The organism is Dyadobacter sp. SG02, assembly GCF_900109045.1.
Taxonomy (GTDB): domain Bacteria; phylum Bacteroidota; class Bacteroidia; order Cytophagales; family Spirosomataceae; genus Dyadobacter.
Genome location: NZ_FNYL01000006.1, coordinates 1 through 461,373 on the forward strand (window position 1 = coordinate 1; position 461,373 = coordinate 461,373).

A 461,373-nucleotide genomic window follows, 5' to 3' on the forward strand; every position below is an offset into this window, starting at 1 on the left:
ACAGGATTATCCAAGTAAATGTGGACCTGGAAAGACATAAACAGCAGGCAGACGAGTTACTGAAAAGTGAAGAGGGAATCCAGAAACGAAAAAAGCGGTGCTTTGATGTCGAACCTGTCTTCGGCAATATCAAGCATAACCACAACTTTCGCCGGTTCATGCTCCGTGGCAAGCAAAAGGTTGAGATCGAATGGGGATTGATTGCGATAGCACAGAATATCAGGAAGAAGGCAGCTTAGATAGGCTTGATCTAGCTCAGGAACTGCCCATGCCGCTAAAATCTTATACCAATCGGAAAACACGTTTGTAAACCATTTAAAACAGAAGCCCGTCCCAAAAATGATTTGAGACGGGCTCTTTTTATTTTGGAAACGAAGCATATCTTTCCGATCTTGAAAAACCTGATCCTTTACTAATTCTATATGACAACTCCTTTTACAAGAAAGATTTCAAACAAACTGTGCCGTATGTCCGCTGCAATGCTGATAGCTGCTATCACAGCACAGTCCGTATCTGCGCAATCGTCATTAGCCAAATCCATCGACCAGAAGGCACCGGCGCTGGAAAAGAAACTGGTAGAATGGCGCCGCCATTTTCACGAAAATCCTGAACTAGGCAACCGGGAGTTCAAAACAGCCGAGAAAGTCGCGAGTCATTTGAAACAGCTGGGCATTGAAGTGACAACCGGCGTGGCGCATACTGGCGTCGTTGGTATTCTGAAAGGCGGCAAACCGGGCCCGGTGGTGGCGCTACGGGCCGATATGGATGGCCTGCCGGTGGCCGAACGGGTGGACCTTCCTTTCAAATCGAAAGTGACGACCGAATACAAAGGCCAAACTACGGGCGTGATGCACGCGTGCGGGCACGACACGCACATCGCTATACTCATGGGCGTGGCCGAAGTGCTGGCGTCGGTGAAAAATGAGCTCCCGGGGACCATTAAATTCATATTCCAGCCGGCTGAGGAAGGAGCTCCGGAAGGCGAGGAAGGAGGCGCCGAACTGATGGTGAAAGAAGGCGTGCTCGAAAATCCGAAAGTAGATGCGATTTTCGGCCTGCATATCGACTCGCAGATCGAAGTCGGGAAGATTTCCTACCGCCCTGGCGCGACAATGGCTGCGGTGGATTTTTTTAGTATCGATGTAAAAGGCAAGCAAACACATGGGGCGTATCCATGGTCGGGCATCGACCCGATCGTGACTTCCGCGCAAATCGTAAATGCTTTGCAGACCATCGTTAGCCGTAACCTCGATCTCACGCACGCGCCGGCGGTCGTGACAATCGGTGCCATTCACGGTGGCGTGCGGCAGAATATCATCCCCGAATCGGTGAAAATGATCGGTACCATCCGGACTTTCGACGAAACAATGCATTCCTACGTGCACAAGCGCCTCAATGAAATCTCCTCCAACATTGCAGAAAGTGCCGGCGCCACGGCGTCCGTTGACATTGATGTGATGTACCCCGTTACTCACAATGACGAAGCACTGACCGCGAAAATGGTCGGGACGCTGGAAAATGTAGCAGGGAAAGAAAATGTGAATATAATTCCTGTTAAAACCGGTGCAGAAGATTTTGCTTTCTATCAGCAGAAAGTACCTGGTTTCTTCTTCTTTTTAGGAGGTATGCCAAAAGGTAAAACTGTTGCCGAAGCAGCACCACACCATACACCCGACTTTTACGTGGATGAAGGCAGCCTCGTGCTCGGCGTACGTTCCATCGCCCGTTTGGCTACCGATTACCTCGAAAAAGCGAAAGCGAAATAGCGGTTATTCCATAGCGGCTATTCCATAGGGGCTATGGAATAACCGCTATTCCGGAATGTTCTTCCTGACCTGGTCAAACAACAGGCTCGGGAAGAACCTTTTGAGATAAATAGCAGCCACTTCTTTAAATCCGCCGATATAAATTTCCTTTTTATCTCTACTGACGGCGTTGAGTATTTTTTCTGCACAAACGTCCGCCGGAATACCCCTGGCCTGGTTGCTATCCATTTTACCGAACTTGTCGCCCGACGCATTCAATGCATTCAACGAAATGTTCGTGCGGATGTAGCCGGGGCAAATGGTGGTGACTTTGATATTATGCTGATAACCTTCGGCACGCAGCGAGTCGTAAAAGCCCTGCAATGCATGTTTGGCAGCATTGTAGCCCGAGCGCATAATGGTACCGATTTTCCCCGCCACACTGCTCATAACAATGAAATGCCCCGATTGTTGGGCGATCATATGTGGCAAAACCGCTTTGGTCAGCGCTACGGTACTGAAAAAATTGACGTTCATCAAGCTCTGGTACACTTCGAGATCGGTGTCGTCGATGTACGAACGCTGGCTGACACCCGCATTGTGTACCATCACATCGATACGGCCGAAATGCGCGATTACCTGCTCCGTGGCAGGTTTGGCCTGGTCGAATTGGGTGACATCCAATGGTAATACCAACACATCGGCATCCGGCAATGCGGTTTGCCGTTTTACTCGTTCCAATTCCTCGCGGCGGCGGGCGGTAAGCACCAGTTTCGCGCCTTCTCTGGCAAATGCCATTGCCAATGCCTCACCGATCCCCGACGACGCCCCTGTGATCCAGACAACCTTGTCCTTAAAATTTGTCATATCTAGAAGCTATACAGCGGTGGAATTGGATAGAAAACGTAATTGTACGCCCTGCTCCGACACGTTCAGCTCAGCTTGCATGCCTACGCCCATCGCGCGATTGTCGCCGACGTGGCCGACCGGGAAGTTGAAACAAACCGGATAACCGAACTCAGCAACATGCTCAGCAATGATCTCGTATGCATCCTTGCCGAATGTAGGGCTGCTATTGTCTTTCATATCTGTAAACTGCCCTACGACCAGCCCCGCCAGTTTACCGAGCTTGCCCGAGCGTTTGAGCTGGATCATCATCCGGTCGTGGTTGTACAGGTATTCATTGATATCTTCGATAAAAAGGATTTTGCCGTCCGTATCGATCTCGGTTTCCGACCCGATCATGTGCGCTAGCAGGCAAAGATTTCCACCTACCACCTGCGCCGTGGCATTTCCGGAGCGGTTCAGCGAGTGAGCCGGCACATCATACGCTGGCATTTCGCCAAAAAGCATTTGCCTGAGCGACTCCGCAGCCGCTTCCGCGCCCGCACACGTGATGGTTTTAGCCATGGGCGCATGGATGCTCGCATAACCAAGTTGGAAAGTCCTGGCAAGAAAGGCCGTCAGGTCGCTGAAACCGACGATCCATTTCGGGTGTTGGAGAAATTGATCAAAATTGAGGCGATCCACGATCCTGGAACAGCCATAGCCTCCGCGGGCGGCGATAATGGCTTTGATTGACGGATCATCAAGCATTTGCTGTATATCCGCCAGCCGTTCGTCATCGGAAGCCGAAAACTGGTTAAACGAAGTCTTCAAAGTTTTCCCCTCGACCACTTCAAGGCCCCATTGTTCCTTAAATAACCTGATACCGGGCGCAACATCATCATACTTCACAATACTGGCCGGAGCCAAAACCCCGATGCGGTCACCGGGTTTCAGAAATGCAGGAAACTGGATTGGATTCATTCAGATTAATACGCAATGCCCACTATTGGCTTTTGGTTGGGCAGCAAAGATATTGACTAATAATTGCCTTTCAGCGAAAGAATGTAAACGGTATCACCATCGACCCGATAAACAATACGGTGTTCATGACTGATCCTTCTGGAATACCTCCCGGCTAGTTCGTGTTTCAAAAGTTCAGGCTTTCCGATTCCCTCCGCCGGGGTGTTGGAGATAGATTCCGGAAGTTGCTCGATTTTCTTGATGATGACTTTGTTGCCGGATTTTTGCCAAAATGATAAGTGTGTGATCGCTTTTTCGGTAAATGTTATTTGGAATTTACCATATCCCATAGATTCGTCCCGGGTTCGTATTTTACGGTTTTGCCTTCCTTGATTTGCTGCTCGCTTTCCAGGATCATCGCCACGAATTCAGGATCGTATGGTTCTTCCCGTTCTTCAAATTCAACTTTGAACCAATTCAGAAGAGCCCTGACAGCATTTATCACCTCCTTGTTGTCAGTTTTTATAGTCAGCGTAGTCATGTCTTTAAATGTTTAATCCAGACTTGAATTTACATCTTTTCTCTAAAACTGTCCCGATGAACCGGCGCGCAGTTTCAGACAAAAATCACATCCTGCACCAGCGTACTGCCCATTTCGCGGTTAATCAGCTCGATGATCTTGGCTTTCGCGCGGAAAAGTTCGTTGCGGAGCGGTGCGGATTCGATTTGCAGGAAGAGGATGTTGTCTTTGATATACACTTTCTTGGTGCGGCTCGCAATGGCCGAACCCATGATCTTGTCCCAATGCGCAACCACGTAGGATTGGTCGAAACGGTTACGCAGCTTGTACCTATCGAGCATTTGATCGATAGCTTCCTTCAACGGCGTGATTCCGGGCCGTCGGGACGCTTTTTCTTTGTCAAACCGATAGTACATTATGATAACCTTGTTCGTGAGTATTGCAAAGGTAGCAAGTTCAGGGTTCGGTGTGGGTAACCGGAGTTACTTTTTTAAAAGCTGCTCGTAAACCACATCCATGATCGACGTGCGGATGTTCAGCGTCGAGATCTTGTTGTTCTCGCGCGTCGGGTACACCCTGTTCGACAAAAATACGTAATTCAGCCCCCACGCCGGATCGGCCCAGGTCATAATACCCGTGTAACCTGTATGCCCGAAGCTCGACGGGCTTGCATACCGCGGCGCATTGCCGCTGTATTTGAATGTCGGTTTATCAAATCCGATACCGCGGCGGCTGCCCTCTTCCGGATACTGGTAGCGCGTGAATTCGATCAATGCGTCCTTGCTCAGCAACTGCTGGCCGCCGTAATAGCCGTCCTGCAAGTACATTTGCCACACTTTCATCACGTCGTTCGAAGTCCCGAAAAGCCCCGCGTGGCCGCTCAAACCGCCAAGCATGGCTGCGGCTTCGTCATGTACCTGGCCGTGCAGTTGTGTCATGCGGAAGAACGTGTCGCGTTCGGTAGGCACGATGTCGTCGAGTTTGTAAAATCGTTTCGGGTTGAAAGTAAGCGTGTTAGCGCCGAGTTTATGGTAATAATGATTTTTGAGATAATCCTCGAAATTCTCGCCACTCAGCCGTTTTACGATTTGTGGATAAAGGATAAATGAAAGGTCGCTGTAAACGTAGCCTTCCTTTTCATTCAAAGGAGAATTGCGGATCGATTTGAAAATGGTCTTGTCGTAATTCTTAAAAATAAACAGACTGTCGCCCACCACCGAAGTAGGGTAGCGTTTGGATTGTTTGGTACTGAATGTCTTCTTTTTCCAACTGCCATCCGCTTTCTGGGCCTCTTTCCAAAGCACGATAAATGCTTTCAGGCGGGCGCTATGGGTGAGCACGCGGCGCCATGGGAGGTCGGCTTTGTTGGAGCCTTCGAAATCGGGCAGGTAATCCTTCATCGTCGCGTCGAGATCAAACTTTTTCGCGTCCCACAGGCTCATCAATGCGAGAGTAGAAGCGGTGATTTTGGTCACCGAAGCGAGGTCGTACAAATCCGTCACTTTTACAGAATGGTTGCCCTCATAGGTATGTTTACCGTAGGCTTTACGGAAGAATACTTTTCCATCCTTGGCCAGTTGAACGACACAGCCGGGCGTCGCCTTTTGTGTTACGGCCGCGTTAGCAATAGAGTCTATTTTAAAAGTAATCACCTTCGAATCCAGCCCGAGTTCCTCCGGAATGGTGTATTTCAATCTGCCCAGCGACGGTGTTTCAATGCCCGCATTGTATGGATACTGCGCATTCACCGTCACCGGTAGCTTACCCTGCGCTGGAATCGCGCCAAATATCAGTTGCGCCGATAAATCCTGCGTAAAAGAAGTCAGCTGATAAGCCATGACGAGCGCTTTGGCATCGTCGGTTTTAGGCATTTTATTCAGTGCATAGGGATTTCCGAAAACGGAAACCACCGCTTTTTTAGTCGCGATCAGTTCTTGCAAAACGGCGCTCATCGGCTCCGTAAGGCCGTAGCTGGTCCGCGGGGAAATGCTGCCTAAATGTACGCCTACGAGGAGGAGGTTATAGGCATTCAATTTAGAACGTACCGCTTCGATCTGCCCGGCGGTAGCCTTGGCGGGAATCTGGAAATGATCGACGGTAGTGTAAAGTCCGAGCGTATTCTGGAAAGTGGTAATAGTGTCGGCGCCCAGGGAAATAGAAGCGATTTTGAGCGTATCCAGCTCGCGGAGCGGCAGAATGTTGTCGTCGTTTTTAAGTATCGTGAGGGCCTTTTCGGTGAGCAACCGGTTGGTTAGTTCCGCCGCTTTGGGGTTCAGGTCTTCGTACAGGTTGTTGAGGTCAACCGGTTTGTAATGGTTAAGACCTGCCCATGCTTTCGCTTCCAGTACTTTCCGGCAGCGGAAATCGATCTCCGCCTGGGTAATTTTCCCTTCGGCAATGCTCTTTTTGATCTCGGCAATGGATTTGTTCACGTCTTCGGTGAATTCCAGCAGGTCCATCCCCGCTTCTAGGCCCATAGCGTCGGCTTTGCCATCCGGGAAGTATTTGGTTACGCCCTTCATATTCATGGCGTCGGAGTAGATCAGCCCTTCAAATCCCAGCTGGCTGCGCAGCAGGTTCGTAACGATCGGTTTGGAGAGAGTGGAAGGCAGATTAGGCGTTTTGTCGAGCGCCGGAATGCTCAAATGTGCGATCATCATACCGCTCAACCCGTTGTTGATCAGCACGCGGAAAGGGTAAAGTTCCAGCGAATCAATGCGCTGCACGGAGTGCGGGATCAGTGGCAGGTCGTAATGCGAATCGGTGCCGGTATCGCCGTGGCCCGGAAAGTGTTTCGCGCTGGTGAGCAGGCCGTTATCCTGCATGCCACGCATATACGCGACAGCCTTTTCAGCCACCTTGTATTTATTTTCTCCGAACGAGCGGAAGCTGATCACCGGATTATTGGGATTGTTATTGACATCCGCTACCGGCGCAAAGTTGATATGCATCCCCAATCTCCTCGCCTGTTTCGCGAGTTGGGCTCCCATTTCGTAAATCAGGTCATTATTGCCTTGAATGGCACCCAAAGTCATTTGATACGGGTAACGAACGGTGCTATCGATGCGCATCGCCAGCCCGAATTCCGCATCCATCGCCACCAGCAATGGTACTTTTGAAATCGATTGATAATAATTGGTCAGCCTCGCCTGCGGTACAGGCCCGCCCTGAAAAAACACGATCCCGCCGACCTTATTTTCGCGGATCAGCTTCTCAACTACGGTCGGGTTACTGGTTTTCGGATCAATCAACGCCCGCTTGGTATCCGAAACGGCGGCGACCATAATCAGCTGCGCAATGCGTTCATCGGGTGTCAAAGTCGCAAATACGGAATCGACCCACTGTCTGTTTTTATGTAAAAAGCCGGGCGGGGTGCTGATCTGTGCTTTTGCGGTGAATGCGGTGAGTAAAAGGAGTGTTAGTAAGGTTAGGTGGTGTCTGGTCATTGGGTTTTGGAAATGCTTATGCTTGGTATTGTTCATTTACTGATTTTAAAACTCTTTCGATAAGGCTAGGTTTGAGCCAAAACCCGCATTCATTCACTAATATTTCAATCACGGGCTTTACAGCGGAGATATAGTTTTTCTGCTTTGCTTCTGCCAGTGCTCCCAAAGTTCCAATCACAGATAATCCCATTTGTGTGGCGACAGCGCGGCCGTTCATTTCATCAATCAGGATCAGATCTGCCCGAAGTTCTGTCGCCAGCGCAATAGCTTCTGCTTCTCCGGGATCGAGGACATCGGCAAGTTCGTTTACGAGAGATGTATTTGCCACTTCTCTCACCTCGATCCATTCCGATTCAAGTTTTTCCCGGAACGAAGGATTGAGGTCCTGCAACTCGAGATAAACCCGCTTTGGTATAATGATACATTCATAGAGATTTTTCAGGACATGTAGATGCCCCGATTGCACGAGTCCGCTGATGACGGAGGTATCACTTATTACGATCAAACGATAGCTTTTTTAGTGTTTCCAAATCGGCTTCGAAGTCCTCGACATCGTAATGCCAAGCGATTTTACGTTTCCCGAGCTCTTTCTGGAAGCGAATACTGCCCAGCCCGGTCATCGTTCCACCCTGGCCGACGGTTATTTTCCCATCTTCGTACAGACGCACAGCCAGTTCGATCCTCAACTCCTGCTCGGTGAGTCCGGTACTTTTTATTACATTATCATTCAGTTCCAAAAGCATATCCTTCGTGTTAAGTTTTGCAATGAAGTCTAAGTAAAGATACGCAACGTTTCCCGTTCTCCCAGCGAAACAAGCTAGAAGAGCAGCCCCAGCAACAACCCCGCCAGAATGATCAGATACGAAGGTACCTTGCCAAACGCCACAACAATCAGCGTCACAATGACGGTCACAACCGGTTGAACATTGGTCATCATCGGCTGGAAGAGCGAGATGGCGGCAGCGATGGTGAGGCCGCAGCTGGCCGCATGGATGCCTTCGAGGGAGGCGCGGATGCCGCGGTAGCGTTTCAGCTGGTCCCAGAAAGGGTAGGCAAAAAAGATGAAGAACGTGCCGGGCAGGAAGATACCGGCCGTTGCTACAAATCCGCCGACAATCTGGCCAAACCAGCCGTGGGATTGCAACGATACACTCCCGACAAATGTAGCGATGGAGAACACCGGCCCGGGGACCACCTGCGTGAGCGCCATGCCCGCGAGGAACTCCTGTTCGGTCAGGTAATGCTTAAACGTAACAAATTCGTTGTAAAGAATAGGGATCAGCACCTGTCCGCCGCCAAAAACAAGGCTGCCGTTCCGGTAGAAGTTTTCGAAAAGCCGCACAGGCAACGAATTAGTGACTTTACCGATGATTGCCGCCGTGATCAGTACCGAAATCCAGAAAATAATGGGCCGCCATTTAATGCGGATCTCGGCCTTCTCCATCTTCTCGTGCTTCTTGAAATTGAGCGAAGCCGCTACACCGCCGCAAACGATGAGCACAGGCGTCATGTAAGGCGACGGGTACAGGTAAGCAAGGATGGTCGAGATGACGAGAAACGTCCAACCCTGTGTGTTATGGATGACCTTCCGGGCAATGGAGGACGCACCATACATGAGGAAGGCGACGGCCATCGGCCCGACAAACCGCGTGAAATCCAGCGAAATAGCATTCCGTTCGAGGTAATGGATGCCGATGGCGGCCAATGTCATCAATAGCATCGCGGGCAGCGACCATACCAGCAACGTCAGGTAGGCGAGTGGCTGTCCGCCTATTTTCAAGCCTATTGCCGTCACTGTCTGCGTGGAACTGGGGCCAGGCAATATCGAGCAAAGTGCCTGTAATTCAAGTAATTCTTCTTCTGTTACGTACCTGCGCTTGTGTACGAGCCGCTCGATCATCATCATCAGGTGTACCTGCGGTCCTCCGAATGCCGTGAGCGACAGCAGAAGGATGTCCATCAGGTAAATGATGTAACGAAAGCGACGGATGGGTGGGTAAGACAAGCTGAGGGTACTTTTATTTTTTCAAACCGAGCTCCCGCAAACGTTCATCGAGAAACTCCCCGGCAGTCATGTTAATGTACAGCTTCGGATACTCGGGCGTAACGCAGCTTTCGAGGCTCGTCAGGTCCATGTCGGCGCGCGGGTGCATGAAAAACGGAATGGAATAGCGCGAAGTGCCCATTTTCTCACGCGGCGGATTGACAACGCGGTGAATGGTCGATTTGAGTTTGTGGTTCGTCAGCCGGTCGAGCATATCGCCCACATTCACTACGATCTGGTCGGGTAATGCGGTAATGGCGATCCATTTGCCATCCCGGCGGAGCACTTCGAGGCCCTCGGCGCTGGCGCCCATGAGCAGGGTAATGAGGTTGATATCTCCGTGCGCCGCGGCCCTTACGGCCCCTTCCGGTACCAGTTCAGGGTTGGGGATTGGAAAGTAATGCAATGCGCGAAGCAGGCTGTCGCCGTTTTTGACCTTATCTTCGAAATAATCCTCGGGAAGGTCGAGGTAAATGGCAATGGCGCGCAGCAGCGTTTTGCCGGTATTTTCGAAGGTATGGTAAACTTCCAGGGTATGTTTTTTGAAATCCGGAAATTCGTCGGGAAAAATATTGGAGGGCATCTGGCCGATAGGCTCGGGCTGGCCTACGTGGTAAAATTCTTTCAAATCGGCGACTTTGAAACCTTTTGCCGTTTCTTTGCCTTTGCCGATATAGCCGCGCTGGCCGAACAATTCAGGGAACTCGTACTTTTTCTTGGTCTCGTCAGGCTGCGAAAAGAATTCCTTTACACTTGCGTAAAGATCGTTGCGCAACGCATCGCTTAGCCCGTGATTCTTAATGGCTACAAAACCGATGTTGGTAAATGCGGCGCCCAGGTCTTTCACAAACTGCTGCTTGCGCTGGGCGTCTCCCGATGTAAAATCGGCCAAATCGAGCGACGGGACTTCATTTAATAGTGCTGGTTCCATGTTGATTGCTTTTTTGATGCAAAGTAAAAAGTATCTGCGCACTTGGCAAGCATACCGGCCGCTCCAAATATACCGGTATAAAAATAGGGAGAAGAAACAGGAGATATTTGATAACTTTAATGGATACTCATTAAATTTAATGCCCCTTTGGAAAACCGTTTGGAGAAACGTTTTGGGGAAACATGCATTGAACTCTGCGTTATGACACATTCCGATCCGGATCATGATACCTGGCTACGCTTCATTTCCGGCGATCCCGATGCGTTTAGCAAGCTCTATGATCAGTACGCCGACGTGCTGTACGCATTCGGTATGCGGTATAGCACCGACCGCGACCTGGTAAAGGATTGCATTCACGACCTGTTCATCGATTTGCATGGTTACCGGAAAAACCTGGCCCAGGACGCTAATGTGAAGTTTTACCTGCTCAAATCCCTCCGCCGGAAGTTGCACCTGGCGCACCGGAAATCCTCGATGCTGCGTTTCGACCGCTGGGATACCGAAGACTCGCTGGCCATCAGCGCATTCACTTTTAGCATCGAACAGGAACTGATCATGGACGAAAAGGAGCGCGAAATCCTGCAACACCTTGCCGCCGAAATTAACCGGCTTCCCGACCGCCAGCGCGAGATACTTTACCTGCGTTTCCACCAGGATCTCGACTACGACGAAATTGCTGCGATCATGCAGATTTCCGTGCCTACCTGCCGCACATTCGTGTACCGCGCCCTGAAGGAGCTGCGCGGCAAGCTAGAATTTGGTGCTATCTTCCTGATAATGTGTTGTTAAGAAAATATTTTCTATTTTTTGTTAAAATAAATCCTTTTAGAAGTCTATATCTGCAACCGGTTGCGCTCTTGTAGTTTAAACAAGCGCTTTCATGAAAAGAAAAAGCAACAAACAGGAGCCGATACAGGAACCGGAACATCTGACCGAAGCGGAAAGATTGGCCGGCGAACGGGCGAAGCTGCTGTTTAAAACCCTCCGTAACGAAACCTTTTCTTCCAATGAAAAGGGTGCACTCTGGAACCAGGTGGAAGAAACCATCTCGCAGAGAAAACAAAGATCATTCAATACCTTCTGGATCGCTGCGGCGGCTTCGGTGACGTTGCTGTTGCTGGCGGGTGTCGGTTACCTCGTTTTCTACGAAGATTCCGCGCGGGTAATGCAGGATGTGGCCGCGAAAGCAAGGGAAATACCGGAAGAAACCCGGCTTATTCTCGCCGATGAACGCGCAGTGAGCTTGCGGAAAGACCATTCAAGCGTCGTTTACAAAGAAAACGGTGCGCTCATTCAGGTTGACTCTTCATCGACAATAGGCCAGCAAGTGGCCGGGGATCAGCAGTTTAATACATTGATCGTGCCCTACGGCAAGCGGTCGGTGCTGACGCTTTCCGACGGGACGCGTATCTGGCTGAACTCCGGCTCCAAGCTGGTATATCCGTCGCATTTTGACAAAGGCCAGCGCGAGGTATATCTCGAAGGTCAGGCCTATTTCTCGGTCACCCATGCCGAAAATGCGCCTTTTTATGTCCATACCAAAGATATGGAAGTAAAAGTGCTGGGTACTGAATTCGATGTAAGTGCCTACGACGACGACAATTATACGGCTACCGTGCTCACAAAAGGCAGTGTTGAGCTCACCACGCAGCGGCAGGCGCTTTTCGGTTCGAAGAAAACGAAGATTGTGCCGGGGACGCGGGCGGTTTTCGACCAGGAGCGGGCGGCATTGCAGACGCAACAGGTGGATGTACAGGAATATGTTTCGTGGAAAGACGGCTCCCTGGTACTGAATGTAGCGCCGTTGAGCGAAATCCTGAGAAAAGTAATGAGGTATTACAGAGTAGATATAGAACTAAAACAACCGAAACTCGCGGGCGTCAAATTCAGGGGATCACTCATTCTGCAAGAGGACGTCCGCGACGTATTGAAAATGCTCGCGCTGACAACCGGGCTCAATTACAAACAACAACCTAACGAAAGGAGGTACGTATTGGAGGAAAGCACTATCAAGCCATAAAAAACGGGAAACGCGGCAACGTTTCCCGAATCTTCACACTTGCCGGCAAGCAAGTGATCCTTAAACCATTGTATTAACAAAAGTCAAATCAAATTTATGAAAAAATTTGACCAGAAAGGGTATTGCCCTTTGGGAAAATTGCACCCATCAAAACTGCTGAGAATCATGAAACTGACAGTCGTACTGTTATGGGTCGGGATGATGAGCGTGCATGCAACGGGGTATTCTCAGAAAAGCAGGATGGACGTCAAAATCCGGAACGGAAATCTGGCTACGCTGTTCAGGCAGATTCAGGAACAAACCAGTTACCGCATATTTTACAGAGATGACCTTTTTTCGGGAAAGCAGGAAGTTAATATTAATCTTAACCTGAAAAATGAAACTGTGCCGGCTATCCTGAACGCCGCACTCAAAGGAACAGACCTGACGTATAAGGTAATAGGTAAGCAAATCGCGATCTATAAAAAGGAAGAGAATAACGGGGCCGGCCCCGTGCCGGGCATTAATGTGCCGGCATTGCCCGAAACGATTATCCGGGAAATTACCGGTACCGTCGCCGATGCGAAAGGTAACCCGTTGCCGGGCGCGACGGTGGTCGTGAAAGGTACCGACAAGGGAACTTCGGCCGATGCCAGCGGGAAATTTACCGTGGAAGCCGAGGCGGGCGACGTGCTGGTGGTTTCTTTCATTGGTTATCTCAAAAAGGAACAAACAGTAGGCGCTCAAACGACGCTAAGCATTCAGCTGGAAGAGGATTTGAATGGATTGGAAGAAATCGTGATCATAGGCTACGGTTCGCAGCGTAAAGCGACCATTACCGGCTCAATCGCGACCATTACCACCGAAGATTTGAAACAAAGCCCGACGGCCAGCATTACCAATGCATTGGCGGGAAGGTTGCCGGGGTTATTTGCGAACCAGTTCAGCGGTGGCGAGCCTGGTGTGGACCGGAGCGATATTTTCATCCGCGGTACGGCCACTTACGGAAACAAAGCGCCAATCGTGATCATCGACGGCCTCGAACGGAGCATGGATTACCTGGCGCCTTCGGAGATTGAAACATTTACGATTTTGAAAGATGCCTCGGCCACAGCGCCTTACGGTGTGCGCGGTGCGAATGGCGTAATACTGATCACCACCCGCCGTGGGAAGGTGCAGGATAAGGCGACCGTGAATTTCAAAGCGTCGGTAGGGGTTAATCAACCCGTGAAATTTCCGACTTACCTCGGTTCGGCGGATTATGCGATGCTTTATAACGAGGCAAGAAAAAACGACAACCCGGATGCCGATCCGACGACGTTGAACCTGTTCTCGGAGCAGGCCATTGCCGATTTCCGCAGGGCGAAAGGCGATAACTCCGACGGGCTGGGTTACAATTGGAATTATTTCGATTATGCATTCAAGCCGGGTGTGCAGCATGATTACAGTTTATCTATTAGCGGTGGATCGTTGAGGGCCAGGTATTTCGTCCTGGCCAACTACTTCCAGCAAGATGGTAACTACCGCCATACCGATCTGGCGGCGAATAGCACGCAGGCCGTTTTCAAGCGTTACAATTTCCGCTCGAACATCGATATCGACATTACGGACAATTTCTACGCCAAACTGGATCTCGGGGCACGCATTACCGACCGCAATGCGCCAGGTACCTCTGCCGCACGCATTGTGGAGCTGGCCAACACCCAGCCCTCGTACCTGCCGATCACCGTGGAACCGAACGATGATCCCGCGAACAAGGTTTTCCTGGCCAACAACCCGCTGGGAATGCTGTATGGCGACCAGATTTACCGCTTCAACATCCTGGGAGAGCTTAGCCGCACGGGGTTTCTGAATGAGAAAAATACCTATCTGAACGGTTCATTCTCGCTGGGGCACAAGCTGAATTTTATCACCAAAGGGCTTTCCATTGAAGGAATGTTCTCTTACGACGCCAACGACGGCGGCTGGATCGATCGCAAGGTGGGCACCTATTCGGAAGGTTACCGCGAATATCCGGGCTATGCGACATTCGTGCCTACAGCCGGAAGCGATGTTTATCGCACGCCGGGACATTACACGGGCGCATACAAGTCGGGGAACAAGTACAATGTCGACCAGACGATCGGGAACGGTTATGAGAATAAAGACAATGAAAGCCGGGCCTATTTCCAGGCGAAACTCGACTATATGCGCAACTTCGGGCTGCATGATGTGACGGGAATGGTGCTTTTCAACCGGTCGAAACGGGTGATCAACAATCAGGTGCCGTTCAGTTACCAGGGCGTTACCGCGCGGGCGACGTACGGGTACGACGACCGCTATTTGCTCGAAGTGAATGCGGCCTATAACGGATCGGAGAACTTCGCGAAGGGCAAGCGTTACGGGTTCTTCCCGTCGGTAGCAGCCGGTTGGGTGCTTACCAAAGAGCGCTTCATGACCAACACGCAAACCTGGCTCAATAACCTGAAAATCCGCGGTTCGTTCGGGTTGGTGGGTAGCGACAAAATTCCTGACGACAAGCGCTTCATTTACCTGCAATATTTCGGGCGGCGCGACGGTGATTACAACTTCGGTACTGATAACTTCGGCTCCGGTGCGGGCGGGTTCTTATCGGAAGGCGACCTTGCCAATCCGAATCTGACCTGGGAAAAGGCGCGCAAAACCAATATCGGTATCGACGCCACATTCCTGAAACACCTCACATTGACGCTGGACCTCTTCCGCGAGCACCGCTACGACATTATCACCAATATGGGCGGCGGTAACAAGCTGGGTTTCCCGGACATTGTTGGTAAAGATGCGCCGTTCCTGAACTCGGGGATCGTGAACAACAAAGGTTTTGATTTCGAGGTCGGCTGGACGGGCAGCATTGGCAAAAACTTCACCTATTTCGTTCGTCCGAATATGACTTTTGCCCGCAACAAGATCATTTTCATGAACGAAATACCCTATGCGTCGCCAGGCCGCGCCAACACCGGCAAACGCATCGACGAGCATTTCGACTACATTTTCGATCGTTTCGTCGCGAATCAGGAAGAAGCCAATCAGCTGAATGCGATGAACAACGGCAGCGGGTTTCAGTCGTTCGGTACGCTTCGCCCGGGAGATGTGATTTACAAGGATTTGAATAATGACGGCAAGATCGACGACCTCGGCGACCGTACCGCCGTAGGTAACCCGCGTAACCCGGAGCTGATGTTCGGTCTGCCGGTTGGTGGCCGCTTCAAAAATTTCGATTTCAGTGCATTGTTCCAGGGAGCTTCGCGAGCATCGGTGCAGCTTTCCGGCGCGGCTGTGTACGATTTCCCGCTTTTCAACCAGGATAAATATGGCAAGGTGAAACCGATGCACCTCAATCGGTGGACGCCCGAGACCGCTGCGACCGCCACTTATCCGGCCTTGCATTTCGGAGACCACAGCAACAACAAGAATGGCAACAGCAGCTTGTTTCTGTATAATTCGAAATACATCCGTTTGAAAACCGTCGAGGTGGGCTATAACCTGCCCAAAACGGCGATTAAAAAGATCGGTATCGACAATTTCCGCATTTACGTGCAGGGGATGAACCTGCTGACCTGGGACGGACTCAAAGACGTGGATATGGACCCCGAGACCCGCGAGGGCTCAGGCGACTGGTACCCGATCCAGAAGGTGGTGAATTTTGGTGTCGACATTTCATTCTGATTTAACCTGACTTTTATGAATACCAGAAAAATATTTACGAGCATAGCATTCGGTCTTGTAGTACTGTCGGGCTGCCAGCAGGATTTCCTCGACCGCAAACCCGACGATCAGGTAGACGCCGAGCAGGTTTTTACCCGATACAACAAAATGAACCAGCTGATCACCGATTTGTACGATAATGCAAAGGGCTCCAACAGTCCGCTGGTTTTTTTCTCACACTTCTCCTCGGCACCCGTAACGGACGAGGCAGAAGGCTCGACAGCCGAAGGTAGCCTGACCAATAAATTCAATACCGGCGACTGGAACCCCAACGCCATGCCGGACCGCAGCAGCCGCGGGCAATACTGGTGGGATTTATATTCCCGCATCCGCAAGGCCAATGTGATCCTCGAAGGTGTGAGAAAATACAATACGCCGGATAACCCGCTGCAAGCCGGCGACCTCGAAAAGCGCCTCGGCGAAACCTATTTCATGCGCGCCTACTTCCATTACCTGGCCGCGCGTATGTACGGGGAGGTGGTTTACATTACCAATACCATCCAGCCAACCGGCGCGATGGATTTCAAGCAGGAATCTTTCCACGCCATTGCGGAAAAGATCAAGCAGGATTGCGACTCGGCATTTGCGCGGGTGCCCGGCAGTTGGGGCGGGGCCGATTTCGGGCGTGTGGATAAAGGGGCTTGTCTGGGCCTGAAAGCGATGATTTCCTGGATGGCCGCTACGCCAATGTGGAACGGCGGGCAGTTCCCGAATGACACGCGCCAGTTTGCCGGAGAATATGCTTATAATGTAGATCGCTGGGTGAAAGCGAAGGAAGCCGCCAAGGCGGTGATTGATTATAAAGTAGATGGCCGCCAGCGTTACAGCCTCTACCAGGGCCACGACGCGGCCGATTTTCGGGACGATGCGGGCGTAGACAACAATAATTCCAAAGTGCCTGCGCGGCTATGGGATTTGTACCACGATATGCAGGCATTCCAGAACGAAGCGGTTTTCTTCGTCACCCGTGACAAGGACAACAACTGGCAGGGCGACATTTACCCACCAAGCTGGGGCGGAAGCTCCCGCCAGATGCCGGTTCAGGAGCAAGTGGATGAATATGAGTACATTGCGCCGAACGGATTTGGTTACCCGGTTTACGGTACCCGCGCCAAAACCGATGGTTACGACGACGGTAATCCGTACGAAAGCGTGAAAAGAGACCCGCGGTTCTACCGCGACATCGTATATCACGGGTCTACATTCAAAGGAAAGGTGATTAACACGGCCACAGGAGCGGACAAAATCGGGGCTTCCAACTCTTCGACAACCGGTTATTTTCTCCGCAAAATCCTCCGTGAATCGTGGAACCGCGACAAGAGTTTCGCCATCAGCGGCCCGCCGATCTGGCGCTTGCCGGAGTTTATTTACATTTATGCCGAAGCGGTAAATGAGTCAGCCGGGCCGAATGCCGAGATTTACCAAATGCTGAATGACGTAAGAAAGCGCTCGTTCATGGCGCCTATCCCGACGGAAGCGCAGAGCAACAAGGCATTGATGGACGAATACATCAAACGCGAAAGAAGGGTGGAGCTGTTCTATGAAAACAACCGCATCTGGACCTCACGCCTATACCTTGAAGCCAGCTCAGCCAAAGAACTCGCCCGCGAGCAGGCCTGGCAAAGCGCAGGCGCAACGAACGAGCAGCGCGCACAAGCCTACTGGCCGTATCCGAAAACGCAGCGGATGATCAATGGTATGAAGCCGGTGGAAGACGCGAATGGCAAGATCGTCGTAGAAGGGAAGAAATACCGTATGCAGCGCTATTTCGTAGAAAGCCGTGTATTCGTTACGCCAAGGCATTACCTGTTTCCAATCATGCAGGATGAGTTGCAAAGAACCCCGACTTTGAAGCAGAATCCGGGATGGTAAGAAAGCGCTGAAAGCGCTGGCGCGAAGGTTTCCTTCGCGTCTGATATTCGCAGGCCTCCGGCCGGTCCGTACCGCAGATCGCTTTGCAGTATAGACCGGCCGGAGGCCTGCGAATCGTATGTACGAATCAGGAGATTCGTACCAGCGCAAGCGCTGTTATTCCTTAATACTTTTAATGTAAGCGATCGTCACGGGAATCTGCTTCAAATACGAAGGGCTTTCATCCTCTATAAAATAATGCTTGATACCCACTTTCTTCGCCGCTTTCAAAGTTGCCGGGATGTCTATCTGGCCTGTTCCCAGTGCTACGTCGTTCGTAGTTGGCGTACCGCCTGAGAGGTCGCCTTTTACACCTTTTTTGAGGTCTTTGAGGTGCATCAGCTTCCAGCGGGTGGGGTATTTCAAAAGCAGTTTCGCCGGATCTTGTCCAGGGAATGCGGTCCAGAGGACGTCCATTTCGAAGTTAACGTATTCCGGATTGGTGTTTTTAACAATGTAGTCAAACAATGTGCCGTCTTCGTAAGGCACAAACTCGTAGCCGTGGTTATGGTAGGTAAGCGAAATACCGGCTTCTTTCAGTTCTTTACCGGCCTTATTGAAATCTGCGACCGCTTTTTTCGCGGTTTCCAGGTTGAAATTGCCTTTTTCGTGAGGAATCCAGGCTACCATCACGTAGGTAGCGCCCAGGATTTTGGCATCCTTAATGGTCTGTTCGGTGCTTTCGCTCAGCTTTTTGTAGTCCGCTCCGATGGATTTCATTTTAATACCGCGTTTGTCGAGTTGCTTGCGGAGTTCTTCGGTGGTCATGCCGGCAATGGGGCCACCCTCCATTTCCGTCACGCCGAGGGATTTAATAGTATCCAGCGTCGCTTCAATGCCCTTGCCCCAGCTGCCGCGGAAAGTATATGCCTGTAACCCGATCGGCGCGGTATACACTTTGCCCTGCGCAAAAAGGTCGCTCCCGCCCAGCAATGCAGCCGCCAGACAGCCCAGACCGATTAGTTTTTTCATTGTCATTTCGTTGATTGTTTTAGATAGGTATTCTTTAAAGCAGCACCTGTGATTGATATACTAAAACCCGTCGGCCTTGATCTGCTTTTCGCTCACCTCGCCATATTTTTTAAGCTGCTCTTTAATCTCCGAGGCCTTTCCTACAAACACAAATTGCAGCTTGTCTTTCGGGAAATAGGTGGCGATAATTTCTTTCGCCTGCGCTACCGTTAGTCCATCCACTTTGGATTGGAATGTATTGATAAAACTCTCGTCGAAGTTATAGGTAAACATATCCGTCAATAATCTCGCCAATGCTCCTGCCGATTCGTAATCCGGCGGGAAATCGCCTTTCACATACGCTTTCGCGGACGCGAGGATTTCTTCGTTGATACCGGTTTTGTGAAGGCTGTCCAGCACGCTCAATGCCATGTCGATCGCCGGAACGGTTGTGGAGTTTTTGGTAAAAGTGCTGATCCCGAATGTGCCTGCGTATTTGTAGCGGGTGAAACGGCTGCCTGCACCGTAAGTCAAACCTGAATTTACACGCAATGCATCGTTCAGCCAGGAAGTAAACCGGCCTCCCAGAATGGTATTGATCACCACCACCGGCACGTAATCCGGCGAGTTGTAGTCGATACCTTTGCCGCCGATCATGAACGTGGTTTCGCGGGCGTCGTCCTTGTTCACCAGTAGTACGCGCGCTTTGTCAAATTCCAGGTTGGGCGCCACGCGTTTCACCATTCTCGCAGGCGCTGTTTTCCATTCACCGAATAATGCGGTAATCTTCTTCTTCATATCGGCCGCCTTGAAATCGCCGACGATCGAAATAGCACCTTTGCCGGTGGTGTAATTGCTTTGGTAAAATGCTTTCACTGCCGCTACATCAATTTTCTCGACCGTTGATTTGCTCCCGGTCGTGGGCGTCGCGTAAGGGAAATTGCCGAACAGAAATGTATTGTAGTAGTTGCCGATCACCTGCCGCGGGCTTTCCTTCGCCTGCGCGAGTTCGAGTAATGTCCGCTGTTTGTGTTTATCGAATTCGGTGGCGTCGAATACCGGGTGTATGAGTACCTGCTGGATCAGTTCGAATAGTTTTTCCTGGTCTTTCACGGCAAATGAAGCTGCCAGACCTGCATTGTCCTTTGAAGCATAAGTAGAAAGGCTCGCGCCGACGTAATCGGTCATTTCTTCGATTTGCGCCTTGGTGTATTTCTGCGTGCCGAAAAGCAATGCGTCGGCCGTCAGGCTTGCGAGGCCGTAACGCTCGCCGTCGTTGATCGAACCGGCATCGAATACCGCCGAAACGTTGATCAGCGGTACCTCGTGTTGCTCCATCAGGTATACGGTGAGCCCGTTTTTGAGTTTGAATGTCTCGTAGGGAGGTACTTTGAAATTATTCTGCGCCTTAGCCGCCAATGCACACAAGGCGAGTACCAGCATTAGTATGTTTTTCATTCCAATTTAAATTTGAATGGCTGTTATTTCGATTTTTCGGGAAGCAGGTAACCTACCGTCCGGTTGCGCTCGGTGAAATATTGGGCCGCTACGCGTTTGATGTCGTCGACCGTGACCTTTTTGTAGTTCTCTGGCGCTTCGAACATCTTTTTATAGTCGCCAAAAAACACATCGTACGTCCCGAGACTGTTGGCCTTTCCATTGATGGTTTCCAGCGTGTGATAGAATTCCATCAGCTTCTGGTTTTTCACTTTCTGCAATTCCGCGTCGGTTACCCCATTCTGGATGACCATATCGATCTGTTTTTCAATGGCTTTTTCAAGGTCAGGTGCTGAGACGTTGTCGCCAGCCACACCGAAAACGACAAATAATGTCGGGTCGAAGCCATTATCAAGACCGGTGGAAACGCTGGAAGCGATGGTCGTATCCATCACCAGCGATTTCACCAGCCGAGAGGAATTACCCGAGCTCAGCAAACTGCTGAACAGGTCGAGCGCGTAGTAGTCTGCGTGGGCCGTTTCGGGGACATGGTAGGCGAGGATGATATTCGGCGTGGTAATGTCCTTGTAAGTAGTCACGCGGCGCTCGCCATTCTGTGGCGGCTCCACGGTGCGGATCTTTGGGGGCAGGCCACGCGCGGGCAGCGGTGCCATGTATTGGTCGGCCAGTTTTTTGACCTCATCAAACTTAATATCACCTGCCACCACAACGGTCGCATTGTTGGGCGAATAATAGGTTTTGAAATAATTCTCCAAATCGGATTGCGTCCAGCTTTTAATGTCGGATTCAAAGCCGATCACCGGGAACATATAAGGATGCTCCTGGAATGCGACGGATTGCACCAGCTCGCCCAGTAGCCTGTAATTGCTGTTTTCCAGCCCGGTACTGCGTTCGGAAAGTACCACGCCGCGCTCGCTTTCGACCATTTTAGGATCAATGGAAAGGTGGCCGATCCGGTCGGATTCAAGTTTGAAAATCGTTTCCAATGCGTCTTTTTGAAACCAGTCGGTGTAGACGGTCACGTTTTCGGAAGTGTAAGCATTGTTGGAACCGCCGTTGGCTTCCATTACGCGGTCGAACTGCTTCGGGCCGTAGTTTTTGGAACCGTTGAACATCATGTGTTCGAAGAAGTGGGAGAGGCCGGTAATGCCGTGGACTTCGTTTCGCGAGCCGACTTTCCAGAAAAGGTACATATTCGCGGTCGGGATCGAATGGTCTTCCAGGACGAGGAATTTCATGCCGTTGGCCAGCGTGAAACCTTTCACATCCTCCGGCCTGGTTTGTGCATGCGCGACGCCGAGGCCCGTGAATGCGGCGGCGGCGATCAAGAGTTTTCTTAGCTTCATGAAGCGAGGATTGTTAATGAATGTGTAATGATAATGAAAAATGCCTGACTCGCTGAAATTTGATTGGATGATAAACCGAAACGGGTTACCGGGCGGCGTTAATTCTGGATTTCAAACGCTATTTTTGGCGCATTATTTACCTTAATCTTCGTACCACCGATGAAAAAGTACTTCTTACCATTGTTTATGCTCCTGTCCGCCAACGTACTAGCCGGTACGTTGCCCGACCAGCCCGCAAAAAAGCAACGCTTCAAAGTGATGACCTACAACATCCACCACTGTAACCCGCCCTCGGCTGGTGACAAAATCGATGTGGAAGCGATTGCGAAAGTGATCAATGCCGAAAAGCCTGATTTCGTGGCATTGCAGGAAGTCGACGTCAATACCGAACGTTCCGGTAAAGGCAAAAACCAGGCGCAGCAACTGGCCGCGCTTACCGGCATGAAATTCTATTTTTCCAAAGCGATCGACCACCAGGGAGGCGACTATGGTGTGGCTGTTCTGACAAAATTCCCGATCGTCGACTCGGCGAAGTTTGCATTGCCTATCCGCCCGGAATTGAAAGAAGAAGACCGCACGATCGCCGCGGTAACCGTGAAGCTGCCGGATAACCGCAAACTGATCTTCGCCAGCACGCATTTGGGTTTAAAGGAGCCTAACCGCATTCATCAGGCGGAAACGATTATGGAGCATTTTGGAAAAACTGAAATGCCGATGATCCTCGCCGGCGATTTCAATGCTACGCCCGAAAGCCCGGTAATCGCCTATTTCGACAAGTATTTCACGCGTTCCTGCACAGATTGCAAGCCGACCATCCCGGTGGAAGTGCCGAAAAAGACAATCGATTTCATCATGCACAAGCAGGGTAACCAACTGAAAAGTGCCAATACGAAGGTGATCGACGAGAAATATGCATCGGACCACCTGCCTGTGACGGCGGAGTTTACATTAGATTAATGTTCTCCTTGATCCAGTTCACCCGCACGATCCGGCTCTGTACGCCATGCTCGGCAAAGAAATGCTGCCAATGCAGCTGCCGCGACGAAAGGTGGTCCGTAGGCGATTTGATTTCGATGAATGCGTAGTCGTCGTCGTTCCAGACCAGCAAGTCGGGAAAGCCGCGGGTGTTTTCACGGAGGTTCAGCGCCATTTCGAGCATGATCTTGTGGATCTTTTCGGGGCTCAAAAGGGAAGTTAAAGTCAAAACTTTGTCCAATGCGCCGTCATACCACGGCACGAGCACATTGGTAATGCCGTATTTATCTGTAAATGTTTGTGTAACGAGCTCGTCGATGATCTCCCGCGAGTGCGCGGCGGCGAGCCGTTCTTTCAACTGTTCCGACCGTTTGAAATAGAAATCGGGCAGGAAGAAGTCCGACGGAATGCGTTGCAGCGGGTTATGGATCGTCTGGACATTGGTATCATAAATAATATCCCAGAACAGCAGCCCGAACAATGCACGCCATGGTTCGTTTTCGCTAAAAAACGCATTGTAACCCTGCTCCTGGTAATAGGTTATCGCACCGAATTCCACCCGGAAACGAAAGGAAACCGGTACTTCAATCGCTTCGGCAGCTTTTAAAGCCTGGGTCGTCCTTTTGACGGTCCGGGCTTTTTTGTTTTTAATCTTTTCATAAAAATCGAGGCTGAAAAAGCGCTCGTCGGCATTCTGCGGGCTTTCGGCGATTTCCTCGCATAAGGCCAGTGCTTCGTCGATTTCACCCAGGTTATAAAGCAATCGCACGCGCCGCTCGCGGGCGGGGGCGTCGCTCGTGAGCTGGTAGATGGTAAGCGCCTGCGAAAGCATTTTCTTGCGTTCCAGCCAGGCACTTACTTTTAATATAAATGTATTGAATGAAGGTAATGCCTTATGGCTGAGCCCGGTGCCGCTTGCTGCCTGCCAGTTCATAAACCAGTCGTAAATCTCTTCCGGCGGCAGGTCTTGTTTGATAATGTCGAAAGTTTCCTTCATCAGCGACACCATCAATGTATCGTCTGCATCCTTCCGCGTATCGAACTGAATAGAAAGGTATTGCTCGTCGAACGATTGAAACCGCACGTGCCCCAGGTCGCGAACGACAAATTCGGTCATATCGGCATAGCGGTTGCCGAAGAAGAGAAACTTCATCAGCATTACCTCTGCTTCGAACGATACTTTCACCACTGGTTCCAATGCTCCGATCACCTCGCAAAGCACGGCAAAATCATATTCGTACAGCAACCAGCGCACCAGATCGGGCTTTTTAATGCTTTTCGAAGGCATAATGTCCGGTTGGAGCAGTTTCGTGAATTCCAGCAATTCGGGTTTGGTGAAAAGATCGATCACCTCCGTGAACCGGCTTTCGTGCGCTTCACAGAGCGTTTCGATAAAGTCGCGTTCGAGCAGTTCGGTGAGCACGGCGGGCATGTCCCCGATTTCGGAGTAGGAGAGGCTATTGCTACGGAAAAACGATTTGCTGCGGTTGCTGAAACGGATAAAGAGGCATTGCGCGTCTTCCGAAAGCGACTCGTAATTGTCCAGGAATTCCAGCTCGCTCCCGTGCAGGATGTGCGCGTAGCGCTTGCGTACGAACGCGAGCACGTAGTTGAAATATTCGAGATAGTATTTGGGCGGTAAATCCGTGGGAAACACCTGTTCCTGGGCGAACGGATCGGTCAATTCGGCAGACAAAACGGTTACTTTTTGAGTTGATGAAGAAATAAAGTTACCAAAAATATCTATTTCAGGATATTAAAATTATCAGTGATTTTCCCATGGAAAACGGAACGGCTACCGCTGCCCGGCAAGTACGGGACGGTTTATATTAAAATTTGGTTAATTCCTGTTTTTATAGAAAAATGAAAGGTAAAAATAGGATTATAGCTATTAAGCGCGCCGCCTTTTCTGAAAAGCATAGTATATAATTAAGAAATTGATTTACATTTGCTCTCTATGGAAAACAATTTTACCTGCCCATGACAACATTAGATTCTTATGATTTTTCAGGGAAAAAAGCCCTGGTTCGCGTGGATTTCAATGTCCCGCTTAATGAAAAATTTGAGATCACGGACGATACCCGTATCCGTGCGACCATTCCTACAATCAGTAAGATTCTTAATGACGGCGGTTCCGTCATTTTAATGTCACACCTGGGTCGCCCCAAGGACGGTCCTACCGAAAAGTACTCCCTGAAACACCTGGTAAACCCGCTTTCCCTGATCCTGGGCAAGACGGTGAAGTTTGCCGACGATTGCATTGGCGAAAGCGCTACGGAGCTGGCCGCTGCATTGCAACCGGGAGAAGTTCTGTTGCTCGAAAACCTGCGTTTTTATAAAGAAGAAGAAAAAGGTAACGAAGAATTCGCCGAGAAACTTTCGAAACTGGGTGATGTGTGGGTAATGGATGCATTCGGTACCGCACACCGCGCGCACGCTTCCACAGCTGTGATCGGTAAATTCTTTGCGGATAAAGTTTGCGGTTATGTAATGCAAGCGGAGCTGGATAACGCGGAAAGACTTCTGGAACATTCAGAAAGACCTTTCACTGCGATCATGGGCGGTGCTAAAATTTCCGACAAAATCCTGATCATCGAACGCCTGCTCGACAAGGTTGATAACCTGATCATCGGCGGCGGTATGTCCTATACATTCTCCAAAGCACAAGGCGGAAGCATCGGCAAGTCGTTGCTCGAAGCCGACAAGCAGGACCTTACTTTGGAACTCATTGAAAAAGCGAAAGCGAAAGGTATTAACCTGGTATTACCGGTGGATACCGTTATCGCCGACAAATTCTCGAACGATGCCGAGCGTAAAGTGGTAGAAGCCGGTAACATTCCCGACGAGTGGGAAGGCCTCGATATCGGTCCTGAAACTGCCAAAATTTTCAGCGATATCATCAAAAACTCCAAAACTGTACTCTGGAACGGCCCGATGGGCGTATTCGAGTTCCCGAACTTCGCGCAAGGAACCAATGCAATCGCTGAGGCGGTGGTGTCGGTAACCGAAGAAAACGACGCATTCTCACTCATCGGTGGTGGCGACTCGGCTTCGGCGATCAACAATGCAGGTTACGGCGACCGCGTGAGCTACGTTTCAACCGGTGGCGGCGCATTGCTCGAATACATGGAAGGCAAAGTTCTTCCGGGTGTTGCCGCATTGCAAGCGTAAGCATTTCACTTTTTAGGTTTATATCAAAAAAGAAATCCATCCCGCACATCGCGGGATGGATTTTCTGCATAACAAACCTAACTAATTTATGAACACTGGTCTCGTTCGACCGGAATTCCACTTTTAATTGCCGCCTGCGCGTTTCTGCAAATCATCCGACCCGGTGTTGCGCTGGCGGGCACCCTTCACGTTCTGGTTACCGAAGTTGTATGTGAAGGTCAGTCTGAACTGGCGGCTGGGCCATTCGGAACGCACTTTGAAATTGATATCCTTGTACACAGCCGTACCGTTGAATCGGTTGGTCCAGAAGATATCGTTCACATTGAAGCGGATCGTTCCTTTTTTGTTCAGGATATTCTTTTGCAAACCTGCATTGATCATCCCCATCGGGCGGGCCGCGTACAATCCATAGAACTGTCTGCTATTATACCATCCGGAGAGCTCAGCGGACCATCCCTTACCGATAGTAAATTGATTGCTGGCATACATATTCCATGACGTCTGCTTGATTTCGAGCTGTTGTTCCAGGTAATATGACTTGTAATGGTTGTAAACACCAGTAAAGTTCGCCTGCACTTGCCACCATTTAGTGACGGGTATCGGGAAAGAGACGGTCAGGCTGATGTTATCCTGGTTGTCGAGGTTATCCGATGTGACAAACGTTTTGTTCTCCGATGCGATTTGCTGTGGCAGTTCGTCCGCGATCATGTCCTTGATGCGGCTGTATGCCAGCGTCGTGTTCAATGCGTTTTTGTAAACGTGTACTAATTGAAACGAATGTGTGTACTGCGGTCTCAGGTTCGGATTGCCTTTCGCGAATGTGTATGGGTCAAGATAAAACTCAAACGGGTTCAGCGACTGGTAATTCGGACGATCGATCCGACGGCTGTACGAAAGGTTGATCACGTTGTTTGTATCCAACTGGTTCGACAGGAACACGCTGGGGAAAAAGTTAATATAATTTCTGTCGCGTTTCTGGTTCAACGTAACCGAGTTACCGATCGAATGCGTGTGTTCTGCGCGGACGCCCAGCTGGTACTTGATCTTTTTCGAAATAGCACCGGCATAGTTCGCATAAGCCGCATTCACGTTTTCAGTGTACTTGAAACGGTTCGAGCGGCTTGGGTCAAATTGCCAGCTGTCTGCGAAAGTTTCGAACACCATATCATTATCCGAAGTCACGTAGCTCGATTTCAAACCGGTTTCGAACTTGCCTTTGCCGATCGTTTGGGTGTAATCCAGCTTCGCCATCGCAATGTTGATGTCCGAAGGCATATCGTTACGCACCATTTCGGTAGCGGCTTCGTCCGGCGTACCGTCCGCTTTGAAATAGCGGGTATCGAGGTCGCTCTTCTTTTTGCCGCCGTAATGCACGTAATCCAGGTCGAAAGTCAGTTCTTTTCCTTTGTCGTTGAACTGGTGTTTCAGGTTCAGGTTGGAACTGATATTGTTCATTTTACCGCCATTGAAAACGTCTGTCCGGAAAGTCCGTTGCAGGCTCAGGTCTTCGTTCAGGATCCGGGTGTTGGTTTGTCCGAACGGGTTGCTCCAATCGTTGTAGAAACCGGAAACCAGTACGCCAACAGTGGTTTTGTCCGTTGCAAAGTAGTCGAGGCCGGCACGCACATTATAGTATTCCGATCTGTTGATCCGCTCGGTATGCTGGTCGAAGATCGTCACTTTATCCTCGTAAGGAATCGTGCGGTAAATGTCGTTGTTGTTGAATCCTTTGTTATAAAAAGCGCCGCCGTTGATGAATGTGCTTATTTTTCCGGCCCGGTGGTTGAGCGTCGCGGTCGCATTCGCGCGACCATATTTCGCCCACGCCCCGCCAAGGTTGATATTCCCGTTGGTGCCGTAGTTCTTGTTGCGCTTCATTTTAATATTGATGATTCCCGAGTTACCCGCCGCGTCATATTTGGCCGAAGGGTTCGTGATCAGCTCGATCTTCTCGATATTATCGCTGGGCGTGTTGCGCAGAAGCGTAATGAGTTCTTGTTGGGACAAAAAAGTCTGTTTTCCATCTATTTGAACAATCACACCTTCCTTACCACGCAGTTTCAATTGCTCGTTCTGCTGATCGACCGTTACACCCGGCGCGCGTTCGAGCACTTCCAACGCGGTAGCGCCTGCTGAAACAATGCTGTTTTCCACATTCACCACCGTCCGGTCGATTTGCTGTTCGATGAATGGTTTTTTCGCTACGACGGTCACCTCGTTCAGCGATTTGATATCCGATTTTAAGGTAAAAGTGGGAAGGTTTACGGGAGTGTCTTTTACGTTGAATGGTTCACTATAACTTTTTTGATATCCTACCATCGAGATCAGCGTGAGGTACTTGCCTTCCGCCACCTGGTCGAATGCAAATTTGCCCTGCTCATCGGCAGCAAGTCCTGTTACAAGCACGGAGTCTTTGGCTTGGAGCAAAAGAATGTTCACAAACGGGAACGGTTGCGACTTTTCATCAAGCACCGCGCCGGTGACTTTTCCTTTTCCGGTAAGTGGCTGGGGAGCTTGTGCGTGCACAAATCCACTGCCCAGCATCAGCGCTGCAGTTAGGTTCATTAAGATTTTCATGGCTAATAGTTAAAAGTTCAGCGTACCCGGGGTGAGTTGTTCCATTAGGTACACTGCAAAGATAGGTACTGGGTATAACATAGAACCTTCGATTACATAAAAGGCGTGAATGTTATATAAATGGTGTGTGGCTATCTTTCGGCTTATAGATACAAAGGGATAAAAGGAAGTTGCATATTGGCTGGAAAAAAGTTTAAACGGTTAAATAGCTGTTTGAGCGTCAGAAGTGGCGAAGTTTCAACTTCGTTTTTTGGTTTTCCCCCAATCTCCCTACCTTTGCGTTTTAGATAGCATATATATGACTGAACAAATTCTGATTTTAGATTTTGGCTCACAGTACACCCAGTTAATTGCACGCAGAGTTCGCGAACTGAATGTTTATTGTGAAATCCACCCATACAACAACTTCCCCGAACTCACTCCCAACGTCAAAGGTGTAATTCTCTCAGGTAGTCCCTGCTCGGTAAGAGATGAAGATTCTCCTCGCGTAGATCTCAACAAATTCCGCAAAACATTGCCCCTTTTGGGCGTATGCTATGGCGCGCAGTTGCTGGCGCAGGAGCTGGGCGGCGAGGTGAAACCTTCGCAGCACCGCGAGTATGGCCGCGCAAGACTGGAAATCGATGACTCGGATTCCTCGTTGCTGGCCGGTTTGTCGGAGTCGTCGCAGGTGTGGATGTCGCATGGTGACACGATCGTTCGCGCGCCGCAAAACTTCCACGTGATCGCTTCCACGGAATCAGTGAAGGTGGCTGCATTTAAAGTGGAGGATGAACTCACATATGGTATCCAGTTTCACCCCGAGGTTACGCATACTACCGAGGGCAAAAAGCTTCTCCACAACTTCGTAGTGAATATTTGTGGGTGCAAGCAGGACTGGACTTCCGATTCGTTTGTAGAGCATACCATCGACCAGCTTCGCAAGAAACTGGGCAACGATAAGGTCGTAATGGCATTGTCGGGCGGTGTGGATTCTACGGTGGCTGCTACGCTGGTACACCACGCGATCGGCCAGAATTTGTATTGTATTTTCGTAGACAACGGTCTGTTGCGTAAGGATGAATTCGAGCAGGTGCTGAATTCTTACCAAAATATGGGCCTCAATATTAAAGGTGTGGATTCCAAATCACACTTTTACCAGTCGCTCGACGGATTGAGCGAACCCGAAGCGAAACGTAAGGCGATCGGAAAGTCATTTATCGATATTTTCGACCAGGAAGCACATTTGATCGAGGATGTGAAGTGGCTCGGACAGGGCACTATTTATCCGGACGTGATCGAATCCGTTTCGGTAAAAGGCCCTTCGGCGACGATCAAGTCGCACCATAATGTGGGTGGTCTGCCTGATTTTATGAAACTGAAAGTGGTTGAGCCGCTGAATACTTTGTTCAAAGACGAGGTACGGGCGGTTGGACGTACACTGGGTATCGATGAGAAAATTCTCAGCCGCCATCCGTTCCCCGGACCGGGTCTGGCGATCCGTATCCTCGGTGAAATCACACCTGAGAAAGTCGCTATCCTGCAAGAAGTGGACGCGATCTTTATCGGTGGCCTTCGTAAATGGAATCTCTATAAGGACGTTTGGCAGGCTGGCGCAATGCTCCTTCCTGTGCAAAGCGTAGGCGTAATGGGCGACGAGCGCACGTACGAGCGCGTGGTCGCGCTACGCGCGGTGACGTCGGTCGATGGTATGACCGCCGATTGGGCGCATTTGCCGTACGATTTCCTCGCCGAAGTTTCCAACGACATTATCAATAAGGTAAAAGGGGTGAACAGGGTCGTTTACGACATTTCTTCGAAGCCACCGGCAACCATCGAATGGGAATAAGAAATACGAAAAAAGCGGACATCGAGTCCGCTTTTTTCATTTGTTGTATTGCCGAAAGTCGTCAGGATCGCCCGACACCACGGCTTAATAAGCTTAGCACGAAGAGTACGAGGAATACGAAGAAAAGAATTTTAGCAATTCCGGCTGCGCCTGCCGCTATACCACCGAATCCGAGGATACCGGCAACGATAGCGATGATCAGAAATATTACGGTCCATCTTAGCATGATTGACAAATATTTAGGTTTTTGATTATTGATTTCTGAACCAATAATTACCAACACTATGCCAGGCCTGCAAATGCGCTGCAAACGCATTAAACCACTGCAAATGCTTTAAAATGAGGTTTTTTGTGGAGAATGATGCACAGTTTCGAGGGGATTGACGTAATTTGCGGTTTAATCAAATTACTAACGTCCGAATGAAGTTTAATTTATCCGTGCTATTGCTGGTCGCGCTGGCGTTCCAGGTTTCAGCACAAAGTGACCGTTGGCAGCAGCGCGCGAAGTACCAGATGGAGATTGATTTTGACGCTGTCAAACACCAGTACAAAGGCACCCAAAAACTCGTTTACACCAACAATTCCCCCGATACACTTCAAAAGGTATTTTATCATTTATACCTGAACGCTTTCCAGCCCGGCAGCCAGATGGACGTCCGCTCGCGCTCGATCAGCGATCCGGATACGCGGGTGAAGGATCGTATTTCCAAATTGTCGCCTGCCGAAATCGGTTACGAAAAAGTGCTTTCTCTCAAACAGAATGGGAAGTCGCTAAAATACGAGGTGGTGGGTACCATTCTCGAAGTGACTTTGAACGAAAAGATCCTGCCCAAGTCGCAACACACCTTCGATATGGCGTTCGAAGCGCAGGTGCCGTTGCAGATCCGCCGCACCGGTCGCGCCAATGCGGAAGGTATCGATTATTCAATGGCGCAATGGTATCCCAAAATGTCGGAGTACGATTATGAAGGCTGGCATGCCAATCCTTACATCGGTCGCGAGTTCTATGGAATATGGGGTGATTTTGACGTAAAAATCACGATGGATGCGGCGTATACGATTGCGGGAACCGGCTATTTACAGAATCCTGATAAAATCGGTCACGGGTATTCCAATAAAAATGTCACGCACAAACCAGGCGAGCGCCTTACCTGGCATTTCATAGCGCCGGAAGTGCACGATTTCATGTGGGCCGCCGACCGCGATTACCAGCACGATGTCGTGAAAGTAGATGATAACCTTGACCTGCACTTCTTCTACCAAACGGACACACTAGCTAATTCATGGAAACAAATGGAGCCGCTTGCGGTACGTTCGTTCAAGATCATGAACGAGCAGTTCGGGCGTTATCCTTACAAGCAATATTCGGTGATCCAGGGCGGCGATGGCGGTATGGAATATCCGATGGCGACGCTTATTACGGGCCGTTTAAGCCTGCATTCGCTGACGAGCGTAACCGTTCATGAATCCATTCATAGCTGGTTTCAGGGACTTTTGGGCACGAATGAATCGAAATACCCATGGATGGACGAAGGTTTTACGACCTACGCGCAAAATATCGTGATGGGCGAGCTGTTCCCGGCGAAAGGAGATCCGCAACGCGCCGCTACGACCAGTTACCGCAGCCTGGTGAAAGCGGGGATCGAAGAGCCGCTTACCACCCACGCCGACCATTACAATACCAACAAGGCATACAGCATTGCCAGCTACAACAAAGGCGCCGTTTTCCTGAACCAGCTCAATTATATCATGGGTAAGGAAACATTCCAACGCGGCATGAAGCGGTATTTCAATGAATGGAAGTTCAAACACCCGAATCCGACGGATTTGAAACGCATTATGGAAAAGGAATCAGGGCTGGAACTGGATTGGTTCTGGGAGAATTTTGTAGGAACCACCAAAACGATCGATTACAGCATCCGCGAGGTGCTTTCAAACGCGGGTCAGACCGATGTGGTGCTCGAAAGGATTGGCCAAATCCCAATGCCATTGGATGTAGTGGTAAGCTACAAGGACGGTACCCAGGAGAATTTTTACATTCCGCTGGAAATTATGCGTGGCGAAAAGAATGAGAAGTTGTATGCCAAAACCACGCAAATGGCCGACTGGGGCTGGACTTACCCTGAATATTCCTTCACGATCGACCGCAACACCTCCGATATTCAAGCCATTGTAATCGACCCTAGCCAGCGCATGGCCGACATCGATCCTGATAACAACGTGTGGCCGACGGTCCCCAAAACCGCTCCGCGTTTCAAGGCTGTGAAAGTGAAATAACTACCGTCCGAACCGAAAGGAGGCACCGACGCGCCATCCCATGCCCTGGAAATGTGAGCCATGGAATTGTGCGACGGCCTCCAACCGGACGATCCGCATGATATTATCAATTCCATAAACGGCTTCCGAATAGTTTCGCATCGTAGGCACGCGCAGGTAATGCAGCTGCAACGTTTCCGAAATGCCCGTCACGCGTAACGACTGTATGCGCGTGAGCAGGAAGTGCTGCATTGTCCAGGTCAGGTGTGTCTGGAAAAACCATTTCGAAGTACTATATAAGTAGTAGGGAAGCATCCGGAACTGGTCGGGCGGGTAGACGTACTGGAAGAAAAACTCATTACCCATAAAATGCTGGTAGTCGGGGAAGTACATTGTTTTGGTACTTAAAAAACCGCCTCCATTGACTAGATATTCGAGATTACTCCTCGGGCCAAGGCTCAGGTCCTGACGGATGGTTCCTTGCAGCATCGAATAATCGGAATCCCCCAGAAAGCCCAAGCCGCTTTTGTAATTCACACTAAATGCAGGCCCGCGGCTTCTCAGATACCGCTTTTCGCCATTGCGGATCAGGTACCTTCTCCACGGTCGCAGAGTGGCCGTAGCGTCGAAAATCCAGGCATTGTGGTCTTCAAAGCCGGTGTTATCCAGCTCGCGGTTAATGGGCCTGTTGGGTGTGAACCCGAACTGGCTCCAGAAGATGATCGGCCGGGCGCTTTCCTGGTTGAAAAGTTCTTTCCGGTGCTCGAAATCCAGGCTGGCATTGAGGCTGAGAACGTCGCCGATGTTGCGAAGCGAATATTGAATGTGCCCGAACTGTTTTTGGTAGACTTTCATCAGGCTGCGATCGAAAAAGCGCGCGGCGACGCTGTTGGGCAATGGGGGGATCGGGTCACGGTTATTGATCTGGGACGCCATTTCGCCTCCCGAGAGTCCTAGATTCCAGTTTCTGCCACCCACATTCGTTTCGAGGTTTCCGTATAGCCGCTTTCGCCCAAACGAGTAGCGCACGAGCGGCCGCACGCTCATGTAGGAAGATTTTTCCCAGCGTTTTTGCCATTCAGTGATAAAATTGATTGCATTGCCTTCCACCGAATTGTAGCTGATCGAAAGGAAAGGGCTTTTGAAATAAAAGCTATTGCGGTTGCCCAATGCATAAGTATTACCCAAAAGCAGGTGAATGGGCTTGAAATGCGTGGAATCGGGCTTGGTTTTGACCCTTAGCGAATCCTTGACGACCTTGATGCTGTCCTGCGAGACGTAACTGGAAACTTCCGATTTGGTCAATGGGATTGGCCGTAGCGCCTGCCAGTAAGTGGTATCCCGTTTGTTGGCCATCGAATCGATCACGATCGAATCCTGCCGTACCAGCCGGTCGTTGCCGAGCTGTTCCTTTTGCTCTTTTTTCTGCTGCTTTTCGTATTGCTTGGTGAGTTTCCTGAAATTTTTGGTCGAAAATTCCTTCTGCGCCTGAATCAGGTTTTCGAGGTCTTTGCCGCCTTTCACTTTCGGGGCGTTATCTTTTTTGTGGTCGGCAATTACAATGTCTTCCCGCAAACCGGGATCGACGTCGAGCTTTTCATACGTCAGAGAAACCAGGTAACGAAACTCGCCTGCAAAGCCGAGGTAACTGCCATTCAGTTTAAACTGCTGGTTCACCGGGATCCAGACACCCTGCACGGGACTGAAAATCTGTTTGGCCGAAATGTTCAAACCGCTGGTAGTAGTTTGCAAATCATAGCTATGGATCGCCCAGCGGTCTTCGAGTATGAACAGGCTTCCCTTGAAAACCCCTTCGCCGTAGGCCTTTGGAATAACCCTTATCTTATTGACGATCTCCCCCCGTTCTTCGAAATAGCCTTCATATTCAAATTTGTAGTAGGCAAATGACTTGGGCGACAATGGGGAAATTGTGCCCGCTATTTCAGGGCTGTACAAACTCGCCAGAATGTATTCATTAGGTGAAGGAATGCTGTTGTCGAGGCTGTTGCGGGTGGAAATAATACGCTGGCTGTAATTGTTCGGACGGCGGTATTTGATCTCTGCGACACTTTCGTTTAATATAGCCTTACCCTGCTGAACGCCTTCTTTTTTGAGCCGTTTTTGAAGTAAAAAAGGGATTTTGGTAGCCACGCCCGTGCTGCGGGAATATACTTTGGCCGTGTATCCACGCACTTGCAACTGGTGAAAGCGCGCCTTCGCGATCGCGCGCCGCATGATCGTGTACGCGGGATCTTCCTTGCCCTTACCGATCGTAGCCTCTTGCAGGCTCAGAGCCTGTTCCTCCATCTCCACATTCACCTCCGTGAAATCGTTGCCGACGGTGATGGTCCTGGAAATACTTTTAAATCCGAGATATTGAAAAATGATCTCGTAGTTACCCGGTGCTAGGCTAAACTCGTATTCGCCCTCCTCATTGGCCATAGTCCCATTGCTCGTGCCTTTCACCGCAATGCCCGCATAGGGAAGAGATTCACCGTTTTTTGTGGTAATGCGTCCTCGGATCCCGCCGGCCCGGGAGAGCTGTTGCATGGTCAGGAAGAGCAGCAATAATGCCAGAAAGCGCATATAGTCGGGTGTAAAGTGCTGATAGCGGTGGTTGGAAGGCAGGTATTTTGTGCAACAAATTAGCGCAATTAGCACAAATTACATGACATTACTTCCCCCCGCCATTGACTTTACTTATAGAACCATACCAGTGATGCGGCCGGACACAACAAAGCGGCACGCCGGAGGTCCGACATGCCGCTTTTCAATCCGTATTCTCAGTTTACGCGCATTCCCCGTCGATGGTGCAATTCTCTCCATCAGCCAGGCTCACGAGTGGTTTAGGGTTAGCCTTTTCCCATTCAGCGAACGACTGCTGCAATGCACCGAGGAAAGTTTCGCTGTGCTGCGCGCCCGAAACCGCATATTTACGGTCGAGCACGAAAAACGGAACGCCGCGGGCACCTACCTGCTGCGCCTCGTACACATCTTTGCGCACATCCTCACTAAAACGTGTTCCTTCCAAAACCGACTTCAATTCCGTTGCGTCGACGCCGATAGCAGTTCCCAGTTCGACGAGTGTGTTGTGGTCGGCCGTGTTTTTACCATCCGTAAAATAGGCTTTGAACAACTGTTCCTCCGCCGCATCGCCCAGTCCTTTTGTTTTGGCAAACTGCAAAAACCGGTGCGCATCGAACGAATTGGCCAATACCGCCTTATCCATATTGTATTCCAAACCGACCTCCGCAGCCATATTGGTCACGTGGTCGTTCATTTGCTGTGCGTAATCCGGCGTCCAGCCTTTGGTTTCGGCCAGGTACTCATTAATGCTTTTTCCGGGCTGGGTCTTCATTTGCGGATTGAGTTGAAAACTCTTCCATTCCACCTGGATCTGGTCGCGCTGCGGAAACTCCGCCAACGCACTCTCAAAGCGCCGCTTGCCGATATAGCAAAACGGGCACATTACATCACTCCATATTTCGACTTTCATGATATCGTGTTTGTGTATTGTAACATTTGGATGGGAGTCTTTTTTTGTCAGATCTTGTCATTGGTTGTCAGGTATTGTCATTTTTGGTCAGGTATCGTCTTTGGTCAGGTATTGTCATTTTTGGTCAGGTATTGCACTTTTTGCTTCAACAATCCCTGACTACCCTTGACCATTCCCGACTCTTAACCTCCCATTATGGAAAGCTCAGATCGATATAAAAAGTTCTTCATGCGCCCTACGCACCTTCTTCGCATTCACCAGCGGATCTTTCTCATGGTCGCGGTAACCCAATGTCAGGATCACGACGCTGCGCAACCCTTTTTCACGCAGCCCCAGAATCTCATCCAGTTTAGCGCCGTCGAAACCTTCCATCGGCGTGGCGTCCACCTCTTCCGTAGCGGCAGCGACCAGTCCGTGGCCCAATGCAATGTAGGCTTGCCGGGCAGCCCAGTCGAAATTCACCGCTTCGCTGCGGCTGAGGATACCGCCATTAATGCTGCTATGGTAGCCCGCCAGTGATTCTAGGCTCACATTACGGGTAGTCGCCACCAGTTTGATGAAATCATCGACCTGCTCCGCCGTGATCTTTTCCCACGCCGCGAACACCAGCAAATGCGAAGCGTCCGGGATCTGCAATTGCCGCGGGGCCGCCTCGCTGAAAATTTTGTCTTTCAAAGCCTTATCCTCCACGACAATCACTTTGTAGGGCTGCAAACCCACCGAAGAAGGCGCCAGCTTGATCGCTTCGAGGATATTGTCCAGTTTTTCCTGGGGAACGGTCTCGCCGTTCATACGTTTGGTCGCGTAACGCCAGTTCAATTTTTTTATTAACTCGCTCATTTTTATCTAAGTTTGGTGTGCCGTTCAATCAATCGGCATGCAAACTTAATTAAATTTACTATACATTTGTAAGTAGTATACAAAAGGATAGTGAGAAAAGCTATGGAAAAAACGAAGGAAAAGAACCCGCACACCTGGGGCGAATGCACGAAAAGCATCCTCCCCGTGCGCGACGCATTGGAAGTACTGAGCGGCAAATGGAAGCTGCCCATCATCATATCCCTCATGTTCGGCAACAAGCGTTTTTCGCAAATCGCGAAGGAAGTGCCGGGTATCACGGACAAAATGCTCTCGAAAGAACTCCGCGAGCTGGAAAGCAACGACCTCGTGAAGCGGACTGTTTACGACTCTATTCCGGTAGTCGTGGAGTACTCGCTGACGGAGTACGGGCATTCATTGGAGATTGTGATCAAGACTTTAAGGGACTGGGGCGTAGCGCACCGGAAGCGGATGATGGTGGTGGAATAGCATTGGGAAGCAGTCTTTCGGGGCTGCTTTTTTGTTGTTAGGGTAGGTTGATAAATGATATGTGCCCGTTGCACATCGGATTTCTTGTGGTAATGATGGATTGGTTAAAATTAGGAGTTACTGTTGGTTGCTTACATTTTAATCTCTATTGGAAATCATGAAGCTTATTCAAACAATAGCATTGCTCATGCTTTGCACAAATGCAATCGGGAGCGGGATTCTAGGAGCACATCTTGAATGCAAGCCTCATTCCAATACAATTAGCGGTTACATAATCACACTTAGCTTGTACGTTGATGGAGCAAGTGAAGAACTTGATGACACGATTCAGCATGGTTTTGTTGTCAAAAATGATATGCATTGGGAAACCGAGGGCATATGGCGATGTTTCAGCACTTTTGGGATGAGAAGGATATCTTCGACCAAAGTCCAACAGGACCCAGTACGTTGCGGTGGAGCAAGTACGCGGGAGGTTTTCTTAAATATTTATGAAGCTTATATCGATTTTTCTGGAGTAGATGAGTCTGTTGTGAGTAATGGTTGTGTCCTAGCCTGGCATTCCTTACTAGGCTACCGTGGAAAGGGAGATAAAAACTTTGTTGAATCCTCCAATTTGGCCGAATGGGTAACGACATTTATACCTCTTCCGGTAGTAGATCGTATTTTTAGCACAAAGAAATCCAGCCCAACGATAGGCGCTATCAACAATTTTATTGTTTGTAAAGATGAGCTCACTGAGATAAAGATTCCGGCGGCAGATGTTGATGGAGATGAGATAAAATACAGGTTATCGACACCATATGCGATTACTGACATAGAATTTCCGGAAACCGATTTAAACATTCGTGTCGGCCACTGGGCTTGGGCAGATGGATATAGTGAACAGAACCCCATGCAGGGAAACCCAGGGCTCACTATCAATGAAAATAACGGAGAAATTAGAGTCAAACCCACCGAGGTAGGTCAATACTTTATCGGCATTTCCGTCGATGAATATCGAAACGGCACGAAAACCGGCACTGTCAACTTTTATTACACGCTCACAGTCGTAAACTGCAACGAGCAGCAGATCTTTGACAAAGATATTTACAAAGACACCACCTCAATCCAAACCCTCACCCTCTGCCAAGGCTCCGAAGCAACACTAACCTCCAAACAAACCTTCCCCGACCCACAGCCCGAATTCCAATGGACCAAAAACGGTAAAACCATTTGGGGCGCCAATGCACAAAGCATTACCATTAAGGAGGAAGGCGAATATCAATTGCTAACATCCAAAATAGACGGTTGCCCCGATTCCTTCGAATCTGAAACGGTGCGTGTAACTATCATGTCATCGAGTGCGGAAATGGATAGCATTCCGCCCATTTGCGATACCACGCTACCCATTACATTGCATGCGATACCGCCGGGCGGGACATTTGCGGGTGCGGGCGTAACCGGAAGCACGTTCGATCCCAAAATTGCCGGTGAGGGAAAGCACGAAATTCAATATGTGATTGAGGGCTCTGAGGCTTGCCCGACTTCTGTCACGGAGCGCGAAGTGATTGTGAGCCGTTCGCCGACGGTGGATTTGGTGGATGTGCTTTATACCTCCCGTGACAAGCCCATTTCGATCGGTGTCAAAGACTCGCTGAATGTAGCGTATCGCTGGACGCCGCCCGACTATCTGAACGACGTTACCTATGCCAATCCAACATCCACACCTTCCCGAGGCATTACCTACATGGTCACGGCCACGAATGCGTACGGGTGCGTGGGCAGGCGTGAGGTAAAAGTCAAAATTGTGGAAAGCATTCTCATTCCCGATGCATTCACGCCGAACAGCGACGGTATCAACGAAACCTGGGAGTTAAAGGGTATCGAAGGCTATCCGAAATGCCGGGTGACGATCTATAACCGCTGGGGAGAGGCAATATTCCATTCTACGGGCTACCAAAATGCATTCGACGGAACGGTGGCCGGCGCATTGCAGATGCCCGGCGTGTACGCGTACAAGATCCGGCTAACGGAAAATAGCCCTGAATTAACCGGTGCATTGACGCTTATCCGATGAATTTCAAGTATTAATACACAAAAAAAAGCAACCCCGAAAGGTTGCTTTTTCATTCCATTAATTCAGAAAACCGATTATCCCAACTGATTGATGCAGTTCAAATCTTCGAATGCCACTTTCAGGCGGGAGATCATGCTTTCTTCGCCTTTGCGTAGCCATACGCGTGGGTCGTAGTATTTTTTGTTCGGCGAATCTGCGCCTTCGGGGTTGCCGAGTTGCGATTGCAGGTAGCCTTCTTTCGATTTATAATAGTTGAGAACACCTTCCCAGGTCGACCATTGCATGTCGGTGTCGATGTTCATTTTGATCGCGCCGTACTCGATCGCTTCGCGGATTTCTTCGCGAGATGAGCCTGATCCTCCGTGGAATACGAAGTTAACAGGCAGGTCGCCCGTTCCGAATTTCTGCTTGATGTACTCTTGTGAGTTGCGAAGGATTTTCGGCTCCAATTTTACATTACCTGGCTTGTATACCCCGTGAACATTACCGAATGCCGCTGCAATGGTGAAGTTAGGGGAGATTTTGGAAAGTTCTTCGTAAGCGAATGCCACTTCCTCAGGCTGGGTGTACAGTTTCGAGCTGTCAACGTCAGAGTTGTCCACACCGTCTTCTTCGCCACCGGTTACACCGAGTTCGATTTCCAATGTCATGCCCAATTTCGCCATACGCTCGAAATATTTAGCGCAGATTTCGATGTTTTCCTCGATAGGCTCTTCCGAAAGGTCGAGCATGTGCGAGCTGTACAAAGGCTTGCCGTATTGATCGAAATAACGTTCGCCGGCATCCAGCAAACCGTCGATCCAGGGGAGAAGTTTCTTCGCGCAGTGGTCGGTGTGAAGGATCACAGGAACCTCGTACAATGCCGCCATCTGGTGTACGTGCTGTGCACCCGAGATCCCGCCGGCGATAGCAGCCTGCTGGTTGGCATTGGAAAGACTTTTTCCTGCGTAAAATATAGCACCGCCATTTGAAAACTGTACAATGACAGGGCTTTTAACCGCTTTGGCTGTTTCAAGGACCGCATTTACCGAGTTGGTACCTACCACGTTAACTGCCGGAAGGGCGTAGTTGTTTTCGTTGGCGTGGCGGAAAATTTCACTAACTCCATCGCCGGTTACAACACCGGGTGCAAAGCGTTTTGTCGTTTCGCTCATAGTAATAAAGGATATTTTTTCAAGAATTAATTTTACAATTCAAGTGTCGGCCCTGAATTGCACGGCAATCCTTGCAAGTTAGCTATTTTAGGCAAAATGGCCGAGTTATGTATGGTTTATTATATGTTGAAACGAAGATTAATACAGCATTGAGCGTTTTGGCACAATCTGTGGTATCTTTGAAAATCATTGAAAAAATGGGGGCCGAAACCCCTGATGTTTAAGAAGAATCTTCATTAATGAATTCCAAACTGATCCGGACGATTTTCCTGGCCCTCGCATTCGGTTTCCTCGTGCTTTGGGTGCTCGAATTCCGGCGCGCCGGGCTTTTAGAAAGCTACTGGCTGTTACTATTATGTATTGTTTGCTTTTTGCTATTTCAATTCAGCCGTTTGAAAGCTGCTACGCTTGCCAAACAGGCGGGAGAGTCGGAGGCTGTCTCTAAAAAAAACAGTTCTGCATCGGCCGTCGGCAGTACGCCCTCACATTCCAAAACCGGTAAAAATCGGAAGAAATGAACCTGATATTCCTGTTCACGACAATCGTATTCTTCATGCTGGCCGGCTATTTCGGGGCCGTGCGGTCGGTGTTGCTGGATGTGTGGATCGACCGGTACACGCTTCGCCATGAAAAGAACGAGCAGGTGGAGCAGACGCTCTACTGGCGCCGCATTCTCAGGATGATTCGTCTGCTGGCCGTTGCATTGGGCTGTTTTATGGGGGTAATCACGGTTTTCCCTTTGTTTGAGCTGAATACGGGCACGCAAAACTGGTTGCTGATCATCGCATTGTTCGCGGCGCTGGCGGTTTTGTGGATGGGCAGCTATTCGAGCTGGGTCAAAATCGGGCGCGCCTTTCCGAAAGTGCTGGACCTCAAAGCATTTCCCGTACGCTTCGGTGAATGGCTCATGACGCCGCTTTATTGGGTGGTCGAGCCATTTGTGAAGGAAAATATCCTGTCGCCCTCATTGCGCGACGACATTATCTCCGCCGACGATCCCGATTTCGACGACCACAGCATTGAAGAAAAGATGTTTATCAATGCATTGGATTTCAAAGATTTGCGCATTCGCGATTGTATGATCCCGCGGATGGAAATCTCGGCAGTGAATGTGAATGCGAGCATCGAAGACCTCAGAACGGCATTTCTCACGAGCGGACATTCCAAAATCATCGTACATAAAGAATCCGTGGACGAAGTGCTGGGCTATTGCCACGCATTGTCACTGTTTAAAAAACCCAAAGAGATCAGCAGCATTATCACACCGATCCTGATTGTGCCTGAGGCCATGCCGGCGCGCGACCTGATGTTGCGCTTTCTGGAAGAACGCCGGAGCATTGCATTGGTGGTCGACGAATTCGGCGGTACCTCGGGGCTGGTGAGTGTGGAGGACGTGGTTGAGCAGATTTTCGGGGAAATACAGGATGAATATGACACCACCGAAGACTGGACCGAACGCCAGCTCGACGATCATACGTACATGCTCAGCGCGCGCCACGAGCTAGATTATCTGAACGAAAAATATGGTTGGGAGCTTCCGGAGGGCGACTATGACACCGTTGCGGGTATGCTGATCCATTTCTGCGGCGATTTGCCCGATGAAAACGAAATCGTCGACATTCCGCCCTATTCGTTCCAGATCGTTTCGGTACAGGACACGCGCATCGAGCTGGTGAAACTGACGATCGAAGAAAAAGACCGCAAAACCGAACGGAACGGTCATAGCTAGCTTATTTCATCAAGACCATATTCACTTCTATGAGCAGATTCTTTCAAGTACTATTTGCATTGTTTTTAATACAAAATACAGCTTTTGCACAGCAGGCGAAGCTTAAATCTGACATCGAAACCATCAGCAAACAGGCACAGGGCATTGTAGGAGTGGGGATTATGAATTTAAAAACGCAGGAAACATTGCTGATCAACCAGGATCATAAGTTTCCCATGCAGAGTACCTTCAAATTTCCGCTGGCGATGGCTATGCTGGATCTGGTGGATAAAGGCAAATACAAGCTGGATCAGAAAATTCACGTCACGCAATCTCAGCTGGAAAAGAACACACACAGCCCCATGCGCGACGAGTACGAGGGGAAAGATTTCGATATAACCGTTGGTGAACTGCTAAGCTATTCGGTTTCCGAAAGCGACAACAATGCTTGCGATATCCTGTTCGGGCTGGCGGGAGGTACCAAAATAGTGAACGACTACATCCATTCACTGGGAGTAAAAGACATTGCGATCGTAGCTACGGAAAAGGAGATGGCAACGGGTGGCTGGAACACCCAGTATGATAATTTCGCGCGGCCGTCGGCTTACCTGCAACTATTGGAAATTGTTTACCTGCGTAAAAAGTTTTCGAAATCAAGCCAGGAGTTCCTTTGGAAAATCATGGTGGATGGCCCTACCGGTCTGAAAAGGATTAAAGGAGAGCTTCCGAAAGGAACTGTCGTGGCGCATAAAACCGGTACTTCGGGCACCAACGACAAGGGTATAACCGCGGCGACCAACGACGTGGGTATTGTGAAGCTGCCGAATGGAAATGATATTGCGATCGTCGTGTTTGTGTCCGACGCCACCGCGAATTTAGACACGCGCGAACGGGTGATCGCCCAGATCGCGAAAGCTGCCTGGAATTACTACGGCGGTAAATAAACAGGAATACATCAGAAAGAGCCAGTGCGGATTACAGTCGATAAAATAGGGAAGAAGTTCATCAAAGAGTGGATTGTCAGGAATGCCAGCTTCGAACTCGCGGCAGGTGAAAAATACGTTTTTGTAGGCCCCAATGGCAGTGGTAAATCGACATTACTGCAACTGTTAACCGGTATGATCCCGGTTTCCGAAGGTATTATCACGTATACGAATGGAAGTGGTAAGGAAATCGAGACAGATCATTGGTATAAGCACATTGTAATAGCCGCACCCTACCTGGAACTGATCGAAGAGTTCACATTGCGTGAGCAGATCCAGTTTCATGCCAAGTTTAAACCCTTCAAAAACGGCATTTCGGCGAAGGATTTTGAGGATTTTATACAACTTCCACACGCCAGCGGGAAGATTATCCGGCATTTTTCGTCGGGTATGAAACAGCGGGTAAAGCTTGGACTCGCATTCCTTTCGGATGTGCCAGTGGTTTTTCTGGATGAACCAACTACAAATCTGGATGTGCAAGGCATCAATTGGTACCTCGATCACGTAATGGATAATACACAGAACCAGTTGGTTTTACTGGGTTCAAATGTGCAGCAGGAATACGAATTTTGTGAAAATATCATCTCGGTTTCTGCGTTCAAATAGAAAAAACATGCCGCGCGGACTATGCAGAAAACTTTACGGCTTCTCTTCATATCGTTTCTGATCATCGTTCGCACAGCCGACTATTCCCGCGCTGCTTCGGCCTGGTTTATCGAAAACAAGGGGCAATGGGACAAAGAAATTCGCTTCCGCGCCGCTATCCCTGGCGGTTTCCTGTTTTTGAAATCACATTCACTGGTCTACGTACTTTATGACGGGTCGAAAATCTCCGCGATGCACGCGAAGGGGCACGACCAGGCGTCGGCTGCGCGCGTAGACACGAGCGTGCCGGACGTGCGTGCGCACGGGGTAGAAGTATCGTTTCTTAATGCGTCGCCGAATGTACGATACCGGCCGGTGAAGGAAAGCAAAGCGCATTTTAACTACTTTCTCGGACATGACCTCACTGCCTGGGCAAGCGGCGTGAAGGGATTTGAGGAAGTTGTTTATGAAAACATTTACCCCGACATCGATCTCCGCATTTACCTTAATCAGGCAAAACTGAAATACGAATTTATTGTGAAACCCGGCGCGGATGCCTCCCGCATCAGTTTTCAATATAAGGGTGCCGATAAGGTTTCCGTAAATGAATCGGGGCAGATCGTGATCAAAACATCGGTGGGAGACATTAAAGAAGCCCAGCCATACTCGTTCCAATCGGGTAGCAATGCGCGTGCTGCGGAGGTCCCTTCGGCATTTCGCCTTTCCGAAGACAATATCGCGCATTTCGAACTACCTGCCGGGTATAACAAATCGTTGCCGCTGACGATCGACCCGGAATTGATTTTCTCGACCTATTCGGGGGCTGAGTCCGACAACTGGGGCCACACCGCGACGTATGACGATGAAGGTAACCTCTATTCGGGCGGCACTGTGTTCGGTAGCGATTTCCCTGCTACGACAGGGTCTTTCCAGGTCAAGTTTGCAGGATTTGTAGATGTTTCGATCCTTAAATTCAACCCTGACGGCACGGACCTGCTTTACGCGACTTTTCTCGGCGGCGGCGCCACGGATGTACCTACCAGCCTGATCGTAAATGCCAGGAAAGAACTGCTTATTCTGGGTACGACTTCATCCAAAGATTTTCCCGTGGCGAAGGCATTTCAGTCAGCATTCGGAGGAGGAACGGACGTAAGGCCTATTTCCGGGCTTGAACTACTCAATGGTAGTGATCTTTTCATTTCAAAACTCAGTACCGATGGGAAGCAACTCACCGCGTCGACATTTCTGGGAGGAAGCGGAAACGACGGCGTAAGCATCACCAACGATGTCGCGATCCGGAATTACGGCGATAGCTTTCGCGGTGAGATAGGAGTCGATGCAAACGATCAGGTTTACGTTGTTTCTTCCACCAATTCAGCCAATTTTCCATTGAAAAACCCTTCACAAAACAAATTGGGTGGAGGACAGGATGGAATAGTGGCCAAACTTTCCGCCGGGCTCGATCAATTGCTATGGTCGACCTACCTGGGTGGCGACAAATGGGACGCGGCCTATTCCTTAAAAGTGACTGCCAATGGAGAAGTATACACGGCCGGTATTTCGCAAAGCGGTAACCTGCCCACCAAAACCGGGGCCTATCAACAGGCATTAAAAGGGACCGAGGACGGCTTTGTGGCCCGGTTTGTGAACGACCAGCTTTCCGCATTGACCTACCTGGGTACCGATAAAGCGGATGGCGCCTATTTGCTTGATATCGACCAGGCCAATCAGGTTTATGTATATGGCCTTACTATGGGCAGCTACCCGGTCAGCCAGGGCGTGTACCAGAATGCGAAAAGCGGGCAGTTCGTGCATGCTTTGAATGCGTCGTTGTCCCAATCATTGTTTTCGACGGTGATAGGCTCCGGACGCGGAACGCCTGATATTTCGCCGACCGCGTTCCTGGTGAGCGAATGCGGCAACATTTATCTGGCCGGTTGGGGCGGAGATGTGAATAGCAGCACCGCCAACAACGCTGCCAGCAGTACGACCGGCCTGCCCGTCACCGACGACGCCATTCAGCGTATAACGAACGGGAACAACTTTTACATCGCTATTCTCGAACAAGGCGCGAAATCTTTGCTTTACGCCACCTTTTTCGGAAGCCAGGCGCGCGATCCCCGCCTGCAAGGCGACCACGTGGACGGGGGTACCAGCCGGTTCGATAAAAACGGGATGATCTACCACGCTACCTGCGCCTGCGGAGGCAGCCACTTCCCGGCGACGCCCGGTGCCTGGTCGGAAACCAACAACAGCGATAACTGTAATAATGCCGCATTCAAGATTGATATCGATCGTTTGAAGGCGGATTTCGATGTGTATGCAGGACAAACGAAGGACGTGCTTAGAGGTTGTGCCCCGCTCGATCTGACGTTCGTGAATACGAGCGAGGGTGGGGTGGATTACATATGGGAAGTCAATGGGAATACGATTTCGAGGGACGAAGGACAATCCGAATATGAATTTACCAAACCCGGGGAATATACCGTGACACTCACGGCGTACAACCGGCTGAGTTGCAAGCGAATGGATGTGGCTCAGAAGAAGGTCGTGGTCGAAACCCTGGCAACAAAAGTAACGGGCGACACGACCGTCTGTGAAAACAGTGCCGTGAAACTGAGTGCCAGCGGCGGCACGCAATATAAATGGTCGCCTGTGGCCGGGCTCGATAATGCGAACAGTGCTACGCCCGTCGCGACGGTAAAGGAAACGACGGAATACACCGTTGAAATCAGCAATAATGCAGGCTGCAAAGTGACTGAAAAAGTCAAACTGGCTGTGGAGAAAAAGACTGATTTCGTCGGCATGCCCGACACCGAAGTATGCCAGGGCGCTACTGTGACGCTCACCATCTCGGGCAATGCACCGCAATACAAATGGCGGGCAACGACAGGCCTGCAAGAAACGATCGGCAAATCAGTCACCGTAAAGCCCACACAAACGACCACCTACATCATCGAAGGCTTGTACGAAGACGGCTGCCGTCCGCTCCGCGAGATCACCGTGAAGGTCGACCAGTCCTTTGCACCGGATTTTGAAGTGGTCCAATCGGGTGGTGCCTGTAATGAACCGTTTTCCTACACATTAACCAACAAAACCGGAAAAGCACAACGCTATGAATGGAACATGGGCTCCGGAAATCCCATGACCGATCCGGAGGTAAAGAACTACATTTACGAAGTACCAGGAGAATATACCATCACGCTAACCGCTTACAACGCGGCAGGCTGCTCGCTCACCGCCTCCAAAAAAATCACCGCAGAGCCCGCATTTACATTGAGCAATGTCATCACCCCCAACGGCGACGGCAAAAACGACTTTTTCATAGTCCCGGTCGCATCTTCCACGCTGGAAGTTTTCAACCGATGGGGTAAATCGATTTTTAAATCGATTGATTACAAGAACAATTGGGGCAAGGGCATTGCCAATGGTACCTACCTTTATGTAGTTGATACACCGCAGGGTAATCACTGCAAAGGCTGGGTCGAGGTGTTGGAGTAGGGTTGTTTTGATTGTAATGCGGGAGGTGTTAACTTTAAGCAAGTCAATTAATACACACTTTTAAACATTAACACAATGAGAAAACTCCTTTCAATACTACTGCTGGTGTTAACAGTAACTTTTGCCAAGGCGCAAAGCAATTTCGGCAAGCAGATTGATGATAAAAAGGCGATTGCGGCGACGGCGCTTCCGGCGAAGATGGGCGAAAAGGCCGAAATGCAGGCCAAAGTGACCGGTACTGTGGAATCGGTTTGCCAGGTGAAGGGTTGCTGGATGAAGGTGAACCTCGACAATGGCGAAACAATGCGTGTGATGTTCAAGGATTACGCATTTTTTGTGCCTAAAGACATTGCCGGAAAGACAGTCGTATTTGAAGGAGAGGCGAAGAAAACGACAGTACCGGTGGAGCATTTGAAGCATTATGCACAGGATGCCGGCCAGAGCAAGGAGGAAATAGCCAAAATCACGGAACCGAAAGACGAACTGACGTTTATTGCCGACGGCGTGATCGTGAAATAATACATTCCCAAACGGGAGAAATGGCCTGGCGGACACTTTTGTAGCGATACATCGGTGTCCGTTTTTTATTTATGCTTTCCAGATCAATTTTAAATATTTGCCTGGGCTTGTTGCTGAGCATCCAGGTTTTGGCACAGAGCAGCCAGTATGTCTGGTGGAATCCTCAAACTGCTGCTTTTCCTGTCGTTGAAGGTCAGGCGTGGCCGAAGGAATTGAAAAATCCTTACGACCGATTGCCGGCAAGGGCTGAAAAAACGGTTCGCGACGTTGTTTGGAACTTGTCCAATCAGTCGGCCGGATTAATGATCCGGTTTCGCGCCAATTCCTCTGAAATCAAAATTCGTTATACGGTCGGGGGCAAGCACGCGCTCCCGCATATGCCCGCGACGGGCGTGAGCGGCGTGGATCTCTACGCGATCAGCAGCGATGGCGACTGGCGCTGGTGTGCGGGGAAATATACATTTGGAGATACCATTACCTACGATTTCAGAAATCTGGCGCCGAATGATAACTACCATAAGCACGGAAGGGAATATCGGCTTTTCCTGCCGCTTTACAACAGTGTGAAATGGTTGGAAATCGGCACGCCCGAGAGTACGGAGTTCACGCCATTGCCTGTTCGGCCTGATAAGCCGATCGTGATTTACGGCACTTCCATCGCGCAGGGCGCTTGCGCATCGCGCCCGGGTATGGCGTGGACATCGATATTGGGCCGGAAAATGGATCGGCCGTTGATCAACCTCGGTTTTTCGGGAAATGGAAGGTTGGAAACGGAGGTGGTAGATTTGATCGGGGAGATCGATGCGAAAATTTATGTGCTCGACTGTCTGCCAAACCTGACGATCCGGCCCGATTCCAAGCTTGGACTGACAGCTGAGGAGGTGAAGAAGCGTGTGATCAACACCGTAACGGCATTGCGTCGGAAGCGCCCCGACGTGCCGATTGCGCTCGCGGAACACGCGGGGTACGCCGAAGAGGATATCAATCCGCAAAGCAAACACTATTACGAAGAAATAAATGGTGTGCTGAAAGATGCATTTACCGCATTAAAATCGCAGGGTTTTCAAAATCTTTATCTGATCCCGAAAGCGGATTTCGGCCAAACCTACGAATCGACCGTGGACGGTACGCACCAGACGGACCTGGGCATGCTGCAATATGCGGAAGGTTACGAAAAGCATTTGAGAAAGATCCTGCACGAGCCTTCGGACAAGTTTTCGACCACCCGCCCGATCATTCAAATGCGCGAGTTACACAATTATGATTGGGAAAAGCGGCATTCTGAAATACTCGAACTGAATCACAAAACCTCACCGGCAACGGTGGTGATAGGTAACTCGATCACGCATTTCTGGGGCGGCTTGCCCAAAGGACCGAGGGCAGCCGGCGAATCATCCTGGGGCAGTACTTTCGGGAAGAATGTGGTGAATATGGGCTACGGCTGGGACCGTATCGAGAATGTACTTTGGCGCGTTTATCATGGCGAACTGGACGGTTTTAAACCGAAGCAGATCTTCATCAACATCGGTACGAACAATCTCGGATTGAACAATGATGACGAAATCGTGGCAGGATGGAGGCAGCTGATTGAAGCCATCCGATACCGTCAGCCGCAGGCGCAGATCGTGATGATGGGCATTTACCCGCGCAGGCAACAGGAGCCACGCGTGGCCGTGTTGAATGAAAAACTGGTACAAATCACCGGTGAGGCCGACGTGCTGTTTATCAATCCGGGAAAAGTATTTCTGAAACCGGACGGCAAAATCGATGAAGCGCTGTTTTCCGACGGCCTGCACCCCAATGAAAAGGGTTACAGCCTGCTGGGTAATTCGATTAAACCTTACGTGAAATAAAAGAAAATACGAAACCAGAACTTAAAGTACAATCCCGATTCCAAACAAAATCACAAAAAGCAGCGTGGAAAGCGCCATTTGTTTCAGGTAGGGATCGAGCTCGCTGGCTTTGGTGAGGCGGGAAATCGCCAGGCCGTTTTTAACAAAAAGAGGGAAACTGAGAAGGAAAATCAGGCTGGTGTAGCTGGAAAAATGCTGCGCGGTGTAAACCGTCACGCAAAGCATCCCGATCAGCAGAATGCACCAGTGATATACGATCGCCTTTTCGCGGCCAATGCGGACGGGGATCGAGTTTTTGCCGGTTGCCCGGTCGGAATCGATGTCGCGTATGTTGTTAATATTCAGTACGCCTACGGCAAATAGTCCGCAGCTGCTCGCAGGTAGTAGCAAGCCCCAGTTCCACACATGCGTGTGCAGGAAGTTGCTGCCGAGCACACCTACCCAGCCGAAAAAAATCAGTACGGAAAGGTCGCCGAGGCCAACGTAACCGTACGGTCGCTTACCCGCAGTATACGTAATGGCCGCGATAATGCAGGCAATGCCGATTCCTAAAAACACCCAGAAGGTATTCTCGGGAGCGTCTTTCAATGCGATGGTCAGCAGGGTAATGCCTGAAATTAGTGCCAGTACCGAGAAGATGATGATTGCCCGCAGCATTTTCTCCGCCGTAATATGCCCCGAATGCACTGCGCGGCGCGGCCCTTCGCGGAGCTCGGTGTCCTTGCCATTTACAGCATCGCCGTAGTCATTGGCGAAGTTTGAAAGCACTTGCAGGAGAATGGTTGTCAACACGCTCAAACCTGCCACCGGCCAGTTGAATTGCCCCGAGGCCGCCGCCAGAAAGCAGCCCATTAGAATACAGGATAATGCGAGAGGTAATGTACGGGGACGCGCGGCTTCAATCCAGGGGTTCATTTTTGATAGTACTTAAATTATAAGGCTTTTGTCTTCTGCTCAGCCCAACCAACTATTTTTTCTGCTACTCCTATGCCTGCATTTGATACGCCTACGCTCAAATTGCCGTCGTATCCCATTGCAAGGGCCAGGGTGTCATATGCTGCATCGAAGTAAGCGAGCATATTTTGGTCGATTGCAGAGCGTTCTTTTTCGTAGCAATCGATGCTAATGCTGTCTTTTTTATGGGTTCCTAAAACAGCATCTAATGAAGCTAATACAGCAGCATAGGCCTTTTTGCCTGCCATCTTTACATATTTTCTATCATCGTAAGAGCCATCCTCGTTTGTTGCTTTTTCAAGAAGGATTGCTTTTGCGTTACCCAGGTAGCGCCGGGCCTTTTTTATATCTTTCATAGTCGTGTATAGTTCGAGTCAACTGCCAGAGGGGTGCTAAAAGGCGCCCTCCGGCAGTTGCAAAAATTAAATTCCTACGGCCTTCGTAAACTCTTCGTCGGTAGGCAATACTTTCGAAGCGAAGAAGTTAGTCAGTTCGCCTTTTTCATTGATGACATATTTGCAGAAATTCCAGGTAGGGACTTTGTCGTTCCAGCCATTCAGGTCTTTGCTGCTCAACCATTTGTAGATCGGTGCCTGGTCGTCGCCCAATACCGATACTTTTTCGAACATCGGGAACGTCACGCCGTAAGTTGCAGAGCAGAAGGTAGCGATTTCCTCGCTCGTGCCTGGCTCCTGGCCACCGAAGTTGTTGGCAGGAAAACCGAGTACCACCACTTTGTCGCCGTGATCTTTGTAGAATTTCTCCCAGTCGGCATACTGCTTAGTATAACCGCATTTAGAAGCTACGTTCAAAATCACCACTTTTTTCCCTTTGTATTTGCTCAAATCAACGGTTTTGCCGCCTACGAGCGATTTTACCTTGAAGTCATAAAGCGTTTGTTTGGCAACAGGAGCGTTTTCCGGACGGCTCGCCATTTCGGATTTGTCGACGAAAATGCCGGTAATCAGTGAAGTAATCATAATGAAAAGTGTCTTAATTAAGCTCATAATAGGTTTTGGTTATGGTTAGTACATATTGTTAGAAAGCGATTTGCATGCACGGATCGGGTTGTAGCCATCTCCAAAACACTATACGGCCCGATTTTTGAAAAAGTTGCTTACATCCGTTCGGGAACATCTATGCCCAATAACCCCAAAGCCTTGCGAATCGTTTCCGCAACCGCGCCCGATAATGCGACGCGCAATTTCACCGCTTCGGGATCGGGATCGGAGAAGATCGAAACCTCCGCATAGAACTGGTTATAAACCTTCGCAAGGTCGAATGCATACTGCGAAATGAGCGACGGTGCGAACTCATTGGCCGCTGCCAGAACCTTCACAGAATATTGCGACAATGCGAATACCAGTTCGCGCTCAGCCTGATGCATAGCATAGCTGTCGCCCGGAATTTCCGCGGGTATCCCCGCCTGCTCGGCCTTGCGCATGATCGAGCGGATACGTGCGTAGGTGTACTGGATAAATGGCCCCGTATGTCCTTGGAAATCAATTGATTCTTCGGGATTGAAGAGCATTCGTTTCTTCGGGTCCACTTTCAGCAGGAAGTATTTCAATGCGCCCAGTGCCAGCTGGTTATAAAGTTGTTTGGCTTCCTCGCTGTTGAAATCGTCTATTTTGCCGAGCTCTTGCGTGCGGGTGGCCGCCGTTTGCACCATTTGGCCTACGAGGTCGTCGGCGTCGACAACGGTACCTTCACGGGACTTCATTTTACCCGATGGCAGATCCACCATACCGTAGCTGATGTGGTAGCAACCGTCCGCATAAGTACGGCCGAGGCGTTTCAGAATGGCGAATAGCACCTTGAAGTGATAATCCTGCTCATTACCCACTACCCACAGGTAACGGTCGTTGCCGAAGTCAGTGTTTTTTAGCTCGGTAGTGCCCAAATCCTGGGTAATGTAAACCGAGGTGCCGTCGCCACGCAGTACCAGCTTTTCATCAAGCCCTTCCTCTGTAAGGTCGATCCAGACGGAATTGTCCGGTTTTTTGAAGAACACCCCATTCTGAATGCCTTCCTCGATAATATCTTTGCCTAGCAGGTAAGTATTTGATTCATAATAGGTTTTGTCGAAACTCACGCCGATTTTATGGTAAGTTTCAGCAAAGCCGGCATAAACCCAATTATTCATTTTCTGCCAGAGCGCAACCGTTTCGGGATCGTTATTTTCCCAAAGCAGGAGCAATTTCTGAGCTTCCAAAATCCATGGCGCCTTTTTTGCAGCTTCTTCCTCGCTCAAACCTTCCTCCACCAGCGCTTTGATCTGCTTTTTATATTCAATATCAAACAAAACATAATATTTGCCCGCCAGGTGATCGCCTTTGATATCGCTGGATTCGGGCGTTTCACCGTTGCCCAACTCGCGGTAGGCCAGCATGGATTTGCAAATGTGGATGCCGCGGTCGTTCACGAGGCACGTTTTGACGACATCGTAACCACTCGCTTTCAATATCCTGGAAAGGGAATCGCCCAGGAAGTTATTGCGCAAATGGCCCAGGTGAAGCGGTTTGTTGGTGTTGGGCGAAGAGAATTCGACCATGACCGATTTTCCGTTCGAAGGCAGTGTGCCGAATGTCCCGTCGGAGAAGATTTTGCCGAATAAATCCAGCCAGGTGCTGTCTTTCAGGCTGATATTCAGGAAGCCCTGCACGACATTGAAGCCGGCCACGAGCGATGACGACGCAACGAGCTCATCGCCGATAATCTGTCCGATTTCAGCCGGCGCCTTGCGGGCCGCTTTGGTCAAAGGAAAGGTGACAAATGTGTAAAATCCCTCAAATTCTTTCTTGGTGGGTTGTAGCAGAACCTCCTGATTGTCCAGCTGGAAATGCTTTTGGACTGCTTTTTGAATATCCTCCTTAAGTATTGCTTCAATTGTCATGAAAAATCGGGGATTACATTCCCGCAAGTTTTTATTTAAGTGAAATTATTTCTAATATTAATAGCAATGTAAGCCTGGTAACAACATGCAAAATTAGGCTAATTATTGATCTGTGTCACACCCCAGATGGAAGAAGTTATGCATAACCGTTCTATAAATTATTCCGGGTTGAAATTAATACTGCTACTGGTCTTCGCGCCGCTCTGGGGCGCTCTGGCGCAGTTGCAGCAGTCCGATCGCCTCGAAATCCCGACCAGTTCTTCATCGTCCGAGCAATTTGAGGTTTTTAGTCTGGGTGAAAGGGGGATTTTGTCGGTGATCAGGGGGAACGAATTCTCGAACAGAAATGAAGAATGGGAATTTGTTAAATATGATACGACCCTGAAAGCGGTTTGGCGGACCTCCTATAAACTTGATTTCCGGTATATTCCGGTCATGGCCTACAAAGCGGAGGAAAGTGGCTACTGGCTGTTCGCGGAGCCGGATACCGACAAGTTTTTGTTCCTGCAATTGAATTTCCAGGATGGTTCGATCGATACTTATAAAGGTAACCTGCTTTCCGGCGTCGATGTGCAGCATTTCAAAGTGATCGGCAGCAAAGCGCTGGTGTCGGGCTATTACCGTTCGCGGCCGATCGTGATCGTGCATTCGTTTTTCGACCATACCACGCGTGTCTTGCCCGGGCTTTTTGAAAAGAATACCGAACTGAATAATGTGGATATTAATGAGATCGACGGATACATTAATGTGATCACTTATGCTTACCGTAAGAAAAATTGTGTTTTTGAAATAAAAACTTATAATTATGATGGTAAGCTCCTGAAAAGGACCAGTTTGAGCGACCCCCGTTACAGCTTTATTTCAGGCCAGATCGTGCCGCTAAACCCCGACGACTCTTACCTGATCGGTAATTATTCCGTAGGATGTACCCAATATTCCCAGGGGCTTTTCGTGACGCACATTGCCGACGATACGCCCGGGGAGCCGCAGTTTATCGAGTTTTCGGAATTGCAGAATTTCTTCAATTATATGAAACCCAAACGGCGCGCGCGGGTGCTCGAAAAGATTGGTAAGCGGAAAAGTCTCGGCAAGGAAAACCGGTTCCGTTACCGGTTGCTCGTGCACCAGTTGATCCAGACCGAGAAAGAAATTGTACTGGTAGCCGAAGTGTATTATCCCAACCAGCGCTCCACCAGCCCGATCATTTCAGGCGGAATCTCGCGCCCGTACGTAGCGCGCGCACTCGAAGGCTATCGCTACACGCACGCGATCGTATGCGGGTTCGACCGCAGTGGCAAGCTCATGTGGGACAATACCATTACGATTAAAGACCTGACAAGCTTCGATTTGCAGGAAATGGTGCAAGTAACGCCCGTGGACGATTATTTTGTACTCGCTTATCCACAGGAAGGGGAAATTCATACCGAAGTGATCAGCCGGAACAAAGTGGTGGTGGAAACGGAGAAATTCAAAATCAATCCTAAATCGGACAGGGAGAAGGTGCTGAACAACGAAGACGGCTACCTTTCGCCCTGGTACGGTCAGTATTTCCTTGCTTACGGCATGCAGCGCATCGGCACGTCTTCGATCGTGCAGGGGCGTGAGGTGTTTTACGTGAATAAGCTTACCTATAAAACCGACGAAATCGGGAAAATAGAGGCCAAGGAAGAAGCGTCCCGTCCCGGCCACCAGCCATAATGCGTTAAGCTTTTAGTCGACGAGCCAGATGTGGTCGGCGTCGAAACCCTGCTCTTTCCATTCCACCTGAACGCGCTGTGTTTCCACCGTGCTGACCTGCATTCCTACGTAGTCGGGGTCGATTGGTAGCTCGCGGTTATAGCGGCGGTCGATGAGCACCAGTAATTCCACTACTTTGGGACGGCCAAATGCGGTCATTGCATCTAGCGCTGCGCGTACCATGCGCCCGCTGGCGAGGACGTCGTCGATCAGGATCACTTTTTTGCCTTCGATCAGGAAAGGTACATTGGTTTTGTTCGGTACGAGCGGGGATTCGCGGCGGCGGAAATCGTCACGATAGAACGTAGCGTCCAGATGGCCCAGCAGGATGTTCTGTCCGGTTATTTTGCGGAGCTCCGTCACAATGCGTTCGGCAAAGTGGATTCCCCTGGGCTGCAAACCCATGACAACCGTGTTCGAAAAATCCTGGTGATTTTCAATCAGTTGCTGGCATAGCCGGCTGATCATTATTTCCAGAAGGGGACTGCTAAGTACTAATCGTTTTTGGGGTATCATGAAATTTCCCTGAATTTTAGCCTAAATTAAAGTGCTCTTAGACGAAATTAAAACTTTTATTCAATGAAATATCTGATTGCCGGGCTGGGGAATATTGGTCCGGAGTATGCTTTTACCCGTCACAATGCCGGGTTTATGGTCCTCGACCGCCTCGCTGCGCAGCACGACTTCAAATTTTCTTTCGAGAAACTGGCCTTTACCGCTGAATGGAAGTATAAAGGCAGGCACATTTATTTTATAAAACCTACTACCTATATGAATTTGAGCGGAAAGGCGCTCAGGTACTATATGGACCAGTATAAAGTGACGGCCGAAAATACATTAACCATTGTGGATGAGCTGCAATTGCCGTTCGGCACGTTGCGGATCAAACCGAAAGGCAGCCACGGCGGGCACAATGGATTGAAGAATATTGAGGAATTACTGGGCACCACAGAATACCCCAAATTACGTTTCGGGATCGGAAATAATTTTCCGCGTGGGAGGCAAGTAGATTACGTGTTAAAACCTTTTTCCAATGAGGAAATGGCGGAGCTGCCCATCATTTTGGACAAAGCGGGAGATATGGTTACATCGTTTTGTACTTTGGGAATACAATCGACAATGAACAATTATAACCAATGATTGTACTTTTTAAAGAAAATATAAATATTTCAAGAATTGTATTTATTTGGTTTTTGATTATTTTTCCAAAATTTAATAAAAGATAATTGCTGATTGTTAGTATAAAATAAGTTTTAATGTGAGGGGATTGCGATAAAATTCCAAAGAAAATTTTGATCTGGTTAAATTGGACAATTTGTAATTTCAAAATTAATTCGGACATTTGTAATGCAATCAGGCAGAAGGGAAATTGAATAAATCCATGACGCCAAAGTGAAATAACCTTATCTTTGCATTACGAAGGTTTTTCTGGGTTGCATTCGGGCAAAATGAAGAGTGCCGGAAGAATAGAAAAAAGGCGGAACAGCAAGATTTCGTCACATCTGGAGAATAATTAACAGCGTATATTGGTTAAGTTCTCTGAATTTTGTAAAGAAGAAAAATTCGAGTATTATTGATAGTATTCTTACTTTACAAAAACAATGAAACGATCAGCAGGCCTGATACGTTTACAAGGAAAGAAAAGACGGCTTTTAAGGCCAGAAGATATATAAGATAAGAAAAGGTTAAGGGTTTAGGAATAGTCAGTATAAAGCCATCTCCATGAGATGGCTTTATCTTTTTACTGGCTCCGCCCAAACTTCCACTCTTCTGTTCGATTTCTTGGTGGCTTCGGTCCGGTTGACCTGATTCGGCTGTGCGGACCCGTAGCCCGATCCCTCAATGCGGTTGGCGATAATGCCTTTGCCGATCAGATAAGCCTTTACCGTTTCGACGCGCTTGTTGGAAAGTTCGAGGTTTTTCTCAAAACTTCCCGTGTTGTCGGTGTGGCCTTTCAGTACCAATCGCAAATCCTGCCGTTTCTGAAAAAAGGTTACGATCGAATCCAGATCGGCGAGGGCGCTGTCTTCGAGTACTTCTGTTCCCTGGCTGAAATAGAGCGTCGAAAGCGGCGTGGAATGCGTTTCCGGTGCCATATTCATCAGGGCTTTCACTTCTTCAAAGCGGTTATTCGTGCGAATGGTAACGCTTTTGGCCTGGAAACCATCGGCCTGTGCGGTAATGCGGTAAGTTTCGTGAGGAGGCAGTTCTACGTTATAGATGCCATCGACGGTTTTGGTATGTGCCACAAGCGAATCGTTGGCCGATTTGCGGACGTGTACTTCTGCGTCATTGACGGGTTTCAGGTTGCGCCCATCGTAAACGCGGCCGGTAACCACTGCAAGATTTTTATTCCGGACCGGCTCCGGTTTTTCTTCTACCGGTTCAGGTTCTTCCTTCGGTTCTTCTTTTTGAGCAACCGGTTCTTTGAAATTCTTCGCGATCGTCTGATAACTCCTGCGCACAAACACGGGCGTCATCACGCGGTCGTATACGCGTATGAGCGCTACGGTACCCGCGCTGGCTTCGTTACCGGCGATGAGGTCGTCCTGGAAAATGTTCAGTACCTGATCGGCGTCGAGTACGCCTTCCGTGCCGGGATCTTTGAAATCCAGTTTCAGGATGCCATTGATATACATTCGGATGACCTTCGTTTCATAGTCGCGCGAGTAAACATAATGCACCCACTGCTTCGCGCGCACGGCGGCTTTTTCGCTCATGGCAAAATTGAAGAAGTTGAGCTTGCCATGATAAACATAACTTCCGTAGTCGCTCTTGCGGTTCTTGAAATCGAGCACGCGTTTCCAGATATCGAGCGAGTCGAGTTTGAAATAGATTTCGACCGTAAATGATTTGTTTAAGAAGCCTTTGGCCTCGCCGCTGTTGAATTGCAGTCCGCTGTTTTTTTCAAAAACATAAATCGAACGCGAAAGGTAATCCGAGCCCGGGATCTGTTCTTTGATGATCTGGCCCGGACGGCCGAGCGGTTTTAGTGCCGGTCCGCCGCTTTCAATGGGCAGGAAGCCGTTATTGAAATCATAAGTCCATTGGTTCTGGGCATGAACTTGGAGCGCCACGATGCAAAGCAGGGCCATCAGCACCGCCCGAAGCGCATTTTTTTTGTTAATCATACCCAAAAATATAAAAAGTGGGGGCGGAAGCCGAAGTACAACTTGTAATTTTGGATGGTTATTATTCTTGCGTGTGAAAAACATCGGTATCGGTCTTCTCTTTTCCATTCTCTGGTCGTCGGCGTCCGTGGCAACGAAGTTCGGCGTGCAATCGGCGGCTCCCTTGATACTGGCAAACGTTCGGTTCTTTATAGCTGGTATTTTGCTGCTGTCATTTTCGTACTTATTTGCCAAAAATCCGAATTACCGGCTGCCGACGAAAAAGGAATGGCAGCAGCTGGCATTATTCGGTTTCCTGAATACAACGCTCTACCTGGGCCTGTACGTGTACGCGATGAAGTATACCGCCGCCGGAATAGGCAGCCTGGCGGTGTCTACCAATCCGCTGATCATTGTATTGCTATCATCCTGGTGGTTGAACAGGAAGCCCAAAGCGGAAGAATGGACGGGGATTATCCTGGGAATGGGCGGCGTGGCCGTGGCAACCTATCCGCTACTGGCCGACAGCTACACCACAATCGGAGGCATTACATTGTTGCTGATAAGCATGGTGACCGTGTCAGCAGCAAGCGTGTACTACGCTACGGTGAAATGGGAATTACCTAATTTGCTCATTAACGGCTGGCAGGTTTTCCTTGGCGGCGTTTTCCTCTTGCCGGTCACTTTGGTAACGGCCGATTTTGGTGCTACCCGATGGGACCCGGTTTTCTGGGGTTCGGTATTGTGGCTTAGCCTGGCAGTGTCGATCGTGGGACTGATATGCTGGTTTTATCTGCTCCGTATCGATACTGTAAAAGCATCGCTATGGCTGTTCCTGTGCCCGCTTTTCGGGTTTTTCTTCGCCTGGTGGCTTATGGGCGAGCCCGTGACGATCTATACCGTTTTGGGAACAGTGTTAGTAGTTGCAGGCTTGTATGCCGGGCAACGTACCAAATTTGCAGGAAATAAGGGCGCGTAGTTCAACCTTACTTAATCTACCAGGATTTCGCCTTTGAGATACAACTTCGCCTGGCCGCCGATGTAAACGCGGTCGCCGCTCAGCTCGCATTTCAGGAAACCGCCCCGGCGCGAGAGCTGGCGTGCATTCAGTTGGTTTTTGGATAGCTTCTCGGCCCAGTATGGGATCAAAGTCGTATGCGCGGAGCCGGTCACGGGATCTTCGTCGATGCCCGATTGCGGCGCGAAAAAGCGGGAAACGAAATCCACCTCATCGCCGGCGGCAGTGACAATCACGCCTCGTGCCGGAATGGTCGAGAGGATAATGATGTCCAAATCCAGGTCTCTGACCACATCCTCCGATTCCAGCACGACCAGATAGTCGGTTTTGCCTTTGTAAACTTCCAGGAGTGTCGTGTTTTTTAAACTTTCAACAAGTCCCGGAGGCGGCACGGCAATGTGGTATTGGTCAACAGGGAAATTCAATGTAAGCCAATCTTCCTTGCAATCGACGGTAAGCACGCCGCTCCTCGATTCGAAGCTGACCGATTGCCCTTCATATCCCTGAATATTGAAGATCACGTAGGCAGATGCCAGCGTAGCATGGCCGCAAAGATCGACTTCGACCATTGGCGTGAACCACCGTATATGGAAACCATTTTCCGTCGGGACGTAAAATGCGGTTTCGGCAAGGTTGTTTTCGGCGGCGATGGCGCGCATCGTTTCGTCCGGCAGCCACTGTTCCAACGGAACTACCGCAGCAGGATTTCCACCAAACAACTTGTCAGTAAAAGCATCGATTTGGTATATGGGAAGTTTCATGAAGTCAAATGGGCTTGGTGACGGCAAGGTATTAAAAATATCCGCTACGGGAAGATTTTCTTGCCAATTTTTAATATAATTTATTGGAAATGGATAAAAAATCAAAGCATTTTCCAATTGGAGCGCTGTTATCGTTTCCTGTTTTTCATCCGAAGATAAACTCCGTTGGTCCAGCCGAAGCCTTCCTGGATTTCGTACTCGCCGCCGCCGGCGATCAGGTTGGTGTCCGACACATTGTATTTTTCGAGCATTCTGCCCGAATGCCGGAACTCCTTCTCAATCAATCCCAGCCATTCGTCGCTGAGCTCGTTGGCGGTCCTGTGGAAATTGTAGTTTCGTAACCCCTTGTAAACGATCCATTGCAGCGGCGCCCAGCCATTGGGCGCATCCCATTGCTGGCCGGTACGCACCGTGGTCGTTAGCAACCCGCCCGATTTTAGAAAATTGAGCCTCACATACGCGCGCACGTAATGCGAGTGCGGCTTGGGCGCGAGTTTGAAGAACAGCGGAAACGCACCCGCAATGGTAACGGCTTTGGTGAAATCCTTTTTTCGGAAATCATAATCCATATAATAATGCTTCGATTCGTCCCAGAAATAGGTCTGGATGGCGATGTTCCGTTGCCGCGCCTTTTCCTCGTAAAGCAAATGCATTCGCCGGTTGTCGGATAGCAAATAGGCTTCCGCAATAGTCTTTTCGAGGTGGTATAGCAGGCAGTTGAGGTCGATCGGCAGGATGTCGGTGGTGTGAATGGATGCAAAATCGGTTTCGTCCGCAAACCACCGGCTGCTGAAATCCCAGCCCGATTCGGCAGCGGCACGGATGTGGCGGTAAAGCTCGTCGGGCGGCGTACCGTATTTTTCGGAAACTTCCTGGGCGAGATGGGTGTCCTCGATATAAGATTCGGGGCGAGGCGTAGCCTTGTCGTCCCAGTAACGGTTCAGCATTGCGCCGTCCGGCAGGTATACCAGGCGCCGGTGGGCCGTAAAAGGCGCACAGGGTTCCAGGCAGCCGTCCATCCAGTAGTCGTACTCCTTTTGCATTTGGGGCAGGTATTTTTTCAAAACCTTCTTGCCCTCCATTTCACTGAATAGCCTCACCATCAGCGAAAAGAATGGCGGCTGCGAACGGCTGAGGTAATAGGTGCGGTTGGCGGTCGGTATAAAACCCAAAGTATCCACCAGGTAGGCGAAGTTATTGAGCATATTCTCGATCAGCTCCGACCGGCCCGACTCTTTGAGTCCCAGCATGGTAAAATAGCTGTCCCAGTAATAAATCTCACGAAAACGCCCGCCCGGGACCACATACGGGTAGGGCAGGGGTATGAGCGACCCACCCCGCTCCTGGTTTTCGGGTTGGCGTGTCAGTACCGACCAGAGCTTGCCGACATGGTCGGAAACAGGCTCGCTTTTGTCGGATACAAATTCGGAGGCAATGTGCCCGGGCATCTTGAAATAGCCCCGCACAAATGTTTCCATGTCGAAGCCGGGGTCGTCCTTCTGCTGGTGGTACCGCTCGATGATCAGTACCGGGTCTTCCAGCGGAATGGCATCGGCGAATGTTTTGGAATCGGAGAAAATAGGACTGCTCTGCACATCACGGAATAGCGTTCCGTACAACTCCTCGGGGGAGATGTGAGCCTGGCCGTAAGTGAATGAAGGAGCAATGAAACCGTACAAAACAAACTGACTTTAAAGGGTTTTTCGACTGGATTTTGACTTATTTGACTTCCGTGAATTTAAGTTTTGGTAACAACATCGCATTCTCGATAAGGTGGATCTGAATACCCAGAATGCCCGCTTCCGCATTCGTGTCGATCTTCCCGGCATCGTCGGTCGGCTTGTGGTAATCGTCGTGGCCGCCCGTGTGGAAAAAGAGTACGGGTATTTGTTTGGCATAAAACGAACCATGGTCCGAGCCGCCGCTTCCGGCATTATCCGTAAAAAACTTCGTATCGCTTTTCACATCCTTGAAAATAACAGGCCACTCGGCGCTGGTGCCGTACCCGCCGATACCCACGCCGCGGCTGGCATCGTAGCGGCCGATCATATCCATATTCGACATGAAGTCGATCTCGGCCAATGGCAAAGTCGGGTTGTTTACAAAATAACGCGAGCCGACGAGCCCCAGTTCTTCCGCTCCGAAAGCGATGAAAAGGAAGTTGTAAGGCTCCTTTTTGTCATTTCCCGAAAAATACCGCGCCAGTTCGAGCAGCCCGGCCACGCCCGAGGCATTGTCGTCGGCGCCGTTGTGGATCTGGCCTTCGGGCTTTTCGGCTTTGGAGCTTCCTTGCCGACCGAGGCCAAGGTGGTCAAAATGAGCGCCTATGACGATGGTATATTGCGCCCCGTTGTCGAGAAAACCGATCACATTCCGCGCTTCCCGGACGCTGTCGGGCACTACTATTCGTCTGATCTTCGCGGTGAAGGGCTGGTAGTAACCCTCGGTTCCTTTGGGTAAAAGATGGTACTTTTTGAATTGTTTCGCCACATACTTCGCGGCTTTTTCGTTCTCTTTGCTGCCTGTACCGCGACCTTTCATTTTGTCGGAAGCCAGGTAGGAAATGTGTTTGCGGATATTCTCCGGCGAGGGGGTTACGGATTGTCCAAATGCCTGCACAGCGCCCAAAACGAGCAGCAGACTGTGAAAAAAGATTCTCATTCGATATAAAATGGTTGACGGGCAAAGATACGCCGCGACGGCACGAGCGGGCGCTGCGGGCCGACAGAATTTTTGCATTTATTTGTATTTTCAGGCATCCACGCTTAATATTGCACCATCAATCAATTGCTTCCCTTGAACGGCGGTTGATTTATAAAGAAGAGGCGAGAGAATGGGCTCTATGAACCTCTGGCAACCTGCTACCGCGACGGAGAAAGGTGCTAATTCCCACCTAAGTTTATTAGGAGATATAAAATCAATTCGTGTGCTCTTACAGTTAGAAATTTCCGTAAGCCGATTGGCTTTAGTCTCGCAGCTACAACCGAAAATTTGTATTTCGGCTGTCCATTTTACCATGTGTTGAATTTAACCACGTGCTGTGGCTCTTATGCAAGCGGAACAGAAGACATTTAAGTACCCATATCCCTACGCGCTCGAAATGGGTGGCGAATTGCCTGGATTTGAACTCGCATACACTACCTATGGAGAAAGGAACGCCAGCGACACCAATATCGTCTGGATCTGCCACGCGCTCACCGGCAGCTCCAATGCGCACGACTGGTGGGACGGGCTGGTAGGCGACGACAAATATTTCAACCCGGCGCAGCATTTCATTATTTGCGTGAATGTGCTTGGCTCGGCATATGGGTCTACGGGGCCGCTTTCGGTTAACCCGCGAACCAACCAACCGTATTACCACAACTTTCCGACTCTCACTGTGCGGGATGTGGTAGGTACGCTGGACCTTCTGCGGCAGGAGCTCGCGATCAGTAAGATTAAAATCTGCATCGGCGGCTCACTGGGCGGGCAGCAGGCGCTGGAATGGGCCGTAGAAAAGCCCGATTTATTCGAAGAACTGATCCTGATCGCTTCCAATGCATTGCATTCTCCCTGGGGGATCGCATTCAACGAATCGCAACGGATGGCGATTGAGGCCGATCCTACCTATTCCGGGGACAGCCCGGAGGCAGGTGCGATGGGCATGCGCGCGGCGCGGTCGATCGCGTTGCTGTCGTACCGCAATTATGATACTTACAACTTTACACAGGCCCGCGACAATCCCGATCAGATCGATGATTTCCGCGCGTCCTCCTACCAGCAGTACCAGGGCGACAAGTTTGTGAAACGTTTCAATGCATTCTCTTACTGGGCGCTGTCCAAGATCATGGACTCGCATAACGTCGGGCGCAATCGCGGGGGGATCGTGCATGCGCTTGGGCTCGTGAAGGCGAAAACGTTGGTACTGGGCATTAAATCCGACCTGCTTTTCCCGCTCTCGGAACAGCAGTTTCTCGCACGCCACATTCCGGATGCCGCATTTCAGGAGATAGACTCGCTGTACGGCCACGACGGCTTCCTGATCGAGTACAAGCAGCTTACCCAGGTGATCAGGGCGTGGCAGGAAACGAACGGGCAGTTGCAGATGGCGCGCATTCGTTAATGCGTGTATGTTTTAAAAAAAGGTTGTATAAACTGAGCTTAAACTGTCACGCTGAGCGGAGTCGAAGCGCGGTACCGTACCGCGCTTCGACTCCGCTCAGCGTGACAATTTAAAGGTGATTCTGCTCTTTTTATACGAACGCTTTTAATCTATCCCAAAAATATTACTTCGAAAGGCTCAGCAGCAACTCAGGCTCGTTGGTGGTGATGTAATCCACGTCTTTTTCGAGGAAGTATTTCAAATCAGCTTCGTCATTGACTGTCCATACGTTGGTAGTCAGTTTTTTCTGGCGCATGGCGGGAATGTAATCCTCTTTTTTCTTCAAAATGCTGAGATGGTAATCGATACCGTCAAGGCCGGCCGCCTGGATTTCGTCAGGCGTTTTGTCGCCATTCAGGTATTCTACGTGCGCTTTCGGAGCGAGTTCTTTTACCTTCAAACAAACATCCCAGCTGAATGCGATGTAGTCGGTGATCTTCTCTACCTTCATTTTCTTCACCAGCTCCACGCATTTGGTAGCCAATGCCAGCGAACGTTCCTTGCTGATTTTGGAGGTTTTGATTTCCAGAATCAAACGGGTTTTCTTCTGCTTGGAACCCGCCTTCAGATAGGCTTCCAAAGTAGGAAGTGCCTCGCCGTCGGCCAATTTGATCTTCGAAAGCTCTGCCGAATTCGTCGTTTCGATATTTGTTCCCTGAATGGAATGATCGTGCAACACGTATAAAACGGAATCAGCCGACATATGCACATCGAACTCGCTGCCATAGCAACCGAGTTTGATCGCGTGTTCCAGCGCACCGATCGAGTTTTCGGTCACACCCGTATTTTTCCAGGCACCGCGGTGCGCGATCACCTTGTTTTTCTTTTGAGACATACCATCCATCGACACCAGGCTCATCAGCCCGATTGCAAGCATTAAAAATCCTTTTTTCATTGTATTCAATTTAAACTTCCTTTAAAAAAACATTTTCCGGCGTGTTTTACCCCATCGGGCAAAGCAGCGGCGAAATTACGGCAACTTGGCCGCGCCTTTGTTAGGCCAATATTAAGTTATCCTAAAAACCCTGGTGCGGGGTAACCGTCAGGATCACCATTTTGGAAGTCGGGGTATTGCTCTTCTCCGCGACACTCGTAATGGGCACCAGCACATTGGTTTCGGGGAAATACGTGGCCGTGCATTGCTCGGGAATCGGATATTCCACCACCACAAACTTGTGCGCCACGCGCGCCACGCCGTCGTAGTCGTTATGCAAATCGACGAGATCGCCGTTTTTCAGGTTGCGGTCCTGCATGTCTTTTATATTCATCAAAATTACCCGGCGCTCGTTGTAAATGCCGCGATAGCGATCGTTCAGACCGTAAACAGTGGTATTGAACTGGTCGTGGCTGCGGATGGTCATCATCATCAGTTCGCCCGTCTTCAGCTCCTGTATTTGCGGTGCCGCAATATGGAAATGCGCCTTGCGGGTGGGCGTATCGAACGAGCCTGATCGGTTGGCGTTGGGCAAATAGAAGCCGCCGGGCTGCCTGACGCGCTCATTGTAATCCGCGAAACCGGGGATCGTGCGCTCGATGTCGGTACGGATAAGGTCGTAATCTGCGATGTATTTGTCCCAGCTCACTTTGCTGCGGGTGCCTAACGTCGCTTTCGCCAGCCGGCAAACGATCTCCGGCTCACTCAAAAGGTGTTCCGAAACCGGTTCCAGCACGCCGCGCGATAACTGTACCACACCCATCGAATTCTCGCACGACACGAAGCGGTTCTCACCATTGCGCAGATCCTTGTCGCTCCGGCCCAGGCAAGGCAATATCAATGCCTCCTGGCCGTGCACCAGGTGGCTGCGGTTCAGCTTGGTGGAAACGTGGACGGTCAGTTTGCATTTCTGCAATGCTTCGGCCGTGAAACGCGTATCGGGTGTTGCAGAAAGGAAGTTGCCGCCCATGGCAAAAAATACCTTCGCCTCGCCCGCGTGCATGGCTTTAATGCATTCCACGACGTCATAACCATGTTCCCGCGGCGGTGCAAAATGGAAGTTCTTTTCAATCGAATCGAGGAACCTGGCATTAGGGCGTTCGAAAATACCCATGGTGCGGTCGCCCTGGACGTTGCTGTGCCCGCGCACGGGACAGGTACCCGCGCCGGGTTTGCCGATACTGCCTTTGAGCAACAGTAAATTCACGATTTCCTTAATGGTCGCTACGGCATTCTTGTGCTGCGTCAGCCCCATAGCCCAGCAGGCGATGATTTTGCTTTTCCCCGCGAGCACGCGCGCCACCTCCTGTACCTGCTCGTACGGTATGCCCGCCTGCGCGGCGAGTTGTTTGGCATTGTACTTTTTCAGGTCTTGCAGGAAATCGCTATATCCTTGTGTGTTCTGGTTGATAAAATGCTGGTCAAAAACGATGCCGGGCTGCTTTTCTTCCGCTTCGAGCAAAAGTAGCTCGATCGCTTTAAGCAATGCCATATCGCCATTGATCTTCACTTGCAGGAAAATGTCGGTCAGGCCCGGTTTGTAGCCCAGCACGCCCACCAGGGTCTGCGGGTTGTTGAAGCCCATCAGCCCGGTTTCCGGTAATGGGTTAATGGAAATGATCGTCGCGCCGTTGGCTTTGGCTTTTTGCAATGCTGTGAGCATGCGCGGGTGGTTGGTACCGGGGTTTTGCCCGAGGATCATGATCACCTCGGCCTGGTAGAAGTCGTTCAGGGTGACGGAGCCTTTCCCGATGCCCAGCGACTCGCCTAGCGCCGTTCCGCTGCTTTCGTGACACATATTGCTGCAATCGGGCAGGTTATTCGTGCCGTATTCACGCACAAAAAGCTGGTAGAGGAATGCGGCCTCATTACTCGTGCGGCCCGACGTGTAGAATACCGCTTCATGGGGCGAGTCGAGTCCGTTCAGTTCGGCCCCTATCTTTTCAAATGCGGCATTCCAGGTAATGGGCTGGTAGTGCGTGCCGCCCGCGGGGAGGAACATCGGCTCGGCAATGCGGCCTTTCCCCCCGATCTCGTAATCCGACAGTTTGCCCAGCTCCTGCACGGAATGTTGGGAAAAGAATTCCGCCGTCAGTTTTTTGGCGGTGGCTTCTTCGGCTACGGCGCGCGCGCCGTTCTCGCAATATTCTGCAATGCCCGAGCGCTCGTCGTCCGGGTCGGGCCAGGCACAGCTGGGGCAGTCGAAGCCACCTTTTTTATTGAGATTAAACAATGCTTTCATCCCACGCTGAAAACCGGCCTCGCCGACGGTCATTTCCAGTGCGGAAACGACAGCGGGGATGCCTGCGGCCACTTTTTTGATGGGGCCCTGTTTCAAACCGGTCAGTTTTTCCGGGTTTTCGGCGCCGGGGACAGGAAGCAGGTTGTCGGACATGGTTCAGCAGGTTTTAGGATTCTCGTAATTGTCGGACTGGTCTTCTGTGACGTTGTCCAGGCATTTAAAATCTTTTTCAATCAACATCAATAACGAAGTACCGTCGCCCAGCGGCATGTTTCCTTCAAATCCGACGGTATTGTTCGCCGCCCAGCCTTCCAGCCATTCGGCGGGGACTTCCAATGTAACTTTATTTTGTTCAAAACGGGCCGTCATTTCAGCAGCCCTTGTTTTTTGCACTGCATAACCCAGTTGCGCCGAACCAAAATCGGTCGTTTCTTCGAGGTATCCTTCACTTTCAAGTATACTAACTTCCGTTTTGGAAAGCCTGAAACGCACGGAGTTCCGTTGAATGCGGATTTTCATAGTTATTGGATCCGGTGGTGACCGGTGTAAATGTTGAATTTGTCGTTTTTCAGAAACCCTACCAACGTAATGCCGCTTTCTTCTGCCAGCTGTACCGCAAGGCTGGAAGGTGCGCCAATCGCGGCTACGATCCTGATGCCGGCCATAGCAGCTTTTTGAATGAGTTCGAAGCTCGCCCGGCCGCTGAGGAGGAGCATATGTTTGTCAAGTGGCAGTTCTTCCGACAGCAAAGCCGCTCCAACGAGTTTGTCCAGCGCATTATGCCTGCCTACATCCTCGCGTAACATCAAAAACTGCCCTGAAATGTCGAAAAGCGCCGAAGCATGCAGTCCACCGGTAGTTTCGAATGTATTCTGGTGCTGCGTAATCTGTTCTGTGAGTTGGTATAACAATGCTTTTTTAATGATTAAACCTTCCTGCAAACTCGTGTAAGCGGACCGGGTCCGGATTGCATCGATACTGGCCTTGCCGCACACGCCGCAGCTCGACGTGGTGTAGAAGTTACGCTCCAAAGAGCCCAATTGCGGCTCAAAATCCGCGGCGCATGTTACTACCACCCGGTTTTCATCGAATGCCGCGTGCGCAATGTCGCCGATCTGGTTTTTGGAATGGATAATGCCTTCCGTGAACAGAAACCCGGCCGCGAGTTCGTGGTCGTTTCCGGGCGTTCGCATGGTTACCGAAATGCTTTTGCGCTCTTTCGTGCCGAATGCAATTTGTATTTCGAGCGGTTCTTCCACGGCAAGTTGGTCGTCGAGCTCTTCGGCGACTTGCCCGCTGATGCGCGTGATTCTGTGACTGGTTATCGAACTGGTCTCCATTTTAAAAGTCATTAGCTGCTTCGAGCGCTTGTTTTACGGCCCGGAAATCCTCCATCGTATCTACGCTCAGCATTGTTTTTTCGGATAAGGGCCGGTATTTGCCGGCATTCTCGGCTTGGAGAAAACGCTGCAACGAGCGCGAACCGTTTGCAAACGCTTTCCCTAATGCATTGCCCACCGAACACGAATACCATCCAAGCAACGGTTCGTAGAATGCATTTTGGTTATAAAAGGCGGCGGCCGTCAAATCCTTATCGGTATCGTGCAGAAAATTGGCCAGTTCGTCGGTTGTCAGGTGGGGATAATCGCAACCCGCCACCAGAAAGTCGTTTCCGGGAAAGGTTTCAAATGCGGTTAGCAGCCCGCTCATTGGGCCAGCACCGACGAATTCGGGCATGTCGGCCAGTTTCGGATAGCCGGTTCGGAAGGTTTTGTATTGTTCTGCATTGCAGCAAAGGATCACCCGTTCGCACAGGGGCGCGAGCAGGTCGGCAACGTGTTCGTACTGAGGTTTTTGGTAATAAACCAACAGGCTTTTGTCGGTCCCCATTCTCGTGCTTTCGCCGCCGCAGATCACCAGTCCGTATAAGCTCATAGTGGCAGGTCGATGGTTTTAATCGGTCAAATATGCGTAACTTCCTTTTATGGAAATGGGTGATGTTAAAATATTAAGGAAAAAACCGATTTACCCGGTGAGCCCCGAGTTGCGCAAATACCTGCGTTTTTACCAGCGCGATGCGCGCATTCCCGTCGCATACCACGACTTGCTGAATTTTTACGAGTCGTTTCCGGTGAGCGACAAAAACGGCAGAGACACGCTATGGGAGAGCCCGCTTTATCCGCCGCACGAGCTGGAAAGACTGCATGCGGGGCTGAAAAAGGTGTATGCGATGCTCAAAGCCAATGGCAACCTGCGCATTGTGGAACACAAGTACATCGATCGGATCGATTACTGCAAATTCGGCAATTCCAACCCGTTCCGCGTCAAAATCGTGAACCGGCTGAATGATATTTACGATTATTTCTACGTCAAAAAAGCCGATTCTTCCCGCATTTACGGATTGGAACTGGAAGAGATATTTTCACCTAATCAGGTCAACTACATTGTCGACGGCGAGACGCTGATCGAGGAGCACATCGCGGGCATCCCGGGCGACGAGTTTGCACGTACGCGTATGCGCGACCCCGATTATAACCCAATCCGGATCGCCAAGGAGTTTGTGAAGTTCAACGAGCGCTGCAAGATCACTTTGCTGGGCGATATGCGTTCCTACAACTTCGTGATGCAGATTACCCCCGATTTCGACGATTTCCAGTTCCGCCTACGCGCCATTGATTTCGACCAACAGTTTTACGAGGGCAATCTCAAAGTATATATGCCTCAGTTCTTTAAAGAAAACCGGGCCTATGTGCAGCTGGCTATGGAATACCTGACGGACAAGACGGTGGTACAATACCAGCAGGAAGAGCAGTCGTCGATCATGTACCAGGCCAAAGCCGAGCGTTACCGCCTGCGTGACCTGCGCGATGTTTGTATCAAAGACAAAATATCGACACCGGAAAACATTCACCAACTGCGCGAAAGTCTTGCCGCGCATTACTCGGATGAGCATTACCATAAATGCGAGACGATGACCGAAATCATCGAATTGAATATCAAGAATGTGATACGGATGGTGATCGCTTAGCGGGTGGTCAGGACTGATTTATTCGGCTCAAAGGGGGGCGTTTGATCAAATTGTAGAGTTTAGTGGCTAATTATGAAATAGTTGCATTTTTCTTTAATTTGTAACTAAAATCAGCCATTCGGTCAATATTCTTCACCTTAACTTGACCAATCCATGAAAAACTTACTACTTCTATTCTGTCTTGCCGTCATTACCGCAGGCGCGAAAGCGCAGACTTGCGGGGCGGGCGGATTGACGTTTTCAACGCAGGCGGAAATCAACAGTTTTACGACTAATTTTCCGGGATGCACACAAGTGCTTGGCGATATAACAGTCACGGGGGCTACCATAACGAATCTCAACGGATTATCCGGAGTGACGTCTATCGGCGGGTCGATGTTTATATATGAGGTCCCGCTCACGAACCTGACGGGCCTCGGGGCGCTTACGAAGATCAGCGGCGGCCTCAATCTTAGCCTTTGCCCTTCCCTGACTTCCCTGACGGGGTTATCGGCATTGACGGAAATCTCAGGACAACTCACGGTATGGAATACCGCGATCACGAATTTCAGCGGGTTGCCGCTACTCACTAAGCTGGGCTCGCTTAGCTTGCGTGAAAATACTTCCATGACCAGTTTTACAGGGCTGAGCGGCATTACCTCTCTGCAAGGGTGGTTATATGTATCGGATAATCCGGTAGCCAGTACGGCCGGGCTGGAAAACCTGACATCGGTCGGTCAACTTTCCCTTTTCAATTCAAGCCTGAATTTCAGCGGTCTTACGTCTCTGACAACCATCGTAGGACCATTCGAAGCATTTTCGGCAGTTAGTAATTTTAACGGGCTCGGGGCACTGGAAAGCATTGGCGGGACGTTCGAAGTCCACAATCCAGGTGTATTGTCGCTGGCGGGCCTCACCAGCCTGGAATCCATCGGCGGCGATCTGGTGATTGCCAACACGTCTAGCCTGTCGAGCCTGAATGGCTTGCAGGCATTGAAAAGCATCGGCGGCAAGATCGATATTTACAATAACGAATTCTTGTCGACGCTCTCGGGTATCGATAATGTCGATGCCACCACGTTTTCGGACCTTTCCATTAGCAATTCTCCCTTTCTCAATAATTGTAATGTGAAAAGTATATGCATTTACCTCGACGACCCGACGAACCCGGCTGCTTTCTCGGACAACCAGGTTGGCTGTAATTCAAGAGCGGCTATTTTGGCTACGACCGAATGTCAGACTGCATTACCGGTTTACCTGGCGAGTTTCAGCGGCATGGCCACGCCCGAGGGGAACAAGCTTGTCTGGAATACCACGTGGGAGGCTAACAACAAAGGATTCGCAGTGGAACGGATCGATAATCTCATGCATTTTACTGAAATAGGCTTTGTCGCGGGGAATACCGATTCGAAGCGAAGTACGGGCTATTCTTTTACAGATTTTCAGAAAATCGACAAAGCCTACTATCGGTTGAAGCAAATCGACTGGGACGGTGCCTTCAATTATTCGCGCATCATATCGGTAGGCGGAAAGCCGTCGATCGATGAGCCCGCTTACGTGTATCCGAACCCGGTCCGCGGACAGCTGGTTATAGGGAATGGCGTGGGGCAGAAATCGTACCGGCTCATGAATAAACAGGGCGTTTCGCTCATGGAATCAAAGATATTGCCCAATACGACTGTTGACGTGAGTAAGCTGCCCAACGACCTCTACTTCCTCGAAGTAGGACGGGATGTGATTAAAGTTGTAGTCAATAACGACTGATCATAAGGTAATGCTGAGATATTAATCGTAAATTTGCACCCGCAATACGGAACCGACGCTCGTTCAGTGGCGTTGGTTCTTTTTCAATTCTAACCAAAATCGGAAGGCATTCAACCTTCGGCAGATTACAATGAGTAAACACGGACGCATTCTTGTCGCTATGAGCGGCGGCATCGACAGCTCTCTCGCGGCTGTCCTTCTCCACGAACAAGGTTATGAGGTCATTGGAATGACCATGAAAACCTGGGATTACGCCAGCAGCGGCGGTACCAAAAAAGAGACCGGCTGTTGTTCGCTGGATTCTATCAACGACGCCCGCAATATCGCGGTGGAGCTCGGTTTTCCACATTATATTCTCGACATCCGCGCGGAATTCGGCGATTACGTGATCGACCATTTCACGGGTGAATACCTCGAAGGCCGCACACCCAACCCGTGTGTGCTTTGTAATACGCACATCAAATGGGACGCATTGCTCCGCCGTGCCGACAGGCTCGATTGTGAGTTTATCGCCACGGGGCATTATGCCAACATGCAATTCAACAACGGCCGCCATTATGTATCCAAAGGTATCGATGCCTGGAAGGACCAAAGTTACGTGCTTTGGGGCGTGTCGCAGGAAAGCCTGGCCCGTACCAAGCTGCCATTAGGCTATTTGCATAAATCCGAAATCCGCGAAATGGCCCGTGAGAGGGGCTTTATTGATTTGGTAAACAAATCGGAAAGCTACGAAATCTGCTTCGTGCCCGATAACGACTACCGCGGCTTCCTGAAAAGGCGCATTCCGGGGCTGGAAGCGGAAGTAGCAGGCGGAAACTTTGTGTACGCCGATGGTACCGTGGTAGGAAAGCATGAAGGCTACCCGTTCTACACGGTGGGCCAACGCAAAGGCCTTGGCATTGCATTAGGTCGCCCCGTTTTCGTGACTGAAATCAGGAAAGATACCAATGAAGTTGTACTCGGCGACATGCCCGATCTTTTCCGCGACGGCATGAATGTGAGTAAATTGAACCTTCAAAAATACGCATCGATCGAAAAACCGCTCGAAACCGTCACCAAAGTTCGCTACAAACACGACGGCACCCCGGCGATCATCGAACAAACCGGCCCCGATCAGATCGTAGCCCGCTTCCACGACGGTGTCAACGGCATCGCACCGGGACAGGCCGCGGTGTTTTATGAAGGCGATGATGTGATAGGTGGAGGCTGGATTATGAAGAGCTTCCGGCAGGAGTGAGCTTGTTGGATTAAGTTTGTAACTTAGATCGCTGCATTAACTGCATTTACTCAATAGTTCCTCTGTATAGTTTCATCAACAATTGGACTTACAGATGGATTTGAAAACTCTCCGGCGACTAGCTAAGGAACGTACAAGGTTGGATTTGGTAGTACAAGGTGTCGGCATTTACCGGAAGGAGCTTGATGCGGAAATCAGGTTTAACATGGCCGGCATGAAGGAATGCATTAATCAACCTTTTAACCCATATGCGGATAAAATCAATTTGCTGATCAGCGGCCTGGAAGAGGCATTGGCATGCGCCACTTATCTTGGCTTTACTACTTTTCAAACACATCCCAAGCCTCACGTTCTTGGATATCATTATTTTAAAACAGAAATAGGCGGGAAAACCGCCTATTTCAATATTCAGATGACTGTCCAAAAGCAACATTTTCTATATTCTATTACTGAAACATTGCACTGGGATCAGCTAGAATAAAAAAACACCCGACGTGCTTAGAGGAGTTGCAATCCAATGCCGGTTCAGGTGTTAAACAAATATAGTTATGTTTGGGGTGAAAACAAAATCTTTATCAGATTTTTATCCGCTGCCGCACAGCCTCATACAACACAATAGAACTCGCTACGGAAACATTCAGCGATTCCACTTGCCCGGCGAGCGGGATTCTCGCTCCGCTATCTGCCAGGTCGATGAACTCTTTGGAAATACCGTCTTCCTCAGAACCCATGATGATGACTGTGGGAATGGTGAAGTCGATGTCGTAGAGCGATTTATCTGTTTTTTCTGTACAAGCTATTATTTGCAAACCGCTATTTCTGAGGTACATAAGTGTTTCCCAAAGGTTTGGTTCGCGGCATATGGGCAGAAAATTCAATGCGCCGGATGAGGTTTTCATCGCGTCGGCATTGATTTGCGCGCCGCCTTTGGTAGGGACGATGATCGCCTGCACGCCTGCGCATTCGGCCGTACGCGCGATGGCTCCGAAGTTACGGACGTCGGTAACGCGGTCGAGCAGCAGCAGGAGCGGGGTTTTGCCTTCTTCGTACACCTGCGTAAGCACATTGTGCAGAGGCATGTACTGGATCGGCGATACAAATGCGATGACACCCTGGTGGTTTTTGCGGGTTACCCGGTTCAGTTTTTCAACCGGAACACGCTGATAGGGAACGCCTAATTCTTTGGCGAGCTTTTCAATTTCCGCGAGACCAAACTCGCGCTGAATAAATAACCTTTCGATTTCTTTGCCCGAACGAAGGGTTTCGAGTACCGACTGCGTACCAAAAACCATGTCGGCCTGGGACTGTCTGGGGGCTGGTTTTCTTACCGTATACTTCCGTTTCTCCATGCTTCTACTACTGGATACCAAATCGGCTGGTATTCGGCATAGCGAACCAGTTCATAATGATCATCCACAAATTGATTGTTTCTTCTATTAAATGTAAAATTGACGTTTTGGGCGTTGCCTCTGTGATCGTAGGTCCATACTTCGCGGTCCTTGCTGCGCTGTACTTTGTCAGGCGGGCCCAATACGATGTAAATCATTCCTTTATCGGTTTTCCAGCCCTCTTTATAGGTCGTGAAAAGCTGGTTGGCCTCTTCGACCCTTCCGTAGAACGAGCGAATTGATTGCTGGGCAAGCGGCGCATTACCGTTCATGAGTGTCAGCCAGTATTTATCCAATGCTTTTTTATAATCCTCAGCCTTCTTGATCTCGTTGATCTCGTTGTTAGTACTCATGTAAAGCAACGGCCCGAGCAGTAACTGCGGACGGGTAACCTTCGGAAAACGTTCGTTAACGACGAGAATCCCGAGCCCTTCGGATTGGGTAGTATCTGCGAAAACGTTGTAAAGACCTTCCTTCGTGAACTGCAATGGCTGGTTGGCACTGATCATAAAGGTGCTATCCACTTCGAGCGACTTGCTACCAGTTTTTGGCGCGATGTTCATCGGCGATCCCGCCGGTTCGAAGTCGTGGTTGTAATAGTAAACATGCAGTTGATCGGTATTCTCGCCTGCTTTTTTGATCGTAAACTGCTCGGTTGAGCTTATGTAGTGCCTTTGTAACGGCTGGGTAGAGGTGCCGGCGTATACACCGTACATCTGGTTCACAGCCAGTTTTTTGAAACGGATCGTGAGGTCGTTCAATACTTTTTTCAGGGTGCCGGTCTGGCTGATCTCGCTGAGCAATACGCCATAGTCACGGTTGGGGCTTTTCAAGTCATACGAAATGACGATCTTGTCGCCGAGGCGGGAAACGTTAGTCGAGTCGAGCTTCACATTGCCGTAGCCGAGGCGCTCGCGTGTTCCGTAATCGGAATAGATGACGTAGTTGAGATTATAGAGCTTTACGAAATCAGCTACACTGATCGCATTTTTGCCCTTGAAGGCATCCACATACAGGAATACAGATGTCTGAGTAGTGTCTTTCAACAAATATTTGCTTTGAATAGCCACCAGCGACAGCTCCTCATTGACCGGGGCCGATGCCTGCTGCACCTCCGTAGGCCGGACCTGGGCCTCCGGGATCTGCTTCATAGGCTTATTCGATGATGCGCACCCGGCCATCACCAAAATAGACATTATATAAATACAAAAGCGAAGATTTGTTCTCATGTACGTGTATTCATCGTTTGTCAAATAACGAATGAACGGGCAAAATTACCCAATAAAACGGTAATAAAATTTTTATTCCGGACTCTTGCCGCCACGGGTGGCCGATTTGATCTGTTCCTCGATAGCATCCCATTGACTATCAGTTACTTCTTTCAGGAAATTGAATTGCCCGCCTGCCAGTACTTCGCCGCCGTCGAGTGTGATTATTTCGCCCGTCATGTAGGCCGAGAAGTCGGAGATCAGATAAGCGGCCAGATTGGCCAGTTCCTGGTGGTCGCCCGTGCGCGCGAGCGGAATGCGGTTTTCGAATGCAAATTTCGTAGCAAGTTCTTCCGGAAACAGGCGGTCCCAGGCGCCTTTCGTCGGAAACGGGCCGGGGGCGATCGCATTGAGGCGGATACCATGCCGTGCCCATTCAAATGCGAGCGACTTCGTCATGGTCAGCACGCCCGATTTGGCCATGGCCGACGGTACTACCCAGCCCGAGCCGGTGGTGGCGTAGGTGGTCACGATGTTGAGTACAGAGCCTTTGATATGGTTTTCAATCCAGTATTTGCCCAAAGCGAGTGTGAAATAATAGGTGCCGCGCAGCACAATGTCGACGACCGTATCGACGGCTTTATACGAAAGTCGCTCGGTAGGGCTGATGAAATTCCCTGCGGAGTTATTCACGAGTCCATCGACCCGCCCGAATGCTTCAACGGCTTTGGCGATCACGTTTTCGATTTGCTCGGTTTTCCTCACGTCGCATTCCACATAGCTAATTTTGCCGCCTGTCGTCTCCCGAAGTTCTGCCGTCGTTTTTTCGAGAACATCGGCTTTCCGGCTGCAAATGACCACGTTCGCGCCCAGACGGAGAAAATAGGCAGCCATCGATTTTCCGAGCCCCGTACCGCCCCCGGTGACGATGATCGTCCGGTTTTCGAGCGCACCATCGCGCAGCATGCCTTCATTGTAGCTCATGATGAATGTATTTTTAGATGGGGATGAAAAGTAAATTTTTCTTTAAAAACATTATATTTTCCATGAAAAACAAATCGCGCGGAAATGGATCAGGTAAAGGAAATAATGAATGAGCTGGCAATGCTGGGCACCGAGCAAACACTCAAAACGATGAAGAACCACGGTGCGGTGGAACCCATTTACGGCGTGCGGATCGGCGATATGAAACCGATCCTGAAAAGGCATAAAAACGACCACAAACTGGCGCTCGAATTGTTTAAAACGGGCAATTCGGATGCCATGTACCTGGCTGGGCTGATGTCGAAACCCGCATTGATGACGCCGGAGGTGCTCGATGAATGGCTTAAAGGGGCGTCGTGGCATATGATCAGCGAGTATACCGTGGCCTGGAATGCCGCCGAAAGCCCATATAAATTTGAAATGGCCCGGAAATGGATCGAATCCGAGGATGAACTGACGGCCGATGCAGGCTGGGCGACCTGGGGCGGCATTCTGGCATTGACGCCGGATGATCAGCTCGACAAAGAGGAGATCGATCAGCTACTCGATCGCGTAGAGCGCGAAGTCCATTCGGCACAAAATCAGGTACGTTATGTGATGAATGGCTTTGTGATCGCGGTCGGGGCCTATTATCCTCCGCTTGCAGAGAAGGCCATGGAAGTGGGCAAAAGGATCGGGAAGGTTAAGGTCAATATGGGAAATACCGAATGCAAAGTACCTTTCGCGCCCGACTACATTCAGAAAGTGTGGGATAAGGGACTTCTCGGAAGAAAGCGAAAAGAAGTAAGATGCTGATCAGCAGGTTATTGCTGGGCCAGCAGATAGAGTACCGCCATGCGCACGGCCACCCCGTTTTCTACCTGGTTCAGGATGATTGAATGTTGTGAATCTGCCGCATCGGACGAAAGCTCCACGCCGCGGTTGATCGGGCCCGGGTGCATGAGCACGATTTCTTTGTCCAGCTCATCGAGCATCGCCTTGTTAATGCCATAATATAGCGAGTACTCACGCAACGACGGGAAATATTTGATCTGCTGCCGCTCCAACTGTATACGCAGTACGTTGGCTACGTCGCACCATTGCAAGGCTTCTTTTACATTATGCCCGATTTTGACGCCAAGTTCTCCCAAGTGTTTGGGGATCAGGGTGGACGGTCCGCATACCATTACCTCCGCGCCGAGTTTTTGCAGACAGAATATGTTGGACAATGCCACGCGGGAGTGGGTAATGTCGCCGATGATCGCAATTTTCCTGCCTGCCAGATCACCCAGCTTTTCGCGCATCGAAAACGCATCCAGCAGCGCCTGCGTAGGGTGCTCATGCGTGCCGTCGCCTGCATTCACGACGTTTGCGGGGATGCGCGTGGACAGGTAATGCGGCGCGCCTGGGCTGCTATGGCGCATCACGATCATATCCACTTTCATGGCGAGGATATTATTGACCGTGTCGAGTAATGTTTCTCCTTTTTTAACGGAACTGCCGGACGCCGAAAAATTCACCACATCGGCAGAAAGCCTTTTTTCCGCCAGCTCAAAAGACAGCCTCGTGCGGGTGGAGTTTTCAAAAAATACGTTGGCAATGGTAATGTCGCGAAGGGAAGGGACTTTCTTGATGGGCCGGTTAATGACTTCTTTGAACTGAGTCGCTGTATCTAAGATAGTTTGAATGTCGTTCTCGTTCAGGTTTTTGATTCCAAGTAAGTGCCGGACCGAAAGTTGTGTCATTGTTTGTATTCAAGAAAGTTTGGCAAAGATAATAAGGAAGCGGTCAATGAGAAAATCCGAAGGGAATTTTCGAATAAATCAGTGTTAATTTGCAGTCTTAGGCAATACTGCCGGCAGGCTGCAAATACTTTTGACAATGGATAAGGCAACGGTGATCGCACACGTGAAGGCACTCCTCGACGAGCGCATGCAGGTGGCGTGGGCCGCTATGGAGGCGGCGCAGGAATCAGCAAACGATCAGGGGAAAAGTTCGATGGGCGATAAATATGAAACGTCGCGATCGATGGGCCAGCTCGACCGCAATATGCACGCCCGTCAGTATGAGCAGGCGCGCCAGGAACGGCTCATCCTCGAAAAAATCGGTGAAGGCGACGCGCCAACGCGCAGTGCCGTAGGTTCGCTGCTGGAAACCACGGCGGGCTGGTTCTTCATCGCCGTGAGTTTGGGAGCTGTTAAAATAGAAAATGAGACCGTCATAGCAGTCTCATCTTCGTCGCCCGTGGGTGCTTCGCTGTTAGGAAAAGAGCCCGGGACTTTTTTTGAGTTTATGAAAAAACAACACCGGATTGTGGCGCTGCATTAAGCCATGTTGTGGAACACGCGTACCACGTCGTCGTCTTCCTCGATCTTCTCGATCAGTTTCTCTACTTCTGCAACCTGTTCGTCGCTCAATGTCTTGGTATCGTTCGGAATGCGTTCGAAATCCGCTTCGACGATCTCGTAGCCATTTTCTTCGAAATAATGCTGTAATGCACCAAAGGCAGAGAACTCGCCGTAAATGTTGATCAGGTTGGTCTCTTCGTCGAGGAATACCTCTTCGCCGCCTACGTCGATCAGTTCAAATTCCAGCTCTTCGATATCCTTACCGGTGTTCTTGATTTTGAAAATGCATTTGCGGTCGAAGATAAAGTCGAGCATGCCCATTGTACCCAGGCTTCCTCCGAGCTTGTTGAAGTAGCTTCTCACGTTCGCCACGGTACGGGTAGGGTTATCCGTAGTACTTTCCACGAGAATGGCGATACCATGCGGGCCGTAGCCTTCGTATACCATTTCCTTATAATCCTCCTGATCTTTCGAACTTGCCCGTTTGATAGCCCTTTCGACAGTCTCTTTGGGCATATTCACCGCTTTGGCGTTTTGCAGGAGTACCCGGAGTTTGGAGTTGGTGGCCGGATCGGCTGTACCGTTTTTCACGGCAAGAACGATCTCCTTACCAATCCTGGTGAACGTTTTGGCCATCTTGTCCCACCGCTTGAACATCCGTGCCTTTCTGTATTCAAAAGCCCTTCCCATACTTATAATGTATTATTAGTTATTTTAATGTTGGTACCTTGGTATTGTCAATTGTGCCGCAAATTTATAAAAACGGTCAATATCAGATAAAATAAATTCTTTTGCCATCTATTTTCATGGATTATCAACTCGACTGGCGCTTCCAAACATTCGACGAACTGACTACAACCGAGCTCTATGCCATACTACGGTTACGCAGTGAGGTTTTCGTACTCGAACAGCGCTGCTGTTATCTCGATGCAGATAACAAGGACCAGCGAAGCCATCATCTTTCAGGTTACCTTGGCGACGAGCTCATGGCTTTCGCCCGCATCGTGCCGCCGGGTTTGTCGTACGAATATCCGGCGATCGGCCGGATCGTTGTTTCGCCAGGAGGCCGGGGTACGGGTTACGGTATCGAACTGCTCAATGTTTCTATTCAAAAGCTGGAAGAATTGTACGGTAAAGTGCCGATACGCATCGGCGCGCAGCTGTATCTCAAAAGGTTCTATGAGTCGTTCGGTTTCAGGCAGTCGGGGGAGGTTTACCGCGAAGATGACATCGAACATATCGAGATGACCAGGCTAAATTCGTAGAAACTACAAAAAGTGCGACCTTTTGGGGAATCGTTTCCCAAAAGTGTTGAATTAATAAACACCGCATGTAACCGCAAAATGTGTTAATGCGTGCTCAAAACAGCATTCAAGGCGAAAATTGTAGTAACTAATCTACATTTCGATAAAAAAAGTTTGATATAAATTGCTCGTAAACGCTTTCTTTCCTAATTTGGCACAGAATTTTAGTTATTAGTATTCAGTCAAGCAAATTGTTGCTTTGGGACTGACGCCCTGTCAGCAACCCAATTAACATTTTTGACGAACACTGATAGAGGAGGGTTTACGTGGAATGGCCTACTGTAATGCGGTAGGCCATTTTTTTGCTTTCTTTGTACTCGTTTACAACACACCACCGCATTTGTAATGACCAAAGTTACCGAGTACATCAGCCGGGCAGAAGGGAAAGCTTTGTTCTCGATCGAGATCATTCCCCCGCTGAAAGGGCAGAATATCAATGAGCTGCTAAACTCCATTGAACCTTTGATGGAATTCAATCCCCCTTTTGTAGATGTGACGTATCACCGCGAAGAGCTGATCGACAGGGTCGGCCCGGATGGTACCATCGAACGCATCCCGATCCGCAAGCGCCCGGGTACCGTGGGCATATGCGCCCGTATCATGGAGCGGTTTAAAGTGGACGCGGTTCCGCACGTGATCTGCGGGGGATTTACCAAAGACGAAACCGAAGACGTGCTTATCGACCTGCATTACCTGGGCATCGATAATGTGCTCGTGCTGCGCGGCGACCCGGAAAAATCGGCAGGCGTTTTCAGGCCGAAACCGGGTGGGCATACCTACGCGTCGGAGCTGGTCACGCAGGTGGATAATATGAATAAGGGCATCCTGCTCAATGCGGAAACCCAAATGTCGCCGACCGACTTTTGCATCGGTGTGGCAGGTTATCCTGAAAAACATTTCGACGCAGCCTCGTTCGATTCGGATTATGCGGCTTTGAAAAAGAAGATCGAGCTGGGCGCCAATTATATCGTGACGCAGATGTTTTTTGATAACCAGAAGTATTTCAGCTTTGTGGAGCGCTGCCGCGCGGAAGGCATTACCGTGCCTATTATCCCTGGTTTGAAACCCTTATCAACCAAAAAACAACTGACAGTGCTGGCGGACATATTCCACCTGGAATTCCCGCAGGAGCTGGTCAAAGAAGTAGAAAAATGCGCTACCGACAAGGAAGTGCGTCAGGTAGGCATTGAATGGGGCATTCAGCAATGCAAGGAGCTGCTGGCTTATGGTGTACCTGTGCTCCATTTTTACACAATGGGCAAGTCCGATAACGTGTCGCAGATCGCCCGAGGCGTATTTTAAATACCGCGCGTGTCGGGTGTTGCTATGGTACCCGACACGATGCACCGGGTGCTATTCGTAGCACACCGCAGTGCCGTTGGCGCTCACCATGAGCATCGAGCTGCCGTTTCCGATCGTTTCGAGGTCGATATCCACGCCGATTACCGCATTGGCGCCGAGGCGCTGTGCCTGCTCCATCATCTCGCGGATAGCAATGCTTTTGGCCTCGCGCAGCCCCTGCTCGTACGAGCCCGAGCGCCCGCCCACGACGTCGCGTATGCCTGCGAGGAAATCCTTGACGAAGTTGGCCCCGATAATGGCTTCACCATTCACCAGTCCGATATACTTAGTGATTCTTTTACCTTCGATATTCGGGGTAGTAGTAACAAGCATGCGATTTCAGGTTTTGATTGGTGTTGATTTTTGACCGGCCAAATTACGGGTTTTGTCAAGAAGGAGGCTGAAAATAATGGTTTAGCGGCAAAGTAGCACGAGTTCGGGGTAAATTTTGGGTATAATCGTTAGTTTTGCCCTTTGACCAAATTTTAAGTAGTAAAACAAATTGTAATGGAACAGACAGTAGAAACTATAAACCATATCATCCGCACCCGCCGGGCCATTTTTCCACCGAATTACATCCAGAAAGAGATCCCACAGGAAGTACTCGACAACATCCTCGAAAACGCGCATTACGCGCCTACCCACAAGCGTACCGAGCCATGGCGGTTCATCGTGTTCAGGGGCGAGGAGAAATTACAGCATCTGGCCAGCTTCTTCATGGAGCGTTACCGCAACAATACCCCTGCGGAATCATTCTCGCAGGCGCGCTACGAGGCTGCCGGCGAAAAAATCCTGAAATCGGCCTGCGTAATCGCGATCAACGTGGAACTTCACCCGAACGACCTGCCTGAATGGGAGGAAACGGCGGCAGTGGCTTGTGCGGTACAGAATATGTGGCTGACGGCCACCGCGTACGGCATCGGCTCGTATTGGAGCAGCCCCGCGGTACTGAAAGAGCTCGGCGAGTACCTTGAACTTCCCGAAGACCAGAAATGCCTCGGCCTTTATTACCTCGGTTATCACGACGGATCGGCGGTCCCTATGCGTCGCAACGGCAAGATCGAAGATAAAATTACCTGGGCCTGAGCATGAAACAGTCCCGACCGACCCTGCGTGCGCAGCAGATTACCAAAGCATTTGGTAACGACACAGTCCTTTCCGGTGTTGATATCGACCTCGCGCCGGGCGAGTGGCTGGGTATCCTGGGCGAAAGCGGGTCGGGGAAAAGCACCTTGCTACGCATTCTGGGACGCTTCCTGGATGCGGAGCAAGGTGATGTTTTTTTTAAAGGGCAATTGCTGAAACCGGTCGCGAGCGAGCTGATGCCCGGGCACGAGGCGATCCGGCTCATTCACCAGGAGTTCGAATTGTTCCCCAACCAGACGGTCGAAGAGAATATCGCCTATTCCCTGCGCTTCTACGAGCCCGATTACCGCCTCGAAAAGGTAGCGGAGCTACTGGAAACGACCGCATTGAAAAACGTCAAAGACCGCAAGGCCAAATTGCTTTCCGGCGGCGAGAAACAACGTACGGCCATTGCGAAGGCTATCGCCGAAATGCCCGATGTGCTGCTGCTCGACGAGCCATTTGCGCATTTGGACAACCATAACCGCCGCGTACTCGCGGACGCGATCGAGCGCCTGCGCAGGCAACAAAAAATGAGCTGCATATTCGTCACGCACGAAGCTGCGGAAGCGCTCGCGTGGTCGGATAGGATTGCGGTGCTGCGCGACGGCCGCATTATCCAGATCGGGACGCCGCAGGAAGTGTACAACAACCCCGCAAATGCCTATGTTGCCGAGCTTACCGGTGATATCAACTGGCTCGCCGGCGATAAGCACAAAAAGCAGTTTTACATTCGTCCGGAAAAGATCAAACCCACGCGCAACCCGGACAAAAGCCGTTGGGCAGGCAGGGTGGAAGCGATGCGCTTTCACGGCAACCATTGGGAAATCCGTTGTACAAAAGGTAAGGAGCAGTTATCCTTTTACCGGAACAAACCCGATCTCGAAATCGGCCAGGAAGTGCATTTGACTTACGCTTCCAAAGATCTCAAAAGCATTTAAGCTGCATTATAATTTAAACCAGAAAGAAATCTTCACGGCAAACGGCGTCACATTCGGGTTATCGAGGTAGGTAAGCCGATGAATGAAATCGACGCGGCCGGTGCGGAAGATGTTATCGATCCCGTAGCCGAGTTCGATGTAAGGTTTTGAATTTAACTGGTTGAATGCCAGTATCTGCTTGCCCGATTCGTCGGTGGTGGTGGTAAGCGTCTCATTGGAATGGCTGATACTTCCGTAGAACAGCCTGCCCGTAGCCAGCATTCTTAGTTTCAGTTTTTTGATCGCTGGTATCCGGTTTAAGATAAATCCTTCAAAATTGTGCTCCATGCGCAAGGCAAAGTACCGGTCGCTGACAAACTCGAAATAGCGCATCAGGTTATAGGCATTTTCCACATAAAAGAATGATTCGTTCCCAAGCGGCGTGTAGAGCAGCGGGTAGGGTAGTGTGGACGGAATATAGCCGAACGTGATGTTATAATAGGTACGCCCGATCACCCCCGCGCGAAAGCTCTGCCGGATATTGAAGGAGAATTTATTGTAATTAAAATCCCCTCCCAGCAAATGCCTGAAACCATGCGTGTAGCGCAGCGTAAATGCAGGCGAATTGCCGGTACCCATGCTGATGCGCTCATTGTCGTTCAAAAGAAACGTCTCCTTTTGGGCCAGCCTGGCTTCAAAATTGACTTCGGTAATGTCAAATGCACTTTTCACGGGCGAAGCATCACCTGCGGCGGGATCGGTACGGTAGGTGAATGCAAAAAGCGGATCGAAAGTGCGGTGACGGAGCTGCACGCTGCCGGTAAGGCCTTTCACGACTTCCCTTTTGAAATAGGCCGAAATATCCTGCTGCCAGTAAGGCCGCCTGAATGCCCCGAACCGGGATAATGCCCCGAAAATCGTGCTCGGACCGATTGCGTCGGGGGATAGGCCCAGCCTTTCAAGGTCTTTCGAATACGAAATGCCCGCCATTGTCCACGGCTTTCTGCTGATAATGTAATCGAGCCCGCCGCCGTATTTGAAATCGTGGTCACGGGTGCCATAAGCGCCATAACCGCTGAAAATCCATTTCTTGCTAAAACCCGGATCGGTCCGGAAGCCGAGGCGGAAGCGATGGCCCTCTACCTTATTGTTGGCATACAGAAACAAATAAGGGCCTACATCGATGTTCCATTTGTCAATCCTCTTGTAGCCGTTGACAAAAATGTTGAGCAGCTCGGTGTAGGTTTTCACCACCGGCAGGGCTTTCAGCGAATCGATCAGCTCGAAAGTCAGCTTTTCGGTCGGGCTGAGATCTTCCGGGCGGCTTTTGGCCCAGAAAGTCGAATCGTGATCGCGGTAATTTTCAGCCAGTTCAATGGCCGTGTCGTAAAAACGGTTCTCACGTGGCGCATTGATTTTGTATTTGGATTGAGCGGAATAGAATTTCAGCAGCATCCCGGCGGCTTGCGGTGTTGGCTCGGCGACGTCGATCAGCACGCGGGTTTTGTGTGGCAGCCAGTTCTTTTCATCGTCCGATAATTCGTACGATTGCTGGATTTTAATGCGGTCGATGTAGTTGAGGTTGGCCTGCTTGTCTACGCTGACGTCGATCTGCGTCAATGCGAATGTCTGCCCGTCGACCCACAGCGAGCCGGTAAATGCGAGGTCCTGCTTCTGTCTCGGTTCAAATTCGATGTGGTAATCATAGCCCGCGCCATTGTCGGCGCTGTCGGCCAGGAAATACTCGTAATAAAGCTTCCAGTTGTCAGAAATGGGCGAAACGAAGTCCTTTTGCAGGATATTCAGCCAGTTGTTATAAAAATTATATTGCTGGAATGTGGAGCCGATCAGCTGGGATACTACGCTGCCGTCCGTAAGCCCCACGCCCGAGACTTTTGTTTTATTAATAACCTCCTTTTTCTTCTGCGGATCACGGCGGTAAAAGACATCGGAAACCGACTCGGAAATAAAAATCGGGATGATCGTCTCGCCGTTTTCACCCTTCACCTCGTCGAACTTTTCAAGTACGCGGTTCATTTTCTTTACCGACTTTCGTTCCCGGAACCCACTCGAAAGGTTATCAATATCGATCTGTATCTTGTTGTAGGCCTGATACTCATAGGCCGACAACTCGTCGGCATTATTGGCTTTCTTGCGCGCCACGATCTTGCGCATGACCGCATAGGCAGGGTTTTCACCCGCCAGGATTTTGACCTCGCGCAGCTGCGTGGTGCCGGGCGAAAGCTGGACATCGATCACCTGCTCACCGACATTTGGCACAATGACTTTGCTCCGGCTCGTGTACCCGACGTACGTGACGGTCACGGAATCGGCCGGCGGGGTGAATTTGAGCTCGTAAATACCGTCAAAATTGGTGGTAGTCCCTCCTAGTTGTCCACGGATGCCGATGTTGGCGAAAGGAATGGGATCACCCGTTGAGGCGTCGGTAATGCGGCCTTTAATGGTAAAACTGGTTTGAGAAAAGCCCTTTGTGCAAAAGAGGCTTACGAGCAGGAGCAGGGCGGCGATGTTCCGTCTCAGTCTCATTCGTCATGCTCATTTTTACCGATTTGAATATTGGAAGTCACGTCCGCTGCCGGGCGCAGGATGTGAACATCGAGCACAGCCTTCGGGCGCGCCAGGTACTCGCGCACGAGCGTGCGGAACGAATAGCCGTCCGGAACATCCTGTGCGGCGAATGAAATTGCATTAATTCCCTCACTATGAGCAATGTATAGTGCTCTGGCATTGTGGAAGTTCTGCGAAATGACCGTGAAATTATCCTGATTGAAGACCTCTTTGCAGCGCACGATCGAGTCGAATGTGCGGAAACCGGCATAATCGAGCGTCATTACATTTTCGGGAATGCCCAGATTGAGGAGCGCGCGCTGCATGTCCAGCGGCTCATTGTAATATTGCGAGTCGTTATTCCCGCTCAGAATGATGTATTTGATCTTTCCCTCTTTAAAAAGCCGGGCGGTAGCCTCCATCCGGTATTTAAAAAAAAGGTTTTCGCCTCCTTTTTCGGACTTCTTGCTGGTACCCAACACCAGTGCAACGTCGTTCGGCGGGAGGCTTTCGATGGAAAAGTAGGAGTATTTTCGCGTACAATACACTACCCAGAAATTACAGAGCAAGATAAACACCATGCAGGCAAATAATAAGGCTAATATGATTTTGATCAATTTTTTCACCTGTGCACGCGTTGCCTTTTGAATTCCTGGAAATTCTGCCGGTTGCGTATAGCAGCATTCAGATCTGATATACGCAACCGGCGGGTATTTTTGTTGCCGGTCTTATTCGAATAGTCCGAGCTGGCTTTTGGGATCCGAGCCTTTTTTGCCCTCTTTTTTAGATTTGGATTCGCTTTTTGGTTCGTCGCTGTCCCCTTCTTCGGCAGTGTTGGTAGTTTCGTCGTCGTCTTCCGCATTAACAGTATTTTTTGTCAAAGCATTCGCCGGGGCGCCGGCCGCCGGATCGCCGGTCGCCGTTTCATCGGGAGTTTCGTCGTCGGTGGCTTCATCCGTTACCGTGTCGTCTGCCGGTAGTTCGGCGGTCTCTTCCACGGGCACCGCGAGCGGTTCGAGCCAGCGGATATCCTTGAACTTGTCGTTCGGGATGCGGTTACCCTGCGCCCGCCAGCCGCGGATATCCACCATTTCTTCCACGAGGTATTCCTCGGCCGTCTGCTCTTTTTGGGCTGTTTTAGGATAAACGATTTCCAGTTTCGGACGAATATCCGTGCTGGCGAGGATCAGCTTGCTGTTTTTGGCGTCGCTGATGAAAAGGAATTTCTTTTCGAGCGAAGAGGTCTCGATGTTGAACCTTTTGATAAAATGCTGCTTTTGGCCTCCATCAAAATAAATGGCGGTAATAGGAAGCTTGGTATCGAATTTCTTGACCAGCAATACCTCGTGCGGCTCGTAATGATTGGTCAGGTCGAAGTTGGTGAGCTCGTAGCTTCCATCTTTGTAAATAACCACAATATTGTCGGTAGGGCCGAAGTTGCCGAGGTATTCGCCGCGCTCGTCGCGGTTCAGGCGGCCGATGATCGGATCGAACCACATATCCACGCCGCCCAATGTCGAGCGGCCGGCCGATTTCAGGGTCAGTTTCCGGACGGGGTATTTGGTCAGGATATTACCCATTGCGCTCCGGTTTTTGATCAATAGTTCGGCGAAATTGTAGTCAAACTGCTTGACCTTCGCCTTGCTTTGCGCTTGGAGGTTTACCGTAATAATCTCGGCCTCGCCATTATCGTTCGCCGTGAAATAGGTGATCTTCGATTTCGGCGTTCCCTGGGTGAGGTCGTACTCGCGGTCGCGGGTGACGGCTGTTACCTGAAAGCGTTTCGCGTAAGAAACACCGGTTTTTCCATCGACATACACGAGGTTATAGACCTTCCTTTCATCATTTTTAAGGAAAACAGCGCAGTGGATAATGTCTTTGCCGACGAATACCTTGTCCTGCAATTTGGTTACTACACACCGGCCATCACCTCGGAAGACGATCACGTCGTCGATGTCGGAACAATCCATCACATATTCGTCCTTTTTCAAGCCGTACCCGACGAAACCTTCCGCCCGGTTGACGTACAGTTTCTGATTGTTGGCTGCAACGATATTCGCCGAGATCTGGTTGAATGCACGGATTTCCGTTCTTCTGCCTCTCCCTTTACCGTATTTTTTCAACAACTCCCTGAAATACTCGATGGCGAAACGCGTGATGTGCGCCAGGTTATCCTCGGTTTCGGCGAGGTCTTCCTGCCATTTGCGCATCAGTTCGTCGGCCTTGAAGCCGTCGTATTTCGAGATCCGTTTAATGCGGATTTCCGTCAGTTCTACAATATCGTCGTCGGTAATTTCGCGGTAGAACTGCGGTTTATAAGGTTCAAGACCTTTGTCGATCGTGCGGATCACGGCTTCGAAAGTTTCGCATTCCTCGATGTCGCGGTAAATGCGGTTTTCGATGAATATCTTTTCGAGCGAGCCGTATAATATCTTTTCCAGCAATGCCAGCCGCTTGATTTCCAGCTCGCGCTGCAAGAGGTGGACGGTTTGCTGGGTATTGTATTTCAAAATGTCGGTTACGCCGACGAAATGCGGTTTTTCTCCAATAATGATACACGCATTCGGCGAAATGGAAACCTCGCATTCCGTGAACGCGTACAAGGCGTCCATCGTAATATCGGGGGAAACGCCGGGCGCCAGATGCACCTGGATTTCCACATCCGCCGCGGTGTTATCCACCACCTTTTTGATCTTGATCTTACCCGCGTCGTTCGCCTTGATGATCGATTCGATGAGCGAAGTAGTGGTGGTACCAAAAGGAATGTCGCGGATGACGAGCATCTTTTTGTCCTCTTCCTCGATTTTGGCACGTACCCGTACTTTTCCGCCACGCTGGCCGTCGTTGTAGTTGGAAACGTCGACATGACCGCCGGTAAGGAAGTCGGGGTAAATGGTGGCGTCCTTCCCTTGCAGGATCGTGATCGACGCCTCGATCAACTCACAGAAATTGTGCGGGAGTATTTTGGTCGACAAACCTACTGCAATGCCCTCCACGCCGAGTGTGAGCAGCAGCGGAAATTTGACCGGCAAGGTGATCGGTTCACGTTTCCGGCCATCATAGGAAAGCTGCCATTCGGTAGTGTCGTCATTGAAAACGACATCCTTGCCAAACCGCGAAAGCCGCACCTCGATGTAACGTGCCGCCGCGGCACCGTCGCCCGTGCGGATATCGCCCCAGTTACCCTGGGTGTCGAAAAGCAGCTCTTTCTGCCCGATGTTGACGATCGCATCATAGATCGACGCGTCGCCGTGCGGGTGGTACTGCATGGAGGACCCGACCACGTTGGCCACCTTGTTGAAGCGACCGTCGTCCATTTCGTTGAGCGCATGCATAATGCGCCGCTGAACGGGTTTCAGACCGTCTTCGATCGCCGGAACGGCTCGTTCCAGAATTACATAAGAGGCATAATCAAGAAACCAGTTTTCGTATAAGCCCGAAATGGGCAGTTTATCATGCAATCCGCTATCTTCTACGTCGGGCGTAGCTCCGTTTTCGTCCATAAATGCAGGAGGAACCAGGTTTTAAGTATTCAGAAATAGTTGATCAGCCATTCGCTTCCCGGTCTTCATGGGGGACTGGCTCATTCAAAAAGAAAGAAACAGGGTGAAGTTTACCGGAAGATCAGGTTGAATTAACTGCTAATATAGCAAAATAAGCGATAAAACTCAGCTTTCAGGTTCGGCCGGAGGTGCATTCAATACCGCCAGCAGCTCGCTGATCATCATGGCCGTAGCGCCCCAGATTTTGTAACCCTGCACCATATAATGCGGCGCATGTACCTGTTCGCCACGCACTTGGATGTCACTCGATCCGATAATATTAACATCAGAAATCTCTTCAAGTTTGATCTCAAAAATATCTTCTACCTCGCGAGGATCGGGGTAGAAGCCAGGGCGGTAGGGTATGGAGGCTACCACCGGCAATACATGGAAATTACTAGCTGGAATGAACAGCTCGGTCAATGCACCCAGGATACGGACGTCCGTAAGCCGCAAACCGATTTCCTCCTGCGCCTCGCGCAACGCGGTCCGGATGAGGTTTTCGTCGCTCAGCTCGTAGCGGCCACCGGGAAATGCGACTTGTCCGCTATGCACGCCGTCGTAAGCCGGGCGCAGGATCAGCGGGAAGTAGATTTCGTTCTGGTAAGGATAAAAGAGGATGAGTACCGCACTTTTGCGCGTGCGTGCATTGGGTTTGAAAGTGAGGCGGAGCCGGGACGAAGCCTGCATTACCTGGTGGGCCGTCTCACCGGGTAGCGGGAATGTTAATTTGTGTGTCAGTTGTTTGGTAAAATCGGAAAATGATTCCAGTGGGGCCATGTTGGCTGAGTCGTTGAAGAGTTAGGTGGCAGAACATTACGCCTAAGTTAATGTACGAAACCTAAATCTTTGCGTAATGAAGCTCTCTTTTGAAGTCGAAAAAGCTTTCGAGGCTCAGATCTTCATCCAATTCTTCCCAATGGATGCTGTCACCCAGGGGGCCGAGTTCGAACCGAAGACGCTGCTCGGGACTAGCGTTTTCAAGCCGTTTGAACCACGTCAACGGGTTGCCGATCGTCTGGCCGCCATCCAGCACCAGGTATATGTTGGTTTCGTCGAACCAGACTTTGCTGATTTTCATAGTCGCTTCTTTTTGAATAGTAAGTTTGTTAACCATGAAATTCGTGCCACTTTTCAATAATCAGTTCTGAATGCTGTTCTACCAATGCCTCCGCTAACATCAGGTCTTTCGGTTTAATACCACGGCTTTCGATCAATCTCACCGGATTTACCTCGAATTTTGCAGTGCCGTCGGCATTTCTGACGTGAATGTGAATGGGTAAATGTTCCAGGCTGTAAAAAAAGAACTTCATCCCGAACATTCGGAAAATTTCAGGCATAATATAGTGTCGTGTAAGTGTTGAAAATCAATGAATGCAAATATACTAATTACATAAATTGATTTTTAACAACCTAAACCTCAATGGTCGCATACAACTTCACCAGCTGTTCCGCGCACCGTTCGCCATCCATGGCGGCCGACATGATGCCTCCTGCATAGCCTGCACCCTCGCCGCAGGGGAATAATCCTTTGATTTCAGGATGCTCGCAGCTTTCGCGCTCGCGGGGGATGCGTATGGGCGAGGAAGTACGACTTTCCACGCCGATCAGCTGGGCGTCGCCGGAGAGGTAACCGCGCATTTTACGGCCGAAATCAGATAATGCGTCGCGCAGCGGGAATGCAATGTGGCCGGGAAGTACGTCGTACAAATCAACGGATTGGAGGCCGGGCTGGTAAGAGGTATCACGCAAATGGGCGGACGTTTTACCTTTGACAAAATCCATCGCGAGTTGCGCCGGTGCTGTCTGAGTGGCTCCCGCGAGTTTGCAGGCGGCTTGTTCGAGTTCGCGTTGCAATTGCAGGCCGGCCATGGGTCCGTAATCTTTATACGGTGCGAGGTCGGCTTCCTCAATCGTCACCACCATGCCGGAATTCGCGTAGGCGGAGTCACGCCGTGAGGGCGACATACCATTTACGACCACTTCGCCCGAAGCCGTGGCAGCAGGAACGATAAACCCGCCGGGACACATGCAAAATGAGAAAACGCCTCGTTGGATGCCCTTGTAGCGGGTTTGGGTTACCAGGCTGTAAGAGGCAGCGGGCAGATAGGGACCGCGATCGACTTCGCAGTGGTATTGTATTTTGTCAATGGTGTTTTGTGGATGCTCGATCCGTACGCCCATCGCGAAGGATTTGCTTTCGATGAGGATATTTTTTGAATGCAATAATTCGTAAATGTCTCGTGCAGAATGCCCTGTCGCCAATATGACACCGATGCCTGTATGCTCTTCCTTGTCGTTGGTGACTACACCGGCAATGCGGTTATCGCGAATGATCAGGTCGGTGACTTTGGTGTCGAAATGTATTTCACCGCCCGCTTTCAGGATGCTTTCGCGCATTTCCGAAACTACGACCGGTAGTTTATTGGTGCCGATATGCGGGTGCGTATCGATCAGGATCTGCTCGCTGGCGCTGTGTGCGACGAATATTTCGAGCACCCTGCGAATATCACCGCGTTTGTTGGAACGGGTATAGAGTTTACCGTCGGAATACGTACCTGCGCCGCCCTCGCCGAAGCAATAATTGGATTCCGGATTGACGTGGTGGTCCTTGTTAATCGCCGCGAGATCGCGCCGTCTGGTGCGCACATCTTTCCCTCTTTCAAATAAAACAGGCTTGATCCCGAGCTCGATCAGGCGCAATGCGGCAAACATTCCGGCTGGTCCGCAACCGACGATCAATGCCTGCGGGCGCTTGCTTACGTCGGGGTACACAATGCGTGTGCCTGCCAATGCGGGCGGGGCTTCTCCGACGTACACTTCCGCCTGAACATTAATTTTTACCTGCCGGCTGCGGGCATCTATCGATTGCCGCGTTTTGCGGATGAATGGGTTATCGCTTTCGCGTAGGCGCAGTTTCTGGATTACGAAACGGCGGAAACTGTCGTCGTCCAGCGCGATCTCCGGCGCCAGTGTGAGTTGGAGCGTATGGTGCATGGGTTGGAAAGGGATTTATCCTTTAATGCCGCAAAGGTAGCAATCGGGTGTAAGTTTCTTTCTATTTTAATTCACAAACAAACTTTGAAACGATGTCGACAACCCGCCGCCAATTCCTGAATACGCTGGCTGTTTCGGCCGGGGCAGCCGTGCTTTCGGAAGCCGCCCGGGCCGGGCAAAATACCGCCGCATTGCCATTATCATGTAATCAATATTCTTGGATTACTTTTTATGCCCGCGACGGGAAGGATTGGGGTAAGGACCCGGACGCTTCGCTCGCCGAGTTCGCATCCACAGGTCTGAAAGCGTACGAGCCGGCATTCAACAATGCGGATGAAGTGCCGAAATTGCTGCCGCTGCTTAAAAAACACCGGCTGGTGATGCCCTCGGTTTACGTCAATACTTCACTGCACGAAGCCGCGGAAGGCACTAAATCGATCGAATCGGTGCTGGCGATTGCCGACGCATTGAAACCTGCCGACACTAAAATCATTGTCACAAACCCAAACCCGATCCAATGGGGCAGCGACAAAAACAAATCCGACGAACAACTGACCGAACAGGCTCAAAACCTTGATAAACTCGGTGCCGAACTCAAAAAGCGCGGCATTACCCTCGCGTACCACACGCACGACGTGGAGCTGCGCGCCGCTGCACGCGAGTTTCACCATATGCTGCTGGCCACCGATCCGAAAAACGTGTCGCTATGCCTCGATGTGCATTGGGTTTACCGAGGTTCGGGCAATTCGCAGGTGGCGTTGTTCGATGTTGTGAAATTGTACGGCAAGCGCATTGCCGAGCTGCATTTGCGGCAATCGAAAGGCGGTATCTGGCAGGAAACGTTCACGGAAGGCGATATCGACTACCCCAAACTCGTGCAGATGCTGGACGGCGCGGGTGTGAAGCCGCATTTGGTTTTGGAGCAATGCCTCGAAAAAACGTCGCCGAAAACCATGGACGGCGTCCAGGCGCATAAGGAGGATTTGGTTTATGTGCGGAAGATTTTTAAGCTTTAATGTTATATTTAATTCACTAAACTAACACACTATTTGTATGAGTAAATTTGAAAAATTGATCTTGAAATTGCTGTCGGAGGCGTCTGATAACAATTTTAGTTTTGAAGAATTGAGGCTACTTCTGCTGAATCTCGGCTTTACAGAAAAAATGGGCTCTGGCAGCCACAGAATTTTTTATAAGAGGAATATTTCGGAAATTGTAAATATTCAGCCTCTGGGCAATAAAGCAAAACCGTATCAGGTTAAGCAAGTCAGAACAATTGTTTTAAAATACAACCTTTTCAGCTATGAACAGTAAATATGAATTGATCATGTATTGGAGCAAAGAGGATCAATGCTTTATTGTTGAAGTCCCCGAGCTTCCAGGATGTATGGCTGATGGAGCGACCCAAAGCGAGGCACTGGCCAATGCACAGCGCGTGATCGACGAATGGATCGAAACGGCGAAAGAACTTGGTCGCGAGATTCCAGAAGCGAAGGGCAAGCTTATACATGCCTGATTCTTTCTAAATGACCCAAACCGACTTCTTCAATATCTCCGAACTCCTAACCGGAGAGCAACGCCTCATCCAACAAGCAGTGCGCGATTTTTCCGACCGGGAGATCAAACCTGTTATCGAGGATTTTGCCCAGAAAGCGGAGTTTCCCCTGCATTTAATCCCCAAATTCGGCGAACTGGGTGTTTTCGGCCCTACAATTCCGGTGGAGTACGGCGGCGGCGGGCTGGATTATACCAGTTACGGCCTGATGTGCCAGGAGATCGAGCGGGGCGATTCGGGTATGCGGTCAACGGTTTCCGTGCAGAGCTCGCTGGTAATGTGGCCGATTTATGCATTCGGTTCAGAGGAGCAAAAACGTAAATATTTACCTAAACTCGCCACCGGCGAATGGCTCGGATGTTTTGGACTGACGGAACCGGACCATGGTTCCAATCCGGGTGGTATGAAGACGCATTTGACGAAAACAGAAGGCGGATACGTGCTGAACGGCTCCAAAATGTGGATATCCAATGCACCTTATGCACAGGTAGGCGTGGTATGGGCGCGGAATGAAGACGGGAGGGTACAGGGCGTGATCGTAGAGCGCGGAATGGAAGGTTTTTCGACCCCGGAAATCCACAACAAATGGTCGCTGCGCGCGAGCGCGACGGGCGAGCTGGTTTTTGACAATGTATTGATTCCCGAAACGCATATGCTACCCGGAGCATTGGGATTGAAAGCAGCATTGCAATGCCTCGACAAAGCACGGTATGGCATCGCCTGGGGCGCTATCGGCGCGGCGATCGATTGCTACGAAACAGCGGTCAAGTATTCTGCCGAGCGCATTCAGTTCGATAAACCGATAGGGGCATTTCAATTAACCCAAAAGAAACTGGCCGAAATGCTGACGGAAATCACCAAAGCGCAACTCCTCGCCTGGCGGCTGGGCCAGCTCATGGACGCTGGCAAAGCCAATACCGTGCAGATTTCAATGGCCAAGAGAAATAATGTGGAAATGGCGCTGAATACCGCACGCGAATCCCGCCAGATCCTAGGCGCCATGGGCATTACCGGCGAATACCCCATTATGCGCCACATGATGAACCTCGAATCGGTCGTGACTTACGAGGGCACGCAGGATATTCATTTACTGATTTTGGGCGCGGAGATTACGGGGATACAGGCGTTTAAGTGACGGTTTTTGACCGTCGACGGCCGATCTTAAATCTGCTGATTTACATATTCGCGATCGACAGCCTGTTCGTGGTCTGCGGTCTGCGGTCGGTGGTCTGCGATCACTTGCGCCGCGAGCTTCCGCTGCAAATCCTTACTCGTTTCCCGCGAGCCGTCCGGCGACCATCCCGGCGCTTTGAAGAGGTATTTTAGCTTTGTTTTAAAATTTATTGGCAGCGCGAAATCTTCGCCGATGGCCTTCCATTCGTGAAAAACGGTTTGGCCCAAACCTTGCGGTTCCGCCGATTTGGTGAGGCCGTACCGTGGTGGTTCGCCGGGAAGTTCTTCCTGGAAAGTACCAAACAGGCGATCCCAGATGATCAGGCACATACCCATGTTTTTGTCGAGATACTGAATGTTGCTCGCATGGTGCACGCGGTGGTGCGAGGGCGTCACGAAAATATATTCCAGCCAGCCCAGTTTGCCCACATATTCGGTGTGAACGATGATGCCGTAAATCTGTGTGATCGAATACATCACGATAATGTCGGCCGGGTTGAAACCGACCAATACGAGCGGAATGAAGTAAATGAAACGGTACAGCGGCTGGAATACCGACGACCGGAAACCGGTAGTCAGGTTGAAATGCTCCGACGAATGGTGCGTTACATGCACAGCCCAGAACAGCCTGCAATGGTGATCGACATAATGTAACGTGTAGAATGCCAGGTCCTCGGCGAGGAACAATGCAAGCCAGTACAACCAGGGGTCAGCGATCGGTTCCACGAAGGAGAAATTGTAAAACCAGATCAGTACGCTTACGTAAGCGGCGCGGAAAAGCAGATCGATCCCGCCATTGAGCAGCATGAGCGCCGCATTCGTTAAAGTATCTTTCAAAGAATAGGCCGGGTGTTTGGCCAGTTCCCCGTGGGATGTTTTGTATGTTAAAAAGACCTCAAGACCGATCAGACAGATATAAAAGGGCGTCGACAGTTTTAGAATGAGATCCTCAAAATCATAAGTGCCGGGCATAGCATTTTCTTCAAATAATAAACAAAGATAGTTGAGAAGAGAACTGTAAGTTTTCGCCTGCCTATTTCTAAGATTTTTTTAATAGCAACCGGCGAGGTACTTATCAGACATTCATTGTACAGGAAACCCCCATCGAAGGTTCAAAATTTCCCGGGTTTACGTTTTTAAATATAATAAGTAACCGGAAAGGATCAGTTAATCATCCGTTTCAGTGCTTTCCGGAGTTCTTCGTTTTTGTGCCGTTTTTGCAGGATCACCGGCGCGGCAATGCGCTCCCGGCAATCGAAAAGCGAGCAGCGCTCGCAGGTCTGGTTTACTTCCCTGGCAGTCAGTGCGGGATCGTCGAGAAATGCCAGTTTCTCCCGTGTCTGCTCGTCGAGGTAAATGCCCATCGACACGCTCACGTTCAGGTTAGGCGTGGGCGACATCGGTTGCGCGAAACTCACTACCAGGTATTGGTCCTGCGTATCGATGTAGGTAGATTTCTGCGCTTTGCACAGAATGCGCGGCGGCTGTTTGGCCTGGATCATATCGCCGAGGTCGTTCAGGATCGTGAGCGCGACCCACCGGCGGCAGTAATGCTCATCGCGCACGGTATGCGGGTAGTGCTTTCTCGAAATATGCATTTCCTTCGTCATGTGGAACAGGTTCTGCCCGACGAAGTTGTTGAAACGCGAAAAGAAAATCTGGTTAATGCCGAAATAGCGCGGCAGGATATTGCTGAGCCGGTAGCAGAACGACTCCGGCGTGGTATTGAAATCGTGGATGAGCTGGATGAGCCGCTCGGGTTGCCAGGTTTTTTGTGCAAAAAAATCGGCTATGGCCGGTACCAGCAGGCTCCTTTTGATGATAATGGCGCTGCCGAAATAGGAAGCCTTGAAGTTGTTCAAAAGCTGCTCAAACGATTCCGCTTCTACCAGCGCGGTTGTGTGCAGGCGATTTTTCAGGTTTAAATACAAATACCCGATTTCCCGTCCGTAGATAAATGCCCGCTGGACGGAAGATAAATGTGCATTGATCAGCAGTCGCGTTCCGGCTGAATTGGTAATGGTAAGCGATCGTACGGTAGCGAATTCGGGGTTGTTGCGCTCATTAATGGGTTCGATCGTGTATTGGTACTGGTCTTTCAGGATTGTTTCGAGCTGTTGTTCGTCGAGGAGGCTTGCGGCTGCCACATTGTGTTCTGCCAGAAAGCGTTCCGCTTCGATTTCGATATCCTCGAAATAATTGTCGTGCATCTCCTGGTAAGTACGCAATGCCGAGAAATAAAACTTCTCGATCGACATATTGTAATTCCGGGCGATCTCGATAAGTGTCCCCACGAACGCGCTGATCTTCGTAGGCGCGTCGGAAAGGATTTCGAGCAGGTTGGCGGGATCGATACCGAACAGTTCGAGGGGAAGCTCCGTCAGGATATTCGAGCTGAGCAGGTCGGAAATCGGTTCGAGCCGTTTGCTCAGTTTTAACGAAACCAGCGTGTCGTAATCGACCTCGATGGCACTCGCTAATGCAAGTATCTTGTCGGCTTTCGGGTACTTTTTCCCTTTTTCAATTTCATTGATATAGGAAATAGACAACCCGGATTTCTGGGAAAGTTCGCTGAGCGACATCCCTTTGTCGAGCCGGAGCTGTTTGAGTTTGAGTCCGAAAACAAGCCTTACATTATCCTGATTAATAGCCACAGTGCTGATATATGGGCCTGATTTTGTGCGATTTCGCTTACAGGCAATTTAATGAATGAAACACAAAAGTAGACATAGCCCCGCATTCGGCATCCATGAAGCATAAAAAAACGGTGCCGGTCACACAGAATGCAGGCGCCGGCAATCCGCGGCCCAGGAGGAGCCTCCTGTGCCCGCCAACCGTAACAACGTAATAATGAAACGAACAAACCGAATCCGATCAAAAAACGCTATTTTTGCGGTTTATTTGGAGAAATAGAAACAAACAAAAGCTTTACCTTCTGATAATCAGTATTTTGGGCGGATATACACACCGATACCCGGGAAAAGCATAACAACTAACAGGATATGAGTGAGTACAGTCATCGGGAAATAGAAAAAAAATGGCAGGATTACTGGCAGCAACACGGCACGTTCAGCGTGTCGAACGCGTCGGATCTGCCCAAGTATTATGTGTTGGACATGTTTCCTTACCCTTCGGGCGCGGGCTTGCATGTAGGCCACCCGCTGGGGTATATCGCCTCGGACATCTATTCCCGCTACAAAAGGCTGAAAGGCTTTAATGTGCTGCATCCTATGGGTTTCGATAGCTTCGGCCTGCCTGCCGAGCAATATGCGATCCAGACCGGCCAGCACCCGGCGATCACGACGGAGCAGAATATTACCCGTTACATCGAACAGTTGAAAAACCTGGGGTTGAGCTATGATTGGAGCCGCGAAGTTCGGACCTCCGATCCCGGCTATTACAAATGGACACAATGGATCTTCTCCGAGCTGTTCAACAGCTGGTACAACAACGATACCGACAAAGCAGAGCCGATCGAAACGCTGACCGCGAAGTTTGCGCAGGAAGGTAATGCCAAAGTAAATGCGCCCGCCGACGAGGATACCCCCGCATTCACCGCCGAAGAGTGGAATGCATGGTCGGAAGAAGCGCAATATAAAATGACATTGAAATACCGCCTGACCTACGTCGCGGACGCTACGGTGAACTGGTGTCCCGGATTAGGTTCGGTATTGTCGAACGACGAGGTGAAGGACGGCGTTTCGGAGCGTGGCGGTTTCCCCGTGATCCAGAAACTGATGCGCCAGTGGATGATGCGCATTACCGCATACGCACAACGGTTGATCGACGGGTTGGATACGGTAGATTGGACCGAGTCATTGAAGGAGCAGCAACGGAATTGGATCGGACGTTCTGTCGGAGCGTTGGTGAAGTTCGCATTGGATGGTATTGATGCTAATATCGAAGTATTTACAACCCGGGTTGACACGATCTACGGCGTGACGTTTATGGTAATCGCGCCGGAGCATGAGCTGGTGGACGTGATCACGACGCCGGAGCAACGCTGGGAGATCGATGCGTACATTGCGATGACGCAGAAGAAATCGGAGCGTGACCGGATGTCGGATGTGAAAACGGTTTCGGGCGCATTCACGGGCGCTTACGTGCTCAACCCGTTCAGCGGCGAGAAGGTGCCGGTTTACATTGCGGATTATGTGCTCGCAGGTTACGGAACGGGCGCGGTAATGGCCGTACCATCCGGCGACCAGCGCGACTGGAACTTCGCTAAACATTTCAATTTGCCTATTATCCCGATCCTCGACGCGCAAAAAGACATCGAAACGCAAGCCGACGCGACGAAGGAAGGAAAATATATCAATTCGGGCATTATCGATGGGCTGACTTATAAAGAGGCCACCGACAAGCTGATCAATCAGCTGGAAGAAAAAGAATTAGGGAAAGGCAAGATCAACTTCCGTCTCCGCGACGCGGTGTTCAGCCGTCAGCGTTACTGGGGCGAGCCGGTGCCCGTTTATTACAAAAACGACAGCGAAGGCCAGCCGGTACCTTACTTGCTGGACTTGAACGAACTGCCGTTGAACCTGCCGGAAGTGGACAAATACCTGCCGACTGAAAATGGCGAGCCGCCGCTGGGCCGTGCGCAAGGCTGGGAGCGTGGCTCGGGCAATGGCTACGAGCTGAGCACCATGCCGGGCTGGGCGGGAAGCAGCTGGTACTGGTACCGCTACATGGACCCGAAAAACGAAAATGAATTCGCCTCGAAAGAAGCGATCGGCTACTGGAAGGACGTGGATTTGTACATCGGCGGCACCGAACACGCGACGGGCCACTTGTTGTACAGCCGCTTCTGGAACAAATTCATGAAAGACCGTGGCTTTGTGCAGGAAGAGGAGCCGTTCAAGAAGCTGATCAACCAGGGGATGATCCAGGGACGCAGCAATTTTGTGTATCGGGTGAAAGGAGAAGATTACAGCAAGCCGGTATTTGTAAGTGCCGGTTTGAAATCACAATACGAAGTTTCCGCATTGCACGTGGATGTAAATATCGTCGAAAACGATGTGCTGGATGTGGAGAAATTCAAAGCTACACGTCTCGACATTGCCGGGGAAAATGCTACATTCATCCTGGAAGACGGCAAATACATTTGCGGCGTGGAAGTCGAGAAAATGTCGAAATCCAAATTCAACGTCGTGAACCCCGACGACATCGTGGAGCGCTACGGGGCTGATACCCTGCGTCTGTACGAGATGTTCCTCGGACCATTGGATCAGGCAAAACCGTGGAACACGAATGGTATCGATGGTACTTACCGGTTCATCCGCAAGTTGTGGCGCTTGTTTTACACCGAAACCGGCCAGTGGCAGGTCAAAGAGGTTCCGGCGAAGCCCGAGGAGTTGAAGATTTTGCATAAAACGATCAAAAAGATCGGGGAGGATATCGAAAACTTCTCATTCAACACGGCTGTGAGCGCATTTATGGTGTGCGTAAATGAGCTGGGCAGCCAGAAATGCCAGAGCAAAGAGGTTTTGGAGCAACTTGTGATCCTGCTTTCGTCTTATGCGCCGCACATTTCGGAAGAACTGTGGGCTGCATTGGGCAATGAGGCAGGCGGTGTTTCGAAAGCGGCATTCCCCGTATTTGAAGCGAAATATGTGCAGGAATCGGTATTCGAATATCCGGTGCAGATAAACGGAAAGGTCCGTGCTTCGCTGACGTTCCCGCTGGATACGCCTCCGGCCGAAATCGAGAAGGAAGTTTTGGCGGACGCGACCGTTCAGAAATGGATGGAAGGCAAGCCGGCCAAGAAAGTGGTCGTAGTGCCGAAGCGGATCGTGAACGTCGTGATCTGATCCTGATTAAAATACAAATGCAAAATGGCCAGCTCCGGTGTCGGAGCTGGCCATTTTGTTGACAGGATAGGGTAGGTTACTTGATGGAAATCTGGCGTTCGGTGCGGCTCTCGGCTACTTCGAAGTCCTTCTCCGTTTTCTGACCGTTTGCAGAAACCTGAATGGTGTAAGTGCCGGCAGGCAACTCGTTCACATTGAAGGTTTTTCTGAACTTGTCAGTGTCGCGACCGATTGTTTCGCGATAGTAGGTTGCCCCGCTGCGGTTGGTGATCACTACCACGGCCTTGTCGCTGGTGTACTTGTCGACGTTGACGTGGATCTTGCCACTGTTGGAGGCGAAAATACCGGTTCCGAAAGCGGCTGCTTTTTTGCTTTCTTTATCTTCCGCGAAAGAATTGAATGCGAAGGTGGCAGCGATTACCATTGTCATTGCGATTGTTTTCATTGAAGGTTTCATGGCTATGTTCTTTTAAATGATGGCTAATAATTCCGTTTTGTTGATTCAAATATATGGGCTATGTAAGGTACTATGCATTACATAGTACATGAATGGTAGTTATCTAAAATGAATGGCAATATGCCGGGAATAGCGATCTTTCTTAATTTTGCACGGTATGGCAAAAAAGAAGACCCGCACCTCATTAAGTATTGGTAAAGCAAAATACCTGAAACCGCTCCCAGCGAAGGGTTGGGCCATTATCGGAGCCATTGTAGTGGTGATCGGCGGGCTGATCTGGTGGAACGACCGTACCGACGAAAATCAGTGGGAGTTCATCAGCAAGTTCGGCATTAAGCTGCCATTACGTTACGCGGTCCATGGGATCGACGTTTCGCACCATAATGCGAAGATCAATTGGGACAAACTCAAAAGCGCCCGCTCCGAGAATGTAAGCATTGATTTTGTCTATATTAAAGCCACGGAAGGCGCGACGCACCTGGACAGGCAATTCAAACGGAACTGGACCGAAGCTAAAAGAGTAGGAATGAAGCGCGGCGCTTACCATTTCTACAACCCACGGGTGATGTCCGACCGGCAGGTAGATAACTTCATCGGGCAGGTAAGTATGGAGGCAGGCGATTTACCGCCCGTGCTGGATCTGGAAGTGAATGGCGGCAAGCCCGACGACATTATCATCAAAGGCGTCCGCAACTGGCTCACGCTCATCGAAGCGCATTACGGTGTGAAGCCGATCATCTATGTCAACGAGCATTATTACAAAAAATACATCGCCGGCAACTTCGACGAATACCCGCTCTGGCTAGCGGGCTACTCGCGTACGCACCTGAACGACCTCGCGTCCGACGCGCACGTGCTGTTCTGGCAACACAGCGAAAAGGGCTGGGTAGACGGCATCCGTGGTTTTGTGGATTATAATGTATTCCTGCACGAGCGTACGGATTGGGAGAATTTGGCGGATCGCTGAAAAAAGAAAATGCCCGGTAAGCTATTCGCCTGACCGGGCATTGTATGTTAAACCAGCGGCTCCTGCTGGCTCAGGCAGTGGAAGCTACCCTGACCCCAGATGATTTCCGTAGCTAAAAGCGGAATGATCTTCCTGCCATTGAATGCTTTTTCCAGAATATCGATGGCAATCTGGTCGTGCGGGTTGTTGAATACCGGTACGATTACACCTGCATTACAGATCAGAAAGTTTGCGTAGGAGCCCGGCGTGCGGAAATTGTCGATAATGACGGCTTTCGGCATAGGTAGCTCGATGATGTTGGGTTGCTTGCCATTCACCAAACGCATTTCTTTTAGCATTTGCAGGTTGGTGTTTAGTACTGCAAAGTTCTCATCGTTACGATCTGTTTCGATGCAGGCCACAATCGTATCTTCATTCACAAACCGCGTGGTATCGTCGATATGGCCGTCGGTATCGTCGCCTACGATGCCGTCCTCTACCCACAAAACCTGCTCGATGCCGTAGTAATCGCATAGAATCTGCTCGATCTGGCCCTGGTTCAAATGCGGGTTACGGTTCGGGTTCAGCAGGCAGGATTTGCTGGTGAGCAGGCTGCCGGCCCCGTTGAATTCCACCGAGCCGCCTTCCATAATGATCCCCGGATTGACGACCGGCAGGTTCAGGTATTCGGCCACGGCGCGGGGCGTTCGGTTGTCATCGCCATACGGCGGGTATTTGCCACCCCAGGCATTATGGCCCCAGTCGACGATCATTTTTTCGCCGGTTTTGGGATTAACCAAAAAAGAAGGCCCGTGGTCGCGGCACCAGGCGTCGTTCGTAGGTTTTACTATAAATTCAATTTTACCTAAATCCACGCCTGTTTTGACGAGTTCGCCCGTGATGAACTGCTTCAATGCTTCGTCGTTGGCAATAATGCCCACATTTTCTCCCTCGCTGATCGCCTTGATGAATGCCAGGTATTGCGGACGCATTTTGGCGAGCTTGTCGCCTTGCCACGAGGCGTCATTATGTGGAAAAGTAAGCCAGGTAGCACGGTGCGGGGCCCACTCGGCCGGGAAAGTAAAACCCAGTTCGCGGGGTGTCGATGAAGCGGTATTTGCCGTCACGGAATATGTAATGTATTTGTTCTGCTCAAAAATGAAGTGCAAAGGTCGTAAAAGGTTCGAAGCAGCCCAAAAAAATAAAGCCCCGCGAAGGAGGCTTTACCGGATTGTCGAGTAAATAATAAAGTCAGTTGTTGGCCACCATCACATTGTCGACCAGGTAAGTGCCGTCCACCGTTTCGAGGTTGTAGGCCTTGCTCACGTGCCGCGCATTCTCCTGTACCGCGCCCACTTTCCAGGACGACACAATGCCGGTACTAGGCTCATAATGGTACAAAATATCCTTTTTCGAGAGCTTCTTCATCCGCTTTCTGCCATGGTTCGTCTGCACGTAATGGTGTGGCGTAGCTTCGAGCAGCAATGCGGGTACGATCGGCGATTCGGGAGTCGCATGATCTTCGGCGGGCCGTAAATACACCGCGGTTAGCGGCGAGGTCGGTTGGTCGAAAATATCGATTTGCCTCACCTGCGTGATCGCCGTTTTGCCGTCTTTGCAGGTCTTCACGTGCTCACCCACACGTACATCCGCGATGGATTTGACGCTGCCGTCGGCCATTGTCACCGGCGCACTGGCAGAGAAATACTTGCACCGCTTGGTACTTTTCGAAATCCGGATCGTCGCCTGCGACTGGATCGCGCTGACGGCCGTCAGTTCGGTTTGGGCAAAAGCTGTAAGTGACAGGAGTGAAAAAATACTGGTGGTCAGAAATTTCATGCAGTGCTGGATTAGGAAGATGCCTTCGACATTTTGACAAATACCTTACTCAGCGCATTGGGCACCGCACCAAGGCAGATCAGGATGAGCCCGGCGGTAATGAGCGTTGAGGTATGTGCGAAGAATGAACCGGAAGACAAAATGGCTAAAATTAATATCGTTGAGAATGGTAATGAGAATGCAAGTAACAACACAGCGAGTTCCAGGTCAAATGTTCTTTTTTCCCTGGCCAGGCCTTTCGCGTCTTCCCGCAGGTTGAATGCGGAAATGTGGGCGAGCGGCCAGAAGCTGGCGGCGCTCAATGGAATTACGATCGACAGCAATACCATATTCAGGTCGGTAATGTTCAGGACGTAGATCATCCCCGCGCTGATGAGCATCGTAATGCCCGCGCGGAAGAACAGTATACTTGCAACGATACGCTTCTTGCCCTCTTTTAGTTGCACGGCCAAGCCGATAAACAGCAACACAAGCGGCGTCATCATTGCGCTGGTTTTATCAAAAATATCCACTACCAGTGGCGGCAAGGAGTTGTAATTGATACCCAGGCTAAGTAGGATAATGGCAATGAAAATCAGCAGGTTAATTGGCTCCTGAAACATGCTCGCAAAGAGGCTTTTCAGCTTTCCGCCCATTTTGGTTTCCTTGTCGTCGCTGTTTTTTAAAAACATATTCATAGCGAGAATGTACAAGGAAATAAGCACGAAGAATTTGTTGCCGACATCGGCCAATGCGGCGATAGCGAGGCTTTTTTCTCCCAAAAACTCGGCAATGAAGGGAAAACAGGACAACCCCGGCGCCAGGGAAGGAATGAGCATCATCAATGTGCGGCCGGTAGGGCTGTTCTTTTCTATTCCAAACAATGCGAATGCAAGCGGAGCGGAAAAGAACATCAGGAAATTGAAGATCAGCGTAACGAGCGGGATAATAAACATCGACGAATCGATGTCAATTTTCATTAAGGAAATAAATATCGTTGAGGGTAGCGCCACGGAGAGGATAATCTCCTTGATGCCGTTGGTTTGGTCCTTATTCTTGAATTTGCTTTTGAGCAACAATCCCAAAGCAATTAGTAATAATAGCGTGATGGTTTTTTGTAATGCGTCACTCATGGTCAGGAATATTTAAAGTAATAGGAGTGTATCGAAGATTAAGAAGGGTATCGCTTTCGCGGGGTGTTTTAACGAGGTAAAGTAACGGGAGTGAAATTCGTTAAGGACTGTCTTCGACTGCGCTCAGACTGACAATTTGCAAGACGTCATCCTGAACGAAGTCGGTAAGGACGGTCTTCGACTGGACTCAGACTGACAACTTGCAAGACGTCATCCTGAGCGAAGTCGGTAAGGACTGTCTTCGACTGCGCTCAGACTGACAACTTCACGTGTCATCCTGAGCGAAGTCGAAGGACTTGCAAAATGTTAGCTCAATGCCCCCAATGCCCCCACAAACGCCTTCATTTCATCCATCGTACCGATACTCACGCGGCACCAGGGTTTGTTCTGGACGTCGAAAGAGCGGACGGCGATGCCTTTGGCGGTCATTTTGCTGAGGAGCTCCTTGCCCGGGATAGAGATCGGGAAGAGCACGAAGTTGGTGTAGGACGGGATGTATTTGTAACCCATCTTGTCGAGGTTTTCGTAGAGGTATGTTTTGGCCTCGTGGTTCAGTTTGCGGGTATTGCCCTGAAAATCCTTGTCGTCGAGGCTGGCGGAAGCCGCGAAGATCGACGTGTAGGAGATACCCATTCCGCCGCGGGTGATTTTGTTGATGCCAGCGAGGAACTCAGGCTGCGCGGCAATGTAACCCACGCGGATACCGGCCATACCCATGATTTTCGAGAATGTGCGGGCGATGATCACGTTTTTCTTTTGGGCCAGAAGCGAAACCATGCTCTGGGTATCGGCTCCTACTGCGAGTTCAATGTAAGCTTCGTCCACGAATACCGGTACTTTTTCGGACACGCGTGAGCAGAAATCGAGCAGGTCCTGGCCTTTCGTGATGGCGCCGGTCGGGTTGTTGGGGTTACAAACGTAAACGAGTTTGGTATCCTTGTCGATCGCCGCTTCCATTGCTTTCAGGTCGTGCGACCAGTCTGCTGTACACGGAACGGGCTTCCAGGTAGCGCCTACCGATTTCGCCACGCTCACGAGCGACATGTAGCAAGGGTCGGCTGAAACGATGTTACCACCTTTCATAAAAGTGACCAATGCTACTTTTTCGAGCAGGTCGGAAGAGCCCGGGCCCATCATAATATGCTCGGCGGTAACGCCTTCTTTTTTAGCGATTTTATCGATGAGGTCGTACATTTCCTTCCATGCGTAACGGTTACCGTTTTTCACGGATTCCGCTACCGCTTTCTGTGCCGACATCGGCGGACCGTACGGGTTTTCGTTCGAACTTAATTTGGCAACGATCTTCGGAGCTTTGAAGTCGTTGGGCAGGAAATGCTCTCTCACCATCGGGCTGCGGTAAATGCGGCTCTCAGGGTCCAGCGACAATGGTGTATTTTCAAATGCGCCGGCGGTAAGGTGTGGGGCTATGGCCATTCCACCCAATGCCATTAAACCGGATTTTAAAAGGTTACGACGGTCGATGTTTTGGTTCATTGTTCAAAAGTTTAAGTACGTGACGATTAATATTAAGGAGCAAAAATCTTGATTCAAGTTACAAATTGATGGGTTAACTAAGAAGCGTATATAGGTTGTTTTTCAATTAGTTAGCCTGTACTTGCGAGAATCGCGTAAATGCAATTCCCTTGTGGCTGCCCGACCAGGATATCTTGGTAATGCTGCCCGCTTTCGGTGCGGCAACGCCCAGGTCTGCCCAGGTTTTTTCCAGTTTGACGACACCTTGCGCATCGGAAGTAACCTCGCCCAGGACCGCCCCTGTGCGAAGGGTGATCTTGATCGCAAGATTAGGTACCGGGATCGAGTCGATGCCTTTGGTATGGTCCAAAATGTTGGTCTTGTCGAGTTCCAGCAGCCTGGCCGAAAGTGTCAGTTTTTCGGCGGTGGCGGAGTAAGTTACGGTCGGTTCGCTGGCAATGGGCGCGCCGAATGGGGCGCCTACAATGTCCACCAGTACCGGGGCTACATCGCGGTCGAGGAAGGGGTCTTCTTCTTTGCAAGACACAAACCCGAGCGACAATGCAAGCAGCAGGCAGGCGGAAGGGAAAAGCGATTTGATATTTTTCATAATTATAAAGTCTTTGAATTGGGAATAAACCGTTATTTCTCAGCCCACCACAGCTTGGTTTTCATGTCGTCGGCACCGCCGTTAAGCTTCACACCGTCACCTACTGAGGCTGCATTCAGCGAGTATTCCGAGGCCGGGTAGTTGAAGCGGGTCGGGAGGATGCCTCCATTGTTCAGCACCGCGCGCGGGTCGGGTGCAGGGAAAACCGGGAAGCCTGTTCTGCGCCATTCGATCCATGCTTCCACGCCTTGTCCGAAGAGTGAGATCCATTTCTGTTCAAGTACTTTTTCCTTGCTCACGGGCCCGGCTTTGGTGATGTAACCCGCGGGAGGGGTGAGGCCGTACTGTGCAAATGAGGCGGTAATGCCTTCCTCGAAATACTTTTTCGCGTCGCCGGTAATGTCGCCGTCCACGGCTGCTTCGGCCAGGATGAAGTTCAGATCGGCGAAAGTCATGATCACCTCGGGCGCTGCCGCGTCGGTGAATGCTTTCCCGATCGTCGAGCTGGTGGCGAGATAGCCGGTCGCGATGGCGTCGGGCAGGCCGTTGGCGTGGCCCTGGTACAAGCCGTCCTTGTTAGGATTGGCATACACGGTAATGCGGGTGTCGCCCAAAGCATTCATTTTGTCGGCCAGCGTCTTGCTGATGTTCCAGTCGGTACGCCCGCCCTGGATCAGGATCTGGTTCCATTCGTTGTTGCTCGGCAGGACACTGGTGCATTTCAGGGATGCATTGTCAGCATTGCTGGTGAAAATCGGGAACTTGGTCGCATCGCCGAGGATTTCGGCGAATATCGCCTTCGACTCGGCCGGTTTTTTGGCAGCCTGACGGTTAGCAAGGCGCAGACGGAGCGAGTTGGCGAATTTTTTCCATTTCAAAATATTCCCTTCATACAAAATATCCCCCGCGATGGCCGGGCCGGTTACCGACAGCTTTTCGTTCGCCGTTTTCAGATCGTTGAGCAAACCCGCGTAAATGGTTTCCATCGAATCGTACTTGGGCGTGTAAACAGCCTCGGTAGCTGTGCCTTTAATGGCGTCGGTGTAGGGAATGGAGCCGTACATATCCACGAGCAAGGAGAATACCCAGGTGCGCATCACTAGCGCGACTCCTTCATAATTAGCGTTAGGTGAAGCGGATTCAGCGTTGGTCTGATTGATAATGCGCTGGAAGTTGAGCAGGCCTTCGTTGAAAAAGCCTTTCCAGTTGTTGGAGAGCAATGCGGGCGAAACGGTGTAGTCGTCGCCTTCGTTGCTGTAAATGTTGCGGGTCAGATGCTGCACGTACAGTTCGGCGGCGTCGATGTTGATGCGCTCGAAGCGGTCGCGGTGGCCCCAGTAGCGGTCTACGGATGTTTCGATGCCGGTAGGGAGCAGGTATTGCGGTCCGATTGCCGTCGGGCTGTTCGGGCTCACATTCATGCTATCGAAATCCTTGGTGCAGCTGGTGATGCTCAATGCGCCTGCGAGGGCGGTCATCCAGATGTTTTTATGAGTCAAAATGCTTTTCATCTCGTAATGCTTTTAGGTCTTCAAATGATTTTGAATGGATCAGAACGACAGCGAGAGGTTTGCACCGATGCTGCGTGAGCTGGGCAGCTCGCCGTAACCGAATCCTTGTTCGTTCCCGCCTTTCGCATCGATTTCAGGGTCGATGTGCGGTGTGTTTTTGAAGATCATCCAGACGTTGCGCCCCACAAGGGAGATTTTGGCGGACTGGATTTTTACTTTTTTCAACAATGCAGGGCTGAACGAGTAGCCTAGCGAGAGTTCGCGCAATTTCACATAGCTGGCATCGAAGATCGCCGATTCGTGGTAGTTACGTGGGTTGGCATAACCATACAACTGGTTGGCGGTTACGATAATGTCGTTGGGAACATACGATTTCGAACCATCCGCAGCCGTTACCTCGCGTACACCCTGGCCGATCACACCTTCCTCGCGGCCTAATGCGGTTTCGGCATACTGGCCTGTCCACCGCGCTGTACCGGTACCTTCGTCGTAGATGTCGCCACCCATGCGAACGTCCACCAATGCGCTCAGCGACCAGCCTTTGTAGTTGAATGTGTTCAGCATACCGCCGATCCAGTCGGGCTGAATGTTACCCAGTTTTTGTCCGGCGGCTGTCAATGGCAGGCCATTCGCGCCGTAAACGATCTGTCCGTTGTGTTTCTGGAAACCTACGCCGTAGAATGTGCCGTACGGCTGGCCTACGCGGGCTTCGGACGACATACCGCGCTGTGTGGCAAGGGTGTAGGTCGTCAAACCTTCGGCGAGTTCCACCACTTTGTTGCGGTTGCGCGCCCAGTTGAGCGACACATCCCAGCTGAAACCGCCCGGAAGTTTCACCGGCGTGCCCGAAATCGCGATTTCAACTCCTTTGTTGGTGATTTTTCCTGCATTCAGAATGCGGGTGTTGTAGCCGCTCGCTTTCGAAATTTCCACGCCGAGGATCTGGTCTTTGGTCGTCTGGTTGTAATAAGTCACATCCAATCCGATTTTGCCTTTCAAAAAGCGTAGGTCCGCGCCCAGTTCAAGCCCGGTTGTAATTTCCGGTTTCAGGCCGCTGTTCGCGATTTCGATGTTTTCGGAGAACTTGGGCACAGCGCCGTTCCACGAACCTTTCGCGAGGAATGTCTGGGCCAATTGGTATGGCGTGGCGTCGTTACCTACCTGTGCATAGCTCGCGCGCACCTTTCCGAACGTGAACACATTGCTTTTTACATCGAACAGTTCGGTCAGCACGGCGCTCAATGAAGCGGAAGGGTAGAAGTACGAACGGGCATTCGCCGGCAGCGTACTCGACCAGTCGTTACGGGCCGTTAAATCCAGGAACAATGCATCTTTCCATGAAAGGTTAGCCGTTCCGAACAAGCTCTGCGTTTCCGATTTCCGTATAAGGCTTTCGATCGTATTCTGGCTCGGTACCGAGTTGCCGGCATTGTAGAGGCCGTCTACCACCATTTCACCCACATAGAAATAGTTTCTTTTGTAATAATTGGTCCTTTTAATACCTCCTACCTGCACATTCAATCCGAAATCCGCATTGATATTCTTGTTGTAGGTCAGCATGAAATCCGAGTTGGTTTCCTGGCTGCGCAATACTTCTTCGGAGAAGCGGCCTGGCGTGCGCACGCCATTGCGGACGCGGAGGAAGTTGGACACGTTAATGCGCGTATCCGACCAATAGTCTGTACCGCTGCGGAGCATAATGCTCAGAGAAGGCAGGATTTTGTAGTTCAATGCAATGTTACCCAGCAACCGGTCCTTCTCGTTGCTTTGCGGAAGCTTCTTTTGAGAGAAATAAGGGTTGGTGAAGAAGGTATGCTGCCAGTTAGGCGGGTCGGTGTCGTTGCCGCGCTGGTTGTGCACGTCGATGTAGCTCTCGTAGTCACGCAGCTGCGCCCACGATACGTGGCGGTGCGACCAGATGAATTCCTGTCCGCTGCCGTAGCTCTTATTGTCGGAACCTGACTTGATGTATTCTCCTGAAAGCGTAATGCTCAGGTTTTTGGTCAGGTTATAGCCCGAGTTAATGCGGAAGTTATTGCGGTGAAAATCATTGTAATACATGATACCCGTCTGGTCCACACGGCTCAGGCCTAGGCGGAAGTAGCCCTTATCGTTACCGCCGTTCAATGCAATGCTGTTGGTCGTTGTGCGGCCGGTGTTCCAGTACTCATCCCAGTTGTCGGGCTGAGGAGTCAGTGGTGCAACATCGTCACCAGTCCACCACTGTCTCACCAGACGCCCGTCCATCGGAGCTCCCCAGCTTTCATCGGTCCCTTCTGATCCTACGAGAGGATATCTTGCGTCGTAAACGGCGCGATATTGCGCAATTTCTGTCGGATCGGTGATATTGCCGCTCCATCCGTCGTTATACCAGGTGCGGTAGCCATTGCCGCCGCCATAAGTGTTCTGAAATTTCGGTTTGATCCACGGGCGTTCGAAAGTGATGTTAGAGTTGATATCCACACCCAACCCTTTCGTACCCTGGCCGTTTTTAGTAGTAATGAGGATAACACCGTTGGCGGCACGCGAGCCGTACAATGCAGCCGCGTTCGGGCCTTTGAGTACGGACATTTCCTTGATATTGTCGGGATTGATCTCCGAAATGCCGCCACCCCAGGTTTTGTTGGCGGTTTGCTCCATCGGCACGCCGTCGATGACGATCAGCGGCTGATTGTTGCCCGAAACCGAAGAAGAACCGCGGATCTGGATGGTCGAGCCGCTGCCCGGGCCGCCGTTCGATTGCACGCGGACGCCTGCTATTTTACCGGAAAGTGCATTTGCCACGTTCGTCGAACGCGACTCGGTCAATGCACTGCCTTTTACTTCCTGTACTGTATATCCCAACGCCTTTTTCTCACGCTCGATACCGAATGCGGTCACCACCACCTCGGCAAGCTGTCGCGTGTCGGCGTCCAGTTTGATGTCGAATTTGGATTGGTTTCCGATCGGCACTTCTTTGATCAGGAAACCCACATATGAAATGACGAGTACGCCGTCACCCGGAACCGAAAAGCTGAAATTACCGTCGGCATCGGCATTTGTACCCACATTGGTGCCTTTGTAAATGATCGACGCGCCTGCAAGTCCGAGACCATCTTCGGCCGCTGTTACCTTGCCGGTGAGCTGGCGCACTTGTGCGAAAGCGACCGGGGAACACAGACAAACCCATATAAAAAAGAGTAGAACTTTACGCATGGGGATCAGTGGTTAAAATTGTTAGGTGGTAGTAGTAGGAGGAGAAAAAGTTATGGCTGTGTGGCGTCCACACTTCCGTGCGCCGCACACACTTTCGCGTGGACAGAACAACACAGCCATAAGCTTGCAACACTGCTTTTCCGGAAAGCAATACCCTCTTTAATCGAGGACAAACAGGTCAGATCGTTTCGGTGAGGCCATGAAAAAGCCAGACGTCGACAAGCGGTGTTTGTCCACGGTATCAAGAAACCTGTATTAAAAAAATTATATTGTGTTGGAGCGTAACTTACCCGGCGTCCGTGTTTCGGCTCATCCGGCTTTCAGTAAGCTCCTCTCAACACGGTCAGATATATTCATGTGCGGCTGGAATATATCCTCGGTTTAGAAGTTCTGTCATTCGTTTAATGACTTTTCAAATATACTGACAATGTCAAATAATGCAAGAGATTAGATTTAAAAATTGAAGTTTTTTGCAATAAAAGTTGGTCATTTAAAATCAATACAGACTATTATTGTAATAATTTAATAATAAGTTTTACTAATCCGATTTTTAGCGCTTCCTACCAGTTTTGTAGATTAATACTGCAATTTTAGGCCCGTAATTGTCTAAAATATAGGTATTTACTGAAATTGAATTCTTATAAAATTGTAACATTGGGTTACTAGACTCATTTTCGCTGATGACCGCGTGAAAATGGGCAGGGCAATAAAAAAGAGCACCCCGATGGCAGGGTGCTCTTTTTGTGTATATTAAAATAGTTATATTTCTAAAATACTACTGGTCGATAAACCGCTTTAAAATAGGACGGTAGGAATCCACCCGACGGTCTCGGAGGAATGGCCAGGTGGTGCGGTAAAAGTCGAGTTTTTCGAGGTCCAGTTCTTCCACATGCGTCACTTCGCCCTCATGCGGGGCCAGGTAAAGCAGTCTTCCCTGCGGGTTGGCAATGAACGATCCTCCCCAGAACTGCTGGTCGGCTTCGCGCCCCACGCGGTTCACGGACACTACATACACGCCATTCGCGACGGCATGTCCGCGCTGCACGGTTTGCCACGCGCCGTATTGTTCTTCATTGATAATAGGATCTTTCTCATTCACATCCCAGCCAATCGCAGTAGGGTAGAAGAGGATTTCGGCGCCCATGAGGCTGGTAATGCGGGCTGCTTCGGGGTACCACTGGTCCCAGCAGATGAGGACGCCGATTTTGGCAAATTGGGTATTGAAAATCCGGTAGCCGTCGGTATCCTGCTCGGTAACCGGGGCGTCGCCAGGGGTGAAATAGAATTTTTCGTAATAACCCGGGTCGTCAGGGATGTGCATTTTACGGTATTTGCCCAGGTAAGCCCCGTCGGCATCGAGCACGGCGGTAGTGTTGTGGTACAAGCCGTGTGCGCGTTTTTCAAAAAGTGAGGCGATGATCACCACGCCCAGTTCCCGCGCCAACGCGCCCAGCGCCTCGGTAGACGGACCCGGAATGGCCTCGGCGAGGCTGAAATTGCTATGATCTTCAACGTCGCAGAAATAGAGCGATTTGAACAACTCTTGCAGACAAATAATATTCGCGCCCTTTTGCGCAGCTTCACGGATTTTTTCGGTAGCCTTCTGAAAGTTAGCATCAATGTCCGAAGTGCAGCTCATTTGCACCAGACCAATGTTTACTTTTTTTGCCATTTTGGATGTTTGTGTGGATGAATATCGGACGGAAATGCAACACTAATTTTGCTGCGGGAGTTCTGGGATCGGGAAATCGAACGAAATATCGTTCATGCATTTGAAATGGCCTTTTGGACATTTGCTGTGACCGATCTTCGAGCACGGCCGGCAATCGAGGCCTTTTACTTCCAGTTTTTCAAATGCGGTGCGGTAGGGATACATCCCGAATTCGGGAATGGTATTGCCCCAGATCGAATACACTTTCTTCCTGAATGCGGCTGCTACGTGCATCAGCCCGGTGTCGTGCGAGAAGACGATCAGTGCCTTCTGAATGAGTGAAGCCGATTGATTGAAATTGTATCTGCCGCAAGCATTCAAAATTTGGTCATCGCCTAATGCGAGACGAATGGCTTCCCCGGCTTCGAAATCTTCGGGACCGCCTAGCAATATCACCGGATGGTTGATCTTCCGGCACAGCTCGATCATTCTCGGCGCGGGCATTTTCTTCGTGAAATGTTGCCCGCCGATCGCGTACGCGACGAAGCTTTTCCGGTGCGTTTCGGGCAGCCATTCCAGTTCCACCTGGTCTTTGTAGGGAACAAAATAGTCGAGCCCTTCGCTGTCATTCCTGATGTTGAAAGTTTTGAGGGTGTCCAGACAACGGTCCACGATATGCTTATCGGGCAGGTAATTGATCTTGAACTGCGTCATGAGCCACTTCTGTGCATTCAGCTTTTCGAAACTGAATGCGGGCACGCCGAGCGTCCATTTAATGCGGAGCGTGCGGATGTTGCGATGCAGGTCGATCATGTAGTCGAACTTTTCCTTTTTGAGCAGGGAAAGCAGCTCGGCAGCATTGTTTTTTTCGAGCAGCCATACCTTGTCGATATAAGGATTATCCCGCAGCAGGAACTCAAATTTGCTTTTTGTAAAATAATGGATTTCGGCTTCCGGCATCTGCTTTTTCAGGCAGCGCACCACAGGCGTCGTAAGCACGATGTCGCCGATGGAGGAAAAGCGCAGAATAAGGAACTTGACCGGTTTATTCACTTTGGATTTCCTGAAGTAACTGTGATTGTGGAAGATTTTCCGGCTTTTTGTGTTTCCAGCGTTTGTGTGACCAGAGCCAGTTTTCGGGTTGTTGAATGATGTCCCGTTCGAGAAAGCCAATCTGTGCCTGTAAAATGCTGTTATTAGGGGCCAGTTTAGGTGTTTCCGTGATCAGTTTGAAATAGCCTTTATAAAACCCTCTTTTTGCTTCATTCTTTAAAACGGCCATGTACAAAACAGGAGAATTGAGCCGCCGGGCGATCAGCTCCACACCACGGAACACGCCCGTATCCTGGTTCAGGAATTTCGTCCAGAATGCTTTCTCCGGTACGGGTGACTGGTCGTTGATCAGTATGAATATAAACGGCCTTTCGCGCGGTTGCATGGCTTTGGAAATGGCCTCCTTCATTGTCACCATTTCGGTCCCGAACCGTGTCCTTACATTCTTGAACCAATCTTCGAACAGATCATTTTGAAGTTCGTGGTACACGACAATCATCTGGTGCGACAGTCGCGCCGAACCAAAAAGATTGAGCATTTCCCAGTTTCCCAGGTGTCCCGCAACTACGACCAGATTTTGGTTTTTCTCGTAGTAATGGTCCAAAATAGACACGTCGAGATCGATCCTGGCCAGAAGCTCCTCCCTGGAAATTGATTTGAGTTTGATCGTTTCGAAAATGATATCGGTGAAATTGCGGTAAAATTTGGTCGCGATCGCGCGGATGCTCTTCTCGTCGTATGCAGGAAAACTATTGCGCAGGTTGCTCAATACGACTTTTTTTCTGTACTGGCCGATATCGAAAATGAGGAACCGGCAGATATCGGAGAGCTTATAAAGTTTTCCCCAGGATAGTCTTGAAATCGCATTTAGGACTTTCAGGAACAAATGGGTGGAGAACGCTTTCATGTAAGGGACATCTTGTACTAAAACGGTAATTAGGCTGCAAAGTTAACACTTTGATTGTATTTTACCCGAAATAACCCGTTGAACGGCAAGGGTTCTAAGCTTAGACGCGTTGTAAATTAGGCGGTTGTGGCGCAACTACCCAATCCCGAATCTAGGATTGCTCTTTCGTTTTCTTTATATTCACTGGTTCAAACAGTAGAATTAATGCTATGCTGGAAGGATTATTTGACATCAAGAATGATCGCAGACTAAGCGTCTACCTGTACCGCGCCGGTTTCGGTATGTGGCTGATGTACCTCGTGCTCGGCGCGCCCGCGTTGCATACGTATAAGCATTACCGCCAGGATTGCGGTATGCTGTGTTTTATACTGATGATCTTCGGCTTCACGGCGTCAATGGTGTACGACTATTTTCACCACCGCGACCAGTACGAAGTGAAGAAAAAGTGGCTGTTTATCAGCTACGTGATTCTGGCGGGAATTATCTATTTCGTCGAATTCAGGGGGCATGAAAACCGCATCAGTCTCGACTGGTTGCTGGGCCTGCTTTAATCCGCTACCGACTGCGATTGCTGCATCATTTCGCGTACCTGATCATAAGAAAGATCGGGTAACGCCGCCACTTTTCCGATTACGATAATCGCAGGCGAGCCCATTTCGCTGACTTGTGAAAGCGGTACGATATTGCCGATTTTACCCGTAACCACCTTCTGGTTTTCGAGCGTGCCGTTCTGGATAATGGAGATGGATTCGTCGAATTTGCCTAGTTCGGAGTAAATGCTTACGATTTCCTGCAATTTGTGAAGGCCCATCAGGATAACGACAGTGGCTGTCGATTGCGCGGCGAGCCGTACGTCTTTGGAAAGTTCGTGTTGCTTGGTGGTGCCGGTTATGACCCAGAAACTCTCGCTCATACCGCGCGAAGTCAATGGAATGCCCGCTAATGCCGGTGCTGCGTAGCTGCTGGAAATGCCGGGGATCACTTCGGATTCAATGCCGTGTTCCGCGGCGAACATGAGCTCTTCATACCCGCGGCCGAATATGAACGAATCGCCGCCTTTCAGCCGCACTACCTCACCATATTGACGCGCTTTTTCGACGATCAGATCGTTGATTTCGTCCTGGCCGCAGCTGGTTTTACCGAAGCGTTTGCCGACGAGGATTTTGATGCAATCCTCCGGGCAGTAATCCAGTAATGAGGGATGGGCAAGGGAATCGTACAACACGACCCGTGCTTTTTGCAGGGCCTTGACCCCTTTGAGGGTGATCAGGTCGGGATCGCCCGGGCCTGCGCCGATAAGTGTCAGTTTCATGGTGAGTGTATGGCCTATGTCTTTGGTCTATGGTCGATTTGTACTTCGACCACAGACCATGGCATAGGCCATTTTTATTAGCTATCCTTTCCGAACGAGAGCTCTTGTAATGCGGGCTCGCCGGTTTCGATCAATTGGGACTCGCGGGTTTCGCGAACGAAATTCAGGAAGCTTTCAGCAGTATTGATAAAATAGCTGGCGAATGCTTCGCTTGGTTCGAATTTATTAATGCTGAATACCAATGCTTTGAATGGTGTTTCCGCTTGATTTTCTACTGCGAATTCCGCTGGGACATTGTATTTGAAATCTTGTCCGAAATGCGTTTCGAAGTCGTTGATAATGCCGTACTGCGTGTTGGTCGTTACATCTTTCGACATCAACAAGCCTTTCGCACCTGTGATGAACACGTTGTAAGCGTGGTAAATCGCATCGGCCCAAACACCCGATTGGAAAGATTCTTTGGCCAGATTCAACTTCTCCTGGCCTTCGATGATCGTCGTAGCCACGAGGTCAACCAGCACAGAAGCACATTCACCGACCCCGATTTCTGTTTTAAACAGTTCATCGTGATCCCAGTCGCGGTAGTCGTCGTCCTGTACTGTTGTAAGGTCCGCAAGCGGTTTCAGCAACTGGAAGAAATAATTCTTGGTCTGGCGTAGGTAGTATTGGTTAAAATACTCCCCGTCCATTGCATTTGCCTCGTAATCGTTGAACAGCAGACGCAATACTTCCGGTCCTCGTTTGGTAGGGACTTTAATTACTTTGTCTCCTATTAATCCAATACCATCGCCGGAGAAACCACCGCCGAGCAACACCTGCAACGCCGGCAATACCAGCTTGCCATTTTTGATCGAGCTGCCGTGGAAACCGATATTAGCCGCATTATGCTGGCCGCAACCGTTCATACAGCCGCTTATTTTTATTTTAATATCCTGATTGTAAATCATTTCCGGGTATTCGTCTCGCATGACATCTTCGAGCACGCGGGTAATACCGTAGCTGCTCGAAATCGCGAGGTTACAGGTATCGGTACCAGGGCAGGTGGTAATGTCCATGGTGCTGTCGAAGCCGGGGTTAACAAGTCCCAGTTTCGCCAGTTCATGGTAAATCGCTACCAGGTCTTCACCTTTCACGAAACGCAGGATATAACCCTGGTTCACGGTGACACGAATGTCGTCGGCAGCATATTGGCGTACTACATCCGCAAGGCTACGTGCCGTATCCGAGCTCATATCGCCCAGCAACACGCGTAGCTGCACGGCGTACCAGCCTTTTTGTTTTTGTTCAAATGTATTGGTACGGAGCCATTTGGTGAAAATATCGAGCTTGTCGGCATCGATGCTTTCCGCTGCGATTTTCAGAATTTCAGCTTCGGACAGCGAAGGGCGTGGCGCATGGTTGACCGCTTCGTATTCGTTGGTACCGAAAAGGTCTTCCGGAATCTGGAATATCTTGTTACGGACAGCTTTGCGCTCTTCTTCCACTTTCTCCATCATGCCTTCGAGGCCGAGGTCGTTCAGCAGGAACTTCATACGTGCCTTATGGCGGCGTACGCGCTCGCCGTAGCGGTCGAACACGCGAAGCATTGCCTCGATGAAAGGAATTACTTTATCTTCTTCCAGGAATTCGAATGCAGTTTGTGCCGAGAACGGCTGTGCGCCAAGGCCGCCGCCGATCAGCACTTTGAATCCGCGAACGGTTTCACCAGCCTCGTTCTGACCCATTTTCGCGATCAGACCCACGTCGTGGATGAATGCCAGCGCGCTGTCTTTTTCAGAAGAAGAAACGGCGATTTTAAACTTCCGGCCCATATCCTGATTGATCGGGTTGCGGAGGAAATAGGTGAAGATCGAATGGGTGATCGGCGTCACGTCGAACGGCTCATCCGGATCGATACCCGCGACAGACGACGCCGTAACGTTACGGATGGTATTACCACAAGCTTCTTTCAGCGTAATGCCCGCGTCTTCCAGGTCGGCCCACAATTGGGGTGAATCTGCAAGTTTTACAAAGTGCAGCTGGATATCCTGGCGCGTAGTCGCGTGCAGGTTACCGGTCGCAAATTTGTCGGAAGTATCTGCGATACGGACCAGCTGATCGGCTGTTATGCGGCCGTAAGGCAGTTTGATACGAATCATCTGCACGCCGGGCTGGCGCTGACCATACACACCGCGTGTCAGACGGAATTTACGGAACGCCTCCTCCGGAGTCTCACCGGAGTAGAATCCACCGATCTTTTGTTGCAGGTCAATGATATCGCGCTTCGCAACGGCGGATACTTTGTCAGAAATGATTAAATCGCTCATGATGATATTCTAATCGTCTATCGGGATAGTATATTTTTATTCAATAGTGTGGTTGTGTTGGCCCTTCGACTTCGCTCAGGGTGACAGGCGTTGTGTCAGGCTGAGCGAAGTCGAAGCCATATGCGAGGACATTACTCGATCATACAAGCCCCAACCGTCACATTGGACGTTTCGTCGATCAGGATCGCTGCGCCGTTTGCGCGGTTCTTCTGATAAGGGTCGTATGCGATGGGCTGGGCTGTTCTGAGTACGATTCTTGCTACGTCGTTCAATTTCAGCGCCTCTACCTCATCCAGTTTTTCATAAGAGTTGATGTCGATCTGGTATTCGATGCCACGGACCGAGCAGCGTGAACGCGCTGTGCCGTGCTGTAAAACGTATTTGTTACCTGGTTTCAACGTCTTCTTGTCGTCCATCCAGCAAACCAGCGCTTCGATATCCTGGCTCACGATCGGCGAGTTATCGATTGTTACAATCGTATCGCCACGGCTGATATCGATATCGTCTTCAAGTAATATCGTTACAGATTCAAGAACAGATGCCTCCGGTATTTCGTTTCCGCCAAATTCGATTTTAGCGATTTTCGACTCTCTTTCAGAAGGCAATACCTTAATCGCGTCGCCTTTTTTGAAAGTACCGCTCTGAACACGTCCGGCATAACCGCGGTAATCGTGCAGCTCGTCGGTCTGAGGACGGATCACATATTGTACCGCGAAACGGCCGTCTTCCTGGTTCTGGTCTTTCAGCACATTCACATTTTCCAGTACCGAAAGCAATGTTTCGCCGGTGTACCAGTTCATGCTTTCCGAACGGTCTACGATGTTATCGCCGTTCAATGCGCTTACCGGAATAATGGTCAGGTCCCTAATGGACAGTTTCCCGGCCAGTTCTTTGTAAGATTGGGCAATTTCGAGGAATGCATCTTCCGAATTGCCTACCAAATCCATTTTGTTTACTGCTACAATCACGTGTGGAATACCCAGCATGGAAGCAATCAGCGAGTGACGGCGGGTTTGTTCCACCACACCATGACGCGCATCAACCAAAATAATGGCCAGATCCGCATTGGAAGCGCCAGTCACCATATTGCGGGTGTACTGAATGTGGCCCGGCGCGTCGATGCTGATAAACTTGCGGTTCGGCGTCTGGAAATATTTGTAAGCCACATCGATGGTGATGCCCTGCTCACGCTCCGAACGAAGGCCGTCCGTCAACAATGCGAGGTCGATTTCACCGGCATTGCGGGTTTTGCTGGCGCGCTCGATGGCTTCCATCTGATCAGCCAGGATATTTTTTGTATCGTAAAGCAAGCGACCGATCAATGTGCTTTTGCCGTCATCGACGGAGCCTGCTGTTATAAATCTTAGTAAATCCACTGTTTTTTAATTTTAAATGACTGAATGAGTGAATGATTAATGATTGAACGTTTTTGCTTTTCTCATTCCTCCATCCTCCCTTTCATCCTTACTCCCTGATCAGAAATATCCTCCCTTTTTACGATCTTCCATCGCTGCTTCCGTCTGCTGGTCGTCGATGCGGGTTTCGCCGCGTTCGCTGATTCTTGAGATCGTGATTTCGGCGATTACTTCGTCCAGGGTGGCTGCTGCGGATTCTACTGCTGCGGTACAGGTCATATCGCCGACGGTACGGAAACGCACCTGACGGGTTACGATCTGATCTTCCGGATCGGGCTCGATTACCGGCGTATTGTTCAGCAGTTTGCCATCACGCAGGATCAGCTCGCGTTCGTGTGCGAAGTAGATCGAAGGTAATGCGATACCTTCTCTTTTCAGGTAAGCCCAAACATCCAGCTCGGTCCAGTTCGAGATCGGGAACACGCGTACGTTTTCACCTTTCTGAATGCGGCCGTTGAACAAATTCCAAAGCTCGGGGCGCTGGCGTTTCGGGTCCCATTGACCAAACTCGTCACGGAACGAGAAAATACGCTCTTTTGCGCGGGCTTTCTCTTCGTCGCGGCGTGCGCCACCAATGCATGCGTCAAATTCAAATTCTTCGATGGTATCCAGCAAAGTGAAGGTTTGCAACCAGTTGCGGCTTGCATTCTTGCCGGTTTGCTCCTTCAATCCTTTCGCCTTGATGGTATCTTCCACGTAACGAACGATCAGTTTCGCATTGATCTGCTCTGCCAGCTCGTCACGGTATTCGATCGCTTCGATAAAGTTGTGACCGGTATCGACGTGCACCAGCGGGAAGGGGATTTTGCCCGGTGCGAATGCTTTCCTAGCCAAATGAACCAATGTGATCGAGTCCTTACCTCCTGAAAACAACAGGGCAGGGCGCTCAAACTGGCCGGCTACTTCACGCATAATGTAAATGGCCTCTGCTTCCAGCTGATCCAGGTAATCCGGAGCGCTGCGTTCACTAATCTCCCGTTGGATGTCGGAGGCCTCGTTCACTGAAATTGACATATTTTTGGTTATTGATTTAAATGTTAATGGGTTGGGGGCGCCAAGCTACTTCGCGTGCAACCCGCATTCCTTCTTCGACTCATCTTCCCACCACCATCTTCCGGCGCGGAAATCCTCGCCTTCCTGGATCGCACGTGTACATGGCGCGCAGCCGATGCTCACAAAGCCTTTGTCGTGCAACGGGTTATACGGAATGCCGTTTGATTTTACATAATGCTTCACCTCTTCGAATGACCAATGCAGGATCGGGTGGAACTTGTAAAGCTGATGCGCCTCGTCCCATTCCAGCCTCGGCATATCATGACGGTTCCCCGACTGTTCTGCCCGGATACCCGTCACCCAGATTTTCGCACCTTTCAATGCGCGGTTCAATGGCTCTACCTTGCGGATGAAGCAGCATTCCTTCCGGTTTTCGATGGATTCGTAGAAACTCAGGGGTCCTTTGGTGCTCACCAGGGTTTCCACCGCGTCGGTTTGCGGGTAATACACCTTTATTTTAGTGTCGTAACGGTTGTTGGTCTTTTGCAAAGTCATGTAAGTCTCCGCGAAAAGCCTTCCGGTATCCAATGTAAAGATCCCGATATTAATGTTATTCTTTAAAATGAGGTCGCTGATCACCTGATCTTCATATCCGAGACTGGTTGAAAAAACGACTTCACCGGGAAAAAGATCCGCCAGTATCGCCAGCGATTCGATCTCACTTTTGCCCTCGATGGCGGCGTTTAAAGATGCTAATGTTTCGTTCATGGTGTAAATTATTTCAATTCAAATCGGGCAACGTTCAGGAACCGGTTGTTCAAATGGTCGAAATCGCTGTCGGTGGTAATCAGCGTTGCATTTAACGCACTCGCCACCGCCGCAATCCACAAATCATTCTTCCCCATATTCCTCGCCGAACAATCCAGCCTACGCCCCGGTAATCTTCCCTGACTGAATGCGTCGATCTCGGCATAGCGTTCGACGACATCTTTTGTCAATGTGGTAAATGGATAAAATTTTTTTACAATTTCTTCCAGCTTGGCTCTTTTTCTTGCGCCCCAGTTATTCTTAATACCCAGAGATCGCAATTCGCCTATTACAATGGACGGAATTATCACCTCGTTCTCTTCGTCCAAGAAGCCAAATGTTTCCTCCGCGAGGTACCACAATGGTTGCATTCTTAAATAGGCGACTATTATATTGGTATCCAGCAGATACGTCATTTAGTCAGTTGCGAAAGTAGCAGTTCAAAAGGTTCCTGAATATCCAACTCATCTCTCAGTCGATCCAGCTCCTCCTTATTAATACCACGGTACCCTCGCAATCTAATTTGCTCGTCAAGCACGCTCCGCGCAGTTCTACTTTGATAATCTAACCACGCCTGTGCCCGATCCTTGGCCATTTCATTCTCAATAACTTCTTTCCCCTCAACCCCGGCGACTTCCGCCGCCTGCTCGGCAGAAATAAGTTCCTTTTCATAAAGATGTTTGGCAATTGAAAGTGATACTTCCTCCTTGCTCAGTTCATCCGGTATTTCGATCGTTACAGTGTGCATATGTATAGTATTGTTTAAGTGAATAATCTTACTCCAATATATCACTTTTCACCGACACCTCCACGGCGTTCGTGAAATCCTCGATGAGGTCTTCAATATCCTCTAAACCAACGGAAATGCGGATCAAACCTTCCGTAATGCCCAGCGCAGCTTTCTCCTCAGGCTTCAATTTCGCGTGCGTAGTAGTGTTTGGATTGGTAACGATCGTGCGGGTATCGCCCAGGTTGGACGACAGCGACGCGATCTCCAATGCGTCCATAAATGCCGCTACGCGTTCGAAACCACCTTCGAGGTCGATGGTGACGATAGAGCCACCTGCGCTCATCTGGCGTTTCGCAAGCTCGTACTGCGGGTGCGATTCCAGGAATGGGTATTTCACCGATTTTACGTCAGGGTGCTTGTCCAATGCGGTAGCCAGTGCCAATGCGTTGGAAGCATGTTTTTCCATTCTCAAATGCAGTGTTTCAAGGCTTTTGCTCAGTACCCAGGCGTTGAATGGCGACATCGAAGGGCCTGTCTGGCGGCAGAAAAAGCGCAGCTCCTTGATATATTCTTTTTTACCTACAACCACACCACCCAAAACGCGGCCTTGGCCGTCCATGAACTTCGTCGCGGAATGCAGCACGAGGTCGGCGCCGAAATCGGCCGGGGTTTGCAATGCGGGTGAGGCAAAGCAGTTATCTACGTTGAAAATGATGTTATGTTTCTTGGTAATGCGGCCGATCATCGCGAGGTCTACCAGGTCCAGTCCGGGGTTGGACGGCGTTTCGAGGTAGATCATACGGGTATTGGGCTGTACTGCCGCCTCCCATTCCGCTTCGCTCGCGTCCGCATCCAGGTATGTGTGGGAAATGCCCCATTTCGGCAATATCTGTGTGATAATCTGATGCGCAGAGCCAAATAATGCACGGCACGCCAGGATATGGTCGCCGCTTTTCAGCAATGCCGCCATACTGGCAAACACCGCCGCCATACCGGTAGCAGTAGCCACGCCGTCTTCCAGACCTTCCAGCATACAAACCTTGTCCACAAACTCCTGCACGCTCGGGTTCGAAAAGCGGCTGTAAATATTGCCGTCTTCGGTTTCTTCAAAAAGTGCCTTTCCTTGCTCCGCGCTCTCGAATGTGAAGCTGCTGGTCAGGAAAAGGGGAGTCGAATGCTCACGATACTTCGTTTTGCCTGTCTGGGTGCGTATCGCTTTGGTCTGTTTTTTCATGATGTGGAAACTTCGGCCGTCGTTGGTTAGCCCTTAAATGTATAATTGATGAATCCCGGATTACTCCGTTTTTATAAACTGCTTAAAACCATATAAATAATCCTCACGCTCACGATGATGACGATCGTTCCTACCATGATCATCATAGTCTTGATCGGCAGGCGGCGGGATAGTGTGGCTGCGATGGGCGCGGCGACCATACCACCGAGGATCAGGCCGAGCACCACTTGCCAGTGTGAAAATCCGATAATGCTGATGAATGTAACCGAGCTTGCCAGCGACACGAAAAACTCCGCGAGGTTTACCGATCCGATGGTGTACTTGGGGTGCCTTCCGCGCGCAATGAGCGTCGAAGTGACAATCGGGCCCCAGCCGCCTCCACCGATGGAATCGAGTGTCCCGCCTGCCATCGCCAGCCAGCCAATCTTCTTGATCGGCCTTTTTTCAACTCGTTTCTTTAACGCTTTCTGGATAATAAGGATTCCCAGGATCAGCGTATAAATTGCCACCAAAGGTTTGATGATGTAAATGTATTTTTCGAGGGACGATAGGGCATAGGCACCAACAATAGCCCCAAGCACGCCCGGGAACAGGATCTTCTTGAACAATTTGCTGTTCACATTGCCGAATTTCAGGTGCATATAACCCGAAACACCGCTGGTAAAGATTTCCGAAGTGTGTACACTGGCGCTCACAGCCGAAGGCGGCACGCCCAATGTCAGCAGGAATGTGGATGCGGTCACCCCGTAGGCCATACCCAATGCGCCGTCGATCATCTGGGCTACAAAACCGCCGAGGATATAGTAAAAAAAGCCTTCGCTGACTTCGAGCTCGTTCCAGAGGAGCGTCAGCCGGTCGTAGGAGAAAAAGGTGAAAAGCAGATGCCCGATCACCATCAATGCGATCGCTGAGAAGATGTTAACCGCTATTTCAGTGCGACTTCTCTTGCGCACGGTAGCGGCCCAAAGCTTCTGCTGGATAGTCTCCCAGCTAAGAGGTGTTTTTGTATTATTTCTGGAAGCCGGATTGGCCGAAGTTGTATTTTCAGCAGTAGCAGCGACTGTTTGGAAGATATCGTCCGATTCTTCGGGCAGATCGCGGAGAAAAACCGCCTTTCCCTGCTCGCGCGCAAGCGCAGCCAAACGCCGATCTTCCTCAGGATCACCACTTGCGATGTACGCAACCTGTAACGATTCCCAGTTCTTTTCGTTGTTTTCAGTTGAGGGTGTAAAATCCGCCGCTTCCTTCAAAGTCTATGTAGTATACTATAATTATAGAGTAAACTTTCAAGAAAATAGCAAACAAACGTTTGCTATTTCAGGACGGCAAATTTAAGATCAATTTATTAGTTTTCAAAGAATAAAAACGGAAGCCGCGCTAATAGACGCGGACTTCCATGAGCGATACCGGCACGTGCGCGTGGCTGTTTTGCAGCCTGATTTTCAGCGAATGTGTCGTTACGGGTTGGGGGAACGTCAAACTTCGTTTCGTCAGGTGGTTGTCATTAATTGTGCCGATTACATGACCAGCGTCGTCCAGCACTTCAATTTTCTGCGTGCAGAAAGGCATTACCGTCTCCGGATGAACAAAGATGACGTTCTCCATCGGGTGGTCAAAATCGGTGTCGAATACAAAATCGATTTTGGAAATGCTTTGATTATCATTCCATTGCAGTTCCAGTTCGGGATTGCGGTCATCGGGAGCGGCTACCCATGCGTTGGGTCCAGCTATCGGGCGGTGCCAGCCGTTTTTCAGATTTTCCGTTCCGAATAATTGAATGGGTCCGCTCAGTTTAAATGCAAGGTTTAGGCCCGCCGGGCGCCGCTGCGGGCACCAGAACTCGAAGGTATCTACGCCGATATCTTCCGTGGGCTCCTGTTTGCCGTAATTCGAGACGGCGGGGTTCGTAGCATTGAAAACAGTGACGAGCCCGGTAACGCGCTGCTCGCTGTACCGGATTTTGACGTGCTCATTTTTCAGGAAGCATATAAATGCATAGCATTCTTCGGGAAAATAGCTGTCCCATTCAAGGATCAGTTCATGCTTTCCGGCGATCAGGCGGTAGCTTCTACTTTCGAGCGTTACATCCGGTGTGTGGTTGAAAGGCTTGCTGCTTTTGCGCAGCTCAGCGACTAATTCGGTGTCCTGCACCGCTTCTACCCACACAGTAACAGCCGGCATCGAACCTTTTACGGGCAGCATTTGAGCAACGGAATGTTCGATGGTCTTCCATTGATCCGAACCCGCCAAACCTGTCAATGCTAATGTCGAAGAAGCGTCGATTCGGGCAGTGTTCACGAGGTTTTGCGAGTCAGTGGTCGGTGTCTGCGGCAAATACTGGCCCGAGCGCCACAGTTCCAGTTGCAGTTCTTCCAAATGCTTTTCACCCACTTCCCTCGGCGAGCAGCCATGCTTTTTCGCGACTGCCGCAGCAATCGCGACGGCCTGCCCGCCCGTTGCACTCGTGGCCATCACCCGTGTAGACGCGAACGCGACGTGGGTGGCGCTGATAATGCGGCCTGCGATGAACAGGTTTTCAATATTTTTACTGTAAAAACAGCGGTAGGGGATGCTGTAAACGCCTTTGCTGTGCCACTGGTTGCAGCCGGCCTGGTCTGAATACACGCCGTCGGCAGGGTGGAGGTCGAGGCTCCAACCACCGAATGCTACCGTGTCGGTAAACACTTTTTGTTCGACCACATCTTGCTGTTTCAGCAGGTAATCGCCCTCGAAACGACGGCTTTCGCGTTTGCCGGGAATCGCACCGACCCATTCGAGTGTAAGGTTCTCCGATTCCGGAAATTCACCCGAGTTTTTAATATAGTTCCAGGCTCCGTAAACCACCTTCCAAAGTTCCCATTTGATCTGCTCGGTATCGTGCACGGTATCCAGTCTGCCGCCATATTCCAGCCACCACAACCGGCAGCCAAAGTCTTTGGGATTGAAGGTCTTGTACCGCGGGATTTCAGTAATATCCTGCAAAGCAAAGGAGGGCGGAACAAACTTTACCGGGCGGCCTATGTCTTTGGAATAGAAATACATAGAGTGGCCTAAAAGCTCCCCGTAAGCCTTGTTCGGCGCGAATTTCTCCCCAAATTCCTCCACCGACTCCGCACCCATCCGGAATGCCGCCCCCGCGAGAAACCCGACGATCCCATCGCCCGATGAATCGCAGAATAGCGGCGCATTCAATGTGTATTTGGTACTATTCTGGCTGCAAAATGCGTGCAATGCTTCAATCTTATTGCCATTTTGGGTTTTATCAAGATCATAAACTGCCGTATTGAGCAGCAGCGTGATGTTCTCTTCCTGGGTAACCTTTTCCAGCAAAACCGTATCGAAAATCAGCGGGTTACCATCGGGGTTGCGATAGGCGTTTTCGAGCATGATTTCGTCGATTACGCCGCCCTCGCGCGCCCAGCGGTTGTTGTTGCCCATGTGCGAGGTAGCGCCTAATATCCAGAGCCTTACTTCGCTCGAACAGTTGCCGCCCAGCACCGGCCGGTCTTGTACCAATATCACTTTCAACCCTGCCCTCGCCGCGGTAACTGCGCCGCAAGTACCCGTTAATCCGCCTCCCGTAATCACAAAGTCGGCTGCGAGCGCAATGGTTTTAGGTTCTCTTTTGTGTGTCGATTCTCCGATTATCATCTTGTCAGGTCTTTATATGTCATGGTTTGCGCGGCCTTCTATCGCCCGCAAATGTTATTTAAGGTCGATGTCAGTCTGGGTAGTGAGGAAACCGGTCGGTTTGATCACTGTGATGTGGATTTGTTTGTCAAATCCGCGGATCGGGATGACAATATCCTTGCTTTCGCCCGGGTCCAGATCGGGTAATGCGATGCTGATATCGCCTGCTTTTAATGTATACCCTTTGATGGTTTTTGCAGGAAAATCGCCCCGTGAAGTAACTTTGACGGTCAACAAATGGACTCCCTGATCGCCGGTTTTGAAACCTGCTTTCTCCACCGTAACGGGCGAAAATTCTTTCTGGTGAACCGGATAAGCGAGCCTGGGTAAACGGTCCGGCCCCACAATGCCCCACGGCCGGAAGCCATTCACATTGGTGCCAAACAACTTGCTGCGGTAGTCATTATAAGTCCACCAGGATGCCCCCGCCACAAACGGCCGCTTGCGTATCTCAATCATTACGTCGCTCAAATGCTGCGCCTGGCCGGGCTCGCCGCCCTTTCCGTCCGAGCGCGTGCCCCATTCGCTGATGAAAACCGGCTTGTTGGGATATAGTTTGTGAATATGGTCCAGCGATTTGGCATGGCCACCATAAGTGTTGGTAGAAACAAAATCGACGTACTGGCTGGCTTCGTCTTCCGGTTTCTCGGGAAGCTGGTTCAAAAGCATGCTCGCGAATGTGTACAGGCGTGTGGGATCGAGCTCGCGTGCGTAGGCGATCATGTCCTTGGTCCAGCGTTGGCCGCTGGCGGTTGTCGAGCCGTATTCATTTCCAACGCTGTATGCGATCACGCTCGGGTGGTTCCAGTCGCGCTCGGCCATTTCCCGGAACTGCGAACGAAACTTGACGCGCATCGAATCATTGTCCATTTGCTTCGGCGTGAGCTGCCAGTTTCCCGCCTCGGTGATGATCAGCATGCCATAGCGGTCGGCGAGGTCGTAGAAATATTCGGAAGGTGTGTAATGCGTGAGGCGCTGGAATTCCATACCGGCTTCCTTCATTAAACGGAAGTCCTTTTCCACCAGCCAATCCGGTTCCAGCGAGCCCAGGCCGGGGTAGTCGATCACCCGGTTGCCCCCGCCGACTTTGAGAGGCTTGCCATTCAAAAGAATCTGCGCCTCGCTCACCTCGATTTTTCGAATGCCAAAATTCGAAGCGAGCGTATCCGTACCGACAACTGTTTTCAGTTCATACAAGTTGGGTTGGTCCAAATCCCAAAGCTTCACTTGCGCGGCCGTCAATGCTGCCTCCGTTTCCAGTATTGCAGTTTGCCCTGCCGGAATGCTCGCCGCATTGGTTTTCCAACGCAAAGTCAACGGTTTTTTATCCTGCAATACAGTCAGGTCGATTTTGGGAGTGGCCGGAGTTGCAGAAGCATTCCGTACCCTGATTTTCGCTTTGACCACCGCGGTGCCTTTCGCAAGATCAGGCAACGTTTCGATCTTCACATTTTCAGTATAAACCTCCGGCTCGACCGTCAGGTAAACCGGCCGGGTAATGCCTCCGTAATTGACCCAGCCCACAAAGCCATCGTTGATATCTCCTTTGTCTTTGATCCCGGGAATTGTATTCGTTTTCCACGTGTCGTTGTTGACGGCCACCACCAGCAGGTTATCACCCTCTTTCAGCTGCTCCGTCACATCGAAGTGGAAAGGCGTGTACCCGCCCTCATGCTCGCCGACTTTCTGGCCGTTCAGCCATACGCTGGTTTTGTAATAGGCGCCATCGAAATGCAGGATAATGCGCTTGCCGGTTGTTCTTTTCCAGGCAAAAGTCTTGCGGTACCAGGCCGTGCCCGAATAAAATTCATAGCGCCGGTCGACCGAGAAGCAATGCGGCACGGTAACCTTGTCCTGCCGACCTTCCTGGGCGATGCCCTCACGGTACCACTGGTTTGAAATGCCCAACCCCGCCGGGTCGAGCAGGAACCACCATTCGCCATGCAGCGGAATCGCATCCGGTTGGCGGATATGGTATCGGGCCGCACCCGGCTGGGCCGCGAGGTTTGAGCAGGTTAAAGAGAGTAAAAAGGAGAAGGTTAAAAGGGTTAATCGTTTCATTATGTGATGTCGTTGTGTTTGGGGTTTCGTTTTTTGTTCTGGGTTGAATTTTGTTTAATCTGTGCCTATAATGTCTCAGATGATCAGCTGCGAGACACGCGTTTGTATTGCTGTTTCATGCCTGACGGCATTTTGATCCCATTTCTATTCCCATTACTACCAATGTTACGTCCCTGACGGGACTTTATACTGCGTTAATTGTGTCCTGTCAATTCTATTTTACGCCCAAATCCCGCTAGGGATGTAATCTTGGTAGAATCAAACGGACTGCCTGCTTTTCAAAAATGCCGTTAGGCATGAAACAACATCGCTAACGTGAACTTAGACGGCGATGCGTGTTTCATCGTCCTTCACCAACACCACCTTCCGCGCTGCCGAAAACGGTATCGCCGCCGAAATCAACACCACTATCGCCACACCGGCTGTCACCAGCGTTCCGTCCGTTGTCAAAAAGCTTAGAATGAACAACATCACAGCCGTAAACAGCAACGCCCCGGCGATTACCTGCAATCCGAACCGGTTCTGTTTTTGAATTTCAAATGCTTCTGCCGGATCAACAGAGGAAGCTTCCTGTTTGCGCTGGTCTTTGGAAAGCATATAAATCGTGTATTCATTGGCGATTAGGTTACGCGAGCGCGCCCAGAGTTCGTAGGCAAGCAATAGGAGCAACGGCAGGCCCACGCCCACGATCGTTTCCATCCCGCGCGAGAGTTTGAAGTCGAGCAGGAGCGGGGCGAGGGTTTTGAAAAACAGGTTTACACACAGCCCGATGCCCGTAACCCAGAGCGTAGTCTTGCCATTCAACCTTTTGGAAAACAATGCCCAGAGCGGCGGTGCCAGCAGCGGACCGCCTGAAATGGCCGAAATGCTCAGTACCACCTCCACAATGCCGCCCGCCGCCGGTACCAGCAATGCAATACCGATCATACCCAGCCCGAAAAACCACGACGAGCCACGCGCAACGCGGATCAGCTGCTTGTCGGAAGCGGCCGGGTTGACCATCCCTTTATAAATATCATTGGTGAAAACCGCCGATACTACGTTCAATGCCGTGTTCGCGCTGGCGGAGGTAGAGAAATACATGCCGGTCAGCATCAGGCCGAGGAGGCCGGGAGGCAGCACGAGTTTGCAAATCATGAGATAGGCATTTTCGGTATCCAGGCCGGTCAATGTGGGGTTAATGGCTTTGTATATCATTGGCGGGAACATCCAGATCACGGGGCTGATGAGGTATAACCCGGCGAACAGAAATGCCACTTTCTTAGCCGATTTCTCGCTGTCTACGCTCGTGTAGCGTTGCACCATCGTCCAGTTGCCGCCGATGTAGCAAATGTGGTAAATCACAAATGCGGCGACGAAGCCGAGCGTATATTCGCCATTGAGCAGGTTGAAAAAGTCGTCGGGGATATTGTTGGTAAACCCTTCCCAGCCGCCGACCTTGTTAAATGAAAGCGGCAACAGGATAAATACGGCAGCCGATAGCACCACAAATTGCAGAATGTCGGTCACCATCACAGCCCAAAGGCCTCCTACGGCCGTGTAGGCGATCATGAAAAGCCCGAGGCCGATCGTACAAGGCACCAGCGGCAAATCCAGCGACGCACTTACCAGTTTGGCGACCGGATACAATACCGAGCCCTTGATAAATACAGAAACCAATGTAAAAATGAAGATATAGGTCTTCTGTACGGGCAGGCCCAGGCGCTCGCGTATGAACTCGGCGGCTGTGAGCGCGCCCGTCCGTTTCCAGCGCGGCGCGAGGTATACGGCGGTAATCAGCGCCCCGATACACATCGTCCACTGAATGGTAATGGCTACCCAGCCGTGCTTGTAGGCAATGGAGCCCCAGGCCACGAAGGTCCCGGCGGAGAAAAAGCTCATAAACAGCGAAAGCCCGCCGATAAACCACGGCACGGCCTCGCCGCCCGCGAAAAACGATTTCAGGTTGCGCCCCGTCCGGGCAAAAAGCATCCCAATGCCCATCACGAACGCGGAGAATACGAGAATGACAATGGTGTCGGTGGTATTGTTCATGAGGTTGGGTTAATAGCTGATTTGAAGTGTGCGCGCGCCGAATGCGGGCAGTTTGATGTTACTGATAGCCGCTTTCTGGTTCGTCTCGGCCCATTTCATGGTTACAGCGGGGTTTGTTTCGGCTATTTTGCCGTGCTCTATTTTCAAATTGAATGCAGTCGGCTGCGGGCTATTATTGAGCAGCGTCACGTAGTAAGTGTTTTTGGTAGTTGATTTTGAAACAATGGGGTCGATCGACGGGCTATCGGCGGTGATGAAGCCTTCTTTGATAACCAGATTTGCCTTGTCGCCGAAAACATCTCCCGGGGCAAAGCCGTACGTCTGGTGCGGGCCCACTTTCGGCGTCACAAAACCACGCGGGAAAGTGACTTTGCCATTCGAGCGCAATGCGGCTTCGGAAAGCAGGTAATCGGTGATCCAGCCGATCTGCCACCAGGCGTGGTGGGGGTAGGGACCGGCGCCGCGGTTCATGGCGTTCCAGTAGTAGGAAGCGACGCTGGTTTTACTATCCACAAATGCATCCCGGCCAATGGCGGCAGCGCGTGCCATATCCGCGAAAAGCTGCTCGCCGGTGAGCTGGTAGATGCGGATGAACATCCCCGCGTGGCTCGCCAGCTGGATAGGCCCATGCCGCGTCGCCGAACCGAAAATGCCGCCGTGTTCGAAGCTGAGGCCGGTTTGGCTGATCTCCCAATCCTCGCGTGCGGTGCCGTTCACGGTTTTGGGTTTGTGATCGGCGATGGGGTGTGTGTAAATGGATGAGGTATAGATCTTGGCGCAGGTAATGGCGGCGTCCTGGTACTTTTTGTTTTGGGTTAAATCAAACAAATCCAGCAATGCCTGTGCCGATTGCCCGGTCGCGAAGTCGGGTGCGTAGCGTGCGTCCCCGCATACGCCGAGGAAGGCGCCGGTTTCCACCGCGTTTTTGAGGAACCAGTCAGCGCCTTTTTCGGCGGCTTTGAGGTATTTATCGTCTTTGAGAATCCGGTGTGCGACGATCAGGCCGTAAAACGTAGGCCGCACATCCTGGATATCCTTGAAAATCTCCTGCTCGGTTTTGCGGTCGTAGGCCACTGCAAAACCGCCATCTTCGCGCTGCCAGCTCAGCAGTTTCCCGGCCCCGATTCGCAGCCGTTCTTTCAATTCCGCATTATCCGGTTCGAAAAGCAGCATATTACCCACGTCGAGCATGACATAGTAGGTCAATGCAATAGGTTCCACCACCTCGCCCCATTCTTCCACGAACTTTTTCTTTTTGGCTAAATAATACTGGCCTTCGACGGCACCTTTGAAAAAGCCTTCGTCGGTTTGCTGCTGCACCAATTTGAAGTTTTCGGCGGGCGGAAGTACTTTTTGGGTCAGTTCGGGATCGGCGGTCGCATTGGCAAGCATCCACATGGCGCCATAATCCGAGTTTTTCATCGCATCCTTATCCGAACCCACCACGCCGCCGAGGTACGACTGCGCGCCGATCTGCTTGCCTTTGAACTCCTCGATATTCCAGAGTGAAGTCTTAGGATCGATAAGGTAATGGTGCATCTTTTCGATGCGGTCGGTCAATGCCTGCTTGCTTTGGCGCAGGGCAAGGGTCTCGCGGAATTTGTAAATGTCGATAGCCGCATGTTTGGTCGCCTGGAACCAGTCGCCGGCGATGAGGCTGTACCGGAATGTGTAGGAAACCGATTGTCCGGCCTCCATTTCAGATTTTTCTTCGCCCAGCACGGGGTAATATAAGGTAGGGGAAAGCTGTGCCTTGCGGTTCATGTGCGAAAGACCGAGGTGCCAGTCGATCTGTGTGATCTGGTCTTTTGCCCACGGGTCACGCGCGAGGCCGGGCTCGGGTATCACCGACAGCGTAATGCCATCTTTGCTGCTCACCAGCGGGCTGAGCGTGGAAGCACAGCGCTCGCGGTATACGACCGGGCGGTCGGGAATCCCGTGGCCGTACGCATAGGAGAGTGCAAAGTTTTTCTGTATAAAATTCCCCTGAAAATAGCCCGGCACGGACACCCAGCCCATTTGGTCGGGCGGTAATGCGGCCAGCGTAGGTGTAGCCAGCGAGAAAAAGCCCTTTTTCTTCGCATTCAGGGTCATAGTCACCTGAATGTCGTTCGGGAAGCGCGGATCGGTCTTCCAATGCGCGGTAATGGTCGCTACTTCGGTTTCAGATTTGAATTCCAATCCGTTATCCTTCGCGGAGGCGGTTTGCGGGAAGAAATGGAACGCCTGCCCGGCCGTGTTCAGTGCCACACCCGTGGTGCTTTCCTTCCATTGGGTTTGCTGGTAATGGTAGGCGTCCTCGGGGAATTTTCCGCCGGTAATTTTTTCAAAGGTTTCGGCAGCTTCGGTTGAAGGCTTGGTTTCGGAATAGAGCAGGGTATACTCGCCGGAAGGCGCCGCTACCTTGGTCCACTGGCCTTTTTTGTTTACCGAAACCTCTTCGATCTTCAAGGCACCGTCGGCCTCACGCCACTGGACGCGGATCGCGTTGTTGGTCAATGCTTTTACAACTGTCCGCTGGGCCTGGACGATGGTCAGAGCGCTGAATAAAATGGGTAGTAACAGGGTTATTCGTTTCATTTTTCCTGGATAAGGTCTTTGATACCGTCGGTCGCGAAGGACATTAGCTGGCCTTCCTCATTGGTGAAAAGCATGTACACGTCGATATCTTGGCGGTTTTTCAAAAAGGTTTTGGTCGCTTCGAGGCCCATCACGAAGAAGGCGGTATCGTAGCCGTCGGCGGTAATAGCATCTTTGGCAAACACAGTCACACTCAACAGCTGGGTCTGTTCCATTGCGCCCGTCCGCGGATCGATAATGTGGTTGTAGGTAATGCCGTTACGGCTAATGTGGTTGTGGTAATTGCCGGCGGTGGTCATGGCCCGGTTGGTCAGCGCTACCGTTGCAGCCAACACGGCAGGTTTTAGCGGGTTTTCAATGCCCGTCACCCAGGAAGCACCGCCGTTTTTATTACCCGAGCAAATCAATTCCCCGCCTATTTCGACCATAAAGCGGTCGATACCGCGGCTTTTCAGAAATGCTCCGAGAATGTCCACGGAATAGCCCTGTGCAATACCATCGAAATCCAGCTTCACGCCCGGGCGAGTCTTTACCTCCTTTTGATTGAAGTCAATTTGTTTAAAACCAATGAATTGCAATAATGAATCGACATTTACATTCTCCGGATCGACATGCTTTTTATTTCCAAAACCATAAGCCTCCGAAAGCGGCATGATCGTAGGATCGAAAGCACCGCCCGTCGATTCATAGATTTCTTTGGATTTAACTAAAACCTCATAAAACCACTGCGACCGAAAGGCGTGCCGCGCATTACGATTGAATGCAGAGAGCTCGGAATCAGTTCGGTATAGCGACAGGCATTGGTCAAATTCAGTGAGTATGGAATCAATGGAATGCTTGAAGTTCCGGTTTCGCGGATCGAAATAGCGGATATGATACGTAGTGCCTTGTGCTTCGCCGTCGATAGAGACCATATCCTCGCCCGTAGCTGCCATTGTTACCAACGGCAGCACGGTGAGGAGGGTGGACATTACTCCGGCAATATGTATCAGAATACTATTCAATGTAAAATCAAGGTTGAGGCGCTAGTGTTTCACCTTTCAGAATGCCGGTCAGCTCGGGCAAATGGTCCTTATACACGCCACGCGGGCTGGTTTTGTACTTGTTTGCGAGGTAGGAGGCAAACCCGACGACCTCGCCCATCATCCCGCACGTACGCATCACGCGCGTGCTCCCGAACGCGACATGCGTGGTGCTGATATTGCGACCGGCCATGAACAGGTTTTGGATGTTTTTAGAATAAAGGCAGCGGTATGGAATCGTATAGGGCGCCACTTTGATGTGCTTGGTTCCTGCGAAAAACTCCTGTCCTTCGAAGTATTTGCTGTTTTTGGCATCGGGGAAATGGAGGTCGATCGTCCAGGTGGCAGTTACGGAGCCGTCGGGGTAGAACTTGCCTTCCTGAATGTCCATCTGGTTCAAAACGTAATCTCCGATAATGCGGCGCGACTCGCGTTTGCCGCCGATATAAGCCACCCAGGCAAGCTCCTTTTTACCATATTTTGTCGCTTTGTTCTTCTTCAGATACGACCAGTTGCCGTAAATGGCGCGCAGGTTATGGTCGCGGATCTGCTCAGCCTGGGTAATGGTGTTGAAATTCCCGAAACCGGTTTCCCACTGCCAATCGGATTTGGGCTCGTCGATATGGTATTCGTCCGAAAACTGCATCGCCCAGGGCGTTTCAGGAAACGACGAAACGGTATCGCGATCCACGGAAGCCCACAAATTGGAAGTACCCAATGTGAAATCGTCGCTCTTTTCTGCCGCCAGCGACTCGCCGGTTTCAGCCTTGCTTTCCCGCCCCATCCGGAACTCCGCGCCCGCGAGGAAACCGACGGTACCATCACCCGTGCAATCCGAAAAGAACGACCCCGAAAAGCGCCGCTCCTGGTTGGTAGCAATATCCCGACCGACCACCGCAGTGATAATGTCGTTTTCTTTCTCTACTTTAAAAACATGGGTATTCAGGAACAGCGAAATGTTCTTTTCTGCCTTCACGATGGAGATTTTGCGTGCATCGCCATATTCTTTGGCATCCGCATTACCATTTCCCGGGTCGCCATTGTCCATTTCCCGCACGATGCGGCCGAGTTTGGGATAATGGTTTTTATCCACATCGCCCATCAAATGCACGCGTACCTCGGAGCTGTTGTTGCCGCCGAGTACGGGCCGGTCCTGGATCAGCGCCACGGTAAGGCCCATGCGCGCAGCCGAAATCGCGGCGCAGGTTCCGGCAACGCCGCCGCCTACCACTACGAGGTCGTAGCGGCCGGTATCCTGAGGTTTGTCGGTCAGGTTGAGGAGCTTTCTACGGAACGCGGTCAATGCTTCCAGCTCGTTGGGCGGGGTGAATTTCAGGTCGTCGGTGAAAAGCAATGCATCGCAGCGGCCGTTGAAGCCGGTAAGGTCCTTCAATGCGAGTTTCGTGTCGGTATTTTTAATGTCAATCACACCACCGTCGTACCATTTCCAGGTATCCGAGCCACTTTCGCCGAAAGTATGGCCTACGGATTTACCATCCACCAGCACCTGGAACTTGCCGGGGCCTTTGGGAAACGGGGCCCAGTCTTTGGTGCGCACCCATAAGTGGTATTTGCCTGTTTTCGGGAATTTTACCGTCGTAGCCGCATCCTTCACCGGCCGGCCCATGCCATGCGCCATGATGTAGGAAGAGTTCATGACCACAAAAGATTGCTGGTCGATCACCCAGCCACCTTTGTCTTCAAAGGATTCTGTTTCAACAAATACATGATTCTGGGCCAATGCAGGAAACATCAAAACCATCATCAAAAATAGCCCAAACAACTTTTTAAAATCCCCGGGTTGAAACCCGGGGCAAGGGGATTTTTTTGCCTTCGGCAATTCTGTATGCAAGATTGCCGAAGGCAATCGAGAATCTATTGCCCCGGACTTCAGTCCGGGGATATGGGGGATGTTCATGGTTTTTGCAGGATTTTTTGGATTAGCAGAGTTTGTTCTTCATTGGCATTGGGCAGGCTGGATTGCAGGTTTGCTGCCAAGGACTTTGATATTTCGATCGTGCTGTTGTTCAGCTTTTTCAAGATGGCTATTTGCGTGGCATAGCCTGTTTTCTGATATGTTTCCCAGAGCCAGTTCTGTCTTTGTTCAGTTTTGAAAAAGTCATTTCCCACATGCTGCAAGGCATATTTGGCGATGAAACCATTCTTTCCGGCGATGATCGTTTCAATGTCTTTTTCAAATGGCTTTTTCACTCCGCCGCCCGCATCCATCACTTTCGCCATGGCCCAGTATTGATAGTGGTGGTTTTTGCTTTCCAGAAACTGGTGCAGCAATGCGTCGCTGGAATAGGTTTCGATGATCTTCTGCATTTCGGGCACCGCTTTTCCGTAGGCAATGTGCCACAAGGTGAAGCAGGTATAAACCGCGCCGTCGATCACCTGGTTTTTAATGGTTTTCAAAGTCGCACCGGCCTTTGCATCGACCGAATCTGTCAGTTTATCCGTGCCTTTGGTGATCAGGTCCTCCATTTTCAGGTCGGCAAAAATGGAGTTGTTCTGGGCAAGAATATCCTGCAATTTCTGGTAATCTTCTTCCTTGAATTCGTCGTGGTCAACTTTCGTGAGCACTTTGCCTTCGGGAAGGTCGTAGCGTTCGTAGTTGCCCAGCAAGTCCCAATAGAAATTGATATACACCGGCTTGCATTCATTGGTGTAGCAAACCGGTGTGAAAATGTTCCTGAAAAAGTATTGCGGCCGGCCCTTTTCGTCGAGCGCGAGTTTCAGAGTGTAGGTCAATGTGTCGTTCTCCGTGACCGTGAACTCCCTGACCCGCTCCTTTTGCCTGTCGGGAAAAGGAGCGGTCATGAGCATTGCCAGAAAGAAAATTGCCTGGGTGATCAGCATCATCATTTAATAACCTATTTCCAATCCGGGTTCTGTTCCAGCTTGGTATTGGAATTGATTTCGTCGAGCGGGATCGGGAAATATTTGTTTTTGGCCGCCACGTTGCGGGTAGGGTATACGTCGTTGACGGCTTTCGGGATCACGGTCAGGAACTTGCCGGTGCGCGTGAGATCATACCACCGATCGCCTTCCGCGAAGAACTCCCATGCGCGCTCCTGCAAGACGGCCTCGACGAATGCGTCCTTGGTCAGGCCGGTTTTCAGATTGGCCAGGCCGGCGCGTTTTCTCACCGGATTGATGAAATCGTAAGCCGCGGTAGTGGCGCCATTCAAGCGCGCCTCGGCTTCGGCAGCGATGAGGTACACATCGGGCAGGCGGAAGATCGGGATGTTCGGGATCATGCCCACGGTCGAAACAGGGTCCTGGTATTTCTTGATCAGCACGCCTTTCGTCGTAATGGGCGTAATGCTTTTCTGCGGTACCACTTTGCCGGATTTGTCGGTGTAATTGGTGTCCAGCAAGGTGCGGCGTTTATCCGTCGGGTCGAAGGAGTCGAAAAATGCCTGGTAGGCGAACATCGAACCATAGGAAGTGCGGGCATATTCAGGCCCGGCGCTTCCCGGAGGGCCGCAGAGGCCTGTGAGCTGGTGACCAAGGCCGGGAGACACTGGGTCTACCTCGAATGCCCACATGTTTTCAATGCGCGCTGCATCTTCTTTATCATACTTATACACATCGCGGACATCTTCCATGAGTGCGTATTTGCCCGAGTTGATCACAATTTTGGCCTGTTCCAATGCTTTGGCCCAGTCTTCATTGTACAAAGCAGCTTTGGCATACAACGCATTTACGACCTCTTTCGCCACGCGGCCTTTCTCGACAGCAGGATAGGAAACAAGCCCCGAATTTAAAGCCTGGTCGAGGTCGGCATAAATTTGCTTGTAAGTATCCGCTTTGGAGCTTTTGGCCGTCAGGGCATCCGCTTCCGAATAGCTCGGTGTGATTTTGACCGGTATATCCCCAAAGTTTTTACTCAAAAACCAATGGTAGAACGCCCGCAGGAAATAGGCCTCGCCGATGATCTGCTTTTTGCGCGCTTCGTCCATAGTGGCGTCCGGCACCTTGGCAATGACCCAGTTGGCCTTTTCGATACCGGCATAACACGACTGCCAGATCTGCTGTGGCGATTCGTTTACCCGCGAGTTGCTTTTCTGAGTCGTATAATTAGGGTCGTAGGTGAACTGCGTCAGCGTATTGCGGCCTACCACGCCGCGGGGGTAAGTCTGGTCATCGCTGAAATCGGCGATGAGCGTCAACGCGGGTCCGCCACCCAGGCTTCCCAATGCACCGTAGACGGAAATCAATGCCTTCTCGGCGTCGGCGGCGGTTTTGTAAAAATTTTCGGTGTAGATCGACGAGTAAACTGTTTCGTCAAGCTTGCAGGAGGGGGCGATAAGCGCGGTCCCGGCCATGCCCAGATATGCGGTAATTTTTAGTAGCTTTTTCATGTCGTTTTAGCCTATGTTCGGCAAGAGGATTCGGAAATAATCAGAATGAAACCTGGATACCGCCCAGGAACGATTTGGCTTGCGGATATACGAAGTTGTCGATCCCGATCTGCGTGTTTGAACCTGCGTAAGTGTTAACCTCCGGGTCGAAACCGCTGTAATTGGTAATCGTGAACAGGTTGTTCGCACTCACGTACACGCGGATGCTCTGTACGCCTTTGAATGCGGGCAATTTGTAGCCAAGCGTAATGTTCTTGCAACGGAGATAGGAACCGTCCTCCATGACGTAGTCGGAAATAGGCAATCGCCCGGCCTGAAATGCACTCGCGTACTGGTTGCTGGGGTTGGTAGGCGACCAGCGGTTCACAACGCCTTCGAGCAAATTGCGCTGTCCGAGCGGATTCTCGAACGAAAGCCGGCTAGCATTGTAAATGTCGTTCCCCTGCGAACCGGAAAGGAATGCGGCCAGGTCGAATCCTTTGTAGGAAAGATTGGTTGAAAAGCCGTAAATGAATTTCGGGTTAGGGTTGCCGGTAATGATTTGGTCGTTAGCATCGATCTTCCCGTCGCCATTCATGTCCTTTACCTTTTGCCCGCCCAGGCGCCCGTCGTAGCCGGGAAGAATCGCTTCGCCTGTTTGGTTAATGCCATCGAACACATAAGTTTTGAATATACCCAGTGGTTCGCCCACTTTCAAAAGGCTGTAAGTATTAATGAAACGCTCGCTCGTCACGCCGCCATCCAGGGTTGTGATCTTGTTGCGGTTGATGGTCGTATTGGCCGAAATATCCCATTTCAATGCACCATCGAGGATGCGCGCATTCACGGCCAGTTCAAGCCCTTTGTTTTGAAGGCCCGCGAAGTTGCCATTGATCTTGGTATATCCCGAGCTCATCGGCAGCGTCTTTTCAAATAGCAGGTCCTCTGTTTTCTTGTAATAAACATCCGCAATGAGGCTGATCCGGTTGTTGAGCAAACTTACGTCGACACCAAAGTTCGTCTGAACCGACTGTTCCCAGCGGAGGTCTTTATTGGCGATTCTGGACGGGTCGATACCGGTTGCGTAAAGATGGTTGAGCATGTAATTGCTCCCGTTGGCAGCCACTGTGGCCAGGGATTGGTAAGGGTCCAGGCCGCCTGCATTACCGGTAAGCCCGAAACTTCCGCGAAGTTTGAAGTCCGAAAGCCAGGTCAGATCTTTCATAAATGGCTCTTCGATGAGGCGATATGCCGCTGATATGGCCGGGAAAACACCATATTTAAGGTTCGCCCCGAACTTGCTCGATCCGTCTATCCGTGCAGTGACGTCAACGAAGAGTTTATCCTTGAATCCGTAATTGATCCGGCCCATATAGGAATCCAGCCGCTGGCTGCTCCGGAAGCTGCCTACCGTACGGGTTAGCGCAAGTTGCATGGCTTCGTTCTGCGTAGCATCGTTGGGAAAGCCTGAGGCGCTCATGACGTTTTCGTTGTATTGCTCACCTTGGGTACCGAATACGGCTGTCGCTTTCAATGAATGATTCTTGCCGAACATGGTACTGTAAGTCAGGATACTTTCATGGAGTAAGGCCAGGTTGTTGTAGTTGCCCTTGCTTGCCGATCCCGAAGCATCTGTGAGGTCGCTTTTGTTGACAATACTGCGGGGTGAGTAATAGTTATAGAGCTCGCCTTTCTGGTCAAGGTTGAATGAGGCGCGATAGGTAAGTCCCTTGAACAGTTTGATTTCTCCGTAAAGGTTCGCCAGCACACGCTTGATACTCCGCTTGTTGAGTACTTCTATGAAACTTAGCGGGTTGGTTACTTCACGGTACCGGCCATTGCCTTGCTCGCCGAATGGGAAAATGGTGCCGTCCGGGCGGTAAGGTTGGAGGGTAGGAGGAGCGCCGACGGCCGCACCCAATACCGTAGACGTTACTACACCCGCATTGCCGATGTCGGTACTGCCTGTCTGGATACCATCCGAGACCGACTGGGTGCCAAGGATACTGGTTCCGATTTTGATATTCTTATTGATCTGATGGTCGAGGTTGAGGCGGAAAGAGTAGCGGGTAAATGCCGAGCCCCGCATGGTGCCGTCCTGGTCGAAATAGTTGAGCGACAATGCGAGCTGCGTTTTTTCATTCCCTCCATTGATCGACAGCTGGTGGTTTTGAATCGGGGCTTTTCTGAAAATTACCTTTTGCCAGTCGACACCCTCGCCGAGTGATGCCGGGTTTGCATAATAATTGTCTTTGAATACCTCATTTTCCAGTTGGCCAAACTCTGCCGCATTCAGCACTTTCAGCATTTTATTGACTTTCTGGGAACCATAATAGCCGTCGTAGGTAACGCGTGTGGCGCCACTTTTACCGCGCTTGGTCGTGATCAGGATCACACCGTTGGCTGCTCGTGCACCATAAATAGCGGACGCGGAGGCGTCTTTCAAAACCTCAACGGACTCGATATCATTAGGGTTAATGGTCGAAAGGGGGCTTACGTCATTGATACCGCCACCGTTCGAAATCTGGATTCCATCCACTACATAAAGCGGTTCGGAAGAGCCATTGATGGAGTTGGTACCGCGGATACGCACGCTCACATTACCCCCGGGCGAGCCGGTGTTCTGGTTGATCTGCACACCGGCAATGCGGGATTGAAGGCCCTGGGCCACGTTCGCGATGGGCGTTTGTACGAGATCAGCGGCTTTGACGGACGCGATGGAGCCGGTGGTTTCGATCTTGCGTTGCGTTCCGTAACCTACTACTACGACTTCTTCCAATGCTTTGGTGTCCGTTTTGAGGGAGACGTCGATGGTCGAGCGGTTCGAAACCGACACTTCTTCTTTCAGATAGCCCAGAAATGAGAATACGAGTGTCGCGTTACCTGCTACATCGATGGAATACACACCTTCCGCGTCTGTCAGTGTTCCTTGCTGAAAACCTTTTACAGTCACGCTCGCACCGGGGATCATTTCGCCCTTTTCGTCGGTCACTTTGCCTTTCACTGTCACATTTTGTGCGAACAGCGACTGCGTAATGCCCAGGCACAGGAAGCCGAGCAGGAACAAGTCACGTATTTTTTTCTTCATGTAGGTAAAAATTAGGGTTTGATTCAGAATTATAATATTCAAATAGTACAATTTTAATGCATTGGATCGGCATCCTTGAAGACGTGCGGTACTCATCGTCGACAGTGCTGAAATGCGGTTTTTACCTAAATATAGCTGTGCGGAGAGGGGATACTCATGTGGTTTTAGGGCAGAAATTTCCGGGAATTGAACAAAAAGTATCGGTAACGTTTGCGGAAACGATACCGATATATGGTTTTGCTGATGATTAATAGGAGATTTTTATATTTTTGTAAAGCGGGTGGAAATGAAGGGTATTGTCGGTGTGTGAAGCAGTATTTATTTAAAAAGTACAAAGGTTATGATTCAGTGTGTGAAATGCGCTCAGGTGGATGGCATCATGAAAGCAGGCTACGTCAGGGGCAAGCAGCGGTACCTGTGCAAATGGTGCAACTACTATTTCACGCATGCGGAAAAAGACGATTCGATCGAACCGCTGGTCAAACGCAAGCGCCATCAGACGACCATTATCGACATTGCCAAATCACTGGGCGTTTCCAATTCGACGGTGTCGCGTGCATTGCACGGACATGCGGATATCAGCCCGGAAACACGCCAGGCGGTGCTCGACAAGGCTGCGCAACTCGATTACCAGCCTAATCAGCTGGCATACAACCTTGTAAAAAGCAGGACAAATACAATTGGAATGATCGTTCCGGAATTTCAGAACCAGTTTTTCCCGAATGTGATCATCGGCGCGCACGAGGTATTGACGGAGGCCGGGTACAATCTTACCATCATGCAGAGCAATGAATCATACCAGGTGGAGATCTCGAATACGAAAGCGATGCTGGCGAACCGGATCGACGGGCTGCTCATTTCCCTCACGCAGGAAACCAATAACTTCGATCACCTGAGCCTGTTCGCCAAGCGCGGCATTCCGCTCATCCAGTTCAACCGCGTGTGCGACCAGATCGACGTACCGAAAGTGGTGGTAAACGATTTCGAAGCCTCATTCAAAGCCGTGGAGCACCTTATTTTGAACGGCTACGAACGCATTGCACACCTCGGTGGGCCGCTTACGTTGCAGGTAAGTCAGGAGCGGTTGCGCGGCTACCGGGCGGCGATGGAGAAATACGGCAAGCCTATCCAGGACCAGTTGATCATCCAGGGCATGCTCACCCAGCAGAAAGCCCGCATTTACGGCCAATACCTCCTCGACCTAGCCGACCGCCCCGACGCGATCTTCGCTGTCAACGACTCCTCTGCCATCGAAATCATGCTCATGGCGATGGAAAAAGGCATTTCCATCCCCGACGAACTCGGCGTGGTCGGTTTCAGCGACAATGCCGAATCCGCCTACATCGGCCCGGGGCTCACTACCGTCCGTCAGCCCACCATGCAAATCGGGCGCACGACGGCTGAATGGGTTTTGCAACTCGTCGATGCGGAGGAGATTATCGTGAACGAGAAGCGGGTTTTGAATACGGAACTGGTTGTGCGGGGGTCGTCGCGACGGTGCAGGTAGTTTTAATACCGCTGCGGTGGCATAAAAAACAAAAAGTGCGGCCCCAGAGAAGCTGCACTTTATTAACTACAGAATATAATTATGAAACTCTTATAAGGGGTTAGCCCAGTGCTTCCCTCAATACTTTCAGGCTTTTCGGCACCGCTGTGGCCGGGTCTTCTTTTCCTTCCATTTCCAGCGATACGTAACCTTTGAAATTCGCTTTTCGCAAAATACCCGCGATGCGTTTGTAGTCCAGATCAAGGTCGTAATAATGTCCGCCGCCGTAATAAGTCTTGGCCTGAACGATCGTCGCGTAAGGTGCCAGCCGCTCGAACTGCGGGTAAGGATCGCCCACGAAATTACCTGTATCCACATTCATACCCATGGCCGGCGAGGAGGCCAGCGGCTTGTAAATTTCAAGCAGGTAATCGATGTTCGATGACAGTCCCCAGTGGTTTTCGATCGCCAACACGACACCCGCCTTTTCCGCAGCTGCCAGACATTCCTGCATCGATTCGATACACCATTTAATAGCGTCCTGATCCGTGAAACCCTGGATCGGTGGCTCTTTGCCGTCCTTGTAATAGTTGGCATCACGCTTTACCGTGCGCCAGCTTCCGGTGTTCATCCGGATCGCCGGAATGCCCATTTGGGTCGCAAGGTTAATACATTTTAAGGTATGTTCAATGTCCTTTCTGCGATCTTCCGGCTTCGGCTGCACAAAGCTTTGATGGATAGAGAGAAGCGGAAGTGCCAGTCCGTTATCGAATGCAAGCCTTTTCAGCTTGTTCATGTATGGGATCGTCTCGTTGTCCATTTGCCGGTGCAGGATTTCCACGCCGTCGAAGCCCAGCCGGGCCGCGTCTTCGATCACTTTGTCGATCGGATATTTCTGTTCCTGGAAATGCCAGTACGAGTACGTCGAGACGGCAATCGGTATCCTGCGTGCGGCGGGAGCGGGCGCTGGTTCTGCCTGTGCAACATGGCTGGTCATGGCTGCCGCGCCGCCCAGGGCAATGGTTTTAAGCCAGTCGCGACGGGAGGTGGTGTCCTGTTCGTGGTGTTCCATTGTGATAATTTTGGATAATAATATTAAAAATTTGTCACATTCATGGATTTTGCTTTAAAATGTTTGCACCCATAATATCGATCTGTGCTTGCGGGATGGGGAAGTACTCGCTTTTGCCTTTCACGAAAGTGGCACCGGAGAGGTAGGTACGTTTCTTGCTTTCCTTGGTCAGGTAGGCATTCAGCACCACATCCGCATTGCCCCAGCGCACCAGGTCGAAATGCCGGTGGCCTTCCATCGCCAGTTCGAGCCGGCGCTCGAAACGCACGGCTTTGCGGGCATATTCCTGGCTGGCAAATGCAGGATAGGTTTTGACCAGGTAGTTGGCGGCGGGCTTGCTTGCCGCATCGAGTACCACCACATTGGCTGCGCGGGTGCGCACCTGATTTACGAGTTTCAGTGCGGTGGCAAGGTCGTTGTCCTCCACAGCTACCTCCGCGCGCATGAGCAGGACGTCGGCCAGGCGAATGGCACGGTAGTTGTTCGCGTTGGCGCGTGGCGACTCGGCACCTGCATTTTCACCACTGTAAGCAAAGAACTTTTTGAAAGTATAAGGCCCGCCGAATGCCTGGTCGCGGATCCAGTTTTTACCCGGGTGAATGCCCCAGTTAAGGAACGGCAGTCCGCGGCGGCCTACGGTCCAGTCCAGGCGCGGGTCCAGTGTGCCCTCGTAAGGCGTGAATGCGTCGGTGGACGAAAGCCCTTCGTCACTTTTAACATCCACATCATTGAAAGTGTCCAGCAACGGCAGGCCGCTGGCGTCGGTTTTGAATGCATTCACGAGGTTTTGGGTAGGCTGGAAGAACCCGCAGCAGCCACCCGGCGCGGAACCATAAGGGAAGTTGTAGTTGTCGCCCCAGCTACCGTTCTGACCGGCGCCTCCGTCGGCAACGGACATTTGTACTTCAAAAATGGACTCCGAATTGTTTTCCGTCGTGATACGGAAGTTATCATGGAAGCTGTTTACGAGCGAGAACGGCCCATTGCCGATCACATCGTCGAGCAGCGGTTTGGCGGCCTGGTAATCCTGCTGGTACATATGCACCTTGGCGAGGAATGCCTTCGCTGTCCATTTGCTGGCACGGCCCACCTGTGCTTTCGTGGCCGAAACGTTGTCGATCGCAAACTGAATATCCGCTTCGATTTCCGGCCAGATATCCTTGTTATTGGGCAGGTTAATGTAGTCGGTGACGGTTTCGTCCACGTAAGGCACCATATTCCAAAGCTTTTTCGCTTCGAAATGGTACCAGGCACGGAGGAAGCGGGCTTCGCCGAGGGCTTGCGCTTTTTCCGCGTCGGTCATGTCGGTGGCTTTGCCGATGAGCCTGATCACATCGTTGGAACGTGAAACGCCGTCGTAAACGGCTACCCATTTGTCGTTATAGGCCCCGATGTCGGCCTGTGCAATGTAGCGTTCGATGGTCGTAATCTGCGCCTGGTCGCCCACGTCGCTGCCTTTGTAGGCGTCGTCGGAGGCGACGGAGCCGTAAATCCAGTTGCTAACCGACGAGGTATTCACGGGCCCGGAACCGACGCCGTCAAGCAAGCTGTATGCCCCGATCAATACCGCGTTGACCCCTGTTTTATTCGCAAGCATGGCCTCGTTGCCCACACCCAGCGGCGTAGTTTCGAGAAAACTGTCCCCGCAGGAGGTGAGTACCCCCACGCAGACCATTGCTGTTAATGCTAATACGCTCTTTTTCATATTGATAATGAGAATGATGCCGTGTTAATGATTTTTATAAAGCCCAACTAGAATCCAAAATTGATACCGATCTGGTACATCTTCGAATTGGGATAATTACCCTGATCCACGCCCAAAACCGTGCTGCCTGGTGTCGAACCCACAGAAGTTACCTCCGGATCGATACCGCTGTATTTGGTGATCGTGAACAGGTTTTGCGCCTGCAAATACACGCGTGCGCTCTCGAAACCGATTTTGGACAACACGCCCGCAGGTAATGTGTAGCCCAGCGTCAGGTTTTTCATACGGAAATAAGAACCGTCTTCGATGAAATAGCTCGACGGCTGCTGGCTGCGGCTGTCGTTCGCGTCCAGGATCGGCAATACGGCATCCGGGTTTTCGGGCGTCCACGAGTCGTTGAGCATGCGGAGGCTGCGGTTACCGGCCTGGTTGTTAAAATCCACCCAGCGTTTCACCATGTTGATGATCTGGTTGCCCTTCACGCCCTGGAAGAATGCCGAAAGGTCGAAGTTTTTGTAACCTACATTCAGGTTGATACCGTAAGTGAAATCCGGGTGCGGGTTGCCGATGAACTTGCGGTCGTTATCGGTAATGGTGCCGTCGCCATCTGTATCGTGGTATTTGTATTTGCCCACGGCGGCATAGCCCGGGTATTTAGGTCCTTTGTCGACTTCGCCCTGGTTCTGGTAAATGCCGTCGATCTGCAAGCCGTAGAACGAGTAAAGCGGCATACCGGCCACCGAGCGAGTCCAGGTGTAGCTGCGGATCGCCGGGCCGAGAAGCACGGCGGTGGAGCTGCTGTTCAACTTTTTAACTTCGTTTTTGTAGGTAGAGAAATTGACGCCCAAAGAATAGGTAAGGTCTCCATTCAATGCTTTGTTATGGAAGTCGATACCGAGGTCGATACCCTTGTTGTTCATTTCACCCACATTCACGAACGGAATGGTCGCCACACCTTGCGTGGCAGGCAATGCAACCTGGTAGAGCATATCGGAAGTGGTACGGTTGTACAAATCGAGGTTCAGGCCGAACATGCCTTTCAGGAAAGTAGCGTCGATACCCACGTTGGTTTGGGTCGTAGTCTCCCATTTGGCATTCTGGTTACCGAACGCCTCGGTGTCGAAGCCCGGCTGTACCGCATTGTTCGATCCGTCGATCGGGTACGACGACTGGCTAAGGCTCGAACGATAGGTGCTGAAACCGTTATAGTTACCAATTTCCTGGTTACCGGTCTGTCCCCATCCCGCGCGCAGTTTCAGGTCGTCCAGCCACGGAATGCTTTTCATAAAAGTTTCTTCCGACAAGCGCCATCCCGCGCTGAATGCGGGGAAAGTACCGTAACGGCTGTTCTGTCCGAAGCGTGAGGAGCCATCGCGGCGCACGGTAGCTTCGAGCAGGTAGCGGTCCTTGAATGCGTAATTGATTTTTCCAAAAATCGAGAACAATGCCCATTCGTAACCCACGCCGGTGTTGGCAATGCCCGCGGTTCCGGAGTTGAGGTACATATATAATGGGTCTTCGGAAAAGTAGGTCGTACGCGTGCCGGAGAAGTCGCGGCCGGTTCCTTTAATCGCTTCGGTACCCGCCAGTACACTCAGTTTGTGCGAGGTACCCAGGTTTTTGGTGTAATTCAATGTATTCGACCACGTCCAGTTAATGTCGTAGGCGTTGCCGTTGGTCATTGCGTTGGCTGCTTCGATTTCAGCTTCTTCGAGGTCAAGCAACGTATAACTCACGCGGTTTGCATTGATGAAATCGATACCGATGCTCGATTTGGCGGTAAGGTCTTTCAAAATGTCGACTTCGATGTACGCATTACCGAATGCGCGCAAGGTATTCGTCTGGTTGTTGCGGCTTCTCCAGAGCTGTGCAACCGGGTTGGTAGCAGGACCAAGGCCGGCCGCGCGGGTAGCCGCGAAGTTGCCTGCAATGTCGTACACCGGAATGATCGAAGGAATGCGGTAGCCGTTTCCGATCGGGTTGCCATCCTGGTTGTTGCTGCTGCTGGCTGTGCCGTTCGCATTGTAGTACCCTTTGTTTTCGGTATAGCTCAATTCGAGGTTTTCGCCCAGGCGAATGCGTTTTTTAAACGTAAACTCGGTATTCGAGCGGATCGAGTAGCGGTCGAAAGAGGTATGGATCAGCACACCATCCTGTTTGTAATAATTGAGCGCAATGGCATAGCGACCATTCTCTGTACCACCATTGGCACCGATATTATATTCCTGGATCGCAGCCGGACGCAGGATTTCCTTGTGCCAGTCGGTACCTTCCTTGTTGGCTTTTACGATCTGGTAAAATCCGGTGCGGTTATAATTGTAAAGGGAAGGGTTGGTTTTTGGATCACCTTCAAAAAGGCCGTAGCTGGAACCTGCGAGAATATAGTCAGGTACCACCGCAGTAGGGCCGTTGCCATATTGCTGATGCGAAGGATTGCCGTTCGTCAACACGCCCGCGTTCTTACGTTGTGTCCACAGAAGGTCGCCGAATTGCTGCGGGTCTTTGATCAGGTCGAGGTCCACTTTGCCGGTCTGGAAGCCCGCGCGGGAGTTGAATGTAAATCTCGGAGCGCCTACTTTCCCTTTTTTAGTAGTAATGATAATCACCCCGTTAGCAGCGCGCGAGCCGTAAATGGAAGCCGATGAGGCGTCTTTCAGTACCTGCATCGACTCGATGTTGTTCGGGTTAATGCTGTTCAGTCCGCCTTTCGTAGGCACGCCGTCGATGACGTAAAGCGGGTCGTTGTTGTTGATCGTACCGAAACCGCGGATACGGACGGTGGCTTCGCCGCCGGGCGTATTGTTGGATGTGACGGTAACCCCCGCCACGCGGCCCTGCAACTGCTGCGCAACGTTTGGAGCGGCCACTTTGGTGAGCTCGGTAGCGTCAACGGTCGATACCGCGCCGGTAATATCGCGTTTCGATTGAGACGAATAACCCGTTACCACCACCTCGGTAAGCGATTTAATGTCGGATTGAAGCGTCACTTCTACCATGGTTTTACTGGTAATATCGATCTCCTGCGTGAGGAAGCCGATCGACGAAACGACAAGCGTAGTGCTGCCGTCGGGCACATTCAACGCGAATCCGCCGTCGGCATCGGTAGTGGTACCGATCGACGAGCTGCCTTTGAGCACGATCGTCGCGCCGGGGATGGTGCCGCCGGTTGCGTCCTTTACCTTTCCTTTGATCTGAAAATCAATGGGGTGGATCGTTTTGATAGAAGTGCCCGTTCCTTCCGGCAAATTAGCGGCCGGTTTGGCGGTAGCTCTTTTGAGCAGGATCTGTTTACCCGAAACTTCGTAGGAAACTTGCAGGGGCGTCAGGAAATTATCGAGAATGGACTCCAACTTTTCCTCTCTGGCGCTGAAAGTAACCTTGCGCTGCGAGCGGATGAGCTCGGGGCTGTACATGAAATGCACGCCGGAGATCTTGCCGATCTGCTCCAATGCCGCACCGATTTTTTGCTCGCGGATGTTGATCGTCAGACGACGGTTCAGTACCTCCTGGCCGAAGCCGTCGAAAGCTACGGCAAGCCCTGAGAACTGAATGATGATGAACAATTGTATGAGGCTGATTCTCATAATTTTGAGCAGGTAACTCTGCCGGTCAAAGGTTTTTTTCATACTTTTGTCTGTTTTGTAGGTTTTAAAAAAATCGGCAAAATAATTCCCGTGTCCTCATTAGGGGACCTTCTTAGCGCCAGCACAGAAAGAGGGGATTTCATTCGGGTGAATGATGTTGGTAGCATCGTTCACCTTTTGTTGTTTTGGGTCAAATAGTCAGGTTTTGAGGTGAATAATCAGTTACATGGATTTCCGGTAATGGTAATGCTGTCTTCGGTAATGGTGTAATGGGCTTCAAGGATGGTACAGAGCCATTTCAGCTTGTTTTCGAGCGGCTCGTCGCCGAGCGTTGCGGTAATGCTGCAATGCGCCAGGCTGTTCCGGTCGAATGCGATGTTGACGCCATAAGCCTGGCCGAGTGCGTCAAAAACAGCTGCGGCTGGTGTTTCGGAATAGGTAAATTCCTGGTTTTCAATTGGAATATTCAGCAAGACCGGGCTTTTCAGTGCGGATCGCACAAGTTTTGCGTGTGCGCGCTCGTAAGTGGCTTGCTGGCTCGAGGTGAGGAGGAGGGTTGGTGAGGCCTCGCTGAAAACGGATACTTTCCCGGTTTTAACGGCAACGGTAATCTCCTTTTCGTCGGCAATGGCCTTGATACTGAAACTGGTACCATGCACTTTGGCGACCAGTTCGCCTGCGTACACGAAAAACGGCTGGTCGGGATTCTTGGTCACTTCAAAAAATGCTTCGCCGGTCAGATACACTTCACGCTTTTCATTTTTGAATGCCTGCGGATATTTCAGCGTGCTGTTACGGTGCAATACCACGGAGCTGCCATCGGGTAACTGCACATATTTGAACGGTCGTTCCGTATTGGCGACTTCTTTCATCGCATTCACATACTGGACGGCTTGCACCACTTTTGCGGCGGGATGCGCGCGGTTGTAAATGCGGAACAACGCAAAACAAAGCCCTGCCACGATCAGCAGGCTCGCCGCGACGTTCCAACCGGAGAGAAATACCGGGAAAAGCGGTTCTCTTTTGCCGCCGGCCTCCATTTGCGCTTGCCTTTTCGCCGCTTGCAATGCGTCGTTGACTTTGCTTTGAATGTACTCGTCCGTTAAATGCTCGTCGCGCACAGGCACCGCACGTGTGACGGCAATGGCCTGGCGTAGAATATCCGGTCCGTTTTCATGTTCCGTCGCCCATTTTTCCCAAACGGCGTTATCTCCCGGACATTTGCCGTCCGCCCAGCATCTGAATGCAGGGTTTTCGAGCAGCGATTGCAGTAAACGGTCAGACGGGTCGAGTGGCATGGAATAATGCGCTTTGGATACATTATCCGTTTATTCTGCCCGAATACTCGGTTGGGGATGAAAATTTTTTAGTTTAAATTAAACCTGGTAGAAAATTTGGCAAAAGGAGTAAATAATGACGGACATGGAAGGGGGCCACAGCCCGCGCAGATTGGCCAATGCCCGCTGGATAATGTTGCTTACCGATTGCGCATTGATGGCCAGCAGCGCCCCGATTTCCTCGGGCATCATGTTTTGGAAAAATCGGAGGTAAATGACTTCCTGCTGGCGTGCGGGCAGTTGATGGATTGCAGTTTGGACCTGTTTTTTCAGCGCGAGATCGTTTTCGCGGCCGATCCAGCTTTCCTCGCACGAAAATTCGGCCAGCAGGTGATCACACTCGTCGGTCAGCCCGGTTTCGTCGGATAGCGGTTTAATGGTTTTCAGCATCCGGTGCCGGAATGCCTTAATAAGGTAAAACTTCACCGACGGAGTCTCATTAATGGTAGCGTGGTGCAGCCAGAGATGTACCAACAGGTCCTGGATCACATCTTCAATCAACTGCATATTGGGAGTGAACCGCTGGCCGTATTGGAAGAGCGTCCGGTAATAGCGGCGGGCAAGTTCCGTATATGCGTGCTCGTCCCCACCACGGAACGCATTCCAAAGCACGGCATCATCGGTATGTTTGTCCAATGCAGTCAAAAAAGTTAGTCAGGTTAATGGGGGGATTATATCAAAAATAGGGGATGTGAACTGTATATAAAATAGTGTTTTGTATATTATTGGAATAACCAAATTTTATTATTCTATTTTACCAGAAAGCCGTTGGTTCAAATTTTTGGACCGGCAATTTTGAAGAGGATCTTTCAAGTAGAGAACCTCGCAGGGACTTCTTCTACTCAAAAAAATCGAAACTATTTTATGAAAAGTATGTACACAACGGCGCTGGTTTTGCTCGGCATTGCCCGTTTCGACCTCGCCGTATCGCAGTCCGCGCCCGACTACAAATCGCGCCGCGGCCAGATTCTCCACAACATCGAAGGCGTATTCTACGAGTCGTCGACCGGCCTTTTTATCGAAACAAACGGCAAGAATGAAAAGCCGCATTCCTACCTGTGGCCACTCTGCGCATTGCTGCAAGCCGCTACCGAATCGGAGGCGGTGAGCCCGGGCAAACAATATATGAAGCCGGTACTGGGCGCCATCCGGCAGTATTACAATACCAATGCGCCCGCTCCGGGTTACCAGGCGTACGTAACGAGCGAGCAAAAGGATTCCCGGTTCTACGACGACAACCAGTGGATCGCGATCGCGTGCCTGGACGCATACAACCGCACAGGCGAGAAGGATTACCTGAACGTCGCTGAGGAAATCTATCGCTTCATGATGACCGGCTACGACGACAAGGCGGGGGGCGGCCTTTATTGGAAGGAAGACGAAAAGAACACGAAAAACACCTGTTCGAACGGCCCTGGAATATTGGTAGCATTGCAGCTGTACCAGATCAAAAAGGAGCCGGATTACCTGAATACGGCCATTAACCTCTACGACTGGACAAAAAAGAACCTGCGCGCGAGCGACGGAACCTACTACGACGCCATCAAAGTCCCGTCCCTGAAAATAGACTCGGCCAAATATTCATACAACACGGGCACCATGTTGCAATCGGCCGTTTTGCTGCATAATATCACCGGCAAAAAGGAATATCTCGACGAGGCGAAAGCATTAGCCGAAGGTTCCAAAAGGCATTTTTACAAGAATAACAAGTTGCCGGACAACTACTGGTTCAACGTAGTGCTGCTGCGCGGTTTCGAAGAACTCTACAAAATCGACCCCAAAGCCGGCGATTACCAAATCTTCATCGCCGACGCCGAACGCATCTGGAAAGACGAACGCGACGGCAAAAACCTCCTCGGCCGCAAACCCGTCAAAACGCTGATCGATCAGGGTGCTATGCTGGAAATGTACGCACGGTTGGAGCGGCTGGCGAAGGAGTAGGGTTGTATTACTGTAAAGCAAAAGGGCCGGTTGAAAACTCAACCGGCCCTTTTTTGCATATTATCGTAATTCTTATTCTGTATCCTTATAAACCCCAAACTCGCTAATGGCAATGCTAACCGGCGATTTGGTGATGCGGAGGCGTACCTTGTTGGAAGTGATTGGTACATCGAGTTTCGCGATGCGTTTTGCGCCTACGCTGGTGCCTTTGTAGACTTCCTTCCATTCGTTTCCGATCCAGGCGTCTACCGCAAATTCTTCGATACGCTGACCCAGTTTGATGTATTCCTGCAAGCTGATAATGTCGAACACGATCGGCTGGCTTAGTTCGATCACCACTTCCGGGGTTTTGAAATCGTCGTCCGTTGCCCAGTAGGTGTCGGTTTTGCCGTCCAGCAGGTTTTTAGCGCTGTAAATGGAGTTATAACCACGCACATTCACGGCTTTCGATGAAGCGCGACCGACCAGGTTGGTTGCAAAAGTGTTTTTGACATGGTCGCCGAAGGTTTTCAACGCCGCGACATCGTCATTATGCAGTTGCCCGCGTGTGTCGGGCGCGAGGCCGAGGTCGAGAGCTGCTCCGCGTCCTACACTTTTGAGGTACAGGTCAAACAGTTTCTCGGGCGTTTTGGGCTTTTCGTTGGTGTGGTAGAACCAGCCCTTGCGTAATGGTACGTCGCATTCCGCCGGTATCCAGAACTTCCCGCCGCGGGTTCCTCCGGGGTTTTCAGTCGCATTGGCCTGGCCTGGCACGGCTACGTTTTGGCCTTCGGATGGTTTCGGAGTGAGTGTTGCCCATGAAGTAGGGTTCACGCTGCCATCCTCGTTACCTGCCCAGCGCACGTCCCAGCCGATGTCGCTGAAAATGTTGGCATTCGGTTGCAATTTGCGGGTATAGTTGGTCCAGGTCGAGTCCCACTGGTAGTAGGTCGTATTGTCGATCGACCGCTTTTCACGGGCGCCGCCATAATAGCCGTCACCGCCATTCGCACCGTCGTGCCACGACATAAACAGGTCGCCGTAATTGGTATACAATTCCCGAAGCTGTTCGCGGTAGATCTTAATATACTCCGGCGTGCCGTATTTGGCATTGTTGCGGTCCCAGGGTGAGCAATAAACCCCGAATTTGAGCCCGTGCTTGCGCGCGGCGTCCGCGACCTCGCGTACGAGGTCGCCCTTGCCTTCGCGGAAAGGGCTTTTGGTGATATTGTAATCGGTTGTTTTGGTCGGCCAGAGGCAGAAACCGTCGTGGTGTTTCGCTACCAGCACGATCCCGCGCAATCCGCCTGCTTTGGCGGCCTGAACGATCTGGTCGGCATTGAAGTCACTTGGGTTGAACGTCTTCGGATCCGCGTCACCGTAGCCCCATTCCTTGTTTTCGAATGTGGTAGGTGTGAAGTGCATAATACCGTAAACCTCGGTTTCATGCCAGGCGATCTGACGTGGTGCGGGCAATGCGCCGTAAGGTTTCGGAGGGGTTTGTGCAAAAGCGATCGAAGCCGTCAGGCAGAGGAGACCGGATATTTTTTTGATCATTTGAAAAGGTGTTTCTGATGATACAGATAGGGGTGATGCAAATCGAAAGTGAAGATCGTTTTTTTTAAGCGAGTTCACCAAATCTATTGCTGTTTTCCTATCAGCTCTTAGTTTATCACAAATAAATAAGCTGGCTGCGTTCCAACTTCTGCAACCGTCCTGGTAGGCAACTCGATCGCTCCGTCCTTCACTTTCAATGCCTTTTTACTACCTGCAAATGTAATTTTGGCTTTCGCAGGCAGCTCCAAACCTTCCGGCTTCAGACTTGCCGGCAGCTTCTCACCGTTTTCGGCGAGGTAGAATGCGTAAGTAGTGTTGCCCTTTTTGGTATATGCCCATTTGCCGGCGCGGTAAGGAGCGAGTGGCTTGGTTTCGTAGATGCCTACACCGTTCACATTCATCCATTTACCCATTTCTTCCAGGCGCGTATAAGCTTCTTCGTGCCATTCGCCGTCGGGGCCGGGCGCTACGTTGAGGAGGAGGTTACCGCCTTTTGCGACGATATCAACCAATGTGTGAACCAGTTTCTGGGTCGATTTGAAATTCTCTTTCGGAATATAAGACCACGAATCGCCCATCGTCATGCACGATTCCCAGGGAATGGACATGTAATGATCGGGAATCGATTGCTCGGGCGTTAGGTAGTTCTCGAACTCGCCGGTAACGGTACGGTCTACCACGAGCAGGCCGGGCTGGTGCGAGCGGGCCATTTTGGCGATGCGCGCCATGTCTATGTCCTGGTCGTAAGGAATGGTTTTCTGCCAGCTGATGGTCGTATCGATGCTGCTGAACGGACGTACCCAGCCACCGTCGAGCCACAGAATGTCCACCGAGCCGTAATCCGACATCAGTTCCTCGATCTGGTTGTAAGTAAAGTCTTTGAACTTGTTCCAGATCTCGGGACGTTTCTTCGGGTCGTAGGATACGTTGCGGTCCTTCGGCGGGAAGTAGGGCCACCAGTAGGAATCGGTATGCCAATCCGGTTTGGAGAAATAGGTACCTGTCATGAAACCTTCGTTACGGAATGCGGCGAGCACTTCCTTGGTCACGTTGGCCTTCGGATTGTTTTTGAATGGCGTGTTGGTGATCTTGTAATCGGTATATTTCGAATCGAACATCGAGAAGCCGTCGTGGTGTTTCGTTGTGAAAACCACATATTTCATACCCGCACCTTTGGCAGCTTTGGCCCATCGATCCGGGTTAAACTTGACGGGGTTGAAGGTTTTGGCAATGTCCTCGTAAGCCTTTTTGTATTCGAACCAATCGTGCGAATGCGGCCCGCGGCGCTCGCACCAGCCTTCGTCCTCGGGGCATAGCGACCACGACTCTACGATGCCCCATTGGCTATACGTTCCCCAGTGCATCAGGAGGCCGAACTTGATATCCTGCCATTTGGAGAGCTTTTGCTGCACAAGTGGGTCGGTGGGGGCAACGTACCTGGAATGGTTTTGCTCCGAATGCTGCTGTGCATACGATCCGGACGCAAATAGCAGCCCTGCGAGGAGCGCCGCTGTCGATTTAAGATTCATTGTAATGGTTAAGTGTTTGGTAAATGCTTCTATCTGAGGGTCTATGCGAAATGACTTTTGGAGTCAACCACCTTGCCTTTGCCGTCGCCGGTGGTAATGGTATATGCAAAGCCGGGTTGAACAGAGTAGGCGCCTACTTCGCCTTGCTTGTTGACGGCGATGAAACCTACCTGGAAGGTTTTGGCACGCTCGGGATCACGCTTTACAATCCTTTCCACCGCCTTTTTGCAGGCCTCTTCGGGTGTGGAGCCATTACGCATGAATTCCACGACCAAATGCGTTCCTGCCACGCGGATCACTTCCTCGCCTTGTCCGGATGAGGTAGCAGCGCCGATTTCATTGTCCACAAACAAGCCGGCGCCGATAATCGGCGAATCGCCCACGCGGCCACGCATTTTGAAACCCATACCGCTGGTGGTACACATGCCCGAGAGGTTGCCCTGGGCATCCAGTGCGAGGGTACCCATGGTGTCGTGGTTGAAATCGCCGTTGTCCAGCCGCGCGGGGGCGAATGGGCCGTGGCCTTTCGATTGCTTGTGTTCTATATTGATAACCGGCTTGTATTCAGCCTTTTTCAGCCATTTTTTATACTCTTTTTCAGCGTCCGGGGAAAGCTTGCCGGATTCCAGTTTGAAACCATTCGCCAATGCGAATTGCTGCGCACCGGCGCCGACGAGGAACACGTGCGGGGTCGTTTCCATCAGCTTGCGGGCTACCGATACCGGATGTTTGATCCTTTCGAGGAATGCTACGGCACCGCAGTTCGATTTTTCATCCATAATGCACGCATCCAGCGTCACATGCCCGTCGCGGTCGGGGTTACCGCCCAGGCCTACGCAGCAATTGATATCGTTTTCAATAGCGATAGCGGCTTGCTCCACGGCGTCGAGCGCGCGGCCTCCTTTTTCCAGTACCGGCCATGCGGCGGCGTTCGAGATCTGTCCGCTGTCCCATGTGGAGATAACCAGAGGTTTACTTGCCACAGCGGTACCGGGCGCGGGAGTTTTTGCAAACAACTGATTTACGCGGGTAAATGGCAGGGCAAAGGCCGACAGGCGGAGGAAGGATCGACGATTAGTGTTCATGGTGTCCGGAATAACGGGTTTGGAATAGTAAGTGTAGTTTTATAAAATTTTAAAAATGCTGGGGCTGATTAATTAAAATTTTTTCAAATATACATCCCGCGAAATTTGTGATCAATGAAAATATGAAATTTCATATGATCTGTTCATCCAAGTCCTTTATTTTGAAATACTGCTTTTTCAACACTTACTAATTTTTTGAACCTAAAAACAGGTGGTTTCTGATTTAATGGCAACCTTTGGCTACTTGTTTAGAAAAAAGAAAGACATACACCATGACGAACTCTCCAAAGGCATGTGTAGATGTGGCCATCAACGCCTATGGCAAACCATATCAGACGGCCATCACCCTGCTGACGCTCATGAAGCATTCGCACCAATGGATCAATAAGATCTATTTTGTGGAAGAAGCCAGGCAGCCGGAGCCGCCGAATTTCAAGTTCATTTTCGATCATTTCGGCGATAAGATCGTCTATTACAAGCCCAATGTCTGGCTCTGGACGAAAAACGTAAAATTCAATTTCCTGCTGAATTTCAAACGGTACCGGCATGCTATCCGCTACCAGTATGCGTGGGAGAAGTCGGACCAGAAATACCTGCTGGTGACGCATAATGACGTGTATTTCAAAAGCGATCTGGTAGGCGAGTACATCAATGGCATCGGCAATGCGGCAGGTATCGGTAGTGTCGGGCAATGCTGGGTATGCCCTGCCAAAGAGGCGGGCCTCTGCGACTCTGAAAAATATACGGAATACAAGCCGGACTATAACGAGCTAATGCAGCTGGCTGCCACTTACCCGCAGGCCCGCACGGGCGAGTACAAGCTCGTGGTCGACCCGGCCACGCCATGGCCGTTGCCAGAATGCCGGTTGAATGAATATGTGGCGATGATCGATCTCGAAAAGACCCGGAAGGATACGATGCCGGTCGGTAAAGGCGCCGCATTTGGTGCATACGACCGTCTGGATGTGGGTGTGAAATGGTTTGCCGATATGAACAATGCAGGCCATCGTTTCAAACATTTCAATTACGATCCCTATGCGACGCACAGTTGGATCAGCTTGCAGAATGCAGGGCATAATGCGCTTTTCGACAAGGACCTTTACCGTCATGAAGAATCGGTTGCATTGCAGGTATTGAAAGACGAGTTTAATATCGTTCCTTAATGTAAACGGCCATTCTGCGATATGGTATTGGAAATCAGTCAGCTAACGCAGCGGTATGGCGAGCGGGAAATCCTTTCGATCCCGTCTTTTGAAATCGGGAAAGGCATTTACTGGATACAGGGAGAAAACGGGGCGGGTAAGTCGACGCTTTTCCGGACGCTGGCGGGAATGCTGCCGTTTGAGGGAAGCGTCCGCATCGACGGTCAGTATGACCTCAAAAAACACCCGGTAGAATATCGCCTCCGCCTGAACCTTGGCGAAGCCGAGCCGCTTTACCCCTCGTTTCTCACACCCGCCGACCTGATCGCCTTCGTTGCTGAGGCGCAGAGGGCTTCCCGCGAGCAGAGCGAAAAGCTCGTGGAAGCATTCGGGATCAACTATCTTCAAAACCCTTTTGGTAGCTGTTCCAGCGGAATGGTGAAAAAAGTATCGCTGCTGCTGGCATTCCTCGGCGCCCCTTCGGTCATTATCCTCGACGAGCCGCTCATTACCATCGACCGCGAAGCGCGGGAAGTGCTTTTCGAACTAATCAAAGAGTACCACCGCAATGGCGTCACGTTTCTGCTGTCGTCGCACCAGTTATTCGAGCAGGAAGGGCTGCACGTTTCCCAGAGTTTCCGGTTGAAGAATAAAACCCTCATTGCCACCGACGCACTATGAAAATGTTGCTGCTCTCAACCGTTTCAGCTTTTTTCAGGCAGCGGGCAGGGACTTTCCTCGTTTTGCTAGGCGTGCTTTTCGGGTTTTTGAGCGCCAACGAGCACCATGCATTCGCCGTGTTTTTCCTCACCGGTAGTTATGGAATGCTGAGTCTTTTTGTGATCTGGTTGATTTACAGCTTGCTATGTGTTCAATTTTTAATTAATACCTGGAAGTTACCTGAATACACATTCATCTTCCACGCCCGCACGTGGCCTGCGCTTATACGTGCGCGAAGATTTTCGGTGCAGGCATTGGGCTTTCTTCAACCTGTTCTTTACTACGGCGTTTACCTGTTGATTATCGCTATGCAGGACAACTTACTTGCCCGGATCTGGCCGGTTATACCTTTTTACATTGTATTAATTCTAATGCTCTGCTTTGCCGCAGAATGGCGCATTCGAAAGCCGGTTCTGTATGTGGCTGTCAAAGGAAAAAGCGTGATCAAATGGCCGTTTCCTCGGCCCAAGTCCTGGCTTTACTGGTCGATGGAATGGCTCGTGCGCGAGCGCGGCATTACTTTGCTGGTAGGGAAACTGGGGGCAATGCTGGTAGCGGCAGGGACAATGCTGTATTACAGTACCGGCGAATACGATATCCGAATGCCGGCCGTCGGGATGTCGCTCGCTTATCTGCTCAATCTCGGGCTTTCATTGGAGCTGTATCAATGGGAGGCTGAAATCTGGCTTTGGGGAAGGTCGCTGCCCATGCCAATTTGGAAGCGTTGGGGAAGGGTAGTCACGGCGCACTTGATATTAATTGTCCCGGAAACGATGGTGGTACTTCGCAGTGGCGCTCTTGGCTTTGCGGAAGTAGCACAGTTGTACCTGCTGGGCTTGACGATCCTCATCGTCTCTCATCTGTATTTGTACAAAAGGTCAGGGCTGCCGGAGAATGCAATGCAAGTCTTCCTGTTTGGGTTTGTAGGCCTTACCTTATTGATTTTATACAAAATACCCTTGCTTCTGCTCTCCGCTTGCGGGTTGGTGTTCTCGCTTTACGCATCCTGGCCCAGAAGTATTCAGAAGTAGTCAGGTATGGTCAGGGGGGGCAGGGGTGGTCAGGTATGGTCAGTTGTTGTCATTGGTGGTCAGGTGTAGTCAAGTTTTGTCAGGTGTAGTCAGGTGTAGTCAGGTGTAGTCATGTGTTGTCATTTAATGGTCAGGTGTGGTGAGAAGATAGGCTATCTTTGACAATACCTGACAACGCTTGACCACACTTGACAAAACTTGACAATACCTGACAACGCTTGACAAAACTTGACCACACTTGACAAAACTTGACCACACCTGACAAAACTTGACTACACCTGACAACAAATTTCTAAACGGAGCTTACTTCGGTGTGGTAGGCCGGACTTCGATTTTGCTCGGCAGCGTCCGTGCCGGCATTTTGATCAGGTCGGACACGATCTGGCCGATATCTTCCGGCTGGATTTTCCAGGCATCCTTATCGGACGGCTCGTGGTTGTTGAACTCCGTCGCGACGGAGCCCGGCATAATGGTCGTAACCTTCACGCCCGCATTGCGTACGTCGAGCATCATTGCCTGCGAGAAGCCCACCAGACCGAATTTGCTGGCATTGTAAGCCGTGCCGTTGGCAAAGAAGTTGGTACCCGCCAGGCTGGCGATGTTGATGAAGTAACCTTTCGATTCGGTCAGTGCGGCGATGGACGCCTTTGCGCTGAAAAACACGCCGGTAAGGTTAATATCGATCGTTTCCTGCCACAATTCAGCGCTTAGCTCCTGGATAGGCGCGAAATGGCCCACGCCCGCATTGGCGATAAAGTAATCGAGCCGTCCCCACTGGCCGAGCACGGTTTGTACCGATTTCTCTTGCGAAGCCAGGTTTCGCACATCCGACTCGATGGCCAATGCATAACCTTCACGGATTTTATTCAAAGCATTTGCGGCCTCGTCGGCATTTTGTTGTGACCGGCTTGTAATTGCCACACGAATGCCGTCACGGATCAGCGCTTCGGCAATACCATATCCTATTCCTTTGGAACCGCCTGTGATCAGGGCTGTTTTGATTGTTTCTGCCATTACCTGAGTTTAGTTTCAAAAATTTGCACGTAACGGCTTAACAGCATCAATGATCAGAAGGTTTGGAAAATGAGCTGCCGGTTTCAAAAATCGCCGTGTCACGGGTGTTTTTCTGAACCGCGATTGCACCGAAAATACCTAACAGGTAGGCAAATGCGTAAAAGCCTTTTTCGCTGGGCAGCAATGTGGCATTCCATAGGCCGACCACGAGCAGCACGATGGCGAGGATCGTCGAAAACCAGGCGATACCATAGTAAATAGCCGTTACGGGAACGCCTTCCAGCCGGTCGCGGACGCTCTTTTGTACCGACACGGCAGCGAAGAGGCCGTACATTAATACCGTAAAATAATAACCCTTTTCGCTCAGCAGCATTTCCGACCGCCAGAGGCCGATGATGAACCCGGCCATCCCGACGCCCAATGCGATCCAAGACGCGGCAATGAAGGCTCCGGAGGTTTTCTGGACATTTGTAGTGTTCATGTTAGTGTAAGTTAAATTGTTGGAGAAGGTTTTTTGCCTGAATATTACATCATTTTGTAATAAAGTACCATAGTGTGTTTATTTGCCGGTCTCTGCCCAATGTCCTATTTTTGCCGGCAGTATATATTTTGACAGATTCTAATCCTATTTATGAAGTTAGTAGCAAATAAAGTTGCATTGGTAACAGGAGCTTCTCGGGGTATCGGACGTTCGATCGCGTTGCGCCTGGCTCAGGAAGGTGCTGATGTCGCATTTACATACCTGTCCAGCGTCGAAAAAGGCGAAGCTTTGGCCAAAGAACTGGAATCTTACGGTGTGAAAGCGAAAGGCTACCGTTCGGATGCTTCCGATTTTCAGGCAGCAGACCAGCTCGTTACCGACGTCATTGCCGATTTCGGCAAGCTCGATGTGCTCGTCAACAACGCCGGCGTTACCCGCGACGGGCTCCTCATGCGTATGAGCGAGGAGCAATGGGACACGGTGGTGAACATCAACCTGAAATCGGTTTTCAACCTTACCAAAGCTGCTACGAAATCCATGATCCGTGCCAAAAGCGGATCAATCATCAATATTACATCGGTTGTCGGTATACGCGGCAATGCGGGGCAGTCGAACTACGCTGCTTCGAAGGCCGGTATCATCGGTTTTACCAAATCCATTGCATTGGAGCTGGGTTCCAGAAATATCCGCTCGAATGCAGTAGCACCCGGTTTCATCGAAACTGAAATGACCGATGCGGTAGATGCGAAAGCGGTGGAAGACTGGAAACAGTCGATCCCGATGAAACGCGGAGGCCAGCCAGAGGAAGTGGCGGACGCCTGCGTGTTCCTTGCTTCGGACATGTCGCGCTATATCACCGGCCAGGTAATCCAGGTCGACGGTGGTATGTTAACATAGAGTGTTTCTTCGTTAGTAAATAGCTGGCGGTTTCGTTGTATATTGTAACGTCGCCAGCTATTGAATCCCAACCCATGCGGTCAGAGCTTATATTCCAAACCCCTTACTGGTTCATCATCTTCTGCGTGCTTGCCGGCCTGGCCTATGCCTGGCTGCTCTATCAGCCGCAACCGGCCTGGGGCAAAAAGCTGAACTACGCGCTGGCGGCCGTGCGGGGCATTGTGGTCGCATTAATCTGCTTCCTGTTGCTGAGTCCGCTCGTGCGGCGCACACAAACTTCGGTCGACAAGGCCAAGATCGTTTTCGCGATTGATAACTCCGAATCTGTCGGCAAACACGGCCAGGCTGCGATGGAGCAGGTGAAGGCCGCTGCCCGTGAATTGAACGATTCCGGCTTCGAGGTAAGTATCGAGTCGCTCGAAGGCACGCAGGCCAATGCAGATTCCCTTGCATTCAATCAAAACAAAACCAATCTCGCGAACCTCCTGCAAACGGTGCGTACCAACTTTGAAGGCCGCAACCTGACCGACGTGGTGCTGCTTTCGGATGGGATCGTGAACCAGGGCGTTTCGCCGACCTATAACCGTTATCCGTTCAGGGTCAATGCGCTGGCGATAGGGGATTCGGTGCCGAAGCTGGATATCCGCGTGAAAGATGTGGTGAGCAACCGCATTGCATACCTGGGGAACGAGTTTCCGATCCGGGCTGAAATTGCCGCAAACGGTTTGCAGGGCAAAAGCACTACGGTCACTTTGAAGCAAAATGGCCGTGTCATCCAGAGCCAGCCGGTAGTGATCGACCGGGCGGACTTTTTCAAGGCATTTGATTTCAAAACCTCTTCTGCCCAAAAAGGCGTTCAACATTATACTATCGAGCTGGGTGCCGTTTCGGGGGAAACTTCGGGACGGAACAACCGGAAGGATGTTTACATCGATATTATCGACGGCCGACAGAAGATATTGCTCATGGCCCTCGCGCCGCACCCTGATATCAAAAGCATCCGGAGCGTGATCGAGGCGAACGATAATTATGAGCTGGATATCAATATATTATCCATTGCCAACAACCCCCCGGCCACTACCAAGCCTTATGACCTTGTGATCCTGCACCAGATTCCGAACGTGCTCGGGCTGGGTAACACTCAGGTCCGCAAGCTGCTGGATGCGAAAATGCCATTGTTTTTCATTTTGGGAAACCAATCGGCGGTACCGCTGGCGAGTTCGCTGAACAGGTCGCTGTTCATCAATGCTTCTGCGAATAATCAGATCGACAAGGTGACTGCGCGGTTCAATCCTTCATTTTCACAGCTGAACCTGGATGCCGAGAGCCTGAAATTGCTCGAACGCCTTCCGCCGCTTTCGGTGCCTTTTGGGGAATACAATATTTCCTCGGGCACCGAAACCATATTGTATCAAAAAGTAGGAACGCTCAATACGAACAAGCCGCTACTGGTTTTGAATACCAATGGCGACCAGAAGACGGCGGTACTGGCAGGAGAGGGGATCTGGCAATGGCGACAGGAGGAATTTGCCCAAACCAGCAAGCAGGAAGTGGTGGATAACCTTTTTCAGAAGCTCATCCAGGTGCTTTCGGTGAAGGAAGATCGCCGGAAATTCCGTGTTTACCCGATCAGCAACGAGTTCGAGGCGGGGGAGCAGGTGGCATTCCAAACGGAGGTTTACAACGATATTTACGAACCGATTTTCGGTCAGGAAGTGAAGCTGGAACTGGTGGACGAGAAGGGGAAAAGCAAACAGTTCACCTATACCCACGCGAAGGAGACGCCCCGGTTTAACGTGAGCGGGCTTGCGGACGGCGTTTACCGGTATGCGGCTTCCACGACGATGAAAGGAAAGCAGGAAAATGTGTCGGGCCAGTTTGTGATCCGTAATGCCGACCTCGAACTGAGCAATACCACGGCGGATTTCGGAATGCTCCGCGATCTCGCGCGGCGGTCGGGCGGTACATTTATCACCCCGGCATCGCTGCAACAATTTATTCAAAAACTAAAAACTGACCGCCCGGCCGACAGGCTGGACAGCACCGAAGATATGGTCGAGCTGATCTATCTGAAATGGCTGTTTTTGCTACTGGTAGTGTTGCTGGGTGCGGAATGGGGACTGAGAAAATACCATGGCGGTTATTAGGCTCTTGTCCCGGTATGATCGAATGCGTTTTACTCTTCATTGCTTACTGATTGGCCTGCTGGCGGGAACGCTGTCTCCCGGGTACGCGCAGGTACTACCCGCCGATACATTTGCCCTGGACGCGATCGTCCGGGACACGCTAGTCCTGGATTCCGTATCCGAGGTGAGACCTAATTACAAATTGCTTCGCGGTATTTTTGCGGCCCAATCGGCTGTTTACCTGGGTACCATTTATGGGTTGAGCAAGTCGTGGTACAAGAACCCGCTGACCAAATTCACCATCGAGGACGATAGCCGCGAGTGGTTACAAATGGACAAAATGGGGCACCTTTACACATCGTACCAGATTGCCCGGCATACTGCGGCGCTTTATAAAAAGACAGGTATTTCCAAAAGGCAAATGCTTGTTTACGGCGCCATTTCCGGGGTGATTTTTCAAACGCCCATTGAAATCCTCGACGGCTTCTCGCCCGACTATGGTTTTTCGCCCGGAGACATGATTGCGAACATTACCGGCTCGGTACTGTACCTCGGGCAGGTAGCATTGTGGGACGAGGTGCGCATTCAGCCCAAGTTTTCGTTCCATTATACTTCGCTGGCGCATGTGCGGCCGCAATTGCTTGGTGGCACGTGGTCGGAGCGGTGGTTGAAAGATTATAACGGACAAACCTACTGGCTCTCGGCCAGCCCGAAATCATTTTTCAAAGGTTCCGGTTGGCCTGCCTGGCTTTGTTTTTCAGTAGGTTATGGTATCCAGAATATGGTTTCGGCGGAGAGCGACAAGAGCATTGAAATGGGTTACCGGCCCTACCGGCAATATTATTTGTCGCTCGATATCGATCTGACAAAGATCAAAACGCGCAGTAAGTTTGTTAAGACGCTGGGTTTCCTGGCCAATTCAATCAAGATTCCGGCCCCGGCATTGGAATTCAGCCGCAAGGGCGTCGGTTTCAAGCCATTTTATTTTTAATTATATTATTTGAACTAAAAAACGGTTCAGGTAACGAGAAAGCAATATTTACTATGAATATCGGAGATAGAGTACGATTGGTACACGGCAGGGAAGAGGGTGTTATTTACGCTTTCTTGCCAGGTAATGTGGTCGAAATCGAGATTGAGGACGGGTTTCGCATTCCCGTTCTGAGAAATGAGATTGTGACGATTTCTCCTGTGGAATCGCAACGGATGGTGAAGCCGGAAGAGCCGAAAGCGGTCGCAACGCGCGCGGACGTGATCGTGCCACGCAATGCGCCGTTTGCGGAAAAGGGCATTTACCTCGCATTCATTTCCATCAACGACCGCGCATTAACGGTTCACGTCATCAATAACACCGACTGGATATTGCCATTCACGGCCGTAGCGGCATCCGAATCAGTGAGCACAGGGCTGGCCGCGGGCGTGCTGCAACCGCGTACTTCACAAAAACTGAGCGAAGTATTGATGAAGGATTTTGAGTCGTGGCCCGTGTTCGACATTCAGGCATTGTATTTCCGCGAAGGCAATCACCAGTTGCCCGTCGCATTGCACAAGCGCATTCGTTGCCGTGCGCAGTCATTTTACAAAAACAAAGGCAAAGTACCGGTACTGGCGAAGGATGGGTTTGTGTATCAACTCGATGAAGAAAACCTGAAACGCGAGGTGCCCGGCATTTCGGAAGATGTGGCAGGGGAGATCAAGGCAAGTATGCTGGGGCAATCGGTTGCCGAACAGAACAGCCTTCCCAAGCCGGAGCAGGTGATCGATTTGCATATCGAAAAGCTGGTGAACAACCATAAAAGCCTCTCGAACGACGCGATCCTTAAAAAGCAGCTGGACGTTTTCGAGAGTAACCTCGAATCGGCCATTGCCAATGGAATGGAGGAGATTACATTTATACACGGCGCAGGCAGCGGCGCCCTGAAAAACGAGCTGCATCGCAGGCTGGGCAAGAACCAGCATGTGCATTTTTTTAAAGACGCATTAAAAGAGAAATTCGGATACGGTGCAACCCTCGTCAAAATCAAGTAATGTATACGTCAGGCGCGGTTATTTTTGGGTAATCGCTCTGGCAGCTGTCGTTTTTTGGAGCTGCGGTTCTAAGAAAACCTCCCCTAAGGCCCCCATGGAAGAATACAAATATTCGGATAAGGAGATCCAGAACGAGAAACATTTGTCGGTACTGAATGTGCCGATTGAGATTCCGGTAGCGGAGATCGAAAAGCAGATCAACAACCAGATCAAAGGGTTGATCTACGACGACAACAGCTACGAGGACGAGAACAACGACAACCTGAAAGCGAAGGTCTGGAAAATCAGCCCGATCAAAGTCGTTGCGATCGATTCTTCATTCCTTTTTGAAGTACCATTGAAAATCTGGGTGAGTGCGGGTTACAAAGTCAGTCCGCTCGGCATGACGATGTCGGGTTATAAAGACACCGAGTTTTCGATCCGCATCCGGCTGATTTCCAAAATAGGCATTACGTCTTCCTGGCAAATCAAATCGGATACCTACGTCGACAGCTACGACTGGATCAGCGAGCCGAATATCCGTGTGGCGGGCATCAATATTCCCATCAAGGGTATGGTAAGCCGCATGCTGAACAAAAATTTTGACAAGATAACCGACGCGATCGACCAGCAGGTAGCGACGAACCTGGAACTCAAAAAGAATGCGGAACTGGCCTGGAACATCGCGCGCCAGCCCGTAATGCTCGCGAAGGAATATGATACCTGGCTGGTGATCGTACCTACCGGTGTGGAAATGACCCCGTTACTTTCGAAAAATAATATCCTCCGTTCAGTCATTGGAATTAAAGGTTACACGCAAACGATCACGTCAGCGGTAAAACCTGCCGTGGCGCCGCTGCAAAAGTTGCCTGACTTGCGGATCGTGGATAAAGTCCAGGACGATTTCAAGATCGGGTTGATCAGTCTGGTATCGTACGAAGACGCCGCGCGGCTGGCTACGAAACAGTTTGCCGGTGAGAAATTTTCGTTTTTGGGCGGCAAATATCATGTAGAGGTTACTTCCATTGAAATGTACGGCCAGAACGACCGGCTGGTGATCAAAGCGGGGTTGAAGGGAAGCATCGGCGGCGACATTTACTTAAAGGGAATACCTTACTATGATCCCGCAACCCAGCAGTTGTCGCTCAAAAGCCTTGATTACGACCTTGATACCAAAAATTCGATTGTCCGGACGGCGGGCTGGCTCTTGCAGGGGCAGTTTAGCCGGATGATGGAGAAGCGGATGGTGTTCCCCGTCGGCGGCCAGATTGCGGATGCGAAAACGACCATTCAGAAAACGTTGGCTAACTATAAAGTCACCGAAGGTGTAGTTGTAAAAGGAATACTTTCCGATATTGTACCGGATAAGGTTTACCTCACTCCGAAACACCTTTATTCTGTTGTATTTGCGACTGGAAAGGTGAATTTGAAAGTCGACGGATTGAAAGGAATCTGATCAGAAATTTGTACAAAAATCAGCGTAAGTGCCATATTTTTTACTTTTTATGGTATATTGACTGCTGATCGAAAGAAAGTATTTCTTAGCTTTGTGGTCAGAGGAAAGGTCTAAGCTGTCCTGCCGCTGCGGTTTTTTAAATCGGGGAGGAAAGTCCGGGCAGCATAGAGTGCCGTACTTCCTAACGGGAAGGCAACGTACCGGCGACAGTCCGTTGACAGCAAGTGCCACAGAAAAAATACCGCCCTGGCATATTTTTTGTATGCCTCGGTAAGGGTGAAAAGGTGGAGTAAGAGCCCACCGGTTCCCTGGCGACAGGGAATGCATGGTAAACCTTACGGGCTGAAAGATCAAATAGGTGTTGGTTAATGGGGCTACTCGTCCCTGCTCTCCGGGGCGCCGGCACGGGTAGATCGTTAGAGGTTCCGGGTGACCGGAATCCTGGATAAATGGCAGGAGCGGAGATCAGGTTTCCTGATTGACGTTACAGAATCCGGCTTACAGGCTTGGCTTTTTTTCTGATTTTTGAATTTATTTATAATGCTATATTTGAATTGAATCACATAACGCGTGTTTCCCATGAAGAAAAAGAATCTTTACGTTGCTTTACTTTGTTCTACCCTCCTGAGTTACAATACGCACGCCCAAAACCGTACGTATGAAGGACCTAATAAAATGAATACCTGGTCGATCACAGGTTACGGAGGTATTACAAAATTCTTCGGAGATTTGACCCAGTACAATGGCTTCAGGCGTGGAGACCGGGAAGAACTGACAGGTGCATGGGGGCTCTCCGTGAACAAGCAGCTCACACCACTACTAGGTATCCAGCTGACGGGCTACAACGGTCGCCTTCAGGGTGCCAAAGACAATCACAAGAGTTCACTGACCGGTGATACTTACAGCGCCACTTTCAACAGCCCTTCATTTGTTCAGCTGACATTGGACGGAACACTTAATGTGAACCGTTTGCTGCTCGGTTACAACAAATTGCGCCGCTGGAAGGTAGATGCTCACCTGGGAGGTGGTATCATCTACTACCACACAGATGTAGATTACACCAACATCACCAAAGGCGGTGCCGAGAAACATTTCTCTACCAACACCGACGCCAGCTCGAAAACAGCCGGTAAATGGGAACGCAACGGATCCACTTACACACGCGAATGGGTAGTACCGGTAGGTTTTACAGTTCACTACGAACTTAGCTCACGGTTCGACCTTGGCCTGGATTACACACATAACTTTGTGAATACTGAAAAACTTGATGCGACTGTTGGCGGATTGAGCGACTACGATTCACAACAAGGTATCTGGACCTTCGCAAAGGGAGATTCTAAAAACGATGCTTACGGAATGCTTTCACTGGCGCTTACTTACAAACTTGGTAAGAACGCGGTAAGAGCGAAAGACGGTAAATACGATCCGGCAGCGGGCCGTTACCACCTGCGTTGGGCTAACCCTCAGCAGCTGATCCCGGTTCCTTACAACCCGACAATGAACGATGCGGATTCCATCGCGAAAGCTAATATGCCTAAGCCTGTTGACCCACGTCTTTACACTGACTCCGATGGTGACGGCGTAGCCGACCTGTTCGACAAAGAAGCGAACACACCAGCAGGTAGCATTGTATCAGGTGGTGGTGTAGCATTGGATATCGACAAAATTATCCGCGACGCGATCAAAAATAACCTGCCGAAAGACGAATGCGAAGCGTTGTTCAGCAACATCGAATTCGATACAGATAAAGCGATCATCCGCAATCCATCGAAAGAAACACTCAGCAAAGTGGTTGAACTGTTGAACATGCGTACCAACTGCCGCATTGTTCTCGTAGGTCACACAGATGCCCGTGCTTCGGACAGCTACAACGTATCCCTGTCACGTCGTCGTGTGGATGCAGCGAAACGCTTCCTGGTTCGCGCTGGTTTGACAGATCCTAGCCGTATCATTACTGAATATTACGGTGAATATCGCCCGATCGCGGAAAACACCACTGTGGAAGGTCTTCAATCTAACCGTCGTGTTGAGATCAAGATCCTGCCTAACAATACAATCCGCTCTACTTACCCGGCTGGTTTCCGCCGCTAGTAGTTGCACCGATATACTGGAAAAGGAGACAAGAAATTGTCTCCTTTTTTATTTGCCTATATCCGAAAACAGGAAAGTTTTGCGTACCTTTGCACCCTGTTTAATTACGGGACGAGTTCCCAACCATAACAAATTCACAAATGGCAGTTAAAATCAGATTAGCGCGTCGGGGACGCAAAAAGAAAGCGATCTATGATATCGTAGTCGCAGATGCCAGAGCACCACGTGATGGTCGCTTCATCGAAAAATTGGGTATCTACAACCCAGGTACCAACCCTGCTTCCATCGTTTTGGAATCAGACAAAGCAGTTGACTGGCTTTTGAAAGGTGCTCAGCCAACTGACACAGCTCGCTCAATTTTGCAACACGAAGGCGTATTGCTCCGCAAGCACTTGCAAGTAGGTGTTTTGAAAGGTGCTATCACGCAGGAAGTTGCAGATTCACGTTTCGAAGAGTGGAAAGGTTCTAAGACAGACCGTAAAACCACTGCTGCCGATACTTTGGCAGCGCAGAAAGAGGCTGACAAGAAAGCGAAACTTGACGCTGAGCGTAAAGTTAATGATGCCCGTGCTGAGGCGATCGCCAAGAAAAATGCTCCTCCTGTGGAAGAAGTTGCTACCGAAGAAGTGGTTGATGAAGCCGCTACTGAAGAAGCTGCTACCGATGCAGCAGACGCTCCGGCAGAAGAGTCAGCAGAATAATTTAATGTACATACATTGCGCTATGGGTCTGTCGGTATTCCGCACAGACTCATATTGTTTTATATAGAACCAAAAAAATATTAAATCCCGCAAATGACACAGGACAACTGTTATTTATTGGGCTATATCGTGCGGACCCATGGCACCGCAGGGAATGTGGTAATTTATCTGGATGTGGATTATCCGGATGATTATGAAGACCTGGAAACGGTTTACGTCGAGATTAAGGGCGAACTGGTGCCTTATTTTATTGAAGACATCAACCTGCAAAAGCAAAGCAATGCGATCGTTACCTTCGAGGATGTCGACACCATTGTGAAAGCACAGGCGCTCGTAGGTAGCTCGCTTTACCTGCCATTGGAAGATCTGAATGAGCTTGGCGACGACGAGTTCTATTACCACGAAATCAAGGGTTTCAAGGTTGTGGACGAGACGAAGGGAGAACTGGGCATCGTGCGCGAAGTGTATTCCCTGAATGGACAGGATCTGATCGCGATGGATTACCAGGGTTCCGAAGTGCTGATTCCCACTGCGAACGACATTGTTATCAAAGCCGATAAGGAAGCCAAATCACTGCTGGTAAATCTGCCGGAAGGCCTGTTGGAGGTTTATCTCGATAACTCATCAGAAAGCGTTCCCGATGATGCGGATTGATATATTGAGCTGTGTTCCAAGTTTGCTCGACAGCTTTTTCGCACATTCGATATTGAAGCGGGCGCAGCAGGCCAACCACGTGGAAGTCGTAATCCACGATATCCGTGACTATTCCACGAACAAACACCGCACAATCGACGATTACGCATTCGGCGGCGGCGCGGGAATGGTATTGCAGATCGAACCGATCGCACGCTGCATACGTGCGCTGCAAAGTGAGCGCGGATACGACGAGATCATTTACCTTACCCCTGACGGCGAACAAATGCAGCAGCGGATGGTCAACCAGCTTTCATTGAAAGGCAACCTGATGATGCTCTGCGGGCATTACAAGGGTGTAGATCAGCGCGTGCGTGATATGTTCGTGACGAAGGAAATCAGCATTGGCGACTACGTGCTTTCAGGGGGCGAACTGGCTGCCGCTGTGCTGGCGGACGCTATTATCCGTCTTATTCCGGGCGTGCTGAACGACGAGACTTCCGCATTGACCGATTCGTTTCAGGACAATCTGCTGGCGCCGCCGGTATATTCCCGCCCGGCCGATTTTGAAGGCCGTAGAGTGCCCGAAATCCTGATGTCGGGGCATGAAGCGAAGATCGAGGAATGGCGTTACGAGCAGTCGCTCAAAAGAACCAAAGAAAGAAGGCCGGACCTGCTGCAATAGCAACCGGGTCCAGCCTTCAGAGTATCTTCATTAACGCTGCGTAACCTTTAAAAATCCAGGTTACAGTTGATCCATTCGTTATCGAAATTGGTGCCGTATTTGCGGTAGAAATTGACCGCCGACGTATTCCAGTCGAGCACCTGCCACATCATTCCGGTACAGCCTACATTTTTAGCGGCTACGACCGTCGCGTCGAAAAGGATCTTACCGATCCCGTTACCGCGCATTGATTCGGTCACAATAATATCCTCCATATAAAGCCGCTTTCCCTTCCAGGTGGAGTAGCGGTAGTAGTACAGACAAAGCCCGATGATCTTCGAATCGACTTCGGCAACGAAAAAATCAAACAGCTTTTCGTGGTAGTCGCGGGTCATTTTGTCAACATTATTAGTCACCTGGTTCAAAGCCCGTTCGTAGATCGCAAGCTCCTTCACCAGTTCAAAAATTGCGGGTATATCCTCTGCTGTACCCTGCCTGGTCGAGATATTCATGATTAGTGGTTTATTGATTAGAAAGGTTAAGAATCGAGAATATACTATTTCCTACTGAGAGTTCACATAGTTTTCCCATTTTTCAAGGATAGCCTGAAAATTTTCGGGTAATTCGGTGTCGAACTGGATCCATTGACGGGTCGTAGGATGGACGAACCCGAGCGATTTGGCATGCAATGCCTGGCCGGGAATGAGGCTGAAACCGTTTTCAACCATTGCCTTGTAGCTACCGCTTGAGACACCCCGCAGGATCTTGTCTCCCCCGTACATGGGGTCGTTGAAGATCGGGTGGCCGATATGCTTCATGTGTGCGCGTATCTGGTGTGTGCGACCGGTTTCCAGGTTGCATTTGATCATCGATACGTAGCGGAGCGGTTTGATGACTTCGTAATGCGTCACGGCGCGCTTGCCCTGGCTGCCGTCCACATACACATCCATGACGCGCCTGTCGCGTACGCTGCGCCCGATGTGGCCGGTAACCGTGCCTTTATCAACTTTGGGTTCGCCCCATATCAATGCGTGATAGGTACGTTCTATTGAATGATCGGCAAACTGGCTGGCGAGGAAAGTCATCGCAAACTCGGTTTTGGCGATCACAAGCAGGCCGGAAGTGTCCTTGTCGATGCGGTGTACCAATCCCGGGCGTCCTTCGCCATTCCGGCCGGTTGGGAGTTGTTGAAAATGATATACTAATCCGTTGATCAATGTACCTGTCCAATTGCCGTAAGCCGGGTGTACGACCATTCCAGCCGGTTTGTTAATGATCATCAGCACATCGTCTTCGTAAACGATATTCAACGCAAGATTCTCGGGCAGGATTTCTGTGTCGCGCGGCGGCTCGGGGAGCGAAAGCGTAATTACATCTAGCGGCTTGACCTTGTAACTGGCCTTCGTCGGCTGGCCGTTTACCTTTACAGCCTCAGCTTCGATCCCGTTTTGTATTTTTGTCCGTGAAGCATTCGCGACGTGAAGATTCAGGAATTTATCGAGCCGCATGAGGCTTTGGCCTTTGTCGGCGACAATGCGGTAATGTTCAAATAAATCGTCCTCATCCGAGGCAATATCAACAAGTTCTACGGACATTATTTTTTAATTTACTATCAACAAAATTACCAAAATAAGTGGATTTACTGAGCCCGTCGATTCCTACCCCGTTGCAGCAGCTCTCGAATGCGGAGATCGAAAAGGCAGGAGTACAGCTATACATTAAGCGCGACGACCTCATTCACCCGGCCGTTTCGGGAAACAAATGGCGTAAGCTGAAATACAACTTGCTCGATGCGCAGGCGAAAGGAATGCGGGCGGTGCTGACGTTTGGCGGGGCGTTTTCGAATCATTTGTACGCGACAGCGGCTGCGGGTAATGCATTAGGTTTACAAACCATCGGTATCGTCCGTGGATTGGAATTGGAAGGGAAGGAAAACGCAACCCTGCAATTCTGCCGTGAGCAGGGAATGCAGCTGCATTTCGTTTCGCGCGAAGAATACAGGCAACGCCATTCGGAAGCATATGTTAAAGACATGGTCGCGCGGTTTGGCAATCCTTACCACATTCCGGAAGGCGGTACCACGGAACTGGCATTAACAGGCGTGGCGGAAATGGTATTTGAAATAAAAGATCAACTGGGGACGATACCTGATTTCATAGCCACGGCAGCGGGAACCGGTGGGACGGCCGCAGGAATCCTTTCCGCAGGAGCCGATGTGCTTGCATTTTCCGCATTAAAAGGCGGTGGTTTTCTCCAGGAAGACATTCGTCAGCTTTTGAAAGAATGTAAACAGCCCGGAAATCTTACATTGCTGACAGACTACCATTTCGGCGGCTATGCCAAATGGAACAATGATCTACTGCATTTTATGCAAGATTTTCGGGCCGAATTTGACATCCAGTTGGAGCAGGTATACACAGCCAAGATGCTTTACGGCCTCTTCGACCTTCTTCAAAAAGGCTATTTTAATGCCGGAACCAAGATCGTAGCCGTGCATACCGGCGGATTGCAAGGGCTAATCAAGGCGTAGCCACCTCGACTTCTTCCTCACTATTGGCTGGTTTATTGGACATGAATTCCTTGATCAATTCCCTGTCGCCGGCGATCCACAGTACGTCCTGGTTTTCGATGATCATCGACGAATCCGGATTGAGAATGCGTTCGCCGTTGCGTTCCAGCCCGACGATCATGCCGTGCGTCATTTCACGGATCTGGCTGTCACGGATCGTTTTGCCCCGGATATTATGCTGCGTTTTCACTTCCACGCGTTCGAGCACGACGCTATCCTCGTGCGCCATATACACGTCGCCATTGGTACTCACCTCGATATGACTCCTGAACACATCCAGCTGATCATCCGTACCGATTACCTCGATACGGTCGCAGGGATAAAGTAGTTCCGTGGGGCGCGGCAAATGGATAGTCTTGCTCCCACGCTCGATCAGCACCACGTTAATTCCGAAATTTTCCCTGATTTTGAGCTCCTGCAAGCTTTTTCCGATCATATTGGAATCTGCACTTACTTCCAGGAATGCAAAGTGCGCGTCCCAGGGTAGCAATATCTTTTTAGATTTACCACTTCCTTCCAACTGTCTTGCATTGAGATTTTGCAGGAACCGATCTTCGATTTTGTGATAAAACTGTTGAAGTCTCTGGTAAAAAATGGCGAAACCGAGCACCATAATGCCGCCCGCTACGATGAATGCGGTCTTGGTCGAGAAGAACGAATTAAGCAGGAAAGCCATCAGCAAAATGGCGATCACCACTCTCGAAAGTTCAAGCAGTAAAAGTGGCCCACGGCTGTACTTGCGGCTGAGCCAAATGGCCGAATATGCTTTCCTGTGGCCTCTTTTGAAAACCAATGCCCACAAGAACGGGGATATTAAAAGGAATGTAATGCCAAACAGCACCGAGTTGGTGAGGAACGTCTCGGGCACGCGTGTATGCAACTGCTGCGCGAGCTGCCGCGAGGCCGCGAGGATAATCCCTACTACGACAACCGAGTTCAAAATCACCGTTTGCGCGTACGATTTAAGGATTTCGTTCCATTGCGTCGTGTGAACGATGGTTTCCGTGCTGGTACTGTACCGGTTGAGATAGAGTCGCCATTTTTCGGGAAGGCGTTTGTCGAGCCATTCATACAGTGGTTCGGAGGCCTTCATCATGTACGGCGTCGCAAACGTGGTGATCACGGAAACCCCGACGGCGATCGGGTAGAGGAAACCGCTCGTTACTTTCAGGGAAAGGCCCAGATTGGCGATGATGAACGAGAATTCCCCGATTTGGGATAAACTCATACCCGATTGCAACGATTTTTTCAAAGGCTGCCCGGAAATGACCGCTCCTAATGTGACAAATGTCGTTTTGCCTAACATTACGACGAGTACTAAGATAGCCGTAGGTACCGCATATTCCAGCAATAATCCGGGGTTGATCAACATTCCTACTGAAATGAAGAATACCGCTCCGAAAAGATCCTTAACCGGTTTAAGTAAATGTTCGATCTTTTCCGCATGGGTAGTTTCAGCCAGAATGGAACCCATGATAAATGCGCCTAGTGCCGCCGAAAATCCCGCTTTGGTAACCAGGAATACCATTCCAAAACACAACGCGACGGACGTGATCAGTACGCTTTCGTCGTTCATCAGATGCCGGTAGCGGCGAAGCAGGGTAGGGAATACGAAAATTCCACCCAGGAACCAGATTGTGAGGAAAAAGAAGAGTTTCAGGCTCGATTGTATTAATTCAAATCCCGCAAACTGCTGGCTCAGCGACAATGTCGAAAGTAATACCATCAGCAAAACTGCGGTAAGGTCTTCGATGACGAGAATACCCATTACCACGCGGGTAAATTTCTGGGTTTTCAGGCCCAGCTCGTCGAATGCACGGAAAATAATGGTCGTAGATGAAATGGCGATGATACCGCCGAGAAAAAGGCTGTCGGTTTTGCTCCAACCGAGTAACTGACCGGTCAGAAAACCGGTGCCGAGCATCATCGCGACTTCGAACAGACCGGTAATGGCAGCCGTGTTACCGACTTTGACCAGTTTTTTAAAACTAAACTCTAAACCCAGGTTGAAGAGCAGGAATATCACCCCGATCTCCGCCCAGATTTCGATGGTTTTAATGTCGGTGATTGTGGGAAACAAATGGAAATTCGGCCCAACAAGTAATCCGGCCAAAATGTAACCCAGCACAATGGGCTGCTTCAATTTCTTGAAGATTACGGTAATGATACCGGCCATTGTGAGAATGAGCGACAGGTCAATGATTAGCTGTGGAACGTGGGTCATGAAGGGTGGATCGTTGATGGAAAAAATTACTAGGATCAATAAAATACAAAAAGCCTTCGACGAATCAAAGGCTTTCTGTGTTTTATCTTATCGGGAATTTTAACCTACGCTTCCTTCCAGGCTGATTTCCAGTAGCTTTTGCGCTTCAACGGCAAATTCCATCGGAAGCTGGTTTAATACTTCTTTAGCATAGCCATTCACGATCAATGCAACCGCTTGTTCGGTAGGAATACCGCGCTGGTTACAGTAGAAAAGAATGTCTTCGCCGATCTTCGATGTCGTCGCTTCGTGCTCTACGGTCGCCGACGGGTTGTTCACTTCGATGTAAGGGAACGTATGCGCACCGCATTTGTCGCCGAGCAACAGGGAGTCGCATTGCGAGAAGTTACGTGCTTTTTCCGCCTTTTTGAATACCTGAACCAATCCGCGGTAGGAGTTCTGGCTTTTTCCGGCCGAAATACCTTTCGAAACGATCCGGCTTTTGGTGTTTTTACCAATGTGGATCATCTTGGTACCGGTATCGGCTTGCTGCATGTTGTTGGTCACAGCCACCGAGTAGAACTCACCGATCGAGTTGTCGCCTTTCAGGATCACCGAGGGGTATTTCCAGGTAATCGCTGAACCGGTTTCAACTTGCGTCCAGGAGATTTTCGAATTAGGGCCGTCGCAAAGGCCGCGTTTTGTTACGAAGTTATAGATGCCGCCTTTTCCGTCCTTATCGCCTGGGTACCAGTTCTGTACGGTCGAGTATTTGACGTTTGCATTGTCGTGCGCAAAGATTTCAACCACCGCAGCGTGCAGCTGGTTTTCATCACGCATCGGCGCTGTACATCCTTCCAGGTAGCTCACGTGGCTGTCTTCGTCGCCGATGATCAGCGTTCTTTCGAACTGGCCTGTTCCGGCTGCATTGATACGGAAATAGGTCGACAACTCCATCGGGCAGCGAACGCCTTTCGGAATGTATACGAATGATCCGTCGGAGAAAACCGCCGAATTCAATGCGGCATAGTAGTTATCCTTGGGCGGTACAACCGAACCCAGGTATTTTTTCACCAGTTCCGGATGTTCGCGGATCGCCTCGCTAATCGAGCAGAAAATAATGCCTTTTTCTTTAAGCGTGTCTTTGAATGTCGTGAAAACCGATTCGGAGTCCATTACCGCGTCGACCGCGATACCGGAAATCCTTTTTTGCTCATTCAAAGAAATCCCCAGCCTTTCGAAAGTATTGCGCAACTCGGGATCGATGTCGTCAATGCTCTCGACAGCCTTCTTTTTCTTCGGCGCCGAGTAATATTTGATAGACTGGAATTCGATGGGCGGGTAATGCACGTTCGGCCATTTGGGCTCATCCATGGTGAGCCACAGATGGTACGCTTTCAGGCGCCATTGCAGCATCCATTCGGGTTCGTTCTTTTTGGCAGAGATAAATCTGACAATATCGTCACTAAGGCCCGGAGGGGCCTCATCTGCTTCAATATCAGTCACAAAGCCGTATTTGTATTCCGAACTGGTGATTTCCTCCAACAATTCTTCTTCTTTGCTCATAGTCGTAATAATGTCACACTCTGGTTGCTATCATGCTAACACAGAGAAGTGGGATTGAGTTTATTCAGAGGGTCAAAAATACGGAAAATTGTGGAGATTCCGGCAGTGGCCGGTGGAAATAGGTTTCAGACCCGTAAAACAAAAAAGACCCGCCGGGGCAGGTCTTTTAAGAGTTTTGGTCAGCAAAATATCCTACAAATAGGCTGTCGAAGAGAGGTAATTTTTCACGTAATCTTCAACTCCTTCTTCCAGGCTCGTGAACGGACGGGTATATCCGACAGAGCGTAACTTGCTCATATTGGCCTGTGTGAAATACTGGTATTTGTCGCGGATATCGGCCGGGGTATCGATAAACGAAATGTCCGGTGTCTTGCCCATTGCCAGGAATGTATTGGTAACCAGGTCTTTGAATGTCCGGGCCTTCCCGCTTCCGAGGTTGTAAATGCCCGAGTTTTTACGGTGGTGCATGAAGAAAATGCAGACATCGATCAGGTCTTTCACGTAAATGAAGTCGCGCATTTGCTCGCCGTCCTTGAAATCGGGGTTATGCGAGCGGAAAAGCTTCATTTTCTCGGTCGCCTTGATCTGGTTGTAAGCATGGAAAATCACCGACGCCATACGGCCTTTGTGGTATTCGTTAGGCCCGTAAACGTTGAAGAATTTAAGTCCTGCCCAGAAAAACGGCTTTTTCTCCTGCGTCAATGCCCATTTGTCGAACTCGTTCTTGGAATCGCCGTATGGGTTGAGGGGCTTCAACTGGCCGATCGTCGACTCGTTATCGTCGTACCCGTGCTCGCCCAGTCCGTACGTAGCCGCGGACGACGCGTACACGAGGGGAATCTGGTAGGCCACGCATTTTTCCCAGATGCCTTTGGAATAATTTACATTCAGTTCATCAAAAATTTCCTTGTCGAACTCCGTGGTATCGGTACGCGCGCCGATGTGAAAAATGAATTCCACATCGCGGTTGTTCGCGTCGAGCCATTCGAAAAGTGCATTCCTTTCTACTTTTTCCTTGATCGTCTTTCCTTCGAGGTTCTCCGCTTTCTCGATTTTGGAAAAATCGTCTACTGCAATAATGTTTTTAAAGCCGTCTTGATTGAGGCGGCTGATAAGCCCGCTGCCAATAAAGCCGGCTGCTCCTGTTACGATAATCATCGCGATTATATGTTTAACGGTAAAAAGAATGCCAGATAAGAGCACAGGACCGCGCCGATCTACTCTTAAATTTTAAGGGCGAAATAGGATTTTTTTTAGTTATCCTCTTGTTAACAAACAAAACTACGGATACAAGGTGTAATTTTGCGCCAGAATTATCAAGTGGCAGGAAGTTTTATGATTTACGTAACAAGAAAAGAGCATTTCAATGCGGCGCACCGGCTTTACAACCCGGCGTGGAGTGATGAGAAAAACCAGGAAGTGTTTGGCCCCTGCGCCAACAACAACTGGCACGGGCATAATTTTGAGCTGATTGTTACGGTAAAAGGCAAGCCCGACCCTGATACGGGTTTCGTGATCGACCTGAAAGTGCTGGGCGATATCGTGAAAGAGCAGATCGTCGATAAGGTAGATCACAAGAACCTGAACCTCGACGTGGATTTTATGCAGGGCAAAATGGCTTCTTGTGAGATATTCGTCATGGAAATCTGGAATATCCTCGAACCGGCCATTGCACAGGCTGCACCTAATGCGAAACTGCACTATATCAAGCTGATAGAAACGCCTAAGAACTTTGTGGAGTATTATGGGGAATAGGTTGACCACGGATGGCCGACCATCGACCGCCGATCGCTTATGAAATATTACCTGATCGCGGGCGAGCGCTCGGGGGATTTGCATGGGTCCAATCTGATCAAGGGCATACGGGCGAATGATCCGGATGCGGAATTCCGCGGTTGGGGTGGTGATATGATGGAGGCGGAAGGGATGAGCCTTGTGACGCATTATAAGGATACCGCTTTCATGGGCTTCCTCGAAGTGGTTATGAACCTGCGGACGATCACCGGTTTTCTCAAAAAATGCAAGGCTGACGTACTCGATTACCAACCGGATGCATTGATACTCATCGATTACCCGGGGTTCAATCTTCGGATCGGTGCGTTCGCGAAATCGAAGGGGTTGAAGGTTTTCTACTACATTTCACCGAAAGTCTGGGCGTGGAACCAGAAACGTGCCTGGAAGATCAAGGCCAACGTGGATCACATGTTCGTGATCTTCCCTTTCGAGGTCGATTTCTATAAAAAATACGATTACAAAGTCGATTACGTGGGCAACCCGCTCATGGACGCCATCGCTGCATTTGAACCTGATCCTGACTTTCGTCGCACGCACAACCTCGACGACCGGCCGATTATCGCATTGCTTCCCGGGAGCCGCAAGCAAGAGATCATCGGCATGCTCGACACCATGCTGACGACGCAAGAGCATTTCCCGGGCCACCAATATGTCATAGCAGGCGTCAAGAATCTGCCTTCTGCATTGTATGATCAGTACTTATCCAGCGGCAAGGCAGTGATCGTATACGAAAGTACTTACGATCTGCTTTCCATTGCCGACGCTGCACTCGTGACGTCCGGTACGGCCACTCTGGAAACAGCATTGCTCAAAGTGCCGGAAGTGGTTTGCTACCGCACGAGTGCCATTTCCTATGCATTGGCCAAACGGCTGATCCGCATTCCGTTTATTTCTCTGGTGAACCTGATTTTGGAGAAGGAAGCTGTGCGTGAACTGATCCAGGATGAGTTGAATGAGGAAAACCTGGTTGCCGAATTGAAACGAATTCTTCCTGGTGGCAGCAAGCACGAGCAGCAAATGCGGGATTATGAGCGTCTTGCGGACGTGGTTGGCGGTGCCGGAGCGTCGGAGCGGACAGGAGCATTGATTGCAAAATACCTTCAATAAACAAAAAATCAACACAAATGACCCTACCGTTTGGTAGTTATGTAGTGTACTACGTATATTTGAACCAAAATAAAATTTAGGGAGATGAACATTTTCAACGAAGTAGGGGCCCTTGCAATCTCGACGCGTTTACAGCGACTGAGCGATCAGTTCCGGAGGGACGGTGTACTCATCTACCAGCATAACGGGATCAATTTCGAGCCGAAATGGTTTCCGGTCGTTTATGCGCTTCACGCGAAGGAGGCATTGGGTATCATGGAGCTTTCGGAGGAGATCGGTTATGCACATCCTTCTACGATCAGCCTTTTGAAAGAACTGGAAAAGGAAGGGTTGGTAGAGTCGTTCAAAGACCAACGCGATGAACGGAAGCGGATGGTGCGGCTTTCCGCGAAGGCTACTGCGCTCGTGACGCAAATGCAGCCGGTCTGGGAAAAGATCCGGAAGACCGCCGAACAGATTATAGATAATGCAAACAATCTTTTACAAGCCATGGACGAGACAGAATACCAATTGAAAAAAGAAGGATTTTTTGAACGTTACAAACGAATGGAAAACGAGGAAACCAATGCTGCAATCCGCATTGTGGATTATCAGCCGGAACATGCACAGGCATTTTACGAGCTTAACTACGCCTGGATTTCCGAAGCTTACGAGGTAGAGCCGGAAGACGAAAAGACATTATCAGACCCGGAAGCCTACTATCTCAAAGACGGCGGTGCGATCCTGATCGCATTATACGGCGACGAGCCCGTAGGTACGTGCGCGTTGAAACGGGAAGGCGACATCGTTGAAATGAGCAAAATGACCGTTTCAAAAACGATGCGGGGCAAGAAGATCGGTGATTTGCTGGGTAATGCGGTAATTGAAAAAGCGCGAGCATTGGGCGCCAATAAAGTAATTCTCTATTCCAACCGCAAAGGCTCGGCGGCGGGGATTAACCTGTACAAAAAGCTGGGTTTCGAGGAAGTGCCGCTGACGGGGCATAACTTCAAGCGTGCGGATATTAAGATGGAGTTGGGGCTGAACTAGTTAAATATCTTTTCCAGGTCTATTTTCAGCTCTGGGAAAATGGATGATTGTACTGATTCAACAGCTGGCGGCATTCCGACATATTTGCCTTCATCATTGAGTATGTATACCAACACAGCGCTTTGGGACGGCTCAACGAGCCAATATTCCTGAACACCGGATTCCTGGTACAGTTCGAATTTGTTATGCATTTCCGTCTTGGAGTTGCCGGGTGATAGAATTTCAACGATTAAATCCGGTGCTCCCAGGCAACCGCGATCGTCTAGTTTCGACTCGTCACAAATGACGCAAAGATCCGGCTGGACTACGGTGTAAATTTTTTGATCAGCTATATTTTGGTTCTTTTTTGGTAGCCTGACATCGAAGGGAGCAGGAAAGGCCTGGCAATAGTGATTTTCAAAATAGCCGCCTATTCTCAAATGTAATTTCGCCGAGATTTTCTGATGTGTAGTGCCCGGCGCTGGCGACATTTTAAAAATTTTCCCTTTGATAAGCTCAACGCGCTCCTTGAATTGCCAAAGCAAATAATCGGCATAAGTATAGGTGCCGTTCAGATCTAGTTGATTGATATCGGTTACGATTGCAGGCATAGCACGATCTTTTAAGTAAATCTACCCAAAATCCTGCCGGAAGTCAATCATGAATGAGCAGCCGCCCCTTCCGAATGATCAAGTCTTCCGCTTCTTCTTCCGTGCGGAAGGGAACAGTACATTGTTCAATATGAGCCGGTAACCTGGTGAGTTGGGGTAGAGGTTGAGGTCGGTGGGCATGCGGCGGCCGCCTCCGCCGCGGCCTTCGGGATCGTGGCCGCCGTAGAAGGTCCATTGGCCGCGGCCAAGTTCGCCGTAAATGTAGCGGTCGGAGTTGCTGCTGGTGCCCATCACGAGCGAACTCGGCTTGACGGTGTATTTGGAGAATGCGGTGGTTTGCCCGAAGAATTCGCGGATCAAATGCTCATGGTTTTGAACGAGCATGGCCGGAATGACATCCCATTTGGCCGAAAAGTCGAAAAGGGAGAAATAGGCCTCGTTTTCACCCCAGCCGCGGTAACGGCCCGCGGCGGAGTTGATGTCCGAGAAATTCATCCCGTCGTATTCGTCGAGTTGGAGCTTGAAATTGTAGAATGCGAATGTCTTGTCAAAATCCAGTTTGGACTGGGCGTCAGGGTCAATGCCGTCGCCATCGAGGTTATCGACGATGTCCACGCCTTCGGCTGCCAGCGCAATGTCGAACGTTTCCGCGCCAGAGCACATCGCGAACAGGAAACCGCCGCCCGCACAGAATTCTTTAATGGCTTTGGCAACCGCCAGTTTCATTTTGGGCACTTTGGAAAAACCATATCGACTGGCAATGGCTTCCTGGGCTTTGATATCGGCCTCGCTCGTGCGACGCAGGTTTTTACCAAATTGGCCCGTAAAATCTTCATGGTGCAAATGCAGCCAGTCGTATTTGGGAAGATCGCCGCGGAGAATTTCTTCATCATAAATCACTTCGAAAGGGATTTCGGCGTATTTCAGCACGAGCAATACCGCGTCGGTATTTTCAAACTCGGCGGGGCTGATTTTAATGGGCGAATAAACCGCGATCTTCGCTGCTTTAAACAGTTTCACCACATCCATATTCACATTCGGACTGCTGATCTCGCTCACGATCTGCGCACTTGCAGTCTCCGAAAGTACTTCATAGGAAACCGCCCTCAGTTTGCATTCATTTTCAATGGATTTGGAATACTGAACTTTAAAACTGCCCCCGCGGTAATTGAGCAGCCATTCCACTTCAATATCCCCTTTCAGCAGAATATATGCCAGACCATACGCCTTCAAATGGTTGGTCTGGGTATTGTCCATCGGGATCAGGATCTGGTTTGCGAGGCAGATTTGCGACAGGAAAACCAACACGAGCGGTAGAATCTTTCTCAGCATAGTAAGAAACGTTAGAAGTCCGAAGCTGCATCGTCAGGGGAGGTGTATCAAATTTAACGAATAATCGAGATTTTAGGTAGCTGGTTCTGAGGTTTTTGTGGTGTCTCTGTCTATTTTTGGAAAATACCTCTACTCACCACCTGCCCATGACCGAAACACAAATCCTGAACTACGCGCTGAATCAGTTCGCGGGAATCGACGCCGATGCATTTGAACTGTCGGCGCCCTACTGGCAACGAAAGACTTACAAAAAGGGGGAGTTTTATAATGAATACAAAAACGTCTGCAAATACCTTGGTTTTATCCTCGATGGCGTGTTCAGGACTTACTATATCGATGAAGAGTCGGCCGAGGAAAAGAATGTTTTTTTCTACTCCAAAAACCAGGTGGTGGTAGCGTATAAGAGTTTCGTGACCCAAACACCGTGCAGCTATTACACCGAGTCGATGACGGAATCGACGATTTTGTACATTCATATCAACCACCTCACGGAATTATATGGGCGGTCACATCATTGGGAGCGGTTTGGGAGGCTGGTGGCGGAAACGGCATTTAACCTGGCGATGAACCGTGCCGAAGAATTCATGTTCCGTTCGCCCGAGCAGCGCTATCTCGAACTGATCCAGAACCATCCCGATATTTTTAACAACGTCCCATTGTACCATATTGCCTCTTACCTGGGCATTCAGGCGCCTTCTCTCAGCCGTATCAGAAAAAGAATGGTGGGTAAATGACGATCTTAACTTGGGTTAAGAATATAGTCGGCTAACGTGCTGAATTTTGTCATGTCCAAAGCGGAACACTAAACAAAATTCAACTTTTAACCGATAGAAATCATGAAAGCCAATAACACCAAAACCGTCGTATTTGTAACAGGTGCATTTGTAAGCCACAATGGCTGGGACCAATGGAGAACCTATTTTGAAAGCAAAGGTTACACTACCTACGCACCCGCCTGGCCGCACAAAGACGCGCCCGCAGCCGAGCTGAGAGACAGACAACCCAACGATACCGCGCTTGCCGGACTTACATTCAAAGAACTTGTTGACCACTACGCCAATTTTGTAAAATCTTTACCTGAAAAACCCATTATCATCGGCCACTCGCTGGGCGGATTGATCACCCAGATTTTGATTAACCGCGACCTGGGCGTTGCCGGTGCCGCTATCCACCCCGTACCGCCACAAGGTGTGATTCCTTACGAATTCTCCTTTCTGAAAGCAGGTTACAAAGTATTCGGCTTATTCACTTCTCTGAAAAAAACTTACCTGATGTCGCTCGCCGACTGGCAATATGCATTTACCAACGGCATGACGCTGGAAGAACAAATGAAAACCTGGGAAGAAAATGTGATCCCCGAATCCAAAACCGTAGCCCGCGGCGGTATCACTTCCGCAGCCAGCGTGGATTTCAAAAAGGCGCACGCCCCGTTGCTGATCACTTCCGGTGAGTTTGATAACATCATTCCGGCTTCGTTGAACCTCCGTAACTACAAAGCCTATAAACAAAATGGCTCCGTGCTGGATTACAAAGAGTTCCCTGGCCGTAACCACTTCGTTTTAGGTCAGCCTACCTGGAAAGAAGATGCCGATTACATCCTCGAATGGATCAGCAAACATTAAAAACCGCTTCCGGACCAAAGCGCAGCGGCCGCCGCGGAGGTTGGGAAACCGTTTTAAAATGTACGTCACGAAAAGCGGATCACGTGCTTGAAAGGCGTAAATCCGGTGAGATAAACAGTAGGAGCTTCCATCGCCGGCAAGGCACCCCGTAATGCAATGTTCTTGTGCAATGCCAATCCCGGACCGAAGCTGATGGTATCTCCCCCCAATTCGTAAGAGCCGGTTGCCTCTTTCAGTAACCACGAATCTTTGGTGTTTTCAATTTTGGAAACACCTTTGAGCGTTCCGCCCGGTCTGAAAATCAGTTCCAATGCAGCCGGTACGCGCTCGGTACCATTCGTCACCACTTCGATTTCCATCCCGCCGGAGGTCTCCCGGATGATCACTTTCGTTTCCAGGATCTGTACCTCACTCTGCGGCCTGAAATTCCGCGGCATTTTCTCCCAATCGCCGTCCGGTGCAATGGATTCTTTCGGGTAAGGTTGGAAATAGGGCCCGTCGAGTTTCTGCGTAAGCACCCATTCTTTTCCGTTTTCATGAACCTTCTCGGACTGAAACTGGCCTTTCCCAAAAAATGAAGAAGCAAATCGCACGCCTTGCAACACGGCATTTCCTTTCATAAATGTAAACCACACCGGATTATTGGCGATCAGCGTGCTATCCCACCGGTCCCTGCGGATGCGCACGAGGCCGGAATTCGGGAACGTTTTGACATAGTTGACCGGTACGGGTTTCTCGGCAGGGAGCTCAGTCCAAAGTGAAGGATCGGTCAGGAAATAGTCTGCAAATCCGGTGGTTTTGAGGCCTGCGGTCTTTTCGATTAACCGGCACATCGCCGCATATTGCCCGTTCCCGTCCTTGATGGCGAAGTAGCGGTAAGGATAGTAGTAATTTTCCAGCGTTCCCACGACGGCCTTGTCCTGCCTCCCGGAAGCGTCGGTCACGATCTCGCCATTGGGATGCACGTAATACATCGTCATGTCGAGGTTTTTGCGGACGGCGTCGAAGAGTTCCGGTTTTTGGAGCCCTTTGCCAATGGTAATGAGCAGGCGGTCGGTGAGGGAAGAATAAATGAAGGTACTTTTCTCGTTGTACTGCCCGTCGCGGTCGATGTCGATGTGCTCGGCCAGCCATTGTTCGGCCCTCGCCACATATTTGGGGTTGGGCCAGAGCTCGTTCAGTTTGGTCAATGCGGCCGATACTACCCAACGGTGGTTGGGCGTGTGAATGCCGCCCACGCTCAGCGCGTCGCCCCCGCGTATGAGGAAGGTTTTCAGGTTCGAGAGCATTTTATCGGCTCCTTCGGTTCCCGATTGTTCAATGAGTTTATAAGCCATTGTGAGCCGTTTTACAAGGAAACCTGTATCGGGCGTCGAATGGAAATTGGTCGAAAGCAGGTCGATGGTACCGTCGCTATGCTGCGTTTTCACCAGGTACAATGCAGCCAGGTCCATATCGGCGAGCAAGTCTTTGGATCGGTAGTATTTTGACGACGGAGAGAACAAGCCGCTCGCGCCGTATTGGATCAATGCGGAGGTACTATGCGGGTTGAGCAGGTCGAAACCATCGCGTAAGCCGCCGAGGTCCGGGCTTTTGGAATCTTTTTCCTGGTAAGTCAGCAGGGATTCGATGCTCTTGTCGGCCTGCTTCACGAGCGTTTGCAGCCATTCGGGCATGGTGTCCGCTTTTACGCGGCGGGGTACAATCCCGCCGATTGCAGGAATAGCAGGTAAAGCGCAGAATGCCAATGCACTATTTCTCACAAATTCTCTTCTGTCCATGAAGGTCGGGTTAGGTATTTCCGCAGAAAAGAACCAAAACGCCGTCGGTTACTTGCGATTTCGGGCAATGTCGCAGGATAAATGCTGCTCCGGTTGCGAAATGGATTGCACAACGGCGTTCTATTTTTGGTATATTTATATTAAAATGAAATTAACGTTGCAACGGTTACATAGAGGCTGTTGTCACTATTTAATGACAAGATATTTCTATTATTTTTGTCGGATTTTTTTGAGAAACACATAGAGACTAACCAATTGAATGCCGGTTACTGAATGAAAACAACTGTACTTCGCAATTTGAGTCTGGGTTACCTGCTGCTGCCAAACCTGATTTTCTCCATCAGCTGGTTCAGGATGCCCATTTCGGTGTGTCTGGTCGTGGGGCTTGCGTTTATGTACGGCATCAGCTATCAGCGTGAGAAGACGCTAAAAACCGACCTCGCCACCCGCCACATGGTCGAGATCGCATTCATTTCGCTCGCGATCATCGCTTTTTCGGGAATAGGAGGTTTTTGTTTCCAGGCGTTCGACTTCTGGGCACATAATTCTAAATACTATACACTCTACAACCAGTCGTGGCCCGTCACTTTCAAGGAGAATGGCCGTTATGCCTGCCATTATTTCGGCTTCTTTCTGGTTCCCGCGCTGATTTCGAAAGGGTTAGGGGAGCTTTCAGGCATTGCATTGTACGTGTGGGCGTCGCTGGGGCTTTTTATTGGCATTTGCTGGATCTTTATTTTTACCCGGAAGAGCTATCTGGCACTGGTATTTTTCCTTTCGCTGGGCGGGGTCGGCCACGTTACCAAAGTACTTTTCCTGCATGCGATCGGGCTCAATTACCATGTGCCGCCGTTTTTTACGGAGATATGGCCGGTACTGTACCAAACGCAATGGGCGCCTAACCAGCTCATTCCGATCATCATCGTATCGTGCATTCTCTTCCATGACTACGTGTATATCAAAAAGCCGGAAAAGAGCTTTCTGGCCGTCATTTCTATATTCATCTGGGGTATATTCCCGTCGATCGTCTTCGTGATCATCTTCGGAATGCTGATCATCCTGCGCTACTGCAAAGAGCCGCGGTATTTTCTCAAACCCGGGCCAATGCTTGATCTCTTTGTGCCCGGACTGCTTTTTTTACCCACATTCTTTTACTTTTTGCAGGGAAAAAACTCGGTTATATCCGGCTTCATCTGGCAGTTCAACCCGTTGAACGAGATCGCATTCCACTATTTCTTCGGCGTCGTGATCGACCTCGCGGTGCTGTACGGAATTGTGTTGATATTGAAACTCCATAAAAGCCAGTATGCCGGCGTCATCCATGGCCTGTTTCTGCTCCTGATCGCCATTTCGCTCTTCCGGATGGGTAAATGGAATGACTGGTTCCTGCGTGGAAGCACGCCTGTACTCACGCTCCTGTCGCTTTTCATCCTGCACCGCTTTGCCGAATGGGCCAAAGAACACCCCGGCTGGTACAAGATGCGCATGGCATACCCGATCATCATTTTTCTCGTACTCGGCTTGGTGGTACCCATTTCGCACATCAAGCGCGCATTGACGGAAAATGTGGTCACCCAATCACTCTTCCCCGAAAAAGTAAAATTCACGCCCTATCCTTATAATCAGTACGAGGATTTCTACCAAACGGGAAAGGCTATCTACTCGCAGCAGGAAGCAAACCAGTTCCTGGGACAGAAGGGATCGTTCTACGAAATGTACTTGGCGCGGTGAGGCCTGGCGTGTCAGGAATGGTCATGTTTGGTCAGGAATGGTCATGTTGGTCAGGAATTGTCAGGGGTGGTCATGTTTGGTAAGGAATGGTCATGTTGGTCAGGAATGGTCAGGGATGGTCAGGGATGGTCAGGGATGGTCAGGGATGGTCATGTTGGTCAGGGATGGTCAGGAAAGGCCATGACTACACCTGACCACGCATGACAACAAATTCCCCCGTCAGCCATTCCCGACGCTCCGCATATACCCTGGTGCCACGCGGTTGTGCGATGCCTGCTCGTATGCGTACGCGATGCGGATTAGTTCCGGTTCCTGGTAGGCTTTTGCGAGAAATGAAATGCCGACGGGCAAGCCGCTAAGCATGCCCATCGGCAAGGTAATGGATGGGAAGCCCGACAATGCGGCCGGTCCGTAGGAGCCGTAACCGGTCCAGAAATCACCGTTGACGAGGTCGGTGCACCAGGCGGTGCCGGTGGACGGACCGCATAATGCGTCCAGTTTGTGCTTGTCGAGCAGGTCGGTCAGTGTGTTGGCCACACCGTTGATTTTTTCCAGCGCATCTTTATATTCTTTGGAGTCCAAATCCCCTTTCGCCTGCGACTGCGTGAAGAGTTCCTGCCCGAAATAGGGCATTACCTTCGCTTTGTTGGCATTGTTGAATGCGATTAGCCCTTCAAGCGACTTGATTTTCGCATTCGATGTGGACAGGTAGCGGTTGATACCGTCTTTAAATTCATATTGCAACACCAGCGATTCTGCGCCGGGGAGCCTCTGCAACTTCATATATTCCACCTCCACGATTTCGGCGCCCGCCGCTTTGAGCTGTTCCATTGCCTTGCCGAGCAGCGGATCGATCCCCTCGTGTACTTTCATCAGCGATTTTTCGATGCCGATGCGTTTTCCTTTCAGTCCGTTCGGGTCGAGAAATGCGGTATAATCAGTTGGGAGGGATTGCGGGACTTTATGCTGAGTAATATCGGTGGGGTCCTGGCCTGCCATGGCGCCGAGTAATGCCGCCGCGTCGGCGACGGTCCGCCCAAACGGGCCGGCGGTGTCCTGCGTTTTCGAAATAGGGATCACGCCGCTCCGGCTCACTAGTCCGACCGTCGGTTTAATGCCAACAACGCCATTCATGGATGCAGGGCATGCGATGGAACCGTTCGTTTCGGTGCCCACGGCCACGGCGCAAAGGTTGGCCGCGACCGCCACAGCCGAGCCGGAGCTCGATCCGCAAGGGGAACGGTCGAGTACATACGGGTTCCGTGTTTGTCCGCCGCGGCTGCTCCATCCGCTCGACGATCGCGTGGACCGGAAGTTGGCCCATTCGCTGAGATTGGTTTTCCCCAGGATCACCGCCCCGGCATCCCGCAGGCGCCCCACAAGGAAAGCGTCTTTCGAAGCCACATTGTCGATCAATGCCAGCGAGCCGGCGGTGGTTTTCATCTGATCGGCGGTGTCGATATTGTCTTTGAGGAGCACAGGGATACCGTGGAACGGCCCGCGGATTTTGCCCGATTTGCGTTCCTTGTCCATTGCTGTTGCAATGCGGAGCGCCTCAGGATTTATTTCAATTACGGATCGGAGCTGCGGGCCGGTTTTGTCTATCCGGGCGATTTCATCGAGGTAATGCCGGGTTAATGCCAAAGAAGTCAGCCTGCCGGCCTTCATGCGTTTTTGCATTTCGGCGACGGTCATTTCTGCATACTCGCCGGGAGCCGCAGCACCGGCCGGGCGGGCGAATGCGGGCATAATCGTCAATAATCCTGCTGCCGAGCCAAGCCGGATGAAGCTTCTTCTTTTCATGGGAGTGAATAGCCGGGTTATGTTCATCCGCAATATAGAAACTTCTTTTTATTTGGGCGGCGGGGGGCCTGTGAGCTGCTTCCAGATCCACATGATCAGGAGCAAAGGAGACAGGATAATGGTCGTCAGCACGGTGGCTGCGCCAAGGATTCCGGCAAAAAGAATTCTCAAAAAAGCAGCAAAAAAATTATTCATGAAATCGGAGGAGGTCTGTTGATGTAAAATAAGTTTTATAACTGGTTACAAACAGTGGAAAATGTTTCTATCTATTGTAGAATCGATGCTACTAACTAGTTTCTTGCTTGTCGTTAAATGTCTATAAATCATTAAATTAGATCCTAAAATAAATATATTTTATTGGACTGGCATGGTTATTTTTTGTAACTTTATTAATGAAAATTATAGTTAAATAATTGCAATAGCATGAACTTCTTATCGAACGTGGTTGGGTATTCCGGGAAGTTATTTTTTGCAACTATTATGTTTTTCGCAATGATTATTTCGACTGTTATTTCCCTGCCGTTCATAGGCGCAGGAATGATTAAAGATGCGATTAATGCACATCATCATCACGCTGAGGAAAGCAATCTGATAGACGAGTATAGCGATTACTAGTATATACTTACCGGAAGCAAAAGGGGTACGGACGGGAGGTCCGTACCCCTTTTGTCGTTATAGGGCCCATTACACATTATGCTCCGGCGGCTGCCTGCGAATTGCCCGAAATGAAGTAATTTGCCGCTCTATTACCTGCATTTACTTCAATGACCTCATTTTCAAAGCACTTTCTTTTCTTATTTCTCAGCTGCCTGATCGCGTACGCATTCCCGCTACACGCACAGGAACAGCGTTATACCTTCGAAAAGGGACTGATGGGTTCGCCTTTCAAGCTCGTTTTGTATGCCCAAAATGACTCGATCGCCAAAGTTGCGGCGGATAATGCATTCAAAAGGGTGGAGGAACTGAACGAGATCATGAGCGATTACCGCGACGGTAGCGAGATTAACAGGCTCTCGGCAACGTCTGGGAGCGGGAAATGGGTGCCGGTCAGTAAAGACCTTTTCGACATACTGGCTGTTTCGCAGGACATCAGCGCCAAAACAGGCGGTGTTTTCGACGCGACGCTCGGTCCCGTGGTGCAAATGTGGCGCCACGCGACACGTAAGGGTATTTTCCCGCCCGAGGACGAAATCCGCGACGCGCTCGCGCGAACCGGTTATACCAAACTGAAAATGGACACGAAAACACGGAGCATTATGCTGACGCAAAAAGGAATGCGGTTGGACATAGGTGGCCTGGGCAAAGGTTATGCGGCCGAAGAGGCCATTAAGGAAGTCAAGAAGCTGGGGATTACTTCGGCCATGATGGACGCGGGAGGGAAAATCGTCTTGACGAACCCGCCTCCGGGCACGAAAGGCTGGAATATCAATGTCTCCAACGGCAGCGATTCGCTGAAAGCCATGCAGCTATCCAATGTGGCACTCGCAACTTCGGGCCCGACATACCGCTTCATGGAATACAAAGGTGTACGCTATTCGCATATCGTCGATCCGAAAAGCGGTATCGGGTTGCTTTTTCACGTGCGCACTACCGTTATTTCTCCGGACGGCACCGTGGCCGACGCGCTGGCGACCGCATTCAGTGTCGCCGGCATCGACCAGAGTAAAAAGTACCTCAAACGTTTCAAAGGCAGCAGGGTGTGGCTCGTTGAAAAACAGGGCGACCGCGTAGCCGAGTGGAATATGCTTGAATAAATCCGGTCGGCCGGGTAGCTGGTTTGTTTTTTGCAGATAAGGAGAAAACGAACAGATACCCTTATGGAAACTATTACCCAACTCTTCGGGGAGGGCGAAAACCAGACCGTTTTCCAGATGTCGCTCCGGGCGGTGGTGATTTTTATCATCACGCTCCTTCTTCTTCGCATTGCCGGAAGGCGCTCTTTCGGCATGAAATCCCCCTTCGATAACATCATCGTGATATTGCTCGGCGCGATCCTGAGCAGGGCAGTGGTAGGTGCGTCGGAATTTCTGCCGACCATCTCAGCCGCTGCGGTAATCGCCGTTTTGCACCGTCTTGGCGCATGGCTCGGGACATTACATCTTCGTTTCGGGGCGGTCATCAAAGGTCAAAAAATCATTCTTTTCCGCGACGGGAAGCTTGACCACGACAATATGCGTCGCGCATTGGTCAGTGAATCAGATCTTTATGCGTGCCTGCGTAACGCTATGCATGTCGAGAGTTTTGATACGATCGAAAGCGCGTACATGGAAAATAATGGCCAGATCAGCTTTGTGAAAAAGTCGGGGTAATAGGATTTAAGCTATAAATATTAGTTTCAAATGTATATTTTAAATGCTTGTTTAAATTTATCATTTAAAACATTTGGCATTGTAATTTCAATTGCACAACTTTGATCCGTTGATTCAATAAGCGGCTGCATTCATTAACAAAAACCTAACACACCAGAATCGTGAAGTGCGTTACAGAAAAAAGTGAAGACAAGATAAGGGAAGCGGCGAAGCGTGTTTTTCTGAAAAAGGGTTTTGATGGTACTACCTCGCGTGACATCGCGAAGGAGGCCGATATGAATATAGCATTGACCAACTACTATTTCAGAAGCAAGGAGAAGTTGTTTCTTGAAATTTTCAAAGATGTGCTCGAAGAATACTTTCAGAGCATGCTCACGATCCTGAACAAGGACATCGATATAAAGGCGAAGATTTCGGAGCTCATCGACAACGATTTCGAAATGATGAAAAAGGAGCCGGACCTGGTGATTTTCATCATGAACGAGATTCACAAGTCCCCTCAGCGGCTGTTTCCCGATATGTCGGTGTTCCGGCAGGTAAGGGAAACTTATCTCAAAACGCAGTTGGAGGAAGGGGTCGCGAACGGAACGTTACGCCCGATGCGCCTCGAAAACATCCTTCCGCTGATCAAATGCGGCGTAGAATTCATCTTCATGGGCAAGGAAATCCATAAGGAGCTTTTCATGATGAACGACGAGGATTTCGGGAAATACGCCGAAGAACAAAAGGAGCACATTAAGGCAATGGTGTGCAACTATCTGGTGATCGGGTAGCCATTTTTTTTGCCGCTTCATTAAACAAACATTTAAAATAAACATTTGTTCTAGCCATGAAACACCTGTTCCATGTCACGGGGATGCTATGCCTGATGCTTTTTCAGCAAACACAGGCGCAAGAGTACGACCTCAACCAATTACTGGATCTGGCCATGAAAAACGATTTCAGCGTGCAGGCGGCCAGGCTCGACGAAGCGAAGACGAATGCGAAGATCGACGAGGTGCGTTCGGCGTTGTTACCAAGCCTGAATGTATCGGGGGATTATAAGCGGTATTTCAAAATTCCGGGCCAGGTAGTACCGGCGAGTGCATTTGGCGGGCCGGAAGGGGAGTTCACAACGCTGGCCTTCGGGTTGCCGTATAATCTCTCTACTACCGCACAAGTGACTCAGGCACTGTACAATCCGTCGGTGAAATATGCGTTGAAAGCGGCGAATCTGAACCGCGAACTGACTTCGCTCAGTACGACCAAAACCAGGGAAGATGTGGCCTATAATGTAACAGATGCCTATTACAACCTGGTTACTGTTGTTCAGCAAATGGCTTTCCTCGACAGCAACCTCATCTCGCTCGACCGGCTTTACAAGGTTTCGGATTTGTTATATCAAAACAAACTCGGTCAGCGCGTGGATGTGGACAGGATACTGATCAACAAAACCAGCACCGAAACCCAGCAGGCGACGTTGAAAGACAATTATAGTCAGCTGGTTAACCTTTTGAAATACTACGCAGGAATCCCTCAAAGTGATTCTATACGTATATCAATAAGCGTTCGTGATGTGGTGTTGCCGGTTTACGCCGATTGGGACAAAACGAGGCGTACGGATGTGGCGTTACTGCAAAAACAAAAAGACCTTAACGAATTGCAGGACAAGAATATACGATCGGGCCTGATACCGACTGTGAATGCTTACGGTGTAGCCAATATGGCATTCTACGCACAGGGTGGCGAGAACTCGACCTTCCAGGATGTGCCGGGTTACTGGGCCGGTTTGCAGCTCAACTGGAATGTATTCGACGGACTGGCGCGGAAAGCGAAACGCAGCCAGAATATGATCGACAAGCAGAAACTGGATGTGCAGCTGAAACAAGTTCGGGAGGTGATTCAAATGGAGGAAAACAATGCCCGCAACAAGTTCGGGGTGGAGCAGAAGAACATCAATGCCAAAAAGGATCAGGTAGCATTGGCGGAGAAGGTGTATAAACAAATCCAGCTGCAATTCAAGGAAGGAACCGTGTCGCTCACCGACGTAATCCAGGCCGAAAACAGCCTCCTCGACGCCCAGAGCAACTACCTGACCTCCCTCGTGCAGCTCCTGAAAGCCGAACTGGAATGGAAAAAAGCAACCGGGCAACTGGTTCAGAAATAAAACAATACTTCATCAACGACTAGAAACAATGATTGAATGATTGAATGATTGAATGAGTGAATGAGTGAATGAATAGAGCATACATTCAGCTGTTCGGCTCGCATATGCTTAGCAAATAAATATTCAGTCATCGCTCCCGCGACCCGGTCAGTCATCGCTCCGGCGACCCGGTCAATCATTCGGTCATTCAAAATTGAACCATTCACTCATTCACTCATTCAATCATTCAACATTATGAAACGTCTATTCATCTTCCTGGGAATTATTGCCGTGCTGGGGCTTACGGCGGCGAAGTTGCTGAGCAACAAGGAAAAAACGGAGCAGAAAGTATATATCCCCGATCCCGATCCGAAAGTGGGGGTGAAGGTAGCGGTTGCGGAACTGCGCGATCTGTCGCAGGAATCAGGTTTTTTGGGTTCGTTTAACCCGAACCGGAAGGCGGAAATACGTCCGCAAGCGGGTGGAGAAATTCTGAAACTAAATGTTGATGTAGGCCAGCATGTAGCTGCCGGACAGCTTATCGCCAAAATCGACGACGAGCAGCTGCATTACCAGGTGGAGGCATTGCAGGTGACTTTGGAAGGTTACCAGAATGATTTGAAACGTTACGAAGCGCTGGTAAAAGGCGACGCGACGCCGGCGGTGAATGTAGAAAGGACGGAATTGAGTATCCGCAGCACACAGGCGCAGATCAAGCAATTGAACAAACAGATTAAAAACACGAGCATTATCGCACCGTTTAGCGGCATTATAACCGCCAAAATGGTTGAAAAAGGCTCGGTAGTAAGCCAGGGAACGCCTATTGCGGAGATTACCGATATTTCCTCGCTGAAACTGGTGGTGAATATCCCGGAGAAATCAGTGAATGAGTTCAAGACCGGTAAGGGCATTCCCGTACGTACGGATGTGTACCCGCATGCGAACTTCAATGGCCGGGTGACGATGGTAGCAGCCCAGGGCGACGAGGCGCATAACTATCCGGTGGAAATTACCGTGCAAAATTCAAATGCTAACCCATTGAAAGCAGGCATGTACGGCTCGATCGCGAGCGCAGCGCGCGTGAAGGGCGAGGCTTTGGCAGTGCCGCGGCAGGCCATTATGGGCTCGGCGAAGCAGCCGCAGCTGTATGTGGTCGAAAACGGCAAGGCATCATTGCGCGATGTGAGCGTAGGCGCGACGACGAACGAATACTATGAGATTACCAAAGGCCTGAAAGCCGGGGACCACGTCGTAACCAGCGGGCAGATCAATTTGCAAAACGGAACGTCGGTTGTAGCACAGTAACAACACTTCATCAACAAGCTCATGAAATTCATTGAAACCATATTGAAACGCCCTTCGATGATCATCGTGTTGTTCGCGATCCTGTTCATCGGCGGGTTGGCTTCTTACAATCAGCTCAGCTATGTGCTGTTACCGGAATTTTCTGTTCCTACTATTACCATTACCACATTATATCCAGGCGCGGCGCCCACGGAGGTAGAGGCCGAGGTCAGCAAGAAGATCGAGGATGCGGTGTCCGGCCTGGATAATATTGAAGATGTGACTTCCAAATCGATGGAAAGCGCGTCGCTTGTCATCGTGCAATTCAAGGCGGGTGCCGACATCGATAAGGCATTGGAAGATGCCCAGCGGGATGTGAACAATATGCTCAGCGACCTGCCCGACGATGCGGAAACTCCCTCGTTGTCCAAAATCTCGCCCAGCGACCAGCCCATTATGCAGTTGCTTGCTACTTCGAGCCTGCCTAATGAAGTTTTTTACCAGCAGGTGGAGGACAAATACCTGCCGATGTTGCAGCAGATCGAAGGCGTGGCCGAAATTACCATGACCGGCGGCGACCAGCGCGAGATCAGGATTAATGTTAATAATGATAAACTACGGTTCTACGGACTATCGCTTTTGCAGGTAACCCAGGCCATTAACCAGGCCAATCTTGATTTTCCGACGGGGAAAGTCAAAAATACCTCCGAGAATATGACGCTTCGCCTTGCAGGCAAGTTCGCCTCGCTCGATGACATCCGTAACCTGGTAATCACGTCACCCGTAAGCAACAGCCCCATCCGCGTAGGCGACGTGGCCGACATCACCGACGGCCTGACCGACGCCGAAAGTATCAGCCGGTACAACGGCGTGAATGGTATTGGTTTGTTTATCAAGAAACAGTCCGATGCGAATGCGGTCGAGATCAGTAAATCGGTGCAGGCGAAGCTGGCTTCCATTGAGAAAGCCAGTGCGAAGGACAAAATCAAATTCGCGATCGCTTACGACAGTTCGATATTCACGCTGGAATCTGTGGAGGCGGTAACGCATGACCTGGTGATCGCGGTGATCCTCGTGGCCGTGGTAATGCTCCTCTTCCTGCACAGTTTCCGGAATGCATTCATCGTGATGGTCTCGGTACCGGCGTCGCTTATTGCCGCATTCCTTTTTATGTATGTAATGGGCTATTCGCTCAACCTGATGACGCTTCTCGCGCTCTCGCTCGTGATCGGTATCCTGGTCGATGACTCCATTGTAATCCTGGAAAACATCCAGCGGCATTTGGAAATGGGTAAAAGCGCCTGGGACGCGACGGTCGACGGCGTGACCGAAATCGGTTTTGCTGCATTGGCCATTACGCTCGTGATCGTGGTTGTTTTTGTGCCGATTACCTTCGTGAATTCGGTGATTGCTGACCTTCTGAGGCAGTTTTCATTGACGGTCGCATTCGCTACGATGGTCAGTTTGCTGGTGAGTTTCACATTAACTCCGTGGATGACGTCCAAAATGGCGAAGGTCGAACGTCTTAATCCAAAAAATCCGGCGCAGGCATTCCTGATCTGGTTTGAAAAAGGTTTGACAGCAATCACAAAATGGTACCACGGCTCCCTGGAATGGGTGCTGGGGCACAAACTGGCTTTCTCGGGCATACTGGTGGCGATCGTCGTCATGACCGGCTGGGTGATGGGCCTGGGCATTATCGGCTCGGAGTTCGTGGCCGAAGGCGACCAGGGAAAATTCCTGCTCACGATGAAGCTCGACAAAAGTGCCTCATTGCAACAGAACAACCTTACGGCACGAAGCATTGAAGACTATCTGCGCAAGAAACCGGAGGTAAAAACGATTTTCGCCAACGTCGGTGGGGCGAGTACCGGACTGAACAGCTCGGGCCGCGGCGAAACCAACCGCACAGAGCTGACCGTGGAACTGATCCCGGTAACAGAACGCAAGAATGCGCAGCCGACAGAAGACTATATGCTTTCCGTGCGCAAGGAACTGGAACAAAAATTCGCAGGCGTTGAATTCAACTCCGCAGCCATCGGAATGGTGAATTCCGGAACGGCGCCCATTGAAGTATTCCTGAGCGGTGATAACCTCGATAAGATCCTGGCTGCCGCGAACGATCTCGCGAACCGCCTGCGGAAAACACCCGGGGCAAACGACGTGAACGTGTCGGTGGAAGCGGGTAACCCCGAGGTCCGCGTGGATATCGACCGTGAAAAAATGGCGAAACTCGGACTGGACATTCAAACCGTCGGTGCGACTATGCAGAATGCATTCGCCGGGAACGACGATTCCAAATTCCGGGATGGGGGAGAGGACTACGACATCCGCATTATGCTCGACGCGTTCGATCGCAAAAATCCGGAAGATGTGAAGGCGATTACATTTTATAGTCCGGTTGCTAAACAATCCGTGCAGCTGGCACAGTTTGCGGATGTGACACTGAGCACCGGGCCAAGTATTGTTGAGCGTAAAAACCGTCGCTCATCCGTCACAGTCACCGCCAATACATTAGGGATTGGATCGGGAACTTTGGTGAGTAATATTCAAGCCGGTTTAAAGGAAAATCCGCTCCCGGACGACATTATACTTACCTGGGGCGGCGATGCCAAGAACCAGAGCGAAGGTTTCGGTTCGCTGGGGCTGGCGATGCTGGCGGGGCTCATGCTCGTGTATTTCATCATGGTGTTGCTCTACGACAGCTTCGTGTACCCGTTCGTGGTATTGTTTTCGATCCCGGTAGCGGTGATCGGCGCGTTGCTGGCGCTGGCGTTGTCATCTTCCAATATCGGGATATTCGCCATGCTCGGAATGCTGATGCTGATCGGCCTCGTGGTAAAGAATGCGATTCTGATCGTCGACTTCGCCAACCAGCAAAAGGCGGAAGGGATACCTTTCAGACAGGCGATCCTCATTGCCGGTGAAGAACGTCTCCGTCCGATCCTGATGACGACTATCGCGATGGTGATCGGGATGGTGCCGATCGCGACGGCAACCGGCGCCGGGGCCGAATGGAAGAACTCGCTGGCCTGGGTACTGATCGGTGGTTTGACGAGCTCGATGCTCCTTACGATCTACCTCGTGCCGATGGCATACTATTTGGTAGACAGGTTAGGGGAAAAGTGGAATGCATGGAGAGCGAAGTCAGGCAGGGTGCGGGAAAGCGTCGCAGTGGAAGAAATTTAAGGAAACGAAGTCTGGTAACATGAAAAAATTAATGTTTTGTCCGGCAACTTTGAATTCTTCCTGCAAACGTAAAGTCGGTCAGAGCTTGGCGGTTACAGGTCCGGGCACGGAAACGGGGCAAAACATTTTTTTTCTTTTTACCCGAAAAATACAAAATGAACGGGTATTTTAATGAACTAGTCCGTCCGGTATTGGGTTTACCTCTTAACCCGAATTATTGCCGAATCAAAATAGGAGTTTCTCAGCGGTAGAAATTAATTATTCAAAGGCAATCGATGACGGGTCAACAAGCGAAAAAATCAATAACCAGACTCACGATCTAATTGTACTTATCATGGAAAATAAAAGCTACAATACCAACTGACTTGCCTGATGTCTCTATCAGGCCACAGCCTGACGCCGATAGGCACCCCACTAAAACAAGCTGTTGATTCTGACACAAATTATCTATGGGTAAAATCTTAAATAATCGCATCGCCGAATTCAAAGACCCGGCGATTGCAAGAGCAAAAGGTGTATATCCTTTTTTCAGACCGATCGAGTCCGGACAGGACACAGAGGTTATCATTAACGGGAAGCCGGTCCTGATGTTCGGGTCCAACTCCTACCTGGGTCTGACCTCCCACCCCTACATCATCGAAGCCTCGCAGAAAGCGGCGCAGAAGTACGGAACAGGTTGCGCGGGTTCGCGTTTCCTCAACGGAACGCTGGATATCCACGAAGAACTGGAGCGCAGGCTGGCCAAATATGTAGGTAAAGAAGGTGCAGTGCTTTTCAGTACAGGTTACCAGGCCAATCTGGGTGCGTTATCATGCCTTACCGGCCGTAACGATTACCTGATCCTCGACGAAAGCGACCACGCTTCCATTATCGACGGAAGCCGCCTGTCGTTCTCGAAGGTGATCAAGTACAAGCACAACGACATGGAGGACCTGCGTAAGAAGCTGGCGCTCCTGCCCGAAGAAGCGGTGAAACTGATCGCGACCGACGGAATTTTCAGTATGGAAGGGGATATCGTCAAACTTCCTGAACTGAATGCCATTGCACAGGAATACGATGCAACGGTACTCGTGGACGACGCGCACAGCCTTGGAGTAATCGGTGATAAAGGTGCTGGAACCGCTTCCTATTTTGGGTTAACCGAAACAACGGACCTCATAATGGGAACATTCAGCAAGTCGCTGGCTTCGCTGGGCGGGTTCATCGCCGGAGACGCCGCAACGATCGACTACCTGAAACACCGCGCGCGCTCGCTCATGTTCAGCGCGAGCATGACGCCCGCATCCGTAGGAAGCACATTGGCCGCGCTCGACATTATCGAAACCGAGCCGCACCATATGGAGCGTCTTTGGGCCAATACAAGATACGCGAAAGAGTTGCTGCTCGTGAATGGTTTCGACCTGGGCGCAACCGAAAGCCCGATCCTGCCGCTTTATATCCGCGACAACGAGAAGACTTTCATCATGACACGCAGATTGCAGGACGAGGGGATTTTCGTGAACCCGGTGGTTTCGCCAGGCGTACGCCCTGAACAGTCGCTGATCCGTTTCTCGCTGATGGCTACTCATACATTCGGCCAGATCGAGGAAGCAGTTGACAAGATGTCCCGCATTTACCGTGAGGTTTGTCCTGACGCAATTATCGAAAGACAAAGACTATGACCCGCATAGCCCCCGTAAACACTCCGAAGGAATTAGGCAAGTTCATTGATTTTCCACATGATCTGTATCAGCATGATCCGAATTATGTACCGGAATTGTTCATTGCACAAAAAGACATGCTCACACCGGGTAAGCACCCGTTCCATGAGCATTCGGAGGTGAAATTGTTTCTTTCCTACGACGGAGAGAAAGTGAACGGAAGGATAGCGGCGATTTACAATACGAACCACAACGAGTTTACCAATCGGAAGGACGGCTTTTTCGGCTTTTTCGATACGGTAAATGACCAGAAGGTGGTGGATGGCCTCTTGAAGGAAGCCACCGCCTGGGTAAAGCAAAAAGGGGCTGATACGCTCGTAGGGCCGGTTAATTTATCAACCAACGAAACCTGCGGGCTGCTGATCGAAGGTTACGACCGGCCTCCGATGGCGATGATGCCTTACAATGCGCCTTATTATCTGCCATTGCTGGAAAAGGCCGGTTTGACGAAGAAAACCGATTTGCTGGCCTACGAAATCAATGTGGCGGATTCCAATGACAAGTCGGTACGGATGATCGACGCATTGGAAGGAAGGCTCCAAAGAAGCGGTATCACGATCCGGCAGGTAAATCTGAAAGACTTCAAGAACGAAGTCGTGAAGATCCGGGAAGTGTACAACAAGGCCTGGGACAAGAACCTGGGTTTCGTACCGACAACCGAAGCGGAGTTCGAATACCTGGCCAAGGACCTGAAAATGATCCTTGATCCGAGGTACTGTCTGGTCGCTGAAAAAGATAACGAACTGGTTGGATTTATACTCGGTATTCCGGATATCAACCAGATCCTGATCAAAATCAAGCGCGGACGTTTGCTGCCGACCGGGATTTTTAAGTTGCTGTTTGGCAAAAAGAACATCACGCGTATCCGCGTGCTCACGCTCGGGGTGATCGACGGCTACCGCAAAATGGGTATTGAAGCCTGTTTGTACGGCCGCATTATCAAGAACACCTACGGCACGAAAGTGACCGGCGGAGAATGCTCATGGATGCTGGAAGATAATTATCTGATGAACCACGCCATCGAGCAGATCAACGGGAAGCTGTACAAACGGTACAGATTGTTTGAGAAACCGATATGAAAGAAAAGCTATTCATAACAGGGGCCAGCGGATTTATAGGTTACCACCTGGTAGCGTCGGCACTCGAAGCGGGCATGGAAGTCCATGCGGCGGTGAGGCCAAGCAGCGACCTGAGTTTCCTGAAAAAGCTGAATGCAGATCCGAAGGACCTTGTGTATGTGAATGCTGATTTCAGTTCCAAAGATAAATTGACGAAGCTGCTGGAAGATGGGGGCTATTCCTACATCATCCACGCGGCGGGAGTGACCAAAGCCAAAACCGCCGGCGCCTATAACCTGGTCAATGCGGAATATTCGCTGAATCTGGCGCAGGCTGCCGTGTCTGCGGATATTCCGTTGAAGCGGTTTGTGTTTTTGAGCAGCCTCGCGGCATTAGGCCCCGCGGCTTACAATGCGGCCCAGCCCATTACAGAAGAAACCTTGCCTGTTCCGGTGACGGATTACGGAAGAAGCAAGCTGCTGGCCGAGCAATATCTGAAAGAGGTAAATGGCCTGCCGCTGAGCATTATCCGCCCGACAGCAGTGTATGGCCCCGGCGAAAAGGACTTGTTTGTTCTTTTTAAAACACTCAGCAAAGGCCTCGATGCCTACATCGGCAAAGGACCGCAAAGATTGAGTTTCGTGTATGTAACAGACCTCGTGACGGCTACTATGGCGGCATTGAGGGAAACGGAGAAGGAAATTACGGTTTACAATATCTCGGACGGACAGGCATACGACCGTTACGCATTGGCAGACCAGTTCAGGGCGATCAGCGGGAAGCAGATTTTCCGCACGCACCTGCCGCTGCTGCTGGTCGAAACGATCGCCCGGTTCCTGGATCTTGTTTATGCAAATTCATCAACAACACCGGTTTTAAACCAAGAAAAACTAAAAGAACTCACAGCCCCTAACTGGATCTGTAGTATAGATGCGGCCCGAAGTCGCCTGCATTACCAACCGCAATACAATCTGCACCGAGGCCTCGCAGAGACATTGACCTGGTATAAGGAGAACAAGTGGCTTTAACTATCGTACCCGCTTGATCATCAGCTGCGGCCGGTAAATCTGCCGGCAGGTATGCAGCGTACATGATTTTCAAACAAGCAGAGGACAGCCAAAACACGTGACGAACGTTCCAACATGAAAGCAATCAGTAAGTCGATATGGCTATATACACTCTTGGTGATCAGCGTTTTGCAGATCGGCGCGGGAATGGCCGTCGCACAGTCGACAACAACTATAAAAGGTACCGTTACAGACGCGAAGACAGGTGAAACCCTGCCGTTCGTGTCGATCCTGATCCCGGGAACAACCATGGGGACCGCCTCCGATGCCGATGGCCGTTACGCATTGACTTTGCGTGAGGACCATGCGACGATCAAATTCACCTATGTAGGTTATGTGGCCGTTGAAAAGCCGATCAAGCCGGGCGTGAGCCAGACGATCGACGTGAAAATGACTGTGGACGCCTCCATGCTGAAAGAGGTGACCGTTAAAACCAAAGCACGCTACCGGAACAAGGACAATCCGGCGGTACAGCTTATCCGTGAGGTGATCGCGCACAAAGACGAGAACAAACCGACGGGTAACAATTTTGTAGAATACGAACAGTACGAAAAGATTTCGCTCGCATTGAGCAACCTGTCCGACGATTTCAAGGACAAACGCATTTTCAGGAATTACCAGTTTTTGTTTAAAAGCCAGGATTCCACGGCGATGGGCGGCAAGAACATGCTACCGGCCTACATTCAGGAAAAACTCTCGAAAGTTTACTTCCGCAAAAGTCCCTACAACAAGAAACAATACGTGCTGGCCAACCGCCGGGCCGAATTTGACGCCAAGTTTGTGGATAACGACGGTTTGAGCGCCTATTTCAACCGTTTGTATGAAGATATCAACATTTACGACAATGATATCTCCATCGCCACCAACCTGTTGCTCAGCCCGATCGCGAATGCCGCACCGACATTCTATAAATTCTTTATCCGCGACACCATTAAAACCGCCGATCCGCAACTGATCGAACTGGGTTTTGTGCCGCGGAACAAGACGGATATGCTTTTTGAAGGTAAATTATTCATTACCCTCGATGGCAAATACGGCGTGCAGAATGCTTACCTGACCGTCAATAAAGACATCAACCTCAACTTCATGCGTGACCTCGAAGCGCGCCTGGAATTCGAGAAGGGTACCGACGGCCGCTATTTCATGAACAAATCGACGCTCGCCATGGAATTTGCATTGGGCGAGAAGAACGGCGGTTTGTACGGTCAACGGACAGTGAATTTCAAGGATTATACCATTAACCAGTCGCGTCCCGATAGCATTTACCGCGGGCCGGATGAGGAGATCGTCTACAATCCGGAGGTTAAAACGAGCGAGTCATTCTGGGCCAGCAAACGGCACATTCCGCTGGAACGTACAGAGCTGGATATTTACAAGAATATCGACACGTTGCAAACCATCCCGTCGTTCAAGCGGACGATGGACATCGCGACGCTGTTCCTTTCGGGGTACAAATCGTTCGGCGCAGTAGAGATCGGTCCGGTGAATACGTTTTACAGCTTCAACCCGATAGAAGGTTTCCGCCTGCGTTTCGGTGGACGTACCACGACCGACCTGAGCAAGCGGGTATATTTCGAAACTTACGCGGCATACGGTTTCAAGGACCGGAAATGGAAGTATTTTTTGAGCGGTACCTATTCATTCAATAATAAATCGGTATACCACTTCCCGCTGCATTACATCCGGGCGAGCTTCCAGCGGGATACCAAGATCCCGGGCCAGGAATTGCAGTTTGTGCAGGAGGATAACTTCCTGTTGTCGTTCAAACGCGGGGATAATAACCGGTGGTTGTACAATGACATTTACAAACTCGAATACGTACGCGAGTTCGAGAGCCGGTTCTCTTACAAAATCGGTTTTACCCAATGGAGACAAACTCCTGCGGGCGTGTTGCGCTATGAGCACCTGAACGAGGGCGGGGAACTCGAAAACGCGATGGCTTTGAACAATACCGAAGCGAACGTCGAATTCCGTTATGCGCCGCACGAACAATACTATCAGGGCAAGTTGTACCGGACTCCGATCATCAACAAGTACCCGATCTTCACCTTGCGCTACAATGCGGGTTTGAAAGGGGTTTTTGAAGGAGAAAACAACTACCACAACGTGGCATTGAACATCCAGAAGCGCTTCTATCTGTCGCAATTCGGTTTCGCGGATATTACAGCGGAGGGCGGTTATATTTTTGGTAAACAAATCCAGTTCCCGCTGCTGACGATCCACCGTGCCAACCAGACGTACGCTTACCAGCTGAACTCGTATAACCTGATGAACTTCCTGGAATTCGCGAGCGACCATTATGCGAGCCTGGATGTGCAATATTACCTGAACGGCTTTTTGTTCAACAAAATACCATTGCTGAAAAGACTGAAACTACGCGAAGTATTGAGCTTCAAAGGCCTGATGGGTGGTTTGCGGGATGAGAACAACCCGGCATTCAACCCGTCGCTGTACCGCTTCGCTACCGACCAGGATGGCAAGCCGGTCACTTATACATTGTCGCGCGAGCCTTATATCGAGGGTAGCGTGGGTATTGCCAACATTTTCAAGCTGTTGCGCGTAGACCTGGTAAAACGTTTTACATACCTGGACAACCCGAATGTGTCGGAATGGGGTATCCGGGCGCGGTTCAGGCTTGATTTTTAAGGCATTGATTTAAAAGGGACACCAATTATGAATTACGCAATCATAGCAGCAGGAGAAGGGTCACGACTGGCGAAGGAAGGATTTACACTTCCCAAACCGATGGTGAGCCTGCACGGCGAAATGCTGATCGACCGGCTGATCGGGATTTTCATGCGGAATAATGCGGAGAAGATCATGGTCATCGTCAACGAAGACTCGCCGTTGCTGGAAATGCATTTGATGGGGCTGAGCGAAAACCTGCCGATTCAGATTGTAAAGAAAACCACACCGAGCTCGCTGCATAGTGTTTACGAGTTGTTTAAAAGCGACCCGGAACTGAGTGAAGTTTGCCTGACCACCACCGATACCGTTTTCCGCGAAGAGGAATTCACTGCATTCATCACCGAATTTGCAGAAAGCAAACAACTGGAAGGGCAAATGGCCGTGACCGCATTTATCGACGACGAAAGTCCTCTTTACGTGGCAGTTGACGACGACGACCGCATTACCGCATTCACCGACGACAATAGTACCGATACCCCGTTTGTTTCAGGCGGGATTTATTGTCTCAGGAGGAAAGCGATCGAGACCGTGAATGTAGCCGTGGAGAATGGCGTGAGCCGGATGCGGAACTTCCAGCGACAGCTTGTAGCGGATGGTTTGCATTTGAAAGCCTATCCATTTACCAAAATCGTGGACGTGGACCATGTGAGTGATATCCAGACCGCCGAGCTGTTTTTGAGCGGCGAGATGGCATTTTAGAGTACAATTTTAGCAGACCGGGGCGTTTTGCCGGTCAACACCATACATGAACGAATTAGAAATTCTGGGCGTGCACCGAAACAAAAAGTTCTCGCCCAACCATATCGGGAACGACGATGCGATTTTTTCCCAAACAGCCAAAGAGCTCGAAAAACTGGGATGCCGCATTACCATCTGTTGCGAAGATGAGTTCCTGGCAATGGAAACAGTGAATTACGGCAAGATTTTCACCATGGCGCGCCAAAAGCAGGTGGTGGCCAAATTACAGGAACTGGAAAGAAACGGTACGCAGGTTTTGAACTCCGCATTCGGCATTGAAAACTGCTTTCGCACCAACCTGACGAATGCATTGAACAACGCCAATATCCCGGTAGCCGATAGCTACATCGTACCGACCGATTACCAGGGAGACGAGGTTTTTGATCAGATCAAAGGAAAAGGTTACTGGATCAAAAGGGGCGATTTCCACGCCATCCACAAGGAAGATGTGTCGTTTGCCGCATCGCGCGAGGAAGCCAAGGAGATACTCAGGGAATACGCATTGCGCGAGATTCCGGACGCCGTGATCTCCGAGCATTTGATCGGTGATTTGGTGAAGTTTTACGGGGTTAGGGGAACAGACTTTTTCTTCTGGTTCTATCCGTACGACAATAACCACCATAAATACGCGGAATACCAGCAGATCAACGGCAATTCGGTGTATTACCCGTTCAGCGCGGAAGGTTTGCAGAATACCGCCAATGAAGCGGCAGGAGTAGTGGGGATCGATATTTACGGGGGCGATGCCATTATCGGGAAGGACGGCGATTTTCGCATCATCGATCTGAACGACTGGCCAAGTTTCGCACCGTGCCGCGATCAGGCGGCAGGGCACATTGCCGGCCGGCTTTACCAACGATTTTTGGATAATAATTAATGGAAACAACCACCACACCCCGCCCACTTGCAGAAGAACCCGAAAAAACCTCGGCATTCGAAAATTCGCTGAAATCGAACGATACCGAGGAGCAGATCGATATTTGGTTTTACCGGCCGATAGGCTACCAGATCGCATTGTTTTGCGCCAAGGTAGGCCTGCGCCCGAACCCGGTGACGATCATCAGTATTTTCTTCGGCGTGGCGGCAGGGATATTGTTCTACCCGCAGCAGTTGTGGATCAATGTGATCGGGATGCTGTCGCTGATGTTTGCCAACTCGCTCGACAGCGCCGACGGTCAGCTCGCGCGGATGACGAACGACAAGAGCCGGTTCGGTCGCATTCTCGATGGTGTTGCCGGCGATTTCTGGTTTATCGCCATTCACATCGCATTGTGTTTGCGGAGTATGGAAGAAGGTTGGAGTGCGTGGATATGGGTACCGGGCGTGGTAGCGGGCGCGTCGCACATGATCCAGTCGGCGATGGCGGATTACTACCGCAACGTGCATTTGTTTTTCATCAAAGGTACCAACGGCAGTGAGCTCGATAATAGCCGCGATTTGCAAAAGGAATACGACGAAATGAGCTGGACACGACAGTTCGGGATGAAAATCGTGGCGCGACTGTATTTGAATTATACCAAAGAGCAGGAATTCTTTTCGCCGAAGTTGCAAAAATTGCTGGCCGTGGTGAAAGAGAAGTACCAGAATGGCCTGCCTGCGAAACTCGTTACGGATTTCCGCGCGCAGAACAAGCCGTTGATGAAGTATACCAATATTGTCCAGTTCAATACCCGGGTGATATTTCTCTTCATATGGCTGTTCCTCGACCAGTCGTGGATCTATTTCTTGTTTGACATTTTCGTACTCAACCCGATCCTGATTTACATGATCGTGCAGCAGGAAAAGGTGAGCAATCATTTTTACAAGGAGATAACCGCAGGCAAATACAATGGGTAGCAAGGTGTACAAGGCCCTTTTCATGGCAATCGGCATTTTCTCGCTGGGCTATATGATCTATGGCACCGGGTTGCTCGTGATTTGGGAAAACATCAACCGAACCGGCATCTGGTTCCTGCCGGTGATCGGCAGCTGGCTGGTGATTTACATCCTGAACGCCCTCGCATTCCGCGCGATCATCCGCGAGCCGAAGCTGCCGGAGACGAATATGTCGTTCTGGTCGGTGCTGAGGCTGACGATCTCGGGCTATGCGATCAACTACATTACCCCATTCGTCGCGCTGGGCGGCGAGCCTTACCGCATTATGGAGCTGAAACCGGCGCTCGGCATTCAGAAAGCGACCTCCTCGGTGCTGCTGTACAGCCTGATGCATATGTTTTCGCACGTGCTCTTCTGGCTGGCGTCCATTCTGTTGATTGTTGCCGTGGTGCCATTGAGCGATGTAATGTTGATTGGCTGCGGCATTCTGCTGGTGGTAGGGCTGGTTTTAGGGTATTGGTTTATTAATGTATATAAAAAAGGCTTTACGGTGAGCACATTCCGCTTGCTGGAAAAAGTGCCTTTTATCAAACATAAAGCCCGCGAATTCGCGACAAAGAATGCGGAAACGCTTTACGAAGTAGACGAGCAGATCCGCGTGCTGTACTCCGACCGACGGAACGCATTCTACGTTTCGTTGTTTTATGAATTTGCAGGAAGGGTGATCGGCTGTCTGGAAATCTATTTCACGGCCCATGCTATCGGAATGGACATGACACTGGCGCAGTCGCTGATCGTGAGCTCCGGATCGTCGCTTTTCGCAAACCTGATCTTCTTCTTCCCGATGCAGCTCGGCACCCGCGAAGGCGGCCTCGCGCTGGCATTGAGAAGTGTGGGATTGCCCGCGGCGCAAGGGATTTTTATTGGAGTTGTGTTGAGGATTAGAGAAATAGTCTGGATTATAATAGGATTAGCATTAATCAACAGAAAAACAAAAAACAACCAGCTGGACAGCACAGATCCAAAACTGGAACCAGTTCCTGTTAGATCAAACTGATTCTCTGAATCAGAATCTGATTGTGATCTGAATCTATATCTGATTGTGAATCTGAATCTAATTGTGATCTGATTCTGTGATCCCCGGGCTAAAGTCCGGGGCAAGGGGATTGGCTTCTGGATTGTAATGCACAGCATTACTTGTGAAGCAAGCAAGTGAAAAAAATCAATTGCCGCCCTCTTGAGAGGACGGATAAGGAGAGAAAGAGGGCTAGTGGAAGCAGAATAATTTTAGTTGAAAGAAATTAATATAAGAATCTAATAGCCAGGGATTTCAATCCCTGGAAACAGATAAGGAATATGATTAAAGGAATTTTATTTGATTATGGCGGTACAATTGATACAAATGGCTTGCATTGGGCCAATGTTTTGTGGGATGCGTATCAGCATAATCATTTAAAGGTTGACAAAGAAGCATTTGCGAGTGCATACAAGTTTGGCGAGAGGGCATTGGCTATCCATCCGATCATCCAGCCGCATCATGTGTTTTATGATGTGCTGTTTCTCAAAGTAGAGCAGCAGTTTGGCTATTTGAAAGAAAACGGATACGAGCTGGACAGCCAGGCCATCGAGGCCATCGCCCGCGAATGCGACCGCGTCGCACGCACTAATGTTGAAAAGGCAGCGCCCGTCCTCGAAAAACTGGCTGCGAAATACCCGCTCGTAATGGTTTCCAATTTTTACGGAAACCTGAACAGTGTTTTAAAGGAATTTGGCATTGCGCATAATTTCCAGGCTGTCGTCGAATCGGCAGTGGTCGGCGTCCGGAAGCCCGATCCCGCGATATGGCAGCTGGGCGTGGAAGCGCAGGGCTTTCTTCCGCATGAATGCGTGGCGGTAGGCGATTCGTATTCCAAGGACATTCTGCCTGCGAAGGCAACCGGCGCGAAGGCGATCTGGCTGAATGTGGCGGGGTTCGAAGACGATGCCGAGGCGCAGGTATCGGTTGCCGATGCCGAAATTACAGATTTTGCCCAGGTGGCTGACACCATTGAAAACCTGGGCTAATATTAACTTTTCCCGGGCATTTGAATGCCTGGCGGAAAATAAATGAAAATTACCATGTACGACATTTGTACCATCGGGCATATCACTTTGGATAAAGTAGTTACTGCCCAGTCTGTCAAGTATATGCCCGGGGGCACTTCGTTCTATTTTTCGAAGGCGCTCCGGCAGTTCGACGTCCGCTATATGCTCGTAACGGCATTGGCCGAGAAGGAAGCCCATATCGTTGCCGGCTTGCGGGAAGAGAACATCGAAGTATTTTCCCAGAACAGCCCCTACACAGTTTATTTCGAAAACATTTACAGCACCAACCAGGACCACCGCGAGCAGAATGTACTGCATAAGGCAGCTCCATTCACCGTTTCGCAAATGCCTGCCATCGAAGCAAAGTACTTCCATCTGGGACCATTGCTTTCGGACGACATTACCGTGGACCTGATCAAAATGCTGGCTGCCAAAGGCAAAGTTTCCCTCGATATTCAGGGGTACCTGCGCTATGTGAAAGACCAGAAGGTTTTTTATACGGATTGGGAAGATAAAAAGGAAGCATTGGCCTACATCCACGTGCTCAAAGCCAACGAATTCGAAATGGAGGTTGTAGCTGGTACGAGCGACGTGATCGAAGGTGCGAAATATCTCGCCAATCTGGGGGTAAAAGAAGTCATCATTACGCTGGGCAGCAAAGGCTCACTAATTTATAAGGACGACCATTTTTACCAGATCCCGGCCTACAAACCTACCGACGTCATCGACGCCACCGGCTGCGGGGACACTTATATGGCCGGTTACCTGAGCCAGCGCGTGAAGGGCGCCGGCGTGCAGGAGGCAGGCGAGTTCGGGGCAGCGATGGCGACACTGAAAATCCAGTCGTCGGGGCCTTTTTCCGGCAATGCGGAAGATGTGCGGGAAGTATTGCAATACGGCGAATGCGACCGCGAGGTAATCGCACAAGCCATTTTTTGAATATAGTTTTTGAATTAAAGTCATGAAATACGTACTCAACATTCTGATGGCGCTCAGCCTGACGCTTGTTTCGTATGCAGGAGGGTTAACCGACAAAAAAGACGGCACCGTGGCCACGGACCCGGACGAGTTTCCGGTCCCGAACAACGTTCCCGGGTTACTTTTTTACATTCAGCGCGATCCGAATACGAATACAATCTGTTACCAGCTTAACGTCGACAAACAGGGAAGAATCAGCGAAAAGAACCCCGTCAACACATTCTGGATCCGTTATCCGGAAGGCGGGATACGCAAAGAGCTCAATTATCTGCAGCGTAAATTTGCCTACGGTATCAATTCAAAGGCGATCGGTAATGCAAACTACGAACTTCGTTCGGTAGCCTATTCGAAATTGCCGCTTTACCTGAGAAGGGATACCCGGAATGAATACCACGTTTATACCAACATCGATAAAAAGGAATGCATCCTGAGCAGGGTATTCATCCGGATCGACGGCGGTACGTTCTGGTCGCCTAACGTGCTCTACATCGAGCTCAAAGGCACCGAGATTGCCACCGGTAAAACCATTATTCAGCGAATAAAACCATCCTGACATGCCTAAAAACTATGTCTCCAATGCGACGGAATCTTCAAGGATGTTTAAAAGCAGCTTTCTTGAGGCATTTTCCAAGGTACATTATTCAGTACCCCTTTTCATTTTCGTACCGGTGATTACCTATTTTTCCTGGAAGGCATTAGGCCCCGGGGAAATGGCCTGGTACACTTTTGTAGGAGTAGTATTCGCGGGACTGTTCTTCTGGACGTTCACCGAATACTTTATGCACCGGTATGTGTTTCATTTTACACCCCATGGAAAGTTTATGGAACGTATCCATTTTATCTTCCACGGCGTGCATCATGACTACCCCAACGACGCCAAAAGACTGGTAATGCCGCCTTCGGTGAGCATTCCGCTGGCGACGGGCTTTTACTTTTTGTTCACGATTTTTTTGAGTGAATACAATGTGGCGGCCTTCTATTCGGGGTTCATGGCCGGGTATCTTTTTTATGATATGAGCCATTATGCGTTGCATCATGCCAATTTCAAATCCGCGTTCTGGAAGAAATTAAAAAAGCATCACATGCAACATCATTATTCAGATGCTAGTAAAGGTTACGGTGTAAGTTCAGATATTTGGGACAGGGTTTTCGATTCAAACGAAAAGCGCGCCCCAAAGTAGAACTCAATCTAACTGTAACTTTAACTTATGAAGAACCTTGGAAATGAGAATTTAGACCAGGTCTTCAGAGATGAAATCACGAAAGTTTCGGACTTCAAGTTCGGGACAACGGTGGTCAATGTCTTTGACGACATGGTGAGCAGGTCAGTACCCTATTACAACGAGATGCAGCGGATGCTCGCCGAGATCGCTGCCGACCATGTGAAGGAAGGTACATTTGTGTACGACCTGGGCTGCTCTACCGGCACTACGCTGATCGGTTTGGACCAACTCATTCCCTCGGACATCCGGTTCATCGGGATCGACGAGTCGCAGGAAATGCTCGATAAATGCGACGTGAAGTTGAAAGAGGCGGGGTTCGTACGTCCTTACGACCTCGTTGCGGGCGATCTGCATCAGCAACTTCCCATTACCAACGGTTCTGTCGTGATCCTTTGCCTTACATTACAGTTCGTAAGGCCATTGTACCGTGAAAGGCTTCTGAGAAACATTTACGAAGGATTGAACCCCGGCGGCGTACTGTTGCTGGTGGAGAAAGTGCTGGCGGAAAGCAGCATATTCAATCGTGATTTTATCAAATACTATTACAACTATAAGCGCCGGAACCATTACAGCGAGCTCGAAATCTCGCAGAAAAGGGAAGCGCTCGAAAACGTACTGATCCCGTACAAGTTGTCTGAAAACATGCTTCTGCTGAAAGAGGCCGGTTTCGCCGACTGCGAAATTTTCTTCAAGTGGTACAATTTTTCAGGAATGATAGCTCATAAAAAATCATGATCGCGATCGGTAACTTCTTTTTCAAGTACAGAAATAACCTGTTTATCGTCCTGTACCTGCTGTTGTTTGTGCCGTCGCCGCCGATCTTTTCGCGTGAGCAATTCGGGCCAGCCTATTTTCTGTACCCGGTGATCCTCGGATTGCTGGTGACGTTTGCGGGGGAAATCATCCGGGGTATTACCATCGGCCTCGCGTACATTATCCGCGGGGGCCGCGATAAAAAAGTGTATGCCGAAACGCTGGTGACCGAGGGTATTTTCCGGCATTGCCGCAACCCGCTATATGTAGGGAACATTCTGATGCTGCTCGGCGTGGGTATTCTGGCCAATTCGCTGATCTATGTCGGAATCGTAATGCCGTTGTTTTTGTTTATATATCAGGCGATCGTACTGGCCGAGGAGAATTTTTTGAGGAATAAATTCGGTACGCAATTCGACGCTTATTGCAGCCGGGTGAACCGTTGGCTGATCAATCCGGCCGGTATTTTAGAGACATTCAAAGACATGCGCTTTAATTACAAGCGATGGATTTTGAAAGAATATAATACATTGCTGGTGTGGCTGATAGGTATAGTGGCCATCCTGATTTTCAAATACCCGGAGATCGTGCCGACGCCGGATAGCAGAATCGTGATTTTCGCGGCGATCGTATTGGTACTCGGCGCATTGTATGGTTATGTAAGGTATTTGAAGAAATCCGGAAAAATGACAGACAGCATGGCATGACTTTAATGACTGCACCCTCCTGAACCTACCGAAGCATCACACATTCATTAACCCCCTAATAAAAAGCACCATGAATATTGTAATCGTAGGAGGAGGGTTCGCAGGCGTCAATCTGGCGCTGGACCTTGCAAAAAGCAAAAAATTTGAGGTAACCCTGGTGGATAAGAATAATTACAACTTCTTTCCGCCGCTGATATACCAGGTCGCTACGGCCTTCCTGGAACCATCGAGCATTAGTTACCCGTTCCGAAAGCTTTTTTCAGGTAAGGAAAACCTTCACTTCCGGTTAGGGGAATTACAAAGAGTGGTGCCGGGAGAGAACAAGATCGTCCTGCATAACGGTGAGGTATCGTACGATTTCCTCGTGCTGGCCACGGGCGCGGAAACGAATTTCTTCGGCATGGAGAACGTGAAGCGGAATGCGACGCCGATGAAGACGGTCGAAGACGCGATCAGTATGCGGAACAAACTACTGACGCAAATGGAGCAGGCGACGCTGAGCGACGATCCGGAAGAAATCAAAAAGCTGCTCACGGTTGTGATCGCGGGCGGTGGCCCTACGGGCGTGGAAATCTCCGGGATGTTTGCCGAAATGCGTAACGGGATTCTCCGCAAGGAATATCCGGACCTCGCCGGAAAAGGCAGTGAAATATACCTGGTCGACGGCAGCGAGGCATTACTCTCGCCCATGAGCAAGGAATCACAAAAGGACACGTATGAAGCATTGCGCAAACTGGGCGTGAAGATCCGCCTCAATACCCACGTGTCCGACTTTGTCGACGACAAAGTTTACTTCTCCGAAGGCGACAGTATCGACGCGAAAACGCTCATCTGGGCCGCCGGGGTTACAGGCCGGGTATTCGAAGGCATTCCGGCGGAAGCTTACGGGCGCGGGCGAAGGATGCTCGTGGACGCGCACAATAAACTGAACAGCTCCTACAATATCTACGCAATCGGCGACTGCTGTCTGCAAACCACCGACGAAGGCTTCCCGAACGGCCACCCGCAGGTTGCGCAGGTAGCCATTCAGCAAGGCAAGAACCTCGCGCGCAACTTCGAGCGAATTGTGGAGAACCAGCCGCTGCATGGATTTAAATACAATGATAAAGGCTCGATGGCCATCATCGGCCGTGCCAAGGCCGTGGTAGACCTGCCCTCGCCGAAAGTACATTTCAAAGGCGTGATCGCGTGGCTGGCCTGGCTTTTCATTCACCTTATAGCGCTGATCAACCATCGTAATCGCATGAAAACGCTTTACAACTGGATGATCGCCTATTTCACCAAAGATCAGTCCCTGCGAATGATCATCAAGCCCTCGGTAACGCAGGAAAAGGTCGAATCGGTTTAATGGAACCGTAATTCAACGTTTATCGTTGGCAGTTTGACAAAAAACACTGAATTTTAGTATCCGAAAGCCACCAGCGCATTCATTCAGTGTGCAAAAAACCAAATAATGGAACCGATCACGATTGATGTAACTCAAAACACACCATACGGTCTCCAGAAACTTGACTCATCCATTTCTTTCCGGAGCTTCATCAACTTTCTGGAAAGTAAAATCGATCAGGAAGAAACGGTCAAAAAGACATTTTTCTCGCTGGTTCTTGACAAGCTGAAAGCCAATCCGGGTTTCAGCCAGGATATTCCGCTCGCGGAAGTCACCAACTATAAGGAAGAACTGAGTTTGATCTATGGCATGCTTATGCCACCTATCGCCAACGAAAAGGAAGTTTTCTGGGCGTTGAGTGCTCCCGTCAGCCCTATTGTATTTTACGGCACGTCGGGTTTTTATAGCCTGCTTTTCCAGCAGGATGGCAATATCAGGTGCGACCTCATCGAAGACCGCGGGGTCAACTACAAGCAGAAAATGCAGATGCTCTATTCCTTCATCCTGGAAAAGCTCTACCATTTTCCGCCCCTGCACCACCCGGATATGATCATCACTTTGAAGGACGACGATTCGGGCCTGCAAAAGTATTACCGGGTGCATATCGACAATCGCTTTTGTGAAGTATATGCCAAAGGCAGCCTTCCCGAGCTCGACCTCGATACGCTGCGCTCCGATTTACAGGAGAATTTCGATATCAATGTATTTTCTACGCTGCTGCCGCACAGCCTCTTCCATTTCGAAGGCTTTTCGGTGATCACGCTGAACGACGTTACGGCAGAGCACGCCGTTGAAAACATCAAGAATACCATCCTCGACCGCGCTTCTTTCGACCCGAAAACGTATTTCAATTACGTGGCAGGCGCATTGAAAATGCTGGTCGAAAATGCCGGCGTCGACTTCGGGCTGATGGCCGTGCTGCGCGTCAACAACAAACTGGTTTTCGACCGCAGCTCTATCCTTTTCAGCAAGCTCATGAGTGCCGCCACCGAAAACGACATGGCCGAGCAGACCTACCTCGATATGGCTACCCAGTATTTCGAGGCGCCCAAGACATTGCTGTTGCGTAACCTGGGAGCGGAGGACCCCAAAAAACAGGACTTCATCCGCATTCTGCAAAATGATGGGGTAGAAGCCTATGCATTACTGCCCGTTTACCATGATAATAATGTAGTAGGCGTGCTGGAAGTGTATTCCAAAGAACAGAAATCGATCGACGAACGGTTGCTCGCGAAGCTGGATATCGCATTGCCGTGGATCGCGCAGATGATGACCAACTACATCGACGAGTTCAATGTGCAGATCGACAATGTGATCCGCGACAAGTTCACGTCGTTGCAGCCCGCCGTACAATGGCGTTTCCGCGAAACAGCCTGGCATTATATCCGCGACAAGGCACTTAACCCGCAAAATGCCGAAATCGAAGGCATTCAGTTCCGGAACGTATTCCCGCTATACGGCGCGATCGATATCCGGAATTCAACCCTTGAAAGAAATGCGGCACTCAGGGAAGATCTCCGTCTTCAATTCAATGTATTGATAGAAACCTTTACTGTTCTGAAACAAAAACTCGGGTTCGGGCTGGCCGACGAGATGATCTTCAAATGCAAAAAATGGATTGCGGACATCACCGACGACAGTACCGATAACGACGAAATGAAGATCCGGGACTTCCTGGAAAACGAGGCACATCCATTTTTGGAGCATTTCAAAGAAGAAAGCCTCAAAATGTTCGGCTCGGGTGCCATGGACCCGGGCGAGCTGGTACTGCGCAATCGCATCGATCAGTATTTTGCCATGATCGACGAGGACCACGGCTCGGCATTTGCCAACCGCCGGGAGCTGGAAGCATCGATGCAGGCGATCAATTCGGCGGTTAACCTTTACCTCGATCTGTTCAGAAATGAAATCCAGGAATCGTACCCCTGCTATTTCGAAAAATTCCGGACGGATGGTATCGAGTACGACATTTACATTGGTCAGTCCATTGAACCGCAAAAGCGTTTCAGCGAACTTTACCTCAAAAACATTCGTCTGTGGCAGCTGACGACCATGGCGGCTATTGCCCGGATCACGCATTCGCTCATCCCGCAACTGGAAAAACCGCTGGAAACGACGCAACTGATATTCATCAACTCGGGCAGTATCGATATCAGCTTCCGGGACGACGAGCGGCGGTTCGACGTCGAAGGCGCATACAATATCCGGTACCAGGTGATCAAGAAGCGGATCGACAAGGTGCATGTGAAAGGGACCGGCGAACGGCTTACCCAACCGGGAAAGATCGCGCTGGTGTATTTCAACAACAAATCGGCCGAAGAATATGTGGGGTATGTCCGGTATTTACAGGAAAAAAATACTTTATTGGATGACCTGGAATTCTTCGATCTCGAAGACTTGCAGGGAGTTACGGGCCTGAAAGCGCTCCGTGTGGGCGTAAACCTGGAATCGGACTGGAATTAACGAAGCATTATAACTGAACGTTCTATGAACTATAACCATCGGCTCGACAAGGTTAAGCATCACGTCCACCATTTTTTCGGTACGAAAGCGCTGGCGCAGCTCAGTTACCATAACCTCGTTCATACCGAGTCGGTGGTAGCTAATGCGGTCAAAATCGCCAACCATTACCGGTTGGAGGACAAAGAGACTTTCATTGTCGTGACGGCCGCCTGGTTTCATGATACGGGTTACAGCACCGGCGAGGCAGCCGGCCACGAGAAAAGAGGCGCTGAAATGGCGGCCGAATTCCTCCGCTCGGAAGAGGTGGATGAAGAGGTGATTGCGGAAGTCGAAGGATGTATTCTGGCAACGGTATGGCCCCAGAACCCGACGAATTTTCTCCAACAGGTAGTTTGTGACGCCGATCTGTTCCATTTGGGTACGCCCGATTTCAGTGACTGGAACAAGCTCGTGCGCAAGGAAGCGGAACAACGCCTCGGCCGGAAGATTGATAAGACGGAATGGCGCAAAAGCACCATCAAACTGTTGGAATCGCATACTTACCAAACCGATTACTGCCGCGACCTGCTCGATAAGCAGAAGAAAAAGAACCTCGAAAAATTAAAACAGAAGCTACTGGAAGAAACCCTTGAAGAACCGGGGGAAGATATTGGTCCGATAGAAGCCTCTGTCGGGGAAACGATAGCCGACAGAGGCCCGACGGAGCTGGCCGTGGCACTGCCGGTTGCGAAGCACCATCATCACAAAGACGAAAAAGCATTCATTCCCGAAATAGCCGAAGGCAAAAAGAAGAAGGACGACCGGCCGGACAAGGGCATCGAAACCATGTTCAGGATCAGTTCCAACAACCACCAGCGCCTGAGCGATATGGCCGATAACAAGGCACATATCATGATCACGACGACGTCGATCATCATTTCGGTGCTCCTGAGCGTGCTCGTGCGCAAGCTCGAAGACAATGCGTACCTGATCCTCCCGACCATGATGCTGCTCACCGTTTGTATGGTCACCATGGTATTCTCGATCCTTTCCACCCGCCCGACGATCCCGCGCGGTACATTCACGCAGGACGATATCGACGCCAAAAGCGTGAACCTGCTGTTTTTCGGTAACTTCTACCGGATGTCGTTCGATGAGTATTCCAAAGGCATGCAGACGATGATGAACGACCGGGATTTTCTGTACGGAAGCCTTACGAAGGACGTTTATTCCCAGGGAGTTGTGTTGGGCAGGAAGTACCGGTTGTTGCGCGTGGGGTATAATGTATTCATGTTTGGCATCGTCATTTCCGTGGTCGCGTTTGTGATCGCCTCCATTTTCTTCGAACACTGATCCGCCGTCTTATGGAAGCGTTCCGCTATTTCAACCGGGATATCAGCTGGCTTACTTTCAATGAAAGGGTATTGATGGAAGCCGCGAACGAAGCCGTCCCGCTCATGGAACGGATCAGGTTTCTGTCGATCTATTCGTCGAATCTCGATGAATTTTACCGGGTGCGGATGCCCTACCTGCAAAAGAACGCGATGAAGGATGCCGCGAACAACGCCTACCTCGAAGCGGAAGCGACCGTGAACCGGCAGCAGGAAGAATTTGGTCGCATTCTCGGCAAATCGATCATACCCGCATTGGCGCGCCAGGGGATTCATTTTTTGTATAAAGAAAGTGTTTCCGAACAGATTGCCGCATTCGCGCGCCGCTATTTTTACACGCAAATAGCAGGCTTTTTACAGCCCGTTTACCTGAACGATAAAACGTCATTTTTTCCTGAAAACAACCAGATTTACATCGTAGTGGTATTGCAACTGCCGGGCGATAAGGAAAAAATAGCGCTGGTGAATATCCCCGTGCCGCAACTCGACCGGTTTGTGAAAATCAAACTGCCAGACGATGAGTATGTTATTTTCCTCGAAGACCTGATCCGCTGCAATCTGAGCATTCTCTTTCCCGATGCGCTGGATATCAAAGCATTCAATATCAAAGTGACCCGCGATGCGGAGCTGGATTTGCTCGATGAAGACGGCGAGGACATGGCCGAGCAGGTGGAGAGGCAATTGGGTAAACGCGATTTCGGTCTGGCTACGCGGTTCTTGTACGAGCCGGGGTTGTCGCTGAGGCATTTGCAATACATCGTGAATGTTTTTGACCTGAAAAAAGCGTCGCTCGTCGAAGGCGGGCGGTATCATAACCTGAAAGATTTGTCGTCGTTGCCGGTCGCTTCTCCGGCGATTTCCTACCCGGCCTGGCCCGCGGCGCAGCATCTGGAAGGGTTCGAAGAACCGGAGACGCTGTTCGAAGCGTTGACCCGCCGCGATCTGATGGTGCACGCGCCTTACCAGACTTACGATACCATTCTGCGCTTTTTCAACGAAGCCGCGATTGACCGAGCGGTACAGGAAATCTACACGACGATGTACCGCGTCGCGCATGATTCTAAAATTGCCCACGCGCTCATCAGCGCGGCCAAAAACGGCAAAAAGGTGACGGTACTGGTCGAGCTGAAAGCACGGTTCGATGAGGCCAACAATATCCGTTGGGCGAAAAAGATGAAGTCGGCAGGGGTGAAGATCATCCACAGCGTAACCGCATTGAAAGTCCACGCGAAACTTGCACTGGTGAAGCGCAAACACCCAACGCATTCCCACCTCGGCCTGCTCGCGACCGGTAACCTCAACGAAGGGACCGCACGGTTTTACACCGATCATATCCTGCTTACCGCTCATCCGGCCATGCTCAAAGAAACCGAGCTTCTGTTTGGGTTTTTGAGCAAAAAGAAAAAACCAGAGAAGATCGACGCGATGCGCTTCGAGCATTTGCTGGTAGCGCAGTTTAATCTTCAAAACAGGTTTATTGAACTGATCGACAGGGAAATCGATAATGCCAAAAACGGCCTGTCCGCAGGCATTACCATTAAGCTGAATAACCTGGAAGAAGAGGTACTGATCAACAAACTCTATGAGGCTTCCAATGCAGGCATTGCAGTGAACCTGATCGTCCGCAGCATTTGCAGGCTGGTGCCGGGCATTCCGGGACAAAGCGAAAACATTCGCATCAAGCGCATTGTGGACCGCTACCTCGAACACGGACGCGTTTTTATTTTCCATAACAACGGCCGGCCGGAAGTATTCATGGGCTCCGCCGATTGGATGAACCGCAACATTTACCGCCGGATCGAGGTGTGTTTCCCCATTTATCACGAAGATTTGAAAAAACAGCTAACCGACATCCTGGCCCTGCAATGGGACGATACCGTACAGGCGGTTTGGATTGACGAAAAGTTGCATAATGTGCCCGTCACGACACTTCCGGGGGGCGTACGCTCGCAGGAGGCCATTTACCATTACCTGACGGGCGCTGTCGAGAATTTTAAAAAGACATTCTAATGAAAAATCCATACTCATCGACCTTGGCGGCTGTTGCATTGCTGGGCTTGCTCGCAACAGGCTGCAATTCGACGCAAAAAGAAACAGAGACTTTCCGGGAATACGATTTCAATAAGCCAGAAAAATTCAACCTGCCCGAGAGTCTTTTCGAGGTTTCGGGCATTGCATTCGATCAGGGGCAGAGCGATACGGTTTACGCGATCCAGGACGAGGATGGCAAGCTGTTCAGGCTGGCGTGGGACGTACCGAAGCAGCTGCATTCCAAATTCAGTAAGAAGGGGGATTATGAGGATGTTTCGATCATTAACGACCGGGCTTACATTCTGAAAAGCAATGGTACCATTTACACATTTCCGATGGCGGAAGCCGTTTTCGAGGAACCGGAAGGCGTGGCAGAAGTGAAAGGTGTTCTACCCAAAGGTGAATATGAAGGAATGTACGGCGACGAAGGTACCGGCGAGCTGTACGTCATTTGCAAGAACTGCGCGGATGACAATTCCAAGAACAGCGTTTCCGGCTATATCCTGAAAACCGGACCGGATTCGGTGATTGCGGAATCGGGCAAGTTTGCGATCAATGTGGACGAAATCAAGGCGATTACCGGCAAGGTAGCGCGTGGTTTCAGGCCGTCGGGCATTGCACGTAACCCGATCACGAAGGAATGGTACATTATTTCGGCGGTGAACCAGATGGTCGTCGTCACGGACCGGCAATGGAAGGTGAAAGACGTCCATCACCTCAACAGCAACATGTTTATCCAGCCGGAAGGCATTGCGTTCGACAATGCGGGTAATCTTTATATTTCCAACGAGGGCGACGACCTTTTCAGCGGGAATGTGCTCAAATTCAGAAAATCGGGCCGGTAGGGCCTTTGCTGACATCCTATGAATCAATATTTACTCCGTTTACTCGCATTCGGGGCAGTTCTGACAGGCGTTTCGTCCTGTGCGAGCTATAAAACCCGTTTTTCGAAAGAAGGTGCGCAATGGCAGTCGGCATCGCCCGATCCTGCTTTGGAACTGAAACATACCATGTACCTGGTCGGCGACGCCGGCAACGATTCGCATGAAAACCGGGCCCCGGTTTTGGAATACCTCAAAACGAAACTGGCTACCGAGTCAAAAAACAGCTCTGTGCTGTTTCTGGGCGATAATATTTACGAATCGGGCATGCCGCCGTCAGAAGATTCCGCAGCGCGCAAAGTGGCCGAATTCCGCATCAACTCACAGCTCGAAACCCTCGAAAACTTCAAAGGCCACCCGATTTTCGTGCCCGGTAACCACGACTGGCGCGGCTGGGGCGTGAAGGGTTTGAAACGACAGGAGAAATACATCCAGAAGTACATCAACGAAAGCCGCGGCAAAAAGGATAAGGAGGAATATGAAGATTATTTCCTGCCGTTGAACGGCTGCTCAGGTCCCGAAGTGGTGGAACTGAATGATAATGTGGTGATTATCGTCGCCGATTCGCAATGGTGGCTCACCGACTGGGACCGCGACCAGAAGATCAACGACGGCTGCGAGATCAGGAACCGCGAGCAGTTCCGGTTTGTGTGGGAGAATGTGGTGCGCAAATACCGCAGCAAACACGTAGTGATCGCGATGCACCACCCGCCTTACACGTATGGCCCGCACGGGGGAAGGTTTACCATCAAGCAGCACATTTTCCCGCTGACCGACCTGAATCCGAAACTCTACATTCCGCTGCCGGTGATCGGTAGTCTCAGCGCATTGTTCCGCGCGACGATCGGCTCGCGGCAGGATGTGGCCAACAAGCATTACAAGGAGTTGCGGACGGCCGTGCTCGCGGGCGCGAAGAAGAATGGCAAATTTATTTTCGCGAGTGGGCACGAGCATGCATTGCAGTTTATCGAGAACGACGGGCAGGAGTTTGTCGTAAGTGGCAGTGGTTCGAAAGTCAGCCCGGCGAGTCTTGGTAAAGGTTCGATGTTTTCCTCGTCCAAACTCGGTTTTTCTACATTGAGCTTCTATAAGGATGGCGAAACCTGGGCTAAATTCTGGGAAGTGACGCCCGACGGAAAGGATGCCAAACTTGTTTTTCAACACAAAGTGAAAGACAAGCAAAAGATCGAAATACCGGATTCTACCATCGCATTTACCGAGTATAATCAGCACGCCGATTCGACCACGAAATTCATCGTCAGTAACGAGGTCAAGCCCATTGGAAAAGTGCATAAAGCCATGCTCGGCGAGCATTACCGGCCGCTTTATTTACAACAATACCGCTTCCCGGTGCTGGACCTGGCCACTTATAAAGGCGGTGTGGTACCGACCAAGCAGGGCGGGGGTAACCAGACCAACTCTCTGCGCCTCCGCGACAAGGACGGCAGGGAATTTGCCATGCGCGGCCTTACCAAGGACGTGAGCCGGTTCCTGCCGTTTCCGTTCAACCAGATGATTGCGGCGCAATACCTCGTGGAAGATAACTTCCTGTCGACGAACCCCTTCGCGCCGCTGAATATGCCTGCTTTGGCAGGAGCTGTCAATGTGTACCATACCAATCCGAGGATGTATTATGTGCCGGCGCAGCCCGGTTTGGCAACATTTAACAGCCTTTTCGGAGGCACGATGAACCTCGTGGAAGAGCGCCCCGACGGCAAGCGCTGGAAAGATGCCGATTTCTTCGGGAACCCCGACAAGATTGTGAGCACGCCCGACCTCGTGGAGGCACTGTTGGAAAACAGTAAAAATAAAGTCGATGAGCCCTGGGCGATCCGTACCCGCCTGCTCGATTTCATTATCGGCGACTGGGACCGCCACGACGACCAATGGGCGTGGGCTTCCACCAAACAAAAGGACGGTACCACCATTTACCGCCCCATCCCCCGCGACCGCGACCAGGCATTTTCGCGCTACGATGGCTTCCTGACAAATATCGCACGGCAAACGCTGCCTTTCCTGCGGCAATTGCAAACCTACGGCCCGGAGATCCAAAGCATGAAATGGACCACATGGAGCGCCCGCCTTTTCGACCGTACCTTCCTGAACGAACTGAGCTGGGAGCAATGGGAAGAACAGGTGAAATTTATCCAGAAAAACCTCACCGACGAGGCTATCGAGGCATCTTTCAGAGACTGGCCGGCCAAAGCAGCCGAAATGGCCTCGCCCAGAATGATCGAAGGTTTGAAGGCCCGCCGGGCACATTTGATGGAGATCGCGCGGACGCATTATGAGTTTGTGAGTAAAGAGGTGAATGTGATCGGTACCGAGGAGCAGGAACGCTTCGTGATCGAGCGCGTGGACGACGCGCATACGCGGGTGACGGTGTACGAAACAAGTAAAGAGGGCCGCATCAAGCACCAGAACTACCAGCGCGTTTTCGAAAATGCCGTGACGCACGCCATTAATATTTACGGAAATGGCGACGACGACGAATTCATCGTCAAAGGCGATGTACACAAAGGCGTGAAGCTGCGGCTGATTGGCGGGCTGGGCAAGGATGTCTTCGCGGATAGCGCACGCGTGAGCGGTGGCGGGAAGAAGACGCTTGTTTATGATGATTTGAAAAACAACACCATTATTCCTGGCCCGGACACGAAGGACAAACGCACGAGCCTGTACCGTTTCAACGTGTACGACCGCCGGAGTGCCGACAGTAACTACGACATTACATTGCCGCTGCCACTGCTGGGCGCTAACCCGGACGACGGCTTCTTCCTCGGCGGGGCCGTGAATGTGACCAAATATGGGTTCAAAAAAGAGCCGTATGCCTCGGTACAGTCGATCGGTGGAAGTTTTGCAGTGAGAACGCAGGGCTTTAAAGTGAACTATACCGGCGATTTTATCAATGCATTCAAGAAGTTCGACTTCTATCTCGATAGCTATTACCGCGGTCCGCGCTACGCATTCAACTACGCCGGCCTGGGCAACGAATCCGAGCGGCCTGTGGATGATCCCAACTTCTACCGCGTGCGGCAGAGCGCATTCTATGTTTATCCGGCGCTCAAAAAGCGGTTCGGCGGGCACAATGGCTTCATTACATTAGGGCCGGTATTCGAGCTGAACGACATTCAGGCCACCGGAGGCAGGTACATTACCAGTTCCGAGAATGGCTTGCCGGATGATCTTTTCAAAACCAAATATTACAGCGGGGCGAAGTTCACATTCAATTTCAGCAGCATCGATAACCTGTTCTCGCCGCATTCGGGTATTCGTTTCAATGCCGCCTTGAACTGGACGACCGATCTGAAAAACGACAAAAACTTCACAGGACTTCGTGCGCAATTTGCCTGGTACACCGCCCTCGACCAGAAAGAAAACCTGATCCTCGCGACGCAGCTAGGCACGGGCGTAAACTTCGGCAGCGGCTTCCAGTTTTTCCAGATGCCGAATATCGGCGGCAAGCTGGGCCTGAGAGGGTACCGCACCGAGCGTTTCTACGGAAAAAGCTCCGTTTGGCACGATACCGACCTGCGTCTCCGCCTCGGCAGCAGCTATAACCCGACATTACCGCTCACCTATGGCATTTTCGGTGGCTTCGACTACGGTCGCGTATGGCTCGAAGGCGAATCGTCCGACAGATGGCATTACGATTACGGCGGCGGCATCTGGCTCTCACCGGTAGATGCGCTGACCATCGCCGCAGGGGCATTCATTCCGAAGGAGAAAAACGAGGAAAAGCCGCGGATCGCGATTCAGCTTGGGTTTTGGTTTTGATGGGGGCGGGCGTGGCCGTCACTGCCGCAGCCCTTTGGCCCGCTCTCCGAACTGCCGCACTACCGGCAGGCGACTCGTCGCCCATTGCTTCAATTCGGGGTCTTTGCCGGAGGTGCCTTCGATCTCCATCATATGTACCACCCGTTCTTGTATCGCGACCATCTGGTTGGCGTAAAGGGTGTCCAGTCCCGCTCCGGTTAGCATCGAAAGGCTATCCAGCTGCTGCTGCCGCTCGTTCGAAAGCGTCGTGGGCAGCTCTACTTTCCTGGCGGTAGCGAGTTGCTGCAATTCCTTCCCGGTTTGTGTGTGGTCCGTCGTCATGTCCTCACCGTATTCCTGAATGTTTTTCTGAGTAGTGCCCGCGGCTGCTACCTGTCCCGCATTGACCTGAAATAGGGCGTCGTCGGCAGCGGCCAGCAGAAACTGTTTATCCAGTTCGCCGATCAGCGTTGGGTCGGTTTTTTCGTCACTTTCGCAGCCCGCACCGGCGACAAGCAGGGTCATTAATATTAAAAATAAGTATCCGCGCATAAACATCTTGGTTGTTTAGTGGCCTGGGATAATTATTGTGCCTGGAAGAAACTTCGTATTTGTAACATTAAATCTGCAAAACACCGATTCCCGCTAGGGGTTGAATGCATGAGTGCAGAGCAGCAGGAAGGATTTGGAGACGGGATGCTTCGAAAGAAAAACAACTTTCGATGTGGTATGGAAGAACTTCCTCAATGGTGAAATTCTCAACGGTTTGATGAAGAACCGGCGGAGAGACGGCACGGTGATCACCGGTAGTTTCAATTCGAAATCCAATATTTTGCCCGGCCTGCATATGTGCGTGATCACCGATGTGAGCGAAGCAGCTATCCGATTCTCGGCATCCATCCCGGTGATTTCACGGAAAAAAACGCTTTCGACGGTACCCACGCCGACCACTAGGAGGCATTGCTGGCACTGTTTTTAAAAATCAGGGAGCACGGGCGGATCAGAACGGAGGCCTTTCGCTTTATGAACGGCTTCGGCGAATACCGATGGCTTGTGAACATTGCGATCAATATGACGGACGATCCGGACAAATTGTACGCAAAGCAGATAAAGTTCAGAACGATGACGAATGACGGGCTTAAAATCCTTTTAGTGGACGACGACAAGATCATGTTGTTTCTTCATGATACCTTTCTCAAAAGAAGCGGGATAGGTTGTGACACCGTGCTTTGCTACAACGGGCAGGAAGCATTGGAATACCTGGATACCAACCAGGCCATGGAAACGACGTTCCTGGTGTTACTGGACATTAATATGCCTGTCATGAACGGCTGGGAGTTTCTGGGGGCGATCCGCGACCGGCCGTATCTCCCGAAAGTTCTGATCGTGATGGTAAGCTCGGCCACGGAGGAAAGCGAGAAAGCCCGTGCGTTGGCGTTCGGCCAGGTGATCGACTATCAGCAAAAGCCGCTGACCGTGGAGACCTGTCGCCGCATTATCGGATCGGAAAAATTACGGGGATTTTTCGATAATGTGATACTGGACTGAACTCATTTATTTCCTAGGGTGGGAAAACCCCGCATTTGTGCCCGGAATGCACTGTCTTTAACATTTTTAGGGGTATTTTTGGGTTTCAACGTTCAAAAAGCTCCTATTTGAAAGACATTCACTATTCCGAATCTTTTGAGCAGCTTTGGCAGGAAGAGGCGGAAATAAAGACCCGGGTGCAAAACCGTCTGTTCTGCAATACTTTCCTGGTTTGCAACCCGTTGTCGGCCATTGCTTTTTTCCTCTCGGGCGATCCTTTTTTTTATACACTTTTGCCGGCTCATATGCTGTCGGGTTCCATTATCCTGGGGTATATGTTCCTGAATTACCGGAAGGTGATCTCGGGGCAGCAAATGAGTTTTTACGCCTTCGTAACGCTAATCTGCTTCTATGCATTCCTGCTGTCGCGGCCGCATCATTCCTACGTACAATCCTGCATTAACCTCACGCTCGCGGTCATATTCGCGGGGCTCGTCCTGCGCTGGCCTTTGCGTTATGCGCTGATCGTCTCGTTACTCGGCCTGACGCTGTACCCCGCATCGATCCACTTTTTCTCAGATACATCTCTAACGGAGTTTTTCGAGCAAGGGGCGGTTTTCGTCATGGTTGCCCATATTGTATTTCCTTTTGTAGTAAAACTGAATTACAGTAAAGACAAACGCGAATTCTACTTCCGCTATACGCTACAACAGCAAAACGACGCACTGGAACGGCAAAAGACCATCGCCGAGCAGGCTACCCGCGCCAAAACGGACTTCCTGTCGATGATGAGCCACGAAATCCGAACGCCGCTGAACGGGATCGTGGGTATGGTACATTTGATGATACAGGAAGAAGAACACAGCGAAAAACCCAACGATTTGTTGAACACCCTGAAATTCTCGGCCGACCATCTGATGGCGGTCGTCAACGATGTGCTGGATTTCAACAAGATCAATTCCAACCACGTTATACTCGATCCCCAGCCGTTCAACCCATTCGAACTTTTTGATATACTCAAAAAAACCTTCGATCCGAAGGCCAACGAAAAGGGAATCTCGCTCGTATGCTCGATCGATCCGGGGCTGCCGGCACAACTGGTCGCGGATCGCCTCCGTTTAAGTCAGGTGATTACGAATCTGGTGCATAATGCGATCAAATTCACGGCAAACGGGTCTGTTGTACTGGAAGTGAAGGAAGTAGCGCGTACGCCTGAGGCCGTAACCATTGATTTTTCGGTGACCGATACCGGCATAGGCATTCCGAACGCAGAGCAGGCAGGTATCTTCGAAATTTTCACACAGGTAAGGGCGCGCACGCATTCCGACAGCGTAAGCGGAACCGGGCTCGGTCTGGCCATTTCCAGGGAGCTGATGCGCCTGTTCGACAGCGAAATCCATCTGGAAAGCGAGGAAGGCAAAGGATCACGGTTCTCGTTCCGGTTGTCGATACCCTATTCGGAGCAACCTGTGGCGGTGAGCCAGCCGTTACCGGTCGCCGTAGCCGAAGACATTCCGGAAGTACGGGTGCTTGTCGCGGACGACAATAAAACCAACCTGGTACTGGCCACGCAGCTTCTGAAACGCAAGAATATCCTCCACGACACGGCCTCGAACGGTCAGGAAGCTTATGAAATGTTCCGCCAAAACCAGTATGATCTCGTGCTGATGGACCTCCGGATGCCGGTCATGGACGGCTTCGAAAGCACCGGGCTTATTCGCCAGCTCGACGCACGGGTACCCATTATCGCCCTCACGGCGTCGGCGTTCGAAAACGAGAAGGAGCGGGCGATGGCGAGCGGTTTCTCAGGGTATTTTATCAAGCCTTTTATTCCCCAGGATTTCTACGATTATATCTTTCCTTTTCTGGGGATCGCTTCAACGTGAAGGATCAGGTGACCGTGCCCGAAGGCGCGCAGCCGGGGGCCTGTTACCATTGACCAATAGGGCTGCGGTCGCACACGCCATAGGCCTTCGGCGGTCAAATAACGTACATTTGTTATCTTGCGTTTCAACAAATACCTGAACCCCATGAAACGCAGAAAAGTTATTCAAAGCCTTTCCACATTGCCATTACTCAGCTCGTTGCCGGTTTCCGGGGCGCGGGCGGAGCAAGTTTCCCGGAAGAAAAAGCGGGATGTTATTGCGGAACTCGGCATCCGCTCGTTCATTAATGCCGCCGGCACGCTCACTTATATGTCGGGCTGCATTATGCACGAGGAAGTTGTGGAGACGATCGAAAACACCTCCCGGCATTTTTGTATGATCGACGAAGTGCAGGACAAGGTCGGGGAGAAAATTGCAAAACTGGTGCATTCCGAGGCCGCTATGGTGACCTGCGGCGCTTTTTCAGCCATGACGCTCGGCCTTGCGGGTGTGCTCACGGGCCTGGACGTGCGTAAGGTGGAGCAGCTGCCGCATTTGGAAGGAACCGGAATGAGATCAGAAGTGATTTGCCAGAAATCGCACAACGAACGCTATAACCATGCTTTTTTGAATACCGGGTGTACCGTCGTCGAAGTCGAGACGATCGAGGACGTGGAAAAAGCCATCAATGAAAAAACAGCATTACTCCATTTCCTGAACATCACAGCCAATGCGGGGCAGATCAAACATGAGGACTGGGTCGCATTAGGTAAAAAACACAGTATACCGACGTCGATCGATATTGCGGCCGATGTACCTCCCGTATCCAATCTCTGGAAATTTAATGATATGGGCTTCGATATGGTGTTCATATCCGGCGGCAAGGCTATGCGTGGTCCGCAGAGCGCGGGGATATTGATGGGCCGAAAAGAAATTGTCGCGGCTGCCCGCCTGAATGCGCCCCCGCGCGGGTTCACGGTCGCACGCGGACACAAAGTCAATAAGGAAGAAATACTCGGCATGTACGTGGCGCTCGAAAAATTCATTTCCGGCGATCACGACCGGGAATGGAAGGAATGGGAAGCGCAGATTGCCCGCATTGAAGGGGCGGTGAAAGACCTGCCAGGCATTACCACCAAGGTAACGATCCCCGAACTGGGCAATATCACACCGACCCTGACGATCAGCTGGGACGACAACATCATAAAACTGACCGGTCGGGAACTACGCGACAAGCTGCGGTTTGGCAGCCCATCGATAGAAGCAGGTTTTTCAGGATTGCCGCTATACCATTACCAGGCTGGCTCCGATTCGATTGATCCCGCCACGGAAGCAACGCTCAAAGGCGCCAACCTTATCCGCGTAACTGCCTGGATGTTGCAGCCGGGAGAGGATAAGGTGGTGGCGCGGAGGATTCGCGAAGAGTTGGGGGGAGCCTGACGGCCCTATTCCCGCAAAGCCGCGACCCGCTGATAGAGCTCAATGACGGTGTTGACGCCCAATTTTTCAAAAATTCTTGCTTTATAGGTACTTACGGAACTGCCGGTGATGTCGAGGAAGGTCGCGATTTCCTTCGTCCATTTGCCTTGCAGCAACAGGTCCATCACTTCCAGTTCACGCAGAGATAGCGTGGAGAGCGGGTTGTTCAGCCTCGCCTCGGAAGGAAGGTTGCTGCGCAGCAGGGCCTGCTGCACAACCTCGCTCACAAAGCGACCGTTTACCAGTACAGCGACAATGGCACTGCGGATTTCCTGCGTGGACGAAGTTTTGGAAAGAAAGCCATTGGCGCCGGCTTTAAGATAATGCACGGCATATATTTCCTCGTCCACTGCGGAGAAAACCAGGATAGGCACATCGGGTTGGAGCCGGCGGATTTTCCCGATCATCTGAAAACCTTCGCCGTCGGGTAGGTTAATGTCGAGGAGAATGAGGTCGAGCCTGTGTGCAGAGACGATGTCAAGCGCGTCCGGGAAATTGTCGGTTTCCCAGGATGTGACCGACGGTAGTACATCGCGTATAATGAAAAGGGTTGCCAGTCTTACGATGGAATGGTTTTCAACGAGTAGTATGTGTTTCATTCACGAAGCGGGTCATTATGTGTTTCCCAACGGGATCCGGTATACCGTTCCCGGCTGGTAAATTTAAGTGACCGATCGGTTTGTTTTTGTAGCGCTGGAACAAATGAAGAATAGAATCATTTCTATCGCCATTTAATAAAAGCTACACGTAATGTACTGTTAATCAAATAATTGTATGTAAAGTTAGAACTAATTTTTATATAATCCATAACTCCTTAATTTATTTGTGGTTACTTATGTAGTAGTTTTAATACTACGCTTGTTTACAAAATTTCTGCGTCTATATTTGTTCCATATATTTTTCACGAAATAGTTCGAAAGGCAAACTCCGCGGCCGTGCGAACTATGCAGATAAGGTTTGCTTTGTGGTTTTCTGTGAATAGGCTATTTGTTCCTCTGACATTCATTTGCATATTTTTCTTTTTGGAGAACGCTTTTTCCCAGAAAGGATATACCCTTAGCCATTATACAGACGATAATGGTATGCCGCAGAACAGTGTCCGAAGCCTTGCCGCGGACGCGGAAGGTTTCATCTGGATCGCCACCGAAAACGGCCTGGCGCGCTTTGACGGGCACCGGTTTAATATTTTCGACAAATCGTTCGTAGGCACTACCAGTAACCGTTTTTATATGCTGTCGCCCTCGATGAACCGGACTGGCGCCGGGCGACCGGGACAGCAAAAAGCGGGGCGTGAAATATATGCGGCAGCCGATTTTAACCAGTTTGTGAAGATCGAGCACGGCGTCGCGAAAATCGATTCGCTTTATTATAAAAGCAAAATCACGACGCTCCCGCATTTCGATAACGGAAACCCACAAACGCTGATCTCGGTAGGCATTCCGAGCTACCTTCGCGACGTTGCCGGCCCTCACTATTACATTATCCCCGACAGTTACGGCGAAGGGAAATACTATGTCATCGACAGCGCTTCGGTACAGTTGTACGAGGGCGCCCGGAAACTGTCGCATACGGCGTTCGCGCCCGACAGCCTCGTATTGTGGTGGAATTTTTTCATGCTCGATGATAAGTTGTATTATGGTGACGGAGGTGGCCATGTGCTAGGCATTACCGCGCAGGGGGTGGACCGGGTGAGTGTTTACGGTGATATGCTGCGCGATAACCGATACAATGGAAGGTTTGAGGGCATGAAAGTTTTCTGGAATATCACTTCCGACCAGCTGTTTTTCTACTATCGCAAGAAGCTGTACCTGGTAATCGAAGAGCGGAACCGGGGGTTAACGACCCGGCTGGTGCTCGAAGGGTTTGACCTCGATGAACAGGTAATTCAGTCGGTGTACCGCGATCCGGCCACGGAAACAATATTTCTCGGGAGCCCATCCAAGGGGTTATTCGTATTGACAAAGCAAATTTTCGAACCGCTGACGACCCCGGAAGCCGACATAGCAAACGTTTACTACGCGACGGTGCCTAAGGGCGACCGGAGTATTCTGACGCCGATGGGCTTGGCACTCAGCAAAGATCCGGTGACCGGGGAGGCCATGACCGAGAGAATTCCGATCCTGGAAGAACTGAATACGGGCGATAAACGCAGCCTGTTTTATGATAAAAACGGGTTGTTGTGGGTTAAGATGGGAGACTTTCTGTATCAGGTCGACGTGCAGGCTAACCGCATGTTACGCAAATTCAGTCTGGCTACTGAAATCAAGCATATTTACCCCGATCAGGACGGAAAAGTGTGGATTGCAACGGGTACGAAGGGAATTTACGTATTGGACCCCTCCGAAAAAGATCCTCAACCGAAGCTGATCAAGGATGTAATCAAAGGGACGTACCTGCATATATGGGGTGATCAGATGCTTGTCGCCACGACCACCGGGTTGTATGTATTCGACAGGCATTCAGGGGAAGCGAAGCTAATCAGGGATACGGACGGGATTTACATTAAAAGCCTTTATGTCGACAAGGCGAACCGCATCTGGATGACTGCCAACGGGGAAGGCTTGCTGATGTATGAAAAGAATAAGCTGGTCCACTTTCCACTCGACCGGAACCGGTATCTGGGAAGTCCGCACTGCATTGTGGATGACGGCCTCGGATATTTGTGGATTCCTACCGATAAAGGCTTGTTCCAGATGGCCGTCAAAGATCTCCTCGACTACGCAAGGGGACCGTTCGATGTATTTTACCTTTATCATGCGAAAGAAGAGGGGTTTCTCACGAATGAATTCAATGGCGGCTGTCAGCCCTGTGCGTCGACGATGAAAGATGGTACCGTTTCGCTGCCGTCCCTCAACGGTCTGATCTGGTTCCGGCCCGATAAGGTGATCAAAAAGGTGCCGTCGGCCGGTATTGTGCTGGACAGGATACTGGTTAACAGGCAATGGCTTACAAACCTGGGCGATACGCTGGTTTTACCGGCCAACCCCGTGCAGGCGAGGTTCTTCTTTTCGACGCCTTATTATGGCGATGCCTACAACCTGAATCTTTCCTACGCGCTCGTGGACGCAGGCGAGCCCGTGCAGGCTTCCGACTGGATTCCGATCCAAAGCAACGATTTTAGCATTGTTTTTTCCAACCTGGGTCACGGCAGACATACGCTTCTGGTGCGTAAAGTGAATGGTTTTGGCAAAGGAAACCATACGATCCGGACGATCTGCGTGATTGTGCCGCCGCTCTGGTATCAGACCTGGTGGGCCAAAATTCTGCTGGTTCTGGCAGTTGCGGGCGGTTTTTACCTATATAATAGCTTCCGCCTGCGTAAAATATCGCGGGAAAAGGCGCGGCTGGAAGATATCGTCGCCAAACGTACCGAGAGCCTCAACCTCGCTTTGCGCGACGTGGAGGAATCGAAGAATGAAATGAGCCGGCAGTTGCACATGTTGTCGAGGTTGCTCGCTTCGATGACCCACGATATTCAGTCGCCGCTGAACTACATCATGCTCACATCGGGTTCTATCCCGTCGATGATCGACAAGGGCGAGCTGGCCGTGGTTTCGGAGATAGGGCAGGTGATATCCAATTCATCCCGCCGCATGAGTGACTTGTTGCGCGGCTTGCTCGATTACATTAAGGTGCATGTATATGGCAACAGCATTCAATTCGAGAACGTAGCGCTGAGCCAGCTCGTCGAAGGTAAGTACGAGTTGTTCAAAACCGCCAGCGAGCAAAAGGGTAACGTTTTTGTAAATGAAGTCCCGGCCGACCTGACTGTCCCTTCCGATGCCCAGATGCTCGCGATCATGGTCCATAACCTGCTCGACAATGCCGTGAAATTCACGCAAAATGGTACGATTCGGATCGGAGCAGCGCAGGATGCCGGCTCCGGCGTTGTCATGCACATTTCCAATTCAGGCGCAGGTATTCCGCTTCATGTGATCGACATCATCAATACCCCCGACCGCGACGGTACCGACGAAGCGGTGGCGCCATTGGGGCGAAAAACCGGTTTGGGGTTGTTGATTGTCAAAGAAGTAGCCGTGCTGATCGACGTACGGCTGCATGTGAGCAGTGAAGCAGGGCAAACGTGCTTCACGCTTCGGTTCAATGCCTAGAACTGTTTGAGCAACGAGACCTTTTTCGAGAGTTCAATCGAATCCACCACGTCCAACTTGTTGAATATCCGACGCTTGTAGGTACTCACGGTGTTTTCTTTCACGTTCATGATCGCCGCGATTTCCTTGGTCCATTTGCCTTCGGTCAGTAGCTGCATGACGCGCATTTCGTTGGGAGAGAGGCTGGTAATAGGATTCATCACCTTGCCGAAATTGTTGTCTTTGATCGTATTGAGCAGAATTTGCTGCACCTGGTAGCTCACGTATTTTCCTTTGCTCATGACTGCTTTCAATGCGGCCTTGAACTCGTCATGGGAAGCTTGTTTGGAAAGAAAGCCATTCGCACCCGCCTTGATGTAGGGTAATGCGTACACTTGCTCGTCGTATCCCGAGTGGATGAGAATGATGATATCAGGCTGTTTGCTCCGGATCATGTTCATCATTTTGATGTTCTCGCCGCCGGGGATGTCGATGTCCAGGATGAGGAGATCGAACTTCTCCTGGTCGAGGATCGCCAGGCCTTCGGGAAATGTATCACATTGGGTAACAGATGCTTTGGATTCGGATTCGGAAATGAGGAGTTTCAGGCCCATCCGGATAAGCGGATGATCTTCGACGATCAATATCTTCATAAACAGTTGATCAAAGGAAATGGGTGTTAGTGGGCAACATACAAATCTAGAAATTTCCTGATGTTTCGGGTTGTAGAAATGTATCTACACTTGCAACGTTTTAACTCTATAAAGGCACTCTTGTGTACATAGTAAATTTGTGCATTAATTAACGTTGAGTATCATAGATATCCTTCCGGCACTGCCGGAGGGCTATTTTATTTTAAGGGTAGGAGACGACAATCGCTTACCATTACGCGACATCCGCTTTTACGTTCAGGGTATGCAGTTTAAATTTACTTTATGAACGATCAGCAAAAACAATTCATCCTCGCTTTCATGGCATACGCCGCCCAGCGCGATCTTCCGCTGGAAAAGCTTTGCAGCCTTTCGGGAATCGATCTGGAAGCGCTGACTTCCGCGGGGTCTTTGGAAATCAGCCGGAAGCAGTTCAACGACCTCTGGCTGAATGCCTGCCACCTGAGCCACGACCCGCTTTTTGGCCTGCATTTGGGTGAATCGCTGCAACTGGCCGCGTTGGGGATCGTGGGCGAGATCATTAAAAGTAGTACTACTGTTGGTCAGGGCGTAGAGCACGCCGTCGCCCTCACGCCGCTGATCACCGATCTGTTCCGGATGACCGTGGAGCGCGATGCGCACACATTTACGCTTCGCCTGTATCCCGACGAGCAGCATCGTGCCGCTTCGCCTTTCGCATTCGGACAAATGGTCAGTTTCTTCCTCGTTTTTGCTGTTCACGAACTCGATGGCCTCCTGCTCGCACGTATACGCCCCGAGCGCGTGACGATGCCTTTCGCCGACGACGCAGCTTCGGAACTGGAACGCGTCCTGCGCCGCGCCCCGACCCGCTCGGACGATGAATACGCGATTACTTTTGATCTCAAATATTGGGACATGCCCATTCTTACGGCTAACTATGCTTTGCAGGAAAGCCTTTTGGAAAAGGTAAATACAACAACGTCGGGTAAGGGCAAGTCCGATTCGTGGCAGGATAAAGTGCAACAATATTTGCTGACAAATGCCTATCTGGGCATTGTTTCGCTCGAAGAAATGGCCGCCAATTTCAATGTAAGTCCCCGCAGCCTGCAACGAAAACTGAAAGACGAGCAGGTTACCTACCAGGAACTGGCCGACGACGTCCGCAAATCGCTCGCCCTGCATTACCTGGAAACCGGCGGATATTACGTCAAAGAAATTTCCTATATGTTAGGATACAACGAGCTAAGCGCCTTTTCGCGGGCATTCAAGCGCTGGACCGGTACTACGCCGGCGGGGTATCAGAGGAGTTTTGAATGAGTGAATGAGTGAATGAGTGAATTTTGAATGACTGAATGACCGAATGACCGAATAGTTTTTATTCAATCATCGCGCCGGTGGACTGGTCATTCATTCTATCAATCAATGATTCATTCACTCATTCACTCATTCACTCATTCAGTCATTCACTCATTCAGTCATTCACTCATTCACTCATTCACTCATTCACTCATTCATTCATTCATTCATTCATTCATTCATTCCCCAACCCCCCACCCCTTATTCGGCAGCGGGCCCATTTCCAGTTCCAGCGTTCCGCCGTTCACCAGTTCTTCGTGGGTGAAGGTCGGGACATTCAATGCTTTGCCGTTCATTTTGGCGCTTTGAATGTATTTGTTAATTACCGAGCAGTTTTTGGCGATGACCTTGAATTCCTTGCCGTTTGGCAGGTCGATTGTCACTTTCTCGAAAACAGGACTGCCGATCGTGTACACTGGCAGACCCGGCGTGATCGGGTAGAAACCCATGGACGAGAACACGACGAATGCCGTCATACCGCCGCCGTCTTCGTCGCCCGGGATGCCGAAAATATTGTCTTTGAACCAGACGTCGAGCAGGAAGCGCACGCGTTTCTGTGTTTTCCAGGGTGCGTCGGTGAAGTTATAGAGGTAAGGAATGTGGAAACTCGGCTCGTTACCCATGGAATATTGTCCTACCAGCCCCGTCGCATCCGGGAATTTGCCCCAGAATTCGTATTTGCTGCGGCCCAGTCCCTCGCGGTAAAGCTGATCGAGACTGCTTTCGAACTGCTTTTTGCCGCCCATTAACCCTATGAGCCCATTCACATCGTGTTGCACCTGCCATTTGTAGGTCCAGCCGTTGTTTTCGTCATAAAAATCGCGGCCACCCATTCCGCCATCGAATTTCGGGTCTATCGCGATCCATTTGCCCTGTCTGTCTTTGGGGATGAACATTTGCTTTTCTTCGTTCCAAAGGTTTTTGTAGTTCGTAGCCCGGGCATTGAACTTCTGAAAATCGGCGTTTTTACCAAGGTCTTTGGCCAGCTGGCCCACTGCCCAGTCGTCGTAGCTGCCGCCAAGGGTGACCGCCACCGCCTGCCGTTTTTCAAAGCCATCCACCAGTTTTACCGTCTCTTTTTCGCCGGGAGTAAGTGCCGGGAAAAAGCCTTTGGAATGGTAAATATCGTCAAGCTCGCATTTCGGGCCGTTTCGCCACGGGAGCATGGTCGCCTGCTCGGCATTCTTCTTCATGCCTTCGTACGCTTTGGCAATGTCGAAATTTTTAAGGCCTTTGCGGTAACCGTCCAGCAACGTCACCGACGAATGGAAACCGTTCATACACGCATGATCACCGAAAAGCACCGGAAATGTCGGCATCCAGCCGCTTTGCTCATACATGTTCACGAATGATTGCAGCATATCCTCTTCCTGTGCCGGGTTCAGGATCACACGGAGCGGGTGATGCGCCAGGTAAGTGTCCCAGGTCCAGTCGTCTACATAAAACGGTCGGTTGCTGGTGTGTACCTTTTTATCATAACCGCTGTAATACTGCTTGTCTTCCGAAATATCCACCATCCGCTCATACGTACGGTAAAGTGACGAATAGAAGCTTCGTTTCTGTGCTTCGGTACCCCCTTCGACGCGGATCTGGCCGATTGTTTGAGCCCAAACCTGCTCGCCGGCTTTTTTTAAGTCTTCAAAGCCGGTGTTTTTTACTTCATTTTCAAAGTTTTTCTTTGCCTGCTCGGCGCTTACGAATGAAATCGCGTAACGGAATTCGATCGTGGAGGCATTTTCAGGAAAAGTAATGTATGCTTTGGCCCTTTTTCCCTTTGATTCATCGCCGGATACGGCATTCCCGCCATTCAGGGAACCCGTTTTTCCAGCTTCGCTGAACGTTCCGTAGAGGTAAACAGGGATATCGTCGTGGTAAATTTCGCGGGCGGCTATTTCTTTTCCGTTTGTGAATTTCCAGCTTCCTTCACCGTTGTTGTACTGGTCGAAAAGGATATTTTTCTGGCCGTTCTTCGGAAATTCAAAGCGGTAAATACCGGCCTTTTTACCAGGGACAAATTCTACTTTTACTTCATCATCAACAAGATAAGTTGAGTAATAATAAGGCCGGAGCACTTCCAGGTCGTGGTCGTAAGCCAGCTTTTGCTTCCAGGAAGCCGCGCCGACGGGCTGAATGCTGGGCCGCAACGCAAAGGCCTGGCCGAGCCGGTGCGACACGATGATGGCCGGAAAGCTCGAAATCTGGTCGTCGAGGTAATCCTGGCGGACCGGGAACATCCGCATCATCTGGTTAGGGAGTTGCACGGTTGGACGGGTAGGTTCGAGGAGCTGGCCTACATTTCCAATGCGGAGGTCGACATATTGCAGGTTATCTTTTTCAGAAATTTTTTGTGCCGGACTGGTCAGAGAATGCAAACAAAAAGCAAGTATGAACGAGGATGTTGTCAGGTTTTTGAAAGGTTGGATCATGCTTAATCAAATTTTAATTACGGTTTCGGCGCTTATATTTTGGTTGGTTATGGTTTTAAAAAGTATAGTTAGCAGTTTGTACCGGGCTTTCCTGAAAAAACAGGGGTGTGTTCGGTGGGTTATTAAAAACCCTGGTTATTGTTTAACTTTAAATTGATATCGTGCAAGTGTAGCTTTGGGAAACGAACACGAATTAAACGCGCGTTACTTAAGAAAAGCTTAACAATCGATTAACGGAACCCTTAAATGCATTCCCAGGAGAAAACTTTTAGTCGTTTTCTTGCCAACCCGCTCTTATGAAATTCAGGTCTATTCTTTTTTGTATTTGGTCAATTTGGTTGTCGGGCGTCGTATCCGAGGTACGGGGTCAGTCGTACGGGCTTGGGTTCGAGAGCTTTGAGGCGGTGCAGGACAAACGGACGGGCCTTGACCTGAGCCCGGAAGGTCCGATTTGCCTCGACGGCGACTTCGAACTTTCCTTCGAACTGTCTTTTCTGAGAAATAAAAAGACCTATTTCGGCTATATCGTCCGGGTTATCGGGGATGATCAGCAAAACGTCGACCTGATTTACGACAACAGCTCCGTCAATCAGGACCATTTCAAGGTCATTATCGGCGAGCAGTTTTCACCCACCGCATTCGATTTCCATGGCGACGATCTTTTCGCCAAATGGAACCGGATAACCCTGCGTTTTCAGAAGCAGAAACAGCAGATCACCGTCATTTACGGAAACCGCAGTTTTTCACAACCCGTAAAATATGTGACGAAGGGTTGCTATAAGATACTTTTCGGCGCGAACCAGTACAAGGAGTTCCGCACCACCGACGTACCGCCGATGAAAGTCCGGAATGTGGAACTGCGGGAGGACGGGCGCGTAGCCTATCGCTGGCCGCTGGACGAAACGGATGGCGTGAAAGCCACCGCGGAAGTCGGGCAAAAGGCGGCGGTGGCCGCCAATCCGATCTGGATCAAAAAGCTGCATTATGAGTGGAAACTGCTGCAAACCGTTACCTTGAAAGGCTATGTGCGGGTTGGGTTTGACGAGAAAAGCAGCAATGTGTTTGTGGTAGGGCAGGATTCGCTGGTGAGGTTCAGTCTGGCGGGAAACCGGGTGGTAGCTATGCCTTACCGAAGCGGTAAACAGCCGGTTTATGTGGACAATCAGGTGCTGTTTGATAGTGAAAGGAACCGTTTGTATAATGTTTTTCTGAATGAAAAGCAGGTTACGGCCTTTGATACCGTCAGCCGCAGCTGGGATAAAAGTGATATTCCCGCCCAGGCCAAGACCTATTATTTGCACGCCAACAAATTCCTTTCCCCGGCCGATTCTTCGATTTACATGCTCGGTGGCTATGGGCATCTGGCATATAAAAAGGAAGTGCAGCGCTACCACCTGCCGTCCGGTACCTGGCAGCAAGTCGCATTGAACGACTCCGTTTTCACCCCCCGGTACCTGGCCGCGCTCGGCGCTGCACGCGGGGGTGCGTACGTGATAGGCGGGTACGGGAGCTCCACGGGCCAGCAGATGCTCAATCCGCGCAACTGGTACGACCTCCTGTATTTCGACCTTGCACAACGGAAGTTCAGGAAGATTTACGAACTGAAAGTGCCGAAGGAGGATTTTGTATTTGGTAACTCCATGATTATCAATGAACAGGATAGTTCGTACTACGCATTAATATTCCCCAAGCATCAATTCAGTTCCCAGCTGCAACTGATCAAAGGTTCGCTTAACCGGCCGGAATTCACAGAGGTGGGCTCGAAAGTGCCGTACCAGTTTATCGACATCGAATCTTTCGCCGATCTTTTTTATGATAAGGCAAATGGCCGGTTCGTAGCGGTGACGCTCTACCGCGATGCCAATTTGCAGACCAAAGTTGCCATTTACTCGCTCTATGCGCCACCACTTGAAAGCGTAGCACCACAAACGGCTTCTGCGGGGGATCCGGCTGGCCGTAGCGTGTGGGTCATCGGTGCGCTGTTCGTTGCGGCATTGTTGGTGTATTGGCTGTACCGGTATATGCCCGGGCAATTGGGCAGGCAAAAGGCTATTAAAGTACCCGTGGTCGGGCCTGTGCAGGAGTTGGAGCAAATGCCTGAAGGGGCACAGCTGGTACCGGACGACGACGTTGCCGAAAAGGTGGTACCTTATAAAAGCTGTATTCTGCTGTTCGGTAATTTACAGCTGTATGATGAGGAAGGGAATGAGATTACGAAGCAGTTCAGTCCGTTAGTGAAGGAGCTATTTCTCGTCATATTGTTGTATTCGATCCGCTGGGACGGGATCAGTTCCGAGAAGTTGAAAGAACTGCTGTGGTTCGACAAACCTTCGGAAAGCGCGCGGAACAACCGGTCTGTAAACATCGCCAAACTGAAAGCGATCCTCGACAAGATGAAGCATTGCCAGGTATCGAAGGAGACCGGCTATTGGAAGATCAAGATCGATTTCGAGAAAATCGAGGTCGATTATATGCATTACTTGACGCTTCTTGGAAACCGTAAGCTGCTTACCAAGCAGAGCATTATCGAACTCGCCAGCATTACCAAGCGGGGTAATTTCCTCTCGAATGTGGAATACGAATGGCTGGACAGTTTCAAATCGGAAATCTCGAACGAGATCGTCGATGCCTACCTGCGTTATGCCGCCTCCATCAAAATCGCCGACGACCCCGAATTCCTCGTGAAGCTCGCCAACTACGTTTTCTATTTCGATCCGGTGAATGAAGAGGCTATGATATTGAAATGCAAAGCATTGGCGCATCTAGGCAAGCATTCACTGGCGAAAACCACGTTTGAAAACTTCGCGAGGGAATACAACCGCATTTACGGGGAGGATTTCAGGAAAGACATGCCAGAGGTATTGCATTCGTGATAGCCCTGAAAACAAAACAGAGACCGCCGAACCGGCAGCCTCTGTTTGAATCACCCTTAACCCTCATAAAAAATGTAGTCCTATTTAGTTTTGGTTGTGTTCAAGGTTGGGCTTGTAAGAGAAAATGTTTTTTGCACAAGAGATAAGATTAGCGGCCGACATAAATTTCTCAAAAATCGTCCGGCGCGGTCTTAGGAACGAATGCGTTGAATTTCTGGTCAGCCTGAGATTTTTAAAGGAAAACAAAACAGAGACCATCAAAATGACGGCCTCTGTACAAACCCCAGTTAACCCTCAGTAAAAAATCAGTTTTGTCGTTTTGCTTCCCACAGGCGTGTCGATTTGCAGCAGGAATGAACCTGTATGCGGCAAGGTTATGATATGTTCTGTGCCCGGCGTCTCGAACTGGCTCAGCTTATTGCCCATCTGGTCGAATAGTGAAAGCCGTTGTGCCCTTTCCGGCAGCTGTACTTTCACTTTATTCTCTCTGGACGGGTTAGGATAGACGTAGAACCTATCGAGGCTTTCTTTTTCCGGGATCACGCAAACGATTTTGCTGTAAGTGTACGAATCGTCGAAATCGACCTGCCTCAGGCGGTAATAGCTCGTCGTGACGAAATCCTGATCGATGTAATGGTAGCTATGCTCCGTTTTGGAATTGGCCGCGCCATCTACCCATCCGAGCAGTTCCCAATTTTTACCATCCGGCGACTTCTGTATCTCGAACCCGAGGTTGTTGACTTCCTCAGCCGTTTTCCAATGCAGCTCGGCAAGGCCGGCAGCATTCAGTCTGCCCTCGAAACTGATGAGCCTCACCGGCAAAACGGATAAATCTGAAAACGAGTTGAGACTGCCCAATATCCAGTTGACGCTCACACCATTGGCGGAACCAGAAGCGCTGGCGGCGTAAACGGCGCCCGGGGAAATACTTTGGGCGAACAAAGGACATGATATAGCTCCTGAAAGAATGGTTAATATCAGCTTTTTCATTTGGCTTGCGATTTACCGATGGCTGATTTGTTCTCCGTCAAAAGACTCTTCAACCCTGCCTCCAATGCCGTCATCCTTTTGTTAATTTCCTTCATCTCCGCAAGTTCCTTTTTCAAACCCGCGATTTCTTCTGTCCTTTTATCGAGTTCTTTGACAGCTTCGATCAGGTGGGGGATAAGGCCAATGTAGTTGACCGCTTTGTAGCCGTCTTTGCCTGTTGAAACCAGTTCGGGAAACTTTTCTTCGAGTTCCTGGGCTACGACACCGGTTTGAAGGTCTTGATCATCCTTGGGATTCTTCCATTGATAATTGTAGCCCTGTACTGCCCGTAATTTTGCCAGGCTATTTTTAACCGGACTGATGGCGGTTTTTAACCTTCTGTCAGAAAACGATTGGAATTTTTGAGCAAAAACCGTCCCATTTTTGTTTACGATCAACCGCCAGGCATCGCCCACATAAAGCCCAACTTCATCATCATTAACCATCCCGACAAAACCTTCCTCCAAGTTTTGAGAATTGTTAAAATAGATGCCTGCGGTAGCTCCATTATGGCGTATGCGAGTCCTGCCTCCGAAATCCATGGTGTACTGAGGAACCAGGACATTGTTGCCGATGCCAACGTTTCCGTTTCTGAGAACGGTAATTGCGTTGGAACGATTTACAAGGCTGCTTCCATTACCCACTTGAAGCAATCGGTCGGTAGCACTTGGTGCAACTGAGTTCGGATTATCATTGTTGTCATTATACATTCCGATAGAAATACCCCCTAGTGACTTTGTAATACTTCTTACCCCCGCTGCAAATGCGCCCGATCCTATCGCAGATGTACTCTCCCCGAGGCTGATGGCGGAGAGGCCGCTTGCTAAAGCGTTATTACCAATTGACACCGAAAAGTTTGCATAAGCTGTTGAAAGTGAGCCTATCGCCACAGACTCTGAGCCCAGGGCTTGGGATTTGTACCCCATGGCTGCGCTGTTTTGACCGGACGCCTTAGTGCCTTCTCCTGTTGCAAATGAATGATTTCCAATTAACGCATCTTCCCAAAAGCCGTCGGAACTTGAATGCCCAACTCTAAAAGCAGCTTTTCCGGGATGCCAGATAAGCCTTGCACCGTTGCCTACGGTTGGAAATGACGGCATGTTGCCATATCCTCCGTTATCATCAGTCTGAACTACCGGACTTCCGTTCGTCCATTTTCCAGAATGTTGAGCGTAGAGGGCAGAAGGCACACTTATTAATTCTGTGGTACCAACGCTTACAAAGGTGGTACCATTGATGGCGCCATCGACATCGATTCCTACTTCGAGGTAATGTTTCGCTCTATCCCAGCGTATGTCACTTGGAATGGGACTAGCTTCGGTGCCGATAGTTGCGCTAAATACGCCTGCTGCGTCGGTTGTTGTGACTCCTTCACGCGTAAATTTGATGATACCCCCGGGATTGTCACTATGAATCTTAAAGCTGTATCCAATGCTTTTATTAGCCAATATCTTCCCATCCGCTCCCCGCGCCACCCCTTGAAAACTAAACTGCTGCGGCGCCTGCGCGAGTAGGGGCTGGGAACGTAGAAACAGGCTAACCGACAGCAGTATGACTAATATGACTTGTGGTCTACGGGAAAATGCTTTCCTGATTTTTGAAGCGAATGATCCCGGGGCGATAGTGTGCGTTAATGGCCCGGGTGAATGGGTGGCTGGATTTTTCATGTGTGTAAATGTTTTAGGGTAAGACTTTGCGAATTCCGGACGGAATATCACCCGGTTTTTGAAAAAACGCTGCACGCGATGATTTATCGGCGTTCACGTAAATAGCCTGCGGTGAAGATGTAGTTTCAGAAGAGTGGTTTTCGCTAAGGAGGAAACGGATGTGAAAATCGAATACTAATCGCTTACTGCCGCGTGGTAAATAGATTTGAGGGGATCGTTTAGGATGTGGAAAATTTGGCTATCGGGTACATCTGCCCGGCCAACCTTAAACCCACTTCCATGACACGACGCGTGAAATCACCTGTCTGGGCTATTATACTCTTGCTGATTTGTCTGATTTTGCGTTTCTGTGATTCCTGGCTGTTTGGGAAGGGGAGCATGCAGAAAAACTTCCCGCACTACCAACGCTTCCATCCCTCGAATTACCGGCGGGTACAATCCAATATCGTTGGTGACCAGATGGAAAAGAGTGGGCGAAAAGCTGATTCTCTGGGCAGGAGCTCTTACTTTTTACGATAAGACGCAATCTTCGCATACAGCTCCGCCGGGGAGAACGGCTTGCTGATATAGTCGTTCATTCCGACTGTAAATGCAATATCTTTGATATCCATCATGGCCGAGGCTGTCAATGCGATGATAGGCAGGCGCTGGTACTTTTCGTCGGGCAGCTGGCGGATGTGCCGGGTGGCTTCGTAGCCGTCCATTTCGGGCATCTGGAGGTCCATAAGCACGAGGTCGTAGTCGTTGGCCTTTACTCTTTCGAGCGCTACCAGCCCGTTTTCGGCAAGGTCGTATTGCACGTCCCATTGCCGCATGAAGTTCTTCATCAGCAGGACATTGATATTGTTGTCCTCGACGATGAGCAGCTTCATGCCTTGCAGATTGAAATGATTGGCCGGAGCGCCGTTGGCTTGTTCGGCAAGGTGCTTTTCGCTGATGGGGAACGACATGCTGAAATAGAACACCGACCCATCGCCGGGTGTGCTATCGACATGAATCTGGCTGTTTTGCAGTTCCAGGAGCTTTTTAGTGATCGTCAGGCCGAGGCCCGAGCCGCCATACTTGCGCGTAGTGTCGGAAGTGGCTTGTGTAAAGCTGTCAAAGATGTTTTCGAGTTTTTCGGGCGGAATGCCGATACCGGTGTCCTCTACACGAAAATCGATGGAAACACGGTCGTCCAGCCGCTGTGAGACAGCCGCCGAGATGGTCACTTTGCCGCTTTCGGTGAATTTTACGGCATTGCTGACGAGATTGGTCAGGATCTGTCCGAGACGGGTAGGGTCGCCCACCACCGTGATATTGACGTCGTTGCTGACTTTCAGTTTCAGCATAATGCCCTTTTCATTAGCCTTTTGCAGAATTCCGGACCGTATATTTTCGAGCAACGAGAGCACATTGAAATCGACCTCCTCGAACTCGATCTTACCGGCTTCTATCTTGCTGAAATCCAGGATATCGTTGATCAGCACCAGCAGGTTTTCCGCCGAGAATTTCAGGATATTGAGGTACTCCATCTGCTCCGGCTTCGGGTCCTGTTGCAGCAGCAAATGCGTGAACCCGATCACTGCATTCATAGGTGTCCGTATCTCGTGGCTCATCGTCGAAAGGAACTGCGATTTGGCTATACCCGCCGTTTCGGCTTGTTCCTTGGCTTTGATCAGTTCCTGTTCCGTTTTTTTCTGTTCGTCGATGTCCATGATCGCGCCATAGAGCTTTGTTACCTTGCCGTTGGCATCTGTAAACGGCTTTCCAATGGCGTGAATGAATTTCACCCGACCGTCAGGCAGGATAATGCGCAGGTCGAAACTCGCTGGCGCGAGGTGGTTAATCGCATCGCGGATGTGTGATTTGTACAGCGGCAGGTCCTCCGGGTGGATCATGCTCGAAAACAGCTCGGTCTGCGGGCCGGTACTGCCCGGTTCGAGGCCGAAAATGCGGAATGCTTCGTCAGACCAGTAGTTCTGGCCGGTAACGAGGTCGGCCTCCCAGCTCCCGCTATGAGTAAGTTGCTGGGATTCAGCCAGCATTGCTTCGTTTCTGCGGATCAGTTCTTCGGCACGTTTGCGGTGGGTAATGTCGTGCCATACCACCAGCAGCACCTTTTTGTTGCTGATCATCACCGGGTTAAGGGTTACTTCGACCGGGAATTCCTCGCCATCCATTTTTTTATGAATCCATTCGAAGCGGTTGTAGCCGTTTTCATAAGCCAGCCGATCCATTTCCACCGATTTTTCGGACGACCGCATGCCGTCGGGCTGGAATTCGGGAGAGAACTTTGCCGGGTGGATCGAGAGCAGTTCGCTTTTGTTTTTGCACCGCAGCATTTTGACGGCCGCCTCGTTGCAGTCCATGATCCCGCTTTCATCCAGCAGCAAATGTGCATCGGTAGAATACTGAAATATCACGCTCAGCTTTTCCTCGACGATTTTCCGCTGGGTAAGGTCCTGCAAAACGCCGTCGAGCTTGCCCGGCTGCTCTTGCTGCATGACATCGTCGTGAATATCGCTCACCGAGCCGACCATCCTCTCGGGTTTCCCGTTTTCAAACCGCACAGTGCCACGGCATTCGAAATAGCGATAGCCGTTATGCTTCGTTTTAAGCCTTACATGAACGAGATAGGGGATGTTGTTTTCAAATTGTTCGCGGATGGCATCGGCCACGATCTGTTTGTCGTCGGGATGGACCAATATCTCGGTAAATTCCTCATAACCGGGCGGTACTTCTCCCGGCTGGTAGCCGAGTAGTTCAAAAAAACGGTCCGACCAAACCTGTTTGTCCGTTGCGAAAACCCAATCCCATATTCCCGCATTGATACCGGCAATGACCATATCGAGCGACTCAGGGGAGAATTTGGATTGCATATTGGACATATAGAATTAATTCGTATAAAATTAAGACAATTTCCGAATCTCAAAACCCTGAAAAGAACTTTGCCTACTCTTTTCAAAAATCGTTTGTACGGAAAACTTTTTAAGCGGCGCGAAAGGAATGGTTGGCAGCCTCATTTAAATATTTATGGGTCTTTGATTTAACAAAATTTCCTTTTGCTTTTTTGCTCCCACCTGTTGATAAGCTATTTCCGGATTGTCAGTTAACAAGCGTAATCTTTGAGTCCAACTCATAATGAAGGCTCGGATTTAAAGCAACCCTAAACAAACCAACGATGGAGACTTTGAAAACGGTAACTGTACTTTACGTGGACGACGAAATTCATAACCTAAACTCGTTTAAAGCGACTTTCCGTAAAGAATTCAATGTGCTCATTGCCGGTTCTGCTATTGAGGCACTGGAAATCATGAAGAAGAACCTGGTACAGATCGTGATAACCGACCAGCGCATGCCGGGAATGACAGGCGTTGATTTCCTGATTCGGGTTTTGGAAAAATATCCGGAGGTGATGCGGGTGCTTCTGACGGGTTTTTCCGATCTCACGGCTGTCGCGGATGCTTTGAGCAAAGGTCAGGTTCACTACCGAATGGAAAAGCCATGGGATGAGGAGCAAATCAGAGTGGTTATCAATGCCGCTTATGAAATTTCCTTGCTCCGGGCAAAAAGAGGTCAGGAGCAAAGCATTGATGTGGCAGGTGAACTGGAATTTATTTTAAGACAAAACCTTCTATCCTAGGATTTCAATATTTAAGCCCAAAAATGCGATCAGCGTTGGTATTCTGCCGCCACCCGTGTAAATTGGTGGGGATTGAAATGGCGAAAACCTCAATATGAACGCAGAAACGGATGCGTTGCGAAAACGCATTGAAGAACTTGAAGCGGAATTGGACAAGGCCCGGCTGGGTCATACCGGCGGAGGCGACACACTCGCATACATACAGGAGATGGAAGGGCGGTTTCGCGCCATTGCTGACACGGCCCCGGTGCTGATCTGGCTTTCCGGCCCCGATAAACTTTGCTATTTCTTCAACAAAGGCTGGCTTGATTTCACAGGGCGCACCATGGAGCAGGAGCTCGGGAACGGCTGGGCCGAGGGCGTTCATCCCGATGATTTCGACAGATGCCTGAACATTTACATTTCACATTTCGATGCGCGCAAGGAGTTCAGTATGGATTACCGCCTGCGCAGGCACGACGGGCAATACCGATGGATTTCGGACAAAGGCGTGCCGCGGTATACTTCGACAGGAACATTTACGGGCTATGTGGGCGGTTGCATGGATATTCACGACCAGATCACATTCTCGGAACAAATGGAAACGCAGGTCGAGGAAAGGACCCGACAGCTGAAACATTCGGAGCAATTCCTGCAATCTATCCTGAACACGGTGGGAAACGGCATTGCTTCCTACGAACCGATACGGAACCCGGCGGGCAGGATCATGGATTTTCGTATTGTGTATGCCAATGAAGACGCGTTTACGCAAGGGACCGGGGAGGAAGAGGGCATTGCAGGAAAAACCTGTCGCGAAGTATATCCTGGTATTTTCAGGAATGGGGTATTTGAAAAACTGGCAAAATGCCTTGAAACAGGGCACCCGGATAGCTACCAGATCGACGTCAGGAGGGGAGGAAATATCGTCTGGTACGAGGCTTCCGTCGAAAAACTGGCCGACAGCGTGACGGTAACCACCCGGAATATCTCCGAAGAACTGAAATCCGACCTGAAACTCAAAGATCTGAACCGTCAGCTGGCCATACAAAATTCGATTTTCAAGCATTCCGAAGAAAATGCCAATATCGGCAGCTACGCCTGGAATGTGGCGACCAACGAGCTCGAATGCTCCGATAATCTTTACCGCCTCATCGGTTACCAGCCGAAGGAGTTTATACCGTCTTTTGAACAGTTTCTTTCATTTCTTCATCCCGAAGACCGCCACCAGGCGATCCGCGACGGCATACGGGCGTACGAGACCAAGGTGATCATCCAGAACACTTACCGCATTATTGCCAAAAATGGCGATATCAAGCATTTCAGGCTGAGCGGAAATTTTATCCGGGAAGGAGAAAACCACCTGATGATCGGCGCATTGCAGGACGTGACCAAGGATAATGAGCTCAGCGATGCCCTCCATAAAAAGAATATGGAACTGCGCCGGAACAACGAAGAACTGGCGTCGTTCAGCTACGTGGCCTCGCACGATTTGCAGGAACCGTTGCGGAAGATCCGTGCATTCAGCAGCCGGATCATGGAAAAGGAATCGCAGCATTTTTCAGAAGGGACAAAAGATTACTTCGCACGCATTATCGCGGCGTCGGTAAGGATGCAAAAGCTGATCGAAGCATTGCTGAGCTATTCCGGGACGAGCGGTATCAATTTCAAATTCGTGGAGACCGATTTAAACAGCATTGTGGACGAGGTAAAAAGTGACCTGGAAGAACTGATCACGGAAAAAGACGCCGTGGTGGAAGTGCAGCCGCTGCCGGTTTTGCCGGTAATCCCGGTCCAATTTCATCAGCTATTGCAGAACCTGATCGGCAACGGCATTAAATACAGCAGTCCGGACCGCAAGCCGGTTGTGCGGATAGGGTATGATTTAGTGGAAGACAAGGACGGTCAGGGGACTTTCTGCCGGATCAGCGTAACCGACAATGGTATCGGTTTTGACCAGCGCTATGAAAACCGCATATTCGACCTTTTCCAAAGACTCCACGGAAGAAATGAATACGAAGGCACGGGCATCGGCCTCGCTATCTGCAAGAAAATCGCTCAGAATCACCACGGTTACATCACGGCCGAAGGAACGCCGGGCGTGGGATCGGTCTTTCATGTTTATGTCCCGACGAGCGTGATGCAGCATTGATTATGCGCTGAAAGTAGGATATGTCGGTGTCCGAATTGTAAAAATCTGATAATCTGGAACTAAATACCGCCTTCCCGAAAGTTTCTCTTTCAAAACCCTTGCGTTTTAATTTTCAATAAGTTTACTTTGTCTATCATATTTATAGACTATATAAAATGACTTTGCCCGATTAACCACCAGTCTGGCAAAAAAACATTTGTCCAAAATTCGTATCGTACCTATGAAAGCGAAAGATGTACTTCTTATCCAAACTTCCGGGCTACCCGCCTGCGAGAGGCCGGACTCCGGATGGATGGTGGTTTCTAATTGTCCCCGTATCACAGCCCCGTGCTGTTCCTGTTGTTGACTCCCTAACGATTTCCTGAATATTCAGTGACCCGCTGATCGGCATATGAGGCGTATGCAGATCAGGAACTTCCCGCATATCCGTACCATTCGGGCCTGGCCTGCTGGTGGCTGCGTATATGCATGAAGGTAAGCCCTCTTGTGCCTAAAGTATCCATTTTATTTCACCACAATAATGACGAAACATTTATTTCGCCTGTTCTTGCTGACGGGCTTGGTATTCACAGGTTTTTACCGTGCCGCAGCGCAGGACGCCATTACGGGCGTGGTAAAAGACGAATCGGGGCAGGGTTTGCCCGGCGCGACGGTGGTCGAGAAAGGCTCCGCCAAATATGCGTTGACGGACGTGGACGGGAAGTTCAGTATCCCGCCGGCTAAGGAGTTTCCATTTACTTTGCAAATCAGCATTACCGGTTTCCAGCAGCAGGAAATCGAGATTTATGAACAGCCCACCGAGGCGGTCGAAATCGTTCTGAAAACCGCAAACCTGCTCGACGAAGTCGTGGTGGTGGGTTATGGCGAACAGAAACGGAAGGATATTACCGGTTCTGTCGCTTCGGTTCCTATCGAAATCAAAAGTCAGCCCGTAGCATCCGTGGAGCGTCTTTTGCAAGGTTCTGTCGCGGGGGCCGTGGTCACGCAGACGTCCGGGCAGCCCGGCGGGGGCGTGAGCGTGCAGATACGCGGGAACAACTCCATTACGGCCGGTAGCGATCCACTATATGTAATAGACGGTTTCCCGGTGAATAACGATTACGGCCTGACGGACGCCGGCGTGACCGACGGCTCGAAAATCAACCCGCTTTCTTCCATTAATACGGCGGACATCGAGAATATCGACGTATTGAAAGATGCTTCTGCAACAGCGATTTACGGTTCACGCGGAGCGAACGGGGTAGTGATTATCACTACTAAAAGCGGTTCGAAAAACAAGTCGTCCATTAATTATGATGCTTACTATGGCCGGCAAAAAGTACTCCGCACCATTCCCGTGCTGAATGCAGCGCAATGGTGGCAGCTCAGAAAGGACGCGGCTGCGAACTCCGGCAAAACGGCTTCCGTTCCATCCATTGCAGGTTACTCGCTCGATACAACCGGCGCCGGTACCGACTGGCAGGACGCCGCATTCCGCAGTGCTTCCATCCAGAGTCACAACCTTTCCATCCTTTCGGGATCGGATAAAACGAAGCTTGCAATTTCGGGTAACTATTTCAAACAGAATGGTATCCTGCAAAATACCGACTTCCGTCGCTTCTCGGCACGCATTAACCTGGATCATCAGTACAGCGACCGTCTCCGCATTTTCACGAGCCTGAATGCGAGTAATACCAAAGCCAATGTAGCACCCACTGCCATTGTCGGTAACCTGCTGCAAACGCCTCCCTCGCTGCCTATTTATCAGGACGATGGCACTTTTGTCGTGAACAGCCCATTTGAATCGGCATTGCAGAACCCCATTAACTCGCTTTACAACCAGTTGAACGAAACCATTACCAACCGCTTCCTCGGTAATGTTTCGGCTGAATACACCATTGCCGACGGTTTGAAAGCGAAAGTCCTCATCGGTGCCGACGTCGTTGGTAACAAGCAGAACCGCTATTTGCCCAGCACTACTTCGGAAGGAGCTGCATTGAGCGGCGATGCGATCGTAGGATCGGTTTTTACGACCAACTGGCTGAACGAGAACACGATCAGTTACGATAAGGAGTTGAATGAAAAGAACAAAATCAATGCGGTAGCAGGTTTCACAGCGCAGGTTTCACAAAGCAAAGGCGCTATCGCCGAAGCGGCGGGTTTTGCATCGGATGCATTTGAATACAACAACCTGGCAACCGGTATTACCAACATCGCACCACGCTCGCTGGCCAATAAATGGTCGCTGGCTTCCTACCTCGGTCGTGTCAACTACATTTTCGATGAGCGTTACCTGTTCACATTGACATTGCGTGCGGATGGTTCTTCCAAATTCGGTAGCGGCAACAAATGGGGTTACTTCCCTTCGGCGGCGATCGGGTGGAATGTGAATGAAGAGAAATTCTTCCAGCGTTTCAAAAAGATCAGCCTCCTGAAACTGAGATTAAGCGCCGGACAAACGGGTAATCAGAATATTCCTGCCTACCAATCATTGTCCCAGTTGGCCTATTTCCGCTACAACTTCTCGAATACTACGGTTTCCGGTTTCGCACCGAACACCGTTCCTAATCCGAACCTCGGCTGGGAAAAAACATTTCAGACCGATTTCGGAGTGGATCTTGGTTTGTTCAAAAACCGCATTAACATTATTGCCGACTACTATTACAAAAAGACGACCGACTTGCTCCTGACCCGCACCGTACCGGGAACATCCGGTCTGTCGGACTTCTACAATGGACAAGCCTCTGTAGTGTATCAGAATATCGGTGCCGTTTCCAACCAGGGTATTGAGTTGTATATCAATTCAAGAAATACGGAGGGCGCTTTTAAATGGAACACGATTTTCATTGTTTCTAAAAACACCAACAAAATCCTGAGCCTCGGTGATGGTGTAGACCAGATCATTCCGGTGATTTCCAACCCGTCTATCGCGAAAGTAGGTTATCCGCTCGGCTCGTTCATCGTGTACAAAACCGACGGCATTATCCAGGAAGGCGACGCGCCATTGACCCCGCAACAAAACAAAAGCCCGGGTGGGCAGAAGTATCAGGATATCAATGGCGATGGCGTGATCACACAGGCAGGTGACCGCGTGGTAATCAAAAACCAGCCTGCATTGACGGGCGGTATTACCAACACATTCAGCTACAAAGGTTTTGACCTGACGATTTTCTTCCAGGCATCGCTCGGCGGCAAATTGTACAATGCCAACCGTGCTAACCTTGAACTGGGAACAGGTTACGTGAATGGCTCGGATGTGCTGCTCAATCGCTGGACGCCTACCAACACGAACACCGACGTGAAAGCGGCCTACCAGGACCCGGCGATCACCATTTCGGACCGGTTTATCGAAGATGCGACTTACTACCGTTTGAAAAACCTCTCATTCGGCTACACTTTCCCGAAAGAGCTGCTCTCCAAACTGCGCATTGAAAACCTGCGCGTGTATGTATCCGCGCAAAACCCGAAAACCTGGACGAAATACACCGGTTTCGATCCCGAGGTGAGTTTGAACGGCCAGTCGCTGATCAACAAGGGCGTAGACCAGGGCGTGTATCCTAACAACAAATCTTACCAGGTGGGTCTGTCCCTCACATTCTGATAACCACCATTCCAAAATCGATTGAAATGAAAGCATTTAAATATATCCTGTTGGGTTTCACGGCATTTGCTTCGCTCTCGTGCGAGGAATTCCTGAAAGAAGAGCCCGAAGCATTTTTGTCGGAAGATCAGTATTACAAAACCCAGGCCGATGCCGTGAACGCGGTGAATGCGGTGTATTTCTTCCTGAATTCGGGCGGGTCGTCGATCCAGACGCCTTACAACACGCTTTTCAACACCGGTATGAACATGGCCGGTGACGACGAGGACCCGGGACCGGGCGCGACCAACCCGGACGTGCGTTCGCTGTCGGTACTGGCGCATTCGTCGACGAACCTTCGGATTTACGAGCTCTGGCAGCAGCATTACGCGGCGATCAAAAAGGCGAATGTCGTGCTGGAAAAAGTACCGGCTATTCAGTTTGACGAGGCACTGAAAACCCGCTTGCTGGGCGAGACCAAGTTCCTGCGCGCATTGTATTATTTCAACCTCGTGCGCTTGTATGGCGATGTCCCGCTGATCCTTGAATATCAGAAGTATGTCAATGCGGCGGATTACGCCATCGCCAAATCCCCTTCCGCGGACGTTTACGCGCAGATCGAGAAAGACCTCACCGAAGCCGCAGCGGTGCTCCCTGCCACGTATGCGTCGCCCAACGTAGGGCGCGCGACTGCGGGAGCTGCGAAGGCATTGCTGGCGAAAGTATACCTGGCAGAAGCGTCGTTTCCGCTGAAAGTAAGCGCGAAATACCAGTCGGCGGTGAACAAGGCGGAGGAAGCATTATCGGCTGCGGACGGCGGCACGGGTAACTACGGTTATGACCTGGTAACCAACTATGCGGAGGTTTTCCTGCCTGCATTTAAAAACAACAAGGAGCACATTTTCTCGGCGCAGTTCAAATCGAACTCATTGGCGCAGGGCAACAACGAATGGCCCCGCTCGATCCTGTCGGGTGTGCCGGGTTTGAATGGCAACTACGCGCACATGGTGCGGTATTACACGCAGGGCAACGACAAGTTTTTCAGCATTTATAAATTGTATAAACCTGGCGATAAGCGCCGCGATGTAACGTTCGTCAGAAGCTTCACCAGCCCGACCAACGGCCGTAAATATGCATTGCCGATCGCAAATACGGCGGTACCGAACGATTCGACGCCATTCTGGAACAAATGGGCCGACCCGGCTTCGACGGCCGTAACTAACCAGTCGGCTGCCAATGTGCCCATTATCCGTTACGCAGAATTGCTGCTGATCCACGCGGAGGCGGAAAACGAAGCGAACGGCCCGACAGTAAAAGCGTACAAATCGCTCAACAGGGTCCGCAAACGCGCCGGATTACCCGATCTGACGACCGGTCTGAGCAAAGACCAGTTCCGCGACTCGGTGTACCTCGACCGCCGTTTGGAACTCACCTACGAATACCAGCGCTGGTTCGACCTGATCCGTCAGCGCGACGCGAACTACAACAGCACATTTGTGGCAAATCAGGTGAAAGTAGGCAAAACCAATGCCGCTCCGAAGCACGTCTACTACCCGATCCCGCAATCGGAGATCGACAACAACTCACTGTTGAAGCAGAACCCGCTTTGGGAGTAACACCGGTTTTGTAATCTGTTGGAAATGAATATTGAATGAACAGGAAAGCTTCTCTTTGGATAAGCATGTTATGGGCACTGGCGGCGATCGCGCCGGTGCCTGTGCCTGCACAAGGCACGTCTGAAAAACCGAATATCGTGCTCATACTGGCCGATGATATGGGTTTTTCAGATCTGGGAAGCTTTGGCTCCGAAATTAATACCCCTAACCTCGACAAACTCGCGCACGAAGGTCTGCGCATTACCCAGTTTTACAACAGCGGTCGTTGCTGCCCCTCGCGCGCGGCACTGCTCACGGGCCTGTACCCACATCAGGCAGGCGTGGGCGACATGGTGCAGGACAAGGGCACGCCCGCGTATCAGGGCTATTTGAGTAAAAACAGCGCTACCATCGGGCAATTGCTCAAAACGGCAGGTTACAACACCATCGTTTCCGGTAAATGGCACGTCGGGCTGGTACCCTCGGCCTGGGCGGTGAACCGCGGGTTCGAACAGTCGTTTACGATGCAAAACAATGGCAGCAGCTATTTCAACTCCGAGCCACTTTACAATGATGGGCGTACCGTTACTTTTCAGCTGAATGGCCGGGAAATACAGCGGTACGATACTTCACGCTACCTCACACAAGCCATTACCGATTTCGCGATCCAATCGATCGACCGCATGAAAGATCAGCCAAATCCTTTCTTTTTATACCTCGCCTATAACGCCCCGCATTGGCCGATCCAGGCGTTGCCGGAAGATATTGCCCGCTACAAAGGCAAATACCTCCAAGGCTGGGACGCATTACGGGAGGCACGCTACCGGAAGCTGGTGGATTTGGGTATTATTCAAAAAGAATGGAAACTGTCGCCACGCTACGAAAAAGCCACTGAGTGGAATGTCTTATCCGCTGCCGAAAAAGACCAATGGGATACCCGGATGGCGATTTACGCCGCCATGATCGACCGGATGGACCAATGCGTCGGCCAGGTGCTCGATAAACTGAAATCCATTGGTCGCGACCGGAACACGCTCGTCATTTTCGTGTCCGACAATGGCGGCAGCGGCGATACCGTCCGCGAATGGAGTTATGTGACCGAGAAAAACGGCGAACCCGGCTCGGTGAACAGTATCGACAGTTACGACCCGCCATGGGGCAATGCGAGCAACACACCATTTAAGCTATTCAAAAAGAACGCCCATGAAGGGGGCATTGCATCGCCGTTCATTGCCTGGTTTCCGGGGAGAGTCAAGGCGAATGCATTGAGCGCACAAGTAAGCCACATTACCGACATTATGCCCACGCTGCTCGAACTGGCGGGCATCCGGTATCCCGAAATATTCGGAAATGAAAAGCTTACGCCCCTAGCCGGCAGCTCTTTAACACCATTATTTCAAAACCCGCAGGCCACGCAATCAAAAACTATTTTCTGGGAGCACGAAGGCAGCCGGGCAGTGCGCAAAGCCGACTGGAAACTCGTCGCGGAAATAAACCAGCCGTGGGAATTGTACGACCTCAAAACCGATCGCAGTGAAAACCACAACCTCGCCGGCCACTATCCTCAGAAGGTGAAGGAACTGGAAAAAGAATACCTCGAATGGGCTGCGAAAGTAGGTGTAGTGGATTGGAATACGATCAAATAGGAATTGGATATTGATTTAAAATACATTCAAAAACAGTGTGTTATGAAAAAGATTTATCGTCCGTGGAATAAATTATCGCTGGGGGCGCTGGCTATGCTGGCCGCCAGTGGTGTGCATGCACAATATGCGCCTACGCCTGCTTATCAGGGCAAAATAGGCAAAACGGTGGCGGAAACGCAGCAGTCGTGGCCGGAGAAGAAGAAAGCGGCCAAAGGTTCGCCGAATGTCGTCTGGATTTTGCTGGATGATATTGGTTACGGGGCCATCAGCACATTTGGCGGGCTGATCAACACGCCTACGCTGGACAGCCTGGCGAACAATGGGTTGCGTTATACCAACTTCCACACCACCGCCATTTGCGCGCCTACGCGGGCATCCCTGCTCACGGGCCGCAACCAGCATTCGGCGCACATGGGGCTTTTCCCCGAAACCGCCATTGGTACACCCGGCTACGACGCGCTCATTCCCTTTGAGAAAGGTACGATTGCCGAAATCCTGAAAGACAATGGTTACAACACCTTTGCATTGGGCAAATGGCACATTACCCCGCTCGCCGACCTTACACCTGCCGGGCCGTTCAACCGCTGGCCGACAGGACGTGGTTTTGAGCAATTCTACGGGTTTCCGTCTCGCGGCAGCATCGATCAATGGCATCCCGAGCTCTGGGAAGGCACGCACCGCGAAGCCGACCGGCAGGATGGCAAGCATTTCAACGAGCTGATCGCAGACCGGGCTATTAGTTACCTCGCCAGCCAGAAGTCGGGCAATCCGGATAAGCCGTTTTTTCTGTACGTAGCGACCGGCGCCGGCCACGCACCGCACCAGGTTGCCAAACAATGGTCGGACAAATACAAAGGCAAGTTCGATGCGGGCTGGGACGCTTACCGCGAGCAGGTGCTGGCCAATCAGATCAGGTTAGGAGTTGTACCAAAGAATGCGAAAGTACCGCCGCGCAACCCGGGTGTGAAAGACTGGAACTCGCTCGGTGCGGAAGAGAAAAAGCTCTATGCGCGGTTTATGGAAACCTATGCCGGCTTTCTGGAATATACCGATTATGAGATCGGAAGGGTGATCAACCACATTCGCGAAACCGGTGAGCTGGATAATACGATCGTGATCGTGTCGGTAGGCGACAATGGGGCGAGCAAGGAGGGAACCTTCGTGGGAACCGTGAACAATTTCGGCACCGGCATTTCCGAAGAGGAGCGTTTGAAAAAGAATATCGAACAAATCGACCTGATCGGTACCGAGTTCTCGAAGGTGAATTACCCGCTCGGCTGGGCTGCTGCTACCAATGTACCATTCCGCCACTGGAAGCAGGATGCGAACTCGGAAGGCGGCACGCACAACCCGCTCATTGTTTTTTATCCCAAAGGCATTAAGGAAAAAGGAGGCATCCGTAACCAGTACGGCCACGTTTCGGATATTTTGCCCACTACATTGGAACTGTTGAATATCAAGGCGCCGCTCGTGCTGAATGGTATCAAGCAGGACCCTATCGAAGGTACGAGCCTTGCTTACAGCCTGAATGATGGCGCTGCGAAGAGCCGCCATACGGTTCAATACTACGAAATACGCGGTTCGCGCGCTATTTATAAGGATGGCTGGAAAGCGGGCTCCCTGCACGTGAAGGGTCAGGATTTTGAAAAAGACAAATGGGAGTTGTATAACCTGAATGACGATTTTAACGAAACCAACGACCTCGCGACCGCTAATCCGGCGAAATTGAAGGAGCTGAAAGCATTGTTTGACAGTGAGGCTTTGAAATACAATGTATACCCGTTGAAGGATGGTACCGAGCCATTTACATTGCCCACGGCCTATAACAATGTGGATAAGGTGGTACTTTATCCCGGTCAATCGACCATCATCGACGTGGCGAGCCCGTTCGCATTGAAACGTTCCTTTTCGATCGTGGCCGATGCAGTATTGTCGGGCGTGGAAACGGAAGGTGTGTTGTTGTCCAGAGGCGGCGCTGCCGGCGGTCTGAGCTTTTTTATCCAAAACCAGAAACTGCAATTCGCCTATGCGGTGGGTGACGGGAACAAATATGTGGTGACGTCGTCAAATGCTACCTTACCAGCCGGCAAAGTGGAGCTGAAAGCCAGCGTTCAATACGACCAGAATGGTGGCGGCGTGGTGAGTTTGTATGTCAATAATGCGAAGGTAGGAGAGGGTACTTTGGCCAAGACTTCGGACGCATTGTATTTACACGAAGGTGTGAATGTCGGTTTTGACGACCTGACACCGGTAGGGGATACTTACAAAGTGCCTTTTGCATTTACAGGCAAGATCCATAAGGTCACAATCGATCTCGCGCCGACGCAACAGGCGGTTTTAGGAGCGAAGTAGCGGTTTTTGATTTGTTGTTACATGCCTGACGGCATTTGCAAAACAAGATTTTAACCGGAGAATGCATTTGACAGTACATGGTCAGTGATACCGGATTAGCACAAGTCGCATAGCGACGTAATATTTGTAGAAAACGACGACATTAATGAACGGCGAAAATCGCGTAGCGATGTAACAACCATGCAAATGAACAAACAGATCCGTAACATTCTTTGGGCGATATGGACCATCGCATTACATCCGGCCATTGCGCAGGACCGTCCCAACATCCTGTGGATCGTGAGCGAGGATAACACCATTCTGCTAGGCAGCTACGGCGATCAATTCGCGACCACACCCAATCTGGACCAATTCGCGACGGAGAGCATTCGCTACAAAAATGCCTTCTCGACCGCGCCTGTGTGTGCGCCCTCGCGGAACACGCTCATTACGGGCATGTACCCGCCTTCGCTCGGAACAGAGCACATGCGGAGCACGTACCCGTCGCCTGCGTTCGTGCAGTTTTTTCCGAAATACCTGCGCCAGGCAGGTTACTACACGACCAACAATGCCAAAAAGGATTATAATACGACGGATCAGCCGGATGCATGGGACGAATCGAGCAATAAGGCGACTTATAAAAACCGGAAGCCGGGACAGCCGTTTTTTGCCGTATTTAACTTGAATGTATCGCACGAAAGCTCGCTCCATGAACCGCTGCCCGCCCTCAAACACGATCCTGAGAAAGTGCCATTGCCACCTTACCATCCTGCTACGTCCGAGCTGAAACACGATTGGGCGCAGTATTATGATAAGTTAGAGGAAATGGACCGACAGTTTGGCAAACTGTTGCAGGAATTGAAGGATGAAGGCTTGGCCGACAACACCATTGTCTTTTACTATGCCGATAATGGCGGCGTGTTGGCACGCAGCAAGCGGTTCATGTACGAATCCGGCCTGCATGTGCCCCTGATCGTCCATTTACCACCTAAATATGCGCATCTGGCCAGTCAGAAGCAGGGTAGCGTGTCCGACAGGCTCGTGACCTTCCTGGATTTCGCGCCCACGGTATTGAGTCTGGTGGATATCAAGGTGCCGGATTATATGCAGGGAGGGGCATTTTTGGGTAAACAGCAGAAGCCGGAGCCACAATATGCATTCGGTTTCAGGGGGAGAATGGACGAGCGGATCGATATGTCGCGCTCGGTGCGGGATAAGAAGTACCGTTACATCCGGAATTATTTGCCCAACAAGATCTATGGTCAGTACCTCGAATACCTTTGGCGCGCGCCTTCGGTGAAATCCTGGGAAGATCTTTACAAGGCCGGAAAACTGAATGCGGTGCAATCCAAATTTTGGGAGCCGAAACCTGCGGAGGAACTTTTCGACGTCGACGCCGATCCACACAACATTCACAATCTGGCCGGTGACCCGAAATACAAAAAGGATTTGGAAAGGCTGCGGAAGGCTAATGCACAATGGATTGCGGGTTATAAAGACGTCGGTTTTATCCCCGAGGCGATCATTTATGAAATTGCCAGGACCACGCCTTTGTACGATTATGCGCGAAGTGGTAAATACAATTTTGCAAAAATTGCTGCAACGGCAGAGATTGCCTCGTCACGGAATCCCGCGCATACGCAGGCGCTCATTCAGGCGCTGGGCGATGCCGACCCGTCGGTGAGGTTCTGGGGAGCCACCGGCCTTACGGTACTGAAAGCCGCCTCCGGCAAAGACGCATTGCAAAAAACATTGAAAGACCCGGAACCAGCCGTCCGCATTGCCGCTGCCGAAGCACTGTATGTGACTGGTGCCGATAAGCCCGGCGCTATCGCTGCGCTGACCGAAGCATTGAAAAGCGACAATCCCTACGCACGCCTGCAAGCCCTGAATATCCTCGATCTGACGGGAAAGGATGCCGCCCCGGCTATTCCCGATGCGGAGAAGATTTCAGTTCAAAAAGCGGAAATGTTCGACTATGATATCCGTGCAGCGAAGGTTTTGCTCCAAAACTACAAGAGCTCAAAGTAAAAAGTTGATAGCCAAGGCCAACCACCGAAAGCAGTAATCACTTTAAACCCAGTTTCAATGAAAATTTTCAAACCATTGTTCGCATTGGCATGGCTGCTTATTGCCCATTCCGCATTGAATGCACAGACTACGCCCAATGTGCAGCCCGCTCCCAGGCGCGACCTCGTTTCGTTCGAAGAATTTGAGGCCCGGTTGGCCAAAGCAGGCAAAAACGCCCAGATCCTCGACGCCCGCTTGCCCGAAGAGTACGCACAGAACCACCTCGAAGGCGCCACGAGTTTCAGCGTCGCCAACGAAGCCGATTTCGCCAAAGCCATTGCCAAACTCGACAAAGGCAAACCGACTTTCATCTACTCCATCGCCAACGGCCGCAGCGGGAAACTCGCCAAGGACCTCCGCGATAATGGGTTCAAAGACGTTACCGAATTGCCGGGCGGATTGAGTAAATGGATCGGTTTGGGCAAGCCCGTCGTATCCACCGTGGGTCCGGGTCTTTCGCTGAACGATTACCAGGCCTCCCTGAAATCCGACAAACTCGTGCTCGTCGATTTCGGTTCGCGCTATTGCGGTTCCTGCAAGCGCCTCGCCCCGATCGTGGATTCCATCAAACACGAGCAAGCCAGTTCTGTCAAAGTGATTACGATCGAGGCTTACGAAAACAAGTCACTCACCAAAGAACTGGGTGTGACGGCATTGCCCACTTTGATCCTTTACCGGGGGAACCAGGTGGTTTGGAAGAAGAGCGGCGTGACGCCGAAAGGGGAGATTGAAAGGGCGCTGGCGGAAGCGAATTTGTAAGGGAAGAAAATGAACGCAGCCAGCCATGCTTTGAGTGCGGGGCTGGCTGCATTATATTGTTTACTGATCAGACTTCTTTTCGGATTTTTCCTTTTCCCAGGGGAATGGACGGGGCAGCCTGGCCAGGCTTGCGGCGGCGGCTTCGTTTCTTTTCCTCAAAGCAGGAGAATTTCTTATTATTTCAAACATCTTTTCCCTGTGTTGAAGAAGTTCTTCCAACATTGCTTCACGGGTTTCTTCTTTTTCCATTTGGGTTTTCATAAGTGGTATCTTAAAGTTATGAAATTATAAACGTCCAACCAATATTTGGTCATAGTGGGTCCCCACAGAATATTCTTCGAATTTGCCCTCCTGCACGCCCCAAAACCGGAATTCTTCTGACAGCTCAGCCCAGTTTGAATTTATCGCTCTTTGATAGAGAACGTTCCGATGATTTCTGCCGTGCAAGGCAGATTTTTCATCCATGTAACCCTCAAATGATAGTACTGAATCTGGATTTTTGGTTAGAAAATCCATTGCAATTCGAGCTACGGTTGCAATTACTTTCGGCATATCCCCATTTCCGCTCCTGACCGAATCATCTATTATCCACTTACGATCGAAATTTACGAAGTCGCCAAATCCTAAGTTGTACACCGATGAAAATGGATAGACAGATGCAGCCGGAAGAGGGCTTATCAATACGCCTTTCGCTATTTTCCCTTTAACGCCTTCGCTAATGAATATGTAGGTAAAGTCGTCCTGGCCTACAACGAATTTATAACAGTCCTTATCCATGAAACAGTGTACTTAAACAAACCCAAAGCACACTTCTACAAACCCGCTAATCATACCTCCTCCCACCAATGATCCTCCGGTACAAAAAACCGCCCATCCGGTTTTAGCGAATGGGCGGTATGCAAATAGGCGTTTTCATTCAGAGCCGGTTGGTTAATCACAATTTGAAATAGGCTCGTTTAACCGAAAAATTTTTTCAAGAGTTTCGGTGGCCCTGCGCCTTTTTTCTTGAAAGAAGGGTGAATTGGCGAGTTTTATAAGTGTCTCGTCGTCGATCGTATCAATGTTGGGTTGCTCGACATCGACAGCTGGAAGATCATTTCTCAGCTGTTTATCTCCATTGGTGGTCTTCATAGTATGAGGCTAATTGTTAATGAAATTTACCTATATTTTGCACCTGATCAAAATCTCGTCATATGTATCTCCATTCACGTAGTCGATGATCTTCGAAGATATCACACCTCGTATCACAAATTCATTTGTAAAATCTTCCCAATTTGATTCGATGGCTCGTTGATAGAGCAAGTTCCTCTGATTTCTGCCCCCTTTGATCGATTTAGAATCCCAATAACCTTGGAAAAAGAGGATTGCATCTTTGTGCTCTCTCAAAAACAGAACAGCGATCTGTACCACCGTAGCAATTACCTTTGACATGTCCCCATTGTTTGTTCGGGTGCTATCGTCTAGTATCCATTCATTATTTCGAATTTTAAGATCACCAAAACCCAGATTGTAGAGCTCGTAATGGCCGACGTTCAGTAGAGGCTTTTCGATTCGATCAATAGTAACCATTTTCCTGATCCTCCCATGTTTGCCTTCACTCAAAAAAGTGTAAATGTGGGTCCCGGGAACAGCGTGAGTTGTATAGACCTCCTTGTTCAAAGCAGTAGTGTGTTTGGTCGATAAATGGAATATCCAATCTAACCAAAGCACACTTCTACAAACCCGCTAATCATACCTCCTCCCACCAATGATCCTCCGGTACAAAAAAAACGCCCATCCGGTTTTAGCGAATGGGCGGTATGCAAATAAGAATTGGTAAAGCTCACAAAATAAACTTCATGATGTGATTAAATGGTCTCTCCGGGTTTGTCTCTATCCCAAGGAAAAGGTGGTTTTATTTTCGACAGGTGTTCAGCGGCTTCTTCATGTTTTCGATTTAGATAAGGCGAATTTTTGATGATCGCTATCACTTTTTCCTTATCCTTGAGAAGTTCTTCCAAACGGGTCTCATAGACCATTTGTTTGTGCTTTTCCATGCAGATGCTCATAATAGTAAGTGAATTGAAGTTAGCTATTTATTTGCGTTTGACCAAAATCTGGTCGTAGGAACAGCCGACAACATACGCCTGTACCAGTCCGTGCTTCACGCCGCGGGCCAAATCCGTAACTCAGCGCTTCCGGAATAGGACGGATTAATACGCCTTTTGCTATTTTTCCACGAACGCCCTCACTGATGAAGAGATACACCTTACTTTCTTCAAGGTTCTGGAAGAGGTAAATGTCTTTATTCATATTATCAGTGTGCTTAAACAAACCCAAAGCACACTGCTACAATCTCCCTAACGTCACTTCCCCCACCAATGATCCTCCGGCACAAAAAAACGCCCATCCGGTTTTAGCGAATGGGCGACTGCGTGAAAAAAGCTGGATAAAGTCTAGAATATAAACTTCGTACTCAAAAAGTTAGAAGTATCCTCATGCACGATCTCGTTGATCAGCTGCTTGTTCGCGGCGTTCATTTTGAAGGCCACGAGCGAGCGGATCGAGAAGGCGCGGATGGCGTCGGGGACGGAGAGGGTGCCTTCGGCGCTGTCCTTGCGGCCGGTGAACGGGAATACGTCGGGGCCGCGCTGGCATTGGGTGTTGATGTTCACACGGCTTACCTGGTTTACCAACGGGTCGATGAGCGAGGCTACTTCATCGGCATTGTTGCTGAAAATGCTCACCTGCTGGCCATGCGTTGATTCGATGAGGAACTCGATGGTTTCTTCGAGGTCGTCGAATGGTACCACGGGCACGATCGGGCCGAATTGCTCTTCGTGGTAGAGTTTCATTTGGCTGTTCACAGGGTAAACCACGGCGGGGTAAAAGAACGAGCCTTCCGATTTGCCGCCGTTTTCATTGACCACCTTTGCACCGTGCGCTTCCGCATCGGCAATGCAGTCGTTGAGGTATTCGATTTTATTCGTTTCGGGCAGCGGGGTAAGCGACACGCCTTTCTCCCACGGCATTCCGAATTTCAGTTCGGCAACGGCTGCGCTGAATTTTTCGAGGAAAGCATCGGCTACCGTGCGGTGTACCCATATGATTTTCAAAGCCGTACAACGCTGGCCATTAAACGATAGCGACCCCGTAATGATCTCTTTCACGGCAAGGTCGAGGTCCGCCTCGGTCGTCACGATCGCGGCATTCTTCGCATCCAACCCGAGCACGGCGCGCAGACGGTTCACTTTCGGGTGGGATTTCTTCAACTCGTTTGCCACCTTGCTGGAACCGATCAAAGTCAGGACGTTGATTTTGCCCGACTGCATCAATCCCGGAACGATCGCATTACCGCGACCGTAGATTACGTTCACAACGCCTTTCGGAAAACAATCGCGGAAGGCTTCCTGCAACGGGTAATGCAGCAGCGTACCGAATTTCGGTGGTTTGAAAAGCAACGTGTTGCCCATAATCAGCGCGGGGATCAGGGTGGTGAACGTTTCGTTGAGCGGGTAGTTGAATGGTCCCATACAAAGTACCACGCCCAGCGGAGAGCGCCTTACCTGTGCTGCAATACCATCGACAATGTCGAAGCCGGACGAGTCGCGATCCAGGTTTTTGAGTGAATCGATGGTGGCGTAAATGTATTCAACGGTGCGATCGAACTCTTTCACGGAGTCGGCGAAAGATTTACCGATTTCCCACATGATGAGCTTCACGATGATCTCCTTTTTCTCGATCATCCGGCCTGTGAACTGCTCCACGCAGTGTATACGCTCGGCGACGCCCATTGTGGGCCATTCGCCGCGACCACTGTTGTAGGCGCTTACGGCCGCTTCCAGCGCTTCCGATGCTTCGGCTGCGGTACATAAAGGGTAGCTGCCGATCAGTTTGCGTTCGAGGCCGTTCGCCGTTTGCACGGCAATCGGCGAGTAAACTTCATGGAACGGCCCGTCCCAGGTCTTCATTTCGCCATTGCAAAGGTACTCGCGCTGGTGGATCAGGGATGGCAGGCTGAACTCCGCAGGAATGTCTTTTTCTTCAACAAAGATGCTCCTTAACGTGGAATTGAAATCCATTGAATCAGATTTTTGTGGATAAGAATTGATTTAAAAAACGCGCACTTGGTTAATGACGAAGTTTCGCAATTATATCCTTATCAACAAGTCGGATTTTGACGAAGTTTTATCTAAACCTGATTTCTTCTTGTCATTTTAAAGAAGCGCGTCATCAGGAAGATCGATGCCATCGTCAATCCCAGAATCAGCCCCAGCCACATGCCCGATGCACCCATTCCGAAATGGAATGCGAGTGTGTAACCCACCGGGATACCGATCACCCAATAAGCGATCCCAATCAGGATCGTAGGCGTTTTTACATCTTTAATACCCCTTAACAATCCCGCGCCTATGGCCTGGGTACTGTCCGAAATCTGGAAAACGGCCGCGAACAGGAGCAGCAATGCGGCCAGTGTGACCACCTCGGTATTGTCGTTGAAGGCTATCGGCAAATGGTTTCGCAAAAGACCAAACGTGATCGCACAGAATGTCCCGTAGATCAATGCAGTCACCAGCGTGCTTTTGCCGATGACGAAAATCTTTTTCCAGTCGTTTCGGCCGAGCGCGTTGCTCACGCGTATGGAGCCCGCCTGCGCAAGACCCATCGACACCATGAATGTGAATGACGCACTGCTCAACGCGATCTGGTGTGCAGCCTGCGCCACGGCGCCCAATGTACCAATGATAATACCCGATACCGCGAATGCGCCTGCTTCCATACCGATCTGCAAGCTGCTTGGCACGCCGATATGCAGCAGTTCGCGCCAGGTTTGCCATTTGAAATACCATTGGTTACGGCTTATGGCGATGTATTTTTCAAAGGTTTTGTGCTTTAAAATAACAAAAAGCAATGCGAGAAACATCAGGCTGCGGGTAATGAGAGTGGCCCAGCCTGCGCCTTCGAGTTCGAGGCGGGGAAAACCCCAGTTGCCGTAAATGAGCAGCCAGTTGAGCATAATGTTGACGGGCATCCCGGCCAGCGAGAAGATCATCGCGGTACGCGTCTGTTCCAGCCCGTCGGCGAACTGCTTCAAGGTCATGAAAAGCAGCATAGGGATAATGGAAAGGCCCATGAGCCGCATGAACGGGATGGCGAGCTCTACTACTTCCGGGTCCTGGCCGAGGTTGCGCAGGTAGTCTTTGCCAAAAAGCAATGTGATCGAAATAGCCAGCGCGGTGAGCGTGCAAAGGCAAAAGCCGTTGAACAAATAATGCGAAACCTGCTGCGCGTCGCGGCGGCCGTTGGCGAGTGATACCATTTGCGAAACGGAGATCGTCATACCGATCCCGATCACGAACGGGATGTTCATCGCATTGATTACGAGTGCGGCTGCGGCGAGCTGTTTGTAGCTGATCGCGCCTACCATCGCGCTGTCGATGAGGTGAAGGGCCATTTGGGCCAGCTCACCGATGATAATAGGGAATGCTAATCTTAAAGTTTGTGATGTTTCGTTTTTCATGGCGTTGTGCGGACTTGCAAAAAGACTGCAAAGGTACAAAAATCCCGTGGAGCCCCGGAGTGTAAGCCGGGAAGTTCATTTTAATATATCATTATGGTAGAGTAAAATAGCCGGGTAATCCGGTTTGTATGGGTAACAACTTTAAAAGGATTTGAGGAAATATTACAACAGGATAATGGCTATCAGAAGCAGTTTGAAGCAGGGCTTTCGTCAGGGGAAGTCGCGTGGTTTTGTGGGATTTGTATGGATGATGGGAATGTTGGCCATGGCGCCGGCCCTGGCGCAGAATACCGGGAAATTGAAGGTTACAGGCAAGATTATCGACGGTGCGAGCAATGCGCCGCTGGGCTATGCGAGCATCCGGCTTTTCAAAACGGCGGACAGTTCGTTCGTCTCGGGGGCGATCACGGATGAGGCGGGCGGGTTCGTCGTGGACATCTCCGCAGGTACCTATTACGCATTGTCCGAGTTCATCGGTTATAAGCCGCAATACACCACTAATATAAAAGTGAGTGCCGCGAATTCTCCCCTCAGTCTTGGCTCGATTAAAGTGGCGGCCTCGGCCCGGACGCTCGACGAAGTGACCGTACAGGCAGAGAAGAGTTCGATGGAATTGACGCTCGATAAAAAGATATTCAATGTAGGTAAGGATCTGGCGAATGCGGGAGGTACCGCCGCGGATATTCTGACCAATGTCCCTTCCGTGGCCGTGGATGTCGAAGGGAATGTCAGTCTGCGGGGAAGCGGTAATGTGCGTATCCTGATCGACGGCAAGCCTTCCGGTTTGGTAAGCATTAAAGGCGCCAGCGGATTGGCCCAGTTGCAGGGCAGTATGATCGAGCGGGTGGAGATTATTACCAATCCATCGGCGCGGTACGAGGCTGAGGGAATGGGCGGTGTGATCAATATTGTTTTGAAGAAAGAACGGAAAGAGGGTATTAACGGCTCGTTCGATATTATTACCGGTCACCCTACCAACTTTGGTGGTGCCGCAAATGTGAACTACCGGAAGAAAAATCTCAACTTCTTCATCAACTACACCATGTCGTACCGGAACACGCCGGGCCGGAACTTTGTGTACCAGGAGCTTTACCGAAACGATTCGACCTTCATTATGGAGCGCGATATGAAAAGCAACCTGAAAGGGATGGCGAATAGCGCCCGGGGTGGTATCGATTATTATTTCAATTCCAAAAATGTCCTCACAGGCGCATATACGTGGCGCACAAGCAAGGGCAAGCGGTTCTCGACGCTGAATTACCGCGATTACCTGGGCAGCCTCAACAATCCGACGGGCATCACGCGCCGGACGCAGGATGAGACCGAGACGGAGCCGAACTCGGAGTATGCTTTGACCTACAAAAGAACATTTAACCGGAAAGGGCAGGAGTTTACCGCCGACGTGCGCTACCTCGACAACTGGGAGGATTCGGACCAGTACTATCATGAGAATGTGTACAAGCCGGATGGCAGCCCGTCGGGCATTCCGCCGCTTTTGCAGCGTGCCGTGAACTATGAGACGGAGAAACAACTCCTATTCCAGGTTGATTACGTGCATCCGTTCGGTAAAGACGGCAAGATCGAGGCCGGCGGAAGGAGCAGCTCGCGGGATATGACCAACGATTACACCGTGACCCAGCAAAACAGCGACGGCGGCTGGACTACCTTGCCTGGCCTCACCAACGATTTCCTTTACGAAGAGAATATCAATGCATTGTATGGAATGATCGGCAACAAAACCGGCAAATTCTCCTATCAGGGCGGCGTACGGGCCGAATGGACGGGCGTTACCACCACATTAAGGACTACCAACGAAGTGAACGACCGTAAATACGCCAACCTGTTCCCGAGCGTGCACATTACCTATGATTTTGCCAAACAGAATGCATTTCAACTGAGTTACAGCCGTCGGGTCCGCAGGCCGCAGTACAATGACCTGACGCCGTTCGCGACTTATAGCGATAACCGCAATTATTGGAGTGGTAACCCCGACCTGAACCCGGAGTTTACCAACGCATTCGAACTCGGGCACATCAAATACCTGAACAAAGGCTCACTTACATCGTCGATCTATTACCGCCATACCAACGGCAAGATCATCAGCATTCGCACCGTGCAGGATGACGGAAGCTCCTACACCCGTCCCGAGAACCTCGGAACGGAAGATGCATACGGGGCAGAGTTTACCGGCTCATTTAATCCGTACCCCTGGTGGAAACTCGACGGCAGCGCCAATTTCTTCCGCGCGATCACCGACGGTACCGGCGTCGACGAGGAGTTTCAGAGCGATACTTACAGTTGGTTCGTGCGCGCGATGTCGCGGTTTACGCTTTGGAAAAATACCGATTTGCAGCTGAGAGGAAACTACGAAGCGCCGCAGCAAACCCCGCAAGGCCGAAGAAAGGCATTGGCGACGCTCGACCTGGCTGCGACGCGGGATATTCTGAAAGGCAATGGCACGTTGACGCTCACCGTGGTCGATGTTTTCAATTCCAGAAAATTCCGGTCTATTACCGAGGGGGCCAATTTCTATGCCAGAAACAGTTCCCAGGGCCGTTTGAGGCAGATTAACCTTACTTTGAACTACCGTTTGCACCAGGCCAAGAAGAAGCCTAAGGAGAGTCTGGAAGGGGAATTTTAATCCTAATTAAATTTATTATACGGTTTTTATTAGCTACCTTGTATATTCTTACAAAGGGATTGATCGCTACTGTACCTCGATTAGGCTGAATGTATTGAACAACGTTTATCTTATTTCATGAATACTTAAATTCGGGTTATGAGCACAAAACCAAATAAATCTATTTTCCTGGCCGACGACGATGAGGATGATTGCCTGCTGTTCGAGGACGCGCTCAGGGAAGTGAGCACTTCCGCCGAGCTATTGACGGCAAGTGACGGAGTAGAGCTGATCGACCTGATGGAGAAGACGGTACCGCCACCGCCGGACGTCATTTTCCTGGACTTGAACATGCCCCGTAAGAACGGTTTCGAATGCCTCGACTATATCCGCAAAACCAAAGCCTGGGAACATATACCGATCGTGATATTCTCCACTACCGGCCAGGAGGAAATGGTGCGGAAAGTGCATGAAAAAGGTGCCAATTTCTTCATTCGGAAACCCGGTTCGTTTCCCAAGCTGAAACAGGCCATCAAGCAGATTCTGGATATCGACTGGACCAAGCATAGCTGGACGCCGGCGCCGGAAAACTTCTATTATCAATATTGACTTCTTACCACTTGTCCGCTTATTTTTGAAAGTATTTTCTTCTCGAAAAAAAGGTGGACAAGTCGAACAAACAATCCCGTCACACTTCCGAAATTAATCCCAACTATCCGAAGCAACCGCACGAAGGTGTGGCGCCGGAAGTTGCTGGCGCTGTTGCGTCGAGCGAATCCAAGTTTCGCGATACGGTAAAACAGGCACCGGTCGGGATGGCGATCCTGCGCGGTGAGGAGTTTTGGGTGGAAATGGCCAACGATGCTTATTTGCGCATTGTCGACCGTACGGAGCAGGAACTCGTCGGTAAATCGCTTTTTATAGGTCTCCCGGAGGTGCGTACGTATGTCGAACCCATCCTTCTCAATGTCCTGCACACCGGCATTGCCTACCACGGCAACGAATTCGAGGTAACGCTCCGCCGCTTCGGTCAGCCTCAGCAATGTTATTTCAATTTCGTATACCAGCCCTTGTTCGACGATGATCCTGAAAATGCGTCGGGTGTAATGGTAGTGGCTACCGAGGTTACGCAGCAGGTTTTGTCCAAACAAGCCCTGCAACGGAGCGAAAATCAGTTCCGGAACCTGGTTACCCAGTCGCAGTTCGCGAAAGCCATTCTGAAAGGCCCGGAGCTGGTGATCAGCATTGCTAACGAAAGTATGCTGAATATCTGGCGGCGTAGTCTCGAAGAAGTGGCTGGGCGGAGGCTCGTGGATGTTTTTCCCGAACTAAGAGGCCAGAAATTCATAGGGCTTTTAAATGAAGTTTATCATAATGCTAAAATCTACCGTGAAAACGAAGCGGTAGCATATGTCGACGGTCCGGGCGGCTTGAAAAAGCATTACCTCGATTTTCAATATGCGCCCATTTTCGAAGTGGACGGCACTGTGTCGGGTATTATGGCCTCGGTAAACGACGTAACAGACAAAGTGACTTTGCGCCAGCAGTTTGCGGAAACCGCCGACAGGCTTTCGCTCGCTACCGATGGAACGCGGCTGGCAACCTGGGACCTGAATATCCAGACAAAGGAAATCATCTATTCGGGAAGAATGGCCGTGATTCTGGGATATGCGGAAGATACTATCCTTACACACGGTGAAATACGGGACCGGGTCCATCCCGAAGACCGCCAGGCCATCGTGGAAAAGGCATTTCAGACCGCGCTCGAAACGGGTACTTACTATTACGAGGCCCGGATTATACATCTCGACCAGTCGGTTCACTGGATACGCACGCAGGGGAAAGTGTTTTTCGGCGATGGGCACGTGCCGCAGCGGATGCTCGGGACGATGATGGATATTACCGACCGAAAAGAGTCGGAACTCGCTTTGAAAACCAGCGAGGGCAAATTCAGGACGCTCGCGGATTCGATGCCGCAGTTTGTATGGACTGCCAGTCCGCAGGGGAATATCACCTATTTCAACCGCTCATTGCTTGATTATTCAGGTTTTTCGGTGGTGGAAATAGAAAAGAACGGCTGGTTGCCGCTGGTACATCCGGATGATCTGGCCGAAAGCGTGAACTCGTGGATCGAATCGGTCACGCAGGGGACAGAGTACCTGTTCGAGCACCGCCTGAAACGTTCCGACGGCGAATACCGGTGGTACCAATGCCGCGCCATACCACAACGTAATGCCGATGGCACGATTGAAATGTGGGTAGGGACGAGCCTGGATATCCATGACAGCCGGTTGTTTATCGACCAATTGGAAACCAAAGTGCAGGAGCGGACGCAACAGTTGCAGGTGGTGAACAACGAACTCGTGCGGACAAACATGGAGCTCGCCCAGTTCGCTTACGTGGCCAGCCACGATTTGCAGGAGCCTTTGCGGAAGATCCAGACATTTGCCACACGCATTCTCGAAACCGAAAAAGAGCGTCTTTCGGAGCGCGGCAAGGATTATTTCACCCGAATGCAGGCTTCGTCCACACGCATGCAACAGCTGATCATCGATTTGCTGGCATTTTCACGTGCCAACGTCGCGGAAAAGCATCTGGAAAGTATCGATCTGAACCAGGTCCTGCAAAATGTGAAAGACCAGCTCAGCGACATTATCCAATCCGAAAACGCGGTTATCAAAAGCGATGTCCTGCCCGTGCGGGAAGTGATCGTGTACCAGTTCGAGCAATTGTTTATGAATCTGATCGCCAACGCACTGAAATTTATCGGTCCGGAGAGGGAGCCGGTCATCGAGATCCGTTCCGGAGAAGTGCCCGGCGCGGCTATCCCGCTTGCGGAGGCCGATGCGGCGAGGCATTACCAGTATATTTCATTTGCTGATAATGGAATCGGCTTCGATCCGCAGTATAAAGACCGCATTTTTCAGGTATTCCAAAGATTGCACAACCGCTCGGCTTATGAAGGTACCGGAATTGGTCTGGCGATTTGTAAAAAAATAGTGGAGAACCACAAAGGCCTGATCGACGCCGTCGGGAAGCCGGGCATCGGTTCCACATTCATTATTTATTTGCCTGTCGAATCCTGATTATCAACGGTAGCCAGCTTTTTGCGACCGGTGTAAGTAATGGCAATGCCGATCAGGATAACAACTCCGCCGCCGATCATCTGCGCGGTTATTTTTTCTCCAATAAAAATCCACGCAAAAAGCCCCGTTACCACGGCCTGGCTCAAAAGGCTGAGCGAAACGCTTTTGGCATCCATTTGCTTCATGGCGGCGTTTATCGTCAACCAGCCTATCAGCTGGCAAACCAGTCCCTGCACGACAAAAACACCCCAGACAACCGGTTCGAAGTGCCAGACAGGCTGATCGAAAATGAGGCATATCGCGAAGAGGTAAATGCTTGACACGGCCATACTGACCGTCATAAAGCTGACAATATCGATTTTGTCTAAAACCGTTTTGCTGATCAGCATGTACGATGCATAAAGAATGCCTGAAAGCATTGCCAGCGCAAATCCGAGGTCGAACTCCATCGTGGCAAATGTCTCAATGCCAATTAGAATGATCATTCCAATAAGTGCGACCAATGTGCCGAGCCAGAATCGGGAGCCAGGTTTGTCGGGCAGGAACAGGAATGTGCCCACGCCCACCCACACGGGCGAGAGGTTGGTCAGCAGGGTAGCCTGTGTGGCGTTGGAATAATGTATGGAGAGGTTCCAGACGGCAATGTCACTTGCAAAAATGATCCCGCAGAGTACGATAGGAAGCCAGAGCGCACCGGTAGGTAATGTGAATTTCCTGCGGAATAGCACATAAGGCAGCAGAAAAAGCAGCCCTAAAAGCATCCTGTAAAACGCGGAAGTGACGCCCGAGACCGGGGCCCATTTCACGAGTACCGGGAAAATGCTGATACTGACGATCCCGATAATCAGGTTAATGCGGGGATTTGACATAAATCGGATAAATTGAGGGCAAAGATAACGATTCACCCAAAGCAGACGGACATTGCGCGATATCGACCGCTATTTCATGGAAAAGCCGGAGCCTGCCAGGAGCTGCCTGGTTGCATTGCGGCATTTGATACTTTCTTTTGATCCACAAATACGCGAAGACTGGCAATACAAAATGCCTTTTTACAAACTGGGACCCAAAAGGCTTTGCTATTTGTGGACAGAAAAGAAGGCAGGCACGCCGTACCTCGGCATTGTGGATGGTTATCTGCTGGACCACCCCCTGCTACTCGCCGAGAAACGTTCGAGAATGAAGATATTGCTGATCAATCCGGCCGAAGATCTTCCACTCGAAACCATTCACGAGATACTGGAAAAAGCCAGGGCTAATCTTCGGATTCAATAACCTTTACCCGACCGATTTCACCGGATTCCAGGCGCACCTTAATGCCGTGCGTGTGCACGGGTGCCTTGGTGAGAATGTCTTTTACAATGCCTTGCGTGAGTTTGCCGCTCCGCTGGTCTTTTTTGAGGACAATCGAGACGGCGAGCCCGGCTGCTATATTTTTTCTTTCGGTTCCTGATAATGAGGTCATTTTAAGCTGCTTTCGCGGTTTTAATCTTTTGCAGGATTTTGATTTCGTCGATGGAAATGGTACTGATCAGTTCGAATAGCCCGTTGATGGTTTTCAAATCCGAAAGCATTTTGCGTACGGGAGATTGATCGGCCTTCTCGATACCCAACTCTTTGATTTCCTTTTTGCGGTTCGCCAGCAGTTCGACCAGACGCTGGTTTTGCGGCAACGATTCGCGCACTATTTCCAGGCTATTACCTGTTTTTCCGTCGATAATGTCGGTAGCGGCCTGCAACTGCCGGTCGATCTGCCGGATCATCATTTCAAATTCGACTGAAAATTCGAGGTATTCCAAAGTCTGCGCGTAGGTGGAAAGCGACGCGATGTACGACGTCAGCATATGGCTCGTTGCGACAAACTGGTGGTATTCCTCCATATTCATCTGCTGGCGTTTAGGCTCGGAAAGCATTTTCTGGAAGTTGTCCGACAGGTTGGCCATCGCGATGATGGCATTCTTTCTCAGTAATTTCAATTCGTTGATATCCAGTTCTTTTCCGGTGAATTTCGCGGCTACAATATCAAAATACTTCCGGTTCGCATCCAGGGCCTCTTTCATATATTGCTTGATCTGCGAATGCTCCCACACGGGCAATACGTACGAAGAAATGATATAAGCGATCACCGACCCGATCACCGTATCAACCACCCGGTCCTGCAAAACATTGGTCACATGCTGCGGATTCAGGAAATGGAACGAGAGGATCACATACAGTGTAATGCTGGTGGATGCGACGAAATAGTTGATTTTCAGGAAGCTGTATGCCAGGATCATTGAAACCATCATCAGGATAAACAGCGGCGTACTTTCCTCGATGAGGTACAGCAGCAGAAATCCAATCACGACCCCCAGAATGGTACCGCCGATTCGATGAATATTCCGTTGCTTGGTAATGCTGAATGCAGGTTTCAGGATTACGGCGATCGTCAGCAATATCCAGTAACCATGTCCCACAGCGAAAAAAAGCGAAGCAATATAACCCGCCAGCAGGCCCAGCGTTACCCGTACCGCATGCCGGAAGTGGCTCGATTTTAACGAAAGATTATCGAGGAGAATGCGCGGATGGTAATCCTGCTTCGGCGTAAAATCTTCCGCTTCGACGGTCAGTTTGTAATCCTTGCTTACATCCGCTTCGTATTTCGTGGCCCTGTGCAGCTTTTTAACGCGCTCGGTAACATCCTGCAAACTGTTGAGTATTTGCCGGAGCATGATGAAATCCTCCATATTGTCATGGTTCATCTTGTGCTCACGCATCCGCTCGAACGCGCGCTGGCACTTGTTGAACGCCTCGTCGAGGTCGTGGCGCGGGTGCGATGCATAACCGCTCTGCACCGCGAGCCCTATTTGCTGTATTTCGGCAGCCAGCCAGGTAATGTAAGTTCCAAACAGCCGCAGCACCTTGGTATGGTCGAATGCGCGGTGGAGGTTGGAGTAGTTTTGCTGCGAATTGAGGATACGCTCGAACAGGTCGATACTGTCGAGGAACATCAGCATCAGTATCCGGCTTTTCGTCGTTGATTCAGTGACGATCTCCCGTGTTTTGAAGAGGATTTCGCGCAGGTTTTCGTGGTTTTCGCGAAGGATTACCTGCTGGTGCACCATCCGGTTGAAAAGCTCGTCGTAATCCGGATTAGCGAAATAGTAGTCGGCTTTAATGGAAAGCAGCTTACCCAGTTCCACAAAATTTTCACCTAAAAGCTGCTGGATGAGCTTGTAGGGAAGCAGTTTTTGTAAAACCATAAATAATATAAAGTACCAGATGCCGCCTGCGGAGAATATCGCGGCCGTACGGAACACCATATCGCCGCTGAGGTGGTCATCAATATTAAATACAAAAACAAGTAGCGAAATGAGCCCGATGCTATTCACCCTGTTGCCATATACGCCGACCAGTGAGAAAAACATCCCGAATACGATAATTTCAAGAAAGATAATGAGGGGAAAATGGCGCAGGTATCCCGTCACACACGCGACGATGAAGCAGGTTACAATGGCGACGAGCAATGCATTGCGACGCCTGTGGTAAGGCCCGGGGTTGTCGGTACCGCCGATCAGCAGCGTGCCGAGCGGGAAGGCGATCCATTCGCTCAATATGCCGTAATGGTTGAAAATAAGGCTAGGGATGATCGTCCCGAGGGTTAGACGTACACCGGTCGACAGGTAATGGCTGGAAATAAACTTTTTGAACTCGTCGAGGTAATTCATGGAATCAAGTCACGGTGTGCTATTGCAATACTACCATTTTAAATTTCGCAACCCAACAAAAGGCGTACCAAAATTTAATGACTGCCTAAGGGTACTTATGGCTTCGGCCTGGGCCGTTTTTTGTATATTTGAAAGGGATTAGGAGAAGAGAACCGGAGAAAATTTGGAGTTCCCCAGTAATTTACGAACCATCACGATCCCGTTATAGTTCTATTTCCAATCTACTTCCACCAAAAGTTTCCATATTTTGAGAAAAAAGATCAGACGTAACGCAAGATTGGTCCGTTACGTAGTTTACAAAGAGACACTGATAGATTTTAAAGACCATTTCTGGACTTTTCTCGGTTCATTCCTCGGCATCGGCCTCATTGGCCTGCTCAACGACAAGCAATTCACCGATTCCGACTCCCTATTTTTGATCGGCTCCTTTGGTGCTTCCTCGGTACTCATTTACGGGATCGTAAACAGCCCGCTCGCGCAGCCGCGCAACCTCATAGGCGGGCACGTGATATGCGCGCTCGTGGGCGTGACAGTCCACAAGATTATTCCCGACCAAATCTGGCTTTCCTCGGCATTCGCAGTTTCGGTATCCATTGTAATGATGCAGGTAACCAAAACTTTGCACCCTCCCGGCGGCGCTACGGCGTTGATCGCCAATATCGGTTCTGAAAAGATCAAAGCGCTGGGTTATATGTACGTGCTGAGCCCCGTGCTGAGCGGCGTACTCATATTACTTTTTGTAGCCGTAATGGTAAACCGCTTCGCCGCGCACCGCAAGTATCCGGCCAACAGGAATTGGTACAAAGTATGGGAACGAAAGTATTTCACCAGGGTTTAAAACAAAAATAGCTGCTCTTCCGGGCAGCTATTTTTGTAATATAAGAACTTAATATTATTCGTCGGAACCGATTTTGCCGATCGCTTTGTCGATCACATACAAACCTGTTCCATCTTCGCCTATTACATCGAAAAGCTCGATTGCGCGGCGTGCATTGTCTTCTTCTTCGATCTGCTCGCTCACGAACCATTGCAGGAAGTTCTCCGTGGCGTAATCTTCTTCCTTGCGTGCAGCAGTTACAATGCGGTTGATCGATTGCGTTACCGCGATTTCACTTTGAAGTGCTGTTTCAAATACGCTTTTGAAAGTAGGGTATTCCTGTTTCACACCTGAAATTTCAGGAGAGATCGCCGTTCCGCCTACTGTCATCAGGTAGTTGAAGATTTTCAGCATATGGCCGCGTTCTTCTTCGGATTGGTGGAGGAAATACTTGGCGCTATGCTTGAAACCGTTGCGGTCACACCACGAAGCCATGGCGAGGTATTTGGCAGAAGCCTCTGCTTCCATCTTTACCTGGTTGTTCAAAAGTATCTCTATTTCCTCTTTGAGGGAAGTACGTGCTCTTAGTAAGTCTTTCATGATTTTGCCTGTTTATTCGTGTCTTAACAAGTGCAAATATCATGCGAAAGTTCATGATTCCAAATCGTTTTAGAAATTTGGAAACGGTCTAATATAGTCTGAATGAGTAATTTAGACTAATTCTTGTTCCGAATAGAGTACCTGATGGAGCATAGAGTTGAGCTCGATCGCGAAGTGTGTACCGTTCACCAACTCGCGCAACTGGATCACTTCGCAGAGCGTCATTTTGTGGCCGATGTTGAGTTGGGGAGCCTCAACAAACTCATAGTCAGACTCGTCCGACAAGTCGAAAATTTTACTGTGGATATCGATGCTGTTGATAAACCGGCGGAAGTTCAAAAAATCCAGGATTTTAAATGGAGCTTTGATATCGCCAAAGTGAAGGATGATACGGGAAGTTAAATCACACTGTACGCTATAACCTTTCGCGGTACTGAACAATTCATTCTGGGTATTCACTGACAGCAAGGAATTTGAATCGTGGAAATTGTTACACAAAGATAGATTCAAACTTTTTGTCAAGCAAGTTTATTTGTAAACAATCTAATTAAATGGATTTCAAAAAAGAAAAGAATAATCAATCAATCAATCAATCAATCAATCAATCAATCACCGTCGACTTAAGTCGACGGGAAAAGAAAAGAATTAGTTGCCGGCCTTTGCCCAGTTATCGCGCAAGGTCGAGGTTCTGTTGAAAATTAGCTTCTCGGCAGTGCTATCCGGGTCTTTGGCGAAGTAGCCTTTTCTCAGGAACTGGAACGATTCGCCTTCCTGCGCTTCGAGCAATGCAGGCTCCGCGTAGCCGGTGATGACGTGCAGCGAGTCCGGGTTTAGGTAGTCCTTGAAATCACCGTCTTCGGACGATGGATCTTCGACAGAGAACAGGCGGTCATACAGACGTACTTCGATTTCAGCAGCATGTGCGGCCGAAACCCAGTGCAATGTACCTTTTACATTAATGCCGGTCGTGTCTTGCCCGCTTTTGCTGTTTTCAATATAAGTACAACGGACTTCTGTGATTTCTCCGTTTTCATCCTTCACAAAATCATCGCACTGGATAATGTAAGCTCCTTTCAAACGCACCATTTTACCCGGCGCGAGGCGGAAATATTTCTTCGAAGGTACTTCCATGAAATCCTCTTTTTCAATGAAAATCTCACGGCTGAAAGGAATTTCGCGGTTGCCGGTCGAAATGTCCTCAGGGTTGTTTTCACTGTGGCACATTTCAGTAACGCCATCCGGGAAGTTGGTGATTACCACTTTCAGCGGATCGAGCACGACCATCCGGCGCAATGCCTGTTTGTTCAGATCCTCCCGAACGCAGAATTCCAGCAAGCCCATGTCCACCATATTTTCACGTTTCGCAACGCCGATCCGGTCGCAGAAATCGCGGATGGCGAATGCGGTGTAACCTCTGCGGCGCATTCCGCTGATTGTGGGCATACGTGGATCGTCCCAGCCGCTTACGTGGCCTTCCTGCACCAGTTGCAGCAGTTTGCGCTTACTCGTAACGGTGTAATTGAGGTTACGACGGGCAAATTCATATTGATGTGATGTATAAATGCCTAATTTTTCGATCAGCCAGTCGTAAAGCTCGCGGTGCGGAGCAAATTCCAGCGTACAGATCGAGTGCGTAACGGTCTCGATGGCGTCGCTTTGCCCGTGTGCGAAGTCGTACATCGGGTAAATGCACCATTTGTTGCCCGTACGGTGGTGATGTGCGTGCTTGATGCGGTACAAGATCGGGTCGCGCATGAGCATATTGATGTGCGCCATATCGATTTTCGCACGGAGCGTCCTGCTGCCGTCGGGGAATTCCCCGTTTTTCATTTGTTCGAAAAGTGCAAGATTCTCTTCCACGCTTCGGTTGCGGTAGGGACTGTCTTTGCCGGGCTCGGTAGGCGTACCTTTCAGCGTCGCGATTTCCTCGGAAGTAGAATCGTCGACATACGCCAGGCCTTCATTGATCAGTTTGATCGCGTAGCCGTAAAGGGTCTCGAAATAATCGGAAGCGTAGTTCTCGTTCTCCCATTCGAAACCCAGCCAGCGGATGTCATTCTTGATATTTTCAACGTATTCGGTGTCTTCGGTCACCGGATTGGTATCGTCAAATCGCAGATTGGTATAACCCGGAAACTTCTTGCTCAGCCCGAAATTCAGGCAAATGCTCGTAGCATGCCCAATGTGCAGGTAGCCATTGGGTTCGGGTGGAAAGCGTGTAATAATTCGGGTATATTTTCCTGATTGCAGGTCAGCATCAATAATCTCCTCGATAAAATTCAGGCTTTTCTCTTCTTTTTTCTCTTCCGTAATCATACTAAAATGAAATTTTCCAATTTTCAAAGTTAACCTTCTTCCAGCAAATTCCGCAATCGGTCCGCCGAAATCGTAAATCCGGAGGTTTGGCTTAATTTTGCGGAATGCGCTATTTCCTAGAATTCAGTTATCGGGGCACGGCTTACAATGGCTGGCAGAAACAGAACAATGCATTGGGGGTCCAGCAGGTGCTGGAAGAAGCCTTTGCCAAAGTCCTGAGAATGCCCGTCGAAATGACCGGCAGTAGCCGCACCGATGCCGGTGTACATGCAGAACAGCAATTCGCCCATTTTGATTTGCCGGAGGCGGTTGCCGATGCCGATTTGTTGGTTTATAAACTGAATGCATTGATTCCGAAAGACATTGCCATTCAACGTATTATCCCGGTTGGCGACGATGTGCATTCCAGATTTGCGGCAACACACCGGAAGTACGAATACCGCATTACTTACCAAAAGAACCCGTTTCTAACGGATTTGGCGACGCAAATGCGCCGAAACCTGGATGTTGCCCGCATGAACGAAGCGGCCGCGTTACTGCTCGTCCACAATGATTTTGAAAGTTTCAGCAAAATCCACACGAATGTCAACAACTTCCGATGCGCCATTACCGAATCGCGGTGGGTGGAAACGGGTGAAATGCTGGTGTTTCATGTAAAGGCAAACCGCTTTCTGAGAGGTATGGTGCGCGCTTTGGTGGGTACCATGCTGGAAGTGGGGCGTCGCAAAACCACGGTGGAGGATTTTGAGCAGATTATCCTTTCCCGCAACAGAAAAAATGCCGGAGCGCAGGCCCCGGCGGAAGGTTTGTTTCTGGTGGAAGTCGGTTACCCTGAGTCGCTTTTTACTTAATCGTATCCCTGGACTGGACGTTGTTGACCAGTCTGAAAATACCCAGCGGGTTACCGTTTTTCAATTCATTGGGCAAAAGTGCGTCCGGCCAGTTCTGGAATGATTGCGGCCGCACAAATCGCAGGATCGAATGCCTTCCTACGGATGTGAATTTGGAATCCGCGGTGGCCGGGAACGGCCCGCCGTGGTGAATGGACGGGCATACTTCCACGCCGGTAGGCACGCCGTTCAGGATAAACCGGCCGGATATTTTGGCCAGTTGCCGCACGATTTTCGGGTAATGTGCAACTTCCGACTCTTCTGCGAACAATGTGGCGGTAAGCTGACCTTTCAGATGCGCAACGGCTTCACTCAACTCGTCGGTATCCTCGCAAACAATGAGTAGCGAGAACGGGCCGAAAATCTCCTCGTGCAGTTTGGGATTGGCAATGAAATTTTTGCCCGAAACTACTGCGATAGATGCTTCCGCCTGGTTCTGACCTTCTGAATGAATTTCCGAAATGGCCAACGCCGAAACCTCCGGCTGTTCCAAAGCCTCCGCACGCAACTTGTTATAATTTTTGCAAATACCCGCCGTCAGCATAGTGGCGGAAGGGGTGTTCAAAATTTCGGCCTTGTATGCATTTTGAAACACTTCCAGTCCTTCGTTTTTTGTGATAAACACCAGACCAGGATTCGTACAAAATTGTCCCGCTCCGAGGCTGACCGAGCCGGCGAGCGTTTTGCCCAGCTGCCCGGCATTGTTTTTCAAATATTGAGGCAGGACCACGATCGGGTTCACGCTGCCCATTTCGGCAAAGACCGGAATCGGTTCCTCACGCTCCTGCGCCAGTTTGAAAAGTGCCATCCCTCCTTTATAGGACCCGGTAAATCCGACCGCCTTTGTAGCGGGATGTTTCACCAATGCCGTCCCGACTTCAAATCCGTCATCGTACAGCATCGAAAACGTCCCCTCGGGCATACCCGTGCGCTCGGCCGCGCGTATGACCGCCTGTGCGGTGAGGTCGCTCACGCCCGGGTGCGCGGGATGTGCTTTCACGATCACAGGGTTACCGGCTGCCAATGCCGGTGCGGAGTCTACACCGGCCACGGAATAAGCGAACGGAAAGTTGCTCGAACCGAATACGATCACCGGCCCGATCGGTACGAGCATCTTGCGGATATCGGGCTTGGGTACCGGCGTTCGGTCGGGTAGGGCGGTATCGATGGAAGCTTCCACCCAGGAGCCTTCGCGCAGGAGTTCGGCGAACTGGGTCAGCTGGTTGATCGTCCGGGCGCGTTCGCCTTGCAGGCGGGCGATCGGAAGTCCCGTTTCCTGGTTTGCCCGTTCAAGGAGCTGGTCGCCCAATGCGAGTATTTCTTCCGTAATGGCAATGAGGAAAGCGGCGCGTTCGGCGCAGGGTACCTGAGCATAGCTATCGAATGCTTTTTCGGCCAGGGCCATTGTTTTGTTTACTTCTTCCGTGGTGGCGCAATGGAAAGTCTCTGCGAGGTAGCTATCTGTCGCCGGTGAATATGCTTTGAACTGCTTTTCGCCTTCCGATGAAAGTGCGTATCCTATGAAATTTTTACCTTGAATGGTCGTCATTGCGATGATGTGGATTGATTTGCCTAAAAAAACAAAAGTTTGTGCCATTCGGGACGACACAAACTTATAATGTTGAAATAGCGAATTCTACTGGTCAGGAAACCGGGTTTTAAAGCAGGCGTCCGATAATGTCGTCCACTGAAATGCCTTCGGCTTCGGCCTTGAAATTGCGGATAATGCGATGGCGCAACACCGGCAATGCAACCGCTTGTACATCCTCGATATCCGGCGAATATTTGCCCGAAAGCAATGCATTACATTTCGCCGCCAGAATGAGCGACTGCGATGCCCGCGGGCCGGCACCCCATTCGAGGTAGTCGTTAGTATCTTTAATGGCCAAACTGCCTTTCGGACGTGTTTTATGCACCAGTTTCACGGCATATTCGATCACATGGTCGGTCACAGGCACGCGGCGCACGAGGTGCTGGAAATCCGTGATTTCTTCGGCGCTGATCACTTTCTTCACCTCGTAGCGGGTGTCGGTGGTTGTGCTTTTAACAATATTGACCTCCTCCGCGTACGAAGGGTAATCGAGCTGAATCATGAACATGAAACGGTCGAGCTGCGCTTCGGGCAGGGGATAGGTACCTTCCTGTTCGATGGGGTTTTGTGTAGCGAGTACGAAAAACGGCCTGTCGAGCGGGTGTTTGGCACCGGCAATGGTTACCGAATATTCCTGCATCGCTTCCAGCAACGCAGATTGCGTCTTGGGCGGCGTCCGGTTGATCTCATCGGCAAGGATAATGTTCGCGAAGATCGGGCCTTTGATGAATTTAAAATTCCGGTTCTGATCGAGCGTTTCCGAGCCGAGAATATCGGAAGGCATCAAGTCGGGCGTAAACTGGATCCGGTTGAAGTTCAGGTCAAGCGAAGAAGCGATGGTCTGGATCAGGAGCGTTTTAGCGAGCCCCGGAACGCCTACCAGCAGGCAGTGCCCCTGGCAAAAAATGGCGGTGAGCAACCTTTTAACAACCTCATCCTGTCCGATAATCACATTCCCGATTTCACTCCGGATTTTATCATAAGCTACTTTCATAGCTTCGGCAGCTTCTACGTCCGATGAATACTTCACGTTATGTTTGGTTAGATTTTCACTCGTTAAAAGCAATGATTACCGCCTTTTTACCGCTATAAATCGTCGGCATTGGCGGCCAGCCCGAGAACTTTACAATTTCTGTATTCGGGTTCGATGCTGATGTAGACGTCGCCTTGCGCCTTTTTAAACCACTCTTCCAGCGCGTTGTTCCGCTTGTTGCTGAGTACGATCTGCGCCATTTTCTCGTAGTCGTCGTGAAGGTTGGCGGTATGCGGTTCGGATTTGCTTTTGTACCAAAGGATCCGCATTGCGCTGCTTCCATCTTCCAAACGGTACGAAACCGGCATGCTCAGATCGCCGACTTTCATGGTATCGATCGCGAAATACAATGCAGGGTCCATGGAAGCGTCGAGCGTCAGTTTCGATTGTCCTGTGCTTCTGTCCTGGATAAGGCCTCCGGATTCGGAAGTTTCCTTGTCGTCAGAGTTATCCAATGCCGCTTTCGCGAATTTCAATGTATCGGTTTTAATCAACACGCGGAGGCTGTCGAGTGCACGGTTAGCCGCGGTCATGTCTGTGCCCTTGTTGTAGTCAGGACGGAGCAAAATGTGTCTGGCGTGGTATTCCGCACCTCTTGTTTCGAGGAGCTTAATCAGGTGAAACCCGAATTGTGACTCGATCACGCCCGACATTTCGCCTGGTTTGAGGCCGAGTGCGGCACCTTCGAATTCAGGTACCATCGCGCCGCGTTTCGCAAAGCCGAGGTCACCGCCGACTTTGGCAGAACCCAAATCCTCCGAATAAATCTGCGCGAGCATCGCAAAGTCTTCGCCTTTTTCAGCCCGGGCTTTCAGGTCGAGCAGCTGTTGCCGCAGTTTTTCCTTCTGCTCGCGGGTTACTGTACCTTTCTTCACAATATGGCCAACTTCCACTTCGGAAGGAATGTAAGGCAAACTGTCTTTCGGGATGGAGTTGAAGAATTTGCGTACCTCGGCGGGCGTGATTTTTACATTGCCGGAAATCGTCTGCTGCATTTTTTCGACGATTTTCTGATCCTTCACTTGCTGGCGAAGCTCGTTTTTGAGGTTTTCAATGCTTTTGCCGTAGGCTTCCACAATGTTTTTCTCCGAACCGAAGCGCTGGATCATATAATTCATCTTCGCATTCAGCTCGCCGTCCACCTGCTTGTCTTCCACCGTTACAGAGTCGATTTCCGCTTTGGCAAGCAGCATTTTGTTGATGATCAGGGATTCCAGCAACTGGCATTTTTCCGGCGCCTGCCGTCCTTCGGCCTTGTACTGGTTGTACATGTCTTCCAGCTCCGAATTCAGGATGTAATGATTATCGACCCTGGCGATGATCTTGTCCAGGCTCACTCCCTGCTGACCTTGTCCGTAGCTTATCACGCTGATCAGCAGCATGAAAGCGGCTATCAAATGAGCCCCGATCCATTTATTTACTTTCATATTTTCCTTGTATGCTGATTTGGATTATTGCGGGTTTTATTAAATTAAACTCCTAAAAATGAAACAGATTCGATTTATAAATGCTAAAATACGGCTAACGCTTAATTTTTTCTAATTCCTGTGCATTGACTTTGACCGGATATTTCTCCTGCAACTTCGCCAGCCATTGCTTTTCGAGCTCTTTCTGGTAATCGTTGATCACCGTTCCGCGTGCTTCCGGGAAGGTTTTCGGACGAGGCGGATCGATTTTCGCAACATGGACCCACACAAAACTTCCGTTGCTATTGACCGTCTGCTCGCCTGCCTGCCATTTGAAACCGGCCACCAACGGATCGGTTTTCGGGAAATAGCCTTCCCGGATCGTCACCGCGCCGGGTGCATCGGCATTGTAAACCTTCTCCACATCGTTTTTCGACTGGCTGTAAAACTGAAATGCGACCCTGCGGTTGCGCTCCGGTTCGGCCGATTGCCGGAAAGAACCATAGTCTTTTTCTATGATACGCAGAATCGGGATGTTTCGTGCATTTAAATATTTCGCAACATTGCGGGCACGGGTCGAAGAAATGGTTTCCGGCTCGTCGGCAGAGCGGTACCCGGCGATTTCGACGACATAATCCGCATTCTTTTCCATGATAATATATAGGTCATTCAGCGCTTCCAGCTGCTGGTTGCCTATTTCCGCGGAGTTTACCGGAAACAGCAGCTCTTTCGATTTTCTTTCGAGCTTGTAAGGGCTGGTAGCTAAAGTTTTTTTCACGCTGTTCAAAGTTTGCGTGTCCTTTGCCACCACAATGGTTGCAAATGCGCGTTCGGGGTAGTTGTAACGCTCCTTATTTCTTTCGTAAAAGCCGCGCTGCCCGGTGGAATCGGACAGTGAGCGCTGCCAGACCTGCTCTTCCATGATTTGCGAAAGCAGTACGCCCTCCCGGATCTCGCTCATGAGGCTGCGGAACTCGGGATTGGTCTCTTCCAAATGCGCTTTTTCATATTCTACGAGCGATTCGGTAAGGTAATCGTTATAAAAGCGCCGGAAAACGATGGCCGGCGATGCGTCTTTCGGACGAGGCGTTTGCTTGCGTTTCACGTAGTTCAGGAACGACAATGCATCGTAAGGCTGCTGCTCGATCCGGAACAGGGTAATATTCGACCAATCAGCAGACACGGCACGCTGGTAATCCCATTTGCCCGTTCTTAAAGTACTATCGGCCAATGCCGCGACCTGTTGCCACTGATCGGCGGCTTCCTGTACGGCATATTTCTCGCGCAGCCGCTTTGCATTAGCCTGCTCGATTATCTTGCCACGCGAATCGGTAACCACTTTTTTGCGGAGCGACGGCGCCATATTAGCCAATGTTTCGATCGGGCGTTTTTCGACCAGGCGGATAATGTGCCAGCCGTACATCGTCAGCACGGGTTTGGAATAGGATTGCACGCGGGTCAATGCAAATGCAGCCTCCTCGATTTCGGGAACCATCTGACCCGTGCCAAACATCGGAAGTAACCCGCCGTTCTTTCTGGACTCGCGGTCGTCGGAATACTTGTCGACGATCATATTCCATTCGGCACCATTCTGCAATTGCGCATAAGCCTCGTCGATCCGAACTTTGGCTGATTCTTTCTGGGCCGCTGTGCCCGCCGTGTCGACCTTGATCATAATATGCGCTACCCTTACCATCCCGCGATTGTTCCGGCGGTCGCTGACCTTAATCAAATGGTAACCACCTTTCGTGCGTACAGGTTGTGATATTTTGCCGACCGGCAATGTGTAAGCTGCCGTCTCAATCGGATAGAGCGTCTGAAAAGCCGTAAAATAGCCCAGGTCGCCTTTGGTAGTTCTGGCTGCCGGATCTTTGGAAAAGCGCGCGGCCATGTCGGCGAAGTCGGTACCTTCTTCCAGTCGTCCGCGTAGCGCGATCGCCGCGCGGTAGGCTTCGAGCGTGTCCGCGGGAGAGGCGTCTTCGGATACGCCTACCAGGATGTGTGATGCCCGTACTTCCTGTTTCAGGCGGTTATAAGCTTCGTTGGTCAGTTTTTCGACCAGTTCTTTGTCTACCAGGTTATTTTTGGCCAGCTGATCGCGGTAGGAAGCAATTTCTTCCCGGTAATCGAGCGTAGTATCTTTTCCTTCCGATTTGGCTTGCAGTACTTTGATTTTCAGATCGGTATAAAGTGGTAGATATTCTTCCGGGGTCAACGCCCGGGTTGAGTCGGATGCGAACTTGTTTTTATTGTAAGAATCCTGGTAATCGTCAATGGAGAATTGCTCCTTTCCGATTTCGAGCAACGGCTGCGTTTCGGCTACCGTTTGCTTCGGCGGGGCCGCGGTTTTACACGCGCTGACAAGTGAAATCGTAATGAGACCAATATGGAATTGTATTTTGGACATATTCAGAAATTGTATTAGGCTTTCGCAGTTGCTCAATAAAAACCGCGACAGCGCTCAAATATTGTAAAGCCAGCAAAGTTAGCCGCTTTCTCGTCAGGACAAAAAAATGCGGGCGGGTATGTGGTTTGCAGCGTCCACATTTCCCCATCTCGCCGCGCACAGTTATGGCAAAATTTTCCCACAAAACCCTCTGAAATTTGTGCCCGATTTTTTGAAAAAAGTTAATCAATTGGTTTTTATGACTTAAAAAGGAATTACTATTTAAATACCGTTAAATAAGTATTTCACAGTCAATTCGGGTACAATTTTTTAGGAACTTATTCTACAACGCTTTAACCTTTACAGCATATGGAAGAGAGCAAGGGAAATGAGTTCATTCAGATGATCAGGCAGTTATGGAATGAGCAGAAGAAACGGGAGGTTCTGTATCTGGAAGCATTGAAGAAGGACGGTATGGGGCCATTCAGGCGCGTACTGAGTCAGGGACATGTGAGCGCCGTACTTTTTCAGAAGGAAATCCGTGCTGTGTACGATTATTTCAAATGTTTTCTCAACGATAAGGAGCTGGCGGATCAAAATCAGATCACGTCGCATTCCTCCTTGCAACTGCTCGAAGCCGCAAACGGCAAGGAGGAGGTGGCTTCTTGCCTGAAAAAAATAGAAGCGGCCACGCTTCAACTCTACAAATCGCTCCGGCATTATCTCGACAGGGAGCCCGAGGCACAACGCCTGATGGACGAGCATCTTACCCGCACTTCGGAGTTCTACGAAATGTTGTGCAAGTTGGAATCAGGCAGCCAGCGCAGCTATGGGCTTACGGCAGCGGCCTGATCGTATTCATTAAATTTCGTATAATTCAATTGGTAGGTCGTCGGGATCGGCAAAGAAAGTGAATTTCTTGCCTGTAAATTCATCGATCCGGACAGGTTCGGGGAAAATACCTTTTGCATTCAAATCAGCGATTGCTTCTTCTACATCAGTTACCTGGAATGCAATGTGTCTGAGTCCGCAAGCTTCCGGGCGCGATACGCGTGCGGGTGGCGAGGGGAAAGAAAACAACTCGATAATATACTGGCCGTTCAGTGAAAGATCGAGCTTGTAGGAATCGCGCGCTTCGCGGAAAACTTCCCGATCAATATGGAATCCCAAAATTTCGGTATAAAACTGTTTCGACTTCGGATAGTCGGAGCAAATGATCGCGATATGGTGTACGGCTTGTAATTTCAGCATTTTGAAAAAATAGTTGAGAATAACCTCAAAGATAGGGGCGCCACTCAGATCTTGATAAAAATCTTCTTTTTGTACATCCACCGCAGGATAAGCCATTCGGTGAGCAGGATCAACGCGCCGCTCACGAGCGAGGCGTAGCCATCCCCAAAAATGGAATCATAATGCTGTCCCAAATGGATTTTGAACGACCCGCGGATGAAACTGCCGAATCCATCGGCGATCACATAGGCTGCAATCGAATTGGTACCGATCACGATCAGCGGGAAGAACCAGGGTTTTAAACCTTTCACATCCACCACAAAATAGAATGCGGAAAGTAGCAGAAATGCGCAGCCGCCGCTGAAAAGTGTCCACGCAGGCGTCCAGATGCGTTTCACGATCGGATTGAGGCCGGTGAAATGGAATGCCAACGCAAGTACCAGCAGCACCGCCGCTGCGATCAGAAATCGCTTCAACAACAGTGATGACGATGTCGCAGATTTCAGCCATTTGCCGGCGATCAGGCCCAGTAGCATGGTTCCTAATGTTGGTATAAAACTCAATGTGCTGTAACCGCCCCCATTGTATTCGAAAGGCTTCTCGCGCGGGAAGAGATTCAGGAACCACCGGTCGAATGCCCAGGCGGCATTGGTATTTTTGTTCCAATGTGCGGCGAAACCTTTGAGATTATGCTCCCAATCGGCCGTGGTACCGGTTTGCGACCAGTCGAAACCAGGGCCGGGAAGCGGATATGCGGCAAAAATGGCTGCATACCCTATCAAAATAACCGCTAATGCACCCCATTGAATCTTTTCGGATGCAAATCCCAATGCAAACAGGATCGGGTAACCGAGTCCTATTTGTGTCAATGTATCTTCAAATGTAAAATTCGTCTGCTCCGAATGCATCGAACGCAGAAAAATGCCAAGGAATATCAAAATCAGAGAGCGCCGGATCGTGTGCATCCACATCACCGAAACCGATTCGTTGCGGCTCGCGCGGCTAGCCATCGAATAGGGCAGCGCCACCCCGACGAGGAATGAAAATGAAGGTTGAATCAGGTCGTGCAGCGAGCACCCTATCCACGGAACATGACTTTGGTGAAAATCCAGAAACGCCCAGAATGCGCTCTCGGGAAATGCTTCGGCCACTCTGCTGAGCCGCAGCACTTCGGCCATCATCAGGAACATGACAAATCCACGGTAGGCGTCGACAGACGAAACACGTTGAGGCGGCAGGGTAGTGGTTTCTTTCAAAATAAGGTGGTTTAGGGAACGGTTACATCCCAAAAGAAAAAACCTCACAGGATTTACCTGCGAGGTTTTTATGGTAATGCGGATCAGGATCCGTTATACATTCATCTTTTTAAGCTCCTTCACGGCATGGTCGGCTGCACGCGCGGTCATCGCCATGTAGGTCAGCGACGGGTTCACGCAGGATGCCGAGGTCATGAAGGCTCCATCGGTAACATATACGTTTTCTGCACCCCAAATCTGGTTGTGCTTGTTCAGAACGGACGTTTTAGGATCGTTACCCATACGTGCCGTACCCATTTCGTGGATACCGATACCCGGGTGTTTCGATTCGTCGTTGTAAGGCGTCACGTTTTTCAGACCGGCCGCTTCGAGCATTTCGGCAGCGTCGTTCATCATATCCTGGCGCATTTTCTTCTCGTTTTCACCATAAGCGGCATCGAATACGACAACAGGCAAGCCCCATTTGTCTTTCTCGGTAGCGTGCAGGGTGAAGCGGTTTTTCTCGTCAGGGATCATTTCACCGAAACCACCGATATTCATCGTCCATCCGCCTGGTTGCGAGATTTCTTTTTTGAAGTCGGCACCGAAACCGTCGGTCCCTACGCCACGGCCCCAGCTTTCGCGGCTCGCACCACCCTGGTAACCGAATCCGCGCACGTAGTCGCGTTTGTCATTGCCCCAGTTGCGGTAACGCGGAATGTAGATACCGTTAGCACGGCGTCCGAAGTAGTACTTGTCTTCGAAACCATCAACATCGCCTCTTGCACCTACTGCCAGGTGGTGGTCCATAATGTTACGTCCCAGTTGGTCGCTATCGTTACCCAATCCATTAGGGAAGCGTTTCGATTTCGAGTTCATCAGGATCGATGCAGAAGCAATCGCCGACGCATTCATAAAAATGATTTTGGCAAAATACTCCTTCGTTTCAAGGGTATTCTGGTTGATCACGCGGACACCGGTCGCTTTGTTTAATTTATCATCGAATATTACTTCAGAAACAATTGAATCGGTAACGAGTGTAAGGTTGCCGGTTTTCTGTGCCGCAGGCAATGTAGCCGCCTGAGTACTGAAATAGCCTCCATATGGGCATCCGCGCATACACATGTTACGGAACTGGCACGCTGCGCGACCGAGCTCGGTGTGGAATGCCTGCGGCTGCGTAAGGTGCGCCGCGCGGCCCATGATGATGTGACGGCCAGCGAATTTTTTTTCTACCTCGCCTTTTACGTGTTTTTCCACGCAGTTCATCTGCATTGGAGGCAGGTAATGCCCGTCGGGAAGTACGTCCAGGCCGTCTTTCGCGCCGCTGATACCCGCGAATTTCTCTACGTAGTCGTACCATGGAGCAATGTCGGCATAGCGGATAGGCCAGTCGACACCGATACCTTCCTTGCCATTCGCTTCGAAGTCAACAGGGTTCAGTCGGTAGCTCTGGCGTCCCCAAAGCAGCGAGCGGCCTCCCACGTGGTAAGCGCGGATCCAGTCGAACTTGCGGGTTTCCAGGTAAGGATTTTCTTTATCGTTTTCGAAGAGGTAACGGTGCTCTTCGTTGGCGGTGTAGCCTGTGCGCATGCCTGCCCAATATTCTTCTTTCGCCACGGTGGTAACCCGTCCGCGGTGTTCGAGCTCCCAGGGTGCGAGGGTGGCGGTTTTATAATCGACAATGTGTTTGATGTCCCGGCCTCTTTCGAGCATAAGTACTTTCAAACCCTTTTCGGTCAGTTCCTTAGCGGCCCATCCGCCGCTGATGCCCGAACCCACCACAATCGCGTCGTAAGTGGCTTGTTTTGTTGCTTTTATGTTCAGATTCATGATGAATTTGCTTCAAAAATTTTAAAATAGGCCTTCATGGCCCCTTATTTGAATATTCGGGGATTACATCGCCCAGTTTTTCTGGCCTGGTTTCAGGTCGATGCAGCCGTCGTAACGACCGGGAACGGCCACGTATTCCAGCGCCTGGGTAGCACCCGGCTCGGAAGTGAAATAGCCCAGAAGCGTCAATTCCTTCATCAGGCGGAAGAACGGCACACCGGCGTCGGTGTATTCCTTACCTGCTTCGGTATATTTTTTCTTTTCATCACTTGCCTTCGCGAGCTCATCTTTGGCGTCGGCTTCCATTTCTTTCAGGATCTTGGTTTGTTCCTCGGGTTTTGCTTTCAGAAAATCCTTCTTCTCCAACTCTGCCAAACCCTTATTAAAGCTTTCCTGGTCTTTCGCCGCATAGCAGTCTTTGAGCATCATTTCAATAAACTCACCCACTTTCGCATCTTTCGCACCGGGAGTGTCAGTTTTTGGAATGATAATTTCGGCCACTTCCGAAACAAGTGTCTTGCGGTCAGCGGAGAACGGAAAGGTCATTGCCGAGGCAGTTTCCGTAGAAGACTTGCAGCCTTCCAGAAAAGCCAGCATGGTGGGCGCGGAGAGTGTGCCACCCATTAATAGTGCCACACGACCAAGGGCATCACGTCTTTTCATCTGATATACTTAATATAGGTTAACAATCCAAAGTGAAATTCTGCATTTGATAAATGCAATTTTGAACAGCCTGCTAATTTAGGAAATATTCTGACTCGTTAGTTGGTTAGAATGATTCTATATAGGCGTCTGGGCGGTATAGAGCTATTTCAGAGGGTACTCGGAGGGATTAAATTTATATTAAAATGTAACCGACTGTTTTAAACTCAGCCGGTCAGTTGAACGATTCAGAGAACCATTAAATTGCAGCCGCGGATATCGGAATTATCGAAGCGGCCCATGACGTAAAATGTGCCGGGCTTCTCCCCGAACCGCCCGAGGTCCTGCGTCTCGATGAACGAGCAGGTGTCGAGGTTGGCCAGGTCTATCACATTAATGCCGCCGGTTTTAGACGAACCCAGGTTGTGGTCGCTGACGGCGAAAGGATCATTAATATCACGAAGGAGAATGCGCATCGAATATCCTGGTACGAACAGGCCATTACCATGCGAGTAGCCTTGCGAAAGGAGTTCCGTCATGCCGTATTCCGAGTGGATCGCCGGTATGCCGAAGCTCGCGGTGAGCTCGTCGTGTACCTCTTCCCTGAGCATTTCCCTGCGGCGGCCTTTCATCCCGCCGGTGTCCATCACCGTGAGATGTTCGATGTTTTGAAGAAATGAAAGGTCGAAACTGCTTTCGGCCAGATCCAGCAATGCGAATGTAACGCCCAGCAGCAGAATACCTTTGCCGTCAGGATTGTCGGCGAGGTGGCGCAGGCGGTGCAGCATTTCCCCCGTATTATGAAGGTAGAACCCGGAATATTCCGATTCGCTCTCTTCAATAAAATGTTGCATCATATACACGAGCGAGGAGTTGCTTCGTTCAAGGTATGACGGTAGCAGCGCCAGGATATGAAAGCGGTTCAGGTCGCCATAATTGTGCTGGAAAATGCGATAGGAAACTGCTTTGTAAAGCGGTTCGTCGTAAAGGTGATGATGGCTGGTAGAAAGGCCGGTAGTCCCGCTGCTCTGGAAAACAACTGACGCGTCGGAAGCATGCCCCGTAGCGACGCGATGATTCTTAAAAAACTGGATTGGAAGGAAAGGGATTTGTGCCACGGCGGTAATGCCCGCCGGGTCGATGCCCAAATGCCGGATATAATCCCTGTAAATAGGATTGTACTCGGCCTGAAAGCGGAAAACCCTGAGCGCAAGCGGCTCAAAATCGGCCGGTTCGAAGGTCACGATCTGTTCCCGTAGCCCTGCCCGTATTTCGGCAATGGATTTATTGTTTTGAAGTTCCAATCCTCTTACTTTCGTAGATACTTAAAAAGCAAAGTTAAAAATAGAACGCATATGAAGCTGAAAGTTTCCCTCTTCATCCTGTTAGCGGTCGCATCGGCGAGTTGCGTCGACATCCCCGATTTCGACGATACGCCGTGGATTGATTATAACGGCATCTCGCAGGAGACGCGGATAGACACCGTGAATGGTGCCCCGCAAGGAGAAACGGAAGTCGTGACGATAACGGTTGATTTTACAGACGGTGATGGCGACCTCGGTGCAACCAATGCGGAAGTGCAGGATACCGTTGGATTTACCAAGCAATATAAGAAAGCACCAAACTGGAACCTGGAAGCGAATTACGAACTGGTGACCATGATCAAGCGAAAAGACGGCTCTTGGAGCGAAACAATCATGAGCGGCGATTCTTTTAAATTTTTCCCAAGATTAAAGCTGGATGGTAAAGCCGGCCCGATTAAAGGTAAGCTGGACTTTAACGCACGTTTCCTCAAATCGCGCAGCACCGTTCCTACGACGGTAAAGTTTAAAGTCCGGATTATTGACCGCGCATTCCGCGTCAGCAACCAGGAGGAAACGGATACCATCGTGGTACCGCTCCTGCCATAATCTTTCAAGATTCTTCCAAAATATCGGCATTCAGGATTATCCTGAATGTCGTTCCTTTTCCTACCTCCGAGGTTTTGACAAACAGCTTGCCCGCGTGGTAATTTTCGATAATCCGCTTAGCCAGCGTTAGTCCCAGGCCCCAGCCGCGTTTTTTGGTACTGAAACCGGGATTGAAGATCTTGCTGGCCTGCGCTTTGGTCATGCCTTTTCCCGTGTCGGCAATGTCGATCCAGATCTCCTTCGCACGCGGGGGCGCTTGCAGCGTCACGTGGATTTGGCCCACACCGCTCATTGCATCCACCGCATTCTTGCAGATATTCTCGATCACCCATTCAAAAAGGTTCTTGTTCAGCAAGGCAGTTTGTTCGTCGGCAAGCTGGTTATGGACCTCGAATTTCACTTTGGACGAAACCCGTTTTTCAAGATAGTTGATGAAGTTGGTCACAATGGCTGCAATAGGCTCCTGCCTAAGTGTGGGAATAGACCCGATGTTCGAAAACCGCGTCGTGATCATTTCCAGCCTGATCACATCCTTTTCAATTTCTTCGGCAATGGACGGGTCTATCGTCGGGTCGCTGCGGAAATATTCCACCCAGGCCATCAGCGACGACAGCGGCGTGCCCAACTGGTGGGCCGTTTCCTTCGCCAGACCTACCCACACACGGTTCTGCTCCGCCTTCCGCGCGGAACTGAATGCGAGATAGGCCAGGTAGCCGATCAAAAGCATCACCGAGAGCTGTAAAAACGGATAGTAGCGGAGCTGCGTGAGCAAAAACGAGTTGCTGTAATAGATTTTTCCCGCTCGTCCTTTGCCCAGTTCCACCGGAATGGGCGGATGTTCGAGTTTCATTTCTTCCAGCCTTTCCTGAATAATGCGCTCGCGCTCCTGGCGGCTTATTTTGGCAGGGAACTTAATGTTCTTATTGGGGTTCGGAATGTTGTTTTCATCGACGTAAATGGCCGGGATCTGGTAGAAATTCACGGCATCTTCGATCACCTGGTAAATTACGTTGAAGTTCTCGTCCAGCGGACTGTTCACGACGTAGCGCAAGCCTTCCGCGTAAAGTTGTACCTCTCTTTCTTCACGTTCTTCCAGCTCTTCCACCAGCTTATCGGTATAAAACAGCGAACCAATGCTGAGAATGAGCAGGATGATCCCGATCACGTATTTGTAAAAGCTTTTCTGATCGTAAGTATCCATCAACGAGCGGCGCAGGCGCTGGCTATTCAGGATGGCTACGGGGTGCAGCTTGAAACGTGGTTTTTCTTTTGGGGTTTCGCTGATCATTCAGGGTCGGGCACAATCTGCCCGATGTTAGTGTTATAGTTTACAAATAACGCAAATAATTTAAGCTTAGTGGCTTTGCGACCGTTTTTCATCACCCACGCCGATCAGTTCAAAATATGACGAGGATCATGTTTTCAGGCCTTTCGCGGAGTGAAATTTGTATGACTTACGGCTGTTTTATTTAAATGCTTTCTAAATAAGTGAACGGTCATAGTTCCACATTCATATTATGATTTTTGTGAAGTATTTTTGTGCATCGAATTAGACAAAGTGATGTATAACCAGTTCAAATCAGTCAGTTTATCACATCGGAATGCTCCTCTTGCTATCAGGGAACAGCTTGCATTGAATGAGGCGGAAGCAAAGAGCATGATGCTTCGTCTGAAAGATTTTTTCGATATCTCCGACGTTCTTGCCGTCTCTACCTGCAACCGCACCGAAATATACTACTCTTCCTCCAACGATCTTAACGAAGACATTATCAAGCTTTTACTGATCGAAAAGGGTATTGAAGACGTAGAAAGTTTCAAAGCTTATTTCGAGCAGTTTTCCGAAGGCGACGCAGCGGTGCAGCACCTGTTCCACGTAGCCACTGGCTTGCAGTCGCAGGTGGTAGGGGATATGCAAATCCCGAACCAGATCAAGCACGCATACCAATGGTCGGCCGACCTGAATATGGCCGGGCCGTTTTTGCATCGACTGCTCCACACCATATTTTTTGCAAACAAACGCGTCGCGCAGGAGACATTCTTCCGCGATGGCGCTGCTTCCGTTTCCTATGCGGCCGTCGAGTTGCTCGAAGGCCTTATGCCGAATCCCAAAATCCTCGTGGTAGGCCTGGGCGAGATCGGCACGGATGTGTGCCGCAACCTTTCGCAGAATACCAATGCGGAAGTGACGCTGGTGAACAGGACCCGCAGCAAAGCCGAAGCGCTGGGCGCGGAGCTGGGTTTCAGAGTAGCGGATTTTGCAGATATTGAATCCGAAATTTCAAATGCCGACATTATCGTATCATCCATCCAGCGCGAAGAACCATTCTTCACCAAGGAAATGATGGTGCGCCTCCGTGGAATGTCGTTCAAATATTTCATCGACCTCTCGGTCCCGCGCAGCGTATCGCCGGAAGTGGAAGAAGTGCCGGGTGTGATGCTCTACACGATCGATTCGATCCGGTCAAAAGCCGACGAAGCATTGCAGCGCAGGCTCGATGCCGTTCCCCACGTGGAAGAGATCATCACCGAAGCGGTAGTGGAATTCAACGACTGGTCACGCGAGATGATCGTCTCGCCGACGATCCAGAAGCTGAAAGGTGCGCTGGAACAGATCCGCAAGGAAGAATTAGGTCGTTTTACGAAAAACCTCACTGAATCGGAGCTGGAAAAAGTAGAGCGCATTACCACCAGCATGATGCAGAAAATTCTTAAACTGCCTGTACTTCAATTGAAAGCGGCGTGTAAGAGAGGAGAAGCCGAAACGTTGATCGACGTATTGAACGACCTGTTCAATCTGGAAAAAGAGAAAGAAAGCCATTAATATCACATAGACCTCTTCCAATATCATACTCCCGGGCGTGCGTCCGGGAGTTTTTTTATGCACAAAAAAGAGCGGGTGACATTCGCCACCCGCTCTATGTATTACCTTACCCTCCACAATAATTAATTGTATCTTCAAATCCGCAGCTAAAAATGCTTTTGGATTGGTCGTTCGTCACCATGCAACGACATACGACGGAGGGATCACTTTAGATCACTGACCCGAAAAAATATTTTAAAAAATTTTCAATCCTGGTCGCGGCTCATGGTTTCGAGCATCTTTCCCAGGTTGAGGCTGCGGGCGGAAGCATTGAAAATCTCCCTGTAAACGCCATTTTGTTCGTATAAATCCTCATGTTTCCCCGATTCGACGATCTGTCCTTTTTTCATCACATATATTTGGTCTGAATCCAGAATTTGTGCCAGGCTATGTGAAATGATGACAACCGTCCGGTTCTTCTTGATCGCATCGAGGCTGTTTTTGATCTGCTCGGTCGCAATGGCGTCGAGGCTGGCGGTAGGCTCGTCGAGGAAAATAATGGGCGGGTTTTTGAGAAACAGCCGGGCAATGGCAATGCGCTGTTGCTGGCCGCCGGAAAGCAGCTGCGCGTCCGTTTCGTAGCCATTCGGTAGTTCCATGATTTGCTCATGTAAATAGGCGCTTTTGGAAGCTTCCACAAGTTCTTCCCAGCTCGCGTCGGGTTTGCCGTACCAGATATTCTCGGCGATGGACCCCTTGAAAATGTGGTTCTTTTGCAATACCATACCGATTGCATTACGTAGCGACGAAAGATCATAGGACTTTAACGGTCGCCCGTCGAGCAGGATCTCGCCCGCATCCTGTGCGTAAAAACCGACAAGCAGATTGATTAGTGTGCTTTTGCCCGCGCCGGAAAGTCCTACCAATGCCGTAGTCTGCCCCGATTTGATCTCCATATCGATGCCGGATAATGCTTTGGTCCCATTAGGGTAGGCAAACGACACATTCCGTAATTGGTAATCGCCGCGGAACTGCTCTTTTACCGTTTCTCCGCTGATTTCTACCGAATCGTTGGCGTCCAGGATATCGAAGAAACCTTCGGAGTAGGTGAGGGCATCGTTCATCTCGTCGTAAATTCGGTGGAGCTGGCGAATAGGGGCGGAGACGTTGTTGAACAGCAGGATATGGAACATAATCGCGCCGATAGACATTTGCTGATCGAGCACGAGGTAAGCTGTGAGAATGATGATTAATACCACGCCGATTTGCTCAATGAAACTCTTGATACCGTCGTAGGTAAAGTTGGTTTTACGCGTTTTGAGTTGCGAATCCATCAGCTCCATTTGCAGGCGGTACTGCTTTTCGCCTTCCTGCTTCTCGCGCACGAAGGATTTGATCACGATCACCGACTCGATCAGGTTAATGAGACCGTTACTCTTGTTCTCGCGTTGCCGTTTTAGCTTCCGGCGGACGCCCTGCAACTCGCCGGCCTGCTTGAAACTTATCCAGAAATACACCGGCAGAATGGCCAGGGCAATGCAGCCGACATAGAAATTGGCCGAGAACATAATGCCCAGTGCGACGACCGCATTGGCAAACAATGGCAGAATGTCGATAAAAAAATTCTGGATCAGCTTCGTAAGGCTCTCCGCGCCCCGGTCGATGCGGGTTTGCAGTTTGCCTTTCTGATTTTCATTGTCGCTGAAAAACGCAAGATTGTAAGTCAAAATGCGGTTGACGGCATTCTGCGCGAGATCGCTGGAAACTTTAATACGGATTTTTTCACCAAAATACCGCTGCCCGAAAACGATGAACGTATTCACGATTTCTTTCACGAACAGTATCGCCGTGATTTGAAGGAGCAGCTCTTTGCCCTGCAAAATGCCCCAGTGCTTGTCGAGCATGGACTGTACCGTATCGACCGTGTAGCGCAGCACCCAGGGGTTTACCTGCGCCGTAACAGCGCCCAGCAAGGTAAGGAATAGTGCAAATGCGATTTGCCGGTGGTACGGCTTGACGAACGGCCGGAGCCTTTGAAAGATTTGCCAGATATTCATGCACGGTCAACACGAAATCTGGCAAAATGATTTGAATATCTGGTGCTTAACTATTTCTTGGGCTTGGTGCCGGAACGCTTGATAGGACGCCCGTACTTGGCCATTTTTTCCTTCGCATGATCGCGGCGGACATTAACCTTCTGATTTTTAGCCTTCTTTTCATGAAATGCCGGGCCCACATCTTCGCGCTTGGGGCGTTTCAGCTCGATGTTTTTCATGAAAAATTTAGGCTCCTCGTCCGGTGTCAGTATTTCCGAAATCTTCAAACCTTCGGGCAATGGAAGCATTGGTATCTCAAAATCCATCAACTCCTCGATCTGTTCCTGGAATGGCTTTTCACGCTCGGTGATGAAGGAAATGGCAATGCCTTTCTGATCCGCCCGGCCCGTGCGGCCAATGCGGTGAATATAGTTTTCCGGCACTTCGGGAATGTCGAAATTGAAAACGTGCGAAACTTCCGCCACATCGAGCCCGCGGGCGATAATGTCGGTGGCGATCAGGATGCGGTAGTTGCCGGCATGGAATTGCCGGATGGTATTGAAACGGTGGTTCTGGTCCTTGTTGGAATGGATCACCCCGATTTTGTTCATATAGCCGAGTTCCAGCTGGCCGTACAGCTGGTCGGCCAGTTTTTTGGTAGCTACGAAAATCAGCACTTTGTTCATTTCCTCGTGCCGGTCGAGCAGCAGGTCGAGGAGATTTACTTTGGTGTAAAAATTAGGGACATCATAAGCCTGCTGCTCGATATTATCCAACGGGGTCCCTACCGGCGCAGCTTCAATGCGTACCGGATCATTGAAATATGTTTTCATCAATGCTTCCACATCCTGGGTAATGGTAGCCGAGAACAGCAAATTCTGGCGGCGCTGCGGAAGTAAATCGAGGATGTTTTTCAATTGTGTACGAAACCCGAGGTTCAGCATTTCGTCCACCTCGTCGATCACCAGCTTTTTGATGTTTTTGGTTTTCAACGAGCCATTCAACGCCAGATCGTACAATCGGCCGGGCGTAGCTACCACCACGTCGGCGCCCTCGTGAAGCTCCGCCATCTGCACTTTGATATTCCCGCCTCCATATACGCCGACGGCTTGCAATGTCGTGTAAGCCGCGAGTTTACGCACTTCCTCCACCACCTGCACCACGAGCTCACGCGTAGGTACGAGGACGAGAAGTTGAGGTAAACGGTCTTTGGCGTATTCAATCTGCCGGAGCGTAGGCAGTAAATAGGCAAATGTCTTTCCGGTACCGGTTTGCGCGATACCGCAAACGTCTTTTCCGGACATCATGACCGAAAAGACCTTGTGCTGAATAGTAGTGGGCGTTATATAGCCCGCTTCCGAAAGCGCTTTCAGAAGCGGTTTGGTGAGATTTAAATCTTCAAAAGTCATAATGCAGTTCGTCAAAGACTACAAAGGTACGGCTAATCCCTCTGAACGCATGATGCAAGTCGTTTTTATCTACTCGTGCGAGGAACGTGCGGCGCGCCGGAACAGCAATGCCGATCCCGCAAAAAGCCACGCAAAGCAAGCATGCAATGCAAAAACGGCCGCCAGTCCATTGGCAAATGCAGGAGTGCCGATCAGCCAGGCGACCAGCGGCACCAGTAGCATTGCAAAAGCCGTCGCAAATAATGCGTGCGACATCCCCTTTGCTTCCAGCCGGGCAATGATTGCTCCGGCCAAGCCCACCAGTAACACCCCGAAATACATCATATTCGCAGGATTATCGCCGAGAATTCCTCCGACAGCCGCATTCATCCACATAAGCAGCAGTACAGCGGCAATGGCGAGCCCAAATGCCAGCTGGTAGGCCCGGTTACCCATTTTTTTCATCACAAACAGTTCGTACACGACACGCGCGCCTCCCAGCGCAAGCACGGAGGCGAGGACAAATACGCTCGGTTTCCATTGCCAGAGGGCCAGGGACGTAAGCAGCAGAGGTACAAGCACAATGACGGCAACGATATGCCAGGGCGACAATCTGGTGTTAATGGTTTGCATAAGGCAGGTGATCGTTTAAGTTTAGAATTCAAAATTATAAAAGTACTTTGTATTTCAAAGTAAAATTGGGCGAAAATTTATTTTGCCATTCTTACAAGACAGATTTACAGCTTGATCAGTACTTTGGATTGAACATAGGAAGCCCGTGTGTTCGGGTCGAGAAAGCGGAAATCGAGGATTCTCCTTGGATATTCTTCGCAGCTGCCCAGGATTTGCAGATCGGGGCGAATGGCTTTGAATTCGCCCAGGAGGTTTTGATGGGTATAAACCAGGCAGTTTTTCATACCCACTAATTTTCCAAAGTCGTTGACTTCGGTAACATGCACACCCGAATAGAAACGCAGGCTGTAAGGTGTTCCCGCCTGATAACTGAAAAACCGGTCGCGCGAGGCCCCATTGGCCCTTGCGATGATACCGAGCTTTGCGGGCGCCTGGTATTCGTAGATATTGGGGTAAAAATAGGTAGTAAGCACAAGGTTGGCTCCAATGGCAAACACTACGCATCCTACAATGAGCTTGTTGTGGACGGGTGAAAAGAAAATCAGCCAGGTAAGAATGCTGAGCAATGCCATGAAATGAACCAACCCGAAATAGTTATCGGCCGGGAAAGTAAACCACACAAGGAAAAACAGCAATGCAAGCGCCGAGTACGCAGCTACTGCGTGCACGTACGCAAGCAGGCCCGAGAAGGCTTCCGGATCGCTTTCGAGGCGGCGGACAATGTATATAGCTACGACCACCGAGGCCACCGGGTATGCCATATACACGTCAAAAGTAGCCCTGAACGGATTGAAGTAGCTGAAAATGAAAGGCATGACGATGGCCATCAGGCAAATCAGTTCATGCTTTTGTATCCGGTGGTAATCGGGGAACATAATCCGCTGAACGAGGTCGATCACGGCGAGGATCAGGAAAATAGTCCAGGGCGAGAATGTGATCAGTAAGGTGAGTACCGGATCGATGGGCCACTGGTTTGCACTATCGGGGAAAGTGTTTTTGACCAATATAAGCGCGGTACAGCCCAGAAGGGAGAGTATCAGGTTGGTTATTTTTTTGGTTTCGAGGTAGGTGTATATCTGCCATAGCATAAAGATGTAGCTTGCGGCCAGATAGCTGGCATCCCCCAGCTCATTGTTGACCAGAAATGTGGCCTGCGATGTCCCCAGTATGAGCACCGAAAGTATGGCCGATTCCGTGCCCGAAGCCGCTTTCGCAAAACGGTAGGCGCAGAACAGGCTGAAAAGAATGGCCAGGAAGCCGGGAATGTGCAGCGACAGTTGATTGACCCCAAAAAGCCGCATGGCTCCCACGGAAAGCGAAAGGATGGGGGTAGCGATACCCGTTTGCTCGATAGGGCGACCACTTTTTACCGTTTCCGCAGAAACAGCCGCTATTTCGGCGGAAAAGTCTTCGGGAATCAGCATCAGCCAGCCGATCATCCAGATCAGCACGGCGGTTACCAGGCCCCATTTGGTAATTTTCAACAAATCCTTTTGAAGCATAGGCAGTGTGCGTTAAAACCTACCGGTAACAAAAGTAAAGAAGGGCACTCAAAGTTGGATGCCCTTCTGCTCATGAATTATAGTGTGTCAGCGCGTACGTAATCTTCCGGTGTGTTTATTATAGGTTCCCAGCGGGAAGCTTAGGCCTACATTAATGCCCCAGTTGTTGTTTTTAATATTGGAATTATCGAGCCTCGTGACATCGAGCAACCCCACGCCATACCGAACATCGAAATTCAGCCAGATCTTTTCTTGCAGGCGGTAATTCAATCCCCCGCCGAAAGTCAGGCCGAGGTCAAATGGGGCGTAAATGCGGTTGTTCGAATCTCCGTTGATGTTATTGCCGTTTTTGTCCCTCGCGCCTACCAGAAAGTTGAGGTTGGGGCCGAGGAAAATTTTAGGGCGTAAGCGGTCGCCGTAGCGTCCGAAAAAGAAGGTGGCCAGCAATGGGGCCTGGATGTAGTTCAGGTTAATTTCGTTGGTTTTGTTGTTGATCTGCGCGCCAAGTTGTGTAAAAAGCAGCTGACCGCTAAAACCAAAGCCCGATTCGGAGCTGTAATTGTAGAAGCCTCCTATGGTCAATCCCGGTTTCCAATCGGTATTCGAAACATCTCCGCGGAAATTGGCAATCGACAAGCCTACCAGCGGGCCAATGGAAACGTTTTCCTGAGCTTGTGCCCGCGAGCTACAAAATGCGACTGCGAGCAGCAAAAAAATGCAATTTTTCATTTAAATGTGAGTTTGGGTGCGTCAACGCCATTATGCATAAATTATATGCCAATCCTGCATATTGTGCGTGATTCCATTTAACCGGCTTATCACTAGCATCGTGTGTCGCCGTATTTATATAATCACATTTAAATTCATGTTGAATTTCGTGGAAAAACATCTACGTATTGTATACGTTTCCCGCAAAAAACGACTGGTTTTGTTAATCTTCGGAGTCGTCTTCCGGCTGGTTGGGAATCTGGAAAGGTTTGAGGTAGGCTTTGAGCTGTGAAGGCACGAGCCAGTGTTTGTACACCTTCCTGATGTCCTTGATCTCCGCTTTTAGCTCGTTGATATTGGTATTAAACTTTGCAATCACAGTCACCTGAGAATTAGCATGCTGATACGGAAGGCCGCAAATGGCTGATATCTGATGCTGAATGGCCTCTTTTTGCTGATCGAGCTCTTCTACCTGCTGCCTGAGGATTTTGTTATAATAGCTCAGCTGGTTTTTATTGAGGTTTTCAAGCCCGCTGCGGTCGATCTGTTCGAGTTCCATTTGCAATTTCAAGAGGTCGAGCAGGTTGTTGGCCTGGTACGCCTTGGTAATGCGCTGCATGGTCTCGGTTTTACGCTCTTTTTCAGCTTCGTCCGTCTCGCGATCGGGGTGGAAAGTTTTCACCAGCTCCATATACACGCTCCTTACCGATTTGGTGGTCTTTGCCTGCTGCGCCTCGCGGGTTCGCTGATCCATCCGTTGCTCTCTTCTTTCGGCCTTGATGCGCTGCTGCTCTTCTGACGATAGCTCGTGGAATGAAACCTCCGGCTCAGTTACGTTAACACTTTCGAGTAGGAATGCGGGGTCTTTAATACGCGAACTCTCTCTCAGTCGCTCTTCTTCCAGCAGTGCATCGATGTTTACCGGGCTGTATTTGTTAAAAACAGATTTCAGATCGGTGAGCCCGTGATTTTTGATCAGGTCATAAGCATTTTCCGTGATCAGATAGGCCAGCTTGGTTTGATAAGCCTTGCGAAAATGCTCCGCCTCGTAGGCGCGGTCCCATAGATTGACAATATCGGCCCGATAACCCTGGTATTCGCGCAGGAGTGGATCGAGGTCTGACGGTATGCGTCGCAGCATTTCGTCATAGGCCTGTTGCAGGTCGGCAATCTGGCGGTCGAGCGCTTCGATCGTTTCGGAAAGCAGATTGAACTCTTTTTGTTTCTTGTTGAGAGGCTTGTCTTGCCCGGGAATATGCAGGATGGAGGTGTCAGTCATGGTCAGTAAACAGTAGGCGCGGGATCACAGGTTCAGTTCCTGGTAGGAAATCAGTACAATAGCGAGTACCGCGAGTACCAGACCCCACTTATTCAGCGTATTGAGGCGCTCTTTGTATAATAGCCACGCCGCGATGGCGGAAACGAGCATGGTCAGGATATTGTAAATCGGAAAAACATAGGCCGCGCTGTTCCCGAATGCGGCAAGCGCCAGTAGAAGGAAATAAAGTGATAGAAAATTGGGCACGCCAAGCAGCAAACCGCCGAGAACGCTCCGGAGTTTCAGCTTATGGCCATGCGCGATGATCCGGTAAATGAGGATCGAAGTGCCGATCAGCACGGCGCCAAAGCACGCGATGATCATGAAAACGGTGATCTGCCCCGCAGGGTAATATTTGGAAGATAAAAAGTTGATCAGCGTATTATTTGTGCCGGTCGCAAAGAACGTAAGGACAGGCAAAATCCATAATGCCTGCCCCGCATTACTTGTATTGGTCGTATCCGAAGCCTTCGAGGAATGCTGGATAGCACCCAATGCAAGCGCCACCAGGGCCAGCACAAGCCCGAGGTAATTGAGCGCGGTGAAATCTTTGTTGTTATTCCTGAAAACAAATAGCCCGAAGAGCACCGGGATCACCAGCGACATGTTGCCTGCCAGCGACGTGGCCGTTACACTTACTTTTTGCGCGGTAAGCCCGATGAGCATGAACGCCGTGACGAACATCGCCCCGAGCGCCATGGTGAGCATGGTCCCTTCCGACGCCCATTGCACCTCCGTGAATACACGCAGATCGGGCGTAAGTACAAGCCCGGTAAGTACGCACGAGTAGTAGTTGAAAACCACCGCGTGGAACGAGTCTACCTGATAGCGGGGGTAGGCGCGCATGATCAGGTAAAGCAATACCGTGAAAATAACCGCTAGCAGGAAGAACAGCATGGTGCAGTGGCTTATCGTCCCGTTACGAGTTCGTCGATCACACGCGGGTAGTGCTCGTATTCGAGCGCGTGTACCTTACGCGCGACGTCCTCGGGGGTATCGCCGGGCGCAATGTCGCATTTCGCCTGGAAAACAATGTCACCCTCGTCGTAATGCTCGTTCACATAATGGATCGTAATGCCCGATTCGGTTTCGCCGGCATTGACCACCGCTTCATGCACGAAATGTCCGTACATGCCTTTGCCGCCGTATTTCGGCAGCAGCGCCGGGTGGATGTTGATCATTTTATTTGGAAATGATTGGACCAGCACAGGGGGCACGAGCATCATAAAGCCCGCCAACACCACCAGATCGATGCCTTCGTTTTGGAGTATCTGGGGGATTTTGCCGGTATGGTAAAAGGTTTTGCGGTCAAAGAAGACAACCGGTATCTGCAATTTGAGTGCCCTTCTGATCACTCCGGCCATGGGATTGTTGGTGAAAATCAGCGACACATCCACGTCGTCGCGGTCTGCGAAATGCTCGCAGATTTTTTCGGCATTAGACCCCGAACCGGAGGCGAAAATGGCAATTCTCTTCATTATTAAGCGTAGTTGTTATGATAGATAAGGAATATCGTTGAAAGAATATCCGGACAAAGCTATAAAAAGAACGGCTTGCCGACGAACTGCAAGCCGTTCTTTAGGGAAATGTTAATATGGCATTGCGTGAAATCAATATATTTTGGACAGCTCGCTGTACCCCATCAGTTTCCCTTTACGGTACGTCTCCGTTTTCAGGTCCCAGATAATGCCTGGCGCACGGTACGACACGGTTTGCATCTCCATTTTTACAGGAAAACCCATCACCATGGCCACATCCATATCCGAATTGATTTTGTACACATCATAGCTGCCGGCTGGAACCGTAAGCTTTTCCTGACCGGCTACCGTGCGGTTTTTGATCAGCATATTGAAATTCACCGGCATCGGCCCGGATTTGCCTTCGCCTTTGACGGCTGCATCCTTCAACTTGTCGCCGACCGAGAGCCTGGACGGGATCTCGATATTGTCGTAGGTAAATTTCATCTCCATGCTCTGGAACGATTTCAACTGCTCCTGGCTGATGAGCGATGCCGCGTCGAGTGTGAGCACATTTCCGTCGCATTTCATCTGGTAAGTGTTTTTCAATTCCGATTTGCCTTTGGCATTGAAAGACTCCATATCGATCGTCACCACCGTATTGCTGCCCTCTTTCGCTACTTTGGCGATTTTATAGGTGAGCTTGCCCAGCGCCTTGCCTTTTCCGTCGAAATTGTTCATTTCAAATCCGCCTCCTTCTTTAAAGGCAAATCCGGCACATTCCTGTGCATAAGCCCTCAGGCTGAGCATCATCACGCAAGCGATACTCCATAGGATTAACTTTTTCATATTCGTAACTCGATTTAGTTTTGGGGTGATCAAATATAACTTTTCAACCGGTTAATTAAGCGGCTTGAAATGTTAAATTAATTGGCACGTCAGGCCCAGATCATGGTGATCAGCCCAAGCAGCATAATGATTTTGCAAAGGCTGCTGATTTCCTTGAAGTCACGACGCGTGTCCGCCTGATAGAGGCGTAGCAAGAGCAATGCGATCGGGATCAGAAGCAGCAGGAAGAGGAGCGTAAGCAGGTTGTTCTGCAATGCGCGGGCCATAACGAACAACGTCAGTACAAAAATGACGATTATCGAATACAGGAACGTTTTCGTGCGACGGATACCCCAGATAATAGGCAGTGTCCGGCAGCCGTGCGCCTCGTCGCCACGAATGTCTTCCATATCCTTCACCACTTCGCGGATGAGTGAAATGAAGAAAGAAAAGACGGCGTAAATGAATACCAGATGCCTGTTGGCCGGATAATGCACAGTAAGTATCAGTAATGTAAGCCCTGTAAGTAGTGAAACGATGAAGTTTCCGATGAACGGCAAGCGCTTGTACCGCTCGGAATAGAACCAGAGCAGCGTGATCGAAAATACATTGATAATGAAGATGTACGGGCTAACCACTAACCCCAGCACCGCCCCGACGACGTTCAGAACCTGGTGCGCGCCCATGGCCCAGCGGCGTTTCAGGTAGCGGCCTACGACCACTCTTTCGGGCTTGTTGACGATGTCGATCTTGACATCGAAATAGTCGTTGATAATGTAACCGGCGGCGGCAATGCAAACTGTTGAAAGCGAGAGTACGAATAGGTCGGGGTCCGCCACGATGGCCTTCCATTCATGCCGCGGACCGATGAGCAGGATGCGTGTAAGGTATTGTGTGAGGGCCACAATGACGAGGTTGGTCATGCGCACAAGACGCGCACTCCCGGTGACATAATCCCACGTTGTAATCTTGGGTCTGGCCGACACATTCATGAAGTTTGGACCTGGAAAAAGAAGGTTTAGGCACTAAAATTATTCATTTTATCCCATTAACGACAATTCTTCACTTCTTTATCCATTTGTGGGATAAAAATCCTGCATTTGTTGTTAGCTATTCTGTACCGTTATCCGGGCGGTTGTTCATGCCGGATATTCAACCATTTGCTGACTTAATATGAAAATTGGTATCGTATGCTATCCTACCTTCGGAGGAAGCGGTGTGGTAGCTACCGAGCTTGGAAAAGCGTTGGCGAAGGCCGGCCACCAGGTTCATTTCATTACCTATTCCCAGCCCCAACGGCTGGATTTTTTTAATGAGAACCTTTATTACCATGAAGTAAATATACCTGCCTATCCTTTGTTCCAGTACCCGCCGTACGAATCGGCGCTGTCGAGCGAAATGGTGCACGTAGTAGCCAATGCAGGGCTCGATTTACTTCACGTACATTACGCGATCCCGCACGCGTCGTCCGCGTACCTCGCGAAGCAGATCCTCGCCGCACAAGGCATTCATATCCCAGTGATTACGACGTTGCATGGCACGGACATTACGCTGGTCGGAAAAGACCCTTCCTACGAGCCTGTCGTAACATTCAGTATCAACCAGTCGGATGGTATTACCGCCGTTTCCGACTCTCTCAAAAAAGACACTTACGATCATTTCAAGATTACCAAGGACATCGAGGTAATCCCCAATTTTATCGATCTCGATCGCTTCAACCGGCAGAAGAAAGATCATTTCAAACTCGCCATTTGTCCTAACAACGAGAAGCTGATCGTCCATACCTCCAATTTCAGGAAGGTGAAGCGGATCGACGATGTGATCATGATCTTCGAAAAGCTGCGCAAGCTCCTGCCGAGCAAGCTGCTCCTCGTAGGCGACGGCCCCGACCGCATGCGCATCGAACGCCTTTGCAAGGACCTGGACATGCTCTCGGATGTCCGTTTCCTGGGTAAACTCGACGCCATAGAGGAAGTACTTTCCGTAGCCGACCTGTTCCTGATGCCTTCCGAATCGGAAAGCTTCGGACTTGCCGCGCTGGAAGCATTGGCTTGCGAAGTGCCGATTATCACTTCCAATGCCGGCGGCTTGCCCGAACTGAACGTACACGGCGTAACGGGCTTCCTGAGCGACGTAGGCGATGTGGAGGACATGGTGAAACACGCAGCCTACATTCTCGACGACGCCAACTTACCCACTTTCAAAGCGAATGCATTGGCACGGGCCCGCGAATTTGACGTGGCGAAAATCCTGCCGCATTACGAAGCTTATTACGAGCGCGTGGTGGAAAACAGCAAGGCGGTCGACCTGGCGTAAATGCCGCCGGTAATGCAGAAGCGCCGCTCAGTGCCCGGTTTCGTCTTTCATGAGGTTTTACTTATATTCGTGTGCTATTTATGGTAGTTTTACGTTATTGATTGAGGTAAAAAATTGTTGAAAAGATGAAATGGGTATTTAATATTTTATTCATATTAGTGCTTCTGATCGCATTTGTGCCGCTTTTCCGGCGCTTCCTTTTCCACCTGCTGGTGGGCAGGCAGTTGATCAAACAACAGGAAAAAGCATACCGCGCACAACAGCAGGCCGAGCGCGCCCGTACCAAACCGGGCGGCATCCGGGTCGACAGTACCCCGCAAAATAATGGGGCGTCGAAATTCAAAGGAGGCGACTATGTGGATTATGAAGAAGTGAAATAGAAGTAGATTTTTTTGAAATGCTATAAACATGAAAAGCCCGGGATATCCCGGGCTTTTCATGTTTTGGTATGAATGCGTTTTACTGTTTGATCACCTTGAATGTCGCCTTTCGGCCTTTTGCATTTACATGCAGGAGGTAAACGCCGGGTGATAGATTACGGATATCGAGTTGTTCCTCGCGAAGGCGGGTTTTGACGGCACGGACAAGCGAGCCATTTTGCGAGATCAGCTGGATGGTTTTTTCGTCGCTACTTTCGGATTTAACGGTGAGGATATCCTGGACCGGGTTAGGTGCGACGGTTACCTGAAACGACGGCGTATTCGGCTCCGTCGCTGTAACCACTTCCACTTTTACCGTAGACGGAGACTCGATGATACCGGCACCGCAGCCGTTGGAAACCCTGAACAGCCGGTAATACTGGCTGGGGGATGCCTGGAATAATTCAACGACGTCGGTAGAAGTGTAGGCTTGCCGGTTCATCACCGAGCCATCGGTACCGAACTGGTAGTACCATGGACCGCCGCCACCTAGCAGAACGGTTATCTTAGGATTGTTGACGCCATCGAAGATCACCGTTTCGGATGCGAAACGAGCCCGCGCTTTTTGCATTGCAACAAGCGGTGCGCCGAATGCGCCGCTGCCCGTGTTCGGGTCGGACGCAATTACACGGATGCGGTATTGGGCAGTAGGCGAGAGGTCGCCCGGCACGATAGCCTGGATGGGTTTGGCGTTTCCGATCGTAGTTATATTCCGGAAGTTCTTTCCCGTGCTGTCCGAAATCTGTACGGTAAAGGTGTTGCCTGCTGAGAATGATCCGGCCGTCTTGTAATCAACACCGATCGTATCACCTGTACACGCATTAAAGCCCGACTTGGTGATGATCGATGTAACCGTAACAGTACGTTCAGAAGGAGGGTTGACCTCTACTGTAGCCGAGCCGCTGACCACACCGTTACCACAGCCATTTACGATAGACGTAATGGTATAGGTTGTCGTTTTGGTCGGCGTGACGGTCACGTAAGTGCCCGATCCGGGGGAGCCATAAATGCTTCCGGAAGTACCGTCGGAAAGGGTGTACCTCGCCATATCCGAGGTGTACTTGTTTGTTTGGATAATCAGCTGCGTCGACTCGCCGCTGTTGATTGTAGTGTTGCCGGAGAGGGTCACGCTTGGTTTGGTAGTGACACCTACGCCCAGCGTTGTTGAAAGGCTATATTTTGCAACGGAGCAAACGATCGCATAATAGCTGCCTGTTAATGCGTCCGGCAGTTTGAGCGTTACGCTGCCTTTGAGGGCCCGCGTAGAGTCCAGTGCGATGGTTTTGCCGTCACTACTTTGTTCTTTAATGGAGAAGCGCACGTAGCTGTCGGACAGGTCTGCGTCGCCAATGAGCTCATAATTCACCGTAATCGAACCACCCTCGCATACAGCCGTGCTTTGTGCAGATGCGTTCAGGCGCGGGTTCACGGTCACATCTACCTTACCGCTCGCGGTACCATAGCCGCATGCATTACTTACGGAAACAATGCTGTATTGCTGGCTTCTGGCGGGGGTCACATACCAGCTCTGATCGCTGCTGTAAAAGTCCTGGCGGGAATTGTCGCTGAAAATGGCGGTGACCGGCGATGCTCCTTCCGTGCGAATACGAAGCGTCAGGCTTTGGCCGGCTTCTATTTTAACGGGGTTGCTCTGCCCATTGTCAGGTGAAAGCGTTGCGGTGGGTGGCCCCGAGATTTGAGTACCCTGGGGTTCAGATATCGAGCCGTCGGACGACACGATACGTAGCAGGTAAGATCCCGTGGCAAAATCTTGCGGAATATTGGTATTGAACTGTTTACCCTTCTCGCCGGTCACAAGCGGCGTGAAATCGGATGTGTTGCCTGGCGCGATTTCCAGCGAGTAACTTGCACCGGTGTCCATTCCTTCCGTAATACTAAACGGAAGCGCAAGAGGCGATCCCGCGCAATAAACCGATGCAAGTCCGGAGGTAAACTGGATGCGGTTAGGCATGGCGCGGATATAAGTCTTTTTATTCACGGGGAAAGTCCCGCATTCATTGGTCACCGACTTGATTTCATAGGTCGTCGTTGCGCCCGGTTTCGGTTTAACCATTAAACCATAAGAGTAAGGTTCGAATGTATAACTCTTCTCCAAATCGTTTTCCGTGTAAATCATACTCAGCAAGGACGTATTTACACCCACCGACAGCGAAACTCCGGCATCGCTTGCCACGTATTTGTAAGGTTCCTCGGGCTTTGTGTCGGGGTATACGTAAAAATCCTTCGCCGGAATCTGTATCCTGGTGCGCTCGACATTGCTGAAAAGCACCGGATTGGAGGAAGCAATGCGAATTTCCCCTTCATAGTTGTAGGACGCTTCGGCGGGAATCTTCACCTTGTATTTGCCGCCCTGTTCCACGACCCGCAAAGGCTTAAAATCACAGCATGGTTGGTTTGTCTGAATGGTGAACTTGTTACCGGCACCGAATTGCCCCACCGTGCCGAACACCACTTCAATACTGTCGCCGTTGCAAATGGTGGCTTTGATGGGTTCAATGTAGATGCCCGGCTCCGTCGCGTTTTTTACGGTGAAGGTTACCGAGCCCGGATTTTCGTTTTTAAAGCAGTCATTAGCAATCGACTTGATCTTATACTGCGTAGGTTGTTTGACAAAAAGCTCGGGACCGTTGGTGTACCAGGTGTCAACTGTCTTAACTGTTCCGTCCATCTCCTCAATCCTGTACGGAGCTCCGCCATCCATGTTATAGGATACCGACAAACGGCCCGGAATATCCAGGACTGTGCCAGACATCGAGTTAGCGTAGTATTTGATTTTGGGAGGCGTTTGAATGATGAGATTATAGGTATAGTTGGATTCCAGGCTGGGATTGGTGGTGACGATCTGAAAGCTTGTGTTGGAGTAGCTTACGGAGGTAGAAAGAGGGAATTCCAGATATTCGCCTGAACGGTTCGCGTTCACGTAGTAATTGTTGCCGTTGCTCGGACTCACCTTAATTTTATATGTCGTCGCGTCCGTAAGCTGAGCGCTGGAAGCGAATTTCACCCGGGTATTTGGGCCCGCGCATGCAATCAGACTGGTATTAGGGTCCGTAGCGAAGCGGATGCCTGGCCTCACCTTGATTTGCAGCACTTCCTGATCGGTAATGTTTACGGTTCCGCAGCCGGAGGTAACGCTTTTTATGCTATAATTCTGGTTGGATGAAGGCGATACGTGGAAACCGAGGTCCGTGGAGTTGCCGGTGACCTTGCTGCCGTCGGTGAGCTCCACCAAAAAGGGCGGAAGCCCGTATGCCTTTACATTCAGATAAACTGAGTTGCCGATGTCGGTCGTCTGGCTTGATGTGGCGAAAGTGGCACTGGTTTTGGGCCAAACGGTAATAGTGTTTTGTGAAGGCGTGGATACAGTTGCAGGACTGTCGGTAATCACCTGTACACTAAACTGCTGACCGCTCTGCAATTTCAGTTTATCGGGGAAAGTTGCTACGAGGTAATTGCCTTGCAGTGTTGCCGGTGCTTCCACGGATCTTCGCGAACTCTGCCAGTAAGTCTCTGAAAAGCGGATGCGGTACCTGGTTTGTGCGTCGAATGACGTACCGGCGGTCGAGAAAGTCACCTTTACTTCGCTATTTTCACAAACCGTATTCGGTGCAACGCCGACCGTTTTTACAGAAATAGCATTAATTACCGGCTGGTAGCGCCCGGTAACCTCCATGGCACCACAGATGTTTTCGGCATGTGCAATGGTGTACACGGCATTCGCACTACGCACCGTGAGTGGTTGGGTAACCGAAAAGCCGCCAGGATTGGCATAAAAACTAAACTTGGTACTATCATTGAGGGTGACCCTGATATCCCCGACACTCGTTCCTGAAAAAGGAACCGAGACATTATCGAAAGTATTGATAGTGTCCTTCTGATTGGTCGGGTTGAGGATAATCCGGCCTCTGCTGTACACAAATGTGCCGTATGTCCATCCACTCTGAGTCTTGGGTGACGAAGCGACCGCCCTGAATTGAACCTGACGGTTAGCATAAGTAACCGAGTCTTTGAGGGTAAATTCCAATCTTCCGTCGCTCAGCACGGCAGGAAATTCGGCCAGGGTGACCTGATTTTCGGCTGCCCGCATTTGGACTGAAAATTTGTTGTCAGCATTGAAGGATCCCGTGGTGGTCACACTGAGACGGAAAGGTACATTCGTGCAGATGGAAGCGTAATAATCACCATTCAGGCCAATTGTAGGCGACTGCGCATTCGCAGCCAAAGATACACAAAGCCACATTGCAAGAATGCGGGCGTAAAACTTAAACATGTAGGGGAGTGGTTACAATTAATTCCCGAAAATAGCACATAATACAGAATATGTTGGGGGAATGTGACCACTATTTTATTCTCGTTTACAAATGTATTTAATGCAAAAAGCCCCGGAGAAATCCGGGGCTTGATGTTACTGCAACTTATTTTTCTTACCGGCTCAGATAAAGATTCCTTTCGCCGTAAATCTTCTGAAAGAACTCATCTTCCAAATCCTTGATGAAGTAGATCGCTTCACCAGTCGATTTCATTTCGGGGCCGAGTTCCTTGTTCACATTCGGGAATTTGTTGAATGAGAATACAGGGATCTTGATCGCCCAGCCGTTTTTCTTCGGGTTGAAGTTGAAATCCTTCACTTTCTTGTCGCCGAGCATTAGCTTGGTAGCATAGTTCACGTAAGGTTCTTCGTAGGCCTTGCAAATGAATGGTACCGTGCGGGAAGCGCGTGGGTTGGCCTCGATCACGAACACGACGCCGTCTTTCACCGCGAATTGAACGTTGATCAATCCCTTCACATTCATTGCGAGCGCGATTTTGCGGGTATGCTCTTCGATCTGGCGGATTTCGTCGGCTGTGAGGTCGAATGGCGGCAATGCGGCGTGCGAGTCCCCGGAGTGGATACCCGCGGGTTCGATATGCTCCATCACACCGATGATGTAAGCGTCTTCACCGTCGCAGATCGCGTCGGCTTCTGCTTCCAATGCACCTTCGAGGAAGTGGTCGAGGAGGATATTGTTGTCCGGAATGTCTTGCAGGATTTTCACTACATGTTGTTCCATCTCCTTCTCGTTGATCACGATTTTCATGCTCTGGCCACCCAAAACGTAGCTCGGACGAACCAGCAACGGGAAGCCCAGCGTGCGCGAAAGCTCAACCGCAGCGTCGGAAGTTCTCACGGTTCCGAATTTCGGATAAGGAATGCCGAGTTCTTCGAGCAACGACGAGAAACGTCCGCGGTCTTCGGCCCAGTCGAGCGAATGGAAATCGGTACCGATGATTTTTACACCGTATTTTTCCAGTTTCTCTGCCATTTTAAGGGCCGTCTGGCCACCGAGCTGAACGATCACACCCTCAGGCTTTTCGTGCTCGATAATGTCGAAAACGTGCTCCCAGAAAACGGGTTCGAAGTACAGTTTGTCGGAAATATCCGGGTCGGTCGAAACGGTTTCAGGATTACAGTTAATCATAATCGTCTCGTAACCTGCCTCTTTGGCGGCCAATACGCCGTGTACACAAGAGTAGTCGAATTCGATACCCTGGCCGATGCGGTTAGGACCTGAACCGAGTACTATCACCTTCTTGCGGTCGCTGACAATCGACTCGTTATCAGGGAATTCCTGCGATGTATTGAAAGTAGAGTAGTAGTAAGGTGTTTTGGCTTCGAACTCGGCCGCACAGGTATCAACGCATTTGTATACACGATTGATACCCAGTGATTTCCGGCGATCGTAAACCTTACTTTCTTTCGTGCCGATCAAATGCGCGATCTGGCGGTCGGCGTAGCCTTTCTGTTTCGCCGTCAGAAGCAATTCCTTCGGCAGGTCTTCGAGGTCGTATTTCTCGATTTCGTGTTCCAGCTCGATCAGCTCTTCGATCTGGCGGAGGAACCACGCGTCTATTTTAGTCAGGTTCTGGATCGTTTTAAACGACAGACCTATTTTGAATGCATCATAAATGTGGAACAGGCGGTCCCAGCTCGGATGTTGCAGGCTGTATTTGATCGCCTCCTGGTCGCGGAGCTCGCGGCCGTCGGCGCCAAGGCCATTGCGACGGATTTCCAGCGACTGACATGCTTTTTGCAATGCCTCCTGGAAGTTACGTCCGATACCCATCGCTTCACCAACGGATTTCATTTGAAGACCCAGTGAGCGATCAGCGCCTTTGAATTTATCGAAGTTCCAGCGCGGAACTTTCACGATCACGTAATCGATCGACGGCTCGAAGAAAGCGGAAGTGCTGCCGGTGATCGGATTGATGAGCTCGTCGAGGTCGTAACCGATCGCCATTTTAGCCGCGATTTTCGCGATAGGGTAACCCGTCGCTTTCGAAGCCAGTGCCGATGAACGCGATACGCGCGGGTTGATCTCGATTGCGATGATCTTGTCGTCCGCCGGGTTCACCGAGAACTGTACGTTACAGCCACCCGCAAACTTGCCGATACCATTCATCATTTTGATCGAAAGGTCGCGCATTTGCTGGTACAATGTGTCGGGGAGTGTCATCGCCGGCGCTACCGTGATACTATCACCGGTATGCACGCCCATCGGATCGAAGTTCTCGATCGAACAGATGATGATGAAGTTACCCTTGCTGTCGCGGAGCAATTCGAGCTCGTATTCTTTCCAGCCCATTACACTTTGCTCCACCAGTACCTCGTGTACGGGTGAGGCGTGCAGGCCGTAGTTCAGCGCTTTGTCGAAATCTTCTTCTTTTTCCACAAATCCACCTCCCGTACCGCCAAGGGTAAATGAAGGACGGATTACAAGCGGGAAGCCGATTTCCTGTGCGATCTCTTTTCCTTCGAGGAAAGAGCGGGCTGTGCGGCCCTTGCACACGTTTACGCCCAGTTCGAGCATTTTCAGACGGAATTTCTCCCGGTCCTCGGTCGTTTCGATCGCTTTGATGTCCACTCCGATAATGTCAATTTCATACTTTTTCCAGATACCTGCCTTATCGCAATCGATAGCCAGGTTCAGCGCCGTTTGGCCTCCCATTGTAGGAAGCACCGCGTCGATGGGCCTGCCCATCGCCTTGTGTTTTTCCAGGATCTCAACGATGTACTTCTTTTCGAGTGGCAACAGGTACACATGATCTGCACTGATGGGGTCAGTCATGATGGTTGCAGGATTGGAGTTGATCAGAACTACCTCAATCCCCTCTTCGCGTAGTGAACGGGCTGCCTGAGAGCCAGAATAGTCAAACTCGCACGCCTGACCGATGACGATGGGGCCTGAACCGATAATCAGAACGGATTTGATACTCGTATTTTTGGGCACAGTAAATGGTAATTTGTAGAAATGAAGGAAATACTTGAACAACTTTTGGCAGTTGCCTGACGATTTTGAGCAGGGGTACGTCCAAAAATTCCACAAAGTTAATTCTCATATCCGAAAAAGGACAGGATGTGGGTTGAAATAAGTGTAAAAATTTAAGAAATAGTAGCTAATTGTTAGATAATCAGGTGGTTATTAGAGTGATTTATCCGCTATTGGAACGGCGCGATAGCCGGTGCGGAGATGTCGAAGTCGCGCAGGCGAAGGGGAACGTTGCCCGAAGCCGCAAAACGGGTAGGGGAGGAGAGTTCGGGGATATTGACGTAATATCCGAAGCGTAATTGCAGCGTATTGAATGTCAGGTTTTCGTTTCGCAGACGTAATCCCAGCCCGTAACCCTGGTATAACGGGCTTTTCCAAAGGTGCGGAACCCCATTGACCAGTCCCAGATCCGCAAATACAAAATAGGCGATCCGGAAACCTAAAAGGCTCTTGTCGGAGAAAAATACGGTTTCGGTTCCGATGGTCAGCTTTTTGGTACCGATCAGCCGGTCGTTGTTAATGCCCCGGATGCCCTGGTTCCCGCTGATATTGAGGTAATCGAGCGGGTCGCGGTTAATGCCTTTGGCAAACCGTATATTGACAAATTGCCGGAAGAAGCTGTACCGGAAGGGGATCAGGTTGCTGATGTAAGTGACTTCTCCATTGATAACACCCTGTTGGGCGGTACCGTTTTTGGAATAAGTACCCAAATTGGCCAGCCCGTAGAAATAACCCAGGTTATGGGGCAGGTATTTGCCTGTCGCGAACTGAATACCGCCGTACCCGCGCGCACCGTATTCCGTATTCTCGCGCCCGATCGTGAGCGCGAACAGGCTGCCGACCGGTACGTCCTCCGTCCGGCCGAAGCCGTAGATCAAAACGTCACGTTTATAGTTACGGTTTGAAAATCCGAGGCTGACGAGCGTGGCGGTGCGGTTCCAGTAATTCTTGTTGAGGTTCGGCGCCACCTCCGGTCGTTCGTCGTAATTGTATTTGTTATGCCTGAATGCGGTCACGATCCGGGAGTTCTGGGCCAGCTTACTATTGGCAAAGGGAAATTTGAACGACCGCCCGATCCAGAAATCATAGTATTTATAATCGGTAAGCAGGACCGTCAGCGAGTCCTTGGATTGCAGTTCCCGTTTGACTTGCCTTGTCTTGTAATGGCCCACTTCCAAAGCACCCGCATATTTGGTTTCGATCGTGATGAAGCGACGGTTGAAACGGATGGACTGCTCCCTTAGATCGCGTTCCAAGATCAGGCTGGCCTGGGCCGAGATAAAAGTTTTACCGATATAAGGGATTGTGTAGATCGCGCGGAACTGGAACTTGCCATTTTTGGCGGTGTCCTTCGAATCCCACCGAATGGCCGTTCGCTGGGAATGCGTCGTTCCCCGGACGTTGATATTTTCAAGTCCGACATTGAATTTATTGAAAGAACTAAACCCGCCCGCGAAATTGAGCGACCAGGAGTCCTGAATGAGCACAACGATATCGGCCATCCAGGTGACGTCCTTCCGCGGGATGACAATGATACGGGCATCGACGAAAATCCGGTTGGCGCGCAAAAGGCGCTCGGTGTCTTTTAAAATATGCGCCTGAATGTCGTCGCCTTCCGAAAATAGCAGGAATGATTTACGGATAATGCCCTCCCGTGTGTTAGTATGCACACTTTTGCTCAAAAACCTTTCGAGCTGGTTACCTTTCCGGGTGGTGTCGTAAACCGATTCGCCGAGGATATTCAGTTGCCGGATGTAAATTTTACGGATGACCATTCCTTCGTAGGGCGTAAACGGGTTGGTTTCGATCTCCTTGACCTCGGTAACCTTTCCCTTGTTATATACGTCCCTGAATAACAGCCGGTAAACTGCCTTCGAGAACTTGGTTTTGGACATCCGGGCTTTGAGGTTCGTGTACCGGATGCTGTCGCGGCTGTGCACTTCCAGGCTGTCGGGTTTTTGAGCCGACGCGCAGAAGGAAAGCATCAGAAACAACAGTAAATATCTGCACATGGGCTATCCGGATTCCAAATCAACTGTTTCTTAACGCAAACGCACCAATCCGAGGTATACTTACTGGCTGTTGGCCTCGATCAGCGCCTTGGCCGTTTTCTCCGTATCGCTCGGTGCCGGGGCATTTTTGGTGGCAAACTTGCCATTGGGCCGGATAATGGAAAATGTCGCGAAGTCCAGCGGGTTCAGGCGGAACAGCAGGTCCATCGCCTGGTTATCGTCGATCGACATGTGAATGCCTTTCAACCTGTGGCGCACAATGTATTGCCGCAGCAGCGCGTCCGAAACCGTGTAATTTTCGGTTGAAAAATGCACGAACAGGAACACAATATTTTCTGGCAGTCTCGCCTGCAATGCGGGTATGAAATCCAGTTCCTCGCGGCTCTTGGCATCCTCGATATTCCACTTGACGAGGTAGATGGTCTTCCCTTTAAGTCCATCCACGATCCCGTTGAACCAGGAAGTGCCGCGGTCGTTCGAAGCGCTGAGGTAATAGCCGGGCAATGCTTCGATGGGAGCCGTTCGCACATTTTTGAAATCAACCAACTTACGGATATTCGCGCTGTCCTTCACTTCGAGCTGGATAATCTCGTCGAGCGATTGCTTGAATTGCGGAATGCCTGTCCGGGATTTAATATGATTGTTGAGCAGCAATTGTTGCTGGTAGGTGTATTTGTAAAGATTCCTGGCCAGGTAACGTACTTTCAGAAACTCCGTAGCCGTGCTGTCAAACAGATCGCTGTAAATGCGGCTTTCGCGTTCGTAGTTGAATAGCAGGTTCAATACCAGTTCGTTACGGGCGAAAAGCTTGTTCATGAAATCGAGTTCGCCTTTTTCGGCCAGGCCGTTGGATGTGATCTGGTTCAGGTGCTGGCGGTCGTCTGCAGAAAGGTTTTTGGCATTATCGCGGATAAGCGTTGCCATGAGTTTCACGGGCAGGGAGTTGGTGCGGCTAGGGTTATCGAATTTTTTACCGTCCACGAGTTGGTCCGCGTAGTTGCCGAAGCGGTTCGCCCAGATTACGCGCTGCCCCGTCAACGGCGCCTTGTCCAGGCGTTTCAGGCTATCGAGTAGCGCCTTGCTCACCTGGTATTGGTTACCCAATGCGTGTTCATATAAAATCTGCAATTGCTCCTCATCCGTCACCGATTTGACCCAATTATATAACACCGGCGATGCTACGGTGCTCTGCGTCGCAGCTTTCACCGATCCCAGCCGCAGTTCGCCACGACTTTCCGCGATAAAACGGGCGTCGGACGGGCTTTTCTCCCAGAATGTCTTGAAAAACTCGGTACCCAATGTCCTGCTGCCATTCAAGCGTTGGTTTTCCGCGGCCAGATACAGCGGATATTGGTTGTTTGCATCCGCATTGGCACCTGCGAAAAAGAACAACTTTTTGGCCTTACCGATCGAATCTCCGTTAAAGGTAATTTCGACCGTTCCCGGCGATCCCAGAAACGTCGTGAATGCCTTTCCGCCGTAATCCATGTAAATCTCTTCCTGCGGGAAAAGCATGGGAAGCGATACGCGGAACGTTCCATCAGCCTGCAAATCGGCCTGCTTGCTCAGCTCCGACTGCGGTTGCAGGATATTGTTCCGTGAAAAAGTAATGAAAGGGGCCTGTCGGTAAAGCCTTCCGTTGAGGTTATTGATCCGGCCTTTGATAACGAGTGAGTCGGTAACAGCGGATGCTGAATGCAAAATGCCCAGAAAGAGGGCTGCGAATATGATGAAGCGCATGCGGGAGATCATTAAAAATTTGATAACGAAAAATAACGAGGCTTTTTCATGCTACCAAATATGTACGATTATTTGCCCGGATGCACGAAAAACATATCCTAAACCCTGTCCGGATGGCTGGATGGTTCCAGAGGCTTACCGTCTTCATAGCGAACGTAAATGCCGTGGTACCTTTCCTGCGCATCGTAGTCTTTGCGAAGCGGATGCCCTTCCCAGTCTTCGGGAAGCAATATCCGGCGAAGATCGGGATGTCCTTCGAAGGTAATGCCCATCAGGTCGTAGGCCTCGCGCTCGTGCCAGTCGGCGGTACGCCAGATGTGGCTCACCGTTGGCACGGATGGCAATGTGGTTTCCGCTGTATTTCTCGGGAAAATGGATTTCAGGGTGAGATCGATGCCGTAAGGAATGGAGGTGAGGTTGTAAATCAGCTCCATGGTGTCGGCAGTGGTCCCATTGTCGATGGCCGTAATGCAGGCCAGATAGTCGAAATAAAACCTTTGGTCTTCGTGCAAAAAGCGGCAAACGGCTGCAATGCTTTCCGCAGGCACGATCAACGCGGGTTGTGGATTTTTGGTCTCGGCCGTAACGGCGAACTCCGGGAACCGGCCGGCAACGATATCGGTGATTTCCTGAAAAGTCATATTGGGAGGTTAGGATAAACGGCTTTTTCACCGGCGGCTTCCATTTCGAGAAAGAGGCCGGGTACGGCTTCCTGCTTGCCACGGATTTTTTCCTGCAATTTCATAAAACCGCCGATCAGCGCCTCGGGCCGGGGCGGGCATCCGGGCACATACACATCCACGGGGATAATGCGGTCGACGCCCTTCACCACGTGGTAGCCATGCTCCCAGTACGGGCCCCCGCAATTGGAACAACTGCCCATCGAGATCACGTAGCGCGGCTCCGGCATTTGTTCGTACAGCCTGCGGATGCGGTCGGCCATTTTGAATGTAACGGTACCGGCCACGATCATCACATCCGACTGCCGGGGCGAAGGCCGGGGCATGATCCCGAAACGTTCGAGGTCGTAGTTGGCCGCGTAGGTAGCCATCATTTCAATCGCGCAGCACGCCAAACCGAAGCCCATAGGCCATAGCGACGACAGTCGGGCCCAGTTCATCAGGTCTTCCGCATTGGTCAGGATAATGCCGCCGTCGCCGGTTTTGATTCGTTCACTCATGAATATTTTGAAGATGCCGGATTTTGGTACGGATATTGCTTTAAAATGCATTACCCACTTGCAAAACTAACCATATTTGGCAAGAAACCGTTTCAGGTGGCGTTACAAAACCAACACAAGACTTCAACTATATGAAACACAAATTACTCATCAGTTTCCTGTTTTCGGCCTTTTGCATCGGTACGGCGTCGGCCCAAACCGATTCCACCGTCAGGATCTTCAAGACCGGCATGGCCGTTTATGCGGAGTTAGGGATGCTTCCCAACAACAAAACCCTGCGCGACCAGCTTTCGCGTCTGCAAGTAAAACCGTTTACCTCCTTCATGGGTAACCTCGTACTCGCGCGCCGCACCGAGTCGCAGAGATGGTTCTCGGAGGCCAGGATCATCATCATGAACAGCACTAACTATACTTCCGACCGCGACACGCGCAAGGCATACCTGAACGGATTGGGCATTGGTACGGACGGCGGGCCGAAACTTGTGAACAATGCACGCTGGAACGTGACGATCCCGCTCGGCGCGGATTTCATGTTGTACAGGCTGAATATCAAGAGCAATGCTTCGGTATCGGCCCAGCAGCTCCTGAACAATCCGTCGGGCTACCAGGCAGTTAAGCTTTACACGGCCAATATCAACCTGCACGGGGGAATCGGGGTCGATTATAAAATGGATTTTCTGCCTAAAATCCACGAAAAAGTGTATCTGAGCGGTAAGCTGACCTACCATCAGCCCATTCTCGGCCGACGCAAATGGAAAGGCGATAACGTCACCGTCGACGACCTGTCACGATTAAAAGTCAACCAGCTTTATGTGCAACTGGGATTGGTTTTCTTCCCCCGCCCGCACATGAAAAAATGGACTGGAATGCACTGATTATGCCCCCTTCTTTTCGGCAAGCAGTGTACGCAGCTGGTTTTCGAGTATTTTAATGTAGGTATCCTTATCCATTTCACTCAGCGACTCGGGCGAAAAATGGCCTATCGGAACGTCCTGTACGATTTGTTGCACCGGACGATCGGAAATCAGATCGGATACCGAGCTGTTCAGGACGTCAGAGAGCCGCTTCAATGTATCGACGGAGGGGTCGGTATGCCCGTTTTCCAGCTGATGGTACTGTTCTTCGGTAATCTTGAGCGAAGCCGCCATATGGGCCGTGGAAAATCCTTTTCGTTCACGCCTGGCGCGCAAATTTTTTGTGAATGCCTCCATAGAATTTTGTTGATGATAACAGAATAGGTGACAAGCCCGAAAAGTCGGCATTTTTTAAGCAACTGTCAATATAATTCGATAAAACAACGCCACCTTTTGATAATTTATGAGGTTGTTTATCAGAAAGTTATATATGTTACTTCTTGTACCGTTCATTCACCTTCGCGTACAAGTCCGCAGGAACGGGGGATTTGACGTCCGGGATCTGGGGTTTGGGTAGTACCCAGTCGAGATAGCCTTTCGCCCAGGCGTAGGCGAGGCCGAAGATTAGGATGCCGATGAAAACGGTCATCTCAGCCATCGCGAACCAGCCCCATTGGCCGTTGGTTTGTTCGATGAGCTCTTTGCTTCCGAATACGACGGACCAGGGGAAAAGAAACAGCAATTCGACTTCGAATAACACGAAAATCAGTGCAACTACATAAAACCGTACATTGAACTGGATATTGGCGTTGCCCAACGGCTCCTCACCGGATTCGTAGGTGGACAGTTTCTCTTCGTTAGGCTTGTGCGGGCGCAGGAACTTCGCGATGGTGAGCATCACGCCGAGTAATATCAGCGCGGCGATGATGAAGAGCAGGATATAACCGAAATCGGTGAGCATGGTAATGTGCCTGTTTTGTGCAAAACTAGGCAAAATGCGCCGGATATCGTGAAAACGGGATTATTAAATGCTGAGCAGGATAGTGCGTATGCTGAGCCCGATGACGAGTACACCCACGAGCAACATCAGCGGCTTGCGTTTGATCTTACCCACAAGCATAGCACCAAACGGAGCGGCCATGACGCCACCGACGATCAGTCCCAGCACGACTTTCCAGCTATCGACACCTGTGAAAAGCATAAAGGTAATACCGCTGGCGAAGGCTACGGCAAATTCGGCCGCATTCACCGACCCGATGGTGTAACGCGGGTCACGGCCCTGTCCGAGAAGGGTAGAAGTAACGATAGGGCCCCAGCCGCCACCGCCGATAGAATCCAGAAAACCACCCGTTGCTGCCAGAATGCTGATGCGTTTGGTTTTATTTTTAACAAAGGTCTTTTGCAATGCCTTGCGGATGATGATCACGCCGAGTACCAGCATATAAAACGCGATGAACGGCTTGATAAAATTTCCGTCGATTACGTCGGATAGTAGGTACGCGCCTGTTATAGAGCCTAATACGCCAGGGATTAGCAGGCTTTTGAAAAGTTTTTTATTGATATTCTTGAAACGGAAATGCGAAATGGCCGAAGCGCCGGTCGTGAACATTTCCGCGAAATGCACGCTTGCGCTGCTCACTGCCGGGGTAACACCCAGGCTCAGCAAAAACGAATTGGAAGTGACGCCATATGCCATTCCCAGTGCACCGTCTACAAGCTGCGCCGCCAATCCTACCAATACATATAATGCAAACTCGCCGGTCAGGAAGTCGGTCACCGCTTCGGTATCGACGCTGATAACGCCGTTCGTCAGCAGGAGGCCAAGCAACAACAGGATGGCCGCAGCCGGAACGATATACCACGTCGGTGACGAGGGCAGTTTGAGCGAGAGCACTTTGGCAAGCATTACCTTGAATTTTAGAATTTTGGAATATAGAGTTTACAAAAATAGCAAAACTATTTAATCTACGTAATTGATAGATTATTAAATTTTGCTTAAAGCGCCTTGCGGTGACCCTGGGTTATATTCCGCCTGTGACAAAATCGATGAAATTTCCCTGGTTAACCCAATGCGTGGCGGCGTCGGGATAAGCTTCGACAAATGCTTTCGGAAATTTTACCTTGGTGTCTCTCCATTTGAATTCGTAGGCGCTCAACTGGTCGTTCTCGATTTCCAGCCAATCCAGTTCCTGTTGATCGTAAGTGCGCCAGAAATGCGTGAGAGGTGTTCTGCGCGTATATGAATTGTATTTTAACCTTTCCGCTACAAGGTAGTTTTCCCACAATGCACCGTTATCCGTGCGCTGGTTCATGGGAAGAAAGTTGTTGATCAGGGCATTTCGGATACCGTTGTCGAGGAAATACCATTTGGACGATTTGGTTACTTCCTTGCGGAGATTTTTGCTATACCCTCCGATGCGCGTGATGATGAATACTTTCGAAAACAAGTCGAGGTACCGTTCCACAGTGTTTCGGTCGAGTTGCAACGTTTTGGAAAGCTCGTCATAGGAAACTTCCTGCCCGACCTGATAGGCAACGAGTTGCAGCAGTTGCAGCATTTTATGCGAGTAGCGTACCTGTTCGTACATCAGAATATCTTTCAATAGATAGGCACTGACCAATTCTTTCAGGTAGTCGGTTTTGGCTTCCGCAGTTTCGTTTTTCAAAACCTCGGGATAGGTGCCGTAGATGAGCCGCGTTTCGAGTTGCTGCTTTGTTATTAGGTAATTTTCGTCTTTCGACAGTTCCATTTGGGCAATCGGGAAGAGCTGGAACCGGATCTGGCGCCCGACGAGTGGCTCGCCGGTTTTGTGCGATAATTCAAATGCAGAGGAACCGCTTGCCAGAATGGTGAGTTTGGGAAATGAGTCAATGAGTAGCTTCAATGACTTGCCTATTTCCGGCACAACCTGTGCTTCGTCGATGATAAGCAGGTCGATATCCGTTACCCAACGGCGAAACGAGGCAGTGCGCCTATCCGACAATAGTGTAACTGTGTCGAGATCCTCTGCATTAAGAAATAGTGACTTACCTGTAAATTGTTCTTCCACAAGCCTCATCAAATGCGTCTTTCCGACACGGCGGGCACCATAAACTATAAGCACCTTGTTAGAGGCCGTTTTATCGATTATCTGCGAAAGAATATGTCTTGAAAAACCCATTTTCTTTAAATTGGCTGAATTGATTCAACGAATTTAGCTAAATTCATTGAGTTAATTCAACCAATTTAGCTAAATTCATTGAATTCGTTCAACGAATTTAGGTTTTATAGCCAGATCACCCGCTGTTCGGAAACGTGGTCCCGACTGATAATGTCGCCATAAAGTTCTGGTCTGCGCGCCTGGATGTAGCGATGGCCACCGGCTTGTTGCAGTTTTTCGGGGGTGAGGGTGGCGATGGTGAAGTCGTTGTCGAGTTTGCGGCATTCGGCGATGATGTCACCGAAGGGGTCGAGGATCATGGAGCAGCCGTTTTTGAGCTGGTCTTCGTCCATGCCGATGGGATTGGAGAATATGGCGAAAACGGCATTGTCGTACGCGCGTGCCGGAAGCCATTTCATGAGCCAGGCGCGGCCTTTGAGCCCGTCGAACTCCTGGCGAAGGGAAGTAGGGTCGGCTTCGCGGTTGTGCCAGAGCGCAGGATCGACAAACCCGGCGCCCGGGCGCGTGGAGGGCGTACACATGGTCACATGCGGCATGAAAACAATGTCGGCGCCGAGCAGCTTCGTAGCCCTTACATTTTCTATAATGTTGTTATCATAGCAGATAAGAATGCTGCATTTCCACCCAAGCAAATCAAAAATCACATACTGATCACCCGGTGTAAGATTGGGGTTAATGAAAGGGTGAAGCTTCCGGTACTTGGCGACGAGTCCGTTTTTGTCCACGCAGACGTAGGCTTTATACATTTTGCCGGCCGCATCTTTCTCGAACAATCCGGCGAGGACCACGATTTCGTGCTCCGCGGCAATGTCCTGCAATACCCGAATGCTCTGACCGCCGGGGATGTATTCGGCCACGTCGAGCAGTTGTTCCCGCGACAAATTCCGTGCAAAGGTGTAGCCGGTAACCGAGCATTCGTGGAATGCGATGACCTGTGCGCCTGCTTTGGCGGCCTCACCTGCGAGTTGGCGAATTACGCCAAGGTTGTAATCCTTATCCCCGCTTTTATTTTCAAACTGGGCTGTTGCGATTTTGATCGGTTTCATAGCTGGCTTTTTTATCCAAAAATACACGAACGGATTGCTCCTGTATTGTACAAACCCGACAAGCGGCGGAAACTAATGAGCAAGCCGGATCAGATTCGCGGCGAGGACGTTTTGCGGGCTGAGATATTGTCCGGGCGTGAGACCTGAAAGATTCTTCATTTCGCGGATCAGGTGTGCCTGATCGAAGAAGCCGGATTCGCAGGCGACGCCGGCCAACGACAAATCGAAGGATTTTTTGCGCAGCATCCTGAGTGCGTTTTGCATGCGTACAATGCCCGCGTAACGCTTGGGTGAAATGCCGATCTGCTCTTCAAACTTCCGCTGGAGCTGGCGTTCCGAGGAGCCGGTCAATGCGGTGAGCTGTGCAACGGGTACCAGTCCGTTTTGCGAATGAATGATTTTAATGGTATTGATTACCAGTGTATTATAGTTGTATGGCTGCCCGAGTTGGGATAACAAAAAGTGTTCGGCGATCCGGATTTTGTCATGAATGGCGGGGGACAATGCAATTTCATCGTTTACCCGCTCAGTACCTGTTTTGAAGCACTCGTGGCAGCCCAAAATCTGGTTCCGCAATTCAGATGCAGGGATTTTTAGCAATGCCGCCGCGCCGAACGGATAGAGTACTGCAATGAGCAGGCGGATATTCCCCTGCGTCCAGACGTTCCGGTAGCAATCCAACTGGCCGTACAAAAAGCTGGCCGGCAAGCGTGTGGGGCCGGAATGTATTTCATGTTGGCAGAAAAGCGGGCTGCCATAGTTGAACACCACGCCCGTATTACCATCCGAAAAAATCCGCATGGCCGGCTGTGTATCATTTTCTATCACCAGAAAATGCCGCACGATGCCAGAAAGGAGGGGTGACGGTTTGATCTGCATAGCTGGTTACCAGTGCTGCGCCCAGAAACTCTGCCCTGCGTAGCCGCTTTGCGCCAGTAATTTGGCGGCTTGCAAGCTTCGTTTGCCACTATTGCAGTAGAAAACGATTTTTTTACCCAAAGGAAAAGTTTCGATACTTTCAGGGATTTCGGAGAGTGGGATGTTCTCGCCGCCGAAATTATCCGCCTCAAATTCATAATATTCACGAACATCCACAAGCAAAACCTGTTCGGGATCGGCTTCCTGCAATGCTTCGAATTCGTCGAAAGACATTTCGCGCGTGTTTTCTACCACCGGCTGTTTGGCGGCGATTTCGGACGATTTTTTGGAAGCAGCTGCTGCCGATCGTGTAAACTGGAAAACGGATTGGCTATTGGAAAGTGTGTTGATTACCAGTAGTTTGCCGGATAGCGGTTCACCAATACCGGCAATGATCTTAATCGCTTCATTGGCCATATAAGTGCCGATAATACCCGGCAGGACGCCCATTACACCGGCTTCCGCGCAATTGTCGCCTTCTTCCGCATCGGGGAACAGGCAACGGTAGGTAGGTCCGCCCCGAAAGTTGAACACCGAAACCTGCCCTTCGAAACGCAAAATGGAGCCGAAGACAAAGGGTTTATCCAGTTCTACACAAAAATCATTGACCAGATAGCGGGTTTCGAAATTGTCGGAGCCGTCGATGATCAGGTCGTAGCCGTGGAGCAGATCTGTCGCGTTTTCGGCCGTAAGGCGGTCGGGGTAGGCGGTGAGGCGTACGAATGGATTGAGTACCGACAACTTTTCGACCGCGGTAATGGCTTTATTTTTACCTACATCATCGGCCGAATACAGTATTTGGCGGTGCAGGTTGGTCAGGTCCACAGTATCGTCGTCGATAATGCCGATCTCGCCCACGCCCGCAGCCACCAGGTATTGCAGCACCGGGCACCCGAGCCCGCCCGCACCCACGACGGCCACTTTGCCTGCACGCAACTTTTCCTGGCCTGCGAGGCCCATTTCCGGCATAATAATCTGCCTGGCGTAGCGTTTGCGTTCGATTGGCGTCATGTTGTAAATGAGTGAATGAGTCAATGAGTGAATGGGTGAATGTTGAGAGTGTATTCACTCATTCAAAATTAGCGACGCGTCCCAGTCCTTCCAAACCACCTCGTAGCCCGCTTCGCGGATCATTTGGGCGATAGCGGCGGGCGTTCTTTCGTCCGAAATTTCGAATTGTTCGAGTGATTCGGGCTCGACGGCATAGCCGCCCGGATTGGTTTTGGACCCGGCGCTGATGGATGTTACACCCAATTGAATGCAATGGTTCCTGAATTTCTCGGATTCGCGCGTGGAGAGCGACAGTTCGACCTCCTCGTTGAAAATCCGATAGGCACAAATGAGTTGTACGAGCTCGCGGTCGCTCATTTCCACTTTCGGTTCGAGGCCACCCGAGAATGGGCGGAGGCGAGGGAATGAAAGGCTGTAACGCGTTTGCCAATAGGTTTTTTCAAGGTAATTCAAATGCAGGGCGGTGAAGAAGCTGTCGGTACGCCAGTCTTCCAAACCTATTAGCACGCCCAGACCCATCTTGTGAATGCCCGCCTGGCCAAGCCGGTCAGGGGTTTCGAGGCGGTAGTTGAAGTTGGCTTTTTTGCCTTTCGGATGGTGTTTGCGGTAATCTTCCTGGTGATAGGTTTCCTGATATACCAGCACCGAATGCAAGCCAAGCGGGATCAGTTCTTTATATTCATCGCGGTCGAGCGGCTGTACTTCCATCGAAACCTGTGCGAAATGCGGACGGATCAGTTCCAGTACTTTTTTGAAATATTCCACGTGTACAGTCTGATTCGCCTCGCCGGTTACAAGCAGCACGTGCTCATAGCCCATGGTTTTGATCACCTCCACCTCTCGGAGGATTTCACGATCGGTGAGCGTACGGCGGCGCACTTTGTTGTCCAGACTAAACCCGCAGTAGGTACATATATTGGTACATTCATTGGACAAATACAGCGGCACGTACATTTGAATGGTATTGCCAAATCGCTTGCGGGTCAACTGCCGGCTTAGCCGGGCCATCGGTTCCAGGTAAGCGGCAGCGGCTGGCGAAATCAGTGCTTTGAAATCTTCTAATGTCCTTTTCGGGGCCGTCAATGCCCTTTCCACGTCCGCGGATGTTTTGGAATATATGTCCTCCTTCACCGAGTCCCACGAATACCGCGCGAATTCTTCTTTAAAGCTCATCCAGAAATGCAGTTAACGGGCTGCTGGCCACTGCCAGGTTACCTCTCGATCCTAATCTGGCCTCATAAGCCATCCTTCCCGATTGCACGGCCAGCCTGAATGCCCCGGCCATCGCCACCGGGTTGCCCGCCACGGCAATGGCGGTATTGACCAGCACGGCATCGGCGCCTATTTCCATTGCCCTGGCTGCATCCGAAGGTGCACCGATTCCTGCATCTACCACCACAGGTACTTTGCTTTGCTCGATGATAATTTCAAGGAAGTCAATGGTTTTTAAACCCTTATTGCTCCCAATCGGCGAGCCTAGCGGCATCACTGCGGAAGCACCGGCGGCTTCCAGCCGTTTGCAAAGCACGGGATCGGCATGAATGTAAGGAAGGATCACGAAGCCCAGTTTAGCCAACTCCTCGGTGGCTTTGAGCGTCTCGATCGGGTCGGGCATGAGGTATTTCGGGTCGGGATGGATTTCCAGTTTCAGCCAGTTGGTTTCCAATGCCTCGCGCGCCAGCTGGGCTGCGAAAACCGCTTCCTTAGCCGTGCGTACGCCGGAAGTATTGGGTAACAAATGAATGTGGGGATGATCTAAATGACCCAAAATATCGTCTTGCGCGTCGTGCACATCTACGCGGCGCAGGGCTACCGTCACCAGTTCGGAGCCGGAGGCGAGCAGGGCTTCTTCCATCACGGCAGCCGAACCGAACTTGCCGGTGCCGGTGAAGAGCCTGGATTGAAATGTTTTATCTGCAATGGTCAGCATAATGCTTGTTGGATTTGGTGAAATGTTTTTCGCGGATCGGCCGCGCCGGTCAATGCCCCCGACATTGCCACACCGTGAAGGCCAGCTTCGCGGAGCGCACTAATATCGTCGGGTGTAATGCCTCCGATGGCGATGATGGGCGTGGTATGTCCGGCTGCATGCATTTGGCGCATGAAGGCTCCGTAGCCTTCAATGCCGAGAATGGGACTGAGATTCTGCTTGGTACTCGTAAACCGGAACGGGCCGAGGCCAATGTAATCGGCACCTTCATCGATCCTTCTTACAATGTCGTCCCAAGTATTGGCGGTGCCGCCGATGATTATTTTCCCACCCACGAGGGCGCGTGCCTCGGGCACAGGCATGTCCGCGAGGCCGAGGTGGAGGCCGTAAGCCTCTACGGCTAATGCCACACGGGGAAAGTCATTGATAATCAGTTTGGCGTCATAGCTATCACATAGCCGCGTTGCTTCCCATGCAATGGGGAGCACTTCTTGCTCCGGCCGGTTCTTCACCCGCAGCTGAATCCACCGGCAGCCTGCTTCCAGGGCAAGCCGAATGCTGTCGATATGGGACATCGTTCCGGTTTCATTGGAAATGAAATGCAGACTGTCAATTTTTTTAACCCCGGGTTTAAACCCGGGGCCGGTACCGGTCCCCCCTCCGCCGGGTTTAAACCCGGGGCTCGCGGCCAGGGCTGAGGCGAGCGCCCGGAATGCTGTAACGGCATTGGCCGGCTCCGTCCAGATTGCGCCTAATACCGCTACACCATCGAATCCGAGAGAAGCGACAAGGTCCAATCTGGTATCATCTATCCCTCCCAATGCAATCAGCTTTCCGGGGAAGTTGAACCGGTTCAATGAGGAGTCACCCGTTAATGCAGCCTTATAGTTTTTCTTTGAAATACTGTCAAAAACAGGTCCCAGAAATGCATAATCAAAGCAATGGGAGAGCTTTTCAACATCGGCAGGGTTATGAATGGAAGTACTGATTTTAAATCCATTCCTTTTTAAACCTTCGAATGTATCGGCACGCTGCGCCAACCTGTTACTTTCCGTGAAATGCAGCCGGGTAATTCCAAATGCTTCGGCCAATGCATGATGCTGATGCAATGCTATGCGTCCGCGGAACTTCGGGTCGATCTGTTCCAATAACCCGCGCAAATCCGCCTCGGCCGCTGCGGGCTTACGTACGTGCAGGCGTGCAAGACCTTGTGCGAAGAGCCCGTTAATCATACCAGCCTCGCCGGGGAGCATTTCCGGATGGGTTATGACAATCAAATTTTCCATTACAAATAAATTTCACTGCCCTTCTCCGCAAACTCCCGCGCCTTTTGCTGCATTCCTTCGCTGACCGCGGCCTCGGTATCCAGCCCGTTTTCTTCCGCGTAGTCGCGTACGTCCTGCGTGATCTTCATCGAGCAGAAATTCGGGCCGCACATCGAGCAGAAATGCGCAACTTTGGCGCCTTCGGCAGGTAGTGTCTCGTCGTGGAAATCGCGGGCAGTATCAGGGTCGAGTGAAAGGTTGAACTGGTCTTCCCAGCGGAATTCGAAGCGGGCTTTGCTCAATGCATTGTCGCGGTACTGTGCGCCGGGGTGTCCTTTCGCTAGGTCGGCGGCGTGGGCGGCGATCTTGTAGGTGATCACGCCGTCTTTGACATCCTTTTTATTGGGTAGTCCCAAATGCTCTTTGGGCGTAACGTAGCAAAGCATGGCCGTACCGAACCAGCCGATCATCGCCGCACCGATGGCCGAAGTAATGTGGTCGTAGCCGGGTGCGATGTCGGTCGTCAATGGGCCTAATGTGTAGAATGGCGCTTCGTGGCAGTGCTGCAATTGCTTCTCCATATTCTCCTTGATCAAATGCATCGGCACGTGTCCGGGCCCCTCGATGATGGTTTGCACGTCGTGCTTCCAGGCGATTTTGGTCAGTTCTCCGAGCGTTTCCAGTTCCGCAAACTGCGCGGCGTCGTTCGCGTCGGCAATGCTGCCGGGGCGCAGGCCGTCGCCGAGCGAGAATGCGACGTCGTATGCCTTCATGATCTCGCATATTTCCTCGAAATGCGTGTACAGGAAGTTCTCCTTATGGTGCGCCAGGCACCATTTCGCCATGATCGATCCGCCGCGCGAAACGATACCGGTGATGCGTTTGGCCGTCAGCGGAATATATCGCAATAGCACGCCCGCATGGATCGTGAAGTAATCCACGCCCTGCTCGGCTTGCTCGATGAGCGTATCGCGGAAAAGCTCCCAGGTCAGGTCCTCCGCTTTGCCATTCACTTTTTCCAAAGCCTGGTAAATAGGCACCGTTCCGATCGGTACCGGCGAGTTACGGATGATCCATTCGCGGGTTTCGTGGATGTTTTTGCCGGTCGACAGGTCCATAATCGTATCCGCACCCCAGCGGCACGCCCAAACGGCCTTTTCTACCTCTTCCTCGATACTCGACGACACGGCAGAGTTACCGATATTGGCATTGATTTTTACCAAAAAATTCCGCCCGATGATCATCGGCTCGCTTTCCGGGTGGTTGATATTCGAAGGAATTACCGCTCGCCCGGCAGCCACTTCTTCTCTTACAAATTCGGCGGTAATGTGGCTTTTTGGCGTATTCGCGCCGAAGCTGTGTCCCGCATGCTGGTGCGCCAACGCGCCCGCTTTGCCATTCAGCGATTGCAAATGCGCGTCGATGCGCTGGTTTTCACGAATGGCGATGTACTCCATTTCGGGTGTGATAATGCCCTTTTTTGCATAATGCAGCTGGGAAACGTTTTGTCCGGCATTTGCGCGGAGTGGCTTCGCATTGTGGGCGAACCGCAAATGGTCAAGTTTCTCGTCGGCGAGGCGCATCCGGCCGTATTCGGAGGTAATGGTTTCCAGTTCTTCTACGTCGCCGCGCGAGCGTACCCATTCCGCGCGCAATGCGGGAAGGCCTTTTTTAACATCTATTTCAATACCAGGGTCGGTGTAAGGGCCGCTGGTGTCGTAAACGGTTACGGGTTCATTAGGCTCGCTTGCACCTAACCGCCCGTGGATACGGGTGTCGTTCAACGAAATCTCGCGCATGGCCACGGAAATGTCGTGGATCTGCCCTTTTACATATATTTTCTGCGAATTGGGGAACGGGGCGCGGGTGATGGTTTCCGGCGTTTTTTCTGTCTTCATGATGATATTTCTGGTTAAATGGTGGGATAATGGGCGGCTAGCCGCCTTGCGTGGCGGTGATGAGCGTGATCTGGTCGTTGGGGGAGAACAGGCGTGTAGGCCAGTCGGATTTCGGGACTACCGATTGATTAATGGCTACGGCGATGCCTTTGCCGGACGGAAACAGCTCGGATACGAGTTGCCCTACCGTGTGATTGGCGGCGATTTGCTTTGCCTGACCGTTTAGGATAATTTCCATTCCTGATTCAGTTTTAAATACAAAAAACCTTAGGAATGGACCTATGAAGAAAGAATAGACGGAGCTACATAATCGTGTAACTCCTGCTTTTCCCTTCGGCAGTACTAGCTGCATCAGGTTCAAAGGGTATGATCTCAGTCCGCATGGTGGGACACCCCTAAAGTTGAGGCAAAGCTATTCGAAATTCAGGATTTTCAAAAGAATTAGAAAAAAACGTAAGCCGGATTGGGGATTAGGCGTGAAATTTTTTAAAATAATAAGGTATTTTTGACCCTAATATTAAACCTGTATAACGACCTGCTTTATTTTGATGGATTTGATCATCAGAAGTGCTGCTCCTAAGGATCTGCCTTCGCTGTTGGAAATTATCAACCACGCTATTCTGAACACCACGGCTATTTATGACTACGAACCCCGGACCCTGGATCAACAAAAGGCCTGGTTTGAACAGATGTTCTATGACGGTATGCCGGTAATTGTGGCGGAGCTGGAAGGGGAAGTGATCGGTTATGGTTCCTACAATATTTTTCGTCCGAAAATCGGGTATAAATTCAGTGTAGAGCATTCCATTTATCTCGACGAAAAATCACGCGGAATGGGTGTTGGAGGTAAATTGCTAGGCAGCCTGATCCAACGCGCGAAGGAATCGGGGTTGCATACGATGATTGGATGCATCGACGCTTCCAACCGCGCGAGTATTGAATTTCACAAGAAATACGGGTTTGTGGAGAAGGGGTATCTGAAAGAAGTAGCTTACAAATTCGACCAGTGGCTGGATCTGGTTTATATGCAGCTGTTGTTGGAGGAGGATTAAGATAAGGAAGAAAAGGGAGGTAGAAAATATGGCGAAGCTGGTGCAAATCTCTTGATTTGTACATAATATTTGAAGGCCTCCGGCCGGTCATTACACTTGCAACGTTTTGCAGTACTGACCGGCCGGAGGCCTTCGAATATCAGGCACGAAGGAGACCTTCGCGCCATTTCGTTAATGAGCTCTGCCCGTTTCTACATAAGTTTCTTCATCGCCGGTAGGCTTTCCTTGCCACCAGGAAGCGAGAATGGAGCCGGTAATGTTCATAAGCGGCCCGAAAATCGCCGGTGCGAGGCCGACTGTGGCCATTTTACCCATTTCCTTGGCGATCCCGGAGGCTAACCCGCCGTTTTGCATACCTACTTCAATGGCTATCGTGCGGCAGTCGCGCTCGCTCATGCGGAACAGGCGGCCCGACCAGTAACCGAGCGTGTAGCCCGAGAGGTTGTGGATCAATACGAGCAGCAGCAATGCAGGCCCGATCGACAGCAGACTATCGCGGCCGGCAGCGGTGATGATCACGATAATGAATGCGATCCCGCCCATCGAAACGAGCGGCATAGCGGCGTCGAGCCATTTCACTTTTCCACTGAAAAGCTTGTTGAAGAGCAGCCCCGCGCCGATGGGAATAATCACCATTTTAATAATATCCCACATCATATGCAGCGTATCGATCTTCACGAATGCGCCCGCGAGCATGCTCATGAGGATTGGCGTGACGATCGGGGCGAGCATAGTGGAAATGGCAGTGATGGTAATAGATAATGCGAGGTTCGCTTTGGCCAGGTAGGAGATTACGTTAGAAGCCATACCATTCGGCGAGCAACCGATGAGGATGATACCCGCTGCGATTTCAGGAGGGAAACCGCTGAGGTTTGCCAGTGTGTAGCCAATAGTAGGCATGATGATAAAGTGGCTCACAACGCCGATCAACACCCCTTTGGGCATTTTAACGACTCCCACGAAATCACCGAAGCTCATGGAAGTACCCATTCCGAACATGATGATCTGGATTAACGGGGTAATGAGCGTCGAAAGTTTGAAGTCGCCTACGGTGAGGAAATGCTGCGGGTAGTACAATGCCGTGGTTACGGCCGCAAAAATGACGGTAGTGTAGGTGAAGCCTTTCAACTTTTCATAACCTCTGAAACTGATGGCTAGCGACAGAAAGAACCCGATAAAGAAAGGACCGGCCGAGGGGAGGTTTCCCGTGAAAGCGAAGTAGAGCGCTGTCAGCAGACATACCGCGGCGACGGCGGACATGAGCTTGTAAATATTCATATAAATGTATTTAAAATGCAATTTTGAAAAAGCGAAAGAAAATTCCTGTCTGTCTTACCAAACAGGAAATGCTGAAAACCAGGCTGGATTACTCGCTTACCAGGTTCTTTTTTTCATGTATTCGTCAAGCTCCGAACGTTTCATGGGAATTTCGTTCGGGTTGTTGTCCAGCCATTTAAGGAAGTCGTTTTTCAAAGTATCGGTCCACTGGCTGTCGATCTGGCCCGGGGTATACTTGCCTGCTTTCAGCATTTGAATGCCGAATTTGTCGCGCAATGCAATGAACTCGGCAGTTTGCACCACCTTCTCGACCATATGTGCAGGTACGAAGATCACACCTTCTTTTTTTGCCAAAACCAGGTCACCCGGGAGCACCACCGCACGGCCGATGCGGATGGGGGTATTAATGCCCGTTACCACCGCGTCTTTCAAGTAGGAAGGATCAAAATCGCGGACAAATGCATTGAAACCCGGGATTTTGGAAAGGCCGTCGAGGTCGCGCACAGAGGCATCGAAGACCACGCCATTGCCGGTTTTGGCAAAAATGGAGTTAGCAAGGTTGTCGCCGATCAGCGTTCCTTCTACGATTTTGCCCATACCGTCGGCCACATATACGTCGCCTTTGCTAAGCATGTCGATCGGCCAGGAGTTGGTGTTGCCGATGCGGCCCTGCTTGGCGCCGCGATCTTTGATATTCTTCTCGATATCCGGGCGTGAAGGCATGAACTGCGCCGTCAATGCGCGTCCGGCGATCACCACGTCGTCGTGTACAATTTTCCAGTTGCCTTCGAACTGGCAGTTGTAGCCCTCGTTTTTGAGCACTACCCAAGCTTCTTCGATATTGATTTCCTTCGCGCGGCGGACGAGGTCGTCGGAAATTTTCGGGCGGCCGTCGGGGAAGCGTTCACCTTTCCATTCGGAGGTCAGGAAAATCAGTTCTTCTTTCGGGATCGCCTGCGAATGTGCGGTTTGCAGGCTTCCGAAGGTCAGGGTCAGGATCGTCGTTAAAGAGAGAATCGGTAGTTTCATAAGACAGAAAATGTACGGCAGGGATATATTGAGTAGGTAAAATTAGGCAAAAAATGAATGGAAGCCCTTCGGGTGCGGCCGCAAGGACTTCCATTGTGACGGCTATCTTCTTGAAACTACAATCGGGTTGGTCAGGCCGTTGAGATCATACACCACTTTACCTGCGCGGATCGTTACTTCCGCTTCCAGTTTCTGCTTGCCTTGTACTTTGGCGCCGGTGTAATCGAAGAAACCGAATGTGCCGGTGTCGTTCATCTGGAACTTGCCGTCGAGCACGCGTAGCACGGATACGTCCGCACGAGAGCCTGTCGAAAGGTTACCCAGCTCTTCGCGGTGAATGGCTTGCGCGGGAGCCCAGGTGCTGGCTTTGATCACCGCAGGCAGGTCCATACCCATCGCTAGGAATTTGGACATGACATTGAGCATATCTTTCATCGCATTGTTCATACTGCCGGTATGGATGTCGGTGCTGATGGTGTTCGGGTAAAAACCGGTTTTGATGGCCGGAATCGCTTGCGAGAACGCGAAGCTGATACCGCCGTAACCCACGTCGAAAATGATGCCTTTTTTGCGTGCTTCATACACGAACGGCTTCACTTTGCCTGCTTTCACGTCCACGATCGGTTCGCGGCTGGCGAGCTGGCCAAAGCAATGGGTAAAAATGTCACCGGGGCGGAGGTGCTTCATGAAAAGCTCTTCGATCGGCAATACTGGCTGGCTGCCGCCGAAATCGATCATGACCGGGATGTTGGCCAGCTTGCCCGCTTCCACGGCGCGGTCGGTAGGCGCCCAGTTGTAACCGTTGAAGTGGGCGAGTTTGATACCCACAATATATTCAGGATATTCTTTCGCGACTTTGGCGGTTGCGGCAGCGTCCATATCCTCCACATTCTGCTCGTACGTACCGCCGCGCATACCCTCGCCTACGATGTTCAGGAACGAGAGCACACGTGTGCGTGAAGCGTCGATGGTTTGTTTCTTGAAATCGGGGAACGACTTCCAGCCGGCACAGCCAGCGTCCACGACGGTGGTAACGCCGGTACGGAAGGTAAAGCCGTCGGGTGGAAGCGCATTAGGACCATTGCTGTAAGTCTGGTCCATTCTGGTGCCGAAGAAATTGTGCGAGTGCATGTCGATCAGGCCGGGGGTGACGAATAGCCCTTTGGCGTTCACCACCTGGACGCCTTCTTTGGCATCGATGTTCTTCGCTACGAGCATGACCGTATCGCCTTTCAGGGCGACGTCCATAATGCTGTTGATATTGTTTTTGGGGTCAATCACGTGACCGCCTTTGATGACGATCGAGTACTTCTGTGCGTGTGCGGCAAAACCGGCAGAACAGAAGAGGGCAGCGGCAATGAATACTTTTTTGATCATGGGTTTTGGTTTAGGAAAGAGCTATTATAGTTAAGACAAAAAACACATTGAAATTCCTCATTCACAGATCGAAAAATTTTTAGGCTTAAAAAGCGATACGGACTGCCGATTTTGGTCGGCAATCCGTATCGGTCATTTACTTCATAAACAAACAGCGCATGGGCCCCGCTTATTTATCCCACCAAACTACACTCGAAAGCGTGTTAGTACCGCCCTGACGGGTACGCGCTTCGTAAAAATTCACTTTGTTATAGAGCTCCTCAGAATCTGGGATCACGAAGCGGGTCGGGATTTTACCGCCCGTGAGGTTACCCGGATAGTTGGTTGGCGTCAGCTTCGGATAACCCGTGCGGCGCCAGTTGGAGAAGATCTCGTATTCGTCTTCCAGGAACAGCGCCAGCCATTTTTGCGTACCGATCTGCTCCATTTTCTGGGCGGTTGTACCGGCCGTGTTGAATGCATTGTTTTTCAGGTAAGCCGCGATTTTAGCATCCGAGATTACACCCGATGTTCCAAACAGCGCCCATTGTTTCAAGGCGGAAGTGACGGCTGCATTGTAAGATGCCTCGGCAGTCGCACCGCTGTACCAGCCTCTGAGGTTCGCTTCCGCGAGCAGCAGGTGCATTTCGGCCGGGGTCATTACCAGCAACGGCGCGCTGTATTTCAGGATCGTGGCCGGGTTAGGCTCCGAATAGGTATTGAAATCGGCCGGACGGCTATTGAAGGCTGCATTAGGCATCCCTTTCTGCAAGGCGGTCGTGGTGTCTGCGGTGAAGCTTTTGCCATCGGCCGAAGGAATCCAAACGATCGAAATTACATTCAGGCGCGGATCATTGGTCGTTTTCAAATGGTCGATCAATGTTTTTGCAAACTTTCCGCCTTCTACATTATCGCCACCCGGATTCACATAGTCGGTGCTCATCAGACCGGCCGAGATGAAGTTACGGCTGGCTGTGATAGAGCCATCTACGTAATCGATCTTGGCGAGTTCCGAATCGGCCGTAATCACACCGCCTGCAATGGCTTTCTTCACCCAAGTTTCAGCCATCGCGGGATCAATTTCGGTGAGACGCATTCCAAGACGGAGCATCAGCGAATAACCGAATTTTTTCCACATGGTGATCTGCTCAGCAGCCGAACGTGAACCGTATACCAGGTCGGCACTGCCGAAAGTAGCTTTCGAAGCGTCGAATGCAGCGATGGATTCGTCGAGCTCCTTCAATAGATCCGCGTAAATCGACGCCTGCGAGTCATACTTCGGCGTGAAGTTCTTGTCGGTCAGCGCCCTGCCTGCTTCCGAATAAGGAATGTCGCCGTAAAGGTCGGTAAGGCGGTGGTACAGGTAGGCTTTCCAGATACGTGAAACCGACATTTTGTTCACATTGTCCGGTGATGTTTTCAGCGCGTCGATTACCTGCGCAATGTCGATTACCGCGCCTGCCGTAGCCGGGTCGCCGCCGAACAATGCCCAGTTGCCATTGGAATAGGTATAATTGAAATACTTATCACCCGCCGCAGGCACTTCTTTGTAGGTCGCGAAATGCTGCATCGACTGCCCGATCGTCAGGTAGGCGCCGCCGGTGAAGTTGTTGCTCACGGTCGTTAGCTGCGTCCGGGTAAACAGGAAGCCGGGTACGACATCCCTTGACGCATTGGGGTTCACATTCATTTCCTCGAAATTATTGTCGCAGGAGGAGATGAAGGCGGCCATCATGGCCATATATGATAGTTTCAGGAATTTGTTCATCGTGACAAAAATTTTGAATGATTAAAACTTCACTGTCAGGTTCACGCCGATGTTTCTGGTACGAGGCACACCAAATGCTTCCAGTCCCTGCGCGTTACCGTTGGTATAGCTTGATTCCGGATCGAAGTATTTGTTGCGTTTGTCTTTGTAGAGCAAGGCAAGGTTACGTCCCACGATCGAGATCGAAGCCGATTGCAGCTTGGCACCCAGTACCGAGAAAGCAGGCAGGTTGTAGCTCAGGATGATCTGGCGGAGTTTCACGAAATCATTGTTGAACGTGAAAATACCTGTGTAGTTTTTATCATTGTCATAGTAGGTATCAATGTCTTTCTTCTCCCATGTTTTGCTGAATGGAGCACCTTCCGGCGTTACACCGGTTACTGTCAGGCCGGTTTCACGACCAGGAAGCGTCTCCTTAGGCAAGCCGAAGCGGTAGGCATACTGGTACATGTTCGAATACACCACGCTTCCGAATTTGCCATCGATGAGGATGTTCAGCGAGAAGTTTTTGTATTTGAAATTGTTGGTGATACCCATTGTCCATGGAGGCGTGCCGTTACCCAGTTTTTCCAGGTTGCCGCGTACCGCGTAGTTGCTGGCTGTGTTGTAGACAATGTTGCCGTTGGCATCTTTGAGCTTGTTGTAACCCCAAACCTCGCCGTAAGTACCACCCACAACGTTATTGATCAAACCACCACCCACACCGGTTCCGATACTGAGGCTAGGCAGGTTATCGGCCAGTTTGATGATCTCGCTTTTGTTGTAGGCCACGTTGTAGCTTATATCCCAAAGGAAATTGGTGCGCTTCATCGCAGTTCCGGTCAGCAAAAGTTCGATACCCTTGTTGCTCAGTTCGCCTACGTTCAACAAAGCGGAAGTGTAACCCGATGTTGCTGCGATGTTACTTTGAACGATGTCGTTCGTGGTCTTGCGGTTATAGAGCGTAAGGTCGATTCCCAGGCGGTTTTGAAGGAATTTGGCTTCGATACCCGCTTCATAGGTAGTTGAAGTAAGCGGTTTCAAATCGGGGTTTGGTACAACCGACGATGACAATTGCTGAACCGGCCTTCCATTGTGGCCACCTACCGCCATTGCATAGCTTTGGTAAATCTGGTAAGGAAGCACGTTTGCGCCACCCACCTGTGCCCATGAACCGCGCAGTTTTGCGAAACTTACTGCCGTCGGAAGGTTGAATGCCTCCGAGAGGATCAACGATCCACCTACCGCAGGGTAGAAAATGCTGTTGCTTTTGCTGTTCAATACGGAGAACCAGTCCTGGCGGCCCGATACGGTCAGGTAAGCAAAGCCTTTGTAACCCAAATCCGCGGAACCGAAAATGGAGTTGATAGCGCTTTTGTTATAGGTCGGAACAACGGTCGAGGTAGCCAGGTTGGTAAAGCTGTAAAAACCTGGAATCGTAAACTCCGTACCGTTGAATGCAGTCTGGTCGGTAATGCTTCTTTGCATGTTACCACCCACCAATGCCGAGAAATTCAGGTCTTCCGAGAAATCCTTCTGGTAGTTCAGCGTCAGCATTCCGTTGGTTTCCGACGAAGTTACTTTTTTCGATTCGTAGGTTCCCAGCGGTTGGTATGCATTGTTGGTCGGTACCACGAATTCGTAGCTGAAATCGTAATAGTCGCGGCTCACGCTACCTTTGATGAACAGGTTGTCAAGGATATCGTACTTAATGTTCGCCTGGCCCAGGAAACGGTTTTTCTGATCTTCATTCTTGAACTTGTTGATCACGAAATAAGGGTTCGGAGCGGCTGGTACCGGGTTCCATTCAACTTCCTTGCCGGTTGTCGCGTCGTAGCCGGGGGAAAGGCTTCTGATGTCCACGGTATTGGCTACCAGGTAAGTTGCCCAGTGCGGGTTATAATCCGCGTAACCTACTTTCGGACGGTTGTGGCCGTTTTCGATGTTGTACTGAACAACCGTTTCAATGCTCAGTTTTTTACCCAGGAAAGCATTCAGGTTAAGGTTGGCGATTCTTCTGGTAAAGGAAGAATTCGGCACAATGCTGTTCGAGCTGGTATTGTTCAGACCGAAACGGAAGTTGACGTGCTCGTTACCGCCCGTGAACGACAGCGAGTTGATATAGTTGGTACCGGTGCGGTAAAAGTTTTTCAGGTTGTTTTTCTGAGGAGAATAGGGGCGTGCGACGCCGTCGAACTGGACAACAGGGGTGCCGTCCATTTTCGCACCATAAGACAAGCGGCCTGAACTTTTTGCCTCGTCCTGTGTAGTGGGCTTCACGCCATCCACACCCTGGCCGTATTCGTATTGCCAGTCAGGAATGATTGAAAGGTTATCCACCGAGAAATTGCCATTGTATTCCACGCCGATACCTTTCTGCGCGCGTCCTTTTTTCGTAGTAATCAAAATCACACCATTGGAAGCGCGTGCACCGTAAAGCGCAGCCGCGGGGCCACCTTTCAAAACGCTGATCGATTCGATATCGTCCGGGTTGATACCACCGATACCGTCACCGCGGTCGGTGTTGTTACCGTTACCGTCCGAAGCATTGCCACCGCCGGGAACGCTGTTGTCCATCGGCATACCGTTGATTACGTACAAAGGCTGGTTGTTACCGCTCAAAGAACCGTTACCACGGATGATAATGCGGCTCGAACCACCAGGACCTGTCGACATACCGGTTGCGTTAACGCCGGCAATTTTACCTGTCAATGCATTGGCCACGTTGTTTTCGCGGGCTTGGGTAAACTCGCTTCCTTTCACCTCTGTCACTGCATAAGCGAGCGCTTTTTTCTCTTTCGAAATACCCAAAGCGGTTACAACAACCTCGTTCAGCGCTTTTGCCTCAGGCGCGAGCTGCACATCAATGTTCGTTTGGCTGCCCACAGTGATTTCCTGCGAAGTATAGCCTACAAAGCTGAAAACCAGGACAGCGGCAGAAACCTCGCCATCGGGGATATCCAGAAAAAATTTACCTTCCGCGTCGCTGGAAGTTCCTCTCTGAGAACCTTTCACCAGCACGCTCACACCGGGCAGACCTGCGCCGGTTTCATCCTTTACGATTCCGGTAACATTACGTTTCGGAGCAGTTTTGGCAGCATTTTCTTCAACGGGTGCCTGTTCGCGGCGCAGGATAATGCGGTCCTGTACCACTTCGTAAGTAACTTTATGCGGGGTCAGAATTTTACTGAGAACTTCGGATAATGATTCGTCCTGAAATTTATAGGATGCTTTCTGATTGTTGAAGATCTGAGGGTTGTACATGAACTTAACCTTCGTCACATTCTCGATCTTTTCCAATGCCTTGTCAATCTCGGAATTGGCTAAACGCAAAGTCACTTTTTGTTCCAGCACACGTTGTCCACGCACGTCGTTCGCATGAACGAAAGTGCTGAACGCGATGGAGAGCAGGGCTTGATACAGAGTAATGCGCATGATTTTCTGTAAAGCATGGTGAAATTGTACTCTTTTTGACATAATTTTGATTTTTGTCGGGTTAAAATTCGGCATAATGATTCCCACAGCAGCCTCATTCAGATGCTGTTAAGCGTACACAAGCAGGGGATTGATTTGGTCGGTGGTGTTGCAGCATCATCGACCTTCTTTGGAACTGAAAAATTAGTAGCGGTTTCTGGTCATAGGCACGGGTGAATTTGTCATAAAGTATTGAGAGAAAGGTATTTCATTCATTAACATCCTTTGCTGGTGATGATGATGCTGGCATCGAGCTGCTCATACTGTGCGCCGATAGTCTTGCAAATCAGGTTGATCTTCTCGAACAGCGGCTCGTCGGAAAGCGAAGCGGTGAGGTAGCAGTTCTGCATCACTTCCGCATCGAAGACGATCTTCACACCATATGATTTTTCCAATGCCGCGAACACCTCCGTAATGGGCGTTCCCTTGAATTCAAATGACTGTCGCTGTATCGGCAATTCCAGGAGTTTCGGATCTGGAATAAGACTTCTCGTGAGCCGTAACTCGTTGGGAGCGAAGGTGATCTGCTGATTGGGCGTGAGCACCATTCCGCCGAGCTTGTCATCCGCATGCTGGCTGGCAAGCGCCTCCTTCGTCATCGGGAATACCGAAACCTTGCCCGTTTTTACAACCACTTTCACTTCCTGGTCGTCGAATGCGCTCACTTTAAAGCTGGTACCCAGTACTTTGGTCGCCAGCGTATGTGCATACACGTAAAAAGGTTTGTCGGGATTTTTAGCGACTTCAAAAAACGCTTCCCCTTTCAAAAACACCTCCCGCTTGCGGCCCTCGAAGCGGCGGGGGTAGGTAATGCGGCTGTCGGGCTGTAAAACCACCGAACTACCGTCTTCCAGGATCACCAGTTTCGCTTCGTTACCCGTATTCACCGCCTCGATGAGCGGCTCTTTGATCTGGCTGAGGATCACTTTGTACTGATCCGACTGTTTTTGCGAAAGCGTTTGTTTGTTGTACCACCATCCGGCGAACATGAGGATCAGCACGGAGGCAGCCATATGGTACCAGTTTGGCCTGAAACGCAGCCAAACCGACGATTTTTTTGCATTGTTTTCACCGATCGCGTGTGAGAGCCGGTAAATTTCATTAGCCACCTCCTCATCCGAAATCCGATCGAATACCGCTTCCGTCATCGCCAGGAAGTTCCGGGCGCGATTGACGAGGTCCAGTTTGTCCGGATGATGTTCCAGCCATTCGGTCCATGCGGCTTCATCGGCAGGGCTGTTGAACAGCACCCAGCGTCTGAAAGATGGATCGGCGGCCAGTTCCTCCGGAAGAAAATTGCGGTAATGGAGCATATAGGGCAAATAATAATATGGCTAATTTTAATAAGGATGCGAGAACATTGGGTCAATACTCTTCTTTTGGAAATTAATTTTTGAAAAATTTCGAAACGGCGAATAATGTCTGGCGCGGCACGGCGACAACCGGGTTTATTGACCGTTAATTGGCAGATATTAGCCGAAGATTCATTGGTTGATTTTTAGGATATCAAAAGCTTGGTGTTTTTGGTATCGACTCGTATCTTTATGTAACAAGTCGAAGATAATTCTGGAAAATTAATTGATAACTTAGAAAGCGTAACCGAGATGAGATACCCCATGACTCCGGACTATCAAAGAGCGAAAGGCGAAGCTATTCACCTGCTGCATCAATATGGATTGGAGAAGCCACCCGTCAACCCGATGGATATCGCGAAGGACTTAGGGGTAAAGGTATCTTTCGTTGAATTTGAGAAGGATCTTAACAATATATCGGGGTTTTACGATTTCGAGGAGGACACGATATATGTGAATAAAAATGAATATCCACTGAGGAAGACTTTCACGATCGCGCATGAGTTAGGCCACAGAATATTGCATGCGGAGTGGGCGAAATCTTCGGACTATAAGGTGCTGATGCGCGGAGATGTGCGTACGGACGACCCTAAGGAGGCGGAAGCCAATGCGTTCGCGGCTAATCTGCTTGTCCCACGGTTTATGCTCAATAAATACTGGGAGGAGTTCTCCGCCACACAGCTTTCCGAGTTGTTTGTAGTATCTGTTCCGGTGATCAGGAACAGGATTTCTTTCGAATATGGAGTCTAAGAGGATTCAAGCAAAGAGGGGGATTATAAAGACAGAGCAGACAGACATAGAGTTAAGCGAGAAACAACTCGCCGCCCGTCAAATGGAGTTTGAAATTGCCAAGGAGCAGAACCGGCATGAAAAGGAAATGCGAAGCACGGAACTGGGCTTTTTAGGTTGGTTTTTTGGGGATGGGCGGAATACGCAAACTTTCGTTGCATTAATCGCTGTTTTTTCGGGAGTAATGATTTTTGGGACATGCCTGGTAGCCGCATACCGGAAGCCGGTAGAAGCACATTTCTGGTCAGATGCCGGTTTGAAGGCATTGGCATTTGCGGGGACTTCACTGGGGTATTTGTTCGGAAGAGGGGCGGTTGGAAGTAGGAAGTAACAACTAAATCTTAAAGATGAATCTGACTATCGTAATAACTCCTGACGACGAAATGCTGATCGCACAAGTTCTGGAGGTGCCTGGGGTCATAACGCAGGGGAGAAATATCAAACAGGTTATGGAAAATATCCAGGACGCACTTGAACTGTACTTTCTGGATCTGACAAATTCTGAGTAGCCAGGTTGAATAGTTAAAGATACTTTGCAAGAAGCTTCACTTTTCGCAGTTGAATCGCTAGCAACCAACTACCGGCAACTGATGCTACAAATGTTATTACAAACTTGGCGAATGCGGCAAGCGGTATATCAAGCAACAAGTATTGTCCCCAAATCACGAACGGATAATGCAGCAAATAGATCAGATACGCGTGATCCGAGAGGGAGTTCCATACGGTATTTGGCTTTTTGACGAGTGCGCGGAAAGTGGTCAGAAACGCAATGCAACTGAATGTGCATGACGAAGAGTAAATTGTGTAGTAGATAAGGTATCCTTGAAACTCGGTTAATGTACTGTTTTTAACGAGTGTGGTCAGGTAGGGCGATGAGATCGTTAGTAACGTATATGCTAGTCCGCACGCTAACGCCCAGAACGGCCAGCGACGTACGAGCGTGGAGGAATTGCTGAACATTCCTTCATTAAAGTTCACATGACCCAGCCAGGCGCCGAGTAGGAAATAGCCGAAGTACAATGCAACCCGACTGACCTGGAAATCGAACGGCCCGAAGCCGGTCCATTTGTACGGCCCAAGCCAGAATGCGAATGGAACGTACAATGCGAACGTGAATAAGAACCAGGAAAGAATCAACGCTGCGGGTTTACAAAGGCGAGGTATGCGTGTACCTGCCCTCACGGAAGGAGTAAATGCCGGGCGGAGCGGGGTGTAAATAACCGCGAATGTAATGCTGAATGTAAAAAGTACCCAAATGAACCACGGAGGACCCACGGGCCATTGCTCGATGAAGAAAAAATCAGTTACGTACGCGGTCAGGGGCGCGCTCCCGTGTGCGAGCAGGTATGCGGGATAATGCGCGATAAGATTCAGGATCGTACCACCAGCGATGAAGGGAATAAACAACCTGTAAAGACGGTCCCGGATAAATGCGACGGCTCCTTTTCGCTCAATGCTTTTGATAACGAATAACCCGGCGATCAGGAACATCAGCGACATGAAGAACACATCGTTGAAATTTTCGAAAATATCCAACCCTATCCAGCGCCGGGAGTCGACGACCGGATGCGTGGAGCGGATGTAGGCAACCTTGTCAAAATGGGCAAAGGTCGTGTATGCGAGAGAGGAGTGGTGGGCAACCACCAGAATGGTCAAAAAAGAACGAAGGTAATCGATCCAGAGCGTTCTGCTGGGAGCTTGTTGCATGGGCTGTGAGTTGTTACCGGAAGGATGCATTAAATGAACGCCCGGTTGCATGAGGCCGTGATTTTCAGGAAAGATAGAGCAATGGTTTTTGGTGATTCCAGCGCTGGAATTTGATGCCGCAAGTTGGCAAGATCAGCTAGAATTGTAACGCGAAGCAAAGCAACAGCAGGTTGCTGATCGGGTGAATGTGCTGTTTCAGCGCGGTGATCGCCTTGAAAAGCAGGTTCGCTACCGATTGCCGGTTTACCTGCATGAGGTCGGCGATCTGTTCGTTGTCCATGCCTTCAAAGTATTTGAGGAAGACAGCTTCCTTCTGGCGGCGGGGCAGCTCCTCGATGGCACAGCGTACTTTGACCTGATTTTCGCTCAGCAGTTCGTTCCGCTCAATTTCGGTTTCGACTGTCTGATAATCGGAGACCTGGCCGGCTTCGTCGATGTCGAGGAAGGGATGCGAGCCGTTGCTGCGGCGGAATTCCTGCATGAGCTGATTGCGCAATGCACGGAGGAAGTAGATGGTAACGAACTGGATCTGAATGTTCTGACGTCGTTCCCAGATGTGGATCATCAGGTCCTGAACGGCGTCTTTGATGAATTCCCTATCGGAAGTGAAGTTGCAGGCGTAATTGAACAGCGTGCGGTACTGTTTGTCGGCGAGCTGGCAAAATGCCAGACTGTCCCCGGCCTGGCTTTGGTGCCAGAGATTTAAAAGAATTTCATTCTCCTCAGCGATGCGTTGTTTCTTGTTCAATTCTTGTCGGGTCAGTTAAACAAATTAACTGTTTAATCGGGATAATCTAAAATATAAGTCCGACTTTATTTTTAGTGAGCGAATTTAATCCTGGTGAATTGTATTATTCCGAAATAAAAATTTGACAAAAGTGAAGTGAGTAGCCCGTTGTGAGTGTTTGGTTACTTTTGGAATTAGGAGGAAAGGAAGAAGTTCCCATTCCTCCCTTTCACCTAGACGTAAGCAATACAGTCGATCTCGACGAGTGAATCGCCTGGTACGCCGCCGTAAACGGCAACGGTCGTACGGCATGGGGGCTTGCTGCCGAAACGACCTTTATAGGCCTCGTTCATGGCTTTGTAGTCGTTCAGATCGTGAAGGAATACCGAGCATTTCAGCACTTTTTCCATTGAAGAACCTGCTTTGATGAGCTCTTTTTCCAACTCGTCGAGCACGTGCTTGGTGTGAGCGGTGATGTCGCCGTCGAAGTGGGCGCCTTTGCCTGCTACGAAAACGAGGTTGTTAAACTTTGTATGGCCCGAGAAAAGGGGTACGTCCTGGTACATTTCTACGTCGCCCACTTCCTTTTGAGGTGCGGCTGCCGCTACTTCTGCATTGGCTTTGGACGCAACGCCGATACCTGCGATACCGGCAACGGAAGCAAAGAGTTTTTTGATAAGAGATCTTCTTTCAGATTTCATAACAGATTAATTAAGGTTATATGTAGAACGAGATGTATTACGAAGTTTTCTTTTTGGCTTTTTTCGCCAGCTTGTCGTTGGCTGGCAACGTGATTTTCCAAAGGCTTCCTCCGGCTTTGTTACCGCCTTGCTTGCCGCCGTATTCAATGACATACAGTGTGTTACCAATAAGTAGTGCATCCGTGGGAGCAGTGAAGTTATTGATAATGCTGGTGGTTTTGGTTTTGTAATTGTCGGTCTTTTTATCGTAAACCATTTCCAGATGAAGCAGGTCCTTGCCATATCTGCGCAATGGATTCGGGTTTACGACGCCGTTACGCGGGCCGCCGGTGTAACGGATCACGAAGCCGTCGCCGGTGAATTCCTTGCCCAATGCATTATGGGTATCGAAGAAAATACCCAGCGGTGATGAATGCGCATTGAACGTGCCTACGGTAGCGCCGGTCGTGTCGCCGTCCATTACCACGCCGGTTTTACGGTCGCGGTACTCGTTGGCATCCGGGCCCATGTTTTGCACCGAGGGAGAGAACTTCACGCCGGCCGGCCGTTTCGGAAAGTCGGGGTCGTTGTGAAAGTATTTCATGAGGAATGCGAATGCGAATTTGCTCAGGAAAGGATCTTTTTCAGGGTCCGGGTTGAAATCCGGGAACTGCTGCGGGTTTTCGATGCCGCCCATTACCCATGGAAAGCCATAATGATGCCCCTTGCGCACCCAGAACATGTCTTCCGGGTGGTCGTAGTCACCGGAGTTGGAAACTGCGAAGAGATTGCCTTTTGCGTCGAATGCCATGTCGTAGGCATTGCGGATGCCTTCGGCGAAAATGTAGCCGTCGGCTTTCAGTTTGGCCAGATCGGTCGAAATTAAGAGATCTTTGGAGTTGATCGGGAAGCGGAAAATGTTTGCCGTGAGCGCATTGTCGCGTGCATTGGGATATTCTCCGCCGTTGTCCTGCACTTCGCCGTGGTCAGTGCGGGCGCCGGTGTTAACGTAAATGTATTTGCCATCCGGACTGATTTCCAACGCGTTCCAGCCGTGGTCGAAGGTCGTTTTATTTGCGCCGTACTCGACGGTATTGAAAACGACCGTCATCTCCGGCTTGTCGACGCCCTGCTTCATTTCGTAGCGGACCATCCGGCCTTTGTTGCCTTTGTTGTTGTTCACACTCACATTGCCTGCCAGGAAGAGGGTATTGCCGTGGAATGCAGCGCCTTGCAAGCGCGGAATGCCGTGGTCTTCTACGGATAGCAGCTTTTTGCTCACGGGCTTGCCGTCCTCGACAACGATTTTAACTACATCACCAAAAAAAGTGGTGTAGTACATTTCGCCGGTAATGGGATGTTGGATCAGGCGGACCGCTTCCGGTTCCACTTTCATGTACTCCTCAATGGTAATGTCGTCGCGAAGTGCTTTGGGGACGGACGTGGTGACCTCCCGTTGTTGTCCGAAAACATGAAACGTCATGCCCAGGGCGAGCACCGACGTGAATCCGGATTTGATGATACGGCTGTAATGTAACATAGTGTTTTAAGGGGTCTAGGATATTTCAAAAGGGTATTACTCGGTTTTGCCCAAATGCCGGATGTATGCCACAAGCTGCCAGCGCTGCTCGGCGGTGAACACATCCTGGAACGGCGGCATATTGCCCCGGCCGTTCGACATTTTCCAGAACAGTGAGCCGTCGCTTTGGGCTTTTACCAGGGTATCATGAAAATTGGCCGGTTTCTGGCCCAGCGCACCTCCTGCGGCCCCGTCGCCGTAGCCGCCCTCGCCATGGCAGGAAGAGCAGTATAATGTAAACAGCTCTTCGCCCTGCGCGAGCGTAAGCGGCTCCTCATGGAAAGGGCTTTTCAGCGTATCGGCCCAGGCCGGTGCCTTCCATGGGTCCTGGGTATCGTGTGTGAAAGTGTTCTTTTCGGAAGAAAACCCCGCGAGGCCGATCCCGGAAAGAATGATAAAGCTTGCGGCTATAATATTGTTTTTCAACATGAATATACAGAAATGGTGAGTTAGTTACTTTGCCATTCTTCCTCCAACCCCTTTAAAGGAACACTCAATTGCCGGAGAGTAATATCCGCTTAAACGGGGTTGGAAGATGAATGGCGTAATATCCTGCTATTTAATCGATGCCCGTACTTTGGCTACTTCCTCTGTCGTGACCGGGCCCGCATTATTTCCGAAATTACTCCGAATGTGCGTCAGTACTTCTGAAATTTCTTCGTCTTTCAAAAAGCTGTGTTGCGGCATTACATTGTTGTAGGCCTGCCCTTTCACCTCGATCGGGCCTTCCAGGCCATTCAATAACACCTTGATCAGCCTTTCCTTGTCGCCGGTAACCCATTCGGCTCCTCCCAGTGGCGGGAAGCGCTGCGAGTCGCCCATGCCGTTGCGTTGGTGGCAGGCGGTGCAATACACACTGTACACCTTTCCGCCCGCGACAGGTTTGTCTTTGTCCAGGTTATCGTTTACAAAATCAGGCGTGCGGATGTGCGTCATCGTCTTGCGCTGCTCCATTTTCGCCAATGCGGGTTTAGCAAACTTCTTCTTGTTGCCTTTGTAAGTCACTTTCCAGATTTTGCCTTTTTCTGTTTCCGCAATGTAAATCGAGCCGTCGGGCCCCATGGCGATACCCATTGGCCGATATACCGCGTCGCTGACGTTCACGATAGGGTCGAGGCCCGCGAAGCCGTCCGCAAAAATTTCGTATTCGCCCGCCACCTGGCCGTTTTTGAAGGGTACAAAACCGATGAAATAGCTCGATTGCGGATAAGGCGCGCGATTCGTAGAACCGTGGAACGCGATAAACGAACCGTTTTTATAATGCTCGGGAAACTGGCTGCCCTGGTAGAAAAGGATGTCGTTAGGCGCCCAGTGGCCAGGGAAACCAATCAAAGGTTTTTCATATTGATCACATTGACCTACAATTTTACCATCACCACCATATTCCGGGTTGAGCACCTTTTTCGCCTGCATCTGGTCCCAATAGCAATAAGGCCAGCCGGCGTGGGTGCCTTCTTTTATTCTTAAAAACTCCTCGGAAGGCAGCAATGCACTTTGCCAGCCATTATAAAGCTGCGGCCAGAGGCGAAGCAGGTCGTCGCGGCCGTGTTGTACGGCGTAAAGGTTATTATCCTGGAAATTCCAGTCCAGCGCCACTACACTTCGCAAGCCTGTCGCGAATTTGGTGCCGTCTTTCTGTAACTGACCGGTCTTGTTCGCATCGAATTTCCAGATTCCGCCGTGGTCTTCGAGGATAGGGCATGGGTCCATTCCTTTGGAGCCTGGCGTGCGGTTTTGCTCCTGGCACGCATTGGAATTGGCCCCGAAAGGCACATACATAAAGCCCTTGTCGTCAAATGTAATGGGCTTGGCGATATGCTCGTGCATGCCGTGCGGGTGGTCGTCCGTGAGGATCACTTCCTCCGGACTTTCCGGAACCAGCTTACCGGGCGTGAGTTTGTAACGGTAAACCACGAGTTCGGAGCTGAAATACAGGTAACCCTTGTAAATCCGCATGGCCGTACCGTAGGCGCGTTCCTTGGCAGCACCGCCGAAGCGCTTGATAATATCTGCCCGCCCATCGTTGTTCGTATCACGAAGCGCGATGACCGATTCTCCCTTGTCCGCAAATCGCGCTTTCACATAAATATCACCATTGTCATTCACGGCAAGATGTCGTGCGCGACCCGGAAGGCTGTCGACCACCACCGTAGCCTCAAATCCATCCGGCAAAAACAGGCCTCCGTTTTTGGTATTAACAACCGGCAAATCCCGGTCGGAGTGCTGCGTAAACCCGAGTGCCAGCAACACCAGCAAGGAAGCAGACCATTTTGAACGTTTTTTCAACATAGGTTAATTAAAGAGGGGTTCAGGTGATTTATCGGCGGTCGGTGGTCAGCTGTCGGTGGTCGAAATTTGACCGCCGACTGCTGACCGCCGATTACGTTATTTCGTCAAATATATCGGCGTTGTGATGCCGTTCAAATCATAAACTATTTTTCCGCCCATTACGGTGAGCTCGCATTCCAGTTTTTCTTTGCCTTCCACTTTATACCCGGTTTTATCGTAAAAGCCAAAATTTCCTTTCCGCATCGAGAAAACGGCTACGTCGGCGATGGCGCCTTCCGTAATATGGCCGAGCTGCTCGCGGTGGATCACTTTGGCGGGTTCCCAGGTGCTGGCTTTGATGATCGACGGGAGATCCATGCCCATGTTATAAAACTTCGACATAATGCTCAGCATGTCCTTCATCGAGCCGTTCATGCTGCCCGTGTGGAGGTCGGTGCTGATGGTATTAGGATAGAAACCGGCTTTCATCGCCGGAATAGCCTGCGAATAGTTGAAGCTCGCGCCGCCGTAGCCCACGTCGAAAACAATGCCGCGCTTGCGTGCTTCGATCGCGAAGGGCTTTACTTTTTGGGTGGCTTCGTCCACGATGGTTTCCCGGATATTACCTTCGAGCAATGTGTATGCGTGTGTATATATGTCGCCCGGGCGAAGGTGTTTCATGAACAGCTCTTCGAGCGGAAGGGGAGGCGTACTGCCGCCAAAATCGACCATGACCGGCATATTCGCCAGTTTACCGGCCTTTACTGCATTATCTACCGGTTTCCAATCCTTGCCCATGAAATGCGCTACCTTGAAACCGACCACGTCGTTACGGTTTTGAATGGCGACACCCGCGGCCAGGTTCGGGTCCATATCGGCCGTATCCTGCTCCCAGTTGCCGCCGCGCATGCCTTGTCCGACAATGTTCAGGAACGAGAGCACACGGGTTTTGGAATGGAAAATTACATTGTTTTTAAACTCTGAAAACGAATCCCAGCCGGCACCGCCCGCGTCGACAATCGTCGTCACGCCTACGCGGAAGGTGAAACCGTCGGGTGGTAACGCCACCAAACCATTACTGAGGTAATGGTTTGGCTCGGTACCAAAAAACACGTGTCCATGGATATCGATCAATCCGGGTGTAACAAACATCCCTTTGGCATCCACCACCTGGCGGGCCTCCTTCGGATCGATATCCTTCGCCACTTTTTTGATCTTCCCTTCGAAAATACCTACATCCATCACCTGATTGATATTGTTCTTCGGGTCGATCACTGTGCCGCCTTTGATCAGTACACTGTACGTCTGGGCATGGGATACCACGCCGAGCAGACATGCCAGAAAAATGAAAAGGAAGGACCTGTGTTGCATTTTACTTCTTGAAAAGGTTTGGGTTTAGGAAGAGTTAAATGGTACTGTACATATTTAAACAACTGCTTTCGACAGTTCTTCTTTCAGTCTGGACGCTACGATTTTCTCCTCGCCCGCTTTGAGCATCCAGGTGGTAATGGTCAGCGAATTATTTTCCGCCGGCATTATTTCGATCGACGGATTGCCTTTGCGAAGTGCTTCCTGCAAGGTCTTCACAGGCAGGCTGATCTTCGCGGCATCCCACGATACTTTCAGTGTGGGGGTATGGTTGCCCAGTTCAGGGACAGTGACTTCGGTGATGACACCTTTCACGCTTTTGACAGCATTCTCGATGGTTGCCACGCGGTCTTCCCATATTTTCCACTCTTTCTTATGATCCATCTTCACGAAATTGTCGAGTGCGACATACATGCCGAGGATCTCTTCTTTATTCACTTTCATACCGCGGCCGATCGTCGAGCCACGTGGGGGCATACTGAGACGCGCGGCGTCGATGTACTGCTTTTTGCCCATCAGGATACCCGCGCTTTGCGGCCCGCGCATCGCTTTCCCGCCCGACACGCACACGATGTCGAAGCCAAGGTCATTGAAACGCCAGAGGTTTTCAACCGGCGGCACGTCGGCAGCCATATCGATCATTGTCGGAATGCCGTTCTTTTTGGCGATTTCGATCCATTGCTCGTGCTTGATCTGTCCTTTGTCGGACTGGATATGGAGGAACCACATCAATGCCGTCTTCTCGTTAATGGCCTTCTGCAACTCTTCCGCCGTTTCAACCTGCACGATTTTACAACCGGTGTTGGTCAATGCATGCGAATAGCCGATGTTATGGCCTTTCTGAATAATCACTTCCGACTTCATACCGGTACCTTCCAGATGCGGGAGCGCTTCCACTTTTTTCTGGTCCATGCCTGTGAGCACGCCAGCAAGCCCCAGCGTCAACGCGGAGAAACAGCCGGCAGTCACCACCGCCGATTCGGCATGGGTAATGGCGGCGATTTTCTCGCCAACCTTGGTCTGGACTTCATCGAGCATCATAAACTCCTTCGCGGCGCCCTGGATCGTTGCCACCACATCGTCCTGCATAAGGGAACCGGTCATCATGGTGTAGGTACCTGCTGCATTAATGAATGTACGGATGCCCAGTTCTTTGGCTAAGTTACGGACCGGTGCCTTGGCCAGCAGGCCGGCGGCCTCAGCGGTGCCATTGCCCAGGAATCCGCCCAGGAGGGGAACTGTGGACAGATGCTTGATTAAATCTCTACGGTTTATCATAATGGTTAAGGACTGGATAGATTGGTTAAAGGCTTTACAAAAACGGTTCAGGCATTATGCAGAGAAAAGATGCGTTTTATGGGGCTCAATACTCTGTTTTGTGAGTTTATTTTTTTAATAAATCAAAATTTTAAAAATAAACTTTGGTAAATGCCGTTTTCGATACCTTTTTATTCCGATCGTCAGATTTTTTGAAAGTGCCTTCCGGAATAATTTACCGGAAGGCACTTATTTTCCATCAAATCGCTAGTTTTTGTCCCACCAGAGCGGCGTTGCTGCATTGTCGGGTCCGCCCAGGAGTTTCACTGCCGCATCTACGGCCTGCCCGTTGTTTTGTTTCTCCTGCAACAGAAATGGGATACGCCTCACGACCGCCGTGGTAGGAACGTCGGTGTTGACCGAGTTGACCACCGGGTATAGTTTCGGAAGTCGCGTCCGACGGAATTCCGCCCACGCTTCTATACCGTCCGGATATATCGCCAGCCATTTTTGCGTAGCGACCTGCTCACGTTGGATCGCTTCTGTCGTGCCCCATTTTACAGGAATGTTGGAAAGCGCTGCGGATTGTTGCTGGTCGCCCGGAGCAACCGGTGTTTTTGTACTGTTAATGTAAGTGGTAACCGCCGCTCCGGTAATGCCCCAGCCTTCCATCGATGCCTGGATGCCCTTCTCATAAAACGACTGCGCGGTTCCGCTGCCTACGTTCCAGCCATTCAATGCGGCTTCGGCGAGCAGGAAGTAGGCTTCGGCAGTATGCATTACGTCTTGCTTAACAGCCAGCTGTCGGTCCCATGCCGATCCGCCACCCGTGTTGCGGATCCAGCGCTCGCCGATATTGGAATTGTTATCGTTGCTGTTCGCAGCCACCGCCAGCTCCGTAGGACCCAGGCCATTACGTATACCTTCGTACGATTTGGTAAGGAACGCAGGCTGGAAGTAAATGCCGATACGAGGGTCCTCATAGCCTTTTAATACCGATTCCATTGCCGCGCTCATCCGGAACTCGCCCCATCCCGAGATGGTTGCAAGGCCGTTGTTGTCGCCGCCGAGCAGGCTTTTTGCCATGTAGGCATTGTCGGCAACGTCGCTCAACAGGCCTCCGGCAATCGCCGCTTCGGCTTCCATTTTGGCTTTCGCAGGATTTACCTTCGAAATACGAAGTGCCAGGCGCAGGCGCAGCGTGTTGGCGAACTTGATCCATTTATTGACATCACCACTATAAATGATATCGTAGGTGCCGAAAGGTTTGTCGGTTGTTTTTCCCTTCAGCAATGCGGTTGCCTCGGTAAGGCGTTTGAAGAAATCATTGTAAATTTCTTCCTGCGAATCATACTTGATCGGCGTCGCGTCTTTGCCGGCTTCTGAATAGGGGATCGGGCCGTAGTAATCGGTTACCCTGTGGAAAGAGAACACCCACCATATGTTGGCCAATGCATACTGCGATGTCGATTTATCGAGCTTTTCGAACAGAATTTGCAGCTGTGGCACCACCTGGGTGTAAACCGGGTTCCAGTGGTTGTCGATCCAGGTCGGGTGCATGAAGTAGCGGTCCGACTGGAAATTCGGGGTAGTCGTAGCGAAATATTGCGCATACAAATCCGCGAACAGATTCTGGGCGGTTTGGTAGGTTCCTGCCGAATACGATGACTGCTGTTGCGCACGCGAGAACACGTAAGGTAGTTCCGCGTCGGTAATGGAGGTAAGTGCCGTGCGGCTGGTATTCAGTTCGTCGAAATCACCCGTGCAGCCTGCCACAACCATTGCCGAGCCTGTAAGGACGCTCAATGTGGTTGCTCTGATATATTTATTCAATGCTAATTTCATGTTACAGTATTTTAAGAGGCTGTTTAATTAGAATCCAACTTTCAAATTCAAACCAACAGTACGTGTTGAAGGGAGGGCTCCATATTCTGATCCCTGGAAGTTACCTGCACCCAGGTTTACGTCCGGATCGAATGGAAGTTTACGTTTCCCAAGGCCCGGAATATCCATTTTGGCATAACCACGATAGATAAAGAACAGGTTGCGGGCAGTAAGCGACAGACGCAGCGACTTGATGAACATGCCCGGAGGTGTTGGAATGTTGTAGCCAAGTGTAGCCTCTCTCAGGCGGAAGTTCGTGGTAGAGTAGGTAAAGAACTCACCCCAGGTATAGCGACCTTGTGAAACCGTCTGCCAGAAAGTCTGCGCGTCAATTGCAGTTGTATTCTGTTCGCCGGTTTCCGTAACGGCCGGTAATACCCAGCCGCCCTGACGGTGAGCTTCGGTGTAATCCGCGGTTCCGTCGTAGGCGAGGTTACCATCAGTTCCGGAGGTCATTACGCCACCTACGCGGCCGTCCACCAGGAAGCTCAGTACAAAATTCTTATACGAGAACGAGTTGTTAAGGCCGATGGTGAATTTCGGGTTGAAGTTACCTACGATGTTATCGAATGCAGTTGCTACGGGAAGCCCTTTGGCGTTCACAACGTAGTTGCCGTTCGCATCTTTTTTCCAGCCGAATGCCTGCAAATCACCATATGAGCCGCCTTCACGTACAATCGCCGTGGTGGTACGAGTGTTTCCGCCCAGCGTGGCTGTTTTGATCGTTTCGTGAAGCTGTATGATTTTGTTCACATTGCGTGCAAAATTCAACGTAGCGTCCCAGGTCAACGCTTTGCCTTTCAGCGGCGAGGCGGTTAATGAAACTTCGAAGCCCTTGTTATTGATCTTGCCCGCATTGATAAATTGGTTCTGGAAGCCGGTTGGCGTTGCTTGTGGCAATGTGAGCAACTGGTTCACCGTGTTGGTATTGTAGTAGGTGAAATCCAATCCCAGTTTCCCGGAGAACAGGCGCAAATCAAGACCTAATTCTGTTGAAGATGAAATCTCCGGTTTCAGGTTCGCGGCAGGGCGCGTCGTGTTGCGGTTGATGTAACCACCGCCGTTACCACCTTGCGTGAATGTGTAGGTTTGCAGCAATCGGTAAGGGTCCGTGTCGTTACCCACCTGTGCCCACGATCCGCGCAGTTTCGCAAAGCTGATCACTTCCGGCAACTTGAATGCCTCCGATAGGATTACATTACCGCCGAACGAGAAGTAAGCGTAAGAATAAGGCTTAGGCAATGTCGAAGACCAGTCGTTACGAACTGAACCGTCGATGGTAATGAAGTCGCGGTAAGATAGAGAGGCCGTTCCGAACACATATTGCAGCTCTTTCTGGCTGAATGCAGTCACCTGGGTCAATGCGGCGGCAAATGACAGGTCGAAGAAGTTAGGAACTGTTAAACCAGTCGTCGTTCCGCCTACCTGCGAGTATTTCTGGTAAGTCTGGCCAGCACCGAAGTTGTAGGTAAGGTGCAGGTCTTTGCTCAGATTGTTGTTACCCGAAACGATCACGTCCATGTTGCGCTCGGTCGTTTCGGCAGTCCAGTCCTGGTACGAGCCGCCCGATCCTGCGAAAAGCAATGTATTGTTGTAAAACCCACGGTTTACACGGTCGGCATACCAGTCGTAGCTGATACGGCCTTGCACGTTCAGCCAGTCTGTCAATTCATATTTAACAGAACCCAAAGAAATCACACGATTACGCTTTTCCGATTCGAACGTGCGATTGATCGTCCAGTAAGGGTTCATGTAAATACCCGAACTGGCCCAGTAAGTAGGCTTTCCTGATGCGTCCTCGAAAGTTTTATATTGATTCAAATCCACACTGCGGGGGATTTTGTACAAGTTCATGGTTACAGAGCTCTCTTCACCCGAACGTGGTTTGTTCTGGATGTCGGAGTTGATATAGGTGATTTTGGCATCGGCCGAGAGGCGTTTGGTAATCTGAGTGTTCAGGCGAAGGTTAAAGGTATGCCGCATCAGCTTGTTGTTAGGCAGGATACCCTGGTTGTAGTTATTGGTATACGACATATAGGTCTGGATTTTTTCAGAGCCAGCCGAAACGCCGATAGAATTGTTAGTTGAAACAGCTTTACGATAGAAGTCCTTGATATTGTCCGGAAAGGTCTGCATCGCAGGTCCCCAGCTCTGGCTCGAATTGGTACTTTCCTTGCCACCGCTGCCTTGTCCGTACGTATTTTGAAGTTTTGGAAGGAGGAAAGGACTTTCCACCACTACACCGGAATTGATATCGGCCGTTACCTTACCTGCTTTTCCTTTTTTGGTCGTGATCATGATCACCCCGTTGGCTGCACGGCTTCCGTACAATGCCGATGCCGCGGCACCTTTCAGGATGTTCATTGACTCAATGTCGTCCGGGTTGATGTTGGCCGCACCGTCGGAGCCGTTGATACCCCCGAAATCACTCGTTACCTGGCTGCGAGCGGTGTTGTCGATGGGTACGCCATCCACTACAAATAATGCATTGTTGTTACCGGCGATGGAGCGGTTACCGCGAAGTACCACGCGAGTCGCAGAACCCGGTCCCGACGAACCTTGCGTGATTACTGCACCTGCCACTTTACCCGAAAGCGTGTTTACAAAATTCGCATCGCGAACATCTGTGAGCTTTTTGCCGTCGATCTGCTGGGTCGCATAGGTAAGCGTCTTCGCATTACGCTCGATACCCAACGCAGTCACCACCACTTCGCCAAGCTGCTTCACGTCTTCCGCGAGCGTTACGTCGATGGCCGTTTTGCTGCCCACTGCGATTTCCTGCGACACATAGCCAATGGATGAAAATACCAACACTGCATTCTCGTCCGGTACGCTGATCTTGTAGGTTCCGTCCGTACCCGTTGTAGTACCCTGGTTGGTACCTTTCACGAGAATGTTCGTTCCCGGAATCCCGGCACCAGTATGGTCTTTTACAGTACCGTTGATATCCTTCGCAAGATTCGCCGCCGCCGCGGGCTGGATTGCCTGGCCGGTCGCTTTTTCCTGCTTGTTGCTGATCACGATGTTGTTCTCGACCTGCGTGAAACCCAATCCGGTACCGTTGAGAATTGTCTCCAGCACCTCTTTTACCGGTTTTTTCTCGGCACGAATAGAGATCTTCCGCTTCTTGTCGATGCGCTCAATGCTTGTGATAAACTTGAAATCACTCTTTTTCTCGATCGCGATAAACGCGCTCTGGAGCGTCACATCTTTCAGGTCCAGTGAAATTTTAACTTCCTCGATGCCCTGAATGGATCGCGAGCCGGAAGCGAAGAGGGGCTGGACGAACATCACGCATGCCAGGACTAAGGCCAAGCCTCGCCTGAGCGCCGTTCCTGTGTTCAGGTAGGTGTCTGGTAATTTTTTTCGCATACTGTTTTGAGTAGATTGAGGTTAAATGGATTTGAGGGATTCAATTATTATATCAACTTCATAATAATTCATAGTCAAAACACCTTGTGCGCGACCAGCGGCTTCAAGGATATATCAGTAATGCTCTTAAATAATATGGAACGGGGCGCCTAATGGCACGTGCCCCCGGTGATGGTAACAACCTCTTTACCGATCACATAATCAAATGAATTGGACATACTCAGCAATTTTAGCACATCGTTCAACGATGCATTGGAATTGAAACTGGCCATTACGCGGCATTTGCCAATGCTGCTTTTAAATACAATCCTTTTGCCGAAGCGCTCCTGCAATGACTGCATTACCTCGTCGTAGGTATTGTCCCTGAAAACAAGCTGGCCCAAGTGCCACGGTGCGATGTTTGCGACGCTAACGATATTGATATACGTTTCGTCTTTTTCCGTATTAATCACGAGTTCCTGCTCGGGCGTCAGTTGCGTAATCCGGACGGGCTCGCCTTCTTCTATTTCCTTACTGACCTCCACTTTCCCGGTCGCAACCGACACCGATGCAGTCTCGTCCCCATTATAGGCTTTTACATCGAACGAAGTCCCCAAAACCCGTGTCGAAATCCTGTCGCTCTTCACGATAAACGGCTTTTCAGGATTGGGTACCACTTCGAAAAAGGCTTCTCCCTGCAGGTAAACCTGTCTTTCGTCTCCTTCGAACGCTTTAGGGTATTCGAGCTTACTGTTTTTATTGAGCCAGACTTGCGTGCCGTCGGGCAATTCTACGCTTACAATGTCTTTTGCGCTGATCCTGGTTTCCATGGCTACCCGCGGCATATTCCGCGCGTTCTGCTCTTTGTTGACGAGGAAATAACCCAGCCCGGTTGCCAGCAAAATACCCGCTGCGGCCATCCAGGAGCTAATTTTAAAATAACGAGGCCGTTCCTGCGCTTCTTGTTCGGATGCGTCATCCTGCTCTGCCATTCTCGCGTGAAGCTTCGAAAGCCCGCTTTCCAGGTTGAATGCCGGATCGTTCTCCGGGTGTTTTTCCTGCTTCCACGCCGCTTCTATTTGCCGGAATAGCAGCATGTTATCATATTCTTCAAGCCACCATTCCATAGCCAGTTTTTCTTCCGGGCTGCATTCGCCAGCTAGATACTTGGCGATAAGGGGCCATGGTGTGTGATCGGACATCAAATTCAGAGCTTTCTAATGTTAGGACAAATAAAAAAGGGCAATCCCCCCATTCCCCCAGAATTTTTTTTAAATCTGATAAGTTTTTTGCAGAAGTTTCAGCTGCTTAATGGCCTTACCCATTTGGTTTTCTACTGTTTTGGCGGAAAGGGAGAGGGTTTCGGCGATTTCGTTGTAGGTAAATCCTTCGAAGCGGTTGAGCTGGAAGATCGCCTTTCTCTTTTGCGGGAGGTAATTGATGAGGTCGGAAATGCGGGTTTCGAGCTCGTGGTACATCAGTTCGTCGTCCGGGCCGGGCGTTTCTTCGATAATATCGTCACTGAGCTCTTCCATGATGTGTTTTTCCTGCTTCATATAGTTGATGCAGGTGTGCCGTGTGGCGGTGAAGAGGTAGGAACGCACGTTCTTTTCGACCGTCAGGCTGTCGCGCTTTTCCCAGATCCTGAAAAAAACATCGGCTACGATCTCCTCGGCGAGGTCTTTGCGGTTATTGAGGTAAGTGGCAAAACGGCACAGCGAGTGGTAGTATTTCCGGAAGAGGCAATCCAGCGCCCTGTTATCTCCTTGCTTGATCAGGGAAATAAGAAGCAAATCATCCTGGCCGTTCATCATAAACTGTGGCTAAATTGGGTATCAGGTAATTCCAAAACTTTATGCAATGATCTTATCGAGCGCCCGGAGTGATCGGCCCATATTACTTATTTAGAATCTGTACAAATCAATATTTGTGTCAAAAATTAAAATAGTAATATTTTCTTTGGTGTATTTTAAATTATAACGAAGAATAGCATTAAGAATTCTAAAATTAAAAAAGTTGATGGAAATAAGCACAAACCGCTGGAAATATTCTTCAATATTGTTTTTTCAGCCATTGGTACCCATTCCCATCAACGGTAGCAGGGGATATTAATCAATTCAGGAACAGCTGCTTCACGCATACGGGGGTAGGCGCGCTAATCTCTTTCCCGGTATAAGTCAATTGGCCGGTAGCGGCGTCGCGTTTGAAGAACACGGCATTGTCGTTATCGCGGTTGGTCACGATCGCAAATTCGCCTTTCGCGTCGATCAGGAAGTTGCGCGGGTGCTTGCCGTGGGTATCGGCGTGTCCGGCGACGGTCAGTTTCCCTGTTTTAGCATCTACGGCGTAAATAGCGAGGCTTTCATGGCCGCGGTTGGATGCGTACAGGAACTTTCCGTCCGGCGAGAAATGGATATCGGCCGCGTAGCTTTTACCCGTAAAATCCGAAGGAAGCATCGTCACGCGCTCGAATGGTACCAATGCGCCGGTCCCTTTCACGATTTTAAATGAATTCACTACCGAAGCCAATTCGCAAGCCGAATAACCAAAGTTTCCATTAGGATGGATTGCAAAGTGGCGCGGGCCGTCTCCGGCTTTTACTTCTGCGTAAGGAACGGAGCCAGGAGTTAGTTTACCGGTCTGTGGATCAACGGCGTATACCATTATTTTATCGATACCCAGGTCCGAAGCGTAAATGTATTTGCCGTCCGCGGAAGGGATAATGGAGTGCATATGCGGCTTTTGGTCGGGGCGGCCCTTGTCCTGAATAGTATCGGCCAATGCGCCGATGCTGCCGTCCTGGTTCAGTTTGTACACCGCCAAATCACCGCTTCCATAATTCGATAAATAAATGAAACGGCCCTTTGGATCAACACTAACATGGCATGGGCCACGGCCTTGCGAGGGCTGGTTGTTCAATGCGGTGAGTTTACCGGTAGCCTGGTCGATCGCGTAGGCGGAAACGGTGCTATTGCCCTCGTTAGCAGCGTAGAGGTACTTTTTGTTGGGATGGAATTCCAGGAACGACGGGCTGGTTTTGCTCGTCAGCACTTGCAATTCCTTGAAAGAGTAGTTGCTGCGGTCGAATTCGTACACATAAATGCCCTCTCCCTTCTGCGTATAGGTGCCGAGGTAGAGTATTTCCTTTTTGGATTTCTGCGCAAAAGTCGTCATAGCCGACAATAAAAGGATGAATGAAAGAATGGTTCGTTTCATGATTCGGGAAAAGGTTGAGATAGATTATAATGCCATTATTCGAACACCAACGTGCCGAATTTGTTGAATTCGTGGAAGCTGCCGCCGGTTTTTTGCCAGGAATAATAGGCAGTCTCGCCATCGTAATCGATGCGGTAGAAATTGCCGCGCCATTTGTCGCCCGGCTTGGGTGCGGCATTGGCAATGGGGTTCATCAATGCGAATGGGATGAAAAACTCGGCTTTCCAGCCCTCTACGGCCGCCATGCTCTTCTTCTGTCCGCCTTGCGCGCTGGTTTCGTGCTGTACGCGGTTGCGATCGGTGTAATGCCATGGTTTCCAGCCCTGTGCGCGGCCTTTGATGTTGGGCACGAGGATGGCCAGCTCGTAATTCAGCGGCGAAACTTCGTATTCGAGGTAAATGGGTACGGACGTATCCGGCCAGAGAAATACTTCTACCACATCCTCTTTGAACAGCGCGCCGAAGTCTTCCATAATGGTCGAAGTCAGTTTCTGGTCGGTGCAGTCGAAGAGGAAGTACATGCCCTTGTCGGAGTAAAGGATTTTGACGCGGGTGGGGAACTGCTTGCCGGGCGCGGGCTGGTTGGGGCCTTTCTGGACGGTGATGTTGAACCACTGCGCGGAGGCCCAGTTGGTGGCGGTACCTTCGCCGTTCACTTTGAAGTCCGTCGTTTTTTTAACAGTCAGGGAAGAGTCGGGAATAGCGCTGGCCGCGTGCCCCCGGTACGTGAGGCCGCACGCGAGCAGTCCCATGAGAACAATTTTTTTCAACATTCAGTAAAAAGGGTTAGGATTGGGAAAACTGGTTCAGGTATTGCCAAGTGTGTTCATTTGCAGTCAGATGTGCCGACATTTATCCGGCGATGGAGGCATTCCGGCGCAACAGGCGATGATTTTTTTTCTCTCTGGCAATTTCAAGAGGTTTTTACATTTTACCAAATCATTATTTTTGTAGTGTCAATTATTGATGAAATCTTTCGACAGGAAAGAAGATATGGTAGCGGAATATTTTAATAATTTAGGTCGTACGTTTATAACATTGAAACCATTTAACAAAACACTGTCATGATACGCGAAAGTGGAGAACTGGCCTTTGCTGACATCAGCGAGGCGATTTTAGAACCAGCTGTTTTCCCTGACTACCAAGGGAGCACAAAAAAGGCCCGTCCGGTAGCGCAAGATCCCTACGGAGATGATGACGACGAAGATGAGGACCTGGACGAGGATGCCGACGATGAAAAAGTCATCGACGAGTATGATGAAGATATAGAAGATCGCGAAGTAGTTATCGAAGACGGTGACGAACTCCTTAGGAGACTGGACGATTTTGAAGATGACGACGACGATTTCTGATAATCGTTAAAGAATTAATACCCGCCTCTGGATCATTTCCAGGGGCTTTTTTATACGCGGGTTATGAGTAATGAAATGAGGGTTGTGCCTTATTCACCTAAACTGTTCATTTCCTCACCTTTCCTAAACCCATGCGTTCCACCGAATCCAATGTTACACAAAGCATTACGCAGGTAATCGCTGCTTCTTCATTAGGTACTTTAATTGAGTGGTATGACTTCTACATTTTCGGAAGCCTGGCGGTCATCATCGGCCAGCAGCTCTTCCCAAGCGACGCCGGTGCCTCGGCGCTGATCAACACGCTGGCGATCTTTGCCGCAGGATTTATTGTACGCCCCTTTGGCGCATTAGTGTTTGGTCGCCTGGGCGACTTAATTGGACGTAAATACACGTTCCTCCTCACGCTCGTACTGATGGGCGGTTCCACGTTTCTCATCGGCCTTATTCCTTCCTATTCAAGCATTGGTTACGCGGCTCCGATCCTCGTGCTGATCCTCCGCCTCGTGCAGGGGCTCGCGCTTGGGGGCGAGTACGGAGGCGCGGCCACGTACGTAGCCGAACACGCACCCGTGGGCAGGAGAGGCTTTTTCACCAGCTGGATCCAGACCACCGCTACCTTGGGGCTGTTCCTGTCGCTGGGCGTAATCGTACTCACCAAAAACATCCTCGGCGCGAAAAACTTCGCCGACTGGGGCTGGCGCATTCCGTTCCTGGTATCGATCCTGCTCGTGGTCGTGTCTATTTACATCCGGATGAAAATGCACGAGTCGCCGGTTTTCTCGAAGCTCAAAGCCGAAGGAAAAGTCTCCGCTAACCCTTTGAAAGAAAGTTTTCAGAAGAAGGCCAACTTTAAAATGGTGCTTGTCGCACTGTTTGGGGCTACAATGGGGCAGGGTGTAGTGTGGTATACCGGCCAGTTTTATGCACAATCGTTTCTGGAAAATACCTGTAAGCTGGATTTCAACGAATCGCGGTACATTCTGCTCTGGGCGATTGTGTTCGCGACGCCGTTTTTTGTGATTTTCGGTTCTTGGAGCGATAAGGTGGGCCGTAAATGGATCATGCTCGCCGGAATGCTGCTGGGCGTAGTTTGCTACCGGCCGATCTACCAATATTTCCTCAATACCACCAATGTGAAGGAAATGCAGAAAACCATGCTTTTGAGCGAATCGGACCCGGTTATCGAGCGTGGTTTGGTGCCCGATAAAGCGGATTCGCTGATCACGACAACCGTGACGAAAACACTCACGAACGGCATGACTTTCAAGGAATCGAAGGTAGAAGTGATTACCGAAGATGTGCTGGCGGAGGTTCCTGCCGTGCAAACGGTGATTAAGGATGTGACGCTTTCCACGCAGTCCTACATCATAGTCATTGCACTTGTATTCTTCCAGATACTGCTCGTGACGATGGTTTACGGCCCCATTGCCGCATTCCTCGTGGAGCTTTTTCCGACGCAAATCCGGTACACTTCCATGTCGCTGCCTTACCATATCGGTAACGGCGTTTTCGGGGGACTGGTACCGTTTATCGCCACATTGATCGCGTCTTTCCAGGGTTCCACACCGCTTTCGGGGCTTTGGTACCCGATCGGTATCGCCGCATTGTCGTTTATCATCGGGGCCGTTTACATTGATAATCGGCGGGACAATAATGTAATGGATTAGCACAGGCGGATTTAAGTAGTTGCTTTTCGTTAGTTATTCAAATATTTGATTCTGATATAAAATGAGTGGTTTAAAGAAAATACTGGGACTACTTTGGATTGTCGCAGGACCGGTGATCATTATTTTCCTGTTTATGCAGGCAGCCGATAAAATAGGCGCTGCCGCCGAAGGCATCGCCCGCACGAACACGACCCTGCAATGGGCCATTATCATCCTCATTTTCATCCCCATCTGCACCGGACTGGTGATTTTCGGCCTGTACGCATGGAAGGGCGAGTACGATCATTTGCCGGAGAGTTCGGAGGAGTTGTGATTCAGGAGTAAGAATCGCGTAGCGATGTAATATTGGTAGAACAAGGGAACGCGACAGCGCAAAAATCCCGTCAGGGATGTAACAACAGGGATTGCGCGGGTGCATTGTTGTTGCATGCCTACGGCATTTGTGCGCTTTGGTCAGGGGCTTTTGCTACCAATATTCATGCCTGGCGGCATTTGGATTCATATTGAACCATTATTTGTAACTTGCCATCGCAGGCCACCTTATAATACAATCTGGTTCATTCAAAATTCATCATGCAAACTGACGTCTTTATTCTTTCCGCTTTACGTACTCCTATTGGCAGTTTTGGCGGTATACTTTCCTCTGTGCACGCCCCCAAATTGGGTGCTACCGCCATTCAGGGAGCATTAACAAAATCCGGCATTGATCCGGCTTCGGTCGATGAGGTGCTGATGGGCAACGTCGTTTCGGCCAATCTCGGCCAGGCACCGGCGCGGCAGGCCGCTATTTATGCCGGGCTACCGGTTTCGGTGATTTGTACTACGGTTAATAAAGTTTGTGCTTCCGGAATGAAGGCTACGGCTTTGGGTGCGCAGGCGATTCAGTTAGGCGATGCGGAAATTGTAGTGGCCGGCGGAATGGAGAATATGTCTCAAATTCCTTATTATTTACCCAAAGGTCGGAATGGCTATGGATACGGTCATGGCGAGATTATCGACGGGCTTTTGAAAGACGGGCTTACCGATGTGTACGACCAGATCGGTATGGGTGTTTGCGGCGATAAAACCGCTTCGAAATACAATATTTCTCGGGAGGCGCAGGATGCATTCGCAATCCGTTCTTACCAGCGTTCGGCGGAAGCTACCGCTAATGGCTCGTTCGCCAGCGAGCTCGTGCCTGTTGAAATCACATCGCCAAAAGGTGAGGTGACCGTAGTCGGCGAGGATGAGGAATACAAGCGCGTCAAGTTTGATAAAATCCCTACTTTAAAACCGGTTTTTTCCAAAGACGGAACCGTGACAGCTGCGAATGCTTCGACCATCAACGACGGCGGCGCTGCATTGATTCTGGCAGGTAGCAATGCTGTGAATGCACAAAACCTCAAACCCATCGCGCGCATTGTAGCATATGCCGATGCGGAACAAGAACCGGCCTGGTTTACGACTACGCCTGTGCTGGCAACGGAGAAAGTGTTGAAAAAAGCGGGTTTGAAAATTTCAGATATCGACTACTTCGAAGTGAATGAGGCATTTGCGGTAGTAGCACTGGCCTACATTCAAGCATTGAACCTCGATGTGGAGAAGGTCAATGTCTTCGGCGGCGCAGTGTCGCTCGGGCATCCGCTGGGAGCTTCGGGCGCACGCATTATCACCACCTTACTGTCTGTTTTGGAGAAAAACAATGCAAAATACGGCCTCGCTGCCATTTGCAACGGCGGGGGCGGAGCTTCTGCTATGATCGTGGAAAGGCTGTAACGGTCAGCGAATCAGGACTTTCAGGCGATTGTAAAAACCGGTGCTCTTGAAAGTAAAGGTTTTGTGCAGTATGTAGTTGCTGATAAAGCTGAAACCCATCCCGATCACGTAGCAAACCATTTCGGTCACATTTACTTCCTTTTTGGCAAAAGAGAACTTCACTTTGTAAACCTCCATGCCCAGGTAATCGACGAGCAATTTCGACGAACCGATGGTGAATGCCCAGGTAATGAAGAGCGAAACCATTGAAACCATGAGGAATTTTACCATTTCACGGCGTGTCTGATTGCTGCGGCGCGCGTCGAATGCGAAGAGTTTGGTGAGGGTAAAACCCCAGAAAAAACCGATGATGTAGGAGGGTACAATAGAGTCGCTCCATGTGATGTTGAACCAGTCCTGGATAAGACTGCTGGAAACTAACTGGATCAATGCACCGGTACCCGCGACAAGAAAATAGGCAATGATATCTTTGGGATTGAAAATCTTGTTCTGCTTGATTTGGGTCACTGGTGTGTTAGTTTGATTGGAACGGCGAACCTGAATGAGGCCCCAATATTAGAAAGAAAATGGTCTGGAAACAAAACAGGGCCTCCTATTTTGAGTAAGTGGGCTTCCGATTTATGCCTAAATTCCCTTACTTTAGTCCCGATCTCTGCATCGGCTCGAGACATAACTTCTAACTGGATTATCAGTGAAAAAACTTTACATATGGTCGGTAATAGCGGCATTTGCTGCCCTGACCCTCTCTTGCTCCGCGGCACTGCAGCGGCGCTACGATCAGCGCCACGGCGTTTCATCTTCTACATCCACGGCTTCGACCGATCGTTCTTCAAGTGGACCGGAGGATAGCAGGAATTCCCAAACGACCGATCCGACCTACCGGAAGGATTACGACCGGGTTGTCGACGGCAACGGTTCGACAGGCGGTACAACCACGTCCGTCAGCGGCAATGCGGGTTACAATCAGCAATTGCTCAATCAGTATACAGATATGGACAAGCTGGCGGAAGTTGTTCTTTATGAGTTGGATAACCTTGAAAACAGGTATAATAACCTGCTGAACGAATACAAAAACGCCAAATCTTCATCGCGGCAGGTAATGGCGATGGAGCTCGACAAGATCAGCGACGATCGACTGGCGCTTTACAAGGCCTACACCAATATTTACCGCAACGGAAAAACCGATTGGGCCGCTGTGAAACGGGATGTCGACAATACGCTCCGCGAATACCGGAAGAAAAACTGATTACCAGCCTGCGCCTTTGGTGTTGGTTTTAATGCGGCAAACGTAGCCGTCGACGGTCATATATAAGGTAGAACCATCGTTGCCCCATGCACAATTGGAGGTCAGTTCGCCCATTTCAATCCGGCCGAGCAGCTTGCCCGCCGGGCTGATAATGAGCATTCCGCCCGGACCGGACGACCAGAGGTTGCCGTCTTTATCGATTTTGAGGCCGTCGGGCAAGCCTGCCATACCGCGTTTGCCCATAGGCGTGGCGTCGTAAATGAGTTTTCCCTTTCCTGCATTGCCGTTCGCGTCGAGCGGGTAGGCCATCCAGATAGACTTTTCGGGGTCGGATTGCGCCACGTACAATGTTTTGCCGTCGGGCGAGAATGCGAGGCCGTTCGGGCGGCTGAGGTCGCTGACCTGCATCGTTACCTTGCCGTCCTGATGAATGCGATACACGCCAAATTCCTTAATCTCACGGGTCGGGTCTTCGTGTTTTTTGGCGAGGCCGTAGGTCGGGTCGGTGAAGTAGTAGTCGCCGTTGCTGTGCTGTACGACATCATTTGGGCTATTAAAGCGCTTCCCCTCAAATTTGTCGGCCAATGTAACTTTTCCGCCCACATTCAAAGGCATTGCGGAAATGCGCCGGTCGCCGTGCTCGCAGGAGACGAGGCGGCCTTTGTTGTCGATAATGAGGCCATTACTGCCCGGTTCGTCGCTGTAAACGCCGCGACCCGTATACCCCGAATGTTCCAGGAATACGGAAAGTCCCTCTTTTTCACCCCACTTATAAACCTTGTTCTTCGGCACGTCCGAAAACAGGAGATAACCCCCGTCCTTCACCCACACCGGCCCTTCCGACCACTCAAATCCCGAGGCCAGCACCTCGATTTTGGCATCTTTGGACAACATCTTTTCAAACGCAGGATCTTCATAGACAATCTTGCCCATGGTAGGGTAGGATTTTTGCGCCATAGCAGTACAGGTCAGCAGGACGATCAGACAGGTGGAAATTATACCGGATTTCATAAGGAATGCATTAGCGGTACCGACAACGATTTAGCATTAAAGAACCGGTGCGGTGCTTCCCTACTGCTTTTCTGCGGCACGCGCATTCCGGGGCGGTGCGAGAATAATGCTCGAATGTGGAGATAGACGGCTTTTAGTCAGCACCGATTTGTGCTCCGGGTCTGTCGAAAACAGCACTTCTGTAAACAGCGATTTATCCGCCGGCATCTGAAATTCCATTTCGGTGTCTCCGAGATTATGGATAATAACCAGCGACCGCTCGGCGTGCGGGCGGAAATAGGCGAGCAATTGATCATCGCCAAGACGTACGGGTTGCAGGTTAGGCGCCAGGATCTGGCTTAGCGCGGGTTCGCTCCTGCGCAGGTGTATGAGGTTTTTATAATGATTGAAAATAGAGTTTAAATCGCCGTTCTGTTCCGAAAGGGGCGCCACTGTTTTCAGGGTGGTAAATTCCGGCGAGATCCAATGGGTAAGCTGAGGATCTTCCGGATCGGGCGTCCATAGGAAAGGTTCGCGGATATACGGATCGGGTTTCAGGCCCAGCATGCCTATTTCTTCACCATAATACAGGTATGGCTGGCCCGGCAGTGTGAGCAGAATGCTGGCCGCGAGTTTGATCTTTTCAATATTGCCACCCACGACGCTCCCGATCCGCTCCTGGTCATGATTGGTCAGCATGATCGCATTGACAAACAGCGGGTTGTATTTCTGAAACAGGTTGAAGCTGGCCAGCAACCTGTCGATAATCTGCTCGTCGCGCCCCGCTATGAGCATACGTTGCAATGCAAAGCTGAGGTCAAAATGGAAAGTGGCATTCAAATGGCGAAAATAGGGAGCTACTTCTTCGGTTTCGGCCCACACTTCCCCGACGGTGAATGCCGAAGGCTTGGCCTCGCCGACAATTTTGGAGAAAAATTCCCAGAAACTAATGCTCTCTCCATTGTCCCAAATCGGATAAACGTGCCGGGCGGCGTCGAGGCGGAACCCGTCGACACCTACGTCGTTCAGCCAGAAGCGGATGACTTTGGCCATTTCTTCGCGCAATGCATCCGAATGATAATTGAGATCGGGCATACCCTTGAAAAACAGGCCATAGTATTTCTCGTCGTCGTTCGGGTTTTCGTGCCACGGGTACACGACCTGCGAATCGTCCGAAGTCTGCCGTTCGGAAATGCCGAGGTGATCGATCTGGTCTTCGGTCATCCACCAGTAATATTGCCGGTATGGATTATCCTTGCTTTTTCGCGCCTCTTTGAACCACGGGTGAAGGGTACTCGTATGGTTCACGATCAGGTCGAGGTAAATAGCGATCCCCCGCTCGTGCGCACCCGCGAGCAGGCGCTTGAAATCGTTCATCGTCCCATATTCGGGTTCGATGGTGTAGTAATCGGTGACGTCGTATTTGTGATAGCTCGGCGAAGGGTGGATGGGCGTGAGCCAGATCGCCTCGACGCCGAGGTCGGCCAGGTAGTCCAGTTTGGAGATAACGCCATTTAAATCACCGATGCCGTCGCCATTCGAATCGCAGAAAGAACGGACGAATATCTCATAACAAACTTTGGGGATACTGGCTGATCTGTCTGCAAACATAGCGTGGCATTAACGGAAATGCGGTTTCAATAGCTGGTAAACGACCTGAACGGGCAAGCCCATGATCGTATAGAACGACCCTTCGATTTTCTCGATCCCCACCATCCCGATCCATTCCTGAATGCCATAGGAGCCCGCCTTGTCGAAGGGTTTGTATTGCTCAATATAGTGGTAGATTTCCCAATCTTCCAAGTCGCGGAAGTAAACTTCTGCCGCGTCGGAGGTAGTTTCAATGGTATCATCCGACAACAAACTCACCGCTGTCACAACTTTATGGCTCCTACCGGAAAGCATTTTGATCATCCGGAATGCATCGGTAGTGTTCGTCGGCTTGCCTAGAATGTGGTGATCGGCGATTACGACGGTGTCGGCAGTAAGTACCAGCGCCCCGGGGCGGATGCCACGGAACTGCTCGGCCTTTTCGCGTGAAATGTAGCCCGCTACCACTTCGGCGGGGAGATCAGCGGGGTAACTTTCGTCGGTAGGAAGGACTTCGACGGTAAATGCGAAGCCGGATTCGTGAAGTAGTTGCTTTCTTCTGGGGGAGTTGGAGGCTAGGATAAGGGGTTTGTTAAGGTCGATCATGTAATGTCGGGTGTGGTCAGGTATTGTCAGGGGTGGTCGGGTGTTGTCGGGTGTGGTCGGGTATTGTCAGGGGTAGTCAGTTATTGTCAGGGGTAGTCAGGTGTTGTCGGGTGTGGTCAGTTGTTGTTCGGAGTGTTGCTTTTTATTTTGATTATCAGGGTGTTATGTGTATTGATTTTTGTATTGATAAAATTTTTTAAAATATTTCCTCCTCTACTGAACTATTTCTTTGCCAATAGATGTTTCTACATTAAATGTATATACATCATTATTGCATTTAAACCGATTGGCTATGTCTATTGAAACTGATATCAAGCAGAAAAAATTTCGGAGCCCCTTCCAAAAGTTGGCGCTGAACCTGGTGTACACCACCAAGTGGCTCGAATATAAACAGCTCGAATCTTTCAAGGAGCACGACATTACGCCGCAACAATATAACGTGCTGAGGATTTTGAGGGGGCAACAAGGTAACCCGATCAAAGTGGGCGACATTACCGAGCGCATGCTCGACAAGAGTTCCAACACATCCCGGCTCGTGGACAAGCTGCTGGCGAAGAATCTGGCGAAGCGGACTTCCTGCGAAAGCGACCGCCGTGCCGTGGACGTCGTGATTACCGAAGAAGGGCTCGAACTGCTCAAAGTGCTCGATCCGTTTATCGAGGATTGGGAAAACCGGTTCAATATCATTTCCGAAGCCGAGGCCGAGCAGATCAGCGCATTGCTCGATAAGCTCCGGGAAAACGAAAACCAAGCTTAGAACACAATTAACACAAATCCATAATTCAATTTAATTTTTAATCAAAACTACAATGAAATCACTTAAATTTTTTGTCGCCTCTCTTGCAGTAGCATTGTTTGCATCTTCTTCTGTGTCAGCAGACAATGGTAAAAAAGCTACTAACCTGAAAGTAAATCCTGCTAAAAGCGAACTGACCTGGTTGGGCAAAAAGGTTGCCGGCGAACACACAGGCAAAATCACTTTGAAAGAGGGAACAATCGTACTCGACGGCGCTAAATTGACCGGCGGTAAATTCGTTGCCGACCTGAACAGCATCACTTGTACTGACCTTACAGACAAAGAATACAACGGTAAACTGATCGGCCACTTGAAATCAGACGATTTCTTCAGCGTTGAAAAACACCCGACTGCAACTTTCGTGGTGACCAAAGCTACTCCCAAAGCAACGGGTGTTTACGATGTGACTGGTGACCTGACTATCAAGGGTATTACCAAACCTGTTACTTTCCCTGTAACTGTTAAAACTACCGCTGCCGGTGCAGAAGCTACTGGTAAACTGGTTGTTGACCGTTCGAAATACGACATCAAATACAACTCAAAGTCATTCTTCGATAACCTTGGCGACAAAATTATCAACGACGATTTCTCTATCGACGTGAAATTGGTTGCCGGCAAATAATTACCCGCAGGCGGTTGCCTGGTATCAGCCGTCTGCATTTGTATGACCTGAATGTTAAAAGAACCTGTTCAGTTTGGACAGGTTTTTTTTGTGGTTATTGGTTGAAATCGCGATATTTCGGAAAATCGTCCATAAAGTGGATTTGTCCGTTCACGGCCTGGAAACAATAGTGCGCCATGCCATTGGTAACTGCCAGGTATTGCGGTTGCAGGGTGAAATTGTAACGGCTGATCTGCGCGAATGTGGCGTCCGTCACGCCCACGAACGGCGCTTTGCATTCGACCAGCAGAAACGGCAACGAATTGTTGGAAAGCACCATGATGTCGGTGCGTTTGGAGAGCGTATTGTATTGTAAGCCAGTCTCTACGGCGAATAGCGATTTCGGGTAACCGTAATGCGTGATGAGCAAATGGATGAAATGCTGGCGCACCCATTCCTCGGGTGTGAGCGTCACGAATTTCCTGCGGATAATGTCGAAAATATGCGGTTTCCCGTTAACCTGCTTAACTTTGTGGGCAAACCCGGGAAGGTTCAATGATTCCATGAACGAAGATAATGAACGCCGGGTGGCTTCGCCAACAAACCTGCTGAATTCATGACCACCAAAGAACAGATCGTCGAAAACTGGCTCCCGCGCTATACGGGTACGCCTGTGGAGGAGTTTGGAAGTTACATTCTCCTGACCAACTTCGGAAACTATGTGACCATGTTTGCCGAGAAGTTCGGCGTGGGGGTACGGGGACAGGGCCGCGCGATGCAAACCGCGACTGCTAAGGACATTACCATCATCAATTTCGGGATGGGAAGCCCGATGGCTGCTACGATAATGGACTTATTATCAGCTATTAATCCAAAGGCGGTATTGTTTTTGGGTAAATGCGGTGGTTTGAAAAAAACACAGGTAGGGGATCTGATCCTTCCCATCGCCGCTATCCGTGGAGAAGGTACGAGTGATGATTATATGCCGCCTGAAATCCCCGCATTACCTTCTTTCCGCCTCCAAAGCACTGTTTCCGCAGCCATTAAAAAGCAGAAACTCGACTACTGGACCGGTACCGTTTACACCACCAACCGCCGCATCTGGGAGCACGACGCGAGTTTCAAGGAGTACTTGCAGGCGGTCCGGGCGATGGCCATCGATATGGAAACTGCGACGATATTCATTGTAGGCTTTGCCAATTCCATCCCGCACGGCGCATTGCTGCTGGTTTCGGACAACCCATTGGTGCCGGAAGGTGTAAAAACGGAAGAAAGCGACAAAAAAGTGACATCGAGCTACGTAAAGCAGCACCTGGATATCGGTATCGAAGCATTGACCGAACTCGCGCGCTCCGGCGAATCGGTAAAGCATTTGCGGTTCGAGAACTGACAACTGTCATAATTGCCCGGGAACCTGCACGAGTACCTTAGGAGTTGTAAAGTCGGCTGGCGATGAATCCCGCCAGATATTTTATGGAACATCAGTCATTATACGAGCGCATCGGCGGAGACGCTGCGCTCCGGCAACTCACCGATCAATTTTACGACCAGGTTTTCGAGCACGAGCTCATTTCCAGGCTTTTCAAAACCGATAAAGACCTCATTAAGGAAAAGCAGCGCCTTTTCCTGACTCAATTCCTCGGCGGCCCGCAGCTCTACTCCGACGTGTACGGCCACCCTATGATGCGTGCCCGCCACATGCCCCACACCATCACCGAAGACGACGCGGTTGCGTGGCTGCAATGCATGGCGTCCGCCGTGGAATCACTTTCGCTTCCCGAAGATTTGAAGAACGAGTTGTTCGACCGGTTTCCGCGGACGGCGTTTTTTATGGTGAATACCTAAAAAGATCTATTCTACAAGGCGTTACCTTTTTGAGATTCTGACGTCTAAATGGTGTTCCGTCCGGCGGAACATTGTATTTTAGTAAACAGAATATCCATGAGGGTTTTCGTGAAGCGCACACTGCAAAATTTTTGGGAGAATCATCCTGATTCGGAGGAATATCTCAGGAAATGGTATGAAATTGTCATAAAAGCGGAATGGCGATCGCCAACTGACGTTAAGGATGTTTTTTGTCATGCGAGTATTTTGAAGAACAGCCGAATTGTATTTAATATCCGAGGCAATAGTTATCGGCTAGTTGCTCGCTTCGAGTTTGAGCGGCAATTTGTTTTCATCCGGTTTATCGGAACGCATCGTGAATATGATAAAGTCGACGCAAACTTGATTTAACCATGCACAAAGCAATCGAGACAGAAGAAGAATTTGATCAGGCGTTGAAAAGATTCAACGAAGTTTTTGATGCACCCGCTGGTACACCGGAGGGTGACGAAGCCAATGTGCTTGCCGACCTTATCGGAGCTTATGACGATGAGCATTACCCGATAGAATTGCCGGATTCCGTACAGGCGGAGAGAATTAGGGGAGAGATGACTTCGTAACACGCGTAAGCATCCCGCTTCATGCCAACCAAGAATTCCCTACCTTTGCGGCATGAATTTCAAAGAGCAATTGACACCATACCCGGTTCTGGAAAAAGTTGTATCGGCTGCGAAGGAGCTGGGGGTGGAAGCGTATATAATCGGTGGGTTCGTGAGGGACCTGATACTCAAAAGGAATAGCAAGGATATTGATATAGTTTCCATCGGCAGCGGCATCGAGCTCGCCGAAATGGTGGCCGGCAGGCTGGGGCCGGATGTGCATGTGAGTGTTTTCAAGAATTTTGGCACCGCACAAATCCGACAGGGCGACCTGGAAATAGAATTTGTAGGCGCCAGGAAAGAATCCTACCGTTCCGAATCCCGCAAGCCGGCAGTGGAGGATGGTACACTCGCCGACGACCAGAACCGCCGCGACTTCACGATCAATGCGATGGGGATCAGCCTCAATGCGGGTAGCTTCGGAGAGCTGGTCGACCCGTTCGAAGGTATGAGCGATCTCCGCAAAAAGATTATCCGCACCCCGCTCGATCCTGAAATTACGTTTTCCGACGATCCTTTGCGCATGATGCGCGCAATCCGGTTTGCGAGCCAGCTCAACTTCGATATCGAGCCCGATACGTTCGATGCGATCGTGAAAATGAAGGACCGCATCAGCATTGTGTCGATGGAGCGGGTTTCAGACGAGCTGAACAAGATCATTCTTTCCAAAACTCCTTCCTATGGTTTTAAACTCCTTTATCACGCAGGGCTGCTGACCATTATTTTCCCTGAATTGGTAGAATTGCAGGGCGTCGAGCACATCGAGGGCAAGGGACATAAGGATAATTTTTACCATACATTACAGGTGCTGGATAATGTCTGCCAGGTTTCGGACGACCTCTGGCTGCGCTGGGCCGCCATCCTGCACGATATCGCCAAGCCTGCTACCAAGAAGTTCGATAAGCGTAATGGCTGGTCGTTCCACAACCACGAGGAGATGGGCGCGCGGATGGTACCGGTGATTTTCCGCCGGATGAAGCTGCCGTTGAATGAGAAAATGCGTTTCGTGAAAAAACTGGTGCGGTTGCACTTACGTCCCATTGTGCTTTCCAAAGAGGCAATCACCGATTCGGCCATGCGGCGTTTGCTGGTGGAAGCGGGAGAGGACATCGAAGCGCTGATGAATCTCTGTCGTGCCGATATTACCTCCAAAAACCCGGAAAAAGTGAGGCGTTTCATCAGCAATTTCGACCTGGTGGAACAGAAACTCAAAGACCTGGAAGAGCGCGACAAGCTTCGCAATTTCCAGCCCGTTGTTACCGGGGAAATGATCATGGAGGCGTTCGGGTTGAAGCCTGCGCGGGAGGTGGGGGTTATCAAGGAAGCGGTGCGTGAAGCGATCCTGGAAGGTATTGTACCTAACGAGTACGAACAGGCCTTCGCATTTATGATCGCAGAGGGCGAAAAAATGGGCCTCACCCGGGTGTAAGGCACATTTTTTGGGATAACCTGGCCAATGCCAGCGCATATTTGATATTTTTGCGAACTTTTTAATCTCCTCATAGACACATTTCATGGAAAACGCCCAGTTCAAACGTTTTTTCGGCTCTTTGCTCACGATTCTAGGTATTGCGGTATTGCTGTTCGCGTGCGTTGCATTTTTGTCGGACAAGCCCGTTCTGGGCCTAACGGTTTCCAAATGGGAATCGATCGTGCCGTTTCTGGTGGGAACGGTATTTCTTTTGACGGGCGTAAATCTGGTTAAAGGCTAGGTGCCCCCGGCTAGGCGCCCCCGGCTAGGCATCCCGCACGAGCGCTGCGCCTACCATGCATTCCAGGCATTGCCTTGGAGTACAATAATTGTTAAACCATTCGATCAATGCCTGCGAATCGGCGGCCGTTTTCACGCGCATGCCTAGCGATGCCCACTCGCGGGTGATGCGGTTATCTTCGGCGGGTATTTCCGAAAGCCAGTAAATAGCCTTATCGAGCAACTCGGGTTGCTGCCGGTGCTTGGAATAGGCCACGAGCAACGGCACGGCAGCATTGATAATCAGCAAATGGGCAGCGTCCATGCCCAAAACCGGGACTTTCGCTCTCGCTTTCTTTTCAAACAGGTAATGCTCCCGCCAGTAGGCCGACTGCTCGATCCTGAACAATTCGCGTATTTCGTCGAAGTGGTCCGAAACGATAAACCGGTTCAAAAAGCCGCCGGTATTACCGAGTAATCTCGCAAACTGCGCCAGCCTGACCGTCGGGAAACCGGCCGGCCGTAACCGGGCATATTTCCACTCATGCGATTGCATTACATCGTCCTGTAACTGGTACTTGGCGCTCAGAAAGCGGAATTCCTGTTGCAATTGACGTACATATATATCTTCGGAATCTTCCGGAATAAGTCCGGAACAACCTAACAACAGCGCTTCGATCTGGATCAGGCGGTCGGTGTGCTTGCGGATGATTTTCCAGGGAATAATGCGCGTAAGTCGCTGAAATGGTGCGGCATTCAGTTTAAACCCGAAATGTCGGCCCAGCCATTGATAGGCCGTTTGTTCCCAATCCTGCTGACTCGTTTCGTACAGCTGCTGAATTTCCGAAGCTTTGCGTTCAAGTCTTTCGAGCAATACCCGGTCGAGCATGGCGTACTTTCGGATTTGTTCCACATCGCCGAACTGCCGATTGCATGGAACGACATCCTTTTCGTCGAGCAGGCGTCGGTACCTTTCAATCACGGATGCTTTCACCAGCCCGTTCAGGGACAATGTCGGAACGGCCGTTCCGTCGCGCCGCATGGCCGGATGATCATTTTCCCAAACCACATGGAGGATGACACCGTCGTATGCGCCGTTTTGCTGGTGCTCGTGGAGGTGCCAGTCGGACGCTTTCACATGGATTTCGATACTCCCGACCCACAGCACACCGTCGATCGAAAGGCGGGCTTCGGAGAAATCCGGGCCTGCATCGGTGTTGCGGTAACCTGGCCGGAGAATGGAAAGCGGCAAATATCCATCGGTCGTCAGCTCCTTCTTTTCAAAGTATTGGAAGCGCCAGATAAAACTTAGTAAATCTTCATTCATATACAGCGTATTTAAAATTTTGGCGATTAAGGCGCATATTTCTTTGCCTAAACCTGATTAGTTTCTGTTCTTTGTACGCTGTTTTTGTTACTTGGTTTCTGTTTGTAGAAGTAAAAAAGTTTTATGCTCCGCCGTCTGCAATTTATTGCGCTCAGAATCTTCCTTGCTTTTATCGTGCTTTCAATCGTTTGGGTGGTCATCCTGAGGTTTTTGCCCATTTGGGTAACGCCTTACATGATCTCGCGGAAGATCGATGCGTTCAGGGCAGATGAGGACACGGAGATTTTCCACGATTGGGAGCCTTATGAAAACATTTCCAAAGAAGTAGCCCTGGCCGTAGTGGCCTCCGAAGATCAGAATTTCCCCAACCACTGGGGTTTCGACTTCGATCAGATCTATAATGCCATGACCGAGGAGCGCAAGCGGGCCCGTGGCGCGAGCACCATTTCCCAGCAGGTCGCCAAGAATGTCTTTCTCTGGCACGGCCGGAGTTACATTCGTAAAGGCTTGGAAGTGTATTTTACGGTCCTTATCGAAGTGCTGTGGAGCAAGGAGCGTATTCTGGAAGTGTATTTGAATGTAGCTGAAATGGGTAAAATGACTTTTGGCGTCGAAGCTGCTTCAATGCGCTACTACAACAAGTCGGCTAAGCGCCTTACCCGCTACGAATCCGCGCGCATCGCTGCAGTGCTACCCAATCCGATCCGTTTTTCGATTAAGAACCCTTCTGCGTATGTGAACAAGCGTACCAACCAGATCGTCCGCCAAATGCGGTATTTGGGCGGGCAGAAGTATTTGGCAGACTTGTAATTAATGGATTTCAGTCACCGTCTGTGTTATACCTGTCGCTATGTACACAGCAACTCGCCGTTCTTTTTACCAAGCCATCCTTTATCGCGGACTAACCATACGTCATGTTCAGGACCGAAATCGTGTCGTAGTTTGCGGGGAAGACTTTCATCCAGTAAAATTTTCATGCAATGCTTTTTCGGAAGTAAGGGCTTTTCTAGCCATTTCTAGGACAGCCAATGCGCTTTCTTTTGAAACCGAGGGGAAGTCGTCCAAAAATTCTGACAAATCTTCGCCGCCCTCGATGTAATCGAAAAGATTCTGAACCGGTACCCGTGTTCCTGCGAACACTGGCACACCACTCATAATTTCAGGATCTACATTGATTGGACCGTACCGCATGCTTCTTCAAAGGTTTGCTCATTACAATTTACGAAATAATGACTAGTTAAGCCAACGTAATGTGTAACCGACCAATATCAATTATCCCTCGATCGCTCTCCATCCCGTGACGACCGCGGCGAACTCTGCTGCCGGCTCGATGGCGCCGGTGCAGGCCGCGACGTTTCCGGTCGGCTTGGTGCAGGCGTTGGCCGTGCGGCAGGTGTCTGGCGTGCCGGGCGTTCGATATTAGGCCGGGTTACCTCCGGGCGAGGAGTCGGGTTTGGCGCAGGCCGTGTTACTTCCGGACGAGGCGTTGGCGTTGGTGTTGGTCGGGTTACTTCGGGCCGCGGCGATGGTGTAGGACGCGTCACATCGGGCCGGGGCGATGGCGTTGGTGTCGGTCTTGAAACATCCGGATTGCCCGGTCGCGTTACACCCGGGTTGGGATTAATAGGCCTCGATGTGCCTGGCCGGTCTGTACCAGGACGACTAGTGCCCGGACGACCTGTTCCCGGCCGGACGGTTCCCGGTCGGCCACTGTTTTCATTTCCAGGTCTTTCGACGGATGGACGCCCGTTGCCGCCTCCGATTTCCGGGCGGGAAGTTCCCGGCCGGCCGGCCGATGGCCGGGTGATTACCGGGCGGCCGGATCTGTCAAAATTAGGTAGCCTTTCCCGCCTGGTCGGAGCAGTGGGGTTTCTTTTTACAAACAATGCCGAACCTTGCCGTGCCGACGACGGTCTCGAATAGGTAGCGCGGTAATCGCCTCGTGTGTAGCGCGTACGTACGATCACAGAGCGCGAGCGGAAGTTGCCGCCGTAATAGTGCGTATGCCAGACCGGGTTACGGTAGCTGGGCCAGCGGCGGAAGTGCCGATTGTAGTAGTAATGCCAGTGGTAATGGTAGCCATAGTAGTAATGCCAGTAACGTGGCCGCCACGGGCGCCAGTAGGAGGGGTAGTAATGCCACCGCCACGGCGACCGCCAGATCACATATCTTGGCACAAAAATGAACTGAACCACCGGCCAGTTCGATACGTAAGTGACATTCTGCTGTACCGCAGCCTGCTGGACCTCCCGGTTCCCGGTATAGCCAGGGTTAGGCGTTTCAGTGACGGTTCCCGATTGTGAATTGGGTTCGATAATGTAATCCTTGCCGTAAAGATCCTCATCGCCGACAAGTTGTATCCATATTTCACCGTCGTCCTTTTTCTCGACGTAAAACGCGGCCACGTCCTGGTCCTCCGTTTCGCTGACGGCCACTTTCAGGCTGATCGTGTGGAGGTTGCCTTCCACATTATCCTCCACGCGGATATAGTCGATCTGATTGTCGCCATTCAGGTCGAGGTTATTGATCTCCGAATCTTCCTCATTCAACTTCCGCTCAAAACCTTCGAGCGTTTCCGATTCCTGGAAAAGCTTTAATACAGCGTACAGGTTGAGATTATCGCCCGGAAGATCAAGCTTTTCTTCTTCGGCCTGCGCGAAAGCCTGGTTACCAGTCCAAAGCATCAACGCGCTTAGTATGATCAGAAGGAGATTTTTCATAATAGCATTGTTTAAAAGCAATGTAGCAATTCCTGCTTATTTAACCCATACCCCATTCAACATAACCTTCCTAACGTCCCGGGCTGCGGATATGTTCTTCAACGGATCTCCTTTAATCAGGATCAGATCGGCCTGTTTTCCTTTTTCAATGCTTCCTAGCCTGTCCTCAATGCGAAAGAAACGCGCATTTTGGAGCGTAGCGGCACTGATTACTTCGGCCGGACTAAGCCCGCTTTCGACCAGCAACTCCATTTCGCGCTGGAACGCCCAGCCGGTCTCCGCATAGGGTATCATCGAATGCGACCCGACGACAATTTTCGCGCCGGCGCTGTGGAGCTTACCTGTGATCCTTTTCATTTTGTTAAATCCTTCCAAACGGGCGGTATCCAATGGCTGACCAACTGTGGCCTGATATTCAAATGCGCCCAGCGTCGGGCTTATGAATGTGCCCTTGTTTTTAAGAAAAGCCCCGAGCGAATCGGTGATGGGGCTATTCGGGTCAATGCTTTTCCAAACGTCGTACCTGCCCTGTTTACGGGCATTATTGTCGGCCAGGACCATCTGGCGGTATTTCTCGCCTTCCCGTTGCGAAACGAGCGTCAGACCGAACGAGGTAATATGCTCGACGCCGTCCAATCCGGCTTCAATGGCCTCTTTGGCCTCGGTCGTTTCGAGATGCCCGGTCACGGGAATGCCCCGTGCGTGAGCGGCTTTACATACCTCGCGGATGATAGCCGGCGGCAAACGGAAGTAAACTTTGATCACCGACGCCCCCTGATCTGCCAGGTGGTTTACCTCGCGCACGGCCTCCTCCGCATCCCTGACCACATATGCGTCGCGCGGGTAGGCAGGCGGGAACATGTCGATATGCGGACCGGCCAGGAAAAGCCGTGGAATCGGCTTTGAATCCTTTCTTTCATCGTCATATGCTTCAATCCATGCGCCGGGATCGCGCAGGGACGTCACGCCGTTTTGAAGAAATTGCGCCGGCAGGCCGTGAACGCCGTCCAGATGGAAATGCGAATCGATAAAGCCGGGCAGCAATGTGAGCCCCTGAGCATTTACAATTTGTGCATTGGCTGGTATTTCAATGTCCGCTTTCGATCCAACCGCGCTGATAACCCCATCCGTTACGACCACGCAGCCGTTCCCGATCGGTGCCCCGCCGGTGCCATCGATGATAGTAGCGCCGGTGATCGCGATGGTTGATTTTTTCAGGATGATTTCTTTCTGATTGATTTCCCTGATGGGTGACGATTGTGCGGCCGGCCTGTCGCTATTTTTGCCGCAACTGCAAAGCATGGCAATCATAACGAGTTGATACGTTGCCAGTCGGACAATGTTGAAGATATTAACCGCTATCGAGTTCCTGCTTAAACTGTTTTTGATGCCTGAAAAGATCTGCATTTGTTATTTGCGTTGCGTGGGCTGTACACTTTTGACGATCACATTATTCCGCTCTTTTAAAAAGCGATAATTCCTGTGATGCGCCAGCGAACGATCGAGTTTTTCAAACAGATTCCTGTTTTTGAGCGCAAACCAATTGACTTTTAGTAAATACAGGCTGACGTAGGATTTGGGGTGATTAGTCACAAAATCCGCCGTCGAATCCCACAACTTTTCGCGCTCCGCCGCCTGCTCTGCGACCCAATATCTCGCGCTGTCGGCGAGATTCCGCTTTTTGGCATTCGCTTCGGCTAAAATGTATGCATTCAGTCGCTGGTCGGAAGGAGCTTGCACGAGCGTTTGATATTCCCGCCATTCGTCATTGCTTTTCGAATGCGTCACCGTCGATTTCGCAAGATTGGTGGTATCCAGCCGGATTTCGGTTCCCGGATCGAAGAAGAACGTCAGCGCTCCTTTCTTTTGCGAAACCTGAAATTGGTACAGATCCGGAAGCAAATCCGAATCCATATTGAGGTGGGTGGTGTCGAAACCGAGCCTGATCGAATGCACTACCGCCGCGAATCCTTTTTCACGCGTCAGCAAAAGCGCCTTGCGGTCATTCCAGGCTTTTGGCGCAACGATTTTGATTTTGACGTTCTGCGTCGACGTCAAGGCGAGGCTCGCTAATGCACAAATGATCAGGCGGTTTATTTGCATTACTATGGGACAGCCGAGTTGAAAACAGCTCTACAAGTTACCATTTATCTTTGCACTACATGCACTATGATCAATATGAAATAACGAAGGGCGAAACGGCCATGACTTACGAATTTGTAAGCCAGGGGCCAAAAGGTAGTATTAAAAAAGTTGTAATTTACAGTCCGAGAGCTCTTGATAATGTCTTCAATCTTGGATTTGGAGATAAAAATGAAGAGACCGGACAACTGGATGATTGCGTAGCCACAAATAACGGAGATAGTGTAAAAGTGCTGGCGACCGTCGCATCAACGGTTTATTTGTTCACCAACCTGTTTCCAAACGCTTTGATTGCAGCCACAGGCAGTACACCATCAAGAACGAGGCTTTACAGAGCGGTAATTTCCAATAATTTGGAAACTATCAAGCAAGATTTCGAGGTTTTTGGATTGTTGGGTGATGAATGGGAGACGTTTTGTACCGACAAGGACTATCAAGCGTTCTTAATCAGAAGAAAAAACTAGTCATCAAGATGGGAAAGAAACTTGCAGGCCCATTTGCGCCAAAAATTAAAGGAGTAGACAAAAGTCTTGACAAATATCTCGAACAGGATGTGTTCAAAGAGAAGTTTGACAAGATGAACCGCTTGATTGAAAAATACGGCCTCCCCGATTTCGACAAAAAATAACGGCAGCCAGCTTTTGGAGATCGTATACGATTCAAATGCCCCAAAGCCGACTGCCGAAGTACTATTTAATCTCAACTTTCACCAGCACTGTGAATCCCTTCTTCCTCGTCAGCAAAAGCGCCTTGCGGTCATTCCAGGCTTTTGGAGCAACGATTTTGATTTTGACGCTTTCCGTCGACGCGAATGCGAGGCTCGCAACTACACAGATGAGCAGGCGGGTTATTTGCATTATTGAGTGACGGCCAGGTTGGTAACTGCTATACAAGATATGGAAAAAGAACTCGAACGCTTGCGAAAACCCGTTTTGAAGAAGGCTGATAAAAGCCTTGATGAGCTTCTTAACAAGGGCTACTTTAAAGATAAGATAGAATTGGCTGAACACATCGTAAAGACTTACGGCCTCCCCGATTTCGACAAAAAATAACGGCAGCCAGCTTTTAGCGATCGGATGTTCTTCCAAATCTCCAAAAACCGGCTGCCGAAGCCAAAAGCCGAAGTACTATTTAATCTCCACTTTCACCAGAACCGGCTGGTGATCAGAAGGATAGCGCTGCTCTTTTGAATCCGTCAGCACGCCGTACTTCAATACATCTACGTTTTTGCTCACAAAAATATAGTCGATACGGGTTTTCATGGCCGCGTCGAATTTGAAGCTGTTGAATGTGCCCTCCGGGCCGTATGGCGCTTGCTTGGTCACGTCGTGGGTGTCGTTGAGCGCGCCGGCGATGGTTTTCATTTGCTCGGTGTCGGGCGTCGAGTTGAAGTCGCCGGTGAGGATGGTGGTCGCGTTTCCTGCGATTTCCTTCATCTTCTTCACCATCAAATGGCCCGATTGTCTGCGGGCTTCCACGCCCTGATGGTCGAAATGCACGTTGAAGAAATAGAATTTCTTTTTGGTATTCACGTCCTCAAATTGTGCCCATGAGCAAATGCGGTTGCAGCATTTCGCGTCCCAGCCCAGGCCGGGTTTGTCGGGCGTTTCGCTCAGCCAGAAATCACCCGATTTGAGCAATTTGAAACGGTCCTTTTTGTAGAAAATGGCAGAATGCTCGCCGCCTTCCTTGCCATCGTCACGGCCTTTTCCGTAGTAGGCAAACTCCGGAAGTTCAGCCACGTCTTTCAACTGGCCTACCAACGCTTCCTGCACGCCAAAAATGTCGAATTCATGGAAACGGACGAGTCCTTTTACATTCTCCTTGCGGTTGGGCCAGGCATTTACGCCGTCGTTGGGGGTGTTGTAGCGGAGGTTGTAAGAACCTACATTAATAGTCGCGGTTTTCTGCGCATACGACGCGCTCGCGAGCGAGACGAATGCCAGTAAGTAAAGGGCAATTTTTTTCATTGGGTATAAGATGATTGATTAACTATAAAACAAAAGACCCCGAAGGGTCTCCTGTTGTCGCGCCAAAATTATGCGTTTAATATTAACTCATGATGAAAATTCACATTTCTGATGCATTACCAGCCCGGCGTCTGCTTGTAGGCGCCGTTACTGCGTGAAACCTCGTCAGGGTTCATCGGCCAGGCCATGTGTTTGCCCGGGTCGAAGCTGCGGGCCGGCCACACTACCTGAATTTTATAAGGTGATGCAGGATCGGTTTTGTTGTCATGAATGCGGCCATGGAGCGGCATATTGATCTTGTCGTAGTCGCCCCAGCGTTTCAGGTCGGCGAGGCGGTCGGTCCATTCGCAGGCGAGCTCCACGCGGCGCTCGTGTTTGAGGTCGGCCAATGTAGGTGCTGCAATCGGCGCGAGTCCCACGCGGGCGCGGATTTCGTTCAATGGTGCCGCTGCCTCCGCATTTTTGTTTTGCTTGATCAATGCTTCCGCTTTGAAGAGCAGGATTTCCGCATAGCGCATCAGCGGCAGGTTCAGGCGCGTCGACGGGCCGTCGCCGTTCTGGTTGATCATCGTGTTGCTGCCGGCATTCTCGTTGCTTCCGTAGCTGTACGGCTCCATGTATTTGCGGATCTGGAAACCCGAGAGGCTGTTGGTCGAGAAGTAGGAGCGCTCTTTACCGAAATAGGTGAATTTGTCCCCGAATTTCAGGATCGTTACTTCGCGGCGCGGGTCTTTCGCTTCATATTCGTCATACAATTCTTCGGTAGGCTGGAAATAACCCCAGCCATTGAAAATCCCCCAACCCTTGTTCTCCAATGCCACACCCGGGAAAATGGAACCGCCCTGGATACCGGAGTTCACCGACCAGATATATTCGCTTGTCCAGTTGTTTTCAATGGTAAAAACCGCCTGATAATTCGCAGCCGCATTTCCCTTGCCGGTAATGAGCGCGCGCGCGCCCTCATTTTTGATCTTGTCGGCCAAATCAGGAATCAGCGCCCATTTGGAGGCATCGTACTGAGCCCAGTAAGCATAGGTTTTCACCATATAGCCCCAAGCCGCCGCCTTGTGCGCGCGTCCCTGGTCGCTTGCGCCGTAGGTTTGGAACAATGGGAGGAGGTCGGCGGCTTTTTGCAAATCACTGATGATCTGTGCGTAGTTGTCTGTTACCGAAGGAAGCTGTGGCGGAATGCGCTTGCCGAACTCCGCATTTTCCGGACCGTCGAAAGGTACGCCCAGGTCTTTGTGGCCCCAAGAATAGGCCAGCCAGAAATGCGCGAATCCGCGGATGAAGTAAGCCTCGCCCAATGCGCGGTTTTTCACGGCATCCGACACGCCGGTAGCCGTCGGAATGCCCTGGATTACCTGATTTGCCTTGTTCAGCATCCAGTACACATCGTTCCAGCAGTTGGCGATGGAGCCTTCGCGGCCGGTAATGTTGAAGTTCTTGATATTATCGCTTTCCGCACGTACGCGGCCGGTCACGATGTCGTCGGAGGCATTCTGCATCCAGAACAGGTTGCGGCCCCAGGTGTTCTCGTAGCCCATCGGCGCGTACATCGCTGCTACGGCCTTGTTCAGATCTTCATCACTTTTCCAGAAGAATGCGGTAGTAGGCGAGCCGTTGGGTTTGGTATCTACCCAGCTTTCGGTACATGCGGATGCACTTACGGCCATGACAATGGCAAGACCCGCATTTTTAATGATATGTTTCATGAGTCAAAGTCTTTGTTTGGTCGGATTTGGGCATTAGAATTTAAGCTTCACACCGGCTGAATACACACGTGCTACGGGATACTGACCGCCGTCGAGGCCCGGGGCCGTGTAGCGGCCGTCGATCAGCTGGCTGCCGATTTCTGGGTCCATGCCGGAGTATTTGGTGAATGTCAGCAGGTTATCGCCGCTCACGTACACGCGCAGGCTGGGCTTACCCGGCTTGCTTTTGAATGTGTAACCGATGATCAGGTTTTTCAAACGCAGGTAATTGCCGTTTTCGAGGTACCAGTCGGAGTTGGTGGAGAAGTTCTTGTTCGGATCGTTCGCCCGGATCTTTGGAATATCGGAGCCTGTATTGGTTTCCGACCATGCGTCGAGGATTTTGTCCCAACGGTTGTAGCCCTGCTCGGCACCGTTCAATGTCGATTGCTTGAATGCATTGAAGAGTTTTACACCACCCACGCCCTGGAAGAAAATGCTGAAATCGAAATTTTTCCAATTCGCATTCGCAGTGATACCATAAGTGATTTTCGGAAATGCATTGCCCATGTACACGCGGTCGAGGTCGTCGATCTTTCCGTCGCCGTTCTCGTCCACGAATTTCAGATCGCCCGCCTTTGCACTGGGTTGAACGCGGTCGCCGGTAGGGCCTACGTAGGCAGCAGCGGCTTCGTCGGTTTGGAAAATGCCCGCGTTTTTAATCAACCAATAGGAGTAATAAGGCTGGCCAACGGTGGAGCGGAATGGTACAAGAATACTTCTCCAAGCATCGCCATGCGTCCATACCGAGTTCGGGTTTTCGTCGATATAGTCGACGCGGTTTTTGAGCGTGGCGAAGTTACCGCCGATCTCATAGCCAAATTCGCCGATCTGATCGCGCCAGTTAGCCGCAAATTCAAAACCCGTATTCCTGATCTTGCCCTGGTTGATAAAAGGCGCGCCGTAACCGTTCGTGTTGGTCCATTCGGTATCCTGTTGTTTGATCAGGTCGAAGGTCAGTTTGTTGAAGTAATCGGCGGTAATAGTCAGTTTTTCTTTCAGAAGGCTTATATCCAAACCAAAATCCGTCTGCTGCGAAGTCTCCCACGACAGCTCGGGATTGAATCTTGCATTGACATACAATCCATTGCTGATAGGCGCGCCGTTACCAATCTGGTAGGTATTGTTGGGCGTAAGATTAGGATATCCGTAGTACCGCCCGATGGAACCGATATTCCCGATGCGGCCCCAGCTTGCGCGGAGTTTCAGCAGATCAAGGCCTTTTACATTGAAGAACGGCTCGGAGCTTAGTTTCCAGGCACCTGTAAAACCAGGGTAACCTTTGGAGCGGAAACCTTCCGCAAGGCGGCCGGCGATGTCGTAACGATAGCTGGCGGTCACGAAGTAACGGTCGGCCCAGCTGTACGAGAGACGTCCCACGTAGGATGCATTACGGTCTTTCCATTCGTCATCACCTGGACGGTTCTGGTCAAAAATCGATGCATTCACAAAGAATTGCGCCCAATCCGCTTCGTTTTCAAAGCCTCTTGCCGCGATGTTGAAATTGCGGTTGCCGTTTTCCTGCGCGGTCATGGAGGCCATTGCACCTACATTGTGGCGACCGAATACGCGTGAATAGTTCGCCGTATTTTCCCAAATCCAGTGATAACCGCGGTTGGTCGAGTAGGAGAGGGTATTCTGGTTGTTGGGCTTGCCCGGCTCCGTCCTTTTGGGGTCAAAGCTTTTCCAAAGCGAGCTGTTCTGGCGGTAGCTGAAACGGGTAAGGAAGCTCAGCCCGGGGATAATGTCGGAATAACCCAGTTCGGTAACCGACTGCATATCGTTGCTTTTGTTATATGGCCTGTTACGAAGCAATGTCCCAACCGGGCTGATCGCGTCTCCGTGAATACCCAGGTATTGCGAATCGCGCGGGCCTACGCCGCCGAAGCTGCCGTCATCATAATAGGCCACAGCAGAGCGCGGCATGTAAATGGCCGAAAGCACAGTTCCGCTGTAACCGCTCGTCGTTTCTGTGCCGCGGTTATCATTGTTATTGTAAAAAAGCTCCTGGCGGAGTTTGAGCTTGTCGGTGAATTTGTAGGTCGCATTAAAACGTACCGACAAATTCTGTGCATACGTGTTGATGAGTGTGCCCTCGTCGCGCTCGTAGCGACCCTGCAAAAGCGTCGAGAACTTGTCGGTACCCGCGTTGAAGCTGAGGTTGTGGCGCTGAATGAGTCCGGTGCGGAAGATTTCGTCGATCCAGTCGGTACGGGTTACTTGTGCGTACGGGTTTTTGGTCGCGTCCCAGCCGTCGAGTGGAGCCAGGCCTGCATTGGTATAAGCGAGGTTGGATACTTTGGCTTCATCGGCTGCGGTGAGCGACTGCGGCAGTTTCCAGGCTTGTTTCATCCCCATAAAACCACTGTACTCGATGCTCGGCTTGCCTTGCGCTGCCTGGCGCGTGGTGATAAGGATAACGCCCGCCGAACCGGAGAATGCACCGTAAATCGCTGCCGAAGCCGCATCTTTCAAAACGGTAATGGATTCGATATCAGCCGGGTTGTACGGCGCATTAGGCACACCGTCGACTACGTACAATACGCTCTCGCCCCCGCGCGAGCCCGTTCCGCGAATGGTGATATTGGGCGTCTGGTTAGGGTGGCCGCCATTGCTGATCGCCGTTACACCCGCTACTTTGCCCTGGATCATGCTGCCCACATTGAGTACCGGCCGGTTTTTGATCTGCTCCATATCGGGCACCGTCGAAACAGAGGCCGATAAGTCGGCCTTTTTAACCGTTCCATAACCGATTACCACCACTTCCTGCAACGACTTGGTATCTGAAAGTAATGTCACATCCAGCTCCGACTGGTTTCCCACATTCACCTCCTGCGCGAGGTAGCCCACAAAGCTGAAAATGAGTTGGGCGTCGCCATTGGGTACTTCTATTTCAAATGTACCGTTCGCTTCGGTGGAGGTACCGCGCTGGGTGCCCTTTACGACCACACTCACACCCGGAAGCGGCTCCTTGGTGTCGGCCGCAATGACTTTCCCGCGAATAATGCGATCGATGACGCCGTCTTCGCTGAATGCATCGAGCAGGCTTGTGTCATTTGTACCCGCAGTTTTGGTTGGTTTCCGGTTCAGGATAATGTATTCTTTGGAAACCGAATAGCGGATATTCAGCGGAGCGAGCAACTGGTCGAGAACGACGGAGAGCCGCTGGTTTTCGGCGGATACGCTCACTTTCTGGTTACGCACGAGCGACGGCACGTACGAGAAGCGCACGCCCGTCGATTTTTCGAGGTTGGTGAGCACCTGGCGCAGGTCCTGGCGCTCGGCTTTCAGGGTTACGTTGCGTTGGAGCAGCTCCTGCGCCAGCCCATTACTGGCGAGCGACAGGCTGCTGAACAGCAGGGTCAGTATGAATGGTATGCATGCAATTTTCATCACAGTCACCAGGTACGTTAGTGGTCGACTACTTTTTTTCATAAATTCGAATGGTTTTGATGAATTCTGGACAAAGCCCTCCCGTGCTCCGATTTTGGCGGAACTGTCCTTCTGTTGAAATGAACCGGGAGAATCAGGCCGGTAATGCTGCAATCATTGCCGGCTTTTTTAATGAATCTGGGTCAAGGTTTAGCCATAGGGTAGAAGGGTTGTTTTGGTTGAAAGGAAACGAGGTTTATTCGCAGCCCTGCCCCGTGATAACGACCTGTCCGTCGGTTACCTGGTAGCTTGCTTCGATGGTAGAGCAGATTATTCCTAACTTGTCAAAGAATGGCTCGTCGCGCAGCGCCACGCGCAGGTAGCAGTTTTCGAGCTTTGCTGAGTCGTACAAAATCGGTATCCCGTAAGTTTCCTGCAATAGCTTGAATGCTTCGCCAACCGGTTGATTATCAAACGTGAAGTCCGGCTTCGCGACAGGGCGTGCGATCGCCACCGGGTTTTCCGTAATGCTGCGTGCGAGAACCGGTTTGTCTGCTGTAAATACCGCTTGCTGATTGGGTGTGAGCAACATTTCAATGGCCTGGGTATTGCTGCTCAGGTCTTTCGCCTGCATTACAGCCACTTTCCCCGTGCGTACGATCACCTCCACGCGCTCCGCGGAAGATTTAATGGTAAAACTCGTTCCCACTACCCGCGTAACGAGGTCATTGGCATACACAAAAAATGGATTGTCCTTATCTTTTTGGACTTCAAAGAATGCGTCTCCCGAGAGATAGACCTCTCTTTTATGGTTTTGGACAAAAACTGGCGCGTAGCTAACCGCCGCATTGGGCATTAGCTCTATTTCACTGCCGTCCGGAAGGCTTACCTTCATGGGTTTCCGGCCTTTGTTCATAATCTCTTTCAATGGCACGGGGGATGCGGACACGTAGCGCTTATACGTGTAATTGCTTTTCGGGAAAACATTGTCACCGGAAATCAGCCAGCCCAGACCTACCAGAATAAGCACCGCCGCGGCGGCATACCACCAGCGCAGCCCCGCAACGCGGGTTTGCCGAAGCGGTAGCGTGTGTACCGAATCATTCAATATCCGGTTCACCTCGTGGTCGAGCTCTTCGTGCGTGAGGTCGCTCGGCTGTTTTTCCCAGGTCAGGATCAGTTCTGCGGCCTGATCCATCAGAAGGGCTTTCTCGGGATATTCGGAGCGGAGTTTGGCCCAGAAAAAATCGTTACGCGGCTGGCCGTTTTTTACCCATCCCCTGAAATCGTCGTCGGTCAGAAAATCTTCCAGGTTGTAGTGGTAAAATGGATGCATCGGTTCAAAGTGAAAGTGTTCTAAAAGTATAATCCGCCACGACCGCCGGGATCATGGAAGAATGCAGAAAAAATTTTAAAAAGTTTTGGATTAATGTCCTCCCACCAGGAAGATCAGGAGCAGGCCGGCCAGCAGAAGCCATTTTTCGCGGAACATTTTCAAGCTCTCGTACAGGAGATTGGCCGTAGCCGGACGCGAAATGTTGAGGATTTCGGCAATGCGTTCGTTGGAAAGGTCCTGGTAAAACTTCAAATGGATCACTTCCTGCTGCCGCGGTGTGAGCGATTGGATAATATGCTGAATGCGCGAGAGCTTTTCTGCTGCAAACTCGGTGAGAATCAGTTCGCTCTCGATGGAGTTGGCCGTTTCGTGGAAATCTTCGGGTGCATTGTCGATGGCCAGGAAAACTTCCGGACGGTTGGCATTCTTGAATATGCGGTTGCGGAGGCTGGTAAGCAGGTAGGGTTTAATCTGGTCGGTTTTGCCGAGGGACTCCCTGCGTTCCCACAAATGCAGAAAAAGATCGTGAACGAGGTCTTTCAGATGGTCACGGTCGCTGATAAAACGCCTGCCATAGTCGAACAACGGCCGGTAGTAGCTGCGCAGGAGTTGCTCAAAGGCCAGCGGGTCGCCTTCCCTGAACTTTTGCCAAAGTACCGAATCCTGTTCCACGAAAAATGGGTTACGTTAAGGGCAAATGTACCATTTTTCTTTATTGCCCAAAATCCGGTGCGGGCGGCGGCGATTATTTAATGTTGGGGTAATATTTTAAGTAACCGTTTGAATAAAAAAACACAGGGCAGCAAACCGGTTGGTCTGCTGCCCTGTGAGAGGGTTATTTGTTCTTCTTCGGGATCAGGAACTTGCCTACCAGCTCGCCGTCGTCGCGGATCATTTTCAGGTCCAGTTGCTTACGGGTCGCATGGAGCTTGATAAGCGTCCGCTTGCCTTCCAGCGGCCCGCCACCGATCACGATCGGCCAGTTATGGTCCGCGTCGGGCTCGTGCGTCATGTACCTGTGCGTATGCCCGGAGATTTGCAGGTCGATTTTGGCCTTGTTCAAAACCGGCCCGAACAATGCCCGGCCATGCAGGGTACCATGCCAGTCACCCGAATGGTAGGGCGAAATGTGGATCAGTAGCACCCGGAAATCCGCCTTCTTGAACTCCGGCGATTCGATTTCCTTTTCCAGCCATTTCTTCTGCACCTCGCGGTAGCGGTCGAATGCCGACAGGCCGCCGTACTCGACGCTGTCGTCGCCCTTGTCCTCGCCCGAATCGAGTACGATAAAATGTACCGGCCCGCGGGTAAACGAGAAATAGTACTTGTTGTCGGGATAGGCATAATACTCGGGAATGTGCCGCGAGAAGCTGCCCCGGCATTCGTGATTACCCTGTGTGAGCAGGAACGGGAACTCCGTCGCGAAAATATCGACGGAAGGTTTGATCAGGTGATCCACCATTTGCTGCTCCTCGGTAACCCAGTCGAAGCAGTCCCCGTTGAAAACCACAAAATCGTAATCTTTGGTATTACCCGTATAGCCATGGCGGTACAAAAGCTGCGGGATGATCTGCGGGCGGTCGTGGATGTCGTTGAATACCACCATTTTGAACTCGTCCTCATTCTGTCCCCAGGTTTTGAAACCGTACAGCGGGCTGGCGATCGTCTCGCCGAACTCCACTTTCGAGCCTTTGTAACCCAATACTTCGGTGGAAACGATCTTGTATTTATGCTCGGTACCGGGCGCGAGGTTGGTCAATGTGATCTTGTTGATCCGGTTGTTTGCCTCGATGAGTCCGTTGTTGTAGCCAAACTCGCGTTTGCTCGTGTAAGTACCCGCGCCGTATTCGACCCAGCTGAAACAGTTTTTATGGGTAATCCACATAATCGTAACCTCATTGGAACCCATATTCTGCAAATAGGGCCCGGCCACGAAATGGTTTTTTTCTTCCACGGCTGGGGTAGCGTCGGCTGCCGCAGCATCGGCTGTCGCAGCATTTGCTGTCTGCGAACCGACCAGGGGCAATAGACTCAGTGCCCCGATTTGAGACATTTTTTCCAGAAAAGACCTTCTGTCTGAAAGCATAAAATTAAGGGTTAGGAACAGTCGGATAATGCATTACTCCCAATTAGGGTTTTGCGTCAGGTTGGTGTTCAACAGACGCTCCTGCTTGGCAATCGGGTACAGGTAATCCCTGTTCTCGATGAATTTCTTCGTAATATGGCCATTGATGATGATGTTACCGCCTTTGGCGCCGTTTTCCAGCGAGACGTCGCTGCCAAGTTTCAGCAATTGTGCGCCTTTGATATCCGGTTTGGTGCCTTCGTAGATCACCACGTCGATGGTCCCGCTTTTGTCGAGGTCGTACTCGCCCGGGCCGGGGAAATACATGCCTTTGAATTGTTTGGTCAAAATCTGGCCCTCTTTCCAGCGGACAATATCGTCCCAGCGGAAGTAGTTTTCCATGACAAGCTCGATGCGGCGTTCGCGGCGGATTTCGAGGATCACACCCAGATTTTTACCGCTGATCTGCGTGTACTGTGCCGCCTGGTAGGGGTCCGGATTGGCATTGGCCTGCTCCATATTGATATTCGGCATGCCTGCGCGGTCGCGGGTGAGCTTGGTTGAAATATCGAGATCGGCCTGGGTCAATGTGCCTTTTTCGGCTTTGGCTTCGGCGTAGTTCAGCAACACCTCGGCATAGCGGAAGATCGGCATGTCGGTAATGTCCTTGTTGAAAGTATCCCACTTCGGTGTCGACACGAATTTGATCAGCTGGTAGCCGGTTACCGTAGCACCGAATTCCGGAACGAGTTTGGCCGTTTCTCCGATCCGGGTATAGCCTGGGGTACGGATAGTCTGTGCCAGGCGGGGATCGCGGTTTTGTACTTCATCGAAAAACTGCATCGTTTCGTAGCCTTTCTTGTCGGTAAAGCGGGAGCCGTCGGCCATCAGATAGCTGTTTACCAGTTTTTTCTCCAAACCCGGCCGGCCGTAAGATGCGGTCATGGTATAGTAGTTGAGGTTATGGTAAACCTGCAATTCGTCACTGAAATCGCGGGCCAGGATTACTTCGTCCGCAATCGCATTGTCCGACGAGAAAAGTTTCAGGTAAGCGGTTGTCGGAGTGGCTTTGTAAATGGTATAGCCGCTGTTTTTCATCAGGTCTTCCGAAGCGGAAATACACGCGTCAAGGAACTTGTCGGCATTGGGCAGGTTGAATTCCGGGTGATATTTGCGGAATGTGCCTTCATACAACGCTATCCGAGATTTCAATGCCAATGCCGTGTATTTGGTAATGGTGGTCACCTGCCGGCTGGCATCGAGGTTGGCGATCGCGTAGTCGATGTCGGCCATGACGGAGTCCATCACGAGCGCACGCGGGTCGCGGGGTTTGGTCAGCAACTCCTGGTCTTCCAGCTCGATGGTAGTCGAGTACCAGGGCACATCGCCGAAACGACGCACCTTTTTGAAATAGAAATAAGCGCGGAAAAACCGGGCCAGACCGTTGTATTTGGCCACTGCCTTCTTGTCGGGGCATTTGCCGGAGTTGGCGAGAAAGTAATTAATGTTCCGCAAATCGGTCCAGCGCCATCCATTTGCATCGGTTTCGGTGGCAGGCACGACGCGGGTTCCCTGTAACTCGTCGCGCAAGCTGGTTTTGACCACATTATCAACATCCTCATTGTATACATCTTCCGCACTGGGTAATGCATTATAGAAGGAGTTGGTGTAAAGTAAAAGGTCGTTTTCGGTATTGAAAAAGGTCTCCGGCGAGATCGCATCCTGCGGGAGCTGTTCCAGGTCACAGGCTGCCAGGCCCATGGTAATGGCTATAATGCTAAGAATTTTTTTCATCGGTAGGAATGCCTTTTAGAATGTGACGTTTAAACCAACAGAGATGGTTTTGGACATGGGATAAGTACGACCGTTGGTTGCGTCGCCGTCGAATGCTTCGGGATCGATGTATTTCGAACGAAGCGGTGAATAGGTGAGCAGGTTCTCGCCGCTTACGTACACGCGCGCCCGGGGAATGCGGACCATTTTGCTGATCTTCTCCGGCACGGTATATCCGATCACGACATTTTTCAGGCGCAGGTATCCCACATTCTGAATGTAGCGGTCGTTGACGCTGTTCAGGTCACCCCCGGCATTGAGGGCCGTGTAACCGCGAAGCAACGGGAAATAGGCGTTCTGGTTTTCAGGTGTCCAGATATCCTTGCCGAAATCTTCCGGGATGAACGAATAGTACGGACGCGAGTAAGGCCCCCAGAATTTGTCTGCATTGTTGCCCGGGTACCAGTTTTTGCGCAGGATACCCTGTGCCAGCGCCGAAATGTCGAAACCGTTCCAGGAAGCACCCAGGTTGATGCCATAGCGGTAGCGGGCACGGTTGTTACCGACCTTTTTCAAATCGCCGTGGTCGCCTAATGTGTTGGCGCCCTGGTCTATTTTACCGTCGTTGTTCAGGTCGGCGAATTTCAGGTCACCTGCCTGCAACTTGCTCCATTCGCCCGGCGCGCTCAAACGCTGCTTGTTCACGATCGTCTGGTCGATTTTGTAGGCTTGCGCTTCCTCGTTGCTCTGGAACATGCCGTCGATCTGGTAACCCCACATTTCACCGATTTCCTGGCCTACATAAGGGTTCGAGAGCGTCTTGTTCGGGTTATCATATTTGGTAACCTTTGATTTGGAATCGGATATGACGAACGACACATTGTAAGAGAACGGCTTGTCGGCCACTTTGAAACGGTCGGCCCAGCTGAGGCTCAGCTCGAAACCTTTGGTTTGGATATCACCTGCATTCTGCGTGGGTACGGTGGCGCCGTAAACCGACGGAAGCACCTGGCCTGGCACGAGAATACCGGTGGTGTTACGGATGTAGCCGTCGAACGAAATATTCAGGCGGTTTTTCAACAAAGTCGCGTCCAGACCGAGGTTAGTTGTCGTCGCCGATTCCCAGGTAAGTCCGGCAGAGATTGGCGCCGGGCTGCTTACGTATTGCAATTTCTGGCCATTGTTTATCCAGGTCGACTGCGCCGTAGGCATCATCGGAACGTAAGGATAAAAGCTTGCAGAGCTTGGGTTATCGTTGAATTTCGGAGGCAGCTGGTTCCCCAATGTTCCGTAAGAAGCACGGATTTTCAGGTTATTAACTGCATTGCGGGCCGATTCGAAAAAGTTTTCCTCACTGATCCGCCATCCTGCCGACACCGAAGGGAAGAAACCGTTGCGGCGACCGCTACCGAAGCGCGAAGTACCGTCCAGACGGCCATTTGCTTCGAAAAGGTATTTACCCTGGTAATCGTAATTCGCGCGGAAGAATGCACCGAAAAGTTCGTACTCGTACGCACCGCCACTGATAAGTTGTTCGCCGGTTCCTAGGTTGAGGTCGTTGATGCTTTCGGAAAGAAGGTTCTTCCGCGAGCCAGCCAAAACCTGGTGCTTGCGTGTTTCGTAGTTGATACCCGCCGTCGCGCTCACATAATGCTTGCCGAAAGTATGATTGTATGACGAGAACACGTTCACCACATTCTGCGGATCGAACCAGAATGTTTTCTTCAACTGGTCGGTATTGTAGTTCGGTACGGTGGCCATTACGCCCGGCTGAACGGAATACGTCGCTACGGCGGAGCGGTACCAGTCGTCGGTGATGTAGAACGAGTAGGAGTGGTTTGCAGTAAGGTTCCAGTTTTTGGCCAGGCTCATTTCCACGGTGTTAATGGTCGTCAGCTCGTGCACTTTCTGTTCACCGCCTGCTACGCCTTTCAAAAGGTTGGCAAACAAACCGTCTCCGATCGAATAGTTGTTTTTCAACGTGTTGTACGTAGGCGTACCATCCGGGTTACGCGGCGCGTAGATAGGCAATGCGTGTACGGTAATGGCTGTGAAGTTGCTGTTGGCACCGCCTTCCAGACCCGGATATTTATACCTTGAATCGAAATACATGGTATTGTTGCTCACTTTCAGCCAGGGAGTGAGCTGTGCATTGATTTTGCTGCGCAGCGTGTACGACTTGAAATTGTCGGTATTGATACGCATTATACCGTCTTTGGAAAACAATGAACCTGACAGGAAGTAGTTGATCTTGTCTGTTCCGCCCGAGAGGTTCACATTGTGTTGCTGCGAGGGCTGCTGCATGTCGAAGATCGTGTTCCACCAGTCGTAGTTACCATAGTAGTTGTAAATGTCCTTGCCATTCACATTCTTCACCACCACCCACGGACGGGCAGGATTTTCCGTCTTGTCGTACCGGCGTGCCTCGATTTCCTTGTAATCTTCCTCCGAATAGCGCGTGTAGCTGTTGCCCGTCGCACGGATAAATGCCTCGTCGTTGATTTTTACATAATCATAACCATTGGTCATGAAATTGGTGTTGATGGTGGGTTTGGACCAACCGAAGTTATTGCTGTAAGAAACCGTTGTCTTACCATTTTTAGCAGTTTTGGTTGTGACCAGGATTACCCCGAAAGCACCACGCGCACCATAAATGGCCGAAGCAGCAGCGTCTTTCAGAACCGACACCGATTCCACGTCACCGGGGTTGATGCGGTTGATATCACCGGGAATACCGTCGATGAGTACCAACGGCGGAGCGCTGCCGCTGATGGAAGTTTCCCCGCGCACGTTCAACGCGCCGCCCTTACCCGGCTGACCGGTGCTGAACGTAATGTTCAGGTTAGGTACCATCCCTTGCAGGATCTGCGACATGTTGTTCAACGGCCGGTTTTCGAGGTCCTTCGCTTGTACTTGCGAAACTGCCCCTGTCAGGTTTACGCGCTTTTGCGTTCCGTAACCTACTACGACAAGCTCCGACAAAGCCTTGTTATCTGCCTGTAAAGTCACATTGATCTCGTTGCGATTACCCACGACGATTTCTTGCGAAACATAGCCCACAAAGCTGAAAACCAATGCCGATTCCACATTAGGTACGGTGATTTCGAACTTTCCGTTGCCGTCGGTCGTGGTACCTTGCGAAGTTCCTTTCACGACGATGCTCACACCCGGTAGCGTACCCTGGCCATCCGAAGAAGACACGGTACCGCGTACCTGCATTTCGGTGGGCAACACATATTGAAGCAGTTTCTCTTCCAGTTCGGGTATCACCGATTCCTCGCGGTTGACGCGCGTCTTCGCGAGCACGATCTGGTTGTTGATCAATTTGTAATTGATACCGCGTGGCGCCAGCAACTGGTCCAGTACCTTGGAGAGTTTCTGATTTTTTACATCGATGGTCACGTTTTCCTTCACGGAAACCCTGCTGCTGTATACAAAGCGGGTATTGGCACGGGCCTGGATCTCATTCAGGGCCTGTTTAAGCGAAACATTGCGAAGCGTGAGCGTCATGTCTTTGCTCAGCACAGACTGGGCCGCAGTTTCCTTCGCATAGCTGCCGGCTGCGAGCGAGACGGCAAGAATCCATTGAAGCAGTCCAATGCGCATAATTTTTCGCCAGTCGACCGGCTTGTTACGTACTGTTTTTTGCATAATTTTGATTGTCTGATGGTTAGGCACTATTGGATAAAAACATCCTTTTGAAACGGTGGTACGAAGAAAAAGGATGGTACTTGGGCCGGGTAGTGGTGGTACACTTCCGGCCTTTTTTACGGTGGTACGGACGGGTTCATAAGTTCATGGGCAGTATTAAGGATTATTCACAGGGTTCACCGTTAATGATAATGTTATTGTCTGAAATAGTGTAACTTACTTCGAGCGAAGTGCAGAGGATTTCGAGAATACCGGGGAACGCCTGTGACTCGAAATTGGCCGTCAGGCCGCATCGGGCGAGGGCGGGGTTCGCGAGTGAGATCGATACATTGAAGCGTTTTTCGAGCTGTTCGATCACCTTGTTCAAAGGTGTTTCTTCAAATACGATGGTCACCGGCTCGTAAATCTCCTTTTTGGCTTGCAGCGGCGACGTTTTTGAAATCAGGCGTTTGGAATCGAGCTCGAATAACGCCTGCTGTTGCGGTTTCAGAATTACTTCCTGCCTGTCGAACGTCTCGCCGGCCGCAGTCACCTGTACGCTGCCCGTCACCACATCTACCTGGAACTTCTTCTGGCTTTCGATCGCCTTCACGTTGAAGCTCGTACCCAGGACGCGAATAATCATTTCCCCGCTTTTGATATTGAATGGACGTGTTTTGTCCTTTTTTACATCAAAAAAACCTTCCCCCGAAAAGATGACGAACCGCTTGTTGGTGGCAAATGCGGTATGGTACTCGATGACCGCGTTCGGGTGCATGGATACGACGCTGCCATCCGGAAGCTGGTGCCGGACAATCTGCCTGCCCGTATTTTTGAAAGTGGTTACCGGTAATGCTTTCGACGGATCGGTTCCCAGTCCTTTGATCGTCACTTCCGGTAATCGTACGGTTTTCAGGTTTCCGGCAAGGAAAATGCCCAACGCAACGAGTATCGATGCCGCGATCCCCGCCAGCCAATGCCATGGCAAACGTTTCACAGGCCGCTCTTCCACCATGTTCAGTTCCTGACGGATATTCCCGAATGCCGCATGTCGTATTTCCTCCTGTTCTGCATCGGGCAAATGATCGAGGTAGCGGGGCTCGCCTTGCAGCGACGCATACCAGGCTTCGACGATTGCTTTTTCTGCGTCGGTGCATTCACCGGACAGGTATTTTTCGAGTAATGCGGGCGGAATACCGTTTGGCTTCATGAGATCGGGGATGTTGTCATCCGGGAAGTCGCGCGCCGAAAGGGTAACCCTTAGTTGTTTTGGAAATTTTTTTAAAATGAAGAGAAAAGGATCAGTGCGCAGATCATATGCTCCTTCAAATGCTCTTTCAGGATGCGCAATGCCTTGGTAATGTGCTGCTCGACCGTCTTTTCGGAAATGTTGAGCTGCTCGCCGATCTGTTTATTGGAAAAACCCTGACGGCTCAGTGTGAAAACTTCGTGGCACTTCGGGGAAAGCAAATGCAGGCCTTCTTCGTAGCGGTTTTGCAGGTCGGAGGCGAGGGTAGGCTGGTCGGCAAACTCCGAAATTTCGCTGCGATGGATCTCCCACTGCCCATAATGGTGCTGACGGGTGTATTCTTTCCGGTAGAAAGATATGATCAGCCGCTTGGCAATTGTAAAAAGAAATGAACGGCCGCATAGCACCTGGTTCTGGCGACGTTGCTGCCAGAGGCTGACAAAAAGTTCCTGGACAATTTCCTGCGCCGTAAACCGGTCGTTCACTTTCGAGTAAGCGTAATTGAACAGGGTTTTGAAGTAGCGGTCGTACAGTTCCGCGAAGGCCAGCTCATCGTCCTGCTCACCGATCAGCGCAAGGATATTTTCATCGGAACAGGTAGCGTAAAAGTTGTTCATCATGAAGATAGCCTTTTAATAATCTGATTATTTCGCTGAGAAGCGGTACAAAATTCGTACTTAAATTTGTGACTTAACTCTTTAAACTGATTAAGTATTCTCGTACTTTTTTTTACTTTCTTAACATAAACTTAACATTTTCCGGGAATCCTCCTGGAAATATTTTGTAACTAGTTGTTGAGTTAGTGCCTGAATGACAATACTTCTACGACGCCACATTCAATGAATAACTATCCCCAGGCCTCCCGCATCCTCGTGGCCATCGACTGTATCATTTTCGGATTTGACGGAAAGGATATCAAACTGCTGTTGATCAAAAGGAATTTTGAACCCGAAAAAGGCAAATGGTCGCTGATGGGCGGCTTCATGAATGCCGACGAAGACCTGGCCGACGGCGCGGTGCGCATTCTCTATAATCTCACGGGCCTCAAAGACATTTATGTAGAACAGCTCGAAACCTTTGGCAAAGCCGATCGCGATCCGGGCGAGCGCACGGTTTCCGTCGTATTTTTTGCATTGATCAAAATCGACGACCACGATTCGGAGGCCGTTAAAAGCCATAATGCGTCCTGGATCACGCTCGATGCCCGTCCGAAACTGATATTCGACCACGAACAAATGGTGAGCAGGGCCATCGAGCACCTCAAATACAATGCGGCCCTGCACCCGATCGGCTTCGAACTCCTGCCCGAACGCTTCACGATCCCGCAACTTCAAAAGCTTTACGAAGCCATTTACAACATCCCCATCGACCGTCGCAATTTCAGCCGAAAGCTGCTTTCCACCGGTCTGCTCATCGATACGGGGCAAAAAAACAATAATAGTGCTACCAAAAAGGCCACGCTTTACAAGCTGGACGCTGAGCGGTATAAAACGAAATTCCATTCGTTTTGGAATTTCATGCCGGATTCGATGAGGGTGAATGAGTGAATAGTAAGCACGAAGGAGGGCCTTCGCGCCAGCTCGCTGCGCTCGCTTGAAATTTAAATTGTGTCAATACTACACTAAAAACAAATTTATTTATATTTGTTAGGTGATAAGTTAAAATAAATGCGTCAAATTGGTCTGATAACATCCTAAACCGATATTTATGAAAGAGAACTACGTCATCGGTATCGACTTCGGTACCGACTCTGTGAGGGCATTGGTGGTGAATGCGGACACAGGCGCACAGGCGGGGACGGCCGTGCAGGAGTACCCTCGCTGGAAGCAGGGCAAATATTGTGATGCAGGCGTTTCGCAGTTCCGGCAGCACCCGCTGGATTACCTCGAAAGTCTGGAAAACGCCGTTCGCAACGCGCTGGACCAGGCTTCGCCGGCTGTGCGGCAAAATGTGCGGGGTATTTCGGTGGATACGACCGGCTCTACGCCCGTTGCAGTGGACAGGAATGGTACGCCTCTGGCGCTACTTCCCGAATTTGCCGAGAATCCGAACGGCATGTTTATCCTCTGGAAAGACCATACTGCCAATGCGGAATCCGAAGAGATCAACCGGCTCGCGCACAGTTATGATATTGATTTTACCAAATATGTAGGCGGTATCTACTCGTCGGAATGGTTTTGGGCTAAAATCCTGCGTACGCTGCGCGTGGACGAAGCCGTACGCGAGCAGGCATTCTCCTGGGTGGAGCATTGCGACTGGATTTCGGCCGAGCTTACCGGCATTACCGACCCGCTGCAATTGAAACGCTCGCGCTGCGCGGCGGGCCACAAGGCGCTCTGGCATCAGGATTTCGACGGGCTGCCTTCCAATGCATTTTTCAAAGAGCTCGATCCGCTGCTCGACGGCCTCCGCGACAGGCTTTTCGCCGATACCGCTACTTCCGATCAGCCAATGGGCACGATTTCCAAAGAATGGGCCGCAAAATTGGGCATTCCTGCGGACGCGGTCATAGGCGTGGGCGCGTTCGACGCGCATATGGGGGCGGTAGGCGCGCTCATCGAGCCGTATTCATTATGTAAGGTCATCGGTACTTCTACCTGCGACATGCTGGTGGCGCCGAACGAGGAGGTCGGGCATTTGCTGATCAAAGGCATTTGCGGTCAGGTGGATGGCTCCATTGTACCTGGAATGCTGGGTATGGAGGCAGGGCAATCGGCTTTCGGGGATATTTATGCGTGGTTTTCGAAGCTGATCATCGAACCCGTCCGCACCTTGCTGGGCGAGGAAGAAGCCGCAAAACTTTCACAGAAACTGATCCCGCATCTTGCAGAACAAGCAGCGAAACTGCCTGTTACTGAAAAAGACATTATCGCCATCGACTGGCTGAATGGCCGTCGCACGCCCGACGCGAAGCATACACTCAAAGGCGGCCTGCTTGGCCTGAACCTGGCCAGCGACAGCGCCCGCATTTTCAAAGCATTGGTGGAAGCGACCGCCTATGGTTCGAAAGCGATCGTCGAGCGTTTCCGGAATGAGGGTGTGCCGATTCACCAGGTAATCGCGATCGGCGGGGTGGCGAAAAAATCTGCATTTGTCATGCAAACGCTGGCCGACGTGCTCAACATGCCTATTAAAGTAGCGGCCTCCGAGCAGGCTTGCGCATTGGGCGCGGCGATGTTCGCGTCGGTGGCGGCTGGGGTGCATTCCGATTTGCAGCTTGCGCAGGACGCAATGAGTTCCGGTTTTGATGCCGTGTACCAGCCACGAGAAGCGCAATCGGCAGTATATCAGCAGCTTTATCAGAAATACCTCGAAGCCGGGGCTTATATCGAAAATGATTTTTTACATAAAGCACATTTAGAACTCACCTGATGCTTGATTTAAAACAGTTTGAAGTCTGGTTTATCACCGGAAGTCAGCATTTGTACGGCGAGGAAACGCTCCGCCAGGTCGATGAGCATTCAGCCATCATCGCCCGTTACCTCGACGAGGCCCCGCAGGTACCTGTGCGGGTGATTTTCAAGCCGGTCGTTAAGTCGCCGGACGAAATCTATAACATCATCCAGGAGGCCAACAGCGCGGTGAATTGCATTGGTATCGTGGCCTGGATGCACACTTTTTCCCCCGCCAAAATGTGGATCCGCGGCTTGCAGATCCTGCAAAAGCCCTTATTGCATTTGCATACCCAATACAACCGGGACATTCCCTGGGCCGAAATCGATATGGATTTCATGAACCTGAACCAGTCGGCGCACGGCGATCGCGAGTTCGGTTTCATGATGACGCGTATGCGCCTGAACCGCAAGGTCATCGTCGGGCATTGGCAGCAGCAACACGTAGTGGAAGGCCTGGGGCAATGGGCGAGGGTAGCGGCCGGGCGTCATGATCTGAAAGGGGCCAAATTCGTTCGTTTCGGCGATAATATGCGCGAGGTAGCAGTTACCGACGGGGATAAAGTTGCCGCGGAAATGACTTTCGGTTTTTCGGTGAATACTTATGCGGTAGGAGATCTGGTAGCGGTGATCGACCAGGTTTCGGATGCCGAAATTACTGCATTGACCGACGAATATGCCGATGCGTACCAACTCGCTTCCGGCCTTGAAAACGGCGGGCAGCGCCACCAGGCATTGCGCGATGCTGCGAAAATTGAGTTAGGTTTGAAATACTTCCTCAAAGACGGCAATTTCAAAGGCTATACCAATACTTTTGAAGACCTGCACGGCATGAAACAGCTGCCGGGTATCGGCTCGCAACGCATGATGGCGGCGGGTTACGGCTACGCGGGTGAGGGGGATTGGAAGACGTCGGCGATGGTACGCGCATTGAAGGTAATGGCCAGCGGCCTGCCGGGCGGTAACTCGTTTATGGAGGATTATACTTATCATTTTAATCCGTCCAACAACCTCGTACTCGGCTCGCATATGCTCGAAATATGTCCAAGCATTGCCAAAGGCAAGCCTTCGGTTGAAGTACACGCATTGGGGATAGGAGGGAAGGACGATCCCGTGCGTCTGGTATTCAATGCACCAGCGGGGCCGGCATTGAATGTCTCACTCGTGGATATGGGCAACCGTTTCCGATTGCTGGTGAATGAGGTGGAGGCTGTCGAAGCGACGGAACAACTGCCGAAACTGCCGGTAGCACGCGTACTTTGGAAGCCGCAACCGGATATGCAAACGGGCTGTGCAGCCTGGATTTATGCCGGTGGCGCGCACCATACCGCATTCAGCCAGAACCTGACGACGGAACATATCGAAACGTTTGCCGAAATGGTAGGCGTGGAACTGGTTGTGATCGATAAAAATACCACGCTGCGCCAGCTGAAAAACGAGCTGCGTTGGAGCGAAGCCTATTACCGCTAATCTGAAATGTCAAAATATCAATATCTTAAAGAGCAGGTTTACGAGGCCAATATGGAAATCCCCCGGGAGGAACTGGCGATCGTAACCTTTGGAAATGTCAGCGGTATCGACCGCGCCGCCGGCGTGGTCGCGATCAAACCCAGCGGCATGCCTTATCACCGGCTGAAAGTGGAGGACATTGTAGTCGTGGACCTGGATAATGCATTGGTGGAAGGCAGTATGCGGCCATCGTCGGATACGAAAACGCATACTTTGCTTTACAAGAGCTTCCCCACGATCGGGGGCGTGTGTCATACGCATTCTACGTACGCGGTAGCGTGGGCGCAGGCGATCCGGCCTATCCCGAACCTGGGAACGACCCATGCGGATCATCTGACCTGTTCGGTCCCGGTGACGGAAGTGATGTCCGACGAAATGATCCGGCGTGATTACGAGCACGAAACCGGTAACCAGATCCTCGATTTGTTTGCGAAGGAAAAGCTGAGTTATGAAGAGGTGGAAATGGTGCTGGTGGCCTGCCACGGGCCATTTACCTGGGGGAAGGACCCGGCGAAGGCCATCTATAATTCAATCGTGCTGGAAGAGGTAGCGAAAATGGCTTACCTGACGTTGCAGATCAATCCATCGGCTGCGGCAATCAAGCAGAGCCTGTGCGACAAGCATTATTTCAGGAAGCACGGCAAGGATGCCTACTACGGGCAAGGCTGCTGAAACGAGCTGATTCAGTTTTTTTTGCTCCCGGACTTACGGCTGGCGATGTTGCGCATTTGCTGCAATGCCTCCTGGCGGGTCATCGCTTTTTCGTTGGACTTGGCTTCTTCGATGGCGTCTTTGGAGAAGCGACCTTTCAGCAGGTTATATATCGTGAAAATCATGTCGTTTATACTGGTAGGGGCGGGTAACCCATTGTTTACCCAAATTTAACAAACAACCTGCTATAAAAAAAGAGCTGCCGGTGTTCCCATGCACCGGCAGCCTGATCTTAAAACGTTGAGTATAATGAGTGCTTTTCGCAATTCAGGACAAAGCCTCTTTGCGTAGTTTTCTGCCTGGGTGAAATTCGTCCTGTATCCAGCGTACAAAATTGTGGGAGTTAGTTTTGTAAATCTCCATCGATAGGGGCTTGATACCACTGAACTCAACCTCTTTAACGTACTGTGCGTGCAATTTCAAAATCTCGGCCAGGGTTTTGCTATCAGTTTTCATTAAAACATTGTGTTAAGGTTTACACTGGTTGTCGGACAGTTTGCAATAAGAACGTACCCGACCCTTTGTAAAATCTTTTAATATTTGAAAAATCATATTCTTGATTTGAAACCTTATAGTTCGGTTTGGCATATAGCGTTCTTCCGGCACATTGTTTCGAGCAATGGCCGTTCGGATTGTTACATTATAGGACAATTTGTGGAGGTGTGTTAAATGACGCCCGTTAGCTTATTGGCTTGACAATCAGCGGATAGAGAGGTTTTTTGACAATTAGCGCTTCAAAAATGCACACGAAAGGCCTTTTTAGGTCACACACGGCTGCAAACCCAGGACAGGCTGGTAGGCGGCATGTCCAGTTACTTTAATCTCCTAAAAAAATTATACTACAAGCGTTTTAGATTGCCAGCTTCTTTTTAAGGAAAGGAATTTCCAATGGCTTCGGTAAGAGGTCGATAATATGCTCGCTGGCTTTGGCTTTTTCGATATCACGCGTGTCGATGGTCGAAGAAAGCATAAATATCCTGATTTTCTGCCGGAGGGCATCCGGTAGCCGATCGAATTCGTCGATGAACTCGAAGCCGTTCATGTCGGGCATCTGGAGATCGAGCAGAATGATGATATCCGGGAGGCTGTCGGCCTGGCCGATGAGGTGTTTGAGGGCGTCGCGCGCCGAGTTGAAGGTTCTGACTGAATTCGTAATCCCGCTTTTGATCAATAACTTTTCGTAGATGAACAGGTCGAATGCGCTGTCATCTATCAAAAAGAAGTTAAGCAGTGGCTCCATGTCGGGTTATTTGTTAATAGAAGGAATGTTGATTTCAAAAATACTACCCTGGCCGATTTTTGAAGTTACGCTGATTTCTCCTCCCAGTTTGGCGATCGCTTCGTGTACGATATAAAGTCCTATCCCTGAGCCGCTGTTGGTAGCGCCGGCACGGTAGAACATTTTGAAAATTTTATCCTGATCCGACTCCTTAATGCCGGTTCCGTTGTCTTCCACGATGATCCGGGCGTCGGTATCCGTTGATTTGACGGTCAGGTGAACGAACGGGTTCGCCTTGGTCTTGTCCTGAAACTTGATCGCATTGTTGATCAGGTTATTGAAAATGATCCGCAGCTTCATCACATCGGAATTGAATATGCCATCCTGCTGGATGTCCGTGGTCATTTTCAGGTTGCCGTATTCGGGCAGGTATTGGATGGTAGCCTGTACTTCGGTTACCAGTTCCTCGAAGCTGATGTCCGTTACAACAGGTACGCCCCGCGCATTTTTGTAATAGTCGATAATGTTGATAATGAAGGTGTCCAGCTTCTTCACCGACTGGCGGATCAGTTCCAGGTATTCGTTCTGCGATTTGACGTCTTCTTCCAGCAATGCGAGGTTCACGATGCCGAGTACCGACATCAGGGGCGCGCGCAGGTCGTGCGAGGCGCTGTAAACGAACTTGTCGAGCTCCTCGTTCGCCTTTTGCAGTTCGACATTCCGTTGTTTCAGGTCCTCGCGGGTTTTGTAAATGTCGTATGCATTTGAAATTGCATTTTCGACATATTTATAATCCCACGGCTTGTCGATAAACCGGAAAACCTCGCCTTTGTTGATCGCGTCGATCGCCGCGCCGATGTCGGTATGGCCGGTGATGAGGATACGTATCGGCTTCGGGAATTTGGTCCTGATCTTTTCAAAAAACTGTACGCCCGTCATGACCGGCATCCGCTGATCGGCCAGGATGATGCAGAAATCCTTGTCGTCGAGCAATTGCTCCGCTTCTACCACCGATGAAGTTATCGTGATATCGTACTGCTTGCGGAAAGAAGCCTTGAACGAATGCAGGTTGTGCTCCTCGTCGTCAATGTACAGAATGGTTATAGCTTTTTCGCTCATTGAAAATCAGGGATTGGGCGTACTTTGGTTTTAACAGGCAGTGTGATCAAAAATTCTGTTCCTTCTCCTACTTCCGTGTTTACTTGAATGTTACCGCTGTGAACTTCGATAATTTTAAAGACAATTGAAAGCCCGAGACCGGTACCATCGCCTACCTGCTTGGTGGTGAAGAACGGTTCGAAAATCTTGGCGCGGACTTCCGGCGTCATGCCCGGACCATTGTCGCGGATCGATATTGCGACGGTTTCGGGATCTTTCAGCCAGGATTTCACCCAGATCGTCGGAGTTTTACCCTCGTGTTTCTCCTTTTGCAATGCGTAGATCGAGTTCGTCAGGATGTTCATAAACACCTGGTTGAGCTTACCTGCGTAGCATTCGATGCTCGGGATATTGCCTAATTCCTTAATCAGGGTGATCGTGCTCCCCATCTGGTAATTGAGGATGATGAGTGTGGATTCGATCCCCTCGTTGATATTGACCAGATTGAGGTCGGTTTCATCCACGCGGGAGAATATCTTCAAACCTTTTACGATTTCGACGGTCCGGTGTGCACCGTCTTCCATACCCTTAAGTAATGTGCCGAGCTCGGCTTTGAGGTAATCGAGGTCGAGCTCTTCTTTGAGCTGTTCGATCTCCATTACTTTGCCTTGAAGCCCTTCCATCGAGTCGATTTCCCTGATGCCGTCGTACGAATCGAGGATTTCCAGTACGTCGTCGATGTCCCTCCGCAGCGGCCTGATATTGGAGCTTACGAAGTTGATCGGGTTGTTGATCTCGTGCGCGATACCCGCTGTGAGCTGACCGAGCGAGGCCATTTTCTCCGAGTCGATCAGCTGTGTCTGGGCGTCTTTCAGTTTGGTCAATGTGAGGTTGAGCTCCGTATTGGCAAACTGTAATTCGGCTGTGCGTTCGTTGACGCTTTTTTCGAGGAAGGCATTTTGTTCGAGGATGATTTTCTCGTTCTCCATGGAAATGCGGAGCGCCTGGGCCTGTGAAGCTTCTTTTTCCTTTTTCAGGATGTTGATTTTGTCCGCAAGTGCAAACGAAAGCAAAATAACTTCGATGGTTGCTCCTACCTGCTGGGTGTAGTTCGTGAACATGTTGTAAGGCAGGAGGTTGAGATTGCGGAGCGTGTACAACACGATGCCGATCAGGAACATGACCCATGCTGCAAGATAAAATTTAGCCGGACGGTAACCTCTGAATGAAAGCTGGATCGCAACCGCCAGAACGAGCAGGCAGGCAGTTACCCCGGTTACGTCAATAATCCGGTAGCTAAGCCTTTGTATCCCCAAAAGGTTAAAGAGTATTGCAAATCCGTAGGAGACGAAAACGAGGGCCAGTACTTTATGGATCACCGGCGAATTTTCCTTGCTATGCAGGAAATTTTGCATAAACAGTACGGCAAAGCTCCCCGCCAGGGACGGGAAAATGCGAATGGCATAAACGTTGAACATCGGGAAGTCGGGCCAGATGTATTTGAACGTGTAGCCGGTGATGGTCGTCTGCGTCAGACCGATAAAGAGGATATACAGCACATAGTACAGATAGCTTCTTTCCCTGATCGAAAAATAGAGAAAGAAGTTATACAGCATCATTACAGTAAGGATACCCATCTGAATACCTGCGATGACCTCGTTCTTCAACACATACCGGAAAAAGTCCATTTCGTTTCGCACAATCAGCGGAAGCACCATTTGTTCGCTTCCGAGGATTTTGAGATAGTATGTTTTCGATTGGCCCGGCGGGATATTCAGCTTGAAAACCGTATTCTGGTGTTGTACTTCCCTGGCGGTGAAGGGTTCGTTCAGCGAAATGCTTTCCTGCCAGATCTGACCGTTTTCTTCATTATAAATCGTGCAAAAGTCAAGACGCGCGTTGGCAAGCTCGAAAAAGACATTGGGGTCTTTCGTTTCGTTCCTGAGGGTGAACCTGATCCAGAAGGCGGAATTGCTGAGGCCGAAATTGGGTGTCTGCTCGTCGTTGGGAGCAAAGCGGCCGGAAGATCTGACCTGCTGGAAGGTCATAGTCCCCAGTGAATCTTCAAGGATATCCACGCTCTCGCCAATGGAGAGGTCGCTACCCGAAAAGACAACTTCACCGGCATAGGATATTCTCCCGAAAGCCAGCAAAGTAAATAGCAGAAAGCATAGTCTGTAAAATTTTATAACCATGTGGCGATATCATAAATGATTGTCAATTCTCCCCTGCGCCCATTTTCCGTCACCGTTTGCTTTGGATTTTTTCTCAAGCTGAAAATCAATTCCCTTTCCTCATCCGTTGCGACAGGCAGGTTCACCAGGTCCCTGGCGATGAGTGAGGTTGCGATGAGCCCTTCCTTGGGATAGTAGAATGTTCCATTGTTTCCCAGGTCTTTGAGGATTTCAAAACCAATCCGTTCGCTCATCAATAATGTAATCGGTGAGCATAGTGCAAGAAGGTTTTTAATCCCTACGAGACCGGAAACTGCCATTGCGATTCTGCACAGGTATAAACTGCCTATTCCATATCCGGCCACTTCCCTTGAATTAAAAAGGCCACAAAACTCGGCTACATTGTAATCGCCGATAGCGTCCACGTAGCTGTAAATCTTTTTGTCGATTTTGGCGATAGCATCTTCCATCGGCAATTTGAGGTTCGGGGAGCGGACCTGCACACGGGTACCGCCGTAAATCTTGCTGCCATCTTCCGATTCAACGATCAGCACATACGTATTAGGATCTTCCAGCCAGTTATGTACGGCCGAAGTAACCTGCTTTATCCCGTAAGCCTCCAACACTTTTCGGTGACCATCCGCGTATCTGAGACTGGTCTCGATGTCGTCCGACGCGCGGTATCCTTTAATGCGAGCTACCATTTATTATTGACGGTTTTTGATAAAAAGTGTCTCTTCAAGCGGCAATCTGTAACTTTTTATCTCCGGCCTGGGCGCACTGGCAATTTTGAAAAGGAACACTTCTGCAATATTATCCTCAAACGGAACGAGTCTCATAAATTTTTCCCGCAAATCCAGCAATTTTAAGCTTTCTGTTTCATCCAGGTCGGCCCCATGGCCCCTGGTTACCCTGGGGAACAAATAAAACGGGGAAATTAACGGATGGACGGCAAATTCCAATTCTTCTGCTTTCAGCCAAAGCCGTTGCATAGCTACTCCTCCCCAAAAAAAGTCTTTATAGTCATACTTTGGCATCGTAATCATGCCCAGGGCCGATGCCGTATTCACCGTAATTCTCGCAACGTCGATCAGCGCGCCGCCTCCCCGGACGACTTTTAATCCTTTGACCACTTCTTCGTCCCGGATAATTGAAAGCGCCGCCATTTGGCCACTGCTCATGCCCAGGGTCCGGATATCGATCCCGTCCCTGGAATTTTCGGCATCGGCCGGAGACCATTTCATCTCTCTGTGAACAAAATCCCGGTGTCCATTCGGGTTCAAAAGTCTTATCCTGTCACATTCACCGATAATTTCGGCGATGGCCTTCATTTGTTCCCTGTCGTCGAAATAATGCAACCGCGCTCCTTCCACACTTTCAGCGGCCGCCCGCAATGCTTCAAATTGCCCGGCAGAAACCGGTACAGGCGTAGACGGGTTCCTGTTGGTGGTACGCTCGAATATCACCGATACCGACTGTGGCGAAAAAACCGGCGCAGTATTCGCTTCCGATTTGTTATCTGTAAAAGTGATGACGGCGATCAGCGTCGATTCCTGTCCCAGCGGGAAAACTTCTGACCGGATATGCAGCCCCAGTTCGTTGCTTTTCAGGACCAGGTTTTCGTATGCGGCCCCGAATGAGATGTTCGATGCGATCTGGTCAAAGTCGCCGAAGGAATAAGAACGGTAGCGGTCGTGGAACAAATGCAGCCTGCCATTCCGGTAGAGCCATTTCCAGGGCTGGTCGTTTCCGGTTGAAGGGGCATAGCATGCCGCGTTTACAATCTCTTTTAAATCAGCTTCATTCAATACTTCGGAACGTTCTCCGATAGTTAGTGAATCAGCGATACGAATTGCCTCTTGCACGTCGAACGGTTCAAAAGGATTAGCAGGAGCCACCGCTTCCTCCTTGACTGGTTTATTGCCGATTAGCTCTTCCAAATCGACGTAATACCTGCCCGATTCGCTGAACTGATTAAGCAGGATGCGGCGGCACACGTCGGCAACGACGCCTCCGCCCAGGGTAACGGCACTGGCAAGCTGCGGCCATGTACCAATGCTCTGTCCCATCTCCACCAGCGAAACCTTGCCTCTTTTCGATGCATTAACTGCATTCACGATCCGCAGAACGAGCGGAAGCCGCTGTTCTTCCGGGACCTGTTCGAATTTTTCCAACGGGAGACCTTCCAGGAGCCCGTGAAAAATGGGCCGTTCCGGTTCATGATCAAACCGCTCTACGTCGAGCATGCCCCGGTCGCTCGTTTCCATGACGACCGGTATCGCCAGCTGGGCAGCGCGGACCCGGCAGCTGATTTTCAGGGCCATATCGTCGCATTCGTCGACAAGGATATCCAGTTTGCCGCCGTCGAGCAAAAATCCGTCCAGGTTTTCTTTGTTAATGCCCTCGGTGAAGCATTCGATCGTCAGGAAAGGGTCGATCTCGGCAATTTCACGGGCGGTAACAATGCATTTGTTGATGCCGATGTTGTGAAGCCCCGTGCGTATACGATTAAGGTTACTCAGTTCAATGGTGTCAAAATCAGCCAGTTTCAGTTTTCCGCATCCTCGCTCGGTGGCAATGCTTAATGCGACGGAGTGCCCTACCGACAAGCCAATGATGCCGATGGAACGCCGGGAAAGTTCTTGCTGCTCCGCGGGGGTGATTTTGTATTGGTTCCTACTGGTCCTGAGTTCAATGAATTCATCTTCCGCCACGACATGCAAAAGTCGTTCGGACCAGGGGTAGTATATCCAGTGGCCTTCCGTGTCGGCTTCCCTGCCCACAGCCCATTCGGTGTAGCGCTGTTCAACCTCCACGGCGGTGAGCCGTTTTCTGGGGTTTCGGATACGTATGAGTTCTTTTTTCTGGGAAGCAAATAAGTCCAGGATGGTCTTGCCGCGATAATCTTCGATGAACGAAAGAAACTTATCTTTATCTGCGTAGCGCTCTTTGGAGATGAAAACCGGTTTGTAGATATAGTTAATCCCTGTGTCGTGGTACATTTTAGAATAATTGTGAAGGCTATCTTTCAACGGGGCTCGCCCTGATTAAACAAATCACAAAATTGTTGTCGATCTTCGTATAAAATTCAACGGACCGGCTAGCGCGTTCCGTGAATGTCGTATATTCACGCATTTTACTCGCTTCAATAATTACACAAATTGCTGAATTTATTTTTGTAAAACTAACCTCTGGTTCAATGGGGGGCAAAATATTTGGACATAAGCCCTTAAAATTCCCTTATTAGCAGAAGCTTGCGCCGATGTATCGTATAAAAAATTTGTAGAAAGTGCTGTGGCTATTGATGCGGATATAGAATTAATATTATAATATTATCAATTAGTTAGGGAGTGGTGGGGTCGCTGCTCCCGCCAAGCACCAAGTATTCAGGATGGAAAAAGGAAAAATAAGCGTACTGTATGTGGACGATGAAATCAACAACCTCAACTCGTTCAAGGCCGCTTTCAGGAGAGACTTCAATATTTTAATCGCGACGTCGGGACGGGAAGGCCTCGAACTTCTCAAACACAATGTCGTCCATGTGATCATTACCGATCAGCGCATGCCCGAAATGACGGGTGTCGACTTCCTGATCGAAGTTTTAAAGGATTACTCCGACCCGGTGCGTATCCTGCTCACGGGTTATACCGACATTACCGCGGTGATCGACGCTGTGAACAAGGGGCACATCTATTATTACCTCAATAAGCCCTGGGACGAGCAGCAGCTCCGCATTATTATCAAGAATGCCTACGAAATCTTCCATCTCAGGGAGGAAAACAAAGAGCTGATCGAAAAGCTGATCGACGTAAATGGCCAGCTGGAATTCCTCCTGCGGCAAAATCTGCTTTCGTAGGCGCTAGCGCGAGGTATATTTTTTTCTAACGAAGTTCCTGATCCCCGCTACCGAAGGCCGGGAACCGCGGAACATGTAGGTCAATACCGAAAATGCAGACGAGCACGCAACCGCCAGCAGCAGTATCGCCGCGAAAAGAAGGTTGCCGATTGCTTTGAGAAAAAAGATAATATCCATGAGTTCATATAGTGGGTGACTATCTGTGCCATTGTAAAAACCGTACCAGAAGCATTTCCGTGGTGTAATGTCGGCTTGCCGCTGGTATCATTTTTTGTAGATATCCGTTTTTGAAATCAACAACTAAACGGGTATCAATCATGAAAAAGAGCATATTCACAGGCATCGTTACCGGGATCGTCATGTTCCTGATCGTGATCTCATGCGGGAAGCGCATGCAGGCGAGCAACACAGAGAAAGAAAAGGCGGATGTGGCTAAAAAGAACAAAACCGAAGGGTATTTCTATCATCAGCCGGAACAAGATACCAATACAGATTCGAGCAGCATCAGAAAAAATGTAAATAATTAGGTCGATCGCGTCCGGGAGCTGGCACATTTGAAGTGAAAACAGCGTATTTTCGTAGGAAGATTATCCCGGCAATAATATAGGACAGCCGGGTATCGTAAACCCGGCTGTCGCTGCGTTACCACGAACCGATGAGCAAGTACCCGTACTATTTACCCTGAAAATGTTGAAGCAACTTTACCGGACATATGGTCTGGTTATATTGATCGGGATCATATTAAGCTGCCGTTACGCGGGGCCAGACCCGGTTGAGGGTGGACCTGATACGACGCTGCCCAACAAGCCGGATACGGTGATCATCGACACTATCCCGGCCAAAAACCCCGATTCTTCCCTCGCGAATACCGCCCGCTTCGGCACCGACAAGATTTTTACCGACGTCAGCCTGAAAACAAGCAAAGGCATTTTTGACACGGCGGCCGATTACCGCGGGAAGGCCACGGTGCTGAACTACGAGTTCGTCGCTCCGGACAAAGATCCCCTGCAATACCGGCCTTTTGTGCTGATGGTGCATGAAGGCGCATTCCTGTTCGGGGATCTGGAGAATGAAATGGGACTGGCACGCGGGCTCGCACAACGCGGGTACGCGGCGGCGGCGATCAATTACCGGCTGGGGTTCGATGGTGCCAATCAATCTTTTGCATGCGGCAGTAATGCCCAGGAAGCGGTACGCGCCGTGTACCGGGCCGTGCAGGACACTTATACTGCGCTCCATTATTTTGTGGACCGCGCCGAGCAGTTCGGCATCGATACGCGGCAGATCATGCTGGCGGGCAGCAGCGCGGGAGCGATTACCGTCTCCGCGCTGGTATATATGAATGAGGCCGATTTCGAGGCACTTGCGCCAGGTATCACCAAAGCATTGGGCCGCCTCGACCCGCAGGCCGAAAACAGTCCTTTCCGGGTGCGGGCGCTGCTCACGCAAACGGGTTACGGGATATTCAGAAGCGAGTTCATCAATGCATCGAATGCCATGCCTACGGTCTTTTTCCAGCGGATAGGAGATAATGTGCTGCCGTATTACGGAGGTACATTTCTTTCGTGCCCCACATATCCCGGAATGGTAGGGGCGAGAGTGGCTGCGGATCAGCTGAAAAAGTTTAAAATGCCTTTGGAGCTGAACTATGAAAACCTGGATGGGCATCGGTTGAGCTATCCCGAGGAATATGTCGTGGGCCGCTACGCCGGTTTCATGAAACGGCTCTGGTCGCAGAACCCCCGGCAGATCACCAACAATGCCTACAAGACGGTAGAGGACGTTAAACTGCGGTAAACTAGCTGCCGGCGTGTTCCTTCACCGGTACCCTTTTACTTTCACGGAGCCATTGGCCGAAAAAAGAAGTGAGTTTTAGCTCAATATATTCGTAAGATAGCCGCGAAGCAATGAGTGTCAGGGCTAATGAGAGTAAAAACATGGCTGTGCCTTCGCCGTAAACCGGAAAGCCCAGCTTGCGGAACAGGAAGCCCAATCCGACGACCACCGGGACATGCAGCAGATAGATCGAAAACGACATATCGCCGAGACCGACCAGCCACGACGGAAATTCGCGAATGCGTTCCTGGTAATGAAACACGAATACGGCAAAAATCGCCGAAGAGCCTAATCCCCATTCCAGCGGCCCGAAACCACCCAGGAAGCCGGAAAGAAATTGCCAGATGGCCAGGCAAAGGAGCGTAGGCGCCACCATTTTCAATGCAAGAAAAGCACGTATGCGCTTATGCCATGCATCGTGGTAATAGGCCAGTCCGAGAAATACCCCGCATACGAAGTTCCAGATGATCGGGTTGGTCACCATATTGAGGTAAGGGGCGCCCAGATCCTGCATTTTATCGGCTTTCAAAGTAAAAGCATTATAATAGATTGGAATGCCTACCAGCGTGACTGCGATCATCAGAAAGAATGCGTACCAGCGGAGCCGCGCGAAGAACATGGAAACGGATATCAAAAGGTAAAAATAGATCTCATAGTTCAGGCTCCACCCGACATTCAGCGTTGCATAACCGTAAAACGGGGCCGGCGTATTGGATAGGGGAATAAACAGCAGGCTTCGCAAAAGCTCGGAGGGCCATTCGGGGTTAGGTGTGATCCGGCTGTGGAGCAGGCAATAGCCTAATGTAATCACCGCGTATGCAGGCCAGATACGGATCAGCCGTTTGGCTGTAAAGCGGAAAATGTTTTGCCCCGATGGCGCGGCATTGCGGGTGATGTACACCATAATGAAGCCGCTGATCACAAAGAAAAGGCTTACTCCGGCCGGTCCCGATCCAGCGATAAAATCGATCTCTTTCCGGAATGCGGCGTCCGCGGGTATCACTTCTTTTAAATGATAAACCGTGACGTACAATGCGGCAATGCCCCTCAGAACCTGGATACTGTTCAATTTGGATTCACGAGTGACGCGGCCCGCGCCTTGTTCCTGTACCATTCGGATAAGAATTGGTGAGTTATTTAAGCGTTATTTAATACTTTGACACCGAAATAGGCAAAACCGTGTCGGGGCAGGAAAGATAACGAAAAGTGTTTTTTTTCTTCACAATTAGTAAATATCGGTATACCTGACACGGCACAGTTTTTTGTTCAACGAAAAACAGAACGTTAAATAGCGGTTTATGGCACAGGAGCTTACAGTCACCCGAAAAATTACCATTGAAGCACCTGTCGCAAAGGTGTGGGAAGTATTGATCGCGCCCAAGTATATCAGGCAATGGGATGATCTGCCTAATGATTTCGAAGACTACTATCTCGAATTGGGCAAGGTAATCGACTGGTCCGGCATGACGAGGCTCGTCGTCACGGGTTACGAACCGAACGAGCTGCTCGTCTTTTCGCTGTACGTATCGAAATGGGAGCAATCCCCTTCGCATTACGACATCGGTTACCGTTACCGGCTCGCGGAGGTGGAGGCCGGAACACTTCTGGAACTGGAAATCGGCGATTTTTCCGTACTGCCCGACGGGCGGGATTATTATGCCTCGTCGGAGGAGTTCGCCGGAACGGCTTTGGAAAAAATCAAAAATTTGTCGGAAAACCGGGTTTAACAGCGAGCGCGATTATCTTTGTAATATCCGCTTTGAACCTATGGAACCGAATACCAAATTATATTACGACACCAACGAGGTTGCTGAAATGGTGGGCTGCGAGCCTTCCGCACTGCGCTTCTGGGAAAAGAAATTTCCGCAGCTCAACCCCAAGCGCGATTCGCGCAACCGACGGCGCTATACCGAGCGCGACATCGAGATCATCCGCAAGATCATGAACCAGCGCGACAAGCAGGGGCGTACCATCAAAGGCACGCGGGAGCAACTGCGTCGCAAGGAGGAATCCCAGCTGCTGATCCAGCGTTTGCTGCGGGTGCGGAAGTTTTTGACAGATATTCAGGAGGTACTATAATGAAAAACATTTTCGCGGCCCTGCTCGCCCTCGCGTGCGCGTCCCACGCATTCGCACAACGGTTTCCGACTGCGCCTATCCGTAAACACATCGAATACCTCGCTTCCGACGATCTCGAAGGCCGCGGGACGGCGAGCCTCGGTGAAGTCCGGGCGGCCAATTACATTGCGGCGGCTTTCAAGGAAATCGGTCTGAAACCTGCCGGAACGAAAGGGTATTTCCAACCTTTCGAAGTTTCGTTTGCCATCGATGGCGAGGCGCACGATCTGACGGGCCGGAATGTGGTCGGGTTTCTGGACAATGGTGCCCCGAAAACCATCGTGATCGGCGCGCATTACGACCATTTGGGCAAGGGTTTCCAGGGTAGCTCACTTTCGCCCGACAGCAAGAATAAAATCCACAACGGTGCCGACGACAATGCTTCCGGAACCTCCGGCGTGCTGGAACTGGCGCGGTATTTCGCCGGAAACAATGTGAAAGAGAAGCATAATTACCTGTTTATCACATTTTCCGGAGAGGAGCTTGGGCTACTGGGTTCAAAGCATTTCGTGGAAAAGCCAACATTGCCGCTGAACAGTTTCTCCGCTATGATCAATATGGATATGATCGGCCGGCTCGATGCGCAAAAGGGAATTATCGTTTCCGGTTGGGGAACGAGCAAGGTTTGGGGCAAACTGATCCCGGGCCTGGCCAAACGCCAGAACTTGAAATATACCGTCGATTCATCGGGGGTAGGGGCTTCGGACCATACTTCGTTTTACCTCAAAAACATTCCCGTAGTGCAGTTCTTCACGGGCGGACACGGCGATTATCACAAAATTTCCGACGATCCGGACAAGATCAACTACGAAGGCGAAGCCGGCATCCTGACATTGATTTCCGAACTATTGGAAGGGCTTGACAAGGAAACAGCCGAACCGGAGTTCCTGACGGCCGGTAACCCGCATTCGGGCAACACGACCAGCAATTTCAAGGTAACGCTCGGCGTCATGCCGGATTACAGCTACACCGGCAAAGGTTTGAAGATCGACGGCGTATCCAAAGCACGCCCAGCCGAAAAAGCGGGCATATTAGCCGGTGACATCATCACCAAACTCGGCGGCGAACCGATCGGGACGATTTACGACTACATGGAAATCCTCGGGAAACACGAAAAAGGGCAAACCGTCGAGGCAGAATTGCAGCGCGGGGCGGAGACGAAGGTGGTTAGGGTGACGTTTTGAATGATTGAATGATTGAATGATTGAATGATTGAATGATTGAATGATTGAATGTGTGAATTTTGAATGACCGAATGAATATTCTTGAATACTAGTTCGATCAAAACTCACCAGTTAAAATTATTCACGTTAAAATATTCACTCATTCACTCATTCAAAATTCAATCATTAATTACCGCCCCCCGCTTCCCCAACTCAATCGCCTCCATCTGACTGATCAGCCCTTCGTGGAGGTTGAAGCGCAGTAATGTGCGGAATTTGTGGAATCCTTCACGTCCGGCTGCGCCGGGGTTGATGTATAGCATATTATTCAAAGACTTGTCGCGGATCACCCGGAGGATGTGGGAATGGCCGCAGACGAAGATATCGGGTGTATTCGATTTCAATGTGGGCATTACCTGCGGGTTGTAACGCGGAGGTGCACCGCCTATGTGCGTGATCCAGACCCGGAACCCTTCCACTTCGAAATGCAGGTTCTCATATGTGAGCGCGCGTACCTGAGGGGTATCTATATTTCCAAAAACAATACGGGTTGGCTTGAACGCCTGTAACTGGCTCACGATCTCCGGCGAGCCTATATCGCCTGCATGCCATATTTCGTCGCAGTTGGCAAAATGATCGAAAACGCGTTCATCCAGGTAGCCGTGTGTGTCCGATATTACTCCGATACTTTTCATTTCAACACTAAAACAATAACAACTAAAGGGCAAATATGGTCAATGAAATCCAGCCGGAAAGAATTTAACAAAAAATTTATAGGATTAAAGTAACTTATATATACCAAAAGGACTACTTTCACAGTTGTAATTCTTAATAAAAGTTAAATAATTCTTAATTCTTTATAAAACCGGGTTTTAACTATATTTTTAGTTGTAAACTTGATTTGCATTGTCTATAATTGCAAAAATGTAGAACCTCAGTTACAAACCTCTACTCACATAACCACCATAAACTAGCCTTGAAAAAAATCCTACTTCTGTTATGGTTATGCCTTCCTATGCTTACTGCGCACGCGCAGACCGGAGGGCGATTTACATTAAAAGGGACCGTTACCGACACTTCCGGGACGGTATTGCCCGAAGCGACGATCATGTTGCTGTTACCCAAGGACTCCTCGCTCGTCAACTTCGGAAGGACCGCCAAAGATGGTTCGTTCGAAATGAAGAACCTCAAACGCGCCACCTACATTTTTAAGGTCTCCTATGTGGGGTATGTACCTTATCAGGAAGTGGTAAACCCGGAAAGTAAGGATGTAGTAGACATTGGCAAGGCCAAAATGAAGGTTTTGCAAAAGGAATTGTACGAAGTGGTGATCAAAACCGCCCGCGCGCCGTTGAGCATACGGGGCGATACGGTGGAGTTTGACGCTAAGGCATTTAAAGTACCGCCGGGTTCTTCGGTGGAAGACCTACTTCGCAAGCTCCCGGGCGTGCAGGTGGACGGCGACGGTAACATCCGCGCACAGGGCGAGGAGATCAAACGTGTAACGGTAGACGGTAAGCGCTTTTTCGGCGACGATCCGAAGATGGCGACCAAGAACCTCCCGGCGGAGGCGATCAATAAAGTGCAGGTTTTCAATGGCAAAACGGAACAGGCCAAAGCCACCGGTGTGGACGATGGCAAGCGCGAAAAGACCTTGAACCTGGAATTGAAGGACAGTCACAAAAAGGGCGGTTTCGGTAAAGCCGTTGCAGGCGTGGGAACGGATTCACGGCTCGAAGGGAAGGTGAGCTACAACCGTTTCGACGACAAACAGCAGTTTGCCGTGCTGGGTTTCGGGAACAATACCAACCAGTCGGGCATTGCGCGGAACGATTACCAGGATTTCAAAGGCAGCCAGTCGTTCAACTGGGGCGACGATGGTGATTTCGGTTTCAGCAGCGGGCGCTACTATGGTGGCGACGACATTACGATCCAGCCAAACTGGGGTGGCCAGGGCTCCGAAGGTTTTACCAAAAACTTTGCGGGCGGAGCCAATTACAACTTCGATACCAAGAAAACCAAGCTGAGTACCAGCTATTTCTATAATTCGACGCGCTCGATTACCGATGTACAAACCAGTTCGGAAAACTTCCTGACAAACAACGATTCCTACCTGACCGACGGGAAGAACAAAACACTCGGATTTACAGGTAACCATCGCCCCGCATTCCGTTTCGAGCATAATATCGACTCGCTCAATACGCTCATCCTGATTAGTAACTCGCGGATCAATTCGGGAGACAACGAGTATTCGAGCGAGACGAGGTCTTACCGTAATGAGAATATGCTGACCAACCGGTCGGACGTGAATAACCTGAGCGATTACAACTCATTTGCAATGGCCAACCTGCTGTTGTACCGTCACAAATTCAAGAAAAAGGGACGGAACTTTGCCGCCAGCGTGGGTTATAATATTAATAATTCGGATGAGGACCGTCGCCAGAACTCGGTAAACCTCTTCTTGCAGGATTCTACCAAGAACAGCGTGATCAACCAGTTGCAGCAAACCGAAAGTACCCGCGGGAATTTCAAAGGCAGCCTGTCATATGTCGAGCCTTTTGCCAAAAAGTTTTTCTGGGAGACGTTTTACAATTACAGCATGCGGAAAGACAAGGTCGACAGGGATGTTTTCGATGTCGAAGGAACTGTGGACAAGGTGAATCCATTCCTGACACGCTATTATACCAACGACTTTACCTTTAACCGCCTTGGAACGAGCGTGCGTTATTCGCACAAGGGCCTGAACCTGGCGCTGGGACTTGCGGGCGTACAATTTGAGTTGAAAGGCAAGTTCGCCCTCGACGAATCGCAGACGAATATGACCCGCGTCGACCGGACATTCAAAAAGCTGGTACCGAACGTTTCATTGAATTACAGCCTGAAGAACAACAAATACCTCTATGCGGAATACGGCCTGAATGTACGTGAGCCGTCGATCACCGACCTGCAACCGATCGTCGATAACAGCAACCCGCTTTATATCGTGGAAGGTAACCCCGACCTGATCCCGCAAACTACGCACAATGTGTATGGTGGATTCCAGATGTTCAACCCGGCGAGCTTCACCAACTTGTACATCAATGCGTTCTATAACTATAATGAGGATCAGATCGTGTACAACCGGACGATCAGCGAGGACCTGGTGACAACTACCAAGCCCATGAACATCAGCGGCGGGAACAACTACGGTACCTACATCGGGTTCGGGTTCCCGTTGAAGAAAACGAAGGCGACATTTGGTGTAAATACAGGTATTAACTTCAGTAATAACCTGACTTATATTAACAATGTCAAAAATGAAACGAAAACGGACGGGTACAACTTCGGTGCGCGTCTGGATCTGACGCCGAGCGATGTGTTCACGCTTTATACCAATGCAAACTGGAATATCAGCGACACTAAGTATTCCATCAATACCAGTCAGAACCAGAAGATCCTTAATGCGAACTATAATGCCGACATGAATATCAAGATGCCGAAAGAGATCTATTTCAACGGCCGCCTCAATTACCGGACTTTCAAAAACGACCAGTTCGGCTTCAACCAGCAGGTGCCGATCCTGACCCTTTCAGTTTATAAATTGATACTTAAAAACAAAAAGGGCGAAATTCGCCTTACTGCCAACGACGTTTTCAAAAGAAACCTGGGTATCACTCAGAATGCTAACCAGAATTATTACTCGGAACGTCGTGTGGCGACATTGTCGCGGTATTTCATGCTGAGCTTTACCTACAATATGAGGGGGATGACGGCTTCTGTAAAGCGTTCCGGATTTTAACATTACCTACATCACTGAAACAATGAGAGCAATTAGAATATTGATTATCCTTTTGGCGACCTCCGCGCCGCTTTTGGCACAGAACCTGGAAGGGGAGATTACCTACGAAAGAGTATATCACTGGACGAAAATCTATTCGCGGCTGAGCTACCTGAGCAATGAAGAGAAAGACCGGATCAAACAAACGTGGGGCAACGACGATGAATACAAGCAGAAAATGACGCTCTTTTTTAACGAAAAGCAGAGTTATTACAGCTATCCGAAAGTGGAGGAGAATGAAGGCGGCTGGTCATGGACAAAAACTGATTATAAGATCTACCGTAATTTCGAAAAGGAAAAGCGGACGGATATCATCGGTATGCTTGGCAAAACTTACATCGTGGAAGATTCACTGAAGGCGCCTTCCTGGAAAGTAATGAACAAAATCAAGGAGGTGGCAGGCCGGATGTGTATGATGGCCGTGACCGAAGACACGATCAAAGGTCAGAAGATCACCGCATGGTTTGCCAACGATCTCGCGGTTTCGGGCGGGCCCGAGCTTTATTCTGGCTTGCCGGGCATGATCCTCGAACTCGAAATTAATGACGGCGAGATCGTGGTGTCGGCAACGGAAATTAAATTGAAGCCGGTGGCGGAAGAGGATATCAGTCTGCCCAAAAAGTTGAAAGGGCGCAAGATCGATAACAAACAATACCAGGAGCTTATTGCAAGCCACATCCGAGATAGTATTAAAGCACACCGGAATCCATTTTGGGCGATGCCATACTAGCTAATATCCTATATTACATTGTGAAAAAGGGAAAATGTCTCTGGGACATTGTTCCCTTTTTTTGTAATTTCGCGTTTTGAAAGCACCCCGGGCGGCGACTTTAATTGTTTGTGGCTCGATTATTGATAGCGATCAGTGTAGTTACCAAATGTTTTACTTAACAGTGTTTATCTATTTTTAACAACCCTAAGACGATTATGAAACAAACGCTTTTAGCCGTTGCCATGCTCTTTGTACTGGGCTCATGTGCCAGCAAGAAAAAATTGCTTTCCGCACAGAAGCAAGCCAATGAGATCCAAATCCAACTGGACAAAGCAAGAGCCGACCTGAATGATTGTGACAGCAGAACTGCTAGCTTGAATAATGATTTGAAGGCAAAGAATGACGAACTCACCAGCAAAAACGCCAAAATGAAGGAGCTGGAAGAACAGGTTGAATTCCTTAAAAAGAATAACAACAACCTTCTTGACCGTATGTCGGATCTTTCGGTAATCTCGAAAGAAGGTTCGGAAAGCATCAAGAAGTCGCTCGCGATGATGGACCAGCAAGGTGCCCAGATCCGCGACCTGAACAAGAGCATCCAGCACAAAGATTCTTTGAATATGGCGCTGGTACTGAACCTGAAACGTTCATTGGCTGACGTAAGCGACGAGGACGTTCAGATCGAAGTGAAAAAAGGCGTAGTTTACGTTTCACTTTCCGACAAGATGTTGTTCAAATCGGGAAGCTCTGTGATCAACTCCGCTGCTGAGACCGTACTTTCCAAAGTGGCGAAAATCCTGAACGACTACAAAGAAATCGAAATCCTGATCGAAGGTCACACGGATAATGTACCTATCGCGACGGATAAAGTGGCTGACAACTGGGATCTTTCCGTATTGCGTGCAACATCGGTGGCACGTACACTGCAAAAGAAATACGGAGTTGAGCCGGTTCGTATGATCGCTGGCGGCCGTGGAGAATATCTCCCCAAAGTGGCTAACGATTCAGCGCCTAACCGCAGCCTGAACCGCCGTACCGAGATCATCATTACACCGAAACTTGATCAGTTCTTCAACCTTTACACACCCAATGCTGGTAAATAAGGTTAACTGAGAAACTTTTCAGATGAGGGTCCGTCGGTAACAAGACGGGCCCTTTTTCTTTTTATTGCAGGAACAATTTTCATAATATACACCAACATGACAGGAACTGTACCGACCAGAGCAACCATCGAGGCTGCCCACGAGCTCGTCAAACCTTACATTCATCACACTCCCGTTTTCACTTCGCAATTCCTGAATGATTTGTCGGGCGCGGAATTGTTTTTCAAATGCGAAAACCTGCAAAAGATCGGCGCGTTCAAGGCGAGGGGCGGGCTGAATGCGGTGCTCTCGCTATCGGAAGAGCAACTGGCGAACGGCGTGATCACGCATTCATCGGGTAATCACGCGCAGTCGATCGCGTTTTCGGCACAGAAAGTAGGAGCGAAATGCTACATTGTCATGCCCGAAAATTCGCCGAAAGTGAAGATAGCGGCGGTGGAAGGTTACGGGGCTACCATTACTTTTTGCAAGAACACACCCGAAGACCGGCAGCAGACCGTCGATGAGATCGTCGCACGCACGGGCGCGACTTTCATTCACCCATTCAATAACTACGAAGTGATTGCCGGGCAGGCGACGGCCTCCAAAGAGCTGATGGAAGATGTGGACGTTACCCTGGACGCGCTCGTCGCGCCGGTGGGAGGGGGCGGCTTGTTGAGTGGTACCGCATTATCGGCCAAATTTTTTTCCCCGCACACGAGGGTGTACGCGGGCGAGCCCGAGGGCGCGGCGGATGCCGTATTGTCTTTCCGAAGCGATAAAATCGAAAAGGCGCCTTATGTCAATACCATTGCCGACGGCTTGCTTACGCACCTGGGCGACAAGACATTTCCGATCATCAAATCCGAAGTGACCGACATTTTTACGGTTTCGGACGAGGAGATCGTTCAGGCGATGCGCTATTTGTGGGAGCGCATGAAAATGGTGGTGGAGCCTTCCGGAGCGGTATCTATTGCGGCAGTTTTAAAGAACAAGGCTGTTTTTGAGGGTAAAAAGGTCGGTATCATCATCTCGGGCGGCAATGTTGATCTCGGTCGGCTGCCTTTTTGAAATACTTCGGAATGAATAAATTACTGCGCCGATATGCGTATCTCGGGGCAGTGCCGTTATAGTAGGAAATTTAGGATGCGTGTTTATATTTGAAAATTGTTTACTCTTAAAATTGAACTATGAAAAAGCTGATTTTTTGTTGTCTGGTAGTACTGATGGGCGCTTGCAAGGATGACAAGAAGGACCCTGAGCCGGAAACGGATTATGCAACGAGCTTTGTAGGAGTTTATGAAACGATCACTGTCGAAGGCGGGATTACCACCAATTACAAGTGGGACATTACCACCGAGGCGAAGAACCAGTTGAGCATTAAATACACCAAGCAAACCAAGATTACGGTTTCCGGGACCACCATTAACCTGACGCAGGAATATCCCCTGGCGACAGTGAAATCGACCGCGCAGGACAATTTTGAGGTGAATGAAAAGGTGAACGTAACCCAAAGTACCGGCGAAGCCCTGAATGTTCGCCTGAGCGGGATTGCCAGCCGGATCGTCAATGGTAGCGGTGTGCCGCAGCTTAATATTACATTGAAAACCTCGGAGGCGAGCACCGGTGCGCCGAATGAAGAGGTCTACCTAGAATTCAAGAAGAAATAAGGGCATTTGCAATGCAGCAAAAAGGCGGATGAGATCACTCACCCGCCTTTATTTTTTGAGAGGCACTTCGATTTGGTATTATAAGGATACTTCTTTAAAAAGCATTTGAAACTTGTCGAACAAGACAATAACCGGGAACGTAATACCTAGCACGAGGCAGGTAATGACAAAGGCCATGAGCCATACAATGAAGAGGGATAATTTTGCTACCACGATCATACCGTAAACGAGTTTTTCTTAAAAGATGGCTTTGTTTACGCAATGGTTGTAAGGCGTCGGGGGTATTTTTCAACTGGCAAATTACCGCCCGCAGATGCCGGTAAAGTCGCAGAATTTGCACGTGGTAAGGTCATCGGTTTTGCGGAAAGGCACGTCCGGATCGAGCATTACATTGAGAATGTCCGTCAGTATCACTTCCGATTTTTCGATGAACTCTTCCGGCGCAAGCTGATCGGTGATTTCCAGTGGGTTAGCGATGAGGTTCTTTGGGTCGCGGAAGGAGTAAAAGCCCGATTTGACGGCGTGATCGCCAAAATTGTAGGTATTGCCCCGGAGTGTCAGCCCGTTTTCTTCTTTCATGCGGCGGTACATCAGGTACTCGTAAATCCACAACTGGCGCACATAACCCATTTTTCGGTCCGGATCGAAGCGGATCACTTCTTCGCGGGCTACCGGGTCGGCGAGTTTTTGTTTGCCCGCCAGCTCCACGCTGCCTGTTTTGTAATCCATCACATATAATGTACCGTCGTCGCTTAGCTCGATGCGGTCGATCTTGCCCCCTACGCGTACGTAGGTGTACGCGCCTTGCAACACGAGCTGTATGCGCGTGTGCAGCGGCTGCTCGGCCGCGAGGATTTTCCTACGGGGTTTTTGGGCCATATGATGGCGAAGAAAGGTGAGTATCTGCTGTTCGCCGATCTGATAGTAAATGCGGTTGAGGCCCAGGTCGGTCACGTAACCTTTGAAAAGCCGGTCGAACTCTTCGCGGAGCACGGCCGCAATCTGCTCTTCCGACGGGTCGTTGTCGAGCAGGAAAAACTCGTGGTCGAGGCGTTCCAGCGAGGCATGCAGCCAGGTACCGATCTTGTCCATACCGAGCTCTTCTTCCACTTCCTCCTTTTCCTTTACCCCGGCAATATGTTTGAGGTAAAACTGCATGGAGCAGCGGATAAACTCGTTTAGGTGCGTCGGGTAAATGCCCTTGCCGTCGAGGTACGCGCGAATGGCGGCAATGAGGGCGTCGTCTTTATGGACTACTTCTTCAAGCTCCTGTTGTTGCAGTGCTTCGAAAACGACAGTTTTGTTTTCAATGCGTATCAGCGGATTGTATCCCGCCAGTTCATATTCGATCTGCCTTAGGAAACGGCTTTTTTCGCCGCCGCCGGGGGCGTCGTTCGTGCTCGTGTAAAGGATATGTACTTCCGAAGCGCGTTGGAGCAACCGGTAAAAGTGGTACGACATCACCGCCTCCTGGTGCTGGTGCGTCGGTAACCCCACAGCCTGCGCCGCGTCGAACGGGATCAGGGAATTCTGCCGTTTCGCTTGCGGGATAGTGCCTTCATTGACAGACAATATGATAATCCGCTCGAAATCCAGCGCCCGCGTTTCGAGCATACCCATGATTTGCAGGTTACTGATCGGCTCACCGCTGAATGGAATGCGCGTTTGCCGGATCAGTTCGAACATGAACGATTTGAGCGTCCGCAGCGTGATCAGCTCCGCCCGTTCTTCGATCGTTTGCTCGAATTGTTTAAGTAGTGTGTAAAAAAGATAGAGATACTCGGTTTCCAGCGCATTCTTGTAATCCTTGTAAACCTCCCGCAGCAGTTCGATCAGCTGGTAAAACGCCCGGATCACCTGCTGTGCATTGTTTTTCTGCCAATGCGTGAAGAGGATATGGAACAATGGATGGTTATCGCCCAATGCGATCAGTTCCTCCGGGCTCAGGAACACCTGGTTGGTTTCGGTAATCTCGCGGAGCGTTCGCTGTATGATCGTCTGCCCGTCTTCGAGCGGCGTAAGCGCCACGTGCTCGTAATGTCGGATAAACGGATGGTTCAGGACTTTATCGATGGATTTGTGCCCGAATTTCGGGATACGGATCAATTTGCCGCTCCGGGTGCGAAACTCCACCACATTTTGCTGTAACTCGAAAATGCCGTCCACCAATGTATAAAGCAACGAGTTGCGCATGGAAAGGCCCATGGTCACGTTCAGGTCGCGCACATCCTGGTCCAGCGAATAGAGCATCGGGAGGAGCAGATTCTCGTCGGCGAGGACAATGGCGGTAGGTATGGGTGCATCCTCGGAGTCGAAGCGCTTCATGCGCTGGTACAGCTCGCCGGCTACTTTCGTTTGCAGGGTGGCATTAGGAACGCCGTAAATGGTAATGTTTTTTTCGGTCGAAAGCAGGTCGTCGCCCGTCCAGTTCCATTCCCCGAATTCTTTGCTCCGCTGGTACTCGCGCAGACTTTTACCGGCTTCTACCACGGTATTTTCCGACATATAATAGCGGTCCGAATCCCACAGCACTTCCGCCTTCTTTGCTTTGATCAACGCCGTGACGATCGTCCGCTCGGAAGCCGTAAATGCATTGAAACCAGCGAAATAGATCTTTTCGTCGTCCGGACGTGCTTCGGCGAGGTTGCGAATGTCCTCGGCCAGCTCGCGGTACGCCATTCCGCGGTAGGCTTTCCCTTTTGCGATCAGCCGCTGCCGGAAAGATTGGTATACCTTATTAATATTCTCAAAAAGCGAGAAATACTGTTTCGAACCGCCTTCGCCTTGTAGTGTCCTACCCTCCGGCAGGCTCTCCTGCCAGCGCGAGAGCGCGTGCGCCTCCGAGAGGTATTCGAAAAGGAAATCCGTTTTGACAAGGTACTGATCGATTTTATCGAGATCGCTCAGCAATACCGATGCCCAGCCCATAAACCGATCGAACTGCACGTCCGGGTCGATTTCCCGGAAGGTTTCGTACAAATCGAACAGCAGGTGTACCGGGTCCTCTATTTCAAGGCTGCAAATGCTTTCCACGAAATCGTCGATCGCCATGATACCGGGGCTCATCATGGCCTCGGTAGTTTCGCCGGCCAGTTCCTGCATCAGAAAAAATGCGGCCCGGCGCGTCGGTACCACTATTTGCACGCGGTCGAGCGAAGTATGGTTGGCCAGAATGCGTTTAGCGACGAGGTTCAGGAATGATGGCATCGGGAAGCGTGATGAATGCGGGGTTAGGTCAATGGATGCGGTCGCCGCGGGGTGTCAGCGATTGCATAATCGTCGCTTCGGCATGTAAAAGTTCCTTCCAGCGGGCTCTTACCTTATCGGCGGCTACATATGTTTCGGCCAGTTCAAGGAATGTGCGGTAATGCCCGGCTTCGGAGACCATCAGCTCGCGGTAGAACTTTTGCAGCGATTCATCTTCCAGGTTTTCCGAAAGTAGCTTGAAACGCTCGCAGCTCCGTGCTTCTATGAGCCCGCAAATGAGCAGGCGGTCGAGAAACATTTTCTCGGTGTCGCCTTTGGTGATCAGCTGCATGAGCTGGTTTACGTACTCGTCTTTCCGCTGCCTGCCGAGCGGGATATTTCTTTTTTTTAATTCTTTCAAAACCCTTTGGAAATGACCCCATTCTTCGGCTACGATGGGCGTCAGGGTTTCCACGAGTAATGTTTTTTCAGGATAATGGACAATCAGCGAAATGCAGCTGGAAGCGGCTTTCTGTTCGCAATAGGCATGGTCTATCAATACATCGCCGATCTGCATCGCGGCAATGTCGGTCCAGCGGGGATCGGTCGGAAGTTCCAGCCCGAGCGTTGTGAGTGATGTAGCCATATTGGTAAAAGTTTGTCCGGTTAGTCGAACATCGGCCAGTTGATCCCGAACGAAAACGATCTTGCAAGCCCCAGGTAATTGGGCGTCACATAATAACCTTTCGGGAAAAGGCCGAAGTTGCCGCCCTGGTTAAGGTAAGACATTTTAAAGAATAACCGCACCCGTTTGATCCGCATATTCGCGAAGCCGTCTACCACCACATTCTCAGTTAGTCTTGTATCATTTTGTAAATGAAACTGTTGCGTGACGGGCATGTAGGCGTCGGCCAGGTACGACGAGCGGTACCGCGCCGCCAGGCCGATCTGGAAGAAAAGCACTTTGGCATACACAAAATCAAAAGTGACTTCCCCGCTCGCGAAAACCGTCGGAATGCGGATCACATCCTTATTGTCGTTCAGTGTGAGGAACGCCATGGTCGTGAAGTTCCACCGGTTGAGGTGAATGCCGGAATTGAAACCGAGGCGCAGCAACCTGAAACCCGCATTGAGCTGCCGGGGCACGGCGGCGGTATCGTAATAAATGTAGTCGTTGATCTGGTGAATTTGCGCTTCGGGCACAAACTCGATCTTCTTCGTTTTCAGTACCAGCGAGGCGAAGATGGTTTGCACCTTGGTAGGGTCGAAGTTGTTGCGCCAGTCGAAATGGTTGTTCAGGTAGCGTTGTACCAGCAGGTCGGGGGCCGTTTGAATACTTTGGAAACCTGCCTTACCCCATTTCGTATTCAGCTCGGCTTTCAGGCGGTACTCCACGTTTTTCCCCAGGTTCAGATCGGCCTCGGCGGTGAGGTATTGCACCGAATCTTTGAGGTAATAACCCAACCAGGCGCCGATGATATTGTCGAATTTCAGGCCGGTACGGTAGGTCGCGTACGGATCACCCGTTTCGTTCGGCGATTGGGCGCCGCCTCGCATGCCGTAAAACCGCTGCCGCACATAAGCGCGGTAATTGAAGCCTTCGTAAAAACCTTTGATACCCACTTTGTTGTCCAGCAACTTGAAGTAAATGTCCTGGCGGGTTTGGGTAGTACTGAATTTCGGATCGGGGTAAATGCCTTTTTCAAGCCCCCGTGCAATATCTATATCGGTATAATGGTTGATCGTACTCTGCAAATCGGCTTGCTGGAACAGCTGGAAGCCATTGAGCAGCCGGTATTGCTGGTAAACATGAAAAACATGGCGTCGCTCCCACGAGTTGGCGTCGTCGCTGATCCTGGCGGCACCGTCATAGGAGTATTTGTCCACTACACCCGCCTCGTCGACATTCGGAATAACGCCGCCTTGTTCCGCGACCTTCATGTTCAGGTGCCGGTAATGCGCGAGGATAAGGTACTTTTTGTTTTTGGAAAAGAAACTGGTGTGCGCCAGGAAAGTCCAGTTCCGCCCGAGCAATGCCGCGGAGGCGATGGAATTGGCAAAGCCGTACACTTTGTTGGACGTCAGGCGCGTGGCCCGCATCCCGAAATTGAACCGCGAATGCACGTTTTGGGTGTAGGCAAATGTCCCGAGCGAGGCCTTTTTCGGGCCCGACATGAAATCCAGTTCGGTATGCTGCGATTTGGTATCGACATACGCCACGTCTTCCTGCTTGATCGCGTACGCATCGTAAACCCGAAGGCCGAGCTGCGTACCAATGTCTTCGCGCGGCTCGAAAAACAGGCTACGCGTGGCCGTGACGTGGTTGCCCAGGTCGGCGAGCTTGCCCCAGGCCTTATCCATCGGCATCCACCGGTGAAAATTGGTCATACCTGTATCCACCAGGTACCGCACCGAATCGCGGTTGTAGAGAATATCGTGTTCGTAAAAATGCAGGGTGGTCTGCGGGCCGTACACGTTCTTGGTACTATCGTCGAGAATGGACTGGCCCCCGCCTCCGCCTCCGCGTGCACCGCCGCCCCCGCCACCGCTGGGCATCCGTATGTTGCCCGGCAGCTTCACCTGGCCGCTGGCTGTCGGGATGGTTAGGAAGAAGCTGCATAAAATACACAGGAAGCTATATAAAACAATTCTCATAGAGGGAAACTCGTTCTGCCGTTTTTAAAACCGGTGGCCGGTCTGTGAAGTGAGCCATTCCAGAAAGGCGCCTTCCTCGTCCCCGAAATCCACGGAAACCGGAATGTACGCAAAGCGTGCTGCGTAGCCTTTCGATGCAACCAACGGTTTTAATTTGACCATATCCTTTTCAGTCGTGACCACAAAAGTATCGTTTTTTAAGTTCTTAATAAGGTCTTCGACGTCACTTGCCGTGTAATTGTAGTGATCGGGAAAGACCTTCTGGTCTGTAACGCTGAATCGGGTACCGAGATATGCGGCGAACGGCTGTGGATTTGCGATACCGGCCGCCATTTTAACATTCTTTAACTGAACCGGCGTTTCCTCGTACGTCCGCGGGACGTCGTACCGGGTGGTGGCGAAGAAAACCGGCACGCAGGTGCGGGTATAGCGGCCGATACTGTCAATGATATTTTCTTTTTCTGAAAGACCGAGTTCTGCGGGGCATTTGGTCACGATCACCACATCGGCACGCTGTGCGCCGTGCCGTCTTTCGCGTAACCGGCCGGCAGGGAAGGGGTGATCTTCGTAAAATGGCCTGTTGTAATCGTTCAGCAGGATATTGATATCCCTTTGAATGGCGCGGTGCTGGAATGCGTCGTCGAGCAGGAGCAGTTCGACTTCCGGATGCTTTTCATGGATTTTCAAAGCGCCCTCCACCCGTTTTTCGCAAACGGTAACCAATGCTTCCTGCGAGAATTTGGTATAAAACTGAAATGGCTCGTCACCGATTCTGGCGGCAGTGGCATTATTATCTGCCTCTATAAAGCCTTTCGTTTCGCGGCCATAACCTCGGCTCAGGATTGCGACCGGTATTTGTTTTGAAAACAGGCGGGTAAGGTATTCGATCACCGGCGTCTTGCCCGTTCCACCTACGGTAAGGTTGCCTACGACGATGACTTTTTGTGATACTTTTTGGGAATGGAGGATACCCTTGTCGAACAGAAAGTTGCGTACGTCGGTGATGGTACCGTAGATCCACGAGAGGGGCAGCAATGTATTTTTTATCCAGGGCAGCTCTTTCATCCTGGTGCATAATTACGTAAATTTTGTCTAATATTGTGCCCCTTTTAAAATCTGACACCGCAAAATCATGCCGTTAAAAATTGTGTATAAGCCACATACGCTTCATTTTCGCAAGGAAGCGGGCACCTCTCGCGGGGTACTTACACAAAAAACATCCTGGATCGTCATCGTAACCGACCCGGAGAAACCGGGCGTTGCCGGTTATGGCGAATGCGGGCCGCTACCCGGCCTGAGCGTCGACGATATCCCCGATTTCGAGGCACAACTGGCAGATGTTTGCAGCATTTTCAACGAGCTCGACCTGGACGTATTTCCATTCAACCTGAGCATTATCCTCGAACAACTGATCCCCGAAAACCTGCCTTCTATTCGTGCGGGTATGGAAATGGCGCTGCTGGATATCATGAACGGAGGGCAGCGTGTCCTTTTCAAAAATGGTTTTTCCAACAGCGGCGAGGGTATTCTGATGAACGGGCTGATCTGGATGGACTCCTACGAAAACATGCTCGCGCAGGTGGAAGAGAAGCTTTCGCAGGGTTTTACGACCCTTAAAATGAAAGTAGGTGCCATCGATTTCGAGCAGGAATGCCGGATACTCGAAGCCGTTCGGAAAAGATTTGATAAAAACACGATTACATTGCGCGTAGATGCCAATGGCGCATTTACGGCCGACAATGCAAAGGAAAGACTTGAAAGATTGAGCGCTTTCGACCTGCATTCCATCGAACAGCCCGTAAAGGCCGGCCAGCATGAACTCATGGCCGAACTCTGCGCGACATCGCCGGTGCCGGTTGCTTTGGATGAAGAACTGATCGGCATTACCAGCTATCGCGAGAAGTTCGCATTGCTGAAAAAGCTCGCGCCGCCATTTATCATTCTTAAACCTACCTTACTGGGCGGATTCACGGCCACTACCGAATGGATCGAAATCGCCAACCGGCTGCATATCGGCTGGTGGATCACTTCCGCATTGGAATCCAACATTGGTCTGAATGCGATCGCGCAATTCACGGCGTCGTTCCACAATGCGCTGCCGCAGGGATTGGGCACGGGCCAGCTTTATACCAATAACTTCGAATCCCCGCTGACGGTCGAAAACGGACATTTATATTACCGGAAGGAAATAGCCTGGGAACTACCAGGCCATGCCCTTGCGGAGCCAGCCTAAGGTTTCAGCCTCCGGCGAGCCCGGTTCAGGAATGAAGTTGTATTCCCAGTTGGCCTGAGGCGGCAAACTCATCAGGATCGATTCCGTTCGCCCGTTGGTTTCCAGGCCGAATTTCGTACCGCGGTCCCACACGAGATTGAACTCCACATAGCGTCCCCTGCGCAGGTATTGCCATTGTTTTTGTTCTTCCGTAAATGGCTTTGCGGTATATTTTTGCATTAATGCCGTGTAAATCGGCGCAAAGCTTTCACCTACTTCTTTTACAAACTCAAAAAGCTGCGTTTTCGACAGGCCCTGGCCATTACCCGGCTCGTCGGGTTTGAGGTAATCGAAAAAAATGCCTCCTACGCCCCGGGTTTCGTTGCGGTGCTGGATGAAGAAGTAATCGTCGGCCCAGCTTTTGAACTTGGGGTAAAAATCGGGGTGGTGCTTGTCGCAGGCCGATTTTAATGTCTGGTGAAATGCGCGGGCATCTTCTTCCACGACATAATGCGGTGTAAGGTCGATACCGCCACCGAACCAGCAGGTACCATTATCCAGTTCGAAATAGCGCACGTTCATATGTATGATAGGCACGTGCGGGTTGTGCGGGTGCATCACGATCGACACGCCCGTGGCCGTAAACTGCGGACTCGCGTCTTCGGCCAGGTTCATCTGAGCGCGCAACCGGGGGTGTACTTCGCCCTTTACGCTCGAAAAATTCACGCCGCCCTTCTCGATCACGGCGCCGTTCTGAATCAGGCGCGTGCGTCCGCCACCGCCCGAATGGTGTTGCCAAAGGTCTTCATGAAATAGCGCACCGCCGTCGGTGGTTTCGATGGCTTTGCAAATGCGGTCTTGTAAATCCTTGAAAAACGATTCTATATCTTCAACTGTCATAGTCGGGTGTCAATGCTTACGAGCCGCAAAAGTACGATAAATAGCGCTGCCGGGACACAAAAAAAGCAGGGCAACCCGCCCTGCTTTTTGAATTCAATATACATCTATCTAATCATCAATACGTAAGAAAGTGCCGGCGAGGTTGAATACCAGCTCCTTGTTGTTCGACAGCCGTACCTCCTGGTCGGTGCGGTCTTTTTCCCAATCGGTAATGAACGCGTCGGGATAATGCTCCTGTACATATTCGAGCACTTTCAGCGGGATTACCGTATCGGGCAGCTTTTCGGTGCGACGGCTTTCGATGCTGTAACAATCTCCTTTTTTATCGAATTCGAGTTTAACCTGATTATCCAGGATCACGTCGTAGCTCGTTTCGAGGTCGTCGCGGTCGCGTACCACCTGGTTTATACGTGCTTCCGGGAAATGGGCTTCGATATAATCCTGTGCATTGACCGGCAGTTTAGTTTCGTCCACTACTTTTTCGCAGTCGCAGGCCGTCACGACAAACAGCAGAAAGGCCAGAAGGAAAGCCAGTTTTTTCATAATCGTTGTCAGTTAAATTGAGTGTTCGTTTTTGGTTCTGACAACTGAGCTGCGGGTTTCCCCCATGACGCCCGTTATTATTTTACCTTTTCCGACGCTTCTTTCGGATGGAGCCAGCCCATTCGGGTGATTATGACGCGATCATTGACACGCTTATCATAGGTTTCGTCGAAATAATCGTTCGTCGTAAGATCGAGCTGGTATTTGTAGCTCCTGCCTTTCAATGCCTTACCGTAGAGTTTGCTCAAATCGTATTCGGCAATGTCGGAGTATTTATATTTGTTCAATTCCGAGTTGGGTACGTGCTTTTCATTCAACCATATTCCGAAAACTTCCGGTCGCTTCCAGTTCTCGAAGATCTCCGGGCTAGGGGCTTTTTTTACCGGAATGTCCATTCGAAAGACCGAGATTTCTTTGGCACGAACCTGCTTTTTTTGTGTCTCGCTCATTCGCTCATATACAGCATACAGTAGATTTTCATCCTCAGTGTTCAAATCAATGTGGCGGTCCATGCGACCTTTTTTATTTTTTACAATCCTGGTATTTTTTTCGATTGTAGTGAAGAAATCCTTCATTTCTTCCTCCGAAACAGCCTCATTGCTTGCAACATGGGCATTATCGGCCCTTTTTTCTGCACTGGAAGCAGTTTTGGATGCCGGTTGCTGCGAGTATGTCTTTTCGGCAAGAGCAAATGCCAATACCGGTAGCAGCAATGCAACCAATGCCTTTTTGACAAACTGAATGCGCAGGTTAATGTTCATCGTCATCATGGCTAATCTTTTTTTGGTGACAGGATAATTGAAAGAACTGGTAAGGAAATTCGTGCGCCGGGCGAGCAGGGTGTCGAGTAGCAGCAACTGGTATTCGCCGACATTGGTATGGCCGGTCAGCACGGCTTCATCTGCAAGGAACTCGTGATTCAGCCGGATGGCGCGGCGATAAAGCAGCAGCAGCGGGTTGAACCACCATAATGCGATCAGCAATTCGGTGAAAAGGATATCCAGCGAATGCATTTGCCTCGCATGGGCGAGCTCGTGCGTGAGGATCTCTTTGGGAATGTCGTCGTTATCGAATGCTTTTTGGGGTATAAAAATGAAGTTAAAAAAGCTGTAAACAGGCGTGTCGCCGGGTGTGAGTACCAGTTTTGCATCCTGAAAGGGAACAATCCGGCGCCCTGACCTTGATTTTAAAACGGCCAGCATTTGAAAACCTGTTCGAAGCAGTAATGCAGCCGCGACGAGCCCGTAAAGCAGCCAGGGAAGATAGGCCGGGACGGTTGTGCCCTGCTGCATTTGCGCACGAATGGCTTGTGGTGCGTGCGCCGAAGTTGCGGTGAAAACCTGTTGAACCGGCACATTGTCCGTAACCAATTCTTCCCCTCGTTCAGCAGGCATTTCGATGCTGATCAGTGGTAAAAGCAGCGAAAAAAACATCGCTGCCAGCAGGTAAAACCGGTTGAACCGCAGCATTTTCTCCCGTTCCAGGAACAGGTAGTACACCGCCAGCAGGATACCCGAGCAGACGACGGATTTAATAAGATAACTAACCATTTTGCTTGCGTTTGATTTCTTCGTCGATGATGTTCCGTAATTCTTCGAGCTCCTGCGTGCTCATACTCGTGTCCCGCGCGAAAAACGAGCCGAACTGTGCAACGGAGTCATTGAAGAAGTTTTTGATGATACCATTCACATGTTTGGAGAAATAATCCTTCTTCTCGACCAGCGCGTAGTATTCGCGCGAGTTGCCGTAAGTTTTGTAAGCGACAAACCCCTTGTCCTGCATCCTTTTCAGCAGCGTTGCCACCGTCGTGGTGGCCGGTTTGGGGTCGGGGAAGCATTCGATCAGGTCTTTCATGAAGACCTTCTCTTTTTGCCAGATGTATTCCATCAGTTGTTCTTCGGCTTTGGTGAGCGACATGATGAGCGTGCTTTGTTCTACAATAATATATTATACTCTACAAATGTAGAGTTAAAATTGAAAAATAAAAATACCCGGTGCAACGATTCGGCCTATTTTTGTAACTGATAGTTTTGAATATCATCTGACCACCTTATGATCCGCATACTTTTACTATTCCTCTTTTCCACCAGCCTTCTTTATGCACAGGAATTTACCTCCGTCGTACGCGGGAGCGTGAAGGACGCCGACACCGGCTTGCCACTCGCCCGTGCCACTGTGCAACTTGACGACAAAGGCACTGCGACCGACGACGCCGGTCTGTTCCGTTTTGAAGGCGCGGGAGTGGGACGGCATGTTCTGAAAGTATCGTTTGTAGGTTACCAGACGCTGGTGGTTTCGGAAATTCTGCTCGAATCGGGCAAGGAAAACGTGCAGGAAATACGGCTCAGCGCCACTGGCCGACAATTGCAGGAAGCGACGGTATCGGGCAGCAGGCCGCCGGCATTCAACAGCGTGCAGGCCATTACCGCCGAGCAAACCCTGCGTTACGCGGCTACCTACCTGGACCCCGCCCGCGTTGCGACCTCATTCGCGGGTGTGGCCGCAGCCAACGACCAGGCCAACGGGCTGGTAGTCCGCGGGAATTCGCCAAACAGTATGCAATGGCGGCTGGAAGGGGTGGAGATCGTAAATCCGAACCATTTGTCGAATGCGGGGACGTTCAGCGACAGGCCGACGTCTACCGGTGGCGGGGTGAATATCCTGAGCACCCAGTTGATGGGGACATCCTATTTCATGAGCGGGCCGTTTCCCGCACAGTATGGGAATGCGACGGGGGCTATTCTGGATATGAATTTGAGGAAAGGCAATGACGAACGCACCGAATTTACCGGCCAGGCAAGTCTGATCGGTCTTGATATTGCAGCGGAAGGCAGGCTCTCAAAGAAGTCCAAAGCGTCATATCTGGTCAATTACCGGTATTCTTTCACGGGACTCTTGGGGGCGATGGGCGTGAGTTTTGGCGGAGAGGATATCCGGTTTCAGGACTTATCATTTAATCTCAACTTTCCGACGGCCAAAGGCGGCAAGTTCACGATTTTTGGAATGGGCGGCATTAGCGAAAATACTTTTAAACCCGATAAGGACACTACTACCTGGGAGTTTGAAAAAGATGGCCGTTATGTACTCTATAAAAACAAAATGGGCGCTGCGGGAGCAACACTGGATCAGCCGGTCGGCCGGCGGGCATCCCTGCGGACTGTGCTGGTGGCTTCGGGACTTAATACTTCCCGGAAGGCTTTCCAGGTCGACCCGGTTACCATGCAGAATCGTGAACTGCTTGGGAATGATGGCATTGTAAATGGCAAAATTTCATTCAATACAACACTGACTTACAAGGTAAACCCCGGTATAACCTTCAAGGGTGGCGTATACATGACCTCGCAGCGGTACGAGACGCCTCCCGTATCCCCCAACCCCGAGGTGAAATCGTGGTATATGCAACCGTTTGTAAACTGGTCGCATGTGATGGGCGCATTCGTGGCCGACGTCGGTTTGCATGGGATGATCAGCCGGGTAAGCAGTCCTGGAACGAAAATAAGTGCGCTTGCCGAACCGCGTGTGAGTTTGAAATGGCTCGCTGCGGCCGATAAGCAGCTGAGTGTGAGCTATGGGTTGCACAGCCAGTTGCAATCTCCGAATGTGTATTCGTCGGCCTACGGCATGACCGATATGGGCCGGAATTTTGATCTGAAACCGACCCGGTCCCATCAGATAACGCTTGCTTACCAGCAATTTTTCAAAAAAGGCAGCAGTCTGAAAATTGAAGCGTACTGGCAACACCAGTTCGATGTGCCGGTCGGCGCCGATATGCGCGATAATTATTCCACCGTAAACCTGATTGAAGAGCGCCCGAATGTGCGGTTATATAATGAAGGGACTGCCCGGAATTACGGTATGGAAGCCACATTTCAAAAATACCTGACCGACCGTTTTTATATGCTCGTGTCCGGCTCGCTCTACCAAGCCACCTATACCGACTACCTGGGCTTGCGGCATGACAGCCGCTTCGACGGCGGCCACACGTTCAGTCTCACCACCGGCAAGGAGTTTAAAGCATCCCGTGGTGGTTTGTGGGGCGTGAATGCAAAAATTTTGTGGCTCGGCGGTTTCCGCGACAAGCCGATCGATGCGGAATACTCCGCCGTTTTGAAACAAACTATCTACGAATACCAGAGTGCCTACACGGTTAAAATGAAAGACTACTTCCGCCCGGATCTGCGGATTTACTGGAAAAAAGATCGCGCGAAATATAACCGCACGCTGGCGATAGACTTGCAGAACGTTTCTGGCACGAAGAATGAAGCCTACCGGTATTTCGATACGCGGCAGAAGCGGGTAGTGGTGCAGCATCAGTTGGGTTTAATTCCGGTGGTTAGTTATCGGGTTGAGTTTTAATGATTGAATGAGCCGCCGTGGAACGGTGAATGCGCGAATGATTGAATGAGCCGCCGTGGAATGGTGAATGCGCAGTTTGAACGGGAAATTTTTTCTGGATTTACGCGATTGCATGTCAGTTGATTAGGTGTGTTGTTCCGGAATTTTCAACTGCGGTATGAACTTTCTCGTGTTGAAAAATGTAACCTTATTCGCAATCAAACTTTGGCTTTGTCCGAATGTGCACCACCAAATGGGGGTGACTGGAATTGACAGCGGGCTGAGGGCTTGTGTGTAAGCATGTCGGGAGTTGAGAGTACCTCCCGTAAATAATATTCTCAAACAATAACTGGCGAATCTACTTACGCCATGGCTGCTTAATCCGGAGGATTAACCAAATGCCATCATCTCTCCACCTCACGTGCTGCCGGGTGGATCCAGAGGTGTCGAACCGTAGCGCTGGTTGGTATATTGATGCGTAAAACCAACGAGACCCTAGTATCTAAGGCTTAGACGCGGGTCCGCCGTGCACCTTGTCTGGCTCGAAAATCTAATCACGGATAAGCATGTAGAAGGCGCAGGTTTTCCCTGTTCTGGACCGGGGTTCGACTCCCCGCATCTCCACTGATTGAAATATCAAATCTTACAAAAACCCGCAAAATTAATTTGCGGGTTTTTTGTTACCCGCAGATTTCGCAGCAAAACCCGAGGGACGAATTAGGGACTGAGAAAAATACGGGAAGGTAAGTGTTTGAATACAAGTTGATTAAAGACGGGGTTCGACCCCCTCCGTCTCCACTCCAACGAGTTTCAAAACTTCAAAAAGCCCGTAGATCAATGATTTACGGGCTTTTTGTTTGGTGCTTACCATCCCAAATTTTGCAAAGTTTAATAAAAGCAACGGGACGAATTCGGGACTTGAATCCTGATTTTTTTTCCGTCCCTTTCTCGTCCCTTTTGACGATGTAATTATTTGATATGCAATAACATGTGTAACAAATGAACATCTTGATTTAACGAAATGTGATTTCTAGTTTTAAACAAAAAAAGAAGGATGGAAGCAAGTATGACAATTTTGTTCTCGGTCAGACAATCAAAAATCAATCGCAACAACCAACTGCCTATTTATATGCGGGTAACTATTGGAGGATTAAGATTTGAAGTAGCAACTGGTAAGTTCGTATCACCGGACAGGTGGCTGTCCAATTCAGGAAAGGTGAAGGGCGCAACTTTGGAGGCAAGGGAAGTCAACGCATACTTAGATTCATTGTCTGGCAAGGCGTATGGCATTCAGCGGGAAATTGTTCAGGAAGGGTCCTTAATGAATATTGAAGTCTTTAAGCAGAAGTGGCATGGAGAAGATCAAAATATTATTGGACTCCTGACTATTTTTCAAGAACACAACGCGAAGATCAGAAAACTGATAGGCTTGGAATATGCACATGCGACTTACCAGCGGTATCAGACAACTCTTAGGCACACTCAGGAATTCATTGAATGGAATTTTAAAGCCAAAGATGTCGATGTTCGGAAGCTCAATTTTAGATTCATATCGGACTTCGAATTTTATTTAAAAGGTGTAAAAAAGGTTGGTCACAATGCGACGATGAAATACCTGGCAAACTTGAAAAAGATTGTACTCATATGTGTTAAGAATGAAATCATACCGAAGGACCCGTTTTTTGCCTTCAAATTTGCTAAGCATGAGGTAGATCGGATAGCACTTACCGAGCATGAATTAACGGCGGTTGCGAGTAAAGTATTCGTGACCCCGAGATTAGAACAAGTAAGAGACATCTTCCTATTCTGCTGTTATACTGGACTAGCTTATGCGGATGTCGAGAAGCTTACCAGAATGGATTTAGTGGAGGGACGTTCAGGCGAAATATGGATTAACATAAAAAGACAGAAAACTGACACAGCATCACGGATTCCGCTTCTCCCACCAGCATTGAAATTGTTGAAAAAATATGAGGGCCAACTAGAAAATTCAAAGAAACAGCTCCTTCCAGTCCTGTCAAACCAAAAGATGAATGCTTACTTGAAAGAAATTGGTGACGTATGTGGAATTGTGAAACCAATTGCATTTCACCTCGCGAGGCACACATTTGCTACAACAGTTACGCTTTCAAACGGGGTTCCAATTGAAACCGTTTCAAAGATGTTGGGTCACCGCAGCTTAAAAACCACCCAACTTTATGCAAAGATTTTGGATAAGAAGGTTAGTGAAGATATGCAAAAGTTGTCAGAGATTATTGGCGCAAAGTACTGATCAGGAGATAATTACAAATTTCACAAACAAACTCGGCAAACGGGCAGCTAAATAAGTGGCCCTAGTATTTAAGGATTGTTTGAAGCCGCCAAAAGCTTCCGGCATAATGGCGGCTTTTCTATTTTCTGAGACACTCAAATGAAGCCACCGGGACTTTCGCGCGTTTATTCCTTTTCCTTTTGGCTGATGGAGGGCCGCTGGTAGAAGGGCATTCTTTTCCTCGTTTTCTTTGTTAAACATTCATTTTATGGGTAGGCGAGAGGAAGATGAACAAACAAATCTTCTACCTTCTAACATGTAAAGATCATGGCTCATAATCTCAATTTTAACGAGAAAGCTGGCGAACATTCATTCTTTTCGGTTAAGGAAAAAGCATGGCACGGCCTGGGGGCGGATTGTTGATCTATATCCAACCAGCGGATAGGCAATTGCGTCGGCAGGTCTGGATTACCAGGTTCAAAAAGCAACTCTGCTAGTTAGTCTGCCGTCCGGCAAAATAAATCAATATGGGTACACAGGACCTTTCGGCGGCTATTTCGCAACTGTGCGGACAGACACGAATGCGGTCCTGAGGGTTTCGGCTTTTCACAGGCAGAGTTGGCAAGGCAAATAAACTCTCACCGTTTCATTGTAGGGCAAGTGTGAGTGGGACTAAGTGAAGCCTACTATTGATGTGGTCAAAAAACCGGCTTATGTACTTAATACCACCGTGGGCTATCAGATGGGGGAAACCGAGGACAGGGAACTTCTAAAAGACACTTCCATGACGAAGTGGCTAAATGATATTGCAAAGTTCCGGAGATCGACAAAAAAACACGTATCCTATACTATATGCGCTCGATGCCATGATCAATAACGTCAAAACTTAAAGTGATTCAGCGCGTGTATGTCAGCGAGTCACTTTTGTGATTGCTACTCTACGTTGGCAAAAAATCCGGTTGACATACATGAAAGGTAGGCATGGAGAGAGGAAGAGATTCGAACTCTGTTGTAACTAATTAGATATGAGTATATTAAAAAGACTAAATTTTACCTGCTCTCGATTTGCTCACCTCGATTCGTGATCGAGCGATTGATACATTAAAGTTACAAAAAACGACCAGTCAAACCAAAAATCATGTCTGAGATTCCGGAAGACGTTTTGACAGACAAACTCGGCAAAGCGCAACTATCCAAGTGGCCCTATTCGTTCCTGCTTTGATTTCCTTACTTCACCCGCTACCGTCATTACTGCAAGATTAAATCTTCTTACCAAGGGATTTCTCCGATTTCGGGACTGCTCTCCTCACTGAAAATTTACCTGTTGATTCGTCTCTCCAATCAATGCATGCATCGCCAGAAAATGTGACTTTTTAACATTAGGCTTTAAAGCATTACAATAACGGTGCGCCGCTATGCCAAATGTTCGTGCGAGTCAGCCTGTTTTAGCCCGAGGTCAAGACCCCGCACTCTCCTCATTTACCGATCCAAGATTTTTAGTTCACCATAATGGAATCGTCCCAGTACGACACTTCCTCGAACGAATCCGACTCACTTTTCGACCCGATCAAACAGGGCGACCACGAAACATGAAGCCGCCGATCGAACAAGCGCAGGAATAGAAAAGGCGTAGGTCAATCATTCTAATCACGAATTTTACGGCATCAAATACTGGCGAAAATGACCTTAGTCTTCGCAAAAATTACGGATTTGACTGGCCCATTAGCCTGATAATTTTTTGTCTTCATTTCAACTTTTTTCTGTTATAATGCTTTCGAACAATGGCACTTAACCTCCGCCATTTCCGACAAGGTATTGGCAAAAATTGCCCACGCTGGTTTGTCGAGGGCGGAACTGGTCGGAAAAGGCCGATACCTAATCGTCGGTTTATCAAACTGCGGGGCGGTCAAAGCTTGAAAAAATCCAAATGTGGAGATTGTGTCGCTTTCTTGCAAAAAAGGGATTTTTCTAGGATGCTAAAAGGTCTGTCGCATAATAGATTTTATGATAAGGACGAAAATTAGACGCAAGGGCCGAAGCAAAATATTTGCACAACTTAGAAAAGTACAATAATGAGCCTATCACGAGTAGCACCGTTGTTTTTTGCCTTCGGGATGGCGTTGTTTCTGTATGCCGCCGTGATTTTGTACGCGCTTAATTGCGAATTCGACATGGAGAGAATGCCGTCTTTTCTTGTGGTATTGCTCATCTCGTTCGCCTTCATCGGTGCGGGCTGGTTTTTTCAAAGCCATCCAATGACGATTTGTACCGGATGCCGCAGGTACACAACATTTACAAACAAATAGAATTATGGGAATAACAGAGATCCTTTTTTTAGTAGGTGCGGCAGCAGGGCTAGGTGCCATGTTACTTGTTTTTCAGCTTTTTACTGCTTCGATGCCGTTTACCAAGAATAGTAAAATCATTCTGGCGGTTTTGGTGATTCTTACAGTCGGGTCCCTGGCCGTTGGGAGCTATCTACGAAGTGGCGACATCAAGCAGTAGCAGACCGAAGCCAACCAGTAACGTAATCACGGAGAAAAATGATTGGATTCACGGTGAAATTTAAAACTGCGCTTTGAGTAGCAATCAGTTCTCGTAACAAACTAAGTACAACTATGAACCTGTCATCTATCACACTTCTCATTTTAGCTTTTGCGACGGTATGCACACTGGTTGCCGCCGTTGGATTTTATCGAAGTTATGCCCGATTTGAGAATGCACCGGATAAAGTTCGCCCCTATTTGATACTCGCGCTCTGTTCTGTACTTCTTATTGGTGCCGCTGCCTATCTTCGGAGCACTGAGGCCAATACGGAAACAGCGCTGAATAGTTCGGAGGTTGATCCAGCCTCGTTAGAGGTTTCGCTGCCTGATCTTGTTAAAGATAGGTACGTGGGCGAGTGGAAAGCGCCGCGAGGAAAGGCGGGTATCGAGATTTATGAGGAAAATGGCGGCGTTTTCGCAAAGTTCTGGCAAGGTGACATTATACCTTTGAAGTTTCAGCCGGACGGCCAGTATTACGGAAGGCACCACAGCGCTCGGTCCGATGCCGCTGATCATTCGCGATGATACGCTGCAATACAGTCAGTCGAAATATATCAGGGCGCAAAACTAACGGGCAATCATGAATGGTGTTTCGAGATCACTGGTCCGAATTCTGGTCATCGCCACTGGCGAGAAGGAGCTGACACCCTGCGAGGAAATACTGCGGCATGGGTGCTGGTGGCCGGGCTGGTGCCGTTTGTGCTCCGGGCGAGCATCGTTCTGATGATCGGTACGGGCGTTACGCACCGATCTTTGTTCACCGAGGATGTATTTTTTTATAGCAGGGCAATTATAGGTAGTGGTCTGCTCGGCTTTGGCCTAACGCTGGCTGTAAGGAGAGTAAACCGGGTTTGTGATCCGGATGTGCCTGATCGGGGCGGGCATCCTTTTGATTGGCCCCTTATTAGAGCTACTGACGGTGATACTTGACTTGTCGAGCACACAACAATTTTGATTGACTTTGAATCCAGCAATGAAGAAAGACCAGGAAGACCGACGATTTCCTTTTAAAAAAGGCCTTATGGAAATAATTGATCAATTAGGTAGCAATTCCCCGGCCGGTGGCCCGGAAAGCCAAAATGATCTAAGCCAAACTGAGCGGGATGAAAAGATAGTCCAAATTTATCAGCAACTGTTGTTGTTGGAAGGCTCCTCTGCGGTCAGGATCGCATCACACGTATTATGGTTTGTGGTAATTTTCCAGATTCTCACGGCGGTACTGGAACATCTGAGGATTATCAATTCTTCGCCTTTTATCAACAATTGCCAGATTGGACTCCCATTGGTTGGGGGCTTGAGGTTGATCCTATACGGCGTTTACCTATTTTGGCGGGGCATACCCGGCAAACCGGTCCGGCAATGCCTGATCATGGCTTTGGCACTTTTGGGTAATGCGGCCCTGTTCTATTATCAGGATTTCTTAACGAACGTCGTGACTTTAATCCTCGGTTTGCAGTTTGGTGGGAAGTGATTACTATTTAACTTAAATCGCGTATTATGGATTTTCACACAATTTTCAATGACCGGCTGCGCGCGAAAGCACTTGATGAAATGAGCGTCAAATTGAAGAACGGATGGGACCTCACTGTGCATTTTGAACAGCCTTTGATCAACCATACTGAATTGCCTATTGGTGGGACGGAAAAGGAGTTCCTTGACAATTGGGAGCACAATAAATCCATTTTCAATAGGGACCTGGCACAGGTTGTAGACGATTTTGGTCTTGCCGCACTCATTGCGTCTGTCACTCAAGAGAACCAGGCGGGAACCGAAGGTGATGCTTTCAAGCCGTCGGTTTGGTTTCATAACCTTGAAACTTCTCTGCCCTTCACATTCATTCGGTCTATCGACTTCCGATCTAATGAAAAGTTGATTGAGGTTAAGTTAGATATCTAGAATATATCGAACACGAATTTTTATGAAACCGAACTAATTGATTTCGAGGTGGATTGGAAGTCTCCACGAAGTAAGGGGCGCATCCATATTGACATTTTATTTCACCAATAACGTTTTTCAAATGAAGATACCGCAAATCAAATTTTTCACACCAGAAGAAAACGCGCCGCTGGCAGCGAAGTCAGTAGTGAAGGCGAAGCCGACCGGCCATATTTCGGAATCGGGAATGCTTATTTTCCCCAAGGCTACACTAGAAGAGATTGGAGTAGAACCACAAACAGCTCTCTTCAAAATTGGAACGGCAGAAGGGAAGCGGAAAATTAAGTCATTGTATCTGATCCCTACCGAAGAGCAAGCGGGATCATTTGCATTTACGAGAATTGGGTGAGGTTCGGGAGTAGCGTTGCCGGTTATTTTGAAACGGGGCGGGATAGACTACGGAGCAGTAAAGCATATTTTTACTGTCAGTATATTCAATTACTCCGAGGGGGTAGTTGGTTTTGAGTTGGCGATAGAACCCGAAGCACCAAAAGAGCCATACACCGGCAACCCGAGGGGCAGAAAACGAAGTTCAATGGTAGAAGAGAACGTCGTCTAGATGTATTGATAGGTGAAATTTGTCACTGTGTAATAGACGAAGGCTACCTTTTTAGGTAGCCTTCGTCTATTACACAGTGACGCTATTTATTTGACTACTAGTGTTTTCTTCACTTCAATACCGTTTTGGCGTTTTACAACCACAAGATAATTGCCGCTAGTAGCACTCTTTAGTTCAATTTGCTCGATATGTTTACCTGCCCCGTTTAAGTCCTTATTAAAAAACTGTTTTCCTTGCATATCGAGTACTGATAGGTTGACAGGGCTTTTGTCTTTTAATGTCAGCAGTACCTCAAACTTACCATTATTTGGGGTTGAAGTAAGTTGAAAATCATCGCTTTCTTCATTCTGCGAAATCTCTTCTGCGCTCATTCTTCCACCGCCTGGACAACCAGATCCCGTTCCAACACCGACTGCGCCCCATGCTCTTCCGACCATTCGGAATTCTGTCGAACAATTCCCGTAAAGATTTTGAGCTGCCAATAGAGTTGCTGCTCTGGCATCAGCATAGTCATCATTGCTTAACATATAACTTCCAAATGCGAGGTAGAAAATCCTTTCGGCCCGATCAAATGGAATCGCGTTGATTGTAAAACCGTTTCTACTTCCCCCTGCAACGAGCAAATAGAACATATTATTCATTACTCCACTGTTTGTATGTACCCCGTAACTATCACCAGGATCATTAACTGTGTCATGCCAGAATGGTCCGAGATATGTATTAGGCTGCGGGACACGACCAAGTGCTGGTTCAAATGGAATACTTCCTGGGTTTTGCATATCCCGGAAGTGCCTGTTTGTTCCTACATCCTCTCCCATAAGCCAATTCCATGATGTCGGTAAAGTTCTACGCTCGACACAATAGGCGAAAATATCCGAAATTGATTCATTTAGTGCACCCGGCTCTCTTTCGTACACCAAGCCAGAGGTATAACTTGTTATGCCATGAGTTAATTCATGGGCGATAATATCCAATGTCGCACAATCAGTTCCGGTCCAAGACTGGATGCCAATCAGCTCGCCACCAACCCCCGTGGTAAAAGTTTTCCAATAAAAGGGCCCCAAAAAGCCCAAATTTGGTTCATTTTGTGGGATATTGGGAATAACAACTCCTGATCTTCCAATGTTTCCTGGACCTTGTCGGCCATGAACGTCACGAAAGTATTTGTACGATTGCTGAAATGCCCAGTGGGCTGTAGTCGCGACTTGCTGGTTGGTGCCCCACGAGGAATTAGGGTTCGTAATATAAGGCATACTAGATCCCCAGAAAGTGCTCCATCGAGTATTTTGGTCTGGACTAAATACGTTTGATGTTGAATAGTTTTTAACAACATTATGCTGTATCCACCAAGAGCTACCATTTGACGTTTCCAAAAATCTCCATTCCAGACTTTGTGTTGGTGCGGTATTAATCCATGTTTCTAAACTTACGTTAGTACCGTATCTCGCCCGGGTTGGCGTAAATGTAGCACTGGATGGGGGAAGAAAGGATTGGCTCTTGTTGAAATTGAAGCCCTTTGAAATTAGAGGATTTATTTGAGAGCTACCTATCTGATCCCGGTGTGAATGATTTGAAGCAAAACACCTGTAAATTGAAGGCGTTTTTTTGATAAGCTCGCCTGTATCGGCATCGAGATAGGCAATATACGCATCGAAAGGTTGGGAATCAACGACGTTTACTTTGTAAGCTAAACGCAATGATTCACCTGTGAAGTCTTCAATGTTGCTTCGAGTGATGATTAACTCAGGTGCAAGCGAATCCTGCACTGTAATTTTACCTTTTTCACTACGCGACAAAAATGTGCTAAGTATCTCCTTTGGGCTTTTTGCCTTTGCCACATCCAAGTTAACATCGGTAATTATTTTCCCATTTGCTGCTTTGACTTTTCCTTCTTTGGAGTGTACTAGATATTCCAAGCCCTCCATCTTCAACTTTTTGTAAAAGAGCTGATACCTGGCGTGAGTCATGCCTGTTGGATCTTTTTCTTCTTTGACTTTAATGAACTTTAGGTTTGGATTTTGTTTTAAACCCAGATCTTCTGCATATCTCGTAAAAAAGCTTGATGTGTCCACATCCGCTTTGAACGTTAGCCAGGATTTAGATATCAGAGTATCAGCGTCTTGGAGGATTTTACTTCCCTTTGTCGAGGCGTACTTGGGTTGGTACCGATTCTGAGAAATAGCCTGTACGGATAGCAATAGGCCAACAACTACGAAGTAACATAGTTTCTTCATAAAAAATGATTGATTAGGTGGAACAACTGATTACGGCAAATTGATCTTAATCGAAATGTACTAGTCACGTTAATTATGGGCGCTATCCTTTCTGACTCTTTAAAGTATTTTCATAGGCGGTCTTGGTTTGAGAAATTGATTACTTTTTAATTAACTCTTTTAATTGAAATGAGATACTTTGAACTGTATTTGGCTGGACATCATCTACTTTGCACTGCTTTTTAACATCTCCGCTTACGGTGTAGTTAAATGTGGCTGAATCTTTTGCTACTTCCCAGGAAGCATCGACTGTACCGCATGCTTTGACGGCTAACAGATATTTTTCATTCCCTTCATTTGTTCGCTCGATTGCAAAATAGCCATCACCTACATACGCAGCATTTGCTTTGTCAATAGTAAGCTCAGTAGTTCCATCACAACCACAATCTGGCTTCTTTTCATCGTCCTTACATGATGAGAAGGAGAGTGCAAGAGCCACTAGCGTGGCTTGGGAAATAATCGCTAACTTTTTCATATCAATTCAGTTTAGTATGTTATTTGTTTACAAGCGGACACATAAAACTAGCTATTGGTTGTAACTTATGCTACAAAATTTATAAAAAAACTTCGTTGGGTTATTCGAATGTTTCCATTGAATTGTATTAATCGGTGAAGTAACTAGGCTCAAATTGACCGAAATTGTCTGCTGGATACAGTGTCTTTGAATCAGATATGGGATTTTTCGGTAAACGCACAGATGACGGAAAGAAGGTTGTGGCTGCCGAATGAAATGCCAAATTCAGATCATGATCAGAATGTTTGGCGTTGAAATGGAGAATAAAATATCGAAAAAATTGTGTTCTGCGTGGGTTACTGCCAGCCGTGAGAAATAAAAAGGCACGGGGCGTCGCCGAGAATATTTGACGTGTTAGTTTTCTATTTATGACAGCCTGTCTTAGGGCTAGAAAGCGGTTTGAAACGAGCAACATCCAAATTGGGAGTTCGATGAAAACCTTCGATGGTTTACACCCGTGAATAGTGGTGGGCCGTGGCATGGCTTTCGAAGATTTGGATTATTTCCGTGGAATATTTCGTATGTGAACCTTCTGAAATGAAGCCTACTGAATTTGCATAGACGCCAAGATGTTCTTCGAATAGCGTTTTGCGATAGTGGCAATATTATTTACGGAACTTTTAACTGAATCGCGGTTAAATCGATATAGTAACCATAGGCTCCGTGTATGTCTGGTGACGTTAGGGCACCGTAACATTCTTTACGCTTATAAGACACCGTGACCCTTAAACCTGGTTTCCTGAAATCAACGGGTACAGACATTGAATCCCGGCAAGGGACTAATAAGTTCTCACCAATACTGAATGACGCTCCATCAAAGTCCTTTGGTTCAATACTTAACATGTATTGATCAGGGCCTTGGTTACCACCAGGAGGCTGGTTGCCGATACGGTAAACGACAACGGCTTCTATGTTTTTCATTTCTTTCTTAACTCTCTTACTTTGGCAGTCGCATGGCCCCGTCTGTTTATCAGGGTCTTTGCATTGAACATTTAGATGACAGGCAGTCACTATCAATGCGAATCGGGCTATCATATTTGCGATCGGTTTGAAAATGTGGCTGTTCGGAGAGAATTACTGAAATTCATTATAGCGAGGTCTTACCACTAACCTTGGTTATGTGGCATTGATCAGCTTTGAAAACATAGTTTTCCTGAACGACAACTTGGTTGCCGCGTTTGCCCATAAACCGAAAACTATCTTGTTGATTTTTCAGCTTGGTCTTATACTTGTCATCCAGGACGACGTAGTATCCCTGGCGGAAATCAGAATTTGCGTTGATGCGAATCGTATCTGAATTTGACAACCGAATTGTGAACGATTCTGTCAACAGAGCTCCTGGCACGAAAAGTGTCGTTGACCGAAATTCTTCTGTGCAATTCACGCGTCCTTGGGCCTGCTCGTCCTTGCAGCCAGATAGTGACATTGCTACGAACGATACGAGACGGTCTATGGAAATTTGATTACCCATGGTGCTATTGGTGTAACAGATATTGCTTTGACATAAATGGCCACCTAACCGTTGGAATTGCAGAAATATCTAAGAGCATTAATCATGACATAAATTATATCTATGCGATTGAGGAGTCAAATCATTCGGTCGTATTTCTGTACTCTCACGACAGCTTGACGCTAATCGACTTTAGTGGCGATTATTGCCGTTTAGCGGTACAGATTAGTGGTACATGAAAACAAGTTACGCTATTTCGCGACCTTAGGGGTTTAAATGTAATTTTAAATGCTTTTAGATTTTGAAATGTAGGACGGACGAACATTCGCCCCAGTTAACATTGCAAAAAAGGTATGTCCGGAAGGCCGGAGAATGGAAGAAAGATCAACCAACACCTACATTTTGCCTGGCGTCGGATTGACAGCAGGTGGACCGTCATGTATGCGGCTAATGGCTATTGGTTTATTAGTTTTGTAACCACTGTATATTTAAAAGTTTTCTCTACCTTCATGGTATTGTCCTGGATTATCTTTACTAGGGTCAATTATAAGCGATTTCATGCATGCCATCTAACCGTTTCCGAGCCATGAAAAATCTTCACCACTATTGCCGATCCGCTTTCGCATTTTTGTTTGTTCTTGCCCTTACAGGGCGGGTAGCCCGCAGTCAGGACATTACATTTGCCATAAAAGGAAAAATCGACCCTGGGCACAACCAGAAAACCGTCCATATCTGGTATCCCGATCCGACCAACCTGGTGGGCGTCAAAGATTCTGCGATGCTGCATGACGGGAATTTTGTGTTCAAGGGCACCATTAAGGTTCCCGGTAAGGCCATTATGTATACCAAACCCGATTACAGCAATCTCGAACTATATGTCGAGCCGGATACGATTTCGGTTATCAGCCAGGGTGCATTAAGCGAGGCCGTTGTTACCGGAGGTCAGGCGAACAAGGATTTCAGCCAGCTTGCGATGATGTTGCGGCCTGCCATTCAGCAGCTTTCAGATACCTACAAGGCGTATGGCGACGCCAAAAAGGCATTGCCTGCCAATGCCGATAAGAAGGAATTCGAGGCCAAATGGGAGAAACAGATCGAAGCCGCGCGGACGGGGCGGGCCGATGTGTATCGTGAATTTATCCGGAAAAGGCCGGCCAGCATCGTCAGTATTGGGGCCGTGAAGTCTGCTGGTGGCTTTACGCCGGATGTGAATGAGCTGAAAAGCCTGTTTGCGAGCCTGGATAAATCGGTTCAGGATAGTCGCGCGGGCGTATATTACAAGGAAGAGCTCGCCAAGCTGTCGCGCACGAGCATTGGTGCGGTGGCGCCGCAGTTCGTTCAGGCAGATACGGCCGGAAATCAGGTGTCACTGAATGATTTCCGGGGCAAATATCTTTTCATCGATTTTTGGGCCAGCTGGTGTGGGCCATGCCGCGCGGAGCATCCCGGTTTGGTGAAGGTGTTTGATCAATACAAGGACCGCAATTTTACCATTCTCGGGATTTCGCTCGACCAGTCGAAAAACAGGGAAGCGTGGCTCACGGCGATCAGGGCGGATAAGCTGGCCTGGACGCAATTGTCGGATCTAAAAGGCTGGTCCAACGAAGTATCGACCCTTTACAACGTCGAAGCGATCCCTAAAAACTTTCTCATCGACCCCAACGGCAAGATACTCGCCACAGATCTGAAACCCGACGCTCTGGGCGCGCATTTGGCCAAGCTGTTTCCAAATCCTCGGTAGGCAAATAGTGTGACAATAGCAAACCGAGCAAGATTTCTAAGGCAGATCTACCGAGAATATCTGGCTCCCAATCATGTACAATCTTCCGGTCATCCCCTTCTCCGTTACTGCGGCGCTTTCCGTTATCCATATCAGCGCGTTTGAGAATACAATTTAATAAAAAGCGTAAATAATTGAATTGCTTCCTTTTAGGCCGGCTTATGAATAGAAGAATCAAGCCGGGATGTTCGTTTGAGAACTTCATTGGTGTGCAGCGAAGTTACGTCGTACTGTGTCTTGTTTGCTGTTATTGCTTGACATAGAAATTTACATGAGAATACTTAGCCGCATTTTTCCATTGCGCTTATCATTATACCGACCTGTCAGTGTATGTCCCAGGGGCAAGCTCGATGGAACTACGGATTGTCTGCTCATAATTCGATCGAGCGTTATAATATGACGTATAACACTTTGTATGTTGACCGGCCTAATACTGCATCTAAAGGATCGGTCAAATCAGCAATTGCTGGTGGCGTAGGTATTTGGGTAGAACGGAAAATTCATAGCTTTCTGGCGGTGTCTTCCAGATTGGATTATCATTCAGTGAGGATAGATGAAGAGTTTTTTTCCGGATGGTATATTAAAGTTGGTGGTGGGCGAGAATATCAGGAATGGCATCGTTCCATGTCGCTATCGTTAGTTGGAAGGGGCTACTTGCCGCTAAAATCGAAACTTAGGATTAATATCGATGCTGGTCTGAAAGCAGATAGGATTGTTAATTTCCGAAGCCGCTACTCTCATTTTGATTTTCGGAACTGGAATCATCCTTACTTCTCAAATTTGGCAACTGGGTGGGTTGCTCGCGTAGGAGTTCGCCGAAGCAGTATGACATTGAATGCCCATTTCCGGCTCAACCGAGATGCTAAGTCAAAATTGTACGCTCAGCGGGTAACGATATTGCATCATTTTGTTATTTGACCTTACAATCAACTTCTACTTTTTGTATATGAAATTTCTATACACTGCCATTTTTTTGTTGACAATCCTAGATGCGTTTGCGCAGGTGGAAAAAGGACACAATATTTATTCAGGTAATTTGTCCGTCGATTATTGGAATTTCTCGCAGCCCGGATCTAAAACTGCAACCTGGAACCCACGCTTAGGTTTAGAAATACATCATTTTACAAAGCCTGGCCTGGCGATTGGTATCGAATTAAACCACCGATACTTTTCCCAGTCGATGAACTTTGTTGAGAACGGTGCATCAAGACCCGGACGAGGACAT

Annotated in this window: 383 protein-coding genes, 2 other RNA genes, 1 pseudogene and 2 riboswitches (1 of these 388 only partly in view); of the genes and pseudogenes, 164 read left to right on the plus strand and 222 right to left on the minus strand. The window is 50.3% G+C overall.

Annotated features, from left to right (window positions below):
• A partial coding sequence (locus tag BMW93_RS15345) for a transposase (protein ID WP_143061660.1) occupies window positions 1-239 on the plus strand: 239 nt, incomplete at its 5' end.
• 228 nt (window positions 240-467) lie between these two features.
• Window positions 468-1,766 (plus strand): amidohydrolase, encoded by a 1,299-nt coding sequence (locus BMW93_RS15350; RefSeq protein ID WP_229240467.1) that lies wholly within the window; start codon window positions 468-470, stop codon window positions 1,764-1,766.
• Between the two features lie 45 nt (window positions 1,767-1,811).
• Here the strand turns inward: BMW93_RS15350 and BMW93_RS15355 are convergent, their stop codons facing one another.
• From BMW93_RS15355 to BMW93_RS15400, 10 genes are all read right to left on the minus strand, one after another.
• Window positions 1,812-2,612 carry an SDR family oxidoreductase gene (locus BMW93_RS15355; RefSeq protein WP_090377746.1) on the minus strand — a complete coding sequence of 267 codons (801 nt, stop codon included), beginning with the start codon at window positions 2,610-2,612 and terminating at the stop codon, window positions 1,812-1,814.
• A 9-nt stretch (window positions 2,613-2,621) separates the two neighbouring features.
• Window positions 2,622-3,554: an LD-carboxypeptidase gene (locus BMW93_RS15360; RefSeq protein ID WP_090377749.1), complete on the minus strand. Its 933-nt coding sequence runs from the start codon at window positions 3,552-3,554 to the stop codon at window positions 2,622-2,624.
• A 56-nt stretch (window positions 3,555-3,610) separates the two neighbouring features.
• Window positions 3,611-3,883, minus strand: a complete 273-nt coding sequence (locus tag BMW93_RS36275) for a Txe/YoeB family addiction module toxin (protein ID WP_090377753.1) — start codon at window positions 3,881-3,883, stop codon at window positions 3,611-3,613.
• Window positions 3,859-4,074 carry a DUF2683 family protein gene (locus tag BMW93_RS15370; protein ID WP_090377756.1) on the minus strand — a complete coding sequence of 72 codons (216 nt, stop codon included), beginning with the start codon at window positions 4,072-4,074 and terminating at the stop codon, window positions 3,859-3,861. Before BMW93_RS15370 ends, BMW93_RS36275 begins: the two co-directional genes overlap by 25 nt.
• 74 nt (window positions 4,075-4,148) lie before the next feature.
• Window positions 4,149-4,469 (minus strand): DUF721 domain-containing protein, encoded by a 321-nt coding sequence (locus BMW93_RS15375; RefSeq protein WP_090377759.1) that lies wholly within the window; start codon window positions 4,467-4,469, stop codon window positions 4,149-4,151.
• Between the two features lie 66 nt (window positions 4,470-4,535).
• Window positions 4,536-7,499 (minus strand): glycoside hydrolase family 3 N-terminal domain-containing protein, encoded by a 2,964-nt coding sequence (locus tag BMW93_RS15380; RefSeq protein ID WP_090378794.1) that lies wholly within the window; start codon window positions 7,497-7,499, stop codon window positions 4,536-4,538.
• Window positions 7,500-7,515: 16 nt separating this feature from the next.
• Entirely contained in the window at window positions 7,516-8,004 is a 489-nt protein-coding gene (locus BMW93_RS15385; RefSeq protein WP_090377762.1) for a DUF3368 domain-containing protein, read from the minus strand.
• Window positions 7,988-8,242: a UPF0175 family protein gene (locus tag BMW93_RS15390; protein WP_090377765.1), complete on the minus strand. Its 255-nt coding sequence runs from the start codon at window positions 8,240-8,242 to the stop codon at window positions 7,988-7,990. Before BMW93_RS15390 ends, BMW93_RS15385 begins: the two co-directional genes overlap by 17 nt.
• A 74-nt stretch (window positions 8,243-8,316) precedes the next feature.
• Window positions 8,317-9,459 (minus strand): chromate efflux transporter, encoded by a 1,143-nt coding sequence (gene chrA, locus BMW93_RS15395; RefSeq protein ID WP_090378797.1) that lies wholly within the window; start codon window positions 9,457-9,459, stop codon window positions 8,317-8,319.
• 58 nt (window positions 9,460-9,517) lie between these two features.
• The gene (locus BMW93_RS15400; protein ID WP_090377768.1) at window positions 9,518-10,474 is read right to left on the minus strand and encodes an isopenicillin N synthase family oxygenase; all 957 of its coding nucleotides are present in this window, start codon (window positions 10,472-10,474) and stop codon (window positions 9,518-9,520) included.
• Window positions 10,475-10,675: 201 nt separating this feature from the next.
• Here BMW93_RS15400 and BMW93_RS15410 point away from each other — a divergent pair, with 201 nt between their 5' ends.
• The 4 genes from BMW93_RS15410 to BMW93_RS15425 all read left to right on the plus strand — a co-directional run bounded on the left by BMW93_RS15410 (window position 10,676) and on the right by BMW93_RS15425 (window position 18,068).
• On the plus strand, window positions 10,676-11,263 hold the full coding sequence (locus tag BMW93_RS15410) for an RNA polymerase sigma factor (RefSeq protein ID WP_090377773.1): 588 nt from the start codon (window positions 10,676-10,678) through the stop codon (window positions 11,261-11,263).
• A gap of 91 nt (window positions 11,264-11,354) precedes the next feature.
• The gene (locus tag BMW93_RS15415; protein ID WP_090377777.1) at window positions 11,355-12,494 is read left to right on the plus strand and encodes a FecR family protein; all 1,140 of its coding nucleotides are present in this window, start codon (window positions 11,355-11,357) and stop codon (window positions 12,492-12,494) included.
• A gap of 165 nt (window positions 12,495-12,659) precedes the next feature.
• A complete protein-coding gene (locus BMW93_RS15420; RefSeq protein WP_229240469.1) occupies window positions 12,660-16,157 on the plus strand; it encodes a TonB-dependent receptor in 3,498 nt (1,165 codons plus the stop codon).
• A 15-nt stretch (window positions 16,158-16,172) separates the two neighbouring features.
• Window positions 16,173-18,068, plus strand: coding sequence for a RagB/SusD family nutrient uptake outer membrane protein (locus tag BMW93_RS15425; RefSeq protein ID WP_090377782.1), 1,896 nt, complete (start codon window positions 16,173-16,175; stop codon window positions 18,066-18,068).
• 156 nt (window positions 18,069-18,224) lie between these two features.
• On the opposite strand, the gene BMW93_RS15430 is transcribed toward BMW93_RS15425, so the two are convergent.
• From BMW93_RS15430 to BMW93_RS15440, 3 genes are read right to left on the minus strand one after another with little or no spacing between them, the layout of a single operon-like run.
• The gene (locus BMW93_RS15430; protein WP_090377785.1) at window positions 18,225-19,079 is read right to left on the minus strand and encodes a sugar phosphate isomerase/epimerase; all 855 of its coding nucleotides are present in this window, start codon (window positions 19,077-19,079) and stop codon (window positions 18,225-18,227) included.
• Window positions 19,080-19,139: 60 nt separating this feature from the next.
• Window positions 19,140-20,516 carry a pitrilysin family protein gene (locus BMW93_RS15435; protein WP_090377788.1) on the minus strand — a complete coding sequence of 459 codons (1,377 nt, stop codon included), beginning with the start codon at window positions 20,514-20,516 and terminating at the stop codon, window positions 19,140-19,142.
• A gap of 23 nt (window positions 20,517-20,539) precedes the next feature.
• Complete coding sequence (locus BMW93_RS15440) at window positions 20,540-21,862, minus strand: pitrilysin family protein (protein ID WP_090377791.1); 1,323 nt, start codon at window positions 21,860-21,862, stop codon at window positions 20,540-20,542.
• Window positions 21,863-22,021: 159 nt separating this feature from the next.
• Between BMW93_RS15440 and BMW93_RS15445 the strand changes: the two genes are divergently transcribed.
• Window positions 22,022-22,819, plus strand: coding sequence for an endonuclease/exonuclease/phosphatase family protein (locus tag BMW93_RS15445; protein WP_090377794.1), 798 nt, complete (start codon window positions 22,022-22,024; stop codon window positions 22,817-22,819).
• On the opposite strand, the gene BMW93_RS15450 is transcribed toward BMW93_RS15445, so the two are convergent.
• Window positions 22,806-24,533, minus strand: a complete 1,728-nt coding sequence (locus BMW93_RS15450; RefSeq protein WP_090377797.1) for a VRR-NUC domain-containing protein — start codon at window positions 24,531-24,533, stop codon at window positions 22,806-22,808. The genes BMW93_RS15445 and BMW93_RS15450 overlap by 14 nt on opposite strands.
• A 284-nt stretch (window positions 24,534-24,817) precedes the next feature.
• Between BMW93_RS15450 and BMW93_RS15455 the strand changes: the two genes are divergently transcribed.
• Window positions 24,818-26,008, plus strand: coding sequence for a phosphoglycerate kinase (locus BMW93_RS15455; protein WP_090377799.1), 1,191 nt, complete (start codon window positions 24,818-24,820; stop codon window positions 26,006-26,008).
• A gap of 123 nt (window positions 26,009-26,131) precedes the next feature.
• Here the strand turns inward: BMW93_RS15455 and BMW93_RS15460 are convergent, their stop codons facing one another.
• Window positions 26,132-28,573, minus strand: coding sequence for an outer membrane beta-barrel protein (locus BMW93_RS15460; protein ID WP_229240471.1), 2,442 nt, complete (start codon window positions 28,571-28,573; stop codon window positions 26,132-26,134).
• A gap of 310 nt (window positions 28,574-28,883) precedes the next feature.
• On the opposite strand from BMW93_RS15460, the gene guaA reads away from it, so the two are divergent.
• Window positions 28,884-30,413 (plus strand): glutamine-hydrolyzing GMP synthase, encoded by a 1,530-nt coding sequence (gene guaA, locus BMW93_RS15465; protein ID WP_090377805.1) that lies wholly within the window; start codon window positions 28,884-28,886, stop codon window positions 30,411-30,413.
• 61 nt (window positions 30,414-30,474) lie between these two features.
• Here the strand turns inward: guaA and BMW93_RS15470 are convergent, their stop codons facing one another.
• Window positions 30,475-30,639, minus strand: a complete 165-nt coding sequence (locus BMW93_RS15470; RefSeq protein ID WP_019940565.1) for a DUF1328 family protein — start codon at window positions 30,637-30,639, stop codon at window positions 30,475-30,477.
• A 194-nt stretch (window positions 30,640-30,833) separates the two neighbouring features.
• Between BMW93_RS15470 and BMW93_RS15475 the strand changes: the two genes are divergently transcribed.
• Window positions 30,834-32,690, plus strand: a complete 1,857-nt coding sequence (locus tag BMW93_RS15475; protein ID WP_090377808.1) for a M1 family metallopeptidase — start codon at window positions 30,834-30,836, stop codon at window positions 32,688-32,690.
• On the opposite strand, the gene BMW93_RS15480 is transcribed toward BMW93_RS15475, so the two are convergent.
• From BMW93_RS15480 to BMW93_RS15490, 3 genes are all read right to left on the minus strand, one after another.
• Entirely contained in the window at window positions 32,691-35,330 is a 2,640-nt protein-coding gene (locus BMW93_RS15480; protein WP_229240473.1) for a DUF5686 and carboxypeptidase regulatory-like domain-containing protein, read from the minus strand.
• 127 nt (window positions 35,331-35,457) lie between these two features.
• Window positions 35,458-36,165, minus strand: a complete 708-nt coding sequence (locus BMW93_RS15485) for a DsbA family oxidoreductase (protein ID WP_090377814.1) — start codon at window positions 36,163-36,165, stop codon at window positions 35,458-35,460.
• Between the two features lie 204 nt (window positions 36,166-36,369).
• Window positions 36,370-37,005, minus strand: coding sequence for an NAD(P)H-dependent oxidoreductase (locus BMW93_RS15490; RefSeq protein ID WP_090377817.1), 636 nt, complete (start codon window positions 37,003-37,005; stop codon window positions 36,370-36,372).
• A 102-nt stretch (window positions 37,006-37,107) separates the two neighbouring features.
• Between BMW93_RS15490 and BMW93_RS15495 the strand changes: the two genes are divergently transcribed.
• Both BMW93_RS15495 and BMW93_RS35835 read left to right on the plus strand, forming a co-directional pair.
• Window positions 37,108-37,473 carry a helix-turn-helix domain-containing protein gene (locus BMW93_RS15495; RefSeq protein ID WP_090377820.1) on the plus strand — a complete coding sequence of 122 codons (366 nt, stop codon included), beginning with the start codon at window positions 37,108-37,110 and terminating at the stop codon, window positions 37,471-37,473.
• Between the two features lie 892 nt (window positions 37,474-38,365).
• On the plus strand, window positions 38,366-39,529 hold the full coding sequence (locus tag BMW93_RS35835; protein WP_229240475.1) for a gliding motility-associated C-terminal domain-containing protein: 1,164 nt from the start codon (window positions 38,366-38,368) through the stop codon (window positions 39,527-39,529).
• Window positions 39,530-39,603: 74 nt separating this feature from the next.
• Here BMW93_RS35835 and fbaA read toward each other — a convergent pair whose 3' ends face one another.
• On the minus strand, window positions 39,604-40,683 hold the full coding sequence (fbaA, locus tag BMW93_RS15505; RefSeq protein ID WP_090377825.1) for a class II fructose-bisphosphate aldolase: 1,080 nt from the start codon (window positions 40,681-40,683) through the stop codon (window positions 39,604-39,606).
• A gap of 239 nt (window positions 40,684-40,922) precedes the next feature.
• Between fbaA and BMW93_RS15510 the strand changes: the two genes are divergently transcribed.
• The 7 genes from BMW93_RS15510 (at window position 40,923) to BMW93_RS15540 (ending at window position 49,832) form a co-directional block, all read left to right on the plus strand.
• Window positions 40,923-41,201, plus strand: coding sequence for a hypothetical protein (locus BMW93_RS15510; protein ID WP_090377829.1), 279 nt, complete (start codon window positions 40,923-40,925; stop codon window positions 41,199-41,201).
• Window positions 41,198-42,412 (plus strand): hemolysin family protein, encoded by a 1,215-nt coding sequence (locus BMW93_RS15515; RefSeq protein ID WP_090377832.1) that lies wholly within the window; start codon window positions 41,198-41,200, stop codon window positions 42,410-42,412. Before BMW93_RS15510 ends, BMW93_RS15515 begins: the two co-directional genes overlap by 4 nt.
• 29 nt (window positions 42,413-42,441) lie before the next feature.
• The gene (gene bla / locus BMW93_RS15520) at window positions 42,442-43,335 is read left to right on the plus strand and encodes a class A beta-lactamase, subclass A2 (protein WP_090377834.1); all 894 of its coding nucleotides are present in this window, start codon (window positions 42,442-42,444) and stop codon (window positions 43,333-43,335) included.
• Between the two features lie 24 nt (window positions 43,336-43,359).
• Complete coding sequence (locus BMW93_RS15525) at window positions 43,360-43,980, plus strand: ABC transporter ATP-binding protein (RefSeq protein WP_090377837.1); 621 nt, start codon at window positions 43,360-43,362, stop codon at window positions 43,978-43,980.
• Between the two features lie 21 nt (window positions 43,981-44,001).
• Window positions 44,002-47,460, plus strand: a complete 3,459-nt coding sequence (locus BMW93_RS15530) for a gliding motility-associated C-terminal domain-containing protein (RefSeq protein WP_090377840.1) — start codon at window positions 44,002-44,004, stop codon at window positions 47,458-47,460.
• A 75-nt stretch (window positions 47,461-47,535) separates the two neighbouring features.
• Entirely contained in the window at window positions 47,536-47,979 is a 444-nt protein-coding gene (locus BMW93_RS15535) for a DUF4920 domain-containing protein (protein WP_090377843.1), read from the plus strand.
• Window positions 47,980-48,050: 71 nt separating this feature from the next.
• Complete coding sequence (locus tag BMW93_RS15540; protein ID WP_090377846.1) at window positions 48,051-49,832, plus strand: SGNH/GDSL hydrolase family protein; 1,782 nt, start codon at window positions 48,051-48,053, stop codon at window positions 49,830-49,832.
• Between the two features lie 21 nt (window positions 49,833-49,853).
• On the opposite strand, the gene BMW93_RS15545 is transcribed toward BMW93_RS15540, so the two are convergent.
• From BMW93_RS15545 to argS, 4 genes are all read right to left on the minus strand, one after another.
• The gene (locus BMW93_RS15545) at window positions 49,854-50,747 is read right to left on the minus strand and encodes a 1,4-dihydroxy-2-naphthoate polyprenyltransferase (RefSeq protein WP_090377849.1); all 894 of its coding nucleotides are present in this window, start codon (window positions 50,745-50,747) and stop codon (window positions 49,854-49,856) included.
• Between the two features lie 17 nt (window positions 50,748-50,764).
• Entirely contained in the window at window positions 50,765-51,142 is a 378-nt protein-coding gene (locus BMW93_RS15550; protein ID WP_090377851.1) for a DUF5618 family protein, read from the minus strand.
• Between the two features lie 66 nt (window positions 51,143-51,208).
• Window positions 51,209-51,766, minus strand: coding sequence for a glutathione peroxidase (locus BMW93_RS15555; protein WP_229240477.1), 558 nt, complete (start codon window positions 51,764-51,766; stop codon window positions 51,209-51,211).
• Between the two features lie 137 nt (window positions 51,767-51,903).
• Entirely contained in the window at window positions 51,904-53,682 is a 1,779-nt protein-coding gene (gene argS / locus BMW93_RS15560; RefSeq protein ID WP_090377857.1) for an arginine--tRNA ligase, read from the minus strand.
• A 168-nt stretch (window positions 53,683-53,850) separates the two neighbouring features.
• Here argS and BMW93_RS15565 point away from each other — a divergent pair, with 168 nt between their 5' ends.
• A complete protein-coding gene (locus BMW93_RS15565) occupies window positions 53,851-55,380 on the plus strand; it encodes a hypothetical protein (protein WP_229240479.1) in 1,530 nt (509 codons plus the stop codon).
• Window positions 55,381-55,392: 12 nt separating this feature from the next.
• Here BMW93_RS15565 and pyrR read toward each other — a convergent pair whose 3' ends face one another.
• Window positions 55,393-55,935: a bifunctional pyr operon transcriptional regulator/uracil phosphoribosyltransferase PyrR gene (gene pyrR / locus BMW93_RS15570; RefSeq protein WP_177194098.1), complete on the minus strand. Its 543-nt coding sequence runs from the start codon at window positions 55,933-55,935 to the stop codon at window positions 55,393-55,395.
• Between the two features lie 63 nt (window positions 55,936-55,998).
• On the opposite strand from pyrR, the gene pth reads away from it, so the two are divergent.
• The gene (pth, locus tag BMW93_RS15575) at window positions 55,999-56,559 is read left to right on the plus strand and encodes an aminoacyl-tRNA hydrolase (protein WP_090377860.1); all 561 of its coding nucleotides are present in this window, start codon (window positions 55,999-56,001) and stop codon (window positions 56,557-56,559) included.
• Window positions 56,560-57,152: 593 nt separating this feature from the next.
• Here the strand turns inward: pth and BMW93_RS15580 are convergent.
• Window positions 57,153-58,550: an OmpA family protein gene (locus tag BMW93_RS15580; RefSeq protein ID WP_090378808.1), complete on the minus strand. Its 1,398-nt coding sequence runs from the start codon at window positions 58,548-58,550 to the stop codon at window positions 57,153-57,155.
• A 73-nt stretch (window positions 58,551-58,623) separates the two neighbouring features.
• Here BMW93_RS15580 and BMW93_RS15585 point away from each other — a divergent pair, with 73 nt between their 5' ends.
• Complete coding sequence (locus BMW93_RS15585) at window positions 58,624-59,508, plus strand: DMT family transporter (RefSeq protein WP_090378811.1); 885 nt, start codon at window positions 58,624-58,626, stop codon at window positions 59,506-59,508.
• 11 nt (window positions 59,509-59,519) lie between these two features.
• On the opposite strand, the gene BMW93_RS15590 is transcribed toward BMW93_RS15585, so the two are convergent.
• The 3 genes from BMW93_RS15590 to BMW93_RS15600 all read right to left on the minus strand — a co-directional run bounded on the left by BMW93_RS15590 (window position 59,520) and on the right by BMW93_RS15600 (window position 62,969).
• Window positions 59,520-60,308 (minus strand): PhzF family phenazine biosynthesis protein, encoded by a 789-nt coding sequence (locus BMW93_RS15590; RefSeq protein WP_090378814.1) that lies wholly within the window; start codon window positions 60,306-60,308, stop codon window positions 59,520-59,522.
• 128 nt (window positions 60,309-60,436) lie between these two features.
• On the minus strand, window positions 60,437-61,987 hold the full coding sequence (gene treA / locus BMW93_RS15595; RefSeq protein ID WP_090377863.1) for an alpha,alpha-trehalase TreA: 1,551 nt from the start codon (window positions 61,985-61,987) through the stop codon (window positions 60,437-60,439).
• A 40-nt stretch (window positions 61,988-62,027) separates the two neighbouring features.
• Window positions 62,028-62,969 carry a M20/M25/M40 family metallo-hydrolase gene (locus tag BMW93_RS15600; RefSeq protein ID WP_090377866.1) on the minus strand — a complete coding sequence of 314 codons (942 nt, stop codon included), beginning with the start codon at window positions 62,967-62,969 and terminating at the stop codon, window positions 62,028-62,030.
• 148 nt (window positions 62,970-63,117) lie between these two features.
• Window positions 63,118-63,226: riboswitch (SAM riboswitch) on the plus strand.
• Window positions 63,227-63,357: 131 nt separating this feature from the next.
• Here BMW93_RS15600 and metX point away from each other — a divergent pair.
• Window positions 63,358-64,410: a homoserine O-acetyltransferase gene (metX, locus tag BMW93_RS15605; protein ID WP_090377869.1), complete on the plus strand. Its 1,053-nt coding sequence runs from the start codon at window positions 63,358-63,360 to the stop codon at window positions 64,408-64,410.
• 163 nt (window positions 64,411-64,573) lie between these two features.
• Here metX and BMW93_RS15610 read toward each other — a convergent pair whose 3' ends face one another.
• The 5 genes from BMW93_RS15610 to BMW93_RS15630 form a co-directional block, all read right to left on the minus strand.
• Entirely contained in the window at window positions 64,574-65,344 is a 771-nt protein-coding gene (locus BMW93_RS15610) for a glycerophosphodiester phosphodiesterase family protein (RefSeq protein ID WP_090377872.1), read from the minus strand.
• 121 nt (window positions 65,345-65,465) lie between these two features.
• Window positions 65,466-67,778, minus strand: a complete 2,313-nt coding sequence (locus BMW93_RS15615) for an FdhF/YdeP family oxidoreductase (RefSeq protein ID WP_090377875.1) — start codon at window positions 67,776-67,778, stop codon at window positions 65,466-65,468.
• 3 nt (window positions 67,779-67,781) lie between these two features.
• Window positions 67,782-68,144, minus strand: a complete 363-nt coding sequence (locus BMW93_RS15620; RefSeq protein ID WP_090377878.1) for a DUF7009 family protein — start codon at window positions 68,142-68,144, stop codon at window positions 67,782-67,784.
• 2 nt (window positions 68,145-68,146) lie between these two features.
• Window positions 68,147-68,965 carry a formate dehydrogenase accessory sulfurtransferase FdhD gene (gene fdhD / locus BMW93_RS15625; protein WP_090378817.1) on the minus strand — a complete coding sequence of 273 codons (819 nt, stop codon included), beginning with the start codon at window positions 68,963-68,965 and terminating at the stop codon, window positions 68,147-68,149.
• 1 nt (window position 68,966) lies between these two features.
• Complete coding sequence (locus BMW93_RS15630) at window positions 68,967-69,560, minus strand: molybdenum cofactor guanylyltransferase (RefSeq protein WP_090377881.1); 594 nt, start codon at window positions 69,558-69,560, stop codon at window positions 68,967-68,969.
• A 49-nt stretch (window positions 69,561-69,609) separates the two neighbouring features.
• Between BMW93_RS15630 and BMW93_RS15635 the strand changes: the two genes are divergently transcribed.
• The 4 genes from BMW93_RS15635 (at window position 69,610) to BMW93_RS15650 (ending at window position 74,114) form a co-directional block, all read left to right on the plus strand.
• Window positions 69,610-70,653, plus strand: a complete 1,044-nt coding sequence (locus BMW93_RS15635) for a hypothetical protein (RefSeq protein ID WP_090377885.1) — start codon at window positions 69,610-69,612, stop codon at window positions 70,651-70,653.
• 153 nt (window positions 70,654-70,806) lie between these two features.
• Complete coding sequence (locus BMW93_RS15640; protein ID WP_090377888.1) at window positions 70,807-72,396, plus strand: T9SS type A sorting domain-containing protein; 1,590 nt, start codon at window positions 70,807-70,809, stop codon at window positions 72,394-72,396.
• Window positions 72,397-72,526: 130 nt separating this feature from the next.
• Entirely contained in the window at window positions 72,527-73,633 is a 1,107-nt protein-coding gene (gene mnmA / locus BMW93_RS15645; RefSeq protein WP_090377891.1) for a tRNA 2-thiouridine(34) synthase MnmA, read from the plus strand.
• Between the two features lie 94 nt (window positions 73,634-73,727).
• Window positions 73,728-74,114 (plus strand): hypothetical protein, encoded by a 387-nt coding sequence (locus BMW93_RS15650; protein WP_143061661.1) that lies wholly within the window; start codon window positions 73,728-73,730, stop codon window positions 74,112-74,114.
• Between the two features lie 94 nt (window positions 74,115-74,208).
• Here the strand turns inward: BMW93_RS15650 and rlmB are convergent, their stop codons facing one another.
• The 3 genes from rlmB to BMW93_RS15665 form a co-directional block, all read right to left on the minus strand.
• Window positions 74,209-74,982, minus strand: a complete 774-nt coding sequence (gene rlmB / locus BMW93_RS15655) for a 23S rRNA (guanosine(2251)-2'-O)-methyltransferase RlmB (protein ID WP_090377897.1) — start codon at window positions 74,980-74,982, stop codon at window positions 74,209-74,211.
• On the minus strand, window positions 74,958-76,172 hold the full coding sequence (locus BMW93_RS15660; protein ID WP_090378820.1) for a GWxTD domain-containing protein: 1,215 nt from the start codon (window positions 76,170-76,172) through the stop codon (window positions 74,958-74,960). The genes rlmB and BMW93_RS15660 overlap by 25 nt, the downstream gene beginning before the upstream one ends.
• Window positions 76,173-76,322: 150 nt before the next feature.
• Window positions 76,323-77,213, minus strand: a complete 891-nt coding sequence (locus BMW93_RS15665; protein ID WP_090377900.1) for an SDR family oxidoreductase — start codon at window positions 77,211-77,213, stop codon at window positions 76,323-76,325.
• An 84-nt stretch (window positions 77,214-77,297) separates the two neighbouring features.
• Here BMW93_RS15665 and BMW93_RS15670 point away from each other — a divergent pair, with 84 nt between their 5' ends.
• Complete coding sequence (locus BMW93_RS15670) at window positions 77,298-78,008, plus strand: DNA alkylation repair protein (RefSeq protein ID WP_090377903.1); 711 nt, start codon at window positions 77,298-77,300, stop codon at window positions 78,006-78,008.
• A gap of 8 nt (window positions 78,009-78,016) precedes the next feature.
• On the opposite strand, the gene BMW93_RS15675 is transcribed toward BMW93_RS15670, so the two are convergent.
• The gene (locus BMW93_RS15675) at window positions 78,017-78,937 is read right to left on the minus strand and encodes an aspartate carbamoyltransferase catalytic subunit (RefSeq protein ID WP_090377905.1); all 921 of its coding nucleotides are present in this window, start codon (window positions 78,935-78,937) and stop codon (window positions 78,017-78,019) included.
• A 136-nt stretch (window positions 78,938-79,073) separates the two neighbouring features.
• On the opposite strand from BMW93_RS15675, the gene BMW93_RS15680 reads away from it, so the two are divergent.
• Window positions 79,074-79,520 (plus strand): transcription elongation factor, encoded by a 447-nt coding sequence (locus tag BMW93_RS15680; protein ID WP_090377909.1) that lies wholly within the window; start codon window positions 79,074-79,076, stop codon window positions 79,518-79,520.
• On the opposite strand, the gene BMW93_RS15685 is transcribed toward BMW93_RS15680, so the two are convergent.
• Window positions 79,517-80,230, minus strand: a complete 714-nt coding sequence (locus BMW93_RS15685) for a YebC/PmpR family DNA-binding transcriptional regulator (protein WP_090377912.1) — start codon at window positions 80,228-80,230, stop codon at window positions 79,517-79,519. The two genes, BMW93_RS15680 and BMW93_RS15685, sit on opposite strands and share 4 nt — an antisense overlap.
• Before the next feature lie 116 nt (window positions 80,231-80,346).
• Here BMW93_RS15685 and BMW93_RS15690 point away from each other — a divergent pair, with 116 nt between their 5' ends.
• Together BMW93_RS15690 and metF are read left to right on the plus strand one after the other, a co-directional pair.
• On the plus strand, window positions 80,347-80,805 hold the full coding sequence (locus BMW93_RS15690) for a GNAT family N-acetyltransferase (protein ID WP_090377915.1): 459 nt from the start codon (window positions 80,347-80,349) through the stop codon (window positions 80,803-80,805).
• Window positions 80,806-81,189: 384 nt separating this feature from the next.
• Window positions 81,190-82,146 carry a methylenetetrahydrofolate reductase [NAD(P)H] gene (gene metF / locus BMW93_RS15695; RefSeq protein ID WP_090377919.1) on the plus strand — a complete coding sequence of 319 codons (957 nt, stop codon included), beginning with the start codon at window positions 81,190-81,192 and terminating at the stop codon, window positions 82,144-82,146.
• 51 nt (window positions 82,147-82,197) lie between these two features.
• Here the strand turns inward: metF and BMW93_RS15700 are convergent, their stop codons facing one another.
• Window positions 82,198-82,518, minus strand: a complete 321-nt coding sequence (locus BMW93_RS15700) for a heavy metal-binding domain-containing protein (protein WP_090377922.1) — start codon at window positions 82,516-82,518, stop codon at window positions 82,198-82,200.
• 174 nt (window positions 82,519-82,692) lie between these two features.
• On the opposite strand from BMW93_RS15700, the gene BMW93_RS15705 reads away from it, so the two are divergent.
• Both BMW93_RS15705 and BMW93_RS15710 read left to right on the plus strand, forming a co-directional pair.
• On the plus strand, window positions 82,693-83,271 hold the full coding sequence (locus BMW93_RS15705) for a nitroreductase (RefSeq protein WP_090377925.1): 579 nt from the start codon (window positions 82,693-82,695) through the stop codon (window positions 83,269-83,271).
• A gap of 2 nt (window positions 83,272-83,273) precedes the next feature.
• Window positions 83,274-84,251 (plus strand): ABC transporter ATP-binding protein, encoded by a 978-nt coding sequence (locus BMW93_RS15710; RefSeq protein WP_090377928.1) that lies wholly within the window; start codon window positions 83,274-83,276, stop codon window positions 84,249-84,251.
• 6 nt (window positions 84,252-84,257) lie between these two features.
• Here the strand turns inward: BMW93_RS15710 and BMW93_RS15715 are convergent, their stop codons facing one another.
• From BMW93_RS15715 to BMW93_RS15745, 7 genes are all read right to left on the minus strand, one after another.
• Complete coding sequence (locus BMW93_RS15715) at window positions 84,258-86,777, minus strand: DUF5686 and carboxypeptidase-like regulatory domain-containing protein (RefSeq protein ID WP_090377932.1); 2,520 nt, start codon at window positions 86,775-86,777, stop codon at window positions 84,258-84,260.
• Window positions 86,774-87,379, minus strand: a complete 606-nt coding sequence (locus BMW93_RS15720; protein WP_090378823.1) for a vancomycin high temperature exclusion protein — start codon at window positions 87,377-87,379, stop codon at window positions 86,774-86,776. Before BMW93_RS15720 ends, BMW93_RS15715 begins: the two co-directional genes overlap by 4 nt.
• A 147-nt stretch (window positions 87,380-87,526) precedes the next feature.
• Entirely contained in the window at window positions 87,527-90,301 is a 2,775-nt protein-coding gene (locus tag BMW93_RS15725) for a DNA gyrase/topoisomerase IV subunit A (protein WP_090377935.1), read from the minus strand.
• Between the two features lie 165 nt (window positions 90,302-90,466).
• Complete coding sequence (locus tag BMW93_RS15730; RefSeq protein ID WP_090377938.1) at window positions 90,467-91,120, minus strand: CoA pyrophosphatase; 654 nt, start codon at window positions 91,118-91,120, stop codon at window positions 90,467-90,469.
• 61 nt (window positions 91,121-91,181) lie between these two features.
• Window positions 91,182-91,421, minus strand: coding sequence for a DUF2442 domain-containing protein (locus BMW93_RS15735; RefSeq protein WP_090378826.1), 240 nt, complete (start codon window positions 91,419-91,421; stop codon window positions 91,182-91,184).
• Between the two features lie 28 nt (window positions 91,422-91,449).
• Entirely contained in the window at window positions 91,450-91,680 is a 231-nt protein-coding gene (locus tag BMW93_RS15740; RefSeq protein WP_229240483.1) for a DUF4160 domain-containing protein, read from the minus strand.
• A 73-nt stretch (window positions 91,681-91,753) separates the two neighbouring features.
• Window positions 91,754-93,337 carry an NAD(P)/FAD-dependent oxidoreductase gene (locus BMW93_RS15745; RefSeq protein WP_090377944.1) on the minus strand — a complete coding sequence of 528 codons (1,584 nt, stop codon included), beginning with the start codon at window positions 93,335-93,337 and terminating at the stop codon, window positions 91,754-91,756.
• Window positions 93,338-93,429: 92 nt separating this feature from the next.
• Here BMW93_RS15745 and BMW93_RS15750 point away from each other — a divergent pair, with 92 nt between their 5' ends.
• Genes BMW93_RS15750 through BMW93_RS15765 form a run of 4 tightly spaced genes read left to right on the plus strand, consistent with a single transcriptional unit; the run spans window position 93,430 to window position 96,027 of the window.
• The gene (locus tag BMW93_RS15750; RefSeq protein WP_090377947.1) at window positions 93,430-94,353 is read left to right on the plus strand and encodes a sugar phosphate isomerase/epimerase; all 924 of its coding nucleotides are present in this window, start codon (window positions 93,430-93,432) and stop codon (window positions 94,351-94,353) included.
• A gap of 37 nt (window positions 94,354-94,390) precedes the next feature.
• Window positions 94,391-94,651: a type II toxin-antitoxin system HicA family toxin gene (locus tag BMW93_RS15755; RefSeq protein ID WP_090377950.1), complete on the plus strand. Its 261-nt coding sequence runs from the start codon at window positions 94,391-94,393 to the stop codon at window positions 94,649-94,651.
• Window positions 94,641-94,853 (plus strand): type II toxin-antitoxin system HicB family antitoxin, encoded by a 213-nt coding sequence (locus BMW93_RS15760; RefSeq protein ID WP_090377953.1) that lies wholly within the window; start codon window positions 94,641-94,643, stop codon window positions 94,851-94,853. The genes BMW93_RS15755 and BMW93_RS15760 overlap by 11 nt, the downstream gene beginning before the upstream one ends.
• Window positions 94,854-94,863: 10 nt before the next feature.
• The gene (locus BMW93_RS15765; protein WP_090377955.1) at window positions 94,864-96,027 is read left to right on the plus strand and encodes an acyl-CoA dehydrogenase family protein; all 1,164 of its coding nucleotides are present in this window, start codon (window positions 94,864-94,866) and stop codon (window positions 96,025-96,027) included.
• 26 nt (window positions 96,028-96,053) lie between these two features.
• Here the strand turns inward: BMW93_RS15765 and BMW93_RS15770 are convergent, their stop codons facing one another.
• Together BMW93_RS15770 and BMW93_RS15775 are read right to left on the minus strand one after the other, a co-directional pair.
• Window positions 96,054-96,902 carry a sterol desaturase family protein gene (locus BMW93_RS15770; RefSeq protein ID WP_229240484.1) on the minus strand — a complete coding sequence of 283 codons (849 nt, stop codon included), beginning with the start codon at window positions 96,900-96,902 and terminating at the stop codon, window positions 96,054-96,056.
• Window positions 96,903-97,228: 326 nt separating this feature from the next.
• On the minus strand, window positions 97,229-98,719 hold the full coding sequence (locus tag BMW93_RS15775; RefSeq protein WP_090377960.1) for a helix-turn-helix domain-containing protein: 1,491 nt from the start codon (window positions 98,717-98,719) through the stop codon (window positions 97,229-97,231).
• Between the two features lie 348 nt (window positions 98,720-99,067).
• Between BMW93_RS15775 and leuS the strand changes: the two genes are divergently transcribed.
• The gene (gene leuS / locus BMW93_RS15780; protein WP_090377963.1) at window positions 99,068-101,875 is read left to right on the plus strand and encodes a leucine--tRNA ligase; all 2,808 of its coding nucleotides are present in this window, start codon (window positions 99,068-99,070) and stop codon (window positions 101,873-101,875) included.
• A gap of 76 nt (window positions 101,876-101,951) precedes the next feature.
• Here the strand turns inward: leuS and BMW93_RS15785 are convergent, their stop codons facing one another.
• On the minus strand, window positions 101,952-102,320 hold the full coding sequence (locus BMW93_RS15785; RefSeq protein WP_229240486.1) for a carboxypeptidase-like regulatory domain-containing protein: 369 nt from the start codon (window positions 102,318-102,320) through the stop codon (window positions 101,952-101,954).
• A gap of 169 nt (window positions 102,321-102,489) precedes the next feature.
• Here BMW93_RS15785 and BMW93_RS15790 point away from each other — a divergent pair, with 169 nt between their 5' ends.
• Window positions 102,490-103,299, plus strand: a complete 810-nt coding sequence (locus tag BMW93_RS15790; protein WP_090377966.1) for a glycoside hydrolase family 25 protein — start codon at window positions 102,490-102,492, stop codon at window positions 103,297-103,299.
• A gap of 47 nt (window positions 103,300-103,346) precedes the next feature.
• Here the strand turns inward: BMW93_RS15790 and BMW93_RS15795 are convergent, their stop codons facing one another.
• The 10 genes from BMW93_RS15795 to BMW93_RS15840 all read right to left on the minus strand — a co-directional run bounded on the left by BMW93_RS15795 (window position 103,347) and on the right by BMW93_RS15840 (window position 116,629).
• Window positions 103,347-104,405: an agmatine/peptidylarginine deiminase gene (locus BMW93_RS15795; RefSeq protein WP_090378831.1), complete on the minus strand. Its 1,059-nt coding sequence runs from the start codon at window positions 104,403-104,405 to the stop codon at window positions 103,347-103,349.
• A gap of 124 nt (window positions 104,406-104,529) precedes the next feature.
• Window positions 104,530-105,117, minus strand: a complete 588-nt coding sequence (locus tag BMW93_RS15800) for a hypothetical protein (protein ID WP_090377968.1) — start codon at window positions 105,115-105,117, stop codon at window positions 104,530-104,532.
• A gap of 11 nt (window positions 105,118-105,128) precedes the next feature.
• A complete protein-coding gene (locus BMW93_RS15805; RefSeq protein WP_090377972.1) occupies window positions 105,129-106,229 on the minus strand; it encodes a hypothetical protein in 1,101 nt (366 codons plus the stop codon).
• Window positions 106,230-106,535: 306 nt separating this feature from the next.
• Window positions 106,536-107,723: a histidinol-phosphate transaminase gene (locus tag BMW93_RS15810; protein ID WP_090377975.1), complete on the minus strand. Its 1,188-nt coding sequence runs from the start codon at window positions 107,721-107,723 to the stop codon at window positions 106,536-106,538.
• 106 nt (window positions 107,724-107,829) lie between these two features.
• Complete coding sequence (locus BMW93_RS15815) at window positions 107,830-108,312, minus strand: hypothetical protein (RefSeq protein WP_090377978.1); 483 nt, start codon at window positions 108,310-108,312, stop codon at window positions 107,830-107,832.
• Between the two features lie 32 nt (window positions 108,313-108,344).
• Window positions 108,345-109,823 carry a SusD/RagB family nutrient-binding outer membrane lipoprotein gene (locus tag BMW93_RS15820; RefSeq protein WP_090377981.1) on the minus strand — a complete coding sequence of 493 codons (1,479 nt, stop codon included), beginning with the start codon at window positions 109,821-109,823 and terminating at the stop codon, window positions 108,345-108,347.
• A 39-nt stretch (window positions 109,824-109,862) separates the two neighbouring features.
• A complete protein-coding gene (locus BMW93_RS15825) occupies window positions 109,863-113,018 on the minus strand; it encodes a SusC/RagA family TonB-linked outer membrane protein (RefSeq protein WP_090377984.1) in 3,156 nt (1,051 codons plus the stop codon).
• Between the two features lie 775 nt (window positions 113,019-113,793).
• Window positions 113,794-114,690 (minus strand): carbon-nitrogen hydrolase, encoded by an 897-nt coding sequence (locus BMW93_RS15830; RefSeq protein ID WP_090377987.1) that lies wholly within the window; start codon window positions 114,688-114,690, stop codon window positions 113,794-113,796.
• A gap of 42 nt (window positions 114,691-114,732) precedes the next feature.
• Window positions 114,733-115,722 carry a glycosyltransferase family 9 protein gene (locus BMW93_RS15835; RefSeq protein WP_090377990.1) on the minus strand — a complete coding sequence of 330 codons (990 nt, stop codon included), beginning with the start codon at window positions 115,720-115,722 and terminating at the stop codon, window positions 114,733-114,735.
• Complete coding sequence (locus BMW93_RS15840) at window positions 115,715-116,629, minus strand: lysophospholipid acyltransferase family protein (RefSeq protein ID WP_090377992.1); 915 nt, start codon at window positions 116,627-116,629, stop codon at window positions 115,715-115,717. The genes BMW93_RS15835 and BMW93_RS15840 overlap by 8 nt, the downstream gene beginning before the upstream one ends.
• Before the next feature lie 209 nt (window positions 116,630-116,838).
• On the opposite strand from BMW93_RS15840, the gene BMW93_RS15845 reads away from it, so the two are divergent.
• Window positions 116,839-117,180, plus strand: coding sequence for a hypothetical protein (locus tag BMW93_RS15845; protein ID WP_090377995.1), 342 nt, complete (start codon window positions 116,839-116,841; stop codon window positions 117,178-117,180).
• On the opposite strand, the gene cobA is transcribed toward BMW93_RS15845, so the two are convergent.
• The 18 genes from cobA to BMW93_RS15935 all read right to left on the minus strand — a co-directional run bounded on the left by cobA (window position 117,177) and on the right by BMW93_RS15935 (window position 144,250).
• The gene (gene cobA, locus BMW93_RS15850; RefSeq protein ID WP_090377998.1) at window positions 117,177-117,941 is read right to left on the minus strand and encodes a uroporphyrinogen-III C-methyltransferase; all 765 of its coding nucleotides are present in this window, start codon (window positions 117,939-117,941) and stop codon (window positions 117,177-117,179) included. The two genes, BMW93_RS15845 and cobA, sit on opposite strands and share 4 nt — an antisense overlap.
• A 77-nt stretch (window positions 117,942-118,018) precedes the next feature.
• Window positions 118,019-120,247: a HEPN domain-containing protein gene (locus tag BMW93_RS15855; RefSeq protein ID WP_090378001.1), complete on the minus strand. Its 2,229-nt coding sequence runs from the start codon at window positions 120,245-120,247 to the stop codon at window positions 118,019-118,021.
• A gap of 131 nt (window positions 120,248-120,378) precedes the next feature.
• On the minus strand, window positions 120,379-121,623 hold the full coding sequence (locus tag BMW93_RS15860; RefSeq protein WP_090378004.1) for a sulfate adenylyltransferase subunit 1: 1,245 nt from the start codon (window positions 121,621-121,623) through the stop codon (window positions 120,379-120,381).
• Window positions 121,624-121,722: 99 nt separating this feature from the next.
• Window positions 121,723-122,676 carry a sulfate adenylyltransferase subunit CysD gene (cysD, locus tag BMW93_RS15865; RefSeq protein ID WP_229240488.1) on the minus strand — a complete coding sequence of 318 codons (954 nt, stop codon included), beginning with the start codon at window positions 122,674-122,676 and terminating at the stop codon, window positions 121,723-121,725.
• A 45-nt stretch (window positions 122,677-122,721) separates the two neighbouring features.
• On the minus strand, window positions 122,722-123,423 hold the full coding sequence (locus BMW93_RS15870) for a phosphoadenylyl-sulfate reductase (protein WP_090378007.1): 702 nt from the start codon (window positions 123,421-123,423) through the stop codon (window positions 122,722-122,724).
• 8 nt (window positions 123,424-123,431) lie between these two features.
• The gene (locus BMW93_RS15875) at window positions 123,432-123,878 is read right to left on the minus strand and encodes a type II toxin-antitoxin system VapC family toxin (protein WP_090378010.1); all 447 of its coding nucleotides are present in this window, start codon (window positions 123,876-123,878) and stop codon (window positions 123,432-123,434) included.
• Window positions 123,875-124,210, minus strand: coding sequence for a hypothetical protein (locus tag BMW93_RS15880; RefSeq protein WP_090378013.1), 336 nt, complete (start codon window positions 124,208-124,210; stop codon window positions 123,875-123,877). Before BMW93_RS15880 ends, BMW93_RS15875 begins: the two co-directional genes overlap by 4 nt.
• Window positions 124,211-124,238: 28 nt before the next feature.
• On the minus strand, window positions 124,239-125,426 hold the full coding sequence (locus BMW93_RS15885) for a PLP-dependent aspartate aminotransferase family protein (protein ID WP_090378016.1): 1,188 nt from the start codon (window positions 125,424-125,426) through the stop codon (window positions 124,239-124,241).
• A gap of 71 nt (window positions 125,427-125,497) precedes the next feature.
• Window positions 125,498-126,676, minus strand: coding sequence for a sulfite exporter TauE/SafE family protein (locus BMW93_RS15890; protein WP_229240490.1), 1,179 nt, complete (start codon window positions 126,674-126,676; stop codon window positions 125,498-125,500).
• Window positions 126,677-126,803: 127 nt separating this feature from the next.
• Window positions 126,804-129,077 (minus strand): FAD-dependent oxidoreductase, encoded by a 2,274-nt coding sequence (locus tag BMW93_RS15895; RefSeq protein ID WP_090378019.1) that lies wholly within the window; start codon window positions 129,075-129,077, stop codon window positions 126,804-126,806.
• Between the two features lie 54 nt (window positions 129,078-129,131).
• A complete protein-coding gene (locus BMW93_RS15900) occupies window positions 129,132-131,177 on the minus strand; it encodes a glycoside hydrolase family 2 protein (protein WP_090378022.1) in 2,046 nt (681 codons plus the stop codon).
• A 321-nt stretch (window positions 131,178-131,498) separates the two neighbouring features.
• Window positions 131,499-133,211 carry a sodium:solute symporter family protein gene (locus tag BMW93_RS15905; protein ID WP_090378025.1) on the minus strand — a complete coding sequence of 571 codons (1,713 nt, stop codon included), beginning with the start codon at window positions 133,209-133,211 and terminating at the stop codon, window positions 131,499-131,501.
• A 9-nt stretch (window positions 133,212-133,220) separates the two neighbouring features.
• Window positions 133,221-135,791: a glycerophosphoryl diester phosphodiesterase gene (locus BMW93_RS15910; protein WP_090378028.1), complete on the minus strand. Its 2,571-nt coding sequence runs from the start codon at window positions 135,789-135,791 to the stop codon at window positions 133,221-133,223.
• Window positions 135,788-136,762 (minus strand): FAD:protein FMN transferase, encoded by a 975-nt coding sequence (locus tag BMW93_RS15915; protein ID WP_229240492.1) that lies wholly within the window; start codon window positions 136,760-136,762, stop codon window positions 135,788-135,790. The genes BMW93_RS15910 and BMW93_RS15915 overlap by 4 nt, the downstream gene beginning before the upstream one ends.
• Before the next feature lie 40 nt (window positions 136,763-136,802).
• Window positions 136,803-138,575, minus strand: a complete 1,773-nt coding sequence (locus tag BMW93_RS15920) for an FAD-dependent oxidoreductase (protein ID WP_090378843.1) — start codon at window positions 138,573-138,575, stop codon at window positions 136,803-136,805.
• Window positions 138,576-138,727: 152 nt separating this feature from the next.
• Window positions 138,728-139,681 carry a hypothetical protein gene (locus BMW93_RS15925; protein WP_229240494.1) on the minus strand — a complete coding sequence of 318 codons (954 nt, stop codon included), beginning with the start codon at window positions 139,679-139,681 and terminating at the stop codon, window positions 138,728-138,730.
• An 8-nt stretch (window positions 139,682-139,689) separates the two neighbouring features.
• Complete coding sequence (locus BMW93_RS15930) at window positions 139,690-141,183, minus strand: RagB/SusD family nutrient uptake outer membrane protein (protein WP_090378031.1); 1,494 nt, start codon at window positions 141,181-141,183, stop codon at window positions 139,690-139,692.
• A gap of 40 nt (window positions 141,184-141,223) precedes the next feature.
• On the minus strand, window positions 141,224-144,250 hold the full coding sequence (locus BMW93_RS15935) for a TonB-dependent receptor (protein WP_090378849.1): 3,027 nt from the start codon (window positions 144,248-144,250) through the stop codon (window positions 141,224-141,226).
• A 340-nt stretch (window positions 144,251-144,590) separates the two neighbouring features.
• Here BMW93_RS15935 and BMW93_RS15945 point away from each other — a divergent pair, with 340 nt between their 5' ends.
• Entirely contained in the window at window positions 144,591-145,757 is a 1,167-nt protein-coding gene (locus tag BMW93_RS15945) for a substrate-binding domain-containing protein (protein WP_090378038.1), read from the plus strand.
• A 100-nt stretch (window positions 145,758-145,857) separates the two neighbouring features.
• Here BMW93_RS15945 and BMW93_RS15950 read toward each other — a convergent pair whose 3' ends face one another.
• The 5 genes from BMW93_RS15950 to BMW93_RS15970 all read right to left on the minus strand — a co-directional run bounded on the left by BMW93_RS15950 (window position 145,858) and on the right by BMW93_RS15970 (window position 154,079).
• Window positions 145,858-146,808 (minus strand): sugar phosphate isomerase/epimerase, encoded by a 951-nt coding sequence (locus BMW93_RS15950; RefSeq protein WP_090378042.1) that lies wholly within the window; start codon window positions 146,806-146,808, stop codon window positions 145,858-145,860.
• A 40-nt stretch (window positions 146,809-146,848) separates the two neighbouring features.
• Window positions 146,849-148,513, minus strand: a complete 1,665-nt coding sequence (locus BMW93_RS15955) for a RagB/SusD family nutrient uptake outer membrane protein (protein WP_177194099.1) — start codon at window positions 148,511-148,513, stop codon at window positions 146,849-146,851.
• A gap of 47 nt (window positions 148,514-148,560) precedes the next feature.
• The gene (locus BMW93_RS15960; protein WP_090378049.1) at window positions 148,561-152,139 is read right to left on the minus strand and encodes a TonB-dependent receptor; all 3,579 of its coding nucleotides are present in this window, start codon (window positions 152,137-152,139) and stop codon (window positions 148,561-148,563) included.
• A 176-nt stretch (window positions 152,140-152,315) separates the two neighbouring features.
• On the minus strand, window positions 152,316-153,395 hold the full coding sequence (locus BMW93_RS15965; protein ID WP_090378052.1) for a FecR family protein: 1,080 nt from the start codon (window positions 153,393-153,395) through the stop codon (window positions 152,316-152,318).
• A 78-nt stretch (window positions 153,396-153,473) separates the two neighbouring features.
• The gene (locus BMW93_RS15970; RefSeq protein WP_090378054.1) at window positions 153,474-154,079 is read right to left on the minus strand and encodes an RNA polymerase sigma factor; all 606 of its coding nucleotides are present in this window, start codon (window positions 154,077-154,079) and stop codon (window positions 153,474-153,476) included.
• Window positions 154,080-154,298: 219 nt separating this feature from the next.
• Here BMW93_RS15970 and BMW93_RS15975 point away from each other — a divergent pair, with 219 nt between their 5' ends.
• The gene (locus BMW93_RS15975) at window positions 154,299-155,375 is read left to right on the plus strand and encodes a glycoside hydrolase family 76 protein (protein ID WP_090378057.1); all 1,077 of its coding nucleotides are present in this window, start codon (window positions 154,299-154,301) and stop codon (window positions 155,373-155,375) included.
• Window positions 155,376-155,447: 72 nt separating this feature from the next.
• Here BMW93_RS15975 and BMW93_RS15980 read toward each other — a convergent pair whose 3' ends face one another.
• The 3 genes from BMW93_RS15980 to BMW93_RS15990 all read right to left on the minus strand — a co-directional run bounded on the left by BMW93_RS15980 (window position 155,448) and on the right by BMW93_RS15990 (window position 159,525).
• Window positions 155,448-156,911, minus strand: coding sequence for an alpha-L-fucosidase (locus tag BMW93_RS15980; protein ID WP_090378060.1), 1,464 nt, complete (start codon window positions 156,909-156,911; stop codon window positions 155,448-155,450).
• A gap of 107 nt (window positions 156,912-157,018) precedes the next feature.
• On the minus strand, window positions 157,019-158,440 hold the full coding sequence (locus tag BMW93_RS15985) for an alpha-L-fucosidase (protein WP_090378063.1): 1,422 nt from the start codon (window positions 158,438-158,440) through the stop codon (window positions 157,019-157,021).
• Between the two features lie 41 nt (window positions 158,441-158,481).
• A complete protein-coding gene (locus BMW93_RS15990) occupies window positions 158,482-159,525 on the minus strand; it encodes an isoaspartyl peptidase/L-asparaginase family protein (protein ID WP_090378066.1) in 1,044 nt (347 codons plus the stop codon).
• Window positions 159,526-159,797: 272 nt separating this feature from the next.
• On the opposite strand from BMW93_RS15990, the gene BMW93_RS15995 reads away from it, so the two are divergent.
• From BMW93_RS15995 to BMW93_RS16005, 3 genes are read left to right on the plus strand one after another with little or no spacing between them, the layout of a single operon-like run.
• The gene (locus BMW93_RS15995; protein ID WP_090378069.1) at window positions 159,798-160,688 is read left to right on the plus strand and encodes a hypothetical protein; all 891 of its coding nucleotides are present in this window, start codon (window positions 159,798-159,800) and stop codon (window positions 160,686-160,688) included.
• A 21-nt stretch (window positions 160,689-160,709) separates the two neighbouring features.
• On the plus strand, window positions 160,710-161,348 hold the full coding sequence (locus tag BMW93_RS16000) for an ATP-binding cassette domain-containing protein (RefSeq protein ID WP_090378072.1): 639 nt from the start codon (window positions 160,710-160,712) through the stop codon (window positions 161,346-161,348).
• Window positions 161,345-162,418 (plus strand): hypothetical protein, encoded by a 1,074-nt coding sequence (locus tag BMW93_RS16005; protein ID WP_090378075.1) that lies wholly within the window; start codon window positions 161,345-161,347, stop codon window positions 162,416-162,418. The genes BMW93_RS16000 and BMW93_RS16005 overlap by 4 nt, the downstream gene beginning before the upstream one ends.
• Before the next feature lie 303 nt (window positions 162,419-162,721).
• Here BMW93_RS16005 and BMW93_RS16010 read toward each other — a convergent pair whose 3' ends face one another.
• Together BMW93_RS16010 and yiaA are read right to left on the minus strand one after the other, a co-directional pair.
• Complete coding sequence (locus BMW93_RS16010) at window positions 162,722-163,432, minus strand: SDR family oxidoreductase (RefSeq protein WP_090378078.1); 711 nt, start codon at window positions 163,430-163,432, stop codon at window positions 162,722-162,724.
• Between the two features lie 46 nt (window positions 163,433-163,478).
• Window positions 163,479-163,913: an inner membrane protein YiaA gene (yiaA, locus tag BMW93_RS16015; RefSeq protein ID WP_090378081.1), complete on the minus strand. Its 435-nt coding sequence runs from the start codon at window positions 163,911-163,913 to the stop codon at window positions 163,479-163,481.
• A 150-nt stretch (window positions 163,914-164,063) separates the two neighbouring features.
• Here yiaA and fabG point away from each other — a divergent pair, with 150 nt between their 5' ends.
• The 10 genes from fabG to trmD all read left to right on the plus strand — a co-directional run bounded on the left by fabG (window position 164,064) and on the right by trmD (window position 174,509).
• Window positions 164,064-164,810, plus strand: a complete 747-nt coding sequence (gene fabG / locus BMW93_RS16020; protein ID WP_090378086.1) for a 3-oxoacyl-[acyl-carrier-protein] reductase — start codon at window positions 164,064-164,066, stop codon at window positions 164,808-164,810.
• A gap of 74 nt (window positions 164,811-164,884) precedes the next feature.
• Entirely contained in the window at window positions 164,885-166,957 is a 2,073-nt protein-coding gene (locus BMW93_RS16025; RefSeq protein ID WP_090378089.1) for a hypothetical protein, read from the plus strand.
• A 22-nt stretch (window positions 166,958-166,979) separates the two neighbouring features.
• The gene (locus tag BMW93_RS16030) at window positions 166,980-167,927 is read left to right on the plus strand and encodes a DUF2279 domain-containing protein (RefSeq protein WP_229240497.1); all 948 of its coding nucleotides are present in this window, start codon (window positions 166,980-166,982) and stop codon (window positions 167,925-167,927) included.
• Window positions 167,928-167,980: 53 nt separating this feature from the next.
• A complete protein-coding gene (locus tag BMW93_RS16035; RefSeq protein WP_090378095.1) occupies window positions 167,981-168,964 on the plus strand; it encodes a DUF2027 domain-containing protein in 984 nt (327 codons plus the stop codon).
• A gap of 94 nt (window positions 168,965-169,058) precedes the next feature.
• Entirely contained in the window at window positions 169,059-170,399 is a 1,341-nt protein-coding gene (locus tag BMW93_RS16040) for a DUF4403 family protein (RefSeq protein WP_090378098.1), read from the plus strand.
• Between the two features lie 107 nt (window positions 170,400-170,506).
• An RNA gene (gene rnpB / locus BMW93_RS16045) (RNase P RNA component class A) lies at window positions 170,507-170,916 on the plus strand.
• 62 nt (window positions 170,917-170,978) lie between these two features.
• Window positions 170,979-172,490 carry an OmpA family protein gene (locus BMW93_RS16050; RefSeq protein WP_090378100.1) on the plus strand — a complete coding sequence of 504 codons (1,512 nt, stop codon included), beginning with the start codon at window positions 170,979-170,981 and terminating at the stop codon, window positions 172,488-172,490.
• A gap of 140 nt (window positions 172,491-172,630) precedes the next feature.
• On the plus strand, window positions 172,631-173,191 hold the full coding sequence (locus BMW93_RS16055; protein WP_090378103.1) for a 30S ribosomal protein S16: 561 nt from the start codon (window positions 172,631-172,633) through the stop codon (window positions 173,189-173,191).
• Between the two features lie 93 nt (window positions 173,192-173,284).
• A complete protein-coding gene (rimM, locus tag BMW93_RS16060; protein ID WP_090378106.1) occupies window positions 173,285-173,845 on the plus strand; it encodes a ribosome maturation factor RimM in 561 nt (186 codons plus the stop codon).
• On the plus strand, window positions 173,835-174,509 hold the full coding sequence (gene trmD, locus BMW93_RS16065; RefSeq protein ID WP_090378852.1) for a tRNA (guanosine(37)-N1)-methyltransferase TrmD: 675 nt from the start codon (window positions 173,835-173,837) through the stop codon (window positions 174,507-174,509). Before rimM ends, trmD begins: the two co-directional genes overlap by 11 nt.
• Window positions 174,510-174,556: 47 nt before the next feature.
• On the opposite strand, the gene BMW93_RS16070 is transcribed toward trmD, so the two are convergent.
• Together BMW93_RS16070 and BMW93_RS16075 are read right to left on the minus strand one after the other, a co-directional pair.
• On the minus strand, window positions 174,557-175,000 hold the full coding sequence (locus BMW93_RS16070) for a GNAT family N-acetyltransferase (protein WP_090378109.1): 444 nt from the start codon (window positions 174,998-175,000) through the stop codon (window positions 174,557-174,559).
• 51 nt (window positions 175,001-175,051) lie between these two features.
• Window positions 175,052-176,083 (minus strand): RluA family pseudouridine synthase, encoded by a 1,032-nt coding sequence (locus tag BMW93_RS16075; RefSeq protein ID WP_090378112.1) that lies wholly within the window; start codon window positions 176,081-176,083, stop codon window positions 175,052-175,054.
• 38 nt (window positions 176,084-176,121) lie between these two features.
• Here BMW93_RS16075 and BMW93_RS16080 point away from each other — a divergent pair, with 38 nt between their 5' ends.
• Window positions 176,122-177,018 carry a 1-aminocyclopropane-1-carboxylate deaminase/D-cysteine desulfhydrase gene (locus BMW93_RS16080; RefSeq protein ID WP_229240499.1) on the plus strand — a complete coding sequence of 299 codons (897 nt, stop codon included), beginning with the start codon at window positions 176,122-176,124 and terminating at the stop codon, window positions 177,016-177,018.
• On the opposite strand, the gene BMW93_RS16085 is transcribed toward BMW93_RS16080, so the two are convergent.
• The 3 genes from BMW93_RS16085 to rfaD form a co-directional block, all read right to left on the minus strand.
• Window positions 177,008-179,281, minus strand: coding sequence for a cation:proton antiporter (locus BMW93_RS16085; RefSeq protein WP_090378115.1), 2,274 nt, complete (start codon window positions 179,279-179,281; stop codon window positions 177,008-177,010). The two genes, BMW93_RS16080 and BMW93_RS16085, sit on opposite strands and share 11 nt — an antisense overlap.
• 99 nt (window positions 179,282-179,380) lie before the next feature.
• Window positions 179,381-180,826 (minus strand): Fe-S cluster assembly protein SufB, encoded by a 1,446-nt coding sequence (gene sufB, locus BMW93_RS16090; RefSeq protein ID WP_090378118.1) that lies wholly within the window; start codon window positions 180,824-180,826, stop codon window positions 179,381-179,383.
• 192 nt (window positions 180,827-181,018) lie between these two features.
• Window positions 181,019-181,984: an ADP-glyceromanno-heptose 6-epimerase gene (rfaD, locus tag BMW93_RS16095; RefSeq protein WP_090378121.1), complete on the minus strand. Its 966-nt coding sequence runs from the start codon at window positions 181,982-181,984 to the stop codon at window positions 181,019-181,021.
• 177 nt (window positions 181,985-182,161) lie between these two features.
• On the opposite strand from rfaD, the gene BMW93_RS16100 reads away from it, so the two are divergent.
• The 3 genes from BMW93_RS16100 (at window position 182,162) to BMW93_RS16110 (ending at window position 184,756) form a co-directional block, all read left to right on the plus strand.
• A complete protein-coding gene (locus BMW93_RS16100) occupies window positions 182,162-182,581 on the plus strand; it encodes a 6-carboxytetrahydropterin synthase (RefSeq protein ID WP_090378858.1) in 420 nt (139 codons plus the stop codon).
• Between the two features lie 39 nt (window positions 182,582-182,620).
• On the plus strand, window positions 182,621-183,727 hold the full coding sequence (gene lpxB / locus BMW93_RS16105) for a lipid-A-disaccharide synthase (RefSeq protein ID WP_090378124.1): 1,107 nt from the start codon (window positions 182,621-182,623) through the stop codon (window positions 183,725-183,727).
• Window positions 183,728-183,811: 84 nt separating this feature from the next.
• Window positions 183,812-184,756, plus strand: a complete 945-nt coding sequence (locus BMW93_RS16110) for a helix-turn-helix domain-containing GNAT family N-acetyltransferase (RefSeq protein ID WP_090378127.1) — start codon at window positions 183,812-183,814, stop codon at window positions 184,754-184,756.
• On the opposite strand, the gene BMW93_RS16115 is transcribed toward BMW93_RS16110, so the two are convergent.
• Window positions 184,753-185,346, minus strand: coding sequence for a Uma2 family endonuclease (locus tag BMW93_RS16115; protein WP_090378130.1), 594 nt, complete (start codon window positions 185,344-185,346; stop codon window positions 184,753-184,755). The genes BMW93_RS16110 and BMW93_RS16115 overlap by 4 nt on opposite strands.
• Window positions 185,347-185,424: 78 nt before the next feature.
• A complete protein-coding gene (locus tag BMW93_RS16120; RefSeq protein ID WP_090378133.1) occupies window positions 185,425-186,678 on the minus strand; it encodes an asparagine synthetase B in 1,254 nt (417 codons plus the stop codon).
• A gap of 146 nt (window positions 186,679-186,824) precedes the next feature.
• Between BMW93_RS16120 and BMW93_RS16125 the strand changes: the two genes are divergently transcribed.
• Window positions 186,825-187,412, plus strand: a complete 588-nt coding sequence (locus tag BMW93_RS16125) for a Crp/Fnr family transcriptional regulator (protein WP_090378136.1) — start codon at window positions 186,825-186,827, stop codon at window positions 187,410-187,412.
• A gap of 102 nt (window positions 187,413-187,514) precedes the next feature.
• Complete coding sequence (locus BMW93_RS16130; RefSeq protein WP_090378139.1) at window positions 187,515-188,300, plus strand: alpha/beta hydrolase; 786 nt, start codon at window positions 187,515-187,517, stop codon at window positions 188,298-188,300.
• 65 nt (window positions 188,301-188,365) lie between these two features.
• Here the strand turns inward: BMW93_RS16130 and BMW93_RS16135 are convergent, their stop codons facing one another.
• Window positions 188,366-190,081: a hypothetical protein gene (locus BMW93_RS16135; RefSeq protein WP_090378142.1), complete on the minus strand. Its 1,716-nt coding sequence runs from the start codon at window positions 190,079-190,081 to the stop codon at window positions 188,366-188,368.
• A gap of 273 nt (window positions 190,082-190,354) precedes the next feature.
• Here BMW93_RS16135 and BMW93_RS16140 point away from each other — a divergent pair, with 273 nt between their 5' ends.
• Window positions 190,355-191,812, plus strand: coding sequence for a hypothetical protein (locus BMW93_RS16140; protein WP_090378145.1), 1,458 nt, complete (start codon window positions 190,355-190,357; stop codon window positions 191,810-191,812).
• Between the two features lie 219 nt (window positions 191,813-192,031).
• Here the strand turns inward: BMW93_RS16140 and BMW93_RS16145 are convergent, their stop codons facing one another.
• Together BMW93_RS16145 and BMW93_RS35450 are read right to left on the minus strand one after the other, a co-directional pair.
• Window positions 192,032-193,615 carry an amidase gene (locus BMW93_RS16145; RefSeq protein WP_090378148.1) on the minus strand — a complete coding sequence of 528 codons (1,584 nt, stop codon included), beginning with the start codon at window positions 193,613-193,615 and terminating at the stop codon, window positions 192,032-192,034.
• Between the two features lie 48 nt (window positions 193,616-193,663).
• Window positions 193,664-193,810 carry a hypothetical protein gene (locus tag BMW93_RS35450; protein ID WP_177194100.1) on the minus strand — a complete coding sequence of 49 codons (147 nt, stop codon included), beginning with the start codon at window positions 193,808-193,810 and terminating at the stop codon, window positions 193,664-193,666.
• A gap of 569 nt (window positions 193,811-194,379) precedes the next feature.
• On the opposite strand from BMW93_RS35450, the gene BMW93_RS16155 reads away from it, so the two are divergent.
• The 26 genes from BMW93_RS16155 (at window position 194,380) to BMW93_RS16285 (ending at window position 229,240) form a co-directional block, all read left to right on the plus strand.
• Complete coding sequence (locus BMW93_RS16155; protein ID WP_090378154.1) at window positions 194,380-195,369, plus strand: FAD:protein FMN transferase; 990 nt, start codon at window positions 194,380-194,382, stop codon at window positions 195,367-195,369.
• Between the two features lie 63 nt (window positions 195,370-195,432).
• Window positions 195,433-195,924: a DUF421 domain-containing protein gene (locus BMW93_RS16160; RefSeq protein WP_090378157.1), complete on the plus strand. Its 492-nt coding sequence runs from the start codon at window positions 195,433-195,435 to the stop codon at window positions 195,922-195,924.
• Between the two features lie 161 nt (window positions 195,925-196,085).
• Window positions 196,086-196,697: a TetR/AcrR family transcriptional regulator gene (locus BMW93_RS16165; protein ID WP_090378160.1), complete on the plus strand. Its 612-nt coding sequence runs from the start codon at window positions 196,086-196,088 to the stop codon at window positions 196,695-196,697.
• A 56-nt stretch (window positions 196,698-196,753) separates the two neighbouring features.
• Entirely contained in the window at window positions 196,754-198,070 is a 1,317-nt protein-coding gene (locus BMW93_RS16170) for a TolC family protein (RefSeq protein ID WP_090378163.1), read from the plus strand.
• Window positions 198,071-198,304: 234 nt separating this feature from the next.
• Window positions 198,305-199,354: an efflux RND transporter periplasmic adaptor subunit gene (locus BMW93_RS16180; RefSeq protein WP_090378170.1), complete on the plus strand. Its 1,050-nt coding sequence runs from the start codon at window positions 198,305-198,307 to the stop codon at window positions 199,352-199,354.
• Window positions 199,355-199,375: 21 nt separating this feature from the next.
• On the plus strand, window positions 199,376-202,522 hold the full coding sequence (locus BMW93_RS16185; protein WP_090378172.1) for an efflux RND transporter permease subunit: 3,147 nt from the start codon (window positions 199,376-199,378) through the stop codon (window positions 202,520-202,522).
• A gap of 449 nt (window positions 202,523-202,971) precedes the next feature.
• On the plus strand, window positions 202,972-204,183 hold the full coding sequence (gene spt / locus BMW93_RS16190; protein ID WP_090378175.1) for a serine palmitoyltransferase: 1,212 nt from the start codon (window positions 202,972-202,974) through the stop codon (window positions 204,181-204,183).
• Window positions 204,180-205,301 (plus strand): hypothetical protein, encoded by a 1,122-nt coding sequence (locus BMW93_RS16195; protein WP_090378178.1) that lies wholly within the window; start codon window positions 204,180-204,182, stop codon window positions 205,299-205,301. The genes spt and BMW93_RS16195 overlap by 4 nt, the downstream gene beginning before the upstream one ends.
• Complete coding sequence (locus BMW93_RS16200; RefSeq protein ID WP_090378180.1) at window positions 205,298-206,308, plus strand: NAD(P)-dependent oxidoreductase; 1,011 nt, start codon at window positions 205,298-205,300, stop codon at window positions 206,306-206,308. The genes BMW93_RS16195 and BMW93_RS16200 overlap by 4 nt, the downstream gene beginning before the upstream one ends.
• Window positions 206,309-206,422: 114 nt before the next feature.
• Window positions 206,423-208,993, plus strand: a complete 2,571-nt coding sequence (locus BMW93_RS16205; protein WP_090378183.1) for a DUF5686 and carboxypeptidase-like regulatory domain-containing protein — start codon at window positions 206,423-206,425, stop codon at window positions 208,991-208,993.
• 27 nt (window positions 208,994-209,020) lie between these two features.
• Window positions 209,021-209,734 (plus strand): sugar phosphate nucleotidyltransferase, encoded by a 714-nt coding sequence (locus tag BMW93_RS16210; protein WP_090378186.1) that lies wholly within the window; start codon window positions 209,021-209,023, stop codon window positions 209,732-209,734.
• A gap of 46 nt (window positions 209,735-209,780) precedes the next feature.
• Window positions 209,781-210,650 (plus strand): hypothetical protein, encoded by an 870-nt coding sequence (locus BMW93_RS16215; protein ID WP_090378189.1) that lies wholly within the window; start codon window positions 209,781-209,783, stop codon window positions 210,648-210,650.
• Window positions 210,650-211,609, plus strand: coding sequence for a CDP-alcohol phosphatidyltransferase family protein (locus BMW93_RS16220; protein WP_090378192.1), 960 nt, complete (start codon window positions 210,650-210,652; stop codon window positions 211,607-211,609). Before BMW93_RS16215 ends, BMW93_RS16220 begins: the two co-directional genes overlap by 1 nt.
• Window positions 211,602-212,645, plus strand: a complete 1,044-nt coding sequence (locus tag BMW93_RS16225) for a lysylphosphatidylglycerol synthase transmembrane domain-containing protein (protein ID WP_090378195.1) — start codon at window positions 211,602-211,604, stop codon at window positions 212,643-212,645. The genes BMW93_RS16220 and BMW93_RS16225 overlap by 8 nt, the downstream gene beginning before the upstream one ends.
• A gap of 299 nt (window positions 212,646-212,944) precedes the next feature.
• Complete coding sequence (locus BMW93_RS16230) at window positions 212,945-213,652, plus strand: HAD family hydrolase (protein WP_090378197.1); 708 nt, start codon at window positions 212,945-212,947, stop codon at window positions 213,650-213,652.
• A 42-nt stretch (window positions 213,653-213,694) separates the two neighbouring features.
• Complete coding sequence (locus BMW93_RS16235; protein WP_090378200.1) at window positions 213,695-214,612, plus strand: PfkB family carbohydrate kinase; 918 nt, start codon at window positions 213,695-213,697, stop codon at window positions 214,610-214,612.
• Window positions 214,613-214,634: 22 nt separating this feature from the next.
• Complete coding sequence (locus BMW93_RS16240; RefSeq protein ID WP_090378203.1) at window positions 214,635-215,204, plus strand: DUF4833 domain-containing protein; 570 nt, start codon at window positions 214,635-214,637, stop codon at window positions 215,202-215,204.
• 1 nt (window position 215,205) lies between these two features.
• Window positions 215,206-215,832: a sterol desaturase family protein gene (locus BMW93_RS16245; RefSeq protein ID WP_090378206.1), complete on the plus strand. Its 627-nt coding sequence runs from the start codon at window positions 215,206-215,208 to the stop codon at window positions 215,830-215,832.
• Between the two features lie 27 nt (window positions 215,833-215,859).
• Window positions 215,860-216,609 (plus strand): carboxy-S-adenosyl-L-methionine synthase CmoA, encoded by a 750-nt coding sequence (cmoA, locus tag BMW93_RS16250; RefSeq protein WP_090378208.1) that lies wholly within the window; start codon window positions 215,860-215,862, stop codon window positions 216,607-216,609.
• Window positions 216,606-217,334: an isoprenylcysteine carboxylmethyltransferase family protein gene (locus BMW93_RS16255; protein WP_090378211.1), complete on the plus strand. Its 729-nt coding sequence runs from the start codon at window positions 216,606-216,608 to the stop codon at window positions 217,332-217,334. The genes cmoA and BMW93_RS16255 overlap by 4 nt, the downstream gene beginning before the upstream one ends.
• Before the next feature lie 70 nt (window positions 217,335-217,404).
• The gene (locus BMW93_RS16260) at window positions 217,405-218,682 is read left to right on the plus strand and encodes an NAD(P)/FAD-dependent oxidoreductase (protein WP_090378214.1); all 1,278 of its coding nucleotides are present in this window, start codon (window positions 217,405-217,407) and stop codon (window positions 218,680-218,682) included.
• Between the two features lie 105 nt (window positions 218,683-218,787).
• Complete coding sequence (locus tag BMW93_RS16265) at window positions 218,788-221,184, plus strand: GAF domain-containing protein (protein WP_090378217.1); 2,397 nt, start codon at window positions 218,788-218,790, stop codon at window positions 221,182-221,184.
• 24 nt (window positions 221,185-221,208) lie between these two features.
• Window positions 221,209-222,516, plus strand: coding sequence for a Pycsar system effector family protein (locus tag BMW93_RS16270; RefSeq protein ID WP_090378219.1), 1,308 nt, complete (start codon window positions 221,209-221,211; stop codon window positions 222,514-222,516).
• Between the two features lie 11 nt (window positions 222,517-222,527).
• On the plus strand, window positions 222,528-224,564 hold the full coding sequence (gene ppk1 / locus BMW93_RS16275; RefSeq protein WP_090378223.1) for a polyphosphate kinase 1: 2,037 nt from the start codon (window positions 222,528-222,530) through the stop codon (window positions 224,562-224,564).
• Window positions 224,564-225,430 carry an SdiA-regulated domain-containing protein gene (locus BMW93_RS16280; protein ID WP_090378226.1) on the plus strand — a complete coding sequence of 289 codons (867 nt, stop codon included), beginning with the start codon at window positions 224,564-224,566 and terminating at the stop codon, window positions 225,428-225,430. Before ppk1 ends, BMW93_RS16280 begins: the two co-directional genes overlap by 1 nt.
• A gap of 18 nt (window positions 225,431-225,448) precedes the next feature.
• Complete coding sequence (locus BMW93_RS16285) at window positions 225,449-229,240, plus strand: metallophosphoesterase (protein ID WP_090378229.1); 3,792 nt, start codon at window positions 225,449-225,451, stop codon at window positions 229,238-229,240.
• Window positions 229,241-229,258: 18 nt separating this feature from the next.
• Here BMW93_RS16285 and BMW93_RS16290 read toward each other — a convergent pair whose 3' ends face one another.
• Entirely contained in the window at window positions 229,259-229,744 is a 486-nt protein-coding gene (locus BMW93_RS16290; RefSeq protein ID WP_177194101.1) for a DUF4142 domain-containing protein, read from the minus strand.
• Between the two features lie 199 nt (window positions 229,745-229,943).
• On the opposite strand from BMW93_RS16290, the gene BMW93_RS35180 reads away from it, so the two are divergent.
• The 4 genes from BMW93_RS35180 (at window position 229,944) to BMW93_RS16310 (ending at window position 234,051) form a co-directional block, all read left to right on the plus strand.
• Window positions 229,944-230,198, plus strand: a complete 255-nt coding sequence (locus BMW93_RS35180; RefSeq protein WP_177194102.1) for a hypothetical protein — start codon at window positions 229,944-229,946, stop codon at window positions 230,196-230,198.
• Window positions 230,180-230,767, plus strand: a complete 588-nt coding sequence (locus BMW93_RS16300; RefSeq protein ID WP_229240501.1) for a response regulator — start codon at window positions 230,180-230,182, stop codon at window positions 230,765-230,767. The genes BMW93_RS35180 and BMW93_RS16300 overlap by 19 nt, the downstream gene beginning before the upstream one ends.
• A gap of 107 nt (window positions 230,768-230,874) precedes the next feature.
• Complete coding sequence (locus BMW93_RS16305) at window positions 230,875-232,632, plus strand: ATP-binding protein (protein ID WP_090378238.1); 1,758 nt, start codon at window positions 230,875-230,877, stop codon at window positions 232,630-232,632.
• Between the two features lie 144 nt (window positions 232,633-232,776).
• Window positions 232,777-234,051 (plus strand): aminotransferase class V-fold PLP-dependent enzyme, encoded by a 1,275-nt coding sequence (locus tag BMW93_RS16310; protein ID WP_090378864.1) that lies wholly within the window; start codon window positions 232,777-232,779, stop codon window positions 234,049-234,051.
• A 5-nt stretch (window positions 234,052-234,056) separates the two neighbouring features.
• Here the strand turns inward: BMW93_RS16310 and BMW93_RS16315 are convergent, their stop codons facing one another.
• On the minus strand, window positions 234,057-234,689 hold the full coding sequence (locus BMW93_RS16315) for a response regulator transcription factor (RefSeq protein ID WP_090378242.1): 633 nt from the start codon (window positions 234,687-234,689) through the stop codon (window positions 234,057-234,059).
• Between the two features lie 483 nt (window positions 234,690-235,172).
• On the opposite strand from BMW93_RS16315, the gene BMW93_RS35705 reads away from it, so the two are divergent.
• Complete coding sequence (locus BMW93_RS35705; protein ID WP_218147706.1) at window positions 235,173-238,202, plus strand: two-component regulator propeller domain-containing protein; 3,030 nt, start codon at window positions 235,173-235,175, stop codon at window positions 238,200-238,202.
• Here BMW93_RS35705 and BMW93_RS16325 read toward each other — a convergent pair.
• Window positions 238,199-238,834, minus strand: coding sequence for a response regulator transcription factor (locus BMW93_RS16325; RefSeq protein WP_090378248.1), 636 nt, complete (start codon window positions 238,832-238,834; stop codon window positions 238,199-238,201). The genes BMW93_RS35705 and BMW93_RS16325 overlap by 4 nt on opposite strands.
• Window positions 238,835-239,116: 282 nt before the next feature.
• Here BMW93_RS16325 and BMW93_RS16330 point away from each other — a divergent pair, with 282 nt between their 5' ends.
• On the plus strand, window positions 239,117-240,130 hold the full coding sequence (locus tag BMW93_RS16330) for an AraC family transcriptional regulator (protein WP_090378250.1): 1,014 nt from the start codon (window positions 239,117-239,119) through the stop codon (window positions 240,128-240,130).
• Window positions 240,131-240,348: 218 nt separating this feature from the next.
• Here BMW93_RS16330 and BMW93_RS16335 read toward each other — a convergent pair whose 3' ends face one another.
• Complete coding sequence (locus tag BMW93_RS16335; protein WP_090378253.1) at window positions 240,349-242,595, minus strand: GH92 family glycosyl hydrolase; 2,247 nt, start codon at window positions 242,593-242,595, stop codon at window positions 240,349-240,351.
• 296 nt (window positions 242,596-242,891) lie between these two features.
• Between BMW93_RS16335 and BMW93_RS16340 the strand changes: the two genes are divergently transcribed.
• On the plus strand, window positions 242,892-245,468 hold the full coding sequence (locus BMW93_RS16340; RefSeq protein ID WP_090378256.1) for a galactose oxidase: 2,577 nt from the start codon (window positions 242,892-242,894) through the stop codon (window positions 245,466-245,468).
• A 294-nt stretch (window positions 245,469-245,762) separates the two neighbouring features.
• On the opposite strand, the gene BMW93_RS16345 is transcribed toward BMW93_RS16340, so the two are convergent.
• The 3 genes from BMW93_RS16345 to BMW93_RS16355 form a co-directional block, all read right to left on the minus strand.
• Window positions 245,763-246,458, minus strand: coding sequence for a T9SS type A sorting domain-containing protein (locus BMW93_RS16345; protein WP_090378260.1), 696 nt, complete (start codon window positions 246,456-246,458; stop codon window positions 245,763-245,765).
• Complete coding sequence (locus BMW93_RS16350) at window positions 246,455-248,164, minus strand: tail fiber domain-containing protein (RefSeq protein WP_090378263.1); 1,710 nt, start codon at window positions 248,162-248,164, stop codon at window positions 246,455-246,457. The genes BMW93_RS16345 and BMW93_RS16350 overlap by 4 nt, the downstream gene beginning before the upstream one ends.
• A gap of 503 nt (window positions 248,165-248,667) precedes the next feature.
• Window positions 248,668-251,025: a PAS domain-containing protein gene (locus BMW93_RS16355; protein ID WP_229240508.1), complete on the minus strand. Its 2,358-nt coding sequence runs from the start codon at window positions 251,023-251,025 to the stop codon at window positions 248,668-248,670.
• Between the two features lie 302 nt (window positions 251,026-251,327).
• On the opposite strand from BMW93_RS16355, the gene BMW93_RS16360 reads away from it, so the two are divergent.
• The 8 genes from BMW93_RS16360 to BMW93_RS16395 all read left to right on the plus strand — a co-directional run bounded on the left by BMW93_RS16360 (window position 251,328) and on the right by BMW93_RS16395 (window position 265,877).
• Window positions 251,328-251,789 (plus strand): response regulator, encoded by a 462-nt coding sequence (locus tag BMW93_RS16360; RefSeq protein ID WP_090378268.1) that lies wholly within the window; start codon window positions 251,328-251,330, stop codon window positions 251,787-251,789.
• A gap of 94 nt (window positions 251,790-251,883) precedes the next feature.
• A complete protein-coding gene (locus tag BMW93_RS16365; protein ID WP_090378271.1) occupies window positions 251,884-253,917 on the plus strand; it encodes a PAS domain-containing protein in 2,034 nt (677 codons plus the stop codon).
• Between the two features lie 520 nt (window positions 253,918-254,437).
• On the plus strand, window positions 254,438-257,497 hold the full coding sequence (locus tag BMW93_RS16370) for a TonB-dependent receptor (protein WP_090378274.1): 3,060 nt from the start codon (window positions 254,438-254,440) through the stop codon (window positions 257,495-257,497).
• 26 nt (window positions 257,498-257,523) lie between these two features.
• Entirely contained in the window at window positions 257,524-259,092 is a 1,569-nt protein-coding gene (locus BMW93_RS16375; RefSeq protein ID WP_090378277.1) for a RagB/SusD family nutrient uptake outer membrane protein, read from the plus strand.
• Window positions 259,093-259,127: 35 nt separating this feature from the next.
• On the plus strand, window positions 259,128-260,717 hold the full coding sequence (locus BMW93_RS16380) for an arylsulfatase (protein WP_090378280.1): 1,590 nt from the start codon (window positions 259,128-259,130) through the stop codon (window positions 260,715-260,717).
• A 42-nt stretch (window positions 260,718-260,759) separates the two neighbouring features.
• Complete coding sequence (locus BMW93_RS16385; protein WP_090378283.1) at window positions 260,760-263,069, plus strand: arylsulfatase; 2,310 nt, start codon at window positions 260,760-260,762, stop codon at window positions 263,067-263,069.
• A 186-nt stretch (window positions 263,070-263,255) separates the two neighbouring features.
• Window positions 263,256-265,079, plus strand: coding sequence for a sulfatase-like hydrolase/transferase (locus tag BMW93_RS16390; RefSeq protein WP_090378866.1), 1,824 nt, complete (start codon window positions 263,256-263,258; stop codon window positions 265,077-265,079).
• Between the two features lie 57 nt (window positions 265,080-265,136).
• On the plus strand, window positions 265,137-265,877 hold the full coding sequence (locus BMW93_RS16395; protein ID WP_090378286.1) for a thioredoxin domain-containing protein: 741 nt from the start codon (window positions 265,137-265,139) through the stop codon (window positions 265,875-265,877).
• Between the two features lie 60 nt (window positions 265,878-265,937).
• Here BMW93_RS16395 and BMW93_RS16400 read toward each other — a convergent pair whose 3' ends face one another.
• The 8 genes from BMW93_RS16400 to BMW93_RS16430 form a co-directional block, all read right to left on the minus strand.
• On the minus strand, window positions 265,938-266,126 hold the full coding sequence (locus BMW93_RS16400; protein WP_090378288.1) for a hypothetical protein: 189 nt from the start codon (window positions 266,124-266,126) through the stop codon (window positions 265,938-265,940).
• 36 nt (window positions 266,127-266,162) lie between these two features.
• Window positions 266,163-266,654, minus strand: coding sequence for a DUF6934 family protein (locus BMW93_RS16405; protein ID WP_090378291.1), 492 nt, complete (start codon window positions 266,652-266,654; stop codon window positions 266,163-266,165).
• A gap of 153 nt (window positions 266,655-266,807) precedes the next feature.
• A complete protein-coding gene (locus tag BMW93_RS16410) occupies window positions 266,808-267,008 on the minus strand; it encodes a hypothetical protein (RefSeq protein WP_090378293.1) in 201 nt (66 codons plus the stop codon).
• A 30-nt stretch (window positions 267,009-267,038) separates the two neighbouring features.
• The gene (locus BMW93_RS16415) at window positions 267,039-267,536 is read right to left on the minus strand and encodes a DUF6934 family protein (protein WP_090378297.1); all 498 of its coding nucleotides are present in this window, start codon (window positions 267,534-267,536) and stop codon (window positions 267,039-267,041) included.
• A gap of 188 nt (window positions 267,537-267,724) precedes the next feature.
• Entirely contained in the window at window positions 267,725-267,913 is a 189-nt protein-coding gene (locus BMW93_RS16420; protein ID WP_229240510.1) for a hypothetical protein, read from the minus strand.
• 31 nt (window positions 267,914-267,944) lie between these two features.
• The gene (locus BMW93_RS35185) at window positions 267,945-268,169 is read right to left on the minus strand and encodes a hypothetical protein (protein ID WP_143061663.1); all 225 of its coding nucleotides are present in this window, start codon (window positions 268,167-268,169) and stop codon (window positions 267,945-267,947) included.
• 143 nt (window positions 268,170-268,312) lie between these two features.
• Window positions 268,313-269,938: an NADP-dependent glyceraldehyde-3-phosphate dehydrogenase gene (locus BMW93_RS16425; protein ID WP_090378302.1), complete on the minus strand. Its 1,626-nt coding sequence runs from the start codon at window positions 269,936-269,938 to the stop codon at window positions 268,313-268,315.
• Window positions 269,939-270,048: 110 nt separating this feature from the next.
• Window positions 270,049-271,377: an MATE family efflux transporter gene (locus BMW93_RS16430; RefSeq protein WP_090378305.1), complete on the minus strand. Its 1,329-nt coding sequence runs from the start codon at window positions 271,375-271,377 to the stop codon at window positions 270,049-270,051.
• Window positions 271,378-271,552: 175 nt separating this feature from the next.
• Between BMW93_RS16430 and BMW93_RS16435 the strand changes: the two genes are divergently transcribed.
• The 3 genes from BMW93_RS16435 (at window position 271,553) to BMW93_RS16445 (ending at window position 277,083) form a co-directional block, all read left to right on the plus strand.
• Entirely contained in the window at window positions 271,553-274,018 is a 2,466-nt protein-coding gene (locus BMW93_RS16435) for a TonB-dependent receptor (RefSeq protein WP_177194103.1), read from the plus strand.
• 138 nt (window positions 274,019-274,156) lie between these two features.
• Window positions 274,157-274,606 carry a response regulator gene (locus BMW93_RS16440; RefSeq protein WP_090378308.1) on the plus strand — a complete coding sequence of 150 codons (450 nt, stop codon included), beginning with the start codon at window positions 274,157-274,159 and terminating at the stop codon, window positions 274,604-274,606.
• Window positions 274,607-274,659: 53 nt separating this feature from the next.
• Window positions 274,660-277,083 carry a PAS domain-containing protein gene (locus BMW93_RS16445; RefSeq protein ID WP_090378311.1) on the plus strand — a complete coding sequence of 808 codons (2,424 nt, stop codon included), beginning with the start codon at window positions 274,660-274,662 and terminating at the stop codon, window positions 277,081-277,083.
• Here the strand turns inward: BMW93_RS16445 and BMW93_RS16450 are convergent.
• Window positions 277,062-277,952: a DMT family transporter gene (locus tag BMW93_RS16450; RefSeq protein ID WP_090378314.1), complete on the minus strand. Its 891-nt coding sequence runs from the start codon at window positions 277,950-277,952 to the stop codon at window positions 277,062-277,064. The genes BMW93_RS16445 and BMW93_RS16450 overlap by 22 nt on opposite strands.
• Before the next feature lie 52 nt (window positions 277,953-278,004).
• Between BMW93_RS16450 and BMW93_RS16455 the strand changes: the two genes are divergently transcribed.
• On the plus strand, window positions 278,005-278,355 hold the full coding sequence (locus BMW93_RS16455) for a DUF1801 domain-containing protein (protein WP_229240512.1): 351 nt from the start codon (window positions 278,005-278,007) through the stop codon (window positions 278,353-278,355).
• On the opposite strand, the gene BMW93_RS16460 is transcribed toward BMW93_RS16455, so the two are convergent.
• Together BMW93_RS16460 and BMW93_RS16465 are read right to left on the minus strand one after the other, a co-directional pair.
• A complete protein-coding gene (locus tag BMW93_RS16460; RefSeq protein WP_090378317.1) occupies window positions 278,336-278,545 on the minus strand; it encodes a YwbE family protein in 210 nt (69 codons plus the stop codon). The genes BMW93_RS16455 and BMW93_RS16460 overlap by 20 nt on opposite strands.
• Before the next feature lies 1 nt (window position 278,546).
• Entirely contained in the window at window positions 278,547-280,787 is a 2,241-nt protein-coding gene (locus BMW93_RS16465; protein ID WP_090378320.1) for an FUSC family membrane protein, read from the minus strand.
• A 244-nt stretch (window positions 280,788-281,031) separates the two neighbouring features.
• On the opposite strand from BMW93_RS16465, the gene BMW93_RS16470 reads away from it, so the two are divergent.
• Entirely contained in the window at window positions 281,032-281,625 is a 594-nt protein-coding gene (locus BMW93_RS16470) for an HPP family protein (RefSeq protein ID WP_229240542.1), read from the plus strand.
• A gap of 54 nt (window positions 281,626-281,679) precedes the next feature.
• Here the strand turns inward: BMW93_RS16470 and BMW93_RS16475 are convergent, their stop codons facing one another.
• The 3 genes from BMW93_RS16475 to BMW93_RS16485 form a co-directional block, all read right to left on the minus strand.
• Window positions 281,680-282,204, minus strand: a complete 525-nt coding sequence (locus BMW93_RS16475; RefSeq protein ID WP_090378326.1) for a ferritin — start codon at window positions 282,202-282,204, stop codon at window positions 281,680-281,682.
• 111 nt (window positions 282,205-282,315) lie between these two features.
• Window positions 282,316-282,663, minus strand: a complete 348-nt coding sequence (locus tag BMW93_RS16480) for a hypothetical protein (protein ID WP_229240515.1) — start codon at window positions 282,661-282,663, stop codon at window positions 282,316-282,318.
• Window positions 282,664-282,849: 186 nt separating this feature from the next.
• The gene (locus tag BMW93_RS16485; protein WP_090378329.1) at window positions 282,850-284,520 is read right to left on the minus strand and encodes a glutamine--tRNA ligase/YqeY domain fusion protein; all 1,671 of its coding nucleotides are present in this window, start codon (window positions 284,518-284,520) and stop codon (window positions 282,850-282,852) included.
• A gap of 104 nt (window positions 284,521-284,624) precedes the next feature.
• Between BMW93_RS16485 and truA the strand changes: the two genes are divergently transcribed.
• Window positions 284,625-285,371: a tRNA pseudouridine(38-40) synthase TruA gene (gene truA, locus BMW93_RS16490; protein ID WP_090378331.1), complete on the plus strand. Its 747-nt coding sequence runs from the start codon at window positions 284,625-284,627 to the stop codon at window positions 285,369-285,371.
• On the opposite strand, the gene BMW93_RS16495 is transcribed toward truA, so the two are convergent.
• The 4 genes from BMW93_RS16495 to BMW93_RS16510 form a co-directional block, all read right to left on the minus strand.
• Window positions 285,364-286,959, minus strand: a complete 1,596-nt coding sequence (locus BMW93_RS16495) for an aldehyde dehydrogenase (NADP(+)) (RefSeq protein WP_090378878.1) — start codon at window positions 286,957-286,959, stop codon at window positions 285,364-285,366. The genes truA and BMW93_RS16495 overlap by 8 nt on opposite strands.
• A 109-nt stretch (window positions 286,960-287,068) precedes the next feature.
• Entirely contained in the window at window positions 287,069-288,031 is a 963-nt protein-coding gene (locus tag BMW93_RS16500) for a MoxR family ATPase (RefSeq protein ID WP_090378334.1), read from the minus strand.
• A gap of 56 nt (window positions 288,032-288,087) precedes the next feature.
• Window positions 288,088-289,461: a peptidylprolyl isomerase gene (locus BMW93_RS16505; RefSeq protein WP_090378337.1), complete on the minus strand. Its 1,374-nt coding sequence runs from the start codon at window positions 289,459-289,461 to the stop codon at window positions 288,088-288,090.
• 94 nt (window positions 289,462-289,555) lie between these two features.
• The gene (locus BMW93_RS16510; RefSeq protein ID WP_090378340.1) at window positions 289,556-291,847 is read right to left on the minus strand and encodes a peptidylprolyl isomerase; all 2,292 of its coding nucleotides are present in this window, start codon (window positions 291,845-291,847) and stop codon (window positions 289,556-289,558) included.
• A gap of 348 nt (window positions 291,848-292,195) precedes the next feature.
• Between BMW93_RS16510 and BMW93_RS16515 the strand changes: the two genes are divergently transcribed.
• Window positions 292,196-292,678 (plus strand): hypothetical protein, encoded by a 483-nt coding sequence (locus BMW93_RS16515; RefSeq protein ID WP_090378343.1) that lies wholly within the window; start codon window positions 292,196-292,198, stop codon window positions 292,676-292,678.
• Window positions 292,679-292,687: 9 nt separating this feature from the next.
• Here BMW93_RS16515 and BMW93_RS16520 read toward each other — a convergent pair whose 3' ends face one another.
• From BMW93_RS16520 to BMW93_RS16540, 5 genes are all read right to left on the minus strand, one after another.
• Window positions 292,688-293,077: a VOC family protein gene (locus BMW93_RS16520; protein ID WP_090378346.1), complete on the minus strand. Its 390-nt coding sequence runs from the start codon at window positions 293,075-293,077 to the stop codon at window positions 292,688-292,690.
• 44 nt (window positions 293,078-293,121) lie between these two features.
• Window positions 293,122-294,312 carry an acyltransferase family protein gene (locus tag BMW93_RS16525; protein ID WP_409013102.1) on the minus strand — a complete coding sequence of 397 codons (1,191 nt, stop codon included), beginning with the start codon at window positions 294,310-294,312 and terminating at the stop codon, window positions 293,122-293,124.
• Window positions 294,313-294,405: 93 nt separating this feature from the next.
• Window positions 294,406-296,124: a GMC oxidoreductase gene (locus tag BMW93_RS16530; RefSeq protein WP_090378349.1), complete on the minus strand. Its 1,719-nt coding sequence runs from the start codon at window positions 296,122-296,124 to the stop codon at window positions 294,406-294,408.
• A 63-nt stretch (window positions 296,125-296,187) separates the two neighbouring features.
• Window positions 296,188-296,787 (minus strand): gluconate 2-dehydrogenase subunit 3 family protein, encoded by a 600-nt coding sequence (locus tag BMW93_RS16535; protein ID WP_090378351.1) that lies wholly within the window; start codon window positions 296,785-296,787, stop codon window positions 296,188-296,190.
• Window positions 296,788-297,014: 227 nt separating this feature from the next.
• Window positions 297,015-298,070, minus strand: coding sequence for an acyl transferase (locus BMW93_RS16540; protein ID WP_090378355.1), 1,056 nt, complete (start codon window positions 298,068-298,070; stop codon window positions 297,015-297,017).
• Between the two features lie 51 nt (window positions 298,071-298,121).
• Between BMW93_RS16540 and BMW93_RS16545 the strand changes: the two genes are divergently transcribed.
• Window positions 298,122-298,676: a hypothetical protein gene (locus BMW93_RS16545; RefSeq protein ID WP_090378357.1), complete on the plus strand. Its 555-nt coding sequence runs from the start codon at window positions 298,122-298,124 to the stop codon at window positions 298,674-298,676.
• 4 nt (window positions 298,677-298,680) lie between these two features.
• Here the strand turns inward: BMW93_RS16545 and BMW93_RS16550 are convergent, their stop codons facing one another.
• The gene (locus BMW93_RS16550) at window positions 298,681-299,964 is read right to left on the minus strand and encodes a PAS domain-containing sensor histidine kinase (protein ID WP_090378360.1); all 1,284 of its coding nucleotides are present in this window, start codon (window positions 299,962-299,964) and stop codon (window positions 298,681-298,683) included.
• A 273-nt stretch (window positions 299,965-300,237) separates the two neighbouring features.
• On the opposite strand from BMW93_RS16550, the gene hemA reads away from it, so the two are divergent.
• A complete protein-coding gene (gene hemA / locus BMW93_RS16555) occupies window positions 300,238-301,497 on the plus strand; it encodes a glutamyl-tRNA reductase (protein WP_090378362.1) in 1,260 nt (419 codons plus the stop codon).
• Between the two features lie 245 nt (window positions 301,498-301,742).
• On the opposite strand, the gene BMW93_RS16560 is transcribed toward hemA, so the two are convergent.
• From BMW93_RS16560 to BMW93_RS16605, 10 genes are all read right to left on the minus strand, one after another.
• Entirely contained in the window at window positions 301,743-303,533 is a 1,791-nt protein-coding gene (locus BMW93_RS16560) for an ABC transporter ATP-binding protein (protein ID WP_090378365.1), read from the minus strand.
• Between the two features lie 50 nt (window positions 303,534-303,583).
• Window positions 303,584-304,921: a DEAD/DEAH box helicase gene (locus BMW93_RS16565; RefSeq protein WP_090378367.1), complete on the minus strand. Its 1,338-nt coding sequence runs from the start codon at window positions 304,919-304,921 to the stop codon at window positions 303,584-303,586.
• 69 nt (window positions 304,922-304,990) lie between these two features.
• A complete protein-coding gene (locus BMW93_RS16570) occupies window positions 304,991-305,533 on the minus strand; it encodes a hypothetical protein (protein WP_090378370.1) in 543 nt (180 codons plus the stop codon).
• A 104-nt stretch (window positions 305,534-305,637) separates the two neighbouring features.
• Complete coding sequence (locus tag BMW93_RS16575) at window positions 305,638-307,035, minus strand: glycosyltransferase family 39 protein (RefSeq protein ID WP_090378374.1); 1,398 nt, start codon at window positions 307,033-307,035, stop codon at window positions 305,638-305,640.
• Window positions 307,036-307,122: 87 nt separating this feature from the next.
• Window positions 307,123-307,764: a porin family protein gene (locus tag BMW93_RS16580; protein WP_090378377.1), complete on the minus strand. Its 642-nt coding sequence runs from the start codon at window positions 307,762-307,764 to the stop codon at window positions 307,123-307,125.
• Window positions 307,765-307,966: 202 nt separating this feature from the next.
• The gene (locus BMW93_RS16585; RefSeq protein WP_090378380.1) at window positions 307,967-309,022 is read right to left on the minus strand and encodes a hypothetical protein; all 1,056 of its coding nucleotides are present in this window, start codon (window positions 309,020-309,022) and stop codon (window positions 307,967-307,969) included.
• A 24-nt stretch (window positions 309,023-309,046) separates the two neighbouring features.
• Window positions 309,047-309,958, minus strand: coding sequence for an EamA family transporter (locus BMW93_RS16590; protein WP_090378382.1), 912 nt, complete (start codon window positions 309,956-309,958; stop codon window positions 309,047-309,049).
• A gap of 11 nt (window positions 309,959-309,969) precedes the next feature.
• Window positions 309,970-310,539 (minus strand): phosphoribosylglycinamide formyltransferase, encoded by a 570-nt coding sequence (purN, locus tag BMW93_RS16595; protein ID WP_090378385.1) that lies wholly within the window; start codon window positions 310,537-310,539, stop codon window positions 309,970-309,972.
• 132 nt (window positions 310,540-310,671) lie between these two features.
• Entirely contained in the window at window positions 310,672-311,367 is a 696-nt protein-coding gene (locus tag BMW93_RS16600; RefSeq protein WP_090378388.1) for a hypothetical protein, read from the minus strand.
• 89 nt (window positions 311,368-311,456) lie between these two features.
• A complete protein-coding gene (locus BMW93_RS16605; RefSeq protein WP_090378391.1) occupies window positions 311,457-312,338 on the minus strand; it encodes a geranylgeranylglycerol-phosphate geranylgeranyltransferase in 882 nt (293 codons plus the stop codon).
• Between the two features lie 181 nt (window positions 312,339-312,519).
• Between BMW93_RS16605 and bshA the strand changes: the two genes are divergently transcribed.
• Window positions 312,520-313,662 carry an N-acetyl-alpha-D-glucosaminyl L-malate synthase BshA gene (bshA, locus tag BMW93_RS16610; protein WP_090378394.1) on the plus strand — a complete coding sequence of 381 codons (1,143 nt, stop codon included), beginning with the start codon at window positions 312,520-312,522 and terminating at the stop codon, window positions 313,660-313,662.
• A gap of 125 nt (window positions 313,663-313,787) precedes the next feature.
• Window positions 313,788-314,042: a DUF4834 family protein gene (locus tag BMW93_RS16615; RefSeq protein ID WP_090378397.1), complete on the plus strand. Its 255-nt coding sequence runs from the start codon at window positions 313,788-313,790 to the stop codon at window positions 314,040-314,042.
• Between the two features lie 79 nt (window positions 314,043-314,121).
• Here BMW93_RS16615 and BMW93_RS16620 read toward each other — a convergent pair whose 3' ends face one another.
• The 6 genes from BMW93_RS16620 to nuoB form a co-directional block, all read right to left on the minus strand.
• Window positions 314,122-318,372 (minus strand): T9SS type A sorting domain-containing protein, encoded by a 4,251-nt coding sequence (locus BMW93_RS16620; RefSeq protein ID WP_090378400.1) that lies wholly within the window; start codon window positions 318,370-318,372, stop codon window positions 314,122-314,124.
• Window positions 318,373-318,526: 154 nt separating this feature from the next.
• Window positions 318,527-321,370 carry a carbamoyl-phosphate synthase large subunit gene (gene carB / locus BMW93_RS16625; protein WP_090378884.1) on the minus strand — a complete coding sequence of 948 codons (2,844 nt, stop codon included), beginning with the start codon at window positions 321,368-321,370 and terminating at the stop codon, window positions 318,527-318,529.
• Between the two features lie 209 nt (window positions 321,371-321,579).
• A complete protein-coding gene (locus BMW93_RS16630; RefSeq protein WP_090378403.1) occupies window positions 321,580-323,421 on the minus strand; it encodes a hypothetical protein in 1,842 nt (613 codons plus the stop codon).
• Between the two features lie 60 nt (window positions 323,422-323,481).
• The gene (locus tag BMW93_RS16635) at window positions 323,482-325,161 is read right to left on the minus strand and encodes a hypothetical protein (RefSeq protein WP_229240516.1); all 1,680 of its coding nucleotides are present in this window, start codon (window positions 325,159-325,161) and stop codon (window positions 323,482-323,484) included.
• 98 nt (window positions 325,162-325,259) lie between these two features.
• The gene (locus BMW93_RS16640) at window positions 325,260-325,802 is read right to left on the minus strand and encodes an NADH-quinone oxidoreductase subunit C (protein ID WP_090378409.1); all 543 of its coding nucleotides are present in this window, start codon (window positions 325,800-325,802) and stop codon (window positions 325,260-325,262) included.
• Window positions 325,799-326,341, minus strand: a complete 543-nt coding sequence (gene nuoB / locus BMW93_RS16645; protein ID WP_090378412.1) for an NADH-quinone oxidoreductase subunit NuoB — start codon at window positions 326,339-326,341, stop codon at window positions 325,799-325,801. Before nuoB ends, BMW93_RS16640 begins: the two co-directional genes overlap by 4 nt.
• A 131-nt stretch (window positions 326,342-326,472) precedes the next feature.
• On the opposite strand from nuoB, the gene BMW93_RS16650 reads away from it, so the two are divergent.
• On the plus strand, window positions 326,473-327,216 hold the full coding sequence (locus BMW93_RS16650; RefSeq protein ID WP_090378415.1) for a hypothetical protein: 744 nt from the start codon (window positions 326,473-326,475) through the stop codon (window positions 327,214-327,216).
• On the opposite strand, the gene BMW93_RS16655 is transcribed toward BMW93_RS16650, so the two are convergent.
• The 12 genes from BMW93_RS16655 to thiS form a co-directional block, all read right to left on the minus strand.
• Complete coding sequence (locus BMW93_RS16655; protein ID WP_090378418.1) at window positions 327,217-327,552, minus strand: helix-turn-helix domain-containing protein; 336 nt, start codon at window positions 327,550-327,552, stop codon at window positions 327,217-327,219.
• A gap of 136 nt (window positions 327,553-327,688) precedes the next feature.
• Complete coding sequence (locus BMW93_RS16660) at window positions 327,689-328,156, minus strand: NADH-quinone oxidoreductase subunit A (RefSeq protein ID WP_090378421.1); 468 nt, start codon at window positions 328,154-328,156, stop codon at window positions 327,689-327,691.
• A 63-nt stretch (window positions 328,157-328,219) separates the two neighbouring features.
• Window positions 328,220-329,101 (minus strand): sulfite exporter TauE/SafE family protein, encoded by an 882-nt coding sequence (locus BMW93_RS16665; protein ID WP_090378424.1) that lies wholly within the window; start codon window positions 329,099-329,101, stop codon window positions 328,220-328,222.
• A 115-nt stretch (window positions 329,102-329,216) separates the two neighbouring features.
• The gene (locus BMW93_RS16670; protein ID WP_090378427.1) at window positions 329,217-330,356 is read right to left on the minus strand and encodes an ATP-binding protein; all 1,140 of its coding nucleotides are present in this window, start codon (window positions 330,354-330,356) and stop codon (window positions 329,217-329,219) included.
• Window positions 330,357-330,460: 104 nt separating this feature from the next.
• On the minus strand, window positions 330,461-331,402 hold the full coding sequence (locus BMW93_RS16675; RefSeq protein ID WP_090378430.1) for a nitrilase family protein: 942 nt from the start codon (window positions 331,400-331,402) through the stop codon (window positions 330,461-330,463).
• Window positions 331,403-331,474: 72 nt separating this feature from the next.
• Entirely contained in the window at window positions 331,475-332,281 is an 807-nt protein-coding gene (locus BMW93_RS16680) for a helix-turn-helix domain-containing protein (RefSeq protein WP_090378433.1), read from the minus strand.
• 6 nt (window positions 332,282-332,287) lie between these two features.
• Window positions 332,288-333,331: a HesA/MoeB/ThiF family protein gene (gene moeB / locus BMW93_RS16685; protein ID WP_090378437.1), complete on the minus strand. Its 1,044-nt coding sequence runs from the start codon at window positions 333,329-333,331 to the stop codon at window positions 332,288-332,290.
• A 54-nt stretch (window positions 333,332-333,385) separates the two neighbouring features.
• Window positions 333,386-334,504, minus strand: a complete 1,119-nt coding sequence (thiH, locus tag BMW93_RS16690) for a 2-iminoacetate synthase ThiH (RefSeq protein ID WP_090378440.1) — start codon at window positions 334,502-334,504, stop codon at window positions 333,386-333,388.
• Window positions 334,494-335,261, minus strand: a complete 768-nt coding sequence (locus tag BMW93_RS16695; protein ID WP_090378443.1) for a thiazole synthase — start codon at window positions 335,259-335,261, stop codon at window positions 334,494-334,496. The genes thiH and BMW93_RS16695 overlap by 11 nt, the downstream gene beginning before the upstream one ends.
• A complete protein-coding gene (locus tag BMW93_RS16700; protein WP_090378445.1) occupies window positions 335,255-336,547 on the minus strand; it encodes a thiamine phosphate synthase in 1,293 nt (430 codons plus the stop codon). The genes BMW93_RS16695 and BMW93_RS16700 overlap by 7 nt, the downstream gene beginning before the upstream one ends.
• Complete coding sequence (thiC, locus tag BMW93_RS16705; protein WP_090378448.1) at window positions 336,547-338,424, minus strand: phosphomethylpyrimidine synthase ThiC; 1,878 nt, start codon at window positions 338,422-338,424, stop codon at window positions 336,547-336,549. Before thiC ends, BMW93_RS16700 begins: the two co-directional genes overlap by 1 nt.
• A gap of 37 nt (window positions 338,425-338,461) precedes the next feature.
• A complete protein-coding gene (gene thiS, locus BMW93_RS16710) occupies window positions 338,462-338,662 on the minus strand; it encodes a sulfur carrier protein ThiS (RefSeq protein ID WP_090378451.1) in 201 nt (66 codons plus the stop codon).
• 73 nt (window positions 338,663-338,735) lie between these two features.
• Window positions 338,736-338,831: riboswitch (TPP riboswitch) on the minus strand.
• Between the two features lie 141 nt (window positions 338,832-338,972).
• Between thiS and BMW93_RS16715 the strand changes: the two genes are divergently transcribed.
• A complete protein-coding gene (locus tag BMW93_RS16715) occupies window positions 338,973-339,476 on the plus strand; it encodes a GNAT family N-acetyltransferase (protein ID WP_090378453.1) in 504 nt (167 codons plus the stop codon).
• A gap of 171 nt (window positions 339,477-339,647) precedes the next feature.
• On the opposite strand, the gene BMW93_RS16720 is transcribed toward BMW93_RS16715, so the two are convergent.
• The 6 genes from BMW93_RS16720 to BMW93_RS16745 form a co-directional block, all read right to left on the minus strand.
• Window positions 339,648-340,754 carry a bile acid:sodium symporter family protein gene (locus BMW93_RS16720; protein ID WP_090378456.1) on the minus strand — a complete coding sequence of 369 codons (1,107 nt, stop codon included), beginning with the start codon at window positions 340,752-340,754 and terminating at the stop codon, window positions 339,648-339,650.
• Window positions 340,755-340,850: 96 nt separating this feature from the next.
• The gene (locus tag BMW93_RS16725) at window positions 340,851-341,783 is read right to left on the minus strand and encodes an RraA family protein (RefSeq protein ID WP_090378459.1); all 933 of its coding nucleotides are present in this window, start codon (window positions 341,781-341,783) and stop codon (window positions 340,851-340,853) included.
• A 102-nt stretch (window positions 341,784-341,885) separates the two neighbouring features.
• Window positions 341,886-343,160 (minus strand): amidohydrolase/deacetylase family metallohydrolase, encoded by a 1,275-nt coding sequence (locus BMW93_RS16730; protein ID WP_090378463.1) that lies wholly within the window; start codon window positions 343,158-343,160, stop codon window positions 341,886-341,888.
• Between the two features lie 169 nt (window positions 343,161-343,329).
• Window positions 343,330-344,907, minus strand: coding sequence for a SusD/RagB family nutrient-binding outer membrane lipoprotein (locus tag BMW93_RS16735; protein ID WP_090378466.1), 1,578 nt, complete (start codon window positions 344,905-344,907; stop codon window positions 343,330-343,332).
• 21 nt (window positions 344,908-344,928) lie between these two features.
• Window positions 344,929-348,321, minus strand: a complete 3,393-nt coding sequence (locus BMW93_RS16740; protein WP_229240518.1) for a SusC/RagA family TonB-linked outer membrane protein — start codon at window positions 348,319-348,321, stop codon at window positions 344,929-344,931.
• 254 nt (window positions 348,322-348,575) lie between these two features.
• Window positions 348,576-349,673: a FecR family protein gene (locus tag BMW93_RS16745; protein ID WP_090378472.1), complete on the minus strand. Its 1,098-nt coding sequence runs from the start codon at window positions 349,671-349,673 to the stop codon at window positions 348,576-348,578.
• A 303-nt stretch (window positions 349,674-349,976) separates the two neighbouring features.
• Here BMW93_RS16745 and BMW93_RS16750 point away from each other — a divergent pair, with 303 nt between their 5' ends.
• Together BMW93_RS16750 and BMW93_RS16755 are read left to right on the plus strand one after the other, a co-directional pair.
• Window positions 349,977-350,462, plus strand: a complete 486-nt coding sequence (locus tag BMW93_RS16750) for an ImmA/IrrE family metallo-endopeptidase (protein WP_218147700.1) — start codon at window positions 349,977-349,979, stop codon at window positions 350,460-350,462.
• Window positions 350,463-350,544: 82 nt separating this feature from the next.
• The gene (locus tag BMW93_RS16755) at window positions 350,545-350,832 is read left to right on the plus strand and encodes a hypothetical protein (RefSeq protein ID WP_143061664.1); all 288 of its coding nucleotides are present in this window, start codon (window positions 350,545-350,547) and stop codon (window positions 350,830-350,832) included.
• 191 nt (window positions 350,833-351,023) lie between these two features.
• On the opposite strand, the gene BMW93_RS16760 is transcribed toward BMW93_RS16755, so the two are convergent.
• From BMW93_RS16760 to BMW93_RS16825, 14 genes are all read right to left on the minus strand, one after another.
• The gene (locus tag BMW93_RS16760) at window positions 351,024-352,208 is read right to left on the minus strand and encodes an acyltransferase (RefSeq protein ID WP_090378887.1); all 1,185 of its coding nucleotides are present in this window, start codon (window positions 352,206-352,208) and stop codon (window positions 351,024-351,026) included.
• A gap of 136 nt (window positions 352,209-352,344) precedes the next feature.
• Window positions 352,345-352,956, minus strand: coding sequence for an RNA polymerase sigma factor (locus tag BMW93_RS16765; RefSeq protein WP_090378481.1), 612 nt, complete (start codon window positions 352,954-352,956; stop codon window positions 352,345-352,347).
• 212 nt (window positions 352,957-353,168) lie between these two features.
• Complete coding sequence (locus BMW93_RS16770; protein WP_090378483.1) at window positions 353,169-353,636, minus strand: RidA family protein; 468 nt, start codon at window positions 353,634-353,636, stop codon at window positions 353,169-353,171.
• A gap of 37 nt (window positions 353,637-353,673) precedes the next feature.
• Window positions 353,674-355,155 (minus strand): sorbosone dehydrogenase family protein, encoded by a 1,482-nt coding sequence (locus tag BMW93_RS16775; RefSeq protein ID WP_090378486.1) that lies wholly within the window; start codon window positions 355,153-355,155, stop codon window positions 353,674-353,676.
• 36 nt (window positions 355,156-355,191) lie between these two features.
• A complete protein-coding gene (locus BMW93_RS16780) occupies window positions 355,192-355,623 on the minus strand; it encodes a cytochrome c (protein WP_090378489.1) in 432 nt (143 codons plus the stop codon).
• A 126-nt stretch (window positions 355,624-355,749) separates the two neighbouring features.
• Window positions 355,750-357,483, minus strand: a complete 1,734-nt coding sequence (locus BMW93_RS16785; protein ID WP_090378492.1) for a c-type cytochrome — start codon at window positions 357,481-357,483, stop codon at window positions 355,750-355,752.
• Between the two features lie 96 nt (window positions 357,484-357,579).
• Complete coding sequence (locus tag BMW93_RS16790) at window positions 357,580-358,833, minus strand: amidohydrolase/deacetylase family metallohydrolase (protein WP_090378494.1); 1,254 nt, start codon at window positions 358,831-358,833, stop codon at window positions 357,580-357,582.
• 54 nt (window positions 358,834-358,887) lie between these two features.
• Window positions 358,888-360,108, minus strand: a complete 1,221-nt coding sequence (locus BMW93_RS16795) for an aminotransferase class V-fold PLP-dependent enzyme (protein WP_090378497.1) — start codon at window positions 360,106-360,108, stop codon at window positions 358,888-358,890.
• 246 nt (window positions 360,109-360,354) lie between these two features.
• A complete protein-coding gene (locus BMW93_RS16800) occupies window positions 360,355-361,932 on the minus strand; it encodes a SusD/RagB family nutrient-binding outer membrane lipoprotein (RefSeq protein ID WP_090378500.1) in 1,578 nt (525 codons plus the stop codon).
• A 27-nt stretch (window positions 361,933-361,959) separates the two neighbouring features.
• The gene (locus BMW93_RS16805) at window positions 361,960-365,343 is read right to left on the minus strand and encodes a SusC/RagA family TonB-linked outer membrane protein (protein WP_090378504.1); all 3,384 of its coding nucleotides are present in this window, start codon (window positions 365,341-365,343) and stop codon (window positions 361,960-361,962) included.
• 149 nt (window positions 365,344-365,492) lie between these two features.
• On the minus strand, window positions 365,493-366,524 hold the full coding sequence (locus BMW93_RS16810) for a FecR family protein (protein ID WP_090378507.1): 1,032 nt from the start codon (window positions 366,522-366,524) through the stop codon (window positions 365,493-365,495).
• 69 nt (window positions 366,525-366,593) lie between these two features.
• The gene (locus tag BMW93_RS16815; RefSeq protein ID WP_090378510.1) at window positions 366,594-367,136 is read right to left on the minus strand and encodes an RNA polymerase sigma factor; all 543 of its coding nucleotides are present in this window, start codon (window positions 367,134-367,136) and stop codon (window positions 366,594-366,596) included.
• A 298-nt stretch (window positions 367,137-367,434) separates the two neighbouring features.
• Entirely contained in the window at window positions 367,435-368,538 is a 1,104-nt protein-coding gene (locus BMW93_RS16820) for a lactonase family protein (RefSeq protein WP_229240525.1), read from the minus strand.
• Between the two features lie 35 nt (window positions 368,539-368,573).
• Window positions 368,574-369,311, minus strand: a complete 738-nt coding sequence (locus tag BMW93_RS16825) for a carbohydrate-binding family 9-like protein (protein WP_090378513.1) — start codon at window positions 369,309-369,311, stop codon at window positions 368,574-368,576.
• A gap of 291 nt (window positions 369,312-369,602) precedes the next feature.
• Between BMW93_RS16825 and BMW93_RS16830 the strand changes: the two genes are divergently transcribed.
• The 4 genes from BMW93_RS16830 to BMW93_RS16845 all read left to right on the plus strand — a co-directional run bounded on the left by BMW93_RS16830 (window position 369,603) and on the right by BMW93_RS16845 (window position 373,312).
• Complete coding sequence (locus BMW93_RS16830) at window positions 369,603-369,890, plus strand: hypothetical protein (RefSeq protein ID WP_090378516.1); 288 nt, start codon at window positions 369,603-369,605, stop codon at window positions 369,888-369,890.
• Window positions 369,891-370,021: 131 nt separating this feature from the next.
• Window positions 370,022-371,557, plus strand: coding sequence for an MFS transporter (locus tag BMW93_RS16835; RefSeq protein ID WP_090378519.1), 1,536 nt, complete (start codon window positions 370,022-370,024; stop codon window positions 371,555-371,557).
• Between the two features lie 61 nt (window positions 371,558-371,618).
• The gene (locus BMW93_RS16840; RefSeq protein ID WP_090378521.1) at window positions 371,619-371,870 is read left to right on the plus strand and encodes a DUF6814 family protein; all 252 of its coding nucleotides are present in this window, start codon (window positions 371,619-371,621) and stop codon (window positions 371,868-371,870) included.
• 260 nt (window positions 371,871-372,130) lie between these two features.
• On the plus strand, window positions 372,131-373,312 hold the full coding sequence (locus BMW93_RS16845; protein ID WP_090378524.1) for an acetyl-CoA C-acyltransferase: 1,182 nt from the start codon (window positions 372,131-372,133) through the stop codon (window positions 373,310-373,312).
• Between the two features lie 3 nt (window positions 373,313-373,315).
• Here the strand turns inward: BMW93_RS16845 and BMW93_RS16850 are convergent, their stop codons facing one another.
• On the minus strand, window positions 373,316-373,819 hold the full coding sequence (locus BMW93_RS16850) for a GtrA family protein (protein ID WP_090378528.1): 504 nt from the start codon (window positions 373,817-373,819) through the stop codon (window positions 373,316-373,318).
• Between the two features lie 184 nt (window positions 373,820-374,003).
• On the opposite strand from BMW93_RS16850, the gene BMW93_RS16855 reads away from it, so the two are divergent.
• Window positions 374,004-374,558 (plus strand): hypothetical protein, encoded by a 555-nt coding sequence (locus BMW93_RS16855; RefSeq protein ID WP_090378531.1) that lies wholly within the window; start codon window positions 374,004-374,006, stop codon window positions 374,556-374,558.
• Here BMW93_RS16855 and BMW93_RS16860 read toward each other — a convergent pair whose 3' ends face one another.
• The 3 genes from BMW93_RS16860 to BMW93_RS16870 are packed head-to-tail and all read right to left on the minus strand — an operon-like array spanning window position 374,559 to window position 377,744.
• Complete coding sequence (locus BMW93_RS16860; RefSeq protein WP_409013103.1) at window positions 374,559-375,569, minus strand: SMP-30/gluconolactonase/LRE family protein; 1,011 nt, start codon at window positions 375,567-375,569, stop codon at window positions 374,559-374,561.
• Between the two features lie 60 nt (window positions 375,570-375,629).
• A complete protein-coding gene (locus tag BMW93_RS16865) occupies window positions 375,630-377,159 on the minus strand; it encodes an alpha-amylase family glycosyl hydrolase (protein WP_090378534.1) in 1,530 nt (509 codons plus the stop codon).
• Window positions 377,160-377,168: 9 nt separating this feature from the next.
• Window positions 377,169-377,744 carry a Maf family nucleotide pyrophosphatase gene (locus tag BMW93_RS16870; RefSeq protein WP_090378537.1) on the minus strand — a complete coding sequence of 192 codons (576 nt, stop codon included), beginning with the start codon at window positions 377,742-377,744 and terminating at the stop codon, window positions 377,169-377,171.
• Window positions 377,745-378,036: 292 nt separating this feature from the next.
• Here BMW93_RS16870 and BMW93_RS16875 point away from each other — a divergent pair, with 292 nt between their 5' ends.
• A complete protein-coding gene (locus BMW93_RS16875) occupies window positions 378,037-378,501 on the plus strand; it encodes a MarR family winged helix-turn-helix transcriptional regulator (RefSeq protein WP_090378541.1) in 465 nt (154 codons plus the stop codon).
• 52 nt (window positions 378,502-378,553) lie between these two features.
• Entirely contained in the window at window positions 378,554-379,162 is a 609-nt protein-coding gene (locus BMW93_RS16880; RefSeq protein WP_090378544.1) for a YceI family protein, read from the plus strand.
• 94 nt (window positions 379,163-379,256) lie between these two features.
• Here the strand turns inward: BMW93_RS16880 and BMW93_RS16885 are convergent, their stop codons facing one another.
• Window positions 379,257-379,706: a type I restriction enzyme HsdR N-terminal domain-containing protein gene (locus tag BMW93_RS16885; RefSeq protein WP_090378548.1), complete on the minus strand. Its 450-nt coding sequence runs from the start codon at window positions 379,704-379,706 to the stop codon at window positions 379,257-379,259.
• Between the two features lie 51 nt (window positions 379,707-379,757).
• On the opposite strand from BMW93_RS16885, the gene BMW93_RS16890 reads away from it, so the two are divergent.
• From BMW93_RS16890 to BMW93_RS16915, 6 genes are all read left to right on the plus strand, one after another.
• Entirely contained in the window at window positions 379,758-380,531 is a 774-nt protein-coding gene (locus BMW93_RS16890; protein ID WP_090378551.1) for an AMP nucleosidase, read from the plus strand.
• A gap of 83 nt (window positions 380,532-380,614) precedes the next feature.
• Window positions 380,615-380,986 carry a globin gene (locus tag BMW93_RS16895; RefSeq protein ID WP_090378896.1) on the plus strand — a complete coding sequence of 124 codons (372 nt, stop codon included), beginning with the start codon at window positions 380,615-380,617 and terminating at the stop codon, window positions 380,984-380,986.
• A gap of 96 nt (window positions 380,987-381,082) precedes the next feature.
• A complete protein-coding gene (locus BMW93_RS16900; RefSeq protein ID WP_090378553.1) occupies window positions 381,083-381,376 on the plus strand; it encodes a type II toxin-antitoxin system HigB family toxin in 294 nt (97 codons plus the stop codon).
• Between the two features lie 2 nt (window positions 381,377-381,378).
• Window positions 381,379-381,585: a hypothetical protein gene (locus tag BMW93_RS16905; RefSeq protein ID WP_090378556.1), complete on the plus strand. Its 207-nt coding sequence runs from the start codon at window positions 381,379-381,381 to the stop codon at window positions 381,583-381,585.
• 52 nt (window positions 381,586-381,637) lie between these two features.
• Complete coding sequence (locus BMW93_RS16910; RefSeq protein WP_090378559.1) at window positions 381,638-383,053, plus strand: CCA tRNA nucleotidyltransferase; 1,416 nt, start codon at window positions 381,638-381,640, stop codon at window positions 383,051-383,053.
• A gap of 85 nt (window positions 383,054-383,138) precedes the next feature.
• On the plus strand, window positions 383,139-383,336 hold the full coding sequence (locus BMW93_RS16915) for a hypothetical protein (protein WP_015811882.1): 198 nt from the start codon (window positions 383,139-383,141) through the stop codon (window positions 383,334-383,336).
• A 24-nt stretch (window positions 383,337-383,360) separates the two neighbouring features.
• Here the strand turns inward: BMW93_RS16915 and BMW93_RS16920 are convergent, their stop codons facing one another.
• The gene (locus BMW93_RS16920; RefSeq protein WP_090378562.1) at window positions 383,361-384,641 is read right to left on the minus strand and encodes a DUF2851 family protein; all 1,281 of its coding nucleotides are present in this window, start codon (window positions 384,639-384,641) and stop codon (window positions 383,361-383,363) included.
• 123 nt (window positions 384,642-384,764) lie between these two features.
• On the opposite strand from BMW93_RS16920, the gene mtgA reads away from it, so the two are divergent.
• The gene (mtgA, locus tag BMW93_RS16925; protein ID WP_090378565.1) at window positions 384,765-385,451 is read left to right on the plus strand and encodes a monofunctional biosynthetic peptidoglycan transglycosylase; all 687 of its coding nucleotides are present in this window, start codon (window positions 384,765-384,767) and stop codon (window positions 385,449-385,451) included.
• A gap of 147 nt (window positions 385,452-385,598) precedes the next feature.
• On the opposite strand, the gene BMW93_RS16930 is transcribed toward mtgA, so the two are convergent.
• From BMW93_RS16930 to BMW93_RS16945, 4 genes are all read right to left on the minus strand, one after another.
• Window positions 385,599-385,832 carry a DUF433 domain-containing protein gene (locus tag BMW93_RS16930; protein ID WP_090378568.1) on the minus strand — a complete coding sequence of 78 codons (234 nt, stop codon included), beginning with the start codon at window positions 385,830-385,832 and terminating at the stop codon, window positions 385,599-385,601.
• Window positions 385,833-385,909: 77 nt separating this feature from the next.
• Entirely contained in the window at window positions 385,910-387,361 is a 1,452-nt protein-coding gene (locus BMW93_RS16935) for a hypothetical protein (RefSeq protein ID WP_090378571.1), read from the minus strand.
• A 36-nt stretch (window positions 387,362-387,397) separates the two neighbouring features.
• Window positions 387,398-388,663, minus strand: a complete 1,266-nt coding sequence (locus tag BMW93_RS16940) for an amidohydrolase family protein (RefSeq protein ID WP_229240526.1) — start codon at window positions 388,661-388,663, stop codon at window positions 387,398-387,400.
• A gap of 108 nt (window positions 388,664-388,771) precedes the next feature.
• Window positions 388,772-389,464 (minus strand): DUF4369 domain-containing protein, encoded by a 693-nt coding sequence (locus tag BMW93_RS16945; protein WP_229240527.1) that lies wholly within the window; start codon window positions 389,462-389,464, stop codon window positions 388,772-388,774.
• A gap of 59 nt (window positions 389,465-389,523) precedes the next feature.
• Between BMW93_RS16945 and BMW93_RS16950 the strand changes: the two genes are divergently transcribed.
• Together BMW93_RS16950 and BMW93_RS35460 are read left to right on the plus strand one after the other, a co-directional pair.
• Window positions 389,524-389,967, plus strand: coding sequence for a DUF6934 family protein (locus BMW93_RS16950; protein WP_090378576.1), 444 nt, complete (start codon window positions 389,524-389,526; stop codon window positions 389,965-389,967).
• Window positions 389,968-389,975: 8 nt separating this feature from the next.
• Window positions 389,976-390,131 carry a hypothetical protein gene (locus tag BMW93_RS35460; protein ID WP_177194106.1) on the plus strand — a complete coding sequence of 52 codons (156 nt, stop codon included), beginning with the start codon at window positions 389,976-389,978 and terminating at the stop codon, window positions 390,129-390,131.
• A gap of 61 nt (window positions 390,132-390,192) precedes the next feature.
• Here the strand turns inward: BMW93_RS35460 and BMW93_RS35465 are convergent, their stop codons facing one another.
• On the minus strand, window positions 390,193-390,360 hold the full coding sequence (locus BMW93_RS35465; protein ID WP_177194097.1) for a hypothetical protein: 168 nt from the start codon (window positions 390,358-390,360) through the stop codon (window positions 390,193-390,195).
• A gap of 39 nt (window positions 390,361-390,399) precedes the next feature.
• Between BMW93_RS35465 and BMW93_RS35470 the strand changes: the two genes are divergently transcribed.
• The gene (locus tag BMW93_RS35470; RefSeq protein WP_177194107.1) at window positions 390,400-390,555 is read left to right on the plus strand and encodes a hypothetical protein; all 156 of its coding nucleotides are present in this window, start codon (window positions 390,400-390,402) and stop codon (window positions 390,553-390,555) included.
• Between the two features lie 75 nt (window positions 390,556-390,630).
• Here BMW93_RS35470 and BMW93_RS16955 read toward each other — a convergent pair whose 3' ends face one another.
• The 10 genes from BMW93_RS16955 to BMW93_RS17000 form a co-directional block, all read right to left on the minus strand.
• Window positions 390,631-391,473, minus strand: a complete 843-nt coding sequence (locus BMW93_RS16955) for an endonuclease/exonuclease/phosphatase family protein (protein ID WP_090378579.1) — start codon at window positions 391,471-391,473, stop codon at window positions 390,631-390,633.
• A gap of 116 nt (window positions 391,474-391,589) precedes the next feature.
• The gene (locus BMW93_RS16960) at window positions 391,590-393,188 is read right to left on the minus strand and encodes a RagB/SusD family nutrient uptake outer membrane protein (RefSeq protein ID WP_090378581.1); all 1,599 of its coding nucleotides are present in this window, start codon (window positions 393,186-393,188) and stop codon (window positions 391,590-391,592) included.
• A 33-nt stretch (window positions 393,189-393,221) separates the two neighbouring features.
• The gene (locus BMW93_RS16965) at window positions 393,222-396,662 is read right to left on the minus strand and encodes a TonB-dependent receptor (RefSeq protein WP_229240528.1); all 3,441 of its coding nucleotides are present in this window, start codon (window positions 396,660-396,662) and stop codon (window positions 393,222-393,224) included.
• A 193-nt stretch (window positions 396,663-396,855) separates the two neighbouring features.
• The gene (locus BMW93_RS16970; protein WP_090378583.1) at window positions 396,856-397,935 is read right to left on the minus strand and encodes a FecR family protein; all 1,080 of its coding nucleotides are present in this window, start codon (window positions 397,933-397,935) and stop codon (window positions 396,856-396,858) included.
• Window positions 397,936-398,025: 90 nt separating this feature from the next.
• A complete protein-coding gene (locus BMW93_RS16975) occupies window positions 398,026-398,607 on the minus strand; it encodes an RNA polymerase sigma factor (protein ID WP_090378586.1) in 582 nt (193 codons plus the stop codon).
• Between the two features lie 163 nt (window positions 398,608-398,770).
• Window positions 398,771-400,021 carry a metallophosphoesterase family protein gene (locus BMW93_RS16980; RefSeq protein ID WP_090378589.1) on the minus strand — a complete coding sequence of 417 codons (1,251 nt, stop codon included), beginning with the start codon at window positions 400,019-400,021 and terminating at the stop codon, window positions 398,771-398,773.
• 33 nt (window positions 400,022-400,054) lie between these two features.
• A complete protein-coding gene (locus BMW93_RS16985; RefSeq protein WP_090378591.1) occupies window positions 400,055-401,794 on the minus strand; it encodes a RagB/SusD family nutrient uptake outer membrane protein in 1,740 nt (579 codons plus the stop codon).
• A 15-nt stretch (window positions 401,795-401,809) separates the two neighbouring features.
• On the minus strand, window positions 401,810-405,424 hold the full coding sequence (locus BMW93_RS16990) for a TonB-dependent receptor (RefSeq protein WP_090378593.1): 3,615 nt from the start codon (window positions 405,422-405,424) through the stop codon (window positions 401,810-401,812).
• A 163-nt stretch (window positions 405,425-405,587) separates the two neighbouring features.
• Window positions 405,588-406,613 carry a FecR family protein gene (locus BMW93_RS16995; protein ID WP_090378596.1) on the minus strand — a complete coding sequence of 342 codons (1,026 nt, stop codon included), beginning with the start codon at window positions 406,611-406,613 and terminating at the stop codon, window positions 405,588-405,590.
• Between the two features lie 71 nt (window positions 406,614-406,684).
• Window positions 406,685-407,272 (minus strand): RNA polymerase sigma factor, encoded by a 588-nt coding sequence (locus BMW93_RS17000; protein WP_090378598.1) that lies wholly within the window; start codon window positions 407,270-407,272, stop codon window positions 406,685-406,687.
• Window positions 407,273-407,491: 219 nt separating this feature from the next.
• On the opposite strand from BMW93_RS17000, the gene BMW93_RS17005 reads away from it, so the two are divergent.
• From BMW93_RS17005 to BMW93_RS17020, 4 genes are all read left to right on the plus strand, one after another.
• On the plus strand, window positions 407,492-408,199 hold the full coding sequence (locus BMW93_RS17005; RefSeq protein ID WP_090378601.1) for an NrtR DNA-binding winged helix domain-containing protein: 708 nt from the start codon (window positions 407,492-407,494) through the stop codon (window positions 408,197-408,199).
• A gap of 160 nt (window positions 408,200-408,359) precedes the next feature.
• Window positions 408,360-410,024 (plus strand): ribulokinase, encoded by a 1,665-nt coding sequence (locus BMW93_RS17010; protein ID WP_090378604.1) that lies wholly within the window; start codon window positions 408,360-408,362, stop codon window positions 410,022-410,024.
• Entirely contained in the window at window positions 410,024-411,514 is a 1,491-nt protein-coding gene (gene araA / locus BMW93_RS17015; RefSeq protein ID WP_090378606.1) for an L-arabinose isomerase, read from the plus strand. The genes BMW93_RS17010 and araA overlap by 1 nt, the downstream gene beginning before the upstream one ends.
• Before the next feature lie 6 nt (window positions 411,515-411,520).
• Window positions 411,521-412,225, plus strand: coding sequence for an L-ribulose-5-phosphate 4-epimerase (locus BMW93_RS17020; RefSeq protein ID WP_090378609.1), 705 nt, complete (start codon window positions 411,521-411,523; stop codon window positions 412,223-412,225).
• Window positions 412,226-412,236: 11 nt separating this feature from the next.
• Here BMW93_RS17020 and BMW93_RS35475 read toward each other — a convergent pair whose 3' ends face one another.
• The 7 genes from BMW93_RS35475 to BMW93_RS17050 form a co-directional block, all read right to left on the minus strand.
• Window positions 412,237-412,389 (minus strand): hypothetical protein, encoded by a 153-nt coding sequence (locus tag BMW93_RS35475; RefSeq protein ID WP_177194108.1) that lies wholly within the window; start codon window positions 412,387-412,389, stop codon window positions 412,237-412,239.
• Window positions 412,390-412,531: 142 nt separating this feature from the next.
• Entirely contained in the window at window positions 412,532-412,720 is a 189-nt protein-coding gene (locus BMW93_RS17025; protein WP_090378612.1) for a hypothetical protein, read from the minus strand.
• Window positions 412,721-413,114: 394 nt separating this feature from the next.
• On the minus strand, window positions 413,115-413,504 hold the full coding sequence (locus BMW93_RS17030) for a response regulator (RefSeq protein WP_090378615.1): 390 nt from the start codon (window positions 413,502-413,504) through the stop codon (window positions 413,115-413,117).
• Between the two features lie 6 nt (window positions 413,505-413,510).
• Window positions 413,511-414,602: an ATP-binding protein gene (locus BMW93_RS17035; RefSeq protein WP_090378618.1), complete on the minus strand. Its 1,092-nt coding sequence runs from the start codon at window positions 414,600-414,602 to the stop codon at window positions 413,511-413,513.
• Window positions 414,599-416,776: a 7TM diverse intracellular signaling domain-containing protein gene (locus tag BMW93_RS17040; protein WP_090378621.1), complete on the minus strand. Its 2,178-nt coding sequence runs from the start codon at window positions 416,774-416,776 to the stop codon at window positions 414,599-414,601. Before BMW93_RS17040 ends, BMW93_RS17035 begins: the two co-directional genes overlap by 4 nt.
• Window positions 416,767-417,459 carry a hypothetical protein gene (locus BMW93_RS17045; RefSeq protein ID WP_090147616.1) on the minus strand — a complete coding sequence of 231 codons (693 nt, stop codon included), beginning with the start codon at window positions 417,457-417,459 and terminating at the stop codon, window positions 416,767-416,769. Before BMW93_RS17045 ends, BMW93_RS17040 begins: the two co-directional genes overlap by 10 nt.
• Window positions 417,460-417,462: 3 nt before the next feature.
• Window positions 417,463-419,757: an Rv1355c family protein gene (locus BMW93_RS17050; RefSeq protein ID WP_090378625.1), complete on the minus strand. Its 2,295-nt coding sequence runs from the start codon at window positions 419,755-419,757 to the stop codon at window positions 417,463-417,465.
• Between the two features lie 389 nt (window positions 419,758-420,146).
• On the opposite strand from BMW93_RS17050, the gene BMW93_RS17055 reads away from it, so the two are divergent.
• Complete coding sequence (locus BMW93_RS17055; RefSeq protein WP_019940883.1) at window positions 420,147-420,611, plus strand: response regulator; 465 nt, start codon at window positions 420,147-420,149, stop codon at window positions 420,609-420,611.
• A 3-nt stretch (window positions 420,612-420,614) separates the two neighbouring features.
• Here the strand turns inward: BMW93_RS17055 and BMW93_RS35480 are convergent, their stop codons facing one another.
• Complete coding sequence (locus BMW93_RS35480; protein ID WP_177194109.1) at window positions 420,615-420,788, minus strand: hypothetical protein; 174 nt, start codon at window positions 420,786-420,788, stop codon at window positions 420,615-420,617.
• Between the two features lie 140 nt (window positions 420,789-420,928).
• On the opposite strand from BMW93_RS35480, the gene BMW93_RS17060 reads away from it, so the two are divergent.
• Together BMW93_RS17060 and BMW93_RS17065 are read left to right on the plus strand one after the other, a co-directional pair.
• A complete protein-coding gene (locus BMW93_RS17060; protein ID WP_090378628.1) occupies window positions 420,929-421,138 on the plus strand; it encodes a hypothetical protein in 210 nt (69 codons plus the stop codon).
• A gap of 160 nt (window positions 421,139-421,298) precedes the next feature.
• Entirely contained in the window at window positions 421,299-422,408 is a 1,110-nt protein-coding gene (locus BMW93_RS17065; protein ID WP_090378635.1) for an alpha/beta hydrolase, read from the plus strand.
• Between the two features lies 1 nt (window position 422,409).
• Here the strand turns inward: BMW93_RS17065 and BMW93_RS17070 are convergent, their stop codons facing one another.
• Window positions 422,410-423,561, minus strand: coding sequence for an acyltransferase (locus BMW93_RS17070; protein WP_090378638.1), 1,152 nt, complete (start codon window positions 423,559-423,561; stop codon window positions 422,410-422,412).
• A 184-nt stretch (window positions 423,562-423,745) separates the two neighbouring features.
• Between BMW93_RS17070 and BMW93_RS17075 the strand changes: the two genes are divergently transcribed.
• From BMW93_RS17075 to BMW93_RS17085, 3 genes are read left to right on the plus strand one after another with little or no spacing between them, the layout of a single operon-like run.
• Window positions 423,746-424,174 (plus strand): SRPBCC domain-containing protein, encoded by a 429-nt coding sequence (locus BMW93_RS17075; RefSeq protein ID WP_090378641.1) that lies wholly within the window; start codon window positions 423,746-423,748, stop codon window positions 424,172-424,174.
• A gap of 40 nt (window positions 424,175-424,214) precedes the next feature.
• Window positions 424,215-424,526 carry a MerR family transcriptional regulator gene (locus tag BMW93_RS17080; RefSeq protein ID WP_090378645.1) on the plus strand — a complete coding sequence of 104 codons (312 nt, stop codon included), beginning with the start codon at window positions 424,215-424,217 and terminating at the stop codon, window positions 424,524-424,526.
• On the plus strand, window positions 424,526-425,749 hold the full coding sequence (locus BMW93_RS17085; protein ID WP_090378648.1) for a M20/M25/M40 family metallo-hydrolase: 1,224 nt from the start codon (window positions 424,526-424,528) through the stop codon (window positions 425,747-425,749). Before BMW93_RS17080 ends, BMW93_RS17085 begins: the two co-directional genes overlap by 1 nt.
• A gap of 158 nt (window positions 425,750-425,907) precedes the next feature.
• Here BMW93_RS17085 and BMW93_RS17090 read toward each other — a convergent pair whose 3' ends face one another.
• Window positions 425,908-426,423 carry a metallophosphoesterase gene (locus BMW93_RS17090; RefSeq protein ID WP_090378650.1) on the minus strand — a complete coding sequence of 172 codons (516 nt, stop codon included), beginning with the start codon at window positions 426,421-426,423 and terminating at the stop codon, window positions 425,908-425,910.
• 281 nt (window positions 426,424-426,704) lie between these two features.
• On the opposite strand from BMW93_RS17090, the gene BMW93_RS17095 reads away from it, so the two are divergent.
• The 5 genes from BMW93_RS17095 to BMW93_RS17115 all read left to right on the plus strand — a co-directional run bounded on the left by BMW93_RS17095 (window position 426,705) and on the right by BMW93_RS17115 (window position 433,009).
• On the plus strand, window positions 426,705-429,506 hold the full coding sequence (locus tag BMW93_RS17095) for a TonB-dependent receptor (RefSeq protein ID WP_310590241.1): 2,802 nt from the start codon (window positions 426,705-426,707) through the stop codon (window positions 429,504-429,506).
• 22 nt (window positions 429,507-429,528) lie between these two features.
• The gene (locus BMW93_RS17100) at window positions 429,529-430,275 is read left to right on the plus strand and encodes a GLPGLI family protein (RefSeq protein WP_177194110.1); all 747 of its coding nucleotides are present in this window, start codon (window positions 429,529-429,531) and stop codon (window positions 430,273-430,275) included.
• Window positions 430,276-430,472: 197 nt separating this feature from the next.
• Complete coding sequence (locus BMW93_RS17105; protein WP_090378657.1) at window positions 430,473-431,360, plus strand: OmpA family protein; 888 nt, start codon at window positions 430,473-430,475, stop codon at window positions 431,358-431,360.
• A 96-nt stretch (window positions 431,361-431,456) separates the two neighbouring features.
• Window positions 431,457-432,410: a threonine/serine dehydratase gene (locus BMW93_RS17110; RefSeq protein WP_090378660.1), complete on the plus strand. Its 954-nt coding sequence runs from the start codon at window positions 431,457-431,459 to the stop codon at window positions 432,408-432,410.
• 119 nt (window positions 432,411-432,529) lie between these two features.
• A complete protein-coding gene (locus tag BMW93_RS17115; RefSeq protein ID WP_177194111.1) occupies window positions 432,530-433,009 on the plus strand; it encodes a hypothetical protein in 480 nt (159 codons plus the stop codon).
• 300 nt (window positions 433,010-433,309) lie between these two features.
• Here BMW93_RS17115 and BMW93_RS17120 read toward each other — a convergent pair whose 3' ends face one another.
• Genes BMW93_RS17120 through lpxK form a run of 4 tightly spaced genes read right to left on the minus strand, consistent with a single transcriptional unit; the run spans window position 433,310 to window position 439,915 of the window.
• Entirely contained in the window at window positions 433,310-436,216 is a 2,907-nt protein-coding gene (locus BMW93_RS17120) for a PD-(D/E)XK nuclease family protein (protein ID WP_090378662.1), read from the minus strand.
• A gap of 28 nt (window positions 436,217-436,244) precedes the next feature.
• Window positions 436,245-436,841, minus strand: a complete 597-nt coding sequence (locus BMW93_RS17125; RefSeq protein WP_090378665.1) for a tRNA-(ms[2]io[6]A)-hydroxylase — start codon at window positions 436,839-436,841, stop codon at window positions 436,245-436,247.
• A 20-nt stretch (window positions 436,842-436,861) separates the two neighbouring features.
• Window positions 436,862-438,850 (minus strand): putative porin, encoded by a 1,989-nt coding sequence (locus tag BMW93_RS17130; protein WP_090378668.1) that lies wholly within the window; start codon window positions 438,848-438,850, stop codon window positions 436,862-436,864.
• A gap of 24 nt (window positions 438,851-438,874) precedes the next feature.
• Window positions 438,875-439,915: a tetraacyldisaccharide 4'-kinase gene (gene lpxK, locus BMW93_RS17135; protein ID WP_090378671.1), complete on the minus strand. Its 1,041-nt coding sequence runs from the start codon at window positions 439,913-439,915 to the stop codon at window positions 438,875-438,877.
• Between the two features lie 67 nt (window positions 439,916-439,982).
• Between lpxK and BMW93_RS17140 the strand changes: the two genes are divergently transcribed.
• On the plus strand, window positions 439,983-441,083 hold the full coding sequence (locus BMW93_RS17140; RefSeq protein WP_090378674.1) for an o-succinylbenzoate synthase: 1,101 nt from the start codon (window positions 439,983-439,985) through the stop codon (window positions 441,081-441,083).
• On the opposite strand, the gene hemF is transcribed toward BMW93_RS17140, so the two are convergent.
• The 4 genes from hemF to BMW93_RS17160 all read right to left on the minus strand — a co-directional run bounded on the left by hemF (window position 441,051) and on the right by BMW93_RS17160 (window position 444,422).
• Complete coding sequence (gene hemF / locus BMW93_RS17145; RefSeq protein WP_090378677.1) at window positions 441,051-441,962, minus strand: oxygen-dependent coproporphyrinogen oxidase; 912 nt, start codon at window positions 441,960-441,962, stop codon at window positions 441,051-441,053. The genes BMW93_RS17140 and hemF overlap by 33 nt on opposite strands.
• Window positions 441,963-442,070: 108 nt before the next feature.
• Window positions 442,071-442,505: a PepSY-like domain-containing protein gene (locus BMW93_RS17150; protein ID WP_090378680.1), complete on the minus strand. Its 435-nt coding sequence runs from the start codon at window positions 442,503-442,505 to the stop codon at window positions 442,071-442,073.
• A gap of 77 nt (window positions 442,506-442,582) precedes the next feature.
• On the minus strand, window positions 442,583-444,055 hold the full coding sequence (locus tag BMW93_RS17155) for a M56 family metallopeptidase (protein WP_090378684.1): 1,473 nt from the start codon (window positions 444,053-444,055) through the stop codon (window positions 442,583-442,585).
• Window positions 444,048-444,422, minus strand: coding sequence for a BlaI/MecI/CopY family transcriptional regulator (locus BMW93_RS17160; RefSeq protein ID WP_090378687.1), 375 nt, complete (start codon window positions 444,420-444,422; stop codon window positions 444,048-444,050). The genes BMW93_RS17155 and BMW93_RS17160 overlap by 8 nt, the downstream gene beginning before the upstream one ends.
• A 135-nt stretch (window positions 444,423-444,557) precedes the next feature.
• On the opposite strand from BMW93_RS17160, the gene BMW93_RS17165 reads away from it, so the two are divergent.
• From BMW93_RS17165 to BMW93_RS17175, 3 genes are all read left to right on the plus strand, one after another.
• Window positions 444,558-446,861 (plus strand): TonB-dependent receptor, encoded by a 2,304-nt coding sequence (locus BMW93_RS17165; protein WP_090378690.1) that lies wholly within the window; start codon window positions 444,558-444,560, stop codon window positions 446,859-446,861.
• Between the two features lie 234 nt (window positions 446,862-447,095).
• Window positions 447,096-447,467: a transfer-messenger RNA gene (gene ssrA / locus BMW93_RS17170) on the plus strand.
• Window positions 447,468-447,906: 439 nt separating this feature from the next.
• Window positions 447,907-449,112 (plus strand): site-specific integrase, encoded by a 1,206-nt coding sequence (locus tag BMW93_RS17175; protein ID WP_255372351.1) that lies wholly within the window; start codon window positions 447,907-447,909, stop codon window positions 449,110-449,112.
• On the opposite strand, the gene BMW93_RS17180 is transcribed toward BMW93_RS17175, so the two are convergent.
• Complete coding sequence (locus BMW93_RS17180; protein ID WP_090378696.1) at window positions 449,113-449,352, minus strand: hypothetical protein; 240 nt, start codon at window positions 449,350-449,352, stop codon at window positions 449,113-449,115. It abuts the gene before it with no gap.
• A 66-nt stretch (window positions 449,353-449,418) separates the two neighbouring features.
• On the opposite strand from BMW93_RS17180, the pseudogene BMW93_RS36280 reads away from it, so the two are divergent.
• Both BMW93_RS36280 and BMW93_RS36285 read left to right on the plus strand, forming a co-directional pair.
• Window positions 449,419-449,533 (plus strand): annotated as a pseudogene (locus tag BMW93_RS36280) (alpha/beta hydrolase); the annotation flags it as partial.
• 1,304 nt (window positions 449,534-450,837) lie between these two features.
• Window positions 450,838-451,008, plus strand: coding sequence for a YWFCY domain-containing protein (locus BMW93_RS36285; RefSeq protein ID WP_143061669.1), 171 nt, complete (start codon window positions 450,838-450,840; stop codon window positions 451,006-451,008).
• 164 nt (window positions 451,009-451,172) lie between these two features.
• Here BMW93_RS36285 and BMW93_RS35710 read toward each other — a convergent pair whose 3' ends face one another.
• On the minus strand, window positions 451,173-451,343 hold the full coding sequence (locus tag BMW93_RS35710) for a hypothetical protein (protein WP_218147701.1): 171 nt from the start codon (window positions 451,341-451,343) through the stop codon (window positions 451,173-451,175).
• Between the two features lie 58 nt (window positions 451,344-451,401).
• On the opposite strand from BMW93_RS35710, the gene BMW93_RS17185 reads away from it, so the two are divergent.
• From BMW93_RS17185 to BMW93_RS35840, 5 genes are all read left to right on the plus strand, one after another.
• Window positions 451,402-451,596: a hypothetical protein gene (locus tag BMW93_RS17185; RefSeq protein ID WP_090378699.1), complete on the plus strand. Its 195-nt coding sequence runs from the start codon at window positions 451,402-451,404 to the stop codon at window positions 451,594-451,596.
• 113 nt (window positions 451,597-451,709) lie between these two features.
• Window positions 451,710-452,162 (plus strand): hypothetical protein, encoded by a 453-nt coding sequence (locus BMW93_RS17190; protein WP_090378702.1) that lies wholly within the window; start codon window positions 451,710-451,712, stop codon window positions 452,160-452,162.
• Window positions 452,163-452,610: 448 nt separating this feature from the next.
• Window positions 452,611-453,108, plus strand: coding sequence for a hypothetical protein (locus BMW93_RS17195; RefSeq protein ID WP_090378705.1), 498 nt, complete (start codon window positions 452,611-452,613; stop codon window positions 453,106-453,108).
• Window positions 453,109-453,134: 26 nt separating this feature from the next.
• Window positions 453,135-453,533 carry a hypothetical protein gene (locus BMW93_RS17200; RefSeq protein ID WP_090378708.1) on the plus strand — a complete coding sequence of 133 codons (399 nt, stop codon included), beginning with the start codon at window positions 453,135-453,137 and terminating at the stop codon, window positions 453,531-453,533.
• Window positions 453,534-453,654: 121 nt separating this feature from the next.
• Window positions 453,655-453,921: a hypothetical protein gene (locus BMW93_RS35840; protein WP_229240530.1), complete on the plus strand. Its 267-nt coding sequence runs from the start codon at window positions 453,655-453,657 to the stop codon at window positions 453,919-453,921.
• A 296-nt stretch (window positions 453,922-454,217) separates the two neighbouring features.
• On the opposite strand, the gene BMW93_RS17210 is transcribed toward BMW93_RS35840, so the two are convergent.
• From BMW93_RS17210 to BMW93_RS17225, 4 genes are all read right to left on the minus strand, one after another.
• Complete coding sequence (locus tag BMW93_RS17210) at window positions 454,218-456,365, minus strand: M4 family metallopeptidase (RefSeq protein ID WP_090378711.1); 2,148 nt, start codon at window positions 456,363-456,365, stop codon at window positions 454,218-454,220.
• Between the two features lie 139 nt (window positions 456,366-456,504).
• Window positions 456,505-456,879 carry a hypothetical protein gene (locus tag BMW93_RS17215; RefSeq protein WP_090378714.1) on the minus strand — a complete coding sequence of 125 codons (375 nt, stop codon included), beginning with the start codon at window positions 456,877-456,879 and terminating at the stop codon, window positions 456,505-456,507.
• A gap of 648 nt (window positions 456,880-457,527) precedes the next feature.
• Window positions 457,528-457,953, minus strand: coding sequence for a hypothetical protein (locus BMW93_RS17220; protein WP_090378717.1), 426 nt, complete (start codon window positions 457,951-457,953; stop codon window positions 457,528-457,530).
• Between the two features lie 52 nt (window positions 457,954-458,005).
• Window positions 458,006-458,389 carry a hypothetical protein gene (locus BMW93_RS17225; RefSeq protein ID WP_090378720.1) on the minus strand — a complete coding sequence of 128 codons (384 nt, stop codon included), beginning with the start codon at window positions 458,387-458,389 and terminating at the stop codon, window positions 458,006-458,008.
• A 565-nt stretch (window positions 458,390-458,954) separates the two neighbouring features.
• Here BMW93_RS17225 and BMW93_RS17230 point away from each other — a divergent pair.
• From BMW93_RS17230 to BMW93_RS17235, 3 genes are all read left to right on the plus strand, one after another.
• Window positions 458,955-460,109, plus strand: a complete 1,155-nt coding sequence (locus BMW93_RS17230; protein ID WP_177194113.1) for a TlpA disulfide reductase family protein — start codon at window positions 458,955-458,957, stop codon at window positions 460,107-460,109.
• A 369-nt stretch (window positions 460,110-460,478) separates the two neighbouring features.
• Window positions 460,479-461,066 carry a hypothetical protein gene (locus tag BMW93_RS35200; RefSeq protein WP_143061665.1) on the plus strand — a complete coding sequence of 196 codons (588 nt, stop codon included), beginning with the start codon at window positions 460,479-460,481 and terminating at the stop codon, window positions 461,064-461,066.
• A 28-nt stretch (window positions 461,067-461,094) separates the two neighbouring features.
• A protein-coding gene (locus tag BMW93_RS17235) for a hypothetical protein (RefSeq protein ID WP_143061666.1) crosses the window boundary here: on the plus strand, window positions 461,095-461,373 show its beginning. Its footprint extends 894 nt past the window's final position; the window shows 279 of its 1,173 coding nt (coding positions 1-279); it begins with the start codon at window positions 461,095-461,097; the stop codon falls past the right edge of the window.

Coding starts and splice junctions, on each gene's coding strand:
- BMW93_RS16290 (WP_177194101.1), bottom strand. CDS start 229,744: ATGACCCTGCTTGTCGCCGGTGCGGGCTGCGAAAGTGACGAAAAAACC.
- BMW93_RS15915 (WP_229240492.1), bottom strand. CDS start 136,762: ATGTCCACCCTCCTCACCGTGCTGCCGTTGGTAACAATGGCAGCTACG.
- BMW93_RS16035 (WP_090378095.1), top strand. CDS start 167,981: ATGAATATCGGAGATAGAGTACGATTGGTACACGGCAGGGAAGAGGGT.
- BMW93_RS15925 (WP_229240494.1), bottom strand. CDS start 139,681: ATGATGATGCTGATCACCCAGGCAATTTTCTTTCTGGCAATGCTCATG.
- BMW93_RS15730 (WP_090377938.1), bottom strand. CDS start 91,120: ATGGCCCCACTGGAATCATTTTCCGATTTTACCAAACAACTGACACAC.
- BMW93_RS15380 (WP_090378794.1), bottom strand. CDS start 7,499: ATGACCAGACACCACCTAACCTTACTAACACTCCTTTTACTCACCGCA.
- BMW93_RS15980 (WP_090378060.1), bottom strand. CDS start 156,911: ATGATCAAAAAAATATCCGGTCTCCTCTGCCTGACGGCTTCGATCGCT.
- BMW93_RS16920 (WP_090378562.1), bottom strand. CDS start 384,641: ATGAATGAAGATTTACTAAGTTTTATCTGGCGCTTCCAATACTTTGAA.
- BMW93_RS16210 (WP_090378186.1), top strand. CDS start 209,021: ATGAATTACGCAATCATAGCAGCAGGAGAAGGGTCACGACTGGCGAAG.
- BMW93_RS16110 (WP_090378127.1), top strand. CDS start 183,812: ATGAACATTTTCAACGAAGTAGGGGCCCTTGCAATCTCGACGCGTTTA.
- lpxB (WP_090378124.1), top strand. CDS start 182,621: ATGAAATATTACCTGATCGCGGGCGAGCGCTCGGGGGATTTGCATGGG.
- BMW93_RS16280 (WP_090378226.1), top strand. CDS start 224,564: ATGAAAAATCCATACTCATCGACCTTGGCGGCTGTTGCATTGCTGGGC.
- BMW93_RS15755 (WP_090377950.1), top strand. CDS start 94,391: ATGAGTAAATTTGAAAAATTGATCTTGAAATTGCTGTCGGAGGCGTCT.
- BMW93_RS16075 (WP_090378112.1), bottom strand. CDS start 176,083: ATGTCCGTAGAACTTGTTGATATTGCCTCGGATGAGGACGATTTATTT.
- cobA (WP_090377998.1), bottom strand. CDS start 117,941: ATGAAACTGACACTTATCGGCGCAGGCCCGGGCGATCCCGACCTGATC.
- bshA (WP_090378394.1), top strand. CDS start 312,520: ATGAAAATTGGTATCGTATGCTATCCTACCTTCGGAGGAAGCGGTGTG.
- BMW93_RS15900 (WP_090378022.1), bottom strand. CDS start 131,177: ATGAAACGATTAACCCTTTTAACCTTCTCCTTTTTACTCTCTTTAACC.
- BMW93_RS15945 (WP_090378038.1), top strand. CDS start 144,591: ATGATTCAGTGTGTGAAATGCGCTCAGGTGGATGGCATCATGAAAGCA.
- BMW93_RS16670 (WP_090378427.1), bottom strand. CDS start 330,356: ATGGGTTTTTCAAGACATATTCTTTCGCAGATAATCGATAAAACGGCC.
- BMW93_RS17140 (WP_090378674.1), top strand. CDS start 439,983: ATGCCGTTAAAAATTGTGTATAAGCCACATACGCTTCATTTTCGCAAG.
- thiH (WP_090378440.1), bottom strand. CDS start 334,504: ATGAGCTTTAAAGAAGAATTCGCGCGGTATTCGTGGGACTCGGTGAAG.
- BMW93_RS35460 (WP_177194106.1), top strand. CDS start 389,976: ATGGGAAAGAAACTTGCAGGCCCATTTGCGCCAAAAATTAAAGGAGTA.
- BMW93_RS16565 (WP_090378367.1), bottom strand. CDS start 304,921: ATGACTTTTGAAGATTTAAATCTCACCAAACCGCTTCTGAAAGCGCTT.
- BMW93_RS17120 (WP_090378662.1), bottom strand. CDS start 436,216: ATGCCATCATTCCTGAACCTCGTCGCTAAACGCATTCTGGCCAACCAT.
- BMW93_RS15870 (WP_090378007.1), bottom strand. CDS start 123,423: ATGAACGAAACATTAGCATCTTTAAACGCCGCCATCGAGGGCAAAAGT.
- BMW93_RS16800 (WP_090378500.1), bottom strand. CDS start 361,932: ATGAAATTAGCATTGAATAAATATATCAGAGCAACCACATTGAGCGTC.
- BMW93_RS15420 (WP_229240469.1), top strand. CDS start 12,660: ATGAAACTGACAGTCGTACTGTTATGGGTCGGGATGATGAGCGTGCAT.
- BMW93_RS16930 (WP_090378568.1), bottom strand. CDS start 385,832: ATGCGGTACGGTCCAATCAATGTAGATCCTGAAATTATGAGTGGTGTG.
- BMW93_RS15955 (WP_177194099.1), bottom strand. CDS start 148,513: ATGAAAAAGAGCGTATTAGCATTAACAGCAATGGTCTGCGTGGGGGTA.
- pyrR (WP_177194098.1), bottom strand. CDS start 55,935: ATGATACCCCAAAAACGATTAGTACTTAGCAGTCCCCTTCTGGAAATA.
- BMW93_RS16585 (WP_090378380.1), bottom strand. CDS start 309,022: ATGACTGACACCTCCATCCTGCATATTCCCGGGCAAGACAAGCCTCTC.
- BMW93_RS15510 (WP_090377829.1), top strand. CDS start 40,923: ATGAATTCCAAACTGATCCGGACGATTTTCCTGGCCCTCGCATTCGGT.
- BMW93_RS16315 (WP_090378242.1), bottom strand. CDS start 234,689: ATGAAACACATACTACTCGTTGAAAACCATTCCATCGTAAGACTGGCA.
- BMW93_RS15800 (WP_090377968.1), bottom strand. CDS start 105,117: ATGAAATTTCTGACCACCAGTATTTTTTCACTCCTGTCACTTACAGCT.
- BMW93_RS17010 (WP_090378604.1), top strand. CDS start 408,360: ATGAAAGAGAACTACGTCATCGGTATCGACTTCGGTACCGACTCTGTG.
- BMW93_RS17155 (WP_090378684.1), bottom strand. CDS start 444,055: ATGGTTAGTTATCTTATTAAATCCGTCGTCTGCTCGGGTATCCTGCTG.
- BMW93_RS16205 (WP_090378183.1), top strand. CDS start 206,423: ATGAAAGCAATCAGTAAGTCGATATGGCTATATACACTCTTGGTGATC.
- BMW93_RS16770 (WP_090378483.1), bottom strand. CDS start 353,636: ATGAAATCTGAAAGAAGATCTCTTATCAAAAAACTCTTTGCTTCCGTT.
- BMW93_RS16630 (WP_090378403.1), bottom strand. CDS start 323,421: ATGTGCAGATATTTACTGTTGTTTCTGATGCTTTCCTTCTGCGCGTCG.
- cysD (WP_229240488.1), bottom strand. CDS start 122,676: ATGTCAATTTCAGTGAACGAGGCCTCCGACATCCAACGGGAGATTAGT.
- BMW93_RS16405 (WP_090378291.1), bottom strand. CDS start 266,654: ATGGATAAGGACTGTTATAAATTCGTTGTAGGCCAGGACGACTTTACC.
- leuS (WP_090377963.1), top strand. CDS start 99,068: ATGAGTGAGTACAGTCATCGGGAAATAGAAAAAAAATGGCAGGATTAC.
- rfaD (WP_090378121.1), bottom strand. CDS start 181,984: ATGATTATCGTAACAGGAGCAGCCGGCTTTATTGGCAGCGGGCTTATC.
- BMW93_RS15750 (WP_090377947.1), top strand. CDS start 93,430: ATGTCGACAACCCGCCGCCAATTCCTGAATACGCTGGCTGTTTCGGCC.
- BMW93_RS15700 (WP_090377922.1), bottom strand. CDS start 82,518: ATGCTTGTTACTACTACCCCGAATATCGAAGGTAAAAGAATCACTAAG.
- BMW93_RS16780 (WP_090378489.1), bottom strand. CDS start 355,623: ATGTTGAAAAACAATATTATAGCCGCAAGCTTTATCATTCTTTCCGGG.
- BMW93_RS16425 (WP_090378302.1), bottom strand. CDS start 269,938: ATGGATTTCAATTCCACGTTAAGGAGCATCTTTGTTGAAGAAAAAGAC.
- BMW93_RS15995 (WP_090378069.1), top strand. CDS start 159,798: ATGACGAACTCTCCAAAGGCATGTGTAGATGTGGCCATCAACGCCTAT.
- BMW93_RS17060 (WP_090378628.1), top strand. CDS start 420,929: ATGAAAAAGAGCATATTCACAGGCATCGTTACCGGGATCGTCATGTTC.
- BMW93_RS15680 (WP_090377909.1), top strand. CDS start 79,074: ATGGATAAGGCAACGGTGATCGCACACGTGAAGGCACTCCTCGACGAG.
- BMW93_RS17025 (WP_090378612.1), bottom strand. CDS start 412,720: ATGAAAACTGATAGCAAAACCCTGGCCGAGATTTTGAAATTGCACGCA.
- BMW93_RS16735 (WP_090378466.1), bottom strand. CDS start 344,907: ATGAACAAATTCCTGAAACTATCATATATGGCCATGATGGCCGCCTTC.
- BMW93_RS15390 (WP_090377765.1), bottom strand. CDS start 8,242: ATGCTTTTGGAACTGAATGATAATGTAATAAAAAGTACCGGACTCACC.
- BMW93_RS15640 (WP_090377888.1), top strand. CDS start 70,807: ATGAAAAACTTACTACTTCTATTCTGTCTTGCCGTCATTACCGCAGGC.
- mnmA (WP_090377891.1), top strand. CDS start 72,527: ATGAGTAAACACGGACGCATTCTTGTCGCTATGAGCGGCGGCATCGAC.
- yiaA (WP_090378081.1), bottom strand. CDS start 163,913: ATGAACACTACAAATGTCCAGAAAACCTCCGGAGCCTTCATTGCCGCG.
- BMW93_RS16905 (WP_090378556.1), top strand. CDS start 381,379: ATGCACAAAGCAATCGAGACAGAAGAAGAATTTGATCAGGCGTTGAAA.
- BMW93_RS17200 (WP_090378708.1), top strand. CDS start 453,135: ATGGATTTTCACACAATTTTCAATGACCGGCTGCGCGCGAAAGCACTT.
- BMW93_RS16650 (WP_090378415.1), top strand. CDS start 326,473: ATGAAACACAAATTACTCATCAGTTTCCTGTTTTCGGCCTTTTGCATC.
- BMW93_RS16185 (WP_090378172.1), top strand. CDS start 199,376: ATGAAATTCATTGAAACCATATTGAAACGCCCTTCGATGATCATCGTG.
- BMW93_RS17035 (WP_090378618.1), bottom strand. CDS start 414,602: ATGAGCGAAAAAGCTATAACCATTCTGTACATTGACGACGAGGAGCAC.
- BMW93_RS35200 (WP_143061665.1), top strand. CDS start 460,479: ATGTCCCAGGGGCAAGCTCGATGGAACTACGGATTGTCTGCTCATAAT.
- BMW93_RS16945 (WP_229240527.1), bottom strand. CDS start 389,464: ATGCAAATAAACCGCCTGATCATTTGTGCATTAGCGAGCCTCGCCTTG.
- hemF (WP_090378677.1), bottom strand. CDS start 441,962: ATGACAGTTGAAGATATAGAATCGTTTTTCAAGGATTTACAAGACCGC.
- BMW93_RS15705 (WP_090377925.1), top strand. CDS start 82,693: ATGGAACAGACAGTAGAAACTATAAACCATATCATCCGCACCCGCCGG.
- BMW93_RS35705 (WP_218147706.1), top strand. CDS start 235,173: ATGCCGCAGAACAGTGTCCGAAGCCTTGCCGCGGACGCGGAAGGTTTC.
- BMW93_RS16985 (WP_090378591.1), bottom strand. CDS start 401,794: ATGAAAAAAATTCTTAGCATTATAGCCATTACCATGGGCCTGGCAGCC.
- BMW93_RS16070 (WP_090378109.1), bottom strand. CDS start 175,000: ATGAATATCTCGACCAGGCAGGGTACAGCAGAGGATATACCCGCAATT.
- BMW93_RS15635 (WP_090377885.1), top strand. CDS start 69,610: ATGGAAATGGGTGATGTTAAAATATTAAGGAAAAAACCGATTTACCCG.
- BMW93_RS16965 (WP_229240528.1), bottom strand. CDS start 396,662: ATGAAAAAAAGTAGTCGACCACTAACGTACCTGGTGACTGTGATGAAA.
- BMW93_RS17005 (WP_090378601.1), top strand. CDS start 407,492: ATGAATAACTATCCCCAGGCCTCCCGCATCCTCGTGGCCATCGACTGT.
- araA (WP_090378606.1), top strand. CDS start 410,024: ATGCTTGATTTAAAACAGTTTGAAGTCTGGTTTATCACCGGAAGTCAG.
- BMW93_RS16380 (WP_090378280.1), top strand. CDS start 259,128: ATGAACAGGAAAGCTTCTCTTTGGATAAGCATGTTATGGGCACTGGCG.
- rlmB (WP_090377897.1), bottom strand. CDS start 74,982: ATGGAGAAACGGAAGTATACGGTAAGAAAACCAGCCCCCAGACAGTCC.
- BMW93_RS15665 (WP_090377900.1), bottom strand. CDS start 77,213: ATGAGCTACAATGAAGGCATGCTGCGCGATGGTGCGCTCGAAAACCGG.
- BMW93_RS16260 (WP_090378214.1), top strand. CDS start 217,405: ATGAATATTGTAATCGTAGGAGGAGGGTTCGCAGGCGTCAATCTGGCG.
- BMW93_RS15745 (WP_090377944.1), bottom strand. CDS start 93,337: ATGCACCATACGCTCCAACTCACACTGGCGCCGGAGATCGCGCTGGAC.
- BMW93_RS16970 (WP_090378583.1), bottom strand. CDS start 397,935: ATGCATCCATTTTACCACTACAACCTGGAAGATTTTCTGACCGACGAC.
- BMW93_RS17045 (WP_090147616.1), bottom strand. CDS start 417,459: ATGGTAGCTCGCATTAAAGGATACCGCGCGTCGGACGACATCGAGACC.
- BMW93_RS15950 (WP_090378042.1), bottom strand. CDS start 146,808: ATGGAACACCACGAACAGGACACCACCTCCCGTCGCGACTGGCTTAAA.
- BMW93_RS15455 (WP_090377799.1), top strand. CDS start 24,818: ATGACAACATTAGATTCTTATGATTTTTCAGGGAAAAAAGCCCTGGTT.
- BMW93_RS16810 (WP_090378507.1), bottom strand. CDS start 366,524: ATGTCCGATCACACACCATGGCCCCTTATCGCCAAGTATCTAGCTGGC.
- BMW93_RS15490 (WP_090377817.1), bottom strand. CDS start 37,005: ATGAGCGAGTTAATAAAAAAATTGAACTGGCGTTACGCGACCAAACGT.
- BMW93_RS15600 (WP_090377866.1), bottom strand. CDS start 62,969: ATGAGAATCTTTTTTCACAGTCTGCTGCTCGTTTTGGGCGCTGTGCAG.
- BMW93_RS15460 (WP_229240471.1), bottom strand. CDS start 28,573: ATGAACCTAACTGCAGCGCTGATGCTGGGCAGTGGATTTGTGCACGCA.
- BMW93_RS16510 (WP_090378340.1), bottom strand. CDS start 291,847: ATGTCCAAAATACAATTCCATATTGGTCTCATTACGATTTCACTTGTC.
- BMW93_RS16570 (WP_090378370.1), bottom strand. CDS start 305,533: ATGCAAACCATTAACACCAGATTGTCGCCCTGGCATATCGTTGCCGTC.
- BMW93_RS16535 (WP_090378351.1), bottom strand. CDS start 296,787: ATGAAAAGACGTGATGCCCTTGGTCGTGTGGCACTATTAATGGGTGGC.
- BMW93_RS16715 (WP_090378453.1), top strand. CDS start 338,973: ATGGATTTGATCATCAGAAGTGCTGCTCCTAAGGATCTGCCTTCGCTG.
- BMW93_RS16465 (WP_090378320.1), bottom strand. CDS start 280,787: ATGAATTACCTCGACGAGTTCAAAAAGTTTATTTCCAGCCATTACCTG.
- BMW93_RS15965 (WP_090378052.1), bottom strand. CDS start 153,395: ATGCCACTCGACCCGTCTGACCGTTTACTGCAATCGCTGCTCGAAAAC.
- BMW93_RS16755 (WP_143061664.1), top strand. CDS start 350,545: ATGGAGTTTGAAATTGCCAAGGAGCAGAACCGGCATGAAAAGGAAATG.
- BMW93_RS17125 (WP_090378665.1), bottom strand. CDS start 436,841: ATGGCTACATCACTCACAACGCTCGGGCTGGAACTTCCGACCGATCCC.
- BMW93_RS16660 (WP_090378421.1), bottom strand. CDS start 328,156: ATGCTCACCGATTTCGGTTATATCCTGCTCTTCATCATCGCCGCGCTG.
- BMW93_RS16220 (WP_090378192.1), top strand. CDS start 210,650: ATGGAAACAACCACCACACCCCGCCCACTTGCAGAAGAACCCGAAAAA.
- ppk1 (WP_090378223.1), top strand. CDS start 222,528: ATGGAAGCGTTCCGCTATTTCAACCGGGATATCAGCTGGCTTACTTTC.
- BMW93_RS16605 (WP_090378391.1), bottom strand. CDS start 312,338: ATGAATGTGTCGGCCAGACCCAAGATTACAACGTGGGATTATGTCACC.
- BMW93_RS15545 (WP_090377849.1), bottom strand. CDS start 50,747: ATGAACCCCTGGATTGAAGCCGCGCGTCCCCGTACATTACCTCTCGCA.
- BMW93_RS15960 (WP_090378049.1), bottom strand. CDS start 152,139: ATGAAAAAAACCTTTGACCGGCAGAGTTACCTGCTCAAAATTATGAGA.
- BMW93_RS16900 (WP_090378553.1), top strand. CDS start 381,083: ATGAGGGTTTTCGTGAAGCGCACACTGCAAAATTTTTGGGAGAATCAT.
- BMW93_RS16515 (WP_090378343.1), top strand. CDS start 292,196: ATGGAAGAGAGCAAGGGAAATGAGTTCATTCAGATGATCAGGCAGTTA.
- BMW93_RS17075 (WP_090378641.1), top strand. CDS start 423,746: ATGGCACAGGAGCTTACAGTCACCCGAAAAATTACCATTGAAGCACCT.
- BMW93_RS15825 (WP_090377984.1), bottom strand. CDS start 113,018: ATGCGTAAAGTTCTACTCTTTTTTATATGGGTTTGTCTGTGTTCCCCG.
- BMW93_RS16125 (WP_090378136.1), top strand. CDS start 186,825: ATGACCGAAACACAAATCCTGAACTACGCGCTGAATCAGTTCGCGGGA.
- BMW93_RS16355 (WP_229240508.1), bottom strand. CDS start 251,025: ATGCAATCCAAATTCTCCCCTGAGTCGCTCGATATGGTCATTGCCGGT.
- BMW93_RS16370 (WP_090378274.1), top strand. CDS start 254,438: ATGACGAAACATTTATTTCGCCTGTTCTTGCTGACGGGCTTGGTATTC.
- rimM (WP_090378106.1), top strand. CDS start 173,285: ATGACACAGGACAACTGTTATTTATTGGGCTATATCGTGCGGACCCAT.
- BMW93_RS15610 (WP_090377872.1), bottom strand. CDS start 65,344: ATGAAAAAAGGATTTTTAATGCTTGCAATCGGGCTGATGAGCCTGGTG.
- BMW93_RS16695 (WP_090378443.1), bottom strand. CDS start 335,261: ATGCTGACCATTGCAGATAAAACATTTCAATCCAGGCTCTTCACCGGC.
- BMW93_RS15845 (WP_090377995.1), top strand. CDS start 116,839: ATGCTGGAAGGATTATTTGACATCAAGAATGATCGCAGACTAAGCGTC.
- BMW93_RS15830 (WP_090377987.1), bottom strand. CDS start 114,690: ATGGCAAAAAAAGTAAACATTGGTCTGGTGCAAATGAGCTGCACTTCG.
- BMW93_RS15880 (WP_090378013.1), bottom strand. CDS start 124,210: ATGCACACTGTAACGATCGAAATACCGGATGAACTGAGCAAGGAGGAA.
- BMW93_RS16860 (WP_409013103.1), bottom strand. CDS start 375,569: ATGAAATCCGGTATAATTTCCACCTGTCTGATCGTCCTGCTGACCTGT.
- BMW93_RS17160 (WP_090378687.1), bottom strand. CDS start 444,422: ATGTCGCTCACCAAAGCCGAAGAACAACTGATGGAATACATCTGGCAA.
- BMW93_RS35465 (WP_177194097.1), bottom strand. CDS start 390,360: ATGCAAATAACCCGCCTGCTCATCTGTGTAGTTGCGAGCCTCGCATTC.
- BMW93_RS16030 (WP_229240497.1), top strand. CDS start 166,980: ATGCGTTTTACTCTTCATTGCTTACTGATTGGCCTGCTGGCGGGAACG.
- BMW93_RS16790 (WP_090378494.1), bottom strand. CDS start 358,833: ATGCAACACAGGTCCTTCCTTTTCATTTTTCTGGCATGTCTGCTCGGC.
- BMW93_RS16890 (WP_090378551.1), top strand. CDS start 379,758: ATGACCACCAAAGAACAGATCGTCGAAAACTGGCTCCCGCGCTATACG.
- thiC (WP_090378448.1), bottom strand. CDS start 338,424: ATGAAGACAGAAAAAACGCCGGAAACCATCACCCGCGCCCCGTTCCCC.
- BMW93_RS16505 (WP_090378337.1), bottom strand. CDS start 289,461: ATGAAAGTAAATAAATGGATCGGGGCTCATTTGATAGCCGCTTTCATG.
- fbaA (WP_090377825.1), bottom strand. CDS start 40,683: ATGAGCGAAACGACAAAACGCTTTGCACCCGGTGTTGTAACCGGCGAT.
- BMW93_RS16740 (WP_229240518.1), bottom strand. CDS start 348,321: ATGCGCATTACTCTGTATCAAGCCCTGCTCTCCATCGCGTTCAGCACT.
- BMW93_RS17100 (WP_177194110.1), top strand. CDS start 429,529: ATGAGAGCAATTAGAATATTGATTATCCTTTTGGCGACCTCCGCGCCG.
- BMW93_RS16680 (WP_090378433.1), bottom strand. CDS start 332,281: ATGCAGATCAAACCGTCACCCCTCCTTTCTGGCATCGTGCGGCATTTT.
- BMW93_RS15895 (WP_090378019.1), bottom strand. CDS start 129,077: ATGATAATCGGAGAATCGACACACAAAAGAGAACCTAAAACCATTGCG.
- BMW93_RS15810 (WP_090377975.1), bottom strand. CDS start 107,723: ATGAACCAAAACATCGACCGTCGTAACCTTTTAAAATCCGGTTTAATG.
- BMW93_RS17150 (WP_090378680.1), bottom strand. CDS start 442,505: ATGAAAAAACTGGCTTTCCTTCTGGCCTTTCTGCTGTTTGTCGTGACG.
- BMW93_RS15885 (WP_090378016.1), bottom strand. CDS start 125,426: ATGAAAAAACAGACCAAAGCGATACGCACCCAGACAGGCAAAACGAAG.
- BMW93_RS15785 (WP_229240486.1), bottom strand. CDS start 102,320: ATGAAAACAATCGCAATGACAATGGTAATCGCTGCCACCTTCGCATTC.
- BMW93_RS15535 (WP_090377843.1), top strand. CDS start 47,536: ATGAGAAAACTCCTTTCAATACTACTGCTGGTGTTAACAGTAACTTTT.
- BMW93_RS16375 (WP_090378277.1), top strand. CDS start 257,524: ATGAAAGCATTTAAATATATCCTGTTGGGTTTCACGGCATTTGCTTCG.
- BMW93_RS16495 (WP_090378878.1), bottom strand. CDS start 286,959: ATGACGACCATTCAAGGTAAAAATTTCATAGGATACGCACTTTCATCG.
- BMW93_RS16160 (WP_090378157.1), top strand. CDS start 195,433: ATGGAAACTATTACCCAACTCTTCGGGGAGGGCGAAAACCAGACCGTT.
- BMW93_RS16760 (WP_090378887.1), bottom strand. CDS start 352,208: ATGCAACAAGCTCCCAGCAGAACGCTCTGGATCGATTACCTTCGTTCT.
- BMW93_RS16395 (WP_090378286.1), top strand. CDS start 265,137: ATGAAAATTTTCAAACCATTGTTCGCATTGGCATGGCTGCTTATTGCC.
- bla (WP_090377834.1), top strand. CDS start 42,442: ATGAGCAGATTCTTTCAAGTACTATTTGCATTGTTTTTAATACAAAAT.
- BMW93_RS17050 (WP_090378625.1), bottom strand. CDS start 419,757: ATGTACCACGACACAGGGATTAACTATATCTACAAACCGGTTTTCATC.
- BMW93_RS15470 (WP_019940565.1), bottom strand. CDS start 30,639: ATGCTAAGATGGACCGTAATATTTCTGATCATCGCTATCGTTGCCGGT.
- BMW93_RS15760 (WP_090377953.1), top strand. CDS start 94,641: ATGAACAGTAAATATGAATTGATCATGTATTGGAGCAAAGAGGATCAA.
- BMW93_RS17130 (WP_090378668.1), bottom strand. CDS start 438,850: ATGAGAATTGTTTTATATAGCTTCCTGTGTATTTTATGCAGCTTCTTC.
- BMW93_RS16875 (WP_090378541.1), top strand. CDS start 378,037: ATGTCTATTGAAACTGATATCAAGCAGAAAAAATTTCGGAGCCCCTTC.
- BMW93_RS16795 (WP_090378497.1), bottom strand. CDS start 360,108: ATGATAAACCGTAGAGATTTAATCAAGCATCTGTCCACAGTTCCCCTC.
- BMW93_RS16225 (WP_090378195.1), top strand. CDS start 211,602: ATGGGTAGCAAGGTGTACAAGGCCCTTTTCATGGCAATCGGCATTTTC.
- BMW93_RS15530 (WP_090377840.1), top strand. CDS start 44,002: ATGCAGAAAACTTTACGGCTTCTCTTCATATCGTTTCTGATCATCGTT.
- BMW93_RS17085 (WP_090378648.1), top strand. CDS start 424,526: ATGAAAAACATTTTCGCGGCCCTGCTCGCCCTCGCGTGCGCGTCCCAC.
- BMW93_RS15765 (WP_090377955.1), top strand. CDS start 94,864: ATGACCCAAACCGACTTCTTCAATATCTCCGAACTCCTAACCGGAGAG.
- BMW93_RS16000 (WP_090378072.1), top strand. CDS start 160,710: ATGGTATTGGAAATCAGTCAGCTAACGCAGCGGTATGGCGAGCGGGAA.
- BMW93_RS16055 (WP_090378103.1), top strand. CDS start 172,631: ATGGCAGTTAAAATCAGATTAGCGCGTCGGGGACGCAAAAAGAAAGCG.
- BMW93_RS16350 (WP_090378263.1), bottom strand. CDS start 248,164: ATGAAAAATCCAGCCACCCATTCACCCGGGCCATTAACGCACACTATC.
- BMW93_RS16265 (WP_090378217.1), top strand. CDS start 218,788: ATGGAACCGATCACGATTGATGTAACTCAAAACACACCATACGGTCTC.
- BMW93_RS16195 (WP_090378178.1), top strand. CDS start 204,180: ATGACCCGCATAGCCCCCGTAAACACTCCGAAGGAATTAGGCAAGTTC.
- truA (WP_090378331.1), top strand. CDS start 284,625: ATGCGCTATTTCCTAGAATTCAGTTATCGGGGCACGGCTTACAATGGC.
- BMW93_RS16005 (WP_090378075.1), top strand. CDS start 161,345: ATGAAAATGTTGCTGCTCTCAACCGTTTCAGCTTTTTTCAGGCAGCGG.
- BMW93_RS15360 (WP_090377749.1), bottom strand. CDS start 3,554: ATGAATCCAATCCAGTTTCCTGCATTTCTGAAACCCGGTGACCGCATC.
- BMW93_RS16990 (WP_090378593.1), bottom strand. CDS start 405,424: ATGCAAAAAACAGTACGTAACAAGCCGGTCGACTGGCGAAAAATTATG.
- BMW93_RS15735 (WP_090378826.1), bottom strand. CDS start 91,421: ATGAAAATCAGCAAAGTCTGGTTCGACGAAACCAACATATACCTGGTG.
- BMW93_RS16615 (WP_090378397.1), top strand. CDS start 313,788: ATGAAATGGGTATTTAATATTTTATTCATATTAGTGCTTCTGATCGCA.
- BMW93_RS16475 (WP_090378326.1), bottom strand. CDS start 282,204: ATGAAAGACTTACTAAGAGCACGTACTTCCCTCAAAGAGGAAATAGAG.
- BMW93_RS15400 (WP_090377768.1), bottom strand. CDS start 10,474: ATGGAACCAGCACTATTAAATGAAGTCCCGTCGCTCGATTTGGCCGAT.
- BMW93_RS16845 (WP_090378524.1), top strand. CDS start 372,131: ATGCAAACTGACGTCTTTATTCTTTCCGCTTTACGTACTCCTATTGGC.
- BMW93_RS16040 (WP_090378098.1), top strand. CDS start 169,059: ATGGAAGAATACAAATATTCGGATAAGGAGATCCAGAACGAGAAACAT.
- BMW93_RS16460 (WP_090378317.1), bottom strand. CDS start 278,545: ATGACCTCATTATCAGGAACCGAAAGAAAAAATATAGCAGCCGGGCTC.
- BMW93_RS16865 (WP_090378534.1), bottom strand. CDS start 377,159: ATGTTTGCAGACAGATCAGCCAGTATCCCCAAAGTTTGTTATGAGATA.
- BMW93_RS17195 (WP_090378705.1), top strand. CDS start 452,611: ATGAAGAAAGACCAGGAAGACCGACGATTTCCTTTTAAAAAAGGCCTT.
- BMW93_RS16620 (WP_090378400.1), bottom strand. CDS start 318,372: ATGTTTAAGTTTTACGCCCGCATTCTTGCAATGTGGCTTTGTGTATCT.
- pth (WP_090377860.1), top strand. CDS start 55,999: ATGAAATATCTGATTGCCGGGCTGGGGAATATTGGTCCGGAGTATGCT.
- BMW93_RS15690 (WP_090377915.1), top strand. CDS start 80,347: ATGGATTATCAACTCGACTGGCGCTTCCAAACATTCGACGAACTGACT.
- BMW93_RS16960 (WP_090378581.1), bottom strand. CDS start 393,188: ATGAAACATATCATTAAAAATGCGGGTCTTGCCATTGTCATGGCCGTA.
- BMW93_RS16575 (WP_090378374.1), bottom strand. CDS start 307,035: ATGCTTCAAAAGGATTTGTTGAAAATTACCAAATGGGGCCTGGTAACC.
- BMW93_RS17185 (WP_090378699.1), top strand. CDS start 451,402: ATGGGAATAACAGAGATCCTTTTTTTAGTAGGTGCGGCAGCAGGGCTA.
- BMW93_RS16835 (WP_090378519.1), top strand. CDS start 370,022: ATGCGTTCCACCGAATCCAATGTTACACAAAGCATTACGCAGGTAATC.
- BMW93_RS15590 (WP_090378814.1), bottom strand. CDS start 60,308: ATGAAACTTCCCATATACCAAATCGATGCTTTTACTGACAAGTTGTTT.
- BMW93_RS16550 (WP_090378360.1), bottom strand. CDS start 299,964: ATGATCAGCGAAACCCCAAAAGAAAAACCACGTTTCAAGCTGCACCCC.
- BMW93_RS15740 (WP_229240483.1), bottom strand. CDS start 91,680: ATGCCTGAAATTTTCCGAATGTTCGGGATGAAGTTCTTTTTTTACAGC.
- BMW93_RS16910 (WP_090378559.1), top strand. CDS start 381,638: ATGAATTTCAAAGAGCAATTGACACCATACCCGGTTCTGGAAAAAGTT.
- BMW93_RS15485 (WP_090377814.1), bottom strand. CDS start 36,165: ATGAAAGTCGAAATATGGAGTGATGTAATGTGCCCGTTTTGCTATATC.
- BMW93_RS15550 (WP_090377851.1), bottom strand. CDS start 51,142: ATGAAAGATATAAAAAAGGCCCGGCGCTACCTGGGTAACGCAAAAGCA.
- BMW93_RS16335 (WP_090378253.1), bottom strand. CDS start 242,595: ATGATCCAACCTTTCAAAAACCTGACAACATCCTCGTTCATACTTGCT.
- spt (WP_090378175.1), top strand. CDS start 202,972: ATGGGTAAAATCTTAAATAATCGCATCGCCGAATTCAAAGACCCGGCG.
- BMW93_RS16345 (WP_090378260.1), bottom strand. CDS start 246,458: ATGAAAAAGCTGATATTAACCATTCTTTCAGGAGCTATATCATGTCCT.
- BMW93_RS16400 (WP_090378288.1), bottom strand. CDS start 266,126: ATGGAAAAAGAAGAAACCCGTGAAGCAATGTTGGAAGAACTTCTTCAA.
- BMW93_RS15715 (WP_090377932.1), bottom strand. CDS start 86,777: ATGAGACTGAGACGGAACATCGCCGCCCTGCTCCTGCTCGTAAGCCTC.
- BMW93_RS15415 (WP_090377777.1), top strand. CDS start 11,355: ATGAAAAGAAAAAGCAACAAACAGGAGCCGATACAGGAACCGGAACAT.
- BMW93_RS16815 (WP_090378510.1), bottom strand. CDS start 367,136: ATGATGAACGGCCAGGATGATTTGCTTCTTATTTCCCTGATCAAGCAA.
- BMW93_RS17020 (WP_090378609.1), top strand. CDS start 411,521: ATGTCAAAATATCAATATCTTAAAGAGCAGGTTTACGAGGCCAATATG.
- BMW93_RS17000 (WP_090378598.1), bottom strand. CDS start 407,272: ATGATGAACAACTTTTACGCTACCTGTTCCGATGAAAATATCCTTGCG.
- BMW93_RS16775 (WP_090378486.1), bottom strand. CDS start 355,155: ATGTTACATTACAGCCGTATCATCAAATCCGGATTCACGTCGGTGCTC.
- BMW93_RS17220 (WP_090378717.1), bottom strand. CDS start 457,953: ATGATAGCCCGATTCGCATTGATAGTGACTGCCTGTCATCTAAATGTT.
- BMW93_RS16365 (WP_090378271.1), top strand. CDS start 251,884: ATGAACGCAGAAACGGATGCGTTGCGAAAACGCATTGAAGAACTTGAA.
- BMW93_RS15685 (WP_090377912.1), bottom strand. CDS start 80,230: ATGGGAAGGGCTTTTGAATACAGAAAGGCACGGATGTTCAAGCGGTGG.
- BMW93_RS16820 (WP_229240525.1), bottom strand. CDS start 368,538: ATGAAACGAACCATTCTTTCATTCATCCTTTTATTGTCGGCTATGACG.
- BMW93_RS16085 (WP_090378115.1), bottom strand. CDS start 179,281: ATGACCCACGTTCCACAGCTAATCATTGACCTGTCGCTCATTCTCACA.
- BMW93_RS16130 (WP_090378139.1), top strand. CDS start 187,515: ATGAAAGCCAATAACACCAAAACCGTCGTATTTGTAACAGGTGCATTT.
- BMW93_RS16430 (WP_090378305.1), bottom strand. CDS start 271,377: ATGAAAAACGAAACATCACAAACTTTAAGATTAGCATTCCCTATTATC.
- BMW93_RS16520 (WP_090378346.1), bottom strand. CDS start 293,077: ATGCTGAAATTACAAGCCGTACACCATATCGCGATCATTTGCTCCGAC.
- BMW93_RS17115 (WP_177194111.1), top strand. CDS start 432,530: ATGAAAAAGCTGATTTTTTGTTGTCTGGTAGTACTGATGGGCGCTTGC.
- BMW93_RS16885 (WP_090378548.1), bottom strand. CDS start 379,706: ATGGAATCATTGAACCTTCCCGGGTTTGCCCACAAAGTTAAGCAGGTT.
- BMW93_RS15815 (WP_090377978.1), bottom strand. CDS start 108,312: ATGAAAAATATCAAATCGCTTTTCCCTTCCGCCTGCCTGCTGCTTGCA.
- BMW93_RS15935 (WP_090378849.1), bottom strand. CDS start 144,250: ATGAAGAAAAAAATACGTGACTTGTTCCTGCTCGGCTTCCTGTGCCTG.
- BMW93_RS15540 (WP_090377846.1), top strand. CDS start 48,051: ATGCTTTCCAGATCAATTTTAAATATTTGCCTGGGCTTGTTGCTGAGC.
- BMW93_RS15675 (WP_090377905.1), bottom strand. CDS start 78,937: ATGACACAACTTTCGGTCCGGCACTTACTTGGAATCAAAAACCTGAAC.
- BMW93_RS17090 (WP_090378650.1), bottom strand. CDS start 426,423: ATGAAAAGTATCGGAGTAATATCGGACACACACGGCTACCTGGATGAA.
- BMW93_RS16255 (WP_090378211.1), top strand. CDS start 216,606: ATGATCGCGATCGGTAACTTCTTTTTCAAGTACAGAAATAACCTGTTT.
- BMW93_RS16950 (WP_090378576.1), top strand. CDS start 389,524: ATGCACTATGATCAATATGAAATAACGAAGGGCGAAACGGCCATGACT.
- BMW93_RS16530 (WP_090378349.1), bottom strand. CDS start 296,124: ATGAATCTGAACATAAAAGCAACAAAACAAGCCACTTACGACGCGATT.
- cmoA (WP_090378208.1), top strand. CDS start 215,860: ATGAAGAACCTTGGAAATGAGAATTTAGACCAGGTCTTCAGAGATGAA.
- BMW93_RS35835 (WP_229240475.1), top strand. CDS start 38,366: ATGCAGGGAAACCCAGGGCTCACTATCAATGAAAATAACGGAGAAATT.
- BMW93_RS16360 (WP_090378268.1), top strand. CDS start 251,328: ATGGAGACTTTGAAAACGGTAACTGTACTTTACGTGGACGACGAAATT.
- BMW93_RS16230 (WP_090378197.1), top strand. CDS start 212,945: ATGATTAAAGGAATTTTATTTGATTATGGCGGTACAATTGATACAAAT.
- BMW93_RS16270 (WP_090378219.1), top strand. CDS start 221,209: ATGAACTATAACCATCGGCTCGACAAGGTTAAGCATCACGTCCACCAT.
- BMW93_RS16330 (WP_090378250.1), top strand. CDS start 239,117: ATGAACGATCAGCAAAAACAATTCATCCTCGCTTTCATGGCATACGCC.
- BMW93_RS16325 (WP_090378248.1), bottom strand. CDS start 238,834: ATGAAGATATTGATCGTCGAAGATCATCCGCTTATCCGGATGGGCCTG.
- BMW93_RS17055 (WP_019940883.1), top strand. CDS start 420,147: ATGGAAAAAGGAAAAATAAGCGTACTGTATGTGGACGATGAAATCAAC.
- BMW93_RS15670 (WP_090377903.1), top strand. CDS start 77,298: ATGGATCAGGTAAAGGAAATAATGAATGAGCTGGCAATGCTGGGCACC.
- BMW93_RS15985 (WP_090378063.1), bottom strand. CDS start 158,440: ATGAATCTTAAATCGACAGCGGCGCTCCTCGCAGGGCTGCTATTTGCG.
- metF (WP_090377919.1), top strand. CDS start 81,190: ATGACCAAAGTTACCGAGTACATCAGCCGGGCAGAAGGGAAAGCTTTG.
- BMW93_RS16940 (WP_229240526.1), bottom strand. CDS start 388,663: ATGCTTTGCAGTTGCGGCAAAAATAGCGACAGGCCGGCCGCACAATCG.
- BMW93_RS15855 (WP_090378001.1), bottom strand. CDS start 120,247: ATGAGCGATTTAATCATTTCTGACAAAGTATCCGCCGTTGCGAAGCGC.
- BMW93_RS17165 (WP_090378690.1), top strand. CDS start 444,558: ATGATCCGCATACTTTTACTATTCCTCTTTTCCACCAGCCTTCTTTAT.
- metX (WP_090377869.1), top strand. CDS start 63,358: ATGCAAGCGGAACAGAAGACATTTAAGTACCCATATCCCTACGCGCTC.
- BMW93_RS17175 (WP_255372351.1), top strand. CDS start 447,907: ATGACAATTTTGTTCTCGGTCAGACAATCAAAAATCAATCGCAACAAC.
- BMW93_RS17080 (WP_090378645.1), top strand. CDS start 424,215: ATGGAACCGAATACCAAATTATATTACGACACCAACGAGGTTGCTGAA.
- BMW93_RS15425 (WP_090377782.1), top strand. CDS start 16,173: ATGAATACCAGAAAAATATTTACGAGCATAGCATTCGGTCTTGTAGTA.
- fdhD (WP_090378817.1), bottom strand. CDS start 68,965: ATGGAGACCAGTTCGATAACCAGTCACAGAATCACGCGCATCAGCGGG.
- BMW93_RS16700 (WP_090378445.1), bottom strand. CDS start 336,547: ATGGAAAATTTGATTGTCATAACCCATCCGGAAATGCTCCCCGGCGAG.
- BMW93_RS15910 (WP_090378028.1), bottom strand. CDS start 135,791: ATGAAACGAATAACCCTGTTACTACCCATTTTATTCAGCGCTCTGACC.
- BMW93_RS15630 (WP_090377881.1), bottom strand. CDS start 69,560: ATGAGCTTATACGGACTGGTGATCTGCGGCGGCGAAAGCACGAGAATG.
- BMW93_RS15495 (WP_090377820.1), top strand. CDS start 37,108: ATGGAAAAAACGAAGGAAAAGAACCCGCACACCTGGGGCGAATGCACG.
- guaA (WP_090377805.1), top strand. CDS start 28,884: ATGACTGAACAAATTCTGATTTTAGATTTTGGCTCACAGTACACCCAG.
- BMW93_RS15930 (WP_090378031.1), bottom strand. CDS start 141,183: ATGAAAAAGCTACTAAAAATTACCGCATATCTGGGCATGGCCGGGACC.
- BMW93_RS16340 (WP_090378256.1), top strand. CDS start 242,892: ATGAAATTCAGGTCTATTCTTTTTTGTATTTGGTCAATTTGGTTGTCG.
- BMW93_RS35450 (WP_177194100.1), bottom strand. CDS start 193,810: ATGAATAATTTTTTTGCTGCTTTTTTGAGAATTCTTTTTGCCGGAATC.
- BMW93_RS15920 (WP_090378843.1), bottom strand. CDS start 138,575: ATGGTTTTGATGTTTCCTGCATTGGCCCAGAATCATGTATTTGTTGAA.
- BMW93_RS17210 (WP_090378711.1), bottom strand. CDS start 456,365: ATGAAGAAACTATGTTACTTCGTAGTTGTTGGCCTATTGCTATCCGTA.
- BMW93_RS16435 (WP_177194103.1), top strand. CDS start 271,553: ATGGCTATCAGAAGCAGTTTGAAGCAGGGCTTTCGTCAGGGGAAGTCG.
- BMW93_RS17040 (WP_090378621.1), bottom strand. CDS start 416,776: ATGGTTATAAAATTTTACAGACTATGCTTTCTGCTATTTACTTTGCTG.
- BMW93_RS16440 (WP_090378308.1), top strand. CDS start 274,157: ATGAGCACAAAACCAAATAAATCTATTTTCCTGGCCGACGACGATGAG.
- BMW93_RS15440 (WP_090377791.1), bottom strand. CDS start 21,862: ATGAAGCTAAGAAAACTCTTGATCGCCGCCGCCGCATTCACGGGCCTC.
- BMW93_RS16830 (WP_090378516.1), top strand. CDS start 369,603: ATGATACGCGAAAGTGGAGAACTGGCCTTTGCTGACATCAGCGAGGCG.
- BMW93_RS16580 (WP_090378377.1), bottom strand. CDS start 307,764: ATGAAAAATTGCATTTTTTTGCTGCTCGCAGTCGCATTTTGTAGCTCG.
- fabG (WP_090378086.1), top strand. CDS start 164,064: ATGAAGTTAGTAGCAAATAAAGTTGCATTGGTAACAGGAGCTTCTCGG.
- BMW93_RS15620 (WP_090377878.1), bottom strand. CDS start 68,144: ATGAAAATCCGCATTCAACGGAACTCCGTGCGTTTCAGGCTTTCCAAA.
- BMW93_RS16870 (WP_090378537.1), bottom strand. CDS start 377,744: ATGATCGACCTTAACAAACCCCTTATCCTAGCCTCCAACTCCCCCAGA.
- BMW93_RS16665 (WP_090378424.1), bottom strand. CDS start 329,101: ATGCTTGCCAAAGTGCTCTCGCTCAAACTGCCCTCGTCACCGACGTGG.
- BMW93_RS16600 (WP_090378388.1), bottom strand. CDS start 311,367: ATGAAAAAGTTAATCCTATGGAGTATCGCTTGCGTGATGATGCTCAGC.
- BMW93_RS16545 (WP_090378357.1), top strand. CDS start 298,122: ATGAAGCTGAAAGTTTCCCTCTTCATCCTGTTAGCGGTCGCATCGGCG.
- BMW93_RS16955 (WP_090378579.1), bottom strand. CDS start 391,473: ATGAAAAAAATTGCCCTTTACTTACTGGCATTCGTCTCGCTCGCGAGC.
- BMW93_RS17180 (WP_090378696.1), bottom strand. CDS start 449,352: ATGTTTAACAAAGAAAACGAGGAAAAGAATGCCCTTCTACCAGCGGCC.
- BMW93_RS15725 (WP_090377935.1), bottom strand. CDS start 90,301: ATGGACGAAAACGGAGCTACGCCCGACGTAGAAGATAGCGGATTGCAT.
- BMW93_RS15430 (WP_090377785.1), bottom strand. CDS start 19,079: ATGAAAAAACTAATCGGTCTGGGCTGTCTGGCGGCTGCATTGCTGGGC.
- BMW93_RS16245 (WP_090378206.1), top strand. CDS start 215,206: ATGCCTAAAAACTATGTCTCCAATGCGACGGAATCTTCAAGGATGTTT.
- BMW93_RS16215 (WP_090378189.1), top strand. CDS start 209,781: ATGAACGAATTAGAAATTCTGGGCGTGCACCGAAACAAAAAGTTCTCG.
- BMW93_RS35185 (WP_143061663.1), bottom strand. CDS start 268,169: ATGAATAAAGACATTTACCTCTTCCAGAACCTTGAAGAAAGTAAGGTG.
- BMW93_RS17215 (WP_090378714.1), bottom strand. CDS start 456,879: ATGAAAAAGTTAGCGATTATTTCCCAAGCCACGCTAGTGGCTCTTGCA.
- chrA (WP_090378797.1), bottom strand. CDS start 9,459: ATGGACATCCTTCTGCTGTCGCTCACGGCATTCGGAGGACCGCAGGTA.
- BMW93_RS15905 (WP_090378025.1), bottom strand. CDS start 133,211: ATGAACAATACCACCGACACCATTGTCATTCTCGTATTCTCCGCGTTC.
- BMW93_RS16025 (WP_090378089.1), top strand. CDS start 164,885: ATGCGGTCAGAGCTTATATTCCAAACCCCTTACTGGTTCATCATCTTC.
- BMW93_RS15650 (WP_143061661.1), top strand. CDS start 73,728: ATGGATTTGAAAACTCTCCGGCGACTAGCTAAGGAACGTACAAGGTTG.
- BMW93_RS16485 (WP_090378329.1), bottom strand. CDS start 284,520: ATGATTACGGAAGAGAAAAAAGAAGAGAAAAGCCTGAATTTTATCGAG.
- BMW93_RS16560 (WP_090378365.1), bottom strand. CDS start 303,533: ATGAATATCTGGCAAATCTTTCAAAGGCTCCGGCCGTTCGTCAAGCCG.
- BMW93_RS16285 (WP_090378229.1), top strand. CDS start 225,449: ATGAATCAATATTTACTCCGTTTACTCGCATTCGGGGCAGTTCTGACA.
- BMW93_RS15820 (WP_090377981.1), bottom strand. CDS start 109,823: ATGAAAAGCATTTTGACTCATAAAAACATCTGGATGACCGCCCTCGCA.
- BMW93_RS16010 (WP_090378078.1), bottom strand. CDS start 163,432: ATGGCAGAAACAATCAAAACAGCCCTGATCACAGGCGGTTCCAAAGGA.
- BMW93_RS15445 (WP_090377794.1), top strand. CDS start 22,022: ATGAAAAAGTACTTCTTACCATTGTTTATGCTCCTGTCCGCCAACGTA.
- BMW93_RS16895 (WP_090378896.1), top strand. CDS start 380,615: ATGGAACATCAGTCATTATACGAGCGCATCGGCGGAGACGCTGCGCTC.
- BMW93_RS16655 (WP_090378418.1), bottom strand. CDS start 327,552: ATGGAGGCATTCACAAAAAATTTGCGCGCCAGGCGTGAACGAAAAGGA.
- BMW93_RS15475 (WP_090377808.1), top strand. CDS start 30,834: ATGAAGTTTAATTTATCCGTGCTATTGCTGGTCGCGCTGGCGTTCCAG.
- BMW93_RS16170 (WP_090378163.1), top strand. CDS start 196,754: ATGAAACACCTGTTCCATGTCACGGGGATGCTATGCCTGATGCTTTTT.
- BMW93_RS17190 (WP_090378702.1), top strand. CDS start 451,710: ATGAACCTGTCATCTATCACACTTCTCATTTTAGCTTTTGCGACGGTA.
- BMW93_RS15840 (WP_090377992.1), bottom strand. CDS start 116,629: ATGAAAGCGTTCTCCACCCATTTGTTCCTGAAAGTCCTAAATGCGATT.
- BMW93_RS35840 (WP_229240530.1), top strand. CDS start 453,655: ATGAAGATACCGCAAATCAAATTTTTCACACCAGAAGAAAACGCGCCG.
- BMW93_RS15805 (WP_090377972.1), bottom strand. CDS start 106,229: ATGAGTGACGCATTACAAAAAACCATCACGCTATTATTACTAATTGCT.
- BMW93_RS16840 (WP_090378521.1), top strand. CDS start 371,619: ATGAGTGGTTTAAAGAAAATACTGGGACTACTTTGGATTGTCGCAGGA.
- BMW93_RS17070 (WP_090378638.1), bottom strand. CDS start 423,561: ATGGTACAGGAACAAGGCGCGGGCCGCGTCACTCGTGAATCCAAATTG.
- BMW93_RS16785 (WP_090378492.1), bottom strand. CDS start 357,483: ATGTTGAAAAAACGTTCAAAATGGTCTGCTTCCTTGCTGGTGTTGCTG.
- BMW93_RS15435 (WP_090377788.1), bottom strand. CDS start 20,516: ATGAAAAACATACTAATGCTGGTACTCGCCTTGTGTGCATTGGCGGCT.
- BMW93_RS15660 (WP_090378820.1), bottom strand. CDS start 76,172: ATGAAGCAGATCCCGGAGGCCCAGGTCCGGCCTACGGAGGTGCAGCAG.
- BMW93_RS16145 (WP_090378148.1), bottom strand. CDS start 193,615: ATGAAAAGAAGAAGCTTCATCCGGCTTGGCTCGGCAGCAGGATTATTG.
- mtgA (WP_090378565.1), top strand. CDS start 384,765: ATGCTCCGCCGTCTGCAATTTATTGCGCTCAGAATCTTCCTTGCTTTT.
- BMW93_RS15710 (WP_090377928.1), top strand. CDS start 83,274: ATGAAACAGTCCCGACCGACCCTGCGTGCGCAGCAGATTACCAAAGCA.
- BMW93_RS36275 (WP_090377753.1), bottom strand. CDS start 3,883: ATGGGATATGGTAAATTCCAAATAACATTTACCGAAAAAGCGATCACA.
- BMW93_RS16420 (WP_229240510.1), bottom strand. CDS start 267,913: ATGGAAAAGCACAAACAAATGGTCTATGAGACCCGTTTGGAAGAACTT.
- nuoB (WP_090378412.1), bottom strand. CDS start 326,341: ATGAGTGAACGAATCAAAACCGGCGACGGCGGCATTATCCTGACCAAT.
- BMW93_RS17110 (WP_090378660.1), top strand. CDS start 431,457: ATGACAGGAACTGTACCGACCAGAGCAACCATCGAGGCTGCCCACGAG.
- BMW93_RS15975 (WP_090378057.1), top strand. CDS start 154,299: ATGAAAAGTATGTACACAACGGCGCTGGTTTTGCTCGGCATTGCCCGT.
- BMW93_RS15875 (WP_090378010.1), bottom strand. CDS start 123,878: ATGACGTATCTGCTGGATACCAATATAATAGTCGCCTATTTAAGAATG.
- BMW93_RS16750 (WP_218147700.1), top strand. CDS start 349,977: ATGACTCCGGACTATCAAAGAGCGAAAGGCGAAGCTATTCACCTGCTG.
- BMW93_RS15615 (WP_090377875.1), bottom strand. CDS start 67,778: ATGTCCGACAACCTGCTTCCTGTCCCCGGCGCCGAAAACCCGGAAAAA.
- BMW93_RS16135 (WP_090378142.1), bottom strand. CDS start 190,081: ATGGACAGAAGAGAATTTGTGAGAAATAGTGCATTGGCATTCTGCGCT.
- BMW93_RS15350 (WP_229240467.1), top strand. CDS start 468: ATGTCCGCTGCAATGCTGATAGCTGCTATCACAGCACAGTCCGTATCT.
- BMW93_RS16050 (WP_090378100.1), top strand. CDS start 170,979: ATGAAGAAAAAGAATCTTTACGTTGCTTTACTTTGTTCTACCCTCCTG.
- BMW93_RS16675 (WP_090378430.1), bottom strand. CDS start 331,402: ATGAAACCGATCAAAATCGCAACAGCCCAGTTTGAAAATAAAAGCGGG.
- BMW93_RS16390 (WP_090378866.1), top strand. CDS start 263,256: ATGAACAAACAGATCCGTAACATTCTTTGGGCGATATGGACCATCGCA.
- BMW93_RS17225 (WP_090378720.1), bottom strand. CDS start 458,389: ATGGGTAATCAAATTTCCATAGACCGTCTCGTATCGTTCGTAGCAATG.
- BMW93_RS35470 (WP_177194107.1), top strand. CDS start 390,400: ATGGAAAAAGAACTCGAACGCTTGCGAAAACCCGTTTTGAAGAAGGCT.
- sufB (WP_090378118.1), bottom strand. CDS start 180,826: ATGAGCAAAGAAGAAGAATTGTTGGAGGAAATCACCAGTTCGGAATAC.
- BMW93_RS15990 (WP_090378066.1), bottom strand. CDS start 159,525: ATGAACACTAATCGTCGATCCTTCCTCCGCCTGTCGGCCTTTGCCCTG.
- BMW93_RS16635 (WP_229240516.1), bottom strand. CDS start 325,161: ATGCGCTTCATCATATTCGCAGCCCTCTTTCTGGGCATTTTGCATTCA.
- BMW93_RS17030 (WP_090378615.1), bottom strand. CDS start 413,504: ATGGAGCCACTGCTTAACTTCTTTTTGATAGATGACAGCGCATTCGAC.
- hemA (WP_090378362.1), top strand. CDS start 300,238: ATGTATAACCAGTTCAAATCAGTCAGTTTATCACATCGGAATGCTCCT.
- BMW93_RS35710 (WP_218147701.1), bottom strand. CDS start 451,343: ATGGCTTTGAAAAAACCAGCCCGCACCGATGAAGGCGAACGAGATGAG.
- BMW93_RS16935 (WP_090378571.1), bottom strand. CDS start 387,361: ATGAAAAATCTCCTTCTGATCATACTAAGCGCGTTGATGCTTTGGACT.
- BMW93_RS15355 (WP_090377746.1), bottom strand. CDS start 2,612: ATGACAAATTTTAAGGACAAGGTTGTCTGGATCACAGGGGCGTCGTCG.
- BMW93_RS16235 (WP_090378200.1), top strand. CDS start 213,695: ATGAAAATTACCATGTACGACATTTGTACCATCGGGCATATCACTTTG.
- lpxK (WP_090378671.1), bottom strand. CDS start 439,915: ATGAAAGAGCTGCCCTGGATAAAAAATACATTGCTGCCCCTCTCGTGG.
- BMW93_RS16730 (WP_090378463.1), bottom strand. CDS start 343,160: ATGATCAAAAAAGTATTCATTGCCGCTGCCCTCTTCTGTTCTGCCGGT.
- BMW93_RS15410 (WP_090377773.1), top strand. CDS start 10,676: ATGACACATTCCGATCCGGATCATGATACCTGGCTACGCTTCATTTCC.
- BMW93_RS16980 (WP_090378589.1), bottom strand. CDS start 400,021: ATGCTTTCAGACAGAAGGTCTTTTCTGGAAAAAATGTCTCAAATCGGG.
- BMW93_RS16310 (WP_090378864.1), top strand. CDS start 232,777: ATGAAACGCAGAAAAGTTATTCAAAGCCTTTCCACATTGCCATTACTC.
- BMW93_RS16180 (WP_090378170.1), top strand. CDS start 198,305: ATGAAACGTCTATTCATCTTCCTGGGAATTATTGCCGTGCTGGGGCTT.
- BMW93_RS15720 (WP_090378823.1), bottom strand. CDS start 87,379: ATGGTGTTTATCTTGCTCTGTAATTTCTGGGTAGTGTATTGTACGCGA.
- BMW93_RS16115 (WP_090378130.1), bottom strand. CDS start 185,346: ATGCCTGCAATCGTAACCGATATCAATCAACTAGATCTGAACGGCACC.
- BMW93_RS16915 (WP_015811882.1), top strand. CDS start 383,139: ATGGAAAACGCCCAGTTCAAACGTTTTTTCGGCTCTTTGCTCACGATT.
- trmD (WP_090378852.1), top strand. CDS start 173,835: ATGCGGATTGATATATTGAGCTGTGTTCCAAGTTTGCTCGACAGCTTT.
- BMW93_RS15375 (WP_090377759.1), bottom strand. CDS start 4,469: ATGTACTATCGGTTTGACAAAGAAAAAGCGTCCCGACGGCCCGGAATC.
- BMW93_RS35475 (WP_177194108.1), bottom strand. CDS start 412,389: ATGATTTTCACGATATATAACCTGCTGAAAGGTCGCTTCTCCAAAGAC.
- BMW93_RS16720 (WP_090378456.1), bottom strand. CDS start 340,754: ATGAATATTTACAAGCTCATGTCCGCCGTCGCCGCGGTATGTCTGCTG.
- BMW93_RS35480 (WP_177194109.1), bottom strand. CDS start 420,788: ATGGATATTATCTTTTTTCTCAAAGCAATCGGCAACCTTCTTTTCGCG.
- BMW93_RS15790 (WP_090377966.1), top strand. CDS start 102,490: ATGGCAAAAAAGAAGACCCGCACCTCATTAAGTATTGGTAAAGCAAAA.
- purN (WP_090378385.1), bottom strand. CDS start 310,539: ATGAAGAGAATTGCCATTTTCGCCTCCGGTTCGGGGTCTAATGCCGAA.
- BMW93_RS16640 (WP_090378409.1), bottom strand. CDS start 325,802: ATGACTTTTCAGGAAATCACCGATATCGTTGCCGGCCGGTTCCCGGAG.
- BMW93_RS16155 (WP_090378154.1), top strand. CDS start 194,380: ATGACCTCATTTTCAAAGCACTTTCTTTTCTTATTTCTCAGCTGCCTG.
- BMW93_RS15555 (WP_229240477.1), bottom strand. CDS start 51,766: ATGATTACTTCACTGATTACCGGCATTTTCGTCGACAAATCCGAAATG.
- BMW93_RS15515 (WP_090377832.1), top strand. CDS start 41,198: ATGAACCTGATATTCCTGTTCACGACAATCGTATTCTTCATGCTGGCC.
- BMW93_RS16120 (WP_090378133.1), bottom strand. CDS start 186,678: ATGCTGAGAAAGATTCTACCGCTCGTGTTGGTTTTCCTGTCGCAAATC.
- BMW93_RS15370 (WP_090377756.1), bottom strand. CDS start 4,074: ATGACTACGCTGACTATAAAAACTGACAACAAGGAGGTGATAAATGCT.
- BMW93_RS17230 (WP_177194113.1), top strand. CDS start 458,955: ATGAAAAATCTTCACCACTATTGCCGATCCGCTTTCGCATTTTTGTTT.
- BMW93_RS16995 (WP_090378596.1), bottom strand. CDS start 406,613: ATGAAGCCAAACGGTATTCCGCCCGCATTACTCGAAAAATACCTGTCC.
- BMW93_RS16240 (WP_090378203.1), top strand. CDS start 214,635: ATGAAATACGTACTCAACATTCTGATGGCGCTCAGCCTGACGCTTGTT.
- BMW93_RS15580 (WP_090378808.1), bottom strand. CDS start 58,550: ATGATTAACAAAAAAAATGCGCTTCGGGCGGTGCTGATGGCCCTGCTT.
- BMW93_RS16725 (WP_090378459.1), bottom strand. CDS start 341,783: ATGAAACTACCGATTCTCTCTTTAACGACGATCCTGACCCTGACCTTC.
- argS (WP_090377857.1), bottom strand. CDS start 53,682: ATGACAATTGAAGCAATACTTAAGGAGGATATTCAAAAAGCAGTCCAA.
- BMW93_RS17065 (WP_090378635.1), top strand. CDS start 421,299: ATGTTGAAGCAACTTTACCGGACATATGGTCTGGTTATATTGATCGGG.
- BMW93_RS16450 (WP_090378314.1), bottom strand. CDS start 277,952: ATGTCAAATCCCCGCATTAACCTGATTATCGGGATCGTCAGTATCAGC.
- BMW93_RS16590 (WP_090378382.1), bottom strand. CDS start 309,958: ATGCTGTTCTTCCTGCTAGCGGTTATTTTCACGGTATTGCTTTACCTG.
- BMW93_RS16745 (WP_090378472.1), bottom strand. CDS start 349,673: ATGCTCCATTACCGCAATTTTCTTCCGGAGGAACTGGCCGCCGATCCA.
- BMW93_RS16385 (WP_090378283.1), top strand. CDS start 260,760: ATGAAAAAGATTTATCGTCCGTGGAATAAATTATCGCTGGGGGCGCTG.
- BMW93_RS16805 (WP_090378504.1), bottom strand. CDS start 365,343: ATGCGAAAAAAATTACCAGACACCTACCTGAACACAGGAACGGCGCTC.
- BMW93_RS17105 (WP_090378657.1), top strand. CDS start 430,473: ATGAAACAAACGCTTTTAGCCGTTGCCATGCTCTTTGTACTGGGCTCA.
- BMW93_RS16410 (WP_090378293.1), bottom strand. CDS start 267,008: ATGAAGACCACCAATGGAGATAAACAGCTGAGAAATGATCTTCCAGCT.
- BMW93_RS16200 (WP_090378180.1), top strand. CDS start 205,298: ATGAAAGAAAAGCTATTCATAACAGGGGCCAGCGGATTTATAGGTTAC.
- thiS (WP_090378451.1), bottom strand. CDS start 338,662: ATGGAAATTATCCTAAACGGTCAGGCAAAGCAAATCGCCGCCAATCAC.
- BMW93_RS16100 (WP_090378858.1), top strand. CDS start 182,162: ATGATTTACGTAACAAGAAAAGAGCATTTCAATGCGGCGCACCGGCTT.
- BMW93_RS16140 (WP_090378145.1), top strand. CDS start 190,355: ATGAAAACAACTGTACTTCGCAATTTGAGTCTGGGTTACCTGCTGCTG.
- BMW93_RS16880 (WP_090378544.1), top strand. CDS start 378,554: ATGAAATCACTTAAATTTTTTGTCGCCTCTCTTGCAGTAGCATTGTTT.
- moeB (WP_090378437.1), bottom strand. CDS start 333,331: ATGACGCCAATCGAACGCAAACGCTACGCCAGGCAGATTATTATGCCG.
- BMW93_RS16825 (WP_090378513.1), bottom strand. CDS start 369,311: ATGTTGAAAAAAATTGTTCTCATGGGACTGCTCGCGTGCGGCCTCACG.